Origin of the sequence: Streptomyces canus (assembly GCF_030816965.1) — a bacterium.
GTDB classification, from domain to species: domain Bacteria; phylum Actinomycetota; class Actinomycetes; order Streptomycetales; family Streptomycetaceae; genus Streptomyces; species Streptomyces canus_E.
This window is the reverse complement of sequence record NZ_JAUSYQ010000002.1, coordinates 5937110-6392753: the sequence shown is the minus strand read 5'-3', so window position 1 is coordinate 6392753 and position 455644 is coordinate 5937110. Positions and strand designations below refer to the sequence as shown.

Below are 455644 nucleotides of genomic sequence, written 5' to 3'. Positions count from 1 at the left end.
CTCCGCCAAGCTGCGGCGGCTGCGGCGGCGGATCACCACAGCGAAGGCGGCCGCGTGATGTCCCCCCTTACCCCCCGCACCACGCAGATCTTCTGCGCCTCCACGCTGTACGGCGCCGTCACCCTGGCCGCCGCGATCGACTCCGACCTCTTCGAGGAGGCGGAGCGCCGGGTGCTGCTGGTGTTCAACAACACCACGACGCCGGAGACCTCACTGCCGCTGGACGCGATGCCGGGCTTCGCTCCCCTGCGCGACCACTTCGACGAGGTGCTCTCCTGGAACGAGGCCATCCGCCCCTTCCACCCGGGCTCCTGGGTCCCCCGCCCGGACGACATCCCCCTCTTCGAGCGCTATCTGCGGCTGCTGTGGGGCCTCGGCGAGGACCGTGTCGAACTGGTCCTGGAGTCCCTCCAGGTCGCCCCCGCCCTCACCGTCGCCCAGATCTTCACCGGCGCCCCGGTCGACGTCTACGCCGACGGCCTGATGAGTTACGGCCCCACCCGCAACAAGCTCGACCCGCTGGTCGGCACGCGCGTGCGGCGGCTGCTCCACCTGGACCTGATCACGGGCCTCACGCCGATGCTGCTGACCGAGTTCGGCGTACCGCCGGTCGTGGTGCCGACGTCCGCCTTCCTGAAGGCGATGGGCGAACTGACCGCCGTCGTTGAGGAGTTGCCTCCGCTGCCGGACAACGCGGCGCTGCTGCTCGGCCAGTACCTCTCCGCCCTGGACATCCTCTCCCCCGTCGAGGAGGAGGACCTGCACGTACGCATGCTGAAGGGCGCGGTCGCCAAGGGGCACCGCTCGATCGTCTTCAAGCCGCACCCCAGCGCGCCGGCCCGCTTCAGCCGCGTCCTGGAGGCCGAGGCCGAGAAACGCGGCGTGGACCTCACCGTCCTGGACACACCGGTGCTCGCCGAGGTGCTGTTCCAGAAGGCACGGCCCGCACTGGTCGTCGGCTGCTTCTCCACCGCGCTGTTCACGGCCTCCGCCCTCTACGACCTGTCGGCCGCCCGCATCGGCACCGAGCTGCTGCTGGAGCGGCTGACGCCGTACCAGAACAGCAACCGGGTCCCGGTGGTGCTGGCCGACGCGGTGCTGCCGGATCTGGAGGGGCGCGGGAGTGAGGACGCGATCCCGGCCGGGGATCTGAACGCCCTGGTCACCGCGGTCGGATTCACCATGCAGCCGCAGATCTATCCGAGCTTGCGACCGGCTGCGGAGGGGTACCTCTCGACGCACTTCAAGCCGCGCACCCAGCGCTACTTCAAGCGCAAGCGGCTCACCTCGCTGGGCCTGCCCGGCGGCATTCCCGAGCGGCTGGCCTTCCTGCCGCGCAGCTCCACCGCGCGCCGGGTGGTGCGGCGGGCCCGGGCGCTGAAGAAGGCTGTGAAGCGCTGAACGAACCGTGAGTGAACGCGGCGCACCTGGAACATGACGCCCGGGAAAAGGCCAGGTCACCCCGTCTGACCTGGCCCTACCATCGCCGGATGCGTATCCACCAGCTCGATGAAGCCAATGCCCGCATGCTGGCCCACGCACCATCCGTCAGGCCGGTCCCGACCAGCGACATCATCCGCGTCCACCGCAAGAAGCACCCGTACCGGGGCTACGCCGAGATCGACTCCCCGTACTGTCCGCCGTTCGTCATGTTCTGTGTGAACGACGACGCCGTCGCCCTCGACACCCTCTGGAACGGACGGTTCGGCTACGAGCCCGGCAGCCTCGCCACCTGGGCCCGGCTCGCCGCGAAGAGCACGACGATCGCCGATGTCGGCGCGCACGTCGGCTACTTCTCGATGATCGCCGCGCTCTCCGCTCCGCAGGCGACGGTGCACTCCTTCGAGCCGGTGGACCAGATCCACGCCCGGCTCTCGGTGAACGTCCGGTCGAACGGCGTCCAGAACGTCAGGCTCCACCAGGCCGGCGTGTCCAGTGCGGCGGGCTGGGCGGAGATCAGCGTCCGCTTCTCGGGAAACCTGCTGTCGACGGGCTCCACCCTGGAGCACTCCACCGACGACGCCCAACTCAAGCGCATTCGTCTGGTCTCCCTCGACGAGGTGTTCGCCGACACGAAACTGGACCTCATCAAGATCGACGTGGAGGGTCACGAGATGTCGGTCCTGCAAGGCGCCCGGCAGGTCCTGAAACGCGACCGGCCCTCCGTATTGCTGGAGGCACTCGCCGGCGCCCCGCTGGACCCGCTTCTCGCGGAATTCGACCCGCTCGGCTACGAATCCCATTGGATCGCCGAACTCGACGGTGAACTCGTTCCTTCCTCCGCGCCGCGGCCGCCCAGGACGCGGAATCTGTTGTTCCTCCCCCGCGACTGACGTCGGAACCCGAAATCGCGGAAGAAAGCCGAAGAGAAACAGGGAGGACGCCTTACCGACGCGGGTTGTTGGGCCGCGGTTCACAGGAGCTCCATAACTTCCCGCAACATGACCCAACAGGACATACGTCCGCCGTCCCCCGCTCCGGCTCCCGTCACGCTCGTCAGTGTGGAGCCGGAGCCGGAGCGCGGGCGGCCGTTGATCTCCTACGTCCTCCCCGTCTACAACGAGCGGGACGGCCTCACCGCCTTCCACACCGAGCTCACCGCGGCCCTCGCCAGCCGCCCCGAGCTGGACTTCGAGCTGGTGTACGTCAACGACGGCTCCACGGACGGGTCTTTGGAGCTGCTCAAGGGCCTCGCGGAGCGGGACGGACGGGTCCGGGTCGTCGACTTCGCGCGCAACTTCGGGCACCAGCTCGCCATCACCGCCGGGCTCGACCTCGCCCGGGGCGACGCGGTGATCGTGATGGACACCGACCTCCAGGACCCGCCGAAGGTCAGCCTGGAGCTGGTCGACGCCTGGCGTGAGGGGGCCGAGATCGTGCACGCGCGCCGGCGCTCCCGGCAGGACAGCGCGTTCAAGCGGGCCACCGCGCACCTGTACTACCGCGTCCTGCGCTCCTCCACCGACGTGGACATCCCTCTGGACACGGGGGACTTCCGGCTCCTGGACCGGCGGGTCGCCGACGAGCTGCGCAGGTACCGCGAGCGCAGCCGTTTCGTGCGCGGCATCGTCGCCTCGATGGGCTACCGGCAGACCGAGGTGGCCTTCGACCGCGACGAACGGTTCGCGGGCGAGACGAAGTACCCGCTGCGCAAGATGGCCCGGCTCGCGATCGACGGCGTGACCAGCTTCTCCACCGCCCCGCTGAAGATGATCACCCGGCTCGGCTTCGTGGTGCTCGCGCTGTCGCTGCTCGGCATCCTCTACGCGCTGGCCATGAAGTTCTTCCGGCCCGAGATCACCGTCTCCGGCTGGACGATGCTGATGTGCGTCGTGCTGTTCCTGGGCGGCACGCAGATGCTGTCGCTGGGCGTCATCGGCGCGTACATAGGGCGCATCTACAGCGAGGCACAGGGCCGGCCGCTGTATCTGGTGCGCGAGGTCGTCGGCGGTGACGGTGACCACTGACACCGCCCCCGCGCCCGCCCCGCCCCGGATCACCCGGCAACTCCTGCGCTACACCCTCATCGGCGGCAGCGGCGTCGCCGTCGACCTGGTCGTCTTCCTGCTGCTGCACAACCTCACAGGGGTGAACGAGCAGTTCGCCAACGCTCTGAGCACCACGCTCGGCATAGTCAACAACTTCGCCCTGAACGCCCGGTTCACCTTCGAGCGCCGCGACCGGCTCGTGGTCCGCTTCCTGCGTTTCTACGCCGTCGGGCTGACCGGGATCGCCCTGACGAACCTGCTGTTCCTCGCCTTCACCGACGGTCTGGGGATCGACGCCAACCTGGTCAAGGCGGGTTCACTGCCGCTGGTCCTGGCGCTCCAGTTCGTGCTCAACAGAAAGTGGAGCTTCGCATGAACCTCGGCATCATCGGCGCCGGCGCCACCGGCCTGACGGCCGCCTGGGACGCCGTACGCGCCGGCCACCAGGTCACCATCCTGGAGGCGGCGGACGAACTCGGCGGCCTGGCCGCCTCGTTGGAGGTCGGCGGGGTTCCCCTGGAGCGCTACTACCACCACATCTTCCGCAGCGACAAGGCGATGATCGCGCTCATCGAGGAGCTGGGGCTCGGGGACGCGCTGCGCTTCCACAGGCCGACCACCGGTATCTACCGGGGTGGCAGGCTGATCGACTTCACGACGCCCTTCGACATGGTGCGCTTCCCGGAGTTCGGCCCGGTCGACGCGGTGCGCTTCGCCGGCTCCTCGGCGGTGCTCAAGGCGGTTCGCAAGGGGGACCGCTACAACGACCTCACCGCGCTGGCCTGGCTGCGCAAGTGGGCCGGGAAGAAGGCCACCGCGGCCGTCTGGGAGCCCCTGCTGACCGGCAAGTTCGGCGACCGCGCCGAACAGGTGTCGATGGCCTGGCTGTGGGCCCGGATCCACTGCCGGACCTTCGAACTGGGCTATGTGGACGGCGGGTTCGAGCGGGTCTACGCGGCGCTGCGGGACGGCATCGAGGAGCGCGGCGGCAAGGTGGAGTTCGGCAAGGCGGCCGGGACGATACGGCAGGAGGGCGACCTGGTGTCGGTGCGCTGCGCGCACGGTTCCGCCTACGAGTTCGACCACCTGATCGTCACGACCCCGCAGCCGGCCTTCGCGAAGGCGGCGGGGCTGCCGGCCGACGACACGGTGTGGAAGAACCAGTACCTGGGCGCCACCTGCTTCGTCCTGGAACTGGACCGCAGTGCGATCCCGTACTACTGGCTCAACATCAACGAGCCCGACTTCCCCTTCCTCGCGGTCGTCGAACACACCAAGATGATCGACCCGGCTGTCTACGGCGGGCGGCACATCCTCTACGTCGGCAACTACGTGGAGCGCGAGGACTGGCGCTTCACCACCGAGCCGAGTGAGCTGCTCGACGCGTTCGTGCCGTATCTGAGGCGGATCAACCCGGCCTTCGAGAAGTCCTGGATCAAGGACTGGCACTTCTCGAAGGCCGGCTTCGCCCAGCCGGTGGTGACGCCGGCGTACCGCGCGCTGATCCCGGCCCATGAGACACCCATGAGCCGGGTCACGCTGGCCACGATGGCCCAGATCTACCCGCAGGACCGGGGTCAGAGCTACTCGGTGTCCATGGCCCGCGAGGTCGTCAGGACCCTGGGCCTCAGCGCCTGACGCACAGCACCAGCCTCGCGCCCTCCTCGCCGCGCGGGCAGTCGTACACGGCGGTGACCCGGCGCCACAGCTCCGGGTCCACGCGGCCCGGCTGGAACCAGGGCCGCTCCAGGACGGCGTACGGGGCCGGGTCGTGGTCGACGCAGTCGGCGTTCTCCTTGAACGACTTCAGCTCGGCCACGTCCGGCAGATAGCGGGTGCGCTGGAGGAACGTGGCGATCGGGTAGCGGCACCGGGCCGGGTGGCCGACGTCGTACGCCGTCTCGCCGAAGGCGAGGTACAGCACCGGGGCTCCGGCGGGCAGCTCGGCACGGATGCGGTCGGCGTCCTCGGCGGCCCGCCGCTGCGACTTCAGGTACTCGGCGCCGGTGACGGTGACCTTGCCGTACTGCACCAGGTGCGGGGAGCCGGGCCAGATGCTCGCGGTCAGCAGCACCACGCCGGACAGGGCGACCAGGACGGCCGACCGGTTCCGGAGCCGTTTCTCCAGCACCACGTCCAGCACGGCCGCGAGCAGCGCGACCAGCCCCGCCGCCCCCACCTCCCACGACCGCTGGGCTCCCCTGGGCAACTGCGCGTACACCACGGGCGCCACGCCGTACAGCAGCGATACGGCCCCGAAGCACCACGGCGGCGAGCGGCGCGCTCCCCCGACCGCGACGCCCCAGATCACGGCGGCGACGACCGGCATCTGGGCCCCGTGGTAGAGGAACCAGTTGCCCTGGACGACCACGACCGCCTGCGCGGCGAGGCCGATGAGCGCGGCGACCGCCAGGAGTTCGGCCCGCCGCAGGCTGCCCCGGACCCGGGTCAGGACCAGCAGCAGCGCGCCCGGCAGAAGCAGCAGGACCGGACTGGCCACCGCGCGGTCGGCGAGGAAGTCCAGGGAACGGTCGAGGATGAAGTGCGGCCGGATGCCGGTGCGGCTCAGTGCCGACTGGTTGATCTGCGGCATGTCCTCGGTCCACTGCCACTCATGGCTGCCGGCGAGCACGCTGATGCCGAACAGGGCCAGTGCGGCGGGTACACCGAGGACCGCGACGCGTACCGCCCGGCCCCGGTCGACCGCGTAGACGAGGAGCACGCCGATCGCGGCGGTCGCGGCGGTGGAGTACTTCATCATCACCGCGAGGCCGAACGGGAGCGCGGCGAGCAGCGCGGCCGGCCAGGGCCGCCGCAGGCCGAGCGCGGCGGCCGCCCCGAACACCGTGAGGACGACGGCCGCCCACTCCGGCTGGAGGAAGTCGTTGCGGGGCGCGAGCGCCAGGGCCAGTCCTGTGGCGCCGGCCGTCACGGCGGCCTCGCGGGCGCCCACGCGGCGAACCAGCGCCACGTACAGCGCGTAACCGGCGGCGATGGCCAGGAGGACCCCGGCCACGTTCATCGTCGCCTCGCGCACCGCCGTGCTCCCGAAGAAGGCGAGCCGGTCCAGGAGCGCGACGAACCACCGGTAGAAGTAGGGGCGGTGGGTGAAGACCTCCGACGGCGAGTAGCCGACCGCGCGGCCGGTGCGCAGGGCGGCGAGGACGTAGTGGAGGTCGCCCGTCAGGCCGCGGGTGAGGGCCGTGTAGACCACGACCACCGCGGACGGCACGGCGGCCGCCGCCCACCACTGGGGTGAGCGGCGGCCGGTGGCACGGGGCCGGGCGACGGTGGCGCCGCCGGCCAGGGTGCTCGTCACGGTCAGCCGCCCAGGATGACCCGGAGGTCGGCCGCGTTCGCCTCGGTGACCTTCCACAGCTCCTGCTGGCGGCCGTGGACGTCGGCGACCGTCCTGTCGTGGTCGGCGAGCAGCTCCGTCGAGCGCTCCACCAGGCGGGCGGCGAGGTGGCGGTCGTGGACCGAGACGCCCCACTCGGGCCGCTCGATGTCCCGCAGGAAGTACGCCATCTTCGGGTGCGAGATCAGGCTGATGATCGGGGTGCCGACGCCGAAGGGGATCATTCCCGCGTGGCCGCGCATGCCGATGACCAGCCTGGTGCGGGCGTAGAGGTCGAGGATCTCCTTGTTCTCGAAGTCGTACATCGGGATGACCGGCATCGAGATGCCGTGCTCGCGACGCAGGTCGAAGACGATCTTCTCGTCGTCGAGGGAGTGCGCCACGCACTGCACCTCGGCCAGCTTGCCCAGGTCCCGTACGGCCTGGGCCATCTGGGCCAGGAAATAGCCGTAGTCGTGGCCGAAGCGCAGGCCCGCGCGGTCGTAGGCGGCGTTGATGAGGATCGTGTCGTCGCGCTTGGCCGGGTCCTGCCAGCCGGGCACCAGCTGTCGGGCGACGGTCGTCGGACAGGGCTGGAAGCGGATCTTGTCGTGCAGATGGGCCGGGACCATGGCCCTGACCTTCTCGATCGAGCCGTGGTTGCGCAGACCGAAGAAGGAGGACTGCTCGACGAGCAGGCGCAGCGAGTCCCGGAAGCGGTTGGCGCGGTAGGACTGGCCGTCGAAGGCGTTGAAGCCGACGGCGAAGACCGCGATGGGGACGTCGATGCGCTTGAGCAGCTCGTCCGGGACGTTCCACTGCCATGCGCTGTTGCCGTTGGGCATGGTGTCCGGGATGAACAGTCCGCCGCCGCCGATGACCAGGCCTCGGCGGCGGTTGACGCGCTGCAGGGCGGCCTCGTCGAAGAGACGGTGGGCGTGCACGGAGTGCCAGCGGCGGGAGGTGGTGTCCGGTCCGAAGGCGGAGCGGACGCTCTCCGGGAGGAGCTTGTCACCGGCGTTGCCCTGGCGGTCCATGTAGAAGGCGACATGGGACAACTGGTCCTCGGGGGCGCCCAGTTCCTGTGCCGGTACGGCGGCCGCGCGCTGCGCCCACAGACGGCTTGGGCGGTGCGTCGGGTCGACGGACATGCCGGCCGTGGCGTACTTCAGGGCCTCGGTCTGGTCGCCGTGCACCCAGGCCATCTGGGCGAGGCGGGCGTAGGCGGTGGCGGCCCGGTTGGGGGCGGCGGTGGCCAGCAGGAGCTGTGTCTTCGCCTCCTCGTAGCGGGAGACGCTCATCAGGGCGTGGCCGAGGACCTCGTGCGGCCAGGCCTCGTCGAGGGGGATGCGGACGCTCGAGAGGATGTCGACGGCGTCCTGGTAGTCACCGGAGGCGATGTGCGCGGCGGCCACTTTGCGGGCGGCCTCGACGTCCCCGGTGCGTGCCACGTGCGGGGTGCCGTAGTGCACGATCAGGTCGTGGTGCAGCGCGCCGGCGGACTCCAGGTACGCGGAGTGGAAGTCGGCGTCGGACAGCTCGAACTCGCGCCAGCGGTCCTCGGCCAGGCTGTAGCCGCTCTCACCGCCCTGCCAGGGCTTGTGGCGGCCGGTGAAGTGCAGGATCGCAGTGTCGTCGGGGACGGGCAGGTCGCCCGAGAGGCGCCGCTTGACGAAGTTGTAGCGCGCGTCGAGGCGCACGAAGTCGCCGTCCAGGACGGCGTTGAGGATGCCCTGGTCGTGCTTGTCGAGCTCGTAGTCGCCGGAGCGGCCGCACTTGTCGAGCCGGGCGCAGAACGCGTCGCTCAGGTACTCGCGCTGGATGACCAGCAGACCGGAGTTGAGCTTGTGCTGCCCGTAGAAGAACTGCGGGACGGCCGCCAGCCCCTCGCGCAGCCGGAGGAGTTCGCTCAGGTCGCCGAGGACGACCATGTCGGTGTCGAGCGTGATGACGGTGTCGTACTCGCGGATCCTGAAGACGTCCAGGATGAAGTACGCCTTGCGGACCAGGTAGTTGTCCTGGTCGCCCTTCTTGTACGAGTCGTAGTGGTCGGCGTCGACCCGCTTGAGGACGATCCGCGGGTGCAGTGCGCGGATCCGGGCGATCGAGCCGGGGCGCAGGTCGTCGTAGAGGACGACGAAGTCCTCGCACACGCCGGGGTTCGACAGGGCGAGACTGCGCAGCAGGACGAGGAAGCCGGGCAGGTAGTTCTCGTCGACGAAGCTGGCGAAGGCGATCCTGCGCTTGCCGGTGAGGGCGTGGGCGTCGGTCACCGGGGCCAGGGGGGCGGCGGTCCCGGTAAGGGAGTTGATGGTCATCGCAGGGATATCCTCATGTCGGTCGCGCTCTGGGCCCGCTCCATGACCCATGCCTTCTCGCTGGTGTACTCGTGCACGGAGGTGATGGCGAGCTTCATCGCTTCCTGGACGCGGTAGGGGCCGCTCTCGTAGAAGTCGAAGCCGATCAGGTCGAGCTTCGGGCTGACGTCGAGGAAGTCCAGCAGGTAGAGCATGTTGAAGCCGGTGGTCGGGATGCCGGACCAGACGTCGGTGGAGACCTTGCCGATGTTGCGCACGGGCCAGCGCAGCGACTCGTCGCCGAGGTAGGTCTGGGCGCCGGGCACCAGGCGGTTGCGCAGCGAGTACTTCCAGTCGCCGGAGACCCCGCCGAAGACGAGCCGGGTGGTGACGTGCTGGTCCCAGTTGAAGCCGTGCTTGTGGATCGTGGCGTGGATGTCGGTCCTGCTGCCGGTGTGCTTCGGGTCGATCCGGTACGAGTTGAAGCGGACGACGAGGTCGTACGCGTCGATCTCGGCGCCCATCGAACTGGCGCCCACCCGACCGGAGTTGGCGATCAGGCAGATCGACTTTCCGGCGATCTGGTTGCGGAACTCGCCCAGGGTGATCCACTGCACGCCGCCCACGGTCGGGTCGGTGACCGGACCGCGCATGCGGTTGCGGCGCTGCTCGGCGTAGAGCGCCACGGCCTGGGTGAGCGCGGCGAGGTCGGTGTCCTCGGCGGAGCGCAGGTCGAGGTACTGGCTGAGCAGTTCCTGGCGTTCCTGCACGGGGGCGCTCTCGTCGGTCAGCGAGAGGAGCGCTCCCACGAGCCGGGGCTCGGCCTCGGCCCAGTCGCCGACGGCATGCGCGGCGAGGCCCTCGGCCCACACGTCGGTGGCAGGGCGGGCGGCGAACGCGCGGGCTCCGGGGACCTGGCGCTTCAGGAGGTCGAGGAGCGCGCGCTCCTTCTCCCCCGCGATGCGCAGGCCCGCGATCCGGGCGCGGACGCCGAAACCGTCGTCGTCGGTGAGGGCGAGATAGCGCTCGTAGGCCTCCAGGGCCTCGGCCTCCTCACCGAGCGCCTCCAGGAGCCGGGCGCGCAGCCGCCAGCCGGCGCGGGAGTTCTTGCGCTGGGCGAGGACGGTGTCGCTGATGATCAGGGCGAGGTTCAGCTCGTCGTCGTAACCGCACTCCAGGGCCTTGTTGGCGACGGCGAGCAAGGCGTCGAGCAGTTCGGCGGGGATGCCGGCGGTGGGGCTCGGGGCGCCCTTGACGGCCCGCTTGAGCAGGGCCGTCGCACCGGACGGGGCGGGCGTCGCGGGGGCCGCGGTGGCGGTCGTCCCCCACACGACAAGCAGCTTGCGCAGCTGTTCGCCGAGTTCGACGCGGCGCCGGTCGACACTGCCGACGACCTTGCCGCTGTGCGCCGCGCAGGCGCGCAGGCACTCGTCCAGCTCCCCTCCACGCGCGCGTGCACGCCTCTTCTGGACCGTCGTCATGGCACTCCTGTTGTTTTCTTGCCAAAGCAAAGACAAGTTCACGGGTTTACTGCGACGTGGGGGGATTCTGGGCGAACTTAGAAAGCCAAAACGACATACAGGTGAACTCACCGGGACCAGGCGGCCAATGGTTGGCCCGATGAGTAAGACATCGCCGTGATTCGGACTAACGTGCTGGGGCGCATCCAAAGGAGTGCCATAGGCTCCGCAGAGCTTGCGAAGGGGATTTCCGTGACCAGCATGACCGTCCGGCCGGCGGCCGACCTGCCCCGGCGGCCGGAAGGGCCGCAACCGGTAGGGCCGCCGCCCGCACCACGCCCCCGTGAGACCCGGCTGCGGGCCCTGGACGGACTGCGGCTGGTGGCCGCGCTCATGGTGGCGGCGTACCACTACGGCGGCCGGGGCGGCGAGATCACCAAGGCCTGGGGAAGTTCCGCACAACAGCAGTTCCCCACGCTGCACACGTATTTCTCCTACGGCTGCCTCGGCGTCCAGGTCTTTTTCGTGATCAGCGGATTCGTGATCTGCATGAGCGGCTGGGGGCGGACCCTGAAGTCGTTCTTCGCCTCCCGCGCCTCCCGGCTCCTGCCCGCGTACTGGTTCGCCGTTCTGCTGGTCACCGCGGTGTTCGCGCTGCCGGTGGTCGCCTACGAGGCGCTGTCGCCCAGCGATGTCCTGGTGAACCTGACCATGCTTCAGCAGCCGCTGGGCGTGGACCGGGTGCTCGGGGTGTGCTGGACGCTGTGGGCGGAGGTCCGCTTCTACGCGCTGTTCGCGCTGTGCGTGGTCCTGCCCGGGGCCTCCCGGCGCCGGGTGATCATGTTCTGCGCGGGCTGGACGCTGGCGGCGGCGATCACACAGGCCGCGCACCAGCCGCTGCTCGACGTGGTGTTCATGCCCGAGTACGCCCCCTTCTTCATCGGCGGTGTCGGCCTCTACCTCGTCCACCGCGACCGGCGGGACGTGTACGCGTGGGGCATCGTCGCGGTCAGCTTCCTGATCGGGCAGCACTACGCGGTCCGTTCGCTGTGGAACGCGTCCGACCCGAACGCCTTCGCCCACCGCACCACGCTGGGCATCGTGCTGGTGGTGGCCTTCGGCTTCCTCGCCGTCGCGGCCATCGCGCTGGGCTGGCTGAGCTGGGCGAACTGGCGCTGGCTGACGGTGGCCGGGGCGCTGACGTACCCCTTCTACCTGGTGCACGAGCACCTGGGCTGGGTGGTCGTGCACGAGCTGCACGTCCGCCTCGGCGTGCCCGCGGCCGGGACCTTCGCGCTGACGATCGCGGGGATGCTGCTGCTGGCCTGGCTGATGAACCGCTACGTCGAGAAACCACTGACCCCACGCCTGCGCTCGGCGCTGGCCCGCCGGCTCTGACATCTGTTCACCGGACGTTCAACGGGCCGCCAGTTGGGCCGGACGTGGGCGAGCAAGCATGTCTCATGGTCGACTCACAGCAGACTCCCGCGCTCCCCGGTGAACTGAAGGACGTCCCGGGCTGGTTCCCGCCGCTCGACCAGCTGCTGTTCACCTGGTTCCTGGAGAAACAGCAGCTCGCCGGAGATCTCCTCGAACTCGGCGTCTACATGGGCAAGAGCGCGATCCTGCTCGGGCACCATCTGCGCCCGGGCGAGGCGTTCACCGTCTGCGACCTGTTCGGCGGCGAGGCCCCCGACGGCGCGAACCGCGCGGAGACCTCCAAGTCGTACGCCTCCCTCACCCGCGAGACCTTCGAGCGCAACTACCTCTCCTTCCACGACACCCTGCCGAGGGTGATCGAGGCCCCCACCTCGGTCATCTCCGGCGAGGTGAAGGCGGGCACCTGCCGCTTCGTCCACATCGACGCCTCGCATCTGTACGAGCATGTGCGCGACGACATCGGCGCGGCGCGCGAGATCCTGCTGCCGGACGGGCTGGTCGTCCTGGACGACTTCCGCTCCGAGCACACCCCCGGTGTCTCCGTCGCCGTGTGGGAGGCCGTGCTGAACCGCGGGCTGCGGCCGATCTGCCTCAGCACGCAGAAGCTGTACGGCACATGGGGGGACCCCGAGCCGGTGCAGGAGGAGTTGCTGGCCATGCTCCGGGAGCGCGCGGACGTCGGGCTGAGCGTGCAGGAGGCGGCCGGTCACCGTCTGGTGCGGGCGCGGGCGCAGAAGATGCAGGCGCCGCCGTTCCCTCGCTCCCGGCACTATGTCGCGCCGGCGGCCGCGCCCGTCCCCACTCCGAAGCCACGCCGGTCTCCGGCCCGGCGGATCGCCGTGGACCTGTTGCCGCCCGTGGTCACGCGCGCGGTGCGGAAGGTGCGGGCCCGGTAGGCCGGTACTGCTTCTCGATTCCCGCCAGCACCAGGGCCAGCCCCTCCTCGTAATGCCGCTCGAAGTCCTGGAAGATCTCCGCGCCCGCCGCCGCCGACAACGGGAAGCCGGCCATCAGGCGGGCGCGTTCCGCCACGTCGAAGCCTTCGCGGCGCTCGCCGGGCAGTGGCTCCACGCCCTGCTCCTCGGTGACGAATCCGAGGGTGTAGAGGTACGACGTCGACGTGGCCCGGACCGCCTGGGCGAGGGTGAAGCCGGCGGCCGTGAAGAGGCGGAGGGTCTCCTCCATCTGCTCGACGTGGACCAGGCCCGTGAAGCGTGAGCCGCTGTAGACCTTGGCGCCGTCGCGGTAGCCGAGCAGGGCGGTGCGCAGTCCGCGGTTGGACTTGAGGAGTCGCTCCCGCCAGGTGTCGGAGGGGTCGAGTGCGGTCCCGGCGACCATCCGGCGGAACATCTCCGTCGCCATTTCGTCGAGCAGCGCCTGCTTGTCCTTGAAGTGCCAGTACAGGGCGGGGGCCTTGACGTCGAGTTCCTTGGCGATGGCCCGCAGGGTGAGGCCGTCGAGGCCCACCTCGTTCAGGAGCTTCAGGGCGGTGTCGGCGACCCGGGCGCGGTCCAGGGGCGGGCGTTTCTCCGTACTCACGCTTGACAGCTTAACAGCGTTAAGGGCACTCTCGACGTCAGCGGCACTTAACAGCGTTAAGGAGATGGGTATGAACACGGACGTACTGGTCGTCGGCGCCGGCCCCACGGGGCTCGCCCTCGGCATCGACCTCGCCCGGCGGGGCGTGGACGCGCTGGTCGTGGAGAAGGCGGACCGGCTGTTCCCGGGCTCACGCGGCAAGGGCCTCCAGCCGCGCACACTGGAGGTCTTCGACGACCTCGGCGTGCTCGACGCGATCCTCGCGGTCGGCGGGACCTACCCGGTCGGCATGGTCTGGCAGGACGGTGAGCGGGTCGGCGAGCACCGGATGTTCGACCCGGCTGAGGCGACGGAGGACTCGCCGTACAACGCGCCCTGGATGGTGCCGCAGTGGCGCACCCAGGAAGTGCTGTTCGCACGGCTGGAGGAGCTGGGCGGGCGGGTGTCCTTCGGCCGGGAGGTCGTGGGGGTCGAGCAGGACGCGGACGGGGTGACCGTGCGCTTCGCGGCGGGAGAGGACGTCCGCGCCCGGTACGTGGTCGCCGCCGACGGCGGGCGCTCCGTCGTCCGCCGGACGCTCGGCATCGGCATGACCGGCGAGACGGTCGACCCGAACCCGCTCCTCGTCGCGGACGTCCGCATCACCGGGCTTGACCGGGACAACTGGCACGTCTTCCCGCCGCGCGGCGAGAGCGGCTACCTCGCGATCTGCCCGCTCGCCGGCACCGAGGACTTCCAGGTCGTGGCCCAGTTCCCGGAGGGCACGGCGGTGGACCTGTCCCTCGACGCCGTCCGCGCGGTCGTCGCGGCCCGCTCCCACCTGGCCGCCGAGTCGGTGACCGAGGTCCGCTGGGCCTCCGACTTCCGGCCCCGCGCGGCCCTCGCGGACAGCTTCCGCTGCGGCCGGATCTTCCTCGCCGGTGACGCGGCCCACGTCCACTCCCCCGCGGGCGGCCAGGGCCTGAACACGAGCGTCCAGGACGCGTACAACCTGGGCTGGAAGCTGGGCGCGGTGCTGCGGGGCGGTGCCCCGGCCGCCCTCCTGGACACCTACGAGGAGGAACGCCGGCCCATCGCCGCGCACATGCTCGGCATCTCGACGGGCGTGCACCGGGGCGAGGTCCGCCGCGGCGAGGCGACCCGCCAACTGGGCCTCGGATACCGGGACTCGTCCCTGACAAAAGAGACGCGCACGGCTCCGAGCGGGCTGCGCGCGGGCGATCGCGCCCCCGACGGCAAGCTGGGCGACGTCCGCCTCTTCGACGTGTTCCGGGGCCCGCACTGGACGCTGGTGGCGGTGGGCGTGGAGGCACCGGAGCTGCCGGAGTCCGTGCGTGTCGTCACCGGCGAGGAGCAGCCGTCGTACGGGAAGGGACTGTTCCTGGTGCGTCCGGACGGCTATGTGGGCTGGGCGGGCGAGGACGCCTCGACGCTGGTGAGTTATGCCGGCCGCAGGGTCACGCGCTAGCGAACGACAACTTCACCGCGAACCCGAGGAACAGCGCCCCCGCCGCCGAAGTCGCCCCCGCCGACAACCGCCGCCGGCGCCGGAAGGCATCCGCCAGCCTCGTCCCGCCGAAGATCAGCGCGGTGAGGTACAGGAAGCTGGCCAGCTGGGCGAAGGCTCCCAGGACGACGAACGAGATCGCCGGATACGCGTAGCCCGGATCCACGAACTGCACGAAGAAGGCGACGAAGAACAGGATCGCCTTGGGGTTGAACAGACTGATCACGAGGGCCCTGCGGTACGGCCGTTCGTCACCGGCCCCGGCGACGGGAGCCTCCTCGGCGGCCTGCTCCCGCCGGGTCCGCCACATCCCCCACGCGGCCCGCAGCATGCCCACCGCGAGCCAGGTCAGATATCCGGCCCCCGCGTACTTCACGATCCCGAACAGCACGGCGTTGGCCTGGAGCAGCGAGGCGACCCCGGCCGCGGACAGGGTCATCAGCACGGCGTCCCCGCACCAGACGCCCGCCGCCGCCGTGTACCCGGCCCGCACGCCCCGCCGCGCGGCGACGGAGACGACGTACAGCGAGTTGGGCCCGGGCAGCAGGATGATCAGGATGAGGCCCACCAGATAGGTGGGAAGGTCTATGACTCCGAACATGGGATCGAGTGTCGCACTCAGAACGCGTCGGACGGGACATGGGTGCCCCACACCTCGCGCAGCGCGTTGCACACCTCGCCCACCGTCGCGCGGGCCTTGAGCGCGTCCTTCATCGGGTAGAGGACGTTGTCCTCGCCCTCGGCGGCCTTCTTCAGGGCGGCGAGGGCCGAGTCCACCGCGGACCGGTCGCGCTCGGCACGGAGCCGGGCCAGCCGCTCCGCCTGCTGGGCCTCGATGGCGGGGTCGACGCGAAGGGGCTCGTACGGCTCCTCCTCATCGAGCCGGAAGCGGTTGACACCCACGACCACCCGTTCGCCGGCGTCGGTCTCCTGGGCGATGCGGTAGGCGTTGTGCTCGATCTCGTTCTTCTGGAAGCCGTGCTCGATGGCGGCGACCGCGCCGCCGAGGTCCTCGACCTTCCGCATCAGGTCCAGAGCGGCCGTCTCGAGGTCGTCCGTCATCTTCTCGATCACGTACGAGCCCGCGAACGGGTCGACCGTCGCCGTCACGTCGGTCTCGTAGGCCAGCACCTGCTGGGTGCGCAGGGCCAGGCGGGCGGACTTGTCGGTCGGGAGGGCGATGGCCTCGTCGTAGGAGTTGGTGTGCAGGGACTGGGTGCCGCCGAGGACGGCGGCGAGGCCCTGGACGGCCACCCGGACCAGGTTGACCTCCGGCTGCTGGGCCGTCAGCTGGACGCCGGCCGTCTGCGTGTGGAAGCGGAGCATCAGCGACTTCGGGTTCCTCGCGCCGAACTCGTCCCGCATCACCCTCGCCCAGATGCGCCTGGCCGCACGGAACTTGGCGACCTCCTCCAGGATCGTCGTCCGCGCGACGAAGAAGAACGACAGGCGGGGGGCGAAGTCGTCGACGTCCATGCCGGCCGCGACCGCCGTGCGCACGTACTCGATGCCGTCCGCCAGCGTGAACGCGATCTCCTGCGCGGGCGAGGCACCCGCCTCCGCCATGTGGTAGCCGGAGATCGAGATCGTGTTCCACCGGGGGATCTCGGCCTGGCAGTACTTGAAGATGTCGGCGATCAGGCGCAGCGAGGGCTTCGGCGGGAAGATGTACGTGCCGCGCGCGATGTACTCCTTCAGCACGTCGTTCTGGATCGTGCCGGTGAGCCGGTCCGAGCCGACCCCCTGCTCCTCGGCGACCAGTTGGTACAGCAGCAGCAGGAGGGCCGCCGGGGCGTTGATCGTCATCGACGTGGACACCTGGTCCAGCGGGATACCGCCGAACAGCACCCGCATGTCGTCGATCGAGTCGATCGCCACACCGACCTTGCCGACCTCGCCGTGCGCGATCGGGGCGTCGGAGTCGTGGCCCATCTGGGTGGGCAGGTCGAACGCCACCGACAGACCCGTCGTGCCGTGCGCGATCAGCTGCCGGTAGCGGGCGTTGGACTCCGTCGCCGTGCCGAAACCGGCGTACTGGCGCATCGTCCAGGGGCGGCCCGTGTACATCGACGGGTACACGCCCCGCGTGAAGGGGTACCCGCCCGGCTCACCGAGCTTCTCCTCGGGGCTCCAGCCCTGAAGGGTCTCGGGACCGTAGACGGGTTCGATGGGCAGTCCGGACTCCGACTCACGCGTCATGCCCACCACCGTATTGCGGTCTCGGGCGAAGCGCCGCCGGGTCGTTCGCAACCGGCCGTCCGGGGGGAGACATCTCAGGGGATGCCGGTGAGACGACAGGGGGTCCGGATGCGTACTACGGGCATGGGGAGATCGTTCGCCGCACTGCTGGTCCTGGCGATGGCCTGCGGCTGTACGGTGCAGACGGCCGACGGGGACGGCGACGGAAAGCGGCATCTGCCGGTCCGCATCGAGGTCCCGAAGCGCAGTACGCCACCGGCGGACGACGACCCGAAGCCGAGTGCGACACCGTCCGCTCCGGCCACCGCTCCGGCCGCCGCGCCCGCCGCCGTGCTGTGGTCGCGCGGCGACTCCGGGCGGGACGTGCGGGAGTTGCAGGCCCGGCTACGGCAGGTCGCCTGGCTCTACGACGGGCCGACGGGGTCGTACGACGATCTCACCGAACGCGCGGTCAAGGGGTTCCAGGGCAAGCGCGGGCTGCCGAGGACCGGGAAGACCGACACGGTCACCTGGAAGCGGCTGAAGGACATGACGCACGAGCCGGGCAAGTGGGAGCTGTATCTGATGGGCGGGCAGCCGGCCGACGCCCCGGACGCGCGCTGCATGACCGGGCGGGTGCTGTGCATCAGCAAGACGAGCCGGACCCTGCGCTGGATGATCGACGGCCGGACGGTGACGACCGTGCCGGTCCGCTTCGGCTCGGTGGGCACACCGACCCGTGAGGGCGTGTTCAGCGTCTACTGGAAGTCACGGCACCATGTGTCGACGCTCTACGACTCCCCGATGCCGTACGCCATGTTCTTCAGCGGCGGCCAGGCGGTGCACTACTCGGCCGACTTCGCGGCCCACGGATACGCGGGTGGCTCGCACGGCTGCATCAACGTGCGGGACGAGGCGGCGATCGCCGACCTGTTCGCCCAGGTACGGAACGGCGACAAGGTCGTCGTCCACTGGTGAGTTCCGCGAGGTGATTCAGGGGCGCGGACGGGACCGGGGGAACGTGTCCCGCCCGCGCCAGGTGCACGAGCCGTAGGTACGGGGGGAACCCCGGCTCTGTGCGACGGCCGATGACCAGTCGGCTCACTCAGTACTGCGCCACAGCGGCCGAAAACGTCACACCCACCGCGACCGACATCATGGTGGGTGGGAAAAGTGCAGGTCAGCGATGCGGGAAGCGGTCAGATCGCGCTGTACGACGGGCTCGGCCGCGGGGTCGGTGACATCGTTGCCCCCGGCGAGGTGAGCGGGGCGCCGGAGGTGCCGCCGTCGGGGGCGTGGTGGTTCTTGCGAGGGGACGTGAACTGGCCGTCGCCGTGGCCGTCCTCGTTCCCCTGGCCGTCCTCGTTCCCGTGGCCGTCCTCGTTCCCGTGGCCGTTCCGGTCGCCGTGGCCGTTCCGGTCGCCGTGGCCGCTCTTGTCGTTGTCCTCGTTGTTGCCGGTGTCCTCGGCCTTGCCGTCGCCCTTGCGGTCGTCAGGGGCCGACTTGGCGTCGCCCCGGGTGCCGGCGCCGGACAGGACACCCCTGCAGTACTTCCACACCCGCGAGCTGCCGCCCGCCGCGTTCTCCAGGGAACGCTTGCGGGTCGGGTCGAGGTTCTTGCCGTCGCGCAGGTCCCGGCAGGCCGAGGCGGATCCGTTCCAGTCCCTGCGGGGTCGTACACCCATGCCTTCGGAGCCCGTGTCGGGCGCCGCGCCGGTGTCACCGCGGGCCGTGTCCCGGGAGCCTGCCCCGCTGGAAGGGGGGTTCTCGGGCGAGGGCACGACCTGAGGGGCCGAGGGCGAGACGAACGGGCGGTCCGGGGTGGCGGCGGCCGACACCGACGCGGCGGGTTCCGGTTCGCCGTCCCCGACGTGCGGCAGGACTCCGATTCCGGCCGCGACGGCCACTCCGCCGACCATGCTCGCGGCCAGGACGGCGGCCAGTCCGAGGTGCGCCGGGCGCCTCCGACGGGGACGGCCGGCTCCCGCGTCCGGGGCACCGATCCGCACGAGACCGGCGTCGGTGCGGCCGGCTCCGGGCCGGTTCCGGCCCCGGGCCGCCGGGCTCACCCAGTCGTCCGCACGGTCCGTGCGCGCCTTGCGGAACGCGGCCAGCGCGGCCTCCTCGCCGGGAAGTCCGCCGCTGGTCGGCGCGGGTTCCACGGTCAGTGCCTCCAGCGTTTTCGCCAGGCGTTCGGCGTGGTCGCGGTCGGCCGCGTCGACGGCTTCCAGTGGCTCGCCGCGCAGCAACCGCTCCGCTGTCTCGAGGTCCAGCCACCCGTAGCTCTCGTCGGCCATCACATGTCCTTCTGCGTCCGCGGACGCATATGCGTCACACTCGCGGACGTCACCGCACTGTCCTGCGGTTCTCGCTGGGGCGGCAGGGCATCGAGCGCGCCGGCCGATTCCGGATCCCCGCCGAGGAGCTCGGCGAGTCGTTTCAGACCTCGGTGCGCGGCCGTGCGTACCGCGCCGGGACGCTTGCCGAGGGTCTGGGCGGCGGTCTTGGCATCCAGGCCGACCACCACGCGCAGCACCACTGCCTCGGCCTGGTCCTGGGGCAGCCGGGCGATGAGCGAGAGGGTGGTGCCGGTGGCCAGCGCCTCGATGGCCTCGCCCGCGGTGTCCGACTCGGCGGGCTTGCCCGTCAGTTCGGTCTCGTCGCCGCCGATGGCGGGCCGGCGGCCGCGCATCCGGATGTGGTCGAGGGCGCGGTTGCGGGCTATCCGTGCGGCCCAGCCGCGGAAGCGGTCCGCGTCCCCGTCGAACCGGTCCAGGTCACGGGCTATCTGGAGCCAGGCCTCGGAGGCCACGTCCTCGGCGTCCGGGTCACCGACCAGCGTCCGGACGTATCCGAGCAGCCGCGGGTGCACCGCGCGGTACACAGTCCGGAACGCGGTCTCGTCCCCGTCCTGTGCCGCAAGCACCGCGGCAGTCAACTCCGCGTCGTCCCCCAGCACCCGTGAATCCTCAATACATGGTCGCGATCGATGGTCGCCGCTTCGAGCCGTCGAGGGGTTGTGGTTGATCGCTCGAGAGTCGCGCTGATCATTCAACTTCCGCGCCCGGCGCGAAAGGCACGTTACGACCTGAAACCGCTGCTCGTCCATGTCCGTACAAAATGCAACTACCTCGTGATCCCGGGCGGGCCCTGCGGGAGTGTGACAGAAACCGCCCTCATGGCGCTGAAGAGAGTACGGGCCGCCGCGCGGCCCGTGCCGCGCGACGGCCGGGGCCTCTCCTGTGGGGGGTGGCGGCCCCGGCCGTCTCCGCGGTTCACCCGCTCCGGGTCACTGCTTCTTGGACTTGTTCTTGTCCGCGTTCTGCGGGGCGCTCGTCCTGGCCTTCCGCTTCCCCGGTTTCGCGTCATTCGCGCCATTCGCGCCATTCGCGTCGGCCGTCCCCGCGCCCGTCCCCGTGCCCGGACCCGTCAGCGTGGCGCAGTAGGCGCTCACGTTCGCCTCACCGCCGGCCGCCGTCACGAGCCGCTGGTACGCCGTCGAGTCCAGCGCCTTGCCCCGGCCCCGGAGTTTTTCGTAGGCGCGGCAGTGGGCCAGGGTGTCCTTCGCGGTGGGCGGGCGCTCAGCGGGGGCGGACGCGGTGGGCCTCGCACTGCTGTGCGACTCGGCCGGGGTGCTCGCCGAGACGCTCGGGCGTACATCCTTGCCGCTCACCGCACCCTTGGGCTCGCCGCCGCCCGTCGAGCCGATCGCCGCGTAGGCGACACCGCCGAGGGTGAGACTGGCGAGGAGCACGGAGAGCGTCGCCTTCAGCGAACGTGCCCGGCGCCGCTGCGAGCGGGGCCGCCAGTCGTCGCGCCGCCTGGTCCGCGCCCGGTGTACCCCGGCGTCCCTCGCCGCCCGGAAGGCGGCCACGGCCCGCCGCTCCGCCTCGCCGTCGGACTTCTCCCCACGGAGGGCCGCGGCGAGCAGCGCCTCGAGGGGACTGTCGTCGTACGGCGCTGTCGGCGCGGGGGCGGTGTCGTCGTGGGCGGTGTCGTCGTGCGACTGCCGCTCCCGTGCGGTCCGGCCCCGCAGGGTCTCCTCCGGGCGCGCATGCCGACGGCCGGGGGCATCGCCGCTCCGTTCGTCACCCATGCCGTGTCCGTCCCTGTCCGAGGTGGCGCCCTCGCCTGTCATGTCGACTCCCCCAGCGTCCGGGGGCCTTCATCCGTCACACTCTCGGCGCCCAACTGGTGCGCCAGCCGCTTCAGCCCCCGGTACGCCGCGGTGCGCACCGCGCCGGGGCGTTTGCCCAGGACGCGGGCGGCGGTGGGGCCGTCCAGTCCGACGACGACCCGCAGCAACACCGCCTCGGCCTGGTCCCGCGGGAGCCCCCGGACCAGTTCGAGGGCGTACTCGGTGGACAGGGACTCCAGCGCCTGGTCGTGGGTGCTGTGCGGGGCGGGCAGGTCCAGCATGTCCTGCTCCAGCGCCGCCGACCGGGGCCGCACCCGCAGCCGGCGCAGATGGTCGAGGGCCCGGTGCCGGGCGATGGTCGCGGTCCAGCCGCGGAAGCCCGCCCCGTCACCCTTGAACCGGCCCAGGTCCCGGGCGATCTCCAGCCAGGCGTCCGAGGCCACGTCCTCCGCGTCCTCCCCGACCAGCCCGCGCAGATACCCGAGCAGTCCGGGCTGCACCAGCCGGTAGGCGACCGCGAAGGCAGCCTCGTCACCCTCCTGGGCTCGCGCGACGGCCGCGCCCAGTTCCCCGTCGTACGCCTGCACGCGGCGGGGTTCCCCTCCCTGGCCCAAGAACTTTCCTGTCCGTACCGGTTCGTGGCGATTCCGCACCGTCCGGCACGGTCACACCCTTGCCCATGTCCCCCACGGTCAACAGCGTCGGACCTCACAGAAGTGTCACAGCAGGTCGGACATCCCGGGCACCCCGCCTCGAACACCTGTGACACGTGGCAGTGTTCGTACGCTGTCCAAGTGCCACCTGTGTGACAGGTGGTGTTTCTGTGACCAAATTCAGGGGTGGGGTAGTGAGTCGTCGTAAAAGCCGTGCGTACAGACCGCTCAGCATGAAGCGGCGAGCGTGGCTGACGCTCGGTGCGGTTGTTCTGGGAGGCGGCGGCATCGCGACCTACGCCGTCGCCAGTCCGTCGACCGACGCCGCGGGGGACGTGCAGCCCAAGCGGCCGGTGAAGGTCTACGACTTGACGCTGAAGGGCACCGCGGCCGGCAAGCGGGAGCTGCCGCGCACCGAGACCAAGGAGTTCTCGCTGCTCGGTGTCTCCTGGACGGGGGTGACCAAACCGCTGGAGGGCAAGGCGCAGGTCCGTACCCGCAGCAGCGACACGGGCGAGTGGACCGCCTGGCAGGACCTGGAGACGAACATCGACCCGCCGGAGGACCCCGAGGAGCGCAGCGGCGCCCGCGGCGCGTCCGAGCCGCTGTGGGTCGGCCCCTCGGACGGTGTGCAGGTGCAGGTCGTCCACGAGGACGGCACCACGAGTGCCGGACTTCCCAAGGGACTTGAGGTCAACCTCGTCGACCCGGGCATCGCGACCGCCGCGGAGCAGAAGAACACCGGCGACGACACGGACCCGGCGGCGTTCGCCGCGGACGGGACGCCGACACCGACTCCGGCACCGACCGACTCCCCGTCACCGACGGCCACGGCCTCCGCGTCGGCTTCGGCTTCGGCCACCGCCTCCTCGACGCCGACCCCCACACCCACGGCCACCACCCCCACCGCGCCCCCGTCGACGGCCCCCAAGCCCTCGATGGTCTCCCGCGCCGGCTGGGGCGCCGACGAGTCGCTCAGCCCCGACCCGTCGGAGTACAACGCCGATGTGAAGGCCGTCTTCGTGCACCACACGGACGGCTCCAACGACTACTCGTGCGCCGACTCCGCGGCGATCGTGCGCGGCATCTACGCGTACCACACGCAGACCAACGGCTGGAACGACATCGGCTACAACTTCCTCGTCGACAAGTGCGGCACCATCTTCGAGGGCCGCAAGGGCGGCGTGGACCTGCCGGTCCTCGGCGCGCACACCTACGGCTGGAACCGTGAGTCCACCGGCATCGCGGTCCTCGGCAACTACACCGCCGCGGGCGCCTCGAACGCCGCCCTCGCCTCGGTCGCCCGGATCACGGCCTGGAAGCTCGGCCAGTACGGCGTCGATCCCAACTCGACGGTCCAGCTGAAGGCGGGCGCGACGCAGAAGAACCTCGCGGGTACGAGCTTCACCGCGGGCAGCCTCTACACCTTCAACCGGGTCTCCGGCCACCGCGACGGCTACGCCACCGAGTGCCCCGGCACCTCCCTCTACGCCCAGCTGCCGACCATCCGCGCCTGGGCGTCCGGCCCGGTGCAGGGCCTGAAGCTCACCTCGCTGACCGGCGCGGCCCTGTCCGGGTCGACGTACTACACCAAGGGCGCGATCACGGCGAAGTGGTCGGCCACCACGCCGGGTTCGCTGATCTCGAAGTTCGAGCTGCTGGTCGACGGGAAGGTCGTGGCCACCACGTCCGGTACGGCCACCTCGGCCGGCACCACCCTGGCCGCGGGCAGCCACAAGGTCGCCGTACGGGCCGTGCACCAGTCCGGCAAGGCCGCGACGACCACCGCGCTGACCGTCGTCACCGACACCACCGCGCCGACCTTCTCCACCACACCGAAGATCACCCTGCGCACCGGCACGGTCAACACCACCGCCGCCCCGGTGACCCTCGGCTGGAAGGCCGCCGACTCCCAGGCCCTGAAGCAGGTGAGCCTGCTGTCCCCGACGACGGCCACCTTCGGCCCGACCACCACCAGCTCCAGCCGTACCGCCAAGCCCGGTACCGCGAGCACCTGGTCGATGAAGGCGTACGACGTCGCGGGCAACACCCGTACGTCGTCCCCCTCGTACACGCCGATGATCCTTCAGGAGACCTCGGCCACCAAGTCCGGCAGCTGGACGACCCGTTCCTCCACCAGCTACCTCGGCGGCAAGTCGTACTCCAGCAGTTCCAAGGGTGCGAGCCTGACCTGGACGTTCACCGGCAAGTCCGCCGCGTGGGTGGTCTCGCGGGCGTCCACCTCCGGGCAGGCGTACGTGTACGTGGACGGCACCAAGGTCGCGACCGTGGACCTGAAGTCCTCGACCACCGCCTACCGCCAGGCGATCTGGACCAAGTCGTGGTCCAGCAGCGCCAAGCACACGGTGAAGATCGTGGTGGTGGGCACCAGCGGCCGCCCGACGATCACGACGGACGGCCTGGTCTACATCAAGTAGGGCCTCAGCCCAGCGTGTCCACCGGCTCGGGCGCCCGCTCCCCCACCCTGGGGAGTGGGCGCCCGTCCCGCGTTCACGACGACTCCCGCGATCAGCGCGGCCGGCAGCAGCGCCCCGAAGGCCCACCAGGTGGCCAACGCCGCCTCGGAGAAGCCGTACACCAGCGCCAGCATGCCGCCCGAGCCGAGCAGCGCGGCCGGCACGTCGAGGTGGGGGTCGGGGTGCCGTCCCCCGGGCGCGAGGAGCGCCCGCGCGCCCGCGAACGCGACCAGCGCGACGGGCACGTTGACGTACAGACACCAGTGCCAGTCCAGAATCTCGGTGAGCAGACCGCCCGCGAGCAGCCCGATCGCGGCGCCCGCCCCGACGATCGCCCCGAACACCCCGAAGGCCTTCGCCCGCTCCTTCGGTTCCGTGAACGTCGTCGCGAGCAGCGACAGCGCGGCCGGCGCGAGCAGCGCGGCGAACACGCCCTGCAGGGCCGGGCCCCGAACCGAAGGCGAGGGTGTAGGCGGTGGTGACCCTCCACGATGGTCATGTCCGCACGACCATCAACTGGGCGAGGGCGATGACGACCAGCGCCCACCAACGACGGTTGTCGGCCATGACCCCATCGTGCGCCTGCCAGCGTCCTCGGTCAGCGCCGCACAGCACCCGTCGCATCCCGGCACAGCAGTCGCAGCGAGCCGTCCCCGGCGAAGCAGCGGCGTGCCTCGTCCACCGGGTCCCACAGCCGTCCGTCGGGCGTACGGACCCAGTGGTCGCCGCCGCTCGTCCACCATTCGGCGCCGGCCTGGCGGACGACGACCTCACCGGCGTAGGCGCCGAGCCCGCGCAGCACCGTCTCCACGGCGGCGTACGGCACTCCCTCCCGCCGTATCTCCTCGATCAGCCGGTCGACGCGCCACAGGCTCTGCGCCGAGTAGTCGAGCCGGACGCGTGCGCCCTCGCGCAGGGCCGACACGGCGTCGGCCGCCCAGCGCACGGGCTTGGTCGCGGCGGAGGGCCTGGTCGCGGGCGCGGGTGCCTGGCGGGTCGTCACATCAGCGGTCGTATGAGCCGTCACATCTGTCATCACTTGGGGAAAGCGTCTCAGCGAGGTGTTTCGTCACGCGGATCGGGGCCTTCGCACGGACCGGTGCAGGACCGACCCACCTTCGCCGCATCCCTCCCCGGACGGTCACAGGACCCTCTCTGTCGCGAGGTTGACGCCGGAGTGACGATTCGCCCCTCCGCTGCGCTCCTGTCTCTGATGAGCGACTACTTCCATCTCCGCGCGGTGCCGCCCTCGGCCCTGCGCAACAGCGCGAACTGGATGCAACGGCTGTTCGAGGACGACTGGGACGCCGTCCGCGAACGCATCGGACGACACCGGGAGGAGGTGCTGGACAAGTCCTACCTGGACCACGAACTCCTCTACGCCGGCGCCGAGGTGGTCCTCGGCGGACTGCCGGTCTATCCGGGCGACCACGACAAGCCCCCGTTCCTGCTCCTGACGGCAGCCCGGGCGAACCACGTCTCGGCGTACCTCGGGTCCGCCGACTTCGAGGCCCTGTGGCTGCTCGTCCGCGAGGAGTTGCTGCCCAGACACGGCGGGGCGGCCGCGGAACGGGAGGCACGGGGGGTGTTCGCGGCGGCGCACCGGGACCTGACGGCTTTCTACGATCAGACGGCGCGGTACGGGGACGCGGTGGTCAAGTGGCTCGTCCAGTGAGCCGCCACCACTGAGCCCTCCCTCACCCCCGCCGCCGGCTCCTGCGGGACACCACCGCGCGCAGCACCCGGCGGCCCTCCGTCGACACCTCCAGGGCCGGGCGCAGGCCTGCCGGGCCGTGGCCGGCGAGGAGTTCCAGGACGGTGATCTGGCGGCGCAGTTCGGCGGCGACGAGGGGGGACATGCCCTCCGTACGGCCCTCGCGGCGGGCGTCGACCGAGTCGCCGGCGTCCTTCAGGGGGTCGAGCAGCCGGTGGATCCGGAGCGCGGCGACCGAGCAGGCGTCGGCCCACATCCGCATCCCGGCGGCGGAGCGTTCGACCGGCGCGGCGGCGAGCATGCGGCGGGCCAGCAGCACGGCCTCGTCCTCACCGGAGTCGGCGCAGTCGCCGGAGCCGCCCGCTCCCGGAACGCCGTCGCCTCCGTCGGCGGCCCCGAACTCCCCGCCCAGCTTTCCCCGCACCTGCTCCAGCCGTTCGCCCCACTCCGCGGCCCCGGCGTCGTCCGCGAGCCCCGCCCACAGCGGCCGAAGGACCTCGTCGTCGCCACCGAGCAGCGGTACGCAGCGATCCAAACAAGCCAACCCGCTGGCGGCCAGTCCGCGTTTGTCGGCCTGGCCGATCAGCTCCACCAGACTCATCCACGCCTCCCTCGCCGCGGTATTCCCTAACGGAACCCGCACTTCCCCTTACTGCGTGCGATGGCCCGGGAGTGTCACAGGGGCACCACACCGAGCCGGTCGAGCATACGGAAGAAGAGGTTTTCGGCCAAAGGATCGGGGTCGGCGTTCAGTACGTCGAGCAATGGCTCCTCGGCCACCTCGTGCCCCGCCTCCGCCGCCCAGGCGACGGCCCGCGCGGCCGCGTCCCGGGGTTCGAGGAAGTAGTCCTCCAGGGACAGCCCCTCCTCGCCGCCCCCGATGTACGCGGCCATGGCGGAACGGGCCAGACAGGTCGTCCAGGCCCCGCTCTCCGGCCCGGCCGCCTCCAGGACGACCGACGCACTGTCCATGACGTATCCGAAGAGCGCGGGCGAACCGCTCTCCAGGGCAAGGGCGTTCATGTTCCCGACGTCGCCCTCGCCGTTCGCGTACTCCCAGACCTGCCATCCGCCGGGCGCCGACTCGCGCAGGACCATGCCCTCGGCTCCGGCCAGCGCGTCCAGCTCGGCGAGCGGCCGCTCCCCGCGGCCCACGACGAAGTAACCCCAGTAGCCCATCCTCGGTTCCCCCTGGCTGCTCGGTACGGCTCGGGCCCGAATAGACCACATTCGTACGGCAGTTCGCAGCAGGATGGACCAAATCCGTCACACGGCGGCAGGCGCCGCGACTCCCTGGTGGGCCTTCTCGTCCTGCATCCGGGTCAGCCGCAGCACGACACCGGCGGCGAACAGGGCGGCCACGACGTCGACACCGTCCGCGAACATCACCTGCGTCATGGAGTCGTGGATCTCCTGGGAGGTGTCGGCCTCGTCGAACGCGGTGTACAGGAACCGCCCGATGGTGTTCGTGAGGAGCCACAGCGTCCACCAGACGTTGATCAGGGCATGCCCGCCCGGCTTCTCGCCCGTGCTGCTCGCGTCCCAGATGTCGACGACGACCCGGCGCGGGTACCACAGGCTCGCGATCGGCACGACCCAGCCGGCGATCAGCCAGGCGCGCGCCTTGCGGTGCCCGTCCGGGGCGAAGACCTCGGCGTTGAGCCGGACCCGCCACAGCCAGATCACGAAGACGACGGCGCAGGCCGGCAGCACGAGCACCTGTGCGCTGCCGGCCGCGGCCGTGAGCGTGTCCGCCAGGTCGGCCCGGTCCGGTACGGCCGCCCCGGTGTCGCCGACGGCGAGGTCGCCCGTGACGTCGTACATGAGGAAGTCCGCGCCGAGGGCGAACACGTCGACGGCCGCGGCCAGTGCGAGCAGTACCGCGGTGGCGCGGCCGAGCCCGACCGGCGAGCGCAGCCGGATCTTCGGTGTGACACCGGCCGGCGGGGTCGCGAACCCGGCGGCCGTGGCGCACCCGGCGCACAGCACGCCGTCCGGTGCCGCTTCGGCATGCAGGCAGCGCGTACAGAGCATGGTGAGGTCCCCCCGAGGTGCGATGATCAGCAGACCGCGCGGGTTCTCCCAGAGCCTCACGCACTGCATGCGGAACATACGGTTCGACAGCCCCGTAGGTCCACCGGAATCCCTGGTTCCTCAGCTCAGCCGGTTCCCGAGGGCCTTGAACCGCGCCCAGGTCAGGGCGGGCTTCCCCGGATCCCACAGCTTCTGCGCGGTCGCCCGCAGCGGCATCCGGATGCCTGACGCGACCTGGTTCTGCGTCTGCGCGTTCGGGAAGTCGCACCACACCGCGAAGTACCCGCCGAGGATCTGGCTGTCGTACTTCGAGGGGACGGCTGTCGTTCCGCGGATGACTCGCGGGGTCCACTCCTCGTAGATCCGCTGTCCCGTCGGATAGTAGAACTGGTTGGGCTGCCCGAGGACGTAGTAGAGGAACTTGTCGTTGTAGTTGACGACCTTGCGCCCCGCGCTCAGGTACTCCACCGGCTGCCGGGCGCCGATCTCCTTGCCCGTCCAGTACCCGACCCGGATGTCGGCGGCGGCCCGGACGGACGTCCCCCGGAAGAATCCGTCGTTCCACGCGAGCGGGGCCTTGCCGTGTGCCCGCACGGTGTCGGCGCGATCGTTGAGCCAGCCCGTGGTCAGGTCCTCGACGCCGGCGCCGGCGCCGTAGGCCTTCCTGGCGGCGGCGGCGAGCTGCGGGTAGGTCGCCTCCGGGTCGGACACCATCAGCGCGCGGTACTCGTCGCCCCCGAGGTGCCAGTCGGCGCCGGGGAAGAGACCGGCGTACTCGTTCAGCAGGTCGTCGACGATCTTGGCGGAAGCGGGGTTGGAGATGTCGACGGCCCCGCGCGCCGCGTTCCCCGCCCCACTGCGCAGCTGAAGCTCGGGGTGGGCGGCGATGACGGCCCCCAGGTGTCCGGGCGAGTCGATCTCGGGCACGACGGTGATGTGCCGCTGCGCCGCGAGGGCGACGATCCTCTTCACCTGCGCCTTGGTCAGGTGCTGCCTCGACACGATCTCCGGGTGCGAGTCGGACTCGATCCGGAACGCCTGATCGTCGGAGAAGTGCAGCTGGAGCCGGTTGAACTTCAGGTCGCCCAGTTCCCGGACCCGGTCCTCGATCCAGCCGGCCGTGAAGTTCTTGCGGGCGATGTCCAGGGAGAACCCGCGCACCGGCTTGGCCGGCTCGTCGCGCACGACGCCCTCCGGTGCCGTACCGCCACCGTGCACCGCCTGCTTGAGCGTGCGGGTGCCGTAGAACACCCCCGCGTCGTCCGGCCCGCTGATGGCGACCCGCCCGTCGCGCACGGTCATCCGGTACGACTCCGGGTCAGCGCCCTCGTCGTCGTTGAGCGTGAGGCGTACGTCCCCGGCGCGCACGTCGTCCTTCCGCCCGGCGTACGTCAGCCCCAGTTCACCGGCGAGGAGGCGCCCCTCGTCGGCGAGGCCGGCGTCGTTCACGACCACGCGCAGGCCGGAGGCGGGACGCCAGCCGGGGCCACGCGCCGGGGTGTGGGCGCGGACGGCCGGGATGGTGCGGGGTGTGGTGGACAGGGGGTAGGAGCGGGTGGGGCTGGGGGTCGGGCTCGGGGCCCTCGAAGGGGCTCGGGAGCCTTCCGCTCTGCCGCCCAGGGGTGACGCGGCCTGGGAGCTGGCCGATCCGGCAGGGCCGCTGTCTCCGCCCGCCCACAGACCGAGACCCACCCCGACCGCGACGGTGACGACGACCGCACCCGCGATCAGCCCCCGCGCCTGCTTCTCCGTTCGCTTCCTGTGCTGGCTCACATCGCCAACCTAGGGCCTTGGGAGAGAGGACCGCGTCCTCCAACCGTGCCCAAACGCCCCCGTGCGGGTGAAAATCGGGCATCCGTCGGACAGGTCATGTCCACTCTCGATAACGTGATGTCACACCGCTCACAGCTTCCCCTGCCGAAACACACGTGACGCCCACACATTCTCCCGGCCGACCGGCCATACCGTGCCTGCCCACCGTCCTGGACGCCTTCAACATGGCGCCCGCCGACGAGGCCAGGCTCCTTCTCCTGGACTGCCTGCACAGCCACCGCTGGGCAGAGCGGGTCACGGCCCACCGCCCCTATCCGACCGTGGACGCGCTGCTGGCCGCGTCGGACGAGGCGGCGTACGACCTGACTGTGTCGGATCTCACCGAGGCCCTGGCGGCCGAGACGCTCCCCGTGGTGCCGGAGGGGGCGTATTCGGCAGCCCACATGGCCATGGACGCAGCCCACGCGGCCTACGAGGCCCGCTTCGGCCACGCCTTCGTCATCTGCCTGGACGGCCTGCCGGCCGCTGAGGCCTTGGACCATGTACTGGCAGGCATCCGGTCACGATTGACAAACGATCCGGAGGAAGAACGGGTGGTGGCGGCAGAGGAACTCCGCCGCATCGCGAGGGGCCGGTTGGTGTCTTCCCTCAGGGGCGCGGGGCCGTAGTCGATGTGCGGCTACCGCCGCGCGGGCGCGACCAGCCACACACAACCCGCACCTGACACAAAACCGTCAATACCACCCCATTAGCCGCCGAGTACCCCCATCTGCGTGCCACTTTGATCACACAGGTAGGCCCCGGCTAAGCCCAGCGGCAGCGCATCGCTACGATGCTGGGGGCCGGTGGACCGTACCCGGCCGGGCCCGACCGACAGCACAAGCCGGCTGGCCCCGATACCCCGCTCCCGGAGGGACTTCCGTGCCGGCTGGAACGCTGTACCGCGGCCGGGAAGGAATGTGGTCCTGGGTGGCTCATCGAGTCACCGGCGTCCTCATCTTCTTCTTCCTGTTCGTTCACGTGCTGGACACCGCTCTCGTCCGTGTCTCCCCCGAGGACTACGACAAGGTCGTAGCCACGTACAAGACCCCGCTCGTCGCGTGTCTGGAGTACGGCCTCGTCGCGGCCATCCTCTTCCACGCGCTCAACGGCCTGCGCGTCATCGCCGTCGACTTCTGGTCGAAGGGTCCGCGCTACCAGAAGCAGATGCTCTGGTCCGTCGTGGGCCTGTGGGTCGTGCTCATGATCGGGGCGATCTACCCCGTCCTCGGCCACGCCGCTCGTGAACTGTTCGGGAGCTGACACCGATGGCGACCACTGAAACCACCGCTTCCGGCATCGGCCCCGTAGAGGGCGACTCCGGCTACGGCGTCGACAACCCGGCGCCCCTCATCGAGGCCCCGCGCAAGCGCACCAAGAAGACGCCTCGCTCCACCCGCGGCAACTTCGAGATGGCCGCATGGCTGTTCATGCGTCTGTCGGGTGTCGTCCTGGTCGTTCTGGTCATCGGCCACCTGCTGATCCAGCTGGTGCTGGACGGCGGCGTGTCGAAGGTCGGCTTCGCGTTCGTCGCGGGCCGCTGGGCGTCCCCGTTCTGGCAGGTCTGGGACCTGTTGATGCTGTGGCTCGCGATGCTGCACGGCGCCAACGGTCTGCGCACGATCATCAACGACTACGCGGAGCGCCCGAACACCCGCCTGTGGCTCAAGGGCCTGCTCTACACCGCCACGGTGTTCACCATCCTGCTCGGCACGCTGGTGATCTTCACCTTCGACCCGAACATCCGCTAGGCACGGGGCTGCGAGAATCATGAAGATCCACAAGTACGACACCGTCATCGTCGGCGCCGGTGGCGCGGGCATGCGCGCGGCCATCGAGTCGACGAAGCGCAGCCGCACCGCCGTGCTGACCAAGCTCTACCCCACCCGCTCCCACACGGGCGCCGCGCAGGGCGGCATGGCCGCCGCGCTGGCGAACGTGGAGGAGGACAACTGGGAGTGGCACACCTTCGACACGGTCAAGGGCGGTGACTACCTGGTCGACCAGGACGCCGCCGAGATCCTGGCGAAGGAGGCCATCGACTCGGTCCTCGACCTGGAGAAGATGGGCCTGCCGTTCAACCGCACGCCGAACGGCACCATCGACCAGCGCCGCTTCGGCGGTCACTCCCGCAACCACGGCGAGGCCCCGGTCCGTCGTTCCTGTTACGCGGCCGACCGCACCGGCCACATGATCCTCCAGACGCTGTACCAGAACTGCGTCAAGGAGGGCGTGGAGTTCTTCAACGAGTTCTACGTCCTGGACCAGCTGATCACCGAGGTCGACGGCGTGAAGCGGTCGGCGGGGGTCGTGGCGTACGAGCTGGCGACGGGCGAGATCCACGTCTTCCAGGCGAAGGCCGTGATCTACGCGTCCGGCGGCTGCGGCAAGTTCTTCAAGGTGACGTCCAACGCGCACACGCTGACGGGCGACGGCCAGGCGGCGGTCTACCGCCGCGGTCTTCCCTTGGAGGACATGGAGTTCTTCCAGTTCCACCCGACCGGCATCTGGCGCATGGGCATCCTGCTGACGGAGGGCGCCCGCGGTGAGGGCGGCATCCTCCGCAACAAGGACGGCGAGCGCTTCATGGAGAAGTACGCGCCGGTCATGAAGGACCTCGCGTCCCGTGACGTCGTCTCCCGCTCCATCTACACGGAGATCCGTGAGGGCCGCGGCTGCGGTCCCGAGGGCGACCACGTCTACCTGGACCTCACCCACCTCCCGCCGGAGCAGCTGGACGCGAAGCTGCCCGACATCACGGAGTTCGCCCGCACCTACCTCGGTATCGAGCCGTACACGGACCCGATCCCGATCCAGCCGACGGCCCACTACGCGATGGGCGGCATCCCGACGAACGTCGAGGGTGAGGTCCTGGCGGACAACACGACGGTGGTCCCGGGCCTGTACGCGGCCGGCGAGGTGGCCTGCGTCTCGGTCCACGGCGCCAACCGCCTGGGCACGAACTCGCTGCTGGACATCAACGTGTTCGGCAAGCGGGCCGGTATCGCCGCCGCCGAGTACTCGCAGAAGGCGGACTACGTCGAGCTGCCCGAGGACCCGGCGCGGCTGGTGCTCGACCAGGTCGAGCGGCTCCGCGACGCCACCGGCACCGAGCGCGTGTCGGTGCTGCGCCGCGAGCTGCAGGAGACCATGGACGCGAACGTCATGGTGTTCCGCACCGAGCAGACGATCAAGACGGCGGTCGAGAAGATCGCGGAGCTGCGCGAGCGCTACAAGAACGTCTCGATCCAGGACAAGGGCCGGCGTTTCAACACGGACCTGCTGGAGGCGATCGAGCTCGGCAACCTGCTGGACCTCGCCGAGGTCATGGCGGTCTCCGCGCTGGCCCGCAAGGAGTCCCGCGGCGGTCACTACCGCGAGGACTACCCGAACCGCGACGACGTCAACTTCATGCGCCACACCATGGCGTACCGCGAGGTGGGCGACGACGGCACCGAGTCCATCCGTCTCGACTACAAGCCGGTCGTCCAGACCCGCTACCAGCCGATGGAGCGTAAGTACTGATGGCAACCCCTGTTCTGGACAAGGCGGACGCGGCCGGCGAGCCCGAGCCCGGCTTCGCCGACTCTCCGTACATCACGGCCACCTTCCGCATCCGCCGCTTCAACTCCGAGGTCTCGGCGGAAGCGGTCTGGGAAGACTTCCAGCTGGAGATCGACCCGAAGGAACGTGTCCTCGACGCCCTCCACAAGATCAAGTGGGAGCTGGACGGCACGCTGACCTTCCGCCGCTCCTGCGCGCACGGCATCTGCGGCTCGGACGCCATGCGGATCAACGGCAAGAACCGTCTGGCGTGCAAGACGCTGATCAAGGACATCAACCCGTCGAAGCCGATCACGGTCGAGCCCATCAAGGGCCTGACGGTCCTGAAGGACCTCGTGGTCGACATGGAGCCGTTCTTCCAGGCATACCGCGACGTGATGCCCTTCCTGATCACGAAGGACACCAACGAGCCGACCCGGGAACGCCTCCAGACGGCGGAGGACCGCGAGCGCTTCGACGACACGACGAAGTGCATCCTGTGCGCGGCCTGCACGTCCTCCTGCCCGGTCTTCTGGAACGACGGCCAGTACTTCGGCCCGGCGGCCATCGTCAACGCCCACCGCTTCATCTTCGACAGCCGTGACGAGGCGGGCGAGCAGCGACTGGAGATCCTCAACGACCGTGACGGCGTGTGGCGCTGCCGCACGACGTTCAACTGCACGGACGCCTGTCCGCGTGGGATCGAGGTCACCAAGGCGATCCAGGAAGTGAAGAGGGCGCTGATCACCCGGCGTTACTGACCCTCTCGCAACGGCTGGAACAGAGGCCCCGTTTCCCTACCGCGGCAGGTAAGGAAACGGGGCCTTGATGCGTAGCCGCCCTGTTCCTCGCCTGACAGGTATCTGCCACACTGCGAATCCGGCGATTCGACCGATCTGTCATGGTTGTTCCTTGGGGGCGAGTGAGTGGCCCAAGCAGCTGGGGCTGATACGGGCGACCGAGACCGCCCTGTTCATCGCGGACGCGCGGCGAGACGGCGGCCCGCGTCGGCCCGCATCCGGATTTCCGCGTCTTTCTCCGCCGTCCTGTCCGCCCGTCGCCTCAAAGACTTCCAGCGCCTGAGGACACGCACCGCGCGGACCTGGAACGGCTGAAGCAGCAGACCGAGCAGTGCGGCGCAGGCGGTGACCGTTGCCGTCAGTCCGAGTGCGGCGGTCCCCCGGGCGGTACGGCCTGCCAGTCACTCCGACCCGAGAAACTTCCCGCCCGCACCAGTGCGAGCACCGCCGCGACGAACAGCGCGCACGGCGCGAAGTGCACCGACAGCACCCGTCGCACGCAGAGGGAGGGGCACGTGCACCGTCCTCCGGCTCAGCGCTCGGGCGTTTCCTCCGACCCGCGTCCAGGACGCCTGTCGACCGCCGTCAGATCGATCTCGATGTCGAAGGGGACGGAGACCTTGAGCCGCTCGTGGAAGATGCCAGTGAGGCCGTAGGAATGCGTGGCCGGGTCGAGCTCGTAGACGTAGACGACGGGGAGGCCCTTGTCGGCGTCCTGCTCCACGCGCCAGAAGTGGGGCACACCTGCTGCCGCGTACTTGCGGGGCTTCACCTCGCGGTCCCGTTCGCGCGAGTCGGCGGAGACGACCTCGACGGCGAGAACGACATCTTCCGGTTCGTACCAGGTCTGGTTCGGGCCGGTCACCGCGTCCACCGGAAAGACCACGATGTCCGGCTCAGGGCGGTTCTTCGAGTCCAGCTTGACCGTCATCTCGCGGTCCACGTCCAAGTGGTCCGGCGCCTGTCGCAACAGGGCATTGTCCAGCAGACGCATCGTCCGGCTGTGGAATCAGGTCTGCGGACTCATGAAGACGAGACTTCCGTCGATCAACTCCGTGTGCGGCGGGAGGCCCGGAATCCGGTCGAGGTCGTCCGCGGTCCAACCCTCGGGAGGCGGAATCGGCCAGCGGTACGTCGGCTCGTCGCCCGGACCGTCGTCGGATGCGGCGCTCATTGGTGCTCCCATGGGACGGAGTCTCGCCAGTCGATTCAGCGTATCCAGCGGAAACGGCAGCCGGCGCACCTCACGGAGTGATCCGTTGCGAAAGTCGGCCGGGGTCGACCGCGTGATCAGGACACGTGGAGAGTCAACATTGGTCAAGTCCTCTGTGACTGCTGCGACTTGAGGGGCTGCGGGCGCAGACTGACTCCATGGCACTGTTGAGAAAGGCCGCAGCCGCGCTTCTCGCCGCGTCGGCCGCGCTGATCGCGATACCCCCCACTGCCTCCGCAACCCCCGCACCCTACGGAACCCTGGCCCGGGAGAACTTCGACCGTCTCCCCCTCGGCCCCGTCACCGAGGGGCGCGGCTGGAGCGCCGACACGGCCGGTGGCACGCTGACCGTCGCTCGCAGCGCCTCGGGGCACGGGCGTGAGCTGCGGATTCGTACCGAGGGCAACGGTCGGGCCTTCCTTGTGTTCGATGAGCTCTTCCCGCCCGGCAACAGCTTCTGGGGACGGGTGCGGCTGCGGGTCGGGGGGTTCCCCACGGCGCCCGACTGGGCCCACTGGACCATCGCCGAGGCGTCGGGGGCGGGCTCGTCGACGCTGGTGCGACCGCTCGGTGGGCAGTACGCGCCGACCGACGGCGGCAACTTCTGGGGCGTCGGGTCCGATCTCGGGCCCACCGGGGACTGGACGTCCTGGAAGACCTCCTCCCCGGCCGTCGCGGGGAAGTGGCAGTGCGTCGAGTTCCATCTCGACGCCGGCGACAATCGCGTCACCGTGTACCTGGACGGCGTGGAGCAGTCCGGCCTGACGGTGTCCACCAAGGAGCACGGGGGGACTGCGGACGACTTCGTCTTTCCGGCCTTCGACAAGCTGAAGCTGGGCTGGCAGCTCTATCAGGCCAACCCGACGCCTTCGTCGTACGACATCCGCATGGACGACATCGCCCTCGGAACGCGGCGCGTGGGCGGTTGCGGAAACGGAGGCTGACACCGGGATTGCACCCGGCCTGCCGGGCGTGATCCACTTCGCCGGTGATGAGCTGAGCGGCCTCCGGGAGGGGCCTCGGGGGCGAGGGGGCAGCGGTGCGTACCGCTGAAGAAGAGATCGTGTCGTCGTGCCCGCAGTGCGGGGTGGAGATCCGTACGGACAGACGGTTCACCACGTGGTGTGCCGCCTGCGAGTGGAACGTGGACCCGCAGGGGCCCGGTGAGGAGAAGCGCGGGCCGGCGGCAGTGCGCCGCAGGATCGCGCAGCACTACGGCGAACTTCTGTTCACGGAACTGCGGGCCGGGAACAGCGGCGGGCGCAGTGTGTCAGGGCTGTTCGCCTACGCGATCGCGCTCACCGTGCACGGGCTGACCTGCATCCTGGCCGCGGTCGGCGTGTGGGGCCTGATCGCCGGCTGGGGCGGACTCGGCATGGTGTTCGGGCTGTTCTTCCTCGCGCTGGCCTGGTCGCTCCGACCGCGGCTCAACCGGCTGTCCGACGACGACCGTGTCCTGCTGCGGGACGAAGCGCCCGAACTGTACGCGCTCGTCGACGAGGTCGCCGCCGTCCTGGGCACCAGGAGCGTGGACGCCGTCGTCGTCGACGTCGAGGCCAACGCGAGTGTGACCCATCTCGGGCTGCGGCGCAGGCTCCTGACACTGGGGCTGCCGCTGTGGGAGGTGCTGAGCCCCCAGCAGCGGATCGCTCTCCTGGGCCACGAGCTCGGCCACTTCACCCACGGCGACACCCGGCACGGCATGGTCGTGGGAACCGCCTGCAGATCGCTGAGCACGTGGCTCTACTACGTCCGGCCGATGCCCAACCCGAACGTGGTCCAGGCCGTCACCAATCTGGCCTGCGTCCCGCTCCGCCTTCTGGTCACCGCCGTCATGGCGCTGCTCGACCTGCTGACCGCGCGGGCCTCCCAGCGCGGTGAGTACCTGGCCGACGGGGCGGCGGCCCGCACCGGGTCCACCGAGGGAGCGGTCGGTCTGATGGACCGCCTCATGGTCACCGACTCGATCGCCACCACCCTGCAGCGCGAGACCAACAGCCGTCGGCTGCGCCGGACGGGCCGGGGCGGCGAGCAGAACGCCGACGGCTTGTGGGAGGCGCTCGTCGCCCATCTGGACTCCGTCCCGGAGTCCGAGTGCGAACGCCGGCGCCGCGTCGGGGCACTGCGCGGCCACAGCGTCGACGCGAGCCACCCGCCGACCCACCTGCGCCGCCGGCTCCTGCTGGACGGTACGCCGGTGCCCGCCGCGGTGACGGCGGACTCCGTCCGGGCCGAGCGCATCGCCGGTGAGCTGGCGGACGTACGCGCGACGCTGGCCCGTGACGTCGTCAGGGACGGTTACGGAGATCTGTGACGGCCTGTCGCGTCGGGTCGGTCACAGCTGGCTCAGGATCGTCGGGTCGGTGATCTTCCTGTCGTCCGCCAGCATCATTGCCTTGCTGAGGATGACCGCGAGCATGCGGTCGCCCTCGTAGGGGAGGTAACCGGCCTGCGGGGCGGACGGGTTGGACTTCGGGACGATGCACAGATACTGGTCGTTCGGGGTGCGGAGGATGTTGCCCGAGCCGAGGTGGATCTTGTACGTGTGGCGGTCGCCCTTGACGTGGAGGAAGCGGCCCTCCAGGGTGCAGCGGTCGGCTATCGCGAGCCTCGGGATCAGGCGGTCCAGGAGGAGACGGCGGGTCTCGGCGCTCTGGTTGAGCTCTCCGAAGCCGTACGACGTCCAGTACTCACGGAAACGGCCGTCGGCGCCGCCGTCCTGCCAGGTGGGGTCGTTGCCGATGCTGGCCACGCCGACGAACAGGTCCACGTCGCGCAGGACTTCGGACAGGACCAGGGGCGGGATCTCCGCCAGGGGCAGCGGGTCCACCGGGTCCGCGCCGTCGCGCAGCCACATGCGGTACTCGCCTCCCGCGCAGTGCGCCCAGTTCTCCGGGGCGTCGATCGGGTAGAAGCGGACCTGGTCGGTGCGCAGGCGCAGGAAGGTGCCGGAGTCGGTGATGTCCGAGTAGTCCTCGCCGCCGTCGCCCTCGATCCAGTACTCGGCTCTCAGGCCCCAGCGCGGGAGGTCCCGGCTGGGCGGCGGGGCCTCGTCGTCGACGGCCAGGCGGAGTCTGTTGCGCCAGCCCCGGGCCGCCGCCAGGGAGTGGAACTGGTGCTGGCGCAGGACGTGGGCCGCGAAGCGGTTGGAGTAGGTGCCGGTGGTGCGCTCCGCGTCCGTGAGCAGGTAGACCTCTCGGTGGGCCTGCTTGAAGGGCTGGGTGATCTGGTGGCGTTCCAGCCAGTCGCGCCAGGCGACGATCTCGGCGGGGGCGTGATCCACCGGGTGCCAGAGGCGGACCTCGGTGCCTTCGGTGAGCGGTTCGTCCGCGAGCGTGCGCAGGGAGCCCTCGGCGTGGCCGACCGTCGTGCCGTCCACCGTCCACAGGAGGCGGCGGGCCAGGGTGCCGACCAGCGGGTGGTCCAGGTAGCGCTCGCGCCAGGTGGCGTAGGACCAGGTGCGGTCGGCCAGGAACTGGCGGTCCAGGCGCTCGCTCTGGGCCGAGAGCATCTTGTCGATGTCCTTGACGGCCGCCTTGAGCTCCTTCAGCTCCTCCGCGTGGTCCCGTCGTACGGCGGCGGGCACGGTCTTCACCGGCTTGCCGCTCGCGTTGTGCCAGGTCAACACGGCCTTGGTGCCCCGCACTTCGAGGACGGCGGTGGCTTCGCCGAGCCGGTGCTCCGCGCGTCCGACCTCGGTCAGGCCGTACGCCGGTACGGCCAGTTCCTCGATCTCCTCGCGGCTGAGGCCCAGGGCGACGGCGCGTGCCTCCAGGGCAGCGTCGAGCAGCTTTGCGGTGTTCTTGTACGTCACCCGGGTGGCCAGGCGGGCCAGTTCGGCGAGGGCCGCCTCGCTGTCGATGCGGGCGAGGGCGTTGACACCGGCGTTGGCGACCTTCGGGTTGCGCGGGCCGAGGCCGGCGACCTTCTTGAGGGAGCTCTCGACGAGGACGCCGAGGGTGCGGGCGGTGTCGGGGTGCGCCGGGAGGAGGGAGAGGAGCCAGGCGAGGCCGCGGAGGGCGTTCGCGTTGTAGGGGTCGTAAGCGCTGTTGACGTCGGGTTCGTACCGCCCGCGTTCCAGCTCGAAGGTGCGGGGGTGGCCGACCAGGGCGAGCCAGCGGATCACCGCCTCGCGGACGCGGTCGGAACCGAGCGCGTCCGCCAGAGCGGCGGCCTGCTTGTCCCACTTGGCGGAGGGCTTGGCCGCGGTGGCGGTCAGCATGTGGGTCAGTAGTTGCAGCCAGGCGGGGCCGGTCTCCCGCAGGGCTTCCTCGGCCCACTCCTCACCTACGTTGAGAGGCGGCTCGGTCAGCTTCTTCGCCGTCCTGGGCAGGTCGTCGTTGTGGTAGGCGTGCAGGGCGGAACGCCGGACGGTGGCGACGACAGCGGGCGCGACCGGGCGGCCCGCGGCCAGCTCGGCCTCGATGAGGTTCTCGTAGCGGGCGCCCCACCAGAAGGAGTGCTGCCGGGAGATCTCGTCGAGCAGGGACAGACGCTCCGCGGTCAGGCGGTCGTGGGGCGGCAGGTCGCGGGAGACGATGCCCAGCAGGATCAACGCGCTCTGCCGAGCGTTCGGGCCCGCCTGTTCCGAGTGGTACTGCGTCACGAGGCCGTCGGCGACCCGCGACCGCGCGTCCGGCGGCAGTTCGAGCAGGCGGGCCAGCACGCCCTCCCACAGGCCGGTCCAGTTGCCGTTGTTGGCGACCGCGGCCTTGAGCAGGTCGGTGGCGAGCTCCTCCAGGTCGCCGTCGGCGGCTCGCTGCCGGATCAGGTCCTTGTACTTCTGGATCTCGCCCATGGTCAGCCACCCACCAGCGGGACGAGCTTGAGGAACGTGACCTCGGTGCCGAGCACGAGGTCGATCTCCTCGTCGAGCTCGGTCACCTGACGGTCGCCGACCAGGACCAGGAAGCCGTTGCCCGCGAAGGCCCTGAGGGCGAGCTCGGTCTGGGCCTCGGGGTCTATGCGTCGGGGGGTGCGCAACGCGTAGCCGTTCAGCACGCGTTCGGTGTCCTCGGGCTGGACCAGGCCCTGGAAGACGGCAGGCGTGCGCGCGTTGTACTCGGCGACCTCCTGGAAGACCCGGCGGCGGATCAACTCGCGCACGGCGAGCCGCTCCTCGGCGATCTCCAGACCCCAGCCGTCGCTACGGCTCCCGCTCGTCGTCTCGTCGACGAACATCACGATTCCCATACCGAAGACAGTACGAGGCACCACTGACAACGGGCCCCGCTCGGAGTGGGTCACACGATGTTGCGGACCACCGTCCACGTCACGGCCACCGCGAGGACGACCACCTGCGCCCGGGGGCTCAGCGTGGGGCGCCAGCGGCGGCCGCGCAGGCCCTCCCACGCCCAACGGCCCAGCAGGGTCAGGGCGTACGGCGAGGCGAGCAGCAGAGCCCGGTTGTCCAGCCACGCTTCGGTGAAGTGGCCGTGCATCAGGTCGTACACCATGCGGGTGCCGCCGCAGGCCGGGCAGAGCAGGCCGGTGAGCATGCGGAACGGGCACTGCGGCAGGAGGTGGCCGGGGTCGTGCGGGTCGGTGCGGTAGAGGTACACGGCACCGGCGGCTCCCACGGCGAGCACCGCCGAGGGTGCCGCCGCGGGGTGGCGGAGCGGAGAGCGCCACGGGGAGACCGAGGGCTCGGTCCCCCGCGCCCTAGCTCCGGAGGATCCGGCCGTGTTCATCGGTGTGGTCGTTCCCGGTGAGCAGGAGGATGCCGTCGACCAGCGACCAGATGCCCAGGCCGCCGCAGGTGAAGAGCTGGGCGAGTCCCATCCCGACGTTGCCCAGGTAGAAGCGTCCTACGCCGAAGCCTCCGAGGGTGAGCTGGAGGATGCCCGCGATGACCTTCGACTTGTCGGAGTAGGGCCGTCCGTACGGGTCGTAGCCGTAGGGGGCGTTGGGGTCTCCCGTGTACGTCCCCGGGGGCGGGTAGTAGCCCGGCGGCGGGAACCCGGGAGGCGGGTAGCCCGGCGGCGGGTACCCCGGCTGGGGGCCCTGCTGCTGGTACCCGGGCTGGGGGCCCTGCTGCTGGTACCCCGGCTGGGGACCGGGCTGCTGGTACCCCGGTGGGGGACCCGGCTCGGGGTCGTGCTTGGGGTCCTGCTGTTCGTGACCCTGCTGTTCACTCAAGGGTGCTGCTCCTGGGGACCGAAGCGGGAGGACCCGCGAAAAGACGACAATGCGCCCGGTCATCATGCCCGACGGACACCGCGTCGCAGAAGCCCGTTCCGTCGCCCCCGGCTTAATCTGACGACATGTCAGATGACCAGTCCTACGAACTGCTCGGTTTCGACAACGTGCTGCTGCCCGTCGGGAACCTCGGCGAGGCCCTCTCCTTCTACGAGCGCGCGGGCTTCACGGTGGGCTTCCGACTCGACGAAGCCGGGATCGCACTGCTGAAGGTGGGCGGCGAGACGCCCGGGATCCTGCTCCGACAGGAGGAGGCACTCGGGCACCGGCCGCCGCCGTGGCCCGCCACGCGCGTGTGGCTGGAGGTGCCGGACGCCAGGACCGCCGCCCGGGAGCTGCGTGCGGCCGGCCTCGAACTGCTCGACGAGCCCTTCTCCGTGGTCACCGGCTGGACCGTCGAGGTCGCCGACCCCTGGGGGAACGTCCTCGGGTTCACCGACTACACCAAGCGTCCGGAACTCGGCCGGCGCGCCTGAGGGATCACGGACCCACACGTGACGCAGGCCTCTCCGCAAGCGAGTTGAACACGTTCAAAAACAGGGCTAGAGTCTCTCCCGTCAGCGTTTTGAACGCGTTCAAGAAGGGGGAGGCGCATGGACCGCACGGTCGTCGCCTACGTCATCTACCTCGTCGTCAGCATTGCCCTGACCGTCTGGGTGGCCCGCACGCTCAGCAGGAACGGACGGATCTTCCTCGCCGACGTGCTGCGCGGGAACGAGAAGCTCGCCGAGGCCGTCAACCACCTCCTGGTGGTCGGCTTCTATCTCGTGAACCTCGGATTCGTCGCGCTGTACCTCAGCGGCGACGGGACGATCGAGGACACGCGCGGCGTCTTCGAGGCCCTGTCGACCAAGCTGGGCGTGGTGCTGCTGGTGCTCGGCGTGATGCACCTGGCCAATGTGTACGTCCTCAACCGGATCCGCAGGCGGGGTGCCATGGAGCGGGAGCAGGTGCCGCCGGTCGCGCCGCAGGACTGGGTCCGGGCATGACAGGGCCGACAGGTGCCACGAGCGGTGCGGGCGCCCCGGCGGACCGCACCCCCGTCCGCCGGCTCACCGTCCTGTACGACGCCGACTGCTCCCTGTGCGCCTTCCTGCGCGACTGGCTCGTACGGCAGCCGCAGCTGGTCCCGCTGGAGTTGGTGCCGGCCGGGTCGCAGGAGGCCCGGCTGAGGTTTCCCGGGCTCGATCACCGCGCCACCCTGGAGGAGATCACCGTCGTCGGCGACGCGGGACAGGTCTACCGCGACACCGCCGCCTGGATCGTGACCCTGTGGGCGCTGCGTGAACACCGGCCGCTCGCTCACCGGCTCAGCACCCCCTCCGGGGCACGCCTCGCGAAGGGCGCGGTGCTCGCCGCCGCGAAATGGCGGGGCGCGCAGTGGCAGGGCGGTCAGTGGGGCGGCCCCGCGTACCGCCGCTCCGAAGGCTGGGCGTACGACCCCGGCAGGGGCTGGGTCCACACCCCACCGGGGTGCGACAGCGGCGGCCGCGCCACTGGTTAGGCTCTCTTTCCGTGCCTGCCAACAACGACGGCCCCGACGAGGGCAGTACCCCGAGCAAGTCCGAGCAGACGAGCAAGTCCGAGCAGACGCGCGCGCTGATCCTGGAGACGGCGATGCGGCTGTTCCAGGAGCGGGGGTACGACAAGACGACCATGCGGGCCATTGCCCAGGAGGCCGGGGTCTCCGTCGGTAACGCGTACTACTACTTCGCGGGCAAGGAGCACCTGATCCAGGGCTTCTACGACCGGATCGCCGCCGAGCACCAGGCGGCGGTCCGGGAGGTCCTGGCCCGGGAGAGCGACCTGGAGGCGCGGCTCGCGGGCGTGCTGAAGGTCTGGCTGGACATCGCGCAGCCGTATCACGAGTTCGCGGTGCAGTTCTTCAAGAACGCCGCCGATCCCGACAGCCCGCTCAGCCCGTTCTCGCCCGAGTCGGAGCACGCGCGCGTGGAGGCGATCGCCGTACACCGCGAGGTGCTGCGGGGCGCGACGAAGACGAAGGTGCCGGAGGAACTCCGGGACATCCTCCCCGAGTTGATGTGGCTGTCGCAGATGGGGCTCGTCCTGTACTGGATCTTCGACCGCACGGAGGGCCGCGAGCGGAGCTACCGGCTCGCCGAACGCGGCGCCAGGCTCACCGCGAGGGGCGTGTCGCTGGCCCGGTTCCGGGTCCTCAGGCCGCTCGTACGGGAGGTGCACGAACTGTTCACGGACTTCCTGCCGGGGATGACGAAGGTGATGCCAGACCCCGGCAGGAAGTCCTAGTCACGTCAGTTGACGGCGTCGACCTCGCCCTCGACCAGTTCGACGTCGCACACCAGTGGCCCCTCCCCCACGACGACGTGCCGCGCGCGCGAGCCGTACGCCGGGGCCGTGGTCGCCAACAGGTACGTCCCGGGTGCGGGAACCGAGACGATGTACGAGCCGTCGGCCAGCGACTCCACCCGGTCCAGCTGACGGCCCCCGGCCGACAGCAGCGAGACGGCCGCGCCCTCCACGGGCTCGCCGTCCGCCGTGCGGACGAAGCCGTGGACGGCCGACGCCGGGCCGCCCGAGGGGGCCGCCGTCGCCGGAACCGCCTCCTCCTTCGGCTCCACCGCGAGATGCGGCAGCCGCTTCTCCAGCCCCTTCGGCAGCCACCAGTTGGCGTCACCGAGCAGATGCATCGCGGCCGGCACCAGGGCCGTGCGCAGGATGAAGGCGTCCAGGGCGACCGCGGCGGCGAGTCCCACACCCGCCATGGCGGCCCCGTAGTCGCCGCTGAGCACGAACGCCAGGAAGACGCAGACCATGATCAGAGCGGCGGAGTTGATGACGCGGCTGGTCTCGGCGAGGCCCACGCGCACCGCGCGCGCGTTGTCCCTCGTGTGCACCCACTCCTCGTGCATCCGGCTGACCAGGAACACCTGGTAGTCCATGGAGAGGCCGAACAGGAGCGACAGCATGATGATCGGAAGGAAGGCCGCGATGGGGCCCTCCTTGCCGAGGCCGAGCAGGTCGAGGCCCCAGCCCCACTGGAATATCGCGACCAGGACGCCGAAGGAGGCGGCGGCCGCGATCAGGTTCATCAGGGCGGCCGTGAGCGGGACCACCACCGAGCGGAAGGCGATCAGGAGCAGCAGGAAGCCCAGGCCGATGATCGTGGCGATGAAGTACGGCAGCCGGTCGGCCGTCACCGACGCGAAGTCCTTGGAGACCGCCGTGACGCCGCCCACGTGCGCCTCGACGCCCGCGTCCGGGATCACCTCGTCCCGCAGGGTGTCGATGAGTTCGTCCGTCTCCTTGGCCTGTGGTGAGGTGGTCGGGACGACCTGGATGACCGTGACGCCGTTGGCAGGGGGCGCGGAGGCCGCCTGGGCCACGCCCTCCGTCCGCCGGATCGACGTCACCAGGGACGCGCCCGCGTCGCCCTTCACGACGACCTGGAGCGGTCCGTTGAAGCCGGGGCCGAAGCCCTCGGCGAGCAGGTCGTACGCCTTCCTGGTCGTCGACGAGGCCTCGTCGTTGCCCTGGTCGACGGTGCCGAGGCGCAGGGACAGGAGCGGAAGGGCGAGCATCGCCATCACGGCGACCGCGAGGACGGCCACCGTGCGCGGGCGGCGTTCCACGGTCGCGGACCAGCGGGCGGCGAGACCGCTGGGACGGTCCGTGTCGGGTCCGTTCGCGGCCAGCTTGCGCCGCTGGCGGCGACTGAGCACCCGGTGGCCCAGGAGGCCGAGCAGCGCGGGCAGCAGGGTCACGGCCGCGAGGACGCTCAGGACGACGGTCAGCGAGGTGCCGATGACCACGCCGTCCAGGAAGCGCAGGTTGGTCACCAGCATGCCGGCCAGCGCGATGCACACCGTGCCGCCCGCGAACAGCACGGCCCGCCCGGAGGTGTTGAGGGCGGTGACCGCCGCCTCCTCCGGATCCAGGCCGCGTTGGATGCCCTTGCGGTGCCGGGTGACGATGAACAGGGCGTAGTCGATGCCGACGCCCAGGCCGATCAGGGTGGAGAGCAGCGAGGCGAGTTCGGGCACGTTGGTGACATGGCTGATCAGCGTCGTGGAGAACACGCCGGTGCCCACGCCGAACAGGGCGACCAGGATCGGCAGCAGCATCGCGAAGAGCGAGCCGAAGGCCAGGAACAGCACGACGGCCGCCGCGAGGATGCCGACGATCTCGGCGGTCCCGGTGGGCGGCTCCTGGACGCGTGTGATGGCCTGGCCGCCCAGTTCGACCTGGAGGCCGTCACCGCGCGCGTGCTCCGCCGCGTCGACGACGTCCTGGACCAGGTCCTTCGGTACCGCGTTCGCCTGCTCGGCGAAGGTGACCTGGGCGTACGCGATCCGCCCGTCCTCGCTGATCTGCGCCGCGCCCTGTGCCCCGTACGGGTCGGTGACCTCGCCGACGCCCTTCATCGCGCCGATCTCCTTCAGCACGGGCTCGATCCGGGACCGTACGGACTGGTCCCGTACCGATCCCTCCTCGACCTTCCACACCACGGTGTCGGTGTCGCCCGCGCGCTCCGGGAAGGCCTTCGCCATCAGGTCGTACGCCGTCTTGGAGTCCGTGTTGGGCAGCGAGAAGACGTCCGCGTAGTTCGTGCCCGCGGACGTACCGGCCGCGCCGAGCCCGAACAACGCCCCCACCCACAGCAACAGGACCACCAGCCGGTGCCGATAGCACCAGCGTGCCAATACCGCCACGCTCCACACTCCCCTGTCGGTCGTCGGTCGGTCCCCCAGGTCCTCGCAACAGGATTGGCGTTGGCACACGCGCGTGGACATCAGACGCCCATGACTCTCAAGGAACTCCAAAGAGCGAACCGGCCCCACTGTCAGTGGCCCGGCCGATACTGGGGGCATGACTGGGGGAGAGACGAAGAGTCCGGGCACCGTGCTGGTGGTGGAGGACGAGGAGAGCATCGCCGACGTGCTCGCCATCGCCCTGCGCTATCACCGGTTCGAGGTGATGGTCGCAGGCTCCGTCCGCGAGGCGCTCGCGCTCACCGACCGCACCCGCCCGGACGCGGCCCTGCTCGATGTGATGCTGCCCGACGGCGACGGCCGCGCCCTCGGCCGTGAACTGCGCGAGCGGCGGCCCGATCTGGCCCTGGTCTTCCTCACCGCGCGGGACTCTCCCGCCGAGATCGTCGGCGCGCTCGGCTTCGGCGACGACTACATCACCAAGCCGTTCAACATCGACGAGGTCGTCGCCCGGATCACCGCGGTCCTGCGCCGCACCCGCCCGGCCGACGTCCTGCCCCAGCGCCCGCCCCTGCGCTACGGCGACCTGGAGCTGGACGAGACGACGTACTCGGTGCACCGCGACGGCCGCACGGTCCAGCTCACCCCCACCGAGTACGCACTCCTGCGCTTCCTGGTGCGCAACGGCGGCCGGATCGTGCCCAAGGAGCAACTCCTGCGCCATGTCTGGCAGTACGAGCACACCCCGCCCGAGTCGACCGTCGTCGAGACCTACATCAGCTATCTGCGGCGCAAACTGGACGCCCTGGGACCGCCGGTGATCACCACCCGGCGGGGTGTCGGATACGGGCTCGCATGAAAGTCCGCCTGCCTCGTGGCCGACACGGCATCCATTCGCTGCGCGGCAAGCTGACGCTGGCCAATGTGGCGCTGCTCGCGATCGGCATCGTCGCGGCGACCGCCGTGAGCGTGATGGGCATGCGGTACTACCTGCTCGACCAGATCGACAGCGAACTCCTCAAGACCCGGGACTCCCTGGGCGGTTCGCAGATCACCCTGCGGGAGATCGACTCGCTGAGCATGCTGGGCTTCGTGCGCGACCGGCTCATGCCGGCACAGCAGGAATCGAGCGAGGAGCGCTCGGCGGAGACCGTCTTCGCGGCCGTCGACAGCCGGGGCGAGCCGGTCGGGATCCTCGGCTTCGATCCGACCGAGTCGCAGCGGGGCCTGGCGACGGCAGTGGGCGACCCGCGCGCGCTCGCCGCCGACTCCGAGCCGCACGACGTCACTCTGGACGGCTCCACCTACCGCGCCACGGCGGCCCGGCTCGGTGACGGCTCCTACGCCCTGCTCGCCGCGCCCACCGACGTCCTGCACCAGGGTGTCGCCAAGGCCGTCCGGCTCGACCTCGCGATCGGCAGTCTGCTGCTCGCGCTGCTGGCCTGTCTGACGATGTTCAGCGTCCGGCGCCGGATGCGGCCGCTGGAGGACATGGTGGAGACCTCGTCCGCGATCGCCGAGGGCGACCTGACCCGGCGCATCCCCTCCAGCTGCGAGGCCACCCTGGAGGTCGAGCAGCTGCGGGTCGCCCTCAACTCCATGCTCCACCAGGTGGAGTCGGCGTACCGCACGCGCGAGCAGAGCACGGCCCAGCTGCGCAGCTTCGTCGCCGACGCCTCGCATGAGCTGCGCACCCCGCTGTCCGCGATACGCGGCTACCTCCAGCTGTACGACAAGGGCATGCTGTCGGACCCGGACGACCGCAAGCGCGCCTGGGCTCGGGTGCTCGCGGAGACGGACCGGATGGGGCGGCTCGTCGACGAGCTGCTCACTCTCGCCCGCCTCGACCAGCAGCCCGAACTGCGGTTCAGGAACATCGACCTGAGCCGGCTGGTGCGGGACGCGGCCGAGGATCTGCGGGTGCAGCAGCCCGGCCGGCCCGTCGAGGTCGCCGCTGAAGGCTCGCTGTTGGTGCGGGCCGACGAGTCGGGGCTCAGACAGGTCCTGGGCAACCTGGTGGCCAACGTGCGCACGCACACGCCCGCCGAGGTGCCGGTGCGGCTGGAGGTGGAGCGCGAGGACGGGGTCGTACGGCTGTGTGTCGCGGACGAGGGTCCAGGGCTGCACGCGGACGACGCGGCGCGCGTCTTCGACCGGTTCTTCCGGGTCGGCGGCGGCGCGGGCAGCGGCCTCGGTCTGGCGATCGTGCAGGGCGTCGTGCGGGCCCACGGCGGCGAGGTGGCGGTCCGCACGGCTCCGGGCGAGGGACTGGCGGTGACGGTCAGCCTGCCGGCGCGGATGTCCGCGGGTCAGTGACCCCACGCGTACGTCCGCTCAGTCGGCCCTCACCAGGGCCCACACGGTCTTGCCGTGCCGCCCCCGGCTCCACACCCCCCACGCGGCGGCGATGTTCTCCACCAGATGCAGACCGCGGCCGGTCTCCTCCCACTCACCGACCACCCGCAGCCGGGGTTCCAGCCGATCCTCGTCGGAGACCTCTATCAGGCAGGAGCCGTCCGCGAGGGCGGTCACCGCGACCTCGAACTCCCGCTCCAGGAGCAGCCCGTGGCGCACCACGTTGGTGGCCAGTTCCGACACCAGCAGAACCGCGTCGGCCAGCGCCGGATCGTCCGGTCCGTGGCCCCAGTCGGCCAGGTGGTCCCGGACCCGCCGCCGGGCGAGACCGACGGAAGCCGGATGCCGGGGCAGCCGGAAGGAGTTGCGTCTCAACACGTTTGCTCCTCACCCCGCGCACACCTCGGGGATCAGATCCAGGACGTCGGCATCAGATCCAGGACGTCGGCATCAGATCCAGCTGAGGCGCCAGAGACGAAAGACTCCGGTGCCGTCCGAGAGGTACTGGCCGCCACCGACGTCCTCGCTGGTCACGACGTAGTCCTTGGCCTGCCACAGCGGGATGACCGGGACATCGCGGGCGATGTCCGACTGGAGGTCGCGGAAGTCCTGCCCCGCCTCGCCGCGGTCGGCATAGCGCTGACTGTCCTGGATCAGATGGTCGACCTCGTGGCTGCTGTAGCCGGTGTTCATGGTGCCGTCGGAACCGACGAGCGGGGAGCCGTAGGTGTCCGGGTCGGGGTAGTCGGCCACCCAGCCCACCGCGTAGGCGTCCAGCTTCCCGGTCGCCCAGCGCTTTTGGAAGTCGGTCCACTCGTAGCCCTTGAGCGTCACCTTGAACAGGCCGCTCGCCTCCAGCTGCTTCTTGAGCTCCTTGGCCTCCGCGGCGGCGGAACCGCTGGTGAGGCCGTAGCCGTAGGTGAAGCTGACCGGGGTGGTGACGCCGGCCTCGGTGAGCAGGGCGCGCGCCTTCTTGACGCTCGGCTCCGCGTAGGCGTCGAAGAACGACGTGGTGTGGCCGGTGATGCCGGTCGGGATCAGCGAGTAGAGCGGGTCGACGGTCCCCTCGTACACCGAGGCGGCCAGCTGCTCGCGGTTGATCAGCCAGGCCATGGCCTGACGCACCTTGGGGTCATGCAGGGGCTTGCCCGCGCGGGTGTTGAGGTAGAGGTTGCGGACCTCGGAGCTGTCGGCCTCCGAGACGCGCTGGCCGGGGTCGCTCGGGTTCAGTCCGGCGAGGACATCGGGCGGCAGCTGCCGGTAGGCGACGTCGATCCGCTTCGCCTTCCAGGCGCTGTTCAGCTTGTCCGAGTCGCCGTAGTAGTCGAGTTCGACGGGGCGGCCGTTGCTGTCGATCTCGCCCTTGTAGTCGCTGTTGGGCGCGAGGACCGCCTTCTTGCCCTTCGTATACGCCGTCAGTTCGTACGGCCCGGTGCCGTCGACGCCGTTGTCGGTGCGCAGCGAGCTGGCGGGGTACTTGGTGCTGTCGACGATGGCGCCGGCTCCCGTGGCCACCTTGAACGGGAAGGTGGCGTCGGGCGAGGACAGCCGGAAGGTGACCGTCCGGCCACTGGCACCGACCGACTGCAGGGTGCTCAGCAGCGAGGCGGGGCCGACATCCGAGTTGATCTTCTTGACCCGGTCGAAGGAGTACTTGACGTCCTTGGCGGTCATCTCGCGGCCGCTCGGGAACTTGAGACCCCCGCGCAGCACGCAGCGGTACGTGCGCAGATCACTGCCCTCGAACGCACAGCTCTCGGCCGCGTCGGGGACGGGTGTGGCACTGCCTGGCTCGAAGGCCAGCAGTGACTGGAAAACGTTGTTGAACAGCGCCCAGGAACCGGCGTCATAGGCGCCGGCCGGATCGAGTGAGGTGACTTCGTCCGTCGTCCCCACCTTGATCGTCCTGCCCGTCCCTTCGGACGGGAGCAACTGCCAGCCGCCTACTCCCACGGCCCCCAGAACAAGCAGCGTCGCGAGAATCCGCACGCGAACCGACCGCATCGGTTTGCCCTCCCCGGACCCCATGGGCCCCAGTGCACATGCCACCCCCTAGTGGCGCGGATCACCTAATCACAGGTGTTTCACCTGGGGGAAGAGGGATTTGTCGAGTTGGGCAAGACGTTACCGCAGCGGATTTCGGCCATGTTTCACAGAGTTCCCACAGGGGCTCCGGACGACGGTCAACGGGCCATCACGTAGACGAACATCCGGGCGCACACCGTGACCGACGCGACGGCCCGCGCCATGATCGCCCGCTCCACGATCCGCCGCAGCCACGGACCGGAACGCCTCTCAGCAGCCAGTGATCGGGATCCCAGGGTCCCGCGCCTCGTACGCAGCAGGCAGGTTCTGTTCGCACGAGACCCTGCTCGCCGGTGGCTGCGCGACGGCTCCCGTACCGGGCACAGCCGTACGACGGCCCGGGCCGCTGTTCAGGCCTGCTTCGACGCCAGTTCGATCACCGTGATGTCCGACGGGGCGCCCACGCGCGTGGGCGGGCCCCAGGCGCCGGCGCCGCGGCTGACGTAGAGCTGTGTGTCGCCGTAGCGCTCCAGGCCGGCGACGGTCGGGTTCGCGGCCTCCGCGAGGAGGTTGCCGGGCCAGAGCTGGCCGCCGTGGGTGTGTCCGGAGAGCTGGAGGTCGACGCCGTGGTCGACGGCGTCGTGGATCTGGACCGGCTGGTGGGCGAGGAGCACGCACGCGCGTGCCGTGTCCCGGTCGCCGAGGGCCTTGCCGAAGTCGGGGCCCTGGCCCTCGCTCTCGCCCGCGATGTCGTTGACGCCGGCGAGGTCGAACCACGCCAGTTCCGTACGGTCGTTCTCCAGCGGGCGCAGACCGAGCCGCCGTACCTCCTCGACCCACTGCTCGGCACCGGAGAAGTACTCGTGGTTGCCGGTGACGAAGAACGAGCCGTGCCGTGCCTCGAGCCGGGCGAGGGGGGCTGCCGCCGGGCCGAGATCCTTCACGCTGCCGTCGACCAGGTCACCGACGACCGCGATCAGGTCGGGCCGGGTGGAGTTGATGGTGTCGACGACCTTCTGGGCGAACCCACGGCCGAGCACCGGGCTCAGGTGGATGTCGCTGACCACCGCGATCCGGTAGCCGTGCGCCGCGCGCGGGAGCTTCGCCAGCGGCACGGTGACCCGCTTGACCCCGGGCCCGCGCAGGACGCCGTAAGTGCCGAAGCCGACGGTTCCCACGGCGGCCGCGGCGGCGGCTCCGGCGACGACCCGGGAGACGAAGAGGCGGCGGGAGGGAGCGGCGACGAGGGGGGATCCGCCGGGTTCCGACGGCTCCTCCGACGCGGGTCCGCCCTTCCCGGATTCCTGGGGCGGGCTCCCGGCCCCCTGCGGCTTCTCGGCAGGTGCTCCCGCCGGTACCCGCTCCGGGTGCGGTACGGCGGTCACGGCGGGCTCGCCGCGCCCGTCCCGGCGATCGAGGAAACGTCGCAGCAGGGGTCGTACGACCTCTCCCGCCACGACCGCGAGCAGCAGGTAGATCGACAGCGCCAGCCACAGGAAGCCGGGCCACGCGAGCACGCGCTGGAGCCAGAAGGGGGCGCCGGTGCGCTCCGCGACCAGGGCACCGACCGCCAGCACCCAGCCGCCGCCGATGAGCACCGCGCCCACGCGGCGGGCCCGGCCGGGGCCGCCGGTGGTGTCGCGGAACAGCCGGCGCCACAGGTACCAGTTGGCCGTCACGAGGACGGCCAGGGCGAGCAGTGCGAAGGCGATGACCACGGTCTGCTAACTCTCGAGGGTCGGCTGTGAGTTCCGGCGCAGTGCGCGCACTCCACGCAACCCGATGAGCCCGACGACCGTCCCCAATACGAAGGAGACGACGGCCAGCAGCAGGTGCACCCAGAAGTACCCCGTCGGGTCGCCCGCGTCGTCGAACGCGAGCCCGCTGGCGTCCTTGACGAGGTTCTTGACGAAAGTGATCCAGATGATCCAGCTCCACACCCCGAAGGCGAGCAGGAACCAGGAGACGGGGCGGCTGAGCTTCATGGGTCCAGTATCGCGGGCCGTTGTCCGGTTCGGCGGCCGGGGTGGGGAGGGTGCTGGGACTTCACCCTCCGCGCCATGTACGTTCCTGAGCGTGTCCGCACCCCAGAAGAAGACCGCCAGGCGATCCCTGCTGGTCACCTCCGCCGCCGCCCTGTCCTCCCTCGCGCTGACCGCGCCGGTCGCTCTCGCGGCTCCCAGCCCGTCACCGAGCGCGTCGCCGAGCGCGTCGCCGAGCGTCACTCCCCCGGCGAACATGTCGACCGTGGGCGGCTCACGGCTCGGTCAGGCGGGCACGCAGGTCAATCTCGCGAGCGGGGTCCCGGTGCTGCCCAAGGACATCACCGCGCGCTCCTGGATCGTCACGGACGCCGAGTCCGGCGATGTGCTCGCCGCACACAACGCGCACTGGCGGCTGCCCCCGGCGAGCACCATGAAGATGCTCTTCGCGGACACCGTGCTGCCCAAGTTCGCCAAGACCGAGCAGCACAAGGTCGTCTCCTCCGACCTCGCGGGCATGGGCGCCGGCTCCAGCCTGGTCGGGATAAAGGAAGGCGAGACGTACACGGTCCACGACCTGTGGCTCGGCGTCTTCCTTCGCTCCGGCAACGACGCCGTGCGCGTCCTGTCCGCGATGAACAAGGGCGTCGCCAAGACCGTCACGGAGATGAACGAGCACGCCCAGGAGCTCCAGGCCCTCGACACCCATGTGGTCAGCCCCGACGGCTACGATGCCCCCGGCCAGGTCTCCTCCGCCTACGACCTGACCCTGTTCGCCCGTTCCGGCCTGCAGAAGAAGGACTTCCGCGAGTACTGCTCGACGGTCACCGCGAAGTTCCCCGGCGAGACGAAGAAGGACAAGAAGGGCAAGACCGTCCGCAAGCCCTTCGAGATCCAGAACACCAACCGACTGCTGAGCGGCGACTACGACATCTCGCAGTACCAGGGCATCGCAGGTGTGAAGAACGGCAACACCACCAACGCCGGCGCCACCTTCACCGGGGTCGCCGAGCGCAATGGCAGGGTGCTGCTCGTCACCGTCATGAACCCGTCCAAGGAAGAGCACAACGAGGTCTACAAGGAGACCGCGAAGCTCTTCGACTGGGGCTTCAAGGCGGCCGGCAAGGTGGTGCCGGTGGGCGAACTGGTGCCGCCGAAGGGCGCCGCGCAGTCCAGCGCCCAGCCGGGGGAGTCCGGCGAGGCCGGGGGTGCCTCCGGGGACTCCGCGGGCTCAGGAGCCTCGGCGAAGCCCGTCTCGTCCGCCACGGCCGACGGCGGCTCCCGCGGCATGGGCACCGCCCTCGCGATCACCGGCGGCCTTCTTGTGCTGCTCGCGGGCGCCGCGTTCCTCGTCAACCGCCGCTGGCCGCTGCCGGATCTGGTACGTCGTCGCTCATCTCGTCCGTGAGCTCCTGCTCCTTGCTTTCCGTGGCCGTCCACGCGGCGCAGAACAGCACCAGTTTCGCCGTGAAGTTGATCCACAGCAGCAGGGCGACGGGGACGCCGAACGCGCCGTACATGCTCTTCGTCGCCACGCCCTGCATATAGCCGCTCAGCAGCAGCTTCAGCAGTTCGAAGCCGATCGCGCCGGTCAGCGCGGCGACGAACAGACGGCGGCGCGTCGGCTCGACTCCGGGCAGCAGGGTCAGGACGTACAGCAGGAGCAGGAAGTCGGCGAGTACGGCGATGACGAACGCGACGACGCGCAGCAGGACCCGGCCCGCGCCGCCCTCCTGGAGGCCCAGTTCGCCGCTGATCCAGTCGACCAGCGCGGAGGCGACGGTGGAGATGGCGAGCGTGACCAGGACCGCGCCGCCGAACCCGATCAGGATGCCCAGGTCCTTGCCCTTGCGCAGGATCGCGTTCTCGTCCTCGTCGGGCAGCTCCCACACCGCGCGCAGACACTCGCGCATCGAGCCGGCCCAGCCGATGCCGGTGAACAGCAGGGCGGCGGCCGCGATGAGGCCGACGGTGCCGGCGTTCTGGACCAGGTCGCCGATGTTCAGCTGCTCGGAGATGCCGGGCACCTGATCGGCGATCTTGTCCTGGAGGTCGTTCTGCTGCTCCGTGCTGAGCGTCGCGGCGGCGATCGCTGCGGCCACCGTGAGCAGCGGAAACAGCGCGACGAAGCTGGTGAACGTCATCGCCGCGGCCAGCCGGGTCCACTTCACCCGGTCCAGCCGTTCGTACGACCGCCACGCGTGCGTGGCCGTCAGGCGCACCCAGAGGGGCCCGACGACGGGGAGTCTCTTCAGCCAGTCCATGATCGGATCTTGCCCTCCGCGCGGAAGACCGATGTGTGAGTACCCGAAAACGCGGGATGGCGTCGGGTCAGGCCACGGGGACCGGGCGGTGACGCTTCGAGGGATGGGCGGGAACTCCGGCACTATTGAGCGACATCCCATTAATCACCCATTTTGGGGAGAGAAGTGATGTTTTCGATCGAATCATCTCTATAGCGGCGATACGGTCACCGGCATGTCTGCCGACACCGTTCCCGTCACGGGATGGGGGCGCACCGCCCCCACCGCGGCCCGCTTGATCCGTCCACGGAGCTACGAGGAGGCCGTGGCCGCCGTCCGGGGCTGTGGGGCCCGTGGTGGCATCCCGAGGGGCCTGGGACGGGCGTACGGGGACGCGGCACAGAACGCCGGTGGCGCGGTGTTCGACATGACCGGCCTGAACCGCGTCCACGCGATCGACGCCGAAGGCGGCACCGTGCTGTGCGACGCGGGCGTCTCCCTACATCGGCTGATGGAGGTGCTGCTGCCGCTCGGCTGGTTCGTGCCGGTGACGCCCGGCACCCGGTACGTCACCGTCGGCGGAGCGATCGGCGCGGACATCCACGGGAGGAACCACCATGTGTCCGGCTCCTTCTCCCGCCATGTGCTGTCTTTCGAACTGCTCACCGCCGACGGCGAGATCCGCACCGTGCGCCGCGGCACACCTCTGTTCGACGCGACCACCGGCGGCATGGGTCTGACCGGGATGATCCTCACCGCGACGGTCCAGCTCCAGCCGGTCGAGACGTCCCTGATGTCGGTGGACACGGAACGCGCGCGGGACCTCGACGATCTGATGGCCCGTCTGACGGTGACCGATCACCAGCACCGATACTCGGTCGCCTGGGTCGACCTGCTGGCCCGCGGAGCCGCGACCGGGCGGGCGGTTCTCACCCGGGGCGACCACGCGCCGCTGGAAGCGCTGGAGACACCGGGGCTGCTCGCCGGAGCCACACGCGCGCGTAGAGACCCGTTGGCCTTCGGGACCCCGCGCTTCCCGGCCCTGCCTCCCTTCCTCCCCGAGGGACTTCTCAACCGCACGACCGTGGGGCTGTTCAACGAGCTCTGGTACCGGAAGGCGCCCCGCGCGCGTACCGGCCGGCTGCAGAGGATCTCCGCGTTCTTCCACCCCCTCGACGCTGTGCCCCACTGGAACCGGCTCTACGGCCGCGGCGGCCTCGTGCAGTACCAGTTCGTCGTCGGACAGGGCCAGGAGGAGGCCCTGCGCCGGATCGTGCGGCGGGTCTCCGGGCAGCGGTGCCCGTCCGTTCTCGCCGTGCTCAAGCGGTTCGGGGACGCCGACCCCGGGTGGCTCTCCTTCCCGGTGCCCGGCTGGACCCTGGCCCTGGACATCCCGGCCGGCCTGCCCGGTCTCGGCGCCCTTCTCGACGAACTGGACGAGGAGGTGGCCATGGCCGGCGGGCGGGTCTGCCTGGCCAAGGACGGCCGTCTGCGGCCGGAACTGCTCACCGCGATGTACCCGCGCCTCGACGACTTCCGTGCGCTGCGCGCGGAGCTGGACCCGCGCGGGGTGTTCACCTCGGATCTGTCGCGCCGTCTGACTCTCCAAGCCCTCTGAAGATCCCAGGCCCTCCAAGGAGCTGCTCGTGAAGGACGCCTTCGGCATTCCCCAGTCCCTGCTCGTCCTCGGCGGTACGTCCGAGATCGCGCTGGCCACCGCCCGCCGCCTCGTCGTCCGACGCACCCGCACGGTGTGGCTGGCGGGGCGCCCGTCCCCCGCCCTGGAGTCGGCCGCCAGGCAATTGCGCTCTCTGGGGGCCGAGGTCCACACCGTCGCCTTCGACGCGCTGGACCCCGAATCCCACGAGACGGTGCTCGGCAAGGTGTTCGCCGAAGGCGACATCGACATGGTGCTGCTCGCCTTCGGGATCCTCGGCGACCAGGCCCACGACGAGCGCGAACCAGTCGCTGCGGTGCGGGTAGCGCAGACCAACTACACAGGTGCCGTCTCGGCCGGCCTGGTGTCCGCGCGCGCGTTGCAGGCTCAGGGGCACGGCTCGCTCGTCGTGCTCTCCTCCGTGGCCGGCGAGCGCGCCCGCCGCGCCGACTTCATCTACGGCTCCAGCAAGGCGGGCCTCGACGTCTTCGCCCAGGGGTTGGGCGAGGCCCTGCACGGCACGGGCGTGCACGTCATGGTCGTACGCCCCGGGTTCGTGCGGTCGAGAGCGACGGCCGGTCTGGAGGAGGCGCCCCTCGCGACCACCCCGGAGGCCGTCGCGACGGCGATCGAGCTGGGTCTGCGGCGCCGCTCGGAGACGGTGTGGGTGCCGGGGGCGCTGCGGGTGGTGATGGCGGCGGTGCGGCATCTGCCGCGGGCGGTGTTCCGGCTGCTGCCGCTGTAACCGTCGTTACAGCTGGCTTGTGGGCAGGGTGCCGCGGTCGACGTGGCCGGCCTGGGGCGGCACGGCCGAGCGACCGAAGGTGAACTCGCGCAGTTTGCGCCACACCCCGTCGGCCCCCTGCTCGTAGAGCGCGAATCCGGTGCACGGCCACTCGGCCTCGAACTCGGCGAGTTCCTCGAAGGCGCGGTCCATGGCCGCCTCGTCGATGCCGTGGGCCACCGTGACGTGCGGGTGGTACGGGAACTGCAGTTCCCGCGCGACCGGCCCGGAGGCGTCACGGACCTGCTTCTGGAGCCACGTGCAGGCCTCGGCACCTTGGGCGACCTGGACGAACACGACAGGTGACAGCGGCCGGAAGGTGCCGGTGCCGGACAGCTTCATCGGAAAAGGCCGGCCCGTCGCGGCGACCTCGGTGAGGTGCGCCTCGATGGCGGGCAGCGCGGTGTCCGCGACCTCGGTGGGCGGCAGCAGGGTGACATGGGTGGGGATGCCGTGAGCCGCGGCGTCGCCGAAGCCCGCGCGCCGCTCCTGGAGCAGGCTGCCGTGAGGCTCCGGGACCGCGATCGACACACCGATCGTTACGGTCCCCACGTCGTCTCCTGTTCGTCCCTGTCGTCCTGTCGGATTCGTTCCCAGCCGTCCGGCTATCGACTGTACGGCCACGGCTGTGCTGTGGGCAGGCGCAGGCATAGTGATGTGCAGCGCTCTGTCCGGTGGTGCTGGTGTGCGGTGGTACGCCCCGGCGACCGGCGGTCGGTACCGCCGGCCGCGGCGATCAGTGTTTCGCGGGCAGGAAGCCCACCTTCTCGTACGTCTGGGAGAGGGTCTCCGCGGCGACCGCGCGCGCCTTCTCCGCGCCCTTGGCCAGGATCGAGTCCAGCGTCTCCGGGTCGTCCAGATACTGCTGGGTCCGCTCCCGGAACGGCGTCACGAACTCGACGACGATCTCGGCGAGGTCCGTCTTGAGCGCGCCGTAGAGCTTTCCCTCGTACTGCTGCTCCAGCTCGGCGATGCCGGTGCCGGTCAGGGTCGAGTAGATGGTGAGCAGGTTGCTGACGCCCGGCTTGTTCTCGGCGTCGTAGCGGATGACGGTGTCGGTGTCCGTGACCGCGCTCTTGACCTTCTTGGCGGTGGCCTTCGGCTCGTCGAGGAGGTTGATGAGGCCCTTCGGTGTGGACGCCGACTTGCTCATCTTGATCGACGGGTCCTGGAGGTCGTAGATCTTCGCCGTCTCCTTGAGGATGTACGGCTTCGGGATCGTGAAGGTCTCGCCGAAGCGGCCGTTGAAGCGCGTGGCGAGGTCACGGGTCAGTTCGACGTGCTGGCGCTGGTCCTCACCCACCGGGACCTCGTTGGCCTGGTAGAGCAGGATGTCCGCGACCTGGAGGATCGGGTACGTGAACAGGCCCACGCTCGCGCTGTCGGCACCCTGGCGGGCGGACTTGTCCTTGAACTGGGTCATGCGGGAGGCCTCGCCGAATCCGGTGAGGCAGTTCATGACCCAGGCGAGCTGGGCGTGCTCGGGGACGTGGCTCTGGACGAAGAGCGTGCAGCGCTCCGGGTCGAGGCCCGCGGCGAGAAGCTGCGCGGCGGCCAGGCGGGTGTTGCCCGTGAGCTCCTTCGGGTCCTGCGGAACCGTGATCGCGTGCAGGTCGACGACCATGTAGAACGCGTCGTGGGACTCCTGAAGAGCCACCCACTGGCGGACGGCGCCGAGGTAGTTGCCGAGGTGGAACGAGCCTGCGGTGGGCTGGATTCCGGAGAGCACGCGGGGTCGGTCAGAGGCCATGCCCACCATTCTCTCAGGTGTCGGGGGCCGATCCGGAACCAGTCGGAAACAGATGTGCCACGGGTGGGAACCGATTCCGTCCGGGCGGTGTACCCATGGTGTGAGGACGCGGGAGGGGGGCCGCATCGTCGATGAGGCCGAGGTGATCGCACGCGTACGCGCCGGAGACCCGGAGGCGTACGCGGAGCTGGTGCGGGCCCATACGGGCCTCGCCATGCGAGCGGCCGCCGCGCTCGGGGCGGGTGCGGACGCGGAGGACGTGGTGCAGCAGGCCTTCGTCAAGGCGTACTGCGGGCTGGGCCGCTTCAAGGAGGGCTCGGCGTTCAAGCCGTGGTTCATGTCGATCGTGGCCAATGAGACGAGGAACACAGTGCGGACGGCGGCGCGCCAGCGCACACTCGCCGGCCGCGAGGCGGCCTTCGCGGAGGCCGAGCCGCTGATACCGGAATCGGCGGACCCGGCGGTCGCGGCCGTGGAGATAGAGCGCCGCGCCGCGCTGGGGTCCGCGCTGGAGAAGTTGAGCGAGGAGCACCGTCTGGTCGTCACCTACCGGTATCTGCTGGAGATGGACGAGTCCGAGACGGCCCAGGCCCTGGGCTGGCCCCGCGGGACGGTGAAGTCCCGGCTGAACCGCGCGCTGCGCAAGCTCGGCAAGCTGCTGCCGGATGTCGCGCCTCGGGAAGGGGGTGATGAGCGTGAGTGAGTCCTACGGCGGTGAGGGCGCGGGAGGAAGCGCGCGTGAGCGTGCGTCCCGGCTGCCCGAGGAGCTGCGGGCGCTCGGGCGTTCGCTGGACGCGCCGGGTGCGGACAGGTCCGAGTCGATGGTGGAGCGGGTGCTGGAGCAGATACTCGCCGAGCGGCTGCCGGTCCCGGTGGCCCAGGCGTCGGGGCCCGGTGAGCGGCTGCGGGCGGTGCGGCGGTGGACGCGGCTGCGGTGGCGTTCGCTGGCCGCGACCCTGTGCGGGCTGCTGGCGGTCCTCGCGCTCACGCCTCCGGTGCGGGCGGCGGTCCTGGACTGGTTCGACTTCGGCGGGGTCGAGGTGCGGTACGACCCTTCGGCGGTGCCCTCGCCGAGGGCCGAGGTGCCCGGCTGCGGTCGCTCGGTGTCGCTCGCGCAGGCCGAGCGGCGGGCGGGGTTCGAACCGCTGGTGCCGTCGGCGCTCGGCGCTCCGGACGTGGTCACGGTGACGACCGAGCCGCAGGGGCGGTCTCTGGTCAGCCTGTGCTGGCATGAGCGGGGGGACACCATACGGCTGGACGAGTATCCGGCCCGTCTGGACATCGGCTTCACCAAGCGTGTGCGGGAGCAGCCGGAGTTGCTCTCGCTGGACGGGGACTCCTCGGAGCTCGGTGGGGCCCATGACACGGCTCTGTGGTTTCCGCGGCCCCACCTGCTGAGCTTCTGGCTGGTGGACGCGGCCGGCTCCCACTACGCCCGCGAGCAGCGGACCGCCGGTCCGACGCTGCTGTGGATGCACGGGCCGGGTGTCCTGGACGTGCCCGACGTGACGCTGCGACTGGAGGGGGCCACGTCGAAGGCGCGGGCTGTGGAGATCGCGAAGTCCCTCGGCGAGCCGGGGCACGAGGGCGCCGAGAAGTCCTCGGATTAGTGCGCGCGGGGTGGGAACCCCGACGGGCCGGGCGGTGTACCAGAAGTGACACGCGGCTCGCGGACGGGCCGCACAGGATCGTCTGTTGGGGGTCGGCATGAAGAGGCGTGTGGCTGGACGAGGGGGCCGCTGTCGTGAACTGGCGGCCGGATCGGGCGCGTTGGCGGTGGCGCTCGCGCTGACGGTGTGGGGTGCGCCCTCCGCATCGGCGGGCGGACCGACGAGCGTGCTCGTGGTCTCGCCGGAGAGCGGGGAGACGGCGTCGCTCTACTACTCCGACGAGGAATACGGGGAGTTGGAGCGGCTGCTCGGCCCTCCGGGTGCGGGCGCCCGCACCACACCACCCGAGGCGAATCTGCTTGCCGCCCGGCAGATCAACGTCACGTGGATGGCGCACGACGTCTCACCGTGGCGGCTGGACCAGGTCTTCCCGCTGGCCGACACGGACGAGGTGTGGATACACACCGCGGAGCGCGTCCCCGAGTCGGTGAACGGCCACTGGCACCGCACAAAGAATCCACCTCAACTGCGCGCCCTGCTGAAGGAATTGGGAGTGATGGGCAAGGTCTCCGGCGAGGGCCATGCCATCTTCCCCGCGCCCGGGCAGGAGCCGTGGACCGATGCGGGGGTGGTGCCCACGGAGGCGTCTGCGGGCCCGTCCTCCACGCCGGACGACGGCACCGAGTGGTGGTGGGCGCTTCCGGGGCTCGCGGCCGGAGCGGTACTGGCGCTCGTGCTGCGGCCGTTCGCTCTGCGGATGCGAGGGGACCGTGTGCGCCGGGAGCCTGGGCCTCGGCAGGAACTGCGTGATCTGTGACGAAAGGAGGTGTCGGCGAGCTGGAGACAGCGAGGCTGACCGATCGAGGGGGATGGCAGTGCGGAGCAGACACACAGGGATGCGGCTCGGGCCGCGCAGGGCGTTGGTAGCGCTGGCAACGGTGGTGGGGGCGGTGACCGTGCTCGGGGCGGCGGCCGCCGCCGCGGCACAGCAGACGCGGGGAGCGGGCCTCGACCGGCCCGACCTGGCGATGGTCGTCACCGGCGGCTCGGGCCGGACCGAGGCCGTGCGTTCCGACGAGCCGTACTTCACCCGCCTGTGGCAGCTGCTGCAGCCGACGTACCCGGGCACGGAGCAAGTGCCCGGCGCCTGGGAGGAGGGCCGGTATCCGGCGGTGCGGTTCACCGTCGTGTGGGGGCTGACGGGTGTCGGTGGCTGGCCTCGGACGGATTCGGCGCCGGGGGGTGATGTGGCGGTGGCGCGGCAGGACCAGCTGTTCCTGACGGGGGACGGCACGCCGTGGGTGCGCTCGGATCCGGCACCGGAGCGGGAGGACGACGACATCCGCTGGCACCGGGCGCCGCAAGCGGTTTTCGATCGGCTGGACCGGGCGGGCCTCGTCGGCGGCCCCGCGGAGGGGCAGGAAAAAGAGGGGGCCAAGACCTCGGCGGGCCCGGAACATGGCGTGTGGTGGGCGGTGCCGGGGCTCGTCGTGGGATTCGCAGCGGGAGTCGGAGGCACGCGGCTGATACGCCGCGCGGCGGTCGGGCCAGGAGCCGAACCGCCGCGGGATGAGCCACGACAGGAACTCATCGATCTCTAGGAGTCACCGGTCTTTGACAACTCAAGAGAGGACGAGAGAGGACGCGGATCAGCCGAGGTCGATCTCCGGGTACAGCGGGAAGCCGGCCACGAGGTCGGTCGCCCGGTGGGAGATCTCGTCCGCGACCTTCGGGTCCAGGACGTGCTGGGCCTTGGAGGGCGCTCCCGACTTGGTGGTGCCGGACTCCGTGGTGGTGAGGACGCGGTCGATGAGACCGGCGACCTCGTCCATCTCGGCGGTGCCCAGGCCACGGGTGGTCAGGGCCGGGGTGCCGATGCGGATGCCGGAGGTGTACCAGGCGCCGTTGGGGTCGGCCGGGATGGCGTTGCGGTTGGTGACGATGCCCGACTCGAGCAGGGCGGCCTCGGCCTGTCGGCCGGTGAGGCCGTAGGAGGTGGCGACGTCGATCAGGTTGAGGTGGTTGTCGGTGCCGCCGGTGACCAGGGTGGCGCCGCGGCGCATCAGGCCCTCGGCCAGGGCGCGGGAGTTGTCGACGATCCGCTGGGCGTAGTCCTGGAAGGAGGGCTGACGTGCCTCGGCGAGGGCGACGGCCTTGGCGGCCATGACGTGCGGGAGGGGGCCGCCGAGGACCATCGGGCAGCCGCGGTCGACCTGGTCCTTGAGGGAGTCGTCGCACAGCACCATGCCGCCGCGCGGGCCGCGCAGCGACTTGTGGGTGGTGGTGGTGACGATCTGGGCGTGCGGGACCGGGTCGAAGTCGCCGGTGAGAACCTTGCCGGCGACGAGACCGGCGAAGTGCGCCATGTCGACCATGAGCGTGGCGCCGACCTCGTCGGCGATCTCGCGCATGATCCGGAAGTTCACCAGACGGGGGTAGGCCGAGTAGCCGGCGACGATGATCAGCGGCTTGAACTCACGGGCCGAGGCGCGCAGCGCGTCGTAGTCGACCAGACCGGTGGAGGGGTCGGTGCCGTAGGAGCGCTGGTCGAACATCTTGCCCGAGATGTTGGGTCGGAAGCCGTGGGTGAGGTGGCCGCCGGCGTCCAGGGACATACCGAGCATGCGCTGGTTGCCGAACGCCTGGCGGAGCTCGGCCCAGTCGGCGTCGGAGAGGTCGTTGACCTGGCGGACGCCGGCCTTCTCCAGGGCGGGGACCTCGACACGCTGGGCGAGGACGGACCAGAAGGCGACGAGGTTGGCGTCGATGCCGGAGTGCGGCTGGACATAGGCGTGCCGGGCGCCGAAGAGCTCCTTGGCGTGCTCGGCGGCCAGGGACTCGACGGTGTCGACGTTGCGACAGCCGGCGTAGAAGCGGCGGCCGACGGTGCCCTCGGCGTACTTGTCGCTGAACCAGTTGCCCATCGCGAGGAGGGTGGCCGGGGAGGCGTAGTTCTCGGAGGCGATCAGCTTGAGCATCTCGCGCTGGTCGTGGACCTCCTGGCCGATGGCGTCGGCGACGCGCGGCTCGACGGCGCGGATCACGTCGAGGGCGGCGCGGAAGGCCGTGGACTCGGTGGACAGGGGCTGCTGCTCTGACATGGCGGCCTCCGGGCTGCGTGGCTTGAAGCGGTCACGGATCACGGTTCGGCCCAGGCGCACGGCACTTGGTCACTCACAGGCCGCTCCCCGATGGTCCGTCCCATCCCAGCGCGCCAGTCACGGCCTGTCGGCCAGCCTACCGGGCACGGAGAACGGCCCCGGTGCGGCGTCCACCATACGAGCGACGGCTTCGAGGCCGGGACATGGGCCGCGGGCCTCGAAGCCTGGGCGGTGCAGGACGTCAGAACAGCACGTCGGCGAGGCGGTCGACCTGGTCGGCGTCCGAGGCCCAGCAGTAGAGCATCACCTCGTCGGCCCCGATGCCGACGTAGGCGTCGGCGGCCTCGCGGATATGCCGCGGTGTGGTGAGCAGGCCGGCCTCCATGTACTCGACGTGGCCGCTGAAGGCGTAGTAGTCGCGGAGGTTGCGGCGGGCCCGGTCCAGGGTGTCGTCGGGGCCGAGAGCGACGTTCGCCTGGGCGACCAGACGGGGGTGGCCGGCGCGGTCGTGTTTCTGCCAGGCCGTTTCGGCGGCGCGGAACAGGTTGGACATGAAGGAGGGCGGCAGGGCGGCGCCGAGGAAGCCGTCGCCGAAGCGGCCGACGCGTTCGAGGGCAGCGGGGGCGAAGCCGCCGAACAGGACCTCCGGGCCACCGGGGGTGGCGGGGGTGGGGCCGAGGGGGCCGATGCCCTCGCCGTACGGCTCGCCGGACCAGGCGCGGCGCAGCAGGGTCATCTGTTCGTCGAGGCGGCGGCCTCGGCGGTGGAGGTCGGTGCCGGCGGCCAGGCAGTCGTCCTCGCGGCCTCCGACACCGATGCCGAGCGTGAAGCGGCCGCCGGAGAGGCGGTCGAGGGTCGCGGTCTGCTTGGCGAGCAGGGCGGTGTTGTGGAGAGGTGCGATCAGTACCTCGGTCTGGACGCGGATGCGGGACGTGGCGCCGGCGAGGATCGCAAGGGTGACGAGGGGCTCGGGGTTGTCGTAGACGAGGCGGTCGAGCAGGCCGAGGGTGCTGAAGGGGCTCGCGTCGGCGCGCCGGGCCCAGGTGAGCAGCTGGGCGGGGTCGTCGATGGGGAGGCCGAGGCCGATGTTCATGGGAGTGTCCTCCGGAGGGCGTACGAGATCGGCCGGTCGGCCGGATCCGGTGCCGCCCCTCCGTGGTGCCGCGCGCTGCGCGCGGACCTGCTCCCGTACTGCGGCGATGGTTCCAGAGAGCGTGTGCGTCAGAGTGCGCCGACCGTAACGCGATCCGACGGGGTGCGACAACGCGTTTTCGCCGGCCGCTCGCGGACACGGCCTGGGGGATACGGCTCGTGTCCGGCGGACAGTTGGAGATCAGTGAGAGCTGGTCCGAAACCAACCCACCCCTCACCACCTCCCCTAAGGTCACTTCGTGCTCTTTGGAATGGTGTGTGCTCTGGGTGCCTCCGTGTGTTTCGGGACGGCCACCGTGCTGCAGGCGATGGCGGCGCGCGCGGCGGACACGGGCGGTCGCGACGGCGAGGGGACGGCGTTCGCGGTGACGCTGTTCCTGGGGGCGGTGCGGCAGTGGCGGTATCTGGCGGGGCTGGCGCTGGACGGGGTGGGGTTCCTGCTGCAGATCGCCGCGTTGTGGTCGGTCCCGATCTACGCGGTGGGCGCGGCGCTCGCGTCGAGTCTCGCGGTGACCGCGGTGGTGTCGGCGCGGCTGCTGCGGGTTCGGCTGAGCGCGGGCGAGTGGGGTGCCGTCGGGGTGGTGTGCGCGGGGATGGCGCTGCTGGGGATCGCGTCCGGGACGGAGGGCGACCAGGGCGGGCCGTCGGCCTTGAAGTACGCGATGCTCGGGACGGCGCTGGCCGTGCTGGGGCTCGCGCTGCTGGGTGGGCGACTGCCGGAGCGGGGACGGGCGTTGGCGCTCGGGCTGGGGGCCGGGTTCGGGTTCGGGGTGGTCGAGGTGGCGGTGCGCCTCATCGACTCGCTCGCGCCGTCGGCGCTGTTGGCCAACCCGGCGACGTACGCACTCCTCGTGGGCGGCGGTGCGGCCTTTCTGTCGCTGACCTCGGCGCTGCAGCGGGGGTCGGTGACCACGGCGACGGCCGGGATGGTGATCGGGGAGACGATCGGGCCGGCGCTGGTGGGGGTGGTGTGGCTCGGGGACCGCACCCGGGAGGGGCTGGCATGGGTGGCGGTGCTGGGTTTCGCCGTGGCCGTCGCGGGGGCGTTGGCGCTGGCCAGGTTCGGGGAGGCCCCGGAGCGTTCCGCTCCGCATTCTCCTTCCCGAATTGCGTAAAGGGATTGCTCAAGTCACTTCCGGCACAGCTCGACAGAATGAGTCATGCCGACCGAAAGGCCGATAAAGAGTCACGATCCGGACAACGAAAAAGCTTCGTTGAAGATTTGAACGTGCTGTGAAGGCCCTGCGTATACGACGGCGTGAGCAGTAATCCCGTCACCGTCACCGTGGCCTATCACGTGGTGCCGGGCCGTGAGGCCGACTTCCATTCCTGGGGGTGGGCCATGTTGGCCGCGAGTGCACAGCAGCCGGGCTTTCTTGGAGGTGGCGTCCTTGTCGACCAAGAGGCGGAGTGGCATGTGGTCTATCGCTTCGCCAGCGAGGGAACGGCCCGGGCCTGGGAGGATTCCCGCGCCCGGACCCAGTGGGACCACCGGGCGGCGGGGTTCGCCCGGCAGACGGAGCGCAGAAGCGTGCGGGGCTCCAAGATGTGGTTCGAATCACAGACCACCACACCGAAGCCGCCCGCCCCGCCGGCGAAATGGAAACTGTGGTTCGTGAACATGAGCGCGGTTTTTCCGCCGGTGCTCATGTTCAATCTGATCGTTCTTCCTTATCTCGGCGGACTCAATCCGCTTGTCCGCACTCTGCTGTTGTGCCTGTGTGTGACGGCTCTCGTCACCTGGATTCTCATGCCCCGGCTTCAGCGTTTCCTCAGGAAATGGCTGTATCCGCCGCTCCAGGCCCTTCGCGGACGGCACAAAAGACGGACCGCATAGGTCCGGCACGAACCGAGGGAGGTGGGCGGGTGAAGACCCTGCTCATCGACAATTACGACTCGTACACGTACAACCTGTTCCAGCTGGTCGCCGAGGTCAACGGCGAGGAACCGGTCGTCGTCCTCAATGACGCGGTCGGCGCCCTTCCCGATCTCGGGGCCTACCTCGCGGGATTCGACAATGTCGTGGTCTCGCCAGGACCCGGGCACCCGGCCGAGCCGCGCGACTTCGGACTGAGCGCCGCCGTGCTCGCCGAGGCGTCGATCCCCGTGCTGGGCGTCTGCCTGGGACACCAGGGCATCGCACTCGGCGAGGGGGGCCTGGTGGGAGCCGCCCCGGAGCCGCGGCACGGTCATTTGTCGACGGTCCGGCACGACGGACGGGACCTGTTCCGGGGGCTGCCGCAGGACTTCACCGCGGTCCGCTACCACTCGCTGGCCGTGTCCGAGCCGCTCCCGCAGGCGCTGGAGGCCACCGCGTGGGCCGAGGACGGCGTGCTGATGGGGCTCAGGCACCGCAGCCGGCCGGTGTGGGGCGTGCAGTTCCATCCGGAGTCCGTACTCACCGACTACGGCCACCGCATGCTCGTCAACTTCCGTAATCTCACGGCGGGACGGGCTCGCAGACCGCGTACGAAGAACACCGCGGTGCCTCCGCCCGAAGCGGTGATCCCCCGGCCTTCGCGGATCGTCCCGCGCCCCCGGCCGGCCGCGCCCGCCTACCGTCTGCACACGCGGCGCATCGCCGGCGCGGTCGACACCGAGGCCGCCTTCACCCGGATGTACGCGGCGTCGAAGCGGGCGTTCTGGCTGGACAGTGCGCTGGTCGAGGACGGGCGGTCGCGGTTCTCGTTCTTCGGTGACGACAGCGGTCCGCTCGCGGAGTTCGTCCGGTACGACGTCGAGAGCGGAAAGTGCGAGATCGAGCGGGCCGGGCGGCCGACGAGGAAGGTCGCGGCGAGCGTCTTCGACTATCTGGGACGGCAGTTGACGAGCCGCCGGGTGGACGGCGCCGGGCTGCCCTTCGACTTCACCGGCGGCTATGTCGGCTACTTCGGCTACGAGATGAAGGCCGACTGCGGCTCACCCAACCGGCATACCTCCGACGCCCCGGACGCGTGCTGGCTGTTCGCCGACCGGTTGATCGCCGTGGACCATCTGAAGAGGGTCACCTACGCGGTCTGCGTGGCCGAGGACACCCCGCAGGCCGCGCGGGAGGCAGAGGACTGGCTGGAGAGCACGCTGGCCCAGCTGACCTTCGTCGCCACCGAGCCGGACCCGACGGGGGCACCCGCGCTGCCGACACCCACCGGCCCCGCCGACCCCGACCTCGGTGCAGCCGAGCCCTGGCTGGTGCGGGACCGGGCGACCTATCTCGCCGACATCGAGTCCTGTGGACGCGAGTTGCGGGCGGGCACGAGCTACGAGGTCTGTCTGACGAACGCGGCCCGGTTACCCGCTCCGCCGGACGCGTACGAGTTCTATCGGGTGTTGCGCCGGGTCAACCCGGCCCCCTACGCGGCGTTCCTGAGGTTCGGGGACGTCGACGTGGCCGGTTCCTCCCCCGAGCGGTTCCTGCGGATCACCCGGGACGGGATCGCCGAGGCCCGGCCCATCAAGGGCACCGCGCCGCGCGGGGCCGGGCCGGAGGAGGACGCCCGCCTGCGGGACGCACTGGCGTCGGATGCCAAGACGCGCGCCGAGAACCTGATGATCGTCGACCTGCTCCGCAACGACCTGGGGCGGGTGTGCCGGACCGGGTCGGTGCGGGTGACCCGGCTGATGGCCACGGAGACGTACGCGACCGTGCATCAGCTCGTGTCGACCGTGGAGGGGCGGCTGCGGGAGGGGACCGACGCGGTGGAGTGCGTGCGGGCCTGTTTTCCCGGTGGCTCGATGACCGGGGCACCGAAGCTGCGCACGATGGAGATCATCGACTCCATGGAGACCGAGGCCCGCGGGGTCTACTCCGGCGCCCTGGGCTATCTCGGGTGCGGCGGGGGCGCGGATCTCAACATCGTCATCCGTACGGCCGTGTTCGCCGACGGGCTGATGCAGCTGGGCACCGGAGGCGCGATCGTCCTCGACTCCGATCCGGTCGCCGAGTACGACGAGATGCTGCTGAAGACGGCGGCGCAGATGAGGGCCCTGCACCTGCACACCGCGGAGCGGACAGCGGAGCAGCGGCGGCACACAGCCGTCCGCGCCGACGCCCGCGGAGGGCACACGGCCACCGAGGAGCCGGTCCGATGACGACTGCGCAGCCCGTGCTGTCCTCGGCCGGCTTCGACGCCCCCGGCAATCTCGCCGCTCAGCTCGCCGATCTCGCCGAGCGGCGCGGCTGGGTGGACCGGCCCGCGTTCCATCAGGGCCACCGGGTCTGGACCCACGGCGAGGTGCACGCGCTCGCGGCCCGGGCGGCCACCGTGCTCGCCGGTCATGGCATCAGGCCGGGTGACCGGGTGGTGCTGGCGTTGCCGGACGGGATCGCCTGGGTGACGGCCTTCCTCGCCGTCGCGCGCCTCGGCGCCGTCGCCGTCCTCGTCAACCCCGAACTCCACGCGGCCGACCACGCGTTCATGGCCGCGGACGCCGACGTCGCGCTGTGTGTGACGGGGCCGGGTCTGGAGGACCGGTTCGCCGAGCGGCCCCGGCTCGGTGCCGACCAGCTGCTCGCGCTCACCGCCTCCGCCGAGCCGGCCCCCGCCCACCCGGTCGACGCGCACACGCCGTTGTACGTCCAGTACACGTCGGGCACCACGGGCCGTCCCAAGGGGGTCGTGCACACGCACGGCGACCCGAAGGCGTACCACGACCTCATCGGCCGGCGGCTGCTGCGGGTCGGCCAGGACGACGTCACCCTGTCGGTGTCGAAGCTGTACTTCGCCTACGGCTTCGGCAACGCCTTCGTCTTCCCGCTCTTCTCCGGCTCCGCCGCCGTGCTCGTGGACCGGCGCCCGACCCCGGCCGCCGTGGACGAGCTCGTCGCCCGGCACCGGGTGACCCTGCTGTACTCCGTGCCGTCCGCGTACGCCGCGCTGGTGGCCGACCGGGGCAGCGGGCACGAGGCCTGCTTCGCCTCGGTGCGGGCCGCGGTGTCGGCCGGCGAGGGCCTGCCGGAGGGCCTCGGCGGACAGATCACCGAGCTGCTCGGTGCGCCGGTGCTGGAACAGATCGGCTCCACCGAGGCCGGTCACGCCTTCTGCGCCAACAGCTTCGGCCACAACCGTCCGGGCACCGTCGGGCGCCCCGTGCCCGGCTTCGAGGTGGAGCTGCGTGACCGCGCCGGCCACCCGGTCCCGGACGGCACGGAGGGCGAGCTGTGGGTGCGCGGCCCGACGGTGACCCCCGGGTATCTCAACCGGCCCGAGGAGACCGAACGCACCCTGGTCGGTGGCTGGCTGGCCACCCATGACCGGGCGGTCCGCGAAGCCGACGGCACCTACCGGCACCTGGGCCGCGCCGACGACATGGAGATGGTCGGCGGCATCACCGTCTCCCCGCTGGAGGTGGAGGCCGTACTGCGCACCCACCCGGCGGTGAAGGAGGTCGCGGTCGTGGCCGTCACCGACGGGAGGGGGGTCGGCCGGCTTCGGGCGTTCGTCGTCTCCGTCGCCCCGGTCCCCGACGGAAGTCTCCAGGAGGACCTCCTCGGCCTGGCCCGCGCACAGCTGGCCGCCTTCAAGGTGCCCAGAAGCGTGAGCCTCGTCCCGTCGCTCCCCCGCACCCCGACCGGCAAGCTCCGCCGCCACCTGGTCCGCCGGGGCGCCTGGTGACCCCACGGCCAGAACACCGCACAGGCACCGCAGCCGCACCGGTCCGCACCGCACCGCACCGCAGAGAGGAACGGCCCCATGCGAGAGCAACAACCCCCCTTCACCGACCGGGGTTTCTACCTGGGCCCGGTGTTCCGCCGGGCGGCCGACCGGCACGGCGCCGTCTTCGTGACCCTGGACCGGCCGCTGGACACCCATCCCGCACTCGGTGTCGATCTCACCTACCCGGCTTTGGCAGAGGTCGTCGAGGATCTGTCCGGACGCCTGTGGGAGGCGGGGGTGAGGCCGTCGGAGCAGGTGGTCGTACACAAGACGGACAACGTCGACATCGTGCTGCTGACCTGCGCGGTCTCCCGTATCGGCGCAGTGCCCGTGCTGCTCTCCCCCGGGCTGGCCGGTGAGGTGGTCGAGGAGTTGATCGAGCGGCTCAGGCACCCGTGGCTGGTCACCGACCGGGCCAAGCTGGAGGGGCCACTGAACGGGGTAGGCCTCCGGGTGCGGCAGGTCCTCGCCGTGGACGACGCGCCGGGCGCCGAGCCCCTGGAGAAGTACGCCGGTACCGAGCTCCCGCCGCTCGTACGCCTCCATCCCCGCGAACCGGCGCTGATCACCCACAGTTCCGGCACCACCGGCCTGCCCAAACTCGCCGTGCACTGCGCGAACACCATGTGGAACCGGCTCGTACCGCAGAAGGCGATGGGCTGGCCGACGCGCGGGGAGACCGCGGCGCTGCACATGTCGTTCGTGCACTCGCGCTTCTACCATCTGCTCGGCGTCCTGCTGCACTTCGGCAGCCCGCTGGTGCTGATCACCGACCCGGACCCGGCCGCCGTGGGACCGCTCCTGACCAGGCACCGGCCGGGCATCGTGGAGACCCACCCCAACACGTTCGTGCTGTGGGAGGAGTTGGCCGACGCGCCCGGTGCCCCGCTGTCGCGGGTGCGGTCCTACGGCTCGACGTTCGACGCGATCCACCCGCGCACGGTACGGCGGCTGCTGGGCGCCTCGAAGCGCCGTTCGCCCTGGCTGATCCAGCTGTACGGGCAGAGCGAGACGGGTCCGGTCGCGTTTCAGTGCTTCACCCGGCGCAGTGCCGCACGCGCGGACGGGCGGCGGGTCGGGATCGGCATACCCGGCTTCACCCGCGTGCGCGTGACGGGGCCGGGCGGTGAGCGGGTCGCCGCCGGGACGAGCGGCCGGATCGAGGCCCGTACCCGGGGCCGCATCCTCACCTACCTCGGCATGCAGGACCGCTACGACCGTCAACTCAACGACGGCTGGTGGGAGATGGGTGACATGGGCTACCGCAGTCGCCTCGGCACCCTGCATCTGATCGACCGGGAGATCGACCGGATCGACTCCGTGCACAGCAATCTGGAGGTCGAGGACACCCTGATGGAGCGCCTGGAGGAGCTCCGGGAGGTCGTCATCGTGCCGGGTGCGGACCGGGAGCCGGTGCCGGTGGTGTGTGTGCGCGGGGAGCAGCCGCTGGACCTCGGGCGCTGGCGGGAGGCGACGGCCGATCTGCCGACGATGGCCGAGCCGCGGCAGTTGCGGTTCGAGGAGCTGCCGATGACCGCGACCTGGAAGGTGAAGCGGGTCGAGATCACCCGGATGCTCGCGGGGGGTGCGCGCGCGTGACACCGGTCGTAGTGGTCGGAGCCGGCCCCGTGGGTCTGTCGGCGGCGCTCGCGCTGCGGGCGCGCGGGCGGGAGGTCGTGCTGCTGGAGGCGGAGCCGAAGGACCGTGAACGGCCCGGCAGCCGGGCCCTGTTCGTGCATCGCGAGACGCTCGCGCTGCTGGACGGGATGTGTCCGGGACTGGCCGGCGAGATCACCGCGTACGGGCAGACCTGGCGGACCCGGCGGACCCTCTACCGGGGGCGCGAGGTGTACTCCCGCACCTATCCGCCGAAGGATGGCCCGCCGCCCTTCACCAGCCTGCGCCAGGTGGACACCGAGCGCTTCCTGCGGGGCGCGTGTGAGCGGGCGGGTGTGGAGTTCGTGTGGGACGCACGGGTGCTGGACGTCCGCACGACGGCGAGCGGGGTCCGGCTGAGCTGCGGCGACGGGCGGGAGTGGAGCTGCGCGTACGCCGTCGCCGCCGACGGTGCCCGGTCCGCCGTGCGGGGCGCACTGGGCATTGCCATGGAGGGCGAGCGGGGCGAGGGCTTCCATGTGGTCGTCGACGTGGCCCACAGGCCGGGTGCCGAGCCGCCGCCCGAGCGGATCTTCCACTACGAGCATCCGGGCGCCGGCGGGCGCAGTGTGATGCGGGTGCCGTTCACCGGGGGCTTCCAGGTCGACCTGCAGTGCCGGGACGACGACCCCGAGGAGGAGTTCGGGACCGAGGAGGCCGTACGGCGATGGCTTCCGGCGGTGGTGGGCGAGGGGTACGGCGAGCGGGTTCTGTGGGTGTCGACGTACCGCTTTCTGCGCAAGGTGGCCGCCTCGTTCACCGATCCGCACCGGCGGGTGCTGCTCGTCGGGGAGGCGGCGCATCTGTTCCCACCGTTCGGGGCGCGGGGGATGAACAGCGGCATCGCGGACGCGGCGGCCGCGGCGGAGGCCATCGGCGGCGGGACGATCGAGGGCTTCGCCGACGTACGGCGGTCCGCGGCACTGTTCAACAGTGCCGCCGCGGGGGCCGCACTGGACCATCTGCGGCCCCGGCGCAGGATCGTCCGGGCGCGTCAGCGGGCGGCGGCGGTGCTCGCGCCCATGCTGCCGTGGTGCGGCTCGTGGCTGGAGCACGCGCCGTACGGGCCACGGCACGGAGCGCCGGTGAACGCCGGCCGCACGTACTGAGGAAGGAGCGGCTGTGACACAACCGGTCATCGTGGAGGGACTGTCGGCGTGGTCACCGGCCCGTGGGCTGACCCCTGCCGCGGAGCCGACGACACCCCTTCTCGTCGCGGACTCCTGGCTGGTGCGGGACGGCAGGGTGCGCGGGCTCGACCGCCACCGGGAGCGGTTCCTGCGGACCTGCGGCGAGGTGAGCGGGCCGCCGCTGCGTCGGCTGCTGGAGTTCTGGCGGGACATGACCGACGCACTGCCCCGTACGGGCGAGTGGTTCCCCCGCGTCGAACTCGCCGCGGGATCCCTGGAGTTGCGGCTGCTCCTGCGGCACGCTCCCCCGCTCGGGACCGGCGTGCGGGTCTGGGCGACCGGCCAGGCCGATCCACGGACCGTGCCTCGCCGCAAGGGACCGGACCTCGGCGCCCTCGCCCGGGTGCGCGAGCGGGCGTCCGCTGCGGGCGCGGAGGAGGCGATGCTGGTCGCGCCCTCCGGCTCCGTGCTGGAGGCGGCGACCGCCAGCGTGCTGTGGTGGGAGGACGACACCCTGTGTCTGCCTCCGCCCCGGCTGCCGGTCCTCCCCGGGGTGACCGTCGCCCTCATCCAGGAGCGGGCCCGGCGCGAAGGCATCCCCGTCGCCCACCGCGAGCGGACCGTGGCCGCACTGGACGGCCGTGAGGTGTGGCTGGTGAACGCGCTGCACGGAGTCCGGCCGGTGACGGGGTGGACCGGAGGGCCGTTGCGGGCGGCACCGGCGCAGCGCGCCCCGGAATGGCGGGCGTGGCTGGACAGCCTCATGGAGCCGCTGCCGAGCAGGTGAATTCCCTACCGGAAAATGCGCCGGACCATAAACGGTCCGGCGCATTCAAAGGTGCCCGAATTCAGTTCTTCGGCGTCGGCTGATAATTCCCCGGCGCCATGCGCGTGGCAATGGCGATCCGGTTGTACGCGTTGATGACGGTCGCCGCCCAGATCAGCGCCGCGATCTGCGTCTCGTCGAAGACCTCCGCGGCCTCGGCGTAGACCGCGTCCGGCACCTGCCCGTCGTGCACCAGGGTCACGGCCTCGGTCAATGCCAGTGCGGCGCGCTCGCGTGCGGTGAAGAAGGGGGTCTCCCGCCAGGCGTTCAGGGCGTAGACGCGCTGCTCGGTCTCGCCCGCCGCACGGGCGTCCTTGGTGTGCATGTCGAGGCAGAACGCACAGCCGTTGATCTGCGAGGCGCGGATCCGGATCAGTTCCAGGAGTTCCGGTTCGACCTTGGCATTCCGGGCCGCGGAAACGGCTGCTGCGTGCAGGGAGCCCATCGCCGCTGACGCGTCGGGGGTGATCTTCTTCAGGGCCACACGGGATATGGATGCACTGTTGTTCATGGGGTGACTCTATCCACGCGTCCGCATTCGGGAATGAGGAACAGTTGAAATAGGCGGCGTTATTCGGGCAGCACCGCGCACAGCGCCTCCAGCGCTCCCGACCAGGCGTGGTCCGGCGGTGTCCCGTAGCCCACGACGAGCGCGTCGCGCCGCTCGACGGTGGCCTCGGGGTGCTGGTAGCGGTGCAGCCCGTGGACCGCGAGACCCTGCCAGGCCGCCGCCCGCAGCGCCGACTGCTCGGTGCCCGGCGGGAGCCGCAGCACGACGTGCAGACCGGCCGCGATCCCCGTGGCATGGACCCTCGGGGCCCGCCGCGAGAGCTCGGCGACCAGGGCGTCGCGGCGGCGCCGGTACCGCAGTCGGGCGGCGCGCACATGACGGTCGTAGGCACCGGAGACGAGGAACTCGGCAAGGGTCAGCTGGTCGAGGGAGGCGCAGGTGTCGATGCCGCCCTTGACGGTCAGCACCTCCTCCATGAGGCCGGGCGGCAGCACCAGCCAGCCCAGCCGGAGGCCGGGGGCGAGGGACTTGCTGGCGGTGCCCGCGTGGACGACGTGGTCGGGGTCCAGGCCCTGGAGGGCGCCGACGGGCTGGCGGTCGTAGCGGAACTCGCCGTCGTAGTCGTCCTCGACGACCAGGCCGCCGGTGCGGCGCGCCCACTCGACGACGACCGCCCGACGGTCGCGGTGCAGGGTGCCGCCCATCGGGAACTGGTGGGCCGGGGTGAGCAGGACCGCGGCCTGGTCGGTCAACTCGCCCGGGTCGGTGCCGCGTTCGTCGAACGGCAGGGGCACGGTCCGCAGACCGGCGGCCGCGAGCACGTTCCAGTGCACGTCGAGGCCGTACGACTCCACGGCTACCGCGCGGGCGCCCCGGGCCCGCAGTACGGCGCCGAGGAGGCGCAGGCCGTGCGAGAACCCGGCGCAGACCAGGATGCGTTCGGGGTCGGCGCGCACCCCGCGGGCGCGGGAGAGGTAGTCGGCGAGGGCGGTGCGCAGTTCGATGCGGCCGCGCGGGTCGCCGTAGTCGAGGGCCTGGTAGGGGGCGGTGGCGAGGGCCCGGCGGGCGGCCTTGAGCCACTGCGCGCGTGGGAAGGAGGCGAGGTCGGGGGTGCCGGGGACGAGGTTGTGGGTGGGGCGCCCGGGTTCACGGGGCCGGGGTGGGGCGCCGGTCGGCAGGACGACCGTACGTTCCGAGACGCGGGTGCCCGAGCCCTGGCGCGCGGTGAGCCAGCCCTCGGCGACCAGGTCGGCGTAGGCGTCGGCCACGGTGTTGCGGGCGATGCCCAGGTCGGCGGCGAGGGCGCGGGAGGAGGGCAGCCGGGTGCCGGGCGCGAGCCGGCCGGTGCGGACGGCCTCGCGCAGGGCGTCGGTGAGGCCCCGCCGGACGCCCCCTCCGGTGGGTTCCAGGTGCAGGTCGACGCCGAAAGTGGCCCAGGGTTTCACCATGGAAGTGGACCATACTCCTGGGCTGCCTGGCTTCTAGGGTCGAGGCATGACTACAGAGGAAAACGTCCGATACACCCCCGAACAGCCGCCCCGCCTGGCCTGGGCCCAGCACGTCCCCGAGGTCTACAAGGCGATGCTCCGCCTCGACACGGCCGCCCGGCGCGGCCTCGACCCCCGGCTGCTGGAGCTGGTGAAGATCCGCGCCTCGCAGCTCAACCACTGCGCGTTGTGCATCGACATGCACTCCAAGGACGCCCTCGCCGCCGGTGAGAGCGTCGAGCGGATCATCCAGCTCGGTGCGTGGGAGGAGTCGAAGCACTTCTACACGGAGAAGGAGGTCGCGGCCCTCGAACTGACCGACGCCGTCACCGTCCTCACCGACGGCTTCGTGCCGGACGAGGTGTACGACCACGTGGCCAAGCACTTCGAGGAGGCCGAGCTGGCCCAGCTGATCGCCGCGATCACGGTGATCAACGCGTGGAACCGGTTCGGTGTGACCTGCCGTATGGTCCCGGGCCACTATGAGGCGGGGCAGCACCAGTGAGCCGTACGGACGTCCTCGACCGCGAGGTCGGCCGGGCCCTGTCGTGCGACCGGGGACACCGGGTACGGCGTCAGCGTGCGGGGCCCCGCTCCACCAGAGGATGGATCAGGGCCTCCTCGCCGCCTCTGGCCGTATCTACTTGGCCAGGTCGCGCAGGGCGGCGTCCAACAGCAGCCTCCGGCCGCGGGGGCCTCCCGGGACCGGACCACGCACTCCCGCTCAGTTCACAGGAACGGTGAGCGAGAAGCAGCTGGACCTGCTGGCCGCCCGGGAGGAGGCGGAGGGCGTGTACGACGAGCGGGAGCGGGCCGCGTTCGCGCTGACGGAGGCGGTGACCGTCCTGACAGACCAGTTCGTGCCGGACGACGTGTACGCCACCGCCGCCAAGCAGTTCAACGAGGGGCAACTCGCCCATCTCATCGGTCTGATCGTCGCCATCAACGACTGGAACCGGGTGATGGTCTCGCGCCGGATCCCGCCGGGGGGTCACCGGCAGTGAGCAAGGTGGAGGTCTTTCGCGCCCTGCACCGCAACCGCCTCCCGGGCGATCCGCTGGTGCTGCCCGGCCCCTGGGACGCCCTCAGCGCCCGGGTGTGCGAGGAGGCCGGGTTCCCGGCGCTCGCCACGCCCAGTGCGGGGATCGCGGCAGCGCTCGGACACAAGGACGGATCCACCCCGGCCGACGAGATGTTCGCCGCGGTGGCGCGCATCTCCGCAGCCGTGGACATCCCCGTGTCGGCGGACGTCGAGGGCGGGTACGGGCTGGCGCCGAAGGAGCTGGTGGAGCGGCTGCTGGAGGCGGGTGCCGTGGGCTGCAACCTCGAGGACTCCCGCCAGGGTGTCCTCAAGGACCCGCGCGAGCACGCCGAGTGGCTCGCCGAGGTGCGGTACGCGGCCGGTGACCAGCTGTTCGTCAACGCCCGCGTGGACACCTTCTCGTACGGCGACGGTGATCCCGAGCGGGCCATCGAGCGGGCCGCGCTGTACGTCGCCGCGGGCGCCGACTGTGTCTATCCGATCGGCGCCCCGGCGGGCGTGCTCCCCCTGCTGCGGTCCGGTGTCCAGGGGCCGGTCAACATGCTCGGCCGGCTGGACGGCGAGGGCCCCTCGCCCACCGAACTCGGTGAACTCGGGGCCACTCGCGTCACGTTCGGGCCGGGGCTGCAGCGGAGGATGGCCCGCCAGCTGCGTGAGAGCGCCGACCGCCTCCAGCGATAGGGCCGTTCAGGACAGCCACGCCTTCCATGTCGACGTGTGGCCGTCCACCCACTTCTTCGCCGCCTCTTCCGGCGTCAGCTTCTGGTCGGCGATCATCAGGGAGACCTCGTTCTGGTCCTCGGTCGTCCACTTGAACCTCTTCAGCAGGGCCGCCGCCTTGCCGCCGGACCTGGCGAAGTCCGTGTTGAGGTACTTCTGGAGCGGGGTGTGCGGATAGGCGCAGGTGATCTTCGCCGGGTCCGCGTCGCAGCCCTCCTTGTAGGCGGGGAGCTTCACCTCGGTCATGGGGACCTTCTCGAACAGCCACTGGGGGGCGTACCAGTAGGTCAGGAAGGGCTTCTTCTCCTTGGCGAACTGCCTCATCTGGGTGATCTGCGCGGCCTCCGAACCGGCGAACACCACCTGGTAGTCCAGGCCCAGGTTCTTCACCAGCGCCTTGTCGTTGGTGACATAGGACGGGGAGCCGTCCATCAGCTGGCCCTTGCCGCCGCTCTCCGCGGTGCGCAGTTGCGAGGCGTACTTGTTGAGGTTCTTCCAGTTCGTGACGTCCGGGTGCTGTTTGGCGAAGTACGTCGGGACGTACCAGCCGATGTGCCCGGTCACACCGAGCCCGCCGCCCGCCGTGATCGTCTTCTTGTCCTTGACGTACCGCTGTTCCTGCTCGGGGTGGCCCCAGTCCTCCAGGATGGCGTCGACCCGGCCCTGGCTGAGCGCGTCCCAGGCGGGGACCTCGTCGACCTGGACGGTGTCGACGCGGTAGCCGAGCTTGTGCTCCAGGAGGTACTGGGCCACGGCCACGTTGGCCTGCGCGCCGACCCAGGACTGGACGGACAGGGTCACCGACTTGGCGCCCTGCGCGTTGGCGAAGGGCGAGGCCTGCTTGGTCATGTCGGCGGCGCCGCAGCCGGTGAGCAGCAGAAGGGCGCCGCCCACCGCGATCGCACGTACTCGCATGTCAGGCTCCCTTCCCCGTGCGGCGTTCGGTCGGCTGGGTGACCCGGTCGAGCATCAGGCCGAGGCACACGATGGCTGCGCCCGCGACCAGGCCGGTGGCCAGGTCACCCTGGGCCAGGCCGAAGACGGTGTCGTAGCCGAGCGCGCCTCCGCCGACTAGGCCGCCGATGACGACGACGGCGAGCACGAGCACCACGCCCTGGTTGACGGCGAGCAGCAACGCGGGCCGGGCGAGCGGGAGTTGGACCTGCCGCAGCTGCTGCCAACTGGTCGCGCCGAGCGACCTCGAGGACTCCATCGCGGCCGGGTCGACCTGGCGCAGGCCCTGCGTGGTGATGCGGACGACGGCGGGCAGCGCGTAGACGACGGCCGCCGCCGCGGCGGGCGCGCGGCCCACGCCGAACAGCGCGACGACCGGGATCAGGTACACGAACTGTGGCATGGTCTGGAAGACGTCCAGGACGGGCCGGAGCAGCCGCTCGACGCGGTCGCTGCGGGCCGCCGCGACGGCCGTCGCGAAGCCCAGGACGAGGGTGACGGCGACGGCCGCGAGGACCTGCGACAGGGTGTCCAGCGCGGGTGTCCACACACCGAGGACGCCGATCGCGGCCATGGCGAGGACCGCGGTGAGCGCGGTGCGCCAGGTGCCGATCAGCCACGCCAGGGTGGCGACGATGAGCAGCACGGACCACCAGGGCAGCCCCTGGAGCCCGTCGCGGACCGGGTCGAGGACCCAGGTGGTGAAGTGGCCGGCCCAGTCGGCGGTGCCGCCGACGACGGGGACACCGGAGTAGAGGTGGTCCGTCATCCAGTCGACGGCCCGGTTGACCGGCTCGGCGATGTTCAGGGTCCAGGTGTCCGGCCAGTCGAGACGGCCCAGCAGACGCCCGGCCACCGCCACGACGACGGCCCCGGCGAGGGCGTACGCCCATCCCGCGCGCCCTCGTGGTTCGGTGCCGTCACCCGCCGCGCCCGTCACCCGGTCGAGGACGACGGCGAGCAGCACGATCGGGATGCCGGCCGCGAGCGCCGCGCCCACGTCGACCGAGGCCAGCGCCTGGTAGACGCGGTCACCGAGGCCGGCGGCGCCGATCACGGAGGCGATGACGGCCATCGACAGCGCCATCATGATCGTCTGGTTGAGGCCGAGGAGGAGTTCCTTGCGGGCCAGCGGGATACGGGCGGTCAGCAGCCGCTGGCGGGCGGTGGTGCCGAGCGACTCGACCGCCTCCAGGACCTCCTTGTCCGCACTCTGGAGGCCGAGCGCGGTGAGGCGGGCCATGGGCGGGGCGGCGTAGACGACGGTCGCGAGGACGGCGGCGGGCACGCCCATGCCGAAGACCAGGACCACCGGGAGGAGGTAGGCGTAGGCGGGCATCACCTGCATGGTGTCCAGGACCGGACGCAGGATCTTGTCCATACGGCGGGACAGCCCGGCGGCGAGACCCAGCAGGACACCGACGACGACCGAGGCGAGGACGGCGACGACCATCAGGGCGAGGGTCTGCATGGTGGGCACCCACATGCCGAGCAGACCGCAGGCGAGGAACGCCGCCGCCGTGCCCACGGCGAGCCTGACGCCGGCGACCCGCCAGGCCACGAGCGCACCGAGCGCGGTGACGCCGGCCCAGCCCGCGCCGAGCAGGACGAGATACACGGCGCGTACGGAGATCACGACGGCGTTGCTGACGTAGCCGAAGAAGTAGAGGAACAGCGGGTGGCTGTCGCGGTTGTCGATGATCCAGTCGCTCGCCTTGGAGAGCGGGCTCGTGAGGTCGACGGTGAGGGCGCTCGGCCAGCTGCCGCTGGCCCAGCGGGCGTTGGCGAGCGGCACGAGGACCGCGGCGGCGAGGGCGATGAGCAGGAGCTTGTGGACCGCCCGGTGCCTGAGCAGACCGGTGGGCAGGACGCGGGGCGTGGACGCGGTGACGGTTGCCATCAGACGGCCTCCTTGCGGAGCTCCGTTCCGGCGGCTTTGTTGCCGAGTTCCGTTCCGGCGACGACGCCGAGCAGGCGTTCGTGGTCGACGACGCCGAGGCACCGTCCGTTGTCCACGACGCACGCCGGCCTGCCGCTGCCGGCGACGACCTTGATCGCGTCGGCGACGACGGAGTCCGGGGCCAGTGCGCCCGGGTGGGTCGGGCCCGCGCAGTCGCCCGGCTTCATGGCCCTGCGGACCGTCATCACCTGTTCGCGGGGCACGTCCCGGACGAACTCGCGGACATAGCCGTCGGCCGGGGAGCCGACGATCTCCTCCGGGGTGCCCAGCTGGACGACCTTGCCGTCACGCATCAGGGCGATCCGGTCGCCGAGTTTGAGGGCCTCGCTCAGGTCGTGGGTGATGAAGACCATCGTGCGGCCCTCCTCCCGGTGCAGGCGGACGACCTCCTCCTGCATGTCCCGCCGGATCAGGGGGTCGAGCGCGCTGAACGGCTCGTCGAAGAGGAGGACCTGCGGGTCCACCGCCAAGGCCCGGGCCAGGCCGACGCGTTGCTGCTGGCCGCCGGAGAGCTGGGCGGGCCTGCGCTGTTCCATGCCCTCCAGGCCGACCTTGGCGACGACCTCGGCGGCCCGCGCCCGGCGCTCGGCCTTGCCCATGCCCTGGATCTCCAGGCCGTACGCCACGTTGTCGAGGACCGTGCGGTGCGGGAGGAGGCCGAAGTGCTGGAAGACCATCGCGGCGCGGTGGCGGCGCAGTTCGCGCAACCGGGACTTGTCCATCGCGCGGACGTCCTCGCCGTCGATGCAGATCGTGCCCGCCGTCGGTTCGATGAGCCGGGTCAGACAGCGCACCAGCGTGGACTTGCCGGAGCCGGACAGGCCCATGACGACGAAGACCTCGCCCTTGCGGACGTCGAAGCTCACATCGCGGACGGCCGCCGTGCAGCCCGTCTGCGCGCGCAGGTCGGCGGGGTCGAGGGCGGACAGTTCAGCGTCCTCGGGAACGCGGTCCGCCTTGGGGCCGAACACCTTCCACAGGCCGTCGACGGAGAACACCGCCTGGTCCGTCGTCGGCGGCTTCTCCATGGTCGCGGTCGTACTCATCACGCACCACCTCCCAGCAGGTCTACGGCTTTCTCGCCGACCATGAGCACTCCGATCATCGGGTTCACGGCGGTCATGGTCGGGAACACGGACGCGTCGGCGATGCGGATGCCGTCCAGGCCCCGGATCCTCAACTCGGGGTCCACCACGGCCAGTTCGTCGTCGGCGGCACCCATACGGCAGGTGCCCGCCGGGTGGTACACGGTGTGGGCGACCTTGCGGGCGTACTCGCTCAGCTCCTCGTCACCGGTGACGTCGGGGCCCGGGCACACCTCCCGCTTCAGCCAGCCGGCGAGCGGTTCGGTCCGCGCGATCTCGCGGGCGATCCTGATCCCGTCGACGAGGGTGCGGCCGTCGTAGTCGTCCTCGTCGGTGAAGTAGCGGAAGTCGAGGGCGGGCTTCACCTCCGGGTCCGCGCTGGTCAGGTACAGGCGGCCGCGGCTCTTGGGCTTGGGGATGTTCGGGGTCATCGAGACGCCGTACGCCGGGCGTTCGTAACCGAGACGTTCCGGATTGTCCGTGAAGGGGACCTGGTAGAAGTGGAACATCAGGTCCGGGCCCGCGTGTTCGGGGTCGCGGCGCACGAACAGGCCCGCGTCGGAGTCCATCGCGGAGTTCTCGGGGATCGGTCCGTTCGTCTCCCAGACGATCACCGACTCGGGGTGGTCGAGGAGGTTCTCGCCGACGCCCGGCAGGTCGTGCGCGACCGGGATGCCGAGTGCTTCGAGGTCCGCACGGGGGCCGATGCCGGAGTGGAGCAGCAGACGGGGCGAGTCGACGGCACCGGCGCACAGAAGGACTTCGCGGCGGGCCCTGATCAGGGTCTCCTGGCCGTCCTTCGTCCGCACGTGCACGCCTTCCGCACGCGTGCCCTCCAGCTCCAGCTTGTACGCCCAGGTCTCCAGGAGAAGGCGGAGGTTGGGCCGCTCGTCCATCACCGGATGCAGATACGCCACCGACGCCGACGAGCGCTTGTTGTTCTCCGGGTGGTAGGCCAGGTCGAAGAAGCCGACGCCGTCGTCGAACGGCTTCTTGTTGAAGCCCTCCACCCTGGGGACTTCGAGGGCCTTCTGGGCCGCGTCGACGAAGTCACGGGCGATGGCGTTCCGGTCCTTCTCGTCGACCGGGACGATGTTGTTCTTCAGCCGGGCGTAGTACGCCTCCATCGGCACCGCGCCCCAGCCCTTGGCGCCTGCCTCCTCCCACTCGTCCCAGTCGGACGGCAGCGGCTTGAAGGCGATCAGGGTGTTGTGCGAGGAACAGCCGCCGAGGACCCGGGCGCGGCTGTGCCGGATGTGGGAGTTGCCGCGCGGCTGTTCGGTGGTGGGGTAGTCGTAGTCGAGCTCGCCGCCGAGCAGGCCCATCCAGCGGCGCAGGGTGAGGACGTCGTCTCTGCCGACATCGCTGGGGCCGCCCTCGATGACGGCGACGGTGACGTCGGGGTTCTCGGTGAGACGGGAGGCTATGACGGAGCCTGCCGTTCCGCCGCCTATGACGACGTAGTCGTACTCCTGTTTGATCTCGGACATGGGGGTACTCCAGGAAAGTCTTGAGAGAGGGGAGGGCGAGTGGGCTCAACCGGCGAACCAGCGCACGGGCTTCGGCGCGAGGTTCTGGTAGACGTGCTTGCTCTCGCGGTACTCGGCGAGTCCGGCGGGGCCGAGCTCGCGGCCCACTCCGCTCTTGCCGAAGCCGCCCCACTCCGCCTGCGGGAGGTAGGGGTGGAAGTCGTTGATCCAGACGGTGCCGTGGCGCAGGCGGCCGGCGACCCGGCGGGCACGGCCGGCGTCGGTGGTCCAGACGGCGCCCGCGAGGCCGTACTCGGTGTCGTTGGCGAGGGCGATCGCCTCGTCCTCGGTGCGGAAGGCCTCGACGGTGAGAACCGGTCCGAAGACCTCCTCCCGCACGACCCGCATCTCACGGTGGCAGCGGTCGAGGACGGTCGGCTCGTAGAAGTAGCCGTCGGCGGGACGCTCGGCCGACGGCTCGGGGCGCTGACCGCCGGAGCGCAGCACCGCGCCCTCGGCGAGCGCGGAAGCGACGTACGACTCGACCTTGGCGCGCTGCTGCTCGGAGACCAGCGGCCCGCACTCGACACCGTCCTCGGTGCCGCGGCCGAGACGGATCTTCGAGGCCCGGCGGGCGAGTTCGGCGACGAAGCGGTCCCGGACGGACTCCTCGACGATGAGGCGGCCACCCGCGGAGCAGACCTGGCCGCTGTGGATGAAGGCGGCGTTGAGGGCCTGGTCGACGGCGGTGTCGAAGCCCTCGGGGGTGGCGCAGGCGTCGGCGAAGACCACGTTGGGGTTCTTGCCGCCGAGTTCGAGGGCGACCTTCTTCACCGAGACGGCCGCCGCCTGGGCGACCTTCGTGCCGCTGATCAGGCCACCGGTGAAGGAGACCAGGTCGACGTCGGGGTGCTCGGCGAGCCGGGCGCCGACGGTGTGGCCGGGACCGGTCACGATGTTGGCCACGCCTTCCGGCAGACCGGCCTCGACCAGGAGCTCGATGAGCGCGATCGTCGTCATCGGGGTGATCTCGCTCGGCTTGACCACGAAGGTGTTGCCGGCCGCGAGCGCGGGAGCGATCTTCCAACTGGCCTGGAGAAGCGGGTAGTTCCAGGGCGTGATCAGCGCGCACACGCCGACGGGTTCGTGTACGACGACGCTGTGGATGTCGGTCGAGCCGGCGTCGACGACCCGGCCGGGTGCCTCGCCCGCGACCAGGTCGGCGAAGTAGCGGAAGGCGTCGGCGACACAGTCGATGTCGACCCGGCCCTCCTCCACCGTCTTGCCCGCGTCACGGCTCTCCAGGAGGCCGAGCTCTTCGCGGTCGCGTACGAGAAGATCGGCGACGCGGCGCAGAAGTGCGGCGCGTTCGGCGACGGGGGTGAGCGGCCAGGGGCCCTGTCCTGAGCCGAAGGCCTGGCGGGCGGCGGCGACCGCCAGGTCGGTGTCCTTCTCGTCCCCCTCGGCGACCACGGCGAACGGCCGCGCGTCGGCAGGGTCGAGGATCTCGCGGGTGGCTCCGGAGACGGCTGCGCGCCACTCGCCGCCCGCGTGGATGGTCTGCGGCTCCTGCCGCGCCTGCTGTCCGGCCATGATCGGTGTTGCCTTCCGTTCCTGTTCAGTTCCCCTGTGTCACACACGCGTCACTCACGGGGACCGTCGTCGCCTGCCCGCGCACCTCGATTGCATGCGCAATCGGTGGCCGAAAGTGCGCTGACTCACGGAACATGCGGACAAAGCGGGGCGAAAGACACGGCAGGCGGGTGCGGCGAACGCCGGTTCAGTCGATCGACGCGGCGTCGCAGGCGTAGGGCGCGCAGAAGCCGGAGAGAGCGGTGGTCAGGAGTTCCAGTTCGTCCTGGCCGCCGTCGTTCTCCGGGCCGTACGCGGCGATCGCGTAGATGAGGCCGTCCTGGGCGACGAACCGCTCGTCGTAGACGTGCCAGGGGCCCACGTCCGGCTCTCCGCTGAGGGAGTCGGCCCGGTACTCCAGGCGTTCGCCCGTGAACCCGTCCTCCTCGACGGGCTGGAGGTCCAGTTGCTCGAAGCCGTCCGGCTTGGGGGTGTCGGCGGAGAGGTAGAGCTCGAAGGACGCCTCCGGGGACTCCTCCGCGACCTGGTACACCTGGAGCCGGCGCTCCCCGTCCGCGCTGCGGTAGTTGACCACGTCGATGCCGTACTTGGACGTCACGGTGGTGCGCGACCAGCCCGCGGGCCGTGCGACACGGAAGCCTTCCTTGTCCTCGTACAGCTCGTACCCGGCGGGGAGTTCGGGCGAGGCGAGCGGGGACGCCGTGTCCTCGGTCGGCGAGGGGGTCGGCGACTCGTAGGGGCCGCTCTGCTGCGAGACGACCCCCGTGGGCGTCGGGCTCACGTCACCGGCCTTGTCGTCCTCGTCCCCGCCGCCGGCCAGCGTCAGCATCAGGGTCACGGCGACGCCGACGGCGGCGACCCCGGCGAGCACGGACCAGACGATCCGACGGTTCGTCCCGGCGGCAGGCGCGGTGGCGGCCGGCTGAGCGGAGGTCTGAGCGGCGGTCGACCAGGAAGTCCCCGACCACTCTGCCGACGGCGTGGATCCGCCACCGAGCTGCTCGACGGAGGACCAGCCGCCGTCGGGGGCGCCGGGAGCACCGGCGGCGCCGGGTCCGTGCCAGGTGCTGCCGCCTCCGGTTCCGGGCCAGCCGGCGGGAGGGGAGGGCGGGGGCGGCAGGACGGGGGCGGCCTCCGCAGACGGTCCCGTGGCAGCGGGCGGCGGTTCCGTGGAGCCGGACCCCGCAGCCGCGCCCACGGTCTGGTCGGGGGCCGCCTCCGACCCGACCGACCCGGCCGCCGGCGGCCACACGGGCGCGACCGGCCCAGCCGTGGGCGTGACGGTCCCGTCAGCCGACGGCGCGCCGTCCGATTCTCCGCCCGCGGCCCCGGGCACCCCCGGCGGCCACGTCGGCACAGCGCCCGGCCGGGCCGGTGGCGGCGGAGTGACCGGACCGGTCGCGGTCCCGCTCCCGTCCCCGTCCTCCCACCGCTGTGTCTCCTCGTTCCAGTACCGCACGCCCCCGCTCATGGCGTCCCCTTCCCACTCACCGCGTCCCCCGCTCACACCCACGCCACGAACGCCGACTCACCGCGGCCACCGTGGACCGGCGCCGCACTCCCCCCTTACCGCACCGCGCCCTCTCACAACCCCAGCAGCCCCGCCACGGCCCCCGCCGAAGCGACCAGACCGACCAGCGCCTGCGAGTCGTCCAGCAGCGCCCGCAGGCGTTCCCGACGGGTCGGCCCCGCCTGCCCCGTCGTGACGATCTCCTCCTCCGTCTCGGCCAGCGCGCTGTCCAGCGCCGCCGTCTCGTCGGTGGCCCGGAGTCGCGTGAGGTCCTCGCGGAGTTCCCGTACGGCGGTCAGGAGCGCCTCGGCGGCCTCGTCCCGCTGGGGCGCCGTACCGTGGTGGCTCTCGGCGTGCGCGTGGCTGCCGATGGCGAAGGTGCTGCCGTGGACACCGCCGCTGATGCTGACGCCTGGCTCATCCGTTGTCATTGCCGCTGGTTCCCTTCTGCGGCGCGGACCCTGCGCCGCCGTTGCCGGAGGACGCGGTGGCGTTCTTGCCCACCGCGAAGGTGCTGCCGTGGACACCGCCCTCGACGTTCACTCCGCCGCTGCTGATGTTCACGATCTTCTGGACGAACTCGCCGGTCTGGTAACCGGATTCGGCCAGCGCGGTCAGCACGCCGTGCGCGACCCGGTCCTGCACGCTCCTGAGGTAGCGGGAGGCGTCCATCTCCTGGAAGCGGGACCCCTCGTCCACCGAGCCCAGCTCCCGCACCGACAGCGCCGGACCGTCGGGCAGCGCGCCCGTGTGGCCGCCGGTCAGCAGCTTCCACGCGTACCCCACGCCCCTGCCGAGGGTGACGAGGGAGCGGGCCGCGGAGCCCGGCACCCGGGCCACCGCCCAGGCCGCCTTCCCGACGACGTTGTTGTGCCGGTGGGTGTGGGCCGTGCGGTCGGCGTCCTTGAAGTCCTCGCGCACCGGCAGCAGCACATGCGGGGCGATCTCCAGCATGAGCATCCGGCCCTGGGTGTGAACCCGTACGAAGACCGTGACGACGAGCTCCTCCTCCCAGCCGCCGACCCGGATCCGCAGGAAGTGCCGCCGCTTCTCGGCGCCCTCCTCGACCGCACGTGCCCGGTGGTCCTCGAAGGCCTGCGGGTGGTACGGCGCCTCCTCGCGCCGGCGCAGCCCCTCCGCGGGCAGGAACACGCACTCGTCGATCTCCAGCCAGCGCAGCCGGTCGCGGACCGTGTGTCCGGCGAACTCGGAGGGCAGCCGCAGCTGTTCGAGCAGCGGGCGGATCTTCTCCAGGACCGCGCGGTTGTTCAGCGGCAGTTGTTCCTTCTTCGTCTCGTCGGGTCGCAGCTCGACGGCGAGCACCCAGGTCTCGTAGGCGGCCCCGGCCCCGCAGAAGGGACGCTTCTCGTGGTACATGACCAGCGGCGCGTGCTGCTCGATCCGGATGCGCTGCTTCAGCCGCTGGAACCGCTGTCCCTCGGCCCGCTCGGCGGGGTCGCCGGCCGCGTCCGGGAAGCGCTGCGGGGACAGCTCGGCGCCCATCGCCCGGGCGAACTGTCCGCGCTGCGCGGCCACGCATCCCGCGATCAGTGCGAAGACGACGATCACCAGCCAGGCCTGCAGGGGCCCGATCAGTTCGCTGACCCCGTCGAAGTCGGGGAACAGCAGATCGGACGGGCCGGTCGAGTCGCCGTAGGAACCGTACGAGTCGCCGTAGCCGTACGAGTCGCCGAAGGACCCCGAGTCACCGTAGGACGACGAGTCGTCGTCGCCCCCGCCGAACGCGACGACGAGGGCCAGGATCAGGAACGCCGCGAAGACGAGCCGCCCCCACCAGCGCACGAAGAAGGCCGGCACCCGCCGGTACAGCGGCGGGTTCGCGCTCTTGCCCCGGATCCACGAGGCGGCCGCGAGCATGAGGCTCGGACCGAGGAACACGAACAGCAGCCCGCCGGTCAGCGGCAGCCCGATCACCCACAGGCCCAGGATCAGTCCGGCCCACAGGAGCTCCTGGCGCCGGGCTCGCAGCGCGTGCGCGAGCACCCGGGCCGCGTCGAGGCCGAGCGAGGGTGCCACGATCCGCTGTTCGTTCAGGTGCAGCTGCTCGATGACCCGGTCCCGGTAACCGGAATCCAGGTAGGTGCCCGCGCACAGCAGCCGGGTCGCCTCACTGGCGTGCGGTGGTGTGGCCGGTCCCGGGGGTGCCGGCGAAGGTGGTGCGCCGCCCGACGCCGGCTGCGGTTGCTGAGGCACGAATGCAGTACTCACGCCACTCCCCCGATGCGTGCAAAGGCCTTGCTCACTGCTGTTGTTGACAACCGATCAGCATAGAGGTGCGGGTGGGGCCGGCGAACCGGAATGCCGATCTGTGGACAGCGGCAGATTAATTTGACTAAAGTCAAAGATTATGGACCCGGTGTCGACAGAGCACGTGGCGGAGTTCCGCCGGTTCAACCGCTACTTCACCCGCCGTATCGGCGCCCTGGACGACCACTACCTCGGCCAGGACCGCCCGCTCGGCGAGGCGCGGCTGCTGTTCGAGATCGGCGAGGGGGTCTCGCTGCGCGAGCTCAGGACCCGGCTCGGTCTGGACGCCGGATATCTGAGCCGGATGGCGAAGACCCTGCAAGGGCAGGGCATGGTCCGGGTCAGCGTCCACCCGGGCGACAGCCGGCTGCGCATGGTCGAGCTGACCCGCGCCGGAAGAATCGAACTCGAGGAGCAGAACCGCCGGGCCGACGCCCTCGCGGCCGGTCTGCTCGACGGACTCACCCGGCCCCAGCGCGACCGGCTCACCGAGGCGATGAGCACCGCCCAGCGCCTGCTGCGCCTGGCCGGCATCACCGTGGCCCCGGTCGACGGCGCCGCCCCCGACGCCCGCGCCTGCCTCGACGCCTACGCCGCCGACATCGACGCCCGCTTCCCGGAGGGCTTCGACAAGTCCGACCTGGTGCGCCCCGAGGAGGTCTCCGGCACCGCGGGCGCGTTCTTCGTGGCGTACGAGGAGGGCCGCCCCGTGGGCTGCGGCGCGCTGCGCCGGCTGGAGCCGCGCGTCGGCGAGATCCGCCATGTGTGGGTGCACCCGGACGCCCGCCGCCTCGGCCTCGCCCGGCGGATCCTCGCGGCCCTGGAGACGGAGGCCGCCGCCCGCCGCCTGGCCGTCCTGCGGCTCGACACGCACGCCTCGCTCACCGAGGCGCGGACGATGTACCGGGCGTGCGGCTACACGGAGATCCCGCCGTACGTGGATCACGTCTACGGCGACTACTGGTTCGAGAAGCGGCTGACCGGCTGACCCCGGGTCTCGGCGGACCCCAGGGCTCACTCCGCCCCCACGCCGCACTCCGTGTCCGCCGGGCAGAAGGAGGCCAGCGCCTTGGTGAGAGGCTCGCGCACCAGGGCGGGCGCGAGGGCGGCGGGGCCGGTGGCGCGGATCGCGTACAGCCTCCCGTCGGCGGCCCGGAAACGGTGGTCGACGACTTGGCGGGCGCCGAGGTCCGTGTCGTCGTAGCGGTAGGCGAGCTCGGCCCAGGTGGTGCCGGAGGCCCGGTCGAGGACCTGGTAGCCGGGCCGGCGCGAGAAGCCGTAGCCGGGGTCGTTCTCGGCCAGGCCGAGGGACTGGGCCGGGGTGTCCTCCGCGAGCCGGAAGACCTGGAGCCGGCGGCCGTCGGCGGGAGCGTCGTAGACGACGACCGGAGCGGACTGCCCCTGCGTCTCGGTGCGGGTCCAGCCCCGGGGAACGTCGACGGTGTAGCCGACGGGATCCTGGACACGGCGGTACCCCGAGGCGGTGGAGACGGAAGGCGACGGGGACGGCGTGGCCGTGACGCTCGGGGCCGGGCCGGCGCCCCTCCCGGAACCGGACCCGAGGGAGGTGTCGCGGATGAGCCACCAGACACCGACACCGACCGAGACCCCGACCAGGACGGCCACCGCGAGGGCGGCGAGCACCCGTCGGACCCGGTGGGGCGCGCGCGGGGGACCCGCGGGAGCCGGCGCCGCCGGTGGCCAGGGAGGGGCGGGGGCAGCCGGTGTCCCGGCCGTCGCCCAGGGAGGCGCGAACGAGGTCGGTGTCCGGGCCGATGCCCACGGCGGGGCGGTCCCCGTCTCCCCCGAACTCCAGGCCGCCCGGCCTCTCTCCTCGCTCGGTTCGTGTTCCGCTCCGGAACCGGAGCTGTAGCCGTTCCAGCCGTTCATCTCGCCCCCCCGCATCACCCCACCGGGTACTGCATCGACCGTAGGGCGAAAAACGGCCACGGGCCCTGATCCGGAAGGAACCGGAACAGGGCCCGTGCACGCTCGTGACAGAGCCGTCGAGAAGACTCAGATCAGGCCGAGCGCGCGCACCGCCTCGCGCTCCTCCTCCAGCTCCTTCACGGAGGCGTCGATGCGGGCGCGGGAGAACTCGTTGATCTCCAGGCCCTGGACGATCTCGTAGACGCCGTCCTTGGTGGTGACGGGGAAGGACGAGATCAGGCCGGCCGGGACGCCGTAGGAACCGTCCGACGGGATGCCCATGGAGGTCCAGTCGCCGTCCGCGGTGCCGTTGACCCAGGTGTGGACGTGGTCGATGGCGGCGTTGGCGGCGGAGGCGGCCGACGAGGCGCCACGGGCCTCGATGATGGCCGCGCCGCGCTTGGCGACGGTCGGGATGAAGTCCTCGGCCAGCCACGTCTCGTCGTTGACGGTCTCGGCGGCGTTCTTGCCGGCGACCGTGGCGTGGAAGATGTCCGGGTACTGGGTGGCGGAGTGGTTGCCCCAGATGGTCAGCCGCTTGATGTCGGCGACCGTGGTGCCCGTCTTCTTCGCGAGCTGGGTCAGCGCGCGGTTGTGGTCGAGGCGGGTCATCGCGGTGAAGCGCTCGGCCGGTACGTCCGGTGCGGCGGCCTGGGCGATCAGCGCGTTGGTGTTGGCCGGGTTGCCGACGACCAGGATCTTCACGTCGTCCGCGGCGTGGTCGTTGATGGCCTTGCCCTGCGGCTTGAAGATGCCGCCGTTGGCCTCCAGGAGGTCACCGCGCTCCATGCCCTTGGTGCGGGGGCGGGCGCCGACGAGCAGACCGACGTTGGTGCCGTCGAAGGCGACGTTCGGGTCGTCGGTGATGTCGATGCCCTGAAGGAGCGGGAAGGCGCAGTCGTCGAGCTCCATGGCGGTGCCCTCGGCGGCCTTCAGCGCGGGGGTGATCTCCAGGAGGCGAAGCTTGACCGGAACGTCCGCGCCGAGCAGCTGGCCGGAGGCGATGCGGAAGAGCAGGGCGTAACCGATCTGGCCGGCCGCGCCGGTGACGGTGACGTTCACGGGAGTGCGGGTCATGGCGTTCTCCGTATGACAGCTGGCGGTGGGGCGTCCCTGCCCCGGACGTTTGATCGATCTCTTGGCGTCAAGAGAGATCCAGCGGTCAGGCTATCGCGCATCGGGGATGTCGGACGTCCGGCCCCGTGTGGCCCACCCCACAACCACCCTGCAACACCCCGCAACCACCCCGCGAACGGCCGACGAAAGAGGCGGCCGCCCGTCCGGGAGAGGGAGGACGAAGGCGGCCGCCGTATGGGGGTACCGATTTCCGGACTCCCGTGGGGGTACGGTTCGCGTGCCCCCGATTCGGCATCCCATGCACGGTCGCTGAAGATTTACCTATCCGGGGGGGGCGGGCACCCCTCAGTCGGTGCACCCCGACTGCCCGGAAGCCAGCGCCACGCAGGCCTTCGCCTCGCCGGCGTCCTTCACGGCCACCATCGGCGTATAGGCGATCGTGTCCCCGGCCTCGGTGATGTCCCCGCTCTGCTCGGTCGCCTTCCCCGCGGTCACCTCGACCTTGTCCCCCTGCCCGGCCTGGGTGACCCTCCCCCAGGCCGCGCCGCAGGTCTCGCTGTACCGCACCTCGACCACGGTCGCCCCCACCGTCGCGGTCTTGGCGGTCGTCACCAGATTCCCGCTGCACCCCATGGCCTCGGCGTCCTTGCCGGTGCACCCCGCACCACTGCACTTCACCCCGGCGGGCAGCGAGACGGACGCGCTGGCCGACGGTGACGGAGACGTGTCGGCCCCCGAGTTCTGCTTGCCCCCGCCCCCGTCGGTCAGGAAGAACACGGCGGCGACCACGACCAGCACCCCGACGACCCCCGCGAGGAACATCGTCAGCCGCCGCTTCCCCCCGCCGGAGCCACCGGCCCCGGCGGGCCCACCGGCGCCACCGGAGGAGCCGTCCCCGGGCCGTGCGTCCTGCGGCTCGTCGTACGGCCCGGGCGTTCCCGGCGCCCCTGGCGTCCACCCCGGACCGCCGGTGGAGACGGGCGCCGCCGCGGCCGTACGTCCCGAAGAGGGCTGCGACGGCCCCTGATATCCGGCCATGCCCCAGGAGTTCCCGCCCGAGGAGCCCTGCCGTGCCTCCACGCTGTCGGCTTCCGACGACGTCGGCTGCGGCGGCACCGCAGGGGCGACTCCCGCGGGTCCCGCGACCCCCGGCGTCGCCGTCGCGCTGCTGCTCCTGCGGGCCGTCTTGCCGCCCTTGACGTTGGCGGGCGGCGCCCCGAACTCGCCGAGCGCGGCCCGTGCCTGGGAGATCCGGATGGCCTCCATGGTCATGTCGTGGCGCATCTCCGAACGGCTCCAGGCCCGTTCGGCGAGCTCCCACATCGTGGTCAGGTGAACGGGATTGGTGCCGGTGACCTCGGCCAGGGCGACGATCGCGCCCTTCGGCGCGAGCAGCCGGCCGTTGAGATACCGCTCCCAGGACGTCTTGCTGTAACCCGTGCGGTCGGCGACGGCCGCGATGCTCAGGCCGCTGCGGTCCACGAGCCGCCGCAATTGGCTCGCGAACTCCCTGACCTGCGGATCCAGTTCATCCGGCAAAGCCCTCCAGCGAGGCATTGCTCCCCCTCTTCCCCCCGGTCGGTGCTGTTTGTTCCCCGCTCCCCCGTGCCCCCCACAGGAGTGCGTCCGCCAAGGATCTCAGCTCCCGGCGTGGAGACGCACGGGGGCGTCGGCAAGTTCGACACATTAGCTCCGCTGTCGAACGGTTCTGTGTCAAATGCGCGAACTTGTCAATACATCGTCACAGGAGGAACACACCGGTAATAACGCCCGTCACGGGAGTTCCCGGCTCACCCGGACGCCACGGCACCGGCCACCCCGGCCAACAGCAGGAGGACAAGCAGAAGTACGGCGAACAGCAACAACCGGTTCATTCCCCGGCCGCCCTCTTCGGGGCGCTCGTCCCACCACGGCAGGGTCGGGTCGTCCTCGTACTCCTCGCCACCGGCGGTCGGTGCGGGCGCCGTCGTCGGGCGGGGCCAGGCCTGGACCGCCAGTTCCCAGCGCACACCGAAGCGGTCGGCGTCGGCGCGGTCGAGACCCGCGATCCGGCACAGGGCGGCGACGGCCTGGCGGGGCGGGGGCTGGGTGGCGTTGAGATAGCGGTGCCAGGAGGACTTGCTGTACGCGGTGCGGGCGCCGAGCGCGACCAGGCTGAGCCCCGTACTGTCCTTGAGCTGTCTGAGCTGCTCGACGAAGTGCCGTACCTCCGGGGGCAGATCGTCGGGCAGCGCCTGCCAGCCACTCATCGCCCACCTCCACGGCGTCTTCACCTGCTTCCCGGCAATTGACGACGTCAGAGGCCTGATCGGTTCCTGGTACGGGGTCGGCTGTGGCAGGTCGCGCGCACCGTGCCGGAAGGGTCACCGCTGTGTCACAGCGAACTGACAGCGGTTGAACAGGCCGTTCGCGGCACGGGAGGCTGAGCCGTGACGGCGGCCCGTCCTTCATCGGGGGTGGGGGCGGACCGCCGTCCCGTGCCTGCGTCGGGTCAGCTGCTGCTGACCGTGAAGTGCAGGGTGTCCTTGAGGAAGGGGATCACCAGCCACGGGTTCGGCTGCACCATCATCGCCAGCAGGACGATCGCGGTGCCGAGCACGCCGTAGGTGGCGATGTCGGTGAAGCGCGAGCGCACGGCGAGCATGCCGACGTCCGGCAGCAGCCAGCGCAGCACGGCACCGGCGAGCAGGGCGAGACCGATGAGCAGCGTGCCGTAGCGGAACTGGTCGAGGGCGGTCAGCAGCAGCCCGAGCCCCACCGTGGCCAGCACGGCGAGCACCGGCCACTGCCGGGCGGGCGCCGGAGCGTCCCGCGGCGCGGCCCGGCCACCGCCCTCGGGCCGCGCGGTGTCCCTGGTGAACAGCGGAAACCGCCGGGTCGCCCGCCGGGGCCGCCCGTCGACATCGGGCGCACTGATCGCGTCCCGCACGACGACTTCGGCCTGCGACTCGGGATCCGACAGGTTGTCCGACTCAGGATCCGACGCCTTGTCCGACTCGCCATCGGCACCGCCCGGCTTCCCGGCGGCACCATCCGCGGCACTCGTGGCACCGGGCTCGCGGGCCTCCCCTGCCTCGGCGGCCGTGGCGCCCGACATCCGGAGCTCCTCTGTCTCGGCCGTCCTCGCACCCGGCTTTCGGGGTGCGCCCGACGCCGCGTCCTGCTCCTGAGAGCCTCGCGCCGCGGTCGCCCGCGTCCCCGGTGTCCGGGCCCTCCGCCCGCCGACCGTCTGCTTCTCGGCGCCGGGCGCCTCGGCCACCGGCTCCTGGGGCCCGTCCCCGGCCGCACCCGCCTTCCGGTGCCCCTGCGCCTCGGCCGCATCCACACCAGACGTCCGTGACCCGACTGCCTCGGCCGACTCCGCGCCCGCCTCCCGAGGGCTCCGCGCCGCGGCCGCCCCCGTCCCGGCTCCCCGCTTCCCGGGGCCCCGTGCCTCAGCCGACACTGCGCTCCGCCGCCTCGACCACGTTGACGAGCAGCTGGGCGCGGGTCATCGGGCCGACGCCGCCGGGATTCGGGGAGATGAAGCCGGCGACTTCGGCGACGCCGGGGTGGACGTCGCCGACGATCCTGCCCTCGGCGTTGCGGGAGACGCCGACGTCGAGGACGGCGGCACCAGGCTTCACGTCCTCGGGACGGATCAGGTGGGCGGAACCGGCGGCGGCGACGATGATGTCCGCGCGCTTGAGGTGCGAGGACAGGTCACGGGTGCCGGTGTGGCACTGGGTCACCGTCGCGTTCTCACTGCGCCGGGTGAGCAGCAGCGGCATCGAGCGGCCGATCGTCACGCCACGGCCGACGACCACCACCTCCGCGCCCTTGATCTCCACGCCGTACCGGCGCAACAGCGTCAGCACGCCGTTCGGCGTGCACGGCAGGGGCGCCGGCTCGTTGAGGACCAGCCGTCCGAGGTTCATCGGGTGCAGCCCGTCCGCGTCCTTGTCCGGGTCCATGAGTTCGAGGATGCGGTTCTCGTCGATGCCCTTGGGCAGCGGCAGCTGGACGATGTAACCGGTGCACGCCGGGTCGTCGTTCAGCTCGCGGACGACCGCCTCGATCTCCTCCTGCGTGGCCGTCTCGGGCAGTTCACGCTGGATGGAGGCGATGCCGACCTCCGCGCAGTCCCGGTGCTTGCCGGCGACGTACTTCTGGCTGCCGGGGTCGCTCCCGACGAGGATCGTGCCGAGGCCGGGCGTGACGCCCTTCTCCTTCAGCGCCGCCACGCGGGCGGTCAGATCGGACTTGATCGCGGCTGCGGTGGCCTTGCCATCGAGAATCTGGGCGGTCATGTCCCCATCTTCGCGGATGACCCGGCCCCGGTTCCAATCCGGGTTCCACCATGGCCCCGCTCAAGATCGGCGAGGTTGCACTTGCACAACACATACCGAATGAGGCTGGACAACAACACACCTGCCTAGAACGATGTCTGGCGCAGTATCGCGGTTGATGTTCGGGGGGCAAACCGCTCAGACCATGACGTTCCTCCGCGCAGTCCGCATTGTCCCCAGCTTGGCCCACGGAGGATCATCATGAGTTTCGGCTCGCCCAACAACCCTTACGAGCAGCCGCAGAACCCCCAGAACCCCCAGCAGCAGCCCGGTTACGGCTACCCCCAGCAGCCGCCGCAGCAGCAGCCCGGTTACGGCTACCCGCAGCAGGCTCCCCAGGGCGTACCGCCGCAGCAGGGATACCCCCAGCAGCCGGGCTACGGCTACCCCCAGGCGCCGCAGGTCCCGGCCTCCGCCTACGGCTACCCGCAGCAGCCGGGCTACGGCGCGCAGCCCCCGTACGCGAACTGGGGCCAGCGCTTCCTCGGCACCCTGGTCGACATGCTCGTCTTCGTGGTCCCGTACGTCCTCGCCGGCATCGGCGCGGCCAACAAGATGCCGGTCCTGGCGATCGTCGGTTACCTCGTCGTCATCGGTCTCGCGATCTGGCTGCTGATCATGGAGGGCCGTACCGGCCAGACGCTCGGCAAGAAGGCGCTCGGCATCCGTCTGGTGCGGGAGAGCGACGGTCAGCCCCTCGGTGTCGGCATGGCCTTCGTGCGCCGTCTCGCGCACTTCCTGGACAGCCTCGCGTGCTACCTCGGCTGGCTGTGGCCGGCCTGGGACGCCAAGCGCCAGACCTTCGCCGACAAGGTCTGCTCGTCCATCGTCATCCGTACGAACTGAGCACCGCTTCACCACAATCGGCGGCGGATCGCCACGTCGCCTTCTCTCCATACTTTCCCCGGGGCCGTGTCACGTCGTGGCACGGCCCCGGGGCGTCACCCACCCTGGCTCGTAGACACGCGGGGACGGGGAGACGGACCGGACCGTGTACAGCATCATCGTGGTACCTCCGCCGACCACGGAGGACCGGACTACGCCACAGCAGCTGCGACTCGCCCCGGGCGAGCGGCTGACCTTCGGACGCGCCGCCGCCTGCGCGGTGCGCATCCCCCATGAGGGGGTGTCCCGAGGAGCCGGCGAGATCACCGCGCAGGGCGCGTTCTGGGCGCTGAGCCACCTGTCCGGACGCCAGACGTACGTCGTGGAGAACCCGGAGGGCGCGGGCGAGCACATCAAGGTCGGGCCGGGGCGCCTGGAGGCGCCGGTCCCCTTCGAGTTCTCGCGGATCGCGCTGCCGGCCGCGGGGCGACCTGATCGCCATCGCCGTGTGGGCGCCGCGCCACGACTGTCTGCGCCCCGACGGCGACATCGAGGGGACGACCACCGCGCCCGCCGACACCGTGCCCGAACCGCCCCTCCCGCCCGCCGAGTCCATCCCGGCGATGGCCCGTTACCGGCGGGACCTCCTACGGGACGGTGAACAAAGCGGGCGGGGTCCCCGAGAATTACCGCGGCTACGCGTCCCGGGTCGCACGCCACCTCAAGGAGTACACGCCGCCCGGCGCGAAGTGACCCTGAGACTTCTCAGGTACCCGCGCGGGGGACGGACCGGCAGGGGTGGGCGCATGCCGCTTCGGCGGCACCACCACCGACGTTCACCTGAGGGTATCGACGTGAACATCACCAAGCCCGCCGCGCTGCTGCTCGCGGCCGGGGCGATGCGCACCGGACGGCACCCGCATGACCGCCGCCGACGACGGCAACCGGGACTGGGCGGCTCCGGACGCCGGACCTCTCCACACCGGACGGCACGCGGGTGACCGGTGGCCACCACCACGACGGCACGCGCGTCACCGGTGTCCAGCCCGACGGCACCCGGGTCACCTGACCCGGCGCGGACCGCGCGGTCTCCGGCCCTTTCGGGGGAGGGCCGGAGACCGCGCTCACGTATGCGCGGGCCGCGTTCCCTCCGTATTCCGGCACTCCCCGGCACCGGGGCGCTAGCCTCTCCTCAGTCAACTGGCGTGACGTGAGAGCACGTTGAGGAAAGAAAAGGCAGGTCGGGGGGACCGTGACAGACATACCGGCGGCCGGTGACACCGCGCTGCGGCAGGCGGGCGCAGTTCCGCTGCTGCCCGCCGATCCCGGACGTATCGGACCCTACGTCCCGCTCGGGCTGCTCGGCAGCGGTGGCATGGGCCGGGTCTACCTGGCCCGGCGTGCCGACGACGCCCCGGGACTCGCCGCCGTGAAGGTGATCCGGCCCGAGTACGCCGAAGGCCCGGACTTCCGGCGGCGCTTCGAGCGGGAGGCCGCCGTGCACGGCCGGGTGCGCACACCGCGCGCACCGCATCTGCTGGGCACCGGATTCGACGACGCGCTGCTGTGGATGGCCACCGAGTACCTGCCCGGCCTCAACCTCGCCGAGGCCGTCCGCGAGTGCGGGCTGCTGGAGCCGGCCGGGGTGTGGCGGCTGGTCGCGGAACTCGGGGAGGCCCTGTCGGCGCTGGCCGCCGCCGGGGTCGTGCACCGGGACCTCAAGCCGTCCAACGTGATCCTGTCCCCCCGGGGCACGCACGTCATCGACTTCGGCATCTCCCGCGCGGCCGACAGCAGCGCGATCACCACGACCGGCAACCGGGTCGGCACGGCCGCGTACATGGCGCCCGAGTACCTGCGCGAGGGCCGCTGCGACGCCGCCTCCGACGTCTTCTCCCTCGGCTGCACCATCGTCTACGCCGCCACCGGGCACGCGCCCTTCGGCGACGGGACCGGCGTGGACGTCATGCACCGGGTCGCCTTCGAGGCACCCGACACCGAGGTCATGGCCGAACTCGCGCAGGCGGACCCCGCGTTGGCCGCGCTGCTGTCCGCCTGTCTCGCCAAGGACCCCGCCGGGCGTCCCGCCCCGCGGCAGCTGATCGACGCGGCCACGGCCGCCGGACACGGCCGCGCGTCCCACTGGCACGACCCACTGGCCGCCCGGCTCCTGGACCGGCAGCAGGGGTGTGCGGTGCTGGAGGGCGTGCCCGTCCGGCAGTCCCCCCACTTCCGCACGCCCACGGAGCCGGTGCTCTCACCGGTCCCCGCCCCGGTCACCGGGACCGGTGGGCGGCGCAGGCCCCTCTTGGCCGCCGTCGCGGGGATCGCCGTCGGAGCCGTGGCCGTCGGTGCCTTCCTGCTCACCCGCCCGGGCCTCGACTCCCCGGCCGCCGCCGCCCCGACGCGCTCCGGCAGCGTCAGCGCCTCCGCCGCACCGGCCTCTTCCGGGACCGGCGCCTCCGCCTCGCCCTCCGGCAAGGCCGCCGGCGAGAAGAAGAAGGACAAGAGCGAGGCGCAGACGGCCGCCCCCGAGGAGAGCAGCAGCGCACCGAACAGCACTCCGTCCGCGACGGCCACCCGGAACAGCGGCAGCACGGGCGGCGGAAACAGCACCGCCCCCACCCCCACCGCCACGGTGACCAAGACCGCGGCGCCCCCGGCCGCCCCCGCCTGGATCTCCGGCTGCACCTACTACTCCGGCACCGAACTGACCGACTACGGCGACAAGGGCCAGCGGGTCGTGCAGGTGCAGTGCATGCTCACCAAGCGCGGCTACAGCGTGGGCGGTTCGGGCGTGGACGGCGAGTTCGGCAAGGACACCCAGTCGGCGGTCAAGCAGTTCCAGAGCACCAAGGGACTGGAGGTGGACGGCCAGGTGGGGCCCAACACGTGGGCGGCGCTGCGCAGTTCGACGTAGATGTCGATCGCGGCGCCGCCCTGTGCGGTGATCCGTCAGTGGAAGAAGTGCCGCGTCCCCGTGAAGTACATCGTGACGCCCGCCTTCTTCGCGGCCTCGACGACGAGTTCGTCACGGACCGAGCCGCCCGGCTGGACGACCGCCTTCACACCGGCCTCCAGGAGGACCTCCAGGCCGTCCGGGAACGGGAAGAAGGCGTCCGAGGCCGCGTACGAGCCCTGCGCGCGTTCGGCGCCGGCCCGCTCGACGGCCAGCTTCGCGGAGTCGACCCGGTTGACCTGCCCCATGCCGACGCCGACCGACGCGCCGTCCTTGGCGAGGAGGATGGCGTTGGACTTGACGGCCCGGCAGGCCCGCCAGGCGAAGGCGAGCTCGCCGAGCTCGTCCGCGCTCAGGGCCTCGCCGGTCGCCAGGGTCCAGTTCGCCGGGTCGTCACCCTCGGCCTGGAGGCGGTCGGTGACCTGGAGGAGCGCGCCGCCGTCGATGGGCTTGACCTCGGCGGGGTGCGCGGGCGCGGCCGGGGCCTTCAGGACCCGGATGTTCTTCTTCTTGGCGAGGGCTTCGAGGGCGCCGTCCTCGTAGTCGGGCGCGACGATGACCTCGGTGAAGATCTCGGCGACCTGCTCCGCCATCTCCCGGCTCACCGGCCGGTTGACGGCGATGACGCCACCGAAGGCCGACAGCGGGTCACACGCGTGTGCCTTGCGGTGCGCCTCGGCGACGTCCGCGCCGATCGCGATGCCGCAGGGGTTGGCATGCTTGATGATCGCGACGGCCGGCTCGGTGTGGTCGTACGCGGCACGGCGGGCGGCGTCCGTGTCCGTGTAGTTGTTGTACGACATCTCCTTGCCGTGCAGCTGCTCGGCCTCGGCGAGGCCGACGCCCGTGCCGTCGACGTAGAGCGCGGCGGGCTGGTGCGGGTTCTCGCCGTAACGCAGGGTGCTGCGGCGCTCCAGGGTGGCGCCGAGGAAGTCGGGGAAGAGCGACTCGTCCACGGGGGCGTAGGAGCTGGCGAACCAGCTGGCCACCGCGATGTCGTACTCGGCGGTGTGCCGGAAGGCCTCGGCGGCGAGCCGCTTGCGGGTGGTGAGGTCGAAGCCACCGTCCTTGACCGCGGCGAGGACGTCGCCGTACCGCGCGGGGCTCGTGACGATCGCGACGGACGGGTGGTTCTTGGCGGCCGCGCGGACCATCGACGGGCCGCCGATGTCGATCTGCTCGACGCACTCGTCGGGGGTGGCACCGGAGGCGACGGTCTCGCGGAACGGGTAGAGGTTGCTGACGACCAGGTCGAACGGCTCGATGCCCAGCTCGGCCAGCTGCTGCCGGTGGTCCTCGAGCCGCAGGTCGGCGAGGATGCCGGCGTGCACGCGCGGGTGCAGGGTCTTGACGCGGCCGTCCAGGCACTCGGGGAAGCCGGTGAGCTCCTCGACCTTGGTGACGGGGACGCCGGCGGCGGCGATACGGCCCGCGGTGGACCCGGTGGAGACGAGTTCGACGCCGGCTTCGTGCAGCCCGCGGGCAAGCTCTTCGAGCCCGGTCTTGTCGTAGACGCTGACGAGCGCGCGACGGATGGCCCGCTTGCCGTTCTCGATGCTCTCGGCGGTCACTGGATAACTACCTTTCGTCCCTCAATGCGATAGCCGTTGCGGGCGAGCCGCCCCACGACCTCGACGAGCAGCCTTCGCTCGACTTCCTTGATGCGCTCGTGCAGAGCGCTCTCGTCGTCCTCGTCCCGGATCTCCACCACGCCCTGGGCGATGATCGGTCCGGTGTCGACGCCGTCGTCGACGAAGTGGACGGTGCAGCCGGTGACCCTGGCTCCGTACGCGAGCGCGTCGCGCACTCCGTGGGCCCCCGGAAAACTGGGCAGCAGCGCGGGGTGGGTGTTCACGAACCGCCCGCCGAAGCGCGCGAGGAACTCCTTCCCCACGATCTTCATGAACCCGGCGGACACCACGAGATCGGGTTCGTACGCGGAGACGGCCTCGGCGAGGGCGGCGTCCCACTCCTCGCGGGTCTCGAAGTCCTTGACCTTGCGGACGAAGGTGGGAATCCTGGCCCGCTCGGCCCGCGCGAGCCCCTCGATGTTGTCCCGGTCCGCCCCGACGGCCACGATCTCGGCACCGTAGGCCGCCGCGCCGGTCGTCTCGATGGCGTCCAGCAGCGCCTGTAGGTTCGTACCGGATCCGGAGACCAGCACGACCAGTCGCTGGACCGGCCTGGCCTGCTCGGCCACGGGCTTGGCGGCCACGGCGGGGGCCCTTTCTCGGGGGAGCGTTTGTACGGTCGTACGAATGCTTCGAGCCCCGGGATACGGGGAAGTCTACGAAGCGGCCGAACGTCAGCAACGATACCGGCACACCGGCAGGCCCCCCACGGGACGGGGGCGTGGCCGGAAGGTAGCGTCTGGGAGGGACCGGTCCGGGAACGCGGGTGGTGCGCGGTGCGTTCACCGGGTGAGGCTCGCGCCGACGGGCCCACCGAACCGTTCCGTCCACGCCGTGCCAGTCACATCCTTCAAGGGGAAGACGCTCACTTGATGTCGGACCGCAGCCTGCGACTCCTCACGCTCCCCCCGCAGTCGGTGCAGGGAGGGGAGCGCAGCGGCCTGCTGCTGCGGGAGCAGCCCGCCTCGCCGCCGGACGCTCCTTCCTCCGACAAGAAGAACGGCGAGGGGCGGGGCGGTGCGGCGAAGGACGACAACCCCTTCGCCCCGCCGCCGGAGGGCACCCCGGACCGCCCGTGGCAGCCGCGCCGCCCCGAGGGCTCGGACGACGGCCAAGGCGACGACACCCGAGGGCGCACGCCGTGGGGCAGTCAGTGGAGCGACCGCCAGCCGGGCCGCTCCGACGGCGGCTTCGGCGATCGCCCGGGCGCCCGGCCCGGCGGCGGCCCGGAAGGACAGGGCAACGCGGGTCCGGGCCCGCGCTGGGATCCGACGGACCCCGCCCAGCGCCGCGCCCGCTACGCCCTGCTCTCCGGCATGTGGGCCTTCTTCTTCGCCCTCTTCGGCTGGCTGTATCTGGCCCTGCTGCTCGGTGCCCTGGCCCTGTACTGGGGCATCAGCGCGTTGCGTGCCAAGCCCCGCACCCCGGACCCCGACACCCCCGTTCCGCCGCAGTCCGCCCGTCCCCAGACCACTGCGGCGGTGAGCGGCCTGGTCACCGCCTCCCTGGCCATCGCGCTGGTGGCGGGGGTCTTCACCGCGCGGCTCGTCTACGACGACTACTACACCTGCACGAACGACGCCCTCACCAACCAGGCGGAGCAGTCGTGCACGGACCTGCTCCCGAAGGAACTCCGGGGCCTACTGGGCGAGAGCAGCTGACGCGTCAGTCGGTGGGCGGGGGCTTCTCCGTGGATTCCTCGGGCGGCGTGGACGCCTCCTTCAGGACCGCCCAGCGGGACTCGCGCGACGTGTCGTCGTACCAGGGCGTCGGCGAAGGCACCGGCTCCGTCTGAGGCGCGGCGGGCAGGAAGTCGTACGGCTCGTAGGTGTCGTCCCGGTCGTGGCGGGCGTAGGCGCCGTTCCGGTCATGGCGGGCATAGGTGCCGTCCCGGTCATGGGGGTCGTCCCGCGGACCACTCGCCTCCACCGAGCCGGACCCGGGAGCGGTCGCAGGGGCGGTTGCAGGAGCGGTCGCAGGGGCGACGCCAACGTCGGTCCCGGGGGCCGTCCCAGGGGCGGTCCCGGCCCCGCCCGGCGCCTTGCGTCGCGCGAGCCTGGGCGCCGGCACCCACTGCCGCGGCCCGCCTCGCGAGCGGCCCCGCCAGGCCCGTACCGCCAAAGCCACCGGAAGCCCCACCCCCGCGATCCAGCCCCCCACCGCGCCACCCACCTGCCACCACACCGGCCCCAACCGGGCCAGCGTCCCCACCCCCAGCGGCCCGCCGGCCAGCACGGCCAGCACGGCGACCGTCCCGGCGCACAGCACCGCCGCCCAGCACACCGCACCCGCCGTCCGCCCCCGCGACCACCCCGCGGCCGGGGCCCGCCCCACGAACCACCCCACCACCGCCCCGGCCACCACCGGTACCGCCCCCGCCGCCCAGTGCGCCGGCCCCCCGAGCCCCGCCTCCGGCACCGCGGCCAGCAGCGGGAACGGCGGCAGCAGCGGCGCGGGATCCGACGACAGCGGCCCCACCACATGACCCGCGCCAAGGAGGAACCCGGGTCCGACGGCGTACCCCACCGCCCACACGGCGGCATTCGGCACCAGCGCCAGACACAGCAGGAGAACGGCGAACCGTCCCGACCAGCCCTCCGTCAGGTGCAGAAAGGAGCCGCGCGTCGCCGCGCCGTGCGCCACCAGCGACACCCCCAGCAGCACCGCCCCGCCCCCGACGAGCACGGAGATCCCGGCCCCCGCGGCTCGCGCCGCCACGGAGAGCCGGGCCCGGGCGTCCGCCCCGAGGACAAGCCGCCGCATCCCCGGGGGCAACACGTCCACGGCGTCGCAGGGGCGGCCGTACGCCGTCCACACCCCCACACCGGCCGCGCCCATGACGAGGACCGGCAGGCACACGCAGGTCCACACCCAGGAGGGCCGCAGTGCCCCGCCGGACGCGTAGAGTGCGGCGGCCGCGGCGACCGGGAGGTACCCGAGCACGATCCCCGCCCACGCGGTCCGCCCGGAGGCCGCCGGCGACTCCTCGTCCTCCGAGGCCGCGTCCCGCGCCGCCCGGTGCACCAGCCACAACGGCAGCGCGGGCAGCAGCAACGGGGTGACGCCCACGGGCGCCGGAACTCCGGTGAGCGTGTCCGTCCGGACCAGCTCGACCCCGTGCGCGAGCAGCCACAGTGCCGCGGCCACGTGCAGCGCGCCACCGGGACCGCTGTCGGGATACGGCGAGCTGATCCACAGCATGATCACGAGCACGGCGAACGAACCGAGCCCCAGTCCGGCGGCCACCGCCCCACCCAGGAGGCCGGCGGCCAAACCGGGCGTTCGGTCACGCAAGCGGGCGAGCAGGGGCGGCAACGAGGTTCGGCGAGCGGTCATCTGGATCACGACCGCCATGCTCCCAACGACACGCGCTTTCCCGTCGTAACAGGCGAACCTCCGATGTGTCGCTCAATATACATCTATGTACTTTTTCGTACGAAGGGGCGCCTTGTGACGGTTCCTCAGCAGGAGCACGAGGAGCTCCCTGCCACCCCCCTGACGCCCGCTCAGGCCTTCGACGCGCTGTACGCGTTCTGCGCCCCCGCGCTCGTCCGGCAGGCTTACCTGCTCACCGGCCGAGGTGAGCTCGCCCGCGAGTCGGTCGAGCGGGCCTTCCAACTCGCCTGGCAGCGCTGGCCCGAGGTGGCGGTGGACCGGGACCCGGCGGGCTGGGTACGGATCATGACGTACGAGTACGCCCTCTCTCCCTGGCACCGCTTCCGCCCCCGCCACCGCAGCCCCGAGGAACCCGTCGCCGACCCGTCCGACCGCGCGCTGATGGCCGTACTCATGGAACTCCCGCCGTCACAGCGGCGCACCCTCCTGCTGTACGACGGCGTAGGCCTCGATCTTCCGGAGACGGCGGCGGAGACGGAGGCGAGCACCCCGGCGACGGCGAACCGGCTGATGAACGCGCGCGCGGCGATCGCGGCACGGCTTCCCCACCTGGCCGACCCGTCCGACCTGCACGACTGCCTGGTCTCGCTGGCCTCCAGGGAGCGGTTGCGTGCCGCGCAGCCGCCTGCGGTGCGGACCGGGAGTGAGCGCCGGGCACGCTTCTGGACCAGGGCCGCGATCGCGTTCACGGTCGCGCTGATCGGCACGACGGCGCTCACGGTGCGGACGGCTCCGACGCATTACGAGCCGCCGATCGCGCCGGGAGCGGAAGTGCAGGGGGTGCCGGCGAGGGTGGCGCAGGGCGCGCTGTCGGAGGCGGAGGCGGAACTGCGGGAGAAGCTGCGGGAGGAGACGGCGGGCGGTCCGGAGAGGCTGGTACCGGTCGGTCGTTGACCGCACTCACTCAAGGACGCGGGGCTGTGACATCAGCGGCTCGGCCGCGAGACGCGCCGATGGGCCCGCTCCAACCCACGGAGCGAGCCCATCAAACGTGCAGCTGAAGACCTGTTCAGCCGGCCAGGATCTCCCGCGCCAGCTTCGCCGTCTCGGTGGGCGTCTTGCCGACCTTGACGCCGGCGGCCTCGAGGGCCTCCTTCTTCGCGGCGGCCGTGCCGGAGGAACCGGAGACGATGGCACCGGCGTGGCCCATGGTCTTGCCCTCGGGCGCGGTGAAGCCCGCGACGTAGCCGACGACCGGCTTCTTCACGTTCTCCGCGATGAACGCGGCCGCACGCTCCTCGGCGTCGCCGCCGATCTCACCGATCATCACGATCAGGTCGGTGTCGGGGTCGGCCTCGAACGCGGCGAGCGCGTCGATGTGCGTCGTCCCGATGATCGGGTCGCCACCGATGCCGACGGCGGACGAGAAGCCGATGTCACGCAGCTCGTACATCATCTGGTACGTCAGCGTGCCGGACTTCGAGACCAGGCCGATGCGGCCCGGCTTGGTGATGTCGCCCGGGATGATGCCGGCGTTGGACTGGCCCGGGGTGATGAGACCGGGGCAGTTCGGGCCGATGATCCGGGTCTTGTTGCCCTGCGACACGGCGTACGCGTAGAACGCGGCCGAGTCGTGGACCGCGATGCCCTCGGTGATGACGACCGCGAGCGGGATCTCGGCGTCGATCGCCTCGACCACGGCGGCCTTCGCGAAGGCCGGCGGCACGAAGAGGACGGACACGTTGGCGCCCGTCTTCTCGATCGCCTCGGCGACCGTGCCGAAGACCGGGATCTCGTTGCCGTCGATGTCGACGGACGTGCCCGCCTTGCGCGGGTTCACGCCACCGACGATGTTCGTGCCGTCGGCCAGCATGAGCTTGGTGTGCTTCATGCCCGTGGCACCGGTCATGCCCTGGACGATGACCTTGCTGTCCTTGTTGAGGAAGATAGCCATGGCTGTATCTGTCCCTCTTCCTTACTTCGCAGCCGCGAGCTCGGCGGCCTTGTCGGCCGCGCCGTCCATGGTGTCCACGCGCTGCACCAGCGGGTGGTTGGCGTCGGAGAGGATCTTGCGACCCAGCTCGGCGTTGTTGCCGTCGAGGCGGACGACGAGGGGCTTGGTGACTTCCTCGCCCTTGTCCGCGAGCAGCTGCAGCGCCTGCACGATGCCGTTGGCGACCTCGTCGCATGCGGTGATGCCGCCGAAGACGTTGACGAAGACCGACTTGACGTCGGGGTCGCCCAGGATGATCTCCAGGCCGTTCGCCATCACGGCCGCGGACGCGCCGCCGCCGATGTCGAGGAAGTTGGCGGGCTTGACGCCGCCGTGCGCCTCACCGGCGTACGCGACGACGTCCAGGGTGCTCATGACGAGACCCGCGCCGTTGCCGATGATGCCGACCTCGCCGTCGAGCTTGACGTAGTTGAGGTTCTTCTCCTTGGCGGCGGCCTCGAGCGGGTTGGCCGCGTCCTTGTCCTGGAGGGCCTCGTGGCCCGGCTGACGGAACTCGGCGTTCTCGTCGAGAGAGACCTTGCCGTCCAGGGCGAGGACGTCACCGGAGGCGACCTTGGCCAGAGGGTTGACCTCGACGAGGAGGGCGTCCTCCTCGATGAAGGTCTTCCACAGGGTGACCAGGACGTTCTCGACCTTGTCGGCGACCTCGGCCGGGAAGTTCGCGGCCTGGACGATCTGGCGGGCGACCTCGGGGGTCACACCCACGTTGGCGTCGATCGGCGTCTTGGCGACGGCCTCGGGGCGGGTCTCCGCCACCTCCTCGATCTCCATGCCGCCCTCGACGGACGCGATGGAGAGGAAGGTGCGGTTGGCACGGTCGAGGAGGAAGGAGACGTAGTACTCCTCCACGATCTCCGGAGCCGTCTCGGCGATCATCACCTTGTGGACCGTGTGGCCCTTGATGTCCATGCCGAGGATGTTGGTCGCATGCTCGACCGCCTCGTCGGCGGAGGCGGCGAGCTTGACGCCACCGGCCTTGCCACGGCCGCCGACCTTCACCTGGGCCTTGACGACGGACTTGCCACCGAGGCGCTCGGTGGCTGCGCGGGCCGCCTCAGGCGTGTCGATGACTTCACCGGCCAGCACCGGTACATCGTGCTTGGCGAAGAGGTCCCTCGCCTGGTACTCGAACAGGTCCACGCGCTTCCGTCCCTATCAGTGATCTCGCGGTTCGTTGTCTGCGTGGGCGTGCCGCGAGGGCAACGTGACGTCCGACCGTGTCTGTCACAAGGGAGGCGCACACGGTGTCCGAGCGCGCGGCATGTCCGTCTCGCAGGTTATCGCTGCTTGCGGGAGGCCCCTAAATCGAGGGTCACACCTGAGCGGTGATACCTGTCACATGATGCCGCGCTCACTGGCACGGCGTGCCGCGTGTGAGGGCACCGGGACGCTTCCACGAGGCATGGGGAAGGGCCTCACCGGGGTGGGGTCGACCCGGTGAGGCCCCTTGTGCAGCCCCTTCTTCGAGGGGCCCGGGCGGTCGATCCCCACCCCAATGGGGACCGCTTCGCCCCGTCCGTGAGGTTCCGGCAGGACAGACCGACGGCTTTCGGCCGTCCGGGACCCGTCACCTCACGGAGTCGTTCGGCGGGGGACGGTCAGACGCGGTACCGCATCTCCTGCGCCTCACCCGGGGTGAGGGACTCGGCCACGCCCTGGACGCCGGTGACGGCGTGCCCGGCGAGCGGTCCGGCGGTGTCCTGCACGGTTCCGGTCAGATCCCCGGCGAAGGGGCCGACCTGCCCGACGACGGGAGCGGCCTCGCCGACGACGCCGTACGCGAAGGGCGTGACGTCGCCCGCGACGCCGTACGCCAGCGTCGTGGCACTGTCGGCGACCGGCTCGACCGTCCGGGTCACGGTGTCGACGACCGGCTGGACCGCCCCGGTGACACCGTGCGCGAAGGCCGGGACCTCACCCGTGACGCCGTACGCCAGGTCCGTGGTGTGTCCGGCGACGCCGTACGCGAGCGGCGCGACGTCGCCGACGACTCCGGTCGCGAAGGGGTGGACGTCCCGCGTCACGCCGTACGCCAGGGTGGTCGCGTCCGCGACGGCCTGCCCGGCGACGGGCACCACGCCGTGCACCGCGGTGTTCACGACCGGGGGCAGCACGGCGTCGGTGGTGTCCTGGGTGACCTGCCCGACGAGGCCGGTGGCGTAGGGCGGCACGTCGGCGACGACTCCGTCGACGACCGGGAGCACGCCGGCGACCGTGCCGGTGGCGTACGCGGCCACGCCGTGCTGGATCCCCCCGACTCCGGCGACCGCGCCGCCGACGACGGGCCGCACGCCCTGGACGGTGCCGCCCGCGACCGGGGACACGTCCCCGACGACTCCGTACGCCAGCGCGGTCGCGGCACCCACGGCGTGCCCGGCGGTCTGCGCGACCCCGCCCACAGCCCCTTCGGCGACGGGCGTCACGCCTCCCACCGCGCCGGTGGCGACCGGGGTCACCCCGGCCACGGTCCACCCGACGGCGGGCCCCACCCCTTCGGCGACCGGCACGACACCGTCCCCCGCCTGCGCGGCGACCGGCACCACACCGTCCACGGCGGCGGTCACGACGGGCGGCACGACCGAGGCGACCGACCGGTCGACGACGGGGGTGACGGTCCCGGGGACGCCCGCGACGGTGCCGAAGACCTGCTGCTGTACGGCGCCGACCGTGCCGACGGCCTGCCGACGGACGCCGTCCACCGTGCCGGTGATGTGGCTCGGGACGGAGGAGACCGTGGCCTCGGCGGTGTCGGTGACGGCGGTGGCCTCGGCCCCGGCTGCGGCGGAGACGCCGGCGATCCGGCCCTGCGCCCCGGCGAGCGTGGCGTGCGCGGCGCCGGTCGCGCCCGCGACGGTGTGCTGCTTGGTCGTCCGTACGACGCCGTCGACGCCCTGCGCCTGAGAACGCGCCGCCGACTGGACGCCCTGGAGCTTCGTCTGGGCGCCGGCCAGGGCCCGCTCCACCTCGGGGGCGAAGGCCGAGAGGGGGCCGAAGAGGTAGTCGACGTCGTGCCGGGGGGCGGTGGGTGTGCTCGGCGCGGTGGGCGCGGCGACGTCGGAGGCCTTGACGGCGGCGGCCTGCGCGGCGTTGGCCTTCGCCTCGGCCTGCGCGACCCGGGCCGCCTTCGCGCCCTGGATGGCCGCGGCGCCCTTCACCTTGGACGCCTTGGACTCGGCTGCCTGGGACACCTGCGGGACCGTGACCTTCGTGTCTGCGTGGCGGCTGGCCTGCTCGGTGGTGTCGGCGGTCGCCTTCCGCGCGGTGCCGGTGGTGTCGGCGACGGTGGTGGTGACGTCGGAGACGACGCCGTCGACCGTGCCGTCGAGGGTGTCGGTGACCGTGGCGAGGGTGTCGCCGACGGTGGTCTTCGTGTCGGACGCGGTGTCGGACGCCGTGTCCGTCGCCGTGTCCGTCGCGGAGAGGGAGGTGGCCGGGAGCTCGTCCGCGCTGGCCACGGCGGAACCGAGTGCCCACGCACCGGTGACACCGGCGGCTATGACGATGGAACGGCGGATGTTCTTGTTCATGAGTGCGTCAGATCCCTGGATCTTGGGGGCCTGGAGAGGCATGGGGACATCCGGAGCCATGAGGCTCCAGGGGGGATCCGTCCGGAGATCTAAGGAGATCTGGGGGGTTTCCGAACGGCTGGGGCAGACCTGTTCCGCCCCCGCGCGGCAGGTCAGCGGCGGGGGAAGGCCTGCCCTAGCCAGGGAAGACGGGGATGTCCCGGTGCCTGTCCCGGGTCCCGGCCGCGTCGACGCTCGCGGCAGCACCGGGCACGAGCCGCTGCGGCGCCCGGTCGTCGAGGGTGACGGCCTGCGCGTCGCCGTGCCGCGACGAGCCGTTGTCCACTGCCGACTTGCCGCCCAGGGCCCCGCCCTGGTTGTCGGAGGGCGCCTGGTGCGCGGGCGCGTGGGCGGTGGAGGTGGTGGTGCGGTGGCCGGAGGAGTGCACGGCGGCCTCGGTCACGGTGCCGTGACCGGCGAACCGCGGCCCGTAGACGCCGCCGTCGCCCGCGGAGCCCTCGTCGTCGGCCGGCCTCGTCACCGCGTGATCACCCGGCTGGGGCTGCGGCGCCGAGGTGACCGGCGCGGGCACGGGCAGGGTCCTGCCCGGGATCCCGGGCAGGACCGGCACCGTCGGGACACCCGGCACCGTGGGCAGGGTCGGCCACGACGGGGACTCCGGGAACGCCGGCAGCGTCGGCCACCCCGGCAGCGTGGACCCCGCCGGTATCCCGACCGTCCCGGTCAACCCCGTGGTCACCGTCTCGACCAGATCACCGACCGGCCGCACGACACCGTTGCCCACGGCCCCGACGACGTCCTCGGTCACCGGGTGGAGAACCTTGTCGTCGGCCGGGCGGGTGAGGGCGTCGGTGAGGGCGTCGGTGAGCGAGCCGCCGTTCTTGCCGGGTTCGGCGGGAGCGTCGGCGCCGGGCTTGGGGGCAACGGGCTGGGGAGAACTGCCCTTTGCCGTGTCCGTGAATGCGGGTGTGACGGTGTCCTTGGGTGTGACGGTGTCCTTGGGCGTGGCGGTGGCCGTCGGTGTGGCCGTGTGCTTGGCCATCGGCTCTGCCGGCGGTTGCACCAGCTGACCTGCCGCCTTCCCCGGCAACGCCCCGGTGCCGTCGGCCGCATGTGCCTGCGCCCCGCAGAGGAAACCGAGCACGAACAACCCGCCCACCAGCAGCCCCACTTGCAGCGCACGCCGCACGACCGCCGCGCGCAGCACGCGCACCGCGGTACCGGGACGGGCTGCTGACCAGGTCAAGAGGGGGCGGGTCCTTCCTGCGACGGAACGAAGCGAAACGGAATGGGACGGACCAGAGGCGAAAGGGACACGGTGGGGAAGGGTGAAGACAATGGAGAAGCCGATCCTTGCACGGGGTGGCCGAGGTCGCGCAAGTCCCCTGTTACCGATGCGTAGTCATGTCCGTTTTGCTGGGCGAAGTCACAGGTCACCCGGTCGACAAATCACCAACGGGCGGCCCGGGTTCACACCGGGTCGGGTATCGGAAGCGGCCGCTTCTCGATGGCCGCCGCCATCACCTCCGGGAACAGGTCGGGAGTGCAGGCGAAGGCCGGTGCGCCCAGCGCGGCGAGCGCGGCAGCGTGCTCCCGGTCGTAGGCGGGCGCCCCCTCGTCCGACAGCGCGAGCAACGTCACGAACTGCACCCCGGACGCCTTCATCGCCGCGACCCGCTTGAGCATCTCGTTGCGTATGCCGCCCTCGTAGAGGTCGCTGATCAGGACCATCACCGTCTCCGCGGGCCGGGTGATCTGCGACTGGCAGTACGCCAGCGCCCGGTTGATGTCCGTGCCACCGCCGAGCTGGGTACCGAACAGCACGTCCACCGGGTCGTCGAGCTGGTCGGTGAGGTCGACGACCGCGGTGTCGAAGACGACGAGCCGCGTGTCGATCGACCGCATGGAGGCCAGTACCGCCCCGAACACGGACGCGTAGACGACGGACGCCGCCATCGACCCCGACTGGTCGATGCAGAGGACGACCTCCTTCTTCACCGACCGGGAGGCCCGGCCGTATCCGATCAGCCGCTCCGGCACGATCGTCCGGTACTCGGGGAGGTAGTGCTTGAGGTTGGCCGAGATCGTGCGGTTCCAGTCGATGTCGTGGTGGCGCGGCCGGCTGATCCGGGCGCTGCGGTCGAGGGCACCGGTGAGCGTGGCGCGGGTGCGAGTGGCGAGCCGCTCCTCCAGGTCCTCGACGACCTTGCGCACGACGGCCCGTGCCGTCTCCTTCGTCGTCTCCGACATCGCCTTGTTGAGCGACAGCAGCGTGCCGACCAGGTGCACGTCGGCCTCCACCGCTTCCAGCATCTCCGGCTCGAGGAGCAGGGTGGACAACCCGAGCCGATCGATGGCGTCCCGCTGCATGACCTGGACGACGGAGGAGGGGAAGTACGTCCGGATGTCCCCGAGCCACCGCGCCACGGACGGCGCCGAGGCCCCGAGCCCCGCCGAACGGTCCTTCCCCGCCTGCCCCTTCCCGTCGCCCCTGCCGTAGAGCGCGGTCAACGCCCCGTCCATCGCGGCATCCTGCCCACTGAGCACGCACCCGGTCCCATCGGCCGCCTCCCCACCCAGCACAAGCCGCCAACGCCGCAACCGCTCGTCGGTGGGGGCTGTGGAGGAAGAAGCAAGGGCGGTAGAGGTGGACGGGGAAGAGGCGGAGACGCCAGGAGCGGGTGCGGGGGCGGGGGCAGTGAAGGAGGAGGCTGTGAGGGCGTCAACCGGAACCAGCGCCGGGGCCGGGGCCGCACCTTTCGCAGCATCCCTCGCCTGGTCGTCGGTCGCATGCCGCACGGGATGCGTCGGTGGCTTCGCGGTCGGGGCCGACGCCGGGCCCTTGGTCGGATGCCGCGCTGGATTCATCCGCGGACGCGGGCTCCTGGCCGGATCCGTCGTCTCCGGCGTCGTCAGGTCGTTCGGCTCGGTCGTCATCCCCGTGCTCCCCTCCGGAACCGGTCCCAGAGCGGGACCACCGCCACGCTCGTCACCGGGCCGTGCTTCGCCCGGGATCCGGCCCCGTGCCCGGACGCGTCTCCGCGCCCGCCCCCGCCCCCGACAGCGGTGGCTGTCCTGTCGCCCCCGCCTCTCGAAGTCCGCGATACCTCGGTCATCATCCGGCCACCCCCGCAAGGTCCTTGTCGTCGGCGTTCGCCGCATCGTCGTCGTGGTCGTCGTGGTCGTCGTCCAGGCCGAGCAGCAGCCGCATCACCGGCAGCACGGCGTCCGCCCGGTCGCCGTCGAGGTCGGCCCCGAAACCCGGTATCCTGCCCCCCGCCCCGGCCGCGCTTCCCCGCTGTCCCGGCCCCCGCCGGACCAGTTCGCCCAGCGTCCGGCGTACTCCCGGCTCGTACGCCGAGAACGTGCGCCGCAGCAGCGGCAGCACATCGGTGAACGCCTCCGCCGGAACCCCGGTCAGCCAGGCGTCTACAAGTCCGAGCAGCCGCTCGTCGTGCACGAGAAGCATCCCGCCGCCGGACCCACCACCGACGAAACCCTCGATCCACGCGGCCGCGTCCCCCGGCGCCGTCCCCGGCGACAGCACGAGACCCATGAGCCGCGCCGCCTCGTCCTGCGCCAACTGCCCGTCGTCCAGCAGCAGCCGCACAGCCCGCCCCCGAATGACGCCTGGCACGGAGTCCCGCAGGGACAACACCTTGAGCACGGCCTGCCAACGGCCACGGAGGCCGCGGTGAACCGAAGCCGGGACATCTCCCCTGTCGTCCGGCGCGGGCACGGCGGTGGCAGCCGGAAGACCCCGTCCCGGTGGGGCCGTTGCGGTGGCGCTCTGGCCGTCCTTCCCCGGTAGGGCCGTTGCGGCGTTCTGGCCGTCCTTCCCCGGTACGGTCGCTGAGGGGCCACTCCCGTCACCGCCCCCCTGCGCGGAAGCCCCCGGCGAGTCCTGTCCCGGGGCCGCCACCTCGCCCAGCAGCCCCACCGACCCGTGGACCGCGTCCACATGACGCCGCATCTCCTCCGCCGCCTCCGCGTCCAGCGCGGCACAGGCCGGAGGCAGGCCGACGAAGACCCGCTCGGCGAGGCCTGCGGCTACCTCCGTCAGGGCGCCGGTGCCGGTGCCGCGCACATCGCCGTAGCGCAGGGAACGGACGAGGGCCGGCAGTGCCTGGGCGAGGTGGCCGACGTCCGCGTCCAGCGCGGCGCGGTCGGCGAGGATCTGCATCACCGTGGGCAGGGCGTCCGGGAGTTCGGCCAGCAGACAGCGCTCGGCGAGAGCGGTGACGTCGGCGAGCCCCGGCGCGGAGACGGCGTCCGCCTCCGCCTTGGCCGTCGCGGCGGCGAGCACGGTCGTGCCCCACACCCCCGCCTCGGCGACCCGCACCGCCAACTCCGGCTCCCACCGCAACCGCCATGTCTCCCGGAACGTGCCCGTGCTCCCCCGTGAGGCCGCCGGCTCACCCCACGCCACGCCCAACAGCCGCAGCCGGTGCAGCAGCCTGCTGCGCTCGGAGTCGTTCTCCTTGCGCAGATCGAGCTCCAACTCCCGCTCCAACGCCTCCGGTTTGAGCCGAAGCCGCCGCTGGATCCAGTCGAGGTCGCGCTGCAACGGCACCGCGGGTGCCGCCTGCGGCACCTCCCCCAGGACGTCCCCCACCACCAGCCGGTCGTGCACCAGCGCCAACGGCACGTCCGAGCCCTCACACATCACCGCCCGCACCGCGTCGGTCGTCTCGCTCAGGCCGGGCAGGGGGCGGCCGCGCATCGCCGCCAGCGTCCCGGCCAGCCGTACGGCCTCGATGACGTGGGCCGAGGACACCATCCGGTCCTCGTCCCGCAGCAGCCCCGCCACCTTGGTCAGCCACCGCTCGACGGGCCGGTCCGGTGCGCCGAACAGGTGCCCGTACCAGCCGGGCGACTCGATCCCCGCGCCGTAGCCGCTGTGCCGCGAGAGCCTGCGGTACGTCCACGGCACCCACGTCATGTCCGCCTTGACCTTGGGGAGCCCCTTCAACAGCGCCTTGTCGGCTGCGACCGTGCTCTTCCGCCGCAGCGCGGGCACGTGCCAGGCCCCGCAGACCACGGCCACGTCCTCCCCGAACTCCCGCTGCGCCGCCCGCACCTGGAGCCGCATGTACGCCTCGCGCACGAGGTCCCGGTCATGTCCGCCGGTCCCGTACGTCTCCCGCAGCACCCCCATCGCCTCTTCCAGCACGGTGAACGGCTCGAACACGTCCCCCTGTCCCGTCCCCCGGTGCTCCACGACGTCCTCCCACCACCGCTCGGGATCGTCGTATCCGGCGGCCTCGGCGAGCACACCGAGCGGGTCGACACGGACGGCGGTTACGTGAGCGGCGGGCTCGTCCTTCACAGCGTCCTCGCCGGACGGGCCGGTGCCGTGAACGTCCGAGGGCTCGGTACCCGTCGTCTCCGTCCCGTCCGTGCCCTCCGCACCCGGCGCCTCGGACGGACTCGCCTCCGGCATCTCGCCGACTGGGTCGTCCGGTCGGCCCGCCGGGCCTTCGTCCCCCTCGTCCCTTCCCCACGCCAACGTGTGCGTCGCCGGCAGGTCGATGAAACGGGCCGGGACCTCGTGGTCCAGGGCCCAGCGGATCGCCACCCACTCCGGGGAGAACTCGGCGAGCGGCCAGAACGCCGAACGGCCGGGCTCGTCCACGGCATGGGCGAGGAGGGCCACCGGCGGTCGCATGTCCTCCTCGGCGGCCAGCGGGATCAACGCGTCGGCCTCGGGCGGCCCCTCGATCAGCACGACCCGGGGCCGAGCCGCGTCCAACGCCGCCCGCACGGACCGCGCCGACCCGGGCCCGTGATGCCGCACCCCGAGCAGCAACGGCCCCGCACCGGCCTTCCGGCTCCCGTGAACACGGATGCCGGTCACCCCTCCGCTCCCGGACACACCGCCTCCGTCCACTTCCTCTCCGGCTGACGCGTGAGAGCCCCTCCACCCTTCGCTCCCCGACACACCGCCCCGAGCCACACCCCCACTTTCCGACCCGCCGCCATCACGCGTCCCCGTCCCGAGCCCCCCGGAGCCACTCGCCGCCTCCCCGCCCCCGAACCTTCCGGGGCCTACGGCCCCTCCGCCTGCGAACCCCCCGGAGCCGCCGGTCCCCCCGCTCCCGACCTCACCCACGCCCGTCACACCGTCCCCCTCCCCTCCGAGGCCACTTGGAGTCGTCCTCGACGACCGTCCCGATCCCGCCCTCGCCGCCGTCCCGCTCAAGCGCTGTCACACCCGTCCCCCTTGCCTCCGCGACCACGGCAGTCCGAACCGACGCCCTCGCGACCATCCCCGGAATCCGGACCGAAGCCCCGCCACCATCCCCGGCCGTCCGAACCGAAGCCCCGCCACCGTCCCCGACACCCCGTACGCCCACGAACGACGAGTCGCCACCCGCCCACACGCCTCCACAGCACCCGCCCGGATTCCCGCTCGTGCGGCCCCGCCCCAGGCCCTTGTTCACGCGCTCACCTCCCGGCAAGCCCGGTAGAAGTCCTTCCAGCCCTCCCGCTCGCGGACGACCGCCTCCAGGTACTCCTGCCAGATGACCCGGTCGGCCGCCGGATCGCGGACGACGGCGCCGAGGATGCCCGCGGCGACGTCCCCGGCCCGCAGGACGCCGTCGCCGAAGTGGGCGGCGAGGGCGAGCCCGTTGGTGACGACGGAGATGGCCTCGGCCGTCGACAGCGTGCCGCTGGGCGACTTGAGCTTCGTACGGCCGTCGGACGTCATCCCGTCGCGCAGCTCGCGGAAGACCGTCACGACGCGACGGATCTCCGCGACGCCGTCGGGCGCGGCCGGCAGGTCGAGGGAGCGGCCGATCTGGTCGACGCGGCGCGAGACGATGTCGACCTCGGCCTCGACGCTCTCCGGCAGCGGCAGCACGACCGTGTTGAAACGGCGGCGCAGGGCGCTGGAGAGGTCGTTGACCCCGCGGTCGCGGTCGTTGGCCGTGGCGATGAGGTTGAAGCCGCGGACCGCCTGCACCTCCTGGCCCAGCTCCGGTATCGGCAGCGTCTTCTCGGACAGGATGGTGATCAGCGAGTCCTGCACATCGGCCGGGATACGGGTCAGTTCCTCGACCCGGGCCGTCATCCCCTCCGCCATGGCCCGCATCACGGGGCTGGGCACGAGGGCGGCGCGGCTCGGGCCGTTGGCAAGCAGCTGGGCGTAGTTCCAGCCGTAGCGGATGGCCTCCTCCGGGGTTCCCGCCGTGCCCTGCACGAGCAGGGTCGAGTCGCCGCTGACCGCCGCGGCCAGGTGCTCGGAGACCCAGGTCTTCGCGGTGCCGGGCACGCCCAGCAGGAGCAGGGCGCGGTCGGTGGCGAGGGTGGTGACGGCGACCTCGACGAGCCGGCGTGGCCCCACGTACTTCGGAGTGATCACCGTGCCGTCCGGCAGGGTGCCGCCGAGCAGGTACGTCGCCACCGCCCACGGCGACAGCTTCCAGCGGGCCGGGCGCGGGCGGTCGTCCTGCGCGGCCAGCGCGGCGAGTTCCCCGGCGAAGGCGTCCTCGGCATGCGGCCGCAACGCCTCGTCCGGCTCCCCCTGCTTCGGTTCCACGGACGTCGGTTCAACAGAAACAGTCATGGCTGAGGCCCCCTCCAGCTCGGCCGGTTCGGATCTGTCACCAACCGTGCACCACGCCACTGACAATGCGATCCGACCTGCGAAAACGTGCTCACGAGGGTCGGCTCACGGCCGATTGTCAGTGGGGGGATCTACCTTCGATGTCATGACTCAGCAGGGGGTGCGCTGGACGGCGGATCAGGTGCTGGCACTGGCGCCTGACGCCGCGTCACGCAAAGCGGGAAGCAAACTCGGCGCGGCCGGGCCATGGTCCGAGGCGGGGAGTTCCGACGAGGGGACGGTGTGGGGGCTGTGCAAGGGAAGTGGCAGCAAGCCGTATCAGACGGTCATCGACATCGCGGACGCCGCGGGGCCCGCGTACAAGTGCAGTTGCCCGAGCCGCAAGTTCCCGTGCAAGCACGCGCTCGGGCTGCTGCTGCTCTGGGCGGGCGGGGAGGGAGCGGTGCCGCCGGGGCCGGCGCCGGACTGGGCGGAGCAGTGGATAGAGGGGAGAAGGCAGCGCGCGCAGGAGAAGCGGACGGCGGGCGCGGCCGGTTCCGCCGCCGGGTCCGGTGATCCGGAGGGGGCGCGGCGCAGGGCGGAGCGCAGGGCCGTGCGGATCACGGCGGGTGCGACGGAGCTGGAGCAGCGGCTGGCTGACCTGCTGCGCAGCGGCCTGGCGGGGGCGGAGCAGGCGGGGTACGGCATGTGGGAGGAGACGGCGGCCCGCATGGTCGACGCGCAGGCGCCGGGGCTCGCCGCCCGGGTGCGGGAGTTGGGTGCGATCCCCTCGTCAGGTCCGGGCTGGCCGGTGCGGCTGCTGGAGGAGTGCGCCCTCATCCACCTCCTCGACCAGGGCTGGCTGCGCCGCGAGCGGCTGCCGGACGGTCTCGGGTCGACGGTCCGTTCCCGGATCGGCCTGCCCGCCTCGGCGGAGGGCCCCGCGATACGGGACCGCTGGCTGGTCCTCGCCCAGTACGACACGGCGGACGCACGTCTGACGACCCGCCGGATATGGCTGCACGGCACGGACTCGGGCCGCACGGCGCTGCTCCTCTCCTACGGCGCCGCCGGCCGCGCTCCCGAACTGGCGCTGCCGGTGGGCCTTGAGCTGGAGGCGGAGGTGTCCGCCTATCCCGGTACCGGTCAGTTGCGGGCGGCGCTCGGCGAGCAGTTCGCACCGCCGGCGCCCACGGCGACCCGCCCGCCGGGCGTGACGACCGAACAGGCGGCCGCCCGCTACGGCGAGGCTCTGCGGGACGACCCGTGGCTGGACTCCGTCCCGGTGATTCTGGACCGGGTGATACCGGCCCCGGACGGTGACTCCTGGCAACTGGCGGACGCCGAGGGCGACTCGGCCCTGCCGCTCACCGCCTCCGCCCGTTCCCGCCCGGGCCTGTGGCGTCTCGTCGCGCTCTCGGGCGGAGCCCCGGTCAAGGTCTTCGGCGAGTGCGGCCACCGCGGCTTCACCCCGCTGACGGCCTGGGCGGAGGGGGCGGGCGAGGCGGTGCCGCTGTGCTGAACGGAACTGACCGAGCACCCGACCGGACGGAAAGGAACCCCATGAACAAGATCTCCGCTCCCGTGCCGGACGCCTGGGAGGAGCTGGTCACCTCGGCGCTGCTCGGCACCGCACGCCGTCCGCCGCCCGGCGTCGCGCCCGGTTCCGAGGCACCGGTGGCGTTGCTGGACGCGGCGGCCGTGGAGACCGTACGGCGGCGTGCCGGGCTGCGGCCCGCGCGCGCGGCACAGCGGCCGCAGCCGGCGCCCGAGGACACGCGCCCCCCGCTGCCCGCGGCGGCGGCCCGCAGACTCGCGATGCTGCTCGCCGACCGGCCGGGCACGGGCGGCGGCGGCCGCAGGGGTACGGCGCCGGATCTGATGGAGCTGCTGCCGCAGTGGCTCGCGACGGCGAACGCCCGCGGTTACGCGGCGCCCCCGCAGCTGCTGCCCGCCCTGCTGGACGCGGCCCGGGGCCGTACGGATCTGCGGCCGGCGGCGCTGGCGTTCGCGGGTTCGCGTGCCACCTGGCTCGCCCGGCTGAACCCGGACTGGCGGTTCGCCCTGCGAGCGACTCCCGGCGGGGGAACAGACCTGCCGTCGCCGCAGGACACCGCGGGCATACGACTGCTCTGGGAGGAAGGGCTGTTCGCCGAGCGGGTGGCCCTTCTCTCGGCGATACGTGCCCGGGAGCCCGTCGCCGCACGCGAGTTGCTCGCGACGACCTGGGCGACCGAGCGGGCCGAGGACCGGCTGATGTTCCTCGACTCGTTGCGGACTGGTCTGGGGGCGGACGACGAGCCGTTCCTGGAGCAGGCGCTGACCGACCGGAGCCGCAACGTACGGGCCACAGCCGCGGAGTTGCTGTCGGCGCTGCCTGGTTCGGCGCTGGCGGCGCGGATGGCGGTCAGGGCCGGGGCGTGCGTGGCCGTCGACCACACCCAGGACAGGCCGGTGATCGTCGTCGAGGCACCGCACGAGTGCGACTCGGGCATGGAGCGCGACGGCGTCGTAGCGAAGGCGCCTTCGGGGCGGGGGGAACGTTCGTGGTGGTTCGGGCAGTTGGTGGAGGCGGCGCCGCTGGGTGTGTGGCCGGGGCGGCTCGGTGGGCGGACGCCCGAGGAGATCGTGGCGCTGCCGGTGGCGGACGACTGGCGGAACGAACTCCATGCGGCGTGGTGCCGGGCTGCCGTACGGCAGCGGGACGCCGGGTGGGCGCGGGCGCTGCTCGGGAGGCCCGCGGCGCCGGAGGCCGGGGGCCCGGGGGCGGTGTCACTGGCGGAGCGGGCCAGGCTGCTGAGCACGTTGGGCTCCGCCGAACGGGCCGAGTGGGTCGCGGCGTTCATCGCGACCCACGGATTGTCCGAGGCGTTTCAGCTGCTCGGAGTGTGTGAGGTGCCGTGGGCCGCGCCGCTGGGGCGGGCGGTGGTCGACGCGCTCAACATCGCACGGGACGCGGGGAGTTATCCGTGGAGTTTCAGCGGGGTGATGGGGCTGGCGGAGCGGTGTCTCGATCCGGCCGAGGCGGGGCGGCTGGAGGGGCTGATGGCGGTGCCGGACGAGGGGGAGGACGCGAGTCCCGGGGCGGGGGGCTACTGGGCGGAAGCGTTCCAGCGGCTGGTGACGACCTTGCGGCTGCGGGCGGCGATGGCGGAGGAGCTCGGGGTGGCATAGCTCGTGCGCGGGGGTGGGTTGCCGCCCGCCCACGCCGGCGGGCGGCGGACGGCTGGTGACAACCTTGCGGCGGCAGGCGGCAGGCGGCAGGCGGCAGGCGGCAGGCGGCAGGCGGCAGGCGGCAGGCGGCAGGCGGGACTATCTGGGGGCGCGGGGAACTGCGCGACCAGCCACCCGCACCCGCACCCGACAACGCACCTCGAACCGCTTGACACGAACCGCTGGACCCGCTGAGGCCGAGCACAGCGGCTACGCCCCCGCAGGCTGCCGAACGTTCTCCCGGACCCAGTCCACGATCGACCGCGTCGTCGCCCCCGGCGTGAAGATCTCGGCGACGCCCTTCTCCTTCAGCGGAGGGATGTCCGCCTCCGGGATGATCCCGCCGCCGAACACCAGGATGTCCTCGGCCTCCCGCTCCTTGAGCAGGTCGATCACCGCGGCGAACAACGTGTTGTGGGCCCCGGAGAGGATGGAGAGGCCGATCGCGTCGGCGTCCTCCTGGATCGCGGTGTCGACGATCTGCTCGGGGGTCTGGTGGAGGCCGGTGTAGATGACCTCCATGCCCGCGTCGCGCAGCGCCCTCGCGATCACCTTGGCTCCGCGATCGTGACCGTCGAGCCCCGGCTTGGCCACCACCACGCGGATCGGACCGGCTGCCACACCCATCACTGCCTCCAAGAAGCGACTGCGTCCATTCCTCTGCCCTCTGCCCTCTGCCCTCTGTCATTCCTACCGACTAGTACCGCACAGACCGGGAATGTGAACGAACGTTATCGCCACCATCACGCACCGTGCAGTTTCGCGGCGCACGCCGAGGGGGAAAATTACACGTGGGACACGTTCGGGAGCCGCAACGAGGTCGCCGCACCGCCGCGCCGCAGGCCGCGCGCCACGGTGGTGCGGCGCGCCGGCGACGGCACGAAGGGCACGTAGGACAGGTAAGGCACGACAGCGGGGAGCCTCGTCGCCACACCGACAGGGCGGCTCGTCACGTCACCGGCGCAGCACCAGCACCAGCACCACTCACATCAGTGACATCACCAGCACTACCGGTTCCAACCGTTCCACCCGTTCCGTCGGCTTCGCCAGCATCCGCAGACGCAGCCACCCCGGAACTCCGCGCCGCTCGCCGCACCCACCCCCCGCGCCCCACTCGCGCCGCGTCGACGACGGCCTCCGCCGCGACTTCCCATGAGCGCACACGGGGGACGGAGCTGTCCTCCCGTGTGCCGACAGGAGGTCGGCCATGAAGGTCACCAAGGCGGCGCTGCCGTTTCTCCCGCTCTGCCAGCGTCTGCTTCCCGGCAGTCTGGCGGGACTCTCCCTGGCCCTTCTGAAGGCGACCGCGCTCGAGCTGGCGATCCTCGCGGGGCATCTCCTCCTCTACCCCGCCGGCATCACCCAGGAGCGCCGCTCCCCTCTCCCCCCACTCCCCTCGCCCGAGGACGGCGCGGCACAGCTGCCGACGGAGGCGAAGCCCCCGGTCGTGCTGCTGCACGGCTTCATCGACAACCGCTCGGTCTTCGTGCTCCTGCGCCGCAGCCTCGCCCAGCACGGCAGGCAGCAGATCGAGTCGCTCAACTACTCCCCGCTGACCTGCGACATCCGTGCCGCGGCGGAGCTGCTCGGCCGGCACATAGAGGGGATCTGCGAGCGCACGGGCAGCGAGCGGGTCGACATCGTCGGGCACAGCCTCGGCGGCCTGATCGCGCGGTACTACGTGCAGCGCCTCGGCGGCGACACCCGGGTCCGCACGCTGGTGACGCTCGGCACCCCGCACTCCGGCACCCGGGTGGTGCCGCTGGCGAACGCGCACCCGATCGTGCGCCAGATGCGCCCCGGCTCGGAGCTGCTCGAGGAGCTCACCCGTCCGGCCCCGGGCTGCCGTACGCACTTCGTCAGTTTCTGGAGCGACCTCGACCACCTGATGGACCCACTGGAGACCGCCTGCATCGACCATGCGGACCTGATGGCGCAGAACGTCCGGGTGAGCGGGATCGGACATCTCGCCCTGCCCGTGCACCCCGCCGTCGCGACCGGCATACGGCAGGTGCTCGACACCGCGCGGGCCGGGGAGGAGACGGCCGGCCGGGCCGGGGGACTGACCGTGGCGTAACGGTCGTATCGACCACCGGACACAGGCCGTCAACAGCTCCTCGACAGCCGTCGGACCGCGAATCGACATCGAACAACCTTCGAACACAAGGCCAAGGTCACGCCCGCAGTCCCCCGAATCACGGTCGAATGCCCGTTTCCTTCGCGCCCGAAACCAGTTGAAGATTGTCGCGCCCGCATACCGCCGGGTACAGTCGCCGCACTGCTCTGGCAGCCCCTGTTGTCGAGGCGAAAGAGAAGTTGGTGAACGACCGTCACCCGTCGGGGACCACGACCACCCCGACTCCGGCTTCCGACGCCCATTCGTCGCACTACGCGTCGTACGGCACCCAGGAAGCCCAGTACGGCGACTTCACCACGTACGGCGGCTATGACGCCACTGGTTTCGACGCCACAGGCACCACGGGCACCACTGGCACCGCCGACGCGCACGCCACCGGCACCTTTGAGACCGACCCGCTCTTCGGCAACATGCCGGGCGACGGCACCGGTTCGTACGACGCCTCGACGTGGACCACGGGCGGCCATCAGACCCTGAACTACGACATGTACGCGGCCCAGCACCACGCCGCCTACGACACCGGCGCGTACGACGCCACGCAGTGGGGCGGCGGGGACCAGCAGCTGCTCTCCGTGATCCCTCCGCAGTCGGGCAGCACCGACGACAGCGGACAGTGGGACGCGAGCACCTGGAACCAGCCGGACCACTCCGCGGGCCCGGCCGACCGGACCCAGCAATGGGAATGGGGCACGCAGGCCTTCGACACCGGGGCGTACGACGCCACGCAGTGGAACTCCGAGAGCACGGAGGCCGACCCGCAGGCGACGGCGACGTTCGAGCAGGTCGGGTACGGCGAGACCCACACCTACGACGAGGCCCACACGTACGGCGAGCACCACACGTACGGCGAGGCGAATCCTCACGGCGACACCTACGCCGAACACGCCCCGCACGACGGCGAGTCGATGGCCACCACGGCCACGGGTGAGATGCCCGCCGTCCACGACGTCGACGCCCCACTCCTCGACGACCAGGAAGAGGCCGGTCCGGCGCCGGCCCCTGCCCAGGGCTCCCGCGTGGCCGCGCGCAACGCCAACCGCTCCCGCCGCCGTATGCCCGCCAAGCGCTCCGCGCTGCTGACGATCGCCGTCCCCTCGGCGTGTGTCATGGGCGTCGCCGGAATCGCCGCCGCCTCGGTCGGCGCGATGACCGGCGACGGCAGCGAGACCTCGACGACCCTGGCGGACACGACCGCCGTCAAGCCGGCCGTCGCCAACAACAAGCTGGACACCCAGCTCGAGAGCCTCTCGGCCGGTGCCGACGACTTCGCCGACCGGGCCAGCCGCACGCAGGAACGCATCGACCTCAAGGCCCAGCAGATCGCCGAGAAGAAGAAGGCGGCGGAGGAGGCGGCCCGCAAGGAGCGGCTGCGTCCGAAGTTCGCGCTTCCGGTCGCGCAGCGGGGTCTCAGCGCCTACTTCGGCCAGGCCGGCATCAACTGGATGTCCGTCCACACCGGCATCGACTTCCCGGTGTCGTACGGCACGACGGTGATGGCCGCGACCGACGGCATCGTCCGGACGCAGTGGAACAGCGCCTACGGCAACATGATGGTCGTGACGGCGAAGGACGGCACCGAGACGTGGTACTGCCACCTCTCCAGCTACCGCGTCGCCTCCGGTACGACGGTCAAGGCCGGCGACCCGATCGCGTACTCCGGCAACTCCGGCAACTCGACCGGCCCCCACCTGCACTTCGAGGTGCACCCGGCGGGCGGTTCGGCCATAGACCCGCTGCCGTGGCTGCGCAGCCACGGTCTGGACCCGACGTAGCCCTCGGGCCCAGACCCCGCCATTACAGCTTCGCCCCCGCCCTTACAGCTTCTCGACCGGCGCGTACCGCAGCAGCAGCCGCTTCGGCTTCGCTTCCCCGAAGTCGACCGTCGCCTCGGCGTTCGCCCCCGTGCCCTTCACCCCGACCACCGTGCCGAGCCCGAACTGGTCGTGGGTGACACGGTCGCCGACGGCCAGTGCCACCACCGGCTTCTCCGAGGTCCTGCGCGTCGCGAAGCCGGACCCTCCCGACGCCGAGGAGCGGGAACGGGAGGACGACAGCGAGGCGGCGACCCCCGAGACCGGTCCCGCGGGAGCGGCGCTCGGCCCCGTGCGCTTCCAGTCCACGTGCTGCGCCGGGATCTCCTCCAGGAAGCGGGAGGGCGGGTTGTACGACGGCTGCCCCCACGCGCTGCGCAGGGCGGACCGGGTCAGATACAGGCGCTCACGCGCACGCGTGATGCCGACGTAGGCCAGCCGCCGCTCCTCCTCCAGCTCCTTGGGCTGGCCGAGAGCGCGCATGTGCGGGAAGACACCGTCCTCCATGCCGGTGAGGAAGACGACCGGGAACTCCAGGCCCTTGGCGGTGTGCAGGGTCATCAGGGTGATGACGCCGGAGCCGTCCTCGTCCTCGTCGGGGATCTGGTCGGAGTCGGCGACCAGGGCGACCCGCTCCAGGAAGTCGGAGAGGGAGCCGGAGGCCTCGCCCTCGCCGGACTCCTGCTCGAACTCCAGGGCCACGGCGGCGAGTTCCTGGAGGTTCTCGATGCGGGTCTCGTCCTGGGGGTCGGTGGAGGCCTGCAACTCGGCGAGATAGCCGGTGCGTTCGAGGACGGCCTCAAGGACGGTCGCCGGGCCCGCGCCGGACTCGACGATGGTCCGGAGCTCCTCCATCAGCACGTTGAACCGCTTCACGGCGTTGCTGGAGCGTGCGGCCATGCCGTACGCCTCGTCGACGCGCTTGAGGGCCTGCGGGAAGCTGATCTTCTCGCGCTGGGACAGGGCGTCGATCATCGCTTCGGCACGGTCGCCGATGCCGCGCTTGGGGACGTTGAGGATCCGGCGCAGCGGCACGGAGTCCTCCGGGTTGGCGAGGACGCGCAGGTAGGCCAGGACGTCCCGGACCTCCTTGCGCTCGTAGAAGCGGACGCCGCCGACGACCTTGTAGGGCAGGCCGACGCGGATGAAGACCTCTTCGAAGACACGGGACTGGGCGTTCGTACGGTAGAAGACGGCCACGTCGCCGGCCTTCGCGTCGCCGGCGTCGGTGAGACGGTCTATCTCGTCGGCGACGAACTGCGCCTCGTCGTGTTCGGTGTCGGCGACATAGCCGGTGATGCGCGCGCCGGCGCCCGCGTTGGTCCACAGGTTCTTGGGGCGGCGGGACTCGTTGCGCTCGATGACCGCGTTGGCGGCGGTGAGGATCGTCTGGGTGGAGCGGTAGTTCTGCTCCAGGAGGATCGTCGTCGCGTCCGGGTAGTCCTCCTCGAACTGGAGGATGTTGCGGATGGTCGCGCCGCGGAAGGCGTAGATCGACTGGTCGGCGTCGCCCACGACGCAGAGCTCGGCGGGTGGCAGGTCGTACTCGCCCGGCGGTACGTCGACGGGGTGCTCGCCGGTACCGACCAGCTCGCGCACGAGCGCGTACTGCGCGTGGTTGGTGTCCTGGTACTCGTCGACGAGGACGTGCCGGAAGCGGCGGCGGTAGTGCTCGGCGACATCGGGGAACGCCCGGAGCAGGTTGACCGTGGTCATGATCAGGTCGTCGAAGTCGAGGGCGTTCGCCTCGCGCAGCCGCGACTGGTACATGGCGTAGGCCTGGGCGAGGGTCTTCTCGAAGCCGTCGGTGGCCTGGGCGGCGAAGTCCTCCTCGTCGATCAGCTCGTTCTTCAGGTTGCTGATCTTGGCGCTGAAGGACTTCGGCGGGAACCGCTTGGGGTCGAGGTCCAGATCGCGGCAGACCAGGGCCATGAGCCGCTTGGAGTCGGCGGCATCGTAGATCGAGAAGGAGGAGGTGAACCCGAGCTTCTTCGACTCCCTCCGCAGGATCCGCACGCATGCGCTGTGGAAGGTCATCACCCACATCGCGTTCGCGCGCGGGCCGACGAGCTGCTCGACGCGCTCCTTCATCTCGCCCGCGGCCTTGTTGGTGAAGGTGATCGCGAGGATCTGGCCCGGGTGGACGTTGCGCTCGCCGAGGAGATGGGCGATGCGGTGGGTGAGCACCCGGGTCTTGCCGGAGCCGGCGCCGGCCACGATGAGCAGCGGGGTGCCGGAGTGCACCACGGCCGCGCGCTGGTTCTCGTTCAGCCCGTCCAGGAGCGCGGCCGGGTCCACCACCGGGCGGTGGGCGCCGTCGCGGTAGTACGCGTCCCGGTCCGGGGGCACGTCGAACTTCCCACCGAACAGATCGTCCGGAACGGGTTCCGGTACGTGCTCGTCCTCGGGCGGTGGCGGTTCTTCCCCATGGGCCCTAGGGGCCTGGAGGTCCGCCAGGAAGCTGTCGTCAAAGAGGCTGCTCATCGCTCTCCGAGTCTAGGGTGCCCCACTGACACACCGCCGCCGCCCCGAGAACATCCACTCGGATCAGATCTCGATGATCTTCGAGACCTGGCCGCCCGGCGTCTTCCCGCCCTCCGGAACGGTCCCGTCACGGTCCGCTGTCGACCAGGCCATGGTCCGGGAAGACCGTGAAGGGCCGCACCGTGCCGTGCGGCGAGACGACGACCAGGCCGTCCCCGGCCGCGTACGGAGGGGACTCCGGCGAAAAAACGACCAAGCCATGCCAGATCACTCCGAACCGATCACGCGGAGCGGCGCACGAGGCCAAGGTCACGAAAATGTATCGGGCATATCGAACATCAACCTTCACACGGGCCACACCCGTTGGCTACCGTTCGGGCAGGCCGTACGACCCCCACCGGCGAACGTCGCCGGGCCGCACGGCCTCCGCCGAGTCCGCAGCGCCGCCGCGCGCCCGGAGCCGGGGACCCACCGAACTTGGGGTGAATCGGCCGACTCCCGCGCAGGGAGCGCCGTAGGGCAAACCTTCCGAAGCATCTCGCCCGAACCCGACAGCTAACTCGGCAGGCGGAGCACGGAAGGAGTCGCCTCCCTTGGCGTCGCACCGCAAGTCGCGTCCCGTGGGTACGCGCGTAGCAGGCATACGGACCCCGGCCCTCGCGACGGCCGCCCTCACCTCCGTGGCCCTGCTGTCCCAGTCGGCGAACGCCGCGCCGGCCGATGACAAGCCGAGTCTCGAAGAGGTGGAGAAGAAGGTCGACGACCTCTACCGCCAGGCCGAGTCGGCGACCGACAACTACAACGCGGCCAAGGAGAAGACGGCCAAGCAGCGCAAGCAGGTCGACACGCTGCTCGACGACGTCGCCCGGCGCACCGAGAAGCTCAACGAGGCGCGGCAGGAGCTCGGTTCCTTCGCCGCCGCCCAGTACCGCACCGGCGCCGCGGCCCCCGACACGGCGACCTTCCTGCTCGCCGACACCCCACAGGACTACTTCGACCAGACGCAGCTGATGGGGCGTCTGACGAACCGCCAGAAGGGCGCGGTCGACGACTACGTCTCCGAGCAGTCCGCGACGATGAAGAAGCGCCAGGAGGCCTCCCAGAGCCTTCAGACGCTCACCGAGACGCAGAGCGACCTGAAGACGGCCAAGGCGACCGTCCAGAAGAAGCTCGCCGACGCGCGCGAGATGCTGTCGGAGCTGACGGCCCAGGAGAAGGCGCGCCTCGCGGCGCTCGAGAAGCAGAAGCAGGAGGCGGCGGCCCGCAAGGCGGCCGAGCTCGCGCGGCAGCAGGCAGCCGCGGAGAAGGCCGCGCAGGAGGCCACCGCCCCGCAGGAGAGCACGTCGACGGCGGCCGACTCCTCGTACGCCACCAAGGCCGCCAAGGCCCTCGCCTTCGTCCGCGCCCAGATCGGCAAGCCGTACGTCTGGGGTGCCACCGGGCCCGACTCCTACGACTGCTCAGGCCTCACCCAGGCCGCCTGGAAGGCCGCCGGCGTCGACCTCCCCCGCGTCACCTACGACCAGGTCAACGCCGGCACCACGGTCTCCCTCGCCGACGCCCAGCCCGGTGACCTGGTCTTCTTCTACGACGACATCAGCCACGTCGGCCTCTACATCGGCAACGGCATGATGATCCACGCCCCCAAGCCGGGCGCGTACGTCCGCGAGGAGTCGATCTACTACGACGGCGAGTCGGCGATCCACAGCGTGGTGCGCCCGGCCTGAGGCACCGCCGGTCACCAGCGCGCGGGCGTATGTCCGTGATTTCCGCCCGCGCGCGTGCGCGCCCCGCCGGCTCGGCACGCGGAGCTTCCTAGCATCGGCACATGTCCGGTACCTCCCCGCACTTCCCCCTGCGCGTCCGGTGGACGCGGCGCCCGCCCGCGGCCGGGGCCGCCGTGATGGCGACCGGCATCGTGTCGGTCGGGCTGCAGCTGACCGGCCACGGGACGCTGTCCCGGATCGCTCTGGTGATCGGTTGCGCGGCCTGGCTGGGGCTGGCCGCCGATGTCGCCGTACGACTGCTGCGGGAGCGCGCGCGGTGGTTCGCGGACGCCGGGACACCGGGCGCCCTGACGGCCGTGGCGGCGACCACCGTCCTCGGCACCCGTTTCTCCGCGCTCGGCCGTCAGACCCTCGCCGAGGCGCTGCTGGCCCTGTCCGCGGTGCTGTGGCCGGTGCTGATCGTGCTCGTCGTCGGGCACGGGAAGCGGCGGATGCCCGGCGGGGTGTTCCTCGGCTGTGTGGCCACCCAGGGCCTCGCGGTCCTCGGCGCCACACTCGCCGCGGTCGAGTCGGCGGCATGGCTCGCGCACACGGCGCTCGTCCTGTTCTGGCTCGGACTGGTCCTCTACGGCCTCGCGCTCTTCCGCTTCGACCTGCGCCAGGTGCTGGAGGGACCGGGTGACCAGTGGATCGCGGGCGGCGCGCTCGCCATCTCGGCGCTCGCCGGCTCGCAGCTGATCGCCGCCGACAGCGCGCGCCTGTACCTGTGGAACGACGACGACCACGGCGTCCTGCGTGCGGTGACCGTCGCCCTGCTGGTGCTCGACCTGGCCTGGTACGGCGTACTGCTGGTGGCCGAGTTCGTACGCCCGCGCCCGCGCTACGACGTGCGCCGCTGGGCCACCGTGTTCCCCATGGGCATGACCGCGGTGGCGATGCTGTCGGTCTCCGCCACCGCGGGTGTCCCGTGGCTCGAGACTCCGGGTGAGGTGCTGCTGTGGATCTCGGTGGCGGCCTGGTCGGCCGTCGCCGCGGCGACGGTCGACACCGCCCGTGCCGCCGTCAGGTCCACAGCACCGCGATGAAGACGTTGGCCGTGGTCAGCGCGCCGACCAGGCCGAACAGGCTTTTGTCCACTGTCTCGTCGTCCCGCTTCACATAGACGAGGCCGAGGATCACGATCAGCAGGGCGAGCTTCACGCCGATCTTGATGTTGTTGACGTGCTGGTCGTCGGCCTGGTTGAGGCCGACCAGGATCACCCCGGTGACCAGCATCGTCGCGGCACCGTGCAGCATCGCGGGGACGAACCGGGCGGTGCCCCGGCCCATCGCCTTCATCTGCGTGAGGAAGCCGCCGAGCAGCGCGGCGATGCCGATGATGTGCAGGCCGACGAAGAGATGGATGAGTACGTCCATGAGGCCGGAGCCTATTCCGGGCCGCGAGGGGCACCCGCACCGGCCCCTTGAGAGGTCTTGCATATATGCGGCCCATAGCATTCGACACCCGCACCGGGTCCCGGAATCCCGACTTCGGTCAGGGCACCGCGCGAAGTCGACGGAGCCGGCCCGCGATCACAGTCACCTTCGGTCACCCGGTGGTCGGCTGGCGGCAGTTCCGCACAACGCGTTACCTCCCCGTCACGGTCAGGTTTAGCGTCCTCCACCAGGTGACCGGCTCCCCACCGCCGCCCGGGCCAGGGGCGGCAGTCGGCCACCACCGCCGAAGAAGTCCGGCGGTGGCCCGCTCCCCCTGTGCAGGCCGTCGCCGGACGCGCACACCGCCCCGGGCGGTCGTACGGCCGCTCCCCCTGGCGTTCGTATGTCCGTGAAGCCCGGGGCGGGCGGGCGGTCGTAGGAAAGGACGTGCAAGTCCACGTGGCAGCGCACCGCAAGTCCCGCAGGCGCTCCGCCGGCGGCCATACGGTCCGTACGGCAGCGACGATCGCCCTCGCGGGGGCCGCGACGGCGACGGGCTTCGACGGGACCGGACACGCCGAGCCGCAGCTCACACCGGCGCAGGTCAAGGCGAAGGTGGACCAGCTGTACCAGGAGGCCGAGGCCGCCACCGAGAAGTACAACGGCGCGAAGGAGAAGGCGGAGGCGGCCGAGACCCGGCTGGGCTCCCTGCGGGACGAGGCGGCACGCAGGACGGAGCAGCTCAACGAGGCACGGGATGCGCTGGGCACGATCGTCGCGGCGCAGTACCGCGGCGGCGGCCTCGACCCCGCGATGCAGCTCGCGTTCACCGACGACCCCGACCGGTACCTGGACAGCGCCGAGTTCGCCGAACGGGCCGGTGCCCGCCAGGCCGCCTCCGTGGCGAACGTACGCCGGCAGCTGCGGGAGATCGAGCAGTTGCGCGGGGCCGCGCACATCGAGCTGGCCTCACTGAAGTCGCGTCAGGCGGAGCTGAAGCGGCACAAGAAGACGATCACCGGCAAACTGGGCGCGGCCCGCCGGCTGATGTCCCAGCTGCCGGACGGGGAACGGGCAGGGTTGCAAGCAGGCGGGGACCGCGCCTCCCGGGATACGACGGGCGCGCGCGAGGAGCTGGCGGCCCGCGGCGCGGCCACCGAGGGAGCCCCCAACTCCCGTGCCTCGGCGGCCGTTTCCTACGCCCACTCCAAACTGGGCAGCCCCTATGTCTGGGGCGCCACGGGCCCGGACGCCTTCGACTGCTCGGGCCTCATCCAGGCCGCATACCGCTCCGCGGGCATCTCCCTGCCCCGCACGACCTACGCCCAGATCGGTGCCGGCCAACGTGTCTCCCGCTCCGAACTCCTCCCGGGCGACCTGGTTTTCTTCTATTCGGGCATCAGTCACGTCGGCCTGTACATCGGCAACGGGCAGATGATCCACGCCCCGAACCCGTCGGCGCCGGTGCGGGTGGCACCGATCGACGAAATGCCGTTCGCGGGCGCGACGCGCGTGGTGTGAGCGTGCCTGGTGTGAGCGCGTCGCCTGTGGGTCAGACCAGCCGCCGTGCCGTCGCCCACCGCGTCAGCTCGTGACGGTTGGACAACTGCAGCTTCCGCAGCACCGCCGAGACATGGGACTCGACCGTCTTCACCGAGATGAACAGCTGCTTGGCGATCTCCTTGTAGGCGTAACCGCGTGCGATGAGCCTCAGCACCTCCCGCTCGCGCTGGGTGAGGCGGTCCATGTCCTCGTCGACCGGCGGGGCGTCGGTGGAGGCGAAGGCGTCCAGGACGAACCCGGCCAGGCGGGGCGAGAAGACGGCGTCGCCCTCCTGGACGCGGAAGACGGAGTCGACGAGGTCCGTGCCGGTGATCGTCTTCGTCACATAGCCGCGCGCACCGCCCCGGATCACTCCGATCACGTCCTCGGCCGCGTCCGAGACGGACAGGGCGAGGAAGCGGACGGGCCGTTCGGCGTCGGCCATCAACGGGGCGCAGCGACGCAGTACTTCGACCCCGCCACCGCCCGGGAGGTGGACGTCCAGCAGGACGACCTCGGGGCGGGTCGCGGTGATGACGGTGACGGCCTGGTCGACGTCCGCGGCCTCGCCGACCACCTCGACGCCGGTCTCCTCGGTCCGGCCGATCTCGGCCTGGACGCCCGTACGGAACATGCGGTGGTCGTCGACGAGGACCACGCGCACGTGCCGCTCCCCCGCGCCGCCGGCCTGCGTCGGCTCTACGGGGTCCGTGTTCGCCTCCGTGGGGTCACTCATGACGTCTTCTCCGCCCTCTCCATCTCCAGCTCGACCTCCGTGCCGCCACCCGGCACCGCACGCAGCCGGGCCGTGCCGCCATGGCGCTCCATGCGGCCGATGATCGATTCTCTGACACCCATCCGGTCGGCGGGTATCGAGTCGAAGTCGAAGCCGGGGCCCCGGTCCCGGACGGACACGAAGACCGTCCGGCCCTCGACTTCGGCGTAGACCTGTACGGCGCCGCCCTCGCCACCGTACTTGGCGGCGTTGACCATCGCCTCGCGCGCGGCCTGCATCTGCGCGCCGGTTCTCTCGTCGAGCGGGCAGTCGCCGACCACCACGACCTCGATGGGGACGCCGTGCTTGTCCTCGACCTCGGCGGCATTGCGCCGCACGGCGTCGGCGAGGTCGGTGGGTTCGTCGGCCTCGTCCTTGCCGGTGCCCTCGGGTTTGTACAGCCAGGTGCGCAGGTCGCGCTCCTGTGCGCGGGCGAGGCGGCGGACCTCGTTCGCGTTCTCCGCGTTGCGCTGGATCAGGGTCAGGGTGTGCAGCACCGAGTCGTGCACGTGGGCCGCGACCTCCGCGCGCTCCTGGGCCCGGATGCGCATCAGTCGCTCCTCGGAGAGGTCCTGGGTCATGCGGACGAGATACGGCCCCGCGAGGAGCGTTATCCCGACAAGGACCGCGAGGGCCGCCTGCAGGACGGAGCCGAGGTGGGCGGCGGAGCCCTGCAGGACGAAGACCCCGGAGACACCGGCGGTGACGAGGAGGACACCGCCCGCGGCACGCAGCAGTGTCAGAGTGCGCCGACGGCGGCCCACCTCCACCCAGCGGGCCCGGCGGGCGTTGTCCGCCTGGCGCCAGACGAGGGCCACCCCCGCGCCGACGAGGACGACCGGCCAGAGGTAGGCCTTGGCACCGTTGCCCACGTTGACGTTGCCGACGAAGACCATGGCCACGACGACCATGAGGAGCAGGGCCACGATCTGGCCCTTGTCGGGGCGGCGGGCGACGAGTCTGCGGCGGCCGTCCGGCGAGGTCTCGGTGGACACCAGGGACGGGGACCGCTGGCCGCCGACCCCGCCCACGCCGAGCGGCACGAAGAACCAGAACGCTGCATACAGCAACGCACCGAGTCCGTCCGCCATGAACAGGCCCACGAAGACGAGCCGCACCCAGATCACGGGCAGCCCGAGATGCCCGGCGAGCCCCCGCGCCACACCACCCAGCCAGCGTCCGTCACTGCTGCGGTAGAGCTTGCGCGGCGGCCGCGGTTCGACGAGTGGCGCTGTGGCGGCTTCCGGCATGCCATCGATGGTCACACGGCCGGGGTGCGGGGGCATCAGGGTTGGCCCCCGAGACTCCCCTGATCTTCGATCGGCGTGCCGCCCGAACGCTTCCCTCCCCCCTTCTCAGGGCCGATATCAGGGTCCGGCCAGGGTCGTTCCGACTCCCGCCACGCCCTCGCGACCGTCACCATGGACACATGGCAGATCACCAGCACGCCGCGGGCGCCGGATCCGGCGGAGGTCCGGACCCGGGCACCGGCCCCGGCGCGGGCACGCGGAAAGAAAAAGAAGGAGGCACACCGGCGGGCACTCACACCGAGACCCTCGGGGGCCGGACAACGACAGACGCCCCCGCACCGCCCACCACCCCCCAGGACACGGCCACCGCCGAGGACGCGCCCTCCGCCCCCCTCCGCTTCCGGCGGGACCGACGGCACAAGTTGCTCGCCGGGGTGTGCGCCGGGCTCGGGCGGCAGTGCGACATGGATCCGGTGATCTTCCGGATCACGCTCACCGTGCTGTCGGCGACCGGCGGCATCGGCCTCATCTTCTACGGATTCGCCTGGCTCCTCGTCCCCTACGACGCCGAGGACGAGAACGAGGTGCGCAAGCTGCTCACCGGCCGGGTGGACGGCCAGGCCCTGACCGGCGTGCTGTTCGCCCTGGTCGGCTGCGGGGTGTTCCTCACCATGCTGAGCAACACCAGCGTTCTGACCTTCGCCGTGGTCCTCTCCCTGCTCCTCGCGGGCGCCGGGTACTGGTCGCGCAACCGCGGCACCCCCGACCCCGATCCGCTCTCCGCGCAGGCCGTCGCCGACGCCCCGCCGGAAGCCCAGGCCCCGCCGGTGTCCGCCGGCTACCCGTCCTGGTGGCGCGACCCCATCGTCAAGGACGGCACACACGTCGGCGGCACGGGCTATCTGTGGGGGCCGAGGGACTCCCGCGACCGCGACATCGCGGCGGCCGTCAACATCGGCCTGGGCGTCCCCTGGAGCCGACGCGAGGACATCCGCGCGGCCCACACCCGCGGGCCCGAGCCGCGCGGCCCCCGCTGGATCGGCGGCTGGGTCTTCGTGCTCGCTCTGCTGGCGGGCGGCCTCGGCACCGGAGCGACCTGGGAGCACCACGCCCTGGGCACCAGCCTGCAGACCGGTCTGTCCTGCGCGCTGATCGTCCTGGGCCTGGGCATAGCGATCAGCTCGTTCCTGGGCCGCACAGGAGCGGGCTCGATCTTCCTGGCGATCGTCACGGCGGGCCTGCTCGCCACCGCCGCCGCTCTCCCGAAGGACATCACCACCCACTGGGTCCGCACGAACTGGACACCGGCAGCCGTGCGGGACATCCGTCCGGAGTACGAACTCGGCACCGGCGTGGGCACACTGGACCTGTCCCGCCTTGATTTCACGAAGGGCCGGACGGTGACGGCCCAGGCCGACGTCGGAGTGGGCCGGCTGGTGGTGATCGTGCCGGCAGACGTGACCGTGCACGCGGTCATCGACGTGGGCGTGGGCGACATCCAGTTGCCGGGCGACGACCAGGAGGATGTGGACGTGGCACCGGGCAAGCGCAAGGAGGTCACCCTGACACCGGTCTCGGGCGCCAAGAACAGCGCCACCCTCGAGCTTGATCTGCGGGTCGGCATCGGCCAGGCGGAGGTGAGCCGTGCTGCGTCATGAGTTCCGGCCGGGAAAGCTGGTCGCCGGGTTCTTCCTGACCCTCGCGGGCATCACCTACGCCGGTGACGCGGGCGACGCCTGGGACACCCCGTGGTTCGCGGTGATCCCCATGGTCGTGGGCGGTCTGTGCCTGGCAGGCGTGGTGGGCCTGCTGACCCGGGCCGTCCGCAACCGACGCGACAGCCGCCGTACGAGCACGCCACCGGAGGTCGACCAGTCGCCCCAGCCGCCCGTGCCGCACTGATCACGAGGGGACGGCTGATCAAGACGCGTTCCCGGTACGGAGACAACCCGCACCGGGCCACCGCCGCTCCCCCGCCGGTAGCTCCGCCGACCGGAGCTACCGGTAACCTCCCGCCCGCTGCCGTCGTCGGGCCCGCAAGGCGGCGTCCACGGAGAACACGGAGGCGCCCGCGAGGACAAGGGGCAGCCAGGCCATCAGGTAGGCGAGGTCGTTGCCGTAGTAGTAGGGGTCGGAGGCCCAGCTCACGGTCAGCCACAGGCTGAGCGAGATCAGCGCACCGCCCAGGGCGGCCAGGCGGGCGAGGATGCCGAGCAGGGTGCCGATACCGACGGCGAGCTCGCCGAAGGCGATGGCATAGCCGAAGCCGACGGGGTTCCTCAGGGACAGATCGACCAGTGCGGGGATGGCCGAGGAGTCCCGGACGCTGCGCATCATGTCGCCGACGGAGCCCGAGCCGGAGCTCTTCATGAAGGCACTGTCGGTCAGCTTGTCCAGGCCCGCGTAGATGAAGGTGACACCGAGGAAAATGCGCAGCGGCACCAGGGCGTACTGGCTGATGCTGTCCCGCCAGGACCGTTCTTCGCCGTAATAGGGGGCGTGCGTGTCCGTACGAAAACTGTGAGTCATCGCTCCGAGCCGCCTCTCACCAGCATGCCGAGACCCCTCACCAGACGATACGCACGAGGGAGCCGCAATGCTCAATGCGATGTCGAGTCTGTGCGCGCCCACGCGGCGGAGCCGCATGTCGACACAGCCCCGCGCCCCTGACACGAACCCCCGCCGCTCAGTCCGTCACATCGATCGCGTACCGATTCGTCTCCGCCCCCGCGGCCGTCACCACCTGCACCTCCACCCGCCCCGGCTCCACATCCGCCGGCACCGGCACGGTCAGCACCTCGTCCGTGGGGTTGCTGAAGCCCCCGGTCACCGGCACCAACGGCACGTGCACGTTCACCGGCCCGATCCGTACCACCATCCGGGACAGGCGATCCGCCCGCTGCGCCCCCGGCGGCACGAACCCGGCGCCCCGGATCTCGATGTCGTCGCCGGTACGGATCGGCCCGTCCAGATCCCCGGCCTCCCGCGACCGCACCACGGACAGGATCACCGGCCGCCCGCCCTCGGCGTACTTCCCCGCCACGTAGGTGGCCGCGGACACCAGCACCACCACCGCCAGCCCCCACGGCAGATCCGGCAACTGATCCGGCCGCCGGGCCAGCCGTACACCCGCGAACACCAGAGCGACCGCGCCGATCACGACGTATTGAATGTCGGCGAAGGTCCCCCGCCCGGAGTCGTCCGTCAGCAGGTCGGCGGCGCGGGGCCGATCCGCCCGTACCTTCTGCAACCGTTGCCCGAGCACCCGCAGCCCGACCACCCGCCGCACCAGCACGGCGATCCCGCAGACCACGGCCAGCACGGTCACCACACCCGCGCCGCGGGCCAGCTCGAGCCCGGAGAGCAGCGCATCCCGCTCACGACCGTCGGAGGCCGCGGCCAGCCGCCCCACCAGCACCAGCACCGCATAGGCGACGAACAGCACCCACGCCACCGCGACGGCCCGCGAGGTGGACAGCCGGTTGTCCTCACCGATGACCGGCGCGAGCGCCCCGCCCCGTGCCCGGTGGAACCAGGACGCCGCGGTCAGCGACCCCGCCACCACGAGCGCCGCGACCAACCCGGCCGTACGCGCCGCGGTCCACCCCGCCCCGATGGCCGTCAGTGACTGGACGAGGAGCAGCACCACGACGGAGGCCCACACCCCATACGCGGTACGCCGCCACAGCCGCGCGAGCCAGGCGGCCCCCTCCGCACGCCCCCGCTCGGCCACGGCCTCCGCGGACTGGGTCAGTTCCTCCGAGACCCACTGCCGGGAGGCCGACGCGGAGTGCGCCACGGCCGCGGGCAGCCCCTGCCCGGCCGCGAACCCGTCCCGCATCAGGAGGAACTCGGCCACCGCGCGCCGATGCCCGGCCCGTGCCCCGTGCGGACAGTCCCCACAGGTGCAGCCGCCCTCGTGCGCATCCCAGGGCTCGCCCCCGTCCGCGCCCTGTCTCGCTTCCTGCACCGCCACGCCCGACGCCTGCCTTCCCACGACCCTCGTGACCCTCTGACCCCACATGACCTCGCGGCCGGACCGACCGCACGATCCACAAACCCTCACGAAGAACCCCGGACAACTCCCCGGCGACAGCGAATTGTGCCCTACGGCACACCCTCCCCGTCCGGCAGGTCTGGTCAGCGCGGGTGAAGCGGGGCCCGCCGTGTTGACCCGGCTGCGAGAATTTCCGTATGGCCGAGATCATCCAGCGTGACGGGACCTGGGCCTTCGACGGCACAACGGTCAGAATCACGCCGGGACTCCACCGCTCCGTGCCGCTGTTCCGGCAGACGTACGGCGAGGTCGCCGTGCCCCTGGAGGCCATTGCGGGTGTGGCGTTCGAGCCGGAACGCAAGCGCGGCCGGTTGCGGATGCGGCTGCGCGAGGGCGCGGATCCGCTTCTGCACGCGACCGGCGGCCGCCTGCCGGACCCGGCGGATCCCTATCGGCTGATCGTGGACGTCGACCGCGCAGGGGTCGCCGAGTACGTGGCCGAGGAGATCCGCCGTGCCCTCCTCCTCGACCAGATCCCCAAGGAGCCGACGAAGACGTACCTGCTGCCCGGCCCACCGGTCCCGGTCTCGGTGCGGTCCTCCGACGGCACGGTCTCCTTCGACGGCACCCGGGTCCGCATCGACTGGGCCGACACCTCCGACCGCGTCAAGCGCGCGACCGGCCCGCGGATCATCGACGTGGGGGACCTCGTCCAGGTCGAGTGGCTGCCCAACTCCGGTTACGAGGACGGTTTCATGCGGTTCGTGACCCGCGAGACGTCCTTCTCGAAACTGCCGCCGGAGAAGGACCCGTACGCCCTCGACCTGTGGGGCAGCACCCGCCGCGATCTGCTCACCGCCCTCGTCGCGACGGCGGTCACGGCCCGGCTGCCGCACCCGTCCACCCGCGGCGACCTCGCGTACGACGACGAACGCGCCCCTCGTCCCCGGCTCGCCGCGGCCGCCGTTCCCCCGCCGGCCGACCATCACGACGTACTCCTGCGCAGGCTGCGGGAGTTGGGTGAGCTGCACCGGGACGGGGTGCTCACGGACGAGGAGTTCGCGATGACGAAGGCCGCGGTGCTGCGAGGTTTCTAGCTCCTGCGAGGTTTCTAGCTCCTGCGGGGTTTCCGGCTCATGCGAGGCTTCTAGCTCAGCAGGTCCGGCTCGCTGCGACTGATGTCCTGCCACATCGGCTGGTAGTTGATCCACGCCACCAGATCTCCGCCCAGTTGCTCCCGGGTCGCCACCGCCGCCCGGTGGTCGATGAGCACCGGCCGTCCCGCCGCCCGGGCGAGCAGCTGCACCTGGCTGGACCGTTCCATCGACAGGAACCACCAGGCCGCCGCGTCCACCGAGTCCCCGACGGTCAGCAGCCCGTGGTTGCGCAGCACCAGCGCCTTCCGGGATCCGAGCGCCGTAGCGATCCGGCGACCCTCGTCGGCGTCGACGGCGACCCCGGTGTAGGACTCGTACAGCGCGTGGTCCTCGTAGAAGGCGCAGCTCTCCTGGGTGAGGGGATCCAGGAGCTCACCGAGCGTGGACAGCGCCCGACCGTGCACGGAATGGCAGTGGGCGACGGCGACGACATCGGGGCGGGCGGCGTGCACCTGGGAGTGCACGGTGAAGGCCGCCTGGTTGACGTGGTAGCGGCCGTCGAGCACCTGCCCCTCGGAGTTGGCGAGCACGATGTCGCTCACGGTGACGTGCTTGAACGGCATGCCGAAGGGGTTGACCCAGAAGCAGTCGGTGAACTCCGGGTCGCGTGCGGTGATGTGCCCGGAGACCCCGTCCTCGAAGCCGAGCCGGCCGAAGATCCGCAGCGCGCCGGCGAGCCGCTCTTTGCGGTGCCGGCGTTCCTCCTCGACGGAGTCGTGCATCGGCGGCATCGCGAACTGCAGCTTCTCGGTGGGCAGCGGCATCGGCGGAGTGGGCCCGAGGGGCGTCTCGTGCATGTGCTCCTCCAGCACTGGGTTGCTTTACGGGGCGGAAGTTACCGTCGGTCAGCGCAAGAGAACAGGGGTGGTTTGTAAAGATGGCGCACACAGCGGATACCTGACAGCAGATGTCGGGTATCGGCGGAACACTGACCGGTATGAACTGGGCTGCTTTCACCTCCGCGGAACCCGACCTGGCCAAGACCGTCGAGACCCGCTTCGGCGCCTTCACCCACCACGTCCTTGCCACCCTCCGCAAGGACGGCTCCCCGCGCACCACCGGCCTGGAGGTCCGCTTCCTGCACGGCGAACTCTGGCTCGGCATGATGCCGGACTCGCTCAAGGCCCTCGACCTGCGACGGGACCCGCGGTTCGCGCTCCAGGCGAATCCCGGGGAGGGCCAGTCCATGGGCGGCGGCGACGTTCGGATCGCCGGGCGGGCGATCGAGGTCGAGGAGGCCGACGCCAAGGGGGCGTACGTGACCGAGGTGGAACCGCCGGAGCCGTTCCACCTCTTCCGCACCGAGCTGACGGAGGTCGTCAGGACCTACGTCGAGGACGAGAAGTACCTCGTCGTCCAGATCTGGAAGCCCGGAGCGCCGCTGCGCACGCTCAAGCGGACCTGACCTTCACGCAAGGGAGTCCTACTCCCACTCGATCGTCCCCGGCGGCTTCGACGTCACGTCGAGCACCACGCGGTTGACGTCGGCCACCTCGTTGGTGATCCGCGTCGAGATCTTCGCGAGGACGTCGTACGGCAGCCTCGACCAGTCGGCGGTCATGGCGTCCTCGCTCGACACCGGGCGAAGGACGATCGGGTGGCCGTAGGTCCGGCCGTCGCCCTGGACGCCGACCGAGCGGACGTCGGCGAGCAGGACCACCGGGCACTGCCAGATGTCGCGGTCGAGGCCGGCCGCGGTCAGCTCCTCGCGGGCGATGGCGTCGGCGTCGCGCAGCAGGTCCAGGCGCTCCTTGGTGACCTCGCCGACGATCCGGATGCCGAGGCCGGGACCCGGGAACGGCTGGCGCTGGACGATCTCGTCCGGGAGCCCGAGCTCCTGGCCGACCATCCGTACCTCATCCTTGAACAGCTTGCGCAGCGGCTCGATGAGCTGGAACTCGAGGTCCTCGGGGAGGCCGCCCACGTTGTGGTGGGACTTGATGTTGGCGGTGCCGGTGCCGCCACCGGACTCGACCACGTCCGGGTAGAGCGTGCCCTGGACGAGGAACTCCACCGCCGGACCCTCGTCCGCGATGATCTCGGCCTGGGCCTGCTCGAAGACCCGGATGAACTCCCGGCCGATGATCTTCCGCTTCTCCTCGGGGTCGGAGACCCCCTTGAGCGCGGTCAGGAAGCGCTCCTCCGCGTCGACGACGACCAGCTTCACGCCTGTCGCGGCCACGAAGTCCTTCTCGACCTGCTCGGTCTCGCCCTTGCGCATCAGACCGTGGTCGACGTACACACAGGTCAGCTGGTCGCCGATGGCGCGCGCGACGAGCGCTGCGGCCACCGCGGAGTCCACGCCGCCGGACAGACCGCAGATCGCGCGCTTGTCGCCGACCTGCTCGCGGATCGCGGCGACCTGCTCCTCGATCACATTGCCGGTGGTCCAGTCCGGCTTCAGACCGGCGCCCCGGTACAGGAAGTGCTCGAGGACCTGCTGGCCGTGCGTGGAGTGCATGACCTCGGGGTGGTACTGGACGCCGTAGAGCTTCTTCTCGTCGTTCTCGAAGGCGGCGACCGGGACGACGTCCGTGGACGCGGTCACGGTGAAGCCCTCGGGGGCGGCGGAGCAGGCGTCGCCGTGGGACATCCACACCGACTGCTCGTCCGGGGTGCCCTCGAAGAGGGTGGAGCCGGACTTCGAGACATGCAGCGGCGTACGGCCGTACTCACGCGCGCCGGTGTTGTCGACGGTGCCGCCGAGGGTGGTGGCCATCAGCTGGAAGCCGTAGCACATGCCGAAGACCGGCACGCCGGACTCGAACAGCTCGCGGTCCAGGCGCGGGGCGCCCTCCGCGTACACCGACGAGGGGCCGCCGGAGAGGATGATCGCCGCCGGGTTCTTGGCGAGCATCTCCGCGACCGGCATGGTGCTCGGCACGATCTCGCTGTAGACCCGGGCCTCGCGGACACGACGGGCGATGAGCTGGGCGTACTGCGCACCGAAGTCGACGACCAGGACGGTGTCGGGGGCGGCGGCGGGGTTCGCTGATGACACGGGTTGCCTTCCGGCGGTGAGCGAGGTGTGTGTGGTACCGAGTCTACCGGGAGACACGGGGGCGGCTCGGGGCCGAGCTCCGTCTCAGGATGCGAACCGGGTTGGACGCTCCGACAGGGCCCGGCATACTGCTGCCATGCTCACGCAGACGACCTTCCTGTTTACCTATGGCACCCGGCCCGCCGGCTGCCATGGTCGTGCTGCTTGAGCAACTGACAAGCGACTTCCCAGGCGCCCCGGGCCGACAAGGTCCGGGGCGCCTGGTGTTTTCCGGACCTTGCCGCTCCGGGGCACCCACCCCACCCAGGAGCCCCACGTGACCACCACACCGGAAGCGACCATCGCGGACGCCCGTGAGCGCATCGACGCGCTCGACGACCGGATCATCGGTCTGATCCAGGAACGGATGGCCGTCTCGTCCGTCGTCCAGCAGACCCGTATCGCCTCCGGCGGCCGACGGGTCCACCTCGCCCGCGAGATGGAGATCCTCGGCCGCTACCGTGAGGCGCTCGGCAGGCCGGGCACCTCCCTCGCCATGACGCTGCTCGAACTGTGCAGGGGTCGCATCTGAGTTCGGGCCCGGCCTCACCCGTCCGGCGCGTGACCGTGCCCCGAGTCGCTTCGTTGGTGAGGGTGTCCGTGCCAGCCAGGGGCGGGCCCGCCAGAACCACGCGTGGCTCGCTGGAGCGATGAGACGTACAGATCTTGCCGTGCGTCGTGGGACCTCGCTCCAGGAAGTGATCGGACGGCAGGGGACAGCAGCCCGGTCACCAGGAGAACGGTCGGCTCCGGGGACGCCCGGGGCCGACCGGCGGGACAAGTACCGGCACAAGGCTGGGTCAAACGGTTGCGGAGGCCGCGTCCATCCAGCACGATGCCTAGAAAGCCCCCAAACCCCTCCGCAGACAACTGCATTCGCACTGCTTCGACGTACTGCCAGAGGTCCAGACCATCCGTGCGCCCCTTGTGCGCCGGGGCGCCGACCAGGGGCACGGCAGGCGCAAGGACGCAGTGCACACGAGCACGGAGAGCAAGCGGCGCAACCCCCCGGCGCCGCTCCCAGGCACCGGCGCAGCCCTGACGTCGGTGCTGACGAAAGAAGGGCCCCACGGCTCCGTCCCGTGGGGCCCTTCGCCTGGGTGGACTCAGACTCGGGACATCGTTCCGCAGCCTTCGTCACCGTTCGGGTCGAGGGTCCGGCTGCGGTCGTACGGGTCCGCCGTCGGTCCGGTGGGGTCCGGCCCGGTCGGCTCGGACGACGCGAAGTCCGGGTGCAGATAGCCGTCGTAGACATCACAGGCGGAGTTGTTGATCTCCTGGTCCCAGTTCACGACCGTGAGCTTGCCCGGGGTCACCTGGTACTTGGCCGGGTCGGAGATCTCGACATCGAGGACCCGGCGGATGATCGTGCGGGTGACCTCCGTGGAACCGTTGGTCTGGACGACCGGATAGACGAAGGTGTAGTCGGCGTGCACGGCGACCGAAGCGTGGTCACCGGCCTTGAAGGTCATCCGGCCGCGCGTCTTCACGACGTCGCCGACCAGCCGGACCTGCTTGGGGTCGAAGCGGCTGAACATCCACAGCGGGTCGTGTTTCTTGTCCGGCTTGCCCAGGGCGGTCTCCAGGAGTCCACGGACGTCCTTCTGCACCGGATCCAGGACGTCGAGCGCCGCCTTCGGGCGTTCGCCGCGCAGGGTGCCCCGGTCGAGGTTGGACTCGACCAGGAGCTTCCTCGTCAGCTCCAGGGCCTGCTCGGCCTTCGCCTTGGACAGGCCACCGACGGCCTTCGCCTCCGGTACGGCGATCCCGGCGGCGCCGTCGGCCCAGCGCTTGGCGGGGGAGCCGGCGAACGGGTCGTCCAGGGTGGGGATCTCGGAGGCCTCGGCGGAGGGCGCGGCGGTCGGCGCCGCCGTCTCCTCGGGCAGCGGGGAGGACGCGGCCTCGGAGGAGGTTCCCCCGCCGAAGGGGTCGCCCGGCACCAGCGAGGGCTTCACCGCCACGACGGCCACCACGACCGCGACGGCGACACCGAGGACGCCCCACAGGCCGCGTCGGCTCTTCTTCTGCTGCCAGGCCGGTCCGGTACGCCAGCCCTCCGGCAGTTCGCCGCGCGCTTCCTGTCGCCGCAGTCGCTCCGTCACCTCACGGGCCCGCGCGGACGGTTCCTTGGGGGCGGAGTCTCGGATGTCCCGCTCTGAGTCACGGGCGAACCGTTCCCAGACGTCGTCGGGGATCTTGGGGTCTTCTGACACGTGAGTCAGTTCTAGGGCCTGGGAAAGCCCGTTCACAAGGAGAACTCCCCTGTGACTCAGCCCACATAAGTTTTCTGTGAATGCCCGCACAACCATTCACAGGTCTCACGGATCAAACCTCACGAACCACGGGCCCCACCCGCGCCCCACACGCGGAGGCCTCTCCCTGACGCGTGCCGCGCAAGTGTGGCACACCTGACTTCCGAGGTCTTCATGAAGCTTCGCCGTGCACTGGCCGCCGCGGCCGCGACCGCCGCGATAGCGCCGCTGGCCCTGTTCGCCGCGCCGAGCGCCTTCGCTGACGAGTCCCCCACGCCGACCGCGCCCGAGACCACGCCCGCCGGCGACACCACTCCGACGGCCCCCGAGAGCACCCCGGCCGCCCCGGCGGACCCGGCGAGCACGCCCGCGAGCAGCAGCCCCTCCACGGGCGCGTCCAGCTCGGCCACCGCCACCGCCACCGCCACCGCCACCGGCAGCCCTTCCACGAGCCCGTCCAGTTCGGCCACCGCCAGCAGCAGTCCCTCGCCGAGCGAGAGCGACGAGCCCGTCGACGAGTGCCCGGTCGACGAGGACGGCGTCCCGGTCTTCAACGACAGCGACGCGCTGCACAGCTCGCTGACCGGTCTGCCCGAGAGCATCGTGGCGGGCAGCGGCTGGACGAACTTCAAGTTCAACGTGAAGAACTCCGGTGACGACACGATCAAGGACATCCAGCCCATCGTCGGGATCGGGGCGGTCGACTGGGACTTCGAGAAGGACTACAGCGACCTGGTCACCCTTCAGGTGAAGCAGGGCGGCTCCTGGGTCGACGTGGCCACGCAGTTCGGCGAGGGCGGCACGTTCAACGCCTTCTCCCTCGACGGCGGCGACTCCCTCAGCTACCAGCTGCGGGTGAAGGTCGACCGCAAGGTCCCGAGCGCGATCGGCATCGCCATCGGTCTCGCCGAGTACTCGGACGACAAGGGCTGCTGGGTCTCCGACGACGAGAACGCCGGCATCTACTACTTCGAGGTCCTGCCGGCCGGCTCCGACCCCGGCAAGCCGAACGACGCCACGCCGCAGACCGGCGGCAAGAGCCCCATCTCCGACGTCAACGGCGTCGACGTGGACGGCCAGCTCGCCGAGACCGGTTCCAGCTCGGCCCTGCCGGTCCTCGGCCTCGTCGGCGGCTTCGCCGTCGTCGCCGGTACCGGTGTGGTCTTCGCGGTCAAGCGGCGCAAGGGTGCGACCGGCGCCCACGCCTGAGTCGTAGGGCCGTGAAAGCCGTACACACAGCTTGACGCAAGAAAAAGAGAAGGACCTGTGCTCGGAGGGGGGTGCAGGTCCTTCTCTTCGGCGTTTTTCGGCTCTACGACTTCTTCGGCACCGCCGGCGTCTCCAGGAACGGGAGCTTCAGCGCGCCGAAGGCCTCCGCCGGGACCGCCGGTGACTTGGGCTCGACGGGGTTCAGACGCCGGTACGCCTCGCCCTGCGCCGGACGCGGGTCCTGCTCGCCCTTGTTGGGCCAGTACGACATCGCGCGCTCGGCCTGGGCGGTGATCGTCAGCGAGGGGTTCACGCCGAGGTTGGCGGAGACCGCGGAGCCGTCCACGACCGAGATCCCCGGGTGGCCGTAGAGCCGGTGGTACGGGTCGATGACGCCGGTCTCGCGGGAGGAGCCGATCGGGCAGCCGCCGAGGAAGTGGGCGGTGAGCGGGGCGCCCATCAGCTCGCCGACGTTGGAGCCGGCGAAGCCGTTGATGTCGGCGGCGATCGCGGAAGCGGCCTCGGAAGCGGCCCTGATCTGCTTGGGGTTGGGAGCGCCGTGGCCCTGGCGGGCGGTGAGCAGGCCCTTGCCGACGCCGTCCGGTTTGAGGTACGTCGTCAGGGAGTTGTCCAGTGACTGCATGACCAGGCCGATGATGGTCTTCTCCGACCAGCGGCGGTTGGAGAGGGAGCGCAGGACGAGGAGCGGGTGCTTCGCGGCGTTCGCCAGCCAGGCCATCACCCTCGACGAGCCCTCGGCGTACGGCACCTGGAGGATCGACAGGCCGCCCATCGAGTTGGAGCCCTTGCCGTAGCGGACCGGCTCGATGTGGGTGTTCTCGTCCGGGTGGATGGACGAGGTGATGGCGACGCCCTGGGTGAAGTCGACCTTCCGCACGCCGGTCGCCCTGCGGTAGCGACGGTTGTCGGTCTGGGCGCCGACCAGGGCCTCGGAGTTGGTGCGGGTGAGCTCGCCCAACCGGTCCGAGATGTACGGCAGTTGACGGCCGGCCTTCATGCGGTGCAGGAGGGTCTGGGTGCCGTAGGTGCCGGCGGCGATGACGACCTGGCGGGCCTTGAAGGTGCGGCCCCTGGCCTTGCGGCGCTCGTCGGTGGGGAGGGTCGCGACCGCGTAGCCGCCCTGGGAGTCATCGGTGACCGACACGACGGAGGTCAGGGGGTGCACGACCGCCCCCGCCTTCTCGGCGAGGTAGAGGTAGTTCTCGTTCAGGGTGTTCTTGGCGCCGTGCCGGCAGCCGGTCATGCACTCACCGCACTCGGTGCAGGCCGTGCGGGCGGGGCCCGCGCCGCCGAAGTAGGGGTCTTCGACCTGCTCGCCGGGGGCCGCCTTGGTCCTGCCCTCGGCGTCCTCGCCGTCGCCGAAGAAGACGCCGACCGGGGCCATGTGGAAGGTGTCACCGACGCCCATCCGCTCGGCGGCCGCCTTGAGGTGGACGTCGGAGGGGGTCATCGTCGGGTTGAGCCGTACGCCGAGCATGCGGCGGGCCTGGTCGTAGTACGGCTTCAGCTCCTCCTGCCAGTCCGTGATGTCACGCCACTGGGGGTCCTCGAAGAACGGCTTCGGGGGGACGTAGAGGGTGTTGGCGTAGTTGAGGGAGCCGCCACCGACGCCCGCCCCCGCGAGGACCATGACGTTGCCCAGGAGGTGGATGCGCTGGATGCCGAACATGCCGAGTTTCGGTGCCCAGAGGTAGTTCTTCAGGTCCCAGGAGTTCCTGGGGAGGGTCTCGCGGGTGAAACGGCGGCCGGCTTCCAGGACACCTACGCGGTAACCCTTCTCGGTGAGGCGAAGGGCGGTGACGGAGCCGCCGAAGCCCGATCCGACGACGATGACGTCGTAGTCGTAGGTGTCCTGTGGCACGTGCTCTCCTCGTTGAGAACGGACGTTTCTACTTGAAGCGGAGGGCCTTCATCAGCCTCAGGCTCCGGCTCATGAACTGCGCGTACTTCTCGTCGTCCATCCCCAGCGAGGGCGCCATCGGCAGCAGCCGCTGCTGGGCGACCGTCTGGGCCTCGGTGTACTTGAGGATGCCCTCGGAGCCATGACGGCGGCCGAGGCCGGAGTCCTTCATGCCGCCCATCGGGGACTGGACGCTGCCGTAGGCGGAGGCGTATCCCTCGTTGACGTTGACGGTGCCGGCCCGCACCCGGGAGGCGATCTCGCGGCCGCGCTTGCCGTCCTTCGTCCACACCGAGGAATTCAGGCCGTACGGCGTGGAGTTGGCGAGCTCGACCGCCTCGTCCTCGGTCGTGAAACGGTAGAGGGAGACGACCGGGCCGAAGGTCTCCTCGGCGCACACGGCCATCGGCTCGGTGACGCCGTCGAGGATGGTCGGCTCGAAGAAGTAGGGGCCGATGTCCGGGCGGGCGACACCACCGGCGACGACCTTCGCCCCCTTGGACACGGCCTCCTCGACATGCCGGGTGACCGTCTCCAGCTGCCGCTCCCCCACCAGCGACCCCATGTCGGCGCCGTAGGCGAGGGACTTGCCGAGCCGCATCGCCTTGGTGCGGGCGGCGAAGCGCTCGAGGAAGACGTCCGCGATCGACTCGTGGACGTACAACCGCTCGATGGAGATGCAGAGTTGGCCGGCCGAGGAGAAGCAGGCGCGGACGGCACCGGCGGCGGCCTTCTCGATGTCGGCGTCCTCCAGGACCAGCATGGCGTTCTTGCCGCCGAGTTCGAGGGAGACGCCGACCAGGCGGGCGGCGGCGCCCTGGGCCACCTCGCGTCCGGTGCGGGTGGAGCCGGTGAAGGAGACGTAGTCGGCGTGCCGGACGACCTCGGGGCCGACGACGGGACCGTCACCGAGGACGACCTGGAAGACCTCGGCGGGCAGGCCGGCCTCGACGAGCAGGTCGCGGGCCCACAGGGCGGTCAGGCAGGTCTCGGTGTCCGGCTTCATGACGACGGCGTTGCCCGCGACGAAGGCGGGGAGCGCGTCGCCGACGGACAGCTCCAGCGGGTAGTTCCAGGGGGCGATCTGGCCGACGACCCCGCGCGGGTGGCGCAGCTCGGTGACCTTGGTGAGGGTCGGCACGGCGCCGGTGTGCCGCTTCGGCCTGAGATAGTCGGGCGCTTTACGGCCGTAGTGCCGCGCCGCCACGGCCACCGCCTGCACCTCCTCGTGGGCGTGCAGGCGTGCCTTGCCGGTCTCCAGCTGGATGAGGTCGAGGACCTCGGCCTGGCGTTCGAGGATCAGATCGTGGAAGCGGAGCAGGACGGCGGCGCGCTGCCGTACGGGGGTCCGCTCCCACACCGCCTGCGCCTTTCGGGCCGCCTCGAAGGCCTTCTCCACGTCCTCGGGCGTCGACTCGGGCAGGTCGGCCAGCTTCTCGCCGGTGAACGGCGTGTGGTTGGCGGTACGACCGGACCCGGTCACGCCCTTGGTGAGCTGGGCGACCAGCTCCGGGGTGACCACGTCGGCCGCGGTACGGGCGCCCTCCGGGGCGGGGGCGAGGGGGTTCGTGCCGGTCTTGGCCGGGGCCTGCGCGTCCGTCATGAGCCGCAGGGTATTCGGGAGCGGGGGCTTTGGGTACCCGTCGGTAACGGGCCTTCACGATGTACACGCACCTTGCCAGTGATGACTGGCGGTGAATGTGCTGATCAGGGGGTTGAGACGGGGACGATCAGCCGCGTTCGGGTTTTTTCTGGAGCAGGAGGCCGAGGGCGGAGAGTGCGGTGAGGCGACGGGGTTCCTCGGCCGCGGGGGCGGAGTGCGGGAGGTCGGTCGGGGACGGCGCGGGGGTGGGTTCGGGGGCTTCCGGGACCGGAGGCGAAGGAGGCGTCTGCGCGGCCGGAGGTGAAGCGGCCGTCTGTACGGTCTGAGGCGCGGCGGGCGTCTCGGCGGCCCACGTCGGCAGACTCCTCCCGGCGACCTCGGCCAGCACCTCGGCGGCCTCCTCCGCTGTCGGCCGGGTCTCCGGCTCGGGGGCGAGGAGCCGCTCCAGAAGCGAACCGAGGGGGCCGGAAGCGAGGGGACCGGTCCCCACGGCCGAGCGCAGCAGCGCACCCAGCGACCACAGGTCGGAGGCGGGCCCCGCGACCCGCCCTGAGCCGCACTCCGGGGCGACGAAACCGACGGCAGCCTGCTGGGTGTTGCCCCGCCCGGAGGCGCCGATGCCGAAGTCGGTCACGACGACACGTTCGCCGCCGGCTTCGAGGAGGACGTTGGACGGCTTCAAGTCGCGGTGGACGATGCCGACGCGGTGGGCGGCGTGCAGCGCGCCGAGGACGGCGAGCCCGATCCGGGCGGCCTCGGTGTCGGTCACCGGCCCCCGCCCGGCGAGGGCGGCCTCCAGCGACTCCCCCTCGACCAACTCCATGACGATCCAGGGCAGTTCGTCGTCGAGGAGTACGTCGTGAATGGCGACGGCCGCCGGATGGTCGACCTGCGCCGCGGCCCGCGCCTCGTGCGGCAGCCGGCGCATGGCCCGCCGCCGCTCCTCGTCCTCCGGATCCCCGGTCGGACGGGGCTCCTTGACGGCGACGTACCGCGCGTCCTGCTCGTCGCGGGCCCGCCACACCGTGCCGCCGGGCCCCGACCCGACCCGCTCGACGAGCCGGTACCGCCCACCGATCAGACGTCCGTCGGCCGGGTGTTCACCGTCTTCACTCATGGCACATGAGTACCGTGCGCGTCATGCCCTTGTCTAAGCGGCGGGCTCAGACACCTGACTCCGGCTGGCGCAGCCGGATGAGGGGGTCGGTGCCATGGTCCTCGGCGGACATACGGACGACGGTCCCCTGAAAGGTCTCGTAGGGCCACTCCTCGGTGCTGCCGGGTTCCGCACCGACGCCCGTCACGAAGCCGCGCAGAATCCACCCCGGACCGTCATGGCCCAGCACCCTGGCGGTCTGACGGTCCTTGCCGGGAGGTCCCTGGATCCGCACGACGGCCTGGAGTTCGGTCCCCGCGGGGCCGACGCGCTCCTCCGCGGAGCCGCCCCGGCCGCGCATCGTACGGGCCAGATCCTCACGGACACTCGCCCAGGAGGTGTCCCCGAGCGCGCGGAACGCCTGGAGCTGGATCGCGGTCCGGCCGCGGATGAGAGTGACGCCGACGAGGGAGCCGTCCCGTCGCGACGACATGAGCTCGATCTTCAGACCAGGCTCCGTCGGCACCAGCAGGCCCCCGAGATCGACCAGTTCGCCGCTCTGCGGCCGACGGTCGTCACTCACGTCCCACGGCCCGACAGCAAGGCAGCTCTCCTCCGCGGCCTCCAGCAGGGCGTGCACCTCTTCGTCGGACAGCGACTCCTCGGCGATCACGGAGGCCAGCAGCTCCAGCAGCCGGTCGAGGGTGATCAGGTCGCGTCGTGAGGTCTCCGGGGCCGCCGCCGCGTCCCCCAGCAGGGTCCTGATCATCAGCCGCGCTTCCTCGTCGTCCAGTCCGCGCACCGGACGGCCGAGGTCCGTCCGACCGTCCTCCGCACGCAGTTCGAGGAGTATCTGAAGGGCGACGAGCAGGACCCATCCCGGGGTCACCCGGTCCCAGACCTCGAACTCGGCACGTTGCGCGCTCTCCGGTGCGACGAACCCGTCGCGCCTGAACTGTGCGACTACGGAGCGTGCCGCGTCACTTGCCTCGCCCATTCAGCCATCTCCTGAGCATCGGGCCACTCGGGCGACCACGAAAGAGCCTGCGCCGGCGGCTTCGGCGGGCGCCGAAACCGCCCACATCTGTCTCGTGGTCCTCGGCGCCCTGCGCGCCGCGCACTCCGTCGTCATCGAGCACCACGAGGCCGGGCGGCGGGCCGGTCGTGCCCGTCGCCCGGCCGGACGAGGTCAGGAGTCGGTGCCGCCGGCCGCCAGAAACGCCAGTTGCGTACGGCTGACCGCGCCGGCGTACGTGTGGATCTCGTCGATCTCTCCCGCCAGCTGGGCCGCGCTGCCGTCCTCGGTGAGTGTGCGGCCTATCTGGAGATCGCCCGTCGGTGCCCAGGCGTCGACGCCCGCCACACGCGCGATGTCGGCGGCGTAGTCGGCACCCACGTACAGCCGCAGTTGGTCGGTCGCCTCGTCGTAGACCACCGCGAGGAAGTGGTCGCCGCCCGGCGGATAGGGCTCGAGCGGCGCGCTGACCGTCGTGGTCGGCGCGTCGGCCCGGTCCTCGTGGGCCACCACGGCCTGCCAGGTCCCCGAGGCGGCGACATAGCGCAGGGTGAGCAGGTCGGTGTGCTCGCCCGGCTGGGACAGCACCGTCATGTCACGGGCGGGGATGTCCTCGGGGAGACGGACATGCGCGGCCACCGAGAATCCTGCGTCGGTCGGGGTGAGCGCGGTCGGCGTGGTGGCGTAGTCACCGTCGCCGTCGAGCAGCAGGTCGCCGTTGCCCACCATCGGGTAGGTCACCGGTGTGCAGTCGGGGTTCCAGGGGCAGTCGTCCGTGGCCGCGTAGATCGACGCGTCCCCCACCAGGGTCAGCGGCGCCCCGCCCGCGTACGCCGGGCTCTTCCCGTCGGTCGCCGACTCCAGGTCCCAGTAGCCGAGGCGCTGGGCCTTGCGGGTCGCCGCGGCGGTGATCTCTCGCGGCACGAACACGCGGTCCCAGACGTTCACATCGGTGAGCAGTCCGCTCCAGTGGCCGCCGTCGCCGTCCGCCCCCAGCCGCAGCGCGCCGGTGCCGCCCGGGGCGACGGCGCCCACGACCGTACCCACGGACGCCCCGTCCACATACAGGCTCGCGGTCTTCTGCTCGGCGTCGTACACGCCGGTGAGATGCGCCCACTCGCCCTCCTCCGGGGCGCCGCCGGTCACGCGAATCGTGTCGCCGCCGCCCGGGTTGGGGAGTTCGAAGAAGTAGGCCGAGCCACCCGCCGTGCCCAGCGAGAACCCGGTGTGGCTGACGGCGGTCGTGGAGTCGTCGAGGTCGTCCGGGCGTACCCAGGCGTCGACCGAGAAGGTCCGTGAGAGGTCCGCCGAAGTGGCGAGGCTCGCGTACGCCTCGTCCGTGCCGTCGAAAGAGGCGGCCGAGTCCACGGCAGTGCCGGAGGGGCCGGGGGCGCCGAGGCTGACGCCTGAGCCGGTGACCGCGCCGGACTGGCTGTCGGGATCCCAGTGGGTGACGGCCGCGCGGCCGTCACCGACCAGGAACCGGTGGAGGGTCGTGCCGCTCGCGTGGCCGGCGGCGTCGATCGCCTGGACCTCGAGGTAAGTCGGCGCTTCCCGCACCGGCATCCAGCGCAGTGAGACGGCCGCGCCGGGCTCGGGCGCCGTGAGGGTCTGCGGCGTGCCGCCGAGCCCCGTGTAGCGGTACGCCACTACGTCGTCGGACGCCGAGTCGATCACGAAGGTGCCGTAATTGCCGACACCGTCGTGCCAGTGCTCATCGTCCGGGTACTCCACAGACGTGACGACGGGAGCTTCGGGCGCCCCGTCGTCCGCGGCGGCCGCCACACCGTCCGCCCCGCCGACTGCGAGCAATGCGGCGGTGCCCACCGTCACGGCACGCTTCCACACGTACTGTTTCACGATCCCTCCCCCAAGTTCGGACCCCGTGGGTCCCAGAGGAGGTTGACCTTAACTGCCGCCACTGACAACTCAGTTGCCGCGCGGCCGCACCGTCCTCAGAGCCTGTCCACCCCCAGATTCGCGATCGCCGTCCGCGCCACCTCCCGCCCTCGCCCGGTGAAGTCCCCCTTGCCGGGATAGCTGACGGTGAGTTTGTACATGTCGCCGGTGGAGGTCCGGTAGTAGAAGATCTGGATTTCGCGGGGGCGGGGGTTCTGCGTGTCCGTGGTCTTGTACGTGACGGTGTTCTTGGCGGCCTTCCGGCCCTGGTACGTCTCGTCCTCCGGCCGGGTCTTCGCGGTGTCCGGCATGCTGAGGTCGTACTCGCCGCTCTCCTTGAACCGACCGTCGTCGTCGTACATCTCGGCCGCCGCGGAGCCCGCGATGTCGTTCGCGGTGTCCTCGGCCTTCCGCTCCAGGCGCAGGCCGACCCAGATGCTGCCGCTGTAGTCGGAGTACGTGATCCAGTGGGTCTTGTCCGTCTTACGGTCGGGCGTGGTGGGCTGGTAGTCCGCCGGCACCGCCAGTGTCGCGGCCACGTCCTTGGTGTGCTTCTTCGTCCAGCCGTCCGGCAGCGGCCCCGCGAAGGGGTCTGCGATCACCAGATACGCCGCCACCGCGGCCGCGACGACCGCCGCGCCGAGCCCGAACCACGTCTTGCGGCCCAGCCGGAGACCGCCGCCCACCGGCACCTCGACGGTCCGCACGATCTGGGTGGGCTCCGGGGCGGGCGGGTTGGCGGTGGCCTCCAGGAGCGCCCGGACCTGCGCGGCGTTCGGGCGGCGCGCCGGGTCCTTCTGGAGGAGGCCGTTGATGGCGTCGGCGAGCGGGCCGTGCGCGGCGGTGGGCGGCGCGGGCGTGGCATTGAGGACGGACTGGAGGGTCGCGGGGGTGTTGCTGCGGCGGAACGGCGAGACGCCCTCCGTCGCCGCGTACAGGACCACGCCGAGGGACCAGAGGTCGGAGGCGGGGCCGGGACGCTGGCCCAGCACCCGCTCGGGGGCGATGAACTCGGGCGAGCCGACGAAGCCGCCGGTGTCGGTCAGGTTGGTCTCGCCCTCGATCTGGGCGATGCCGAAGTCGGTGAGGACGACCCGGTCGTGGCGGCCGAGCAGGACGTTGTCCGGTTTCACATCCCTGTGCAGGATGCCCGCCGCGTGCGCGGCCTCCAGCGCGCCGAGCACCTCGAGGCCGATTCTCGCCGCTTCCCGCGCCCCGAGGGTGCCCTCCTGCAACGCGTCGCCCAGCGAACGGCCCTGCACCAGCTCCATCACGATCCACGGCCGGCCGTCCACGACCGCGACGTCGTGCACGTTCACGACCGAGGGGTGATCGAGCCGGGCCGCGGCGCGTGCCTCACGACGCATTCGCTCGAAGGCGTTGCCTCGTTCACGCTCGGGAAGATGGTCCGGGACGCGGGGTTCCTTGACCGCCACCTCGCGGTCCACCGTCTCGTCCTTGGCCCGCCACACCGTGCCCATACCGCCGTGCCCGAGCTTGGCGAGCAGCCGGTACCGGCCCGCGATGAGCCGGCCCACACCCGGCTCCGGCTGAGGGGTCCTGGGAGGTTGCAGAACATAACTCGTCGTCTCGTCGGACTCGTGGCCGACTCCCCCGCTGCTGCTCATGGGTTCATCCATATCGCGCCAGACCCGCAGGCATCCAGAGGTGGCGCGTTCCGGTCACACACCCGTGACGTATCTCTACGGCACGGTGAACGTGTCGACCGCCACGTCGAAGTACTCCTTGGTCTCCCGCGCCTTCCCGATCGGACCCGAAATCCATACGTCGTACAGCCGGCCGTCCTCCTCCCAGCACACGTCGTAGGTGTGCCGGGCGCCCTCGGCCGCGCTGAAGCCGTCCCAGGTGAACTCCCGGAACGCGGCGGGCTGTCCACGGTGGGTGACCGAGGTGACCCGGCCGTCACGGTAACCGGGATTGGTCTCCGGGCCCTTGGCGGCCGCGCGCCGCATCACGCCCAGCGGGCCACCGGGTTGGGGGTCGGTCACCTTGATGCCGAGCCGGAAGGTCTCCCCGGACGACAGGTAGAAGACCCGCTCCCCCTGCGGCTCACGGGTGAACCCGTCGGGTACGGCGAGCGCGAACCCGGCGGGGTCCTCGGCGACGCGGTAGCCGGAGGGGGCGGAGGGCAGGGCCGCGGTGGGTGCGGGCGCCGCCGTGGTGGCGGAGCCGCTCACGGGCGTCCCGGGCGCCGAACTGCCCGCCGTCCCGGACGCCGAACCACCGGGCGTCCCGGGCGCCGAAGTGCCCGCCGTCGTACGGCCGTCCCGCCCGCCCCAGTCCGTCGACAGCACCGCCGCCGACAACCCCGCTCCCACCATCACGGCGACCAGCAGCGCCGCCGTGAGCACGCCCCGCCCCGACCGCACCGGCGCCATGAGCCCGCCGCTCCTCGACCGCTCCGGCGCCGGGGAACGCCGTAGCGGAAGATCCCGCTGGGTCGGCGTGTACTCCCGCTCGGGGGCTGGGCGCGGCGGCGTGCGGCCCGTCTCCAGGAAGGCCCGCAGCATCCGCTCCGCCTCCACCGCGCCCAGCCGCCGCTCGGGATCCCGCTCCAGCAGACCCCGTACGACCGGAAGGAGCGGTCCTGCCTGTGCGGGCGGCCGGATCTCGTCGATGACGACGGCGTGCACGGTGCCGCCCAACGAGTCGCGGCGAAACGGCGATTCCCCACTCAGCGCCGCACAGAGCAGCGCACCCACCGACCACAGGTCGCACTCGGGTCCGGTCCGGACGCCGGTCATCCGCTCGGGGGCGGTGTACTCGGGCGAACCGACGAAGGACCCGCTTTCGGTGAGCGTGGTGGCGCCTGCGACTTGAGCGATACCGAAGTCAGTGAGGACGACCCGGCCGGTGCCGGACTCGATGAGGACGTTCGCCGGCTTGATGTCGCGGTGCAAAACCCTGGCCGCGTGGGCGGTGTGCAACGCGCTCAGCAGGTCGCCGCCGATCCGGGCGGCCTCGGCGGCGTCGACCGGGCCGTTCGCCGCGAGACGGTCGGCGAGGGAGCCTCCGTCGATCAACTCCATGACCATGTAGGGGCGTTCGTCGTGCTCGATGACATCGTGGACGACGATGATGTTCGGGTGGCGCAACTGCACGACCGCACGCGCCTCCCGCAGGGTGCGCTCACGCTGCCACCTGGCCTCTTCCGCGGAGAACGTCTCGTCCAGGGGAAGCGCCTTGACCGCCACACCGCGCCCGAGCAACTGGTCCGTGGCCCGCCATACGACGCCCATGCCACCATGACCGAGCTTCGCTTCGAGACGGTAACGCCCCGCGATCACAAGGAAGTTGGCCCCCTCGGTCCCCATGCGCCTCATCATGCCGCAACGGACGGACGCCTTCCGGGGCGGTGACCGGCCAAGTATGCCTCCGCCCCGGGACAGCAGGTGCACACTCCAGAGAACTCAGGCCCAGGCGCGCGGACCGTGCTGGACCGGCTCGACACGGCCACTGCAATGGCGCGGCGCCGCAACGCCCGCCGCCGTTCGGTCGGTTCGTCGGCATGCGTGACCAGTCGGGCCGGGCGGCCAGAGACGATCATTTTTGGCCAAGCCTGTTTTTACGCAAACACGAAGCGGGGCAAATTGCCGTGAGATACGTTTCATACCGGGCAAATGGGATGGCTGGAATCATACTGTCACGTGGATCATGAAACCCTTATGTTGACCTTATGGGAAACACATTTAGACGCCTTTCCGTCACGAGTGTCGCTGCGGTGGCAATATTTGCCACGACCACAGTGACCAATGCCAGCGCGGCGAGTGGCGGAGCCGCGTGCTCGGTGACTGGCGCCTCGGGAAGCCTCACGTTCACCAACTGGACAGCCCGCCATGTGGATATCAGCGGTTGGGTCAAGGACACCGCCGCCGATGGCCACCACGTGGCCATACGGCTCTTTTCCGTGGATGCCGGCACTTCATGGGTAACGGATTGGCCCTGGCATTCCGAATATCGCGGAAACGGGGCGACCACCTCCTTCTCCACCTACGCGTCGCCCTCCGGCGACGATCTCGACATCATCGGCGCGGAGGTGGCGGTAATGGAAGGGGATAAAATAGTTCGTTCCTGCTCCGACTCTGCCTGAGCCCTCGCACGACAACCCGCTGGTCCTGTGATTCAGACAGGTGGCAACGGGGACGGAATCGATGCAGACGATGAAGGCGACGTTGACCGACCTCCGATACCCAGGAATAATCGGGAAGCGCTATGGGTTGACCTCGAATCATTGACTTTTCGGCCCACCCGAATTCCGGATGGGCCGAAACGCGACCGCTCTCCGAGAATCACCCCGCAAATAGCCCTTCGGCATCGCCGGTGACACTGCCACGCCCTTCTCTTTGCCACTCTCCCAGCCGACCGGCAGCGGCCCCACGAACGGGCCGAGGCCACGACGACCACCGCGCCGAGCCCGAACAGTGTCTTGCGATCGAGCCGGGTGCCGCCTTTTGACGCCCCCTCCACCGAAGCCACAGCCGCAGCCGCGAGTTGAAGACGGACTGCAGGTTCAACCGGGGTGTTGCCGCGGCGGAATGGCGGGACGCCCTTCATAGCCCCGTACTGCACCACGCCGAGCGACCGGGGATCAGAGGCAGGACCGGCCCCTTCCTCAACACCTGCTCCAGGGCGGTGAAAACGACCACGCCGACAGCGGAACCTTCTGTTCCACTCGGATCAACCCTCCTGGAAGCCCCGCAGGATCCAGTCGAACTGCTTTCTGGTGGTAGGCCAGTCGTCGGCCGGCGAAGCCGCGTAGATGGCGTACTCGGTGCCGTCACTGTTCATGTACCCGACGTCGATCGCACGGTAGGGCCCCGGGAAGTAGTGCGGCGGGTCTTTGGCCAGTGCGTTCCACGTGTACTCCCAACGGACGCCCGGCAGGTCGCGGAACAGCTCCTCCTTGAGGCTCAACTGCTTGTAATGCTGCAGCTTTGAGACCCGCTGTTCCAAGTTGCTCATGTGCTCGTAAGCGGTGCTGAAGTCCGGCGCGGTGTCGACGGCAATCCGCACGAGGTGCTTGCCCTTGTCGGGCGAGTAGTCGACCTGCTGAAGGCCGTCCTGGTCGATGGAGACGGACCGCTTCCACCCCTTGGGCAAGGAGACACTGAACCCCACCGGGTCGTTGCGCCGCTCCCAACCGGCCGGAACCCCACCCGTGGCCGGGCTCGGCGTGGGGCTGGGCGAGGTGCTCGACGAGGCCTGGGTGCCGCCCGTGTTCCGCCCCTCGTCCCACTTCTGCAGCGCGACCGCGGTCCCGGCGCTGACGACCGCGGCGAGCGCGACCACGAGCGCGACGGAACGGAGCCGACGGCGCCTGGGCGGGGCCGCCGGGGCCATGCCGGCGTGGTGCGGCGGACCGACGACCGTGGGGGTGGGGACCTGCCCGTAGGGGGCGCCGGAGTGGTACGTCGGACCCGGGCCCGAGGAGTACGACGGTCCGGAGCCCGAGGAGTACGACGGTCCCGTGGCCGAGGAGTACGACGGCCCCGTGGCCGAGGGATACGACGGCCCCGCGGCTGAGGGGTGCGGCGTTCCGCCGACCGGTGTGCCCGTGGTCGGTGTGCCGAGCCCACTGTGGGACCCGCTGTGCGCCCCCGGCTCATGGCGGGAACCCACATGTTGCGTCGGCGCATACGCCTGTGCCGCGCTCGGCCGCCGTCCCTCCGCCGCCTCGGCGAGCATCTGCTCGGCCTCGGCCGCCTCGGGCCGCACGGCGGGATCCTTGTGCAGCAGGGCGGCGATGACGGGCCCGAGCGGGCCGGCGTGGCGCGGCTCGGCGGGTTCCTCGTCCACGACGGCCTGCATGGTGGTCAGCGGGGTCGTACGGCGGAACGGCGAGCGTCCCTCGACCGCGGTGTACAGCGTGGCGCCCAGCGCCCACAGGTCGGCGGACGGGCCGGGGTCGGCGCCGCGCACCCGCTCGGGGGCGAGGTAGTCGACCGAGCCGACGACCTCTCCGGTGCGGGTGATGGTGGTGTCGCCCTCGATCTGGGCGATGCCGAAGTCGGTGAGCAGGACGCGGCCGTCCTGCGCGAGAAGGACGTTGCCGGGCTTGATGTCCCGGTGCAGCACCCCGGCGGAGTGCGCGGCACGCAGGGCGCGCAGCACCCACAGCCCGATCCGGGCCGCCTCGCGCGCCTCGATACGGCCGTCCTCCTTGACGGCGTCCGCCAGCGAACGGCCCTCGACCAGCTCCATCACGATCCAGGGCCGGCCGTCGTGGTCGAGCACGTCGTGCACGGTGACGACGGCAGAGTGGTTGATCCGGGCGGCCGCGCGCGCCTCGGCGCGGGTCCGGGCGAGCAGCACGGCCTGGTCGCTCTCGGAAACGTAGAGCGCGGCGGTCAACTCCTTGATCGCCACAGCCCGGTGCAGCACCTCATCATGGGCACGCCAGACCCGGCCCATGCCGCCCTTGCCTATCGGGTCGGCGAGCCGGTAACGCCCCGCGAGGAGCAGGCCCTGCATCTGATTCACGTTTCCCCGCAATGTTCTTGACGCAGTCAGACTAAGGACCGGCCCGCGCCGAGGGGAACCAGGGGGGCGTCAAGGAGACCTCACTGTGACGGTTGTCGCTTCCGCGAAGTACGACTCAACCTGTGCCGCCGGTACGGCGTCCGTCGGCGCCGTTCGGCCGGTGCCTTCGGATCGGTGCCTTCAGCCGGTCACCTGGTAGGTGGCCGACGCCTGCTCGTACAGCCGGGTCACCTCGTCCCGCTCCGCCTCCGGGCCGCGTACCTGCACGACGTGGTACTTGCCGCCGATCAGGATCGCGACATTGCGCACGTACAGCTCGCGCCCGTCGTCGCCGGTCCAGGTGAACTGCCCCTCGGCCATGCTCCGCGTGCCCACCTGGATCGACTTCAGCCCGGTGGCGGTGGCCCAGCTGGAGTCGCGGTACGGCTGGAGCTCTGGCTCCTTCTCCCGCTGGTAGACCATGGGATCGCTGCCGTTCGCGGCCGCGGTGTCCCGCCCGGGGACGACGATCAGCTCGAAGTTGCCCTGCGAGTAGACCACCTGGCCCCGGCCGTTCCTCGGGGTGCGCTCCCAGCCGCCCGCCACCGCGACCTTGAAGCCCTCGGGGTCCGTGCGCAGGGTGAAGCCGTCAGCGACCTCGGGCCCGGCGGTCTGGGTCTCGGCGGCCCCGCTGGACTGCGACGGCTCGGGAGTCGTCTGCTCGGGCCGCGGTTCACTGCTGGTCGTCGGGGACTGCGCGGGACCGGCCTGGCTGGTGGAACCGGTCTTCTGTGCGGCGCCCTCGTCGTCGGGGTCCGCCTTCGGCATGAAGTACATGGCGTACGCGATCGCCGCGGCCATCACCAGCAGGATGATCAGCAGCAGATTGCGGCCCAGGCGGCGCGGCGAGGATACGGCCTCCTCCCGGGCCCGCTTGTGCCGTCCGTGCGTCGCGGGCAGCCCGGCGCGCCGCCTGCGCACCAACTCGCCCCGGCGCCGCACGATCGGCAGCCGGCTCGTGTCCACCGGGGGCACGGCGACGACATGGGCGCCGGCCTCCGGCTCGGGCGCGGACCGCACCAGCGACCGCAGCCAGCCGCGCAGTTCCTCGAAGTCCAGCCGCTCGGTCGGGTCCTGCCGCAGCAGCGACTCCACGACCGGCCTGAGCGGTCCGCACTCCTCCGCGAAGGCGGGCGGCTCGGCGCACACCAGCTGCACCAGCTCGGCCGTCGACTCCTCGGGATAGGGCGCATGCCCCTGGACGGCCCGGAACAGCAGCGCCCCGAGAGCCCACAGATCGGTCGCGGGCCCGATGGGCGCGGCCAGCTGCCAGTTCTCATGCACCGGCCCGGCCTGCTCCGGCGCCCAGCGCTCGGTGACGGGCCCCACCACGGCCATCCGGGCCTGCCGCGCCCGCTCGGCGGCGAGCGCGGTGGCAGGGCCACGGCGGGCGGGGGCATCGGCAGGGGGGAGGTCCTCCCAGCGGGCGGGCGCCGACGCCTGGTCAACGGCAGGCACGGCGTCAGGAGCGGGAACGCCACCCACGGGCGCCGCACCCCCGCCGCGCGGCACGGCACCGTGCCAGGGAGCCGGGCGCGCTCCGTACGGATCGGCGATCTGCCCCGGAGCCCCGGCCCCGGGCACCTGCTCGATGCCGTTCGCCGCCGGATGCGGGGACTGTGCAGCGCCGTTGGCCGAGGGATACGGCGGCTGCGTCACGCCGTTCCCGGACGGATACGGCGGCTGCGTCACGCCGTTCCCGGACGGATACGGCGGCTGCTGCACACCATCCGCCGACGGATACGGCGGCTGCGCCACCCCGTTGGCCTGTACGGCGGGGTCGGCGGCGGGCGTTCGTGCGGCGGGGTCGGCCTCCGGTGCCGGGCGGGCTCCGGGCAGGGCGGTCCTGCTGTTCTGCGCCTCCTGGACCCGGGCCGCGGCCCGTGCCCCCGCGCGATACGCGGCGATCGCGCCGGCCCGCGCCGCGCGGATGTCCGTACCGCCATCGGGCTCCCTGCGGACGAGCTCGGCCGAAGCCCCGGACCCGTTCGCCGCCTCCACCCCGGCGCTGGGCAGCCCACGGGCCTCTCGCGCCTCGATCGCGGCCCGCCTGGCGGCCTCGGGATCGCCCCCACCGAAGGTGACCGCACCACCGGGGCCCGGCCCGGCGCTCCGTGCGTCCAGCCCGAAGGCCGCACCGCCGCCGTTTCCGAGAGCCGTACGAGCGCCGGGCGCCCCGGCACCACCACTCCTGCCCGCAGCGCCGAACCCACCGGCCGGACCGGTCGAATGGCCGGGAACCCCGTATCCACCAGGTCCGCCACGCCCGTCGGCGCCACCGAGCCCACCACCCGGGCCCGCGGCAGACTCACGCGGTCCCGCACCCGCACGTCCGCCGCCCGGACCGGCATCCGCCCCGGCCCGGTGCTCCCCGCCTCCTTCGCCCCAATCGCCCGCCTCGACCGGCACCGGGTCGTACCCGCACAGTGCCTCCTCGGCCGCGCCGACCGCGAGGCCGGTCAGCATGACCCGGCCGTCGTCGCAGACGAGCACCGTACGGGCGGTGATGTTGCGGTGCACCCAGCCGTGCGCGTGCAGCACCCGCAGCGCCATGAGCACGTCCGAGGCGACCTCGGCCGCCCGGTACGGTGTCAGCGGCTTCTCGGCGAGCAGCGCCGCGAGCGGCCGCGCGGGCACCAACTCGCTGACGACCCACAGCGAACCGCCCTCGGCGAACACGTCGAAGACCTGGTCGAGCCGTGGATGGTCGGGGATCCGGGCGGCGGCCTGCGCGGCCTCGACGGCCCGCCGCACGGCGGGCTCCGTGGGCCGGCGGGTACCGCCCCGCCCCGAAGCCCGCCGCGCACCCCGGGAGTCTCGGGCCGTGAACCCGTCGGGCAGCCCCTCCGCGTCGAGCACCTCCGCCTCGACGACCTCGGGCAACGGCACCTGCCTGACCAGGACTTCCTGCCCGCTGTAGGTGTCGAAGGCGCGCGTCTCGGTGAGTTCGTACTCGTCGGATGGAGGCAGCGGCAGGCGGTAGCGGTCGGCGAGCACCCGACCCGCATAGTCGTCCACGTTGCCTCCCCCGGCCGCCCGGTTGGTCAATTCCGTTCGCCTTGCGGCCCGTTGCCTACCCATACCTGGGTGCGGACGGTCCACAAACACTCACGATACGTGCCGGAGGCAACCCGCAAAGAGGGGATTCCAGATCTCAGGGTCCAAACACCTGACCGCTTACCGCAGAGCGCGTCACGACTTCGGTTCGAAGGTACGAGCGAGCGTGTGCCATGTGTCCTTGCGCAGCTCAGTGCCCCAGTTCGCGGCTTTCGCGGTGTACATCAACGCATATCCGAGATGGCCGTTCACGACGAATCCACGGTCGATCGTCCGGTACTTCGTCCCGCTCTCCACATAGGTGAACTCCCAGTCGGCCGCGTTCCAGCCCTGGTAGCCCACCTTCTCTATTCGGATCTTGGTGTACTGCGAGCGGCGCATGCCCTGTTCCTGGTTCTCCCAGTCCGCCACCGGGTCGTCCTTGGGCGTGGTGGTCCAGGCGACGAGCAGCTTCTGCCCGTCGGGCCCGGTGAACCGGTCGCCCGCGGTACTGCTGGTCTGGAACTTCCACCCCTCCGGCAGCCCGATCGAGTACCCCTGACTCCCCTTGTGCGTCGAGGTCACCGCACCGTCGTCGGCGGAACCCCCCGAACCGGAGGACCCTTCCGAACTCCGGCCGCTCTCCTCGGTACTCGGCGTGTTCCCGGCCCCCGCACCGGCCTCCGGCGAGGCGGACCCTGTAGTGGCCCCGTCGCTCCGGGTGCCCCCGCTCTCGTCCTCCTTCGTGTCGGCACTGGCACTCGCGCCCGCCGTCACCTTGGAGCCGCCGCCCTTCGCCCCGTCGTTGTCGTCCCCGCCGAGCGTGAGGGCCAGCACGGTACCGATGACCGCGAGGGCCACGACCACCGCGATGATCACCAGAGTCCGCCGCGGCACCACATCGGTCAGCGGCGCCCTGGGCACCGGCCTCGGCGCCAGGTCCGGCGGTGGCGTCATCACGGGCCATCCCGAACTCCGCCCGTCCGAGACCGCGTTGGATTGCTGTGTCTTCCCGTCCCGGACCCCGGCCACGGCACTCGAAGCCGACGTCGAAGCCGACCCTGACGGCGCGCTCGCCGTGCCCTTCCCTCGAGACGCAGAAGGAGCCGAGGTGGCCGGAGAGGTCGAGGCAGCGGGAGAGGCCGAGGCAGCCGGAGCCGCCTCGGAAGCCTGGGTCGGTACCTTTCCGCCACCCGAACCCGCGGTATCGCTCCCGGACTTGGCGCGCGTCGCGGACGCGGACGTCGCCACGGCCCCGGCGGCCTTGCGCACGGAACGCAGCGCCCCGCGCAGTCCCTCCCCGCCCGCACGCTCCTGCGGCTGCGCCGGCAACGGCACCACCCGGGTCGCGTCCGCCGCGGGCTCCGGCTCGGCCGGCTTCGGCTCGGGCGCGTGGATCACCGCGGTGAGCATGGCCCGGGCACGGCCGTCGTCGATCCGCTGGGCGGGGTCCTTGGTGAGCAGGCCGTAGATGACGTCCTTGAGCGGTCCCGCGTTCTTCGGCTCCTCCAGCGGCTCGGTCATCACCGCCGTGAGCGTCGCGATCGCGGACCCCTTGTCGTAGGGCGGGGCGCCCTCGACCGCCGCGTACAGCAGCCCTCCGAGCGACCACAGGTCGGCCGCGGGTCCCGGCTTGTGCCCACGGGCCCGCTCCGGGGAGATGTAGGAGGGGGCGCCGACGAGCATGCCGGTGGAGGTGATGGACGGGTCGCCCTCGACCTGGGCGATGCCGAAGTCGGTGAGCACGACCCGGCCGTCCTCGGAGATCAGCACGTTGGACGGCTTCACGTCCCGGTGCAGGATGCCCTCGCGGTGCGCGGACCTGAGCACGTCGAGTACCGCGAGGCCCACCTCCGCCGCGCGCTTCGGCTCCAGCAGGCCGTCCTCCCGGATGACCTCGGCGAGCGACTTGCCCTCGACGAGCTCCATCACGATCCAGGGCCGGTCGTCCTCGTCGACCACGTCGTACACGGTCACCGCGCTGGTGTTGCGGATCCGCGCGATCGCCTTGGCCTCACGCAGCGTGCGTGTGATCAGCCGGCGCTTCTCGTCCTCGTCGATGCTGGACGGGAACCGCAGTTCCTTGACGGCCACCGTCCTGCCCAGGGTCTCGTCCTCGGCGCGCCACACCGTGCCCATGCCTCCGCGGCCGAGAACTCCTCCCAGCCGGTACCGCCCGGCGAGGAGACGGTCGTTCTCGTCCTGCCGGGATGCTCCCGCCCGCTCCGCGTCCGACATGCGTCCCCTCATGAACCCGCCCTGACAGAGCCTCCATTGTCCCTCACCCGACAAGTGCCCGACGCCCAGGGTGCCCCTGGCTCCGCCTCGCCCGCGGCACGGCCCGGCGATGTCGGCCCAGAGACCCCGCCGGCCCGCGGCACCCCTCGGCCCACGGCTCCCGCCCGCCTGGGCCGAGGACGCGTGCCAGGCGTGGCAGGGGGAATGGGACGACAGGCCTCAGGGCCTCCCGCACGCCGTGCGGCGGCGACGGTGTGGGGGCACAACGGCCGCATCACCGGCAGCGTGGGCGCCGTGGCGCAGGAGCCGGCCCCCTCGGTGGCCACCCGCGCCCGACACCAGGCACTCGTCCGCCGGACACGCCCCAGGTCAATCTCGTCCTCGACGTGAGCGGCTCGATGCGGACGGCGGACATCGACGGCGGCACCCGGTGACCGGCACACCTGCTGGACGGGGAGCGGCCGTTGCTGCCCGCCGCCCCGATACCGGCCTGGTCGACGAGTGAGACCAGCGCGGCCCGCGCTTTCGTTCCAGCTACGTGCGCACCGGAGACACGGTCGGCGGACGTCGCGTCCTCACCTTCCGCGTGAACACGGCGTCGATGGCAGACCCCGGCCTCGAACCGGCCCTGCTCGCCGCCGAGTTCTGCCCCCGCACCCAGGAGAACGACCGGGTTCCGAACGAAGATCCCAGCTCGCGACACTCGTTCGAGTGATGCGCGGACCAGTGCCACTCGGTCGAGCCGCAGCCGAACCCACCCCGGGTCTTCAGAGTGGCGCGATGTCCGGCGCCCCCAACCGCGCCGCGTCCGCGGTCAGGTCGTCCGGCTGCCGCTGCGACTCGCGCTCCGCCTCCACCCGCTTCTCGTAGTGCTCGACCTCGCGCTCGATCTGGTCCTTGTTCCAGCCGAGCACCGGCGCCATCAACTCGGCGGCCTCGCGGGCGGAGCGCACACCCCGGTCGAAGGTCTCGATGGAGATACGGGTGCGCCGGGTCAGCACGTCGTCCAGGTGCCGCGCGCCCTCGTGGGAGGCGGCGTAGACGACCTCGGCGCGCAGATAGTCGTCGGCGGCCTGAAGCGGCTCGCCCAGCGTGGCGTCCGAGGCGATGAGGTCGAGGACCTCCTCGGCAAGGGCGCCATACCGATTCAGCAGATGCTCCACGCGGACGACATGAAGCCCGGTGCGCGCCGCGATCCGCGCCCGCGCGTTCCACAGCGCCCGGTAGCCCTCGGCGCCCAGCAACGGCACGTCCTCCGTGACACATTCGGCGACCCGGGTGTCGAGTCCGTGCACCGCCTCGTCGACGGCGTCCTTGGCCATCACCCGGTAGGTCGTGTACTTGCCGCCCGCCACCACGACGAGTCCCGGCACCGGATGCGCCACGGTGTGCTCACGCGAGAGCTTGCTGGTGGCGTCCGACTCCCCGGCGAGCAGGGGCCTGAGGCCCGCGTACACGCCCTGGACGTCGTCCCGGGTCAGCGGCACCGCGAGCACCGAGTTCACGTGCTCCAGCAGGTAGTCGATGTCCGCGCTGGAGGCGGCCGGGTGGGCTTTGTCGAGGTCCCAGTCGGTGTCGGTGGTGCCGATGATCCAGTGCCGGCCCCAGGGAATGACGAAGAGCACGGACTTCTCGGTGCGCAGGATCAGCCCGGTCGAGGAGTGGATGCGGTCTTTGGGCACGACGAGGTGGATGCCCTTGGAGGCGCGGACGTGGAACTGTCCCCGCTCGCCGACCATCGCCTGGGTGTCGTCGGTCCACACCCCGGTCGCGTTGACCACCTGCTTGGCGCGGATCTCGTACTCCCCGCCCGCCTCGACGTCCTGCACCCGGGCCCCGACCACGCGCTCGCCCTCGCGCAGGAACCCGGTCACCCGGGCGCGGTTGGCGGTCTTGGCACCGTAGGCGGTCGCCGTGCGCACGAGGGTGGCCACGAAGCGAGCGTCGTCCATCTGGGCGTCGTAGTACTGAAGTGCCCCGACCAGCGCGTCCTTCCTCAGGGCGGGCGCCACGCGCAGGGCGTGACGGTGGCTCAGGTGCCGGTGCGTGGGCAGACCCCGACCGTGCCCGCGGGCCATCGACATGGCGTCGTAGAGCGCGACGCCCGAGCCGGCGTACAGGCGCTCCCAGCCCTTGTGCTGCAAGGGGTACAGGAAGGGCACGGGCTTCACGAGATGCGGGGCGAGCCGCTCGAGGAGCAGTCCGCGCTCTTTCAACGCCTCGCGTACGAGGGGGAAGTCGAGCATCTCGAGATAGCGCAGACCGCCGTGAATCAGCTTGCTGGAGCGGCTGGAGGTGCCCGACGCCCAGTCACGCGCCTCGACCAGTCCCACGGACAGGCCCCGGGTCACCGCGTCGAGCGCGGTACCCGCACCGACCACGCCGGCTCCCACCACCAGGATGTCCAGTTCGCGCTCGGCCATTGATGCGAGTGACTCGGCACGCTGTGCCGGCCCCAGTGTCGCTGTCCTCACCACTGCCTCCCGCTGTCGATCGCGCTGGTCTCCCACGTACCCGCCCGTGCCCAAAGTCTGACCGGCTTGCCCGACTTCGGCCACCAGTCGCCCTCAGCCTGTGGACAACTTTCACCGCCGCGTACCCCGCAGGCCGCTCAGGCTCACAACCCCGCAGGAAGACACACGGAATCAATGACGTATTTCGGTCATATTTACTCCTAGTGTGACATTGCGCTCGCTCGTCCAGTCCACAGGGCTTGCGCACCTGTCCCGCTTCGGTTACTGGGAAGGACGGCCCACGCCATGCCCGCAGATCTCGCCGTGATCGGACTCGGCCCCTACGGACTGCCCCTGGCCCAGGCCGCTGTCGCCGCCGGTATCTCCACCCTCGGCTACCGCACCGGCCCCGAGGCCGGCTCCCTCAGCCCCGCAGAACTGCGCCGGATGCTCTCGGGGGGCTTCCGGACGGCCGCGGGGCCGGCCGAACTCGGCCGCGTCCGTACGGCGGTCATCTGCGCACCGACCCCGCCGGCCCCGGACGGCGGCCTGGACCTGAGCCAGGTGGAGGGGGCCGCCCGCACGCTGAGCACGCACCTGCGCCCGCACACGACCGTCATCCTGGAGTCCCCCGTGCCCCCGGGCACCACCGAGGAGTTCCTGCGCCCCCTCCTGGAGAAGGGCTCGGGTCTGCGTGCGGGCCGCGACTTCCACCTCGCCTACTCCCCCAGCCGCGTGGACCCGGGCAACCGCGACTTCACGCCCGCCAACACCCCCAAGGTGATCGGCGGCCTCACGCCCGCGTGCACGGAGTCGGCCGCCGCCTTCTACTCGCGCCTCACCGACAAGGTGGTACGCGCGCGTGGCCCGCGAGAGGCGGAGACGGTTCAGCTCCTGGAGACCAACTTCCGGCACGTCAACATCGCCCTCGTCAACGAGATGGCCGTCCTCTGCCACGATCTCGGCGTCGACCTCTGGGACGTCATCCGCTGCGCGGAGACCAAGCCGTTCGGCTTCCAGGCCTTCCGCCCCGGCCCGGGCGTCGGCGGTCACGCGGTCCCGCGCGACCTGACCGGCGGCAGCCCCGGCGGCGGCCGCACCCTGCGCATGGTCGAACTCGCCCGGCAGGTCAACGACCAGATGCCCCGGTACGTCGTCCAGCGCGCCGCCGCTCTCCTCAACGAGCACGGCAAGTCCGCGCGGGGTGCCCGCGTCCTCCTGCTGGGCGTCACCTACAAGCCCGACCTCGCCGACCAGCAGGGCACCCCCGCTCAGGAGGTCGCCGTACGCCTGATGGAACTCGGCGCCGCCGTCAGCTACCACGACCCCCACATCCCGTCCTGGAGCGTCCTGGACCGGCCGGTCCCGCGCGCGGACTCCCTCTACGAGGCGGCGGCCGACGCGGACCTGACGATCCTGCTCCAGCAGCACCGGACGTACGACCTCCAGGGCCTGTCGGTGAAGGCGCAGCTGCTGCTGGACACGCGGGGGGCCACACCTACGGGGGCGGCGCACAGGTTGTGAAGGGGGCGCGTGGGCGCGACGGGCTCCGGGGCCGGTGGCATGCGGGGCGCGGCACGGGTACCTTACGGAGACAGGTGGAGCCCACCGCAGGGGCCACTGTGGCAGGCTCCTGGATGGTTCACGGAGTGTCCGCCCCTATGTCTTCTGGGGGCGGCCGCTCACCATCCGAAAATCCGCAAGATCCACCTCCTCCGGCACTTCACCGTCCACAGACGGATCCGGTCCCAGCGGGTGGGCTTACGGTGGCGACCCATCGGCGCCCCCTTCCACAGCACCGCCCAGTGGCCTGGTAGACGGTCCGTCGGACATCGGGCCAGGCCCCGAGGAGCGGGGTCTGGAACTACATCCTTGGAAGGGGGCGCTCCGGAAGACCGGGGCGCCGACACGGACGTTATCGCCCTCGGCCCGGCTGACCAGCCAGTTCCCGCCCTGAACGCAACCGCGCGCCCCGGCGCCACCCCACGCGCCGTCCCTCGCGAAGCCCCGGGGCACGCGAAAGGGCCGGCCACCCCACCCGGGGTGACCGGCCCTTCAGGCGTCGTAGGACCTACCGCTTGTGCTGCGAGTCGGCCACCGTGACCTCGACCCGCTGGAACTCCTTCAGCTCGCTGTACCCGGTCGTGGCCATGGCCCGCCGCAGCGCCCCGAAGAAGTTCATGGAGCCGTCGGGAATGTGCGAGGGGCCCGCCAGTACCTCCTCGATCGTGCCGACCGTGCCGAGGTCGACCTTCTTGCCGCGCGGCAGCTCCTCGTTGACGGCCTCCATGCCCCAGTGGTGGCCGCGGCCGGGCGCGTCCGTGGCACGGGCCAGCGGGGAGCCCATCATCACGGCGTCCGCGCCACAGGCGATCGCCTTGGGCAGGTCGCCGGACCAGCCCACACCACCGTCGGCGATGACGTGCACGTACCGGCCGCCGGACTCGTCCATGTAGTCACGCCGGGCCGCGGCCACGTCGGCCACCGCGGTCGCCATCGGGACCTGGATGCCCAGCACGTTGCGCGTGGTGTGCGCCGCGCCGCCGCCGAAGCCGACCAGGACGCCCGCCGCGCCGGTGCGCATCAGGTGCAGGGCAGCGGTGTAGGTGGCGCAGCCGCCGACGATCACCGGGACGTCGAGTTCGTAGATGAACTGCTTCAGGTTCAGCGGCTCGTGCGAACCGGAGACGTGCTCCGCCGAGACCGTCGTGCCGCGGATGACGAAGATGTCCACGCCCGCGTCCACCACTGCCTTGGAGAACTGCGCCGTGCGCTGCGGGGAGAGCGCGGCCGCGGTGACCACGCCCGAGTCGCGCACCTCCTTGATGCGCTGCCCGATCAGCTCCTCCTTGATGGGAGCGGCGTAGATCTCCTGAAGGCGGCGGGTCGCGGCGTCCACGTCCAGCCCGGCGATCTCGTCGAGCAGCGGCTGCGGGTCCTCGTACCGGGTCCACAGGCCTTCGAGGTTCAGGACGCCCAGGCCGCCGAGCTCGCCGATGCGGATCGCGGTGGCCGGGGAGACGACCGAGTCCATGGGGGCGGCCAGGAAGGGCAGCTCGAAGCGGTAGGCGTCGATCTGCCAGGCGATCGAGACCTCCTTCGGGTCGCGCGTACGGCGGCTGGGGACGACGGCGATGTCGTCGAAGGCGTACGCCCGGCGGCCGCGCTTGCCGCGCCCGATCTCGATCTCAGTCACGTGTGTGGCCTTTCCCTGATGCGTTCAGCGTCTTCCAGTATCGCCGACGGGTACGACAAGGGCGGCCCCGGATGCTCCGGGACCGCCCTCACGCGCGCGTAGAGACTACTTACGGCTGTAGTTCGGCGCTTCGACCGTCATCTGGATGTCGTGCGGGTGGCTCTCCTTGAGGCCCGCGGAGGTGATCCGCACGAAGCGGCCCTTGGACTCCATCTCGTCGATGGTGGCCGCGCCCACGTAGCCCATGGTCTGACGCAGCCCGCCGACGAGCTGGTGCAGGACGCTGGACAGCGGGCCGCGGTAGGGCACCTGGCCCTCGATGCCCTCGGGCACGAGCTTGTCGTCGGCGGCGACCTCGGCCTGGAAGTAGCGGTCCTTCGAGTACGACTTGCCCTGTCCCCGGGACTGCATGGCACCGAGTGAGCCCATGCCGCGGTACGACTTGAACTGCTTGCCGTTGATGAACTGCAACTCGCCGGGCGACTCCTCGCAGCCCGCGAGCAGCGAGCCCAGCATCACGGTGTCGGCGCCGGCGGCGAGCGCCTTGCCGATGTCGCCGGAGTACTGCAGGCCGCCGTCGCCGATGAGCGGGATGCCCGCCGGGCGGGCGGCGAGGGAGGCCTCGTAGATGGCGGTGACCTGCGGGACGCCGATTCCGGCGACCACGCGCGTGGTACAGATGGAGCCCGGTCCGACACCGACCTTGATGCCGTCGACACCGGCGTCGATCAGCGCCTGGGCGCCGTCACGGGTGGCGACGTTGCCGCCGATCACATCGACGCCGACGCTCGACTTGATCTTCGCCATCCAGCTGAGGGCGTTGCTGTTGTGGCCGTGCGAGGTGTCCACGACCAGGAAGTCCACACCGGCCTCGGCGAGCGCCTGGGCCCGCTCCAGGGCCTCCGGGCTGGCGCCGACGGCGGCACCGACGAGGAGGCGGCCTTCGGAGTCCTTGGCGGCGTTGGGGTACTTCTCCGCCTTGACGAAGTCCTTGACGGTGATCAGGCCCTTGAGGACACCGGAGTCGTCGACGAGCGGCAGCTTCTCGATCTTGTGCTTGCGCAGCAGGTCCATGGCGTCGGTGCCGGAGATGCCGACCTGGCCGGTGACCAGCGGCATCGGCGTCATGACCTCGCGCACCTGGCGGCTGCGGTCCGACTCGAAGGCCATGTCACGGTTGGTGACGATGCCGAGGAGCTTGCCGGCCGCGTCGGTGACCGGGACACCGCTGATGCGGAACTTGGCGCACAGGGCGTCGGCCTCGGCGAGGGTCGCCTCCGGGTGCACGGTGATCGGGTCGGTGACCATGCCGGACTCGGACCGCTTCACCAGGTCGACCTGGTTGACCTGGTCCTCGACGGAGAGGTTGCGGTGCAGCACACCGACGCCACCGAGGCGGGCCATCGCGATGGCCATGCGGGACTCGGTCACCTTGTCCATGGCCGCCGAGAGCAGCGGGATGTTGACCCGGACGTTGCGGGAGATGCGGGACGAGGTGTCGACCGCGTTCGGGAGCACCGCGGACGCTCCCGGCAGCAGCAGCACGTCGTCGTAGGTCAGCCCGAGCGTCGCGAATTTGTCGGGCACTCCGTCGACGTTTGCAGTCATGACACCTTCCCCAAATGGCCTTGATCGGTGCGGATGTCCATGCTAACGGGAAGCAAGGGCGTCACATTCCACGGATTCCACGGTCCGGACCCGCTCCGGGCCTCGTATGCCCGTACGGAAGCGGCGCGCCGCCCGTTCAGGAGCGCGCCCTACTGCTCGGCCAGCGCCCGCAACCTGCTCAGCGCCCGGTGCTGCGCCACGCGGACCGCACCGGGTGACATTCCCAACATCTGACCCGTCTCCTCTGCCGTCAACCCCACGGCGATCCGCAGCAGGAGCAGCTCGCGCTGGTTCTCGGGGAGGTTGGCCAGCAGTTTCTTGGCCCATTCGGCGTCGCTGCTGAGCAGCGCCCGCTCCTCGGGGCCGAGCGAGTCGTCGGGCCGCTCCGGCATCTCGTCGGACGGCACCGCCGTCGAACCGGGGTGGCGCATGGCCGCGCGCTGCAGGTCGGCGACCTTGTGCGCGGCGATGGCGAAGACGAACGCCTCGAAGGGGCGTCCGGTGTCGCGGTAGCGCGGCAGGGCGAGGAGGACGGCTACACAGACCTCCTGCGCGAGGTCCTCCACGAAGTGCCGGGCGTCACCCGGGAGACGGGACAGCCGGGTGCGGCAGTAGCGCAGGGCCAGCGGGTGAACGTGGGCGAGCAGGTCGTGCGTGGCCTGCTCGTCTCCTTCCACGGCACTGTGGACGAGCGCACCGATCGCTCCATGGGGATGAGCCGCCTCGTCGTCGCGCATCGGTCCATGGTGCCTTGGCGTCGTTGGATCCGTGGCATCGCGCTGGTTGTTGTGCACCGAAGCGTTATGAGCAGGTGCGCCGGAACCCATACCCTGCGCCCTCCCCTTCCGCTCGACCGACTCGTCCCCGAGAGACTCCACATCTCAAGGATGCGGCATCCGCGCCGAAACAGGCAGCGGGCGCCGGAGGGACTGCCCGGCCGACCCCGCAACCGCGCCCCTTCAGGGGCGCGGGGCTGCATCTGTCTGCGGCTACGCCGCGTGGGCGCGATCAGCCGCCAACGACCGGCGGCTGCACTACGGCGAGGCGCTCAACGAACCAGGCCCCAACGAAACCCGAGCGCGACAGCGTGCGCCCGGTCCGAAGCGCCGAGCTTCTTGAACAGCCGCCGGGCATGCGTCTTGACGGTGTCCTCGGAGAGAAAGAGCTCACGCCCGATCTCCGCGTTGGAGCGACCGTGACTCATGCCTTCGAGCACCTGAATCTCACGCGCGGTGAGAGTGGGCGCCGCGCCCATCTCCGCCGACCGCAGGCGACGCGGGGCGAGCCGCCAGGTCGGGTCGGCGAGCGCCTGCGTCACCGTGGCGCGCAACTCCGCACGTGAGGCGTCCTTGTGGAGGTAGCCCCGGGCACCCGCGGCCACCGCGAGAGCGACCCCGTCGAGGTCCTCCGCGACCGTGAGCATGATGATGCGCGCACCGGGGTCCGCGGACAGCAGCCGCCGTACGGTCTCGACGCCGCCCAGACCGGGCATGCGTACGTCCATCAGAATCAGGTCCGAACGGTCCGCGCCCCAGCGGCGGAGGACTTCCTCGCCGTTGGCCGCGGTCGTCACGCGCTCGACGCCGGGCACGGTCGCGACCGCGCGGCGGAGCGCCTCTCGGGCAAGCGGGGAGTCGTCGCAGACGAGGACGGATGTCATGGCCGTCCTCCGCAGCTGATGCACGTCACCTTGAGCCTCCAGGCTGGTACGAAATCGTCACCTGTGCGGTCGACCGACTCGGACGCCTGTCCGAGCGTTTGTGTTTTCAACCGCCTCCGCACTCTCAACGACGGTCACCCGAAAGAGTTACGGGGCTGCGCACTGTCTTCGGCACTCTACGTGAGGGCGCGGACACGGTGCAGACATGCGCGGCGGACCCGCAACGTTTCATCACAACCCATGCCCCATTCAGACCCTTTTCTTCCCATTCTCTGGTGTCTGAGGCTAGATTCGCAATGAGTCATATTTTCATCTCCTTAGATCGTAGATGTACGGTCGTGGACACCGTATCCGCCCAGAACGGCTACAAGGGGTCACGCAATGGCAGATTTCTCCCGCCTTCCCGGACCGAACGCGGACCTGTGGGACTGGCAGCTCCTGGCCGCCTGCCGCGGGGTGGACAGCTCGCTCTTCTTCCATCCGGAGGGCGAGCGCGGTGCGGCCCGGAGCGCTCGCGAGAACTCGGCCAAAGAGGTCTGCATGAGGTGCCCGGTGCGCGCGCAATGCGCGGCGCACGCGCTCGCAGTGAGAGAGCCGTACGGCGTGTGGGGCGGGCTGACCGAGGACGAGCGCGAGGAGCTCATGGGGCGGGCGCGGCACCGGCTGGTGTCCGCGTCGTCCGTGGGGAGCGACGCATCGAACAATTGAAGGAACGTTTTTTCTGGAAGGGCACGCGCGCGTGCCCTTCATTCTTTTCTGCCTACCGGTCGGCCGCGCGCGCCAGTTGCTCCAGCGTCGCCGCCACCGCCGGCACCTGGGCCAGATCGGGCAGCGTGAGCGCGACGATCTCCCGCCGGACCGCCGGTTCCAGCGTCACCGTCCGCGCGCCTCGTGGCCGTACGGACTCGACCGCGAGCTGGGGCAGGACGGCGACGCCGAGCCCCGCACCGACCAGGCCGACGACCGCCGGGTAGTCGTCGGTCGCGAAGTCGATGCGGGGCGTGAAGCCGGCGCCCTCGCACACCTCGACCAACTGGCCGCGGCAGCGCGGACACCCGGCGATCCACGACTCCCCGGCGAGCTCCCCGATGGACACGGACCCCGCGCGCGCGAGCCGGTGCCGCTCGGGTACGAGGGCGACGAGCCGGTCGGTCAGCAGGGGCCGTACGACGAGGTCGTCCCACTCGTCCCCGCCCCCGGACCCCTCGTACCGGAAGGCGAGCGCGATGTCGCAGTCGCCCTCCCGCAACAGGCCGACGGACTGCGGGGGTTCGGCCTCCTCCAGAAAGACGCGGGTGCCGGGGTGGGCGGCGCGCAGGGCGGCGAGGGCGGTGGGAACCAGGGTGGAACTGCCGCTGGGGAAGGAGACGAGCCGGACGCGCCCGGCCCGCAGGCCGGCGATGGCGGCGACCTCCTCCTCCGCCGCCGTCAGCCCCGCCAGGATGCCGGCGGCATGCCGCACCAGCGCCTGGCCCGCCTGCGTCAGCCGCATCTCGCGTCCGCTGCGGATGAGCAACGGCGTGCCCACGGACGTCTCCAGGGCCTTCATCTGCTGGCTGACGGCGGGCTGCGTGCAGCCCAGTTCACGCCCCGCGGCGGAGAAGGAGCCGGTCGCCGCGACGGCACGCAGCACACGGAGATGTCGGGCCTCGATCACCTCTCGAGGATAAGCCCTGCTTTGGTACGGCGCCGAATAATGCATGGCGTCTTTGGGTCCTGGTCCCCTACCGTGCCGCCATGGAGCTTCTGTCGGTGAATCTGGGCCGCGCCAAGGCCGTTGCGTACACGGACAACCCGGAGGGCGTCACCGGTATCGACAAGCGGCCGGTCGACGGACCCGTGCGGGTGGCCGCGCCCGGCCCCAAGGGCATCGGCGGGAGCGGGCTCGCCGGGGACGCGGTGTGCAAGAAACAGCACCACGGCGGCGACGACCAGGCCGTGTACGCCATGGCGCGCGAGGACCTGGACGCATGGGAGGGCGAACTGAACCGCTCGTTGCCCAACGGCGCCTTCGGCGAGAACCTCACGACGCGGGGCATCGACGTCTCCGGCGCACTGATCGGTGAGCGCTGGCGCATCGGGTCCGAGGTGGTGCTCGAGGTCACGAGCGCGCGCATCCCGTGCGGCACCTTCCAGGGCCACATGGACGAGAAGCGGTGGGTGAAGCGGTTCACGCAGAAGGGTGCGCCCGGGGCGTATCTGCGGGTGATCCGGCCGGGCGAGATCCGGACCGGGGACCCGGTCGAGATCGTGCACCGGCCGGACCACGACGTGACGGTCGCCCTGGCGTTCCGGGCGATGACCACCGAACGGCCGCTCCAGCCACGGCTGCTGGCAGCGGGGGAGGCACTCCATCCCGAGCTGCGGAAGTGGGCGCTCGAGTACGTGGAGAAGCACGGCGCCTGACGGCGTCCTCCGCAAGCGGACGCTGTCGGTCCCGGTCATTAACCTTGCGCCATGACAACGGCATTGATTACGGGATCGACCGCGGGCATCGGTGCCGCGTTCGCACGGCGGCTGGCGGCTGACGGGCACAGCCTGGTGCTGGTGGCCCGCGACACCAAGCGGCTCCAGGAACAGGCGACCGAACTCCACGACCGCCACGGCATCGAGGCCGAGGTCCTCACCGCCGACCTCGCCACAGACCCCGGCATCGAGGCGGTCGCCGCCCGCCTCTCCGACCGCAGGTCCCCCGTCGACCTCCTCGTCAACAACGCCGGCTTCGGCAACAAGGGCCGCTATCTCGACGTCTCCATGGCCGACGAGCTGAAGATGCTCAAGGTGCACTGCGAGGCGGTGCTGCGACTGACGTCGGCGGCGACGGAGGCGATGCGGGAGCGGGGGCGCGGGGGTGTCGTGAACGTCGCGTCGGTGGCCGCGTTCGTGCCTCGTGGGACGTACGGCGCCTCGAAGGCGTGGGTCGTGCAGTTCACGCAGGGCGCGGCGAGGGATCTGGCGGGGAGCGGGGTCCGGCTGATGGCCCTGTGCCCGGGCTTCGTGCGGACCGAGTTCCACCAGCGGGCCGGGATGGGCACGGACAACATCCCCGGCTGGATGTGGCTCGACGCGGACAAACTGGTCGCCGCGGCCCTCACCGACCTGTCCCGCGGCAAGACCCTGTCGATCCCGGACCCGCGTTACAAGGCGCTCATGGGGTTGGTGAAGGTGGCGCCCCGCGGGTTGTTGGGCGGGATCACGTCCAGGACGGGGCGGAAGTACGGGCCGCAGTAGGCGGACGCAGGGCTTCGACGACCCAGGAGTCGCAAGAGGAGCTTTCCCCGCCGACAGGCCGATATGAGGCCACAGGGCGGACAATGGTGGTGTTCGAACCGGACCCAGGGGGGCTGGAGGCGATGGCGGGATGACGTTCGTACAGCTCATCGACTGCAGGACCAGCCGTTTCGACGAGATGGACCGGCTGATGGACACATGGGTCGAGCAGACCAAGGGAAAGCGCTCCGCGACGCATGCGGTGGTCGGCAAGGACCGGTCCGACGCGTCGCACTTCGTCGAGATCGTGGAGTTTCCGTCGTACGAGGAGGCGATGCGGAATTCGGGGCTGCCGGAGACGGAGCGGATCTTCCAGGGGATGGTCGCGCTGTGTGACGAGGCGCCGACCTTCACGGATCTGGACGTGGTGCGGGACGAGCAGCTCAACCCGGCTGTCTCACGGGAGTTCTTCGAGCAGGCCGGGCGGGCGGGGACGGCGGAGATGTTCGAGCGGTTCACCGACGACTACATGGACCACGATCCGGCCAATCCGGACGCTCTGGGGCTCGCGGCCGCGCGCGAGGAGTACGAAGGATGGCGGCGGGCCTTCGCCTTCACCTTCCGCGTGGACGACCAGATCGCCCAGGACGACCGGGTGTGCACCCGCTGGACCTGGGCCGGCAAGCACACCGGCGAGTTCGTGGGGATTCCGGCGACCGGGCAGAACGTGACCATGACCGGGACCACCTGGCACCGGTTCCGGGGCGGGCGGATCTGCGAGGGCTGGTGGCAGTACGACCGTGCGGGGCTGATGGAACAGCTGGGAGTACTCGGAGAATGACGGCCCGATTCCCTGTGACCCGCGAAGGGGAAAGCCCCCGTTCCCTCTGGGGGAACGGGGGCCTCCTTGCGAGCGCTGGGCTCAGTGGGAGTGGCCGTGGCTGTGACCACCGGCGGCCGGCTCCTCCTCTTCCTTCTTCTCGACGACCAGGGTCTCGGTCGTCAGGAGGAGGGAGGCGATGGAGGCGGCGTTCTCCAGGGCGGAGCGGGTGACCTTGACCGGGTCGATGACGCCGGCCTTGACCAGGTCGCCGTACTCGCCGGTCGCGGCGTTGAAGCCCTGGCCCTTGTCGAGCTCGGCGACCTTGGCGGTGATGACGTAGCCCTCGAGGCCGGCGTTCTCCGCGATCCAGCGCAGCGGCTCGACGACGGCCTTGCGGACGACGGCGACACCGGTGGCCTCGTCGCCGGTCTTGCCGAGGCCGCCCTCGAGCACCTTGGCGGCGTGGACCAGAGCGGAGCCACCACCGGAGACGATGCCCTCCTCGACCGCGGCGCGGGTCGCGGAGATGGCGTCCTCCAGACGGTGCTTCTTCTCCTTCAGCTCCACCTCGGTGGCGGCGCCGACCTTGATCACGCACACGCCGCCGGCCAGCTTCGCGAGGCGCTCCTGGAGCTTCTCGCGGTCCCAGTCGGAGTCGGTGTTCTCGATCTCGGCCTTGATCTGGGCGATCCGGCCCTGGACGGCGGAGGAGTCACCGGCGCCGTCGACGATCGTGGTGTCGTCCTTGGTGACCGTGACACGGCGGGCGGAGCCCAGCACGTCCAGGCCGACCTGGTCGAGCTTGAGGCCGACCTCCTCGGAGATGACCTCGGCGCCGGTCAGCGTCGCCATGTCCTGCAGCATCGCCTTGCGGCGGTCGCCGAAGCCGGGAGCCTTGACGGCGACGGCGTTGAACGTGCCGCGGATCTTGTTGACGACCAGGGTCGACAGGGCCTCGCCCTCGACGTCCTCGGCGATGATCAGCAGCGGCTTGGAGGCACCCGCCTGGATGACCTTCTCGAGCAGCGGCAGCAGGTCCTGGATCGAGGAGATCTTGCCCTGGTTGATCAGGATGTACGGGTCGTCGAGGACGGCCTCCATACGCTCCTGGTCGGAGACCATGTAGGGCGACAGGTAACCCTTGTCGAAGGCCATGCCCTCGGTGAAGTCCAGCTCCAGACCGAAGGTGTTGGACTCCTCGACGGTGATGACACCGTCCTTGCCGACCTTGTCCATCGCCTCGGCGATGAGCTCGCCGACCTGGCTGTCCTGGGCGGACAGACCGGCGACGGCGGCGATGTCGGACTTCTCGTCGATCGGGCGGGCGGTCGCGAGGAGCTCCTCGGACACGGCCTTGACCGCGGCGTCGATGCCCTTCTTCAGGGCGGCCGGGGAGGCACCCGCGGCGACGTTCTTCAGGCCCTCGCGGACCAGCGCCTGGGCCAGCACGGTGGCGGTGGTGGTGCCGTCACCCGCGATGTCGTTGGTCTTGGTCGCCACCTCCTTCACCAGCTGGGCGCCGAGGTTCTCGTACGGGTCCTCGATCTCGACCTCACGGGCGATCGTGACACCGTCGTTGGTGATGGTGGGAGCGCCGAACTTCTTGTCGATGACGACGTTGCGACCCTTGGGGCCGATCGTCACCTTGACCGTGTCGGCAAGCTTGTTGACGCCGCGCTCGAGGGCGCGACGGGCGTCCTCGTCGAACTTCAGGATCTTCGCCATGGGAGCGTGAGCCCTCTCGGAAATCTAGGTGAAAAGAGACTGCGCCCCGGGCGCCCGGCTTGTTAGTGGTCGCGGGGGCCAGGGGCGCAGCTCAGAGAAATGCTGGGGTGAATTACTTCTCGATGATCGCGAGCACGTCGCGAGCCGAGAGGACGAGGTACTCCTCGCCGTTGTACTTCACCTCGGTGCCGCCGTACTTGCTGTACAGCACGATGTCGCCGACGGAGACATCGAGCGGAAGACGGTTACCGTCCTCGAAGCGGCCCGGGCCCACGGCCAGGACGACGCCCTCCTGGGGCTTCTCCTTCGCCGTGTCCGGGATGACCAGGCCAGAGGCGGTGGTCTGCTCGGCGTCGAGCGGCTGGACCACAATGCGGTCCTCGAGCGGCTTGATGGCAACCTTGGAGCTGGTGGTCGTCACGATCCGACCTCCCCCTTCGGAGATCACGGGGTTGACTGTCTGAGGTGGCGACCAGGTGGATCCGTCGTCGCGGGTGCCGGACCTGCCCGTCGCTGTGTTGGCACTCTCCAGGGGGGAGTGCCAGACCCGAGACTATGACCGTGATTAGCACTCGGTCAAGCGGAGTGCCAATCGCGTCTCCTGTGCCGCCGCCGGAGCGCCTACAGATAGTCCTCCAGCCGCCCCACCGTCAGCCCGCGCCGCTCGATCTCCCGCAGCACCCTCGCCGTCCGTTCCGTCAGCGTCGGTCCCGTCGACTCCCCCGATGCCAACGAGACGATGTCTCCCGCCCGCAGCGGCCGCTCCGGCGCGCCACCCTCCACCGACACGCTCCACAGCACCACCGCCGAGAGTCCGCAGTCGGCCGCCGCGCGCAGGGTCGTGCCGTCGTACGTGCCATAGGGCGGCCGGAACAGCCGCGGCCGGATCCCGAAGCGGGACCGCACCTTCTCCTGCTGGCCGCAGATCTCGGCGCGCTGGCCGGAGTACGGCAGACCCCGCAGGGCGGGGTGGTCGAGGGTGTGGTTCTGGATGCTCGCGCCGACCGACTGGAGGCGCGCGAAGTGGCCGTACCCGGGGCCGACGACACTGTCCGTGAGGAACATGCTGACGGGCAGCCGCAGTTCACGGACCATGCCGACGAACCGTGGATCCCGCTCGGCGCCGTCGTCGTAGGTGAGGAAGACGACCTTGTCGGTCGTCCCGACACGTCTCACGACCGGCGGCAGGCCGCCCCGGCGCAGCGCCGCGCGCGCCGGCACCCGCGGGGGCGCCGACAGCGGGGCCAGGAGGCCCCAGTGGCGGTACGGCCGTCCGTCCGCCCCGTCCCCCCCACTCGGTCCGTCCGGCCCGTACGACCCCACTCGCTGCGCCGCCTTCTTGCCCAGCCGTTCGATGGGATCGACGGACTGGGCACAGCCGGTGAGCAGGACGGCCGCCAGCCCCCCGGCGACCAGTGCCCGCGCTCTCACAGGTAGTCCTCGAGTCGGGCCACCGCGTACCCCTCGGCCGTGATCCTGTTCAGGAAGCGGCGGACCATGTCGGGCATCGCACCCTTCCAGCCCTTACGGCCCCGGAAGTGGCTGAGCACGATGTCGCCGGGGTGGATGTCCTGGTCCCACTCGCGGTACTCCCAGTGGTCGACGAAGACCTCCTCGTTCCAGATGGGCGCGTACTTGATGCCGCAGGACCTGGCCGCGCGCAGGGTGTCCTCGTTGTAGTTGCCGTAGGGCGGGCGGAAGAGCGTGGGCCGGGTGCCGAACCGTTTCTCTATGACGTCCTGCATCCCGCAGATCTCGCGCTGCTGGCGGGCGTACGACAGCGCGGGCAGGTAGGGGTGGTGGAGCGTGTGGTTGTTCAGTACGACCCCCGTGTCCCGCATTCTCGCGAAGTAGCCGTAGTCGTCCTTGATCAGGTAGTCGCTGAGGAAGGCGGTGTACGGGATCTTCAGCTCGCTCATCATCCGCAGGAACGCGGGGTCCTTCTCGGCGCCGTCGTCGATGGTGAGGAAGACGATCTTCTGCTCGGTGGGGACCGTGGTGAAGACCGGCGGTAGCCCCTTCACGTCGTGGCCGTCGACCTCGAAGCCGTGACGGGTGGTGATGCGGGGCTTGGTCACGGGCGCCGGCGGGGCCGTCAGCGGCACTTTCTCCAGGCCCCAGCGCCTGGCGGCGACGATCCGGGTCTGCTCGGCGCGGAGCCGGGCGGCCCGGATAAGGGTCTTGTCGGCCTGGAGGTCGCCGGCGGCGGCCGTGGGCGCGTTGAGGGGCTGCTGCGGCCGTACGCCGGTCCCGGCCGGGTCGGCGCAGCCGGAGACCAGGGCGGCCACTGCCAGGAGGACGAGGCCGCCACGGATCGATACCGACACCACCAACGCACCATTTTTATACTTTTGTCCTACTGTTCCCATGAGGCCGGATCCTCGCAGGTCACGGCATCGCGCCCGGGCCGACACCGCCGCCCGGAAGCGGACCGTCCACCGACTGGCCCACAATGACCCGGTGAACGACCTCGCCCCCCTCCTCGCCCCCGAGGGCCGTGCCCTCCTCGACGAAGTGCGCGGCACCGCCCCCGCCGACGAACTCGCCGTCGCCACCCGGCTGCGCCGCGAGCATCCCGCCGAACTCGTCTCCGCGGCGCTCGGTCAGGCGCGGTTGCGGCAGCGGGCGGCGGCCAAGTTCGGGGCCGAGGACGCGGAGCGGATGTTCTTCACGCCGAACGGGGTCGAGCAGTCGACCCGGGCGAGCGTGGCGGCATACCGCGCGGAGCGCCTGCGGGCCCTGGGCGTCACCTCCGTCGCCGACCTGTGCTGCGGGATCGGCGGGGACGCGATCGCGCTGGCCCGGGCCGGCATCCGGGTCCTCGCGGTGGACCGGGATCCGCTGACGGCGGCGGCCGCGCGGGCGAACGCGGACGCGCTGGGGCTCGACGACCTGATCGACGTACGGGAGGCGGACGTCACGGCGATCGACACGGCCGCCTACGACGCCGTGTTCGTGGATCCGGCGAGGCGGGGCGGGCGGGGCCGCATCTTCGATCCGGAGGCCTACTCACCGCCCCTGTCGTGGGCGGTCGGGGCGGCTCTCAAGGCCCCGCACGCCGCGTTGAAGGTCGCGCCCGGTATTCCCCACGAGGCGGTTCCGGCGGAGGCCGAAGCGGAGTGGATCTCCGACGGTGGGGACGTGAAGGAGGCGGTGCTGTGGTTCGGCACCGCGCCGGGGGCCGTCCGGGCCACGCTGCTGCCGGGACCGCGGACCCTGCTCGGCCGAGGGCTCCCCGACCCCGAAGTCCGTTCCGTGGGGCGGTACTTGTACGAGCCCGACGGCGCCGTCATCCGGGCCCATCTGGTGGCCGAGACGGCCGAGGAGCTCGACGGCGGCCTGATCGACCCCACCATCGCCTACGTCACCGCGGACACGCTGCGCGCGACCCCGTATGCCACGGCGTACGAGATCACCGACCGACTCCCCTTCAACGTGAAGAAGTTGAAGGCGCTGCTGCGGGAGCGGGAGGTCGGCATCCTGACCGTCAAGAAGCGCGGGTCGGCCGTCGAGCCGGAGGAACTACGGCGCAAGGCCCTTCCGAAGCCGCAGGGGCCGCACTCCGTGACTGTGTTCCTGACCCGGGTCGCGGGGGCGCCGACCATGCTGATCGGCGCCCCCGCGAGGGCCGTCACCGGTGCTGGAGCGTCCTGAGCGGCTCCAGGTGCGGGTCGGCGCCGACCGGGCGTTCGCGGCGATCGAGGCGCCCGCGGGGTGCCGCCGTGTCGCGGCGCTCGCGACCGCGGTGGTGCTCGCCGCGGTCGACAACGGATCACTGACCGCACTGCCGCGCCCTGTCCAGCAGCAGTTCCCGCTCGCGTTCGTTGCGGGTCAGTGCGGCAGCCCGCTCGAACTCGGCCCGCGCCTGCGTCGTACGTCCGAGGCGGGCCAGGAGATCGCCCCGCACGCTCGGCAGCAGGTGGTAGTCGTGCAGGGCGGGTTCGTCGGTGAGCGCGTCGACGATCTCCAGGGCCGGGCCCGGTCCCTCGGCCATCGAGACGGCGACCGCGCGGTTGAGTTCGACCACCGGGGAGGGGGCGCGGGCGGCGAGCAGGGCGTAGAGGGTGGCGATGGCCGGCCAGTCGGTCTCGTCGTAGGAGTACGCGTGCGCGTGGCAGGCGGCGATGGCGGCCTGGAGGACGTAGGGGCCGGGGGCGCCCGCGGCCGTGGCGTCCGCGCGGCCCAGGGCCTTGATGCCGCGGGCGATGAGCATGCGGTTCCAGCGGCTGCGGTTCTGGTCCCTGAGCAGGACCGGCTCGCCCCGCGGTCCGGTGCGGGCGGCCGTGCGGGAGGCCTGGAACTCCAACAGGGCCGCGAGGCCGTGCACTTCGGGTTCCTTGGGCATGAGGGCGGACAGCAGGCGGGCCAGCCGCAGGGCGTCCTCGCACAGGGAGGGGCGCAGCCAGTCGTCGCCTGCCGTGGCCGCGTATCCCTCGTTGAAGATCAGGTAGATGACGTCCAGGACAGAACCGAGGCGGGCCTCGCGGTCGGGGCCGTAGGGCACCTCGAAGGCGATGTTCTTCGTGGCGAGGGTCCGCTTGGCGCGCACGATGCGCTGGGCGACGGTCGCCTCCGGGACGAGGAAGGCGCGGGCGATCTCGGGGGTGGTCAGGCCGCCGAGCAGCCGCAGGGTGAGGGCGGTGCGGGCCTCGGCGGACAGCACCGGGTGACAGGTGGTGAAGACGAGCCTGAGCAGGTCGTCGTCGATGTCCTCGGGGTCGGACGGCTCCTCCGGCGGCGCGGTCTCCGACAGGTCCCGTCCGATCTCGGCCAGCTTGCGGGCGTAGTTCTCCCGGCGGCGGACCAGGTCCACGGCCCGTCTGCGCGCGATGGCCATGAGCCAGGCGCCCGGGTTGTCGGGGACGCCCTCGCGTGGCCACTGCTCCAGCGCCGCCACCAGGGCGTCCTGGGCGAGCTCCTCGGCGATGCCGACGTCCCGGACGACACGGGTGACACCGGCGATGATGCGCGGCGACTCCATGCGGAAGACGGTCTCGACGGAGGCGCGGGCGTCGGCTTCGAGGGGCTGTGAGGTCACAGCCCCCCATTCGACACCCGTAGGGCCCCCGCAGCCAAGGAAGCGGGCTCAGCCCTCCGCGATCTCCCGCACCTCGCAGGTGACCGTCCAGTGCTCCTCGTGCACCTTCAGGAAGCGCTTGGTCCACTCGATCGCCTCGGCCATGTCCTTGGCCTGGACGATGGCGTACCCCCCGACGACCTCCTTCGCCTCGGTGAAGGGCCCGTCGGTCACCGACAGCTGCCCCTTCTCCCACCGCACCCGGGCCCCCTGCGCGGTCGGCGTCAGCCCGGCGGTGTCCAGCAGCACCCCGGCCTTCGTCATCTCCTCGATCAGCTCGCCCATCCGCTGCATCAGCGCGTCGCTGGGGCCCTCGGCGGGGGCGGTCTTCTCGTCGATCTGGACCATCGACAGGTAACGCGGCATGGTGACTCCTCGGTCGCTACGGGGCCGGTCCTTCCCGGCCTCTCACCAGTGCGTCGATCGGGAGAGGGCGGGATCGACAGACTCCGCGGATTTCTTCGGAGATTTTTTCCCGGGGCCCTGACCTGCTACGACAGCGACCCGCCGAAGTCCGCAAGAGCCCCCGGGGGGCCCGATGGCTGCATCCGCCGGCTCACTTTCAGCGCAGCGATTCCCACAGGTCACTCGCGGCCGGTTCCTTCGCCACCACCCGGTTGGGGTTCGAGGGCGCGGTCACCACCGGCATGGTCACGGTCTTCACTTCGTCGCTCGACAGGCCCTTCAGGCTCTCGCCGAGGCTCATCAGCTCGGTCAGGGAGTCGAGCCCGGTGTCGGTGGTGAGACTGCCGGTGATCGCGTCGGCGACGGAGTACAGCTTGGTGGGGCTGGTCAGCAGGTTCGTCGAGGAGATCTGCTCCAGCAGGGCCTTCACCAGCTTCTGCTGGAGGCCTATGCGGCCCAGGTCGCTGCCGTCGCCTATGCCGTGCCGGGTGCGGGCGAACGCGAGGGCCTGCTTGCCGTTCAGGTGGTGGGTGCCCGCCTTCAGGGTGAGGTGGCTGTCGTCGTCGTCGATGTCCTCGTCCGTGGTCACCGTGACCCCGCCGAGCGCGTCGACCAGCTTCGCGAAGCCCGAGAAGTCGATCTCGACGTAGTGGTCCATGCGGACGTTCGTGATCGACTCGACCGTCTTGACCGCGCACACCGGACCGCCCACCGAGTAGGCGCTGTTGAACATCGCGCCGTACGCCGCCGACGTGGTGCCCCCGCTCTCCAGGGGGCACGACGGGCGGGTGACGAGGGTGTCGCGCGGGATGCTGACGACCGTTGCCGTGGTGCGGCCCGCGCCGATGTGCACGACCATCGCGGTGTCGGACCGGGCGCCGGTGCTGCTGCCGCCCCCGAGCGCCTGGTTCTCCTTGCCGCTGCGCGAGTCGGAGCCCAGGACCAGGATGTTCACCGCCTCCGTGGGCAGCGGCGCCTCCTGCGAGGTTGAAGGGGTCGGTGTCACCTTCGCGGGACGGTCGTCGCCGAGCGCGCTGTTGATGTCGACGCTCTTGATGTTGCTGTTGAGGTGCCAGTAGGCCCAGCCCGCCGCGGCGCATCCCAGGACCAGCGTGCCCGCGAGCGTGAGGCCGACGGCCTTCAGCACTCTCGGCCGCCGACCCACTCGTCTGTCCTCGCCGTCTCCCGTCACAGGGAGGAACGTACGTCCGAATTATTACGAGGAAAGCCTCCTGAGCGGCTTTCTTCGGAAAATCTCAGACTTCTCATTCCAGCGTCACGGCCGGTACCGGATTGCTGCCGCTCCACGAGGCGTTGAAGCCGAAGGTCACCGAACCGCCGTCCGGCACGGTCCCGTTGTAGGCCGCGTTCGAGCAACTGACCGCGGCCCCCGACTGGGTGCAGGTCGCGTTCCAGGCCTGGGTGATCCGCTGCCCGGCGCCGTACGTCCAGCCGACCTTCCAGGACGACAGTGCGGCACCCGAGCAGGAGATCTTCACCTGCCCCGTGAAGCCGCTGTCCCACTGACTGGTCACGCTGTAGGCCGCGGTGCACGCGCCGGTCGGCGGAGGCGTGGTCGTCCCGCCGAGCGCCTCCGCGATCGCGTAATACGCCGGTTTCGGCGTGTAGTTCTCGTCGTACGGCGTCGCCGCGCCCTCCCCCGGGAAGGTGCTCGGGATCCAGGAGTCGGAGTCGGTGAAGCCCCAGACGGTGACGCCGGCGCAGCGCGCGACCGCCACGCACGCCTTCATGACGGCCTTGTAGTCGACGGCCTGCTGCGCGAGCTTCGCGCTGTCGGAGGGCAGGGTCATCCGGATGTCCAGCTCGGTGATCGCCACGTCGACTCCGAGGTCGGCGAAGCGCTGGATGTTCTGCTGGAGGGTGGAGGGCACCTGGCCGACGATCAGATGGGCCTGGAGCCCGACCCCGTCGATCGGGACGCCCTGCTCCTTCAGCGACTTGACCAGGTTGTAGAGGGCCGTGGACTTCGCGTTGACACCCTCGACGTTGTAGTCGTTGATGTACAGCCTGGCGGCCGGGTCGGCGGCGCGGGCGGCGGTGAGGGCCTGGGCGATGTAGCCGGTGCCGAGGCCGTTGTACCAGAGGGTCTGGCGGTAGGTGCCGTCCTCGTTGAAGGGCTCGTTGACGACGTCCCAGGCGGCCAGCCGGCCCTTGTAGCGGCCGACCTCCAGCGCGATGTGGTCGTTCATCAGCTGGCTGAGCTGGGCCGCGGTCCAGGTGCCGTTCGTCAGCCAGCTCGGGTTCTGGCTGTGCCAGACCAGGGTGTGGCCGCGCACCTGCTGGCCGTGGGCCTCGGCGAAGTTCACGATCTGGTCGGCCTCGGCCCAGTTGTAGCTGCCCCGGGTCGGCTCGACCGAGCCCCACTTCATGGCGTTGCCGGGGGTCAGCGAGTTGAACTGCGCCCCGGCGAGGTCGCCGTAGGCACCGGTGAGCTTGGAGCCGGTGACGGCCGTGCCCATGACCTTGCCCTTGGCGGCCGCGAGGTCGCGCAGGGGTACGTCGGCGGCGCTCGCCGTGGAGGCCGGGACGAGCAGCGCGAGGCCGCTCAAGAGGGACGCAAGGGATAAGCCGGTTCTCAGAGATCTCATTGCGGGTGCCTCCGAAAGTTTCGGTCGTGCAACCGATTGGCTTCGGAGGAGTGTGGGCGCACGCACCCCACCCGTCAATAGCTCATCCCTCCGCCTCAGCGGTACTGCTGCGCACCACCAGGCTCGTCGCCAGCTCCACCCGGGTCGCCGCGGGGTTCCCGCCGTCCCGTCCCAGGTCCAGCACCAGCTTCGCCGCGGCCTCGGCCATCTCGGTCAGCGGCTGCCGTACGGTCGTCAGCGGCGGCCCCACCCAGGGCGCCACCGGAAGGTCGTCGAACCCGACGACGCTCAGGTCCTCCGGGATGCGCAGCCCCAGCTCGCGGGCCGCCTCGTACAGACCGAGCGCCTGGAGGTCGTTGCCGGCGAAGACCGCTGTGGGCCGGTCGGGGCGGCGCAGGAGGGCCAGGCCCTGGCGGTAGCCGGTCTCGTGGTGGAAGTCGCCGGCCATGATCAGCCCGGGGTCGACGGGCAGCCCCGCGGTCTCCAGGGCGGCCCGGTAGCCGTCGATGCGGGCGCGGCTGCACATCATGCGGGAGGGGCCGGTGATCGCCCCGATCCTGCGGTGCCCGAGCTCGACGAGGTGCCGGGTCGCGGCGAGCCCGCCCTGCCAGTTGGTCGCGCCGATGGAGGGCACGTCGGCACCCGGATCGCCGGCCGGGTCCATCACCACGAACGGGATCGACCTGCTGCTCAGCAGCGCGCGCTGGGACTCGTCGAGCCCGGAGAGCACGAGGATCACGCCGTAGGGGCGGCGGGCGGCGACCTGGTCGGCCCAGGTGCGCCCGGGGGTGAGCCGGCCCGCGCTCTCGCTCAGCACGACGCTGAGCCCGGCGTCACGGGCCACGTTCTCCACGCCCCGGATGACCTCCATCGCCCACGCGCTCTCCAGCTCGTGGAAGACCAGGTCGATCAGGGGCGAACGGCTCGCCTCGGCGCGTCGGCGCCGGTAGCCGTGCGCGCGCAGCAGGCCCTCGACGCGGGCGCGGGTCGCGGGAGCGACGTCGGCCCGGCCATTGAGGACCTTCGAAACTGTCGGCGCCGAAACGCCGGCCTCCCGGGCGATCTCGGCGAGCGTGGCGGTCTGCGGCGACCGTCCAGCCGTCGAGGGTGTCGGGGAAGTCGTCCGGGTTTCAGCGGGCTCCGGGGGTGTCATGGCGGCGATCGTATCCCTGCGCGCCCTCTTGACGAACCCTCCTGGCGGCCCTAGGTTCCCAAAACATTCGGATTACACATCGAAACATTCGTCAGGGCCTGTTCCAAGTTCCCCGTCGTCCGCGCGGAGCGGGGCGTGGAACTCGGAGCAGGCCCTGAGGTCGTCGACCCGACAGTCGAGCCCGACAGGAGTTACATGACCACCGCGCCCTGGCGTGACCCCGCCCTGACCGCCTCCGCCCGCGTCGACGACCTCCTCTCCCGGATGACCCTTCAGGAGAAGACCGCCCAGCTCTACGGCGTGTGGGTGGGCGCCAGCACGGACGGGGACGGAGTCGCCCCCCTCCAGCGCGAGATGACCGCCGACTACGACTGGGACGAGCTGATCACCCGGGGCCTGGGCCAGCTCACCCGTCCCTTCGGCACCGCCCCCGTGGACCCGGCGCTGGGCGCGCAGGCATTGGCCCGCGCCCAGCGCCGTATCGCCGAAGCGGGCCGTTTCGGCATCCCGGCGCTGGCCCACGAGGAGTGCCTGGCCGGCTTCACCACCTGGCGGGCCACCGCCTATCCGGTCCCGCTCGCCTGGGGCGCGAGCTGGGACGCCGATCTGGTCGAGGAGATGGCCGGTGCCATCGGCCGCGACCTGCGCGCGGTCGGTGTCCACCAGGGTCTGGCCCCCGTTCTGGACGTCGTCCGCGACCCGCGCTGGGGACGGGTCGAGGAGACGATCGGCGAGGACCCGTATCTGGTGGGCACGATCGGCGCCGCGTACGTGCGGGGTCTGGAGTCGGCGGGGATCGTCGCCACGCTCAAGCACTTCGCCGGGTACGCCTCCTCGGCCGGCGCCCGCAACCTCGCGCCCGTGCGCGCGGGCGTGCGGGAGTTCGCCGACATCACCCTGCCGCCCTTCGAGTTCGCCCTGCGCGAGGGCGGGGCCCGCTCGGTGATGGCCGCGTACACCGACACCGACGGCGTCCCGGCCTCCGCCGACCCCGGACTGCTGACGGAACTCCTGCGCGAGGAGTGGGGGTTCACCGGCACGGTGGTCGCCGACTACTTCGGCGTCGGCTTCCTCCAGACCCAGCACCGGATCGCCGGCACCGAGGCGGGCGCGGCCCACGCTGCCCTCGCGGCGGGGCTCGACGTCGAGCTGCCCACCCTCAAGTGCTACGGCACCCCCCTGATCGAGGCCGTCCGCGCGGGCGAGATCCCCGAGTCCCTGATCGACCGGGCGGCCCGCCGGGTCCTGCTCCAGAAGTGCGAGCTGGGCCTCCTGGACGAGGACTGGAGCCCGGAACCCACCGAGCGGATCGACCTGGACTCGACGGCGAACCGCGCCCTGGCCCGCCGCCTCGCCGAGGAGTCGGTGGTGCTCCTGGACAACCCGGACGGCCTGCTCCCGCTGGCCCCCGACACCCGGATCGCGGTCGTCGGCCCGCGCGCCGCCGACGCCCTCGCCATGCTGGGCTGCTACTCCTTCCCCTCCCACGTCCTCACCCACCACCCCGACGTCCCGATGGGCATCGAGATCCCCACGGTCCTGGAGGCCCTGCGCACCGAACTCCCCGACGCCAAGGTGACGTTCACCGAGGGCTGCGGGGTCGACGAGCCGGACACCGGGGGCTTCGAGGAGGCGGTGGCCCGGACGGCGGAGGCGGACGTCTGCGTGGCGGTGCTCGGCGACCGGGCGGGCCTCTTCGGCCGGGGCACGTCGGGCGAGGGCTGCGACGTGACGGACCTGCGCCTGCCGGGCGTCCAGGGAGAGTTGCTGGACTCGCTGGTCGCGACCGGTGTCCCGGTCGTGCTGGTCCTGCTGACCGGCCGCCCCTACGCGCTCGGCCGCTGGGACGGCCGGCTCGGCGCGGTCGTCCAGGCGTTCTTCCCCGGCGAGGAGGGCGGCCCGGCGGTCGCCGGAGTGCTGTCGGGCCGGGTCAACCCCTCGGGCCGCCTCCCGGTGAGCGTCCCGCGGGTGCCCGGCGGCCAGCCGTGGACCTACCTCCAGCCGCCGCTCGGCCTCGCGGGCGAGGTCAGCAACCTGGACCCGACCCCGCTGTACGCCTTCGGACACGGGCGCTCCTACACGGAGTTCGTGTGGGAGGACTTCACGGGCGGCGGGGCACGGGAGGAGATCGGCACGGACGGCACCCACGACGTGTCGCTGACCGTGCGCAACCCGGGGGGCCGGGCGGGCGCCGAGGTCGTCCAGCTGTATCTGCACGACCCGGTCGCCTCGGTGACCCGCCCGGACGTCCGCCTGATCGGCTATCGGCGGCTGGAGCTGGAGCCGGGCGAGTCCCGTCGCGTGACCTTCCGCTTCCACGCCGAACTGTCGGCGTTCACCGACCGCAAGGGCCGCCGCGTCGTCGAACCGGGCGACCTGGAGCTGCGGCTGGCGGCGTCGAGCGCGGAGGTCCGGCACACGGCACTGCTGCGTCTCACGGGCCCGGTGCGGGAGCTGGGCCCGAACCGCCGGCTGCGCTGCGAGACGGAGGTGTCGCAGACGCAGTGAGCTCAGTCCACGCCCAGCGACTCGAACCGCCACCGGTGCACCGGCCGGGCGACCAACCCACCATCAGGCTCGGCGAGTTCGGGGAGCTGGGCGTCGTGGACCGCGTCCCACCACGTGACGACCAGGACGGCGGCTGCGCTGCGAGACAGAGCGTGTCGCAGACGCAGTGAGCTCAGTCCGCGCCCAGCGACTCGAACCGCCACCGGTGCACCGGCCGGGCGACCAAACCGCCATCGGGCTCGGGGAGTTCGGGGAGCTGGGCGTCGTGGACCGCGTCCCACCACGTGACGACCAGGACGCGGTCCTGCGGTGCCCGGAAGGTCTCGCGCCGCAACGGCCGTAGGGGAAGCTCCTGTCGGCGGACCCAGGCAAGCAGTTCCTCGCCCCGCCCCTCGGCCGCCCGGGCCTCCCACATCAGCGTGACCGTCACGAGTAGAGGTTCTCCTTGCTGACCTCGTGCACATGGTCATGGCCCGGCACATGCGGGTCGGTCACCGGGAGGGAGGAGTCGGCGGAGAGGTCCCAGCTGGAGGCGGGGCGGTTACGGGCGACCATCTCGGCACCGAGCGCGGCGACCATCGCGCCGTTGTCCGTGCACAGCTTGGGCCGCGGCACCCGCAGTCGGATCCCGGCGGCCTCGCAGCGCTCCTGGGCCAGCGCCCGCAGCCGCGAGTTGGCGGCCACGCCGCCGCCGATCATCAGGTGGTCGACGCCCTCGTCCTTGCAGGCCCGCACGGCCTTGCGGGTCAGCACGTCCACGACCGCCTCCTGGAAGGAGGCCGCCACGTCACGCACCGGCACCTCCTCCCCCGCGGCCCGCTTCGCCTCGATCCAGCGGGCGACCGACGTCTTGAGGCCGGAGAAGGAGAAGTCGTACGCCGGGTCGCGCGGCCCGGTCAGACCGCGCGGGAACGCGATCGCCGACGGGTCGCCCTCGCGCGCGTACCGGTCGATGACCGGACCGCCGGGGAAGCCGAGGTCGAGCACACGGGCGATCTTGTCGAAGGCCTCGCCGGCCGCGTCGTCGATGGTCGCGCCCATCGGCCGTACGTCGGAGGTGATGTCGCTCGACAGCAGCAGCGAGGAGTGCCCGCCGGAGACGAGCAGCGCCATCGTCGGCTCGGGCAGCGCGCCGTGCTCCAGCTGGTCCACGCAGATGTGGGAGGCGAGGTGGTTGACGCCGTAGAGGGGCTTGCCGAGGGCGTAGGCGTACGCCTTCGCCGCGGAGACCCCCACGAGCAGCGCGCCGGCGAGGCCGGGACCGGCGGTGACGGCGATCCCGTCGAGGTCACGCGCGCTCACCCCGGCTTCCTTCAGGGCGCGCTCGATGGTCGGCACCATCGCTTCGAGGTGCGCCCTGCTGGCCACCTCCGGCACCACGCCGCCGAACCGGGCGTGCTCGTCGACGCTGGAGGCGATGGCGTCGGCCAGCAGGGTGGTGCCCCGGACGATGCCGACGCCGGTCTCGTCACAGGAGGTCTCGATGCCCAGGACAAGCGGTTCGTCAGCCATTGATCTCGGTTCCTCGTTCGGATGTCGATACCGCGGCGGAGCCGCTGTCGGATGCTGTGGTCAGTCGCATGACCAGGGCGTCCACATTGCCCGGCTGGTAGTAGCCGCGGCGGAACCCGATGGCCTCGAAGCCGAAGCGCTCGTAGAGCTTCTGGGCGCGGATGTTGTCGATCCGGCACTCCAGCATCACTTCGGCGCACTCGAAGGCGGTCGCGGCCCTCAGCAGCTCGGTCAGCAGCACCGAGCCGAGTCCGGTGCCCCAGTGGTCGCGGGCGACGGCGATCGTCTGGACGTCGGCCAGCTCGCCGGCGGAGGCGAGTCCGGCGTATCCGACGAGCCGTTTCCCCTCCTCGGCCACGACGTACCGCCGGGTGGCCTCGGCGCCGCGGGAGTGCGCGAGCTCGGACCAGAACATGCCCCGGGACCAGGCGTCCTCCGGGAAGAGGTCCCTCTCCAGCTCCAGGACGGGGTCGATGTCCCACCACCGCATCTCGCGCAGCACAGGAGTCACAGGTGTGGTCACTTGGGGGTGACCACCTTGTAGTTCTTGGGAACCTGGGCGTCGGGCCGGCGCAGATACAGCGGTCGCGGGGCGGGCAGTTCCTCCCCGGCCTCGATCCGCTCGGCGGCCAGGGAGGCGAGGGCGGCGGCGGAGACGTACTCGGGCTCGCGGGCGTCGGGGAAGGTGCCGGGGTAGAGCAGCGCCCCGGCACCGACTGCGGGCAGCCCCTTGACCTGCTCGGCGATGTCGGCGGGCCGGTCGACGGCGGGTTCACCGGTCCGCGTACGGGAGTTCTCGTACCGCGCCCAGTAGACCTCCTTGCGCCGCGCGTCGGTCGCCACGACGAAGGGCCCCTCGCCGGGGTCGGCCGCGTACGCGAGCCCGTCGAGGGTGCACATCCCGTGCACGGGGATCCCGAGGGCGAGCCCGAAGGTGTCGGCGGTCATGAGCCCGACGCGCAGCCCGGTGTAGGGCCCGGGTCCGGTCCCCACGACGATCCCGGTGACCGCGTCCAGCTTCACCCCCGCGTCCGCGAGCACCCGGTCGACGGCCGGCAACAACAGCTCCCCGTGCCGACGCGCGTCCACCTGGCTGAACGAGGCGACGACGTCACGCCCGTCATGCAGGGCGACGGTCACGGCGGGGGTGGCGGTATCCAGAGCGAGCAAGAGCACGCAAACAGCCTACGGCTCCGGGGAGCCCGAGGCGGCCGCAGGCCGCACAGGGACGGGCGCGGGACGGTATCGACATGCGGCTCTGGCGCGCGGGCGCGACCGGCCGCAGCGGCGCCGCACCGGCCCGGCGACCTGCTACCGTCACCACAAATTAGGACTAAATACTCAAGAGGTAACCGGTGGCACCCAGCAGCGCAGGCTTCGTAACCGCCCTCACCGCAGCGGCCCTCGCAACGGTCGGTCTCCTCGGCTACCAGGCATACGCAACGGCGCCCGCCCACCTCACCAAGGCCCGCACGAACGGCTCCCCCGCAATCACCACCCCGAAGGCCCCGGGGAGCAGGAAGAACTCCGCCCCCCTGCCGCCGGGCTCCGGCACAGGCGCCCGCGTCGTGTACTCCCTGAGGGGCCACCGCGTCTGGCTGGTCGGCCTCGGCGACAAGGTGATCCGCACCTTCGAGGTCACCCCGGGAGACATCGCCCCCGCCCCCGGCGTCTACGCGGTCACCTCCCGCTCCAACGCCGTGACCGGCACCGACGGCGCCCCCATCGAACACGTGGTCCGCTTCACCAGCGTCGACGGCGTGGCGATCGGCTTCAGCGCGGCCGTGGGGGACGCGGCGCCTCCCGACCCCAGCACGACCACCGTGCGCACGGGCGGCATCCGGGAGTCCCGTGCGGACGGCGACGTGATGTGGACCTTCGCGACGATCGGCGCGACGGTCGCGGTGATCCCCTGAGCCTCTCAGGCCGCTTTCGGACGCTCCGCGCCCGCCCGCACGGTCTCAGGATCGGGCACCCGCGGCGGTGTCGAGACGGCTTCGGCTGCCGCACAGGACGCCAGCAGATCACGCATGGACACGCCGCCGACGAGCACGTACGGCTGCGGACGGGGCCGGTTCTCGGTGGCCGACATGGACGCCTCCTGAAGTTCGGGGGCGGCGTAGTTAGGTACACCTAACTACGAGCTGGGTACCATGTGACCACGCACGTGACGGCGAACGCAACATCTTGCCGACGGTTTGTCGGAACGTTCACAGAAAACGGCCGCGGGAGGGTGCGGCGGGCTCTCAGGCCGTGAGCACGCTGAGATCGGCCGCGGTCCACCGCTCCCCGACCGGCGTCAGCGTCACGTGCCGCACCTCGTCGGTCGTGTCACCGACCGCGCGGTGGATCTGCACCTGGAGCCGGTCGTCGGTCAGTTCCTCGACCTTGCCCTCGCCCCACTCCACGACGATCACCGACTCCGGCAGCGACACGTCGAGATCGAGGTCCTCCATCTCGTCGAGCCCACCGCCCAGGCGGTACGCGTCGACGTGGACGAGCGGCGGTCCGTCCCCCAGGGGCGGATGCACCCGGGCGATCACGAAGGTCGGCGAGGTCACGGCCCCCCGCACCCCGAGCCCCTCGCCGAGACCCCGGGTCAGCGTCGTCTTGCCCGCGCCGAGCTCTCCGCTGAGCATCACCAGGTCCCCGGCGCGCAGCAGCTTGGCGAGCTTCAGGCCCAGCTCGCGCATCTGCTCGGGGGAGGTGACGGTCAGCTCGGTCTCAACCGGGTTGCGCGGTGCTTCCATAACCGCCAACGGTAGCCCCTGCGGGCACCGCCCCCGCGCGGGTGAGCAGGTCGGCGAGGCGGTCGGTGACCACTTCGGGGTGCTCCAGCATGACCAGGTGCCCGGCGTCCGGGACCAGCACCAGCTCCGCCTCCGGCAGCAGGGAGGCGATCGCCTCGCTGTGCTCGCTGGGCGTGACCATGTCCCCCACCCCGGCAAGGACGAGCACCGGCTTGTCCGCGAAGTGGGCGAGGGCGGCGGTCTTGTCGTGGTTGTCGAACGCCGGGTAGTACTCGGCGACCACGTCGATCGGGGTGCCCTCGATCATCCGCTCGGCGAACCGGACGACGGCCGGGTCGACGTCCCGGGACGCGAAGGAGTAACGCTTGATGATCCCGGCGAACAGGTCGGCGGTGGCCCGCCGCCCCTTCTCCACCAGGTCGGCCCGCTGCCCCAGCGCCTTGAGGACGCCCGGCAGCACCCGCCGTACGGCGTTGACGCCGGCGACGGGCAGCCCGAAGTTGACCTCCCCGAGCCGTCCGGACGACGTGCCGACCAGGGCCACCGCCACCACCCGGTCGCGGATCAGCTCGGGGTACTGGTCGGCCAGCGCCATGATGGTCATCCCGCCCATGGAGTGTCCGACGAGCACGATCGGCCCCTCGGGGACGGTCGCGTCGATGACGGCTTTCAGGTCGCGCCCGAGCTGCTCGATGTCGACCGGCACCCCGTCCCGCACCTGCCGCATGCCCCGCCCGGACCGCCCGTGGCTGCGCTGGTCCCAGTGCACGGTCCGTACGACGCCCCTGAGCGCCGCGCGCTGGAAGTGCCAGGAGTCCTGGCTGAGGCAGTAGCCGTGGCTGAAGACGACGGTGACGGGGGCGGGGGCCTTGCGCCCGAACAGCCGGCGCCGGCGCGGCGACAGCGCGGGCACGGCTTCCGGGTCGACGTCGTCGACCTCGTAGTACAGCTCGGTGCCGTCGTCGGCCTGCGCCTTGCCGGGGGTGCCGCGCAGCGAGCCGTACGGCCCGGTCGAGTCGAGGGCGAGCCGCGCCTTCTGCCGCATCCCGCGCCCGACGGTGAGCCGCTCGACGGCCACACCGGCCGCGGCGCCCGCGGCGATCACGCCTATCGCGGCGCCGGCGATCCCGGTCGCCCGGCGCCATCCGGCACCCGCCCCCGTCGCGGAGGCGAGGGCCACCGAAGCGGCGGCGTCGACGACGGCCTCCGCACTGCTCTCGCTCACGTACCGCTCCTGTTCGCTGGGTCGGGTGATACCGGTGTGGCGGGACACGCTGTTCTTGCGCGCACTGTGCGCTTACCCCGCTTGTTACTCATTCACATAGACGCGGGGAACGCGCGTTCCGATGCGGGTCACGATTTCGTACGCGATGGTGCCCGCGGCCTGCGCCCAGTCCTCGGCGGTGGGCTCGCCCCGGTCACCGGGACCGAAGAGCACGGCCTGGGCGCCGGCGGCGGGCTCGTCGCCGCCGAGGTCCACGACGAACTGGTCCATGGCGATCCGCCCGGCGACCGTCCGCCACTTGCCGTCGACCAGTACCGGTCCGGCGCCGGAGGCGTGCCGCGGGATCCCGTCCGCGTATCCGACGGGCACCAGGCCGAGGGTCGTGGCGCCCGGGGTGACGTAATGATGGCCGTAACTGACGCCATGGCCGCCCGGAACACGCTTGACCAGCGCGATCGACGCCGACAGCGTCATCACCGGACGCAGTCCGAAGTCGGCGGGGGCGCCGAGCTCGGGGCTGGGCGAGATGCCGTAGACCGCGATCCCGGCCCGGACGAGGTCGAAGTGGCTCTCCGGAAGCGTGAGCGCGGCGGGCGAGTTGGCGATGTGCCGCACCTCGGGGCGCACGCCCTGCCCTTCGGCGTACGCCAGCATCTCCCGGAAGCGGGTGAGCTGGGCGGCGATGGAGGGATGCCCCGGCTCGTCGGCGCAGGCGAAGTGCGACCAGAGACCGGTGACGCGCAGGAGGCCTTCGGACTGTGCGCGCAGGGCCTCGGCGACCAGCTCGGCCCAGTCCTCGCCCGGCTGGCAGCCGCCCCGCCCGAGGCCGGTGTCGGCCTTGAGCTGCACGCGCGCGGGAAGGCCGGCTTCGCGGGCCGCCGCGACGAGCTCCCGCAGCGCCCACAGCCCGCTGACGGACACGTCGAGGTCGGCCTCGATCGCCTCCCGCCAGGGGCCGCCGGGCGTCCACAGCCAGCACATGATCCGCCCCGGCAGCCCCGCCTTCCGCAGCGCGAGCGCCTCCTCCGGCGTGGCGGTCCCGAGCCAGCGCGCGCCCGCCTCGACCGCGGCGCGGGCGCACGGCACCGCTCCGTGGCCGTACGCGTCGGACTTGACCACGGCCATGACGGCGGCTCCCGACGCGCGGGCGCGCAGGGCCCGCACGTTGGCCCGCAGCGCGGCCAGGTCGATCTCCGCGCGGGCCCGCAGTGGTGCGGTCGGGGCAGTTGCTGTCTCGTTCATGGCGCCCCCAGTGTCTCAGAGGCGACTGACACCACCGATGAGCACGTCCCCCTCGGGACGCGCACGCGCACGCGTGTCAGAGGCTCAGACCGTGCCGGGCCAGGTATTTCACCGGATCGATGTCCGAGCCGTACGGGCGGCGGGAGCGGACCTCGAAGTGCAGATGCGGGCCGGTGGCACGCCCGGTGGCGCCGCTGCTGCCGATGCGGGTGCCGGCCTTGACCTTGGCGCCGCGCGCGACCGAGATGCGCGAGAGATGGGCGTAGAGCACATACCGGGAATCGCTCATCTTGATCGTCACGGCCTTTCCGTACGACCCCGACCAGCTGGCCAGGACGACGACGCCGGTACCCACCGCGTAGACCGGGGTTCCCTGCGGCACGGCAAGATCGACTCCGGTGTGATAGCCGGCCAGCCAGTTTCCCCGCACCCGGTAACGCATCGTCACCCTGGCCCGGTTCCGAATGGGGCGGGTCCACTTGGCGGCTGCGAGGGAGCGCTCGCCGACCTCGACGTCCTCGGCGGCCTCGAACAGCTCCTCGTATTCCGCGTCGTAGTCACTGCCGCAGTTCCCGCCGGGCTCTTCCTCCAACGGTTCCGGGGTGTCCTCGCGGAAACCGAGAACGGGACTCCCCAGAACGACTGCCGCGCCTCCCAGCAACTCGCGCCGGGTCGTGCCTCGTATGTTTGGCTCATCCATGCGGCCAGCGAAACATCGCCCTTTCAGCTCCGCATATTCGGCCGACCGGTATTGGTCCCATCAGGTAGTAGTTCGCGGTTACGCGTCGGTATACCGACGCGTCGTCACCCGTACGCCTGTTGATCCGCGGTCAGGCGTCCGTCACGTCCCGCCAGGCCGCCGGTACGGCCTCGGCCACGTCGTGCGCCCCCACCGGCGCCCCGCCCGCCGCGAACCGTCCGGCCAGCCCGTGCAGGTACGCGCCCACGCTGCCGGCGTCCAGAGCGCTCAGCCCGGACGCGAGCAGGGACCCGGCGAGACCGGACAGGACGTCCCCGCTGCCGGCGGTGGCCAGCCATGCCGTCCCGGTCGGGTTGACGCGTACGGCCCCGCCGCCGGAGTCGGCGACGAGCGTGGTCGAGCCCTTGAGCAGCACGGTCGCGTCGTAGCGCCCGGCGAGTTCCCGCGCCGAGGCCAGCCGGGCCCCCTCGACCTCCTCACGCGGCACCCCGAGGAGCGCGGCGGCCTCTCCGGCGTGCGGGGTCATGAGGGTCGGCGCGGTACGCGCGCGTACGGCGTCCCGGTCGGCGAGCCGCAGTCCGTCCGCGTCGATGAGGACCGGCACGTCGGACGCCAGCACCTCTCCGACGGCCGAGGCGTCGTCCCCGGCCCCCGGCCCGACGACCCACGCCTGCACGCGTCCGGCGTGCTTGGGCCCCCGGTCGGAGACGAGCGTCTCGGGGAAGCGGGCGATCACGGCGTCCCCTGCGGGCCCGACGTACCGCACGGCCCCGGCGCCGCCCCGGAGCGCCCCGTACACGGCGAGCACGGCGGCCCCCGGATACCGCGCGGACCCGGCGGCGATCCCGACGACACCTCGCCGGTACTTGTCGCTCTCTCCGGTCGGTACGGGCAGCAGTCGCCGTACATCGGCGTGTTGGAGGGCTTCCAGTTCGGCCTCCTCCGGAAGGGCGAGCCCGATGTCGACGAGCCGCACCGATCCGGCGTACTCCCGCGCGGGATCGATCAGCAGGCCCGGCTTGTGCGTCCCGAACGTGACGGTGAGGTCGGCCCGTACCGCCGCCCCGCGCACCTCAGCGGTGTCGGCGTCGACGCCACTCGGCAGATCCACGGCGACGACGACGGCGCGGGACCGCTCGGCGGCCTCGGCCAGCCGGGCCGCGTCGGGCCGCAGCCCGCCCTTGCCGCCGATCCCGACGATCCCGTCGAGGAGGAGGTCGGCCTTCTCGATCAGCCGCTCGGCGTCCTCGACCCCCACGGCCCTTCCCCCGGCCCGCCGCAGCGCGGCCAGCCCCGCGGAGTGGGCGCGCTCGGGCGCGAGCAGCATGGCGGTCACGCCCGCGCCCCGCCGCGCGAGCCGGGCCCCCGCATAGAGGGCGTCCCCGCCGTTGTCCCCGCTCCCGACGAGCAGCACGACCCTGCGGCCGTACACCCGCCCCAGCAGGTCCGCGCAGGCGGCGGCCAGTCCGGCAGCCGCCCGCTGCATCAGCGCGCCCTCCGGCAGCCGTGCCATCAACTCCCGCTCGGCGGCCCTGACCGTCTCCACGTTGTACGCAGTACGCATGGGTCCGAGTCTCCCCCGTCGCGCGCGGAGATGAACAAGACGGAGGTGGATCTTGTACGTGGGTGCGGTTCGAGAGTGCGCCGGCGCAGCGCCGACGAGCCGCTGACCCTCTGCGTGGACGCGCGTGCGGACCCCGCCTCCCGAAATCTCCCCGTTCCGTGCGACGGACGCGCCGCCCTGCCCCGTAGAGCAGAAGCAGACGACATCAACCCACAGGGAGGGAGCGCGACATGGCAGGGCACAGGGTCAGAGGCGCCAGGGGGGCGGCGATCGCGGTGGCGGCCATGGCGGCGCTGACCGCGTCACAGGCGCCGGGGGCGGTCCCGGCACGGGCCTCCGTACCCCAGCGGGAGGCACCCGTCGAGCACGGGCCGAGCGTGTCGGGCGACACCCCGTACCGCACCGCACTCCCGCCGCTGCGGGCGCGGGAGCGCAAGGGTGGGGCATCTGTGCGTGGGGCGGCGGGGGCGGGCGCCGCGCTCCCGGCGAGTGTGTTCGCCGCCTACCGGCGCGCCGAGGCGGAGCTCGCGCGCACCGCTCCCGGCTGCCGGCTGCGCTGGCAGTTGCTGGCCGCGATCGGCCAGGTGGAGTCCGGGCAGGCGCGGGGCGGTCGGGTGACGGCGGACGGGACGACCGTGGCGCCGATCCTCGGGCCGCGGCTGGACGGCGGCGCCTTCGCCGTCGTACGGGACACCGACGGCGGCGCGTACGACGGGGACCCGGCCTACGACCGGGCGGTCGGACCGATGCAGTTCATCCCGTCGACCTGGGCCCGCTGGGGCATGGACGGCAACGGCGACGGGCGGGCCGACCCGGGCAACGTCTTCGACGCGGCACTCGCCGCCGGGCGCTATCTGTGCGCGGGCGGGCGGGACCTCTCCGACCCGGCCGGGTTGGACCGGGCGGTCCTCGGCTACAACCACTCGCAGGCGTATCTCCGCACGGTCAGAGCCTGGTACGCCTACTTCCTGGAAGGGCACCGGGTGGTGCCGGACAGCTCCGCGACGGGTTCGAGGCGCTCCGAGCCGTCGCAGCCGAAACCTGTGCCGAAACCCACGCCGAAGCCGTCGCCGTCCCCCCGTCCCAGCGCCTCGCCGTCCCGGACCCCGTCGGCACCTGGCTCGCCGACCCCCGGCACGTCCCGTCCATCAGCCGGGGCCACGGAGACGAGGGAACCCCAACTCCCCGCGCCCGGCACGGACATCGAACTGCCCGGCGACGACCTGCTGCCCAGCGGCGCTCCGCTGGGCGGCAACGGTGTCGACTCGATGGCCTCTACCCCCTCCACAACCGCGGATACTGGGCGGTAATGTCGCCATCCGCCGGGCAGCACGAGACCGGCGGATGAGCGCGAAGGGGCCCTCATGGCGATGGACATGCCTGACATGCCGGACATGCCTGCGGAGATACAGGCGGCCCACGACCGGTGGCAGCGCATGTGGAGCCACCGCGAGCACCTGCTCAAGGTGGCCCGGCGCAGGTCGATGAGCCCTGAGGACGCCGAGGACGCGGTGCACGAGGCCATGCTGCGCGCCGCGGAGCGCCCCGACCTGGACGACGAGCGCCTCGGCGCCTGGCTGACGACCGTGACCATGCGGCTGTGCGTCGACCGGTACCGCCAGGTCAACCGCGAGGCCGAGGTACGCAGCAGCCCCACGCTCGTCGCGCCGGGCCCGGTGCCCGTCGAGGAGGCGGTGTGCGACCGGGCCGAGGCCAAGTGGCTGGCCGTGCGCAGCGGGGAACTACCCGCGCGCCAGGCCGAAGCGCTCCGGCTGAAGTCCGAGGACCTCGACGTCGGCCAGGTCGCCGTGCGCATGGGGCTCAGCTATCGGACCGTCGAGTCGCTGCTCGCCCGGGCCCGGCGCACGCTGCGTACCTCGCTGGCCGGAACGCTGGGCGTCGCCCTGTTCCTGTGGGGGCGCGGGAAGCTGCGCGCGGGCGGACACGCGCAGGCTGTGGTGGTGACCTCGACGGCCGCGACCCTGGTGGTCGCGGGGTTCGTGTTGCCGTACGTCCACGACGGGGACGGCAGAGACGGGCAGGGCACTCCCCGTCCCTCGGTGTCCCGTATGTCCCAGGCGACCACGCGGACCGTCGGGCCCGACGGCGTCGGCCGGGCAGCCACCCCGAACGCCCGTGATCTGTCGGCCGCCTCGACGTCTCAGGAAGGTACGCCGACCGTGCCGCCCGGCGATCACGACCGGTCGCTGCTGCCACTGTCGGTGCCACCGCTGCCGGACGCCTCACTGACAGCGGTGCCGTCCGTCCCCGACGTTCCCGCCGTTCCCGATGTTCCCGGCGTGTCCGACCTGCCGAACGCGTCCGACCTCCCCCACCTCCCCGATCTGCCGGCCGCGTCCGCGATCCCGACGACGCTACCGGCCCTCCCTGAGGCTCCCGCCACGTCCTCCGCCCCGGTCGGCGTACCGACGCCGACCCCGCTGCCGTAGGACCGCGCCAAGAGCGCCGCCGTAGAACCAGTGGCACCGCCGGGAAAGACACCGCTGTCGACCTCACGGAAACCCCGCCGCAAGACCCCGGAAAAAAATCCGTGTCCGTCGCGACGGACACCCCGCCCCTCCCCGTAGAGCAGATGTCAGAGCTGCTCCATGGCTGAAGGGTGGACCGGATGGGTGTCGAGATCTGTGTGGAAGGGCTGACGAAGTCCTTCGGTCACCAGGTCATCTGGCAGGACGTCTCGCTGACGCTGCCCGCCGGGGAGGTCTCGGTCATGCTCGGCCCCTCGGGTACGGGCAAGTCGGTGTTCCTCAAGACGCTCGTCGGACTGCTGAAGCCGGAGCGCGGCAGCGTGAAAGTCGCGGGCCGGGACGTGACCAAGCTGCGCGAGCACGAGCTCTACGAAGTGCGGAAGCTCTTCGGCGTGCTGTTCCAGGACGGCGCGCTGTTCGGCTCGATGAACCTGTACGACAACATCGCCTTCCCGCTGCGCGAGCACACCCGCAAGTCCGAGAGCCAGATCCGGCGCATCGTGCTCGAGAAGATGGACATGGTCGGGCTGATCGGGTCCGAAGGGAAGCTGCCCGGCGAGATCTCCGGTGGAATGCGCAAGCGGGCCGGGCTGGCGCGGGCGCTGGTGCTCGACCCGGAGATCATTCTGTTCGACGAGCCGGACTCGGGCCTCGACCCGGTGCGCGTCGCGTACCTCAACCAGCTCATCGTCGACCTCAACGCGCAGATCAACGCGACGTTCCTGATCGTCACGCACGACATCGCCTCGGCCCGGCAGGTGCCGGACAACATCGGGCTGTTGTTCCGCCGCGAGCTGGTCATGTTCGGGCCCCGCGAGAAGCTGCTGACCAGCGACGAGCCGGTCGTACGGCAGTTCCTGAACGGCCGGATGCAGGGCCCGATCGGCATGGCGGAGGAGAAGGACGCCGCCCAGGTCGAGCAGGAGCTGGCCCAGCTCGGCGACGGAGCGCACCCGAAGACTCCCGGCAATCAGGCTCTGACGCCCCGCCTGTTGCCGGGCCCGGGCATCACCCGCCCGCCCCGATGGGAGGCGATCGCGAGACGCGAGGCCGAGCTGCACCGGAAGGAGGTGGCGGACGCATGAGCCTGTCACCGACCGGGGCGCTCCGGCAATCGGGGCACCTCTTTGCGATGGCGCTGGACGTCGTCCGGACCGTGCCCCGACGGCCCTTCCAGGCGAGGGAGTTCATCCAGCAGGCCTGGTTCGTCGCGAGCGTCACCATCCTGCCGACGGCCCTGGTGTCCATCCCCTTCGGCGCGGTCATCGCGCTGCAGATCGGCAGTCTGACCCGGCAGCTCGGCGCCCAGTCGTTCTCCGGGGCCGCCTCGGTCCTCGCGGTGCTGCGGGAGGCATCGCCGATCGTCACCGCGCTGCTGATCGCGGGCGCCGGCGGCACGGCCATCTGCGCGGACCTCGGGGCGCGGAAGATCCGCGAGGAGATCGACGCGATGCAGGTGCTGGGCATCGACCCCATTCACCGGCTGGTCGTCCCGCGCGTGCTGGCGTCGATGGTGGTGGCGGTGCTGCTCAACGGGCTGGTGTCCGTCGTCGGTGTCGCTGGCGGCTACTTCTTCAACGTCGTACTGCAGAACGGCACACCGGGCGCCTATCTCGCCTCCTTCACCACGCTGGCCCAGCTGTCCGACCTGTGGGCGGCCGAGATCAAGGCGCTGGTGTTCGGTGCGATCGCGGCGATCGTCGCCTCGTACAAGGGACTTACGGCGAAGGGCGGGCCGAAGGGCGTGGGCGACGCCGTGAACCAGTCGGTGGTGATCACCTTCATGTTGCTGTTCGTGACGAACTTCGTGATGACCGCGGTGTACTTCCAAGTCGCCCCGCAGAGGGGTTAGCCGATGCGACCACTCCAGCGCCCCCTGCGCTCCCTCGAAGAACTCGGCGCCCAACTCTCGTTCTACGGCCGCTCGCTCGCCTGGACCGGCCGCACCCTGCGCCGCTACAAGAAGGAGATCCTGCGGCTGCTCGCCGAGGTGAGCTTCGGCCGTGGCGCGCTCGCCGTCGTGGGGGGAACGGTCGGCGTCATCGCCTTCCTGTCGTTCTTCACCGGCACGGAGGTGGGCCTGCAGGGGTACGCCGCGCTCAACCAGCTCGGCACGTCCAATTTCGTGGCCTTCCTCTCGGCGTACTTCAACACCCGGGAGATCGCCCCGCTGGTGGCCGGGCTCGCCCTGTCCGCCACGGTCGGCGCCGGGTTCACGGCGCAGCTCGGCGCGATGCGGATCAGCGAGGAGACCGACGCGCTCGAAGTCAATGGGCGTCCCCTCGCTGCCGTTCCTGGTGACCACCCGGATGATCGCCGGGTTCGTCGCGGTGATCCCGCTGTACGTGGTCGGGCTGCTGTCCTCGTACTTCGCCGCCCGCACCATCACCACCGGCTACTACGGGCAGTCCGCGGGCACCTACGACCACTACTTCCAGCAGTACCTGCCGCCGGTCGACGTGCTGTGGTCCTTCGGCAAGGTGCTCGTCTTCGCCGTCCTGATCATCCTGGTGCACTGCTTCTACGGCTACTACGCGAGCGGCGGCCCGGCGGGCGTCGGCGTCGCCGTGGGCCGCGCCGTACGCACCTCGATCGTCGCGATCAACGTCCTGGACTTCTTCCTGTCGCTCGCGATCTGGGGCGCCAACACGACCGTGCGGATTGCGGGGTGAGCCGTATGAGAGTGCTGAGACTGCGGTTGTACGGCCTGGTGTTCCTCGCCGTGCTCGGCCTGCTGCTGTCCCTGTCCGTCGCCGTGTACCAGCAGGTGTTCACCTCGGCCGTACGGATCAGGCTGGAGGCCGACAGCCTCGGCAACCAGCTCGATCCGCGGGCCGACGTCAAACTGCGCGGGCTGCTGGTCGGCGAGGTGCGCGCGGTGCACGCCGACGGGACGAAGGCGACGCTCGACATCGCGCTGAAGCCGGAGTACGTCGCGCACATCCCGTCCGACGTGCACGCACGCCTGCTGCCCAAGACGCTGTTCGGCGAGAAGTACGTCGATCTGATCGCGCCCGCGCGGTCCTCGGCGAGGCCCATCCGCGCCGGGGACGTCATCACCCAGGACCGCACCCGTGTCGGCATCGAGCTCCAGCAGCTGATGAACGACCTGCTGCCGCTGCTGCGGACCGTGCAGCCCGGCAAGCTCGACGCCACGCTCTCCGCGTTCGCCACCGCCCTCGAAGGGCGCGGCGACCGGATCGGCGACAACCTCACGCGCGTGGAGGACTATCTGCACCGCCTCAACCCCCACCTGCCGTCCCTCACCGAGGACTTCGCACGCCTGGCCGACGTCGCCGAGGTGTACGGCGACGCGGCTCCCGACCTGATGAAGATCCTGCGCAACACCGTCACCACCAGCCGCACCATCGTCGAGCAGCGGGACCGGCTCGCGTCCGCGCTCACCACGACGGCCACCGCCGCGGGCACCGCGGACGCCTTCCTCGACGCGAACGGCGACCGGCTGATCACCCTGGGCCGGATCTCCCGCCCCACGCTCGACCTCTTCGCCCGTTACTCACCCGAGTACCCCTGTCTCCTCGCCGGCCTGGTCCGTGAGGAGCAGGCCTCCGAGCAGGCGTTCCGCGGCGGCAAGATGCACATCACGCTCGAGGTCGTCCGCCAGCAGGGGGCGTACGAACCCGGTGAATACCCCCGCTACGGCGAACGGTCCGGGCCCAACTGCCGCGACCTGCCCCGTCCGCCGGTGCCCGCACCCGGGGCCCACCTCAACGACGGTTCGAAGAAGGGGAGTCCGGTCGGCCCGGCCGGCGTGTCCGCCACCCGGGCCGAGCAGCGCGCCGTCGGCTCACTCGTGGCACCCGTCATGGGCGTGCCCGCCGACCAGGTGCCGCCGGTGGCGACCCTGCTGTTCGGGCCGATGGCGCGCGGGACGGCGGTGAGCGTCGCATGAGCAACACAGGAGCCCGACAGACCGCCGCACCGCTGATCAAGTTCAGCCTCTTCGCCCTGGTGACGATCCTGGCGACGGCCCTGCTCGCCGCCACCATCGTCAACATCTCCCTCACCCCCGAGCACACGTACCGCGCGGTGTTCAGCGATGTCACCGGCCTGGAGAAGGGCGACGACATCCGGGTGGCCGGGGTACGCGTCGGCGAGGTCGAGGGCATCAGCATCAAGGACCGGACGCTGGCGCAGGTCACCTTCACGGTCAGCGCGGACCGTCCGCTGCTCAGCAGCACCGGCGCGGTCGTCCGCTACCGGAACCTGGTCGGACAGCGCTATGTCGCCCTGACCGAGGGCGCGGGAGACGGCACCCGGCTGAAGCCCGGCGCCACGATCCCGCTGTCGCGCACGCAGCCCGCGCTGGACCTCAACGCACTGCTGAACGGCTTCAAGCCACTGTTCGCCGCGCTCAGCCCGCAGGACGTCAACCAGCTGGCCACCGAGATCATCCGGACCCTCCAGGGCGAGGGCGGCACCGTGAACAGCCTGCTGGCGCACACGGCTTCGCTCACCACGACCCTGGCAGGCCGGGACCAGCTGATCGGCTCGGTGGTCGACAACCTCAACACCGTGCTGGGGACGCTGGACAAGCGCGGCACCCGCTTCTCCGGGCTGCTCACGCAGTTGCGCCGGCTGATCTCGGGCCTGTCCGCCGACCGCAAGCCCATCGGGCAGTCGCTGGTGAGCATCGGCGACCTGACGGACGCCACCTCGGGGCTGCTCACGGACGCGCGTCCACCGTTGAAGGACGACATCGCCGAGCTGACCGAACTGACCGGAACGCTCAACAAGAACGAGAAGACCGTGGAGGGCGTCCTGAAGCGGCTGCCGAACAAGCTGAACGAGCTGACGGGGACCGCGTCCTACGGCTCGTGGTTCAACTTCTACCTCTGCGACTTCGACGGCCGGATCGTGCTGCCGAAGACACAGCAGGTGCTGACACCGGAGCTGCACGTGGCCAGGGCGAGGTGCGGCGCATGATGAAGCGTTCCCGCAAGCGCCGCCCGGAGCCGTTGGTCAAGGTCCGCGTCGAGCCGCCCAAGCTCCCGAACATACGGCTGCTGCCGCGCCGGGCACCCCGCCCCCGCCGCCCGGAACCCCTGGTGAGAGTCCGCGTCGTGCCCCCCAGGCTGCCCCGCATACGGATACGCCGCCCGCGCCTGACCCCGTTCCGCGAGCGGAACCCGGTGGTGATCGGAGCGGTCGGCCTCACCGTCCTCGGGCTGCTGGCCGTGGCCGCGTTCAACGCCGACAGCCTGCCGCTGATCGGTGACGGCGAGACGTACAGCGCGGCCTTCTCGGAGGCGGGCGGCCTCAAGCCCGGCGACGAGGTGCGGATCGCCGGGGTCAAGGTCGGCAAGGTCGAGGACGTCGATCTGGACGGTGACCACGTCAAGATCACCTTCAAGATCAAGGGCGACCCGGAGTTCGGCACCGAGACCGGCGCATCGATCCGGATCAAGACCATCCTCGGCGCGAAGTACCTCGCGCTGCACCCCAAGGGACCGGGGCAGCTGACGGCCGGCAGCGAGATACCGCTGAAGCGGACGGTTCCGGCGTACGACGTCGTACAGGCGTTCAGCGATCTCACCACGACGACGGAGGCCGTCGACACCGACCGGCTCGCGAAGGCCCTGGACACCATCTCCACCACCTTCCAGGACTCGCCCGCCGAGGTGAGGGCGTCCATCGAGGGCCTGTCGAAGATCTCCCGGACCGTGGCCTCGCGCGACAAGGCGCTGAGCGAACTCCTGGACCACGCGAACGGCGTCACGGGCGTACTGGCCGACCACTCCAAGGACTTCTCCGCGCTGGTCAAGGACGGCGACAAGCTGTTCCAGGAGATCAGCAGGCGGCGCGAGGCGATCCACAAGCTGCTGAAGAGCTCCGCGACGCTCGGCATCGAGCTCTCCGGCCTCGTCGACGACAACGAGAAGGAGATCGGACCCGCGCTCAAGGGCCTGAACCGCGTGGTGCGGATGCTCGAACGCAATGAGTCCAGCCTGGACCGGAGCGTCGAGCTGCTCGCGCCCTACGTACGGGTCTTCACCAACGCCCTCGGCAACGGCCGCTGGTTCGACAGCTATGTCCAGAACCTGGTCGCCGCCCCGGTGGCACCGCGGACAGGAGGCTCGCAGTGAGGAACCCGAAGAGGCGCCTGGCCCTGCTCACCGCACTCGCCCTGGTCGCCGCCCTCACCTACGTGCTGTGGCCGCGCTCCGAGTCCGTGCGCGTCACCGCGTACTTCCCCCGCACCGTCGGCATCTACCCCGGCTCGGACGTCCGCGTCCTCGGCGTCCGGATCGGCGAGGTCAAGGCGATCACGCCGCAGGGCGACCGGGTGCGCGTGGAGCTGGAGTACGACGCGGGCCGCAAGGTCCCGGCCGACGCCAAGGCCGCGATCATCAACTCCTCGGTGGTCAGCGACCGTTACGTACAGCTGCTGCCGGTCTACCGCGGTGGTCCGGCGATGCGCGACGGCGCCGTCATCCCCGAGCAGCGCACGGCCGTACCGGTCGAACTGGACCGCGTCTTCGACAGTCTGCACACGACGGCCGAGGCGCTCGGCCCCCAGGGCGCCAACAAGAACGGCTCGCTGTCACGTCTGCTCGGGGTGAGCGCGGACAACCTCCACGGCCAGGGCGAGAACCTCAACCAGACGGTCGAGGACCTCTCGCAGGCGGTCACCACGCTGTCCGACGGCCGCACGGACCTCTTCGGCACGGTCCGGAACCTGCAGGTGTTCACTGCGGCGCTGGCCGCCGACGACACGAGCGTGCGGTCGTTCAACACCAGCCTCGCCGACGTCGCCGGGCAGCTCGCGGGTGAGCGCGAGGACCTCGCGGCGGCGCTGCGGAACCTGGCGGCGGCGCTCGGCGACGTGTCCCACTTCGTGAAGGAGAACAAGAAGTCGCTGACCTCGAACGTGAAGGGTCTGAGCAAGGTGACCAAGGTGCTCGTCACCCAACGGGCCGCGCTGGAGGAGCTGTTGAGAGTCGCGCCCACGGGTCTGTCGAACCTGAACAACGCCTACAACCCGTCCGCGGGCACCCTCGACACCCGCAACAACGCCCGGCAGGCGCAGGATCCGGCCGCGCTGCTGTGCTCCGTACTGAGGACGACCGGCGACGAAGGCGGCAAGAACCCCGACTGCAAGGAACTCAAGGAGCTCTTCGACTCCCTGCCGAAGGTGCCTCAGGGCTCCGCGGTGACCGGCACCACCGACCGCACCCTCGGCGGAATTCTGGGGGCCGCCGCATGAACGCACGACGCGTGAGCGCACGACGGGTGAGCGCCCTGCGCAAGGGCGGGGCGGTCGCCTGGGCGGCCGTCGGCTCGCTGCTGCTGACCGGCTGCGAGTTCAACGGCTGGTACGACGTCCAACTGCCCGGCGGTGCCGCCGCGGACGGCCACGCCTACCACGTCACCGTCGAGTTCCGCGACGTACTCGACCTGGTACCGCAGTCGGCGGTGAAGGTGAACAACGTCACCGTGGGCGCGGTCGAGAAGGTGCGGCTGAACGGCTGGCACGCGCGCGTACGGCTGCGGGTCGCCGACTCGGTGAAGCTGCCCGCCAACGCGGTCGCCGAGCTGCGCCAGACCAGCGTGCTCGGCGAGAAGTACGTGGCGCTCTCCAGCCCGCCCGGCACCGCTCCCGTGGGCCGGCTCCGCGACGGCGACCGCATCCCGCTGTCCCGCAGCGGCCGCAACCCGGAGATCGAGGAGGTGCTGTCCGCACTGTCCGCACTGCTCAACGGCGGCGGGGTGGCCCAGCTCAAGACGATCACCGTGGAGCTGAACAAGGCCCTGAACGGCCGGGAGGACCGGGTCAGGTCGCTGCTCAAGGAGCTGAACACGTTCGTCGGCGGGCTGGACGACCAGCGCGCGGACATCGTCCGTGCTCTCAAGGCCGTCGACGCGCTCGCCGAGCGGCTCGGCAAGGAGAAGAAGACGATCGCCGAGGCCGTCGACACGATGCCGCCCGCCCTGAAGGTCCTCGCCGACCAGCGGCGCGATCTGACGAAGATGCTCACCGCCCTGGCGAAGCTGGGCACGACGGGCACCAGGGTGGTCACGGCCTCGCACGACGACACGGTCGCGAACCTCAGGCGACTGCGGCCGATCCTGCAGCAGTTGAACAAGGCGGGCGACGATCTGCCCAACTCCCTTGAACTGCTGACCACCTACCCGTTCCCGCGCAACGCGGTGGACGCCGTCAAGGGCGACTACGTCAACCTCGACATCACCGCCGACCTCGATCTGTCGGACCTCTACGGGAACCTGGCGGGCGAGTCCGGCACGTCCGGCGACGGCAACTCCAAGGATCCCGACGCCCCCGACGTACCCGGTCTTCCGGACCTGCCGGCCGTCCCGACGCCCACCGCGCTGCCCAGCGTCCCGAGTGTGCCGTCCCCCTCGGTCCCCTCGGTTCCGTCGGCCCCGTCGGCCCCGCAGGGCGGCGGCGGTCCGCTGTGCCCGCCGGTGTGCACCAGCAGCTACACCACCCGGGGAGAGCTGCCCGAGGGGATCGACCTCGCGCTCGCGGAGCTGATGCTGAAGGGGGTTCAGCCGTGATCACACGTACGGTCAAAGTCCAGTTGCTCGCCTTCGCCGTCGTCACCGCCGTCGGGGTGTCGTACGTCGGCGCCGAGTACACCGGCCTGGTGGACGCCGTCCTGGGCCACGGTTACACCGTGCGGGCGGACTTCGCCGACTCCGGGGGCATCTATTCCGGCGCCGAGGTCACCTACCGCGGGGTGCCGGTGGGCCGCGTCGGCGCGCTGCGGCTGACCGGCTCCGACGGGGTCTCGGTCTCCCTCGACATCAAGGACGGCGCACCGCACATCCCGGCGGACACGCTCGCCGTGGTGGCGAACCGTTCGGCGGTGGGCGAGCAGTACGTCGATCTGCAGCCGCGTACGTCCCACGGCCCGTATCTGCTCGACGGCAGCTCCATCCCCCGCGGCAGCACCCGCGTGCCGCTGCCCACGACGGACCTGGTCCTCAGCCTGGACCGGCTGGTGAACTCGGTCGGCAAGGACGATCTACGGGTCACCGTCGACGAGTTGGGCAAGGCCTTCTCCGGCACCGGACCGAACCTGAGCCGGCTGGTGGACTCGGGCAACGCGCTCGTCGAGTCCGCGTCCGACTCGCTGCCCCAGACGATCTCACTCATCGAGGACTCGCGGAAGGTCCTCAAGACGCAGGCCGACCAGGGCTCGTCGATCAAGTCGTTCGCGCACGATCTGGCGGCGCTCTCCGCGCAGCTGAAGTCGAGCGACGGGGACCTGCACAAGCTGATCGGCAACGCGACGCCGGCCGCGCAACAGGTGAACTCGCTGCTGAAGTCCACCGGACCACGGCTGTCGGTCCTGCTGGCCAACCTCATCAGCGGCGGCCAGGTCACACAGGCGCACCTGCCCGGCGTGGAGCAGACCCTGGTCACCTTCCCGGCAGTGGTCGCGGGCAGCTACACGGTCGTTCCGGGCGACGGCACCACCCACTTCGGCCTGGTGGTGAACGCCGACGACCCGCCGCCGTGCACCCAGGGATACGGGACGACACAGCGCGACCCCGCGGACACCAGCACACGCGGGGCGAACACCGACGCGCGCTGCACGGCCCCGCGCGGAAGCAAGACGTCGGTGCGGGGCGCGCAGAACGCCCCCGGCGCGTCCGCCGCTTCTGGCGGTGCGAACCAGACGGCGTACGTCACGCCATACGACCCGGAGACCGGCACTGCCACCGGCCCGGACGGAAGGCCCGTCGAGATCGGCTCGACGGGCGGCCAACAGGCCGTGTTCGGAAAGGAGTCGTGGCAATGGCTGCTCGTTGGACCGATGGCATGAGCAGGGCCCTGACGGGCAGGGCGTGGTCGGTGGGGCTCGTCGTGGCGACCGTCCTCACCATCGCCCTGACGATCTGGCTGAGCGTTGAGCGCTACGACCAACGCGAGGCGGAGCAGCGGCGCCAGGACATCCTGGCCGCGGGCCGCCAGTCGGCGCTGAACTTCACCTCGCTCGACTACCGGCACTACGACCGGGACAGCGCGAACGTCCTCGAGGACGCCACCGGCGACTTCAAGAAGCAGTTCGCCGCGCAGACCGGGCAGTTGACCAGGCTCGTCGCCGAGAACAAGTCCGTCTCCGAGGGCCAGGTCCTCGAAGCGGGCATCGTCCGGTCCGACGAGCACTCGGCCCGCGTCCTCGTGGTCGCCGACAGCAAGGTGACCAACACCGCCGCGCCCGAGGGCGAGACCCGTACCTATCGGCTGCAGCTCGACCTGGTGCACCGGGGTGGCCGCTGGCTGACCTCCGACGTCGAGTTCGTCGGCTGACCGCACCCTTTCGCCGTACCACCATGAGGAGTAAGACCGTGGCGAAGACGACCACCCGAGGCAGCGGCTCCGGTCCCGGCACCCGGCGCACCATGACCGCGGCTGCCCGCGCGGCGGCCAAGCGCGCGGAGCGCGGCCACCGCGAGCCGGGCCCGGCGGCCACCGACGAGGAGGTCCCGGGGCGGCCCGAGGCACCGGCCGCCGGACGCACCGTACTCGTCGAGGCCGCGGAGGAGGACGGCTGGGAAGACCCGCCCGAGCCCTCGCCGGAGTCCTTCGGGGAGGACCCGCCGCAGGAGGAGGACAAGCCCGGCCCCGGTTCGGCGACGCGGCGCGGTCCGCTGCGGCGACTCAACGCGGTCCTGTGCGTCCTGCTCGCGGCGGGCCTGGCCGCGGTCGGCGTGCTCGGGTGGCACTACCGGGAGGACGTGCGGGCCGAACAGGCCCGGGTCCAGGCAGTCACGGCCGCGCGGCAGGCGGCGCCCGTCGTGCTGTCGTACGACTACCGGCATCTGGACCGCGACTTCGCCGCGGCCCGCGCCCGGCTCACGGGGCACTTCCGCGACACCTACCAGAAGACCACCACGACGGTGGTCGGGCCGACAGCCAGGAAGTACCACGGGGTGGTGAAGGCGACGGTGGCGCAGCCCACCGGCGGCTCCCCGGCAGTCTCCGTGGTCTCGTCCTCGGCGGACCGGGCCGTGATCCTCCTCTTCGTCAACCAGGTGACCGAGAGCACCCAGGTCTCAGGCTCCCGGGTGGACCTGAACCGGGTGCGGATGACGATGGCCCGTACGGCCGACGGCTGGAAGGTGAGCGCCGTCGACGCGCTCTGACCCGCACGGACACAAGGTCGTCGAGTGCGGAGTCCGGGCCGGTCAGTACGCGCGTCAGCCGGGCGGCGAGGCTCATCGGGCACCCCTCTTGATCTGGCGGAGGATGGTCTCGTCGGTGATCTTGGTGTCGGCGGCGAGCAGGAACGCCTTGCTGAGGATCAGGGAGAGCCGGTCGTCCTCGAACGGCAGGAACACCTTGCCGTCGCCCTTGCCGCGTGACGGGACGACGCACAGGTAGGCGTCGTCGGGCTCCATCAGGATGTTGGCCGAGCCCAGATGGATCCGGTACGTCGTCAGGTCCCCGCGGACCACCAGGAAGCGGCCGTCGAGCGAGCACCGGCCGGCGATCCTCAGGCGCGGCAGGATCCGTTCCAGCGCCTCCCGGCGGACTTCGGCGCTCGCCGTCAGCGCACCGAACGTCGTCGTGCGCCAGTACGCGGCATGGCGGTCCTCGCCCCGGTCGGTCCAGTCGGGATCGGCGGCGATCGAGGTCACGCCCACGAACAGATCGACGTCCCGCATCGCCTCGCTGAACACCAGCGAGGGCACCTCCGCCAGCGGCACCTCCCGCCAGCGCCGGCCGTCCCGCCGCTCGAAGCGGACCTGGTCCGTCGCGGCGTGCTCGGGCGCGTAGCCGCCGTCGTCGTCCGCGGCGGGCTCGTGGTGGAAGCAGGCCCGCCACTCGCCGTCGCCGAACTCGGCCCGCGCCCTTCCGTCGTAGCCCCCTTCGTGCCGGCCGAGGAAGTTGGCCTGCCAGCCGCGTTCCTTGAACAGCGCGTAGAGCTGCGGATAGTGGACGATGTGGGCGGCGAACCGGTTGGAATAGACGCCGGTCTCCTCCTCCGCCGGGGTGAGCAGGTAGATCTCCCGGAAGGCCTGTTTGAACGGCTGCCGCAGCCTCTCGGCGACGAGCCGCTCCCGCCACGCCCTGACCTCGTCCACCGACGCCCGGATGGGATGCCACAGCCGGACGCGGGTACGACCGCCATCGCGGGGGACGCTGCGCTCGGGCGCGCCGGGCGGCTCGGCCATCGGTCCCGGCACCTCCGCACGCCACTCGCCGTCGGCATCCCCCACGTCGCGGAACTCCCAGATCAGGCCGCGGACGAGAACTCCGGTGACCGGATGGTCGCGGTAGTAGCGGCACCACTCGTCGTACGGCCACTCGCGCCCGGCCGACATCAGCGCCTCGACGCGGGCCCGCTCGGCCGACAGGGTCCCCCGCACCTCCCTGGCCAGGGCCTTCAACTCCCGGAGCTCCTCCGGGAAGCCGTCCTTCACTGCCGCCGGAACGGTCCGGGCCGTCCCCCCGTCGGGGCGTGTGAAGGTGAGCCGCACGGTCGCCGCGCCCTCGATCGCCACCCGTACCCGGTGTCCGCCCACCTCCCGTTCCAGTGAACCGTCCGGCGCCAGGCCATGGTCCGGCACGCTGCGCTCGATGAGCTGTTCCGCCGTGATGCCCTGCTTCCCTGCTGCCGTCACCAGCGCGGTGTCGAGCTGCTTGCGCAGAGCCCGGTGCTTGATCCGGGACCGCAACCGCCACAAAGTCTCCAGCGAGGCCGGATCGCCGGTCTCGGCCAGCGCGTTGATCGCTGCGCCCGCGAGCTTGAGGTCCTCGATCACGCCGTTGCCGTGGCCGCCGGTCCGCAGGGCGAGCGCGCCGAGGTGTTGCACCGCGGCCGGGCCGCCGGTCAGCGCTGCCGCCCAGACGATGCCGCGCGCCAAGTCGCCGTCGTTCTGGTGGACGACGTAGTGGTAGTGGTGATCGCCGTGGATCCAGCCGGTGTGCGCACCGCTGTCCGTGCTGCACAGCACCTCGTCCCCGGCCAGCGACCGCAGAACCTCGGCCACGAGATCCCGCGCCGATGCCGCGTCCGCGAGTTCGAGGCACGTCTTCCGCCATCTCTGCGGGGGACGCGGCCCCGACAGGCTGACCAAGTGCCGTACGAAGCCCGCCAGTTCCGGCGTCGGCGAAGTCCTCGCGCGGTCCCTCAGCGGGGCGGCCCAGGGAGCGTCGGCGGGGATGAGTCCCTCGGGGATGTGCGCCTCGTCCACGCTCGCGAGCAGCGCGCGGAGGCGCTGGACCAGCGACGCGCGCAGGCGCGCCTCGACGGTGATGTCCATGAGCTGCGTGTGTGCGTGCCGCAGCCAGGGCATGACCGCACGGCGGCCGTCGGCGTCGAGCTGGTCGACGGCGTTCAGTACAAGCTCAAGCGCATGGGCGAACCGGTAGCCCTTGGCGTACTCGGTGGCGCGCAGCAGCATCACCGCGACCTCGTCGGGCGTCCAGCCGCGCACCCGCGAGATCAGGGGCTCGATCTCGGCGTCGTACTCCCACGAGTTCCTGTCGTCGAAGCGGGCGGCCAGCATGAGGCACAGGACCGCGGCCCTGCCCTCCTCGTCCGCGCAGCCCGCGAGCCGCCCGTCGATCTCGGCCTGGGTCGCCGCGCCCGCCGCCCTGGATCGCCGCAACGCGAGCCCCATGAACCGACGGAACTCGGACCGCTGACGTTCCAGGAGGTCGACCAGCCAGCGGACGCGGTCGAGCGCGGCGGACCTTACGTCGTCGAGCGAGTCGTTCCTACGGGATTCGGCCACCAAGGCGTCGTACAACATGGCGGGATGATGACAGAGGGGACTGACAACACGATCACCTCGAAGGAGGAGAGCGACTGGGTCTGCACAAGCTGCCTCCGGCTGCGGCGGCAGTCGGCCTCAGCAGTACGGCTCCCAGGTCCATGCCGCCCGAAAGCCGGGACGGCGGCGTCGGTGGTCAGCCCTCCGCGATCACCACGGCCGACGCGATCCCGGCGTCATGGCTGAGCGACACATGCCACGAGCGGACCCCGAGCTCGGCGGCCCGCGCGGCGACGGTCCCGGTGACCCGCAGCCGGGGCTGCCCGCTGTCCTCGACGTACACCTCGGCATCGGTCCAGTGCAGCCCGGCCGGAGCCCCGAGCGCCTTGGCCAGGGCCTCCTTCGCGGCGAACCGGGCGGCGAGCGAGGCGACCCCCCGCCGCTCCCCGCTGGGCAGCGTCAACTCACTGTCCAGGAACAGCCGCCGGGCCATCCCCGGCGTACGCTCCAGCGACGCCGCGAACCGCTCGATCTCGGCGACGTCGATACCGACCCCGATGATGCTCATCCGGGCACTTTACGATCCGCCCGGCGCCGGTCACGAGCTCGCAGTGTCGGCATTTCCATCCTCGGTGAACAGGTCCTCGGCACGCTCGACGGTGCGGGAACGCTCCAGCCAGGCGTCCATGCGGTCGAGATCGGTGCAGCTGGTGATGCGCTCGCGCACACTGTCGGTCACGGGGATGCCGCGCACCTCCAGCACGGAGAGGATCCCCTTGGCCTCACCTTCCGTCCTTCCTTCCAGATAGGCCGTCTCACGAACGGTCCCACGGCCGGGGAAGTAGCTGACGAACGACATGATCCGATTCCATTTCTCTCCGGCTGGGGTCTTGCCCAGGGTGACTTCCAGGAAGTCGAAGAAGTACTCGGCGGTGTCGGGATCGGTCTCCCGGAGTTCTTGAAGGGCGCTGCTGATCGCCTCCAGTATGGCGTCGCAGTCGGGGTTGCGGGCGTGTGCCAGGGCGGAGAGCACGGCCAGAGCGAGGTTCTTCGCCGCGGTCCTGGCATCCGTGATCACCGGCAGGTTGTCGGGCCCCGCGACCAGCGGATACACCCGCAAGGCCGTCCAGCCGCGCGTGCCGCAGTCGAAGGGACCGGCGGCCCACTTGGCCGTGGGCCGGTCCTGACATACCACGAGCAGCAACACAGGCAGACGGAACTTCGCCTGGAGGTAGGCGACGTAGTACGCCCAACTCGCCTCCTTGCCCGCGACCTTGCCCGACTGCGACTCGATGGCGAGCAGAAAGTCCTCACCGTCGGACGGGCCGATGCGCAACACGGTGTCCACACGCCGCTCCAGCGGCCGGGCCTCCGTCACGTCCGTCGTGACGGCATCCACGGTCGCCTTCGCGGACAACGGGACACCCAGCACATCGAACACGGACCCCAGAATCTCGGGCCGCTCCAGAAAGATCCGGTGCATGCCCTCGTGAGCTGATGTGACCCTGTGCGCAAGGTAGATCGATCACCGACCGGCCCATCCGAAAACCCGGAGTACGTTCACCCTTTCGAGAGCGCCGAAACGTCCCCCTCGCAGGTCACCCCTGCCCGGGCGTCATCACTGGGGCGGTCGTCTCCACGGGATCGCCGGGCTGCCAGGCACCCGAACTCCACTCCGGCGTGGGGGACGGCCGGGGCGGTGCGGGCGGAGGGGTCGGGCCGCGGTTGGGGTTCTGAGGGACGGTACCGGACCCGCCACCCGAACCGCCGCCCGTCGTACCGGAACCGCCGGTACCGGTTGATCCGCCGGACCCACCCACCTGAGACGAGGAAGTCCGGGTCCGCCGCGTCGGGGCGGACGTGGGGGAGGGCGAAGGCGTGGCAGACGCGGAGGGGGATGCGCTCGGCGAGGGGGACACCGAGGGCTGGGCCTTGAGGGCATCCGCCGTCGGGGACTCCGAGCTCGTCGGCGAAGGGGCCGCCCCCTTGGGGTCGGCCGAGCATCCGCCCACGCACAGGACGGTCAGGACTGCGGCCAGCCCGAAGGCGGCAGCGACGCCAAGCGGACGTGCCGGACGCACGGGACCCCCCACGTTCATGAATCAAGAACGAAGAGAGTTTTAAGCGGTCTTTACGAGTCCCACAAGAGCCTCACGATCTTTGCCCAGGCCAAAGTGACCATGATCACGCCAGATATACATGTCGAGGAGATCGCTCACAGAGGAGCCTGCGATGACCGGCACAGCCACCCGTTACCTCTATCTCGCCCGGCACGGCGAGGCGTTGCCGGACGAGAGCGGGCTGACGGAGGCCGGCCAACGGCAGGCCACACTGCTCGGCCGACGGCTCCAGGGCATCCCCTTCACGGCCGTGCATCACGGTCCGCTGCCGCGGGCAGCACAGACCGCTCGTCTGATCCACGACCAACTGGCGAAGGTCCCCCTACTCGTCTCAGAAGTCGCGGGTGATTACGTGCCCTACGTACCCCAGAGGGACGAACTCCCGCCCGAAGCAGCGGACTTCTACCTCCGCTTCCTCGCCGACACCACCGAGGACGAGCGGGAGCAGGGCGCTGCGTTGGCCCTCCAGGCACTCGACCTGTTCACCGGACCGGTGGACGGCGAGGAGGACCGGCACGAACTGATCGTCACCCACAACTTCCTCGTCGCCTGGCTCGTCCGGGACTCCATGCACGCCCCGAAGTGGCGCTGGCTCGGCCTCAACCACGGCAACGCGGCGCTCACGGTCATCCGTTATGCGCCCGGCCGAGCGGCCTCCGTCCTCGTCTCCAACGACATGCGGCACCTGCCCACCGAACTGCGCTGGACCGGCTTCCCTCCCGAGTCGCACATCTGACCCCGCGCCGGTCAGGCCGCGGCCAGCTCGCACCACACGTACTTCCCCCGGTTGCCGTGTCTGGCCAACGGCTGCCACCCCCACAGATCCGCGCAGGCCCGCACCAACGCCAGTCCCCGCCCCTCCTCCCCCAGCACCCCCACCTCACCGGGCGGCTCCGGAGGTTCAGGATCCGCGTCCCACGCCCCGATCCGCAGCACCCCCGCCGACCAACGCACCCGCAGCGCGGCCGGCCCTTTCGTATGCCGTACGGCGTTCGAGACCAGCTCGGCCGCGAGCAGCTCGGCGGTGTCGGTCAGGCGGATCAGGCCGTGCATCGTGAGGATCAGAAGGAGGGTGCGGCGGGCGACGGTGACGGCTCGGAGGTCGTTGGGGATGTACAGCGTGTACTCCCAGGGTTCGTTTTCGGGCATACGTCAACTCCGATTCGCCTGATGGTTGGTTGCGCGCGGTGGCAGTGCCGGGCCGTCATGGCAGGACGGAGCGGTGCGCTTCCGCAGAGTGTGCGCTACGTCACCGACGGTAGGGCTTTCATGTAATACATAGCAAGCGCATCGCGTAACCTGCCCCCGAACGAGCCACATCAGCGGGCATGTTGATCCAAGGAGCAACCGATGGTCCTGAGGCGCGAACCAACTGCGCGTCAAATGCGCCTGGGGGTCGAGTTACGACGGCTCCGCGAGGGGGCCGGACTCACCACCATCGAGGCAGCGGCGCTACTTGGGGCGAACCGGGTCCAGATCACCCAGATCGAATCCGGACTCGCGGGCGTGAGCGACGAACGGCTACGCCGCCTCGCATCCCACTACGACTGCACGGACCAGGAGTTCATCGACGCCTTGGTCGCGATGGCCACCGACCGGACACGCGGCTGGTGGGAGGAGTACCGAGGGCAGCTACCCACCTCGTTCCTGGACCTCGCCGAGCTGGAACACCACGCCGCATTCCTGCACGAGGTGGCGATCCTGTACGTGCCGGGGCTGCTCCAGACGGAGGACTACGCCCGGGCCGTCTTCTCGGCCAGGGTTCCCGAACTCACCCATGACGAGCTCGCGTTGCGCGTCCGGCACCGGATGAGACGCCAGCAGATCACCCTCTCGTACGAGTCGGTGATCCACGAGTCGGCCCTGCGCATCAGGGTCAGCGACCGCGCCGCCTCCCGAACCCAGCTCCTCAAGCTCCTCGAACTCTCCGAAGCGGACAACATCACCATTCGTGTCATCCCCTTCGACCTGGACGGCTTCGCCTCAGCCGCCAGCACCATGACGTATGCCGGTGGCCCTCTTCCCAAACTGGACACCGTGGTGCGTGACGTGCCCCATGGCTCGGCCTTCATCGACTCCGAGGCTCAACTCACCGCCTTTCGAACGCGCTTCCGTAAAGTGGAAGCCGTATCACTCGACCCCGGACAGTCGCGCGACTTCATCAACCGGCTGGCGAAAGAGCTGTGAGGCCATCCATGGAGAACTGGCGGAAGTCGTCCTACTCGGGTCCGGACGACGGCAACAACTGCGTCGAGATCGCAACCCACCCCACCCACATATCCATCCGCGACTCCAAGACCCCCACCACCGCCACCCTCACCTTCCCGCCCACCCCCTTCTTCGCCTTCCTCAACGCCCTCAAGGCGGACCCCGAATCTCAGTAACCCCGCGTAACCCCTCCTGCTAGCCTGCGCAGCACCGCGTATCGACCAGACCAGGGGGACCGTCGTATGGGCGAAAGTGCTGTCGGCGGGGCCAGACCACCGGTGACCGACCCGTTCGACGCGGTGCCCGAACTCGCCCCGCTCCGCACCGCCGCCTGGGACGGCGACTGGGAAACCACGCAGGCCTTCTTCAAGAAGATCCCCTCCCCCGTCGACGTCTCCTTCGCGGCAGCGCTCCTCGCCGGTGTCGAACGGACCGAGTGGTTCCTGGAGAAGGCCGCGAAGGCTCAGCCCACCGATCCTCTCCCCCGCACCCTTCTCGCCGAGCGGTACATCCACCTCGGCTGGCGCGCCCGCGGTCACGCCCGCGGCGAGGATGTCCCGTGGGACCGGGCCGAGCAGTTCCACGACTGGCTGCGCAAGGCGGAGCGGCTGCTGATCGAGGTGTGTGCGGAGCATCCGGCGTACGTCCCGGCGTGGACCGCCCGGCTGGCGACCGCCCGCGGGCTGGCGCTGGGGCAGTCCGAGGCCCGGCGGCGCTACGACCGGCTCGCGGAGCACCACCCGCACCACTTCCGCGCGCAGTCGCACCTGCTGCAGCAACTGTGCCCCAAGTGGGGCGGTTCGTGGGAGGCCGCGCACGGCTTCGCCCGGGAGTGCATGAACGCCGCACCGGACGGCTCGCACGCCGGAGTACTGGTCGCAGAGGCCCACATCGAGCACTGCACCGATCTGGAAGGCACCCAGGCCGCGGAGTACCTGCGGAACGTATCGGTCCGCGACGAACTGCGCCGCGCCGCCCGCGCGTCCGTCCTGCACCCCGACCACCGTCGCGACTGGCACTGGACCGGCAGCCACAGCACCTTCGCCCTGGCCTTCTCCCTCGGCGGCCATCTCGGGGACGCCGCCCGGCACTTCACCGCCCTCGGCGACACCGCCTCCGAGTCCTTCTGGCGGTACCTGCCCGACTGGAAGACCCGGTTCACGCAGCAGCGCACCGCCGCGCTGGCGACACTCTGAGGGAGGAGACGCCCATGACCACGCACGACACTTCCGCGACCGCCCTCGGTGTTCTCGACGGCATCGTCCGCCACACCACCGTCCACGGCATCCCCGCCCTCTTCGCCCCCCGCCCCGGCGAGATCACCGCCGGGCTCGTCTTCCGCGTGGGCCATGCCGACGAGACCCTGCCCACCTCCGGCATCACGCATCTCGTGGAGCACCTCGCCCTGTACCACCTGGGCCTGTCCGACCTGCACTACAACGGCGCCACGGCGAGCACCTACACCCTCTTCCACGTCACCGGCGCCGAGGACGAGGTCGTCACGTACCTCAACAGCGTCTGCGCGGCGCTGCGCGACCTGCCGATGGACCGTCTGGAGACGGAGAAGGAGATCCTGCGCACGGAGGCGGGCAGCCGCGGGCAGGGTGCCCTGTCCCAGATGCCGCTCTGGCGGTACGGCGCCCAGGGCTACGGCCTGTCCAGTTACGAGGAACACGGCACCCGCACCCTGACGTCCGACCAGGTGCGCCACTGGGCCGAGACCCGCTTCACCCGGGACAACGCCGTGCTGTTCCTCATCGCGGACCGCGTACCCGACGGCCTGGACCTCAGCCTGCCCGCCGGCCGCCGTTTCCCCACCCCGGCCCCGTCCAGCGCACTTCCCGTCACGCCCGCCTACCTCCGCGGCGAAGACGGCCACCTCGTCTTCACCTCCGTCCTGCGCCGCTCCACCGCGGCCTCCGTGTTCGCCGAGGTGCTGGGCCGCGCCCTCTTCCAGGATCTGCGCCAGAAAGGCGGCTACTCGTACTCGGCGGAGGCCGACTACTCCCCGCGCGACGCCGATTTCGCCACCCTGACCGCGTACGCCGACGCGCTGCCGCAGAAGCAGGACGCCGCGGTCGGCGGCTTCGTCGACGTCTTCGCCCGGCTGCGCGCGGGCCGTATCGAACAGGCCGAACTGAACTCCGCGCGCGGGAAGTTGCTCAAGCGCTACGACGTCCCCGATCTCGGCGCGGCCCTGCTGCCGTCGTACGCGCTCAGCCTGCTGGTCGGCCACCCGATCATGACTCCTGAGCAGCACCGGGCCGAACTCGAGGCGGTCGGCGTCGCCGACCTGCGCGAGGTCGCCCGTGAGGCGTGGGACGGCGGGCTGCTCCAGGTGCCGTCCCGGGGCGCCGACTGGGCGGGCCTCACCCCGGCCCCCCAGTTCTCGCCGTCCGGGGTCTCCGGCACCCTGCACCCGTCCCTGGAGGACGACGACGTCACGCTGATCATCGGGGAGGCGGGCGTGACGCTGTCGACGCCGGGCGGCCTGGTCACCGTGCGGTACGACGGCTGTGCCGCGATGACCACCCGCCCCGACGGGGCCCGGTGCCTGACCGGCCTCGACGGCTTCCGCGTGGCCGTGGAGCCGACCCTGTACGGGGATGTCACGGCCGAGCGGATCGCCGTACTGGACAAGGCTGTTCCCGCCGCCGCGGTCGTGCCCCTTCCGGCCCGCCCGGCAGAGGAGATCCCTCAGCCGCGCGAGCGGACGGCCCCCGCCCCGCGGACCCCGGCGGACGATTCCCAGCAGACCGAAGGCCGGAGGGCGTCGGGCTCGTCCGGGCGGGTGTCGGGCCACTTCGTCTTCGTGACCGCGCTGGCCACGCTGTGGCCCGTGCTCCTCGTCGCCCTCCTCGTCAACGGAATCCACGAACCCGCGATCGGTATCGCCGCGATCGCCGGATTCGCGCTGGAGTTCTGGCTGCTCCACGCCGCCCGCAACCTCTACCGGACCGGGCAGCCGACTACTCCACAGTGACCGACTTCGCCAGGTTCCTCGGCTGATCCACCTCGTTGCCCCGAGCCGTAGCCAACTCGCACGCGAACACCTGCAGCGGCACGGTCGCCACCAGCGGCTGCAGCAGGGTCGGCGTGGCCGGAATCCGGATCAGGTGATCGGCGTACGGCACCACCGCCTCGTCCCCCTCCTCCGCGATCACGATCGTGCGCGCACCCCGGGCCCGGATCTCCTGGATGTTGGACACGATCTTGTCGTGGATCACCGACCGCCCCCGGGGCGAGGGCACGACCACCACGACCGGCAGATCGGCCTCGATCAGCGCGATCGGCCCGTGCTTCAGCTCCCCCGCCGCGAAGCCCTCGGCGTGCATGTAGGCGAGCTCCTTGAGCTTCAGCGCGCCCTCCAGCGCCACCGGATACCCGACGTGGCGCCCGAGGAACAGCACGGTGTTCTTGTCGGCCAGTGACCGCGCCAGCGCCCGCACCGGTTCCATCGTCTCCAGCACACGCTCGACCTCACCGGAGATGTGCGACAGGTCCCGGACGACGGCGGAAATCTCGTCGCCCCACTTGGTCCCGCGCACCTGCCCCAGGTACAGCGCCACCAGGTAACACGCCACGAGCTGCGTCAGGAACGCCTTCGTCGACGCCACGGCGACCTCGGGCCCCGCGTGCGTGTACAGCACCGCGTCCGACTCCCGGGGGATCGTCGATCCGTTGGTGTTGCAGATCGCCAGGACCTTGGAACCCTGCTCGCGGGCGTGCCGTAGCGCCATGAGCGTGTCCATGGTCTCCCCGGACTGGGAGATCGCGATCACGAGGGACCGCGGGCCCAGGATCGGGTCCCGGTAGCGGAACTCGCTCGCCAGCTCCACCTCGCAGGGGATACGGGTCCAGTGCTCGATGGCGTACTTGGCGATGAGCCCCGCGTGGAAGGCCGTACCGCAGGCCACGATGACGACCTTGTCCACCTCCCGCAGCTCGGCGGCGGAGATCCGGACCTCGTCCAGCGTCAGGGACCCGGCCGCGTCGATACGGCCGAGCAGCGTGTCGGCGACCGCCTTCGGCTGCTCGGCGATCTCCTTGAGCATGAAGTAGTCGTAGCCGCCCTTTTCCGCGGCGGAGGCGTCCCAGTCGACGTGGTACGGCTGGACATCGGCGGGGCGGCCGTCGAAGCCGGTGACGGTCACGCCGTCGCGCCGCAGCTCCACGACCTGGTCCTGACCGAGCTCGATCGCGGAGCGGGTGTGGGCGATGAAGGCCGCCACGTCCGACGCCAGGAACGCCTCCCCCTCCCCCACGCCCACCACCAGCGGCGAGTTCCGGCGCGCGCCCACGACGACGTCCGGCTCGTCCGCATGGACGGCCACCAGCGTGAACGCCCCCTCCAGCCGCCGGCACACCAGCCGCATGGCCTCCGCAAGGTCGGCCGTCACCGAGAACTCCTCGGCCAGCAGGTGCGCGACCACCTCCGTGTCCGTCTCGGAGGCCAGCTCGTGTCCGCGGTCCTCCAGCTCGGCCCGCAGCAGGGCGAAGTTCTCGATGATCCCGTTGTGGACGACTGCGACCCGTCCCGCGTTGTCCAGATGAGGATGCGCGTTGGCGTCCGTCGGCCCGCCGTGTGTGGCCCACCGCGTGTGCCCGATACCGGTGAGCCCCGTCGGCAACGGCCGGTCCACCAGCTCCTTCTCCAGATTGACCAGCTTCCCGGCCTTCTTGGCCGCCGCCAGCCCGCCGTCCGCCAGCACGGCGACGCCTGCCGAGTCGTACCCCCGGTACTCCAGTCGCTTCAGCCCGGCCATCACGACATCGAGCGCCGACTGCGACCCCACGTATCCCACGATTCCGCACATACGCGGCAGCCTAGGGGCCGGAGGCCGTCGGAACACGGCACTTCGTGCCCGATTCCGGATATCGCGGCGGTGGAGAACGGCCATCCCGACTACGGTGACACATCGTCAGCAGACAACCAGTTTCAGTCAACTACTGGTGAAGGGCTCCATCGACACACCTCTCCCATCACAGCCGACCCACGGCGAAGGACTTCTCATGACGAAGGCTCTGCGGGCGGCTGATCAGGTGATCAGCCTTGTGCGTGACAACGAGGACCTGGCTCAGCACGGCGCCGGCTGCCCTCCGGAGATGATCGCCGGAGCGGAAGCGGAGATGGCTCTCGTCTTCCCGCCCTCCTATCGGCGGCTCATCGAGGAATTCGGCACGTGGGAGGTCCCGCCTACCGAGTTCCTCGGCGTGTACCGGACACCTGCCAGAGGGGAGGAACTGCTGGGCGCTCCCGCCCACACCAGGGAGGACCGGGCCGCGCTGCGGCTTCCCCAGCACTTCTTGGTCGTCATGCACGACGACGTCTGGGGCGTCGTAGTCCTCGACACCTCCCAGCCTGACGAGGACGGCGAGTACCCCGTCTTCGCCTGGAACCCAGGAGTGCTTGACGGCGGACTCATAGAGAAGATCGCGGACAGCTATGGCGAGTTCGCCCTCGCGGAATGCCGGCAGAACCTGAGCTGACCCGCTCGACGGAACAGACTCCGACTGGGGGCCGCACACACCTGATGTGCGGCCTCCTTCATGTGCCACAACAAGTGAGCGCTCCGAAGGTGCTCAGGCGACGTGATCATGAAGAAACAGCCCCCACAGCCCGACGTGACCCACCCCACCCCCCACCCCGTTCAAACTCCGTTAACAATGGACTGTGATCTCTCCGGTCTCCCCGATGCCCCGGAGCGCCCACCGGCACAAGCCGGAGGCGACTCCTTACGTCGACCTCACCCGCGCCGAGTGGAGCGCGCTGCGCGAGAAGACGCCGCTCCCGCTGAACGCCGAAGAGGTCGAGAAGCTGCGCGGTCTCGGTGACGTCATCGACCTCGACGAGGTGCGGGACATCTATCTCCCGCTGTCCCGGCTCCTCAACCTCTACGTCGGCGCCACGGACGGCCTCCGAGGCGCCCTGAACACCTTCCTGGGCGAACAGGGCTCCCAGTCGGGCACCCCGTTCGTCATAGGCGTCGCGGGATCGGTCGCCGTGGGGAAGTCGACCGTCGCCCGTCTCCTCCAGGCCCTGCTCTCCCGCTGGCCTGAGCACCCGCGTGTGGAGCTGGTCACGACCGACGGCTTCCTGCTCCCCACCCGGGAGCTGGAGGCCCGCGGGCTCATGTCGCGCAAGGGCTTCCCGGAGTCGTACGACCGCCGCGCGCTGACCCGTTTCGTCGCCGACATCAAGGCGGGCAAGGACGAGGTCACCGCCCCCGTCTACTCCCACCTGATCTACGACATCGTCCCGGACCAGCGGCTCACCGTGCGCCGCCCCGACATCCTGATCGTCGAGGGCCTCAACGTCCTGCAGCCCGCCCTCCCCGGCACGGACGGCCGCACCCGCGTCGGTCTCGCGGACTACTTCGACTTCAGCGTGTACGTCGACGCGAGCGCCGAGGACATCGAGCGCTGGTACCTCAGCCGGTTCAAGAAGCTCCGCCGGACCGCCTTCCAGAACCCCGACTCGTACTTCAGGAAGTACACCCAGGTCTCCGAGGAGGAGGCGGTCGACTACGCCCGCACCCTCTGGCGCACCATCAACAAACCCAACCTGGTGGAGAACATCGCCCCCACCCGCGGCCGCGCCACCCTCGTCATCCGCAAGGGCCAGGACCACAAGGTGCGCAGGCTCAGCCTCCGCAAGCTCTGAAGGCCGTACCCCTGTTGGCGTACTCCAGTTGACCTGCGCCTGTTAGAAAGACGTCATGCTGCATCTGCGCCTGATCGCCCCGGCCGAGAAGACCGACGACGTGGTCCGCCTGATCGAGAAGACGGTCGGCGCCACGCACCTCGTCGTGATGCCGGGAGCCGCCCGCAACCCCGCCGGCGACGTCGTGATGTGCGACGTGGCCCGCGAGGCGGGCGACGAACTCATCGGCGCCCTAAGGAAGTTGGACCTCGACAAGACCGGCTCCATCGCCGTCGAGAACATCGACCTGTCACTCTCCGAGCGCGCGGACAAGGCCGAGGACGACGCACCCGGCGAAGGCGTCGACGCGGTCCTCTGGGAGCACCTGACCGACGCGACGCACGAGGAGTCGACGCTCTCCATCACCTACCTCGCGTTCATCACGCTGGCCACGATGATCGCGGCCTGCGGTGTGGTGCTGGACAACGCGATCCTGATCGTGGGCGCGATGGCGGTGGGCCCGGAGTTCGGCCCCCTGGCGGCCCTCAGCACGGCGATCGTCCAGCGTCACCCGCGCCTGGCGGTGCGCTCGCTGATCGCCCTGTTGGTGGGCTTCGCGGTGGCGATGGCGGTGACGGTCGGCTTCACCTGGTTCATGGATGCCCTGAACCTCTTCCACAAGTCCGACCTGGAGGGCGACCGCCCCAACACCGCCTTCGTCTACGCCCCCGACGCCTTCTCGTTCGTGGTGGCGGTCCTGGCGGGAATCGCCGGCACCCTCAGCCTGACCTCGGCGAAGTCGGGGGCCCTGGTGGGAGTGGCCATCTCGGTCACCACGGTCCCCGCGGCGGCGAACGCGGCCATCGCCCTGGCCTACGGCGACACCAGTCAGACGGTCGGCTCGACGAACCAGCTCCTGCTGAACCTGCTGGGCATCATCCTGGCCGGCACCGGCACGCTGCTCTTCCAGAAGTGGCTCTGGCGAAAGCGCCCTTAGGGGCGCGGGGCGGTATCAGCCTTCCCGCGCCCGCCCGGCAACTCAGCCGAGCGCCGACTTCACCGCATCGGCCAACCGCCCCGCCACCGACCGGGCCTGATCGATGTCCGCGGCCTCGACCATCACCCGCACCAGCGGCTCGGTCCCCGACGGCCGCAGCAACACCCGTCCGGTGGCCCCGAGTTCACGCTCAGCCTCCGTCACCGCCGCCGCCAGCTCCCCGGACGTCGAAACCCGCGACCGGTCCACGTCAGGCACGTTGATCAGCACCTGCGGCAGCCGCTCCATCACGGAAGCCAGCTCCTTCAGCGACCGCCCGCTCTCCGCCACGCGAGCCGCCAGCATCAGCCCGGTCAGCGTCCCGTCCCCGGTCGTGGCGTGATCCAGGATGATGACGTGCCCGGACTGCTCACCCCCGAGGGCGTACCCGTGCTCCTTCATCTCCTCGAGCACATACCGGTCGCCCACGGCGGTCTGGACGAGCCGGAGCCCCTCCCGTTCCAGCGCCAGTTTGAACCCCAGGTTCGACATGACCGTCGCGACGACGGTGTCGGACCGCAGCGCCGACCGGTCCTTCATCGCGAGCGCGAGCACGGCCATGATCTGGTCGCCGTCCACCTCCTCACCGGTGTGGTCGACGGCGAGACACCGGTCCGCGTCCCCGTCGTGCGCGATGCCGAAGTTCGCCCCGTGCTCGACGACGGCGGCCTTCAGCGGTCCGAGATGCGTGGAGCCGCAACCGTCGTTGATGTTGAGCCCGTCCGGCTGGGCACCGATGGTGATCACCTCGGCGCCGGCCCGTGAGAACGCCTCGGGCGACACCCAGGCGGCGGCACCGTGCGCCTCGTCGAGAACGATCTTCAGCCCGTCGAGGCGGTTCGGCAGTACGGCGATCAGGTGCGCCACGTACTTGTCGAAGCCCTCGGTGTACTCACGGACCCGGCCGACACCGCCGCCGGTCGGCCGCTCCCAGGGCTCACCGCGCTTGTGCTCCTCGTAGACGGCCTCGATGCGCTCCTCCAGCTCGTCGTCGAGCTTGTGCCCGCCGCGCGCGAGGAACTTGATGCCGTTGTCGGGCATGGCGTTGTGGCTGGCGGAGAGCATGACGCCGAGGTCGGCGCCGAGCACACCCGTGAGATACGCCACCGCGGGCGTGGGCAGCACACCGACCTTCAGCACGTCCACGCCGGCGCTCGCGAGGCCCGCGACCACGGCGGCCTCCAGGAACTCTCCGGACGCGCGGGGGTCCCGTCCGACCACCGCCGTCGGCCGGTGGCCCTGGAACGTACCCGCCTCGGCCAGCACGTGCGCCGCCGCGACCGACAGGCCGAGCGCCATCTCGGCCGTCAGGTCCGCGTTGGCGACACCGCGCACGCCGTCCGTGCCGAAGAGTCGTCCCACTTGTCCTCCTGAGGAAGCGTCAGTTACGGAGATCATCCGATCACATGAGCCTTTGAGCGCCTTGTGCCGTTATACGCCTAAGGCCGTGATAAACGAACGCCCCGGTGGCACTGTGGCGTGCCGCCGGGGCGAACGGACGTACTGCTGACTCGCAGGTACGAGCAGGTACGAAGCAGAACAGGCAGCGAAGATTAACGCTTGCTGTACTGCGGGGCCTTGCGGGCCTTCTTGAGACCGGCCTTCTTGCGCTCGACCGCACGGTCGTCGCGGCGGAGGTAGCCGGCCTTCTTGAGCGCGCCGCGGTTGTTGTCCACGTCGGCCTCGTTCAGCGCGCGGGCCACGCCGAGGCGCAGGGCACCGGCCTGGCCGGAGACGCCGCCACCCGAGATGCGGGCGATGACGTCGTAGCGGCCGTCGAGCTCGAGCACCTTGAAGGGCTCGTTGACTTCCTGCTGGTGGACCTTGTTCGGGAAGTAGTCCTCGAGCGTGCGCCCGTTGACCTTCCACTTGCCGGTGCCGGGCACGATACGAACGCGCGCGATGGCGTTCTTGCGGCGGCCCAGGCCGGCGGCCGGCTGCGGGTCGCCGAAGCGGCCGGCGAGGGACTCCGAGGTGTACTCGCCCTCGACGGGAACCTCGGACTCGGTGGTGTAGCTGTCGATGTCGACGATTTCGGTCTCAGTCTCTTCGACCGGCTGCTCAGCGGTGGTCTCGGCCACGATGCTCCTCAGATTCTTTTCTGTCTTGGGGGGTGTGGCCGGAACTACTGCGCGACCTGGGTGATCTCGAACGGCACCGGCTGCTGGGCAGCGTGCGGGTGCTGGTCGCCCGAGTAGACCTTCAGCTTCGTGAGCATCTGACGGCCCAGGGAGTTCTTGGGGATCATGCCCTTGATGGCCTTCTCGACGGCCTTCTCGGGGTTCTTCGCCAGCAGCTCGTCGTAACGGACGGAGCGCAGACCACCCGGGTAGCCGGAGTGGCGGTACGCCAGCTTCTGGGTCTTCTTGTTGCCGGACAGGTGAACCTTGTCGGCGTTGATGATGATGACGAAGTCGCCCATGTCCATGTGCGGGGCATAGGTCGGCTTGTGCTTGCCACGGAGGAGGTTCGCAGCGGTGGTAGCCAGACGGCCCAGGACGATGTCCTGAGCGTCAATGACGTGCCACTGGCGAGTCACATCGCCGGGCTTGGGGCTGTACGTACGCACTTCGCAGCCTTCTTCTTCAGTGGATGGGTGCTGACACATGGCATCACTGAAGCGATCGTGCAGCTGGGGACGACAATGCCGGGGACGCTGCCCGTATGCCGCCCACTGGTAACTGCTCCAGGGAACCTACGTAAGGGCCTCTCGCGTGAGAACGACCAAGCCGATACGCATAACAAACCGCAAGGTTACCCGCGCCGCCCCGGACGGGTCAAAACGAGTCCGCAGCGGCAAGCGTCACAGCACCTCGGGGACCGAGATGTGCACCCCTGCCGGAAAGGTCCCCGGGCCAGTGTCCACAGGCCCCACAGCACCTCCCGCCCCCCGTCTAAGATGCGCCCCATGAGCTTTGGGCAGCAGGGGGGACCCCCGTCCCAGTGGGATCCCTGGAAACCGCAGTCACAGCAGCCGTGGGGCAGCGACGGGGGCGAGCAGACTCCGGACTGGGCCGCGCTCGCCGAGGCCTCCGAGATCCGCAACAGGCGCCGTCGGCTGTTCTTCATCGTCGGCGGCGCGGTCGCCACGGTCGCGATAGGCACCGCCGTGGCGATGGCTGTCGTATCGGCGAACAGCGACGACGAGGCGAACAAGCCGACCTCGTCACTGCCGGCGACCGCCGACATCCCGAGCGCGACCGGGACCACGCCGTCGTTCGCACCGACCAGCGCCCCGCCGCCGCTGGACCCGAGGGACTTCATCGCCAGCAAGGCCAAGGACACGGCCCCGCTCGGCGCGCAGATCCTCTTCCCGGGCACCCAGCTGACCATGGGTTCGACCGTGTACAAGAAGGGGACGACGGCCGACACGAAGAACTGCGCCGCCGGCGACACGGTCCAGCCCAGCCTCGGGAAGATCCTGAAGGCCAACAGCTGCACCCAGTTCATGCGGGTCAGCTACACCAAGGACGGCGTCTCGGTGACGGTCGGCGTGGCCGTCTTCGACACCGAGGCCCAGGCGGCGAAGGCGAAGAGCCAGGTCAACACCAAGAAGGACATCGTCAAGTCGCTGTCCGGCGGCGCGGTCAAGGCCTTCTGCAACTCCGCGATCTGCCGCACGACCTCGAACTCCTACGGCCGCTACGCCTACTTCACCATCGCCGGCTTCGCCAGCGGCAAGAACGTCACGGAGAAGGACACCGCGGTCTTCAGCATCGGCGACAACCTGGCCGAGTTCACCTTCCGCCAGATCCACCGGCGCGGCGAGGCGCAGGCTTCTACGGCTGCGAGCGAATGACACGGTCCGCGGCCGTGTGAGAGCCTCCCTCTTTCCGATCACGCGCTGATCAGCAGTCCTTGGGGGGACCCGTCCATGGCCGCGCACCACACGTCCAGACGCCACCTGCTCACCACCGCCGCGGACCGGCCGAACCTGCGGGACCCGGCGTACGGCTGCCTCGGCGACCGACACCCTCACGTCCCGAAGCGCACATTCACAGGGGCCTCCTCCATACGTCCGGCCGACGCCGAAACGGGGGCGCTCACCCGCACCCCGGCCGGTGCAACCCCCGTCTCCGGCCGCGCACCAGGCACGTCCTTCGGCGTCAAGGGAGTCGCCGGTGACACCTCGACCGTCGCGTGGCTCATCGTGGAACCGGCGTAGCGCCTTGGACATGCGAGGGCGGGTCAGAGTCATAGGGGCAGCGGCAGGGGCGGCGCTGCTGGCCCCGCTGGGAGTGTGGGCCTGGTCCGAGCACAGCGCGCAGGGGCCCCGGCTCGTCCCCACCGACCTGCACGAGCGGGACCCCGAGGCGACCCCCGCGGCCCGCCGGGTCTACGCGATGCTGGCAGGCCTGGAGAACGACGCGCGCCGGGGACGCCCGTCCCGCACGGTGCTCGGCCAGCACGTGGAGCTGCACAACGAGCGGTACAACAAGGCCTACGGCGATTTCCGGGGCCCCAAGCAGCCCGGCTACTACTACCGCAAGGCCCGGGACATCACCGGGAAGCTGCCCGGCTTCGTGGAGTTGGACCTCGGGCCCGGCTACGGGCAACCGGGCTGGGCGGTGGGGACGGCCCGCTCGTACTCCAAGGCCTGGCCGGCCTGCCGCCCCTACTGGGGGTACGTCGAGGACGCCGTGGACCTCGCTGTCGGGGTGTGGGCGGGGCTGCCCCGGGCGGCCGACGGCTCGTACCGCCCCTCGGGCACACACACGGAGTGCGCGACCGGCACCGAGGTCTCCCTCCCGCACAACGGGGGCGCACCCGCGGGCATGGTCGGCTTCTCCTTCCACCAGCCCTACCCCGGCAGCCCGGTCAAGGGCTACGCGCAGACCCTGCACCGGAACTCCCCCGGCGCGAAGGACCGCGGCTGGTTCGGCCGGGTGGTCACCGAGGGCACCACCGAACACCGGGCCCTGCTGCGGGACCTGGCCTTCCTCGCGGACCACCTCGGCTACCTCGCCGACCGCGGGGTGCCGGTGCTGCTGCGGCCGTACCACGAGATGAACACCGCGCCGGGCCACGGTTTCTGGTGGGCGGGGCAGGACCCGGCCGCGTTCCACAAGCTGTGGCGGCTGACGTACGACCACCTCGTGAACCGTCGTGGTCTGCACAACCTGATCTTCGTCTGGTCGCCCAACTCCTGGAACGGCCCCTACGGCCGCGACCCCCAGCCGTACTACCCGGGCGGCGATTACGTCGACGTCGTCGGAGTCGACGACTACAGCGACACCCCGGCCGAGCCCTTCGGCGAGGGCGCCTGGACCGAGGTCTGGTACCGCGGTCTGGAGGGATACCGCAGGCCGCGCATCGTCGCCGAGTCCTTCCACGTGCCGCTCAACGCGGCCCAGCCGAAGACACTGACCCGGACACCATGGGTGCTGTGGACGGTGTGGGGCCAGGCGCTGACGTACGACAACATCTCGGAACCGCGCAGGAAGAACACCGCGGCCGACGTTAAACACACGTATGGGTCACCGAGGGTGATAACCGGCGGACACCACGTGTAGATCAACGATCTTGAGCGGAAATCACCACACAAGACGTCACTTGGTTAACTTTTGAACACATCCTTCTCACAAGCGTTTCCAGTTTCACGCATATGTGTAAGGATCTGTGTTCTGTTCGGTCAGTCTTCGGGCGCCTGGGGGGGCATCTGAGCGCGACTGTCCGAAAGCGCCAAAGAAGGCGTTGAGGGGGATGGACTCGGAACCACACCATTCGTCACGGTGTGTCAAAAGGCCGTGACACAGATCCGTCGTGCCTCAACGCGCCGCCGATCTCACGGGAGTTCCGCAGTCGCCATGGCATCGACAGTTGTCGACGGGGGTGTGCCGCATTCGCGGCACAATCAGAAACTCGCGAAACGCACCGCGGCGTGGAAGCCGGGAATCCTCCCCTTCCTGCTGCCCTTCATCCTGTTGGTCGTCTTCGGACTGTGGAGCTACCGCCCCAGTTCGTCCGTGCTGAGCTGGGCACTTTCCGTCGTCTGGACGCTTCCGGTGGTCGGCGTCCTGGTCGGCATCCAGGGTGCTCTGCTGATCCGCCGCCGGGTCCGCAGGAGCGACCGGATGATCCCTCCGGCACCGGCCGAGGAGGATTTCCTGATCGTCCTCTGCCCGACCATCGGGCGGAACGACACCTACCCGGCGCTGGAGCGCTCGATCCTCTCGTACGTCGAGCACCTGCCCGAGTGGTTCCCGTACCTGCGCGTCGACATTCTCACCGAGGAGGGCTGCGAGGCCGCGGCGGACATCGACCGGCTGGCCGACTCGCACCCGCTGATCCGGGTGATCACCGTGCCCAAGGACTACGTCCCGGCCAACGGCACCCGCTTCAAGGCCCGCGCCAACCACTACGCCCACGAGCTGCGCATCGAGGAGGGCGAGGCCCTCGACTACGTCTGGGTGCTGCACATGGACGACGACACCGGTGTCGGGCCCGACACGGCGTCCTCGCTCGCCCAGTTCATCAATCGCCAGCGCCGCGCCCACCCCGACGAGGCCAAGCACATGGCCCAGGGGATCCTCACCTACCCCCGCGAGAACGCGGTCAACATGTTCACGTGGCTCGCCGACGCGGTGCGCCCCGCCGACGACATCGCCCGCTTCCGCGCCCTGACCGGCATGGGCACCCCGGCCGCCGGCGTGCACGGCGAGCTGCTGGTACTGCGCGCGTCCATCGAGGCGACCATCGGCTGGGACTTCGGCCCCAAGGAGATCGTCGAGGACGCCCGTCTCGCCCTGACGTTCTGCCGCAAGTACCCGGGCAGGAGCGACTGGTTCAACGGGCGCTGCTACGGCGCCTCCCCCGCCACCGCGTCCGACTTCATCAAGCAGCGCGACCGGTGGGCCTGGGGTCTGGTGGCCCTCTGCTTCAACAAGGCCGTGCCCTGGCGCTACCGCTGGTTCCTGTCGATCTGCGTGACCACCTGGATCCTCGGCCCGCTCCAGCACATCGGTGCCGTGCTGCTCATCGGCTGGCTCTTCAACGACATGAACACCTCGCCGGTGACCCAGTCCATCACCATCCTGTGGGCCTTCAACTTCGCCTACGTCATCTGGACCTACTGGGAGGGTCTGCGACTGAACGCGCTCGCGTCGCTCAGCGGCCGGCGCAAGTGGTGGGAGCCGATCGTGGTGGTCGTGTGCATCCCCGTCTTCTCGGTGCTGGAGGGTGTCGGTGGCTTCAAGGGCTTCCTGAGATTCATCCGGCGCGAGGAGAACAAGTTCGTCGTGATCGCCAAGCCCGCCTGACCGCCCGGAAGACAGCTGACTCATGCGCTCACGACTGCCCCTGCTCGCGATCTTCCCTGTGACCGTTCTCAGCCTCGTGCTGGGCGCCCCGTTCGTCCTCGGCAACCACCCGGTTCGCTGGGAGGCGGGTTCGGCCCTGCCCAAGGTCGTCATCGGTGGCTCGGAGACCTCTGCCACCCCGTCCGGGAAGAAGTCGGAATCTTCTCCGTCCGATTCCCCTTCCTCCTCTTCCTCCCCGTCTTCCTCCACCAACGCCCTCCAGGTCGCCAAGCCCTGGAAGAAGGGCATGCCGCAGTGGGGCGTTCAGCTCTACTGGGAGGAGGAGACGAAGAAACGATCCGACACGTTCATCGAGAACCAGGCCCGCAAGCATGCGAAGTACCTCATCGGGCTGGGCGCGAACTCGGTGTCGCTCTCATTCCCCTACTTCATCGGGGGCCGCACATCCGACGAACTGTCGGCCGGGCCCAAGACCCCGTCCCCCGAGCGCCTCGAACAGGTGCTGAAGGTCTTCAAGGACGCCGGGTTCCGCACCACGCTCCGCCCGATCCTGGACGAGGGCAACCTGAAGCAGAACAACGGCTGGCGCGGCAACATCGAGCCCGCCTCACGCTCGGCCTGGTTCGCCTCGTACACGAAGCTCCTCAAGCCGTACCTCAAGGCTGCCGAGGCGACGAAGACGAACACCTTCGTGATCGGCACCGAGCTCAACTCGCTGGAGGGCGACCCCGGCTGGGACACCCTGGTCGCCTCCGCCGAGAAGACCTTCCCGGGCGAGGTCTCCTACGACGCGAACTGGGACAACTACGTCACCGGCCGCATCGACATGCCGGTCAACCACCTGGGCGTCGACGCCTACTTCCCGGTCAAGGTGCCGGACACGGCCCCGGTCTCCGACCTGGTCGAGGGCTGGAACACCTGGCTGGACAAGAAGGCCACCGGCCCGCTCCCGAACATCCTCGTCTCCGAGACCGGCATCGGTGCCATGAAGGGCGCCTACCACGCGCCGGGTGACTTCTACGCCCGCCGTGCCCTCAACCCGAAGGTGCAGGCCAACTGGTACAAGGCGGTCTGCGAGGTCGTCCAGGACCGGAAGATGCAGGGCATCTACTGGTGGTCGCTCTGGTTCGACGACGACCCCAACACCAAGCCCGACGACAAGGTTGCCTCCCGGCTCGACTTCGCCGGACGCCCTCTCTCCGAAAAGGCGATCAAGTCCTGTTTCACCTCTGACTACGCAGGACCCGGGACCGACACCGCAAGCTGACGAGCGGAGGCAGTCATGCAGGAAGCCATCATTCTGGTGGGCGGCAAGGGAACCCGCCTGCGCCCCCTGACCAACCACACCCCGAAGCCGTTGCTCGGCGTCGCGGGCTCCTCCTTCATCCGGCACCAGATCGCCAAGCTGATGGACGCGGGCGTCGGGCACGTGGTCTTCGCGACCTCGTACCTCGCCAGCCTCTTCGAGGAGGAGTTCAAGGACTTCTCCCAGGACCTGGTGATCTCCTACGCCGTCGAGGAGGTGCCGCTCGGCACCGGCGGGGCGATCCGCAACGCGGCCCGTCTCCTGCACGGCACCTCGCCGGACGCGCCGGTGCTGATTCTCAACGGCGACATCCTCTCCGGCGTCGATCTGCCCACCCTCCTGGAGCGCCATGAGGAGCGGGCCGCGGACGTGACCCTGCACCTCACCCGCGTCCCCGACCCACGCGCCTTCGGTCTGGTCCCCACCGACGGGTCCGGCCGGGTGCTCTCCTTCCTCGAGAAGCCGAAGACGCCGGAGGAGTGCGTCACCGACCAGATCAACGCCGGCTGCTACGTCTTCCGCCGCTCGGTCCTCGACGCCATACCGGCCGACCGCGAGGTCTCGGTCGAGCAGGAGACGTTCCCGCAGCTCGTCGCCGCGGGACGCCGGGTGTACGGCCACACGACCGAGGAGTACTGGCGTGACCTCGGCACCCCGCTCGCCTTCGTCCACGGCTCCGCCGACCTGGTCACCGGCCGCGCGACCTCGTCCCTGGTGGGTCCGCCGTCCGAGGCCCTGATCCACCCCACCGCTGTCGTCGACCCGACCTCCCGCGTCACGGGCGGCTCGACCATCGGCCCGCACGCCGTGATCGGCCCGCACGTGGTCGTCGACCGCTCCATCATCGGAGCCGGTGTCGTCGTGGCCGAGGACGCCCGGATCCATGAGTCGGTGGTGGACCACGACTCCTCGATCGGCAGGGCCTCGCTCCTGCGTGAAGTGGTCGTGGGATGCCACGCACACATCGGCGCGGACAACGAACTGCCCGCCCAGCTGCGGCTGTCGTGCGGCATCCGCATTCCCGCCCAAGGGGTACGCGTCAGCGGTACGGCTGCCGCCTGCCCGACGGTCCACTGAAGTCGTCTGCCTGCCAGCGTGCTCGACCGGAGAGTTCCTTGACAACCGACACCCACACCCGCCGTCTCGCACCGGCCGCGCCGACAGAGCGTCTTCGTAAGTACCGGCCGGATATCCAGGGCCTGCGTGCCGTGGCCATCATGATGGTCGTCAGCATGCACTGCGGCATCCTGGACATCCACGGCGGCGTGGACGTCAGCTTCGTGCTGAGCGGCTTCCTCATCGGCGGCCAGCTCTTTGCCGAGATCGACAAGACCGGCAAGGTCTCTCTGACCAAGTTCTGGGCGCGCCGGTTCCGGCGGCTTGCGCCGGCGATGGCCGTCACCATCATCGGCACAGCCGTCCTGGCCTGGCTGTACGCCAGTCCTCTCCGATTCCGCGGGTACGTGGAGGACGGTCTGGCCTCCTCGCTGAGCGTCATGAACTGGCGCCTCGTCGAGACCGGCACGGACTACTTCGCCGATGACGGCAGCCAGTCCCCGTACCAGCACTTCTGGTCGTTGGGCATCGAGGAGCAGTTCTACGTCATCGCCCCGATCGCACTCGTCGTCACGGCCTGGCTCAGCCGCCTCGTCTTCCGCAACCGCTTGCTGGTGGTGCTGTTCCTCATGGCTGTGATCGGCGGGTCGTCCTATCTGGGCTACACGCAGACCTCCGAGAACCAGCCCCTCGCCTATTTCAGCACCCACACACGCATCTGGGAGATCACCGTCGGCGTACTTCTCGCCGTCAGCGGACCGCTTCTCTCCCGGATGAACACCGGTTTCGCCGCGGTGCTCTCCTGGCTGGGACTCGGCACCACCCTCGTCACCGCGCTCCTGATCTCGGCCGAGACTCCGCTGCCCGGGTACGCGGTGGCCGGACCGGTGCTGGGCGCCGGCATGATCATCGCCGGCGGCTGTGCCGCGCCTCGTCTCGGTGCGGAACGGCTCCTGGACAATCCGGTCTTCAACTTCATCGGAAACGTCAGTTACGGCTGGTACCTCTGGCACTGGCCCCTGCTGATCCTCTGGCCGTACCTGGTGTCGTGGGAGGTCACGTACTCGGACCGGTTCCGCGTCGCCGTCGCCTCGTTCCTCCTGGCCGTCGCCATGCACTACGCCGTCGAACGCCGGTTCAGGAACAACGTGCAGCTCGTGGCACGCCCCTGGAAGGGCATCCTGGCCGGCGGTGTGGCCACCGCATGCGCGGCTGGTGCCATGGCCCTGGCCATGACCGTCCCGCTGAACCTGGCGACATCCACCTCCACCGCTGTCGCCGTCGGATACACCGACGAGACCTCGGTCGAGGCGGCAGCACTCCGGACGAAGCTCTCCGCAACGGTGCAGGGGGCCCTGCCCAAGACCGCGGACAACTACGCCAGGCACGGATGTATCGACAACACCGAAGTCGCGGAGTTCAAGATGCGGGACTTCTGCGTCATCGGCGACCCGGAAGGGAAGAAGACGATCGTCCTCATGGGCGACTCCCACGCCTGGCAATGGAACGATGCCTTCCACGAGATCGGGAAGAGTCTCGGGGTCAGGGTTGTGACCATGGCGAAGGGCGGCTGCTCGCCCCAGGAGTACCGCGTCATCAACGACGAGCTGAACCGCGAGTACACCGAGTGCGACAGCTGGCGGGAATCAGTCTTCAAGGAACTCGGGCAGCTCAAGCCCGATGTCATCGTCGTCGCCGACCGGACGCGCCGCGAGGCGACGAGGAAGGGCGCCGAAGCCACGTTCAAGGTCCTCAAGGCGACCGGCGCCGAACTTGTCTACATGACGGACACGCCCCAGCCTGGCCAGAACGTGCCCGACTGTCTCGCCACCCACGTCGACGACATCTCCTCCTGCAACAGGAAGCAGTACGAGGCACTCGAGTACACCGGCTTCCGGACCATGGAGCGGGAGGTGGCCGAGGAGTACGGCGCCTCGATCCTCGACACGGTGCCCGCGTTCTGCACGAAGGACGTCTGCCCGAGCGTGATCGGCGACCAGGTCGTCTACTTCGACTCGAGCCACATCACGTCGAGCTACTCGAAGACCCTGGAGCCCTTCATCAAGCCGACTCTGGAAGAGGCCCTGGCCGACTGACCCCGTGCACCGCGCCGCGTACCCGGCGGGCCTGAAGCTGCCTCTCGGCCAGCTGACCGTCCGCCGGGTACGCGACCTCCTCCAACGTCAGCCCGTGCGGCCGTACGACATGCACCGCACTGTCCCGCACCCGCGCGTCGAGGACCTTGCGGGGCCACTCCACTCCCCGGTGCCCGTCCCCCACGAACAACAGGGCACCCACCATCGACCGCACCTGGTTGTGGCAGAAGGCATCGGCCCGGACCTCGATCTCGACGACCCCGTCCGCCCGCCGCCGCACCCCGAAGTCGAGGATCTCGCGGATCGTCGTCGCTCCCTCACGCCTCTTCGCGTACGCCGCGAAGTCGTGCTCCCCGACGAGGGACTTGGCGGCGGCGTCCATGACCGCGACGTCCAACTCCCAGTCGTGCCACAGCACATGGTTGCGCAGCAGCGGATCCACACCACCGGGCCGGTCCCCCACCCGGTAGATGTACCGCCGCCACAGAGCGGCGAAGCGCGCATTGAACCCCGCCGGCGCCTCGGTGAGCCTCCACACCCGCACATCCTTCGGCAACCGCCCCGCCAGCCGCTTCAGCAGCTTCTCCCGATGCTCCTCCCACAGCCCCTCGGGCAGATCCACATGCGCCACCTGCCCTCGCGCATGCACCCCGGCGTCCGTCCGCCCGGCCACGGTCAGTTCGTACGTCACGTCCTTCGACCGCGTCACCGTCCGCAGCGCATCCTCGATCTCCCCCTGCACGGTCCGCCGTCCCCTGGCCTGCTTGGCCCATCCGGAGAACTCGGTTCCGTCGTAGGAGAGGTCGAGGCGGACACGGACGTAACCGGGCTGTACTTCGTCGCTCACCCCTGGATCCTCTCAGGAACGCGAGACGGGCCCGCCCCGAGGGGCGGACCCGCTGTGCCGGACGTGCAGGACGATCAGTGCCAGCCCCTGGGGTTCAGCACGATCTCGCCGGCGTCGTTCGCCGGATTGCCCTCGTTCGGCATCGTGTACGCGAAGAACGCCCGGCCGGTGGCGTTCCTGATCACCTCGTCGACGCGGAGACCGAAGGTGAAGGTGCGGGAGGCGTCCTCCAGGATCGGTGTGTCGATGGAGCAGAGGTAGTCGCCCTCGGCGCCCTCCCAGTCGGCGGGCCGGCAGGCCCCGGGAGCCGTGGTGGCCGTGGTCCCCGGAGGAAGGTCCACCCAGAAGGAGATCGGCTCGCCGCCGGAGCGGAGCAGGGCCAGCCAGGCGGGACCGTGGTTGGCGAAACCGACGTCCACCGACACCGTCTGCCCCTTGCGGGCCCGCAGCCGCTCACCGGTCAGGTCGAGGTCGAAGGTGTTCTTCGTCGGGAAGTCCATCTCCGCGTACTGCGTGTAGCCCGCCGGATCGGCGTCCGGCAGCCGCACCAGCCCCAGCTCCGGCCCGGTACCCGGCTGGTAGTCGCCCTCGGCCAGCAGGTCCGCCACCCGGTCGGCGGGCACCGCGCTGAAGGTGTAGGACATCGAGTCGTAGAGCGCGAAGGCGGCCGTCCCGATCGGGAAGGGGGCACTCAGCCCGTACGCCGCCCCTGCGGCGAACTCGCTGTCGAAGACACACAGCGCCGTGGACCACCCGCGCAGATCGTCGGGGTCACGTGGGTCGTACCAGCAGTTGCCGAAGGTGCTGGGGAAGGAGAGGCCCCGGGTGCCGGAGACCCGCAGCACGACGCCCTTGCCACCCAGACCGCCCTGGTTGCGGAAGCTCAGCGGTGCCTGGAAGGTGTCGCCGGCCCGGAAGCCCTCCGGCTCGCCCAGCTGCTTCATCCGCAGCTCGGGGCCGCCGACCAGCACGTCCACCGTGTGCCCGGTGAAGGCCAGGCCCTCGCCCGCGGCGGTGACGGAGATGGTGCCGAAGTCGCCCGCGGCGCTCTCGTCGGTCGCGTCGAGACGGATGCCACCGAGGTCGTTGTAGTCCTGTCCGGCGTAGATCTCGTAGTCACTGCAGGTCGCGACCAGCCCGTCGACGGAGCAGCCCCGCCACCCTCCGAGGCGGGAGAAGTCGACAGCAGCGACACCGGCCAGGGAGCTCGCGTCCACGGTGACCGTGTAGTCGCCCTGGTGGATCGGATGGATGACTCCGTTCTCGTCCGGTACCGGCTCGCCGGGCGCCCGGAGTCCGAGTTCGATCTGCGGCTCGCCCGGCTCACCGGGTTCGCCGGACTCCGGCTGCAGCGAGAGGTTCACGCTGTCGGGTCCGACGACGGACACCGGCAGTGGTTCCTCCTGGGCGGCGGCCGGAACGGCGAGCGCCGTAGCGGCCAGCGCGGCCAGCGCGAAGGCGGAGATGGTGCGCCGCACAGCGGCGAGAGACGTCATGGGACCCCCGTAAGTCAGACATCTGGCGCGCCCCCGGATAGGCGACGCGTATGCATGACCTATGAGCCAGCTGTGAGGTTGCCCTCTCTCACCCCGCACAACGCAAACGGGCCCGCCCCGAAAGGGGCAGGCCCGTCACAACGCGGAAGCGTCAGGCGTCCTTCGACTCCTCGGCCGGAGCCTCGGCGGCGTCCTCAGCCTCGTCGGCCTTGGTCGTGTCGACCTTGGTCTCCTCGGCAGCCGGAGCAGCCTCGGCGTCCTTGGCGGCACGCTTGGTGGCGGCCTCGGCCTCACCAGTCGCAGCCTGCGCGACCGTCAGCGCCTCGACCAGCTCGATGACAGCCATGGGCGCGTTGTCGCCACGGCGGTTACCGATCTTGGTGATGCGGGTGTAGCCACCGGGGCGGTTCTCGTAGCGCGGGCCGATCTCGGTGAAGAGCGTGTGGACGACGCTCTTGTCCGTGATCACCTGGAGCACCTGACGGCGGTTGTGAAGGTCGCCCTTCTTGCCCTTGGTGATCAGACGCTCGGCGTACGGACGCAGCTTGCGCGCCTTCGCCTCGGTGGTGGTGATACGGCCGTGCTCGAAGAGGCTCTTCGCGAGGTTCGCGAGGAGCAGCTTCTCGTGCGCGGCGCTGCCGCCCAGACGGGCACCCTTGGTGGGCTTCGGCATGTCTTTCTCCTTGGTATCTGCCCCGGCCGTATCAGGTACCGGGGTCAGGAACCCGGCGAGCGGATGCTCACCGGCAACAACCGATCAGTACTGCTCGGTCTCCACGAAACCCGCGTCCGCGTCGTCGTCGGCGCCGAAGGCGTCGGCGGCGGCGGTCGGGTCGAATCCGGGCGGGCTGTCCTTGAGGGCCAGGCCCATGCCGGCCAGCTTCGCCTTGACCTCGTCGATGGACTTCGCACCGAAGTTGCGGATGTCCAGGAGGTCGGCCTCGGAGCGGGCGACGAGCTCACCCACGGAGTGGATGCCCTCACGCTTGAGGCAGTTGTACGACCGAACGGTGAGCTCGAGCTCCTCGATCGGCAGGGCGAGATCAGCGGCAAGGGCGGCGTCCGTGGGGGACGGGCCCATGTCGATGCCCTCGGCGTCGATGTTGAGCTCGCGGGCCAGACCGAACAGCTCGACCAGGGTCTTACCGGCCGACGCCATGGCGTCACGCGGACGCATGGCCTGCTTGGTCTCGACGTCGACGATCAGCTTGTCGAAGTCGGTGCGCTGCTCGACACGGGTCGCCTCGACCTTGTACGTGACCTTCAGCACGGGGCTGTAGATGGAGTCGACCGGGATACGGCCGATCTCCTGGCCCACCTGCTTGTTCTGCACGGCGGAGACGTAACCGCGGCCGCGCTCGACCGTGAGCTCCATCTCCAGCTTGCCCTTGCCGTTGAGCGTGGCGAGGACGAGGTCGGGGTTGTGCACCTCGACACCGGCCGGGGGCGCGATGTCGGCGGCGGTGACCAGACCCGGGCCCTGCTTGCGCAGGTACATCACGACCGGCTCGTCGTGCTCCGAGGAGACGACCAGCTGCTTGATGTTGAGGATCAGGTCGGTGACGTCCTCCTTGACGCCCGGCACGGTGGTGAACTCGTGCAGAACGCCGTCGATGCGGATGCTGGTGACAGCAGCGCCGGGGATCGACGAGAGGAGGGTGCGACGGAGGGAGTTGCCGAGGGTGTAGCCGAAGCCCGGCTCCAGCGGCTCGATCACGAACCGGGAGCGGAATTCGTCGACGACCTCTTCGGTCAGTGACGGACGCTGAGCGATCAGCATGTGTGGATCAGATCCTTCTTTCGTGGACGCCCGCTATTTGACGCCCGACGGACCCGCACCGGCGAAAGCGCGGGGTACTGCAAGGGTACGGGCGGCACCGCCCCGAAGAGCCGTACCGCCCGCAACCTCAAGACAACCTGGCCTCAGACGCGGCGGCGCTTGGGCGGACGGCAGCCGTACTGCACCATGTGGGGGACGACCCCCACACCCCCAGCGGACAGCCGAGCCGCCCTGAGCCAGTGCGTCAGACGCGACGACGCTTCGGCGGACGGCAGCCGTTGTGCGGAGTGGGCGTGACGTCCTGGATCGAGCCGACCTCGAGGCCGGTGGCCTGGAGGGAGCGGATCGCGGTCTCACGGCCGGAGCCGGGACCCTTGACGAACACGTCCACCTTGCGCATGCCGTGCTCCTGCGCGCGGCGGGCGGCCGACTCGGCGGCCATCTGCGCGGCGAAGGGGGTGGACTTGCGCGAGCCCTTGAAGCCGACGTGGCCGGCGGAGGCCCAGGAGATCACGTTGCCCGAGGGGTCCGTGATCGAGACGATCGTGTTGTTGAACGTGCTCTTGATGTGCGCGTGGCCGTGAGCGACGTTCTTCTTTTCCTTGCGGCGCACCTTCTTGGCAGCGCCCTGACGACCCTTGGGGGGCATCTACTTCTCCTACGGGGAGGTGGTCGGTCCTACAGCGAAGACCGCTGATGAAGCGTTGTCCGCTGAGGACTACTTCTTGCCCGGCTTCTTCTTGCCGGCGATGGCGCGACGCGGGCCCTTGCGGGTACGAGCGTTCGTGCTGGTGCGCTGACCGCGGACGGGCAGGCCACGACGGTGGCGAATACCCTGGTAGCAGCCGATCTCGATCTTACGGCGGATGTCGCCCTGGATCTCGCGACGGAGGTCACCCTCGGTCTTGATGTTGTTGTCGACGTACTCACGAATCGCGACGAGCTGCTCCTCGGAGAGGTCGCGAACGCGAGTGTTCGGGTCGATGCCGGTCTCGGCCAGCGTCAGCTGGGACAGAGTGCGGCCGATACCGAACACGTAGGTCAGGGCGACCTCCACGCGCTTTTCGCGCGGGATGTCAACACCGGAAACGCGTGCCATTCAATGGCTCCTGGTGATCTTCGGAGGTCTTCCACAGAACCGGCTCCCAGCCGCCGTACCAGGTACGAACTGGGTCCCCGGCCTCCGAACCGGGGGTGTCAGACGAAGCACGTCTGGGCTCTGCGTATGAACTGTTCAACTTGCGTCGCGTGAAACTCTGCGAGAGCAGAGGGTCGGTCGTGCGTCAGCCCTGGCGCTGCTTGTGGCGCGGGTTCTCGCAAATGACCATGACCCGACCGTGACGGCGGATCACCCTGCACTTGTCGCAGATCTTCTTGACGCTCGGCTTGACCTTCATGGGATTGAGGTTCTCCGGGTCAGTGCCACCACCCCGCCGCAGCGGGATGCGGGCAAGATCTACTTGTACCGGTAGACGATCCGGCCACGCGTCAGGTCGTACGGAGACAGCTCCACCACGACCCGGTCGTCAGGGAGGATACGGATGTAGTGCATACGCATCTTTCCACTGATGTGAGCCAGGACCTGGTGGCCGTTCTGGAGCTCGACCTTGAACATGGCGTTCGGAAGAGACTCGACGACAGTGCCCTCGATCTCGATGGCACCTTGCTTCTTGGCCACGCTTCGCCCTTCGAATCGACTACCTTGATCGACTCCCCTGCCTTTCCCCTGAGGGGCGCATGCGGACATGCGAGTGCACGAGAGCCGACGAGTCAGTCTACGTCAGGCCACTCCGAAACACGAATCGAGGAAGGATGCCCGGGAACATAGATCGTTAAGCGAGCGGGTCGGGAGCGGCCGTGACCCCGTGCTCCGCCAGCTTCGCCCTGCCCCCGTCGGGAGCCGTGAGAACCAGCGGCCCCTCGTCCGTCAGCGCCACCGAGTGCTCCCAGTGGGACGACCACGTGCCGTCCGTCGTGATGACCGTCCAGTCGTCCGACAGGACCTCCGTCTTCGGCGTGCCCAGGGAGACCATCGGCTCGATGGCGAGGCAAAAGCCGGGGACCAGCTTGGGGCCCTTGCCGCGGCGGCGGTCGACGTAGTTGAGGAGGTGCGGGTCCATGTGCATCTCGGTGCCGATGCCGTGGCCGCCGTAGTCCTCGATGATGCCGTAGCGGCCGCCGCCGGGCTTGGGCTGGCGGCGGATGTACGTCTCGATGGCCCGGGAGACGTCCACGAGCCGGTTGCCCAGCTTCATCGCCGCGATGCCGGCCCACATCGACTCCTCGGTCACCCGGGAGAGTTCGATCAGCTCCGGGGCGTGCCCCGAGCCCACGAAGGCCGTGTAGGCCGCGTCGCCGTGCCAGCCGTCGATGATCGCGCCGCAGTCGATGGAGATGATGTCGCCGTCCTTGAGGACGACCTCGTCGGACGGGATGCCGTGGACGACGACCTCGTTCACGGAGGTGCAGATCGTCGCCGGGAAACCGCCGTACCCCAGGAAGTTCGGCTTCGCGTCGTGCTCCGCGAGCACCTTGCGCGCGACCTGGTCGAGATCCTTGGTCGTGGCCCCGGGCACCGCGGCCTCTCGGGTCGCCGCGTGGATGGCGGCGACGACCAGTCCCGCCTCGCGCATCTTGGCGATCTGCTCGGGGGTCTTGATCTGCACCATGCGGCGGTGGCCTTTCTGAAACCGGGGAAACCTGGCAGGGGACGGGCGCCTTCAACGATACGTGCACCCACACAGCAGCCGCGGCCCCCTCGGAAGGGAACCGCGGCTGTCGTACTCGCAAAAACCGCTACGCGGCGTCGCCCTCGTGCTGGAGCGCCTCCATGGCGCGGCCGGTGACGTCCTCCACCTTCCCGAGCGCCGAGATCGTGACCACCAGGCCCTGGGCCTTGTAGTAGTCGATGATCGGCTCGGTCTGGGTGTGGTAGACCTCCAGGCGCTTGCGGACCGTCTCCTCGGAGTCGTCGTCACGCTGGTACAGCTCGCCGCCGCAGACGTCACAGACGCCGTCCTGCTTCGGTGCCTTGTACGAGACGTGGAAGACATGCGCCGAGTCGTGGCGGCAGATGCGGCGGCCGGCGATGCGCTTGACGACCTCCTCCTCGGGTACCTCGAGGTCCAGCACCGCGTCCAGCTTCATGCCCTCGTGCTGCAGCATCTCGTCGAGCGACTCGGCCTGCGAGACGTTCCGCGGGAAGCCGTCCAGCAGGAAGCCGTTCTCGGCGTCGGGCTGCTCCATGCGGTCCTTGGCCATCCCGATGGTGACCTCGTCCGGAACCAGGTTGCCCGCGTCCATGTAGGACTTCGCGAGTTTGCCGAGGTCCGTCTGCCGGCTGATGTTGGCGCGGAACAGGTCGCCCGTGGAGATGTGCGGGATCGACAGGTTCTGGGCGAGGAACGCGGCCTGCGTTCCCTTACCGGCGCCCGGCGGCCCGACGAGGACGATACGCATCAGCGGAGGAACCCTTCGTAATTGCGCTGCTGGAGCTGGCTCTCGATCTGCTTCACCGTCTCGAGACCCACACCCACGATGATCAGGATGCTTGTCCCGCCGAAGGGGAAGTTCCCGCTTGCGTTGAAGCCGACCAACGCCATTGTCGGTACAAGAGCGATCAGACCCAGATACAGCGACCCCGGCCAGGTGATCCGGTTGAGCACGTACGAGAGGTACTCAGCGGTCGGTCGGCCAGCCCGGATGCCCGGGATGAAGCCACCATACTTCTTCATGTTGTCGGCGACTTCCTCGGGGTTGAAGGAGATCGCCACATAGAAGAACGCGAAGAAAACGATGAGCAAGAAGTACATGCTGATGTAAATCGGGTGGTCGCCCTTGGTGAGGTTGGCCTCGATCCAGGTCTTCCAGCTCGACGTACCACTCGAGAACTGCGCCACCAGCGCCGGGATGTACAGCAGCGACGACGCGAAGATGACGGGGATCACACCGGCCTGGTTGACCTTCAGCGGGATGTACGTCGACGTACCGCCGTAGGAACGACGGCCGATCATGCGCTTCGCGTACTGCACCGGGATACGGCGCTGGGCCTGCTCGACAAAGACCACCAGGCCGACCATGACCAGGCCGACCGCGATGACGGTGCCGAACTCGATCCAGCCGTCGGCCAGGGTGCCCTGCTTCTTGATGGCCCACAGGGCGGACGGGAAGGTGGCGGCGATCGAGATGAACATCAGGATCGACATGCCGTTGCCGATGCCGCGGTCGGTGATGAGCTCACCGAGCCACATGACGACGGCCGTACCGGCGGTCATCGTGATGACCATGACGATCGTGGTGAAGATCGCGCGGTCCGGGACGATGCTCGACGCGACGGTGCAGCCGGAGAAGAGAGCGCCGCTGCGAGCGGTGGCCACGAGGCCGGTGCCCTGCAGGATGGCGAGCGCCACGGTGAGGTAACGAGTGTACTGCGTGATCTTCGCCGTACCGGCCTGGCCCTCCTTCTTGAGGGCTTCCAGGCGTGGGATCACCACGGTCAGCAGCTGCAGAATGATGCTCGCCGTGATGTACGGCATGATGCCGAGCGCGAAGATCGTGATCTGCAGCAGCGCGCCACCGCTGAACATGTTGACCAGACCGAAGAGGCCCTGGTTGCCGGAGGCCTCGGTCACACACTGCTGGACTGCCGTGTAGTTGACGCCAGGGATCGGAATGTGGGTACCCACCCGGTACACCACGATGATGGCGAGCGTGAAGAGCAGCTTCTTGCGCAGGTCGGGCGTCCTGAACGCCCGGGCGAACGCGGTGAGCACGGTGCCTCCTGCGACCCCCGCGCTACTGCGAAGGGTGACGGTCTTGAGGTTCGACGAATATGTGGGAAAGCAGTGCAGGCCACCTTACCGGCGACAAGGCCTGCGGTGGAACGACCGACCGGGGATACCTCGTTGTGAGGTATCCCCGGTCGGGGCTGCTTACGTCATCGAGACGCCTGCGGATCTCAGACGAGCTCGGTGACCGTGCCACCGGCGGCGGTGATCTTCTCCTTGGCGGAGCCGGAGACGGCGTCGACCGTCACCTGCAGCGCCACGGAGATCTCGCCCTGGCCGAGGACCTTGACGAGGCTGTTCTTGCGAACGGCACCCTTGGCGACGAGCCCCTCGACGGTGACCTCGCCACCCTCCGGGTACAGCGCGCCCAGCTTGTCGAGGTTCACGACCTGGTACTCGGTCTTGAACGGGTTCTTGAAGCCCTTCAGCTTCGGAAGACGCATGTGGAGGGGCATCTGGCCACCCTCGAAGCGCTCCGGAACCTGGTAGCGGGCCTTCGTACCCTTGGTACCACGACCAGCCGTCTTACCCTTCGACGCCTCACCACGACCCACACGGGTCTTGGCGGTCTTGGCGCCCGGGGCGGGACGGAGGTTGTGGATCTTGAGCGGGTTGTTCTCCGCCATGATCAGTCGACCTCCTCGACCGTCACGAGGTGGCGGACGGTGTGCACCATGCCGCGGAACTCGGGACGATCCTCCTTGACGACCTGCGTGTTGATGCCCTTGAGACCAAGGGAGCGCAGGGTGTCACGGTGGTTCTGCTTGCTGCCGATGTACGACTTCGTCTGCGTGATCTTGAGCTGAGCCATTACGCAGCACCAGCCCCGGCACGCGCACGCAGCAGAGCCGCGGGAGCGACGTCCTCGAGGGGCAGACCACGGCGGGCCGCGATCTCCTCGGGACGCTGCAGACCCTTCAGGGCCGCCACGGTCGCGTGCACGATGTTGATCGCGTTCGACGAGCCGAGCGACTTCGACAGGATGTCGTGAACGCCGGCGCACTCGAGCACGGCACGCACCGGGCCACCGGCGATAACGCCGGTACCGGGGGACGCCGGCTTGAGCAGGACGACGCCCGCCGCCTTCTCACCCGTGATCGGGTGCGGGATGGTGCCCTGGATACGGGGGACCTTGAAGAAGTGCTTCTTGGCCTCCTCAACACCCTTGGCGATGGCGGCCGGCACCTCCTTGGCCTTGCCGTAGCCGACACCCACGGTGCCGTCACCGTCGCCCACTACGACGAGCGCAGTGAAGCTGAAGCGACGACCACCCTTCACAACCTTGGCGACGCGGTTGATCGCGACAACGCGCTCAACGTACGCGGTCTTCTCGGCGGCAGCAGCGCCGCCGTCACGGCCCTTCCGGTCCCGCCGCTCGCCGCCACCGGCACCGCTTCCACGGCGCTGGGGTCCAGCCATTGGATTACCTCTCTCTTTCCGCTAGCTACGGAAGCGGCTCAGAACTTGAGCCCGGCTTCGCGGGCGGCGTCCGCCAGGGCGGCGATGCGCCCGGCGTACTGGTTGCCACCACGGTCGAATACGACAGCCTCGACACCGGCGGCCTTGGCGCGCTCGGCAACCAGGGCGCCGACCGACTTGGCCTGCGCGGACTTGTCGCCCTCGCCGCCGCGGATCGTGGTGTCCAGGGTCGACGCCGACGCCAGGGTGTGACCCTTGATGTCGTCGATGACCTGGGCCACGATGTGGCGGTTGGAGCGCGTCACGACCAGGCGCGGACGCTCAGCCGTACCCGAGATGTGCTTACGGATCCGGATGTGGCGACGCTTGATCGCGGCACGCTTGTAAGCGTCGCCCTTGAGGATCTTCTGTCCGTATGCCATGGCTTACTTACCCGCCTTTCCGACCTTGCGGCGGATGACTTCGCCCTCGTACTTGACACCCTTGGCCTTGTACGGGTCGGGCTTGCGCAGCTTGCGGATGTTGGCCGCAACCTCGCCAACCTTCTGCTTGTCGATGCCCTCGACCGAGAAATGGGTCGGGTTCTCCACCTTGAAGGTGATCCCCTCGGGGGCCTCGACGGTGATCGAGTGGCTGTAGCCGAGCGCGAACTCGAGGTTCGATCCCTTGGCCGCAACGCGGTAACCGACACCGCTGATCTCGAGCTTCTTCACGTAACCCTGGGTCACGCCGGTGATCATGTTCGCCACCAGCGTGCGGGACAGGCCGTGCAGGGCCTTGTTCTGACGCTCGTCGTTGGGGCGGGTGACGTTCAGAACGCCGTCCTCACCCTTGGCGATGTCGATCGGCGCGGCAACGGTGTGGCTCAGGGATCCCTTGGGACCCTTCACCGAAACCGTACGGCCGTCGATGGTGACGTCCACGCCGGCGGGAACCGTGATGGGGAGCTTGCCAATACGCGACATAGCTGTTTCCTCCGTTCCCTTCCGCTACCAGACGTAGGCGAGGACTTCCCCACCCACGCCCTTCTTGCCGGCCTGCTTGTCGGTGAGGAGCCCGTGCGACGTGGAGATGATCGCCACGCCGAGGCCGCCCAGCACCTTCGGCAGGGAGGTGGACTTCGCGTAAACCCGGAGACCGGGCTTGGAGATCCGCTTGATGCCCGCGATGGAGCGCTCACGGTTCGGGCCGAACTTCAGCTCGAGAACGAGGTTCTTGCCGACCTCGGCGTCCTCGACCTTCCAGCCCGTGATGAAGCCCTCCTGCTGGAGGATCTCCGCGATGTGAGACTTGATCTTGGACGCCGGCATCGTCACGGAGTCGTGGTATGCCGAGTTCGCGTTCCGCAGACGCGTAAGCATGTCTGCGATCGGATCAGTCATGGTCATGAATTGGCCTTCGGCCTCTCTCGCCGGGGTTTCCAGGTGCCCATCCCTCTCCTCGATCCGAGACGAGGCGGGTGCGGTGCGGTGGACCTACGGCGTAGTAAGTCGTACGGGCGTCAGGCGCCCAACCCTCCAAGCCTAAGCCATGAAAGGGTGGGCGCCTGACACGCCCATTGCTTACCGAGAGCTTCGGGAATCCCTAAAAGGGGGATTACCAGGAGCTCTTGGTCACGCCCGGCAGCTCGCCACGGTGAGCCATCTCACGAAGGCAGACGCGGCACAGGCCGAACTTGCGGTACACGGAGTGCGGACGGCCGCAGCGCTGGCAGCGCGTGTAGCCGCGAACACCGAACTTGGGCTTGCGAGCAGCCTTGGCAATCAGAGCCTTCTTCGCCATCTCGCTCACGCCTCCTTGAAGGGGAAGCCGAGGTGACGAAGGAGCGCACGGCCCTCAGCGTCGTTGGTCGCCGTGGTCACCACGGTGATGTCCATGCCCCGGGTACGGTCGATCTTGTCCTGGTCGATCTCGTGGAACATGACCTGCTCGGTGAGACCGAAGGTGTAGTTGCCACGGCCGTCGAACTGCTTGGGGGACAGACCACGGAAGTCGCGGATGCGCGGCAGCGCGAGCGACAGGGTGCGGTCCAGGAACTCCCACATGCGGTCGCCACGGAGTGTGACGTGGGCACCGATCGGCTGGCCCTCACGCAGCTTGAACTGCGCGATGGACTTGCGGGCCTTGGTGACGGCCGGCTTCTGACCGGTGATCGTGGTGAGGTCGCGGATGGCGCCCTCGATCAGCTTGGAGTCGCGGGCGGCGTCGCCCACACCCATGTTGACCACGATCTTGACGAGGCCGGGGATCTGCATGACGTTCTCGTACTTGAACTCGTCACGCAGCTTGCCCGCGATCTCCTCGCGGTACTTCGTCTTGAGACGCGGAGTCGTGGTGGTAGCCATCAGATGTCCTCACCCGTCCGCTTGGCAACGCGGATCTTGTTGCCCTCGTCGTCGAAGCGGTAACCGACACGCGTGACAACCTTGTTGCCGTCCTTCTCAACGACCAGCTGGACGTTGGAGACGTGGATCGGCGCCTCGGTCGTGACGATGCCACCGGCCTGCGAACCGCGAGCGGTCGGGCCGGCCTTGGTGTGCTTCTTGACCCGGTTGACACCCTCGACCAGGACACGGTCCTCACGGGGGAAGGCCGCGATGACCTTGCCCTGCTTGCCCTTGTCCTTACCGGTGATGACCTGGACCAGGTCGCCCTTCTTGATCTTCATGCTTACAGCACCTCCGGAGCCAGCGAGATGATCTTCATGAACTTCTTCTCGCGCAGCTCGCGCCCGACCGGGCCGAAGATGCGGGTACCGCGAGGGTCGCCGTCGTTCTTCAGAATGACGGCGGCGTTCTCGTCGAAGCGGATGTACGAGCCGTCCGGACGGCGGCGCTCCTTGACGGTGCGAACGATGACCGCCTTGACGACGTCACCCTTCTTCACGTTGCCACCGGGGATCGCGTCCTTGACGGTGGCGACGATGACGTCACCGATGCCCGCGTAGCGGCGACCGGAGCCACCGAGCACACGGATGCAAAGGATCTCCTTCGCACCAGTGTTGTCGGCGACACGCAGTCGCGACTCCTGCTGGATCACGTCTATCTCCTGTTTGTCTGCCGGTTCCCCGCAGGGGCCTCAGTACGAGGGCCCCTGCGGAGCCTGGCGGAACTGTCCTGCGGGTTTGCCCGCAGGAATTACTTGGCCTTCTCGAGGATCTCGACGACGCGCCAGCGCTTGGTCGCCGACAGCGGGCGGGTCTCCGCGAGGAGGACCCGGTCGCCGACGCCGGCAGCGTTCTGCTCGTCGTGCGCCTTGAGCTTGTTGGTACGGCGGATGACCTTGCCGTACAGCGCGTGCTTGACGCGGTCCTCGACGGCGACGACGACGGTCTTGTCCATCTTGTCGCTGACGACGAGACCCTCACGGGTCTTGCGGAAGCCGCGGGCCTCTGCAGTCTGCTCAGTCACGTTGCTCTCACTCATCAGGCGCTCTCCACCGTCTCGATGCCCAGCTCGCGCTCACGCATCAGGGTGTAGATCCGCGCGATGTCCTTACGGACGGCCTTGAGCCGACCGTGGTTCTCGAGCTGACCCGTCGCCGCCTGGAAGCGGAGGTTGAACAGCTCTTCCTTGGCTTCGCGGAGCTTGTTGAGAAGCTCCTCGTCACCCAGTTCGCGCAGCTCGGACGCCTTGGTACCGGCCGACATCACGCTTCACCTGCCTCGCGCTTGACGATCCGGCACTTCATCGGCAGCTTGTGGGCTGCGCGAGTAAGGGCCTCACGGGCGATCTTCTCGTTGGGGTAAGACAGCTCGAACATGACCCGGCCCGGGTGCACGTTCGCGATCCACCACTCCGGCGAACCCTTACCGGAACCCATGCGGGTCTCGGCAGGCTTCTTCGTGAGCGGGCGGTCCGGGTAGATGTTGATCCAGACCTTGCCACCACGCTTGATGTGGCGGGTCATCGCGATACGGGCCGCCTCGATCTGGCGGTTGGTCACGTACGCCGGCGTGAGGGCCTGAATGCCGTACTCGCCGAACGCGACCGTCGTACCGCCCTTGGCCTGACCACGGCGCTTCGGGTGGTGCTGCTTGCGGTGCTTGACCCTACGGGGGATCAGCATTTTGGTCAGGCCTCCGTTCCGGTGCTCTCAGCCGGAGCGGCGGCAGCGGGAGCCTCAGCCTTGGGGGCCTCGGCGCCGGCAGCCTGCTGCGGCTTGCGACCGCGCCGCTCGCCACCGCCACGGCCACCACGGGCCGGGCGGTCGGCGCCGCCACCGCGAGCCGGGCGGTTACCCGCACGGGCGGCAGCGTTCTCGGCGCGGACCTCGGCGATGTTCTTGACATCGCCCTTGTAGATCCAGACCTTCACACCGATGCGGCCGAAGGTCGTCTTGGCCTCGAAGAAGCCGTAGTCCACGTTCGCGCGGAGCGTGTGCAGGGGCACGCGGCCCTCGCGGTAGAACTCCGAGCGGGACATCTCGGCGCCGCCGAGGCGGCCACCGCACTGGATCTTGATGCCCTTGGCGCCGGCCTTCATCGCCGACTGCATGCTCTTACGCATGGCGCGGCGGAAGGAGACGCGGGAGGAGAGCTGCTCGGCGACGGCCTGAGCAACCAGCTGAGCGTCCGTCTCGGGGTTCTTGACCTCGAGGATGTTCAGCTGGACCTGCTTGCCCGTGAGCTTCTCGAGGTCACCGCGGATGCGGTCGGCCTCGGCGCCACGGCGGCCGATGACGATGCCCGGACGCGCGGTGTGGATGTCCACACGCACACGGTCACGGGTGCGCTCGATCTCCACCTTGGAGATACCGGCGCGCTCCATGCCGGACGTCATCATCCGACGGATGGCGACGTCTTCCTTGACGTAGTCCTTGTACAGCTTGTCGGCGTACCAACGGGACTTGAAGTCCGTGGTAATGCCGAGCCGGAACCCATGCGGGTTAACCTTCTGGCCCATTACCGGGTTCCTTCCTTGCTGCTGACGACCACGGTGATGTGGCTGGTCCGCTTGCGGATCCGGTAGGCACGGCCCTGGGCGCGCGGACGGAACCGCTTCAGGGTCGGGCCCTCGTCGACGTACGCCTCGGAGATGACGAGGCTGCCGGCGTCGGTGTGGTCGTAGTTGTGTGCGGCGTTGGCGATGGCGCTGTCGAGCACCTTGCCGACGGGCACGGAGGCGGCCTGCGGAGCGAATCGCAGGACCGCCTGAGCCTCCGTGGCGTCCATGCCACGGATAAGGTCCACCACGCGGCGGGCCTTCATGGGCGTAACGCGGATGTACCGCGCCTGGGCCCTGGCTTCCATGGTTGTCCCTCTCAGTTACTTACGTGTCTGAATGCGATCCGCGTTTAGCGGCGCTTCGACTTCCGGTCGTCCTTGACGTGACCCCGGAAGGTGCGCGTCGGCGAGAACTCGCCGAGCTTGTGGCCGACCATCGACTCGGTGACGAACACCGGGATGTGGGTCTTGCCGTTGTGCACCGCGAGCGTGTGGCCGAGCATGGCCGGCACGATCATGGAGCGACGGGACCAGGTCTTGATGACGTTCTTGGAACCGGCTTCGTTCTGGGCGTCCACCTTCTTGATCAGGTGGTCGTCGACGAAGGGCCCCTTCTTGAGACTGCGCGGCATCTAAACCCGCTCCTAGCGCTTCTTGTTCGTCTTGCGGCGGCGGACGATGTACTTGTTCGAAGCCTTCTTCGGCGAACGAGTACGACCCTCCTTCTGACCCCAGGGGCTGACCGGGTGGCGACCACCGGAGGTCTTGCCCTCACCACCACCGTGGGGGTGGTCAACCGGGTTCATCGCCACACCGCGAACGGTCGGGCGGACGCCCAACCAGCGCTTGCGGCCGGCCTTACCCCAGTTGATGTTGCTCTGCTCGGCGTTGCCGACCTCGCCGACCGTGGCGCGGCAGCGCTGGTCGACCAGGCGGATCTCACCGGACGGCATACGAAGGTGGGCCATCGTGCCCTCCTTCGCCAGCAGCTGCACGGAGGCACCGGCGGAGCGGGCGAACTTGGCGCCGCCACCCGGACGGATCTCGATCGCGTGGATCGTGGTACCGACCGGGATGTTGCGGAGCGCCAGGTTGTTGCCCGGCTTGATGTCGGCCCCGGGACCGTTCTCGACGCGGTCACCCTGCTGCAGGTTGCGCGGGGCGAGGATGTAGCGCTTCTCGCCGTCCGCGTAGTGCAGCAGCGCGATGCGCGCGGTGCGGTTGGGGTCGTACTCGATGTGCGCGACCTTCGCCGGCACGCCGTCCTTGTCGTGACGACGGAAGTCGATCACGCGGTAGGCGCGCTTGTGTCCGCCACCCTGGTGGCGAACGGTCACACGACCGGCGTTGTTACGGCCGCCCTTGCTGTGCAGCGGGCGGACCAGCGACTTCTCCGGCGTGGACCGCGTGACCTCGACGAAGTCGGCGACGCTGGAGCCACGACGGCCCGGCGTAGTCGGCTTGTACTTGCGGATTCCCATTTCTCAGTCCTCGTCCGATATCGGACGATCCGACCCGCTTACGCGGTCGGACCGCCGAAGATGTCGATACGGTCGCCCTCGGCAAGGGTCACGATCGCGCGCTTGCTGTCGGCACGCTTGCCGAAGCCGGTGCGGGTCCGCTTGCGCTTGCCCTGGCGGTTGATCGTGTTGACGCCGGTGACCTTGACCGAGAAGACCGCCTGGACGGCCTGCTTGATCTGGGTCTTGTTGGCGCCGGGGGCCACGATGAACGTGTACTTGCCCTCGTCGAGAAGCGCGTAGCTCTTCTCGGACACGACCGGCTTCAGCAGGACGTCACGGGGGTCCGTGAAGGCCTTGCTCGCCGGAGTGACGACGGTGTTCTTGCCCTCGGTCTCGTGGCGACGCGCCTTGGCGACGCGCGCGGCCTTGGCTGCCTTGGCGGCCTTCGAGGCGATGCTCGGGTGACGCGTAGCCATCAGGCTTCGCTCCCTTCGGTGTCAGCGGCCTTGGGGCCAGACACGAAGGACTCGAAAGCGGCCTGGGTGAAGACCACGTCGTCCGAGACGAGAACGTCGTACGTGTTCAGCTGGCCCGGCTCCAGGATGTGGACCTGGGGCAGGTTGCGAGCGGACAGCCACGCGGCCTCGTCGGCACGGTCGATGACGAGCAGCAGGTTCTTGCGCTCGCTGATCTTGCCGAAGAGCGTCTTCGCGGCCTTCGTCGAAGGCGACTCGCCCTCGATGACGCCGGAGACGACGTGGATGCGGTTGTTGCGGGCCCGGTCGGTGAGGGCGTGGCGCAGAGCCGCGGCCTTCATCTTCTTCGGGGTCCGCTGCGAGTAGTCACGCGGCGTGGGGCCGTGGACGACACCACCGCCGGCGAACTGCGGCGCACGGGTCGAACCCTGGCGGGCGCGGCCGGTGCCCTTCTGGCGGTAGGGCTTCTTGCCGCCACCGCGGACCTCGCCACGACGCTTGACCTTGTGCGTGCCCTGACGGGCGGCGGCCAGCTGCGCGACGACGACCTGGTGAAGCAGCGGAATGCTGATCTTCTCTACGTCGAAGATCTCGGCCGGGAGCTCAACGGTCCCGGCGGTGTCGCCGGAGGGCGACAGAATGTCAATGGTGCTCATAGTCCTCAGGCCCCCTTGGCCGCGGTGCGGACCAGGACGAGGCCGCCGTTCGGACCAGGAACCGCGCCCTTGATGAGGAGCAGGCCCTTCTCCGCGTCAACGGCGTGAACGGTCAGGTTCTGGGTGGTGACCCGCTCGTTGCCCATACGACCCGCCATGCGGAGGCCCTTGAACACGCGGCCCGGGGTGGCGCAGCCACCGATGGAACCGGGAGAGCGGTGCTTGCGCTGGGTGCCGTGACCGGCGCCGAGGCCCTTGAAGTTGTGACGCTTCATGACACCGGCGAAGCCCTTGCCCTTGCTCTTGCCGGTCACGTCGACCTTGATGCCGGCCTCGAACACCTCAGCGGTGATCTCCTGGCCGAGGGTGTACTCGCTGGCGTCAGCGGTACGGATCTCGACGAGGTGGCGGCGGGGAGTGACGTCGGCCTTGGCGAAGTGGCCCTTGAGGGGCTTGTTCACCTTGCGCGGGTCGATCTCGCCGAACGCGATCTGGACGGACTCGTAACCGTCGACATCGTTCGTACGGACCTGGGTCACGACATTGGGGCTGGCCTTGACGACGGTGACCGGAACAACACGGTTGTTCTCGTCCCACACCTGCGTCATGCCGAGCTTCTCGCCCAGGATGCCCTTGATCTGCTTAGCCATCGTTCAGATCACCGGCCTCAGAGCTTGATCTCGATGTCGACACCGGCCGGGAGGTCGAGTCGCATCAGAGAGTCAACGGTCTTGGGGGTCGGGTCGAGGATGTCGATCAGACGCTTGTGCGTGCGCATCTCGAAGTGCTCGCGCGAGTCCTTGTACTTGTGCGGCGACTTGATGACGCAGTACACGTTCTTCTCAGTGGGCAGCGGCACCGGGCCCGCGACCGACGCACCAGTGCGCGTCACCGTCTCGACGATCTTCTTCGCCGAGGAGTCGATGACCTCGTGGTCGTAGGCCTTGAGCCGGATGCGGATCTTCTGTCCCGCCATGGCTACTCCGTAGTCCTGTCTCTTTTACAGCTCTGGAACCCGGTGTTCCGTGACTTTCGCCGACCCACGCGGTCGGGCGTGTCGCACTCTCACTGACACAGATGTCCCTTGTTCGAACATCCCTGATCTGGGAAAGAGTTCACCGGGCGCCTGGCCAGTGCCGCACTCCACTTCCCGGAAGATTCCCGTACGTCCGCCCCAGCGCTGCCATGTGGCAGTTAGGGCGACGAGTACTGTGGGACTCGCTTCCAGGCCTCCCGGCGGGAGGCGCGCAGCATCAACACTCGACCGAGCAACCCCGCTAGTCTGCCATACGGGGCAGGGGCCTGGCCAATCGAGCCGGAGACCATACCCCGGGAGTGACGCAGATCAAACACCGGCCGGGCCGGCCGAGGAACCGGGAAGCTCCGTACGGGACTCAGGCGTTCGCGTTCCGCAGCCTCGCGAACGACGTGTCCAGGCCCCGCTTCAGCAGCCGTGCCACCGGCCGTTCCACGAGCCGGTGCACCAGCCAGCCCAGCAGCATGAACCCGGCGATCACGGAGACGACCAGCAGACGGGCGTCCATGGTGTCGCGCAGGCGGTTGATGACCGCCGTACCGGCCGCGTAGTGCATCAGATACAGCGGATACGTCAGCGCGCCCGCCGTCACCAGCCACTTCCAGCGGATGCGGTCCGTGGCGCCGAGGGCGATGGCGACCATGACGAGCAGGAACACGGTGAAGATCGCCACGCTCCCCCGCCACCCCGACACATGCTCGACCTCGTCGATCCTGATGCCCAGTTCGCGCTGGCCCATCAGCCAGGCCATCGCCAGGATGCCCCACAGCAGCAGGTCCTGGCCGAAGCGGTGCATCAGATGGAGGGCGAGGCCCGCGATGAAGTACCAGGCGCCCTCGGGGTTGGCGACCAGTTCCAGCAGGGGGAGCTCCGAGATCGGGGCGAGCATGGCCGCGGCGCCCCACACACAGCAGAACACGACGACCTTGCGGTAGGTCAGGCCGCTCCACACGACCACCAGGAACAGCAGGTAGAAACGCAGCTCCGACCAGAGGGTCCAGTAGACGCCGTCGACGTTCATGACGCCCGAACCGGACTGGAGCATCGTGATGTTGAGGAGTACGTCCCGCATGCGCAGGCGGTCCCATACGCCGGGCAGCAGCATCAGGACGGTGGTGGTGAACGCGATGGCGAACCAGTACGCCGGATACAGCCGGATCACCCGTGACGTGAAGAACTGTCTGGGGGTACGGCCCCAGCAGGACATGCAGATGACGAAGCCGCTGATCACGAAGAAGATCTCGACGCCGATCCAGCCGTAGGAGGCGAACCGGAAGACCGTCGGCATGAGGTCGGAGACCGGACGGTCCCAGATGCGGTTGCCCGGCTGGTCGACGCGATGGGTGCCCGCGTAGTGGTGCACGGCGACCATCAGGGCGGCGAGGAGCCGGATGCCGTCGACGGCGTACAGCCGGCGGCCGGCGCGGTCGCGTACGGCGGAGTGCCGGGCGGCGCGGGTGGGCTGCCCCGGCGGGGCGGGCACGGTGAGGGGCGGAAGCGGCTGCTGCAGGTCGCTGACGACCCGTCGGGGTATCGACGTTCGGCGCTCCGCGTCCTGCATCGACACCTGCGTGTCCGTCCGTCCTCGCGAGGAAATCCGGGGCCGGGAGTGGCCACCGGACGCCTCAGGCTACGACCCTCACCACCACCCCACAGCGACCAGACAAGAACATTTCCCCCACCGGCGCCGGGGAGTTGCCGCAAACCTCGCCGAACCGCTCCGCAGAGTTCCCCCAGACTTCACTTGACGTCTTGTCAGAACGTCACGCCCGTCCCGATGATCTCAGCCATGTACAAACGAAGACGCATCACAGGCACCTACGCCGGAGCCGCCCTCGCCGCCGGCCTGCTCCCCGGTGTCTCCCCCGTGGCCGACACCCCCTCCTGGGACTTCCTCCTCAGCGGCTCGGTCCTGCTGATCGTCGGTCAGCTCATCCACTGCTACCCGAGCGCCATCAGGACGTCCCCGTGGATCCTCTTCGGCGCGATCGGCATCGTCCAGGACACGCTGGTCTGGCTCCTCGTCTCCTGGATCAGCGCGCGGCTGGACTACGGCATGCACGTCGACTCCTTCGTCACGGCCCTGGCGGCCGGCGCGATCGTCCGCTGCCTGGCCCTCGCCCTCATGACGGTCGGCCCGCAGCCGGCGCCGGACCCGCAGGCGGGCTGAAGCCGTGAGCGAGACCGTCCACTCGGTTGTCCGGGGCAGACCCGTACTGGCGGCCCGACCACGCTGCCGGAGACCGCTCCGCGGCACTCGTGACCCGGCCGGCCCCCGAGGACGGCGGCGGCTTCGGCACCGCGATCGCCGTGAACTGGTACGACACCGTCACCGCCGTCGACTGCGGCGGCAACCTGACCCGGATCGACTGCCCGTCCTGCGGCGGCGATCGGCCACGAGTGGTACGGGATCTGCTCGAGGCGCACCGTGCGGGTTCGCCCGGTTCGAGATCGCCGTACGGGATCCGGACCAGGCGCCGTTCGACGAGCCGGAGCTCGACGCCGTCGCAGAAGCCCTCGGACATCCCGTGCGGCAACCGTCGCCCGCATCCGAACCCGCGCATGCGAAAAGGCCCGTACGACCGAAGTCGTACGGGCCCCTTCAGAGACCTACCGGGTCAAGATCAGGCGTTGATCTTGGTGACCTGGCCGGCGCCCACCGTGCGACCACCCTCACGGATGGCGAACTTCAGGCCCTCTTCCATGGCGACGGGCTGGATGAGCTCCACCTTCATCTCGGTGTTGTCACCCGGCATGACCATCTCGGTGCCCTCGGGGAGGGTCACCACGCCGGTCACGTCCGTCGTACGGAAGTAGAACTGCGGACGGTAGTTGTTGAAGAACGGCGTGTGGCGGCCACCCTCGTCCTTGGACAGGATGTAGGCCTGCGCCTCGAACTCGGTGTGCGGGGTGACCGAGCCCGGCTTGATGATGACCTGGCCGCGCTCGACGTCCTCGCGCTTGATGCCACGGAGGAGCAGACCGACGTTCTCACCGGCCTGGCCCTCGTCGAGCAGCTTGCGGAACATCTCGATACCGGTGACCGTGGTGGTGGTCTTCTCGGTCTTGATGCCGATGATGTCGACGGTCTCGTTGACCTTGAGGACACCACGCTCGATACGACCGGTGACGACGGTGCCACGACCGGTGATCGTGAAGACGTCCTCGATCGGCATCAGGAACGGCTTGTCGACGTCACGCTCGGGCTGCGGGATGGACTCGTCGACGGCCTTCATCAGGTCGAGGACGGTCTGGCCCCACTCCTTGTCACCCTCGAGCGCCTTGAGCGCCGAGACCTTGACGACCGGCAGGTCGTCGCCCGGGAACTCGTACTCGGAGAGGAGCTCACGCACCTCGAGCTCGACGAGCTCCAGGATCTCCTCGTCGTCCACCATGTCGGCCTTGTTCAGGGCGACGACGATGTAGGGAACGCCGACCTGGCGGGCCAGGAGCACGTGCTCCTTGGTCTGCGGCATCGGGCCGTCGGTGGCGGCGACCACGAGGATGGCGCCGTCCATCTGCGCCGCACCCGTGATCATGTTCTTGATGTAGTCCGCGTGACCGGGGCAGTCGACGTGGGCGTAGTGACGCGTCTCGGTCTGGTACTCGACGTGCGCGATGGAGATGGTGATACCGCGCTGGCGCTCCTCGGGAGCCTTGTCGATCTGGTCGAACGCCGAGGCCTCGTTCAGGTCGGGGTACGCGTCGTGCAGCACCTTGGTAATGGCGGCCGTAAGGGTCGTCTTACCGTGGTCGATGTGACCAATGGTGCCGATGTTGACGTGGGGCTTAGTCCGCTCGAACTTCGCCTTCGCCACGGGGTCCTCCTGTGGAGTGGTTCTGAACGCCTTGCTTCATCGGCGCCAGGTGATCTTTGCTGGAAAGCCTCGGCCCGGGGGCACTCCCCCCGCAAATGCGGGTGAATGCCCCTCCGGGCTCCGGAGTCAAGCCTAAAGCGTGCGAACGCGGTGCGTTACTCGCCCTTGGCCTTCGCGATGATCTCCTCGGCGACGTTCCGCGGAACCTCGGCGTAGGAGTCGAACTGCATCGAGTAGCTTGCGCGACCCGACGTCTTGCTGCGGAGGTCTCCGACGTAGCCGAACATCTCCGAGAGGGGCACGAGGCCCTTCACGACGCGGGCACCGGCCCGCTCCTCCATGGCCTGGATCTGGCCACGGCGGGAGTTGATGTCGCCGATGACCTCACCCATGTAGTCCTCGGGCGTGGTGACCTCGACGGCCATCATCGGCTCGAGCAGCACGGGGCTGGCCTTGCGCGCGGCCTCCTTGAAGGCCTGCGAGCCTGCGATCTTGAACGCGAGCTCGGAGGAGTCGACCTCGTGGTAGGCACCGTCGAGAAGCGTGACGCGGACGCCCGTCATCTCGTACCCGGCGAGGATGCCGAACTGCATGGCCTCCTGCGCACCGGCGTCGACCGAAGGGATGTACTCCTTCGGGATACGACCACCGGTCACCTTGTTCACGAACTCGTACGAGGCGTCGCCGCCCTCGATCGGCTCGATCGCGATCTGCACCTTGGCGAACTGGCCGGTACCACCAGTCTGCTTCTTGTGCGTGTAGTCGACGCGCTCGACGGCCTTGCGGATCGTCTCACGGTAGGCGACCTGCGGCTTACCGACGTTGGCCTCGACCTTGAACTCACGGCGCATACGGTCGACCAGCACCTCGAGGTGCAGCTCGCCCATACCACCGATGATGGTCTGGCCGGTCTCCTCGTCCGAGTGGACCTGGAAGGAGGGGTCCTCCTCCGCGAGACGCTGGATGGCGACACCCAGCTTCTCCTGGTCACCCTTGGACTTGGGCTCGATGGCGACCTGGATGACCGGCGCCGGGAAGTCCATGGACTCCAGGATCACCGGGTTCTTGTCGTCGGACAGCGTCTCACCGGTGGTGGTCTGCTTCAGGCCCATGACGGCGACGATGTCGCCGGCGCCCACCGACTCGATCTCCTCACGCTTGTTCGCGTGCATGCGGTAGATCTTGCCGATGCGCTCCTTCTTGCCCTTGACGGAGTTCAGCACCGCGGTGCCGGACTCCAGGCGACCGGAGTAGATCCGGACGAAGGTGAGCTTGCCGAGGTGCGGGTCGCTCATGATCTTGAACGCCAGCGCGGACAGCGGCTCGTCGTCGGACGGCTTGCGCTTGACGACCAGCTCGGGGTCCTTCACGTCGTGGCCCTCGATGGCCTCGACGTCGAGCGGGGTCGGCAGGTAGCGCACGACCGCGTCGAGCAGGGGCTGGACGCCCTTGTTCTTGAACGCGGTGCCACAGAACACCGGGGTGACCGTGACGCCGTCGGACTTGCCGGACGCGATGGTGATGCGACGGATCGCGGCGTACAGCTGCTCCTCGGTGGGCTCCTGGCCCTCCAGGAACAGCTCCATGATCTCGTCGTCGTTCTCCGCGACGGCCTCGACCAGCTTGCCGCGGTACTCCTCGGCGGCCTCGGTGTGCGTGGCCGGGATGTCGACGACGTCGTACATCTCGCCCTTCGCCGCCTCGGCGGACCACACGAGCGCCTTCATGCGGACCAGGTCCACAACGCCCTTGAAGTCCATCTCGGCGCCGATCGGCAGCTGCATGACGAGCGGGACGGCGCCCAGACGGTCCGAGATCATGTCCACACAGCGGTGGAACTCGGCGCCGGTACGGTCCAGCTTGTTCACGAAGCAGATGCGCGGCACGCCGTAACGGTCGGCCTGACGCCACACGGTCTCGGACTGCGGCTCGACACCGGCGACACCGTCGAACACCGTGACGGCACCGTCGAGCACGCGGAGCGAACGCTCCACCTCGACCGTGAAGTCGACGTGCCCCGGGGTGTCGATGATGTTGATCGTGTAGTCGTTGTCCTCGAGCGGCCAGTGACAGGTGGTGGCAGCAGAGGTGATCGTGATGCCACGCTCCTGCTCCTGCTCCATCCAGTCCATGGTGGCGGCGCCGTCGTGGACCTCACCGATCTTGTAGCTGACGCCGGTGTAGAAGAGGATCCGCTCGGTGGTGGTCGTCTTGCCCGCGTCGATGTGGGCCATGATCCCGATGTTGCGGACCTTGGCCAGGTCAAGTGAAGTGGTAGCCATAAGGCTTCGGTCTTCTCTCGGTCTCGAGGGGGTCTGCGACTACCAGCGGTAGTGCGCGAAGGCCTTGTTGGACTCGGCCATCTTGTGGGTGTCCTCACGCTTCTTGACGGCCGCACCGAGGCCGTTCGAAGCGTCGAGAAGCTCGTTGAGCAGACGCTCGGTCATCGTCTTCTCGCGACGGGCGCGGGAGTAACCGACCAGCCAGCGCAGGGCGAGCGTGTTCGCACGGCCCGGCTTGACCTCGATCGGGACCTGGTAGGTCGCGCCACCGACACGGCGGGACTTGACCTCGAGGGTCGGCTTGATGTTCTCCAGCGCGCGCTTCAGCGTGATGACCGGGTCATTGCTGGTCTTCTCGCGCAGGCCCTCCATGGCGCCGTACACGATGCGCTCGGCGGTGGAGCGCTTGCCGTTCAGCAGCACCTTGTTGATGAGGGAGGTCACCAGAGGAGAACCGTAGACCGGGTCGATGATGACCGGGCGCTTCGGGGCGGGGCCCTTACGAGGCATTTCTACTTCTCCTTCTTGGCGCCGTAGCGGCTGCGGGCCTGCTTGCGGTTCTTGACACCCTGGGTGTCGAGCGAACCGCGGATGATCTTGTAGCGAACACCGGGCAGGTCCTTCACACGACCGCCACGCACGAGCACGATGGAGTGCTCCTGCAGGTTGTGTCCCTCACCCGGAATGTAAGCGGTGACTTCGATCCCGCTGGTCAGACGCACACGCGCGACCTTACGCAGGGCCGAGTTCGGCTTCTTCGGGGTGGTCGTGAACACACGCGTGCAGACGCCACGACGCTGAGGGGAACCCTCGAGTGCGGGCGTCTTGTTCTTCTCGACCTTGTCCTGCCGGCCCTTCCGGACCAGCTGCTGGATCGTAGGCACTACTTCTCCGGTTTCTGTGTGCCGATGGTGAAGCTAACCTGGAACGTCGCCGACCCACGCGGTCGGGTGTGTCGAATCCGGCGGACTCCCGCCGCGAGGCGAAAAGGGCGCAGATTGCGGTGGCCGCTCGAGGCTCCCCTAGTGCGGTTGAAGGCACGCACGAGAGCCAGGGCACACCCCAGGCACAAGGTCTGAGCGTACCCAGCTGATTCGCTCCGGTCAAAACACATGGACGGCGGCAACCTCTCGGGGCGACCGGTGTCAAGCCCCTACGCCGTGGATGATCTTCGATTTCACACTCCGCACACGCGAAAGCCGACCCCTCGGACGCCGACCGGCCCTCCGCCCACGAGACTCACCCGGAGGCGAGCCCCACGGCGATCAGCAGCGTCATCACGATCGACCACGCGGCGATCGACAGCCAGCCGAACACCAGGCCGGTCAGCGCGAGCCCGTCGCCGCCCTCTCCCGTCCGGTCGATCTCCGCGCGCGCCGCGTGCCCGAGAATCACCGCCGGGATCCCGGTGAACCCGAAGGTCGGCACACACAGCAGCCCGCACACCGCGGCTCCGACCGCCTTCCCGTTCGCCCGCGGCCGCGGGGCGGGCAGAAAGGTCCGCGGTACGGCGGTGACGGGCGCCGGCTGGGGCATGGGGCCGAGCGGCAGATCGGACACGAGCAGCGCCAGCTCCCCGACCGTACGGGCGCCGTACGCCCGCTCCACCCGCTTGTCGAACTCGTCCTTCTCCAGCCGCCCCTCCCCGTAGCCGGCCCGAAGCACATCGACGGCACGCTCACGGTCGGCGTGCGAGGCGAGCATGGCGGAGGCACTCGGCGGTGCCTGCGGGACGGGGTACGCGGGCCAGGGGCGCGCGACAGGTGCGTGCGCGCCGGTCCAGGGCCGGGCGGCCGGACCGTCCCTGCCCGGTCCTGACGGCGACTCGTCCTTGCCCTGCCATGCTTGCCACGACGGTTGCGACACAGGAGCACCCCCTGGGCGGTCGAATGCCTCCATGATGCTCCAACGCTCCGATACCGGGACAGGTTCCCGCATCCCCAACGGGAAACGCCCGGACGGACCACCCTCCTCCTCGACCGGTACGCCACGCTGCGGACGCCGGCGCCCCCACGGGGCTCCCGGGCGACCGGCGGGGCCTTCAAGGCGCTCTCAGAGCCCTCGTGACGGCCCACGAGGAGTGGTGCGTGCTCCTGGCCGGCCCAGGGCCTCGCTGTTGCCGTCGGAACGCCGAAGGGCGGCCACCCCGTACGCAACGGAGTGACCGCCCTTCAGTCGTTCAGACGCAGGCCCTATTGGTTGTACGGCCCGTAGTCGTAGTCCTCCAGCGGCACAGCCTGGCCGGACCCCGTGCCGAACGGCGAGTAGTCGATGTCGTCGTAGCCGACGGCCGAGTACATCGCGGCCTTGGCCTCCTCGGTCGGCTCGACCCGGATGTTGCGGTAGCGGGACAGACCCGTACCGGCCGGGATGAGCTTACCGATGATGACGTTCTCCTTGAGGCCGATGAGGCTGTCGGACTTGGCGTTGATCGCCGCATCCGTCAGGACTCGGGTCGTCTCCTGGAAGGAGGCGGCCGACAGCCAGGATTCCGTCGCCAGCGAGGCCTTGGTGATACCCATCAGCTGCGGACGACCGGAGGCCGGGTGACCGCCCTCCTGGACCACACGACGGTTCTCGGTCTCGAACTTCGAGCGCTCGACCAGCTCACCGGGCAGCAGCTCGGCGTCGCCGGACTCGATGATCGTCACGCGGCGCAGCATCTGCCGGATGATGATCTCGATGTGCTTGTCGTGGATCGACACACCCTGCGAGTTGTAGACCTTCTGGACCTCGCCGACCAGGTGGACCTGGACGGCGCGCTGGCCCAGGATGCGCAGCACGTCGTGCGGGTTGGTGGCACCCACGGTGAGCTTCTGGCCCACCTCGACGTGCTCGCCCTCGCTGACCAGGAGTCGGGCGCGCTTCGAGATCGGGAACGCCGTCTCGTCGCTGCCGTCGTCCGGCGTGATGACGATCTTCTTGGTCTTCTCGGTCTCCTCGATCCGCACGCGGCCCTGGGCCTCGGAGATCGGGGCGACACCCTTCGGGGTACGGGCCTCGAAGAGCTCGACGACACGCGGCAGACCCTGGGTGATGTCGTCACCGGCCACACCACCAGTGTGGAAGGTACGCATCGTCAGCTGGGTACCGGGCTCACCGATGGACTGGGCGGCGATGATGCCGACCGCCTCACCGATGTCGACCAGCTTGCCGGTGGCCAGCGAGCGGCCGTAGCACATCGCGCAGGTACCGACGGCGGACTCGCAGGTCAGGACCGAGCGGGTCTTGACCTCGGAGACACCGTGCTTGACGAGCTCGTCGATGAGGACGTCGCCGAGGTCGGTGTTGGCCGGGGCCAGCACCTTGCCGTCGACGGTGATGTCCTCGGCCAGCGCACGGGCGTACACGCTGGTCTCGACGTTGTCCGCCTTGCGCAGCACACCGTCCGCGCCGACCTCCGCGATCTGGAGCCGGAGGCCGCGCTCGGTGCCGCAGTCCTCCTCGCGGATGATGACGTCCTGCGAGACGTCCACCAGACGACGGGTCAGGTAACCCGAGTCGGCAGTACGCAGGGCGGTGTCGGCCAGACCCTTACGGGCACCGTGCGTGGAGATGAAGTACTCCAGCACGGACAGGCCCTCGCGGAAGGACGCCTTGATCGGACGCGGGATCGTCTCGTTCTTGGCGTTCGACACCAGACCACGCATACCGGCGATCTGCCGCATCTGCATCATGTTTCCTCGGGCACCCGAGTCAACCATCATGAAGATGGGGTTCGTCTTGGGGAAGTTCGCGTTCATCGCCTCGGCAACCTCGTTGGTCGCCTTGGTCCAGATCGCGATGAGCTCCTGAGTGCGCTCTTCCTTGGTGATCAGACCGCGCTCGTACTGCTTCTGGACCTTCTCGTCCTGCGCCTCGTAGCCCTTGACGATCTCCTTCTTCGCCTCGGGAACGACGACGTCGGAGATGGCCACGGTGACACCGGAACGGGTCGCCCAGTAGAAGCCGGCCGCCTTCAGGTTGTCGAGCGTCGCCGCCACGATGACCTTGGGGTAGCGCTCGGCCAGGTCGTTGACGATCTCGGAGAGCTGCTTCTTGCCCACCGAGTAGTCGACGAACGGGTAGTCCTCGGGCAGCAGCTCGTTGAAGAGCGCGCGGCCCAGGGTGGTGCGCAGGCGGAAGGTGTCACCCTGCTGCCACTCCGGGTCGCCCTCCTCCCGCGCCGGCGGCGTCCAGCCACGCGGCGGGATGGTGCCCACCGGGAAGCGGATGTCGACCTGCGACTGGAGCGCGAGCTCGCCGGCGTCGAACGCCATGATCGCCTCGGCCGTGGAGCCGAAGGACCGGCCCTCGCCCTTGGTGTCACGCAGCTCACCGTCGGTGGTGAGGAAGAACAGACCGAGGACCATGTCCTGGGTCGGCATCGTCACCGGACGGCCGTCGGCGGGCTTGAGGATGTTGTTCGAGGACAGCATCAGGATGCGGGCCTCGGCCTGCGCCTCCGCGGACAGCGGAAGGTGTACGGCCATCTGGTCGCCGTCGAAGTCCGCGTTGAACGCGGTGCAGACGAGCGGGTGGATCTGGATGGCCTTGCCCTCGACCAGCTGCGGCTCGAAGGCCTGGATGCCGAGGCGGTGCAGGGTGGGCGCACGGTTCAGCAGCACCGGGTGCTCGGCGATGACCTCTTCGAGGACGTCGTACACGACCGTGCGGCCGCGCTCCACCATGCGCTTGGCGCTCTTGATGTTCTGCGCGTGGTTCAGGTCGACCAGGCGCTTCATCACGAACGGCTTGAACAGCTCCAGCGCCATCGCCTTCGGCAGACCGCACTGGTGCAGCTTCAGCTGCGGACCGACGACGATCACGGAACGCGCGGAGTAGTCCACACGCTTGCCGAGCAGGTTCTGACGGAAGCGGCCCTGCTTGCCCTTGAGCATGTCGGACAGCGACTTCAGCGGACGGTTGCCGGGGCCCGTGACCGGGCGACCACGACGGCCGTTGTCGAAGAGCGCGTCGACGGCCTCCTGAAGCATGCGCTTCTCGTTGTTCACGATGATCTCGGGCGCACCGAGGTCAAGGAGTCGCTTCAGGCGGTTGTTGCGGTTGATCACACGGCGGTACAGGTCGTTCAGGTCGGAGGTCGCGAAGCGGCCACCGTCCAGCTGCACCATCGGGCGAAGGTCCGGCGGGATGACCGGGACGCAGTCGAGAACCATGCCCTTGGGGCTGTTGGAGGTCTGCAGGAAGGCAGACACGACCTTCAGCCGCTTCAGCGCACGGGTCTTCTTCTGGCCCTTGCCGGTACGGATGATCTCGCGGAGGCGCTCGGCCTCCTCGTCGAGGTCGAAGGACTCCAGGCGCTTCTGCAGCGCCGCGGCACCCATCGAACCGTCGAAGTACGTGCCGAAGCGGTCCCGCAGCTCGCGGTAGAGCAGCTCGTCGCCCTCGAGGTCCTGGACCTTGAGGTTCTTGAAGCGGGTCCACACCTCGTCGAGACGGTCGATCTCGCGCTGCGCACGGTCGCGCAGCTGCTTCATCTCACGCTCGGCACCCTCGCGCACCTTGCGGCGCACGTCGGCCTTGGCGCCCTCGGCCTCCAGCTCGGCCAGGTCGCTTTCCAGCTTCTTGGCGCGGGCCTCGAGGTCGGCGTCACGCCGGTTCTCGACCTGCTGACGCTCCACGGAGACGTGCGCCTCCAGGGAGGGCAGGTCGCGGGTGCGGCGCTCCTCGTCGACGTACGTGATCATGTACGCCGCGAAGTAGATGACCTTCTCCAGGTCCTTCGGGGCGAGATCGAGCAGGTAGCCGAGGCGCGACGGAACGCCCTTGAAGTACCAGATGTGGGTGACGGGGGCGGCCAGTTCGATGTGGCCCATCCGCTCACGACGCACCTTGGCGCGAGTGACCTCGACGCCGCAGCGCTCACAGATGATGCCCTTGAACCGGACACGCTTGTACTTGCCGCAGTAGCACTCCCAGTCCCGGGTCGGACCGAAGATCTTCTCGCAGAAGAGTCCGTCCTTTTCGGGCTTGAGCGTGCGGTAGTTGATCGTCTCGGGCTTCTTGACCTCGCCGTGGCTCCACTGACGGATGTCGTCGGCGGTGGCCAGGCCGATCCGGAGCTCATCGAAGAAGTTGACGTCGAGCACTATGCGTCAATCCCTCTCAGGGTTGTAAGTCTTGGGGTCTGAAACGGGGGTCCAGGGGCCGGCCGGAGGTTCCTCACCAGGTCCTCCGGCCGGACTCCCGTCAGACCTCTTCGACGCTGCTCGGCTCGCGCCGGGACAGGTCGATGCCGAGCTCTTCGGCAGCGCGGAAGACGTCCTCGTCGGTGTCGCGCATCTCGATGGACATGCCGTCCGAGGACAGCACCTCCACGTTGAGGCACAGGGACTGCATCTCCTTGATGAGCACCTTGAAGGACTCGGGGATGCCGGGCTCGGGGATGTTCTCGCCCTTGACGATGGCCTCGTAGACCTTCACGCGGCCGGTGACGTCGTCGGACTTGATGGTCAGCAGCTCCTGGAGGGCGTAGGCGGCGCCGTATGCCTCCAGCGCCCACACCTCCATCTCACCGAAGCGCTGGCCACCGAACTGGGCCTTACCACCCAGCGGCTGCTGGGTGATCATCGAGTACGGGCCGGTCGAACGGGCGTGCAGCTTGTCGTCGACCAGGTGGTGGAGCTTGAGGATGTACATGTAGCCGACCGAGATCGGCTCCGGGAACGGCTCGCCGGAGCGGCCGTCGAACAGCCTCGCCTTACCGGTCGGCTGCACCATGCGCTCGCCGTCGCGGTTCGGGATGGTGTGGTTGAGCAGACCCGCGAGCTCGTCCTCACGCGCACCGTCGAACACCGGGGTGGCGACGTTGGTGCCCGGGTCGACCCGGTCGGCGCCGATCACCTGGAGCCGCTGCGCCCAGTCCTCGGCGAGCCCGGAGACGTCCCAGCCGCGGCTGGCGAGCCAGCCGAGGTGGATCTCCAGAACCTGTCCCGGGTTCATTCGGGACGGCACACCGAGCGGGTTGAGGATGATATCGACCGGGGTCCCGTCCTCGAGGAACGGCATGTCCTCGATGGGCAGGATCTTCGAGATGACACCCTTGTTGCCGTGACGGCCGGCGAGCTTGTCACCGTCGGTGATCTTGCGCTTCTGCGCCACGTACACGCGCACCAGCTGGTTCACACCGGGGGGAAGCTCGTCGCCCTCCTCGCGGTCGAAGACGCGCACACCGATGACCTTGCCGGTCTCGCCGTGCGGCACCTTCAGCGAGGTGTCACGGACCTCACGGGCCTTCTCACCGAAGATCGCGCGCAGCAGGCGCTCCTCCGGCGTCAGCTCGGTCTCGCCCTTGGGCGTGACCTTGCCGACGAGGATGTCACCGGCGATGACCTCGGCACCGATGCGGATGATGCCGCGCTCGTCGAGGTCGGCGAGGACCTCCTCGGAGACGTTCGGGATGTCCCGGGTGATCTCCTCGGGGCCGAGCTTGGTGTCACGGGCGTCGACCTCGTGCTCCTCGATGTGGATCGAGGAGAGGACGTCGTCCTGCACGAGGCGCTGCGACAGGATGATCGCGTCCTCGTAGTTGTGACCCTCCCACGGCATGAACGCCACGAGCAGGTTCTTGCCGAGCGCCATCTCGCCGTTCTCGGTGGCCGCGCCGTCGGCGAGGACCTGGCCCTCGATGACGCGGTCGCCCTCGTCGATGATGACCTTCTGGTTGACCGAGGTGCCCTGGTTGGAGCGGGCGAACTTGGCCAGGCGGTACGTGATGTACGTGCCGTCGTCGTTGGCGGTGGTGATGTAGTCCGCGGAGACCTCCTGGACCACACCCGCCTTCTCGGCCTTGACCACGTCACCGGCGTCGACGGCGGAGCGGTACTCCATGCCGGTGCCGACGAGCGGGGCCTCGGACTTGATCAGCGGCACGGCCTGGCGCATCATGTTCGCGCCCATGAGGGCACGGTTGGCGTCGTCGTGCTCGAGGAACGGGATCATGGCGGTCGCGACCGACACCATCTGGCGCGGCGAGACGTCCATGTAGTCCACGTCGTCACCGGGGACGTAGTCGACCTCGCCGCCACGACGGCGGACCAGGACGCGGTTCTCGGTGAAGCGCATGTCGTCGTCGAGCGTGGCGTTGGCCTGCGCGATGACGAAGCGGTCCTCCTCGTCGGCCGTCAGGTAGTCGACGTCGTCGGTGACGATGCCCTCGACGACCTTGCGGTACGGCGTCTCCACAAAGCCGAACGCGTTGACGCGGCCGTAGGAGGCGAGCGAACCGATCAGACCGATGTTCGGGCCTTCGGGCGTCTCGATCGGACACATGCGCCCGTAGTGGGACGGGTGCACGTCGCGGACCTCGAAGCCGGCCCGCTCACGGGAGAGACCACCCGGGCCAAGAGCCGACAGACGGCGCTTGTGGGTGAGACCCGACAGCGGGTTGTTCTGGTCCATGAACTGCGACAGCTGGCTGGTGCCGAAGAACTCCTTGATGGAGGCGACGACCGGCCGGATGTTGATCAGGGTCTGCGGCGTGATCGCCTCGACGTCCTGGGTCGTCATGCGCTCACGCACGACGCGCTCCATACGAGCCAGACCCGTGCGGACCTGGTTCTGGATGAGCTCGCCGACGCTGCGCAGACGACGGTTGCCGAAGTGGTCGATGTCGTCGGTCTCGACGACGATGTTCGTGCCGCTGTCGCCGACCGTCTCGGTCTCGCCCGCGTGCAGCTTCACCAGGTACTTGATCGTCGAGATGATGTCCTCGACGGTCAGGATGCCCGCGTCGAGCGGAGCCTCCGCACCCAGCTTCTTGTTGACCTTGTAACGGCCGACCTTGGCGAGGTCGTAGCGCTTCGGGTTGAAGTAGAGGTTCTCGAGCAGCGTCTGCGCGGCCTCACGGGTCGGGGGCTCGCCCGGACGCAGCTTGCGGTAGATGTCGAGCAGCGCGTCGTCCTGGCCCTGGGTGTGGTCCTTCTCCAGGGTGGCGCGCATCGACTCGTACTCGCCGAACTCCTCGAGGATCTGCTCGGTGGTCCAGCCGAGAGCCTTCAGGAGCACGGTGACGGACTGCTTGCGCTTGCGGTCGATACGGACACCGACCATGTCGCGCTTGTCGATCTCCATCTCCAGCCAGGCACCCCGGGAGGGGATGATCTTGGCCGAGAAGATGTCCTTGTCGGACGTCTTGTCGATGGAGGAGTCGAAGTAGACGCCCGGCGAGCGGACCAGCTGCGACACCACGACACGCTCGGTGCCGTTGATGACGAAGGTGCCCTTGTGGGTCATGAGCGGGAAGTCGCCCATGAAGACCGTCTGGGACTTGATCTCGCCGGTCTCGTTGTTGGTGAACTCGGCCGTCACGAAGAGCGGGGCCGCGTACGTGAAGTCGCGGTCCTTGCACTCGTCGATGCTGTTCTTCGGCGGCTCGAAACGGTGGTCACGGAACGTCAGCGACATCGACCCGGAGAAGTCCTCGATCGGGGAGATCTCCTCGAAGATCTCCTCCAGACCGGACTTGGTGGGGACGTCCTGACCTGACTCCAGAGCCTCCTCGACCCGACTCTGCCAAGCGGTGTTCCCGAGCAGCCAGTCAAAGCTCTCGGTCTGCAGCGCGAGCAGGTTGGGAACCTCGAGAGGCTCCTTGATCTTTGCAAAAGAGATGCGCAGCGGGGCGGTGCTGGCGGCGTTGTTCGTATTCGCGGTCGAGGCAGTGCGCGAGGCGGCCAAGAGGGGGTCCTTCCGAGGGCTCGGACTCACTACGCGCTCCCCGGACCCTCATCCACGGCACAGAGACAGGTATCTCCGATTCGGCCGAAAGGCCAGGTCAGAAATGGTCCGATCATCGATGCTCAGGCGAGGGTAGACCCCTGGTGACGGGCAGGGGGCAACTAACAGGCAGCGCAAAGGGTCAGTGTAGCCACTTGGCGCACTGATGTCCAGCCCTGCTTTTCTGCCCAGTCTTCAAAAACTCTCGCTGCCCTCAACGTCCTCGGCCTGCCGCCCTCAACGCACGTTGATACTGCCCTCTTCGTCACCGATCCATGCCTCGGATTCGGACCGTTCTTTCTGGCGACGCGTCCTGAGAATTGCGCGCTGCGTGCGGTTCGTCAAGGCCCCCCAGCCCGAACCAGGACGTTCGGGAGACACGACGAAGATCACCATACCCTCCGCCCAGGAGGCGGCACGGTAACCGTGGCCGCGCCCCCAGGAACGCCGAAGAGCGACCACCCAGATGGATGATCGCTCTTCGGTGCTTACGCGTTACAGGTCCAGCGGGACCTGTGAGAGGTGTTACTTGACCTCGACGGAGGCGCCGGCGCCCTTGAGGGACTCGGCGGCCTTCTCGGCGGCGTCCTTGGCGACCTTCTCGAGAACGGGCTTGGGGGCGCCGTCCACGAGGTCCTTGGCCTCCTTCAGACCCAGGGAGGTCAGCTCACGCACGACCTTGATGACCTGGATCTTCTTCTCGCCGGCACCCGTGAGGATGACGTCGAACTCGTCCTGCTCCTCGGCGACCTCGGCGGCAGCGGCCGGGCCGGCGGGGCCGGCGACGGCGACCGCGGCGGCAGCGGTGACGTCGAACTTCTCCTCGAAGGCCTTCACGAACTCGGAGAGCTCGATGAGGGTCATCTCCTCGAACTGCGCGAGCAGGTCTTCCTGGCTGAGCTTCGCCATGATGGGCGATCCTTCCACTAATTCGGCTGGTGCCGGTATGTACATGTCTGGCGGGCGTACGTTCGGCCCGCGACGATCGTCACCTCAGGCGGGAAGCCTCAGGCAGCGATCATTTCGGGAGCCGAATTACTCGGCACCGCCCTGCTCGTCCTGCTTGGCACGAAGCGCGTCCACGGTGCGGACGAGCTTCGACGGGAGCGCCTGGAAGACCTGAGCAGCCTGAGTCTGCTTGCCCTTGAAGGCACCCGCCAGCTTGGCGAGCAGAACCTCGCGGGACTCGAGGTCCGCAAGCTTCTTGATCTCGTCGGCGGACAGCGCCTTGCCGTCAAGGACACCGCCCTTGATGACGAGGTTCGGGTTGTCCTTGGCGAAGTCACGAAGACCCTTCGCCGACTCCACCGGGTCACCGGTGACGAAGGCGACCGCCGTCGGACCGTTGAACAGGTCGTCGAGCGTCGTGATCCCGGCCTCGTTGGCCGCAATCTTGGTCAGCGTGTTCTTCACCACGGCGTACTGGGCGTTCTCACCGAGCGAACGACGCAGCGTCTTGAGCTGCGCCACGGTGAGACCCCGGTACTCGGTCAGCACGGCGGCGTTCGAGCTGCGGAACTGCTCCGTCAGCTCGGCTACCGCGGCAGCCTTGTCGGGCCTTGCCATAGAGCGTCGGCCTCCTTCCGGGTGATGAGGACCGCTCAGAAGGGGCTGAACAAACGAAACGCCCCGGCGCAGGCGCACGGGGCGTAGCTCGACCGGCATCACATACGCAATGCATGTGGTCCAGGAGCGACTTCCACATTCACCTGCGCGGGTCGTCCGCGGTTTCAGCGGATCCTTCGGCCACTGCACCCTCTCGGCGAGGACACAGCAACGACCAGCGGTCTTTGGCTTCTGTAGGAGCGTACGTGACCGGATCCCTGTCAAGCAAATCCGGTCCTACGACGCTCAGCTGTTCTGGAGTTCCTTCATCATCTCGGCCAGGTCAGCGGTGTCCTTCGCGGGCGGCGCCTCGACGGTCACGGGCTTGTTGTAGTCGAGGAAGGTGAAGGTCATGTCGAACTTGCCCTTGTCCGCGTCACCCTGCATACGGAACTGCTTGGCGTGGTCCTCACCGTCGACCCACATGTCCATCGTGAACTTGTCCAGGCCCAGCTTCTCCAGCTGCTCGGTGCTCTTCTCGCGCTGCTCGCGGACCGACTTGTCGGCGTCCTTGTAGGAGGCCTTGAGCTCGGCCAGCGTGACGTCGCCCGCGTAGTGGGTCGTCTCGACCCCGTCGACCGTCTCGGTGCCGACCTTCTTCACGTCCTTGGCCCCGTTGAGGAAGGAGGACATGGAGGCCGGGTTCTGGTCGGCCTGGCCGGCGCCGGGCGCGGTGGCGCCGAGGCCGCCGTCCTTGTCGAGCCCGGACAGGTCGAACTTCATCCACTTCTTGCCGTCCATCTCCTTGGCCAGCTCGGCGTTGCCGCCGATGTACATGGCCTTGTCGACGAGCCGGATCTCAGCGGAACCCTGCTTGGGCGCGGTCATCTTCATGCTCATCGCGAGGTCGGGCTTGGTCCGCATGGAGGCCTCGGCCACCACCTGCCCCTGCTCGGGCATCTCGCCCTTCATGCGGTAACGGAAGGAGGTGATCTCCTCCGTGTTCTTCGCCGCCTTGGCGACCGCCGCCGCGGGCGTCATCTCGGGCGATTCCTCGCCCCCCTTGGAACAGCTCACCGCACCCGCGGCGAGGGCCACGGCGAGCCCCGCGCCGATGGTCCGGCGGTGCGCGGAACGTCGTACAGAAGTAGCCATTGATTCCCCCCAAGGAACACATGGTCGATTCACAGCAAGACCGCGAGCCTATCCGAGAGGGGCGCCAGGGATCCGCGAATTCCCTGCGGCTCAGGTGGGGTTGGTGCTCGACTGTGACAGGAGGGCCTTGAAGTCCTCGGTGTCGGCGGCCGGCGGCTTCTGTACGGCGACCTTGACGCCGTAGTCGCTGTAGTGGGCGGTCTGGGTCACCCGGCCGTTCGTCGTGCTGGTCTTCTCGACCTTCTTGACCAGGAGGTTCTTCTCGTTGATCCAGATGTCGACGGTCTCGGCGGTGACGTCGGCGTCCTGGAGGCGCCGCCGGAGCTCGGTGTCGGTGACGTCCTCGACCCGCACGGTGCCGGAGTAGTGCGTGGCGGCCTGGCCGTCCACGGTCTCCCGGCCGAGCGCGCGCACGTCCCCGGAGTCCAGCAGCAGTCGCACCGACTGATTGGGGGTGGTGGAGCGCATCTGGTCGGCGAGGTCGGCGCCGCCGCCGAGGGTCTTCAGGTCGTCGTAGGCGTACCTGAGCCAGTGCTTGCCGCCCATTTTCGCGGCGAACGTGTCGCCCATGCGCGCGTAGTAGGCGTCGGAGAGGTAGCGGGCCTCCATGGAGGTGACGCCGAGGCCGCGCATCGTCTCGGCCGCGGTGCCGCCGGTGTAGTCGATGGTGAGGTTGCCGGAGAGGCCGTCGCGCCAGGCGAGGACGCCGTCGGCGCTGAGGGACAGCTGGGTGCCCATCACGGTGGTGGACCTCACCCGGGCCGTCTCGGCCCGCTCGGTGGAGCGCTCGGCGGTGCGCAGGGCCGGGAGGGCGGCGGGGGCAGAGGCGGGGCGTTTGTCCTCCGGCTCCTCGGAGGAGGCCGAGGACGTGCAGGCGGCCAGTCCCGTCAGCGCGGCGGCCGTCGTGACCCAGACCGTCGTCCTCTTCATGCGTCCCCCTGGTGCAAGTGCCCTGCTCGCACGCTAACCCAGAGCACAGCGCCCGCACATGGGAACGGGCCCCGCACCTGGAAAGGTGCGGGGCCCGGGAACCTGCCGGTGTCTCAGACCGCGGCCGGGTCCTCCTCGACGAGGAGGTTGCGGGTGCGGTTGGAGTCGAGCGGAATGCCGGGGCCCATCGTGGTGCTGATGGCGGCCTTCCTGATGTAGCGCCCCTTGGCGGCGGACGGCTTCAGACGGAGGATCTCCTCCAGCGCCGCGCCGTAGTTCTCCACCAGCTTGGTGTCGTCGAACGACGTCTTGCCGATGATGAAGTGCAGGTTCGAGTGCTTGTCGACGCGGAACTCGATCTTGCCGCCCTTGATGTCGTTGACAGCCTTGGTGACATCGGGGGTGACGGTGCCGGTCTTGGGGTTCGGCATGAGACCACGGGGACCGAGCACGCGGCCGAGGCGGCCGACCTTGCCCATGAGGTCCGGGGTGGCGACGACGGCGTCGAAGTCCAGACGGCCCTTCGACACCTCGTCGATGAGCTCGTCGGCGCCGACGATGTCGGCGCCCGCGGCACGAGCGGCCTCGGCACGGTCACCGGTCGCGAAGACCAGGACCCGGGCGGTCTTACCGGTGCCGTGCGGGAGGTTCACGGTGCCACGGACCATCTGGTCGGCCTTGCGCGGGTCGACACCCAGACGGAAGGCGACCTCGACGGTGCCGTCGAACTTGGACGTGGAGGTCTCCTTGGCGAGACGGACGGCCTCGAGCGGGGCGTACAGCTTCTCCCGGTCGATCTTCTCGTCCGCAGCGCGAAGGGCCTTGCTGCGCTTGCTCACAACTGCTCCTGTGTGTTCTGAAAGGAGTCGTGGTACGGGCCGAGCAGGCCCTGCCACTTCTACTTGTGTACGGGGGTTGGGGCTCAGCCCTCGACCGTGACGCCCATGGAACGCGCGGTACCGGCGATGATCTTCGCGGCGGCGTCCAGGTCGTTGGCGTTGAGGTCGGGCATCTTGGTGGTGGCGATCTCGCGGACCTGCGCCTGGGTGATCTTGGCGACCTTGGTCTTGTGCGGCTCGCCGGAGCCCTTCTCCACGCCCGCGGCCTTGAGGATCATCTTGGCGGCCGGCGGCGTCTTGGTGATGAAGGTGAAGGAGCGGTCCTCGTAGACCGTGATCTCCACCGGGATCACCCAGCCACGCTGCGACTCGGTCGCGGCGTTGTACGCCTTGCAGAACTCCATGATGTTGACGCCGTGCTGACCCAGCGCGGGGCCGACCGGCGGAGCCGGGTTGGCGGCACCGGCCTGGATCTGGAGCTTGATGAGCCCCGTGACCTTCTTCTTCTTGGGAGGCATAGCTCTCCGGTTCCTCTCTTCGGGTCCTACCCGGGCCCAGATTGCTCCTCTGGACGCAGGCATACCGCACAACGATAGCGGGTATAGATGCGCGGCCAAAAACCGAGCAGGTCAGACAGTCCCCCGCAAGCGGGCGGTGCCCCCAGCGAAAGCCCGTCTGACCTGCTCGGAAGCATGCGGTCCGCAGAACCTCAGTTCTTCTGGATCTGGTCGAAGCTCAGCTCGACCGGGGTCTCGCGGCCGAAGATCTCAACGAGGCCCTTGACCTTCTTCGAGTCGGCGTTGATCTCGTTGATCGTGGCCTGGAGGGTGGCGAAGGGGCCGTCGGTGACGGTGACCGAGTCGCCGACCTCGAAGTCCAGTACCTGGACCTCGACCTTGCGGGCCGGAGCCGGCTTGCCCTCGGCCTCGGCGGCCTCGCGGGCGGCCTTCTCCTCGGCCTCCGGGGCGAGCATCTTGACGATCTCGTCCAGGGTCAGCGGGTACGGGTCGTAGGCGTTGCCCACGAAGCCGGTGACGCCGGGGGTGTTGCGGACGACGCCCCAGGACTCGTTCGTCAGGTCCATGCGCACCAGCACGTAGCCGGGGAGCTTGTTCTGGCGGATGGTCTTGCGCTCGCCGTTCTTGATCTGCGCGACCTCTTCCTGCGGCACCTCGGCCTGGAAGATGAAGTCCTCGACGTTCAGCGAGACGGCACGCTGTTCGAGGTTGGTCTTCACGCGGTTCTCGTAACCGGCGTAGGTGTGGATGACGTACCACTCGCCGGGAAGGGTCCGCAGTTCCTCGCGCAGGGCGGCGACGGGGTCGACCGGCTCGGCCGGCTCTTCCTCGACGTCTTCTTCGTCCTCGTCCTCGACGGCCTCGACGTCACCGCCGGACTCGTCCTCGACGTGGAGGGCGGATTCCTCGGCGGGCTCGCCCGCCTCGGCGTCGGCAGCCTCGACCTCGTCCAGGTCCTCGTCCGCGCCCTCGACGATGTCGAGCTCGTCGTCGACAGACTCGTCGGGCTCGATGGCGTCGTTCAGGTTCTGGTCAGACACGGTGGCTGCTTCTTCCTGGATACTTTGGGGTGGAACATGCGAAAAGGGGCGCCGGTAACCTCGGCGCCCTTCGCTCTGTGCTCAGCCGAATACGTACTTGGCGGCGTGGTTGAGTCCATAGTCAATCACGGTCACCAGGCCGATCATGACGAGGACGAAGACGATCACCACGGTCGTGTACGTCGTCAGTTGGTTCCGCGACGGCCAGACGACCTTGCGGAGCTCTGCGACGATCTGCCGGTAAAAGAGCGCGAGGCGCTTCAGCGGGCCCTTCTTGGCACGCTTGCCGCCCTTGCGGGTCTTCTTGGACTCCGGCGCCTCATCCTGGGCATCAGGCGTATCAATGGAGCCCACGGCGTCCGCCATTCGTCCTCACCTGTTCCCGGGTCGTGGCCGTGCCGCGCCCGGTTGGAGCCGCACGGCGGTGCATTGCTGTACGTACATGCGCACACATCCTGGCGAAGGTGTGTGTAGCAGGGCCGGAGGGACTTGAACCCCCAACCGCCGGTTTTGGAGACCGGTGCTCTACCAATTGAGCTACGACCCTTTGTGCGTCCCCCAACGTACCGCATCCGACCGGGTGCTCGGTGTGCACCAGCTGGGTGGGCTGCTGAAGGCCAACGAGGTGAGAGTGTACGTGGTCCGCGGGCCCTCGTCGAACAGAAAGCGCCCGTACGGGCCTTGGGAACGGAAGATCACCCAGCGTGCGAGGCGAATCCGGACGGTTGTTCAGCAGTTGTTCAGTCTGTGAAACCCGCGTGCCGGGGGAGTTTCCGGTCTGAAACGATGGGCCCCATGAGCGCTGCAACCCCTCCCACCGAGCGCCGGGTCTCCGCCCGAGTCGGCGCGATCTCCGAGTCCGCCACTCTCGCCGTGGACGCCAAGGCCAAGGCCCTCAAGGCCGCCGGGCGTCCGGTGATCGGCTTCGGCGCCGGCGAGCCCGACTTCCCGACCCCGGACTACATCGTCCAGGCCGCCATCGAGGCCTGTTCGAACCCCAAGTACCACCGCTACACCCCGGCCGGCGGCCTTCCCGAGCTGAAGGCCGCGATCGCCGCGAAGACGCTGCGTGACTCCCGCTACGAGGTCGACGCGTCCCAGATCCTGGTGACCAACGGCGGCAAGCAGGCGATCTACGAGGCCTTCGCCGCGATCCTCGACCCGGGCGACGAGGTCATCGTCCCGGCGCCGTACTGGACGACGTACCCGGAGTCCATCCGGCTGGCCGGCGGTGTCCCGGTGGAGGTCGTCGCCGACGAGACGACCGGCTACCGGGTCTCCGTCGAGCAGCTGGAGGCGGCTCGCACCGAGAAGACGAAGGTCGTGCTCTTCGTCTCCCCCTCCAACCCGACCGGTGCCGTCTACAGCGAGACCGACGCCGAGGCGATCGGCCGCTGGGCGGTCGAGCACGGCCTGTGGGTGCTGACCGACGAGATCTACGAGCACCTCGTCTACGGCGACGCGAAGTTCACCTCGCTGCCCGCGCTCCTGCCCGAGCTGCGCGACAAGTGCATCGTCGTCAACGGTGTCGCGAAGACGTACGCCATGACGGGCTGGCGCGTGGGCTGGATCATCGGCCCGAAGGACGTCGTCAAGGCCGCGACCAACCTCCAGTCGCACGCCACGTCCAACGTGTCGAACGTCGCCCAGGTCGCGGCCCTCGCCGCGGTCTCCGGCAACCTCGACGCGGTGGCGGAGATGCGCACGGCCTTCGATCGGCGCCGCAAGACCATCGTGCGGATGCTCAACGAGATCGACGGCGTGCTCTGCCCGGAGCCCGAGGGCGCCTTCTACGCCTACCCGTCGGTCAAGGCCCTGCTCGGCAAGGAGATCCGCGGCAAGCGCCCGCAGGACACGGTCGAGCTGGCCGCGCTGATCCTGGAGGAGGCCGAGGTCGCGGTCGTCCCGGGCGAGGCCTTCGGCACGCCGGGCTATCTGCGGCTGTCGTACGCCCTGGGTGACGAGGATCTCGTCGAGGGCGTCTCGCGGATCCAGAAGCTGCTGGCGGAGGCGCAGGACTGAGCCCGCCGTGAAATGGCACCCCCTCACGTGAGGGGGTGCTTTTTTGTGCGAGCAAGACCACTAAAGGGGAAAGTGCTACCGGGACACCAGTGACGTACGGCAGGATCCTGGAATGGAGCGTGTACGTGATGTCTCTGAGCTGCCGAAAGCCCATCTGCACCTGCACTTCACCGGGTCGATGCGCCCGGCGACGGTTCTGGAGCTGGCCGACAAGTACGGGGTACGGCTGCCCGAGGCGCTGACCGAAGCACTGACCAGCGGGGAACCGCCGAAGCTGCGGGCGACGGACGAGCGGGGCTGGTTCCGTTTCCAGCGGCTGTACGACGCGGCCCGCTCGTGTCTGCGCGAGCCCGAGGACATCCGGCGGCTGGTGCGGGAGGCCGCGGAGGAGGATGTGCGCGACGGCTCGGGGTGGCTGGAGATCCAGGTCGACCCGACGTCGTACGCACCCCTGCTCGGCGGGCTGATCCCGGCACTGGAGATCATCCTGGACGCGGTGGAGACGACCTCGCGCGAAACCGGGCTCGGGATGCGGGTGCTGGTCGCCGCGAACCGGATGAAGCATCCCCTGGACGCCCGCACGCTGGCCCGGCTGGCGGTGCGGTACGCGGACAAGGGCGTGGTCGGCTTCGGACTCTCGAACGACGAACGCCGGGGCATGGCACGGGACTTCGACCGGGCCTTCAACATCGCGCGCGAGGGCGGGCTGCTGTCGGCGCCGCACGGTGGCGAGCTGGCCGGACCGTCGTCGGTACGGGACTGTCTCGACGACCTGGAGGCGAACCGGATCGGGCACGGGGTGCGCGCGGCAGACGACCCGCGGCTGCTGAAGCGGCTGGCGGACCGGCAGGTGACATGCGAGGTGTGCCCGGCGTCCAATGTGGCGCTCGGTGTGTATGAGAAGCATGAGGACGTGCCGCTGCGGAAGCTGTTCGAGGCCGGGGTGCCGATGGCGCTGGGCGCCGACGACCCGCTGCTGTTCGGGTCCCGGCTGGCCGCGCAGTACGAGATCGCCCGGCAGTATCACGACTTCTCGGACGCGGAGCTCGCGGAACTGGCCCGGCAGTCGGTACGGGCCTCGGCGGCGCCGGAGGACGTGAAGGCCAAGCTGCTGTCCGGAGTGGACGACTGGCTCAGCCACCCGGCCTCTTGAAGTGGGCGTAGGGCGGGTAGGGCTTGAAGCAGATCAGGACCTCGCGGGGATGCCCGCCGCCGGGCTGGTCCTTCAGCCAGATGCCCGTCACCATGGCCGAGCGCCCTTCGCCGACGCCCTTCTGGCGTGGTCCCCAGCCCGCGGCGTAGGCGAAGTTCACCGCCGCCCGGGCGAAGGCGTCCCGGCTGCCGAACAGGAAGAACGTGCGCGCGTGCGTGGCGTGCCGCAGTTCGTCCCGGAAGTCCGCGCGCGTGTGTCGTTGCCTCCAGGCGTCGGCGTCCTTGTGCGTACGTGCCTCGTCGGTGCGTACGGACAGCGGGGTGCCGGCCTTGAGTGTGCGCCGCAGCTCGGGCCACTTGCTGGGGCGCAGCCCGTACGAGTGGTGGGCGAGGACGAGGTCGACGCGCTCCCCCCAGCCCTCGTCCGGCGGGATCCCGTCCCGCAGCGGTACGTGGACGATCGTGTGACGTGAGCAGGCGGCGAAGGAGAACAGGCCCGCGAGCCGGTTCAGTCCGTCGTGGTCGCCGAGGAGCAGGCCGATCGGTTCCGGTGCGGTCAGCGACGTGTGGCGCAGGGTGTGGCGGGGCTGGACGACGCGGTGTTCACGGGGGCCGGTGCGGGGTCTGAACTCCGTGAGCCTCAGCCGCATGCGGGGGTCCTGGACGTCATGGACCCAGCGTGACGGTCACGCCGATTCCCCGGCTACCGAGATTCCGCCCAGCAGGGTCCGGGACAGCCGGGCGGCGAACTCCTCCACCGGCGGCCGTACGCCGTCCGGTGTGGCGTCGTAGGCGAACGCCCGTTGCGCGCAGGCGCCCAGGAGCAGGGAGGCCGCGGCGAAGGTGTCGGCGGTGGGGGCGACCCGGCCGATGGACTGTTCGGCCCTGAGGTAGGCGTCGAGCCACTCGATCGGCTTGTGCGGGCCGGACTCCATCTCGCGCATCGCGTCGTCGTGGCGCCGCTTGAGCTGGGTCTCGGCGTACAGCGAGGCGGCGATCGGGAAGCTCTGCTCGTAGAAGAGGGCGGCCTGGCGGGCGATCTCGGTGAGGTTCTCCTCCAGGGTGTGGCGGCCCGGCTCGGCGGCAAGGGCGTGCAGCAGGGGGGCCAGTCTCGGGAGGCGTTCCGCGAGGACGCGGATGAACACCTCCTCCTTGCCGGCGAAGTACTTGTACAGCGCCGCCTCGGAGCAGCCGGCCGCCTTCGCGATCTCCTTGGTGGTGGCACGCGCCAGCCCGACGGTGAGCATCAGCTCATGGGCGGCGTCGAGGATGCGGACGCGGGCCGGGCCGGGCTTGGGCTCCATGCTGTTCGGTCCCCTTGGGTCGGTTGGCGGGCTTGACGGGTGGGTGAGTACTTACCCACTCTAGAGGGAGGCAGGGGTGAGTGAATACTCACCCACCTCCTTCGAGTACGGGAGTACCCATGAAACTCACGGTTTTCGGTGCCACCGGGGGCATAGGGCGCGAGCTCGTCCGGCAGGGCCTGGCGGCGGGCCATGAGGTCACGGCGGTCGTACGGGATCCGGCCCGGCTGACCGTCACGGGCGCACGGCTGGAGGTGGTCCGTGCGGACCTCACCGACCCGGAGGTGCTGCGACCCGCCGTGGCCGGGCGGGACGCGGTGCTGTCCGGGCTCGGTCCGCGCGCCCGGAAGGACGCCGGGATCGCGGCGCGGCTGACCCGCGTGGTGCTGGCCGCGATGGAGGCGGAGCAGGTCCGCCGGGTGCTTGCGGTCAGCGCGGGACCGGTCGGGCCGGCTCCGGTGGACGAGGGAGCGGTGGACCGGTGGATGCGGGGGCTCGTGTCCGCCGTACTGAAGGACGTCTACGCCGACCTGAGCGAGATGGAGGCGGAACTGGCGGCGAGCGGTACGGACTGGACGGTCGTGCGCCCGCCACGTCTTCAGAACAAGCCGGTGACCGGCGTGTACCGGGTGGTGGCCGGGGGGTTCCCGGTTCGGGGGCGGTTCATCTCGCGGGCGGATGTGGCGCACGCGATGCTGGGGATGGTCGGGGATGCGGCGGTGGTGAAGCAGGGGGTGGGGGTGGCGTACTGACGGCTCTGACGGTACTGACGCGCCTTCGGACCTGGCCGGCTACAGGCTTACGCCCACCGTCACCGGCTCGTTGACCAGCGTGATCCCGAAGGTGTCCCGTACGCCCGCCACGACCTCGCGGGCCAGTGCGAGGAGGTCCTCGGTGGTGGCGTCGCCCCGGTTGGTGAGGGCCAGGGTGTGCTTGGTGGAGATGCGGGCGGGGCCGGTGCCGTAGCCCTTGGTGAAGCCGGCCTTGTCGATCAGCCAGGCCGCGGAGGTCTTGGTGTGACCGTCGCCCGCGGGATAGGCGGGGGGTTCGGCGTCTTCGCCGAGGCGGTGCTTCACGCGCGCGTGGAACTCCGCGAACTGGGCGGCCGTGAGGATGGGGTTGGTGAAGAAGGAGCCTGCCGACCAGGTGTCGTGGTCGTCGGGGTCCAGGACCATGCCCTTTCCCGCGCGCAGCTTCAGGACGGTTGCGCGGGCGTCGGCGAGGGGGACGCGGTCGCCGGGTTCCACGCCCAGGGCGCGGGCGGTTTCGGCGTACTTGATCGGCGCGGAGAGGCCGTCGGCGTCTTCCAGATCGAAGTGGACGCGCAGGACGACGTAGCGGGCAGGGTCTTCCTTGAAGCGGCTGTGGCGGTAGGAGAAGGCGCAGTCTTCGTCGGTGAGGGTGACGGTTGCTCCGGTGCGGCGGTCGTAGGCGATGACCTCGGTGATGGTGGAGGACACCTCCTGGCCGTAGGCGCCGACGTTCTGGATGGGAGTGGCGCCCGCGGAACCGGGGATGCCGGCGAGGCACTCGACACCGGCGAGTCCGGCGGTCACGGTGCGGGCGACGGCGTCGGTCCACACTTCGCCGGCGGCAAGTTCCAGGTGGGTGCCGGTGAGCTCGAACCCCTTGGTGGCGATGACGAGTGCGGTGCCCTCGAACCCCTTGTCCCCGATGACGAGGTTGGACCCGCCGCCGATCAGGAGAAGCGGCGTGCCGGCGGCGTCGGCGTCGCGGACGACCTCGATCACCTCGGCATCGGTCGTCGCGGTGACGAGCCGGGTGGCGGAGCCGCCGAGACGGAAGGTGGTCAGGGGGGCGAGGGGGGCGTCGTGTCGTTCCTGCACGCGGTACAGCCTACGGGGGCCTTCGGCGGTGGGGCGGGGGTGCCTGCGGCGGCCTGCGCGGCTTCGGCGGGGGTGCCTGCGGCGGCCTGCACGGCTCGGTGGGGGCGGGCGTTTTGCGCAGTTCCCCGCGCCCCTGATGCCTGCGGCGGCCTGTTTCGGCTCGGTGGGGGCGGGTGTAGCGCGTGCGGTCTGGTGGGTGGGTCGGGGCCGGGGTGGGGGTGCCCGTCCTCGGTCCGGCGGTTGCTGTCGCCTCGGCTGTACTGGATAACGGACGCCGGCCGCTGCGGGCGGACACCCCCACCCCGTCCCCTTCCCGCCGTACGCGGCCAACGGCCCGTCGTGGCGCGCGAGAGGGGGATGGGTCCGTCGTGGCGCGGGTGGCGAGCGGTCCGTCGTGGTGGGCGAGGTGGGGATCGGTCCGTCGGGGCACGGGGTGCGGCGAGCGGTCCGTCGTCGCGGGCGAGACAGGGATCAGTCCGTCGTGGCGCCGGTGACTGCGACTCCCCAGGGGCGCGGGGAACTGCGCGACCAGCCCCCACCGGCCTGCACACGCGCGAGGACCCAGCGAGGCACCCCCATAGGCGCCCCGCCCAAGCCCAGCGCACGCGATTGGTTCAGCCGGCCACCGTCTCCGGTGACCGCGCCCGCTCGGAAGACGTCACCACCGCGCCCCTCTTCCCCGAAGGGATCAGCAGAGCCGCAACCCCGGCGACCGCCACCACCGCCGCGCCCGTGACCAGCGCCGGCCGCAGACCGTCCACAAAGGACTGCCCGCTCTCGTATCCACCCTGCGAGGAGAAGATCGACGCCATGACCGCGATCCCCAGCGCTCCACCCACCTCACGCAGCGCGTTGTTCGCCCCGGAAGCGATCCCCTGCTCTTCGGATCGAACACTGGACATGACCAGGTTGGAGGCGGGGGCGAAGAACAGTGCCATGCCGATGCCGCTGAGGATGAGCCCGGGGAGCTGCGCGGCGTAGGACGCGTCGACCGTGACCACGGACGCCATGTACGCGAGACCCGCGGCCTGGAAGAAGAGACCCGTGGCCACGACCGGCCGGCCCCCGATGCGGTCGGAGAGGATCCCGGCGATCGGCGCGACGAGCATCGGCATGCCGGTCCAGGGGAGCATCCGCAGCCCCGCCTCGGTGGGCGAGTAGCCGAGCACACCCTGCATGTACTGGCTGAGCAGGAAGATCGAGCCGAACATCCCGAGGAACATCAGCAGGCCCGCCGCGTTGATCCCGGAGAAGGCCCGGGAGCGGAACAGCCGCATGGGGAGCATGGGGTTCTTGGCCCGTGTGCTGTAGAGGACGAACCCGGCGAGCAGCGCGGCCCCGGCGAACAGGGCCATCAGGACCACGGAGTCGGTCCAGCCGTCGGACGGGCCGCGGACCAGGCCGTAGACGATGCCGAAGAGACCGCCGCTGGCGAGCAGTGTGCCGGGGATGTCGAGGCGCGCGCCGGTGCCGTGGGACTCGGCGAGGCGCAGGCGGGTGAGGGGCAGAAGGGCGACACCGAGCGGGACGTTCAGCCAGAAGATCCACTGCCAGGAGATGTGTTCGGTGAGGCTGCCGCCGATCAGTGGCCCGGAGGCGACCGCGAGTCCGTTGACGGCGCCCCAGATGCCGTACGCCATCCCGCGCTTGGCGGCGGGCACGGCCGCTGTGAGGAGGGTGAGCGTGAGGGGCATCATGATCGCCGCCCCTACGCCCTGGACCGCGCGGGCGGCGATGAGGGAGTCGATGCCCGGGGCCAGTGCCGCGGCGGCCGACGCACCGGTGAAGACCGTGAGGCCGGTCAGGAAGAGGCGTCGCCGGCCGAAGCGGTCCCCGAGCGCCGCGCCGGTCATGAGCAGGACGGCGAAGGTGAGCGTGTACGCGCTCACCGTCCACTCCAGGTCGTGCAGCCCCCCGCCGAGGTCCTCGCGGATGGACGGCAGGGCGGTGGTGACGACGAGGTTGTCGAGGGCCGCCATGAATCCGGCGACGCTGGTGATGACGAGGGCCCAGACGGTTCCCCCGCGGCCTTCGGTCGGTGCGGCTTGCTTTTGCCGTGACATCGCTCCCCCAGCGGGTAATCGGTGATTAGTTATTGATTACTAAGTTTCTCGATCATGAAATGGCGCCCACGACGCCTCGTTGTGCTCAGTGCTCCAGTCGGCCCTTGATTCGCGCCGACGGGTCCATGCCCTCCCAGACCCGGTGCCCGGGCGGAAAGCCCATTGCCACCAGGCAGTTGATGAGCATCCCGTACGCCAGGAAGGTCGTCGTCTCGTTGACGTCGGCGCCGAGCGGCAGGTGGACGGTGTCCCACAGCCGCATCCAGCCGGCCCGCACCGCCTCTCCGAACTCGGCATCCCCGTCCTGCTCGGCAGCCCCCACCGCGACGTACATCTGCATCTGCATCATCAGCCACTCGGGCCGCTCCGTGATGACGCGGGTGTACGCGTCCGCCATGGCGCGCAGGGCCTCCTCGCCCTCCAGCCCCTTCGAGGCTTCCCCGAAGGTGTGGATGGTGTCCTCCACACAGCGCTCGGCAGCCGCCAGAAAGATCGCCTTCTTGCCCGGGAAGAGCCGGAAGAGGTACGGCTGCGACACTCCGACCCGCTTGGCGATCGCCTCGGTCGACGTGCCGTGGTAGCCACCGCGGGCGAACTCGGCCGTCGCCGCACGGATGACGCTCTCGCGCCGCTCTTCTGCACTCATCCTGGCCATGCGCCTAAGTTAGTGCTCAATCACTAACCTGGCAAGACGCCGGATCCGCCTACCGGCAGCGCTCGCCGGAACCCCACCACCACCCCCGAACGTTGTCGCAGGCAGGGGGCCAGACCACCGTAAGGGGCGCCCCACCATGGAGAGCACCCCTTACCTCAGCAGCCGTACCCGGCCCTCAGGCCAGTCGTACGACCGCCCGCGACATTCCCAGCACCTTCTGCCCCGCACTGGTCGCCGTGAGGTCCACGCGGACCGTGTTGTCGTCGAGCTTGGCGGCGACCTTGGCACTGACCTCGATCGTGGCGCCCTGGTCGTCGTTGGGCACGACGACGGGCTTGGTGAAGCGGACGCCGTACTCGGCGACGGCCGCCGGGTCGCCGACCCAGTCCGTCACCACGCGGATCGCCTCGGCCATGGTGAACATGCCGTGGGCGATGACGTCCGGCAGCCCGACCTCCTTGGCGAACTTCTCGTTCCAGTGGATGGGGTTGAAGTCCCCGGATGCGCCCGCGTACTGGACGAGGGTGGCGCGGGTCACGGGGAAGGTCTGGGCCGGCAGCTCGGTGCCGACCTCGACGTCGCCGTATGCGATCTTCGCCGTCATCTTCTTCCTCACGCCTCCTCGGTCGCGCGCGCGACGAGCTTGGTCCAGGCGGTCACGACGTGCTCGCCGGCCTCGTCGTGGACCTCGCCGCGGATGTCCAGGATGTCGTTGCCGGCCATGGACCTGATCGCCTCGATGGTGGAGGTGACGGTCAGACGGTCACCGGCGCGCACGGGGCGGACGTAGGCGAACTTCTGGTCGCCGTGCACCACGCGGCTGTAGTCCAGGCCGAGCTGCGGGTCCTGCACGACCTGTCCCGCGGCCTTGAAGGTGATCGAGAACACGAAGGTCGGCGGGGCGACGACGTCGGGGTGGCCGAGTGCCTTGGCGGCCTCCGGGTCTGTGTACGCGGGGTTGGAGTCCCCCACGGCCTCGGCGAACTCGCGGATCTTCTCCCGGCCCACCTCATAGGGGTCGGTGGGCGGATAGGTCCGCCCCACGAAGGACTGGTCGAGCGCCATGGGCTCGGCACCTCCTGGTTGCTCTACTGACCGGTATCGGGTCTCTCAACGACGCGAGGCCGCCCCCGATCTCTCGGGGACGGCCTCGTGTACGAGCCTGATTTATCGCGTTTCGCGGTGCGCGGTGTGCGCATTGCAACGCGGGCAGTGCTTCTTCATCTCCAGTCGGTCCGGGTTGTTACGCCGGTTCTTCTTGGTGATGTAGTTCCGCTCCTTGCACTCCACGCAGGCCAGCGTGATCTTCGGGCGGACGTCGGTGGCAGCCACGTGAGTGCTCCTTGACGAACGGATAGGACGGGTTCAACGCATAGAAGAGTAGCCGATCGAAGGACCGACCCCGCAATCGGCTACTGTCAGTAGCGGTGACCGGACTTGAACCGGTGACACAGCGATTATGAGCCGCTTGCTCTACCGACTGAGCTACACCGCTGAGATGCGATCCGTTCCCGCCTTGCGACGGGAACCTCACACACCAGAGCCCCAATACGGAATCGAACCGTAGACCTTCTCCTTACCATGGAGACGCTCTGCCGACTGAGCTATTGGGGCGAGCGATGAAGACATTACACGCTCCGCCGCCGTTCGCCCAAATCCGTTTCGCGGCGCCCTGTACGCCTTGATCCACGGGGTTCCCGGAGGCCTCAACTGCCTCTGCGGTACGGCAGACCACACCGGTACGACTATTGCCCTCCTCCCCGTCACGGGTGCGCGGCCACCCTAGGCTCGACTCACTCTGCGTGATCTTGCGTCCCCTTGCGCAGTCCGGGTTCGCGCAGTCCTGAGCTTGCGTAGTTCCGAGCCCCTGGAGCGCGATGCCCGACAGCCAGCCGCAGCCGCCCCACTCCTCGTCCTCGTCGGGTGGCTCGTCGTCGGGCCGGTCCGAGGGGGCCGGTCTCCTGTTGTGCGGGGCGCGGCTCACCGACGGCAGGACCGTGGACGTACGGCTGGGCGGCGGGCGCATCGAGGCGGTCGGTACGGCCGGCAGTCTGGCCGTGGGCGGCACGCGCGCGTGCGGTGCGCGCGTGGACCTCAGCGGCTATCTGCTCCTGCCGGCCCCGGCCGAGCCGCACGCCCACGGCGACACCGCGCTGTCCGCCGACGCCGAGGGACCGGTCTCCCCCGACCCCCACGACGTCCAGCGCCGGGCCACGGAGGCCGCCCTGCTCCAACTCGGGCACGGGGCGACCGCGCTCAGAGCACACGTGCGCGTGGGGGACGTCCAGGGGCTGGGCGCGCTGGCCGCCGTACTGCAGGCGCGGCGGTCGCTGCACGGGCTCACCGAGTTGACGGCCGTGGCGATGCCCAGGGTGTTGACCGGGGTGGCCGGGGCCGAGGGGCTCGCCATGTTGCGGGACGCGCTGAAGATGGGTGCCTCGGTGGTGGGCGGCTGTCCGGATCTCGACCCCGATCCCACGGGTTATGCGGAGGCGGTCCTGGAGGTCGCCTCGGAGCACGACTGCCCCGTCGACCTGCACACGGACGCCACCGACCCGGCCCGGCTCGCCCGGCTCGCCGCCATGGCCGGCGGCCTGCGGCCCGGCGTCACCCTCGGCCCCTGCGCGGGCCTCGACCGCCTCCCCGCCGAGGTGGTCTCCCGCACCGCCGACCAGCTCGGGGCGGCCGGAGTCGCCGTGGTGTGCCTGCCGCAGGGCGGCTGCGCGGGTGTCGACCGGCGGGGCACGGCTCCGGTACGGCTGCTGCGCGCGGCCGGAGTCCGGGTGGCCGCCGGCAGCGGCGCACTACGGGACGCCTGCAACCCGGTGGGCCGCGGCGACCCCCTGGAGGCCGCGTACCTGCTCGCCTCCCGGTACGGGCTGCGACCGGAGGACGCCTACGACGCGGTGAGCACCTCGGCGCGGACCGTGCTCGGGCTGCCCGAAGTCCGCGTGGAGGCGGGTTTCCCGGCCGAGTTGCTCGCGGTACGCGGCGACCGCCTCGCCGGCGCGCTCTCCCTGGCGTATAGCCGGATCGTGGTGCACCGGGGGCGCGTGGTGGCACGGACGAGCGCGGTACGGGAGTACTGCAACTCGGCGGCGGGCGTGGAGTCGGGGCTGCCTCGGCAGGGGCGGGGGGGTGTGTCGTAGGCGAGCGCTTGCGACGTCTCTGAGGGTTCGGTGGGGCGCGGTGCGTTGTGGCGCGCGCCGCTGTGTGCAACCCCCTGCGGGGGGCGGGGAACCGCGCGGCCAGCCACGACGTACCCGCAGCCGCTCCTCGACCTCACCCTGACCTCACCCTGACCTCACCCTGACCTCACCCTGACCTCACCCTGACCTCACCCTGACCTCCCCCTGCGCTCCTGAGGCGTCGCCGGACCGACGCGGCAGATGCGCCTGGACGGGCGTACGGTCGAAGACATGCGCATTGTCATCGCTGGTGGTCATGGTCAGATCGCGCTGCGGCTGGAGCGACTGCTCGCCGCGCGCGGGGACGAGGTCGCGGGGATCATCCGTCGCGCCGAGCAGGGCGACGACCTGCGGGACGTCGGTGCCGAACCGGTCCTGCTGGACCTGGAGTCGGCCTCGGTCGAGGAGGTTGCCGCCCAGTTGCGGGGCGCGGACGCGGCGGTCTTCGCGGCGGGCGCGGGTCCGGGAAGCGGCGCGGCCCGCAAGGACACGGTGGACAAGGCCGCGGCGGTGCTGTTCGCGGACGCGGCGGTCCTGGCGGGCGTACGGCGCTTCGTGATCGTGTCGTCCATGGGCGCGGACCCACGGCACGAGGGTGACGAGATCTTCGATGTGTACCTGCGCGCCAAGGGCGAAGCCGACGTCCATGTGAGCGGCTTGGACGCCCTGGACTGGACGGTTCTGCGTCCCGGCGCGCTTACGGACGACGCGGGCAACGGCCTCGTACGCCTGGAGGCGCACACCGGTCGGGGCCCGATCCCGCGCGACGACGTGGCCGCCGTACTGGCGGAGTTGCTGGACACGCCGGCGACGGCAGGGCTGACGCTGGAGCTGATCAGCGGTTCCACGCCGGTCTCGGTCGCGGTGAAGTCGGTGGCGGGCAACTGAGGATGGCCGCAGCGGGGGTGCCGGCCGCGCAAGAGGCGTTGCTGCGGCGGATGTACGAGATCTTCGCGACGGACGAGCGGGACGCCTTCGTACCGCATTGTCTGGCCTCGGACGTGGACTGGCCGAACATGCTGGACGGCGGCCGACTGCGCGGACGTGAGGCGGTACGGGCGTACTGGGCACGGCAGTTCGCGGCAGGGCATCCCCTCGTACGGCTGGAGGGGCTGGAGTCGGACGGGCTCGCCGGGGCGGTGGTGGTGACCGTACGGCTCGGGGTGCGCGATGCGTCGGGCGAGCGGTGGGCCGGGGAGACGGTCGAGCACGTGTACCGGTTCGGGGAGGACGGGCTCGTGGTGCGGATGGACGTGCGGGAGGGATCGGGGTCCGGGTCTGGATCGGGGGCGTAGGACGGCTGAACGCCGGTGCCGGGTGTCTGACCGATCGTAGGGCAGCCGTACGCTCAGAACAGGGGCAGCTGGCCGGGGAGGACGGGCAGTGCGTACCCATCCAACGACGGCTGCGCCGCTCCGAGTTCCGCCTGCTTGCGGGAGCCCGGGCAGGAGACCAGCTGACCTCTCGCGCGTGCTCCGGGCGGGTCGTGCCGGGCGAAGCGGCCGGCGACGACGGCGATCTCACGACGGCATTCGGGGCAGAGCCTGCGACGACTGGACATGCAGTCAGTGTGCCCCGGGCGGTCGACGTTTGTGCGTCCCGAGTGAGCGGCTGGGCCTGCCCAGGCGCGTGTGAAGGGCGGCAGGGCTCGAGGGCGGGCGGCTGTTGAGAGCGGGCGGAGCTCAAGGGCGGGTCGGCTTCCGGGTGCCGACGGAAGGAGTTGCGTCCGAGGGGTAGGGGAGGTGCCGCGTCTGAGAATCCCTCCGCCGCGCAGTCTGTTGTACACCGCCGTCACCATCACGATCCTGGCCGTGCAACGTGGCAGGGCGAGCCGTGCGGCAGACACCGATGCGCTCAGCGCTGCATGCGCGGCAGGAACGCGTGTCCTGACTCCACCGGTCCACCGGCCCACCGGTGAGACACATCACCCGGCCCCGTCGCCCGATGGGGCACCTGAAGCATCCCGAATGAAGAAACCCCCTCCGCTCTGCGTTTCCGCAGTTCGGAGGGGGTCTTTCTCAGCGTGGCGGCGCCAGGATTCGAACCTGGGAAGGCTGAGCCGGCAGATTTACAGTCTGCTCCCTTTGGCCGCTCGGGCACACCGCCGGGGTTTGCTGCCCTTCGAACCGTCTTTCGGCGGTGCTCCGTGGCAACGACGTAAACAATACCCGATGCCGAGGGGTGCTTCGCCACCCGATTGATCTGCGCCCGGAGGGCATGTGGTGACTAGGCTTGGGCGGATGCGGCCCGGGTCCACGCCGGGCTCGGCGCCCGCCCCCACGTACGCCGATACGCATCCGTACGCACGCAGACACATCCCGATACAAGGAGCCACAGGACATGGCCGACTCCAGTTTCGACATCGTCTCGAAGGTCGAGCGGCAGGAGGTCGACAACGCCCTCAACCAGGCCGCCAAGGAGATCTCTCAGCGCTACGACTTCAAGGGCGTGGGTGCCTCGATCTCGTGGTCCGGTGACAAGATCCTGATGGAGGCGAACTCCGAGGACCGGGTCAATGCCGTCCTCGACGTCTTCCAGTCCAAGCTGATCAAGCGTGGGATCTCCCTGAAGGCGCTCGACGCGGGCGAGCCGCAGCTCTCCGGCAAGGAGTACAAGATCTTCGCGTCGATCGAGGAGGGCATCTCCCAGGAGAACGCGAAGAAGGTCGCGAAGATCATCCGTGACGAGGGCCCGAAGGGCGTGAAGGCCCAGGTCCAGGGCGACGAGCTGCGGGTCAGCTCGAAGAGCCGTGACGACCTGCAGTCCATCATCGCCCTGCTGAAGGGCAAGGACTTCGACTTCGCGATCCAGTTCGTGAACTACCGGTGAGCCGCTGATCCAGCGATGCACGAGGAAGGGTGGGCACCTGGCCGGTGCCCACCCTTCTCGCCTGCTGGCTGCGGTTCGGGGTGTCAGTCGCGCGAGTTGCCGAAGAGGAGACGGTAGGCGATCAGGAGCACGAGGGAGCCGCCGATCGCTGCGGCCCAGGTGGTCCCGTCGTAGAAGCTCTTGGTGACCGGGTGGTCCAGCCAACGGGCCGATATCCAGCCACCGATGAACGCGCCCGCGATGCCGATGAGGGTCGTCCCGATGAAGCCGCCCGGGTCCCGGCCCGGCAGCAGGAACTTGGCGATGGCTCCGGCCAACAGCCCCAGGATGATCCAGCCGATGATGCTCATGCCCTGAACCTGCCCTTCCGCGCTGTGCCCGCACTGTCCGTGGCCTGTGATCTACGTCCCGGCCCACTGGGCATGTGCTGGAGCGCTTGGGTTGGACGACGTGCTCTTGCGACTCGCGCGTGGCGCTCTTCGTGCGGGTGTTCGTGTCCCGTTGATGAAGAAGACGTCCGTAGTGCACCCTGCGGTTGCAGAGATCAGTAGGGTGCGGCGCATGACTGGTTCCGGTGCCGAACTGCGGCGCACGCTGGGCACAGGCGACGCCGTGGTCATCGGTCTCGGCTCGATGATCGGTGCCGGCATCTTCGCCGCCCTCGGCCCCGCGGCGCGCGCGGCCGGGTCCGGGCTGCTGCTCGGGCTCGCGGTCGCCGCCGTGGTCGCCTACTGCAACGCCACGTCCTCGGCACGGCTGGCCGCCCTGTACCCGGCCTCGGGCGGCACCTATGTGTACGGGCGGGAGCGGCTCGGGCCGTTCTGGGGTTATCTCGCGGGCTGGTCGTTCGTGGTCGGAAAGACGGCCTCCTGTGCGGCGATGGCGCTGACGGTGGGTGCGTACGTCTGGCCGGGGCAGGCCCATGCCGTGGCCGTCACTGCCGTGGTGGCGCTGACGGCGGTGAACTACGGCGGGATCCAGAAGTCCGCCTGGCTGACCCGGGCGATCGTGGCGGTGGTCCTCGCTGTCCTCGCTTCCGTGGTGGTCGTGTGTCTTGGGTCCGGGGCCTCGGATGCCGGGCAGCTGGACACCGGGGTCTCCGGCGGTGTGAGCGGGGTGCTGCAGGCGGCCGGTCTGCTGTTCTTCGCGTTCGCGGGGTACGCGCGCATCGCGACCCTCGGTGAGGAGGTACGGGATCCCTCGCGCACCATCCCTCGCGCGATCCCCCTGGCCTTGGGCATCACGCTGGTGGTGTACGCGGTTGTGGCGGTGGCTGTCCTTTCCGTACTGGGTGCTGCCGCTCTGGGTCGTGCTGACGCGCCGCTGGTCGAGGCGGTGCGAGCGGCCGGGGTGCCGGATCTCGTGCCGGTGGTGCGGGTGGGTGCCGTCGTGGCCGCGCTGGGTTCGCTGCTCGCCCTGATTCTCGGCGTGTCGCGAACGACGCTGGCCATGGCCCGGGACCGGCATCTTCCGGGCGCGCTGTCGGCCGTCCACCCTCGCTTCCAGGTGCCGCACCGGGCCGAGCTGGCCGTGGGTGCGGTGGTCGCGATCCTCGCCGCCACGGTCGACGTGCGGGGCGCGATCGGTTTCTCCTCCTTCGGTGTGCTCGCGTACTACGCGGTGGCCAACGCGTCGGCGTGGACACTCGGTTCGGCGCCGGCGGCCCGGGTGGTACCGGTGGTGGGGCTGCTCGGGTGTGTGGTGGTGGCGTTCGCGCTGCCCGGGATTTCGGTGATCGCGGGCGCGGGGGTACTGGCGGTCGGGGCAGGGGCGTATGGCATGCGGAAGTGGTGGGCGGGGCGGTAGGTCGGCAGCCACGTCTCCCTCGAGGGAGCGTCAGGATGCGTGGGCCGGCGGTGCCGTGCGTATTCGGAACTGTGCCCAGGGAGTCATCTCCAACTCCTCGTTCATCTCCTCGTACCAGCCGGTGCCGTCGACCCAGGTTTGCAGCCAGTCCGTGAGGGTGGGGGCGTCCACGAACCAGGAGTGGTCGCAGTCACCGGCGTTCGGCTCGAAGAGGAGAACGGGGGCTTCCGGGCTGTGGCAGTCCACGCACGCGTACATCGCACAGCCCCAGTGGGATATCGGCAGGACGCCCTCGGGCCAGGGCCAGTCGGGGTCCTTACGGCTGCTCTTGCGGTTGGCCAGGTATTGCACGACGGCCGCGGGCTCGCCGGACGGAGGGCTGTCGAGCAGGGGCAACAGGCCGTACTCCGGGCCGAATCCGCCGTCTCCTATACGCAGGTAGAGGTCGGCGAGCAGCGGGGGCAGGTGGAAGCCCAGCGCTGCCTCGGCGCGAGAGAGGGTGTCCGCTTCCACCGGCTCGGGGAGGGAAGCCCAGCCCCACGGCCGGGTGTTGCGGGCCTTGTCCGCCACCCGTGCCAGCAACTGCTCGCTCTCGGTCATGCATCCATGATGCAGGGCGGCACTGACAGCCGGGCAGACCTGTGGACAACCTCCGGGTTGTGGAAAACCTCGAGTGAACCTCGGCTCAGGCGAGGTGGACGTCGACGCGATCGCCCTCGGCGAGAAAGGCGAGGAGTTCCTCGAAGGCCGGCGGTCTGTGGAGGGCCTGCGGGGTGGCGCCCCAGCGGCCCATCAGACAGTCGTCCAGGGCGTCCAGGCCCCAGCCGAAGTAGCCGCCGGGGTCGTTCACCGCCTCACCCAGGGCGCAGAAGAAGCCGGGCAGGTCGGTGACGTGGCGGCCGTCGAGGTGGTACGTCGTGCCGGGCGGCCGGTCCTGGCCGCCGTAGACGTGATTGTCGAGCGCCGTGCGAAGCCAGAACTGCCGTCCCTCGTTGCCGCATCGAGCCCAGCGGTTGGACTCCGTGGGTCGTCCCTCGAACCACAGTTCCCACACCTCGTCGGCCGCGAAGGGCGGTCGCTCCGACCACAGGTCCAGGGTGAGGTCCACCAGACCGGGACCGCGCGCTGACGGGATCCAGGCTCGCAGCTCACCCTCGGCTGCGGACTGCAGGGGCCGACCGGAGGTGTCGATGCGCAGGACCTTGGCATGACCGAGGTCCTCCTCCCCCATGTCCAGCGCGGTCCGCAGGGCGCCCAGTGGAGAGCAGCCCAACAGGCGCAGCGGGGGTTCCATGGTTTCGTCCGGGACCTCGCGTACGCAGGCCAGATCGCGGCAGGTGCCGTGCGGTTCACCGTGGGCACCCAGCAGGCGGTAGCCCGGGGACAGCGGCGGACGCCGCGGGCAGTCGTAGGTGTTGTGGTCGGCTTCCGTTCCGGCGATCGTGACGTCCCGCAGTGTCAGGTCGCGGGCACAGGGGCGGTCGCCGAGGAGGCACGCCTCTTCCAGATGCCACTCACCGACCGCCGCGCCGGTCTTGTCGAGAATCTCCAGGGTGAGAGTCCCGAGAGGCGCCGATCCCTCGGTAGGTGCCCGTGTGAGGGCTTCGCTCAGGCGGCCCTCGGGAGCGCAGCCGAGAAGTTCGTAGACGCCCCGGGGTGGAGGAGTCGGGTCGGCGAAGAGATCCTCGGCGTCCTCGCACAACGCCCACGTCTCCTCGTAGCCCTCCTCGCCTCGAACTCGGCTTCCCGGTCGTACGACAGCAGGACGTACTTCGGCGCCCCCACTCCCCCGGCCCGTCCGTCAGCGGGTCGCGAACGGCTCGTCCGTGGGGACGATTTCGCGGCCCAGGGGGAACAGGGACACGGGGATCAGCTTGAAGTTGGCGATGCCGAAGGGGATACCGATGATCGTGATGCAGAGGACGAGGCCCGTCGCGATGTGGCCCAGGGCCAGCCACCAGCCGGCGAGGACCAGCCACAGGACGTTGCCGACGCAGGAGGGTGCGCCCGCGTCGCGGCGCTCGACCGTGGTGTACCCGAAGGGCCACAGGGCGTAGACGCCGATGCGGAAGGCCGCTAGGCCGAACGGGATGCCGATGATGGTGATGCAGAGCAGCGCGCCCGCGGCCAGGTAGGCGAGGAACAGCCAGAAGCCGCTCAGGACGAGCCAAATGACGTTCAGGATGGTTTTCATCGGGGTCGACCTGCCATCTTCTCGAGCCGGGCGATGCGCTCCGCCATCGGCGGGTGCGTCGAGAACATCTTGGACAGTCCCTGGCCAGGGCGGAAGGGATTCGCGATCATCATGTGGCTCGCCGTCTCGATGCGCGGTTCGGGGGGCAACGGCAGTTGCTTGGTGCCCACTTCGAGCTTGTGCAGCGCGCTGGCGAGCGCGAGGGGGTCGCCGGTGAGCTGGGCTCCGGACGCGTCCGCCTCGTACTCCCTGGAGCGGCTGATGGCCATCTGGATGAGGCTGGCCGCGAGCGGTCCGAGGATCATGATCATCAGCATGCCGAGGATGCCCGGGCCGTCATCGTCGTCGGAGCGGCCGATCGGGATCAGCAAGGCGAAGTTGACCAGGAACATGATCACGGAGGCGAGGGCGCCGGCGACCGACGAAATCAGGATGTCGCGGTTGTAGACATGGCTGAGTTCGTGGCCGATGACACCGCGCAGTTCGCGCTCGTCCAAGATGCGCAGGATGCCGTCGGTGCAGCACACGGCGGCGTTGCGCGGATTGCGGCCGGTCGCGAAGGCGTTGGGTGCCTCGGTCGGCGAGATGTACAGGCGCGGCATGGGCTGACGGGCCTGGGTGGAGAGCTCGCGGACCATGCGGTACAGGGCCGGTGCCTCGAACTCGCTCACCGGGCGGGCACGCATCGCGCGTAGAGCCAGCTTGTCGCTGTTCCAGTACGCGTACGCGTTGGTGCCCAGCGCGATCAGGACGGCCACCACCAGCCCCATGCGGCCGAAGAAACTGCCGATGACGATGATGAGTGCGGACAGTCCCCCAAGGAGGACTGCGGTCCTGAGCCCGTTGTGCCGGCGGTGCACGGTACGCCCTCCAAGTGGTGCAGCAGAGGAACCCTTTGCTTGCTGATCTCCGATGTCTTCCGATGCCACCGGTCCGTGATGTCACGTCCAGTGGACCCTCCCGTTTTGCTCAACGCCAGGCGAGGGTCACTAGTTCCCTTGTGCGCGCGGAGGCCCAGGTGGGCCGTCCGGGTGATGGGTCAAGGGCGACTGTTCAGGTTCGGGAGGGCCGGTTCAGAAGAGTCCGGTGTCGGTGAAGCGCAACACGAGCTGGGGCGCGCCCGAGAGGGCGACACCGAGGACGCCGGTCAGGGCGAGCGCGGCCGTGAGGGGGGCGGGGACGCGGTGCGCGGCGGGTTCGCCCTCGGGGGCCCTGAACAGCAGCGTCGTCCACTGGAGGTAGTAGAAGAGCGCGATCACGACATTGACGGCCATGACCACGGCGAGCCATCCGAGGCCCGCGTCCACGGCCGCCGAGAAGACGGTGACCTTGGCGAACAGGCCGATGATGCCTGGCGGCAGCCCGGCCAGGCAGAGCAGGAAGAAGGCCAGGAGGAGGGCGGCGAGCGGGTTGGTCGCGTAGAGGCCGCGGTAGTCGGTGATGCGGTTCGCGGCCCTCGTGCGGCCCACCAGCGCGGCCACCGCGAAGGCGCCGAGGTTCACGGCGGCGTACATGAGGGCGTAGGCGACGGTGGAGCCGACGGATCGCTCGGCGTCGTCGGAGTACGCGGCGGCGGCGATCGGGACGAGGAGGTAGCCGGCCTGGCCGATGGAGGACCAGGCGAGCAGCCGTACGGCGCTGTACGCGCGCGTGGCCTGCTGTCGGAGGGCGCCGACGTTGCCGACGGTCATGGTGAGCGCGGCGAGCGCGGCGAGCGCCGGGCCCCAGACGTCGGCGTACGACGGCAGGGCGACGACGGTGACGAGGATCAGGCCGGAGAAGCCAACGGCCTTGCCCACGACCGACAAGTAGGCGGCGATCGGGAGGGGTGCGCCTACGTAGGTGTCGGGCACCCAGAAGTGGAAGGGGACGGCGGCCGTCTTGAAGGCGAAGCCGACGAGGGTGAGGACGACGCCGGTCTGGGCGAGGGTGTGGAGCTGTCCGTCGACGTTCTGGATGCGGTCGGCGACCTGTGTGAGGTAGAGGGTGCCCGTGGAGGCGTACACGAAGCTGATGCCCATGAGGCTGACCGCGGTCGCGGTGACCGAGGAAAGGAAGAACTTCAGGGCCGCTTCGGAGGACTTCCTGTCGCCGTGCCGGATGCCGACGAGGGCGAAGGCGGGCAGGGAGGCGACTTCCAGGGCGACGACGAGGGTCGCCAGGTCTCGGGAGGCGGGCAGGAGTGCGGCGCCGGCGGCCGAGGAGAGCAGCAGGAACCAGTACTCCCCTTCGGGGAGTCTCTTGTCGGCGTCCTTGAGGGTGGTGACCGACAGGAGGGCCGCCAGGAGGGCGCCGCCAAGGACGAGGAACTGGATGACGAGCGTGAAGCGGTCGGCCGCATAGCTGCACACGTCGGCGTCGCCGGTCAGGCAGAAGGTGCTGCGGTCGCCGTCCAGGAGGGGGAGCAGCAGGAGCACGGAGGCTGCCAGGCCCGCGACCGAGAACCACCCGAGCAGGGCTTTCTTCTGCTCGCCGACGAAAAGGTCTGCGACGAGAACAACGAGTCCGACGACCGCCGTGAGGGTGGGTGGCGCGATCGCGAGCCAGTCGACGGACTGCACGAGGTTCGCGGCCAGGGGCTCGGCCGAAGAAGCCAATGGCTGAGCGATGGCGACCAGGGTGCTCATCGGGTGCCTCCTGCGAGGAGCTGCTGGACGGCCGGGTCGGTGAGGCCGAGGAGGGCCTTCGGCCACAGGCCCGCCGCGACGGTGAGGGCGACGAGCGGCGTCCAGGCCGCGAACTCGTACGTGTGGACGTCGGCGAGCTGGGGGGCGTCCTGGGGTACGGCGCCCATGCAGACGCGGCGGACCACGACGAGCATGTACGCGGCCGTCAGGAGGGTGCCGAACGCGCCGATCGCCATGAAGGTGAGGAAGGCGGGGCGGCTGAGGTCGTCGGCGGGCTTGAAGGCGCCGAACAGGGCCAGCATCTCGCCCCAGAATCCGGCGAGGCCGGGCAGGCCGAGCGAGGCGACCGCACCGAAGGCCAGCAGGCCGCCGAGGCGCGGGGCCTTGCCGTACAGGGCGGCGCCGGTCTCCTCGGCCAGGGTGTCGAGGTCGGTGGTGCCGGTGCGGTCCTTCAGGGCTCCGACCAGGAAGAACAGGAGGCCGGTGATGAGGCCGTGCGCGATGTTGGCGAACAGGGCGCCGTTCACGCCGGTCGGGGTCATGGTGGCGATACCGAGCAGGACGAAACCCATGTGGCCGACGGAGGAGTAGGCGATGAGCCGCTTGAGATCGCCCTTCGCGCCACGCTTGGCGAGGGCGAGGCAGGCCAGGGATCCGTAGATGATCCCGACCACGGCGAAGGCGGCGAGGTAGGGCGCGAACTCGCGGAAGCCGTCGGGGGCGATCGGCAGCAGAATCCGGACGAACCCGTACGTACCCATCTTCAGCAGGACGCCGGCCAGCAGGACCGAGCCGACGGTCGGCGCGGCGGTGTGGGCGTCGGGCAGCCAACTGTGCAGCGGCCACATCGGGGTCTTGACCGCGAGCCCGATCCCGATCGCCAGAACGGCGATGACCTGCACGGATGCGGACAGCGACCGGCCGTTGTCAGTGGCGAGTGCCACCATGTCGAATGTGCCCGCCTTGATCCCGATCAGGAGCAGGCCGAGCAGCATCACGACCGAGCCGAGCAGTGTGTAGAGGATGAAGCGCCAGGCGGCGGCCTGGCGCTCCTCGCCGCCCCAGCGGGCGATGAGGAAGTACATCGGGACGAGCACCATCTCGAACGCGAGGAAGAACAGCAGCAGATCAAGGACGGCGAACGTCGCGAGGGTGCCGGACTCAAGCATGAGCAGCAGTGCGACGAAGGCCTTCGGGGTGGGGCCCGCGGGCATTTTGAAGTACGAGTAGAGCGCGCAGAGGAAGGTCAGCAGCGCGGTCAGGACCAGAAGGGGGAGGGAGATGCCGTCGAGGCCGAGGTGGATGCGCACGTCGAGTGCGGGGATCCAGCTGATGTCGGTCGTGGCCTGCATCTTCGACGGATGGTCGTGGTCGAAGCCGAGTGCCAGGACGATCGCGGCGATGAGGATCACGCCGGTGACCGTCACCCCGTGCCGCAGTACGGCCTGGTCCGGCGACTTCCCCTTCAGTCCGGGCGGCGCCGGCAGCAGAGCCGTGACGGCGCCGAGGAGCGGGCCGGCCACGACGAACGCCAGAAGGAACTGCATCACGGACTCGTTGATATCGATCACGCCTGCTCACGCTCCCGTGGCGACGAGGACGACGGCGACCGCGAGGACGACGGTGCCGGCGAGCAGCGCGCTCACATAGGTCTGCAGATTGCCGGTCTGGGCCCGTCGTACGGCGCTGCCGAGCCAGCGGGGCAGTGTTCCCGCGCCGCGTACGTAGGTCTCGACGACTTCGCGGTCCAGGAACCGGACGAGGGTGGCTCCGGCCTGGACCGGGCGGACGAAGAGGGCCGTGTATAGCGCGTCCAGGTGGAAACCGACGGCCGCGTGGCGGTGCAGTGGGCCGAGCAGCAACCGTCCGGGGTCCGCGGGGTCGGGCGCGTAGGCCACGTCTCCGTATGCGGGCTCGTGGGTGGCGATGGCTTCGGCCTCGACCAGGCCGGCGTCGCCCTCGGGGTGGGCGGCGACCGCACCCATCGGGACGCGGCCCGTGACCGTACTGGTGTGCCGCCAGGCCGCGTAGGTGACGATGCCGCCGATCAGGGCCACGCCCGTGCCGGCGACGGAGGTGGTGAGGGTCGGGGTGAGGTCGCGGCCGTCGAACCAGTCGGGCAGCACGCGGTAGGAGAACGCGCCGAGGGCGAGGGACGGGGCCGCGAGGACCCAGAGGACCACGGTCATCGTCAGCGGCTGACGTCCGTGGTCGGGGGCTTCGGTGCCCCGCCCGCGGAAGGCCAGCAGCCACAGCCGTGTCGCGTAGGCGGCTGTGAGCAGGGCCGTGAGGAGGCCGGCGACGAGGGTGATCCAGCCTGCGGCGCCGGGGGCGTGTTCAGTGTGGCCGGTGGCGACGTGCTCGGCCGCGCCGAGGACGGACTCCTTGGAGAAGAAGCCGCTGAAGGGCGGGATCGCGGCGAGCGCGAGGAGCGCCACGGTCATCGTCCAGTAGGCGTCGGGGACGCGGGCGCTCAGGTCCTTCATACGGGACATGGCGGCCAGGGAGTTGGTTCCGGCGGCGTGGATGACCACGCCGGCCGCGAGGAACAGCAGCGCCTTGAAGGCGCCGTGGGACAGGAGGTGGAAAACGGCGGCACCGCGGTCGCCGACGGCGAGGGCGCCGGTCATGTAACCGAGCTGGCCGATCGTCGAGTAGGCGAGGACACGCTTGATGTCGTCCTGGGCGAGTGCGGCGAGACCCGAACCGGTCATCGTGACGGCGGCCATGACGGCGAGGACAACCATCGCGGCCTGGGAGGCCTCGAAGACCGGGAGGAGACGGGCGATGAAGTAGACACCGGCGGCAACCATCGTCGCGGCGTGGATCAGCGCGGAGACGGGCGTGGGGCCCGCCATCGCGTCGGGGAGCCAGGTGTGCAGCGGGAACTGCGCCGACTTGCCCGCCACGCCCGCGAGGAGGAGCAGGGCGATCAGGGTCGGGTGGTCGAGCCCGCCGTGCGCGACGGCGTCGAGGACCTTCGTGATCCGGAAGGAGCCGGCGTCGGTGGCCATGGCGAACAGGCCGATCAGGAAGGGGACGTCACCGAGCTTGGTCACCAGGAATGCCTTGAGGGAGGCGGCGCGGGCCTCCGGGGTCTCCCAGTAGTGGCCGACCAGGAAGTACGAGCAGATGCCCATGACCTCCCAGCCGACCAGCAGCACGATCAGGTCGCCGGAGTAGACGACGAGCAGCATCGCGGAGGTGAAGAGGGAGACGAGAGCGGCGTACGAGGGGTAGCGCGGGTCGTCGCGCAGATAGCCGGTCGAGTAGATCTGCACACAGGTGGCGACGAACGCGACCAGGATGGCGACGAGGGCGGCGAAGCCGTCGATGTACAGGGCGAGTTCGATCGGGACCGAGCCGGTCGGGGTGAGTTCGGTGGCGGCGTTCACCGTCTGGCCGCCGCCCTGCCTTACGGCGACCACCGCGGCGAGCGCAAGGGCGACCAGGAGCGGCAGTACGGCGAGCGGGCGGACGAAGCCGGGGGCGGTGCGGCCCAGGAGCAGGCCGGCCGCGGCGCCCAGGAAGGGAAGGAGGGGGACGAGGACGGCGAGGGTGGTCGTGGTCACGCGGTGGCCTCAGCCTTCCCGGTCCGCCCGGACTCTGCGGCCTGTTCGGCCGTGCGGGCGTCGTCGTCGGAGGTGTCGGGGTCGTGGCCCTCGGCCGTGTCGCGGAGCTTGTCGATGTCGGCGGTGCCGCGGTTGCGGTGGACGGCGAGGACGATCGCGAGGCCGATGCCGATCTCGGCGGCGGCGATGGCGATGGTGAACAGGGTCAGGGCCTGGCCGGAGTGCAGGGTCTCCTCGGCGGCCCTGCTGAGCCAGACGTCGAAGGCGACCAGGTTCAGGTTGACGGCGTTGAGCATCAGCTCGACCGACATCAGGACGAGGATCGCGTTGCGGCGGGCCAGGACGCCGTAGAGGCCGGTGCAGAAGAGGAGGGCGGAGAGTACGGCGGGATAGGCGAGGTGCATCAGCGGGCGCCTTCCTGCTCAGTCGATTCGGTTCCCCTGGCCGACGCGGTTCCCGCATCCGGCCCATTTCGCCCGATCGTGTGATTACGGGAATCAGCGGCGGATGGGGAACTACCGGTCGCGGCTCGGGAGTTCACAGGGGGAGAGCTCGACTCCGCCTTCGCCTTGCGGGACAGGACGATCGCGCCGACCAGCGCCGCGAGGAGCAGGACGGAGAGGGCCTCGAAGGGGAGGACCCAGTTCTGGAAGAGGCTCGCGCCGGTTGCCTCGGTGGAGCCGGCGGCTGGGCCGTCCAGGTCGATCCAGGTGGTGCGGAAGGCGTCGACGACCACCCAGACCAGAGCGGCCGCCGCCGCAAGGGCCACGACGAGGGCGGCCCAGCGGTTGCCGGAGTCGGCGTCCGGGGAGCGGCCGATGGGGGCCCTGGTGAGCATCAGACCGAACAGAAGGAGGACGACGACGGAGCCGACGTAGATGAGGACCTGCACCCACGCGATGAACTCGGCGGTGAGCAGGAGGTATTCGACGGCGAGGCCGCCGAGGGCCACCACCAGCCACAGGGCGGCGTGTACCAGCTGCTTGGTGGTGACGGTGATGATCGCTGCTCCGAAGGTGACGAGGCCGACGAGCAGAAAGGCGATCTCGACGCCGGTCGGGGAGAGGAAACCGTGCGCTGCCTGGGCGAGGGTCACGACTCCTCCCCCTGGGGATCGGCCGACGGGGCCGGCTCGGCCTGGGCCGCTGCCAGCTTCTCGGCGGTCTTGCGGGCGGTGGCGATTTCCTTCGGTTCCTCCGCGCCGGGGTCGAGGGCCGGTGGGGCCGGGACGGTCCACATCCACTCGCGGAGCTTGTCCCGCTCGTGGGTGAGCTCGCGGATGTCGGTCTCGGCGTACTCGAACTCCGGGGACCAGAACAGGGCGTCGAAAGGACACACCTCGATGCAGATACCGCAGTACATGCAGAGGGAGAAGTCGATGGCGAAGCGGTCGAGGACGTTGCGGCTGCGTTCGCGGCCACCAGGGGCCGCCGCCGGGACCGTCTCCTTGTGGGAGTCGATGTAGATGCACCAGTCGGGGCACTCACGGGCGCACAGCATGCACACCGTGCAGTTCTCCTCGAACAGGCCGATCACCCCGCGGGTGCGGGGCGGGAGGTCGGGCTGGGCGTCGGGGTACTGCTCGGTGACGGTCTTCTTCGTCATCGTGCGCAGGGTGACGGCCAGGCCCTTGGCCAGACCCGAGCCAGGAATGGGGGCCATGGTTACTGGATCACCACCTTGACGATGCCGGTGAGGGCGATCTGGGCGAGGGAGAGGGGGACGAGGAGGGTCCAGGAGAGTTTCTGGAGCTGGTCCTCGCGCAGACGGGGATAGGTCACGCGGAGCCAGATGACGACGAAGGCGAGCACGGCCGTCTTGAGGAGGGTCCAGACCCAGCCGAGCCCGTCGGCGCCCCAGGGGCCGTGCCAGCCGCCCAGGAAGAGGACGGTGGTCAGGCCGCACAGGACGACGATTCCGGCGTACTCGGCAAGGAGGAACAGGGCGAAACGCAGGCCGGTGTACTCGGTGTAGGCGCCGAAAATGATCTCCGAGTCGGCGACCGGCATGTCGAAGGGAGGGCGCTGGAGTTCGGCGAGGCCGGCGACGAAGAAGACGATCGCGCCGACGATCTGCCAGGGCAACCACCACCACTCGAAGGCGTCGAGGATGCCGGGGAGGGAGACGGTTCCGGCCGCCATCGCCACCGAGGCGGCGGTGAGCAGCATCGGGAGTTCGTAGGCGAGGAGCTGTGCAGCGGTGCGCAGGCCGCCGAGGAGGGAGAACTTGTTGGCGGAGGCCCAGCCGGCCATGAGGGAGCCGAGGACGCCCACGCCCATCACGGCGAGCACGAAGAACACGCCCGCGTCGACGACCTCGCCGACGGCTCCCTCGCCGGGGCCGATCGGGATGGCGAGGAGGACCAGGAGGTAGGGCAGGAGGGCGACGGCGGGGGCGAGTTGGAAGATACGGCGGTCCGCGCTCGCCGGTACGACGTCTTCCTTCTGGGCGAACTTCACGCCGTCCGCGACGAGTTGGGCCCAGCCGTGGAAGCCGCCGGCGTACATCGGGCCCAGGCGGCCCTGCATGTGGGCCATCACCTTGTGCTCGGTCTGGCCGATGATCAGGGGGAAGGTGAGGAAGACGACGAAGACGATCAGGAGTCGCAGGGCGACGTCGAGAGCGCCGTTCACTGCGGGCCTCCTGCGGGCTTGTCGTGAGTGGGGGTGGAGCTGGGGGTGTCGGGGGTGGAGGGCTCGTCGGGGGCCGGCTCCTCGGAGGCCTGGGCGGTGCGGTCGGGGCTCGGGTCGGTGCCATCTGGGCGTTCCGGGTCCTGGGACTCCTCGGGAGCCTCGGGAACCTCGGAAGTCGGGGGACGCCCAGAAGTCCCGGGCTGCTCGGAGCCCTTGGGTTCCTCGGAGGTCGTGGACTCCTCGGAGGTCGGCTCTTCGGAAACCGGCGGCTTCTCCGGAGCCTTGGGAGCACCGGAAGCTGGCAGCTCTTTCGGAACCTCTCGACCTACGGCAGCCGACGGCTCCTCCGCAACCCCGCGACCACCGGCAGCCGACAGCTCCTCCGGAACCTCGAAGCCTTCGGAAGCTACGGGCGTGTCCTCATCTCCTGGGGCCGTGGAGGCTTCCGAAGCCGGCGGCCTCTGGGAGGCCTTGTGCACCTCGGGTCCCTCGGGCCCCTCGGGGCGTTCGGAGATCCCGGGCTCCTCGGGATGCTCGGAGACTCCGCTGTCCCCAGTTGTGGAAGGCCGCTCGGAGACTCCGCCGTCCCCGGACGAGGGTGGCCGCTCGGAGACTCCGCCGTCCCCGGACGAAGGTGGCCGCTCGGAGACTCCAGGCTCCCCGGGTGTGGGAGGCCGCTTCGGTTCCGGGTCGTCGAAGGCCGGACGGGCGTGGTGCCACGGTGCGTCCGGGCTGCGAGGGGTGGTGGGGGACTTCGGCGGGGCGGGGTTCGTGCTCGCGTCGTCGGTCGACGGGTCGGTCTTGGCCGCCGCGGCGCGCTGACTCGCGGAACCGCTCGAGGCGGTACGCGCCCGGCGAGGTCCGGCCGGCGCACCGCCCGTCGCTCCCGGATGCTCAGGGGCGGGGGCAGGCGACGCCGGGGAGTCCGAAGCGGGTGCGGGCGAGCCCTTCCCCTGGGCGTCCGACGTGGACGCGGGCAAGCCGGTTGCTGGAGCTTCCGACTCGGGTGCGCTGCCGGCTGGGGCTGCGGAACCGGCACCGGTGTCGTCGGCATCCGGTGCCGCCTGGCCGGCCGAGCCCTGCGCAGCGGTACGTGGGTGCCGGGCCACGCCTGTCGGCGAGGCGGGGGGAGCCCCCTCCGTCGCCCCGGGCGTGGCCTGGCTCGCCGAGCCCTCGGCCGACGTACGCGCCCTACGCGGCCCGGCCCCCGATGCGCCCGCCGCATCCGACGTCCCGGACACCTCCGCCTGACTCGCCGAACCCTCCGCCGCCGAACGTGCCCGGCGGGCCGGGCGGTCGGCCGTGGGGCGGGCCGGGCGTTCGGTCGGGGGGCGGCCTGCCGTGCGGGTGGGGCGGGTCGGGGCCGGGGGGAGTTGGCCCTTCAGGGGGCCCCATTCGTTCGGGTCGGGGACTCCTGGGGGGAGCATCTGGCGGCGTTTGGGGCCGCCGTGTTCGGACTCGCCCGGTTCCTTGGCTCCGGGCCAGGCCTTGGCGACGCGGGCGGCCAGGACGAAGTCCTTGCGGAGGGGGTGGCCCTCGAAGGTTTCCGGCAGCAGGAGGTGGTTCAGGGAGGGATGGCCCTCGAAGGTGACGCCGAACATCTCGTGGGTCTCGCGCTCGTGCCAGGAGGCACCCGCGTAGATGTCGACGGCGGTGGGCAGCACCGGGGTCTCGTGGGAGATCGTCGTACGCAGGAGCAGGCGTCGTACCGGGGAGAGGGCCGCCACGTGGGCCGCCACGCGGAAGCCGATGCCCGGTTCGTCGACGGCGCTGAGCCAGTCGAAGTAGGTGCAACCCAGGTCATCGCGGGCGACGCGCAGTGCCGTGAGCCAGGACGTGGGCGGGACGTCCACGGTCAGGACCTCGTACGACTCCTCGGCGGTGGCCTCGGGACCGAAGAGTTCCTCGGCGGGCGCGGGGAGCCAACCGACGGCGGTCACTGTGACTCCCCCTCGCCCGAAGTCGAAGTCGAAGTCGGTGCAGGCCCAGGTCCAGGCCCAGCTCCAGGCGCAGGTGGCTTCACCAACCCGCTCTGCAGCGCAGCCGCCGACGGACGCGCCGCGGACGACCCGTACCGCTCCTCCAGCGACTCCCGGGCGATCTTCTCCTGGAGCTTCAAAATTCCCTGGAGCAGCGCCTCGGGGCGGGGCGGGCAGCCGGGGACGTAGACGTCGACGGGGATGATCTGGTCGACACCCTTCGTCACGGCGTACGAGTCCCAGTACGGGCCGCCGCAGTTGGAACAGGCGCCGAAGGAGATGACGTACTTGGGCTCGGGCATCTGCTCGTACAGACGCTTCACCGCCGGTGCCATCTTGTCCGTGACCGTGCCGGAGACGACCATCAGGTCGGCCTGGCGCGGGCCCGGCGCGAAGGGGATGACGCCGAGGCGGATGAAGTCGTGGCGGGCCATCGACGCGGCGATGAACTCGATGGCGCAGCAGGCGAGACCGAAGTTGAAGACCCAGAGGGAGTACCGGCGGCCCCAGTTGAGGATCACCTTCATCGGCTCGGGGGCGAGGCGGGCAAGGGCGCCCAGCCGTTTCGGCTCCGGAAGCAGAACGGGCTCCGTGGCAGCGGAGTCGACCGCAGGGTTCACGTCCATGTCAGGACACCCTTCTTGTACGCGTACAGCAAGCCCACGGCGAGGAAGCCGAGGAAGATGAACATCTCGACGAGGGTCGTCGCGCCGTAGCCGGGAGCCGCGAAGACCGTCGCCCACGGGAACAGGAAGATCGAGTCGACGGCGAAGATGACGTAGAGGAAGGCATAGACGTAATAGCGGACCTGGGTGTGGGCCCAGCCCTCGCCGACGGGGTCGACTCCGCACTCGTACGTCAGGAGCTTCTCGGGGGTGGGCACCACGGGTCGCAGCAGGCGGCCGGCGCCGAAGGCGACCGCGACGAACAGCACGCCGACGACGGCGAGCAGCCCGACGACCGAGTACGACTGGAAGTAGTCCGCCGCGACGACGGTCGGATCGACGACGGTTGCATCGACGACGGTCGGTTCCGGCACGTCCGCCCCTCACTCCCTGTGAGCACGCTGAACACAGTGGTCACGCTGAACACCACTGTTCGACGATCTGTACGCACGGGAGTCTAGGCCCTGATAAAGGGACGGTAAGCAGCCCGTCACCCCCGAAAGCCGTCCGAAAGGCCGGGGTGGGGTTTTCCCCCGTATGCCGCGGCGGTCCGCCTCATGGCGCGCGGCGGTCCGGGGCGGCACGCTAGCCCATATGACCGAACGCCTCTCGTCCCCGAGCCGCGCCGTGACCACCGGCAGACACGACGGAACCGACGACGGCCGGCCGCCGCCGGCCCGCTTCGCCTACGACGCACACACCTGGAAGGAGATCGCGCATCTCCTGGCGAACCTTCCGGTGTCGATCCTCGGCTTCACCTACGTCGTGACGGTGCTCTTCACCGGTTTCTGGCTGACCGTCACGGTGATCGGATTCCCGTTGCTCGCGGCGGGTCTGCTGGGCGCACGGCAGCTGGGCAAGCTGGAGCGGGCGCGGGCCCGGGCGCTGCTCGGCGTGCGGGTGGACGAACCGAGCCGTCTGCCGTGGCGCGCCAAGAACGGCGGCAACGGCTTCTTCGCCCAGCTGTGGATGGGGGTGAAGGACCCCGTGGGCTGGCGGACGGTGTTGTACGACTTCATCCGGCTGCCCTGGGGGGTGCTCACCTTCACCATCACGCTGACCTCGTTGTTCGTGCTGTGGCCGGTGCTGCCGTTCATCGCGCGGGGCCTCGCCAACGTGGACCGGGTGATGGTGCGCGGCCTGCTGTCGCCCTCCGACGAGCTGGAACGCCGTATCGCCGAACTGGAGTCGGACCGGGGGGTCGTGGTGGACGCGGCCGCGTCCGACCTGCGGCGCATCGAGCGCGATCTGCACGACGGGGCGCAGGCCCGGCTGGTCAACCTGGCCATGGGTCTCGGCCTCGCGAAGGAGAAGCTCCTGGAGGACCCCGAGTACGCGCAGGCGATGGTCGAGGAGGCACACGGCGAGGTGAAGCTGGCGCTTCAGGAGCTGCGGGATCTGGCGCGGGGCATCCATCCGGCCGTACTGACCGACCGAGGCCTCGACGCGGCGCTGTCGAGCGTCGCCTCGCGCTGCACGGTCCCGGTGAAGGTGACCGCCGACCTCGACGCGCGCCCGGTCCAGGCGATCGAGGGGATCGCCTACTTCACCGTCTCCGAGCTGCTCCAGAACGTCAGCAAGCACAGCGGGGCCCGGTCGGCGTCGGTCGACGTGTGGCGTTCGGAGAACCGGCTGCTCATCCAGGTGTGGGACGACGGCCGCGGCGGAGCCCGGCTCGACGGCGGCACCGGCATGCGCGGGCTCGCGGAGCGCCTCGACGCGGTCGACGGGCTGTTCGTCATCGACTCGCCGCCGGGCGGGCCGACGGTCGTCACGGCGGAGCTGCCGTGGCGGGACCGTGGTCTGGACAAGGGGTAGGGAAAACCCCCCTTTCAAGAGGCCGACGGACTCCATGGTCCGTTGAGCTGCGGCCCAGCAGGGTGGAGATACGACACCACAGGCGCGGGACGAGAGAAGAAGGACGACGTCGATGGCCACGGACTACGGGTACGACAGTGGGCTCGGGTTCCCCGAGACGGTACGGCGGCACCGGGTGCCGGCCGGGCTGCGGGCGCCGTTCGAGGGGCGGACCTGGCGGGAGTTCGGCTATGTGCTGCTGAGCCTGCCGATCAGCATCGTGATGTTCACGTACGCCATCACGATGATCTCGCTCGGCGCGGGCCTCCTCGTGACCTTCCTCGGGATTCCGGTCTTCGCGGCCGGGCTCGCCGGATGCCGTGGGCTCGGGGCGCTGGAGCGGGCGCGGGCACGGGGGCTGCTGGATCTGGAGGTCGGGGATCCGGAACCGCTCAGGATGCGGAAGTCCGGGTTCATGGCGTGGGTGGGGGCGGTGCTCAAGAGCGGGACGTCGTGGCGGACGCTGCTGTACTCGGTGCTGCACCTGCCGTGGGCGACGTTCTCGTTCGTCGTCGCGGTGAACTTCTGGGTGTACGGCTGGGCGCTGCTGACGTATCCGCTGTGGTTCTGGGTTTTTCCGGCGTACGTCGGTCAGGACGGGCTTCAGCTCTACGGCGACAAGACCCACCACATCTACCTGGACAACCCGTTCGAGATCGGGGTGACCGCGCTGGTGGGACTGCTGTTCACGCTGGCCACGCCGTGGATCGTGCGGGCGCTGACGATGGTGGACCGGGTGATGGTGCACGGGCTGCTCGGGCCGACCCGGCTGTCGGCTCGGGTGGTGGAGCTGGAGTCCGACCGGGGGGTCGTGGTGGACACGGCGGCCGCGGATCTGCGTCGGATCGAGCGGGATCTGCACGATGGTGCGCAGGCTCGGCTGGTGGCGCTGGCCATGGATCTGGGGCTGGCGAAGGAGAAGCTCACGGAGGATCCTGCCGCGGCGGCGCGGATGGTGGACGAGGCGCACGGTGAGGTGAAGACGGCGCTTCAGGAGCTGCGGGATCTGGCGCGGGGGATTCATCCGGCGGTACTGACCGACCGGGGGCTGGATGCCGCGCTGTCGGCGGTGGCTTCTCGGTGCACGGTTCCGGTGCAGGTGGAGGTGGATCTGTCGGCCCGGCCTGCGCCGGCGATCGAAGGGATCGCGTACTTCACGGTGTCGGAGTTGCTGCAGAACATCAGCAAGCACTCTCGGGCGACGTTCGCCGCGGTGGATGTGTGGCAGGTGGAGAACCGGTTGATGCTGCAGGTCGTGGACAACGGGGTGGGTGGGGCCGATGTGTCCTCCGGGTCCGGGCTCGCGGGGTTGGCGGAGCGGCTGGACGCGGTGGACGGGATCCTGGTGGTGGATTCGCCGGTCGGGGGGCCCACTCGGGTGACGGCGGAGTTGCCGTGGCGGGGCGAGCGGGTGTGACGGGCACCGCGTGAGAGGGCGGTGGGGGTTGCTTTTCGCCCCCGCCGCCCTTACCCATTTCCCTCCCCAGGGGCTGGCCGCCCCTTCGCCCCCGCGGAGGGGCTCTGCGGGTCTGCCCCCCCGCAGGCGGTCCCGGACGGGGCTCCCGTGGGCTGAGGTGCGGACCTGGGCGGGGCGCGGGGGAAGCCCCGGGGGAGCCCGGCAGGGGGTTGGTGCTGCTCACCAGGTGGCCCCGGCCACGGAGTGCGCACAAGGCCGCATGAGCTCGATCGTGTGATCGTCCGCTTACGGGCTTGCGGCGCACTGGGCTGTTTGGGCCAGCGTGCTCGTGCGGCCTGGAACACCGGGTACGGCGTCAGCGTGCGGGGCCCCTGCTCCACCAGAGGATGGTTCAGGGCCTCCCCGTCGCCTCTGGCCGTACCGACCTGCCAGGTCGTGAGGGCGGCGTCCAACAGCGGCCTCCGGCCGCGGGGGCCTCCCGGGCCCGGACCGCGCACAGGATGCGTGTCGCCGCCCCGGGGTCGAGCACGCCGGGGACCAGCTCGCCCAAGACCGTTCGGGGCGCGCGGCTGAACGGACTCACTCCCGCTCAGTCCACAGGAACGGTAGAGGGCGGAGCCGGCGGGGCGCAGAAGAAGCCTCGCAGGGGCCGGGGCGGAGCTCCGGTGGCTACAAGGGCGCAGGTCAGCGGGCTGGGAGGTGCGATGCTCTGACCGCTGCATTGCCCCCGGTGTGGCGTCTCGAGGGTGGGTGGGCCCCAGCGGAGAGGCCTGCTCGGCCCTGGGGACCCTGGGTGATCTGTCGGCACGGCCTGCAAGGACCCGGCGCCCTGCGACGTGCCCGGCCACCGCAAAACGCGCCACCCTGCGAAGTACCCGTCCCCACAAGACTCGGCCCCCTACGAGGTGCCCGTACCCGGAAAACCCGGCGCCCCGCGAGGCACCTGCCCCCGCACAACCCGACCCGCCCTGCGCGGCGCCCGAGCCCCGGAAAACCCGGCGCCCTGCAAGGCACCTGCCCCCGCACAACCCGACGCCCCGCGAAGCGCCCGATCCCCCCAAACCGGCGCCGTGCGAGGCACCTGCCCCCGCACAACCCGACCCGCCCTGCGCGGCGCCCGAGCCCCCTAAAACCCGGCGCCCCGCGAGGCACCTGCCCCCGCACAACCCGCCGCCCTACGTGGCGCCCAACCCCCGCACAACCCGACGCCCCACCCTCCCCAAGGCACCGGCGTCCCCCGGCCCCGGGCGGTCCCCCGTGGCGAAGATGGCCGGATTTCGAGTGTGACCCCGTGTTATCGGGTCCTTGTTCGTATTCCTGGGTCCTAATCCCGTTGCCCGCGCCCGCCCGGATCCGAATGCTGGAATGCTGGACCGGTCCAGCGGGTGGACAGGGAGTGGGCTGGGGGGCCGAGAGTCGTGGAGGACAGGGTGCGGGTGGTCATCGCCGAGGATTCAGTGCTGCTGAGGGAGGGCCTGACCCGGTTGCTGACCGACCGCGGGCACGACGTCGTGGCCGGTGTGGGTGACGGGGAGGCGCTGATCAAGACCATCGGTGAGCTGGACGCTCAGGGCGAGCTGCCCGACGTCGTCGTCGCCGACGTGCGGATGCCTCCGACGCATACGGACGAGGGCGTGCGAGCCGCCGTACAACTGCGCAAGGCACATCCCGGACTCGGGGTACTCGTACTGTCGCAGTACGTGGAGGAGCGGTACGCCACCGAGTTGCTGGCCGGGTCCAGTCGCGGGGTGGGGTACCTGCTCAAGGACCGGGTCGCGGAGGTGCGTGAGTTCGTGGACGCGGTGGTGCGGGTGGCCGAGGGAGGTACCGCCCTCGACCCCGAGGTGGTCGCTCAGCTGCTGGGACGCAGCCGTAAGCAGGACGTGCTCGCCAATCTCACGCCCCGGGAGCGGGAGGTCCTAGGACTCATGGCCGAGGGGCGCACCAACTCGGCGATCGCGCGGCAGCTCGTCGTGAGCGACGGGGCCGTGGAGAAGCATGTCAGCAACATCTTCCTGAAACTCGGGCTGTCCCCGAGCGACGGGGACCACCGGCGGGTGCTGGCGGTGCTGACCTATCTGAACTCCTGACGATCTGACACCGTGTCAGATATCGCAGTGGCGGCCAGCCAGCGGGACGGAGGGGCCGCCCGGGACCGAGAACCAAAGGACGATGAGGGAGCGTCTTCAAGGAAAGCGCCGGGGGGTGAGTAAATCATGACAATTCAGGGCGTCGCGCCGTCTCAAAAGCACGTCCATCATGCGAATGGCCGAGGGAAGGCGACCCCTGCGGTCGTAGGGTTGATCCTGGGAAGGCCTGCGGGAAGGCCGCTCCCGAACAGCCGCCCAGAGGGAGGTCCAGTTCAGTGACCAGTCAGGTCAGCAGCCCAGCGGAGCAGGCCGACGAAGCCGTCGTGGGAGAGCAGCGCAAAGAGGCCGGCGTGAAGGACGTCCGCCGCCTCGACCGGGTGATCATTCGTTTCGCGGGCGACTCCGGTGACGGGATGCAGCTCACCGGGGACCGTTTCACCTCGGAGACCGCGTCCTTCGGCAACGACCTGTCCACGCTTCCCAACTTCCCCGCCGAGATCCGGGCCCCTGCCGGAACCCTGCCGGGCGTCTCCTCCTTCCAGCTGCACTTCGCCGACCACGACATCCTCACGCCGGGTGACGCGCCCAACGTCCTGGTGGCCATGAACCCCGCCGCCCTCAAAGCCAACATCGCCGATCTGCCGCGCGGAGCGGAGATCATCGTCAACACGGACGAATTCACCAAACGGTCGATGCAGAAAGTGGGGTACGCGGCCTCGCCGCTGGAGGATGGATCGCTCGACGGTTACAGCCTTCATCCGGTCCCCCTGACCACGCTGACCGTCGAGGCCCTCAAGGATTTCGACCTCAGTCGCAAAGAGGCCGAGCGCAGCAAGAACATGTTCGCGCTCGGCCTCTTGTCGTGGATGTACCACCGGCCCACCGAGGGCACGGAGAAGTTCCTGCGGACGAAGTTCGCGAGGAAGCCGGAGATCGCCGAGGCGAACCTGGCCGCCTTCCGGGCGGGCTGGAACTTCGGCGAGACCACCGAGGACTTCGCCGTCTCCTACGAGATCGCCCCGGCGACGAAGGCTTTCCCGGTCGGCACCTACCGCAACATCTCCGGGAACCTCGCACTGTCCTACGGGCTGGTCGCCGCGTCTCGCCAGGCGGACCTGCCGTTGTTCCTGGGCTCGTACCCGATCACGCCGGCCTCGGACATCCTGCACGAGCTGAGCAAGCACAAGAACTTCGGGGTACGGACCTTCCAGGCCGAGGACGAGATCGCGGGCATCGGCGCGGCGCTGGGCGCGGCCTTCGGTGGCTCACTGGCGGTGACGACGACCTCCGGGCCGGGCGTGGCCCTGAAGTCGGAGACCATCGGTCTCGCGGTCTCCCTGGAGCTGCCGCTCCTCGTCATCGACATCCAGAGAGGCGGCCCGTCCACCGGTCTGCCGACCAAGACCGAGCAGGCGGACCTACTGCAGGCGATGTTCGGGCGCAACGGCGAGGCGCCGGTGCCGATCGTCGCCCCCTGCACCCCGGCCGACTGCTTCGACGCGGCGCTGGAGGCGGCCCGGATCGCGCTGACCTACCGCACGCCGGTGATGCTGCTCTCGGACGGCTACCTGGCCAACGGCTCCGAGCCCTGGCGCATCCCCGAGCTGGACGAACTCCCGGACCTGAGCGTGCAGTTCGCGCAGGGCCCGAACCACACCCTGGACGACGGCACCGAGGTCTTCTGGCCCTACAAGCGCGATCCGCAGACCCTGGCCCGCCCCTGGGCCGTGCCCGGCACACCCGGTCTCGAACACCGCATCGGCGGGATCGAGAAGGAGGACGGGTCGGGCAACATCTCCTACGCCCCGGCCAACCACGACTTCATGGTCCGTATCCGCCAGGCCAAGATCGACGGGATCGACGTACCGGATCTGGACGTCGACGATCCGCATGAGGCGCGCACCCTGGTGCTGGGCTGGGGATCGACGTACGGACCGATCACCGCCGCCGTCCGCCGGCTGCGCACGGCCGGTGAGTCGATCGCGCAGGCCCATCTGCGCCACCTCAACCCCTTCCCGCGCAACCTGGGCGCGGTGCTCACGCGTTACGACAAGGTCGTCATCCCGGAGATGAACCTCGGACAGCTCGCGACGCTCGTCCGGGCGAAGTACCTGGTCGACGCGCACAGCTACAACCAGGTCAACGGCATGCCGTTCAAGGCCGAACAGCTCGCCACGGCTCTGAAGGAGGCCATCGATGGCTGAGACGTCCACGGAAGGCACGGGCACGATCGAGGCGCTCACGCTGGTCCCCAAGGCCGAGGCCCGCCAGAGCATGAAGGACTTCAAGAGCGACCAGGAAGTCCGCTGGTGCCCCGGCTGCGGTGACTACGCGATCCTCGCCGCCGTCCAGGGCTTCATGCCGGAGCTCGGGCTGGCCAAGGAGAACATCGTCTTCGTCTCCGGCATCGGCTGCTCGTCGCGGTTCCCGTACTACATGAACACCTACGGCATGCACTCGATCCACGGACGGGCGCCGGCGATCGCGACGGGCCTCGCGTCCTCGCGCCGCGACCTGTCGGTGTGGGTGGTCACGGGTGACGGAGACGCGCTGTCCATCGGCGGCAACCACCTCATCCACGCCCTGCGCCGGAACGTGAACCTGAAGATCCTGCTCTTCAACAACCGGATCTACGGCCTGACCAAGGGCCAGTACTCCCCCACCTCCGAGGTCGGCAAGATCACGAAGTCGACGCCGATGGGCTCACTGGACGCCCCCTTCAACCCGGTGTCCCTCGCCATCGGGGCCGAGGCGTCCTTCGTGGCACGGACGGTGGACTCGGACCGCAAGCACCTGACGCAGGTGCTGCGGGAGGCGGCCGCCCATCCGGGTACCGCGCTGATCGAGATCTACCAGAACTGCAACATCTTCAACGACGGGGCCTTCGAGGCCCTGAAGGACAAGCAGCAGGCCGAGGAGGCGGTGATCCGCCTGGAACACGGGAAGCCGATCCGCTTCGGCGCGGACCTCTCCAAGGGCGTGGTCCGGGACGCGGCGACGGGTGACCTGAAGGTCGTCACGGTGACCCCGTCGAACGAGGCGCAGATCCTCGTCCACGACGCGCATTCCTCGTCCCCCACGACGGCCTTCGCCCTGTCCCGCCTGGCCGACCCGGACACGCTCCACCACACCCCGATCGGGGTCTTCCGGTCGGTGGACCGGCCGGTGTACGACACCCAGATGGCGGACCAGCTGGACGCGGCGATCGAGCAGTACGGCAAGGGGGATCTGGGGGCCCTGCTGGCCGGCGGTGACACCTGGACGGTCGTGGGCTGACCGACGCACGACGCGGGGAGGGCCCGGGGGCGACTCGGCATCCGGGCCCCTTCCGGTTATGCGTCAGGGATGTCCCGCTTGGCACGTAGGAGGGTGTCGCGGGTGATCACGACGATCCGTTCATAGTCGGCACGAGCGGCATCGGCCGGGAGCAGTGCGTCCAGCTCTTCGGTGCGGTCGGTCCCTATCACCGCGAAGGTGCCGTCACTCAACTCGAAGATGTCCGGGCAGGTTTCCATCGTTTGGCTGCCCCGCAGCTTGGGTGCATCTCCGAGGCGGCGGACAATACTCAAAGACACACGTGCTCCTCTGGTCACCCCCTTCTCGCTCCAAGCCACCCGGACATGTCGGCAACAGCAGCACTCTCAGGTCCGCCGAGCAACAAAGCAGGATCAGCGCGCAGCGGAAGGACCACTGAAACTGACGGGGTGTCGGCACGCGTAGGAGGGCCTTGCGCGTCGCCGTGGCATCACACCTCACTCGGCCGACCGTCACAGAGTGTGGCATAGCCGCGGGTAATTCAGGTAGTTATGGCAGTTTTGTCGCCATATCCACCCGCTCGCACCTGTGTCGGCAAGTCGACAGCCGACGCGGTGGCACACCTCAGGAGTCGGGGCCCGCCGCACTCGGTCCGACGATCCACCATTCCTCCGGGCCGTCGGCCAACTCCTCGATCATCACGTCGACGACCGCCCCGACCCGCGCTTCCAGTGAATCCGGGGGCAGGGATCTGCGGTGCTCGTCCGTGCGATCCCAGTACTCCGCGAACAGTTGGTTGCGGCACAGGACCCGCAGATGCCCGAGGAGTTCCTCCCAGTCGCAGATTCCGACCTGGTGAGCCATCAGCAATATGCCGTACTCCCGGTTGGCGAAGATCATCTGGCGCCGCTTGACCTCGGAAAGGCCGGTCAGCGTGCTCGCCGCGTCCGCCAGGGAGGGATCGTCGATCGCCCGGTCCATCTGCTCCAGAGTGAGCCGGTACTGCTGGATCAGATTCGCCCGGTGTATCTCCTCGGTCATCAGCCTGAGCTGACCGAGCAGTTCCAGCAGGACGTCCTCCTGACGTCGGCGGCGCGAGCCCCGAGCGAAGAAGGCTCGCATCAGGTCGCGCCCCGAAGCGACAGCAGAACCGATCCTGCTGCGGCGGACGGCCGGAGTCTGTGTGGCCATGTCAAGGCATCCCCCTGGATCCGGTGACCGTGCGCCGAGAAGTGGCACGGCGGGTCGGTGCACGGTGGGCGTGGCACTCCGCATCCAGCGTGCCCGTCGACTCAAGTCGGCGCGGGAGGCGGAGAGGGGGCGCATGGGTGGACGGGGCTCACATGTCGGCCAACGCCCTGATACATGTGTGCCCCCTGGCGCCGTACACATGCCTTCAGCGGGCCCGGGTCCGGCGTATCACACCTGCTCAGAGCCCCTCTTCCGCGCGTCGTACACCTCCCGCGCCTCCTGCACCGCCGCCATCCTCTTCGCGGTCCACTCCGCCAGCCCGCGCACCTGTTCCGCCGCCTCGCGGCCGAGGTCGGTCAGCGAATAGTCGACCCTCGGCGGGATCACCGGCTTGGCATCCCGGTGCACCAGGCCGTCCCGCTCCAGGGTCTGGAGCGTCTGGGTCAGCATCTTCTCGCTGACGTCGCGGCCGAGGCCGCCGATCGCCCGGCGGAGTTCGCTGAAGCGGTGCGGGCGGTCGAGGAGCTGGATCAGGACCAGGACACCCCACCGGCTCGTCACATGTTCCAGGACGAGGCGGTGGGGGCACATCGCTTCGCCCGACACCACCGGGGCGTTCATCTCAGCACTTACTGCCATGCCAGTACCCTACTTCAAAGTGGGTACTTTCGCAGAGTTAGCGCTTCACCTATGGTTAGTGTCACCGCACCCCACAAGGAGATCGCACATCATGAGCATCGTCGTCACCGGAGCCACCGGACACCTCGGCCGCCACGTCGTCGAGCAGTTGCTCGAGAAGGTCCCGGCCGAACAGATCACCGCCGTCGTGCGCACCCCGGAGAAGGCCGCCGACCTCGCCGCCAAGGGCGTGAAGATAGCGGTCGCCGACTACAACAGCCCCGAGACCTTCGACAAGGTCTTCGCGGCCGGCGACAAGGTGCTGCTGATCTCCGGCAACGAGTTCGACAAGGGCCGCCCCGCCCAGCACCAGGTCGTCATCGACGCCGCCAAGGCCGCGAACGTGGCGCTCCTCGCGTACACCAGCGCACCGGGCAGCCTCACGGCCGCGCTCGCGGACGACCACCGGGCCACCGAGGAGGCCCTCCTCGCCTCCGGCGTGACCTACTCGCTGCTGCGCAACGGCTGGTACAACGAGAACTACACCGAGAACCTCGCCCCCGCCCTGGAGTACGGCGCCGTCGTCCAGGCAGCCGGTGACGGTCGTGTCTCCTCCGCCTCGCGCGCCGACTACGCGGCCGCCGCCGTGGCCGTGCTGACCGGCGAGGGGCACGAGAACACCACGTACGAGCTGGGCGGCGACGACGCCTGGAGCTTTGCCGAGTACGCGGCCGAGCTCAGCAAGCAGACCGGCAAGGAGATCGCCTACAACGCCGTCTCCGTGGAGGCCTTCACCGGGATCCTGACGGGCGCCGGAGTGCCGGCTCCGTTCGCCGCGATCCTCGCCGATGTCGACGCCTCCATCGCGAAGGGCGAGCTGGTCGTCGCCTCCGGTGACCTGGCCCGGCTGACCGGCCGTCCGGCCACCCCGATCGCCGAGTCGATCGCGGTCGCGCTCAAGGGCTGACACTCCCCGCGGGCCCCCGGGACCGGCACCCCCGGCTGTCATGACCGTATAGCGATACGGGCATGACAGCCGGGGGTACTCGGCGTTACCTTCGTGCAGGCGAGGACGGTACGAGGAGGAGAGTCCGTGAAGTCGAGGGGCGAGCGGCACATAGGTCTGCTGAACGGCTTCGCCGCGTATGGAATGTGGGGCCTCGTCCCCCTCTTCTGGCCGCTGCTCAAGCCCGCCGGCGCCGCGGAGATCCTCGCCCACCGGATGGTGTGGTCGCTCGTCTTCGTCGCCGTCGCGCTGGTCCTCGTACGGCGCTGGGCCTGGGCCGGTGAGCTGCTGCGGCAGCCGCGCAGGCTGGCGCTGATCACCGTGGCCGCCGCCGTCATCACCGTGAACTGGGGCGTCTACATCTGGGCCGTCAACAGCGGTCACGTGGTCGAGGCCTCGCTCGGGTACTTCATCAATCCGCTGGTCACCATCGCGATGGGGGTGCTGCTGCTCAAGGAGCGACTGCGGCCCGTGCAGTGGACGGCGGTCGGGGTGGGCGCCGCCGCCGTGCTCGTCCTCACCGTCGGATACGGCCGGCCGCCGTGGATCTCCCTCACCCTCGCGTTCTCCTTCGCCACCTACGGCCTGGTCAAGAAGAAGGTGAACCTCGGCGGCGTGGAGTCGCTGGCCGCCGAGACCGCGATCCAGTTCCTGCCCGCGCTCGGCTATCTGCTGTGGCTGAGCTCGCACGGCGACCTCAGCTTCGCCTCCGAGGGGCCGGGGCACGCGGCGCTGCTCGCCTCGACGGGCATCGTCACCGCGCTCCCCCTGGTCTGCTTCGGCGCGGCGGCGATCCGCGTGCCGCTGTCCACGCTGGGACTGCTCCAGTACCTGGCCCCGGTCTTCCAGTTCGTGCTCGGCATCTTCTACTTCGGCGAGGCCATGCCGCCCGAGCGCTGGGCCGGATTCGCCCTGGTCTGGCTGGCGTTGACGCTGCTCACCTGGGACGCCCTGCGCACCGCGCGGACGCTCAGGAGGGAGATCACGAGGCCCAGCACCACCATGACGACGGGCACCGTCAGCGCCGTACGGAAGGCGGAGAGCCTGGCCTCGGGTGCGGAGCCGCCGGCCTCGCCCAGCGCCAGGCCGTAGACCGCCGTCACCGCGGAGATACCGATCGCCGAGCCGAACTGTGTCGCCGTGTGCAGCAGCCCGCCCGCCAGGCCCTGTTCGGACTCGGCCACCCCGTCCGTCGCCGCGATCGTCAGCGGCCCGTACGCCAGCGCGAAGGCGGTGCCCGCGATGATCAGCGTCGGGAACATCGCCAGGTAGGGCCAGTCCATGCCGACCGGCAGGAAGAGGCCGTAGGCGAGCACCGCCAGCAGGAAGCCGCCGACGATCACGCGGACGTTGCCGAAGCGGGCGACCAGCCGCGGGGTGAGCGTGGGCGCGAGCACCGCGTCACAGCCCATGATCACCAGGGCGATCGAGGTCTGCACCGAGGACCAGCCACGCAGTTCCTGGAGATAGAGCGTCACCACGAACTGGAAGCCGAAGAAGGCCCCGACGAACAGCAGCGCCCCGAGGTCGGCCCGTACGACCGGTCCCGTGCGCAGGATCCCGAGCCGGACCAGGGGGTTCGCGGCCCGGCGTTCCACGCCGACGAAGGCGGCCCCGAGCAGCAGCGCCCCGAGAGCGGACGCCGTCGTCGACCGCCACGCGTCCAGGCCGTGTTCCAGGCGTACGACGGTGTAGGCGGCCAGCAGCATGGCGCCGGCGGCGGTCAGGGCACCGAGCAGGTCGAAGCCGTGCCCGGTCGGCGGCGGGCCGGGCCGGCGCGGGATCAGCCGGAAGGCCGCGAGGAGCAGGGCGGCGGCCATCAGCACCGGCGCGAAGAACACCCAGCGCCAGCCGAGCGCGGTGAGCAGGCCGCCGATCACCAGGCCGAGGGAGAAGCCGCCGGCGGCGGTACCGGCGAAGACCAGCAGGGCCTTGTTGCGCTGCGGGCCCTCCTCGTACGACGTGGTGATCAGGGACAGCGCGGCCGGGGTCATGAAGGCGGCGGAGACGCCGGTGACGAAGCGGGCGACCACCAGCATCCAGCCCTCGGTCGCGAGACCGCCGAGGCCGGAGAAGGCGAGGAAGACCGTCAGCCAGAGCAGTAACATCCGGCGGCGGCCCAGCAGGTCGGCCGCGCGGCCACCGAGGAGGGTGAAGCCGGCGTAGCCGAGCACGTAGGCGCTCATCACCCAGGCCGCGGTGTCGGTCGCGAGTCCCAGATCGGACCGGATCGAGGGGATCGCGACGGCCATCATCGCGATGTCGGCGCCCTCCAGGAAGATCGTTCCGCAGAGGACGAGCAACAGCGCCCAGGCGCGTGCGCCCATGGCAACACTCCGTAGGTAGGGGGGAGTTACTCGACTGAGGGTCGGTTCCCTCTTGTAACCACCCCCAGCCTCCGGCAGCATCGACGGACATGGAAGAAGGCACTTCGAAGTCACCGAGTCACTGCGCGGGTACCGACCACGGCGACCCCGCCCCCTTCCAAGGGGACACCGACCCCTTCCAGTGGGACACCCGCGAGGACTGCCAGGTACGGCAGATCCTCGACCGGGTCGCCGACAAGTGGTCCCTTCTTGTCATCGCCCTGCTGGAGAACCGGCGGCTGCGCTTCACCGAGCTGCGCCGGGAGATCGACGGGGTCAGTCAGCGGATGCTGACGGTGACGCTGCGTTCTCTGGAGCGGGACGGGCTGGTGAAGCGGACGGTCCATCCGGTCGTACCGCCCCGGGTGGAGTACGAGCTGACTGAGCTCGGCGGCACCCTGCACGCGACGATCCGCTCGCTGGTGACCTGGACCGAGGCGCACCAGGAGGAGATCGCGGTGGCCCGGGAGGCCTACGACCGGCGAGCGGTGAAAGCCGTTTAGGACACTCCGGGACCTCATTCGCGGCTATAAGTGGCTCCATGACGCAGACCACACCCGCACCTCTGCACTGGAAACTGGTCGTCGACGCCGGCGACCCGCACGCCCAGGCCGACTTCTGGGCCGCCGCTCTGCACTACGTGACCGAGGACAACGACGCGCTCATCCAGCGGCTGCTGGAACTCGGCGCGCTGCCGCGCGAGGCCACCGTCGAGTACCACGCGCGCCTCGCCTTCCGGGACCTGATCGCCGTACGGCACCCCGACGACCCGTACGACAAGGACAGCGGCACGGGTCTCGGCCGGCGGCTGCTGTTCCAGCGGGTGCCGGAGGCGAAGACCGTCAAGAACCGGCTCCATCTCGACGTGCACGCCGGCGACGGACAGCGGGCGGCCGAGGTCGAGCGGCTGACGGAGCTCGGGGCGAGCGTGCTGCGGGAGGTGAAGGAGCAGGGCGGCGAATGGGTGGTGATGGCGGATCCGGAGGGAAACGAGTTCTGCGTGCAATGAGCCCACGCGATCCACGGGGTCCGTTGTGCGAAGGGGCGTGACCGGATTGCGCCCTTGACGATGAGTCAACCTCAGCTTCACCATCCAGGCACCCATTCGCTGTGGAGTCCCTGTGACTTCAGGGATTCCCACGGAATTCGGAGCCCCCCACATGAAGCTCTCGGTTCCCGGACGCGTCACGGCCACCGCCGTCGTCGCCACCGTCTCCCTCCTGGCCGGCGGATCCATAGCCGGCGCGGCCCCCGCGGGACAGCCCGCGGTGGCCGCGGCCCCGGACATCCCGGTGGCCAACGTGAAGGCGCATCTGACCCAGCTGCAGTCCATCGCCACCGCCAACGGCGGTAACCGCGCGCACGGCCGCGCCGGTTACAAGGCCTCTCTCGACTATGTGAAGGCCAAGCTGGACGCCGCCGGATTCACCACGGCGGTCCAGCAGTTCACCTCGTCAGGCCGCACCGGCTACAACCTGATCGCCGACTGGCCCGGCGGCGACACCGACCAGGTGATCATGTCCGGCTCGCACCTCGACAGTGTGACGGCGGGCGCGGGCATCAACGACAACGGGTCCGGTTCGGCGGCCGTACTGGAGACCGCGCTCGCCGTGTCCCGGGCCGGCTACCAGCCCACCAAGCATCTGAGATTCGCCTGGTGGGGCGCGGAGGAGCTGGGCATGGTCGGCTCCCGTTCCTACGTCAACAGCCTCTCCACCGCCAGCCGTTCACGGATCAGCGGCTACCTCAACTTCGACATGATCGGCTCGCCGAACCCCGGGTACTTCGTCTACGACGACGACCCGGCCATCGAGAAGACCTTCAAGGCGTACTACGCCGGTCTCGGCGTCCCGACCGAGATCGAGACCGAGGGCGACGGCCGCTCCGACCACGCGCCCTTCAAGAACGCGGGCGTGCCGGTCGGCGGGCTGTTCAGCGGGGCGGACTACGTCAAGACGGCGGCCCAGGCGGCCAAATGGGGCGGTACCTCGGGGCTGGCCTTCGACCGCTGCTACCACGCGTCGTGCGACACCACGGCCAACATCAACGACACGGCTCTGGACCGCAACAGTGACGCGGTGGCGTACGCGGTGTGGGAGCTGTCCCGGTAACTTCGCGGGCTACTGGCCGGCGTTCCGTGCGCGTTCCGCGAGGCGGAGCATGCGGGCGCGGGCCGACTCCAGCTTGTCGGGGTCCTCGGCCGCCGGGCCTTCTCCGGCGGCCAGGTCCGTCCACAGAGTGAGCAGGTCGCGACCGAGTTCCAGGCCCCGCAGCGGATCCCGTACGGCCTTCCACGCGGTGGCCGCGCTCTGTACGTTGCCGTAGGCCGCCTCGGCGTCTCCGGCGCGGTGATGGATGTCGGCCAGGTCGAGGGAGATCTTCGCGGCGCGGACCGGCTCGCCGCCCAAGTAGGCGATGTAGGCGGCGAGTTCACGCACCCGCAGCACATCGGGATGCTCGGCGCCCAAGGTCTCGGACGCCTCGCCGACCACCCGCTCGGCCAACTCGGCGGCAACGTCCGTCCGCCCTTCCCGCACCGCCTCACTGATCCGCCCGACGGGTTCCGCGAGAACGGCGTTGTCCTCCATCACCAGCCCCTCCCCCAGTACGGCCTCGGCCACGGCGTCGAACCCTCGCACGGGGGTCGGCTTGGGGCCGGGGTCGTCCAGGAGGGGGACGGAATCGATGAGCGGGGCGGTGGGACGAGGGGCGGGCGAGGCCGACGGGAGCGGCTGCGGCACAGCGGCGAAACCGGCCGAGGGCAAGGGCCTGGGCTCGATCGCGGGCGCCGGCGCCGAGTCGCTTGGCGGCTGGGGGGCGGGGACTGTGTCCGACGGCGGCGGTATGGGAGTCGGGACGGCGTCCGACAGCGGCGCGACCGGTGTCGGAGCGGGGCCGGGCTGCGGCAGGGGCCTGGGGGCGTAGGCGAAGTCGGTCGGTGACAGCGGGGCGGGGGTCGAGGCGGGGCTCGCGTCCATGACGGGGGGCGGGCCGAACTCGCCCGTCGGGGGTGCGACCGTCCCCGGGGGCTGAGCCGGAGCCGGGTCGGTGTGCCGAGGGTGCGGCAGCTGTCGTAGGACCTGGGTCGGGGACGGTTCGCCGTCCGCCGGCTGCGGCTCGGGCACGTTGCGCAGCCGGAACGTGGGAGCCGGGTCCCCCGTGGGCTCGTCGAGTGGCTGCGGGAGATGCGAGGTCTCCTCGTGCGGGGCAGCGCCTGCGGACGGCCAGGGCTTCTCCGCGGACTGCTCGTGCCCGGCGGACGGCGGACTCTCCGGCGGAGCCATCCGAACCGGCTCCGCGGTGAAGCGGCTGGAGCCGTCCGTCGTGACTTCCAGCGGGATCACGTACCCGATGCGGGCGTCGTGGATCGTGGCGTGGACGGGGTGGCCGCCGGTGCGGGCGAGATGGTGGAGGTGGGTCAGAACGGTCTGGTGGAGTTCCTCGCCGGGCGGTGCGGTGACCGGTGTTCCGGCCACCGTCGCGGACTCACCCGTCAGGGGGACGCGGACGTCGATCGGGGTCGCCCCCCGCTGCTGGTCCCGCTTCTTTTCGCGGCTGAGTCGAGACATCTCATCCCTCACGGTCGTGCACGTACTGTCGAGTCTCGCCGCTCGCCCCCGGTTCTCACGTCACCGTGATGTCACAGGCCTGTCCCAGCAGGTGGAGGGCGAGTGGGATGACAGGGTCGGGGCGCGGGCATGCGGACCGACGTGCGGCGAGAGGTGGAGCGTGTGCAGCAGGGGCCGGAGATCTGGATCCGGGGGCCGGTGGCCCCGCACGGGAGGCGGTTCGCGTGGGTCGGCACCCATGGCGGCGCCGGCGTCTCCACCCTGGCCGCCGTCTACGGCGGCCACGACAGCGGACGTGCCTGGCCGGGCGCCGGTGATCCGACCTCCGTCCTGCTCGTCGCCCGTACGCACGCCGCGGGGCTGCTCGCCGCCCGCCGCGGCCTGGAGCTCTTCCGGCGCGGGGAACACCCGCCCGGGCTCGACCTCGACGCCGTCGTCCTCGTCGCGGACGCCCCGGGCCGGCTCCCGCGCCCGCTCGCCCAGCGGCTCAAGGAGATCGAGTCCACGCTGGACGTGTACCGCGTGCCCTGGGTCCCCGCGTGGCGCCTCGGTGACCTGAACGGAACCCCGCCTCGCGGGACCGAGGCGCTGGCCCGGCTCACCCGGGCCGCCCCGTGACGGCCGACGACTCCGGCCTGGCTTCCCTCTCCGCCCGGGACATCGCTGCGGCGGTACGTGCGCGTTCGCTGCGGGCCGTCGATGTCGTCGCCTCCGCCCTGGAGCGGATCCGGCGGGTGGATCCGGGGCTGTGCGCGTTCGCCGAGGTGTGGGAGGAGGAGGGGCTGCGGCGGGCACGCGAGGTCGATCTCCGTGTCGACGCGGGTGAGCGGCCGCCGCTCGCCGGGGTGCCGCTCGGGGTGAAGGGGCGGCACGGGCTGCGCGGCGCAGCACAGCTCCTCGCGGCCGGATGCGTACCCGTCGGCGCGACCTCCGTGCCCGGTCCCGGAACTGCCTGGCAGACCTGGGGGCTGGGCGCCCACGGCCGTACCGTGAATCCCTGGCGCGCCGACCGCACCCCCGGCGGCTCCTCGGCGGGCTCCGCGGCCGCGGTGGCCGCGGGACTCGTCCCGATGGCGACGGGGAGCGACGGGGCGGGGTCGGTACGGATCCCGGCGGCGTGGTGCGGGGTGATCGGCCTGAAGACCACGAACTCCGGCCGCGGGGGCACCGGCGCCGATACCGACTCGGATTCCGATACCGACCGCACGATCACCCACTCCGGCTCCCTCCGCGCCGCCTCAGGCCGCCCGAGCCTCACCGCCCCCGGCGTCCTCGCCCGCCACGCCGCCGACGCGGCCGCCTACTGGCATGCGATCTCCGGCGAAGGGAACGGGCACATGAACAGGGACAGGGACAGGGACAGGGACGGCGAGGGCGACGGGGACCGCACCGAATCCCCCGCCGACCTTCCCTTCACCGCCCTCTGGTCCCCCGATCTCGGCTTCGCCGACCCCGACCCCGACATCGTCCGGATCACCCGCGCGGCGGCCGGGCGGCTGGCCGACGTCGGTGTCGTACGGCCGGCCCGGCCCCGCATCCCCCTCCGCCTGCACGACCCCGCCCCCGCCTGGCTCGCCCTGCGCACCCCCGGCTCCGACCTGCGGGACGCCGACCGGATCCGGGCCGCCAACGACGATCGCCTCCATGACCTCTTCGACCGCACCGACCTGCTGCTGACGCCCACCACCCCCCATCCGCCGCACGGTCACGAAGGCCCGGGTGAGCGCTACTCCACCGCCCTCACCTGGGCGTTCAACCTCAGCGGGCACCCGGCGCTCTCCCTCCCGGCCGGCCTCGGCCCCGACGGCTGCCCGGTCGGACTGCAACTCGTTGCCCGGCACGGCGGCGAAGCGCTGCTGCTGGAGGTGGCGCGGACGGCACAGGCGTACGTCTGAGGTTCACCCCTGGACAGGTAATTGCGCACGCATATAATGCATGTGCGAGTATTTACCGTACGCCGATCATCGCCGATCACCCGAGGGATCTCCATGACACGCCGTTTCCTGTTCGTGCTCGGCAGCAGCCGCAGCGACGGCAACACCGAACTGCTGGCCCGCCGGGCCGCCGAGCAACTGCCCCCTGATGTCGAGCAGCAGTGGATCGACCTCACGGAGCATCCGATGCCCGACTTCGAGGACCTCCGCCACGACACCGACCACGTGCGTCCGACGATCGGCAACACGGCGCTGCTGTTCGATGCCACGCTCACGGCGACGGACATCGTGATCGCTTCCCCGCTGTACTGGTACTCGGTCTCCGCCCACGTCAAGCGCTACCTGGATCACTGGTCCGGCTGGCTGCGCACACCGGGCGTCGAGTTCAAGGCGACCATGGCGGGGCGCACGCTGTGGGGCGTCACCGCGCTGGCCCACCAGGAGTTCGAGGTCGCCGACCCGCTGGTCGGCACCCTCAACAACTCGGCCGCGTACATGGGCATGCGCTTCGGCGGGGTGCTGCTCGGCAACGGCAGCAAGCCCGGTGACGTGCTGAGGGACACCGATGCCCTCGCCCGCGCGAAGACGTTCTTCGCGCAGGAGGCGCCGCTCGCGCGCTTCCCCTGTGAACAGCTCACGCCGTGATGTCCTTCGCCATGAACCTCGCCCACGCCGCCGAGCCGAACACCGCCGCGTACAGGGCCTGGAGTCCGAGGTTCTTCACCAGGTCGTCCCAGTAGACCGGTTCGCGCATGAGGTCGGCGAAGGACAGCCAGTAGTGGGAGAAGAAGTACGGCTGCAGCGCGTGCAGCTGGGGGATCTGGTCGAGGATCTGGACCGTGATCAGCAGGCCGACCGTCGTGGCCATCGCCGCGATGCCGCTGTTGGTGAGTGTCGAGATGAACAGGCCCAGCGCCGCCACGCCGGTGAGTGACGCGGCCACCACCAGGGCGATCAACAGGGCTCTTCCCAGGCCCTCCACGAAGGTGATCCGGGTGCCGGAGATCGTCGTCAGGTCCCCGAGTGGGAAGAGGATGGCTCCTACGGCCAGCGCCGAGAGCGCGACCACGAGGGTGGCGACCAGACAGAAGGCCATCACCGTCGTGTACTTGGTGAGGAGCAGACGGGTGCGGCCCGCCGGCGCGACCAGGAGATAGCGCAGGGTGCCCGCGTTGGCCTCGCCCGCGATCGCGTCGCCCGCGATGACGCCGATGGACATCGGCAGGAAGAAGGGGAGGGTCGCGGCGAGGGCGGTGAAGACCAGGAAGAGGCCGTTGTTCGTGATCTGCGAGATGAAGGCGGGGCCGCCTCCCCCTCCGGCGCCGGTCGAGGAGCCGTCGCCGGTCTCGATCTTCACCGCGATGCCTACGAGGATCGGGACCGCTGCGAGTACGGCCAGCAGGGCGAGGGTTCGCCAGCGGCGGAACGTGATGTGGAGTTCGTTGCGGAAGAGGGTGGCTCGGAAGGTCGTACGGCGGCTACGGGCCGACTGTGGATCGAAAGCCCCTGCCTCAACCTGCGACATCGAAGCCCTCTCCCGTCAGCGCGACGAATGCGTCCTCCAGGGAGGCGCGTTCGACACCGAAGCCCCGTACCCGCACCCCCGCTGTCACCAACGCGGCGTTGACGGCGGCCGGTTCGCCTTCCGGAGGGTCGGACGTCACCCGGTCCTCGTCGATGACCACATCACCGACCCCCTGTTCCTTCAGCACCCGCGCCGCGTCCGCCGTGTCCGGTGTCGTGACCACCAGCCTGCCCCTCGCCCCTGCCGCCAGGTCGCTCACCGAACCCTGGGTGATCAGGCGGCCCTGGGCCATCACCGCCGCGTGGGTGCAGACCTGTTCGATCTCGTCGAGGAGGTGGGAGGAGAGGAAGACGGTGGTGCCGTCCGACGCCAACTCCCTCACCAGGGAACGGATCTCGCGCATGCCCTGCGGGTCCAGGCCGTTGGTCGGTTCGTCCAGGACCAGGAGTCTGCGGGGCTGGAGCAGGGCCGCCGCCAGGCCGAGGCGCTGTTTCATGCCCAGCGAGTACGCCTTCGCCTTCTTTCCGGCGGCGGCCGCCAGGCCCACCCGGTCCAGGGCCGCTGCCACGCGGGTGCTCCGGGTGCGCGGGTCGGCGGTCGGGTCCGCGGCGTCGTAGCGGATGAGGTTGTCGCGGCCGGAGAGGAAGCCGTAGAGGGCCGGGCCCTCGATGAGCGCGCCGACGTGCGGGAGTACGGTCCGGGAGGCGCGCGGCATGGGGTGGCCCAGGACCCGCGCCGAGCCGGAGGTCGGTTCGATGAGGCCCATCAGCATGCGGATGGTGGTGGTCTTGCCGGAGCCGTTCGGGCCGAGGAAGCCGAAGACGCTGCCCGCCGGGACGGTCAGGTCGAGACCGTCCACGGCGAGCTGTCCGCCGCGGTAGCGCTTGGTGAGGGCGTGGGTGTGGATGACGCCGTCACCCGCGTCCTCGCCCGCCCCCGCCCCCTCCGCATCCGGCTCCGTGGCGGACGGCTGGTCCATCGGCTTCCTCGATTCGTCGTGCCGTGCGAGTCCTACTTCGCCGCGTCGGCCGCCTTCACCAGCGCGTCCTTGGTGACCGCGCCGACGTAGACCTTGCCGTCGTCCGTGATCAGGGCGTTGATCAGGCGGGTCTTGAAGACGGTGCCCTCGCCGAACTTGCCGGTGACCTTGTCGCCGAGCGAGTCCAGGAAGCCGCCGACGTCACCGCCGACCTCGGAGCCGGACGGGACGCCCTGGCCGCCGGTGTCGAAGGTGGCGATGGAGTCCCAGCCGTCCCCGATGACGTTCAGACCCTCGGGGCCGGCCTTGCCGAGCTCGCGGGCCGAACCCTTGCCGACGTCCCCGGAGTGCTCGGAGCGCTCGGAGCGCTGGGGCGCCTTCGCGGCGTCCCCCTCCTCGACCTTCGCGCCCTTCGGCGGGGTGAAGTCGAAGGTCGAGGCGGCCGGCTTGGCGAAGCTGACCTGGGTGAAGCCCGCGTCCACGACGGCGGAACCGCCGCTCGCCGGTGTCAGCGTGAACTTCAGCGGCAGCCCCGTCTTCGAGTCCACGGCCACGGTGATCTGGCCGACCGTCGACCCTTCGTCCTTGGGCTTGATGACGAGCCGGTAGGCGTCCCGCCCCGCGACCTGCGCGGTGCCGTCCACCGTCACCGACGTGGTCTTGTCGGCGGCCTTGAGAGCCTCCTCGGCGAGGTCCTTGGGTGTGGCCGGGAGCACTTCCTTCTGCTTCCCGTCGCTCTCGGAGGCCGTGGTGTGGAAGACCGAGTTGGACTTGCTGTCGTAGCCCCAGACGTCCTTGCCGTTGTGGATGAGGCTGTACTCGGCCGCGTTCTCCAGCAGCGAGACCTTCTGCCTGTCCTCGCCGTCGGCCGCGACGCGCAGCGTGTGGGTGCCGGAGGCGAGCTCGGTGAGCTTGGTGGAGGGGTCGGCGGACGAGCCGTCGTCCGAGCCGGAGGGCCCGGCGGCGGAACCGAGCGAGCTCTCCAGGCCGCCGAGGTCCGGCAGCCCCAGGTCCGTGGTGATCTTCACCGTGCCGGACAGCTGCTGTACGTCCGATGCGGCGATCTTCTCGATGAGTTCCTGTGCGCTGATCTTCGGCAGGTCGGGATCGCCGGAGTCGGCGAGCGCCGGGACGAGCCCGATGGTCGCCGCCGCGATGCCCACCACCGTGGCCGGCACGACGTATCGCGCGGCCTTGCGGCGGCGCGCGGAGCGCAGCTCTTCGGCGTCCGCGGCGGTCGCGTTGTCGTCGGATTCGTACGGTGCCATGTGTGCCTTACCTCCGTCGTCGGCGGCGGCTGTCAACTCCCGTGCGTCCACCCTGTAGCCGCCATTCTCACCCGAATCGGTGAGGAGTGGTGTTTTCTGTGATGTCCATCTGACCAAATCGGCCATGAGCATGCGTCAGCCCTCGGGGCCAACTCCGTGTACACCTGGGGTATGACACGACATGCGGGCGCCCCCTACTACCCGTAGGGGGCGCCCGTCAGCCGACCGGTCAGCCGGCCCTAGCCCGCGCGATGCACCACCGCGTCGCACAGCTCCATCAGGGCCGCCTTCGCATCGCACTCCCGCAGCGGGGCCAGCGCCGCGCGCGCGTCCTCGGCGTACCGCACGGTGTCCTTGCGGGCCTGCTCCAGCGCGGGGTGCGTACGCAGGGCGGCCAGCGCCTCCGCGTGCCGGGCGTCGTCCGTGAGGTCGGAGTCGAGCAGCTCGCACAGGGCGATGTCCTCGGCCAGACCGAGGCGGGCGGCCCGCTCGCGCAGCCGCAGCACCGGCATCGTGGGGATGCCCTCGCGCAGGTCCGTGCCCGGCGTCTTGCCGGACTCGTGGGAGTCGGAGGCGATGTCCAGGACGTCGTCGGCGAGCTGGAAGGCTACGCCGAGACGCTCGCCGTACTGGGTCAGGACGTCCACGACCGTCTCGTCGGCACCGGACATCATCGCCCCGAAGCGGCACGAGACCGCGACCAGCGAGCCCGTCTTGCCCCCGAGCACGTCGAGGTAGTGCTCGACCGGGTCCCGCCCGTCCTGCGGGCCGGCCGTCTCCAGGATCTGGCCGGTGACCAGGCGCTCGAACGCCTCCGACTGCACCCGGACCGCCTCGGGCCCGAGGTCGGCCAGGATGTGCGAGGCGCGGGCGAACAGGAAGTCGCCGGTCAGCACGGCCACCGAGTTGCCCCAGCGGGTGTTGGCGCTGTCGACGCCCCGCCGGACCTCGGCCTCGTCCATGACGTCGTCGTGGTACAGCGTCGCGAGGTGGGTCAGCTCCACCACCACGGCCGACGGCACCACACCCGGCGCATAAGGATCCCCGAACTGGGCAGCGAGCATCACGAGGAGCGGACGGAACCGCTTTCCACCCGCGCGCACCAGATGCTGGGCGGCCTCGGTGATGAAGGGAACCTCACTCTTGGTGGCCTCGAGCAATCCCTCCTCGACAGCCGCCATTCCGGCCTGGACATCGGCTTCCAGAGCCTGGTCCCGCACGCTCAGCCCGAACGGCCCGACGACGGTCACGAGGGGTCTCCTGTCTGCTGGTGTCCCATTGGCGGTTATACGGAATGTCGATAGGTCGCTGCCATCACTCAAGTCAGCGTATCCGGTCATCTTTGGATCACCGATAGCGCCCGCCCCGTCCATGCCAGGCGGTATCGGATCACGGCCGGTATGTTTTTGATCACCTGAAAAGAACGGATATCTATCGACTTGTAGGGAAGTAGCCGCCCGTGTCCCGAACCGAAGTCGAAATCGAGCCCGAAGAGCCCGGCGGCAAACCTTCCCCCCAGGACGACACGGCGTTCTTCGGCCAGCCCAAAGGCCTGCTGACCCTCTCCGGTCTGGAGGTCTGGGAGCGCTTCTCGTTCCTCGGCATGCAGGCCATCCTCGTCCTGTACTTCGCCGACACGCTCGCGCACGGCGGTCTGGGCATGTCGGCCGGAACCGCCGCGTCCGTCTCGGCGGCCTACGGCACCCTCGTCTACCTGGTCTCGGTCGCGGGCGGCTGGCTCGCCGACCGCATCCTCGGCTCGTACCGCGCCGTGCTGTGGGGCGGCGTCCTGATCGCCTGCGGCCACTACGCCATGTCCGTCCCGACCGGCACCATGACCTGGGTGGGCCTCGGCCTCATCAGCGCCGGCACCGGGCTCCTGAAGCCCAACGCGGCCACCATGGTCGGCAAGCTCTACGCCACGGACGACGACCGCCGGGACGCGGGCTTCGCGCTGTACTACATGGCGATCAACATCGGCGCCTTCGCGGGCCCGCTGGTCACCGGCTGGCTCGGCGACCACAAGGGCTGGCACTGGGGCTTCTCGGCGGCCGCGATCGGCATGACGTTCGGCCTGATCCAGTACGTCCAGGGCCGCCGCCACCTGGCCGGCCGCAGGGACGCCGCCGAGTTCGCGCTCGCGCCCGAGGCGATGAGGCGGGCGGTGCGGCTGATCGTCGCGGGGATCGTCACCGCGGCGGTGATCGCCACGGGTCTGGCGCTCGCCGGCCTGCTCACCATGGACCGCTTCGTCGACCTGCTCACCTTCGTCTCGGTGGTCGCCCCGGTCGTCTACTTCGCGGTGATGTTCGCCAGCCCCCGCATCACGCCGGAGGAGCGCGGCCGGCTGCGGCCGTACATCGTGCTCTTCCTCGCCTCGACGGTCTTCAACTTCATCCTGTTCCAGGCGTACTCGACGATGATGCTGCTGGCCTCCACGAACGCCGGGACGACGATCCTCGGCTTCGACTTCCCGGCGAGCTGGTACGCCTCCGCGCTGGGCGCCTTCGAGGTCGGACTCGCGCCCGTGGTCGCCGCCCTGTGGGTGCGCATGGGCCACCGCCAGCCGCACGCCTCCCACAAGATCGCCGCCGGAGTGGTCCTCGGCGGACTGTCGTTCCTGCTGATGGTGGTGCCGACCAGTGGAAACGGCAGCGACGACTACCTGATGTCCGCCTGGTGGATCGTCGGCTCCTACTTCCTGCTGGGCCTCGGCGACATCCTCCTGGAGACCTCCGGGATGTCGGCCACCACCAAGCTCGCCCCGGTGGCCTTCGCCGGCCAGACCATGTCCCTGTGGTTCCTGTCGCTCGCCCTGGCGAACGGCATCCAGGCCCAGACGGTGAAGCTCTACGACGACGTCTCGCACCCGGCCTACTTCGGCGTCAACGGCGCGATCGCCGTGGCCGCGGGCCTCGCGGTGCTGGCCGCCGCGCCCTGGCTGCGCCGCACCATGCACCCGGTGCACTGAAACCGACGGGAACCCACCGATGCGCATCCGTACGTCCTTCCCCTACGAGACGACCCACCATGACGTCCGCATCCCGCTGCCGGACGGGACGCTCCTGTACGCACGCGTGTGGCGGCCCCTCACCTCCGAACCGGTACCCGCGATCCTCGAATACCTGCCGTATCGCCTGACCGACTGGACCGCTCCCCGCGACTGGCAGCGCCACCCCTGGTACGCGGGCCACGGCTACGCCTCCGTGCGCGTCGATGTGCGCGGGCACGGCAACAGCGGGGGCGTGCCGGGTGACGAGTACTCCGCGACCGAGCTCGCCGACGGGGTCGAGGTCGTCAACTGGCTGGCCGCGCAGCCCTGGTGCGACGGCAGGGTCGGCATGTTCGGCATCTCCTGGGGCGGCTTCAACTCCCTCCAGATCGCGGCCCTGTCACCCGAACCGCTCAAGGCGGTCGTCACGGTCTGCTCCACCGACGACCGCTATGACAACGACGTGCACTACATGGGAGGTTCCGTCCTCGCGGTGGACATGCACGCCTGGGCGGCGACGATGCTCGCCTTCGTCTCCCGGCCGCCGGATCCGCTCCATGTCGGCGACGCGTGGCGGGACATGTGGCTGGGGCGACTCGAACAGGTCGACCCGTTCATCCACACCTGGCTCGACCACCAGACCCGCGACGCCTACTGGCGCCACGGCAGCGTCTGCGAGGACTACGGCGCGATCGACGCGGCCATCCTCGCGGTGGGCGGCTGGCACGACCCGTACCGCGACACGGTCCTCAGACTCGTCGAGCACCTGCCCGTCGAGCGCGTACGGGGACTCATCGGTCCGTGGTCCCACCAGTACCCGGACCGCGGCCTGCCGCCCGGCCCGGCGATCGGCTTCCTCCAGGAGACCCTGCGCTGGTGGGACCAGCACCTGAAGGACGTCGACACCGGCGTCATGCGGGAACCGCTCCTGAGGGCCTACGTGAGCGACTCCCACGCCCCGGCCACGGTCTACGACACCCTGCCCGGCCGCTGGGTCGGCGAGCCGACGTGGCCCTCCCCGAACGTGACGACGGTGTCGTACGGCCTCCAGGGCCCTGCTGTCCTGGTCCGCTCCCCGCAGCACACGGGCGTGGACGCCGGTCGTTTCTTCCCGTTCGGGAACGACGCCGACCTGCCGCCGGACCAGCGGGAGGAGGACGCGCGTTCGGCCTGCTTCGAGTTCGCGGTGGGTGAGGAGACGTGGGTGCTCGGACGGCCGCGGGTGCGGCTTCGGGTGACCTCGGAGGTGTCGCGCGGGCAGGTCGTCGCGCGACTGTGCGATGTCGCCCCGGACGGGTCGTCGACCCTCGTCACCCGGGGCGTGCTGAACCTCTCGGCACGCCATGGGCGGGACCGGGCGGTGCCCTGGGAGCCGGGCGCGACGCAGGAGGTGAGCTTCGAACTGAACGGCATCGGGCACGCGTTCCCGCCCGGCCACCGCATCCGGCTCGCCGTCTCCTCGGCGTACTGGCCGTGGATCTGGCCGCAGCCCGGGTCGCAGGCGGGATTCACGCTGGAGCCGGCGGGCAGCTTCCTCGAACTGCCGGTACGCGCGCGTGAAGCCTCCTCGGACATCGCGTTCGAGGAGCCGGAGCAGTCCGAGCCGCTCGGCGTCAGCCACCCCGCGACCTTCGACGAGCCGCGCCCCGAGCGCCTGGTCGTCCGTGACGTGGCCAAGGGTGAGTGGCGTCTTGAGGTCGACCCGCGGTACGGCGGCACGCGCGTGTACCCCGACGGTCTGGAGTTCGCCGAGGACGCGCTGGAGACGTACACGATCGACGAGAACGACCCGCTGTCCGCCCGCACCCGCTCGGACTGGTCGATCCGGCTGCACCGCCCGGAGCTCGCCTGGGAGGCGACCGTCCGGACCCGCTCGGAGATCACCTGTGACGGGACCGACTTCCACACCTCGAACGAGGTCGTCTGCACCGACGGCGGTGAGGTGGTCTTCCACCGGACGTGGGAGAAGCGGATCCCACGGACGGCCGGTTGACTACGAGTTGGGCACTCTTGACCGTTTTACCCCTCTTGCGCTCGGCTGTGACTTGGCCCACGCGGACGGGTGCACGCACGTCGATCCGGAATCTGCCGATCCGCCCTTGCCGGAACACCAGTTGAGGCTTGGCGACCGCAAAGGATCAAGTACCCCAAATGCCTCCTACCAAGGTCAATAGGCATCGCATGTGAATTCGCCACTTGTTCCGGACATGTGCTCTCGCATACGTTCCCGGCCTGTCGGGCGGACGCCGAATCCTGCCACCGCCCGTACACCCACCGAGAAACCAGGGCAGGAGCGGGGGACCCAGGTAAGCCGCCGGACCGGGCGTCTTCGGACATACCGGTACGGCTCGGGGTGAAGTCACGCCTTTCGTAGGCGTGGCCGGGCAACTCCAGCCCGAACCCGACAGCTCACCTCGCAGGCGCCGGAGAGGAACTTCGCCATGTCTGCTGCCGCTCAGCACCGACGTACCCGTACCAGCCGTCTCGTCCGCAAGCTCGCCGTCGCCGGCACCGGAGTCGCCGTACTCGCGCTCCCCCTCATCGGCGCGACCACCGCGTCCGCCGCCACCCCGACCGTGCAGACCGCGGCCACGCTCGGCTACTCCAACACCCTGGACGGCTGGATCCGCGCCTCCCTCGCCGTCATGGCGGAGCACGGAATTCCCGGCTCCTACGACGGCATCTACCGCAACGTCATCCGCGAGTCCTCCGGCAACCCCTACGCCATCAACCTCTGGGACTCCAACGCGGCCGCCGGCACGCCCTCCAAGGGCCTGCTCCAGGTGATCGACCCGACCTTCAACGCCTACCACGTGGCCAACACGTCGTGGGACCCGTACGACCCGGTCGCGAACATCACCGCGGCCTGCAACTACGCGGCCCAGCGGTACGGGTCCATCGACAACGTCTGGGGCGCCTACTAGGCCTCCGGAAACAGTCTTTCGAGGACGACGGCGATGCCGTCGTCCTCGTTCGACAGCGTCACCTCGTCGGCCACGGCCCTCAGTTCGGGGTGGGCGTTGGCCATCGCGACACCGTGGGCCGCCCAGTCGAACATGGGGATGTCGTTGGGCATGTCCCCGAAGGCGATCGTCATCCCGGGCCCCAGGCCCAGGTGTTCGGCAGCCAGCGCGAGGCCCGTCGCCTTGGTGACGCCACATGGCTGGAGTTCGACGGTCCCGGGCCCCGACATGGTGACCGTGGCCAGCGAGCCCACCACCGAGCGCGCCGTCACCGCCAACTCGTCGTCGGACAGGTAGGGATGGCGCAGCAGCACCTTGCTGATCGGCTCGCACCACAGGTCGTCGCGGCGGCCGACCCGCACGGCCGGCAGGGTCGGATGGGGCATCAGATAGCCCGGCTCGATGAGCGTGAGTCCGTCGACACCGTCCTGGTCGACGGCCGCGTACACCTGGCCGACCTCGGCCTCGATCTTCCCGAGCGCGGTCTCGGCCAGCTCCCGGTCCAGGGTCACCGACCACAGCAGACGGTCCGCGCCGGCGTCGTACACCTGCGCGCCCTGCCCGCACACCGCGAGCCCCGTACTGCCCAGTTCGTCGAGCAGCGGCCGCACTCTGGGCGCCGGCCGCCCCGTCACGACGAGATGCCGGGCCCCACCCGCGGCCACCCGCGCGAGCGCGGCCAACGACCGGTCGGAGAGGGTGTCGTCGGCGCGGAGCAGCGTGCCGTCCAGGTCGGTGGCGATCAGTGAATACGCGGGGGAGGCGGCCATGATCAGAGAATACGGATGGTTGGCCCCTGCGACTCGACGCGAACCGGACGGCTGCTGCTTTCACATCCGTTGACCGCAGTTCCGGTTCCCGGGGGTACGGCAGCGCGGGACGGTCCGCCGGCATGCGTCATGAGGCCGGGCACGATCGGGCGGGGGCATGTCCCGTGCGGCTCCGCCCTGTTGACGCGGCGGCTGGACGGGAAGCGGTGCGCAACGGCCAGGCCGGCGTGCGCCGCGTCGCCGTGCCCCCACCTGCGTCGTGCGCCTCGCCCATCACACCGCGCCTCCAGCGGAGCGCCTACGCCGAGTCCCGGACCACCAGTTCCGTCGGGAGGATCACCCCGGCCGTGTCCTCGCCGGCGATCTGGGCGAGGAGCATCCGGACCATCTCGGCGCTGATGCGGTCGAAGGGCTGGCGCATGGTGGTGAGGGCGGGGGTGATGGCGGTGGCCGCGGGTGAGTCGTCGAAGCCGCCGACGGTGATGTCACCGGGCACCGAACGACCGGACTGCTGAAGGACGTTGACGACACCCAGGGCCATGAGGTCGGAGGCGACGAAGACGGCGTCCATGTCGGGGGCCTGGGCCAGCAGGCGGCGGGCCGCCCGTTCGCCGCCGCTGCGCCGGAAGTCGCCCTCGACCACGAGCGCCGGGTCGTAGGGCAGGCCCGCCTCGGCGAGCACGTCCCGGTAGCCGGCCAGCCGGTCGGGGCCGCCCGGCATGTCCAGCGGCCCGGTGACCATGCCGACGCGGCGCCGGCCCCCGGTGAGCAGATGGCGGACCATCTCCTGCGCGCCCTCGCGGTCGGCGGCCGCCACGTAACTCACCTTGGAACCGAGCCCTATCGGCTTGCCGCAGACCACCAACGGGATCCCCGCGTCGTGGAGTTCGGCGGCGACCGGGTCGCCGCTGTGGTTGGAGAGCAGCAGCACGCCGTCGACGTGACCCGACGTGATGTACCGGGTCAGCCGGCGCCGGTCGTCGTCGCTCTCGGCCAGCATCAGCAGCAGCGGGATGTCGTGCTGGGCGAGCCGCTCGGTGCAACCCCGCAGCAGGACGTTGAAGTTGGGATCCTCGAAGAACTTCTCCTGGGGCTCCGTCAGCAGGAACGCCACCGAGTCCGACCGGCCGGTACTGAGGCTGCGCGCATGCCGGTTGACCACGTAACCGGTCTTCCTGATGGCGGCCTCCACGGCCCGCCGGGCGGCGGGCGAGACGTAGTGGCCGCCGTTCAGGAAGCGGGAGACGGTGCCCCGCGAGACGCCCGCCTCCCGGGCCACGTCGTGGATGGTCGGGGGCCTTCGGCGTCCGTTCGCGCTGGTGGTCATGTTCCTCGTTCGTGAAGGTGGGTCCGGGGCCTCAGGCCTTGACCGAGCCGCTGAGCAGGTCCAGGGACCAGAACCGCTGGATCACCAGGAAGAGCCCGATCAGCGGGAGGATCGCGAGCAGACAGCCGGTGATGACCAGGGTGTAGAGCGCCGGCTGCGAGGCGCCCTGCGCGAGCAGCGTGTAGAGGCCGAGGGTGATCGGGAACTTCTCGTCGTCGGCGAGCATCACGTAGGGCAGCAGGAAGTTGTTCCAGATGCCGACGAACTGGAAGAGGAACACCGTGATCAGGCCCGGCATCATCATCGGTACGGCGATCCGCGAGAAGATCCTCCACTCGCTCGCGCCGTCCATGCGGGCCGCCTCCATCAGCTCGGCGGGCACCGAGGCGGCCGCGTAGATGCGGACCAGGTAGACGCCGTACGGCGAGAGGATCGACGGCAGCAGCATCGACCAGTACGAGTCGGCCATGCCCAGCTTCGACAGCAGCAGGTACTGCGGTACGGCGAGCACGATGGACGGCACCAGGACGCCGGCCAGGATCATCTTGAAGATGGCCTCACGGCCCCGGAAGGCGAACCGGCCGAGCGCGTAGCCGCCGGCGGCGGAGACCGCGGCCGAGAGCAGGGCGCCGAAACCGGCGTAGAAAGCCGAGTTGGCCATCCACTTCCAGAAGATGCCGTCGCGGTAGTCCGTCAGGTCGCTCAGGTTCTGGAGGAAGCCGCTGCCGGGAGCGAAGGTGAAGGTGGAGAAGAGCTCCGACCGGTCCTTGGTCGCCGCGATGACCACCCAGGCGATGGGGATCAGGCAGTACAGGGCGCCGAGGAGCAGCACGAGCGTCGGCACCCAGGCCGTACGCCGTGCTTTGGCGGCCCTGCCGGTGGTGTCGGCGGTGAGGGTGAGGGGGGTCATGCCCGGTCCTCCCGGGTGTAGCGGTCGGAGATGCGCAGCAGGGTGAAGGAGAGGACGAACGTGGCCAGGGCCAGGACGACCGCGGTGGCGGAGGCGCCGTAGATGTCGGACTGCAGGAAGGCCTTGTCGTAGATGGCCATCAAGGGACTCCACGAGCTGGGCAGACCGTTGGTCAGGGGCTTGAGGGCCATCGGCTCGGTGAAGACCTGGAGGGTGGCGATCACCGAGAAGAAGAAGGTGAGCACCAGGGAGGGCATCACGATCGGGATCTTGATCCTCAGGGCGATGTTGAGGTTGGACGCGCCGTCGATCCTGGCCGCCTCGTAGATGTCCGGCGGGATCGCCCGCAGAGCGGTGTAGATGACGATCATGTTGAAACCGGTGCCGCCCCAGACCGCGATGTTCGCGAAGGAGAGGTAGAGGTTGCCGCCGTCGAACAGGTCGGGCTGCGGGAGGCCGAACTTGTCGAGCAGGTAGTAGAAGGGGCTGACGTCCGGCAGGTAGAGGAAGCCCCACATCAGGGCGGCGATGATGCCCGGCACCGCGTAGGGCAGGAAGATCATCAGCCGGGCGAAGGGCGCGCTGCGCGCCTTCGGGGTGTCCAGCATCAGCGCGAACAGCAGCGCGAGGCCGAGCATGGTCGGGATGACGATGAGGCCGTAGCCGAAGGCGCGCAGCACGCTGTGGCCGAACTCGGAGTCCTTGAGGACGTCGGTGTAGTTGCCGATGCCGTTCCAGACCTGTGAGCGGGCGCCCTTGCCGAGGCCGATGCCCTTCACCTGGACCTTGTGCAGGCTCAGCCAGATCGCGTACCCGATGGGCACCACGGTGAAGGCGGCGAAGAGGGTCAGGGTGGGCACCAGGAACCAGTACGGTGCGCTGCGACCGCGACCACGGCGGCGGGGGCGGCTGGGGCGGACGGACTGGGCGGTGCCGGTGCCGTCCGCCAAGGGCCCGACCTCGGTGAGGTCGGAGCCCTTGAGCGGAGCGCTGGTCATGCCTCGGTCACCTCGAAGCCCTGCTTCTTCATGTCGCCGAAGGTCTTCGACTGCACGGTGGCAAGGGCGGAGTCGAACTGGGACTCCTTCTTCGCCTTGGTGGCCTTGCCGAACGCGTCCTGGAAGGTGGTGTAGGCCGTGTTGACGTTGGGGCCCCAGGCCGCGGCGGCGGTGGTCGCGGCGATCTCGCCGGCCGTCGTGTAGAAGTCCGCCTGGTTGGAGAAGAACTCCGGCGTGGTGAGGACGTTCCCGGACTGGCCCTTCGTGGCGGCCGGGTAGATCGCGACCTCCTTGACCAGGGCGGCCAGCGCCTCCGGGTCGGTGTTCAGCCAGGTGGCGAACTTGGCGGCGGCCTCGGCGTGCTTGGAGTCGGTGGAGACACCGGTGGAGGAACCGCCCCAGCTCCCGGTGACGTTCTCGCCGGACTTCCACTGCGGCAGCGGGGCCATGCGCCACTTGCCCTTGGTGTCGGGGGCGGAGGAGACCAGCACACCGGGCGCCCAGACGGCGGAGACCCAGGCGAGGTGGGTGCCCTTGTTGAGGGCGTTGTTCCAGGCCGGGGTGTACATCGGCTGGTTGTCGATGACGCCCTCCTGCACCAGGCCGCCCCAGAACTCGGCGACCTGCTTGGTGGCGGCGTCGTCGATGCCGACGGTCCACTTGCCGGCCGAGTCGACGGTCCACCACTTGCCGCCGGCCTGCTGGGCGAGGCCCGCGAACAGACCGGGGTCGTTGGAGGAGAACGTGGTCAAGTAGGCGTCCGGGACGGCCTTCTTGGCGGCGCGGGCGGTCTCGGCGAACTCCGTCCAGGTCTTCGGGACGCTGAGTCCGTGCTTCTTGAAGAGGTCCTCGCGGTAGTAGAACATCAGCGGCCCGGCGTCCTGCGGGATCGCGTAGAGCGCGTCCGTGCCGAGGGTGACCATGCCCCAAAGGCCCTCGGCGAACTCGGACTTGGTGCTGCCCGCGTACTTGGTGATGTCGGCCAGGACGTCGTTGGAGACCAGGGTCGGCAGGGACTGGTACTCGACCTGGATGAGGTCGGGGGCGTTGCCGGCCTTCTTCGCGGTGATCAGCTTGGAGACGATCTCGCCACCGCTGGCCTGCTTGGACACGGTCACCGTGATGTCCGGGTTCTTCTTGTTCCAGATCGCGGCGACCTTCTCCATGTTCGGAGCCCAGGACCAGTAGGTCAGCTTGACCGGTCCGCTGCTCCCGCCGGAGTCCTGGTCGTCGGAACCGCCGCAGGCGGCGAGGGTGCTCGTGAGGCCGAGGGCTGTGGCCCCGGCAAGGATGCTGCGCCTGCTGATCTGGCGGCGGTTGATCGACATCTTCATCTCCCCTGACTTGGAACCAGCCGGTCTCGGGACGTCGCGCGTTCGCGGCAACCGCCGTGGGGGGAGGTTCTGCGGACGTGACCGAGAGGCAGTGCGCGAGGGCCGCGCGGCTCTGTGATCGTGCACAGTAGAGAATTGTTTCGGGCCCTTGTCAATGGAGGGGGCGTGGGGTTACCTACTTGTTGCTCGCCGATGACAGGGGTGAGGGGCGCTGTGCACGATCACAGAAAATGAGGGTTTTCTTGGTCGTCCGGCGTTTCGCCGGCTCCCCTCACCCCGTTTTCCCGGCCTTGTCCCGGCCGCCGAAGTCACCGCAGAGCCGGTACCCCGCGAACGTCCCCGAAAGGACCCTTTGACATGCGCAGACGCAGTGTTCTCGCCGCTGCCGGAGCCGCCACGCTGGCCGCACCGGTGCTGGGGGCGACCCAGGCCGTGGCCGCTCCGGTCGTTTCCGGCGCTTCCGGCGGCCGTTGCCTGGAGATCCGGGGCATCGACATCTCCTCGCTGCCGAAGAACGAGGACCACGGGGCGGTGTACCGCACGGCCGACGGCCGCCGCGAGGACCCGATCCGCCTCATGGCCCAGGCCGGTGTCACCCACGCCCGGCTCAAGGTGTGGGTGAACCCGGCCGACGGCTACAACAACAAGGCGCACATCCTGCCGCTGGCCCGGCGCCTCAAGCGGGCCGGGGTCGGCATCTGGATCGACTTCCACTACTCCGACAGCTGGGCCGACCCCGCCCACCAGACCAAGCCGGCCGCCTGGGCGGACCTGGACGTGGCGGGTCTGACACGCGCGGTGTACGACCACACGGCCGACGTCCTGGGAGCGCTGAAGCGGCAGGGCACGCCTGCTCAACTCGTGCAGATCGGCAACGAGTTGAACGGCGGGCTCATCTGGCCCGAGGGCAACTGGGAGCACTTCGACACCATGACCGCCTTCCTCAAGGCGGGCCTGAGCGCGGCCAAGGACACCACCCCGCGCGTCCGGACGATCCTGCACCTGGCGAACGGCGGCGACAACGGGCTGTACCGCTGGTGGTTCGACAACATGGTGGCGTACGGCGTCGACTTCGACGTCATAGGGCTCTCCTACTACCCGTTCTGGCACGGCCCGATCGCGAACGCGGCCGCCAACATGGCGGACATCACCGCGCGTTACGGCAAGCCGTGCGTGATAGCCGAGACGGCGTACCCGTTCACGCTGGAGAGCGAGGACGACGTCAACGACATCCTGAACGACCCCTCACAGCTGACCGAGGGCTTCCCGGCCACGCCCGAGGGCCAGGCCGCCTGGCTGCGCGCGGTGGCCGACCTGGCGGCCGGTGTGCCGGACGGGCAGGGGCTCGGCTACTGCTACTGGGAGGGCCTGTGGACCTACCGCGCCGGCAGCGGCTGGGACCCGGCGGACCCGTCCTCGGGCAACGCGTGGGAGAACCTGGCGCTGTTCGACTTCCAGGACAGGGCGCTGCCGGGGCTGCGGACGCTGGGGCGTTATCGGTCGTAGGACGGGCCGCCCGGTGTAGTGGGCTACACCGGGCATACACCGGGCAGCTCCCTCGTGGCCGCGGCCGGGCGACGGAATCGTGGAGGGCATCGAATCCCGTCCCGAGAAACGGTTGGCCACAGCCATGCGCCCTCGCAGCAGCCTCTCCATCGTCACCGCCCTGACCGCCGTCGCCCTCACCGCCGTCCTCGCCACCGGCTGTGACCCCCACGACGTGGACAACTCCCTGGACTGCGTGTCGAACGCCGACACGATCGCCGACAGCGTCAAGGCCATCCACGAGGCCGGCTGGGACGCGGTGACAGACCCCTCGAAGACCGACGAATCCATCGCCACGATCGACAAGAACGTCGACGAGATCAACAAGGCCCGGGGCGACGCGGCCGACAGCAAGGTCGACAAGGCCGTCAAGGACCTCGACAAGGCGATCGAGGACTACAACAAGTCCATCCTCGACGGAGACACCCACCCGGACTCCGGCAAGATCGACGCGGCGGCCGACCGGCTGAAGGACGTCTGCACGTCGTGAGGCCGGCCGTGGGCCGCCGCAGGTGACGTTCGCCCGTCAAGAAGCGGCGTCCGGTGAGTGCTCTCGGCGTGCCGGGCGTCGCGACGGGGCGAACGTTGCCTGCCGGGCACTAGCCGTGGGCCGCCGCCAGGTGGCGGGCGAGCCTCGGGGAGGCGAATTCCGTGCCGCACACGAAGCGCATCACCGGGCCGTAGGACGCCGCCGCCGGCAGGCCGGTGAAGTACAGGCCAGGTACGGAGGAGACGTATCCGGCGCCGAGCCTGGGCGTGCCCCGGCTGACGGCGAGGGCGGTGCGCAGTTCATGGCCGAGGAAGTCCATCGCGGCGAGGTCGACGCGGTAGCCGGTGGCCGCGATGACGTGGTCGGCGGCGAGGCGGTCCATGGTCCCGGTGCTGGTGAGGACCTCCAGGCTCGGGTGCCCCTGCGACGTGTCCGCCTTGAGGATGCGCTCCACCTCGGTGACCCGCACCTTCCCCTCGAAGCGGTCGCGCAGCCACCACGCGCCGAGCGGGCCGAGGACCCGTCGGACCAGGAAGTGGCGGGTGCCGGCCGGGAGGTGGCGGTAGGGGTGCGGGTAGTAGGTCAGGGCCCACAGCGACCAGGCCCGGCCGAAGGGCGACTCGGGGCGCAGCCTGGGCTGCTTCCACGGCGGTGCGCCGAAGGCCACGCTGCCGCGGCCGCGGGCGACCACCCTGACCTGCGCGCCCGCCTCCGCCGCCAGGGCGGCCGTCTCCAGCGCCGACTGGCCGGCGCCGACGACGATCAGCTCCTTGCCGGAGTAGCGGGTGAGGTCGTGGTGCTGGGAGCTGTGGGAGACCGGGCCGGTCGGGGCGGGTCCGTCGGGTGCGGCGGCGGCCAGCTCCGGGGGCAGGTGGGAGAACCCCGACAGACCGGTGGCGACGACGACCGCCCGCGCGGTGAACGACTCCCCCGAGTCGAGCTTGAGCTGGAAACCCCCCTGCTCGCTCCGGTCCACGGACACCACCCGCACCTGCTCCAGCTCGGGCACCAGCTTCTGCTGGAACCACCGGCCGTAGGCGATGAAGGTCTCCACGGGGACGATGTCCTCGTCCGTCACCAGCCGGGGGATCCCCGCCGCGTCGCAGTAGTCGACGAGGGTGTGCCCGTGCTGGGGCGCGTCGAGGTTGGAGGCGGCCGGGGTCGACTTGAGGAGCATGCCCGCGGGCATGTGGTCGCGCCAGCTGACCATGGGATCGCCGAAGACGCGCACGGGTATGCCACGCGCCCGCAGATGGGCGGCGGTCGACAGGCCGAATGGCCCGGCGCCGATGACTGCTACCGGATGGATCACGAAGTCCCTCCCCAGGACGTCACTTCGTCACTTCGTGGTGGTTGCCCTGTTCAGCTGGTCGCGCTGCCGCGGCGGCTGGCCCGCCACATCTGGTGGAGATGCCTGGCGCCCGGCCGCACGAAGCGCCCGAGCATCGTGAGGAACGGCAGCGGGTCGTCACCCGCGAACCAGGCCAGCTCGGTCCCGCTGGGCCGCTTCGGCGCGTGCGGAGTCGTGTAGCCGCTGCGGCGGTAGGCCAGCAGGGCGGGCAGGTCGATGTTCTCCACGACATAGTGGTGACCGGCCCGCTGTTCCCCCTCCGGAACGGCACGCCCGGTCAGATCCAGGTGCATGGCGCGGACGACGTCCACCGCCGACTCGCTCTCGAAGAGCCGGAACTGGGCGCCCATGCGTGGATTGAAGTCCAGCAGTTTGTACTGACCGTCGCGCCGGTCGAAGCGCAGGTCGAGGTCGATGATGCCGGTGTAGCCGATCTGTTTGATGAAACGTGCGGTGAGATCCGCGAGTTCCGGGTTGTCGACGACGTACGCACTGGCCGTCATGCCCGCGTGCGGCGGCCAGGAGCGCACCTTGACGCCGGTGAACAGGGCCAGCGGTGTGGAGTCGCGGTCGAAGTAGGCGTGCACGATCCAGTCCTCGGCCTCCTCTCGCGGCAGGTACTCCTGGAGGATCACGCCGGGCCGCTCGCCCCAGTCACGGGCGAGGGCGAGCAGCCCTTCACGGGTGGCGATGCGTGTGGTGCCGCCCACCGCGGGCCGCCGGCGCCGTACGAACGCCTCGCGGTTCTTGGCCACCACCGGGAAACGGGCCTTCTCGGCGAAGTCGACGATGTCGTCGTACGACTGCGGGAAGGCGGCCTCCGGGCTCGCGATCCCGTGTTCCACGCACAGTTCGTGCAGGCCCTGTTTGCTGGCCAGCCGGCGAGGCAGGCCGGACTGCACGCGCGGGAAGAGGAAGCGGCCGAAGAGGTCGCTCTGGTGCTCGGCGATCAGGACCGCCGCCTCCTCGTCGGTGGGTACGAGGACGGCGGGGCGGCCGATGCGGCGCCCGATCCGGATCAGTCCCTCGATCAGCCGGCCCGGGTCCTCGGTGCCGGTCGTCGGCCAGACGAACGCGCGGGTGAGGTACCGGGAGGCGGCGGCGGGCGTGTAGCGGTCCTCCGTGATGGCGTATATGGGCACGCCGAGGCGGCCCAGACTGCGGATCGCGCCGACTCCGCCGTGGTGCAGCGGGTAGTCGCCGAACTTGACGATCAGGGCCGGTACGTCACGATCGGCCTCGAATGGCACACTGCTCGCGCTCCTGGCCACGGTCCCCCCACGTGTCCCCCCACGGACGCGACCCCACCCATCCCGTCCGTACTCGCAAAGGACGCTAAGCCGGAATGGAAACCTCCGACTGTCCCGTAACAGGACATTGCGAACTCTTTAGTCGTATCGCTGTCCCTTGAGGCACTGCCGCGACAGGCGACTCGGCCGTAACGTGTGCCGCGACCACCTGCACCGCACGGCATGCGCGAGAGTGAGGCAGCACCCCATGCCCCCCTTCGATGTCCCCTTCGACGTGCCCGAGGGCGACCCCTTCGGCCCGCACAACCTTCCGTACGGAGTGTTCTCGCCTCCGGGTTCGTCCGACCGGACCGTCGGCGTCCGCCTCGGCGACCATGTCCTCGACGCCGGCGCGGCGGCCGCCGCCCTCGGTTCCCCGTACGTCTCCCTGCTCGCCCGGCCCTCCCTTGGCCCGCTCCTCGCCGCCGGCCGCACGGCCTGGTCGGACGTGCGACGCGCGCTCACCGCTTGGGTGACCGTGCCGGCGCACCAGGAGGCCGTCGCGGGGTTCTTCCACCCGCTGTCGTCGGTCGACCTCCATCTCCCCTTCGAGGTCGCGGACTACGTCGACTTCTACGCCTCCGAGAACCACGCGCGAAACGTCGGCCAGATCTTCCGGCCCGACGCCGCCGACTCCCTGACCCCCAACTGGAAGCACCTGCCGATCGGGTACCACGGCCGCGCGGGCACGGTGGTGGTGTCGGGGACGGATGTCGTACGGCCGTCGGGGCAGCGGAAGGCCCCTTCCGACGCCTCTCCCGTCTTCGGGCCGTCCGTGCGGCTCGACATCGAGGCGGAGGTCGGCTTCGTGGTCGGGACGCCCTCGGAGCTGGGCCGGCCGGTCGGGCTCGGCGACTTCCGGGAGCACGTCTTCGGGCTGTGTCTGCTCAACGACTGGTCCGCGCGGGACATCCAGGCCTGGGAGTACGTCCCGCTCGGCCCGTTCCTCGGCAAGTCCTTCGCCACGTCGGTGTCGGCGTGGATCACCCCGCTGGACGCGCTGGAGGAGGCGCGGGTGGCGCCGCCGGAGCGGACCCACGAGCTGCTGCCGTATCTGGACGACACCGCGTCCGACGTGGAACCGGGCGGCTACGACCTGCGGATCTCCGTCGCGGTCAACGGCCACGTGGTGTCGGAGCCGCCGTTCTCCACCATGTACTGGACGGCGGCGCAGCAGTTGGCTCACATGACGGTGAACGGGGCCTCGCTCAGGACGGGTGACCTGTACGGCTCGGGAACGGTGAGCGGGCCCTCGGCGGGTGAGCGGGGTTCGCTGCTGGAGCTGACCTGGAACGGACGGGACGCGCTCGAACTCCCCGACGGGAAGCGGACGTTCCTGGAGGACGGGGACGTGGTGACGCTGTCGGCGTGGGCTCCCGGCCCGGGCGGGGTCCGGGTGGGCCTGGGGGAAGTGGCGGGGCGGGTGGTGCCGGGGGAGGTGTGAGGCGTCCGGTGCTGCTCGAGTCCTGCCGCAGGGCGTCCGCTCACGGCATACTGGCGGCGGGCGGCATACGTGGGACGACGTACCGACCGCCCCGCAGCACCTCACCACCCTGCCCCACCTTCCCTGTCTCCGATCAGGAAGCGGAGCCCGTGGCATGACTCTCTGCCTGCTCCTGCTGAGCACCGTCGCCGTAGCGGCCGCCGTGCCGGTGCCGCGTGCGCTCACCCGGTCCGCGTGGCCCGAACGGGAACCGGTGGTCGGGCTGTGGGTGTGGCAGTGCCTGGTCGCCACGGTGCTGCTGTGCTGTCTGACGGCGCTGGTGCTGGGGGCGGCGGCGGTCTTCCACACGGTCCGCGACCATGTGTTCGCGCCGGCGCCGCCGGCCGTGACCGCGGCGTACGACCTCTCGGCGGCGCCGGTCTGGGCGGTCGCCCTGACCCTGCTGCTGGCGGGCGGGGCCGCGTGGACCACGGCGATGCTGGCCCGTGAACTGGTCGAGGCCCGTCGGCGCCAGGGGCTCGCCCGTGAGCATCTGCGGGAGCGGGCGCCGGATCTGCCGGCCGGGCTGGGTGCTGTCGCACGCGGTCCGCTGCTGGTGCTGGAGGACGAGTATCCGGACGCCTGGTGGATGCCGGGGAATCCACCGCAGCTGATCGTGACGACCGGTGCGCTGCACCGGCTGACCGATCACCAGCTGGACGCCGTCCTCACCCACGAGCGCGGGCATGCGCGGGCCCGCCACGACTGGCTGCTCCACCTGTCGACCGCGCTGGCCACGGGATTTCCCCGGGTGCCGCTCTTCGCCCACTTCTGCGACCAGACGCACCGCTTGGTGGAACTGGCGGCGGACGACACGGCGTCGCGGCGGTGCGGTCACTTGACGACGGCGTTGGCACTGATCGAGTTGAACCAGCATCGGGGGGTGCTGTCGTGCGCCTCCAGTCATCGGTTGCTGGGTGAGCGGGTGGACCGGTTGCTGGAGCCGCCGCCGCGGTTGCTGCGCCGGCAGCGGGCGCTCACGTCCGCGACGGCGGCGCTGGTGCCGTTGCTGCCACTTCTGATCGTTTTCGGGCCGGGGCTGTCGGCGCTGGTGTAGAGGGGTCAAGTGCAGAGGGGTCAGGTGCAGAGGGGTCAGGTGCAGAGGAGTCGGGTGTAGAGCGGTCAGGTGGCACATCTGACCCCCACAGCGATGGAAACCGCAGGTCAGCCACCAATCCGTCACGCCGTCAGGTGGCGCAACAATCCGGCAACACTGCTTTTCCTACCGGCTCGGTATGGTTCCAGCCATGCCATCCACCGACCGCATCCGGGACCACGTCGGCCAGGGCGCGACCACCGTCGCCGCCCGCGCCCGGCGCCGGCTGCGTGCGGACCAGGCGCGACAGCTCGCCGACCTCCTTCGCCACCAGCTCCTGACCGGCGGCTTCGAGAGCGGCACCCTCCCCCACGAGACGACCCTCGCCGCCGACTACGGCGCCTCCCGCAACACGGTCCGCCAAGCCCTGGACCTGCTTCGCGCGGAAGGCCTGGTCGAACGCCTCCCCGGCGTCGGCACCGTGGTCGTCGGCCAGAAATACCCCCACGGCCTGGACCGTCTGATGGGCCTCGCGGAAACCCTGCGCGAACACGGCACGGTCACCAACGAGGTCCGCACCATGGGCCCCGCCCCCGCTCCGCACCCGGTGGCCCAGCGCCTCCAGGTCGATCCCGGCACCGACGTCCTCTACATAGAACGTCTGCGCCGCCTGAACGGCCTCCCCCTCTCCCTCGACCTCACCTACATCCCCCTCGACCTCGGCACCGCCCTGCTCGGCGCCGACCTGGAGAACACCGACGTCTTCCGCCTCCTGGAGACGATCACCGGCCAGGGCCTCGGCCATGCCGAGATCACCCTGGAGGCGGTGAACGCGGACGCCCACTCCGCCGCCGTACTGGAAGCCCCGCGCGGCGCGGCCGTCCTGATGCTGGAACGCCTCACCCACCTCGCCGACGGCCGCCCCGTCGACCTGGAGTTCATCCGCTTCCGCGGCGACCGCATCACGATGAGCGGTCTGCTGCACCGCTCCCTCTGACCTCTTTCCGAGCCGTTTCCTGGAGACAGCCATGCCCTTGGCGCCCCAGCGGGCCGATGTGCCCGTGACCATCGACGAGTCGAAGTGCATCGACGGCTGCACGCTCTGCGTGGACATGTGCCCGCTGGACTCCCTGGCCATCGACACCAGCAGCGGCAAGGCCTACATGCACGTCGACGAGTGCTGGTACTGCGGCCCGTGCGCGGCCCGCTGTCCCACCGGAGCCGTCACGGTCAACATGCCCTATCTGCTCCGGTGAGAGGCCCAGAAATCCCATGAAACACACAGCGGTTGTCGCCACGGTCCTGTTGTTGGCGCCCCTGACGGCCTGCGGTGGCAACGCGGCGGCCGGAGACGACGGCTCCACGGTCACCGTCACCGTCGGCTACCAGTCCAAGACCATCAACACGGTCACGGCCGGAACGCTGCTTCGCTCGCTCGGCTACTTCGAGAAGCAGCTCAACTCCCTCCACGACGGCCACACCTACAAGGTCGACTGGCAGGACTACGCCACCGGCGCCCCCATCACCGCCCAGATGACGGCCGGGAAGATCGACATCGGCTCGATGGGCGACTTCCCGCTCCTCATCAACGCGGCCCGCGGCAAGCAGCTCGGCAAGCCCACCCGCCTGGTCTCGGTCACCGGCTACAACCTGCGCGGCGGTCTCAACACGATCGTCACCTCTCCGAACTCGGAACTGGCTTCCCTCGGCGACCTGAAGGGCAAGAAGGTCTCCACGAGCGTCGGCTCCGCCGCCGACGGCACCCTCGTACGGGCCCTCCAGCGCGCCGGCATCGACCCCGACAAGGGCATCGAGAAGCTCAACCAGCAGCCCGCGGTGGGTGCTTCGGCCCTGTCGGCGGGCAGCACGGACGCCCTGTCGCAGTTCGTCGCCTGGCCCGGTCTGCTCGCCTACCAGGGCAAGGCGAAGGCTCTCTACGACGGTGCCGAGCTCGACCTCCCCACCTTCCACGGCGTCACCGCCCGCGAGGACTTCGCGAAGCAGCGGCCGACGGTCCTGGAGGCGTTCCTGAAAGCCCAGGCCGAGGCCACCGACTACCTCAACGCCCACCCGGTCGGCGCCGCCGAGTCGGTCGCCAGGTCCACCGGCCTGCCCGCCGAGGTCGTCTACCTCTACAACGGCGCCCACGGCATCTCCACCTTCGACCCGGCGATCAAGCCCCAGCTGGTCTCCGCCCTCAAGGAGGACGTCTCGGTCCTGAAGGCGGCCAAGCTGACCGGTGACGTGGACGTGGACTCCTTCGTCGACGACCAGTACGTCAAGAAGGCCCTCGGGTCCGACTACGCGGATCGCCTAGCCCTGAAGCCGGCCGCTTCCGCGAGCGAGGTCTGGCCCAAGGGCGCGTCCAGGACGCAGAGCTTCAAGACGCCCGCCGAACTCCTCGCCTACGTCTCCGCGCACCAGGACGACATCCGCGCCGCCTACGTCCCCGACGCCACCACCGGCACCCTCTGGTTCGCCGACAAGGCGGTCTGGGTGACCGACGGCGACCAGCTGCTGCCCTTCGTCGCCCCGGAGACCGCGCGGGCCTACGTCTCCGCGCACGGCGGCGCCCGTGTCGTCACGTACGCCGAGGCGCTGGAGCAGGCGTCGTGAGCGGGAAGGAGCGCGCGAGCCGGGGCCGGGGGGTGCCCCGGCTCGGCCGGTACGCGCTGCGGGCGGCCTCGCTCGCGGTCGCCCTCGGCGTGTGGCAGCTGCTGACCAGTCTCGACATCGACCTGTGGCTGCGCTTCTCGCAGTTCCCCACGGTCGCCGACGTGGCCCGCACCTTCGCCGCCCGGTTGTCCGGCTCGGACTACTGGACGGACCTCACCGACAGCCTCACCCGCATCCTCACCGGTTTCCTGCTGGCCGCGGTGCTCGGTGTGGCGGCGGGCGTGCTCGTGGCGCGCTCCCGCCTCGCCGAGGACCTGCTCGGCCCGGTCCTGGAGGTCGTCCGCCCGATCCCGGCGATCGCCCTGGTCCCCGTCGCGATCCTGCTGTTCCCCTCCAACGAACAGGGCATCGTCTTCATCACCTTCATGGCCGCCTTCTTCCCCGTCCTGGTCTCCACCCGCCACGCGGTCCGCGCGCTGACCCCCCTGTGGGAGGAGGCGGTGCTGACCATGGGCGGCGGCCGGTGGCGGATCCTCGCCTCGGTCGTCCTGCCGGGCGCTCTGCCGGGCATCTTCGGCGGTCTGTCCGTCGGCATCGGTGTGTCGTGGATCTGTGTGATCTCCGCCGAGATGATCTCCGGCCAGTACGGCGTCGGCTACCGCACCTGGCAGGACTACACCGTCGTCAACTACGCGGGCGTCTTCGTCGGCATGGTCACCATCGGCGTCCTCGGCTGGCTCACCTCCACGGCCGTGGAACTCCTGGGGCGCCGCCTGACGCGATGGCTGCCGAGGACGTCGTACGTCGCCGCCGGCCGGACTCCGCGACGGGTGGACCGTGCCGCGGCCGCCGTGCCCGCGAGCCCCACGACTCAGGAGGGCGTGCCCCATGACCAGCTCGTCTGACCTCCGTTCACCCGCCCGCACCGGCGCGGCACTGGCGTTGCGCGGCGCCGCCCTCGGGCGGCCCGACGTGCCCGTGCTCGACGGAGTGGACCTCGTGGTGGCTCCGGGCGAGATCCTGACCCTCGTCGGGCCCTCCGGCTGCGGCAAGTCGACGCTGTTGCGCACGCTGGCCGGACTGTTGTCGCCGCTCGCCGGAGAGGTCAGCCAGGACGGGCGCCCGCTGACGGGCCCCGCCGCCGACCGCGCCCTGATCTTCCAGGAGGACGCCCTCCTGCCCTGGCGCACCCTGCGCGCGAACGTCGAACTGCCGCTCGCCATCAAGGGGTTGCCGCGTGCGGAGCGCAGGAGGCAGGCGGAGGGGTGGCTGGAGCGCGTCGGACTCGCTGACCACGCCAGGCAGTTGCCGCACCGCGTCTCCGGCGGACAGCGCCAGCGCGCCCAGCTGGCCCGCGCCCTCGCGGGAACGCCGCGCGCCGTCCTCATGGACGAACCCTTCGGCGCCCTGGACGCCCAGACCCGCGCCGGAATGCAGGACCTCCTCGTCGAGGTGCTGCGGGGCACCGGGGCCACCGTCGTCTTCGTCACCCACGACGTGGACGAGGCCCTCTTCCTGGGCGACCGGGTCGCACTCATCGGCTCCGGCCGTCTGATCGCCGTACGCGACGTCCCCCGCCCACGTGACCGCACGGCGCATGACGACCAGGCGCGCCTGGCGCTGCGGCGCGACGTCCTGTCCTCGCTCGGTACCTGAAAGGCCCCCCGGTGACCACCTCCGTGAACCCGCCCCTGGAGATCCCCGCGCTCACCGACGCCGAGGAACTCACCTGCGACGTCCTTGTCATCGGCGGCGGCACCGCCGGCACCATGGCGGCCCTGACCGCCGCCGAGCACGGCGCGGACGTCATCCTGCTGGAGAAGGCCCACGTCCGGCACTCCGGCGCCCTCGCCATGGGCATGGACGGCGTCAACAACGCGGTCATCCCCGGCCGCGCCGAACCGGACGACTACGTCGCCGAGATCACCCGCGCCAACGACGGCATCGTCGACCAGTCCACCGTCCGCCAGACCGCCACCCGCGGCTTCGGGATGGTGCAGCGCTTGGAGTCGTACGGCGTGAAGTTCGAGAAGGACGAGCACGGCGACTACGCGGTCCGCCAGGTCCATCGCTCCGGTTCGTACGTGCTGCCGATGCCGGAGGGCAAGGACGTCAAGAAGGTCCTGTACCGGCAGCTGCGGCGGCGCGAGATGCGGGAGCGGATCCGCATCGAGAACCGGGTGATGCCGGTGCGGGTGCTGACCGCTCTCGAGGACGGGCGTGCGGTGGGCGCGGTCGGCTTCAACACGCGTACGGGCGCGTTCGTCACGGTCCGCGCCGGCGCGGTGATCCTGGCGACCGGCGCCTGCGGCCGCCTGGGCCTGCCCGCCTCCGGCTACCTGTACGGCACCTACGAGAACCCGACCAACGCGGGCGACGGCTACGCCATGGCCTACCACGCGGGCGCCGAGCTCACCGGCATCGAGTGCTTCCAGATCAACCCGCTGATCAAGGACTACAACGGACCCGCCTGCGCGTACGTCGCCAACCCCTTCGGCGGCTACCAGGTCAACCGGCACGGCGAGCGCTTCGTCGACTCCGACTACTGGTCCGGCCAGATGATGGCCGAGTTCGCGGCGGAGGTCGCGTCCGACCGGGGGCCGGTGTACCTGAAGCTGAGCCACCTCCCCGAGGAGTCGATCTCGTCCCTGGAGTCGATCCTGCACTCCACGGAACGGCCCACGCGAGGCACGTTCCACGAGGGCCGCGGTCACGACTACCGCACCCACGACATCGAGATGCACATCTCCGAGATCGGCCTGTGCGGCGGCCATTCGGCCTCCGGCGTCCGCGTCGACGACCACGCCCGTACGACCGTCCCCCGCCTCTACGCCGCCGGCGACCTGGCCTGCGTCCCGCACAACTACATGATCGGCGCGTTCGTCTTCGGTGACCTGGCGGGCGCGGACGCCTCCCAGTATGCGCCGTACGAAGGGGAGTTGCCGCTCGACCAGCTCCGCGAGGCCCACGAACTGATCTACCGCCCGCTGCGCAACCCGGACGGCCCGCCGCAACCCCAGGTCGAGTACAAGCTCCGCCGCTTCGTGAACGACTACGTGGCCCCGCCGAAGTCGGGGGCGCGGCTGTCGCTGGCCCTGGAGTCCTTCGAACGGATGCGCGCCGACATCGCCTCGATGGGCGCCCGCACCGCGCACGAGCTGATGCGCTGCGCCGAGGTTTCCTTCATCCGCGACTGCGCCGAGATGGCCGCGCGCGCCTCCCTCGCCCGCACGGAGTCCCGCTGGGGCCTCTACCACGACCGTCTCGACCACCCCCATCGCGACGACGCCTCTTGGTTCCACCACCTCGACCTGCACAAGTCCCCCTCCGGTGCGATGGAGTTCACGGCCCGTCCTGTGGCTCCCTATCTGGTCCCGATCGACGAGTTCACCCCTGTCGGTGGCGCCTCCCGGCACCTCGGCGAGGTCCACGCCGAGGTGGTGGCGACGGCCGGGGCGCGGGAGGTGGCCCCGGTCGCCGTCGGACAGTTCGGTGCCACGAGCGACACGTCCACCGACCGCCGCGGTGCCGACACCGTGGCGGACGCCCCGGCCTCACCCGCCCCGGTCTCTTCCGCCCCGGTCTCACCCCGTCTGCTCGAACTCCTCGCTCTCGCCGAGCAGGAACCCGAACTCGCCGTCGTCCGTCCCTACTTGTCCGACCCCGAGCCCGCTGTGCGCCGTACGGCCGTCACCGTCCTGACGGAGACCGCGCCACCGGGGACCGGACCGGTCCTCGCCAAGGCCCTCACCGACCACGACCAGGGCGTCCGCGCCGCCGCGGCCGCGTCCCTGCGCGAACTCGTCGAGACTCTCCCACCCGAGCCCGCCCTCCGCGAGGGTCTCGCCGCTGCCCTGGACGAAGCCGACCCGGTCGTCCGGGCCGCCGCCCTGGACGTCCTGCGTGCCCTGCGCCTCGGCGACACGGAACTGTTCGCCGGGGCCCTCACCGACTCGGACATCGCCGTACGCATCGAGGCCGTCCGCGCCCTCGTCTCGGTGGACGCCGCCGTGGAACTCGCCCGCGCGGCGACCGCCGACCCCTCTCGCGAGGTCCGCGTGACGATCGCCAAGGCACTGGCCACGGTGTCGGCGGAACGCCCGCTCGGCGTCGTCCTCGACGCCTTGACCCGTCTCACCGAGGACACCGACGCCCTGGTACGGGGAGCCGCTTACGGAGCGCTGGGCACCACCGGCTGCCCCCCGCCCCTCGCCACCCGCGCCGTCTCCGCCCTGTCGGCCGCCGCCTGGCAGGTCCGGTCGGGTGCCGCGACGGCGCTGTCCGCCGCCGATTCCGACGTGGCCGTCCCCGCCCTCGCCAAGGCCCTCGCCGACCCGAACGCCGACGTCCGCAAGGCCGCCGTCCTCGCCCTGACCCGGCACACGAGCACCGACGACGCCCGCGCGGCCCTGGCCACGGCGACGACGGACTCGGACGCGGACGTCAGGGCGTATGCGGCGCGGGCCTTGTGACGTGACGTAAGGCCCCGCGACACAGCCGTCTCCCCCCACGCCGGCGCCCGGTGGCGGCTATATCCAGTCGTCCTCGGGCGCCGGCTCCGCGTCCATCTCGGGCCAGTGGTCCGCGCCGGGATCCGCGTCACCGGCCTGGTCCGGTGTGTTGGCGGCCGCACCGCCGTCGGCCAGCCCGGCGAGCACCTCGATCACACCCTCCCCGTACGTCATGAGCTTCTTCTCACCGACCCCGCCGACGCTTCCGAGCTGCGTCACCGACGTGGGCCACACCGTGACGATCTCCCTGAGCGTGGCGTCGTGGAAGATGACGTACGCCGGGACGCCCTGCTCACGGGCCTGCTCGGCGCGCCAGGCCCGCAGTGCCTCGAACGCCGGCACCAGCGCCTCGGGCAGCTCGGCCACCACGGCCTTGGCCTTGCCCCGACCGGAAGGGGACGAGGAGGACGACTTGGCGCTCACCGGCTTCTTCGGTTCCTTCCGCAGCGGCACCTCCCGCTCCCGCCGCAGTACCGCACCGCTCGCCTCGGTCAGCACCAGCGTGCCGTAGTCCCCTTCGACCGCGAGCAGCCCCTGGGCCAGCAACTGCCTTACGACACCTCGCCATTCACCCTCGGAGAGCTCCTCGCCGATGCCGAACACCGACAGCTGGTCGTGGTCGAACTGGATGACCTTGCCGGTGCGCTTGCCGAGCAGGATGTCGACGATCTGCACCGCGCCGAACTTCTGCCCGCGCTCCCGCTGCAGCCGCACCACCGTCGAGAGCACCTTCTGGGCCGCGACCGTGCCGTCCCAGGTCTCCGGCGGTGTGAGGCAGGTGTCGCAGTTGCCGCAGCCCGTCGGCTCCGGTTCCTGGCCGAAGTAGTTCAGGAGCTGTCCGCGCCTGCACTGGGCGGTCTCGCACAGCGCGAGCATCGAGTCCAGGTGGGCGGCGGCCCGGCGCCGGAACGCCTCGTCGCCCTCGCTCGACTGGATCATCTTGCGCTGCTGTATGACGTCGTTGAGGCCGTAGGCCATCCAGGCCGTGGACGCCAGTCCGTCACGCCCCGCGCGGCCCGTCTCCTGGTAGTAGCCCTCGACCGACTTGGGCAGGTCGAGGTGGGCGACGAAGCGGACGTCCGGCTTGTCGATGCCCATGCCGAAGGCGATGGTCGCCACCACGACCAGGCCGTCCTCGCGCAGGAAGCGGGACTGGTGTGCGGCGCGGGTGCCCGCGTCCAGGCCCGCGTGATACGGGACCGCCTCGATGCCGTTGCGGGAGAGGAACTCGGCCGTGGCCTCCACCGACTTGCGGGAGAGGCAGTACACGATGCCCGCGTCGCCCGCGTGCTCCTCGCGCAGGAAGGCCAGCAACTGCTTCTTGGGGTCGGCCTTCGGCACGATCCGGTACTGGATGTTGGGCCGGTCGAAGCTCGCCTCGAAGTGCCGGGCCGTCGGCATGTTCAGCCGCTGGGTGATCTCTTGGTGCGTGGCACGCGTGGCCGTCGCGGTGAGCGCGATCCGCGGGACGTCGGGCCAGCGCTGGCCGAGCACCGACAGCGTCAGATAGTCGGGACGGAAGTCGTGGCCCCACTGCGAGACGCAGTGCGCCTCGTCGATGGCGAAGACGGCGATCTTGCCGCGGGAGAGCAGGTCCTGGGTGGCGTCCAGCTTCAGCCGCTCCGGCGCGAGGTAGAGCAGGTCCAGCTCTCCGGCCAGGAACTCTGCCTCCACCACGCGGCGCTCGTCGAAGTCCTGCGTGGAGTTCATGAACCCGGCGCGCACGCCGAGCGCCCTGAGCGCGTTCACCTGGTCCTGCATCAGCGCGATGAGCGGTGAGACGACGATGCCCGTGCCGGGTCTGACCAGTGACGGAATCTGGTAGCACAGCGACTTGCCGCCGCCGGTCGGCATGAGCACGACGGCGTCGCCGCCGGCCACCACATGCTCGATGATCTCTTCCTGCTCGCCGCGGAAGGCGTCGTATCCGAAGACCCGGTGCAGCGTGGCGAGTGCCTCGCTGTCGCTCGCGTCCGGTGTCCCGGTGATCCCTGGCATCTCGCTGATACCGCCCATCCCGCCCATAGTCCCGTCCCCCGTACGTCGTCCCTCGACCACTGCCTCCACGATAGGCGCCGGGACCGACAGCGTCGGAGTTATCCACAGGGCGGGCTGTGACGTTCCGTGGTCATTCGATGGCCGCCGTCACATGGCGCAAGCGTTCGAGGCGGGGACATGCTGCTGGGGCGGGCCGGGGAGAATTCGACCTCGTGCGGACCCCCTGGCGAGCAGTTATCAACCCCACGCACCCCGACGTGACGTGTCCGGCGACCCCGGCCCCCTGACCGTACGCAACGGGCCCCGGCTCCCTCGAAGGGAACCGGGGCCCGCCGTATGAACACGGTTCAGGCACCGCGGATCAGCGCACGAACACTCCCGCCTGGTTCGCCAGGTCCAGGAAGTACTGCGGCGCCACACCGAGCACCAGCGTGACCGCCACGCCGACCCCGATCGCCGTCATCGTCAGCGGTGACGGCACGGCGACCGTCGGCCCCTCCGGGCGCGGCTCGCTGAAGAACATCAGCACGATCACCCGGATGTAGAAGAACGCGGCGATGGCCGACGAGATCACACCGACCACGACGAGCGGCGCCGCGCCGCCTTCCGCCGCCGCCTTGAACACGGCGAACTTCCCGGCGAAGCCGGAGGTCAGCGGGATACCGGCGAAGGCCAGCAGGAACACCGCGAACACGGCGGCCACCAGCGGCGACCTGCGTCCGAGCCCGGCCCACTTGGACAGGTGCGTCGCCTCGCCGCCCGCGTCACGCACCAGCGTGACCACCGCGAACGCGCCGATCGTGACGAACGAGTAGGCCGCCAGGTAGAAGAGGACGGACGACACCCCGTCCGGCGTGGTCGCGATGACACCCGCGAGGATGAATCCCGCGTGCGCGATCGACGAGTACGCCAGCAGCCGCTTGATGTCGGTCTGCGTGATGGCGACGATCGCACCGCCGAGCATGGTGACGATCGCGACGGCCCACATGACCGGCCGCCAGTCCCAGCGCAGGCCCGGCAGGACGACGTACAACAGGCGCAGCAGCGCGCCGAACGCGGCCACCTTGGTCGCCGCCGCCATGAAGCCGGTGACCGGGGTCGGTGCACCCTGGTAGACGTCCGGCGTCCACATGTGGAACGGGACGGCGCCGACCTTGAACAGCAGGCCCATGACGATCATCGCGGCGCCGATCAGCAGCAGCGCGTCGTTGCCCATGGTGTCCACGAGCGCCGGGTCCACGGTGGTGATCGTGCCGTCGACGACCTTCGCGATGGTGCCGTACGACACCGAGCCCGCGTAGCCGTACAGCAGTGCGATGCCGAACAGGGTGAACGCGGAGGCGAACGAGCCCAGCAGGAAGTACTTGACCGCGGCCTCCTGCGACATGAGCCGCTTGCGGCGGGCCAGGGCGCACAGCAGGTACAGCGGGAGCGAGAAGACCTCCAGGGCCACGAACAGCGTCAGCAGGTCGTTGGCAGCCGGGAAGATCAGCATGCCGGCGACCGCGAAGAGCAGCAGAGGGAACACCTCGGTGGTGGTGAACCCGGCCTTCACGGCGGCCTTCTCACTGTCACTGCCCGGCACGGAGGCGGCCTGCGCGGCGAACGAGTCGACGCGGTTGCCGTGGGTCTCGGGGTCGAGCCGGCGCTCGGCGAAGGTGAACAGTCCGACGAGGCCTGCCAGCAGGATCGTCCCCTGGAGGAACAGGGCCGGTCCGTCGACGGCGATCGCGCCCATCGCCGCGATGCCCGCCTTGGTGGTGGCGTATCCGTCGGCGGCGAGGGCGACGACCGCCGCGAAGGCGGCACACAGCGCTACGACGGACACGAACAGCTGGGCGTAGTAACGGGACTTGCGCGGGACGAAGGCCTCGACCAGCACTCCGATGATCGCCGCGCCCAGGATGATCAGGGTGGGCGACAATTGCCCGTATTCGATCTTCGGCGCGTCGATCTTGGTGATCGGGTCGGCCGCGGTTGTCCACAGGCTGTGGACGGCTGTCGCAGTCACTTGGCCGCCTCCACCTCGGGCTTGGGGTCCTTCTTGTGTACGTCGGACATGGTCGACTTCACCGCCGGGTTCACGATGTCCGTGACGGGCTTCGGGTAGACGCCCAGGAAGATCAGCAGGACGACCAGCGGGGCGACGACCACGAGCTCACGCATGCGGAGGTCCGGCATCGCGGAGACCTCCGGCTTCACCGGGCCCGTCATCGTCCGCTGGTAGAGGACGAGGGTGTAGAGCGCGGCGAGCACGATGCCGAACGTCGCGATGATGCCGATCGCCGGGTAGCGCGCGAACGTGCCGACCAGGACCAGGAACTCACTCACGAAGGGCGCGAGCCCCGGCAGCGAGAGGGTCGCCAGGCCGCCGATCAGGAAGGTGCCGGCGAGCACCGGGGCGACCTTCTGGACACCGCCGTAGTCAGCGATGAGCCGCGAGCCGCGCCGCGAGATCAGGAACCCGGCCACCAGCATCAGCGCGGCCGTCGAGATCCCGTGGTTGACCATGTAGAGCGTCGCGCCGGACTGGCCCTGGCTGGTCATCGCGAAGATGCCCATGATGATGAAGCCGAAGTGCGAGATCGACGCGTAGGCCACCAGCCGCTTGATGTCCCGCTGGCCGACCGCGAGCAGCGCCCCGTAGATGATGCTGATCACCGCCAGGACCAGGATCGCGGGCGTCGCCCACTTGCTGGCCTCCGGGAAGAGCTGGAGGCAGAAGCGGAGCATCGCGAAGGTGCCCACCTTGTCGACGACCGCCGTGATGAGCACGGCCACCGGGGCGGTGGCCTCCCCCATCGCGTTGGGCAGCCAGGTGTGCAGCGGCCACAGAGGCGCCTTCACCGCGAAGGCGAAGAAGAACCCGAGGAACAGCCAGCGTTCGGTGTTCGTCGCCATGTCGAGCGAGCCGTTGGCCCGCGCCTCGGCGATCTCCTGGAGGCTGAAGTTCCCGGCGACCACGTAGAGGCCGATCACCGCGGCCAGCATGATCAGGCCGCCGACCAGGTTGTAGAGGAGGAACTTCACGGCGGCGTACGAGCGTTGGGCCGCCGCCTTCTCGTCGGAGCCCGCGTGGGCACGGTCCCCGAAGCCGCCGATGAGGAAGTACATCGGGATGAGCATGGCTTCGAAGAAGATGTAGAAGAGGAAGACGTCGGTGGCCTCGAAGGAGATGATCACCATCGCCTCGACGGCCAGGATCAGGGCGAAGAAGCCCTGCGTCGGCCGCCACCGCCTGCTTCCGGTCTCCAGCGGGTCGGCGTCGTGCCAGCCCGCCAGGATGATGAACGGGATCAGCAGCGCGGTCAGCGCGAGAAGCGCCACTCCGATGCCGTCCACGCCCAGTTCGTACCGGACCCCGAAGTCCGCGATCCAGGCGTGCGATTCGGTGAGCTGGTAGCGGGCGCCGTCCGGGTCGAAGCGGACCAGGACGGCGATCGCGAGGGCGAGTGTGGCGAGGGAGACGAGCAGCGCCAGCCACTTGGCCGCGGTGCGTCGCGCGGCCGGCACGGCGGCCGTGGCGATCGCGCCGATCGCCGGGAGCGCCGCCGTCGCTGTCAGCAGAGGAAAGGACATCGGTATCAGACCGCCCTCATCAGCAGGGTCGCGGCGACGAGGATCGCCGCGCCGCCGAACATCGAGACCGCGTACGACCGCGCGTAGCCGTTCTGCAGCTTGCGCATCCGCCCGGAGAGGCCGCCGACCGAGGCCGCCGTGCCGTTGACCACGCCGTCGACCAGCGTGTGGTCGACGTAGACCAGGGAGCGCGTGAGGTGCTCTCCGCCGCGGACCAGGACGACGTGGTTGAAGTCGTCCTGGAGCAGGTCGCGCCGGGCGGCCCGGGTGAGCAGCGACCCGCGCGGGGCGACGACCGGGACCGGGCGGCGGCCGTACTGGAGCCAGGCGATCGCGACGCCGATGACCATCACGGTCACCGTGGCCGCCGTGACCGTGGTCGCGCTGATCGGCGCGTCTCCGTGGTCGTGCCCGGTGATGGGCTCCAGCCAGTGCAGGAAGCGATCGCCGACGCTGAACAGTCCGCCTGCGAAGACCGATCCGAAGGCCAGCACGATCATCGGGATCGTCATGGACTTGGGGGACTCGTGCGGGTGGGGCTCGGCGTGCTCGCCGTGGTGCTCGGCGGCGGGCTCGGCGCTCGGGGCCTCTGGGGAGCGGGTGGGCTGGTTCTTCCAGCGCTCCTCGCCGAAGAACGTCATCAGCATCACGCGCGTCATGTAGAAGGCGGTGATGGCCGCGCCCAGCAGGGCCGCGCCGCCGAGGATCCAGCCCTCGGTGCCGCCCTTGGCGAAGGCCGCCTCGATGATCTTGTCCTTCGAGAAGAAGCCGGACAGGCCCGGGAAGCCGATGATGGCGAGGTAGCCGAGGCCGAAGGTGACGAAGGTGACCGGCATGTACTTGCGCAGGCCGCCGTACTTCCTCATGTCGACCTCGTCGTTCATGCCGTGCATGACCGAACCGGCCCCGAGGAAGAGCCCGGCCTTGAAGAAGCCGTGCGTCACGAGGTGCATGATCGCGAAGACGTAGCCGATGGGGCCGAGGCCCGCGGCGAGGACCATGTAGCCGATCTGCGACATGGTCGAGCCGGCCAGCGCCTTCTTGATGTCGTCCTTCGCGCAACCGACGATCGCACCGAACAGAAGCGTGACGGCACCGACGACGGTGACGACGAGCTGGGCGTCCGGAGCGAGGTTGAAGATGTTGGCGGAGCGGACGATCAGATAGACGCCCGCGGTCACCATGGTCGCCGCGTGGATGAGGGCCGAGACCGGGGTCGGGCCCTCCATCGCGTCCCCGAGCCAGGACTGCAGCGGCACCTGGGCGGACTTCCCGCAGGCGGCCAGCAGCAGCATCAGGGCGATGCCGGTGAGCGTGGCCTCGGAGGCGCCCTCGACGAGTCCGGGCTTCTCGTGGCTGCCGAGGACAGGGCCGAAGGCGAAGGTGCCGAACGTCGTGAACATCAGCATGATCGCGATCGACAGGCCCATGTCGCCGACGCGGTTGACCAGGAAGGCCTTCTTCGCCGCGGTGGCCGCGCTGGGCTTGTGCTGCCAGAAGCCGATCAGCAGGTAGGAGGCGAGACCGACGCCCTCCCAGCCGACGTACAGCAGCAGGTAGTTGTCAGCGAGGACGAGCAGCAGCATCGCCGCGAGGAACAGGTTCAGATAGCCGAAGAAGCGGCGGCGGCGCTCGTCGTGCTCCATGTACCCGATCGAGTACAGGTGGATCAGCGAGCCGACGCCGGTGATCAGCAGGACGAACGTCATGGACAGCTGGTCGAGGCGGAAGGTGACGTCCGCCTGGAAGCCCTCGACCGGGATCCAGGTCCACAGGTGCTGGATGAGCGTGCGGTCCTCGGCGTTCTTGCCGAGCAGGTCGGCGAAGAGGATGGCGCCGAACACGAAGGAAGCGGCGGCGAGGATCGTGCCGATCCAGTGGCCGACGGCGTCCAGCCGCCGGCCGCCGGTCAGCAGGACCGCCGCTCCGAGCAGAGGCGCCGCGATGAGCAGCGCGATCAGGTTCTCCACGATTCAGCGACCCCTTTACAGCTTCATCAGGCTGGCGTCGTCGACCGAGGCCGAGTGGCGGGAACGGAACAGCGACACGATGATCGCGAGCCCGACCACGACCTCCGCGGCGGCGACGACCATCGTGAAGAAGGCGATGATCTGGCCGTCGAGATTGCCGTGCATCCGGGAGAAGGCGACGAACGCGAGGTTGCAGGCGTTGAGCATGAGCTCGATGCACATGAACACGACGATGGCGTTGCGCCTGATCAGCACGCCGGTGGCGCCGATCGTGAACAACAGGGCGGCGAGGTAGAGATAGTTGACCGGGTTCACTTCGACGCCTCCCTCTTGAAGATGGCCGGTTCGATCTCGGTCCGCTCCAGGCGCTCCTCCGCGCGCTGCTCCAACGCCTTGAGGTCGTTGAGCGCTTCGGCGGACACGTCACGGATCTGACCGCGCTGGCGCAGCGTCTTGCTGACCGTGAGCTCGGAGGGGGTGCCGTCGGGCAGCAGGCCCGCGATGTCCACCGCGTTGTGCCGGGCGTAGACGCCGGGGGCGGGCAGCGGCGGGACGTGCTTGCCCTCGCGGACACGCTTCTCGGCCATCTCACGCTGGGTCAGGGCGCGCTCGGTGCGCTCGCGGTGGGTGAGCACCATGGCGCCGACTGCGGCCGTGATCAGCAGAGCGCCGGTGATTTCGAAGGCGAAGACGTACTTGGTGAAGATGAGGGTGGCGAGGCCCTCGACATTGCCGCCGGAGTTGGCCTGGGTGAGGCCGTTGAACTCCTTGAGGGAGGCGTTGCCGATGCCCGCGAACAGCAGGATGCCGAAGCCGAGCCCGCAGATCAGGGCCAGCCAGCGCTGGCCCTTGATGGTCTCCGTGAGGGAGTCCGCCGCGGTCACGCCGACGAGCATCACCACGAACAGGAACAGCATCATGATCGCGCCGGTGTAGACGACGATCTGGACGACGCCGAGGAAGTAGGCGCCGTTGGCGAGGTAGAACACCGCCAGGATGATCATGGTGCCGGCGAGACAGAGCGCACTGTGCACGGCCTTCTTCATGAAGACGGTACACAGGGCGCCGATCACGGCGACGGTGCCGAGGACCCAGAACTGGAAGGCCTCGCCGGTGGAGGTGCCGGCGGACAGAGTGGCTGTGGCGGCGAGCTGAAGGGGTGCGGTCATCGCCCGATCACCTTCTCCGACGCCGGTTCGTCCTCACCGAAGGTGGAGTCGGCCTCCTGGACCACCTCGCCCTTGGAGACGGCGACCTGGGGCACGGTGCCGGGCGCGGCCTCGGTGACCAGGCCGCGGTAGTAGTCCTGCTCGTCCATGCCGGGGTAGATGGCGTGGGGCGATTCGACCATGCCCTCTTCGAGGCCGGCGAGCAGCTGGTCCTTGGTGAAGATGAGGTTGGCGCGACTGCTGTCGGCCAGCTCGAACTCGTTGGTCATGGTCAGCGCGCGCGTGGGGCACGCCTCGATGCACAGGCCGCACAGGATGCAACGGGCGTAGTTGATCTGGTAGACGCGGCCGTACCGCTCGCCCGGCGAGTAGCGCTCCTCGTCGGTGTTGTCCGCGCCCTCCACATAGATGGCGTCGGCGGGGCAGGCCCAGGCGCACAGCTCGCAGCCGACGCACTTCTCCAGGCCGTCCGGATGGCGGTTGAGCTGGTGCCGTCCGTGGAACCGCGGAGCGGTGGTCTTCTTCTGCTCCGGGTACTGCTCGGTCAGCCGCTTCTTGAACATGGCCTTGAAGGTCACGCCGAAGCCGGCGACCGGGTTCATGAAGCCGGGCTTCGTCGGCCCGGCCTCCTTGGGTTCCTCAGCCATCGGACGCCTCCTTTCCATCCAGAGATCCATCACTCTGAGTATCGGGCCCGCCACTGACAATGAGCTCCCGCTCCTGGCGCGAGGGGCGCCGCGGTACCGGCGGCAACTCCTGTCCGGGCAGCGGCGGGACGGGGAATCCGCCCGCCATCGGGTCGAATCCGGCCGGCTCTTCGGCGGGCTGCGCTGCCGCCTTCGACTTCTCGCGGAACATGTCGGCGACGAAGGAGAGCAGCAGCAGGACCAGGACTCCGCCGACCACGTAGAGGGCGATGTCGGCGAAGTCGTAGTTCTCGTTGCGCAGGGTCCGCACGGTCGCGACGAGCATCAGCCACACCACGGAGACCGGGATGAGGACCTTCCAGCCGAGCTTCATCAGCTGGTCGTAGCGGACCCGCGGGAGCGTGCCGCGCAGCCAGATGAAGAAGAACAGCAGCAGCTGCACCTTGATCACGAACCAGAGGAGCGGCCACCAGCCGTGGTTCGCGCCCTCCCAGAAGGTGCTGATGGGCCAGGGAGCCCGCCAGCCGCCGAGGAAGAGCGTGGTCGTCACGGCCGAGACCGTCACCATGTTCACGTACTCGGCGAGCATGAACATCGCGAACTTGATCGACGAGTACTCGGTGTTGAAGCCGCCGACCAGGTCGCCCTCGGACTCCGGCATGTCGAAGGGGGCGCGGTTGGTCTCGCCGACCATCGTGATGACGTAGATGATGAACGAGACCGGCAGCAGGACGATGTACCAGCGGTCCTGCTGGGCCTCGACGATCGCCGAGGTGGACATCGACCCCGAGTACAGGAACACCGAGGCGAAGGCGGCACCCATGGCGATCTCGTACGAGATCATCTGCGCGCAGGAGCGCAGACCGCCGAGCAGCGGATACGTCGACCCGGAGCTCCAGCCCGCCAGGACGATGCCGTAGATGCCGACCGAGGCGACCGCGAGGATGTAGAGCATCGCGATCGGCAGGTCGGTGAGCTGCATCGCCGTACGGTGCCCGAAGATCGAGATCTCGTTGCCGGACGGGCCGAAGGGGATCACCGCGATCGCCATGAAGGCCGGGATGGCCGCGACGATCGGCGCGAGGACGTAGACCACCTTGTCCGCGCGCTTGACGATGACGTCTTCCTTCAGCATCAGCTTGATGCCGTCGGCGAGCGACTGGAGCATGCCCCAGGGGCCGTGCCGGTTGGGGCCGATGCGCAGCTGCATCCAGGCGACGACCTTGCGCTCCCACACGATGGAGAACAGCACGGTCACCATCAGGAAGGCGAAGCAGAAGACGGCCTTGATGACGACGAGCCACCAGGGGTCGGTGCCGAACATCGAGAGGTCTTCCGCAGCGAGGTACGGGCTCATGCCTCCACCTCCTTGGGGGCTTCGGTGGCGAGCGTGGCCGGGCCGATCCGGACGAGGGAGCCGGGCAGCACCCCGGCGTCGGAGGCGACGCCGCCGCCGGTGGAGTTCAGCGGGAGCCAGACCACGCGGTCGGGCATCTCGGTGATCTGCAGCGGCAGTTCGACGACTCCGGTCCTGCCGGTCACGGCGAGGAGGTCGCCTTCCTTGACGCCCACCTCGGCGGCTGTCGCGGCCGACACACGCGCGCGTGCCGCGTGCCAGGTCCCGGCGAGCGCCTCGTCGCCCTGCTGGAGGAGACCCTGGTCGAGCAACAGCCGATGCCCGGCCAGTACGGCCTCTCCGGCGGCAGGCCGCGGCAACTGGGCCCCGGTCTCCAGCGGTTCCGTGCCGTACGGTCCGGTCCAGGGACCGAGCCGGTCGATCTCCGCGCGCGTGGTGCGCAGATCGGGCAGGCCCAGGTGTACGTCCATGGCGTCGGCCAGCATCTGGAGGGCCCGTGCGTCGGTGGGTGCGAGGCTGCGGGTCATCTGGTCGGGCTTGAGCGCGGCCTCGAAGAAGCGCACCCTGCCCTCCCAGTTGAGGAAGGTGCCGGCCTTCTCGGCGACCGCGGCCACCGGCAGGACAACGTCCGCGAGCGCGGTGACCTCACCGGGCCGCAGTTCCAGCGACACCACGAACCCGACCTCCTGGAGCGCTTCACGCGCGCGTGCCGGATCGGGCAGGTCCGCGATCTCGACGCCCGCGACCACCAGGGCCTGGAGCTCGCCGGATGCGGCGGCCTCGATGATCTGACCGGTGTCCCGCCCGTAGCGGTGCGGGAGTTCGGCCACACCCCAGACCGAGGCGACCTCCTCACGCGCCCGCGGGTCGGTGGCCGGACGGCCGCCCGGCAGGAGCGACGGCAGCGCGCCCGCCTCGAGGGCACCGCGCTCTCCGGCCCGCCGCGGGATCCACACCAGCTGCGCGCCGGTCGCGGAGGCGGCCCGCACGGCGGCGGTCAGTCCGCCCTTCGCCGCGGCAAGCCGTTCGCCGACGACGATCACCGCGCCCGCGGTGCGCAGCGCCTCGGCGGCCCTGCTGCCGTCGCCCTCCAGTCCGACTTCGCCGGCCAGCGCGTCCAGCCACTCCGTCTCGGTGCCGGGAGCGGCGGGCAGCAGCGTGCCGCCGGCCTTCTCCAGACCGCGGGTGGCGTGGGTGGCGAGCGAGAAGACCTTCTGTCCGTGCTTGCGCCAGGCCTTGCGCAGCCTCAGGAAGACGCCGGGCGCCTCCTCCTCGGCCTCGAACCCGACCAGCAGGACCGCCGGTGCCTTCTCCAGAGCGGAGTACGTGACGCCCGTACCGTCGAGGTCACGGCCGCGGCCCGCGATCCGCGCGGCCAGGAAGTCGGCCTCCTCGCTGCTGTGCACGCGCGCGCGGAAGTCGATGTCGTTGGTGTCGAGCGCCACGCGCGCGAACTTGCTGTACGCGTAGGCGTCCTCGATGGTGAGGCGACCGCCGGTGAGGACTCCGGCCCGGCCGCGCGAGGCGAGCAGTCCCTGGGCGGCGATCTGGAGGGCTTCCGGCCAGGAGGCCCGCACCAGCTCACCCTCGGGGTTGCGGACCAGCGGGTGCTCCAGCCGGTCCCGCTGCTGCGCGTACCGGAAGGCGAAGCGCCCCTTGTCGCAGATCCACTCCTCGTTGACCTCGGGGTCGTTGGCCGCGAGCTTGCGCATGACCTTGCCCCGCCGGTGGTCCGTGCGGGTGGCACAGCCGCCGGAGCAGTGCTCGCACACGCTCGGGGAGGACACCAGGTCGAAGGGGCGGGAGCGGAATCGGTACGCCGCCGAAGTGAGCGCGCCGACCGGGCAGATCTGGATGGTGTTGCCGGAGAAGTACGACTCGAAGGGGTCACCCTCTCCGGTGCCGACCTGCTGGAGCGCGCCCCGCTCGATCAGCTCGATCATCGGGTCGCCCGCGATCTGGTTGGAGAAGCGGGTGCAGCGGGCGCACAGCACGCACCGCTCGCGGTCGAGCAGCACCTGTGTGGAGATCGGGACGGGCTTCTCGTACGTCCGCTTCTTGCCCTCGAACCGGGACTCGGCCTGGCCGTGGGACATCGCCTGGTTCTGCAGGGGGCACTCGCCGCCCTTGTCGCAGACCGGGCAGTCCAGCGGGTGGTTGATGAGGAGGAGCTCCATCACCCCGTGCTGGGCCTTCTCGGCGACCGGCGAGGTGAGGTGGGTCTTCACCACCATCCCGTCGGTGCAGGTGATGGTGCAGGAGGCCATCGGCTTGCGCTGGCCCTCGACCTCGACGATGCACTGGCGGCAGGCGCCGGCCGGGTCGAGGAGGGGGTGGTCGCAGAACCGGGGGATCTCGATGCCGAGTTCTTCGGCGGCCCGGATGACCAGGGTGCCCTTGGGCACGCTGATCTCGGCGCCGTCGATCGTCAGCGTGACGAGATCCTCCGGCGGGACCGCCGTCTCTCCCCCGCCCGAGGGAGTGCTGGTGGTCACGGTCATGCGTTCACCTCCGTGCGGTCGGCCCAGGCCGTCGACTTGGCCGGGTCGAAGGGGCAGCCGCGGCCCGTGATGTGCTGCTCGTACTCCTCGCGGAAGTACTTGAGCGAGGAGAAGATCGGCGAGGCGGCGCCGTCGCCGAGGGCGCAGAACGACTTGCCGTTGATGTTGTCGGCGATGTCGTTCAGCTTGTCGAGGTCGGACATGACGCCCTTGCCGGCCTCGATGTCGCGCAGCAACTGCACGAGCCAGTACGTTCCTTCACGGCACGGGGTGCACTTGCCGCAGGACTCGTGGGCGTAGAACTCGGTCCAGCGCGTGACGGCGCGCACGACGCAGGTCGTCTCGTCGAAGCACTGCAGGGCCTTGGTGCCGAGCATCGAGCCGGCGGCGCCGACACCCTCGTAGTCGAGGGGGACGTCGAGGTGCTCGTCGGTGAACATCGGCGTCGAGGAACCGCCGGGCGTCCAGAACTTGAGCCGGTGCCCCGGCCGCATCCCGCCGCTCATCTCCAGGAGCTGTCGCAGCGTGATGCCGAGCGGGGCCTCGAACTGGCCGGGATTGGCGACGTGGCCGCTGAGCGAGTAGAGCGTGAAGCCCGGGGACTTCTCGCTGCCCATCGACCGGAACCATTCTTTGCCCCGGGTCAGAATCGCGGGAACCGACGCGATCGACTCCACGTTGTTCACCACAGTCGGGCATGCATACAGGCCCGCGACCGCAGGGAAAGGGGGACGGAGCCGCGGTTGACCACGGCGGCCTTCGAGCGAGTCGAGCAGTGCGGTCTCCTCACCGCAGATGTACGCGCCTGCGCCCGCGTGCACGGTGAGTTCGAGATCGAGGCCGCTGCCCAGGATGTTCTGTCCGAGGTAGCCGGCCGCGTAGGCCTCGCTCACGGCCGCGTGCAGCCGCCGCAGCACTGGGACGACTTCACCACGCAGATAGATGAAGGCATGCGACGACCTGATGGCATAACACGCGATGACAATGCCCTCGATGAGGCTATGTGGGTTCGCGAAGAGGAGCGGGATGTCCTTGCACGTCCCGGGCTCCGACTCGTCGGCGTTGACAACTAGATAGTGCGGCTTTCCATCTCCCTGGGGAATGAACTGCCATTTCATTCCCGTGGGGAATCCCGCACCGCCGCGGCCGCGCAGACCGGAGTCCTTGACGTACGCGATCAGGTCGTCCGGCGACATCGCGAGCGCCTTGCGGAGCCCCTCGTACCCCTCGTGCCTCTTGTAGACATCCAGCGACCAGGACTTGTCCTCGTCCCAGAAGGCCGACAGCACGGGTGCGAGCAGCTTCTCGGGACTGGTGTCCTTCAGTTCGGGTGCCAAGGTCATCACTCCCCCTCCTCGGCGGCGGGCCCGGCCGGATGGGCCGGGTCGGAGGCCGACGTGTCCTGTGGCGCGTCGTGTGAGCTCAGGTGCTCCGACGGGGACGGCTCGTGGACGTCCCTGTCCTGCGGTGCGCCGTCGCGCGGATGGACCACGCGCGCGGGTGCGGTCTCTCCCCTGGCCAGGCGGAGGCCCACCAGCGACGCGGGTCCCGCTCCGCCGCTCGCCTCGACGGCCCCCGGCCGCTCGTCGGGGAAGCCGGCGAGGATCCGCGCGGTCTCCTTGAAGGTGCACAGCGGCGCCCCGCGCGTGGGCTCCACCGGCCGGCCCGCGCGCAGGTCGTCGACCATGCGCTTCGCGCTCGCCGGGGTCTGGTTGTCGAAGAACTCCCAGTTGACCATCACGACCGGCGCGAAGTCGCAGGCCGCGTTGCACTCGATGTGCTCCAGGGTGACCTTGCCGTCGTCGGTGGTCTCGCCGTTGCCGACGCCCAGGTGCTCCTGGAGCTCCGCGAAGATCGCGTCGCCGCCCATCACCGCGCAGAGGGTGTTGGTGCACACACCCACCTGGTAGTCGCCCGAGGGCTTGCGCCGGTACATGGTGTAGAAGGTGGCCACCGCGGTGACCTCGGCCGTGGTCAGCTCCAGCACGTCCGCGCAGAACCGCATCCCGGTGCGCGTGACGTGTCCCTCCTCCGACTGCACGAGATGCAGCAACGGCAGGAGCGCCGAGCGGGAGTCCGGGTAGCGGGCGATGATCTCGCGCGCGTCCCTCTCGAGCCTCTCTCGAACGTCGTCCGGGTAAGCGGGCGCGGGCAGTTCGGGCATGCCCAGGCTGACGCCCCGCTCGGAAGAACTGGTGGTCACCGGTCGACGCCTCCCATCACGGGGTCGATGGACGCGACAGCGACGATGACGTCGGCGACCTGGCCGCCCTCGCACATCGCCGCCATGGCCTGAAGGTTGGTGAAGGACGGGTCGCGGAAGTGGACCCGGAAGGGGCGGGTGCCGCCGTCGGACACGGCGTGCACCCCGAGTTCGCCCTTGGGCGACTCGACGGCCGCGTACGTCTGTCCCGGCGGGACGCGGAAGCCCTCGGTGACCAGCTTGAAGTGGTGGATCAGGGCCTCCATGGAGGTGCCCATGATCTTCTTGATGTGGTCGAGGGAGTTGCCGAGCCCGTCGGGGCCCAGGGCGAGCTGGGCGGGCCAGGCGATCTTCTTGTCGGCGACCATGACCGGGCCGGGCTGCAGCCGGTCCAGGCACTGCTCGACGATCCTGAGCGACTGGCGCATCTCCTCGAGCCGGATGAGGAAGCGGCCGTAGGAGTCGCAGGTGTCGGCGGTCGGGATGTCGAACTCGTAGGTCTCGTAGCCGCAGTAGGGCTGTGACTTGCGCAGGTCGTGCGGCAGGCCGGTGGAGCGCAGGATCGGTCCGGTGGCACCGAGGGCCATGCAGCCCGCCAGGTCGAGGTAGCCGACGTCCTGCATACGGGCCTTGAAGATGGGGTTCCCGGTGGCGAGCTTGTCGTACTCCGGGAGGTTCTTCTTCATCTTCTTCACGAACTCGCGGATGTGGTCCACCGCGCCGGGCGGCAGGTCCTGCGCGAGTCCGCCGGGGCGGATGTACGCGTGGTTCATCCGCAGGCCCGTGATGAGCTCGTAGATGTCGAGAATCATTTCACGATCACGGAATCCGTAGATCATGATCGTGGTGGCGCCGAGTTCCATGCCGCCGGTGGCGATGCACACCAGGTGCGAGGAGAGCCGGTTCAGCTCCATCAGGAGCACCCGGATGAGGGTGGCGCGGTCGGGGATCTGGTCCTCGATGCCGAGGAGTTTCTCGACGGCGAGACAGTAGGCGGTCTCGTTGAAGAAGGACGTCAGGTAGTCCATGCGCGTCACGAACGTGGTGCCCTGCGTCCACGTGCGGAACTCGAGGTTCTTCTCGATGCCCGTGTGGAGGTAGCCGATGCCGCAGCGGGCCTCGGTGACCGTCTCGCCGTCGATCTCCAGGATCAGGCGGAGCACTCCGTGGGTGGAGGGGTGCTGCGGGCCCATGTTGACGACGATGCGCTCGTCGTCGGCGCGGGCCGCGGACTGGACGACCTCGTCCCAGTCGCCACCGGTGACCGTGTACACGGTGCCTTCGGTGGTCTCACGCGGAGTTGCGTGCTGCGTGCTCATGAGTACGACCTCCGCTGGTCCGGAGCCGGGATCTGGGCGCCCTTGTACTCGACGGGGATGCCGCCGAGGGGGTAGTCCTTGCGCTGCGGGTGGCCCTGCCAGTCGTCCGGCATCATGATCCGCGTCAGGGCCGGGTGACCGTCGAAGACGATCCCGAAGAAGTCGTAGGTCTCGCGCTCGTGCCAGTCGTTGGTCGGATACACGGAGACCAGGGACGGGATGTGCGGGTCGGCGTCCGGCGCGCTGACCTCCAGGCGGATCAGCCGGTTGTGGGTGATCGAGCGCAGGTGGTAGACGGCGTGCAGCTCGCGGCCCTTGTCGTGGAGGTAGTGGACCCCGCTGACGCCGGTGCAGAGCTCGAAGCGCAGGGCCGGGTCGTCGCGCAGGGTGCGGGCGACGCGGAGCAGGTGCTCGCGCTCGATGTGGAAGGTGATCTCGCCGCGGTCGACGACCGTCTTCTCGATCGCGTTGCCGGGGAGCAGTCCCTGCTCCTCCAGGGCGCCTTCCAGCTCGTCGGCGACCTCGTCGAACCATCCGCCGTAGGGGCGGGCCGCCGGTCCCGGGAGGCGGACCGAGCGGACCAGGCCGCCGTAGCCGGAGGTGTCGCCTCCGTTGTCGGCGCCGAACATGCCGCGCTGGACGCGGATCTCCTCACCGCCCTCGCCGCGCTGGCCCGGGAGGTTGGAGGCGGCGAGGTCCTTCTCGGGGTTCACCCCGTTCGACGCCCCGCCCGCGCCGTTGCTCGTGCCGTTCGCGTCGCTCACCGCAGCAGCCCCTTCATCTCGATCGTGGGCAGGGCCTTGAGCGCCGCCTCCTCCGCCTCGCGGGCCGCCTCCTCGGCGTTCACGCCGAGCTTGGAGGTCTGGATCTTCTGGTGGAGCTTGAGGATCGCGTCCATCAGCATCTCGGGCCGTGGCGGGCAGCCGGGCAGATAGATGTCGACCGGGACGATGTGGTCGACGCCCTGCACGATCGCGTAGTTGTTGAACATGCCTCCCGAGGAGGCGCAGACCCCCATGGAGATGACCCACTTGGGGTTCGGCATCTGGTCGTAGACCTGCCTGAGCACCGGCGCCATCTTCTGGCTGACCCGGCCGGCGACGATCATGAGGTCCGCCTGGCGGGGTGAGCCGCGGAAGACCTCCATGCCGAAGCGGGCCAGGTCGTAGCGTCCGGCGCCGGTGGTCATCATCTCGATGGCACAGCAGGCCAGGCCGAAGGTGGCCGGGAAGACGGACGACTTGCGCACCCAGCCCGCGGCCTGCTCGACGGTGGTCAGCAGGAAGCCGCTCGGCAGTTTTTCTTCGAGTCCCATGAGTTAAAGGCCCCTCAGTCCCATTCCAGGCCGCCGCGCCGCCATACGTACGCGTACGCGACGAAGACGGTGAGCACGAAGAGCAGCATCTCCACGAGCCCGAAAACACCCAGGGCGTCGAAGGTGACGGCCCAGGGGTAGAGGAAGACGATCTCGATGTCGAAGACGATGAAGAGCATCGCCGTCAGGTAGTACTTGATGGGGAAGCGCCCGCCGCCGGCCGGCGTGGGGGTCGGCTCGATCCCGCACTCGTAGGCCTCGAGCTTGGCCCGGTTGTACCGCTTCGGACCGATCAGCGTGGCCATGACCACGGAGAAGATCGCAAAGCCTGCCCCGAGGGCTCCCAGTACGAGGATGGGCGCATAAGCGTTCACCGCTCCTCGCTCCTCTCAGTCGGCACTGACTGCTGGCGATGGCATCGGACTCACACCCGACTCATACGTCCCTCTGACCTCCGTCCGTCCCGACGAAGATCGCGAACATGTGAAGCAGGTCACAAGCCCAACTGACCCGCATCTTATGCCTGCCGGTCTGTGATCTGCGACACGGGGTATTGCACAAGCTTTGTGATCTCCACCACCAGACGAAGGATCATGAAGTCGGATCGGCGGTGATCTTCACACGGGAAGCGTCCAAGTGATCACCAGAGGTGACATTTTCGCTAGTCGGCGCAGGTCGGAAGAGGCGTCTCCATATCAAGAGACTTCCCCTGCATGCAAATTGGCGCTGGACGCGACCGCTTGGTAGAGGACCGCATTCACACCCCCGAGGGACCCGCGAGGACGGATGTGGACGCGTGCACGCATTCACGAGCGCCGGCCACCCCCGGACGCAGCCGCCGCCGTAACCGTTGCGTGACCTCCGCCACACATATGAGAGGTTCCTAAGAAGGGGGCTTGGCCATCGGCCTCAACCGATGGTAGATGCGGGGCAATTAGGGCGTAACAGCGAAAGGCCATGATCACAGGCTTGATCACGAGCGTCCGCAATGTCCGTTACGGCGTCAATAAAGAGCGGGACACCGGAGATTCGGGCTGCCGATTGAACAACTGTGGCGCAGCACACGTTTCTTGAAGGTATGGAGGAGCCCCTGATACCAGTTGGTCTCATGTCCCACACCGCTCACATACGCAGTCACCGGAAACCCCGCCGCAGCGCGACGACTTCGATCGCCGTCCGCGCCGGCGTCGCCGGTGGCGTGCTCAGCATGGCAGCGGCGGGCGCGTCGGCTTCGGCGTTCGCCGCCGAGTCGACGACGCAGACCCTCGAACTGCCCACCCTGTCGGCCGACCTGGGCAGCCAGGTCGCCGAGTCCGCCGACGCGATGCAGCAGGCGGCCGCCAACTACCAGCTGCAGGCCGAGCGTGACGCGGCCGCCGCAAAGGCCGCGAAGCAGGCCAAGGCGGACCTCGCGGAGGCCAAGAAGAAGGCGGAGGCCAAGAAGAAGGCCGAGGAGGCCCGCAAGGCCGCCGCCGAGGAAGCCGCCTCGCGCAGCGCCGAGCGGGCCACGCTGTCCGCCTCGGCGAGCGCCAGCGTCTCCACGAGCTCGTCCACGGCCACCGGTTCGGCCGCGGCCGTCATCGCCTTCGTGAAGGCACAGGTCGGTGACGCCTACGTCTCCGGCGGCACCGGTCCCAACTCCTGGGACTGCTCCGGCCTCGTCCAGGCCGCGTTCAGCCAGATCGGCGTCGACCTGCCGCGTGTCTCGCAGGACCAGTCGACCGCGGGTACCCAGGTCTCGCTGAGCAACCTCCAGCCGGGCGACATCCTGTACTGGGGCGGCGCGGGCAGCGCGTACCACGTGGCGGTGTACGTCGGCGACGGCATGTTCGTCGGCGCGCAGAACCCTTCGACGGGCGTCGTCGAGAAGCCGCTGTCCTACGACCCGCCGACCGGAGCGGTGCGGGTGCTCTGACACCGGAACAGCTTGGTGGGGCCGCAGCCGCTCGGGGGCAGCGGCCCCACCGGTTCATCCCAACGCGTTCACCCCAAATAGTTCATCCCAGGTCAAAGGTGTTGGGCAGGCCGAGGCGGTAGCGCACCTCGTCGACCCGTTTCAGGGGTTCCATCTCCGGGGGCCGGTAGAGCTCCCACACATGGCACCTCTCGGCGTCCGAATTGTCCGCGTCCAGCAGTGCGTTGACCGCGAGCCGGGCCGACTCGTTGGCGCCTTCCATCGACGCCAGATCCACGTCCGTGCGGATGTAGTCGCCGGCGAGGAAGAGGTTCGGGACCACTGTGCGCGCCGTGGGGCGGTTGTAGAGCGTGCCCGTGGGATGGATGAGGAGTTGCTCGCGGTTGCGCGGGGCGGGGCCGCCCAGGCCCGTCACCGCCGGGTCCATGAACCAGCCGAGGCGGTCCTCGTCCCGCAGGGTCGTCTTCCCGGAGTCGTTCAGGCCGTCCTTGAGTTGGGCCCAGAGCTCGGCGACGACCTCCTCCTTCGTGCATTCCTTGGCCGTCTTGCCGTACAGGATGCCGGGCTTGTCCCATTCGGAGATGATCGCGGAGAGGCAGTCCCGGACCCGTCCGTCGCCGTAGTCGCGCGGAAAGTCCCGTCCGTCCCAGAACTGCGCCTGTCCGACGCCGGTCACCGACCACGGTGAGTCGAGGCAGTTGACATGGCCGTGCACGACGGGGGTGGGCGTGCGCAGGTAGAACATCACGCCGGTCATCCAGTCGGTCTGCAGGGCGTCGCACCGCGCGAGCTGCGGGTCGGCCGCACGCAGGGCCGGGCCCCACGTGACGCGCGCGTGCTCGACGGGGAGGGCACAGACGTAGTGGTCGGCGGTGACGGTACGGTCGCCGCCGCCGTCGCGGGCCGAGACGTGGACGCCGGTCACGCGGCCGCTGTCGTAGCGGATCTCACGGACATGGGTGCCGAGGACGAACTCGACGCCGAGGGAGCGCAGGTGCCGTTCCCAGGGATCGATCCAGGCCTCGCTGGTGGGGGCGTTGAGCACGCGGTCGATGTCGGCGTCGCCGTCCATGCCGCGGCCGAGCAGGCCCCACAGGAGGAGGGCCTCGATGATGACGCGGCCGACGGTGCGCGTGGAGGCCACTTCCGCGCGGGTGGCGACGAGGTTGCGGGTCTGCCCGATGCCGAGGAGCGTGCGGTACTCCTCGCTCATCTCCTCGGCGCGGATGAAGTCCCACCAGGCGACCTTCTCCCACTGGTCCTCGCGGCGGGCGTCGCAACTGGTGAGGTGGACCAGGAGGCGGTCGGCGAAGTAGGCGGCCTCGTGGGCGGGCAGGCGGGTGCCGAGGTCGAGGACGGAGAGGATCTGGTCGCGGATCCAGGACGGGGTGAGGTCGCCGGGGGCGGGCGGGGTGGTGCCGCGGCGCAGCGGGAAGTGCAGGTCGGGGCGGCCGCCCGCGCGGGCGAACAGGGCCTCGGTGCCGCTGCGGAGGTTGTCGTGGACGCCGTGCGCATTGCCGGGGAAGGGGATGCGGCGCAGGGTGTCGGGCAGATTGCGGTAGAAGCCGGGGAAGAACCGGAAGCCGTGTTCGGCGGGGAGGTCCGCGCGGCCGCCGGCGGCCGTTCCCGGGGCGGGCATCGAGCGGGCCTTGCCGCCGAGGGCGTCGTAGTACTCGTAGACGGTGACGGCGTAGCCGCGTTCGGCGAGTTCGTGGGCGGCGCTGAGGCCGGAGACCCCGCCGCCGAGGACGGCGACGCGGGTGCCGGAAGGATCGGCGCCCGCTCTGCCCGCCCCCACGGTCCCTAACGCGACGGCCGCTCCCCCGGCCCCCGCCAGGAACCGTCTGCGGGTGTGGCCGGTCTGCTCCTGGGGCTGTTGGATGTGTTCTGTTGTCATGGGCAACGGAGGGTAAGGAGAGGTTCCGGAGGGCGGAACCCCCGAGACCCACCGCCCACAGCATCCTCACAACCCGCATCGAACAGGAGAAACCACCATGCCCAGTGTGTTCGTCCAGGGCAGGCCCACCGACTCGTATCCGCGTCTCGCCCCCGAGGCCCGGCGCGGGCAGGTCCGGCGCATCACCGAGGTCGGCGAGGAGGTGCTGCACAAGCCGTGCCGGGACGTGACCGAGTTCGGGCCCGATCTCGCCGCGCTGATCGACGACATGTTCTTGACGATGTACATCGCGGACGGGGCGGGCCTCGCGGCCAACCAGGTCGATGTCGATCTGCGGCTTTTCGTCTACGACTGCCCGGACGACGACGGGGTCCGGCATGTCGGGCACATCGTCAACCCGGTGCTCGAGCAGTTCGACCCGGCCGGGCGCAGGCTGCTCGACGACAGCGAGGGGTGTCTGTCGGTGCCGGGCGCCGTCATGGACGTACCGCGTCCGGACCGGGCCGTGGTCCACGGGTTCGACAAGGACGGCGAACCGCTCGTGATCGAGGGGACCGGGTACTTCGCGCGCTGCCTGGCACACGAGACCGACCATGTGAACGGGCACGTGTATCTGGACCGGCTGTCCAGTCGGGACCGCAAGGAGGCGCTGCGGCAGGTGGCGGACCGGCGGGACGAGGTGTTCGCCCGCCGGGCGGCAAACATCGAGGCGCTGAACGGCGGTCAGGGCACGGTCAGCGCCTGAGGGAGTGGACCAGCGCCCACACCGACACCGCGAGGAGGATGACGAACACGGGTAAGGCGACCCCTACGTCCATCCCCCCACGGTGCTCCGTCCGAGGGGCTCCCGTCACGCCTTCGGCGCCACCTTGCTCAGCCCGTTGATGATCCGGTCCATCGCGTCGCCGCCCGTGGGGTCGGTGAGGTTGGCGAGCATCTTGAGGGTGAACTTCATGAGCAGCGGGTGGGTCAGACCGCGCTGGGCCGCGATCTTCATGACCTTCGGGTTGCCGATGAGCTTCACGAAGGCGCGGCCCAGCGTGTAGTAGCCGCCGTAGGTGTCCTTGAGGACGCGCGGGTAGCGCTGCAGGGCCATTTCGCGCCCCGCGGGGGTGGAGCGGGCGTGGGCCTGGACGATGACGTCGGCGGCGATCTGGCCGGACTCCATGGCGTAGGCGATGCCTTCGCCGTTGAAGGGGTTCACCATGCCGCCGGCGTCGCCGACCAGGAGGAGGCCCTTGGTGTAGTGCGGCTGGCGGTTGAAGGCCATCGGCAGGGCGGCGCCGCGGATCGGGCCGGTCATGTTGTCCGGGGTGTAGCCCCACTCCTCCGGCATCGAGGCGCACCAGGCCTTCAGCACCTCGCGCCAGTCGAGTTCCTTGAAGGAGTCGGAGGTGTTCAGGACGCCGAGGCCGACGTTGGAGGTGCCGTCGCCCATGCCGAAGATCCAGCCGTAGCCGGGCAGCAGCCGGTCCTCGCCGGGGCCGCGGCGGTCCCACAGCTCCAGCCAGGACTCCAGGTAGTCGTCCTCGTGCCGCGGGGACTCGAAGTACGTCCGTACGGCGACGCCCATCGGGCGGTCCTCGCGGCGGTGCAGGCCCATCGCGAGGGAGAGCCGGGTGGAGTTGCCGTCGGCGGCGACCACGAGGGGCGCGTGGAAGGTGACTTCGCGCTTGTCCTCACCCAGTTTCGCGTGGACGCCGGTGATGCGGCCCGTGCGGTCGTCGATGATCGGGGCACCGACGTTGCAGCGCTCGAACAGCCGCGCCCCGGCCTTCTGGGCCTGGCGGGCGAGCTGCTCGTCGAAGTCGTCGCGCTTGCGGACGAGGCCGTAGTCGGGGAAGGAGGCGAGATCCGGCCAGTCCAGCTGGAGGCGTACGCCGCCGCCGATGATCCGGAGACCCTTGTTCCGCAGCCAGCCGGCCTCTTCGGAGATGTCGATGCCCATCGCCACGAGCTGTTTGGTGGCACGCGGGGTGAGGCCGTCGCCGCAGACCTTCTCGCGCGGGAACTCGGTCTTCTCCAGCAGGAGCACGTCGAGTCCGGACTTGGCGAGGTGGTACGCGGTCGTGGAGCCGGCCGGCCCCGCGCCGACGACGATGACATCGGCGGTGTTCTCGGACAGGGGCTCGGTCACGGCGGGATCTCCCCAGGCTCGGAATCAAGTTCGGAATCAAGTTCTGAATCCGCGTGCCGACCGGCACTGGACATGGGCAGTCTATTCAGCAGAATTGATCACCCGGCTGAAGGGCTGCCCCAGTGAACCGAGCTCTGCCTGTTGTACGGCTGCGCGTCCCCACCGACGAGGACGCCGTCGCCTGGCACCGGGTCTTCGACGACCCGGACGTCATGGAGTTCCACGGCGGCAGGTCCGCTGAGCTGTACGTCTATGAGGAGCTCACCGCGCGCCAGCGCCGGCACGACGCCGAGCGTGGCTTCTGTCTGTGGACCATGGTTGACGAGAGCGGGCAGGTCATCGGCTTCACCGGTGCCCAGCCATGGCCGCAGGACTGGGGGCCGACGGGCGAGATCGAGATCGGGTGGCGGCTCGGGCGGGCGTACTGGGGCCAGGGGTACGCCACGGCGGCCGCGCAGATGACCCTGGAGCGGCTCAGGGCGGCGGGCGTGACGGACGTGGTGGCGATGGTCAGACCCGGCAACGAACGGTCGATCTCGGTCGCCAAGCGCCTCGGGATGGAACTCGCGGAGACCTTCACGCACCCCCGGTTCAACGAAGAGGCGCTCTGCTTCCGACTCCCTCTGCGGATCAGTCACACAGAGTAGCGTTCTGTTACAGAAAGACACTCGACACTTCCTGTCGCCCGGGGCCGGGGTTACCCTTCCAGTACCGCTGGGGGTGACATCTGTGCGCATAACACCCAATACGCCCGACGTGCGTGTACCGCGTCTGGTCGGACTCATGGCTGTCGACGCACGCGAGACGGCCCAGGCGCAGGGCCTGTTCGTCAGTGCGCCCGACCGCAAGGACTTCCACCAGGCCGTCGTCGACTATGTCGTACGCCAGTACCCGCAGGCCGGTGCGGAGGTTCCGCGGGACTCGGTGGTGTACGTGTGGTTCGACCTCGGTCCGGGTGAGGGCGGCGGTGGCATCCGCGAGCCCCGCATCCCCAGACCCCCGAGCGGCGGCCTCCAGCGCGAACTGGACGAGCCGGGAGACCCGTACGCCGTGCGCTGTACGACGGGGCTCGGCTGACCCGGGTCGTACAGACCCGGGTCGTACACGTCACGGAGCCGTTGCTCAGCTCTCCTTGACGCCCCGGTGCAGGGCCACGATCCCGCCCGTCAGATTCCGCCACGCCACCTTCGACCAGCCGGCCTTCCGGAGTCGCTCCGCCAGGGCCGACTGGTCCGGCCAGGCGCGGATGGACTCGGCGAGGTAGACGTAGGCGTCGGGGTTGGAGGACACCGCGCGGGCCACCGGCGGCAGTGCGCGCATCAGGTACTCGGTGTAGACCGTGCGGAAGGGCGCCCAGGTGGGGTGCGAGAACTCGCAGATCACCACCCGGCCGCCGGGCCTGGTCACCCGGTACATCTCGCGCAGCGCGGTGTCGGTGTCCTGGACGTTGCGCAGCCCGAAGGAGATGGTGACGGCGTCGAAGGTGTCGTCCTTGAAGGGCAGCTTCGTCGCGTCGCCCGCGGTGAACGGCAGCCAGGTGTGCTTCCGCTTGCCGACCTGGAGCATGCCGATCGAGAAGTCGCAGGGCACGACATAGGCGCCGGTGCGGGCGAAGGGCAGCGACGAGGTGGCCGTGCCCGCCGCCAGGTCCAGGATCTTCTGGGCGGGGCGGGCGTCGACGGCCCTGGCGACCTCCTTGCGCCACACCCGGTCCTGGCCGAGCGACAGCACGTCGTTCGTCAGGTCGTACCGTTCCGCCACGTCGTCGAACATCGAGGCGACTTCGTGCGGCTGCTTGTTCAGGGAAGCGCGGGTCACGTCCCCATTCTTGCAGGCCGCCCGCCCGGAAGAAGCTGCGGCTTCTTCTTCCCGGCCACGTCCTCCACCCATCCGCACAGCAGCACGAATCCCGCGATCAGGATCCAGCCGACGCCGAACATGAACCACTGGCTCTCCAGCGGCAGCCACTTCTCGAACGCGGGCACGTTCCAGAACTGGTCGATCAGCGGCACGGCGAGGATCAGCGCGATCTCGTGCCACAGGTAGATCGTCACCGCGCGGGAGTTGAAGATCGTGACGACCCGGTCGGTCCGCCGGAAGCGGGTGAGCCAGGCGAAGTCGATCCCGAAGCACGACTTGGCCCACATCAGGAGCGTCACGTACCCGGCCGACCAGAAGGCCTGCGCGAGGGGGATGTCGTCGAGGTCGTACGACCCCGTCTCGGCCTGGTGCGTGAAGGCGTACCAGCCGCTGAACCCGATCGCGGCGAGCGAGAGAGCGACGACGGCCGGCGCCTTCAGCCTTTCGAGGACCCCGTCCCGGTGGGCGAAGCCGAGGATCCAGCAGAACAGGAAGGTGGCCAGGTCCGTCAGCGCGCTGCCGAGGCGGTTGTCCGGCGGCTCCCACAGGAACTGCAAGACGACGATCGGGGTCAGGGACAGCAGCAGGACCGGCACCGGAGCCGACCGGAACACCTTCAGCAGCACCGGGGACAGCAGGACGAACCACAGGTACGTCCGCAGATACCAGAGGATCTCCCAGGCCTGCTCGCCCCACGCGTTGCCCGGCGGATCGCCGAGCGGCACGATCCAGTAGACGATCTGCCAGCCCGGCATCCAGTCGTGGACCAGCATCGCGAGGACCACGAAGACGCCCCAGAACCAGAACGGCGGCAGCAGGCGGCGCATCCGGCTCCTGACCACCGTGAGGGCGGGCCGCTCCAGGGACTTCGCCATCAGCGTGCCGGCCAGGCCGAACATGATCCCCATGGAGGGGAAGACCATGCCCGCCCAGGCCCAGCCGAAGGTGTGATAGGTGACGACCCGGATCAGGGCGACGGCCCGGAGGGTGTCGAAGTAGCGGTCGCGGCCCGGGGGCCGAGACGGAGGCTTCTCCTCCTCCGCCTCGGCGTCAGCGGGGGCTCCGGGAACCGGCGGCTCCGGCTCCACGCCCTGTCCGTAGGAGCCGTGGTCGACGTACTCCTGCGGATACGGCTGCTGCTGCGGATACGGCTGCTCTACGTACCCCGAGTACCCGTACTCACAGTCGTACCCCTGCTGCGGACAGCCCTGCTGCTGATAGCCCTGCTGCTGATACTCCTGCTGCTCCCAGCTCATCAGCCCACCCCCGCCGGGGTCCCGACCTCGCCGGTCCGCTTCAGTTTCTGCCAGCGCAGCCGGCCGCCGGTGAGCGCGGTGATGCAGGAGTGGATCAGGACGAGGTACATCATCTGGCGGTAGGCCAGCTGTTGGAGCGGCATCATCAGCAGATAGCGGTACTTCTCCTTGTCCAGCTTGAAGGCGTACGCCGCGCACACCAGCTGGACGCCGAGGACCGCGAGCCACGCGTACAACGCCGCCCGGAAGTCGACGAAGATCATCGAGTAGGCGGTGAACACGTCGATCAGCGGGGCGAAGACCGGCGTGACGATCTGGAAGATCACCACCAGCGGCATGCCGACCCGACCGAAGCGGCCCGAAGGACCCTTGTCCGTAAGGGACTTGCGGTGCTTCCACAGCGCCTGCATGGTGCCGTACGACCACCGGTAACGCTGCGACCACAGCTGCTTGAGGGAGCCCGGTGCCTCGGTCCACGCGCGCGCGTGCTCCTGGTAGACGACCCGCCAGCCCGCGCGGTGCATCGCGATGGTGATGTCGGTGTCCTCGGCGAGGGTGTCCTCGCTCATCCCGCCGACCTGGAGGACCGCCTCACGGCGAAACGCGCCGATCGCTCCCGGGATGGTGGGCATGCAGCGCAGCAGGTCGTACATCCGGCGGTCGAGGTTGAAGCCCATCACGTACTCGATGTGCTGCCAGGCGCCGATGACCGTGTCGCGGTTGCCGACCTTGGCGTTGCCGGCGACCGCGCCGACCTCCGGGTTCGCGAAGGGCTGCACCAGCTGCCGTACGGTGTCCGGTTCGAACACGGTGTCGCCGTCCATCATCACGACGATGCCGTGACTGGCGCTGCGGACACCGTTGTTGAGGGCGGCCGGCTTGCCCGCGTTCTCCTGGCGGATGACCCGGACGTTCGTCATGCCCAGCGAGCGGGCCGCCTCGCGGGCGATCTCGGAGGTGCCGTCCGAGGAGCCGTCGTCGACGACGATGACCTCGATCGGATGGGTGCTCTTCGCCAGCGACTCCAGGGTGTTGGCGATGCACTCCTTCTCGTTGTACGCCGGCACGATCACGGTCACCGGCCGGGTGACCGTGGGCCCCCAGCTGAAGCGGCGTTTGTTGCGCAGTCTGTAGTGGCGGCGGGCGAGGATCAGCATCATCCCGAACCGGCCCATGACGGCCACGCCCACGATCACGAGTCCGACCGACAGCGTGGGGACGGTGTACTCGGCGACGGCGACGGCCACGACGAGCGCCTTGCCCTCGTAGAGGGTCGTGCCGGTGGCCTCGCGGTGCGCGGCCTGGAGGCGGTCGGTGCCGTTCCGGCTCCCGCCCTGGAGCTGTCCGCCCGCGGTGCCGGCAGGGGGGTTCGCCTGCTGTCCCGCGCGGGCGGCGGCGTTCTGCGCCTCGATGACCCCGCTGATGGTGGTGAAGGTGTAGCCCTTCGCCTTCATCTTCTCGATGTACGTAGGCAGCGCCTTGATCGTCTGCTCGCGGTCGCCGCCGGCGTCGTGCATCAGCACGGAGGCGCCCGAGGTCCCGGCCGGCGTAGCCCACTTGACGATCTTCGAGACGCCCGGCTTCTTCCAGTCGTCGCTGTCGGTGTCGACGAAGACGCTGGTGTAACCCTCCTCGCCGAGCTTCTTGTACACGGGCCAGCTGTAGTTGTCGATCGCGTCCGTCTCCGAGGAGTACGGCGCCCGGAACAGCGTGGTGGTGATGCCGGCCGCGCCCGCGAGGGCGAGCTGCGTCTGGGTCATCTCGCGCCGGATGCGGGCGTCGCTCTGGTAGGAGAGGTCGACGTGGGTGAAGGTGTGGATGCCCACCTCATTGCCCTGGTCGACCATGTCCTTCACGATCCCCGGGTAGCGCGAGACCATCGAGCCGACCAGGAAGAAGGTCGCCGGGACGTCGTACTTCTCAAGGATCTTCAGGACCTGGGGCGTGTACGTCGGGTTCGGGCCGTCGTCGAAGGTGAGCGCGATCGTCTTGGCCGGCACGGAGGTCGAGGTGGCCTGGCCGCCCCGGAAGCTGATGATCGGCCCGCCGTTGAGGATCTTGTCGGGGACCTTGCCGGAGCCGGCGCCGTCGCGCACCCGCTCGTCGCCGCCGACCTCGGCGCGCAGATAGCCGTCGAGCAGCATCACGCTGGTCAGGCCGAGCAGGAGCAGCAGGGCGAGGATGACCCGCGGTTTCTGCAACGCCGCGGCCTTGCCCGCCGCCCGCTCGATGCGGGTGGGGGCACGCCGGCGGCCGCGGGAGGGCGTCGTCGTGGTCATGTGGTGGGCCGTTCCGGTCAGTTGGAGGCAGCGGAGGCGGTCGCGGTCGGGACGGTGCTCGGTGGAGCGCCCGTGGCGGTGCCCGTGGGCGGAGTGCCGGAGGGCCTCGACGGCGGTGTGCCGATACCGCCCTGCGGCTGGAGGCCGCCGGGGCCGGAGTTCGAGGAACCGCCGGGACCGCCGCCCGCGAAGGGCAGCAACGTCGTGCTGGAGACGCCGATGCCCATGAAGGCCAGGCCCAGCACGACGGCGTACCCGAGGGACAGGACGCCGAGGAGAAGGCCGATCCGGCGCAGCAGCTTGGAGCGGCGTCCGGAATTGTCAACGAACACCGGGCCCTCGGCGGACCCGTTACTACCGCGTTTACGGCGGCGACCGCGCACGTCGGCGCGGTTTTCGATGGCAGGCTCGGAATGCATTCCCCAGACATTAGGCAGTCTTTATGTGTCCAGATTTGACATTCTTGTGAGGCGCATATGAGAAACCTCTTATCCTGTCTGTTTCCTGAGAGTGTCCGCCGTGCATGACCGATTCGTCCTCATGAAGCTCAGGCGGGTGTGAGACATTCGCCCCTCCAGAAAGAGAAATCACGAGAGCGGGTGCATGCGCATGCGGAGTTTCCTGAAGCCGATGGCCGGGGTCATTTGTCTGTTCGCCCTGGCCACGGCGGGGTGCTCCTCCGAATCGGACAGCGCCTCGGACGCGGAGCCTCCGGAACAGAGCAGCGCCTCGGCGTCGGCGACGGAAGCCGCATCCTCGGTCACCGCGTACGCGCCCTACGTCAGCGCTGACGAAGCGTCCGACAACGACTCCGCGGGGTCGCCCTCGGTGTACAACCTCGCGTTCGTGATCGCCGACGGCAGCGCCTGCACCCCTTCCTGGAACGGCACGTCCGCCATCGGCGACTCGTCGGTCACGTCCCGGATCAGCGCGCTGAAGGAGGACGGGGCTCAGGTGCGGGTCTCCTTCGGCGGGGCGTCCGGGAAGGAGCTGGCCGAGACCTGCTCCACCGCGGCGAAACTGGCTGCGGCTTACGGAAAGGCACTGGACGCCGCCGGTTCCTCACTCGCCGACTTCGACATCGAGGGGGACGCGCTGACCGACTCCGACTCGGTGGAGCTGCGGTCCGAGGCGATCGCGTTGCTCCAGGAGGCACGGAGCGGTCTCGCCGTCTCGTTCACGCTTCCCGTGATGCCCTCCGGGCTCGACGACGACAGTGTGGCGTTGCTGGAATCCGCGAACGACAAGTCGGTTCAGGTGTCGACCGTCAACATCATGACGATGAACTACGGGGAGTCGTACGACGGGGACATGGGGGATTACGCGATCACTTCGGCGAAGGCGGCGCAGGCTCAGTTGCGGGACGTTTTCGGTACGTCCGATTCCACTGCGTGGCAGGCCATGGCGCTCACCTCGATGATCGGGACGAACGATGTGGACGGGGAGACGTTCACGTTGTCCGACGCGGCCCAGGTGCGGGAGTTCGCCGAGTCGAAGGAGGTCGCGTGGGTGTCGATGTGGTCGACATTTCGGGATCAGGAGTGTGAGTCGGGAAACCCGGACGAGGATGACGCGCTGACCAATTGCAGTGGGGTTTCCCAGAGTTCGGGGGCGTTCGGGGAGGCGTTCTCCGGTTGAGTTTCGGGTGCGGGAGGGTCGGGGCTGGTCGCGCAGTTCCCCGCGCCCCTAAAAGCCCCTACCTGCGCCGGTGTAGCAAGCGGCCGTTGATCACCGTAGCCACGCAGATTGTCAGTTCTGAGGTTTCGAAGATCGCGAACGTCGCCTCGGCCTGGGGCAGCAGGGCGGTTGCGAACGATCCCGAGGCCAGTGAAGGCGGACCCGCCGGATCCGCGAGCCGTTGCTCGATCGTCAGGCCCGACCTGTGTACGGCATCGATCACCGCTGGGCGTCGCAATGGCCCCACTACCGCCACCGTTCCGTGCGCCAGCATCCGCTGCACGCCGCGCCTCGCGCTCGCACCCCACCGAGTGTCCGTCATGTCGAGGGACTCCAGCGCCTCCCCCGTGAGGGGCTCGCTGCCCAGGTCCTCACGCGGGTCCGGGTGGTAGGCCTGCTCCAGGAGCTCGGGGCCGTACGGGTTCACCAGGCCCGGGGTGAGAACTCCCGGCCAGCGGCGCACCCTTGCCGTGGGATGTGCGGCGGCCAGGTCCTCGTAGACCTCCACGGCAGCGAGCTGCCGCCCCTCGACCAGTACAGCCCCACCGGGCAGCGGCGGCCTTCCGCCGCCCGGGATCAGCAGGTCGGCGGTGTGGATCGTCAGCAAGACAGGCCTAGTTGGATGCGAGGATCTTCAGCTCGGGATGCGCCGTGCCGCCCGCGATCGCCGTGGAGGAGATGTGGGACATCACGCGCGCGTCGACGGGGTCGTTCGCCGGGTCGTCGTGGACGACGAGGTGCTCGTACGTGGTGGCGCGCTGGGCCGGGACCCGTCCCGCCGTACGGATCATGTCGATCATTTCCTGGAGGTTGGAGCGGTGCTTGGCACCGGCCGCCGAGACGACGTTCTCCTCCAGCATGACCGAGCCGAGGTCGTCCGCGCCGTAGTGCAGCGTCAGCTGGCCCGCGTCCTGGCCGGTGGTCAGCCAGGAGCCCTGGATGTGGGCGATGTTGTCCATGAAGAGCCGGGAGATGGCGATCATCCGCAGGTACTCGAAGATCGTGGCCTGGGTGCGGCCCTTCAGGTGGTTGTTCATCGGCTGGTAGAGGTACGGGATGAACGCCCGGAAGCCGCCCGTGCGGTCCTGTACGTCACGGATCATGCGCAGGTGCTCGATGCGCTCGGCGTTGGTCTCGCCGGTGCCCATGAGCATCGTGGAGGTGGACTCCACGCCCAGGTTGTGCGCCGTCTCCATGATCTCCAGCCAGCGCTCGCCGGACTCCTTGAGCGGCGCGATGGCCTTGCGGGGGCGCTCGGGGAGCATCTCGGCACCGGCACCCGCGAAGGAGTCGAGGCCGGCCGCGTGGATGCGCTGGATGGCCTCCTCCACGCTCACCTTGGAGATCCGGGCCATGTGCTCGACCTCGGACGCACCCAGCGAGTGGATCACCAGCTGGGGGAACTCCCTCTTGATGGCGGCGAAGTGCTGCTCGTAGTACTCGACGCCGTAGTCCGGGTGGTGGCCGCCCTGGAACATGATCTGGGTGCCGCCGAGTTCGACGGTCTCCGCGCACCGGCGCAGGATGTCGTCCAGGTCGCGGGTCCAGCCCTTGTCCTTGGCGGTGGGCGGGGCGTAGAAAGCGCAGAACTTGCACGCCGTGACGCACACGTTGGTGTAGTTGATGTTCCGCTCGATGATGTACGTCGCGATGTGCTCCGTGCCCGCGTACCGACGGCGGCGCACGGCGTCCGCGGCGGAGCCCAGCGCGTGCAGCGGGGCGTCGCGGTAGAGGTCGAGCGCCTCCTCCGGAGTGATGCGCCCACCCTCGGCGGCACGGTCGAGGACGGACTGAAGGTCGGCCTTCTCGGTCACCGGGGCGTGCCTTTCGTCAAGGGTTCGGGCGGTCTGGGCCAGCCTACGCCAGCCCTCCGACAAGCCGGATGTCAGGCCGATGTCAGGCCGTGTACGCGCCGATCAGCAGACCCGCGTACGCCCCCGTGATCAGGAACGGCCCGAACGGGATCGCCGTCTTGCGTCCCGCCCTGCCCACCAGGACCAGGACACCGCCGTAGAGCGCGCCGAGCAGGAAGCCGGCGAAGGTGCCGAGGAGCACGGTGTCCCAGCCGTACCAGCCCAGGACCGCCCCCGCCCCGAGCGCCAGCTTCACATCGCCGAAGCCCATGCCGCCGGGGTTGATCCGCCACAGCACCCAGTAGCCCGCGCCGAGCGCGAGGGCGCCGAACAGGGCGTTCGGCCAGTTCCCGGCGTGCTCGGGCACCAGCGCCACCGCCCCGAGCAGGGCGAGTGCGGCGGCCGCGAGGGGGAGGGTGAGCGGGTCGGGCAGTCGTCGTACGCGCAGGTCGATGACGGCGAGCAGGACGCCCACGGGGGCGAGCAGCAGCCAGACGGCGATCTCCGGGTGGGTGCCGGTGGCGCCGGCGAGAGCGGCGCAGAGGAGGGCGGTGACGGTGGAGAGGACAGGGGTGCTGGGACCGTACGACTGCTGTGTGCCGCATGTCCGGCACCTCGCCCACCCGAGCCGGCCGCCCAGCGGGTGCCCGTCGGGGCAGGTCTCCCGCCACGGTTCCCCGGGCGGGACGGAGTAGCGGTAGGCGGCGCGCGGCAGCAGCGAACCCGCCGCCGCTCCCCACAGTGCGGCTACGGCGACAAGCAGCTCCGTCACCGCTCGACCTTCGACATCCGCGCCTCGGGGTATCCCTCGGCCTCGCTCTCCGACGTGTACTTGAGGTCGCCGCCCACCGCGGTGAGGCGGACGGTGTGGGCGGTGGGGTTGCAGCCGGCGTGGTTGTCCTTCGCGCCGACGGCCGTGGTGACCAGCTCCGTCTCGGTGACCTGCTTCAGCGTGAGGACGTCGGTGCACTCGGCCCCGATCGCGTCGGTCTGCTGCAGCCGGCCCAACTCCTCGCCGACGCTCACCTTCTTGACGGTGATCCGGAAGGTCCCCATCGGCAGGCTCCCGCCGAGACCGCTGCCCTGCCCCTCCCAGGTGCCGAGATAGCGGGCGGGGACCTCGGAAGGCCCGCTCGGCGCCGCGCTGGACGGCGGGGAGGACGCGGAAGGCGCGGAGGACGCCGAGGGCAGGGAGGCCGACGGTACGGAGCTCGGGGCCGAGGAGTAGGCGTCGTTGCCGGGTCTGGAACTCGCCGAGTCGTCCTCGCCGCGCCCCGGCAGCAGGTCGAACAGGAACACCGACCCCACGGTCACGGCTGCCAGTGCCCCCGCGACCGCGAGCGCCACGGTGCAACTCAGCCGACGCCCGCGCCCGTTGTCGCCGGGCGCGGAGGCGGCGGCCACGGAGACGGAGAGCCGCCCGGGGCCGGGACGCCGGTCGGAGGGCACCACCGTCTCGTGCGGCGCCGCGTCCCGGGGTTCGGGCACAAAGGGCGCGCCCGTGGGTGCCGTCGGCGTGACCGGGAACGCCGGGGGCCCTGCCGCGGCAGCCGGAGGCACCCCCGCGGACACCACCGGCATCACCGGCGGCGGCCCGAACGCACCGGCCGAGCCCACGGACCCGACCGACCCGCCCGAACCCGAGGGGCCACCGGGACCGGACGACCCACCCGAACCCGACGCTCCACCCGAACCCGATGAGCCCACCGAACCTGACGCTCCACCCGAAGCTGACGACCCGCCCGAGCCCGACGCCCCGCCGGACCCAAACGGCCCACCCGCCCCGGACAAACCCCCCGTCTCCAGCGAAGCCCCTTCCACCGAAGGGCTGCTGAACCCCACCACTCCCGACGGGGGCTGCCCCGTCGCCTCGAGGTTCAGCAGCTGTACGGCACTGCGCCCCACCTGCTCGACCAGCGCCCCCGGCAGCCATCCCGCCGCCACCAGCCGAGCCGCCCCCTCAGGGGCGAGCCGTCGGGCCAGCTCCTCCGGAGCCGGCCGCTCCTGCGCCGACTTGGACAGGCAGGCCCCCACGAGGTCCCGCAACTCGCCGGTCAGCGATCCGAGTTCGGGCTCCTCGTGGACCACCTTGTAGAGGAGGGAGGCCGAGGAGTCCCCCGGGAAGGGCGGTACCCCCGTCGCCGCGTACGCCAGCACCGCGCCCAGGGAGAAGACGTCCGCCGCGCCCGACACCCCCTTGCTCAGAATCTGTTCGGGGGACATGTAGCCCGGCGAGCCGATGGAGACGCCGGTGGAGGTCAGGGACGCGGTGCCGTCGGTGGCGCGTGCGATGCCGAAGTCGATGAGGAGGGGGCCGTCGACGGTGAGCAGGACGTTGGAGGGCTTCACGTCCCGGTGGACCAGCCCCAGTCCGTGCACGGCCGCGAGCGCCTCGGCAAGCCCCGCCCCCAGGACTCGTACGGAATGCTCGGGCAGCGGACCCCCGTCCATGACCGCCGAGGCCAGGGAAGGGCCCGCCGCATACCCCGTGGCGACCCACGGCACCGCCGCCTCCGGGTCCGCGTCGAGGACCGGCGCGGTCCAGGCCCCGCCCACTCTCCGCGCCGCGTCGACCTCGCGGCGGAAACGGGCGCGGAACTCCTCGTCGAGCGCGAAGTGCGGGTGCACGATCTTGACGGCGACCGTGCGGCCCCCGGCGCTGCGGCCCAGATAGACCCGGCCCATGCCGCCGGAACCCAGTCGGCCGAGCAGCCGGTAGGGCCCCACGGCGGTGGGTTCGTCGACTCCCAGCGGCTGCATACCGGCCTCCCCCATAAGGTGCAGATGCAGATTAGGGCTGAAGCAGTTCCACCTTCACGTCAGCGGGGAAACCCGTCGTCGGCCCCACCCTCCGCGCGAACTCCGTGACCGCCGCCAACTGCGGGCCTCCGAACCGGAAGTCCAGCGTCGTGAAGTACTTCGCCAGGACCTCTTCGTCGAAGTCCTCCCAGCGGGCCGCCTGCTCCGCGACCTTGCCGACCTCCTCCAGGGAGAGGTTCCGGGAGGCGAGGAAGGCCTCGTGGACCTTGCGGGTGATGACCGGCTCGCGTTCGAGATAGTCCCGCCGGGCGGCCCAGACCGCGAAGACGAACGGCAGCCCCGTCCACTCCTTCCAGAGTGAGCCGAGGTCGTGCACCTCGAGGCCGAAGCGCGGGCCGTCGAGGAGGTTCGCCCGCAGGGCCGCGTCTCCGATGAGTACGGCCGCCTCCGCCTCCTGCATCATCAGGCTGAGGTCGGGCGGGCAGGTGTAGTAGTCGGGCCGGACGCCGTAGCGCTCGGCGAGGAGGAGCTGGGCGAGGCGTACGGAGGTGCGCGAGGTCGACCCGAGGGCCACCCTGGCGCCGTCCAGCTCGTCCAGCGGGACCTGCGAGACGATGACGCAGGACATGACCGGGCCGTCGCAGCCGACGGCGATGTCGGGGAAGGCGACCAGGTCGTCCGCGTTCCTGAGGAACTCGACGAGGGTGATGGGCCCGATGTCGAGGTCTCCCTGCACCAGCTTCTCGCTGAGCTTCTCCGGGGTGTCCTTCGTGAGCTCGAAGTCGAGGAGCGTGCCCGTCCTCGCGAGCCCCCAGTACAGGGGCAGGCAGTTCAGGAACTGGATGTGGCCGACGCGCGGCCGGGTGCGAGAATTGTCCACATCGCGACAGTAGACCCCTTGGGGTACGCTTCGGACTTCGGCCCCACAGTCAACCCCCCGCACGATCCTTCAAACGTCCGGGTGACGTGATCTTGGCCTCTATTGCTTTCGGCTGCCTGCATGCTAGGCTCGCCGCAAGTTGCAGTTTGGTTTCCCTTGCAGTACAGAGCCTGCGGAGCATGTAACCGCAGGCTCTAGTCGTTTTCAGACATATGCAGTTGTGCGGCACTGTTTTCACACTTGCAGGTTCTGGAGCAGGGCAACCCTTTTGGGCCCAAGGAGGGCTTATGGCTACCGGAACCGTGAAGTGGTTCAACGCCGAAAAGGGCTTTGGCTTCATCGCCCAGGAGGGCGGCGGCCCCGACGTCTTCGTCCACTACTCCGCGATCAACGCGAGCGGTTTCCGTTCGCTGGAGGAGAACCAGCAGGTCTCCTTCGACGTGACCCAGGGCCCGAAGGGCCCGCAGGCGGAGAACGTCACCCCCGTCTGAGCGATCCCGTCTCATTGGCGATCCAGCCTCTGATCCGGACCTGAAAGCAGTACCCAAGGAGCCCCGCGCCGCACGGTAGCGGGGCTCCTGCCTTTGCCTTCACACGTGCTGCATGACGAGCACGAACGTCGTGCCGGGGGCGAGCGCCTCGTACGAATGGGCCACATCTCCCCGATAGGTCATGTAGTCGCCGGGCTCCAACTCGACCTCCTCCCCCACCGGTCCGGCCTTCACCCTCCCCGTGCCCACGATCAGATGCTCCACGGTCCCCGGAATATGCGGCTCCGATTCCCGCACGGCCCCGGGTTCGGCCCGCAGGTGGTAGATGTCCCGTCGCGCTCCGGGCGGGCTCGCGGAGAGCAGGGTGGCCGCGTACTCGGCTTTCTCGGAGGCCACGGTCGGCCCCTGTCCGGCCCTGATCACCCGCACGGACGGCGCCGGCGGCTCCACCAGGGCACTGAACGGCACCCCGAGCGCCACCCCCAGCGCCCACAGGGTCTCCACGCTCGGGTTCCCGCTCGCCGCCTCCAGCTGGGACAGCGTGGACTTCGCGATTCCGGCGCGCTTGGCCAGCTCGGAGAGGGAGATCCCGGCGCGGGTGCGCTCGCGACGCAGAGAGGTGGCGATCCAGTCCAGGGGGAGCCGGGGCGGGGGGCTGTCGGGCATACTGTTCGCTCCATCGGTATGATCGTTCGCCTTGACGAACAGTGCGGCTACCGTCCAGTCTAGTGAACATGCGTACGACAGAGCGAACAGCCTTGGTCCGTGACAGTGCGCTCGTCTGGCTCGCGAGCGGAGTCGTGGGGCTCTCCTTCGGCGCGATCGCCGTCACCGGCGGTCTGCCGGTGTGGGTGCCGGTGGTGATGTCCCTGATGGTGTACGCGGGCTCCGCCCAGTTCAGTGCGGTCGGGGTGCTGCTGGCCGGGGGCGGCCCGGTCGCCGCGGCGGTCACCGGCCTGCTGCTCAACACCCGTACGGCCGCCTTCAGTCTCGCGGTCGCGGACGTCCTCGGCCCGGGGCGGGTCGCCCGTCTCCTCGGCGCGCACCTGGTCACCGACGAGACGGTGGCCTTCGCCCTCGCCCAGCCGGATCCCGCGCGGCGCCGGGCGGCCTTCTGGGTCTCCGGGCTCGGCCTGTTCGCCGTGTGGAACACCGGCGTCCTGGTCGGCGCCCTCGCCGGGGACGCCTTGGGCGACACCGGCACCTACGGCCTGGACGCAGCCTTCCCCGCCGTCCTCGTCGCCCTGGTGCTGCCCGCCCTGCGCGAGTCCTTGGCGATACGACGGTCCGCGCTGCTCGGCGCCGCGCTCGCCCTGGCGGTGACGCCGGCGGTCCCGGCGGGGGTGCCGGTGCTGGTGGCGCTGGCGGGGCTGGTCCTGCACGGCGGCAGGAGGCCGGCGTGAGCGCGACGGTCGCCATGATTCTGGCGCTGGCGGTGGGGACGTATGCCTTCCGGCTGGTGGGGCCGGTGCTGCACGGGCGGGTGGAACTGCCGGAGCGGGTCCAGGAGTTGCTGGGCGCGGGTGCCGTCGTCCTGCTGGTGGCGCTGCTGGCGACGGGGGCGCTGACGGAGGGCGGCGGTTTCGCGGGGTGGGCGCGGCCGGCCGGAGTCCTGGTGGGGGCCGTGCTGGCGTGGCGGAAGGCGCCGTTCGTGGTGGTGGTGCTGGGGGCGGCGGCGGCAACTGCCGTACTGCGGGCGGCCGGAGTCGCCTGAGTGTCAGTGGGGGCCGCTAGGGTCCCCGGCCATGACCGACACCGACTTCGTGACCGCCACCCGCACCTTCTACGACACCGTCGCCGAGGACTACGCCGAGCAGTTCCGGGACGTTCTCACCGTCAGTCCACTGGACCGGGTCCTGCTGGAGGGGTTCGCCGAGTTGGTGGGGGACAGCGGACGGGTCGCCGACCTGGGCTGCGGGCCCGGGCGGGTCACGGGATACCTGGCCTCCCTCGGGCTGTCCGTCTTCGGGCTCGACCTGTCGGAGTCGATGCTGGCCATCGCCCGCCGGGAGAACCCGGGGCTGCGGTTCGAGCGGGGCTCGATGCTGGAACTGGATCTTCCGGACGGGGCGCTCGCCGGTGCCGTGTCCTGGTACTCGTCCATCCACACCCCTGTGGACGAACTCCCCCGTCTGTTCGCCGAGTTCCACCGCGTGCTGGCACCGGACGGGCACCTCCTCGTCGCCTTCCAGGCCGGCGACGAGGACCGGCATCACGACCGGCCCTGGGGGCGCCCCGTCGCACTGACCTTCCTGAGGCGGCAGCCGGAGCAGATCATCGGGTTGCTCCGGGCGGCCGGGTTCGCGCTCGTCTCGCGGACGGTGCGCGAACCCTGCCCCGAGGAGGTGTCGCAGCAGGCGTTTCTGATCGCTCGCCGCGACTAGATCACCCCCGCGATGTCCCGGGCCGCGATGTACCCGAAGGTCATCGCGGGACCGATCGTCGAGCCCGCGCCCGCGCCCGCGTAACTGTGGCCCATGACAGCCGCGCTGGCGTTCCCGGCGGCGTACAGGCCGGGGACGACGGAGCCGTCGGGCCGCAGGACGCGCGCGCGGGCGTCGGTCACCAGGCCGCCCTTGGTCCCCAGGTCTCCCGGGACGAGCTTGAAGGCGTAGTACGGGGGCAGCCACAGCGGGGCCAGGCATGAGTTCGGGAGGACCGAGGGGTCTGTGTAGTAGTGGTCGTAGGCGCTGTCGCCGCGCCCGAAGTCCGGGTCGTCGCCCTTCACGGCAAGGGAGTTGAAGCGGTCGACGGTGGCGCGGAGGGCGGCGGCGGGGACGCCGATGGAGGCGGCCAGGGCGTCGACCGTCCAGGCCTTGTGGGCGGCGCCCGAGCCGTACCAGTCGTCGGGGAGGACGAAGGTCGGCGCGATGTCCTTGAAGAGGTACCGGTCGCGGTAGTTCTGGTCGACGATCAGCCAGGACGGGATGTCGGGGTCGGTCGGATTCCGGTCGTACATGGTGTGGACGACATCGCTGTACGGAGCGGCCTCGTTGACGAACCGCCGGCCTGCCGCGTTCACGATGAGCCCGCCGGGGAGGGTGCGTTCGGCGAGACAGAAGTACGGGTCGTCGGGGAGCGGGATGGCCGGCCCCCACCAGGCGTCGTCCATCAACGCCACATCGGCGCCGAGTCGCTGCCCGGCCCGGATGCCGTCCCCGGTGTTCTCCTTCGCCCCGACGGTCCACTCCGTGCCGATGGGCTGCCGCTGGTACTGCGCCCGCATCGCCGCGTTGTGCTCGAAGCCGCCGGAGCCGACGATCACGCCCCGGCGGGCACGGTAGAGCCCACCGGGGGTCACCGCTCCGGCGACGGCGCCCTTGTCGACGTGGAGCTCGGTGAGGGGGGTGTTGAGCCGGACGGCGACTCCGGCGTCCTGGAGTCCCTTCCGCAGCCCGGCCGCCAGCGACTGTCCCATGGTGAGCGGCGTCTGCCCGAGCAAGGCCGCCTTCGTGCCGCGCGCCAGGCACTCGGCGGCGACGGCGGCGCCCTCGACACTGACGGCGGACAGGGCGAGCCACTTGTAGTCGGCGCTGAACACGACCAGTCCGGCGGGGACTTCGAGGTACGGCGGGTTCAGGTGGGCGAGTTCGGCGCCGAGGAGTTTGCCGTCGAGCTGGTCGGGCTCGATGGAACGGCCGCCCGGCAGGCCGCCCGGGAGCTCCGGGTAGTAGTCGCTGTACCCCTCCATCCAGCGGAAGCGGAGCGGGCTGTTGGCCATGACGAAGGAGATCATGGCGGGCCCGTGCGCGAGGAAGGCCTGTTGGCGGCTGAGGGGAACGTCCGGGCCGACGACGGCGGCAAGGTAGGCAGCCGCCTTGGCCGGGGTGTCCGGGACGCCGGCGGCGAGGATGACGGGATTGTTGGGGATCCAGATCCCGGCCCCCGAACGGGCGGCGGATCCGCCGAAAGTGGGCGCCTTCTCGAGCACCACGGTGCTGAGGCCCTGCTTGGCGGCGGCGAGCGCGGCGGTCATGCCGGCGGCGCCGGAGCCGATGACGACGACGTCGTACGTCCCGATCGTCGGCAGGTCGGCGGCGCTCGCGCCCTGTTGCACCCCGGCGGCGACGGCCGCCCCGGCACCGGCGGCCAGCAGGTGTCTTCGGGTCACACTCATGGTCGGGTCCCCCTGCGGTTGGTATGGACGAAGGTCCGGAACGTCGCGCGGGGGTCTTGAGAAGTCAAGGGGTGTGCAGGACGGTGAGGGTGTCCCGCCAGGCGAGTTGGCTGAGGAGGGGCCGGAACCGGGTGAGCAGAGCGAGGAGTTCGGGCCCCCACCGCTCCCGGAAGGCCGGATCCCGGCGGGCGAGGTCGAGTTCGTTGGCGGCGGTGAGCTCGGCGAAGTCCCTGCGCAGGACGCGGGCGGGAGCGTACGTCCGCCCGGTGAACCGGTCCCGGAAGAGCGGCTCCAGGAGATGCGGGTACGTCGCCTCACGGTCGCAGCTCGCGTAGAAGTGCACGATCGCCTCGGCGTCCGGGCCGATCACGGACGCGAGTTCCGTGCGCCGGTCGAGCGGGAGCAGGGCGGTGGGGAAGCCGTCGGTGCCGTAGAAGGCGTGGCAGAGGCCGGCGAGTCGGAGGGCGGGGCGGGCGTCCCAGAGAGCCAGTTGCATGCGGACGCGTTCGAGGTGGGCGAGGAGGGTGCCGCCCGGGTGGGGGGTGCGGTCGGCGCCGAGCCGCCGTAAGAGGGCTCTGGCTTCGGCTGTGGCGGTCGCCTGCACGGGCACCGAACTCCTCAGCGGTAGGGGCGGGTTGGGTCGGCACCCGCTCCTCCCGGGTGTGGGAGCGGGTTGCCGCCCGGGCCCTGAGGAGATCGTCGTACGGGCGTCGGTCCGAGTCAATCCTAAGTATTTGTCACCTGACCCAAGTGTTAGCTTGGGGATCATGACCCTCGACGACCTGCGTGTCTTCGTGGCCGTGTGCCGCGCCGGAAGTCTCAGTGCGGTGGCCCGTGAGCTGGACTGCACGCAGTCCGCCGTAAGTCAGCACGTGAAGCGGCTGGAGCGGGAGACGGGGGTCAGTCTGCTGGAGCGGCAGCCTCGGGGGGTCGTACCGACGCAGGCGGGGCGGGTCCTGGAGGCGGCCGCGGCGGAAGGGATCACCGGGCTGGATCTCGCCCTGCGCCGGCTGCGCGAACTGGTCGACGGGGAGAGCGGTTCGGTCCGGGTGGCGACCGGCGCGACGACCGTACGGCACTTCATGTCGGACGCGGTGGTGGCCTTCCGGCAGCGACACCCGGACGTCAGCCTGGAGTTCAGGACCGAGGGCTCCAGCCGGGCCTGCTTCGACGCGCTGGCCGACAGCAGTCTCGACCTGGCGTGGATCACGCTCGGCGCGCCGGTGCGGGGCATAGAGCAGCGGCCGGTGAGGGAACTGCCGTGGGTGCTGGCGGTACGGGCCGACGACCCGCTTGCTTCACGGTCGTCCGTGGAGGCGGCCGAGCTTCAGGAACTCCGCCTGATCCGCCTCCCGCCGAACTCCACCTCCGCCGCCCATCTTGACGCGTCCTGCGCGGAGTTGGGCGTCCGGTTCGCCTTCGACACGAGCGTGGCGGACTGGGACACGGCGCTACTCCTGGCCGAGTTGGGCCTGGGGCGGGCGGTGGTGCCGTCGCTGCCGGGTCTGGACGTACCGGGCACCCGGGGGGATCTGCGGCTGGTGCCCCTCCCCGCCCTGCGTCCGCTGTCCGTGGGGTGGGCGGTACGGCGCTGGGACGCGCTTTCGCCGCTCGCGCGGGCGTTCGCGGACACAGTGGTGGCGAGGTGTCGCCGGTAGCCGGTAGTCCCGAACCGCTGCGGTGCGTGACTATTTCGCGCCACACTGTGAGGGCAACTGTCCGGTAACGACTCGTCAGCGGGGGAGAAATGGACGACGGCATTCCGACGAGCCCCGGCCGTGGGTACCACGCGGCAGACGGCGTGACGAAGGTGGAACTGCTCGTCATCCCCGATCCCGATCTCGATCCTGAGCAGGCCGAGCGCGTGCCCCGCAGACTGCGCGCCGAGATCGCCGCCCTCGACGTCGAGTCGATCGGCCACGCCCCCGCCGCCCCGGCCCCCGACGGCGCGAAGGGCACCGACGCGGTGACGGCCGGGGCGATCGTCGTCGCGCTGAGCGCGGCCGGCGGGGTGTTCCCCACGCTCATCGACACCGTGCGCGACTGGCTCGGCAGGAGTTCGGCGCGGCATCGGGTGTCGGTCACCATCGACGGCGACACGATCGAACTGGACTATGCGTCGGACGCCGAGCGCCAGGCCCTGATCGACGCGTACGTCCGTCGGCACACGGGCGGTTGACATGGGACGCCGTATCGCACTGCTGATCGCCACCTACGAGTACCAGGACACCGGGCTGCGGCAGCTGACCTCTCCGGCCCACGACGCGGAAGCGCTCGCCGAGGTGCTTCGGGACCCGGACATCGCAGGTTTCGAGGTGACCACACTCGTCAACCAGCCGCACCACGTCGTCGGCGAGGCCATCGGCGACTTCTACCGCGGCCGCCGCAGCGACGATCTCGCCCTCCTCTACTTCACGGGCCACGGGCTCAAGGACCAGGAAGGGCGGCTGTATCTGGCGATGTCCAACTCCCGGCGCGACAGCCTGCTGTTCACCGCGCTGTCCGCCGAACAGCTCGACCGGGCGATCGAGGGCTGCGTCTCCCGGCAGAAGGTACTGATCCTCGACTGCTGCTATGCCGGAGCGTTCGGGGCACGGGGCACAAAGGGGGACACCTCGATCCAGGCGCTGGAGCGTTTCCAGGGCCGCGGCCGCACAGTGCTGACCGCGACGGACGCGACGCAGTACTCGTTCGAGGGCAACGAGGCTCACGGTCACGCGGCACAGTCGGTGTTCACCCGCCACCTGGTGGAGGGCCTTCGCGACGGCAGCGCGGATCTCGACGGCGACGGGGACATCACCCTCGACGAGCTCTACAGCTACGTCCACGACCGGGTCGTCGAGGAAATGCCGCAGCAGCGGCCCAAGAGGCAGGACAACGTTGAGGGCCGCACGGTCATCGCCAGCAACATCAACTGGACGCTTCCCGCGTACCTGCGCAATGCCATCGGCAGCCCCCTGGCCCAAGACCGGCTCGGCGCTCTCGACGGGCTCGTCCACCTGCATCGCATCGGCAACGACCGGGTACGCACGGCGGTTGCCGAGGAGCTTCGCCACCTCACCGACGACGACAGCAAGCTGGTGTCGCGGGCGGCGGCCGAGCGGCTGCGGGCCCTTGTCGCACCTCCGGATGCGGTACAGGTGGTCGAGCCCGCGCCGCGGCCCGCGCAACCAACGACACCGCAGGCCGTACCGCCCCCGGCACCGGAGCGAGCGCCTGAGCCACCACCGCAGCCCACGCCTCAGCCCCGACCCCACCCCGCGCAACCAGCACGGTCAGGAGCAGCGTCCAGGCGTCCTCCGTCCGCGTCGCCACCGGTCCCGGCAACGGAACGACCGTCCGCGCCCCCGCCCAGACCGGCGCCCACGAGGTCACTCGCCCTTCCCCGCAGCCGCAGGGCCAGGGTCGTCCTCGCAGGTGCCACCGCCCTGGCGGTGGCGGTCACTGTCGTCTCGCTGGTCCTCGCCTACGGTGGAGGAGACTCCGACTCCTCCTCTTCGGGCTCCAAGGCGATGGCTTCGGCCAGCTCGATTTCGCCCAGCAAGACCCTCTCCGGAGCCGGCACGGACGTCGAGTTCAGCGCCGACGGCAAGACACTGGTGACGAGCGACGGCGAAACCGTGAAGGCATGGCAAGGAAGCATGACCGAGCCCTCGCTCTCCCTGTCCAAGCGGAGTTTCAGAGCCCTCAGCCCTGACGGCCGGCTCATGGCCACCGAGTTCAGCGACGGCAAGGCCGGGAACGGCGAAGAAGTCGCAGTGCGCGACCTGGACACGGGCGACACGACCACCCTGCACACCGACGCGGGAAGTCTCGTCGCCGCGTTCAGTCCCGACGGCAAGACGCTCGCCACCGCGCGAACCACCGTCGCCGAGGAGAGCCTGGACACCCCGGTACGCCTGTGGAACACCGAGACCGGCAAGCTCCGCCTCACGCTCACCGGCCACACCAACGGCGTCGGTTCCATGGACTTCACTCCCGACGGCAAGGTCCTCGTCACCGCGAGCACCGACCACACGGTACGGCTGTGGAACCCGGCCACCGGCAAGTCGACGCGCACCCTCGGCGGTGGCGCGGACGACTACGTCTACAACATGGTCCTGAGCCCCGACGGCACGACGATCGCCACCTGGGGCGGCACCGCCTCGACCCAGCTGTGGAACAGGGCGACCGGCGAGCGGACCATCGACGTCGGCTCCCCGGGCGGCGGGGTGTTCAGCCCCGACAGCACGCTCTTCGCCTACTCGAGCGGTACCGGTGTACGGCTGAGAAGCGTGGACCCGACGGTCGACTCCGACCAGACGGCCCGCGGCGGCGTAGGACGGCCATTCCGGTTCAGCCCGGACAGCAAGACCATCGCCACGAACACGTACGGCTCCAACGACCCGGCCGTACTGGTGTGGGACGTGACCACCGGCGTGCACACCGCCACCCTGCCCGGCGGGTCCCGGAAGCTGACGAGCCTCGCGTTCACCCCGAACGGCCAGACTCTCGCCACGGCGGACGAGGGCGGGACCGTGAGCCTGTGGAAGGTTCCCTGAGAGGGCGGCAAGCCAAACTGAGGCCCCTCAGTCACTCCGCCCAGCAGATCCTTCCCTCGGTGACGGAGGGCGCCCCACCGGACTCCAGCAGGTCGGCCAAGGGCTGGAGAAAAGCACCGAGAGACGGCAGGTGGGAACTCGGGTAGTCGCCCTCGCTGTAGCTCAGGAGGGAGGGTGAGCCAGGAGGGTTCTGCCTATCCAGAAGGATTCCGTACGGCCCGTCGCTCTTCTCCATGATCGGGATCCAGGGCACTTTCCAGTAGTCACCGTCCCCGATGTCCCGGGCGATGTGCAGGTACTCCGCGTGCTGGTCGGCCATCTCCCGGCAGCCGAGGAACCGCATACCGTCCGGGAAGATGACCGAGTCACGGTGCGGGAGGCGGGCGATCCCCCCGCCAGGTATGGGCCTCTCGGAATCCTTCGCCGTACTGCCGTTGTTCATGCGGAGCCAGACCTCGAGTACGTCCGGGATCTCAAAGCCCAGACTCTCGTTCAGGCGCGCTACCTCCTCCCCCGAAGCTCCTGGACGAAGGGCCTCTGCACTGGCCGGAGCGTGCCTTTGAAGCCAACCGACGATGCGCTCCCACGCAGAGGCAACCTCGTCGGCCTGCGGCATGTCGGCACACCCTTCCCTTTCCATGTGTTGTCAGTCCCACATCATCACCCGAGCCCGATCTCGGCCCACACCGTCTTGCCGACGTCCCGCTCCGTGACGCCCCAGGTGTCGGCGAGGAGGGTGACGAGGATCAGTCCCCGGCCGTGTTCGCCCTCCTCGTCGTCGACGTACCGGAGCCGGCGGTCGCCTCGTGGGTCGCTCACCTCGATACGGAGCGTGTTCCCCGGGAGCAGGAGGAGGCGCAGCTCGAAGTCCCTTCCGGGTACGCGGCCGTGGGTCACCGCGTTGGCGGCGAGCTCGGCGACGAGGTGCTGCGCGGTGTCGTTGACGTCGGTGTCGTGGAGGTGTCCCCATGCCGTGAGCTGGGTGGCCGTGAGTCTGCGGGCCAAGCGGGCGCCTCGCGGGGTGGCGCTCAGACGCTGGGTCAGTTCGTCGGTGGGGGTGGAGATTTCGGCGTTCACGTGACTGAGCGTGGTGGGTTGTCTCTACGCTGACCAGGTGCGACCCGGCGACGCTGAGTAGTTGTACGGGTGCTGTCGGTTCGGTGTACGGGTTGTCGCGTGGGAGGGGTGAGGCGGGTGGGTGAGCGGAGGCCGGAGACGCCTGCGGAGGCGGACGGGACGGCGGGGTTGTTCGTCGCGCTGGGCAAGATGATGAAGCTTTTGCGGGAGCGGAAGGGGCTGACGCAGAAGGAGTTCGGGGAGCTGGTGGGATACGGCCCGGACGCGGTCTCCTCCATGGAGAGGGGCGTGCGGACGCTTCGGCCGGAGGTCCTGATCAAGGCGGACGAACTGTTGGACGCCGGGGGCCTGTTGAAGGAGGTCCTCCCCGAGGTTGAGGAGGCGATGGCGAAGACTCGGACTCGGCATCCGGAGTGGTACCGGAGTTACGCCGGGTTGGAGGCGGAAGCGGTCTCCCTCTACGACTACAGCACGATGGGTGTGCTGGGCCTGCTCCAGACGGAGGACTACGCCCGGGCCGTGTTCACGCAACGGCACCCGCCGCTGGACGAGGAGACCATCGAGAAGCGTGTCGCCGACCGGCTCTCCCGTCAGCAGCTCTTCGAGAAGTGGCCGCCGCCGGAGTGCAGCTTCGTCCTCGAACAGGCCGTGCTGGAGCGGCCGATCGGTGGACCCGCGGTGCAGGCGGATCAGCTTCGGCGGTTGCTGCACATCGGGCGTCTGCGGAACGTCCAGCTTCAGGTGATGCCGACGGGACGGACCGAACACCCCTGCCTGGACAACTCATTCACCCTGCTCACTCCCAAAGGCAAGGAGCAAGTGGTGTACATGGAGAGTCAGGGGTACCCACGGCTGATCACTGACCGGGAAGAGGTACGCATCCTTGCCGCCCGCTATGGGATCATCCGAGCTCAGGCCCTCAACCCGCACGAGTCCCTGGACTTCATCGAGAAGATGCTGGAAGAACGATGACCATAGAGAAGCTGAACTGGTTCAAGTCGAGCTACAGCAGCGGCGAGGGCGGCCAGTGCCTGGAAGTCGCCGTAACCCCCCACACCATCCACCTCCGCGACTCCAAGCACCCCACCAGCCCTCACCTCACCCTCTCCCCCACGGCCTGGTCGGCCTTCCTCTCCCCTACTGCGGGAACGCGGCCACCACGTTGAGTTCCCGGGCACCGGTCGCCGTGATGCCGGAACCGGTGCCGGGAAGCAGCACGCTCGGGTCGTAGGAGTTGTTCGACACCAGCAGGTCCTTGTCGCCGTCGCGGTCGATGTCGCGAAGGCGGACGAGGGAACCGAAGCTCTCGTACTCGCGGGGGTCCCCGGGGACGCCCGCCGTCGCGCGGGTGAACCACTGGGAGTTCTTGCCGGTCAGGCCGGACTTTCCGCCGCGCAGGACGTGGACGCCGCCGGCGTCCTCCATCGAGCCGACCTTCTCGGAATACACGCCGACCGCCAGGTCCGGGTAGCCGTCGCCGTTGGTGTCCCCGGCGGAGAGGTCGGAGCCGAAGTAGTCGCGCGTCGTAGCGGCCGTGGCAACGCCCGCGGTGGACTGCGTGAGCCGGTACTTCGTCGTCGGGCCGGTGCTGCCGCCGCGCCAGACGACCACCGAGCCCGCCTTGTTGTTGTAGCGGGTGTCGCTGACCGCGAGGTCGCCGTAGCCGTCCTTGTCGAAGTCGGCGACGACACCGGTGGGGCTGTAGTCGGGGGTCGAGCCGTTGACGACGGTGACCTTGCCGGGCTTGATGGTGGAGCCGCCCCGCAGGAACCACGCGTCCTGGGTCATCTTGTCGTTGTGGTAGCCCTGGCCCAGGAGATAGAGATCGGTCGCCTTGTCCTTGGTGACCTTGCCGGCGACCATGCCGGTGGGCTCGAGAATGCCGTCGCGGGTGTGCTTGGTGACCTTGCCCGTCGTGCCGGACTTGGCGAAGCCGCCGCGGTAGACGTAGACGGAGTCGATGGCGTTGGCGATGGCCAGGTCGGCCTTGCCGTCGCCGTTGAAGTCACCGGTCTCTATCTCCTTCCCGAAGCCCTGGTCGGAGCGGGCGGTGACCTTGAGGCGGGTGGCGTCGGTACCGGTGAGACCGGTCTTCCTGCCCCACAGAATGGTGACCGCGCCGGAGCCCGCCTTGCCGCTCACCTTCTCCGTGAAGTCGGCGACGGCGAGGTCGGCGTATCCGTCGCGGTTGAGGTCGGCGCTGGCGATGTCCTCGCCGAACGCGTCGCCGTAGCCGCCCGCGTCACCGGCGGTTCCCGGGATACCCGCGCTGGACTGCGTGAACGTCTTTGTGGTGGTGCCGGGGCCGGTGGCCGTCCCGTACGTCACGGCGACCTCACCACCGAGGCCGGCGACGGCGTAGTCGCGGTAGCCGTCCCCGTTGAAGTCATCGGCGAACTTCGCCGGGGTGGCCGCACTCGCGGCGCCCACAGAGAGGGTGAGCAGCCCGCCGGTCAGGGACACGGCGGTGGCCGTGGCGAGCGCCAGGCGGAGGTTGGTGCGCGTGAACATGTGTCTCCTGCGGTGATCATGGCTCGGGCAAGGAGGAGACTCGCTGCGGCGGGTAATGGTTGTACCAAGTCGGCGCTCTCCCATGCAGATCTCGGCCCACACGGTCTTGCCGACATCCCGCCCTCTGAAGCCCCAGGTGCGGGTGAGGAGGGTGACGAGGATCAGGCCTCGGCCGTACTCGCCGTACTCCTCCGGCTCGGTGGCGAAACGGAGTCGGCGGCCGTGAACGCGAAGGTCAGCGAACAGACAGGAATTGGTCAAGACCTCTCCTGGCCCTCTGGTCACACAAGAGGTACCCGGGTTCACTGCGCCGCATGAGACGACCTCTCCCGCCTTCCCTGCGGCGCACCGCCGCCCTCCTCACCGCCGCCCTCGCCTCGTTCGCCCTCGCGGCGGGCACGGCGGCCGCCGACACCCCCGTGCCCGTCGAGTTCGGCACGGACTACCACGACCCCGTCACCGCCGCCCCGCCGATCAGCACCCCGCACACCAAGGCCTGTTCGGTCACGGTCGCGCAGGCGCAGTTCAAGGACTTCACGCCGTACACGGGGACGTACACGCCGCCGACCGGCTGCGGGGCACCGGGGCGGTGGTCGAAGGTCGTGCTGCGGATGGACGGGAACGTGAAGGGGCGGCAGTACGACCGGCTGGGGTATCTGGACATCGGTGGGGTGCAGGTGTTCCGGACGTCCACCCCGGAGCCCTCGCAGGACGGGATCAACTGGTCCGTCCAGAAGGACGTCACCGAGTACAAGAAGACGCTGAGCAGCGCTCAGTCCGTCGACATGCTCATCGGCAACGTCGTCAACGACACGTACACGGGCATCCTCGACGTCAAGGTGACGCTCACCTTCTACGCGCCCGAGCACAAGAACACGACCACCACCGCTCCCGACCAGGTCATCCCCCTCAGCGACGGTGACAGCGTCACCACCGGCGCCTCCCTCACCGTCCCCCGCAACTCCGAGCGCGTCCTCGCCGAGGTGTACGCGACCGGCTCCGGGGGCGGCTGCGAGGAGTTCTGGTACTCGGCGACCACGCCCTCGGCGTCGTACTCCTGCCAGGGCGGGGACGACGGGCCGTACCGCGAAGTTCAGGTGAGCGTGGACGGGAAGGTCGCCGGGATCGCGTCGCCTTACCCGAACGTGTGGACCGGCGGCTGGTCGCCCTACCTCTGGTCGGTGATTCCGTCCCCGACCGCCTTCGACGTGCGTCCGCTCACCTTCGACCTGACCCCGTTCGCGGGGCTGCTCAACGACGGCAAGGCGCACACCGTGGACGTCAAGGTGCTCGGAGTTCCGGCCGGGCAGACCGGGTGGAGCGCGCCGACCAACGTCCTGGTGTGGCAGGACGCCCACAAGTCGGTGGTGACGGGGGCTGTGACGTCGTATCGGAAGGCCGACCCGGCGGTGGACAACACCTACACCGACGGCTCGCTGCGGCACCTCGTGACCTCCGGCAAGGACCACCTGAAGGTCAGCGGGTATCTGAACACCTCCCACGGCCGGGTCACCACGACCGTCGAGCGCACGCTCACCACGGCGATCGACCACCAGTGGACACCCGACGAGAACACGGACGACCAGACCGGCACCTGGACCGACCACCAACTCGTCACGTCCAACGGCCACTTGTCCCGCACCGACCGCACCTACACCCTCGACGGCCGCGCCACCATCGACAGCGCCAACCGGCTGCGGGTCGTCATGTCCGTGGGTGACCACGCCCGGTCGGGCGCCACCCGCATCGACGACACCTACCACGGCGACGCCACCTTCACCCTCGGCGTGGCCCGCGAGGAACGGCACGCGGTCGCCACCACGAGCGAGCGGTACCGGCTCCGGGCCCCCGGCACCTGCTACGACCACACGCTCGGGACGGAGCAGGGCGTGCTGACGAAGGACGTACGCGGCTGCTGAGGAGGACCGGCAGCCCCGTACGTCCGTACGCCTCCTTGTGGCTCAGCGCTCGTACAGCCCCTCGATCTCCCCAGCGAAGTCCCGCATGACCGCCTCCCGGCGCAGTTTCATCGACGGGGTCAGATGGCCCGCCGCCTCGGTGAGGTCGGTCGGCAGGACGGTGAAGCGGCGGATGGACTCGGGGCGGGAGACCATCTTGTTCGCCTCGTCCACCGCGCGTTGCAGGACCGTCCTCAACTCCTCGTCGTTGATGAGGAGTTCCACGGGAACGGGATGTTTGCCGTTCATCTGGCGCCAGTGGTTGACGCCGTCCATGTCCAGGCTGATCAGGGCCGAGATGTAGGGGCGGCGGTCACCGAGGACCATGCACTGGGAGATCAGGGGGTGCGAGCGGAGCCAGTTCTCCAGCGGGGCCGGGGCGACGTTCTTGCCGCCCGCCGTGATCAGGATCTCCTTCTTGCGGCCCGTGATCGTCAGATAGCCCTCGTCGTCCAGCTGTCCGATGTCCCCGGTCGGGAACCAGCCGTCGGCCGAGGCGGGGGCCACCCCCTCGCCGTACGGGTCCCAGTAACCCCGGAACACCTGACCGCCGTTCAGCAGGATCTCGCCGTCCGCCGCGATGCGGACCCGGGTGCCCGGGATGGGCCAGCCGACCGTGCCCAGGCGGGGCTTCAGGGGAGGCGTGCAGGTCGCGGCCCCCGTCGACTCCGTCAGGCCGTAGCCCTCGTAGATCTCCATGCCCGCGCCCGCGTAGAACGCGGCGAGACGGCGGCCGAGCGGGGAGCCGCCGGAGATGATGTGCCGGATCCTGCCACCCATGGCGTTGCGGATACGGCGGTACACGAGCGGGTCGTAGAAGGTGCGGGCCGCTCTGAGGGCGGCGCCCGGCCCGGAGCCGGTGCCCGCGTGGCGGGTCTCCATCGCCTCGCCGTAGCGGACGGCGACGTTGGTCGCGCGGTCGAAGACCGTCACCCGGCCGCCGCTCTCCGCCTTGGCGCGGGCGTTGTTGAAGACCTTCTCCAGCATGTAGGGGATCACGAGCAGGAAGGTCGGCTTGAAGCTGCTCAGGTCGGCCAGCAGGTCCTCGGCCTGGAGACTCGGCGCGTGACCGAGGCGGACGCGGGCGCGGACGCAGGCGACGGCCACCATGCGGCCGAAGACGTGCGAGATGGGCAGGAAGAGAAGGGTCGCCAGATCCGCCTCGTCCGACTTCGACTTGAAGACCGGGTAGAGGAGCTCGATCGCGTTGTCGACCTCGGCGAGGAAGTTGCCGTGGCTGAGCACGCAGCCCTTGGGGCGGCCCGTGGTGCCGGAGGTGTAGACGACGGTGGCGACCGTGCCCGGGCCCAGCATCCCGCGCCGTACGCCGATCTCCTGGTCGGGGACGGCCTGGCCGAGCTCCCCCAGACGCTCCACATGGCCCTTCTCCATGATCCACATGTGCCGCAGGTCGGGAAGGCGGCTGAGCTCGGGGCCGAGGGCGGCGGCCTGGCCGGCGGTCTCCGTCACCAGGGCGACCGCGCCGGAGTCCTGGAGGATGAAACGGGTCTGGAAGACGGAGGACGTGGGGTAGATGGGGACCGTCACCAGGCCCGCGGCCCAGGCGGCGAAGTCGAGGAGCGTCCACTCGTACGTCGTGCGCGCCATGATCGCGACCCGGTCGCCCGGCATCAGGCCCTCCGAGATCAGGCCCTTGGCCACGGCCAGCACCTGCCGCGCGAACTCCGCCGCCGTCAGATCGACCCAGCGGCCGTCCTCCGTACGGCGGCTCATCACCCGCTGCTCCGGCGCCGCCTCGGCGTTGTCGAAGGGCAGGTCGGCGAGCGAGCCATGGGTCAGCGGCGGGACCAGCGGCGGCACCGACACCTCGCGGACCTCGCCGTCCAGCCGCACGATCTCGGGTTCCACGAGCACGGGTGCGCCGTCGTAGTCGTGACCGGACACGTACGAGAGGGACATGGTCAGCTCCTGGGACGTGCAGCTCGGTAACGTTCCGCTGCATGAGGTACGCAGGGGACGTACCGGGGCGTTCACCCGCGAGTGCGCCTGGAAGGGTTACCTGGGGTTAGGACGGTGATCCTAAGTGGCTCAAGTGGGGGGTCTGTGCGGGTTCGTTGATGGTCCGGAGCCGGGACTGTGCAACCTCGACCGCAAAGTGAGACTTTGTCAGCTATCCATGCTTACGGCCGCTCCAGAATCGCCGTCACCCCTTGTCCGCCCGCCGCGCACACCGAGATCAGACCGCGGCCGGGGCCGCCCCGCTCGGCCAGCAGCTTCGCGAGCGTGGCCACGATCCGCGCACCGGTCGCGGCGAAGGGATGCCCGGTGGCGAGGGAGGATCCGGTGACGTTGAGGCGGGCCCGGTCCACCGGGGCCAGGCCCCGCTTCTCCCAGGCCGCGAGGGTCGCCAGGACCTGGGAGGCGAAGGCCTCGTGGATCTCGACCAGGTCGAAGTCGTCCATGCCGAGACCGGCTCGCTCCAGCATGCGGGGGACGGCGTACGCGGGGGCCATGAGCAGGCCGTCCTCTCCCTGCACGACATCCCCTTGTACGAAGTCCACGGCCGCCGTCTCGTACGCCGTGAGGTAGGCCAGCACCTCCAGACCGCGCGCCTCGGCCCACTCCTGCGACGCCAGCAGCACGACCGCCGCGCCGTCCGTCAGGGGGGTCGAGTTCCCGGCCGTCATGGTCGGTTCGGGGTCCTTGAGCCCGAACACCGGTCTGAGCGCGGCGAGTTTGTCGGCCGTCGAATCAGGACGGAGGTTCTGGTCGCGGGCCAGCCCGCGAAAGGGAACCACCAACTCTTGGAAGAAGCCGCGTTCGTACGCCGCTGCCAGCCGCTGGTGACTCGTCGCCGCCAGCTCGTCCTGGGCCTCCCGCGTCACGCCCCACGCGCGGGCGGTGACGGCCGCGTGCTCGCCCATGGACAGGCCGGTGCGGGGTTCGGCGTTGCGGGGGATGTCGGGAACGAGGTGGGTCGGACGGATGCGCGCGAGCGCCTTCAGGCGGGCGCCGGCCGACTTCGCGCGCCGGGCCTCCAGCAGGATGCGGCGCAGGTCGTCGTTGACGCCGAGCGGCGCGTCGCTCGCGGTGTCCGCGCCGCCCGCGATCGCGGATTCCGTCTGCCCCAGGGCGATCTTGTTGGCGGCGGCGATGACGGCCTGGAGGCCGGTCCCACAGGCCTGCTGGATGTCGTACCCCGGGGTGCGCGGGTCCAGTTCCGAGCCGAGGACCGTCTCGCGGGCGAGGTTGAAGTCGCGGCTGTGCTTGAGGACGGCACCCGCGACGAACTCCCCTACCGCGCCGGGGCCCTGGAGCCCCTGGCGTTCGACGAGGGCGTCGAGGACGGCGGTGAGCATGTCCTGGTTCGAGGCGGTGGCGTACGGGCCGTCCGAGCGGGCGAAGGGGACGCGGGCACCGGCGACGATCGCCACGCGCCGGGCGACCGGCGGCTTCAGGGGGCTCATTTCCACCAGCTCCTCACCTCGGACAGCGGCTTACCTACGGTAACCTTACTCCAGAGTAAGGAATCTGCGACCGACCCGGGAGATGGACATGGCCGACCGCTATCTGAGCTTCACCGGTACCGCTCCGGGTCGGTTCCTCACCCGCCACCTGGGGCTTCCGCAGCCGACGGTGCTGCGCCGGTGGTCGGAGGAGTTCCCGGAGTTCCGGGCTGGGGTGCTGCATCTCACGGCGGGGAAGTCGGAGCTGTCCGGGCTGACCGGGCCGGCGTTGGTGGCGTCCTCGGACGCGCCCGCCGCGGTGCTCCTCGACGCCACCGGGGTCCGGGACGTCGAAGGGCTCGCCGAGGTGCACGCGGCGCTGCACCCGGTCGTGCGGTCCGTCGCCGAGAGCGGGCGGGTCGTCGTCCTGGGGGCGCCGCTCGATCCCCTCGACCATCACCAGGCCGCCGCCCAGCAGGCGTTGGAGGGATTCACGCGCTCGCTCGGCAAGGAGATCGGGCGGGGCAGAACGGTCAACCTCGTACGGCTCACCGACGCGTCCGCGGCCGAGTCGACGCTGCGCTTCCTGCTCTCCCCCAAGTCGGCGTACGTCAGCGGTCAGGTGATCGAGGTCGGGGAGGCGCGGGAGGCCGACGTCGACTGGTCCCTCCCGCTCGCCGGGCGGACGGCCCTGGTGACCGGCGGGGCGCGGGGCATCGGTGCGGCGGTCGCCGAGACGCTGGCCAGGGACGGGGCACGGGTGGTCGTCCTCGATGTGCCGGGGGCGTCGGCGGATGCCGAGCAGCTTGCCGCGCGGCTCGGGGGCAGTGCCCTCGCGCTGGACATCACGGCCGCGGACGCGGGCGCGCGGATCGCAAAGGCGCTGCCCGAGGGGCTGGACGTGCTGGTCCACAACGCGGGGATCACCCGGGACCGGCGGCTGGTCAACATGCCTGCGGAGCGCTGGAGTTCGGTGCTCGAGGTGAACCTCGCGAGCGTGCTGCGCACGACGGACGCGCTGCTGGAGACGGGCACGCTGCGGCGGGGCGGACGGATCGTCGCCACCGCGTCCATCGCGGGGCTCGCGGGGAACGCCGGACAGACGAACTACGGCGCGAGCAAGGCCGGTGTCGTCGGTCTGGTGCGCTCGCTGGCGCCCCGGGCGGCGGCCGAGCACGGGGTCACGGTGAACGCGGTCGCTCCCGGTTTCATCGAGACGAAGATGACGGCGGCGATCCCGCTGTTCATCCGGGAGGCGGGGCGGCGGATGAACTCCCTCGGACAGGGCGGGCTGCCGGCCGACGTGGCCGAGACGACGGCGTGGCTGGCGCATCCGGCGTCCGGCGCGGTGAACGGGCAGGTCGTGCGGGTGTGCGGCCAGAGTCTGCTGGGGGCGTAGTGGGGATGCACGCGGACGACAGGCAGGCCGAGGGTTCGTGCGGCGAGGGAGGACGGGCCGAGGGGGCGCACTCCGACGGGGTGGGGCTGGGGGGCTCCGGGTCCGAGGGGTCGAACGGCGGGGAGGTACGCCCCGAGAGCTCCGCCCCGGAAGGTGCGCGCTCCGAGGGCTCGAACTTCGGCGACGGGTACGGTGACGCCTCCGAGGACTCGCACCCCGAGCTCGCGCACCCCCAGGACTCACGCCGCCACGGCCCACCTCCCCGCGGCCCGCTCACCGTCCTCGCTCAACCTCCCTCCCTCGTCCCCCTCCTGGCCGCAGGCGCCCTGCGCTCCCCCTTCAAGCGGCCCGCCGCGACCGCGGACTTCCCCCGCACCCGGCTGGTGCTGCCCACTCTGCGGGTGGACCTCGCGCGGCTCGCCGCCTACGAGCGGGTGTGCGGGTTCCCGACCGGGGAGGACGCGTTGCCGGTGACGTATCCGCATGTGCTGGGCTTTCCCCTGGCCATGAGCCTGATGAGCGGGCGGGGCTTCCCGCTGCCGTTGCTCGGGCTGGTGCACACGTCGATCGAGATCACGCGGTACCGGGAGCTGGCGGCGACGGGCGAGTACGAACTCACCGTGTACGTCGACGGGTTGGCGCCGCACCGACGCGGTACGGAGGCCGCGGTCGTCACCGAGCTGCGGGTGGGCGAGGAGGTCGTATGGGAGTCGGTGAGCACGTATCTGGCCCGGCACCGCACGGAGGGAACCGCCCGGGAGCGGGACCGCGAGAGGCATGAACCGCTGCCCGGCGTCGACGAGTGGCGGCTGGCCGGGGACATCGGCCGGCGTTACGCCGCCGCGTCCGGCGACCGCAACCCGATCCACCTGTACCCGCTCACGGCCCGCCTCTTCGGCTTCCCGAGGGCGATCGCGCACGGCATGTGGACGGCGGCCCGCTGCCTGGCAGCCCACGGCACGCCTCAAGCGGTACTGGTGCGGGCGGAGTTCAGGGCACCGGTGCTGCTGCCGGGGACGGTGACGTACGCGGCGAACGGCGAGCGCTTCGAACTGTGCGGCGGCGACCGCGTACATGTGACCGGGGGCGTCCACCCGCTGACCTGAAGCAGCCGCAGGCCTCGTCGCGCCCAGGACGCCGCTCTCAGCCGACCTGCAGCGGAGCGTCCTCGGCGGGTGTGTCCCTGAGGGTCCACGGCCTGGCCTCCATCAGGTTTCCGAGGCCCGCCCACGCGAAGTTCATGAGGGTGACCGCCGACTGCCTCGCGGTCACGCCCTCGGTCGCGTTGGCCCAGGCCGCGAGGGACTCGGCGGCGCCGACGAGCGCCTCGGCGAGGCCGGCTACCTCGCGCTCGGGCAGGTCGGGATCGCGGTGCGCCTCGCGGGCCGCGACCACGATCAGGTGGGTCACGAACGCCACGATCTCCTCGCGCATCGCGGTGACCTCGGCGGCGAACGCCTCACCGTGGATACGGGCCTGGAGATGCAGCACGGACCAGCCGTGCGGGTTGCGCGACGTGTGGGTGAAGAACGCCAGCAGCCCGTCCCAGAGCTGACGGTCGGCGGGCAGATCCGTGCGCACGCCCGTCCGCACCGCCTCCGTGAGCGCGGCCGCCTCCCGGCGGATGCACGCGGTGAAGAGGTCTTCCTTGGAGTTCAGGTACAGATACACCAACGGCTTCGACACACCGGCGAGTTCGGCGATCTCGTCCATCGAGGCGGCCATGTACCCACGCTGCCCGAAGATCTCCACAGCGGCGTCCAGCATCTGCTGCTCCCGCACGGCACGCGGCATCCGCTTGCTCTTCACGACACCCATGCGCAAAGCCTACGGTCACGCGGGCACGGCAGCGCGGGCGTTGACCTCAGGAGGTCTGCGGGGCCTGACCCTGAGGACGGCTCGCCTCGTCCGCGGCCTCGTCCTCCTGGCTGCGGTTCGCCTCCAGGTTGGCCTTCATCCGGTCGACCCGCTGCACGACCTGGATGGAGGCGCGGTCACGCTCCTTGCGCAGGACCACGAAGCTGATCGGAGCCGAGAGCAGCAGGGAGAGCAGGACGATCCACATGCCGTTGGAGTCGCCGAGGCCGCGCGGGGCGAGGCCGGAGTAGACGAGGCCCCAGACGACCACGAGGCAGCCCACCAGGATCCCGAGGCGCATCAGTGTGTAGCGGAGCATGTCAATCCACTCTTCCGTATCCGTATCGAACGGCCCGAACACCCCAAAGGGGCACCGTCCAGTGAAGCACGCCGGTCACCCGGCCCTCGAACGGGGTCAGGTGACCGGCAGCAGCATGATCACATCGTCCCGGTCGTCACCGGGTGCGACGCGGATCGCGCCGGGTACGCGGCCGACCTCCTTGTAGCCGCAGGAGCCGTAGAAACGCTCCAGACCGAGGCCGCCGCGGCAGGTGAGCCGTATCGCCTCGATGTCCTCGAAGGTGCGGGCGGCGTCGGCCGCCGCCGAGAGGAGGTCGCGGCCGTAACCCCTGCCCTGGTGGCGGGGGTGGACCATGACCGTGTACAGCCACACCCAGTGGGTCATGAGCCGGTGCGTGTTGAAGCTGAAGAAGGCGGTGGCGGCGACCTGTCCGTCCTCGTCGTGTCCGACGAGGAGCCGCGTCCGTCGCTCCGCCATCGCCACGAAGTGCTTCACCAGTTCGGGGCGGATCGTCTCCCGCTCCACCGGCGCCACGAAACCGACGGCGCCGCCCGCGTTGGAGACATCCGTCCACAGGTCGAGGACCCCGTCGCGCAGGGCGGGGGTGACGGCCGGGTCGAGGGTGAAGGTAAGGGGCATGGGGAAAGGTTAGACATTACGCATCTGGCGCCTCAAGCTGATTCCGGCGTCACCTACGTCACCCCAGCGCCCGGGCCGCCACCTCCAGGTCCGCCACCATGCCCCGGTACGCGCCCTCCCTGTCCTCGGCCCGCAGTACGGCCGACGGATGCACGGTCGGCACGAGCCGCTCCCGTCGGCCGTGGATCTCCTCCTCCAGCACGGTCCCGCGCACCTGCGTCACCCGGAACGACGAGCCGAGCAGCGCCTTGCCCGCGGTGGCGCCGAGGACGACGATCAACTCCGGTTCGACGATCTCCAGCTCCTTGGCGAGCCAGGGGCCGCAGGCCGTCATCTCCCGGAGGCTGGGCGCCTTGTGGATACGGCGTTTGCGTGGCTCGGCCTGCGTGAACTTGAAGTGCTTCACGGCGTTGGTGACGTACGCGTCCGCCGGTTCGATACCGGCCTCCGCGAGGGCACGGTCGAGCAGCTTGCCGGCGGGACCGACGAAGGGCTTCCCCTGCCGGTCCTCCTGGTCGCCGGGCTGCTCCCCGACGAACATCACGCGCGCGTGTGCGCTGCCCTCGCCGAAGACGGTCTGCGTGGCGTCCCGGTGCAGGGGACAGCCACGGCAGCCGGCGGCGGCCTTGCGCAGGGCCGTCAGACCGCCGCCGTCCGGGAGGAAGGGTTCGGCGGTGTAGGCATCTTCGGGTGCCTTGGCAACCATGCGGCCCGAGTACCCACCCAGGAGCGCGCGGAACGGCGCGACCGGCCCCCCGCGGCGCCGCAGACGGAGAACGACCGGAACCGTCAGAGCCGCATCGGCTGCGGCGCCTCCCGGCGCCCCGCGTCCGGACCGTCGTACTCGCGAATGATCTCGTAGCGCGTGTTCCGCTCCACCGGGCGGAAGCCCGCGTCGCGGATCAGGTCCAGCAGGTCCTCGCGGGTCAGTTTGTTCGGGGTGCCGTAGTTGTCGGCGTCGTGGGTGATCTTGTACTCGACCACCGAGCCGTCCATGTCGTCCGCGCCGTGCTGGAGGGCCAGCTGGGCGGTCTGGACACCGTGCATGACCCAGAAGACCTTGACGTGCGGGACGTTGTCGAACAGCAGCCGGGAGACCGCGAAGGTCTTCAGGGCCTCCGCGCCCGTCGCCATCCGCGTGCGCGCCTGGAGACGGTTCCTGACCTTGCCGTCCTTCACGTCCACGAAGTCGTGCTGGTAGCGCAGCGGGATGAAGACCTGGAAGCCGCCGGTCTCGTCCTGGAGCTCGCGCAGGCGCAGGACGTGGTCGACGCGGTGCCTGTGCTCCTCGATGTGGCCGTACAGCATGGTGCTCGGGGTCTTGAGACCCTTCTCGTGCGCCAGGCGGTGGATCCGGGACCAGTCCTCCCAGTGGGTCCTGTGGTCCACGATGTGCTGCCGGACCTCCCAGTCGAAGATCTCCGCGCCACCGCCGGTGAGGGACTCCAGGCCCGCGTCGATCAGCTCGTCCAGGATCTCCGACGCCGACAGACCCGAGATGGTCTCGAAGTGGTGGATCTCCGTCGCGGTGAAGGCCTTCAGGGAGACGTCCGGAAGCGCGGCCTTCAGCTCGCGCAGCGACCGCGGGTAGTAGCGCCACGGCAGGTTCGGGTGCAGGCCGTTGACGATGTGCAGTTCGGTGAGGTTCTCGCCCTCCATCGCCTTGGCGAGCTTCACCGCCTCCTCGATGCGCATCGTGTACGCGTCCTTCTCGCCCGGCTTGCGCTGGAAGGAGCAGTAGGCGCAGGACGCCGTGCAGACATTGGTCATGTTGAGGTGGCGGTTGACGTTGAAGTGGACGACGTCGCCGTTCTTCCGCGTCCGCACCTCGTGCGCGAGGCCGCCGAGCCAGGCCAGGTCGTCCGACTCGTACAGTGCGATGCCGTCCTCACGGGTCAGCCGTTCACCGGCCCTGACCTTCTCCTCCAGCTCGCGCTTGAGCCCGACATCCATGCCCACACCTCTTCCGACGACCCCGAACGACTCCGACAACCGTACGTCTACGCCTCTTCGGGCAGCTCTCCGACCCGGTTCTCCCACTTCGTGGAGAGCACGATCGTGGTACGGGTCCGGGAGACGCCCTTGGTCCCGGACAGCCGCCGGATGATCTTCTCCAGACCGTCGACGTCCGACGCCCGGACCTTCAGCATGTACGAGTCGTCGCCCGCGATGAACCAGCAGTCCTCGATCTCGCCGAGGTCCCTCAGCCGGCGCGCCACGTCCTCGTGGTCGACCGCGTCCCCCAGCGAGATTCCGATCAGCGCGGTGACGCCGAGGCCGAGCGAGGCGGCGTCGACGGTGGCGCGGTAACCGGTGATGACCCCGGCCGCCTCCAGCCGGTTGATGCGGTCGGTGACGCTGGGTCCCGACAGACCGACGAGGCGTCCCAGCTCCGCGTAGGAGGCCCGGCCGTTCTCCCTCAGGGCCTGGATGAGCTGCCTGTCCACCGCGTCCATGCGATCGAAGCCTTCCGCTGAAAAGTGCCTGAAGTGATGAGAGGTACTGCCACGTGCCTTACTGACCGCTTGCCTTACTGACCCGAGGGTCCGCCGCCCAGTTCGCCCCGCCAGCGTCGGTACAGGTCGTGCCCGACCCCCGCCGCGTCCAGCACCCGCCCGGCGACGAAGTCCACCAGGTCCTGGATGTGGGTGGCGCCCGCGTAGAAACCCGGCGAGGCGGGGAGGACGGTCGCGCCCGCGTCGTCGAGCGTGACGAGGTGCCGGAGGGTCTGGCCGTTCAGCGGGGTCTCCCGTACGGCCACGACCAGCTTGCGGCGCTCCTTGAGGGTGACGCCGGCGGCCCGTTGCAGCAGGTCCTTGGAGAGGCCGAGGGCGACTCCGGCGACGCAGGCGGTGGAGGCGGGGACGATCAGCATCCCCTTGCTCGGATACGACCCCGAGGACGGCCCCGCGGCCAGGTCCCCGGCGTTCCAGTACCGCACGTCGGTGATGTCCGCCTCGAAGGTGCCGGGCTTGCCGTCGGCCCCCCGGTCCAGCCATTCCCGCAGGTCCTCGCGCCAGTGCGCGTCCCGGAAGGAGATCCCCGTCTCGTCGAGGAGGGTGAGCCGCGAGGCACGGGAGACCACCAGGTCGACGCTCTCACCGGCGGCGAGGAGCGCGCGCAGCACGGACGCGGCATACGGGGTGCCGGAGGCGCCGGACACCCCTACGATCCAAGGCGTACGCCGCGTCTCTCCTGGCTTGACTGGGTTCACACCCCCGAGCCTATCCGGCGTCACGGGGTGGGAACCGGCCAAGGGGTCCGGTCGTTCCCTCGATGGGGACGAGTGAGGGGTGGGGGCCGCCATGACGGGCAGGGAAGTCGAGTGGTCGCGCGGTGACCGTGCGAAGGCCGCGGCCAAGCTGATGGTGGGCTGGGTCGCGCTGCTGTGGCTGCTGGAAGTCGTGGACGTGGCGAGCGGCCACGCGCTCGACGGCCTCGGCATCACGCCACGCACCCCGTCCGAGCTGGTCGACGTCGTCCCGGCCGCCTTCATCCACTTCGGCTTCGCCCACGTGGCCGCGAACAGCGTCCCGCTGCTGGTCATGGGCTTCCTCGCGGCCCTCGGCGGCCTGCGCCGCTTCGCCGCCGTCTGCGCCCTGATCATCGTGGCCGACGGCCTGGGCGTCTGGCTCACAGCCCCGGCCCACACCAACACGGCGGGCGCGTCGGGCCTGATCTTCGGCCTCTTCGGCTACCTGCTGGTCACCGGTTTCGTGGAGCGGCGCCCGCTGGGGGTGCTGGTGGGTCTGCTGGTCGGTGCGGTCTGGGGCACGTCGATACTCGTGGGCCTGGCGCCCACGCAGTCGGGCGTCAGCTGGCAGGCCCACCTGCTGGGACTGGTGGCGGGAGTGGCGACGGCGTTCGTGTTCAGGCGTCGGACGCCCGATCCCGCTTAGCGGCGTGGGGCCGTGTCAGACCGTCAGTCCCCGCACCAGCAGATCCAGCAGCGCACACACGAACAGGGCAATCCCGATGAAGCCGTTGACGCTGAAGAACGCCCGGTTCAGGCGGGACAGATCATGCGGCCGCACGATCGAGTGCTCGTAGACGAACGCACCGGCGACGATCATCAGACCCACCCAGAAGAACCCGCCCGCCTCCGTGGCGACGGCGTACCAGATGAGGAGGGACATCGTCAGGAAGTGACAGACCCGGGCACCCCAGATCGCCGCGGGGATACCGAAGCGCGCCGGCACCGACATGACGCCGATCTCCCGGTCCGTCTCCACGTCCTGGCAGGCGTAGATCAGGTCGAACCCGCCGATCCAGATGCCGACGGCGAGGCCCAGGACGACCGCGTCCCAGGACCAGGACCCGGTGATCGCGAGCCAGCCGCCCACCGGTCCCATGGCCTGGGCGAGACCCAGGATGGCCTGGGGGAAGTTCGTGAACCGCTTGCCGTACGGGTAGACCACCATCGGGATGACGGCGACCGGGGCCAGCGCCAGGCACAGCGGGTTCAGCAGCGCCGCCGAGCCGAGGAACACCACGACCGCGACCAGCGCACCGGTCCAGGCGTGCTTCACCGACATCGCACCGGTGACCAGCTCGCGCTGTGCCGTCCGGGGGTTCCGCGCGTCGATCTCCCGGTCGATGATCCGGTTGACCGCCATCGCGAAGGTGCGCAGGCCGACCATGCAGATCGTCACCAGGAGCAGCCGCCCCCAGTGGATGTTCCGGTCCCACTCGAACATCGCGGTGAGCGCGGCGATGTACGCGAACGGCAGCGCGAAGACCGAGTGCTCGATCATCACCAGCCGCAGGAAGGCTTTCGTGCGTCCCGGTTGCGGGAGTGCCGCGGAGGCGCTGCTCACAGGCCGTACTCCTTCCACCGGCGGTCGACCTTCGCCGCCGTCTCCGGGTCGGACAGCACCATGTCGGGCCAGCCGCCGTCCCGTGTGTAGCCCTCCTCGGGCCACTTCCTCGTCGCGTCGATGCCCGCCTTGCCGCCCCAGAACTGCTGGTAGGAGGCATGGTCGAGGTGATCGACGGGTCCCTCGACGACCGAGAGATCACGGGCGTAGTCCGTGTTGCCAAGGGCTCGCCAGGCGACCTCGTGCAGATCGTGCACGTCGCAGTCGGAGTCGACGACCACGATCAGCTTGGTCAGGGACATCATGTGTGCCCCCCAGACCGCGTGCATCACCTTCTGCGCGTGCTTGGGGTACTTCTTGTCGATCGAGACGATCGCGCAGTTGTGGAAACCGCCCGCCTCGGGCAGGTGGTAGTCCACGATGTCCGGCACGATGATCTTCAGCAACGGGAGAAAGAACCGTTCTGTCGCACGGCCCAGCGGTCCGTCCTCGGTCGGGGGGCGGCCTACGACGATCGACTGGAGCAGCGGCCGCTTCCGCATCGTCACGCAGTCGATCTTCAGCGCCGGGAACGGCTCCTGCGGGGTGTAGAACCCGGTGTGGTCGCCGAAGGGGCCCTCCGGCAGCATCTCGCCCGGCTCCAGCCACCCCTCGATGACCACCTCGGCCTGCGCCGGGACCTGGAGCGGGACCGTCTTGCAGTCCACCATCTCGATCCGCTTGCCCGCGATGAACCCGGCGAAGAGGTACTCGTCGATGTCGCCGGGGAGCGGGGCCGTGGAGGCGTAGGTGACCGCGGGCGGGCAGCCGAAGGCGATGGCCACCGGGAGGCGTTCGCCCCGCCGGGCCGCGACCTGGTAGTGGTTGCGGCTGTCCTTGTGGATCTGCCAGTGCATGCCGATCGTGCGCTTGTCGTGGCGTTGCAGGCGGTACAGACCGAGGTTGCGGATCCCGGACTCCGGGTCCTTGGTGTGGGTCAGGCCCAGGTTGAAGAAGGACCCGCCGTCCTGTGGCCAGGTGAAGAGGGCGGGGAGCCGGTCGAGATCGACGTCGTCGCCGGTGAGGACGACCTCCTGGACCGGGGCGTCCCCGGACTTCACCTTCTTCGGCGGTACGTGTGTCATCGCGCCGAGCTTCCCGAACGCCTCGCGCACGCCCACGAAGCCGTGCGGCAGTTCGGGCCGCAGCAGTCCGCCGATCTTCTCGGAGATGTCGCCGTACGACTTCAGGCCGAGGGCTTTCAGGAGCCGCCGGTCGGTCCCGAAGACGTTCATGGCGAGCGGCATCGCGGACCCGCGGACGTTCTCGAAGAGCAGCGCGGGACCGCCCGCCTTCTGCACCCGGTCGACGATCTCCCCGACCTCGAGATACGGGTCGACCTCGGCCTTGATCCGCTTGAGGTCTCCCTCGCGTTCCAGTGCCCTGAGCAGGGAGCGAAGATCGTCGTAAGCCATGGGGTCCAGTATCCCCGAGCCGCTACCCTGACCCCGTCAGGGGCCTGTCACAGGCTCCACACAACGTTCCCTGGGGGCCAAAAGCACATGTTCCGGCTGCTGATGTACCTGATCCCGCTGGCGCTGACGATCTACGCGTTCATCGACTGCCTCAACACCCCCGAGGACGAGGCCAAGCACCTTCCCAAGATCGCTTGGGTCTTCATCATCCTGCTGTTCTGGATCGTCGGCCCCGTAGCCTGGCTCGCGGCCGGCAAGCTGCGCACCCCGCCGCCGAACGGCCGCACCCCCTCGGAGTGGCACCGCAACCACCGCATGCAGTACGTCGCTCCCGACGACAACCCCGAGTTCCTGAACTCCCTCAAGGCGGACCACAAGAAGGACGAGGCGCTCCTCAAGGACTGGGAGGCCGACCTGCGCCGCCGCGAGGAGGAGCTGAAGCGCCGCGAGTCCGGGGAGGACCCCAAGGACGCCACCTGACAAGGTGTACGTCGGCAAGCCTCCCGAAGCGGACAATGCGCCCCTGGGCGGCAGGACGCGATGTCCGGACACTTACCTCGCATGACGACAGCTCCCGCCGACTCCGCCGGCACCCTCGCCCCCGCCTATGGTGACAAGGTCATCGCCGTCGAGTCGGCGGGCTCGGAACCCATCCCCGAGTCCGAACGCCACGGCGGTCCGCTGCAACTGCTGTGGACCTGGGCCTCTCCGAACATCGAGTTCGCGACCGTCTTCATAGGTGTGATCGCGGTCCTCTTCTTCGGTCTGAGCTTCTGGCAGGCCACGGCTGCCATCGTGCTCGGCACCGCGCTCGGCGCGCTCACCCAGGGCGTGCTGTCCCTGGACGGGCCGCGGTTCGGGGTGCCGCAGATGGTGATCGGCCGCCTCTCCTTCGGCCACCGCGGCAACATCCTGCCCGCCGCGGCCAACGGCCTGGTGGCGGGCGTCGGCTGGTTCGCGGTCAACAGTGTGAGCGCGGCCTTCGCGCTCAACACCCTGACCGGGCTACGACCGCTGCCGTCCCTCCTCCTCGTGGTGGCCGCCGAGATCCTCATCGGTTTCATCGGCCACAACTTCGTCCACGTCTTCGAGAAGTACGCCTTCCCCGCCCTCGCGGTGATCTTCCTGCTGGCCGGGGTGTGGACCTTCAAGGACGCGCACCTCGGCGGGGGCGGCACGGGCGGCGGAATCGGCGGCTTCCTGCTCGCGTTCAGCGCGGCCTGGGGCTACGCGGCCGGCTGGAACCCGTACGCCTCGGACTACTCGCGCTATCTCCCCCGTACGGCGAACAAGGCCAGGACGGTCCTGTACCCGGCGCTCGGCCTGTTCCTGTCGGTCACCGTGGTCGCGGTGATCGGCGCGGCCTCGGCGACCATCGTGGCCCCCAAGGACGCGACCCCGACGGCGGCCTTCACCGGCCATCTCCCGGGCTGGCTCGGCGACCTGGTGCTGCTCGCGATCATCCTGGGCGCGATCTCGGCGAACGCCCTCAACGTGTACTCCGGCGCGATCTCCATCGCCTCCTTCGGCCTGAACCTGCCCGCCTGGCTGAGCCGGAGCGTGCTGGTCGTGGTGTCCGGGGTCGCCGGTACGGCGGCGGCGTGGGCGTCGCTCTCGGACGCGGGGGCGGCGTACGAGGCGTTCCTGCTGGTGATCGCGTACTGGGTGGCGCCGTGGCTGGGTGTGGTCCTGGTGGAGCGGTGGCTGCGGGCGCGGGTGCCCCAGGAGCAGTCGGCGGCCCGTCTGACCGACCGCTCCTTCACCAACTGGCCGGGTCTTGCGGCCCTGTTGATCGGCGTGGCGGTCTCCGTGCCGCTCTTCTCCAACCAGGAGGACTACGTCGGCTACGTACCGGAGCACTGGCCGTCGTTCGGGGACATCACCCCCGTGGTCGGCTTCGCGCTGAGCGCGCTGCTGTACGCGGCGCTGCGCAGGCGGTCACCGGCGCGATGACCGCTCAGCCCTCCTTCGCCGGGTCGCTCCCGTACAACGCGGAGGCCGTGACCGCCTGTTGAGCCCGGCAGGTGCGCTGTTCGTCGGCCGGGGCGGCCCACAGGGGGATCAGCCCGGCGGCGGAGGACCCGGAGTCCATACGCAGGTAGTGGCAGACGCCGTTGACGCGCAGGGCCACGGCGTAGACGCCGGTGCCGGCCTCCCTGCCGGAGAGGCCGGTCACCGTGTCCGCGGCGGAGACCAGGCGCTTGTCGGTCAGGAAGCGGGTGGCGCCGTCAGCGGTGTGGTCGTAGCCGGCGGCCGACATCTTGCGGTAGGCGCTCGCGGTGGCGGGCTGCCGGGCGAGCAGTCCGCCCATCTGTGCGGCGAGGCTGCCCGGGCGGCCGTCCGCCTGGGTGGCCGGGCAGCTGAAGGTGGTCCGCCGCACACTGTGGGCACCGCGGGCGAAGGTGAGGCGGTAGCAGCGGACCGGGTAGGCGTCGGCGTCGACGGTGGTCCCGGTGGGCGGCACCAGGCCCAGCATCACCTCGGCCGTGTGGGAGAGGCCCGCAGAACGGACGCTCAGCAGGGCCCCGCCGTGTTCCTCGGTCTGGGCGACGAGGGTGCCCTCGGTGAACTGCCCACCGTAGGTGCCACCGCCCGCCGAGTGGAAGCCGGCGGTCAGGTCCTGGCGCAGGTCCTGCGCGAGCGCGGCGGCCTGCGCGTCGACGGCCGAGGTGTCCGGGGCGGTGATCCGCTGGTGGAGCAGGGTGCCGCCGACTCCGGCGGCCGCGGCGACGAGGGCGGTCGCCGTGACCAGCAGTCCCTGTACGGCTTTCCTCATGTCTCCCCCAGCTGCGACGGCCGCCCCGGAAAACGGCCGTCGCACTGTATCCCCCGTAGCCGGAAGGCCTACGGGGACCCCCGCTCCGGCCGCGCTCTCCTCAGTCGACCGTGATCGAGTCCAGCTTCGCCCTCAAGTACACGTGGGAGTCGACGGGTTCGTGCGCCACCCGCCCGACCGGTGCCGGTACCGCCTCGACGGTCGTGCCCGGGGTGCACTCACCGAAGTAGACGAGGGACATCAGCTCCTCGGCGGGCGCGTCGGCCGGGGGCGGCAGCACCCGGTGCCGTCCGGACCGCCACCGGTCTCCCGTCCAACGGGCCATCAAATCACCGATGTTGATGGTGAAGGCGTCCGGGTCGAAGGGCGCGTCCTCCCAGCCGCCCTCGTCCGTGAACACCTGGAGCCCGCCCTTGCCGGCCTGCCGGTCGAGGATCGTCACCGTGCCGAAGTCGGTGTGCGGGCCGATGCGGAACTGGCCCGGCTGCGGCTCCCCGATCACCTCCGTGCCCGGGTACCAGTTGATGTTGAAGCCGTACGTCGGATGGTCCATGTGCCGGGAGAAGAAGTCGGGTTCGAGCCCGAGGGCCTCGCCGAGGAGTGACAGAAGCCGCTTCTCCAGCTCGGCCATCCGCTCCAGGTACTCCTCGCACAGCGTCTGGAGCTCGGGCACCTCGGCGGGCCAGACGTTCGGCGCGTACCACTCCGCGTTGACGACCGGGTCCTCGAAGGGCTCGTGGGTGGCGAAGGTCAGGGACTCCTTCAGGTCCGGCGGGGTCTCGGTGCCCTCCGAGTAGCCGTTGGCCTCGGCGCCGGGACCGAGCCAGCCGCGGCCGCCGACCTTCGCGGAGTACGGCTGCTTGACGTCCACGGGCATCCGGAAGAACGTCCGCGCGGCCTCCCGGATCCGGGAGCGCAGCGCCGGGTCGACGCCGTGTCCGGTGACCAGGAAGAACCCGGCGGTCTGGAGGGCCTCGTCCAGGGTGCGGGCGACGGCGGTGCGGGCGTCGGGGTCCCCGGAGAGCCAGGGCCGCAGGTCGATGGTCGGGATGCGGGGTTGGGGGGTGTCATTCACCGATGTCCTCGTTCCACAGTGCCGGGTTCCTCTCGATGAAGTCGCGCATCAGACGGACGCACTCGGGATCGTCGACGAGCACGATCTCCACACCGTGCTCGGCCAGCCAGTCGTGCCCGCCGTGGAAGGTGGCGGCCTCCCCGACGACGACCCGCCCGATCCCGAACTGCCGGACCAGACCGGAGCAGTACCAGCACGGCGAGAGGGTGGTCACCATCGTCGTGCCGCGATACGACCGCTGCCGTCCCGCCGCCCGGAAAGCGGCCGTCTCCGCGTGCATGGAGGGGTCGTCGTCCTGGACGCGCCGGTTGTGGCCGCGCCCGAGGAGGGTGCCGTCGGCGCCGTAGAGCGCGGCCCCGATGGGGATGCCGCCCTCGGCGAGCCCGGCGCGGGCCTCCTCGACGGCGGTGGCGAGCCAGGTGCGTATGGTCACCTGGTCCACGTCGATTGGGTCCATGATTTCACTCGGTCTCTTGTGAGGAGGCCCTGGCGTTCACGCCGGGGAGTAATCGCATCTCGTGACAGCGACGCGGAGCGTCGCTGCGTCCTGCTTCCCGGGTGCGGAGCGCCCCTGCGGCTTGCCCGGCGGAGGAGGTGCAGGCAAACACGTGTGCCCGCGTTCACCGATGGGGGTGATCGTGGCGAGATAGGGGCGCGGGTGTGTGGATCTCGCACGTACGGTCGCCCGGAAGAGCTCGGGTGGCCGGAAACGTGGACGGGGGTGAGGGCGTGGCGGAAGCAGCAGGGGCCGACGGAGCGGGGCATGCCCGGTACGCCTTCCGTCTGCGTGTGTCGTCCACCGCCCGCACGCTGCTGCTGGCGGAGTGGGACCGGTGCCGGTGGATCTGGAACGAGTGCTGTGCGAAGTCGAAGCAGACGCACCTGTGGAACAAGAACCGGCCTGAAGGCGTGGACCAGCGCACCTGCGGTCCGGCTCAGCTCGACAAGATGCTGACCGAAGCCCGTAAGGCGAACGCGTGGCTGCGTGAGGGTTCCAGCGTTCCGCAGCAGCAGTTGATCCGCGACTTCGGCAAGTCCAGGGGCAAGGCGCAGAAGGACATCAGGGAACGGCTGCCCATGCACCGCCGGGCCGGCATGCCGAAGTGGAAGAAGAAGCGCGAGGCGCTGCCCACTCTCAACTACACCAAGCGCGGCTTCCGCCTCAAGGACGGCAAGCTGCACCTCGCGGGCGGGATCGTGCTGACGCCCGTGTGGTCGCGGGAACTCCCGGCCGAACCGTCCAGCGTCCGTGTCCATCAGGACTGCGTGGGGCACTGGTACGCCAGCTTCGTCGTCCCGGCGGAAATCCAACTGCTGCCCGAAACGGGAGCAGTGATCGGCATCGACTGGGGCGTGAAGGAGACCGCGACCACCACCAGCGACGCGCACGACCTGCCCCACGCCGAGCACGGCAAGAAGGCCCGGACGAAGCTGACCCGGTACGACCGGATGATGGCCCGGCGCAAGCCGAAGAAGGGGCGGGCCGGATCGAAGGGCTATCGCGAAGCGAAGAAGCTGCGGTCCAAGGCATGCAAGAAGGTGGCCCGGCAGCGGCAGGACACCGGCCGCAAGTGGGCCAAGCGCGTGGTCCGCGACCACGACGCCATCGCTGTGGAGGACTTCAAGCCGAATTTCCTGGCCAGGACGACCATGGCGCGCAAGGCCGCCGACGCGGCGATCGGCACCACCAAACAGGCCCTGATCGAGATGGGCCGCAAGCACGGCCGTGCCGTGCACCTGGTACACCCCGCGCACACCACGATGGACTGCGCACGGTGCGGAGCGAGAACCAAGCACGCACTACCCCTCTCGGAACGAACATATGCCTGCACCGCGTGCAGAGCCGTGTCCCCTAGGGACAAGAACTCGGCACGCGTCATGCTGGTCCGGGCAGGCCTCGACCCGGCTGGTGCTGATCGCGTAAGACCAGGCGGGGCGCTGCCCTGCCTGGCAGCGTGAGCCAGGAATCCCCGATCAACCCTGGAGGATGAGGACTCCCCTCCCTTCAGGGAGGGGAGGTTCCAATCTCCTGTGGCCGAAACACGAAGGCAACGTGCGAAAAGTACTCTCCGGGCATACCGCAGACGGACGAACTGTCCGCGACTCGCAGACGGACGGAATGTACGCGCCTTGGAGGTCCCCGTGCCCGCACTCACCCTCCGGGAAGTCCTGGCCCTGGATCCCGTCCGCGCCGCCGAGCCCCAGCTGCTGGCCGGACACACCGCTCTGGACCGCCCGGTGCGCTGGGTCCACTCCAGCGAGGTCTACGAGGGCGCGAACTTCCTGGACGGCGGCGAGCTGCTGCTCACCAACGGTTTCGGGCTGATGGACGCCGACGACGAGGTCCGCCGTCGCTACGTCCGCGAGCTGGCCTCCCGGGGTGTCGCCGGGCTGGCCGTGGAGGTCGGGCGGTCCCTGCCTGCGATGCCCGCCGAGGTGGTCGACGAGGCCCGCCGCCGTGAGCTGCCGCTCCTGGCGATGCACCGGGTCGTGCCCTTCGTCCGGATCACGGAGGCCGCCAACCGGGCGATCGTGGCCCGCGGGCTGTCGGGCCGTGCGGTCGTACGGCCATGGGGCGACGACCATACGGCGGCCCTGCTCGCCGACCTGGCCGACCGGGCGGCGCTGAACCAGCCGGAGGTGGAGGCGCGGGCGGCGCTCGCGGGCTTCCATCCCGGCCCCGGTGCCCGGCTGATCGGGGTGTCCCTGCACGGCACGCGGGAGGTCGGGACGGTCGACCGCGCGGTACGGCTGCTCGGCGGTGCGGGCGTGCTGCGGGCCGCGTTCCCCGGGGACGTGCTGGCGCTGCTGTCCCTGCCCGGGGCGCGCCCCGGTGACCCGGTGAAGGCGGTCCAGGAGGCCTTTCGTACGACGTCCGCCCCTGGCCTGACGGTGGCCGTAGGTCACGCTGTCGCCGAGGGCAGCGGCTGGCTGCGCTGGAGCGACACGCTGCGGGCGGCCCGTACGACACTGGAACTGGCACTGACCGTGCCCGCGGCCGAACCGGCCTCCCCCGACGGCCCGTTGGTGACCTCGTCCCGGGCCCTGGCGCTGGAACGCGAACTGACGCGGGGCGGGGTGGACGCCAACCGGGAACGCCTCACGGCGCTGGTGCAGCACGCCCTGGGGCCGTTGCTGGCCTGGGAGGCGGCTCACCCGAGCGACCTGGTCCGCACCCTGGAGACCCACCTCCGCAACGGCTGCTCCCCTACCCGCACCGCGGCGCTGCTCCACATCGGCCGCCAGTCTCTGTACCAACGCCTGGACCGCATCGGGTCGTTGCTGGACCTGGACATCAACGACCCGGACCTGCTGGGAGAGCTGCTGACCGCGACATGTGCGCACCGGGTCGTACGGGAAGGGGCACGGGTCCGTGACCAGTGCGGCTCTGCCGCGCGGGTGCGGCCGGCCCCCGCGCACCCGCACCCGGCGTACCAGCGAACCGCTTAGCGCAGGGTCACCAGGCTGGGTCCGTTGAACGGCGCGTAACAGGTCACCGTCCGGGGCGTGCGCAACACGTCGTCCTCGGCGAACAGCTTCCGCGCGGCCTCGAACGACACGTCCCCGCTCACCACAGGCGCCACCCGGTCGTAGAACTCCCGCGACGCCTCGGGCAACGGCGTCCCCGGCTCGCCCTCGTCCTCACCCCAGACGTCCCACAGCAGCGTCTCCACCTTGTTCAGCGCGGCGAGGTCGAGCCGGATGTTCCCGGCCACGAACCGCTCACCGAAGAAGGGCCCCTCGGTCGGCCGGTGCAGCCCGAACTCCGTCTCGTCCGCCCCGCCCTCCCGGATCGCCCGCCAGGCCTCCCCGGCGACAAGGAAACGTGACCGGGGGACATCCATCGGGTCGAAGTCCACGGGCCAGTTGGCGGTGATGTCGGGGTCGGTCAGCTGCGCGTCCGCGAGCGACCAGCCCCGCTTCTCGTCCCAGTACTCGGTGACCACGTGGTCACCGTGGAAGCGGGTCGGCCAGAAGTAGTCGGCGAACCCGGACCGCAGCCGGGCCGGGATGCCGACATGGCGCAGCAGAGAGATGTGGAGCAGCGTGAAGTCGCGGCAGGTCCCGACGAACCGGTCGTCGGGGTCGCGGCGCACGGTCAGCGGGGCGTCGTTCCGCTCGACGAGGATGCGCAGGACGTCGTCGATGTAGCGGGACTCGGCGTCGTTGTGCAGGCGGTCGGCCGGATGGGTGTGCCCGAAGAGCTCGCCCTCGACGCGATGGATCATCACATCCCGTACCAGACGGGCCAGTTGGCCGACGTCTTGCGGTAAGTCGCTGTAGAGAGAGGCGAGATCGCCCGGGTCGGAGAACGTGCTCTGGGCGGCGTAGAAGGAAAGGGACACGACGGCCTCCCGAAAGGCGCCATCGACCACGTGTTCGATTACGGGTCGGCGCACCCCACCGTGTCAAAATTCGCCGCCGAATGTCCAGAGGCGGGCAGCCTGGGGTCGGGAGTCAGCCGCCGACCCTCAGCAGGAGCTTGCCCGTGCTCGTCCGCGCCCCCATCAGCCGGTGCGCCTCCGCCGCCTCCTCGAGGCCGAACTCGGCGGTCACCGGCAGGGACACCGTGCCGTCGGCCACCGTCGCGAACGCCCGCTCGGACAGCGTCCGCAGCTCGGCCGGGGCCGTCTGCGCGAGCGTGAGGATGGAGAATCCGCCGACGGAGAGGCCGAGGGGGTACAGCTCGGGCTGGCCCACGGTCCACGCCGGCGCCCCGCTCGCGTTGCCGAAGGAGATCAGGCGGCCGTAGACCGCGAGGGAGGCCAGGGAGGCGCGGAGGGTGTCGCCGCCGACCGGGTCCAGGGCCAGGTCGACCCCGCGCCCGCCGGTCGCCTCCCGTACCGCCTGCTCGAAGTCGCCGACGAACACCTCGTCGTACCCGTGCTCGCGGGCGTACGCCGCCTTGGCCTCGCCGGACACCACGCCGTACACCGTGGCGCCGGCCGCCTTCGCCAACTGGCCGGTCACCGTGCCGATTCCGCCCGCCGCGCCCTGGACCAGGACCGCCTCTCCCGCCCGGAGCCGACCGACGGTGTGCACGAGGGCGTACGCCGTCGGGAGGACCGCCGGCAGGGTGGCCGCCGTACGCAGCCCGACGCCGGGCGGGAGCGGGAAGACGTTGACCGTGTCGGCCACGGCCACGTCCGCGTAGCCGCCGCCCACCGTCAGGGCGGCGGTCACCTCCTGGCCGACGCTCAGACCGGTCACGCCCTCTCCCAGCGCCCGGACCCGCCCGGACACCTCCAGGCCGGGGACGAACGGCAGCCCCGGCACCCGGTAGCCCTCCGAACGCGCCTTGAGATCGGCGAAGTTCACCCCGGCGTAGGCCACGTCGACGCTCACCTGACCGGGGCCCGGCTCGGGGACGTCCGCCTCGACGACCTTGAGGGCCTCGGGACCGCCGTACTCCTGGATCTCGACCGCGCGCATGCCTCACCCTTACTGTTCAACGGAAATCGAACACTCGCCACTGTATGGTTTCCATCGAACACTCGGCAAGCGGAGCGGAAGGAAATCCATGAGCACGCCCCGGCACCGGACCGCCCCCGAGCACACCCACCCGGACGACGTCCCGGTGCTCACCGCGCTCGCCGCGCTCGCCGATCCCGTCCGTCTGACCCTGCTGCGGGAGCTGGCGGGCTCGCCGGAGTGGAGCCGGGCCTGCGGCACCTTCGACGTGCCCGTCGGCAAGGCGGGGCTCAGCCACCACTTCGCGGTGCTGCGCGCCGCCGGGCTCGTGGAGCAGCGGGACGAGGGACCGAGGCGCGTCAACCGGCTCCGGCGCGCGGAGTTCGACGCCCGCTTCCCGGGACTGCTGGAACTCGTGCTCCGACCGGACTCCTGACCCGTCCCGTGCGACCGGACACTTCTAGGCGTCCAGGGTTTCCAGCAGTCGTTCGAACCGAGCCCGCCACCCGGGCTCGGTCTCGCCCTCCCCCTCGTACTCGTGCGTGAACCGCAGGACGGCCCCTGCCTCCCCGTCCCGCTCCAGATGGAAGCGGACCCGGTCGCCCCGCTCCAGGGTGTACTCCGCGACCCGATCCACATCCCACGCCGTGACCTGCCCCTCCCCCAGGCCCGGCAGCACGACCGCGCCGCCCAGCCGGGGCTCGAGGACCTCCACCCCGGTCCACCAGGCCCCCAGCCCCTCCACGGTGGCCACTACCGGCCAGACCGTCTCCATGGGGACCGGCAGCCGCACCAGGAAGTGCAGGATGCGGGTGCTGCCGTGGGTCCGGATACTGCCCTGCTCGACGGAACCGCTCATGACTCCAGGGTGGCGCGGAGCCCGGCGTTCCGCACAGGGAAGGCCGGTTCCCCGCGACCTGGGTCGCGGGGAACCGGCCTTCGCCGCGAGTGGGTTCAGACGCCGGCGTAGGAGTGCTTGCCGGTGACGAAGATGTTGACGCCGTAGTAGTTGAACAGCCAGCAGCCGAAGGCGAGCATCGCCAGGTAGGCGGCCTTGCGGCCCTTCCAGCCGGCGGTGGCACGGGCGTGCAGGTAGCAGGCGTAGGCGACCCAGGTGATGAACGACCAGGTCTCCTTGGGGTCCCAGCCCCAGTAGCGGCCCCACGCGTCACCGGCCCAGATCGCGCCCGCGATGATCGTGAACGTCCACAGCGGGAAGACGGCCGCGTTGACGCGGTAGGCGAACTTGTCGAGGCTCGCGGAGGCGGGCAGCCGGTCGAGGACGGAGTTCGCGAACCTGCCGGGGGTGCCGCCGGACGCGATCTTGTTCTCGTAGCTGTCCTTGAAGAGGTACAGGATCGTGGCGACCGCGCCGACGTAGAACACCGCGCCGCAGAAGATCGCGGTGGAGACGTGGATGTACAGCCAGTACGAGTGGAGGGCGGGAACCAACTGGTCACTGGCGGTGTACAAGACAGTGACGGCGAGGCCGAGATCGAGGAGGACCGTGGTGATCAGGAACAGCCCGAGCCAGCGCACGTTCTTCTTCAGGGCCAGCAACCCCAGGTACACGGCGACGGCCACCGTGGAGAAGGTGATGTTGAACTCGTACATGTTGCCCCACGGCGCCCGCTCCACCGAGGCCGCGCGGGCGACGACCCCGGCGAGCTCGACGAGAAAGGCGAGCACCGTGAGCGAGATGGCGATACGCCCGTAGAGGTCGCCCTGCTCGTCCCCGCCGTGCGCACCGGGCCCGTCGGGCACGTCCCGCGAGCCGGCCGCGGACCGCACCACGACCTGCGGCCGCTCCAGTACGGCGGTGCTGCCGCCCTTGTTCACGGTGACGGCCGGCGCCTTGGCCTTGGCCTTGGCTTTCGCGTCGGCGGTGAGCGCGGCGGCGGTCCGGCCGACCTTGCTGCGACTGCCGAGGAGCCATTCGGCGATGTAGGCGAAGAAGGCCAGCGTGTAGACGGCCATCGCGGAGTAGATCAGCGTGTTGCTGATGTTGGCGAGGTGTTCGTTGGTGGCGGTGGCCAACTCGGTTGCGGCGGCGAGAGTCATTTCTCAGCCCCTTCGGAGGGTGCTACTTGGGGTTCGGGGGTGGTTTGCTCGGCTTTTGGCTGCGGGTCCGTGGGGGCTTGTCGCGACCGCGCGGCGGTAGCCGCAGATTCGTCATCGCCCCGCGCCCCTGGGGAGTCCGGCGCACCCGGCGTCTGGTCGTACAGGATTCCGGCCAGCTCGCCCAGTTCCTCCGGGACCTTCGCCGACTCGCTGCGGCCCAGGCCGGCCATCTCCACGACCGTCACCCCGTCGGCGCCGCGCACCGCCCGTACCCACACCCGGCGGCGCTGGAGGAACAGGGACGCGGCGAGGCCGAAGATCGCGGTGAGGGCGCCGGCGAGGGCCCAGCCGCTGGCGGGCTGCTGGACGACCTGGAAGTTCGCCCACTGCTTGGTGCCCTCGTAGGTGACCGAACCGGCGCCGCCCGGGAGCTGCATGGTCTGGCCGGGCTTCAGGTTCTCCCTGAGCTGCGCGCCCTTGGAGTCCTTGAACCCCTTCACATGCGACTTGTCGAGCTGGTACACGCTCTGCGGGATGCCCGAGTCCACGCCGAGGTCACCGTGGTACGGCGTGAGGTTGAGCACCGGGTTGTTCAGCGCGGGGAAGGTGGAGGCCGTCTCGCTGCCCGTGGTGTAGGTCGGCAGGAAGAAGGCCGAGATGCCCAGCTGCTCGCTGACGCCCTTGGGGTTCTTGTAGCCGTCGAGGACCTTGACCACGCCGGTGGAGGTGACGTTGGAGTCGAGCGGCAGCATCGCGACCGCGTCGTGGAAGACGACGTTGCCCTTGCCGTCCCGCACGGTGATGAGGGGCGCGTAGCCGTGGGCGGTGAGGTAGACCTTCGCGTCGCCGATCTCCAGCGGCTCGTTGACCTTGACGAGGGTCTTGTGGTCCTTGCCGTAGGCGCCCTCGCTGTAGGTGATGGCGGCCTGGTAGAGGCGCGGGGTGCCCTTGTTGGGGCCGGAGGTCTCGTAGGTGCCGGTGAACTTGTTCAGAGTGAAGCTGAGCGGCACCAGATCGCCGGTGTCGAAGAGATTCCCGGACTTGAAGTCGTCGTACTGGGTGAGGGTGTTGGAGAAGCCGTCGCCCTCGACGACCAGTTTGTTGCCCTCGGACTTGAAGAGCTGGCCCCAGGCGAAGGCGGTCAGCATCACGATGAGCGCGATGTGGAAGGCGAGGTTGCCGACCTCGCGCAGATAGCCCTTCTCACCGGCGACGTTGTCACCGGCGAGGTGGGCACGGAAGCGCTTCTTCTTCAGCAGGGCGAGCGCTGCCTCGCGGACCTGCTCGGGCTCGGCCCCGGTGCGCCAGGTGGTGTAGGCGGGCAGCCGGGTCAGCCGCTTCGGGGCGCCCGGCGGACGACTGCGCAGCTGCCCGACGAACTGCCAGGTCCGGGGCACGATGCAGCCGATGAGGGAGACGAACAGCAGGATGTAGATCGCGGAGAACCACACCGAGCTGTAGACGTGGAAGAGGCCGAGCTTGTCGTAGACGTCCCCGAGGGTGGGGTTGTTCTTGACGAAGTCGGCGACCTTCGTGGCGTCGGTCCCGCTCTGCGGGATCAGCGAGCCGGGGATGGCACCGAGCGCCACCAGCAGGAGCAGCAGCAGCGCGACCCGCATGGAGGTCAGCTGGCGCCAGAACCAGCGGGCCCAGCCGACGACCCCCAGGGCGGGCATGCTCAGGCTCTCCGCGGGCGCGGTGGACAGCTGGGAGCCCGCGGCGCCGAGGTCCTGGTCGCCGACGGGAGCGTCGGGGGTGGCGGGTGTGGTCTTGCTCATGGATCAGATCCCCACAGTGAAGCCGGCGGACCAGGACTGGACGTCCTGCACGAGGCGGTCCCACGCGCCGGTCAGCAGCAGCAGTCCGGTCACGATCATCATGGTGCCGCCGATGCGCATGACCCAGACGTAGTGGCGCTTGACCCAGCCGAAGGCGCCGAGCGCCTTGCGGAAGGCGACCGCGGCGAGCACGAAGGGCACCCCGAGGCCGAGGCAGTAGGCGACGGTCAGTATGGCACCGCGGCCCGCGCTGCCCTGCTGGGAGGACAGGGCGATCACCGAGGCGAGGGTGGGGCCGATGCAGGGGGTCCAGCCGATGCCGAACAGCGCGCCGAGCAGCGGGGCACCGACCAGGCCCATGGTGGGCTTGTTGTGGAAGCGGAACTCCCGCTGGGTCATCCAGGGCATCAGGCCCATGAAGAAGACACCCATGAGGATCATGAGCACGCCCAGCACCTTGGACAGCACGCTCTGGTTCTCCTGGAGCGTCTGGCCGAAGTAGCCGAACAGCGCCCCGCTGGAGACGAACACCGCGGTGAAGCCGAGCACGAACAGGGAGGCGCCCGCGACCATCCGGCCGCGCCGGGCCTCGGCCAGATCGGTGCCGGTGACGCCGGTGACGTAGGACAGATAGCCGGGGACCAGCGGCAGGACGCAGGGCGAGAAGAAGGAGACCAGGCCGCCGAGGACCGCGATGGGCAGGGCGAGGAGCAACGCGCCGTTCAGGACGGTGCCGTTGTAACCCGTTTCGGCGGCGAGCGTGACGACTGCGCTCACGTCACTTCTCCGCGAGGACCGGGTTGATCATCTTGCGCAGCTTGCTCTCGCTGAGCGCGGCCAGCGAGCGGGCGGCGATCTTCCCGTCCCGGTCGATGACGAGCGTGGAGGGCACGGCCTGCGGGTTGAGGGTGCCCTTGGAGAAGCGGAGCATCAGCTTGCCCGTCGGGTCGTACAGGCTGGGGAAGGTGATGCCCATGTCCTTCTCGAAGGCGCGGGCGTTCTGGACGCTGGTGTCGCGGGTGTTGACGCCGACGAACTGAACGTCCTGGCTCTTGAGGTCCTTGTAGACCGCTTCCAGGTTGGGTGCCTCGGCCCGGCAGGGGGCGCACCAGGAGCCCCACATGTTGAGGACGACGACCTTGCCCTTGTAGTCGGCGACGTCGAGCTGTCCCCCGTCGACGGTCTTGCCGGACAGGTCGGGGGCGGTGCCCCGGTCCCCCTGCTCGGCGGTGGAGATGCCGTCCGCGCCCATGATGAAGTTGGTGTCGCCGCCTCCACCCGAGGTGCCGCCCGAGCTGCAGGCGGACAGGGTCAGCGCTGCGGCTGCGGCACCCGCGGTGAGCAGGGTGGTACGGACTCGGGAGCGGCTACGACTGGCGGCACTCATGTGAAAAGTTTCGCATGCCCGTTCTGGGGATCTTGCCCACCCCCCTTGCGGGCGGAAATCCGCATTTCAGGCGGCGTTCGACGCGGTCGCGGAGGTGTCCTTGAGGAACCCGTTCCAGCCGCCCACCGGCTCCTGGCCGACGTCGAGCGTGCGGAGCTTGGCGAGGACCTCCGGCTTCTGGACGTCCATCCAGTCGACGAACTGCCGGAAGGAGACCAGGCGGATGTCCGCGCCCTTCTCCTTCTCCTGCGCGATGTGGGTGAGGGCCCGCTCGACGGCGTCCATGTAGATGCCGCCGTTCCAGTGCTCGAAGTGGTTGCCGACGAAGAAGGGGGCGCGGTTGGTCTCGTAGGCCCGCTGGAAGCCGGAGATGTAGGCGCCGGCGGACTGCTCGCGCCAGGCCGGGTAGTTGTAGGCGGGCGCGTTGGTCGAGTTGATCGACTGGTTGGCGAGCATGTTGTAGTCCATGGACAGGACCTCGAAGCTGTGGCCGGGGAAAGGTATCGCCTGCAGGGGCAGGTCCCAGATGCCGTTCTTCTTCTCGGGCCAGACCTGGCGGCCGCCGGGCGAGGAGGCGTCGTAGCGCCAGCCGAGCTCGCGGGCGGTGGGCAGCAGGTTGTCCTGGCCGAGGAGGCAGGGGGTGCGGCCGCCGACGAGTTCCTTGTCGTAGTCGAAGGGCAGCGCGGGCAGGTCGGTCCAGCCGGTGTTGGTGCGCCACTCCTTGACGAAAGCTTTCGCCTGCGCGATCTCCGAGCGCCACTGCGCCGGCGTCCAGTTGCCCACGGTGCCGTAGCCGGAGCAGAAGTGGCCGTTGAAGTGGGTGCCTATCTCGTGCCCTTCGAGCCAGGCCCGGCGGACGTTGGTGAGGGTCGCCTTGACGTGCTCGTCGGTGAGGTAGCCGATGTCCGAGGCGCCGCGGGGGTTGTTCGGGGGGTCGTAGAGCCGCTTCTTCGACTCGGGCAGCAGATACAGCCCGGAGAGGAAGAAGGTCATGTGCGCGTCGTGCTTCTTGGCGAGGTCGAGGAAGCGCGGGAAGAGACCGTTGCCGACCTCGCCGGCACCGTCCCAGGAGAAGATCACGAACTGCGGCGGGGTCTGACCGGGCTCCAGCGGCACCGGCTTGCCGGGCTGGCGGGGCTGCTTGCCGGTGAAGGAGGTGGAGCCGTCACCGATGGGCCGGGCCGTCGGCGTCGGCGCGTGCGTGGGCTTGGAACCCGAGGTGTGGGTCACCCCGTCCGACCCGGTGGGGCTTCCGCACCCCGAGAGCCCTACGGCGGCCGCGGCGCCCGCACCGAGGCCTATTGCTCCCCTTCGAGTGAGAGAGTGCATGCTTCCCCGATTCGTCACGTTCTCTGGTTGGTCACCCAGTCAGAGGAGGCAACGCAGGGGAAGGTTCCGACACTCTTTCCGGATTCGGTAACAGAAGCGCGCCCTGAAGGGGCGCGGGGCCGTATCACCATGCGGCTCCGCCGCGTGCGCGCGACCTGCCACAACGGACCCGCGGTCCCCCACGGACCGGCTACGCCCCGAAGGCCTTGCCCTTGCCCTTCACGGGCTTGGCACCCGCCCGGAGATGAACCGGCACAAGATCGATCGCGGGCTCGCTGTAGCCGACGGAGACGATCCTGTCGCCCTGGTAGGTGAAGGACGTGAGCGAGGCGAGCGTGCACTGCCGCTTGCGCGGGTCGTGCCACAGCCGCCGCTTCTCCACGTACGACCGCACGATCCAGATCGGCAACTGGTGACTGACGAGCACAGCTTCATGCCCCCGCGCCCGGTCCCGCGCAGCGTCCAGCGCGCCCTTCATCCGGACGACCTGGTCGACGTACGGCTCACCCCAGGACGGCTTGAACGGGTTGACGAGGTGCTTCCAGTTCTCCGGGTTCTTCAGCGCCCCGTCGCCCACGCCGAACGTCTTGCCCTGGAAGACGTTCTCGGCCTCGATGAGCCGCTCGTCGGTCGCGATGTCGAGGCCGTGCGCCTTGGCGATCGGCGTGGCGGTCTCCTGCGCCCGCTCCAGCGGGGAGGCACAGACGTAGGTGACGTCCCGGGAGGCGAGGTGCTCGGCGACCCGGTCGGCCATCTGCCGTCCGAGCTCGGACAGGTGGTACCCGCCGAGACGGCCGTACAGAACCCCGTCGGGGTTGGCGACCTCACCGTGCCGCATGAGGTGGACGACGGTGATGTCGCTGTCGTTCGAGGTGCTCATGCTGCCGTGGCCTCCGCCGCCGCTCGGGCCGCCGCCGGAAGGGCGTCGGCGATCCGCTGAACCGCCTGCTCGTCATGGGCCGTGGACACGAACCACGACTCGAAGGAGGACGGCGGCAGGTAGACGCCGTTCTCCAGAAGGGAGTGGAAGAAGGCGGTGAACCGGAAGGACTCCTGCGCCCTGGCGTCCTCGTAGCTGCGCACCGGCCGGTCGGTGAAGAACACCGAGAACATGTTGGAGGCGTTCTGCACGGTGTGCGCGACGCCTTCCTTGCCGAGGGCCTCGGAGACCAGCGACCGGATCTGCTCGGAGACGGCGTCGATCCTGACGTAGGCGGCGTCGTCGAGCAGCCGCAGCTGGGCGAGGCCGGCGGCGGTGGCGACGGGGTTACCGGAGAGGGTGCCGGCCTGGTAGACGGGTCCGGCCGGGGCGAGGTGGGCCATGACGTCCGCGCGCCCCCCGAAGGCGGCGGCGGGGAACCCGCCGCCCATGACCTTCCCGAAGGTCATGAGATCGGGCCGGACGCCGTCGATGCCGTACCAGCCACTGCGGCTGGTCCGGAACCCGGTCATGACCTCGTCGGAGATGTAGAGGGCGCCGTTCTGCGTGCAGGCGTCCTTCAGCCCCTGGTTGAACCCGGGAAGCGGCGGCACGACGCCCATGTTGCCGGGCGAGGCCTCGGTGATCACACAGGCGATCTCACCGGGGTGCCGGTGGAAGGCCTCGTGGACGGCTTCGAGGTCGTTGTACGGCAGCACGATCGTGTCCCCGGCCTGCGCACCGGTGACGCCCGGGGTGTCGGGAAGCGCGAAGGTGGCCACACCGCTGCCCGCCGCGGCCAGCAGCGAGTCGACGTGACCGTGGTAACACCCGGCGAACTTGATGACCTTGGTGCGCCGGGTGAAGCCGCGGGCGAGCCGGATGGCGGACATGGTGGCCTCGGTCCCGCTGGAGACGAGCCGCACCTGCTCCAGCGGTTCGACGCGGGCGACCATCTCCTCGGCGAGCGCGACCTCGCCCTCACCGGGGGTGCCGAAGGAGGTGCCCTTCGACACCGCCTCCTGGACGGCGGCGATCACCTCGGGGTGGGAGTGCCCGAGGATCATGGGGCCCCAGGAGCAGACGAGGTCGACGTACTCGCGCCCGTCGGCGTCGGTCAGGTAGGGCCCGGTGCCGGACACCATGAAGCGGGGGGTGCCGCCCACGGCACGGAAGGCGCGGACCGGCGAGTTCACGCCACCGGGCGTGACGGCGGACGCGCGGTCGAACAGGGCCTGCGAGACAGGCGCATCGTACGAATAGGGCAATTCACTCATATCCTGCGACTACTCCGACCTTCTCCGGTACGTTCGGCTTTTCTCGGACTCCATTGCCGGTGACCACCTCAGGGTAGGCCAGGCCTCGAAAGCCCCCGGTCCCCGGCGATCTGCGAAACTGGATGCAGATACACACAGCTCACGGAGACGATGGCACGGAGCCGTTTGTTCAGGGGCTGCGAAGATCCTGCGGACAGGTGTTTCAGCGCACGTTTCGGCGGGCGGCCGTGGGGGAGGTCACTGACACGATGATCGGGTTGCGCGGCGGGGGTCGCGCGTCCTAGAAAAGCAGTCGGGTGGAGATATGCATCGCGGTGGCGGACTGGGCGAGGGGACTGATGACCTGGGTCCTCGACGTGCCCGGCGGGGAAGGCACCGACGCGAGGCGGAGGAAGCGGCCGAGACACGTCAGGGGCGGGGCGCCTCGGGCACCCCGGATGAGTCGGAACGCGACGAGCGACGTATCGAACGTCGGATCGATCCGTTGAGGGCGGCGAGCAGGAATGGTGGTCGGGTGGGGGTGACGTACAAGTACTTCGGCGCGCCCGACGGCGCGACCGCGGCCCGCGTCCCGATCTCGATGCGTCCCGAGGAACTCGGCGGCGACGAGCTCGGCATGAACGGCATGTTCACCAAGATCAAGCCGGAGACCATGGCAGCGATGGTCCTCACCGGCATCGAAGGCGTCCCCCTCCACAAGGTCCCCCCGCTCGAACTGGTCGTCCTGCACCCCGACTACGCGGTGGTCAAGCTCCCCATGACGGTCGTGGACCCGCTGCGCGGCATAGGCGAGGAAGCGGTCGGCGCGGCGGCGTTCATCTGGTCGACGGTCCCGGACCGGGGCGGCCCGAGGGACGCGTTCAACGTGTACCAACTGCTGCACGAGTGGCAGGACTTCAGCCACCGGTTGCATGAGGCGGGGCATCAGCCGTATTGCCTTGTGTGGCCGTGACCTCGGGCTTCACGGTGTGCGGGCGGGGTTTTCGGACCCCGCCCTTTTCATGTCCCCGGTGAGGTCATCGGGTATGCCGCTGCCGTGTTCAGCCGCGCAGGGGATCCGCAAGCCGTGCCAGCAGGCCCGCGACCAGGGCGGTCTGGGCGGGCACGGTGTCGGGGTGGATGAACTCGCCCTGGGCGTGGGCGCCGTCGCCGACCGCGCCCATGCCGCACAGCACCGGCAGGCCGAGGGCGGCGACGAAGTTGGCGTCGCTGGCGCCGCCGACGGCGGCAGTGGGCAGCTCCTCACGGCCCTGTTCGCGGGCGACCTCGCGGGCCAGGTCGAGGAGCGGGACGGAGGCGGCGTTCAGGGTCATCGGCGGCCGGTTCCAGGCGTGGTCGACCTCGATACGTACGCGGGGGTCGCTGATGTCGATGGCGTCCAGTTCGGCGTCGACGCGGTCCTGCTCGGCCCGGCTGCTGACCCGGATGTCGACGCTCGCGGTGGCCCACCCGGCGACGACGTTGGTGGCGGTGCCTCCCTTGATGAGACCTGTGTTGATCGTGGTGCCCTTGTCGGGCGCGGCGACGCCCGCCGCCGCGACGACGAACTCGGACAGCGCGGTGATCGCGCTCGCCCCGTCCTGGGGCGCGAGCCCGGCGTGCGCCTCGACGCCGGTGACCGTGACCTCGAAGATCCCGGTGCCCTTGCGGCCCGTCTTGACGGCACCGTGCGCGGTCGGCTCCAGTACCAGCGTCACGTCGGCCTTCCGGGCGACCTCCTCGATCACCGGGCGCGAGGACAGGGAACCGATCTCCTCGTCGCCGTTGAAGAGGAAGGTGACGGTAGGCACGGGGACGCCGCTCTCGCGGGCGAGCTTCAGGGACCAGATCCCTTGCGCCAGGCCGGTCTTCATGTCGAAGATGCCCGGCCCACTGAGCTTGTCCCGGCCGTCGCCGGACGCCTCCGGTTGCTCCCATCCGGCGAGCGTGCCGGTCGGCCATACGGTGTCGTAGTGGCCGACGAGCGCGACGTGGCCGGGGGCGGTGCCGGTGTAGGTCAGAGTGAGGGTGTCTCCGCACTCGCCGCCGGGGTGACGGCGCTCGTGGTCGGGCCGCCCGAGCCGGTGGACGACCAGCTCCCGCAGGAGGTCCAGGCCCGCCGCGAGGGCGGACAGGTCGTAGCTGCCGGTCTCGTGACGGACGAGCGTCAGGATGTCGGTGACGATCTCCGGCGAGACGTCCTGGGCGCGGGCGGTGAGGGCGGCGACGGGCGATGCGGTCATGATCTGCTTTCTCGTACGACGGTGCGGGGCGTGGCGATGTCGCGGCAGGGCCGGGTCAGCTGATGCCGAAGGGGAGGCCGAGCAGGTACCAGGCCACGAAGAACGCGACCCAGACGACCCAGACGACGGCGGCGATCGGGATGGTGAAGGAGGCCAGCGTGCCGATGCCGGCGGACTTCCTGTGCTGCTGGATGAAGCCCAGCGCCATCGCGAAGTACGGGCTCATCGGGGTGACGCAGTTGGTGACCGAGTCGGCGACGCGGTAGACGGCCTGCGTGGTCTGGGGCTCGATGCCGATGAGCATCAGCATGGGGATGAGCACCGGGGCGGCCAGCGCCCACAGGGCGGAGCCGCTGGTGATCACGAGATTCATGAAGGTGATCAGTACGGCGATGCCGACCAGCACCGTCCAGCCGCCCAGGTGCATCTCCTTCAGGGTCTCCGCGCCCTCGACGGCGATGACGTTGCCGATGTTCGTCCACTTGAAATAGGCGAGGAACTGCGAGATCGCGAAGAACAGGACGAGGATCGGGGCATAGGTGCGCGTGCCCTCAACCAGCGCGTCGACGATGTCACCGGCCGTACGGAAGGTCCCGACGCTGCGGCCGTAGACCCAGCCGAGCAGGGAGAAGAACAGGAACAGGACGATCGACATGCCCGAGATCACCGGGGACTCGACCAGGGAGCCGTGCTCGCCGCGCAGCGGGGAGTCCGCGGGGATCATGGCCGCGGTCAGGACCGCGACGAAGCAGACGGCGGCCAGGCCGGTCATCCGCAGGGCGCGGCGCTGCCCCGGCGTGACCTCGACCGCCTTCAGCTCCTCGGCGCTCAGCGCCTTCACCGGCTCGTCGGGGGCCAGGTCCGAGCGCTTGGAGATGACCTTGTCGACGACGAGCGTGATGACCAGGGCGACGAGGACGGACGAGGCCAGTCCGAAGAAGTAGTTCGCGACCGGAGTGACCGTGTAGTGCGGGTCGATGGTGTGCGCGGCGGCCGTGGAGATCGACGACAGCAGGACGTCGGTGGTGGTGAGGGACGGGGAGGCGTCGTAGCCGGCGGAGATCGAGACGTAGGCGACGATGCAGCCGAGGACGGGGCTGCGTCCGGCGGCGCGGAAGACGAGTGCCCCGAGCGGTATGAGGGTGACGTACGCGGCGTCGCCCGCGACGTGGGCGACCATCGCCGTCATCGACAGCGCGAAGGTGAGGTACCTGCCCGGCACCCGGGCGACCATGCGGCGCAGCAGGGTCGTGAACAGGCCGCTCGCCTCGGCGACCGCGATGCCGAAGCCCACGATGAGGATCGTGGCCAGCGGCGGGAAGGTCGCGAAATTCTCTACGGCCCCCTCGACCATCGTCGTGACGCCGGCCTTGCTGAGCAGGCTCTGCACCTTGATGGTCTCGTGCGTTCCGGGATGCACGGTGCTGACCCCGGCCGCCGCCAGGATCGCGCTGAGGACGATCACGACCCCCGCGAGGATCCAGAACAGCCAGAACGGGTTGGGCAGCTTGTTGCCGACCTTCTCGATGGCGGCGAAGGCGCGGAACGCGGTGCGCAGGGCTCTCGAAGGTGGCTCGGTCGGCCGGGGCTCGGTGGCGGTGGCACTCATGGGTACCTCTTCGTGCGTTCGGGGAGGGTTCGCAATGACGCATGGGGGATGTTCCTGCAAACCATGACAGCACAGTGAGAGATTCTCTAGAGCTTGCATGTAATAGTGGGATTAACCGGCGAGCACCCGCGGTCTAACCTGTGCGCTATGACTCGCCCCCTGCTCGACGAGCTCGACCGGCGCCTGATCGGGGCGCTGCATCTGGCACCCCGGGCCACCTGGGACGACATCGGCGCGATCCTGTCCGCCGACGCCAGCACCCTGAAGCGCCGTTACGACCGTCTGCACGAGGCCCGGATGGTCCGCGTCATCGGACAGGCCGACTGGGGCATGCACTCCACGACGATGCCGGTCCACGTGTTCTTGGACATCACCGGCGAAACTCCGCTCGCCGTCCTCGACCGGCTGCGCGACCTGCCCCACCTCCAGCTCCTGGCGCAGATCTCCGGCGACTACCCGCTGTACGCCGTCGTGCACGCCCCCTCCGAGGCGGCCACCAGCGAGGCGATCGATCGGATGTTCTCCGTGTCCGGGGTCCGCCGCGTCAACGCCCTGCCGGCCCTCAGCACCCTGCGTCGGGGCATCACCTGGGACCCGCAGTTCCTGACCGACACCGAACGCGCCGAACTGCTGAAGCTCACCGGTGCGCAGCTGGAGGGCACCGCGACCGCGACACCCCCCGCCAAGCCCCTGAGCGAGTCCGAACGAACCGTGGTGGCCCTGCTGTTGCGGGACGGCCGGGCCTCCGCCGCGAGCATCGGCCGCGCGGCCGGGCTGGCCACCTCCACCGCGCATCGCGTGGTCCGCCGGGTCCTGGACGAGCAGTGGGTCAAGCCACGCCTGGAGATCGTGTCGGAATGGCTCGGCTTCCAGACCCCGTTCATGCTCCGTCTACGCGTCGCTCCCGGCGAGACTCCCGAGGCCATGCGCCGCATCGACCGGCTCCCCCAGACCCGCCTCGCCGCCCACGTGGCCAGCGACATGTCCGTCCTCGCCACCGGTCTGGTCACCGACCGCTCCGCCCTGGCACGCTTCATCGACGAGGAGTTGGCGAAGATCCCCGGCATCCTCACCGTCAGCGTCGACGTCATGCTCGCGGAGCCGCGCCGCTACTGGCTGGACCGGGACCGGGTGTCGGGCCTCGGGGAGTTCCACGCGCCGACGTTGCTCTAGGTCAGGGAAAGCCCTGCCCCGCCGCGCCGACGAGGCGTGCGGGGACAGGGCTTTGATCCGTGGCGGGCCAGGGCCGGGGCCCGATCAAGCCGCCTTGCGACCTCTCTCGGCATGCGCCCGGATGATGTCCGCGTACCGGTACCCCGTGCCCTTGATCGTGCGCCGCTGGGTCTTGTAGTCGACGTGGACCAGGCCGAAGCGCTTGTCGTAGCCGTAGGCCCACTCGAAGTTGTCCAGCAGGGACCAGGCGAAGTAGCCGGCCAGCGGGGCGCCCTTGCGGGCGGCGGACGCGCAGGCGGCCAGGTGGTCGGTCAGGTACTCCTGGCGTTCCGGGTCGTCGATCGTCCCGTCCGGGCGTACGACGTCGGGGTAGGCGGAGCCGTTCTCGGTGACGTAGAGCTTGCGGGCGCCGTACTCGTGTGTGAGGCGGAGCAGGAGGGTCTCGATGCCGCCTGCGTCGATCTCCCAGTCCATGCCGGTGCGGGGCACGCCGGGGCGGGGCACCTGACGGGCCCGTGGGGCCGGTCCGGTGGGGTCGTCGGCGACGGTGACCGGCATGTAGTAGTTGAGGCCGAGCCAGTCCAGGGGTGCCGCGATCGCCGCCGAGTCGCCTGGCTTTTCCGGGAGTTCGACGCCGTAGACCTCGCGCATGTCCTGCGGGAAGCCGCGGCCGTGGATCGGGTCGAGCCACCAGCGGTTGGTGTGGCCGTCCATACGGCGGGCCGCGTCGAGGTCTTCGGGCCTGCTGGTGGCCGCGTGGATCGTCGAGAGGTTGGTGACGATGCCGACCTGGGCGGACGGGGACGCGGCGCGGATCGCCCGGGTGGCCATGCCGTGGCCGAGGAGGAGGTGGTAGGAGGCGCGGACGGCGGCCGTGAGGTCGGTCAGGCCGGGGGCCATCGTGCCTTCCAGGTGGCCGATCCAGGCCGAGCACAGCGGTTCGTTGAGCGTGGCCCAGTGGTTCACCCGGTCGCCCAGTCGCCCGGCCACGACCGAGGCGTACGCGGCGAAGTGCTCCGCGGTGTCGCGTGCGGGCCAGCCGCCGCGGTCCTGGAGCACCTGGGGCAGGTCCCAGTGGTAGAGGGTGACGGACGGGGTGATGCCGGCGGCCAGCAGGGCGTCGATCAACTCGTCGTAGAAGTCGAGGCCCTTGGTGTTGACCGGGCCGTCCCCGCCCGGGATCACGCGCGGCCAGGCGACGGACAACCGGTAGGCGTTGGTGCCGAGCCGGCGCATCAGGTCGATGTCCTCGCGCCAGCGGTGGTAGTGGTCGCAGGCGACGTCGCCGGTGTCGCCGCCCGCGACCTTGCCGGGGGTGTGCGAGAAGGTGTCCCAGATCGACGGCGAACGGCCGTCCTCCGCCACGGCTCCCTCGATCTGGTAGGCCGCCGTGGCCGTGCCCCACAGGAAGTCGTGCGGGAGTGCGGCGAGGTCGATGGTCACGAAAGTCCTTTCACGGTCGGTCACTTGACGGCGCCCGCCGTCAGCCCGGCGACGAGATAGCGCTGGAGCAGCAGGAACCCGGCGACCACGGGGACGCTCACCACCAGCGAGGCGGCCATGATCTGGTTCCAGTACACGTTGTTGAGCGTGGAGTAGCCCTGGAGTCCGACGGCGAGCGTGCGGGTGGCGTCGTTGGTCATCACCGACGCGAAGAGCACCTCTCCCCAGGCGGTCATGAAGGCGTAGACGGCGACCGCGACGATTCCGGGGATCGCGGCGGGCACGACGACCCGCAAGAGCGCGCCGAACGGCCCGCAGCCGTCCACCAGCGCGGCCTCGTCCAGATCACGCGGCACCGAGTCGAAGTACCCGATCAGCATCCAGATCGAGAACGGCAGGGAGAAGGTCAGATACGTCAGGATCAGCCCGCCCCGCGAGCCGAACAGGGCGATTCCGGTGGCGTTGCCGATGTTGACGTAGATCAGGAAGAGCGGCAGCAGGAACAGGATGCCCGGGAACATCTGCGTGGACAGCACGGTGACCGTGAAGACGCGCTTGCCGCGGAACTCGTAGCGGCTGACGGCGTACGCGGCGAACACCGCGATCACCACCGAGCAGACGGTCGCCGCGCCCGCCACGATCAGCGAGTTCACGAAGTACCGCGCGAGCGGGATCGTCGACCAGATGTCGATGTACGGGCGGATGGTCAACCGGCTCGGCACCCAGTGGAACTCGCCCGTCACGTCCGCCAGCGGCTTCAGTGAACTGGAGACCATCACGTAGACCGGCACCAGGACGAAGCCGGTGAGCAGGGTGAGGAAGATCCGCCGGGACCAGAAGAACGAGCGCGGCGGCGCCATGGGCGAGCGGGGGCTAGACATCGGCCGGCTTCCTTCCCCGGGAGGTCAGCAGGAGGTAGAGGCCCGTCACCACGAGCAGGAACAGCAGCAGCAGGACGGACATCGCGGAGCCGGTGCCGAAGTTCCAGGTCACGAAGGACGCCTGGTAGATGTGGACCGAGATCAGGTCCGCGGCCTCCGGTGCCGACTTGCCGAACAGGACGAACGGCGTGTTGAAGTCGTTGAACGTCCACAGGAACAGCACCAGGAGCAGCACCTGGTTGACGGGCCGCAGGGACGGGAGCGTGATGCGCCGGATCTGCTGCCACATCCCGGCGCCGTCCAGGGCCGCCGCCTCGTACAGCTCGCCGGGGATGTTCTGGAGTCCGGCCATGACGATGAGGAAGGCGAACGGCCAGCCCTTCCACACCGAGACGGTCAGCAGCGCCCAGAAGCTGTTGTCGCCGATGAGCCAGAAGGACGGCTTGTCGGTGAGGTGGAGCTGGTCGTGCAGGACGTGGTTCACCAGGCCGTTGTCGTGCTGGAACATGAACACCCAGGTGATGACGGCCGCGTAGACCGGCAGGGCGTACGGGATCAGGAAGAGCGCCCGCAGCAGGCCCCGGCCGCGGAAGGTGTCCTGGAGGTAGAGGGCCGCCGCGGTGCCGAGCAGCCAGCACAGGCCGACCGACAGCAGGGTGAAGGCCACGGTGACGAGGAACGAGTGCAGCAGCGCCTCGCCGACCGGGGCGTCGAAGTCCACCGACACCCGGTAGTTGTCGAGGCCGGACGAGGGCGCGGTGCCCCAGTCACGGATGTAGAACTGCGTGAGCTCCTTGAAGCTCATCACGATGCCGATCACCATCGGCACCAGGTGGACCAGGAGTTCGAGGAGCAGGGCCGGCAGCAGAAGCAGGTACGGCAGGCCGATGCGGCGGATCCTGCCGGGGCGGCGGCGGGGACCTGGGTGCGCCGCCCCGGAAGGGTTCTGCTGCACGGCGGCCTCCGCGGGCGCGGTGGTGGTCATCGTGCTCACTTCGCCGGCATCTGCTGCTGGGCCTTCTCCAGCGCCGCCTTCACCGAGTCGGTGGTGACCGCGCGTCCGGCGGCCGCGTCGGCGAACAGGTCCTTGACGGCGGTTCCCACGGCCGTCTCGAACTGCGACTCGTCGGCGACCTGCGGCAGCGCGGCGGCGCTGGTGGCGAGGGTGTCCTTGAGGACCTTGTTGGGGCCCGCGCTGAACACGCTCTCCGCCTGCACGCTCTTCACCGGCGGGATGGAGCTGTAGGCGGTGTTGAGGATCTTCTGCTCGGCGTCGCCGGTCATGAACTTCACGAACTTCCTGGCGCCGTCGATGTTGTCGGTGTTCTTGAAGACGGCCAGGTTGATGCCCATGACGGCCGAGTTGACCTGGGTGCCGCCGCCCGGGGTGCCGGACTGCACGGGCACCGGTGCGATGCCGTACTTGTCCTCGCTCATGCCCTGGGACGTGAGGTTGGCGGCAGCGGACTGCCACAGCAGCATGGCCTGGTTGCCCTTGGCGAAGTCGCTCACCGACTGGTTCTGGGCGTACTCGGCGTCGCCGGTCGGTATGACCTTGTCCTTGGCCATGAGGTCGACGTACTGCTTGACCGCGGCCACCACGTTGTCGTTGGTGAAGTCGGGCTTGCCGTCGGCGGTGAAGAAGTCGCCGCCGTGCTGCTGGGCGAAGACGAAGACGTGGTGGATGTTCTCCGAGAGGTTCGAACCCTCCGCGCCGAGCGCGGACTTGCCCTTGGCCTGGATCTTCTTGCCGTCGGCGATCAGTTCGTCCCAGGTCGCCGGGGGCTCGGTGATGCCGGCGTCGGCGAAGATCTCCTTGTTGTAGTAGAGGGCGTAGGCCATCGAGTAGAGCGGGACCGCGGCCGGGTCCTGGCCCTCGGCGCCGGTCGAGCCGAGCGCGGAGTCGACGAAGCGGTCCTTGCCGCCGATCGCGGCGAAGTTCTTCGCGTCCCAGGGCAGCAGCGCCCCGGTGGCCTGGAGGGAGGCGCTCCAGGTGTTGCCGATGTTGAGGACGTCGGGGCCCTGGCCGGAAGTGGTCGCGGTGAGGATCCGGTTGAGCAGGTCGGACCAGGGGACGACCTCGACCTTGACCTTGATCCCGGTCTGCTTCTCGAACTTGTCGAGCTCGGGCTGGAGGACCTTCTTGTCGACCTCGATACTGGCGCCCTGGTTGGAGGACCAGTAGGTCAGGGTCTTCGGTGAGTCGTTGGACCCGCCGCTCGTCGAGGAGCCGCCACCGCAGGCGGTCACGAGAGTCATGAGGGAAACGGTGACCGCACCGGCGGCCGCGGCTCGGGTTCTGCGCATGGCTCTGGTGTCCCTTCCAGGGGAGACCCCCGGGTGCGTTCGCTTCTCGAACACCGTCCCGGAGGTTAATTTATGGCGTGATTTAAGACGCGAAGGAAAGTCGCGTCAAGGGTCGGCGCGGCGGTATCTTGCAGGTCGAGGCGGCGTCGGAAGGGATCCACATGGCGGGGCGTAACGGGCGGACGGTGCGTGACCTGCGACGGGGCAACCGGGCCGCCGTACTGCGAAGGCTGTACTTCGACGGGCCGATGAGCCGCTTCGAGCTGGCCCCGGCCACCGGTCTGAGCGGCGGCTCCATCAGCAACGTGGTGGCGGAACTGGTCGAGGACCACCTCGTCGAGGAGGCCGGCACCGTCGAGTCCGACGGCGGCCGCCCCCGCACCCTGCTGCGCGTCGCCCCCTCCGGCGGCCACTTGATCGGCGTCGATGTCGGCGAGACCCGCGTCCGCGTCGAGCTCTTCGACCTCACCCTCACCGAACTCGCCCGTACCGAACGGCCGCTGGAGCATCACGGCTACGACGTCGAGGTCGTCGTCGGCCACATCCGTGACGGCATCGCCGAAGTGCTCGCCGACACGGACATCGCCCCCGAACAGCTCCTGGGCGTCGGCATCGGAGTCCCCGGCATCGTGGCCCGCACCCCCGGGCAGGGCGCGGTGGTGCACGGCCAGACGATCGGCTGGGACGCCGTCCCGCTCGAGTCCCTGCTGCGTTCGACCTGTGAACTCCCCGACTCCGTCCCGTACTTCATCGACAACGGTGCCCGCACGCTCGGCCAGGCCGAGCTGTGGTTCGGCGCCGGCCGGGGTTGTCACAACGCGGTGGTCGTCCTCTTCGGCTCGGGCATCGGCGCCTGTCTCGTCACCGAGGAGGTGGAATACGGCCGCCCTCTGGAGTGGGGACATGTGACCGTGCAGGTCAGGGGACGCCGCTGCCGCTGCGGTGCCCTGGGCTGTCTGGAGGCCTACGCGGGCGCGGGGGCGCTCGTCGACCGCTGGCGCGAGGCGGGCGGCCACCCGCCCGCGGGTGCCGACGAGGAGACCGCGCTGGCCGCGCTGCTCGCCGCCGCCCACCCGGCCGAGGGCGCCGAGGCCGACCCGGTGGCCCTCGCGGTCCTGGAGGAGACCGCCGAGTACGTCGGCGCGGGCCTGTCCGACCTGGTCAACCTCTTCCAGCCCGAACGGATCCTCATCGGCGGCTGGGCAGGCCTCCAGCTCGGCCCCCGCTTCCTGCCCGCCGTACGCCGGTACGCCGACGCGTACGCCCTGCGCCACCCGGCCGAACGCGTCTCCATCGACCTCGGCAAGCTCGGCCCGGACGCGGTCACGGTCGGCGCGGCGAGCCTGCCCCTCGCCGACCTCTTCGCCCGGGGCGGGCGGCCCGCCGCACACCGGCGTGACCGCGAGGACGCGAACGGCTGACCCGGCCCGAACGCGAGTTCCTCCCCGACCGGCCCCGTCACGCCACCGGGTCGAGGAACGTCAGTACGGAGGCGGTCTCCTCGATCAACGGGGTGAGCGCGGCGTTGAACGGGCCGCCGTACGGGGCGTTCAGGTGCGCCTGGAAGGCGTCCTCGTCCCGGTACACCTCGAAGATCCAGAAGGCGCGGGGGTGCGCCGCCTTGGTGTAGACGTCGAAGGCGAGATTGCCTTCCTCCGCACGCACCTTGCCGGCGTACTCCACGATCATGCGGGCGACCTCGTCCTGCGCTCCCTCACGGGCGGTGAACTCGGCGAGCAGGGTCTTCTTCACGGGTGCGTGTCCTCGTTCGTCGCGGTGGCGCCGACGGATGTCATCGTTGACATGTGTCATCGATGACATCCAGGGGTCTGAATGATGTGCGCAGTACGGTCGGCTCGTCAACGGTTTCGGGCACGAAGCGGGCGGCCGCCTCACCGTTGCGGACTTGTGACGGACGCGGGGCATTGACGTTGCCGGAAGACGGGGTCATCAT

Annotated in this window: 419 protein-coding genes, 4 tRNA genes, 6 pseudogenes and 3 riboswitches (1 of these 432 only partly in view); of the genes and pseudogenes, 163 read left to right on the top strand and 266 right to left on the bottom strand. The window is 70.2% G+C overall.

What is annotated here, in order from left to right; translation table 11 throughout:
* From QF027_RS30465 to QF027_RS30440, 6 genes are all read left to right on the top strand, one after another.
* Positions 1-58 carry the 3' portion of a glycosyltransferase family 2 protein gene (locus QF027_RS30465; RefSeq protein ID WP_307078288.1) on the top strand. The gene continues 929 nt to the left of window position 1, outside the view, so only the last 58 of its 987 coding nucleotides appear in the window; its start codon lies off the left edge, out of view; it ends in the stop codon at positions 56-58.
* On the top strand, positions 58-1401 hold the full coding sequence (locus QF027_RS30460; protein ID WP_307078286.1) for an alpha-2,8-polysialyltransferase family protein: 1344 nt from the start codon (positions 58-60) through the stop codon (positions 1399-1401). The genes QF027_RS30465 and QF027_RS30460 overlap by 1 nt, the downstream gene beginning before the upstream one ends.
* 89 nt (positions 1402-1490) lie before the next feature.
* Complete coding sequence (locus tag QF027_RS30455) at positions 1491-2333, top strand: FkbM family methyltransferase (RefSeq protein ID WP_306977148.1); 843 nt, start codon at positions 1491-1493, stop codon at positions 2331-2333.
* A 108-nt stretch (positions 2334-2441) separates the two neighbouring features.
* Positions 2442-3467 (top strand): glycosyltransferase family 2 protein, encoded by a 1026-nt coding sequence (locus QF027_RS30450; protein WP_307078284.1) that lies wholly within the window; start codon positions 2442-2444, stop codon positions 3465-3467.
* Positions 3451-3864: a GtrA family protein gene (locus tag QF027_RS30445; protein WP_307078282.1), complete on the top strand. Its 414-nt coding sequence runs from the start codon at positions 3451-3453 to the stop codon at positions 3862-3864. The genes QF027_RS30450 and QF027_RS30445 overlap by 17 nt, the downstream gene beginning before the upstream one ends.
* Positions 3861-5126, top strand: coding sequence for an NAD(P)/FAD-dependent oxidoreductase (locus QF027_RS30440; RefSeq protein WP_307078281.1), 1266 nt, complete (start codon positions 3861-3863; stop codon positions 5124-5126). The genes QF027_RS30445 and QF027_RS30440 overlap by 4 nt, the downstream gene beginning before the upstream one ends.
* Here the strand turns inward: QF027_RS30440 and QF027_RS30435 are convergent.
* Genes QF027_RS30435 through QF027_RS30425 form a run of 3 tightly spaced genes read right to left on the bottom strand, consistent with a single transcriptional unit; the run spans position 5116 to position 10603 of the window.
* Positions 5116-6807, bottom strand: coding sequence for a hypothetical protein (locus QF027_RS30435; protein ID WP_307078279.1), 1692 nt, complete (start codon positions 6805-6807; stop codon positions 5116-5118). The two genes, QF027_RS30440 and QF027_RS30435, sit on opposite strands and share 11 nt — an antisense overlap.
* Positions 6808-6809: 2 nt before the next feature.
* Complete coding sequence (locus QF027_RS30430; RefSeq protein ID WP_307078278.1) at positions 6810-9143, bottom strand: glycosyltransferase; 2334 nt, start codon at positions 9141-9143, stop codon at positions 6810-6812.
* Positions 9140-10603, bottom strand: coding sequence for a glycosyltransferase family 29 protein (locus QF027_RS30425; protein ID WP_307078276.1), 1464 nt, complete (start codon positions 10601-10603; stop codon positions 9140-9142). Before QF027_RS30425 ends, QF027_RS30430 begins: the two co-directional genes overlap by 4 nt.
* A gap of 240 nt (positions 10604-10843) precedes the next feature.
* Here QF027_RS30425 and QF027_RS30420 point away from each other — a divergent pair, with 240 nt between their 5' ends.
* On the top strand, positions 10844-11980 hold the full coding sequence (locus QF027_RS30420; RefSeq protein WP_306986566.1) for an acyltransferase family protein: 1137 nt from the start codon (positions 10844-10846) through the stop codon (positions 11978-11980).
* A gap of 65 nt (positions 11981-12045) precedes the next feature.
* Positions 12046-12918, top strand: coding sequence for a class I SAM-dependent methyltransferase (locus QF027_RS30415; protein ID WP_307078274.1), 873 nt, complete (start codon positions 12046-12048; stop codon positions 12916-12918).
* On the opposite strand, the gene QF027_RS30410 is transcribed toward QF027_RS30415, so the two are convergent.
* Complete coding sequence (locus QF027_RS30410) at positions 12884-13561, bottom strand: TetR/AcrR family transcriptional regulator (protein WP_306977164.1); 678 nt, start codon at positions 13559-13561, stop codon at positions 12884-12886. The two genes, QF027_RS30415 and QF027_RS30410, sit on opposite strands and share 35 nt — an antisense overlap.
* 70 nt (positions 13562-13631) lie before the next feature.
* Here QF027_RS30410 and QF027_RS30405 point away from each other — a divergent pair, with 70 nt between their 5' ends.
* Positions 13632-15029, top strand: a complete 1398-nt coding sequence (locus QF027_RS30405) for an FAD-dependent oxidoreductase (protein WP_307078272.1) — start codon at positions 13632-13634, stop codon at positions 15027-15029.
* On the opposite strand, the gene leuE is transcribed toward QF027_RS30405, so the two are convergent.
* Entirely contained in the window at positions 15019-15669 is a 651-nt protein-coding gene (leuE, locus tag QF027_RS30400) for a leucine efflux protein LeuE (protein WP_307078269.1), read from the bottom strand. The genes QF027_RS30405 and leuE overlap by 11 nt on opposite strands.
* Positions 15670-15686: 17 nt before the next feature.
* Positions 15687-17267 (bottom strand): acyl-CoA mutase large subunit family protein, encoded by a 1581-nt coding sequence (locus QF027_RS30395; protein ID WP_307078267.1) that lies wholly within the window; start codon positions 17265-17267, stop codon positions 15687-15689.
* Between the two features lie 123 nt (positions 17268-17390).
* Between QF027_RS30395 and QF027_RS30390 the strand changes: the two genes are divergently transcribed.
* A complete protein-coding gene (locus tag QF027_RS30390) occupies positions 17391-18224 on the top strand; it encodes a L,D-transpeptidase family protein (protein WP_307078265.1) in 834 nt (277 codons plus the stop codon).
* A gap of 221 nt (positions 18225-18445) precedes the next feature.
* On the opposite strand, the gene QF027_RS30385 is transcribed toward QF027_RS30390, so the two are convergent.
* From QF027_RS30385 to QF027_RS30370, 4 genes are all read right to left on the bottom strand, one after another.
* Entirely contained in the window at positions 18446-19543 is a 1098-nt protein-coding gene (locus tag QF027_RS30385; protein ID WP_307078264.1) for a hypothetical protein, read from the bottom strand.
* Positions 19543-20205: an RNA polymerase sigma factor gene (locus tag QF027_RS30380; RefSeq protein ID WP_306977176.1), complete on the bottom strand. Its 663-nt coding sequence runs from the start codon at positions 20203-20205 to the stop codon at positions 19543-19545. The genes QF027_RS30385 and QF027_RS30380 overlap by 1 nt, the downstream gene beginning before the upstream one ends.
* Positions 20206-20535: 330 nt before the next feature.
* Positions 20536-21384 carry a hypothetical protein gene (locus QF027_RS30375; RefSeq protein WP_307078262.1) on the bottom strand — a complete coding sequence of 283 codons (849 nt, stop codon included), beginning with the start codon at positions 21382-21384 and terminating at the stop codon, positions 20536-20538.
* On the bottom strand, positions 21381-21998 hold the full coding sequence (locus QF027_RS30370; RefSeq protein ID WP_306977181.1) for an RNA polymerase sigma factor: 618 nt from the start codon (positions 21996-21998) through the stop codon (positions 21381-21383). Before QF027_RS30370 ends, QF027_RS30375 begins: the two co-directional genes overlap by 4 nt.
* Positions 21999-22270: 272 nt before the next feature.
* On the opposite strand from QF027_RS30370, the gene QF027_RS30365 reads away from it, so the two are divergent.
* On the top strand, positions 22271-24475 hold the full coding sequence (locus QF027_RS30365) for a peptidoglycan recognition protein family protein (protein ID WP_307078260.1): 2205 nt from the start codon (positions 22271-22273) through the stop codon (positions 24473-24475).
* Here QF027_RS30365 and QF027_RS30360 read toward each other — a convergent pair.
* Both QF027_RS30360 and QF027_RS30355 read right to left on the bottom strand, forming a co-directional pair.
* Positions 24463-24945, bottom strand: coding sequence for an MFS transporter (locus QF027_RS30360; RefSeq protein WP_307078258.1), 483 nt, complete (start codon positions 24943-24945; stop codon positions 24463-24465). The genes QF027_RS30365 and QF027_RS30360 overlap by 13 nt on opposite strands.
* A gap of 167 nt (positions 24946-25112) precedes the next feature.
* The gene (locus QF027_RS30355; RefSeq protein ID WP_373430958.1) at positions 25113-25550 is read right to left on the bottom strand and encodes a hypothetical protein; all 438 of its coding nucleotides are present in this window, start codon (positions 25548-25550) and stop codon (positions 25113-25115) included.
* A gap of 177 nt (positions 25551-25727) precedes the next feature.
* On the opposite strand from QF027_RS30355, the gene QF027_RS30350 reads away from it, so the two are divergent.
* Entirely contained in the window at positions 25728-26189 is a 462-nt protein-coding gene (locus tag QF027_RS30350; RefSeq protein WP_306977186.1) for a DUF1877 domain-containing protein, read from the top strand.
* A gap of 22 nt (positions 26190-26211) precedes the next feature.
* Here QF027_RS30350 and QF027_RS30345 read toward each other — a convergent pair whose 3' ends face one another.
* From QF027_RS30345 to QF027_RS30330, 4 genes are all read right to left on the bottom strand, one after another.
* Complete coding sequence (locus QF027_RS30345; protein ID WP_307078255.1) at positions 26212-26829, bottom strand: hypothetical protein; 618 nt, start codon at positions 26827-26829, stop codon at positions 26212-26214.
* A 74-nt stretch (positions 26830-26903) separates the two neighbouring features.
* Complete coding sequence (locus QF027_RS30340) at positions 26904-27407, bottom strand: hypothetical protein (protein WP_306977188.1); 504 nt, start codon at positions 27405-27407, stop codon at positions 26904-26906.
* 87 nt (positions 27408-27494) lie between these two features.
* On the bottom strand, positions 27495-28262 hold the full coding sequence (locus tag QF027_RS30335) for a DUF4328 domain-containing protein (RefSeq protein WP_307082542.1): 768 nt from the start codon (positions 28260-28262) through the stop codon (positions 27495-27497).
* A 120-nt stretch (positions 28263-28382) separates the two neighbouring features.
* A complete protein-coding gene (locus tag QF027_RS30330; protein ID WP_307078253.1) occupies positions 28383-30035 on the bottom strand; it encodes a family 20 glycosylhydrolase in 1653 nt (550 codons plus the stop codon).
* A 155-nt stretch (positions 30036-30190) separates the two neighbouring features.
* Here QF027_RS30330 and QF027_RS30325 point away from each other — a divergent pair, with 155 nt between their 5' ends.
* The 5 genes from QF027_RS30325 (at position 30191) to QF027_RS30305 (ending at position 34378) form a co-directional block, all read left to right on the top strand.
* Positions 30191-30703 carry a 2-oxo-4-hydroxy-4-carboxy-5-ureidoimidazoline decarboxylase gene (locus QF027_RS30325; RefSeq protein ID WP_307078251.1) on the top strand — a complete coding sequence of 171 codons (513 nt, stop codon included), beginning with the start codon at positions 30191-30193 and terminating at the stop codon, positions 30701-30703.
* A 253-nt stretch (positions 30704-30956) separates the two neighbouring features.
* A complete protein-coding gene (sdhC, locus tag QF027_RS30320) occupies positions 30957-31337 on the top strand; it encodes a succinate dehydrogenase, cytochrome b556 subunit (RefSeq protein WP_007384241.1) in 381 nt (126 codons plus the stop codon).
* Between the two features lie 5 nt (positions 31338-31342).
* Positions 31343-31825, top strand: a complete 483-nt coding sequence (locus QF027_RS30315) for a succinate dehydrogenase hydrophobic membrane anchor subunit (protein WP_007384240.1) — start codon at positions 31343-31345, stop codon at positions 31823-31825.
* 19 nt (positions 31826-31844) lie between these two features.
* On the top strand, positions 31845-33599 hold the full coding sequence (gene sdhA / locus QF027_RS30310; RefSeq protein WP_306977200.1) for a succinate dehydrogenase flavoprotein subunit: 1755 nt from the start codon (positions 31845-31847) through the stop codon (positions 33597-33599).
* Positions 33599-34378 carry a succinate dehydrogenase iron-sulfur subunit gene (locus QF027_RS30305; RefSeq protein ID WP_306977202.1) on the top strand — a complete coding sequence of 260 codons (780 nt, stop codon included), beginning with the start codon at positions 33599-33601 and terminating at the stop codon, positions 34376-34378. The genes sdhA and QF027_RS30305 overlap by 1 nt, the downstream gene beginning before the upstream one ends.
* Before the next feature lie 571 nt (positions 34379-34949).
* Here the strand turns inward: QF027_RS30305 and QF027_RS30300 are convergent.
* Positions 34950-35591, bottom strand: a pseudogene (locus QF027_RS30300) (Uma2 family endonuclease).
* 197 nt (positions 35592-35788) lie between these two features.
* On the opposite strand from QF027_RS30300, the gene QF027_RS30295 reads away from it, so the two are divergent.
* Positions 35789-36574 (top strand): hypothetical protein, encoded by a 786-nt coding sequence (locus QF027_RS30295; RefSeq protein ID WP_307078249.1) that lies wholly within the window; start codon positions 35789-35791, stop codon positions 36572-36574.
* 95 nt (positions 36575-36669) lie between these two features.
* Complete coding sequence (locus tag QF027_RS30290; RefSeq protein WP_307078247.1) at positions 36670-37944, top strand: M48 family metallopeptidase; 1275 nt, start codon at positions 36670-36672, stop codon at positions 37942-37944.
* A 21-nt stretch (positions 37945-37965) separates the two neighbouring features.
* On the opposite strand, the gene QF027_RS30285 is transcribed toward QF027_RS30290, so the two are convergent.
* From QF027_RS30285 to QF027_RS30270, 4 genes are read right to left on the bottom strand one after another with little or no spacing between them, the layout of a single operon-like run.
* Entirely contained in the window at positions 37966-40428 is a 2463-nt protein-coding gene (locus QF027_RS30285) for a DUF4132 domain-containing protein (protein ID WP_307078245.1), read from the bottom strand.
* A gap of 2 nt (positions 40429-40430) precedes the next feature.
* A complete protein-coding gene (locus QF027_RS30280; protein WP_307078242.1) occupies positions 40431-40823 on the bottom strand; it encodes a hypothetical protein in 393 nt (130 codons plus the stop codon).
* A 50-nt stretch (positions 40824-40873) separates the two neighbouring features.
* Entirely contained in the window at positions 40874-41320 is a 447-nt protein-coding gene (locus tag QF027_RS30275) for a DUF2752 domain-containing protein (RefSeq protein ID WP_307078240.1), read from the bottom strand.
* Complete coding sequence (locus tag QF027_RS30270) at positions 41292-41768, bottom strand: TM2 domain-containing protein (RefSeq protein WP_307078239.1); 477 nt, start codon at positions 41766-41768, stop codon at positions 41292-41294. Before QF027_RS30270 ends, QF027_RS30275 begins: the two co-directional genes overlap by 29 nt.
* A 125-nt stretch (positions 41769-41893) precedes the next feature.
* On the opposite strand from QF027_RS30270, the gene QF027_RS30265 reads away from it, so the two are divergent.
* The 4 genes from QF027_RS30265 to QF027_RS30250 all read left to right on the top strand — a co-directional run bounded on the left by QF027_RS30265 (position 41894) and on the right by QF027_RS30250 (position 44096).
* Positions 41894-42304, top strand: coding sequence for a VOC family protein (locus tag QF027_RS30265; RefSeq protein ID WP_307078237.1), 411 nt, complete (start codon positions 41894-41896; stop codon positions 42302-42304).
* A 117-nt stretch (positions 42305-42421) separates the two neighbouring features.
* Entirely contained in the window at positions 42422-42817 is a 396-nt protein-coding gene (locus QF027_RS30260; RefSeq protein ID WP_020118685.1) for a hypothetical protein, read from the top strand.
* Positions 42814-43332 carry a thiol-disulfide oxidoreductase DCC family protein gene (locus tag QF027_RS30255; RefSeq protein WP_306977225.1) on the top strand — a complete coding sequence of 173 codons (519 nt, stop codon included), beginning with the start codon at positions 42814-42816 and terminating at the stop codon, positions 43330-43332. Before QF027_RS30260 ends, QF027_RS30255 begins: the two co-directional genes overlap by 4 nt.
* An 11-nt stretch (positions 43333-43343) precedes the next feature.
* Complete coding sequence (locus tag QF027_RS30250; RefSeq protein WP_306977227.1) at positions 43344-44096, top strand: TetR/AcrR family transcriptional regulator; 753 nt, start codon at positions 43344-43346, stop codon at positions 44094-44096.
* A 5-nt stretch (positions 44097-44101) separates the two neighbouring features.
* On the opposite strand, the gene QF027_RS30245 is transcribed toward QF027_RS30250, so the two are convergent.
* Positions 44102-46510 carry an MMPL family transporter gene (locus QF027_RS30245; protein WP_307082540.1) on the bottom strand — a complete coding sequence of 803 codons (2409 nt, stop codon included), beginning with the start codon at positions 46508-46510 and terminating at the stop codon, positions 44102-44104.
* Positions 46511-46676: 166 nt separating this feature from the next.
* Here QF027_RS30245 and QF027_RS30240 point away from each other — a divergent pair, with 166 nt between their 5' ends.
* Positions 46677-47378, top strand: a complete 702-nt coding sequence (locus QF027_RS30240; protein ID WP_007384225.1) for a response regulator transcription factor — start codon at positions 46677-46679, stop codon at positions 47376-47378.
* Positions 47375-48835, top strand: coding sequence for a sensor histidine kinase (locus tag QF027_RS30235; RefSeq protein WP_307078235.1), 1461 nt, complete (start codon positions 47375-47377; stop codon positions 48833-48835). The genes QF027_RS30240 and QF027_RS30235 overlap by 4 nt, the downstream gene beginning before the upstream one ends.
* A gap of 18 nt (positions 48836-48853) precedes the next feature.
* Here the strand turns inward: QF027_RS30235 and QF027_RS30230 are convergent, their stop codons facing one another.
* From QF027_RS30230 to QF027_RS30215, 4 genes are all read right to left on the bottom strand, one after another.
* On the bottom strand, positions 48854-49252 hold the full coding sequence (locus tag QF027_RS30230; protein WP_306977231.1) for an ATP-binding protein: 399 nt from the start codon (positions 49250-49252) through the stop codon (positions 48854-48856).
* Between the two features lie 72 nt (positions 49253-49324).
* Positions 49325-50878 carry an ABC transporter substrate-binding protein gene (locus QF027_RS30225; protein WP_307078233.1) on the bottom strand — a complete coding sequence of 518 codons (1554 nt, stop codon included), beginning with the start codon at positions 50876-50878 and terminating at the stop codon, positions 49325-49327.
* A gap of 431 nt (positions 50879-51309) precedes the next feature.
* Positions 51310-52617: a metallophosphoesterase gene (locus QF027_RS30220; protein WP_307078230.1), complete on the bottom strand. Its 1308-nt coding sequence runs from the start codon at positions 52615-52617 to the stop codon at positions 51310-51312.
* Between the two features lie 6 nt (positions 52618-52623).
* Positions 52624-52884, bottom strand: a complete 261-nt coding sequence (locus QF027_RS30215; RefSeq protein WP_266521402.1) for an SCO4848 family membrane protein — start codon at positions 52882-52884, stop codon at positions 52624-52626.
* 91 nt (positions 52885-52975) lie between these two features.
* Between QF027_RS30215 and QF027_RS30210 the strand changes: the two genes are divergently transcribed.
* Positions 52976-54289 carry a D-alanyl-D-alanine carboxypeptidase family protein gene (locus QF027_RS30210; RefSeq protein WP_307078228.1) on the top strand — a complete coding sequence of 438 codons (1314 nt, stop codon included), beginning with the start codon at positions 52976-52978 and terminating at the stop codon, positions 54287-54289.
* On the opposite strand, the gene QF027_RS30205 is transcribed toward QF027_RS30210, so the two are convergent.
* On the bottom strand, positions 54234-55145 hold the full coding sequence (locus QF027_RS30205) for a YihY/virulence factor BrkB family protein (RefSeq protein ID WP_306977240.1): 912 nt from the start codon (positions 55143-55145) through the stop codon (positions 54234-54236). The two genes, QF027_RS30210 and QF027_RS30205, sit on opposite strands and share 56 nt — an antisense overlap.
* A gap of 214 nt (positions 55146-55359) precedes the next feature.
* On the opposite strand from QF027_RS30205, the gene QF027_RS30200 reads away from it, so the two are divergent.
* Positions 55360-56742 (top strand): FAD-binding protein, encoded by a 1383-nt coding sequence (locus QF027_RS30200; protein ID WP_307078225.1) that lies wholly within the window; start codon positions 55360-55362, stop codon positions 56740-56742.
* 28 nt (positions 56743-56770) lie between these two features.
* Positions 56771-57526 (top strand): decaprenylphospho-beta-D-erythro-pentofuranosid-2-ulose 2-reductase, encoded by a 756-nt coding sequence (locus QF027_RS30195; protein WP_306977244.1) that lies wholly within the window; start codon positions 56771-56773, stop codon positions 57524-57526.
* Positions 57527-57532: 6 nt separating this feature from the next.
* Here the strand turns inward: QF027_RS30195 and QF027_RS30190 are convergent, their stop codons facing one another.
* Both QF027_RS30190 and trpS read right to left on the bottom strand, forming a co-directional pair.
* Positions 57533-58117, bottom strand: coding sequence for a 2'-5' RNA ligase family protein (locus tag QF027_RS30190; RefSeq protein ID WP_306977246.1), 585 nt, complete (start codon positions 58115-58117; stop codon positions 57533-57535).
* 184 nt (positions 58118-58301) lie between these two features.
* Positions 58302-59315, bottom strand: a complete 1014-nt coding sequence (trpS, locus tag QF027_RS30185; protein WP_306977247.1) for a tryptophan--tRNA ligase — start codon at positions 59313-59315, stop codon at positions 58302-58304.
* A 142-nt stretch (positions 59316-59457) separates the two neighbouring features.
* Between trpS and QF027_RS30180 the strand changes: the two genes are divergently transcribed.
* The 4 genes from QF027_RS30180 (at position 59458) to QF027_RS30165 (ending at position 62526) form a co-directional block, all read left to right on the top strand.
* On the top strand, positions 59458-60018 hold the full coding sequence (locus QF027_RS30180; RefSeq protein WP_307078223.1) for an RNA polymerase sigma factor: 561 nt from the start codon (positions 59458-59460) through the stop codon (positions 60016-60018).
* A complete protein-coding gene (locus QF027_RS30175) occupies positions 60011-60925 on the top strand; it encodes a hypothetical protein (RefSeq protein ID WP_373432439.1) in 915 nt (304 codons plus the stop codon). Before QF027_RS30180 ends, QF027_RS30175 begins: the two co-directional genes overlap by 8 nt.
* 109 nt (positions 60926-61034) lie before the next feature.
* Positions 61035-61742 (top strand): hypothetical protein, encoded by a 708-nt coding sequence (locus QF027_RS30170; RefSeq protein ID WP_307078219.1) that lies wholly within the window; start codon positions 61035-61037, stop codon positions 61740-61742.
* A gap of 79 nt (positions 61743-61821) precedes the next feature.
* Entirely contained in the window at positions 61822-62526 is a 705-nt protein-coding gene (locus QF027_RS30165; protein WP_373432512.1) for a hypothetical protein, read from the top strand.
* 48 nt (positions 62527-62574) lie between these two features.
* On the opposite strand, the gene QF027_RS30160 is transcribed toward QF027_RS30165, so the two are convergent.
* Together QF027_RS30160 and QF027_RS30155 are read right to left on the bottom strand one after the other, a co-directional pair.
* Entirely contained in the window at positions 62575-64026 is a 1452-nt protein-coding gene (locus QF027_RS30160) for a glycine hydroxymethyltransferase (protein ID WP_306977255.1), read from the bottom strand.
* A gap of 41 nt (positions 64027-64067) precedes the next feature.
* Positions 64068-64157, bottom strand: a riboswitch (ZMP/ZTP riboswitch).
* A gap of 110 nt (positions 64158-64267) precedes the next feature.
* Entirely contained in the window at positions 64268-65119 is an 852-nt protein-coding gene (locus QF027_RS30155; protein WP_307078217.1) for an LLM class flavin-dependent oxidoreductase, read from the bottom strand.
* Between the two features lie 310 nt (positions 65120-65429).
* Here QF027_RS30155 and QF027_RS30150 point away from each other — a divergent pair, with 310 nt between their 5' ends.
* The 7 genes from QF027_RS30150 (at position 65430) to QF027_RS30120 (ending at position 74405) form a co-directional block, all read left to right on the top strand.
* The gene (locus QF027_RS30150) at positions 65430-66293 is read left to right on the top strand and encodes a hypothetical protein (RefSeq protein WP_307082536.1); all 864 of its coding nucleotides are present in this window, start codon (positions 65430-65432) and stop codon (positions 66291-66293) included.
* A 143-nt stretch (positions 66294-66436) separates the two neighbouring features.
* On the top strand, positions 66437-67015 hold the full coding sequence (locus QF027_RS30145; RefSeq protein ID WP_307078215.1) for an antibiotic biosynthesis monooxygenase: 579 nt from the start codon (positions 66437-66439) through the stop codon (positions 67013-67015).
* Positions 67016-67044: 29 nt separating this feature from the next.
* The gene (pabB, locus tag QF027_RS30140) at positions 67045-69267 is read left to right on the top strand and encodes an aminodeoxychorismate synthase component I (RefSeq protein WP_307078213.1); all 2223 of its coding nucleotides are present in this window, start codon (positions 67045-67047) and stop codon (positions 69265-69267) included.
* A complete protein-coding gene (locus tag QF027_RS30135) occupies positions 69264-70790 on the top strand; it encodes a benzoate-CoA ligase family protein (protein ID WP_306977263.1) in 1527 nt (508 codons plus the stop codon). Before pabB ends, QF027_RS30135 begins: the two co-directional genes overlap by 4 nt.
* 78 nt (positions 70791-70868) lie before the next feature.
* On the top strand, positions 70869-72431 hold the full coding sequence (locus tag QF027_RS30130; RefSeq protein WP_307078211.1) for a class I adenylate-forming enzyme family protein: 1563 nt from the start codon (positions 70869-70871) through the stop codon (positions 72429-72431).
* The gene (locus QF027_RS30125; protein WP_307078209.1) at positions 72428-73597 is read left to right on the top strand and encodes an FAD-dependent oxidoreductase; all 1170 of its coding nucleotides are present in this window, start codon (positions 72428-72430) and stop codon (positions 73595-73597) included. The genes QF027_RS30130 and QF027_RS30125 overlap by 4 nt, the downstream gene beginning before the upstream one ends.
* A 13-nt stretch (positions 73598-73610) precedes the next feature.
* Positions 73611-74405, top strand: coding sequence for an aminotransferase class IV (locus tag QF027_RS30120; RefSeq protein ID WP_307078207.1), 795 nt, complete (start codon positions 73611-73613; stop codon positions 74403-74405).
* Positions 74406-74466: 61 nt separating this feature from the next.
* Here QF027_RS30120 and QF027_RS30115 read toward each other — a convergent pair whose 3' ends face one another.
* Entirely contained in the window at positions 74467-74955 is a 489-nt protein-coding gene (locus QF027_RS30115; RefSeq protein ID WP_307078205.1) for a carboxymuconolactone decarboxylase family protein, read from the bottom strand.
* Positions 74956-75014: 59 nt separating this feature from the next.
* On the bottom strand, positions 75015-76403 hold the full coding sequence (pdxR, locus tag QF027_RS30110) for a MocR-like pyridoxine biosynthesis transcription factor PdxR (RefSeq protein ID WP_306977274.1): 1389 nt from the start codon (positions 76401-76403) through the stop codon (positions 75015-75017).
* 46 nt (positions 76404-76449) lie between these two features.
* Here pdxR and QF027_RS30105 point away from each other — a divergent pair, with 46 nt between their 5' ends.
* From QF027_RS30105 to QF027_RS30095, 3 genes and pseudogenes are all read left to right on the top strand, one after another.
* Positions 76450-76947, top strand: coding sequence for a carboxymuconolactone decarboxylase family protein (locus tag QF027_RS30105; RefSeq protein ID WP_306977276.1), 498 nt, complete (start codon positions 76450-76452; stop codon positions 76945-76947).
* 235 nt (positions 76948-77182) lie between these two features.
* Positions 77183-77446: pseudogene (locus QF027_RS30100) on the top strand (carboxymuconolactone decarboxylase family protein); the annotation flags it as partial.
* A complete protein-coding gene (locus tag QF027_RS30095; RefSeq protein WP_307078203.1) occupies positions 77443-78165 on the top strand; it encodes an isocitrate lyase/PEP mutase family protein in 723 nt (240 codons plus the stop codon). The pseudogene QF027_RS30100 and the gene QF027_RS30095, both read left to right, overlap by 4 nt.
* A gap of 6 nt (positions 78166-78171) precedes the next feature.
* Here the strand turns inward: QF027_RS30095 and QF027_RS30090 are convergent, their stop codons facing one another.
* The 8 genes from QF027_RS30090 to QF027_RS30055 all read right to left on the bottom strand — a co-directional run bounded on the left by QF027_RS30090 (position 78172) and on the right by QF027_RS30055 (position 89004).
* Positions 78172-79119 carry an ABC transporter substrate-binding protein gene (locus QF027_RS30090; protein ID WP_306977280.1) on the bottom strand — a complete coding sequence of 316 codons (948 nt, stop codon included), beginning with the start codon at positions 79117-79119 and terminating at the stop codon, positions 78172-78174.
* Between the two features lies 1 nt (position 79120).
* Positions 79121-81058, bottom strand: coding sequence for an ABC transporter permease (locus tag QF027_RS30085; protein WP_307078201.1), 1938 nt, complete (start codon positions 81056-81058; stop codon positions 79121-79123).
* Positions 81058-82164: a quaternary amine ABC transporter ATP-binding protein gene (locus tag QF027_RS30080; RefSeq protein ID WP_307078199.1), complete on the bottom strand. Its 1107-nt coding sequence runs from the start codon at positions 82162-82164 to the stop codon at positions 81058-81060. The genes QF027_RS30085 and QF027_RS30080 overlap by 1 nt, the downstream gene beginning before the upstream one ends.
* Positions 82164-83693: a GMC family oxidoreductase gene (locus tag QF027_RS30075; protein WP_307078197.1), complete on the bottom strand. Its 1530-nt coding sequence runs from the start codon at positions 83691-83693 to the stop codon at positions 82164-82166. Before QF027_RS30075 ends, QF027_RS30080 begins: the two co-directional genes overlap by 1 nt.
* A gap of 45 nt (positions 83694-83738) precedes the next feature.
* Entirely contained in the window at positions 83739-85265 is a 1527-nt protein-coding gene (locus QF027_RS30070; protein WP_307078195.1) for an aldehyde dehydrogenase family protein, read from the bottom strand.
* Positions 85266-85452: 187 nt separating this feature from the next.
* Positions 85453-86736, bottom strand: coding sequence for a hypothetical protein (locus QF027_RS30065; protein WP_307078193.1), 1284 nt, complete (start codon positions 86734-86736; stop codon positions 85453-85455).
* 113 nt (positions 86737-86849) lie between these two features.
* On the bottom strand, positions 86850-87206 hold the full coding sequence (locus QF027_RS30060; RefSeq protein ID WP_057607802.1) for a hypothetical protein: 357 nt from the start codon (positions 87204-87206) through the stop codon (positions 86850-86852).
* The gene (locus tag QF027_RS30055; protein WP_307078190.1) at positions 87193-89004 is read right to left on the bottom strand and encodes a hypothetical protein; all 1812 of its coding nucleotides are present in this window, start codon (positions 89002-89004) and stop codon (positions 87193-87195) included. The genes QF027_RS30060 and QF027_RS30055 overlap by 14 nt, the downstream gene beginning before the upstream one ends.
* Positions 89005-89143: 139 nt before the next feature.
* On the opposite strand from QF027_RS30055, the gene QF027_RS30050 reads away from it, so the two are divergent.
* The gene (locus tag QF027_RS30050) at positions 89144-90031 is read left to right on the top strand and encodes a bifunctional helix-turn-helix transcriptional regulator/GNAT family N-acetyltransferase (RefSeq protein ID WP_306977296.1); all 888 of its coding nucleotides are present in this window, start codon (positions 89144-89146) and stop codon (positions 90029-90031) included.
* 26 nt (positions 90032-90057) lie between these two features.
* Here the strand turns inward: QF027_RS30050 and QF027_RS30045 are convergent, their stop codons facing one another.
* The 6 genes from QF027_RS30045 to QF027_RS30020 form a co-directional block, all read right to left on the bottom strand.
* Positions 90058-90687: a hypothetical protein gene (locus tag QF027_RS30045; RefSeq protein ID WP_306977298.1), complete on the bottom strand. Its 630-nt coding sequence runs from the start codon at positions 90685-90687 to the stop codon at positions 90058-90060.
* A gap of 372 nt (positions 90688-91059) precedes the next feature.
* The gene (locus QF027_RS30040) at positions 91060-92049 is read right to left on the bottom strand and encodes a malate dehydrogenase (protein WP_307078188.1); all 990 of its coding nucleotides are present in this window, start codon (positions 92047-92049) and stop codon (positions 91060-91062) included.
* A 345-nt stretch (positions 92050-92394) separates the two neighbouring features.
* Positions 92395-93588, bottom strand: coding sequence for a helix-turn-helix domain-containing protein (locus QF027_RS30035; protein WP_306977303.1), 1194 nt, complete (start codon positions 93586-93588; stop codon positions 92395-92397).
* A 251-nt stretch (positions 93589-93839) separates the two neighbouring features.
* On the bottom strand, positions 93840-94298 hold the full coding sequence (locus tag QF027_RS30030; protein ID WP_306977305.1) for a helix-turn-helix domain-containing protein: 459 nt from the start codon (positions 94296-94298) through the stop codon (positions 93840-93842).
* A 242-nt stretch (positions 94299-94540) separates the two neighbouring features.
* Positions 94541-95011 carry a DUF3017 domain-containing protein gene (locus QF027_RS30025; RefSeq protein ID WP_373431063.1) on the bottom strand — a complete coding sequence of 157 codons (471 nt, stop codon included), beginning with the start codon at positions 95009-95011 and terminating at the stop codon, positions 94541-94543.
* Between the two features lie 472 nt (positions 95012-95483).
* On the bottom strand, positions 95484-96338 hold the full coding sequence (locus QF027_RS30020) for a bifunctional methylenetetrahydrofolate dehydrogenase/methenyltetrahydrofolate cyclohydrolase (protein WP_266560532.1): 855 nt from the start codon (positions 96336-96338) through the stop codon (positions 95484-95486).
* Positions 96339-96578: 240 nt separating this feature from the next.
* Here QF027_RS30020 and QF027_RS30015 point away from each other — a divergent pair, with 240 nt between their 5' ends.
* The 4 genes and pseudogenes from QF027_RS30015 (at position 96579) to QF027_RS30000 (ending at position 100122) form a co-directional block, all read left to right on the top strand.
* Positions 96579-97223 carry an RDD family protein gene (locus QF027_RS30015; RefSeq protein ID WP_306977309.1) on the top strand — a complete coding sequence of 215 codons (645 nt, stop codon included), beginning with the start codon at positions 96579-96581 and terminating at the stop codon, positions 97221-97223.
* Positions 97224-97368: 145 nt separating this feature from the next.
* Positions 97369-97786, top strand: a pseudogene (locus QF027_RS30010) (FHA domain-containing protein); the annotation flags it as partial.
* Between the two features lie 270 nt (positions 97787-98056).
* Positions 98057-98203 (top strand): hypothetical protein, encoded by a 147-nt coding sequence (locus QF027_RS30005; RefSeq protein ID WP_306986862.1) that lies wholly within the window; start codon positions 98057-98059, stop codon positions 98201-98203.
* 251 nt (positions 98204-98454) lie between these two features.
* The gene (locus tag QF027_RS30000; RefSeq protein ID WP_307078186.1) at positions 98455-100122 is read left to right on the top strand and encodes a serine/threonine-protein kinase; all 1668 of its coding nucleotides are present in this window, start codon (positions 98455-98457) and stop codon (positions 100120-100122) included.
* A gap of 35 nt (positions 100123-100157) precedes the next feature.
* On the opposite strand, the gene purH is transcribed toward QF027_RS30000, so the two are convergent.
* The gene (gene purH / locus QF027_RS29995; protein WP_306977314.1) at positions 100158-101732 is read right to left on the bottom strand and encodes a bifunctional phosphoribosylaminoimidazolecarboxamide formyltransferase/IMP cyclohydrolase; all 1575 of its coding nucleotides are present in this window, start codon (positions 101730-101732) and stop codon (positions 100158-100160) included.
* On the bottom strand, positions 101729-102376 hold the full coding sequence (gene purN, locus QF027_RS29990) for a phosphoribosylglycinamide formyltransferase (RefSeq protein ID WP_306977317.1): 648 nt from the start codon (positions 102374-102376) through the stop codon (positions 101729-101731). Before purN ends, purH begins: the two co-directional genes overlap by 4 nt.
* A 288-nt stretch (positions 102377-102664) precedes the next feature.
* On the opposite strand from purN, the gene QF027_RS29985 reads away from it, so the two are divergent.
* The gene (locus QF027_RS29985; RefSeq protein WP_307078184.1) at positions 102665-103453 is read left to right on the top strand and encodes a hypothetical protein; all 789 of its coding nucleotides are present in this window, start codon (positions 102665-102667) and stop codon (positions 103451-103453) included.
* Positions 103454-103457: 4 nt separating this feature from the next.
* Here the strand turns inward: QF027_RS29985 and QF027_RS29980 are convergent, their stop codons facing one another.
* Complete coding sequence (locus QF027_RS29980; RefSeq protein WP_307078182.1) at positions 103458-105146, bottom strand: cell division protein PerM; 1689 nt, start codon at positions 105144-105146, stop codon at positions 103458-103460.
* Between the two features lie 45 nt (positions 105147-105191).
* On the opposite strand from QF027_RS29980, the gene QF027_RS29975 reads away from it, so the two are divergent.
* Positions 105192-106082, top strand: coding sequence for a sigma factor-like helix-turn-helix DNA-binding protein (locus tag QF027_RS29975; protein WP_307078180.1), 891 nt, complete (start codon positions 105192-105194; stop codon positions 106080-106082).
* A gap of 115 nt (positions 106083-106197) precedes the next feature.
* Here the strand turns inward: QF027_RS29975 and sucD are convergent, their stop codons facing one another.
* The 7 genes from sucD to QF027_RS29940 all read right to left on the bottom strand — a co-directional run bounded on the left by sucD (position 106198) and on the right by QF027_RS29940 (position 118239).
* A complete protein-coding gene (gene sucD / locus QF027_RS29970; RefSeq protein ID WP_046261564.1) occupies positions 106198-107082 on the bottom strand; it encodes a succinate--CoA ligase subunit alpha in 885 nt (294 codons plus the stop codon).
* A 21-nt stretch (positions 107083-107103) separates the two neighbouring features.
* A complete protein-coding gene (sucC, locus tag QF027_RS29965; protein WP_057607820.1) occupies positions 107104-108282 on the bottom strand; it encodes an ADP-forming succinate--CoA ligase subunit beta in 1179 nt (392 codons plus the stop codon).
* A 458-nt stretch (positions 108283-108740) separates the two neighbouring features.
* The gene (locus QF027_RS29960; RefSeq protein ID WP_307078178.1) at positions 108741-110669 is read right to left on the bottom strand and encodes a hypothetical protein; all 1929 of its coding nucleotides are present in this window, start codon (positions 110667-110669) and stop codon (positions 108741-108743) included.
* A gap of 175 nt (positions 110670-110844) precedes the next feature.
* On the bottom strand, positions 110845-111915 hold the full coding sequence (locus QF027_RS29955) for a hypothetical protein (RefSeq protein WP_307078176.1): 1071 nt from the start codon (positions 111913-111915) through the stop codon (positions 110845-110847).
* 224 nt (positions 111916-112139) lie between these two features.
* The gene (locus tag QF027_RS29950; protein ID WP_307078174.1) at positions 112140-113270 is read right to left on the bottom strand and encodes a VWA domain-containing protein; all 1131 of its coding nucleotides are present in this window, start codon (positions 113268-113270) and stop codon (positions 112140-112142) included.
* Between the two features lie 514 nt (positions 113271-113784).
* Positions 113785-116544: a DUF5682 family protein gene (locus QF027_RS29945; RefSeq protein WP_373432438.1), complete on the bottom strand. Its 2760-nt coding sequence runs from the start codon at positions 116542-116544 to the stop codon at positions 113785-113787.
* 564 nt (positions 116545-117108) lie between these two features.
* Complete coding sequence (locus QF027_RS29940; RefSeq protein WP_306977333.1) at positions 117109-118239, bottom strand: ATP-binding protein; 1131 nt, start codon at positions 118237-118239, stop codon at positions 117109-117111.
* A 145-nt stretch (positions 118240-118384) separates the two neighbouring features.
* Here QF027_RS29940 and QF027_RS29935 point away from each other — a divergent pair, with 145 nt between their 5' ends.
* Together QF027_RS29935 and QF027_RS29930 are read left to right on the top strand one after the other, a co-directional pair.
* Positions 118385-119740, top strand: coding sequence for an SWIM zinc finger family protein (locus QF027_RS29935; RefSeq protein WP_306977335.1), 1356 nt, complete (start codon positions 118385-118387; stop codon positions 119738-119740).
* Between the two features lie 41 nt (positions 119741-119781).
* Positions 119782-121392 (top strand): DUF5691 domain-containing protein, encoded by a 1611-nt coding sequence (locus tag QF027_RS29930; protein WP_307078170.1) that lies wholly within the window; start codon positions 119782-119784, stop codon positions 121390-121392.
* 249 nt (positions 121393-121641) lie between these two features.
* Here the strand turns inward: QF027_RS29930 and QF027_RS29925 are convergent, their stop codons facing one another.
* Positions 121642-122058, bottom strand: coding sequence for a cobalamin B12-binding domain-containing protein (locus QF027_RS29925; protein ID WP_306977339.1), 417 nt, complete (start codon positions 122056-122058; stop codon positions 121642-121644).
* A 93-nt stretch (positions 122059-122151) separates the two neighbouring features.
* On the opposite strand from QF027_RS29925, the gene QF027_RS29920 reads away from it, so the two are divergent.
* The 3 genes from QF027_RS29920 (at position 122152) to QF027_RS29910 (ending at position 125340) form a co-directional block, all read left to right on the top strand.
* Positions 122152-122325, top strand: a complete 174-nt coding sequence (locus tag QF027_RS29920; protein ID WP_306977341.1) for a hypothetical protein — start codon at positions 122152-122154, stop codon at positions 122323-122325.
* 313 nt (positions 122326-122638) lie between these two features.
* Complete coding sequence (locus QF027_RS29915; protein ID WP_306977344.1) at positions 122639-123508, top strand: lipase family alpha/beta hydrolase; 870 nt, start codon at positions 122639-122641, stop codon at positions 123506-123508.
* A 242-nt stretch (positions 123509-123750) separates the two neighbouring features.
* On the top strand, positions 123751-125340 hold the full coding sequence (locus tag QF027_RS29910; RefSeq protein WP_307078167.1) for a M23 family metallopeptidase: 1590 nt from the start codon (positions 123751-123753) through the stop codon (positions 125338-125340).
* A gap of 42 nt (positions 125341-125382) precedes the next feature.
* Here the strand turns inward: QF027_RS29910 and pcrA are convergent, their stop codons facing one another.
* Together pcrA and QF027_RS29900 are read right to left on the bottom strand one after the other, a co-directional pair.
* On the bottom strand, positions 125383-127863 hold the full coding sequence (gene pcrA / locus QF027_RS29905; RefSeq protein ID WP_307078165.1) for a DNA helicase PcrA: 2481 nt from the start codon (positions 127861-127863) through the stop codon (positions 125383-125385).
* A gap of 127 nt (positions 127864-127990) precedes the next feature.
* Complete coding sequence (locus tag QF027_RS29900; RefSeq protein ID WP_306977349.1) at positions 127991-128119, bottom strand: hypothetical protein; 129 nt, start codon at positions 128117-128119, stop codon at positions 127991-127993.
* A 161-nt stretch (positions 128120-128280) separates the two neighbouring features.
* Positions 128281-128448: riboswitch (cyclic di-AMP (ydaO/yuaA leader) on the top strand.
* A gap of 8 nt (positions 128449-128456) precedes the next feature.
* Here QF027_RS29900 and QF027_RS29895 point away from each other — a divergent pair.
* Both QF027_RS29895 and QF027_RS29890 read left to right on the top strand, forming a co-directional pair.
* On the top strand, positions 128457-129590 hold the full coding sequence (locus tag QF027_RS29895) for a C40 family peptidase (RefSeq protein WP_307078163.1): 1134 nt from the start codon (positions 128457-128459) through the stop codon (positions 129588-129590).
* Positions 129591-129691: 101 nt separating this feature from the next.
* Entirely contained in the window at positions 129692-130675 is a 984-nt protein-coding gene (locus QF027_RS29890; RefSeq protein ID WP_307078161.1) for a tellurite resistance/C4-dicarboxylate transporter family protein, read from the top strand.
* Here the strand turns inward: QF027_RS29890 and QF027_RS29885 are convergent.
* The gene (locus QF027_RS29885) at positions 130653-131006 is read right to left on the bottom strand and encodes a hypothetical protein (RefSeq protein WP_306977354.1); all 354 of its coding nucleotides are present in this window, start codon (positions 131004-131006) and stop codon (positions 130653-130655) included. The two genes, QF027_RS29890 and QF027_RS29885, sit on opposite strands and share 23 nt — an antisense overlap.
* Before the next feature lie 459 nt (positions 131007-131465).
* On the opposite strand from QF027_RS29885, the gene QF027_RS29880 reads away from it, so the two are divergent.
* Positions 131466-132527, top strand: a complete 1062-nt coding sequence (locus QF027_RS29880) for a C40 family peptidase (protein ID WP_307082534.1) — start codon at positions 131466-131468, stop codon at positions 132525-132527.
* Positions 132528-132558: 31 nt separating this feature from the next.
* Here the strand turns inward: QF027_RS29880 and QF027_RS29875 are convergent, their stop codons facing one another.
* Together QF027_RS29875 and QF027_RS29870 are read right to left on the bottom strand one after the other, a co-directional pair.
* On the bottom strand, positions 132559-133284 hold the full coding sequence (locus QF027_RS29875; RefSeq protein WP_306977356.1) for a LuxR C-terminal-related transcriptional regulator: 726 nt from the start codon (positions 133282-133284) through the stop codon (positions 132559-132561).
* Positions 133281-134609 carry an ATP-binding protein gene (locus QF027_RS29870; protein WP_373432041.1) on the bottom strand — a complete coding sequence of 443 codons (1329 nt, stop codon included), beginning with the start codon at positions 134607-134609 and terminating at the stop codon, positions 133281-133283. The genes QF027_RS29875 and QF027_RS29870 overlap by 4 nt, the downstream gene beginning before the upstream one ends.
* A 143-nt stretch (positions 134610-134752) precedes the next feature.
* Here QF027_RS29870 and QF027_RS29865 point away from each other — a divergent pair, with 143 nt between their 5' ends.
* Positions 134753-136231 carry a PspC domain-containing protein gene (locus QF027_RS29865; protein WP_307078157.1) on the top strand — a complete coding sequence of 493 codons (1479 nt, stop codon included), beginning with the start codon at positions 134753-134755 and terminating at the stop codon, positions 136229-136231.
* The gene (locus tag QF027_RS29860; protein WP_306977362.1) at positions 136218-136475 is read left to right on the top strand and encodes a hypothetical protein; all 258 of its coding nucleotides are present in this window, start codon (positions 136218-136220) and stop codon (positions 136473-136475) included. The genes QF027_RS29865 and QF027_RS29860 overlap by 14 nt, the downstream gene beginning before the upstream one ends.
* A 96-nt stretch (positions 136476-136571) precedes the next feature.
* Here the strand turns inward: QF027_RS29860 and QF027_RS29855 are convergent, their stop codons facing one another.
* Positions 136572-137102 carry a DoxX family protein gene (locus QF027_RS29855; protein WP_306977365.1) on the bottom strand — a complete coding sequence of 177 codons (531 nt, stop codon included), beginning with the start codon at positions 137100-137102 and terminating at the stop codon, positions 136572-136574.
* Between the two features lie 157 nt (positions 137103-137259).
* Positions 137260-138549, bottom strand: a complete 1290-nt coding sequence (locus tag QF027_RS29850) for a hypothetical protein (RefSeq protein ID WP_306977367.1) — start codon at positions 138547-138549, stop codon at positions 137260-137262.
* Between the two features lie 218 nt (positions 138550-138767).
* Between QF027_RS29850 and QF027_RS29845 the strand changes: the two genes are divergently transcribed.
* A complete protein-coding gene (locus QF027_RS29845; protein WP_306977370.1) occupies positions 138768-139667 on the top strand; it encodes a DUF4429 domain-containing protein in 900 nt (299 codons plus the stop codon).
* Positions 139668-139717: 50 nt separating this feature from the next.
* On the opposite strand, the gene QF027_RS29840 is transcribed toward QF027_RS29845, so the two are convergent.
* Positions 139718-140524: a class II aldolase/adducin family protein gene (locus QF027_RS29840; RefSeq protein WP_307078156.1), complete on the bottom strand. Its 807-nt coding sequence runs from the start codon at positions 140522-140524 to the stop codon at positions 139718-139720.
* Positions 140525-140664: 140 nt separating this feature from the next.
* Between QF027_RS29840 and QF027_RS29835 the strand changes: the two genes are divergently transcribed.
* Positions 140665-141132: a pyridoxamine 5'-phosphate oxidase family protein gene (locus QF027_RS29835; RefSeq protein ID WP_306977375.1), complete on the top strand. Its 468-nt coding sequence runs from the start codon at positions 140665-140667 to the stop codon at positions 141130-141132.
* Between the two features lie 18 nt (positions 141133-141150).
* Here the strand turns inward: QF027_RS29835 and guaA are convergent, their stop codons facing one another.
* A complete protein-coding gene (gene guaA, locus QF027_RS29830; RefSeq protein WP_306977377.1) occupies positions 141151-142728 on the bottom strand; it encodes a glutamine-hydrolyzing GMP synthase in 1578 nt (525 codons plus the stop codon).
* Between the two features lie 316 nt (positions 142729-143044).
* Between guaA and QF027_RS29825 the strand changes: the two genes are divergently transcribed.
* Positions 143045-143299: a chorismate mutase gene (locus QF027_RS29825; RefSeq protein WP_069762883.1), complete on the top strand. Its 255-nt coding sequence runs from the start codon at positions 143045-143047 to the stop codon at positions 143297-143299.
* A 574-nt stretch (positions 143300-143873) separates the two neighbouring features.
* Here QF027_RS29825 and QF027_RS29820 read toward each other — a convergent pair.
* Positions 143874-145016, bottom strand: a complete 1143-nt coding sequence (locus tag QF027_RS29820; RefSeq protein WP_307078154.1) for a hypothetical protein — start codon at positions 145014-145016, stop codon at positions 143874-143876.
* A gap of 177 nt (positions 145017-145193) precedes the next feature.
* On the opposite strand from QF027_RS29820, the gene QF027_RS29815 reads away from it, so the two are divergent.
* Complete coding sequence (locus QF027_RS29815) at positions 145194-146228, top strand: LPXTG cell wall anchor domain-containing protein (RefSeq protein WP_306977382.1); 1035 nt, start codon at positions 145194-145196, stop codon at positions 146226-146228.
* 103 nt (positions 146229-146331) lie between these two features.
* On the opposite strand, the gene QF027_RS29810 is transcribed toward QF027_RS29815, so the two are convergent.
* The 7 genes from QF027_RS29810 to QF027_RS29780 form a co-directional block, all read right to left on the bottom strand.
* The gene (locus QF027_RS29810) at positions 146332-148110 is read right to left on the bottom strand and encodes a GMC oxidoreductase (protein ID WP_307078152.1); all 1779 of its coding nucleotides are present in this window, start codon (positions 148108-148110) and stop codon (positions 146332-146334) included.
* 28 nt (positions 148111-148138) lie between these two features.
* A complete protein-coding gene (locus tag QF027_RS29805) occupies positions 148139-149752 on the bottom strand; it encodes a succinic semialdehyde dehydrogenase (protein ID WP_307078150.1) in 1614 nt (537 codons plus the stop codon).
* A 127-nt stretch (positions 149753-149879) separates the two neighbouring features.
* Positions 149880-150869 (bottom strand): serine/threonine-protein kinase, encoded by a 990-nt coding sequence (locus QF027_RS29800; RefSeq protein WP_306977388.1) that lies wholly within the window; start codon positions 150867-150869, stop codon positions 149880-149882.
* Positions 150870-150915: 46 nt separating this feature from the next.
* Entirely contained in the window at positions 150916-151845 is a 930-nt protein-coding gene (locus QF027_RS29795) for a DUF3710 domain-containing protein (RefSeq protein ID WP_307078147.1), read from the bottom strand.
* A gap of 192 nt (positions 151846-152037) precedes the next feature.
* Complete coding sequence (locus tag QF027_RS29790; protein WP_307078145.1) at positions 152038-153723, bottom strand: LamG domain-containing protein; 1686 nt, start codon at positions 153721-153723, stop codon at positions 152038-152040.
* Between the two features lie 95 nt (positions 153724-153818).
* Positions 153819-155390, bottom strand: a complete 1572-nt coding sequence (locus tag QF027_RS29785) for a serine/threonine-protein kinase (protein WP_307078142.1) — start codon at positions 155388-155390, stop codon at positions 153819-153821.
* Positions 155391-155465: 75 nt separating this feature from the next.
* Positions 155466-157097, bottom strand: coding sequence for a serine/threonine-protein kinase (locus QF027_RS29780; protein WP_307078140.1), 1632 nt, complete (start codon positions 157095-157097; stop codon positions 155466-155468).
* A gap of 431 nt (positions 157098-157528) precedes the next feature.
* Here QF027_RS29780 and QF027_RS29775 point away from each other — a divergent pair, with 431 nt between their 5' ends.
* A complete protein-coding gene (locus QF027_RS29775; protein WP_306977399.1) occupies positions 157529-157873 on the top strand; it encodes a hypothetical protein in 345 nt (114 codons plus the stop codon).
* 587 nt (positions 157874-158460) lie between these two features.
* On the opposite strand, the gene QF027_RS29770 is transcribed toward QF027_RS29775, so the two are convergent.
* The 3 genes from QF027_RS29770 to QF027_RS29760 all read right to left on the bottom strand — a co-directional run bounded on the left by QF027_RS29770 (position 158461) and on the right by QF027_RS29760 (position 165576).
* Positions 158461-160254, bottom strand: coding sequence for a serine/threonine-protein kinase (locus QF027_RS29770; protein ID WP_307082532.1), 1794 nt, complete (start codon positions 160252-160254; stop codon positions 158461-158463).
* Positions 160255-160443: 189 nt separating this feature from the next.
* On the bottom strand, positions 160444-163320 hold the full coding sequence (locus QF027_RS29765) for a protein kinase (protein WP_373432437.1): 2877 nt from the start codon (positions 163318-163320) through the stop codon (positions 160444-160446).
* Positions 163321-163494: 174 nt separating this feature from the next.
* Complete coding sequence (locus tag QF027_RS29760; protein ID WP_306977404.1) at positions 163495-165576, bottom strand: serine/threonine-protein kinase; 2082 nt, start codon at positions 165574-165576, stop codon at positions 163495-163497.
* Between the two features lie 520 nt (positions 165577-166096).
* On the opposite strand from QF027_RS29760, the pseudogene QF027_RS29755 reads away from it, so the two are divergent.
* Positions 166097-166291: pseudogene (locus tag QF027_RS29755) on the top strand (serine hydrolase); the annotation flags it as partial.
* A gap of 52 nt (positions 166292-166343) precedes the next feature.
* Here the strand turns inward: QF027_RS29755 and QF027_RS29750 are convergent.
* Positions 166344-168050, bottom strand: coding sequence for a glycerol-3-phosphate dehydrogenase/oxidase (locus QF027_RS29750; protein ID WP_306977405.1), 1707 nt, complete (start codon positions 168048-168050; stop codon positions 166344-166346).
* 285 nt (positions 168051-168335) lie between these two features.
* On the opposite strand from QF027_RS29750, the gene QF027_RS29745 reads away from it, so the two are divergent.
* Positions 168336-169553, top strand: coding sequence for a nucleotide sugar dehydrogenase (locus QF027_RS29745; protein ID WP_306977406.1), 1218 nt, complete (start codon positions 168336-168338; stop codon positions 169551-169553).
* 547 nt (positions 169554-170100) lie between these two features.
* Here the strand turns inward: QF027_RS29745 and QF027_RS29740 are convergent.
* The 4 genes from QF027_RS29740 to QF027_RS29725 form a co-directional block, all read right to left on the bottom strand.
* Positions 170101-171225 carry a GuaB3 family IMP dehydrogenase-related protein gene (locus tag QF027_RS29740; RefSeq protein ID WP_062047598.1) on the bottom strand — a complete coding sequence of 375 codons (1125 nt, stop codon included), beginning with the start codon at positions 171223-171225 and terminating at the stop codon, positions 170101-170103.
* Between the two features lie 105 nt (positions 171226-171330).
* The gene (guaB, locus tag QF027_RS29735) at positions 171331-172833 is read right to left on the bottom strand and encodes an IMP dehydrogenase (protein ID WP_306977407.1); all 1503 of its coding nucleotides are present in this window, start codon (positions 172831-172833) and stop codon (positions 171331-171333) included.
* 149 nt (positions 172834-172982) lie between these two features.
* Entirely contained in the window at positions 172983-173570 is a 588-nt protein-coding gene (locus QF027_RS29730) for a sigma-70 family RNA polymerase sigma factor (RefSeq protein WP_007384137.1), read from the bottom strand.
* A gap of 311 nt (positions 173571-173881) precedes the next feature.
* A complete protein-coding gene (locus QF027_RS29725; RefSeq protein WP_003948568.1) occupies positions 173882-174493 on the bottom strand; it encodes a response regulator transcription factor in 612 nt (203 codons plus the stop codon).
* Positions 174494-174874: 381 nt separating this feature from the next.
* On the opposite strand from QF027_RS29725, the gene QF027_RS29720 reads away from it, so the two are divergent.
* Entirely contained in the window at positions 174875-175201 is a 327-nt protein-coding gene (locus tag QF027_RS29720; RefSeq protein ID WP_306977410.1) for a WhiB family transcriptional regulator, read from the top strand.
* A gap of 52 nt (positions 175202-175253) precedes the next feature.
* On the opposite strand, the gene QF027_RS29715 is transcribed toward QF027_RS29720, so the two are convergent.
* Entirely contained in the window at positions 175254-176150 is an 897-nt protein-coding gene (locus QF027_RS29715) for a LysR family transcriptional regulator (protein ID WP_307078136.1), read from the bottom strand.
* Between the two features lie 80 nt (positions 176151-176230).
* Here QF027_RS29715 and QF027_RS29710 point away from each other — a divergent pair, with 80 nt between their 5' ends.
* The 3 genes from QF027_RS29710 to QF027_RS29700 all read left to right on the top strand — a co-directional run bounded on the left by QF027_RS29710 (position 176231) and on the right by QF027_RS29700 (position 178544).
* On the top strand, positions 176231-176899 hold the full coding sequence (locus QF027_RS29710) for an MOSC domain-containing protein (protein WP_306977414.1): 669 nt from the start codon (positions 176231-176233) through the stop codon (positions 176897-176899).
* A gap of 51 nt (positions 176900-176950) precedes the next feature.
* Complete coding sequence (locus QF027_RS29705) at positions 176951-177724, top strand: SDR family NAD(P)-dependent oxidoreductase (protein ID WP_306977416.1); 774 nt, start codon at positions 176951-176953, stop codon at positions 177722-177724.
* Positions 177725-177854: 130 nt separating this feature from the next.
* Positions 177855-178544, top strand: a complete 690-nt coding sequence (locus tag QF027_RS29700; RefSeq protein ID WP_307078133.1) for an ester cyclase — start codon at positions 177855-177857, stop codon at positions 178542-178544.
* Positions 178545-178625: 81 nt separating this feature from the next.
* Here QF027_RS29700 and groL read toward each other — a convergent pair whose 3' ends face one another.
* From groL to QF027_RS29680, 4 genes are all read right to left on the bottom strand, one after another.
* The gene (gene groL, locus QF027_RS29695; protein WP_306977420.1) at positions 178626-180251 is read right to left on the bottom strand and encodes a chaperonin GroEL; all 1626 of its coding nucleotides are present in this window, start codon (positions 180249-180251) and stop codon (positions 178626-178628) included.
* A 112-nt stretch (positions 180252-180363) separates the two neighbouring features.
* Entirely contained in the window at positions 180364-180672 is a 309-nt protein-coding gene (gene groES, locus QF027_RS29690; protein ID WP_007384130.1) for a co-chaperone GroES, read from the bottom strand.
* Between the two features lie 200 nt (positions 180673-180872).
* On the bottom strand, positions 180873-181682 hold the full coding sequence (locus QF027_RS29685) for a polysaccharide deacetylase family protein (protein WP_307078131.1): 810 nt from the start codon (positions 181680-181682) through the stop codon (positions 180873-180875).
* Positions 181679-182620 (bottom strand): polysaccharide deacetylase family protein, encoded by a 942-nt coding sequence (locus tag QF027_RS29680; protein WP_373432436.1) that lies wholly within the window; start codon positions 182618-182620, stop codon positions 181679-181681. The genes QF027_RS29685 and QF027_RS29680 overlap by 4 nt, the downstream gene beginning before the upstream one ends.
* 91 nt (positions 182621-182711) lie before the next feature.
* Between QF027_RS29680 and QF027_RS29675 the strand changes: the two genes are divergently transcribed.
* Positions 182712-183905, top strand: a complete 1194-nt coding sequence (locus tag QF027_RS29675; protein ID WP_307078129.1) for a class I SAM-dependent methyltransferase — start codon at positions 182712-182714, stop codon at positions 183903-183905.
* Between the two features lie 118 nt (positions 183906-184023).
* On the opposite strand, the gene QF027_RS29670 is transcribed toward QF027_RS29675, so the two are convergent.
* From QF027_RS29670 to QF027_RS29650, 5 genes are all read right to left on the bottom strand, one after another.
* The gene (locus tag QF027_RS29670; RefSeq protein ID WP_306986574.1) at positions 184024-185232 is read right to left on the bottom strand and encodes an RNA polymerase sigma factor; all 1209 of its coding nucleotides are present in this window, start codon (positions 185230-185232) and stop codon (positions 184024-184026) included.
* A 105-nt stretch (positions 185233-185337) separates the two neighbouring features.
* A complete protein-coding gene (locus QF027_RS29665; protein ID WP_037719081.1) occupies positions 185338-185694 on the bottom strand; it encodes a YciI family protein in 357 nt (118 codons plus the stop codon).
* A gap of 196 nt (positions 185695-185890) precedes the next feature.
* A complete protein-coding gene (locus QF027_RS29660) occupies positions 185891-186925 on the bottom strand; it encodes an LCP family protein (RefSeq protein ID WP_306977428.1) in 1035 nt (344 codons plus the stop codon).
* A gap of 73 nt (positions 186926-186998) precedes the next feature.
* Positions 186999-188342: an endo-1,4-beta-xylanase gene (locus QF027_RS29655; protein WP_307078127.1), complete on the bottom strand. Its 1344-nt coding sequence runs from the start codon at positions 188340-188342 to the stop codon at positions 186999-187001.
* 82 nt (positions 188343-188424) lie between these two features.
* Positions 188425-189495 carry a LacI family DNA-binding transcriptional regulator gene (locus QF027_RS29650; protein WP_307078126.1) on the bottom strand — a complete coding sequence of 357 codons (1071 nt, stop codon included), beginning with the start codon at positions 189493-189495 and terminating at the stop codon, positions 188425-188427.
* A gap of 195 nt (positions 189496-189690) precedes the next feature.
* Between QF027_RS29650 and QF027_RS29645 the strand changes: the two genes are divergently transcribed.
* Positions 189691-192003 (top strand): beta-xylosidase/alpha-l-arabinosidase, encoded by a 2313-nt coding sequence (locus QF027_RS29645; protein WP_306977434.1) that lies wholly within the window; start codon positions 189691-189693, stop codon positions 192001-192003.
* The gene (locus QF027_RS29640; RefSeq protein WP_307082790.1) at positions 192000-192173 is read left to right on the top strand and encodes a hypothetical protein; all 174 of its coding nucleotides are present in this window, start codon (positions 192000-192002) and stop codon (positions 192171-192173) included. Before QF027_RS29645 ends, QF027_RS29640 begins: the two co-directional genes overlap by 4 nt.
* Before the next feature lie 2 nt (positions 192174-192175).
* On the opposite strand, the gene QF027_RS29635 is transcribed toward QF027_RS29640, so the two are convergent.
* The 4 genes from QF027_RS29635 to tsaB are packed head-to-tail and all read right to left on the bottom strand — an operon-like array spanning position 192176 to position 194691.
* Positions 192176-192433: a hypothetical protein gene (locus tag QF027_RS29635; RefSeq protein WP_307078124.1), complete on the bottom strand. Its 258-nt coding sequence runs from the start codon at positions 192431-192433 to the stop codon at positions 192176-192178.
* Positions 192430-193515: a tRNA (adenosine(37)-N6)-threonylcarbamoyltransferase complex transferase subunit TsaD gene (tsaD, locus tag QF027_RS29630; protein ID WP_306977438.1), complete on the bottom strand. Its 1086-nt coding sequence runs from the start codon at positions 193513-193515 to the stop codon at positions 192430-192432. Before tsaD ends, QF027_RS29635 begins: the two co-directional genes overlap by 4 nt.
* Positions 193508-194038 carry a ribosomal protein S18-alanine N-acetyltransferase gene (gene rimI, locus QF027_RS29625; RefSeq protein ID WP_306977440.1) on the bottom strand — a complete coding sequence of 177 codons (531 nt, stop codon included), beginning with the start codon at positions 194036-194038 and terminating at the stop codon, positions 193508-193510. Before rimI ends, tsaD begins: the two co-directional genes overlap by 8 nt.
* On the bottom strand, positions 194035-194691 hold the full coding sequence (tsaB, locus tag QF027_RS29620; protein WP_307078122.1) for a tRNA (adenosine(37)-N6)-threonylcarbamoyltransferase complex dimerization subunit type 1 TsaB: 657 nt from the start codon (positions 194689-194691) through the stop codon (positions 194035-194037). The genes rimI and tsaB overlap by 4 nt, the downstream gene beginning before the upstream one ends.
* A 179-nt stretch (positions 194692-194870) precedes the next feature.
* Here tsaB and QF027_RS29615 point away from each other — a divergent pair, with 179 nt between their 5' ends.
* A complete protein-coding gene (locus QF027_RS29615; RefSeq protein ID WP_306977444.1) occupies positions 194871-195431 on the top strand; it encodes a hypothetical protein in 561 nt (186 codons plus the stop codon).
* A gap of 5 nt (positions 195432-195436) precedes the next feature.
* Here the strand turns inward: QF027_RS29615 and QF027_RS29610 are convergent, their stop codons facing one another.
* From QF027_RS29610 to QF027_RS29585, 6 genes are all read right to left on the bottom strand, one after another.
* A complete protein-coding gene (locus tag QF027_RS29610) occupies positions 195437-195607 on the bottom strand; it encodes a hypothetical protein (protein WP_306977447.1) in 171 nt (56 codons plus the stop codon).
* A 154-nt stretch (positions 195608-195761) separates the two neighbouring features.
* Positions 195762-196265: a tRNA (adenosine(37)-N6)-threonylcarbamoyltransferase complex ATPase subunit type 1 TsaE gene (tsaE, locus tag QF027_RS29605; protein ID WP_306977449.1), complete on the bottom strand. Its 504-nt coding sequence runs from the start codon at positions 196263-196265 to the stop codon at positions 195762-195764.
* Positions 196240-197490: an alpha/beta fold hydrolase gene (locus tag QF027_RS29600; RefSeq protein WP_306977451.1), complete on the bottom strand. Its 1251-nt coding sequence runs from the start codon at positions 197488-197490 to the stop codon at positions 196240-196242. Before QF027_RS29600 ends, tsaE begins: the two co-directional genes overlap by 26 nt.
* An 84-nt stretch (positions 197491-197574) precedes the next feature.
* The gene (alr, locus tag QF027_RS29595; protein ID WP_306977453.1) at positions 197575-198732 is read right to left on the bottom strand and encodes an alanine racemase; all 1158 of its coding nucleotides are present in this window, start codon (positions 198730-198732) and stop codon (positions 197575-197577) included.
* Between the two features lie 76 nt (positions 198733-198808).
* Complete coding sequence (locus tag QF027_RS29590) at positions 198809-199432, bottom strand: M23 family metallopeptidase (RefSeq protein WP_306977455.1); 624 nt, start codon at positions 199430-199432, stop codon at positions 198809-198811.
* 130 nt (positions 199433-199562) lie between these two features.
* A complete protein-coding gene (locus QF027_RS29585) occupies positions 199563-200996 on the bottom strand; it encodes an NAD(P)H-hydrate dehydratase (protein WP_307078120.1) in 1434 nt (477 codons plus the stop codon).
* A gap of 230 nt (positions 200997-201226) precedes the next feature.
* Here QF027_RS29585 and QF027_RS29580 point away from each other — a divergent pair, with 230 nt between their 5' ends.
* From QF027_RS29580 to QF027_RS29520, 13 genes and pseudogenes are all read left to right on the top strand, one after another.
* Entirely contained in the window at positions 201227-202306 is a 1080-nt protein-coding gene (locus QF027_RS29580; protein WP_307078118.1) for a lytic transglycosylase domain-containing protein, read from the top strand.
* Between the two features lie 60 nt (positions 202307-202366).
* Positions 202367-203446 (top strand): RNA polymerase sigma factor, encoded by a 1080-nt coding sequence (locus QF027_RS29575; RefSeq protein WP_307078117.1) that lies wholly within the window; start codon positions 202367-202369, stop codon positions 203444-203446.
* 179 nt (positions 203447-203625) lie between these two features.
* Positions 203626-204570: an ABC transporter ATP-binding protein gene (locus QF027_RS29570; RefSeq protein ID WP_306977463.1), complete on the top strand. Its 945-nt coding sequence runs from the start codon at positions 203626-203628 to the stop codon at positions 204568-204570.
* Positions 204567-205337, top strand: a complete 771-nt coding sequence (locus QF027_RS29565) for an MlaE family ABC transporter permease (protein WP_306977465.1) — start codon at positions 204567-204569, stop codon at positions 205335-205337. The genes QF027_RS29570 and QF027_RS29565 overlap by 4 nt, the downstream gene beginning before the upstream one ends.
* Positions 205338-205340: 3 nt before the next feature.
* Positions 205341-206157 (top strand): annotated as a pseudogene (locus QF027_RS29560) (MlaE family ABC transporter permease).
* Between the two features lie 5 nt (positions 206158-206162).
* Positions 206163-207398, top strand: a complete 1236-nt coding sequence (locus QF027_RS29555; RefSeq protein ID WP_307078115.1) for an MCE family protein — start codon at positions 206163-206165, stop codon at positions 207396-207398.
* Entirely contained in the window at positions 207395-208432 is a 1038-nt protein-coding gene (locus tag QF027_RS29550; RefSeq protein ID WP_307078113.1) for an MCE family protein, read from the top strand. Before QF027_RS29555 ends, QF027_RS29550 begins: the two co-directional genes overlap by 4 nt.
* 179 nt (positions 208433-208611) lie before the next feature.
* A complete protein-coding gene (locus tag QF027_RS29545; protein WP_307082528.1) occupies positions 208612-209592 on the top strand; it encodes an MCE family protein in 981 nt (326 codons plus the stop codon).
* A complete protein-coding gene (locus QF027_RS29540) occupies positions 209589-210713 on the top strand; it encodes an MCE family protein (protein ID WP_307078111.1) in 1125 nt (374 codons plus the stop codon). Before QF027_RS29545 ends, QF027_RS29540 begins: the two co-directional genes overlap by 4 nt.
* Before the next feature lie 26 nt (positions 210714-210739).
* On the top strand, positions 210740-212026 hold the full coding sequence (locus tag QF027_RS29535) for an MCE family protein (RefSeq protein WP_307082526.1): 1287 nt from the start codon (positions 210740-210742) through the stop codon (positions 212024-212026).
* Positions 212023-213300 carry an MCE family protein gene (locus tag QF027_RS29530; RefSeq protein ID WP_307078109.1) on the top strand — a complete coding sequence of 426 codons (1278 nt, stop codon included), beginning with the start codon at positions 212023-212025 and terminating at the stop codon, positions 213298-213300. Before QF027_RS29535 ends, QF027_RS29530 begins: the two co-directional genes overlap by 4 nt.
* Positions 213297-213788, top strand: a complete 492-nt coding sequence (locus QF027_RS29525; protein ID WP_307078107.1) for a hypothetical protein — start codon at positions 213297-213299, stop codon at positions 213786-213788. Before QF027_RS29530 ends, QF027_RS29525 begins: the two co-directional genes overlap by 4 nt.
* A 38-nt stretch (positions 213789-213826) precedes the next feature.
* Complete coding sequence (locus QF027_RS29520; RefSeq protein ID WP_307078105.1) at positions 213827-214624, top strand: hypothetical protein; 798 nt, start codon at positions 213827-213829, stop codon at positions 214622-214624.
* A 72-nt stretch (positions 214625-214696) separates the two neighbouring features.
* On the opposite strand, the gene QF027_RS29515 is transcribed toward QF027_RS29520, so the two are convergent.
* The 3 genes from QF027_RS29515 to QF027_RS29505 all read right to left on the bottom strand — a co-directional run bounded on the left by QF027_RS29515 (position 214697) and on the right by QF027_RS29505 (position 218684).
* Positions 214697-217240, bottom strand: coding sequence for a DUF4132 domain-containing protein (locus QF027_RS29515; protein ID WP_307078103.1), 2544 nt, complete (start codon positions 217238-217240; stop codon positions 214697-214699).
* Between the two features lie 157 nt (positions 217241-217397).
* The gene (locus tag QF027_RS29510; protein ID WP_307078100.1) at positions 217398-217769 is read right to left on the bottom strand and encodes a holo-ACP synthase; all 372 of its coding nucleotides are present in this window, start codon (positions 217767-217769) and stop codon (positions 217398-217400) included.
* Positions 217770-217799: 30 nt separating this feature from the next.
* Positions 217800-218684: a hypothetical protein gene (locus tag QF027_RS29505; protein ID WP_307078098.1), complete on the bottom strand. Its 885-nt coding sequence runs from the start codon at positions 218682-218684 to the stop codon at positions 217800-217802.
* A gap of 749 nt (positions 218685-219433) precedes the next feature.
* Between QF027_RS29505 and QF027_RS29500 the strand changes: the two genes are divergently transcribed.
* Positions 219434-220057, top strand: coding sequence for a histidine phosphatase family protein (locus QF027_RS29500; RefSeq protein ID WP_307078096.1), 624 nt, complete (start codon positions 219434-219436; stop codon positions 220055-220057).
* Between the two features lie 11 nt (positions 220058-220068).
* On the opposite strand, the gene QF027_RS29495 is transcribed toward QF027_RS29500, so the two are convergent.
* On the bottom strand, positions 220069-220470 hold the full coding sequence (locus tag QF027_RS29495; RefSeq protein WP_307078094.1) for an ATP-binding protein: 402 nt from the start codon (positions 220468-220470) through the stop codon (positions 220069-220071).
* 201 nt (positions 220471-220671) lie between these two features.
* Here QF027_RS29495 and QF027_RS29490 point away from each other — a divergent pair, with 201 nt between their 5' ends.
* The 4 genes from QF027_RS29490 to QF027_RS29475 all read left to right on the top strand — a co-directional run bounded on the left by QF027_RS29490 (position 220672) and on the right by QF027_RS29475 (position 224512).
* Complete coding sequence (locus QF027_RS29490; RefSeq protein ID WP_307078092.1) at positions 220672-221508, top strand: helix-turn-helix domain-containing protein; 837 nt, start codon at positions 220672-220674, stop codon at positions 221506-221508.
* Positions 221509-221516: 8 nt separating this feature from the next.
* Entirely contained in the window at positions 221517-221705 is a 189-nt protein-coding gene (locus tag QF027_RS29485) for a DUF397 domain-containing protein (RefSeq protein ID WP_307078090.1), read from the top strand.
* A gap of 66 nt (positions 221706-221771) precedes the next feature.
* On the top strand, positions 221772-222725 hold the full coding sequence (locus tag QF027_RS29480; RefSeq protein WP_307078087.1) for a hypothetical protein: 954 nt from the start codon (positions 221772-221774) through the stop codon (positions 222723-222725).
* A gap of 14 nt (positions 222726-222739) precedes the next feature.
* Positions 222740-224512, top strand: coding sequence for a M16 family metallopeptidase (locus tag QF027_RS29475; protein ID WP_307078085.1), 1773 nt, complete (start codon positions 222740-222742; stop codon positions 224510-224512).
* Here the strand turns inward: QF027_RS29475 and glmS are convergent.
* The gene (gene glmS / locus QF027_RS29470) at positions 224499-226346 is read right to left on the bottom strand and encodes a glutamine--fructose-6-phosphate transaminase (isomerizing) (protein ID WP_307078083.1); all 1848 of its coding nucleotides are present in this window, start codon (positions 226344-226346) and stop codon (positions 224499-224501) included. The genes QF027_RS29475 and glmS overlap by 14 nt on opposite strands.
* A 196-nt stretch (positions 226347-226542) precedes the next feature.
* On the opposite strand from glmS, the gene QF027_RS29465 reads away from it, so the two are divergent.
* From QF027_RS29465 to QF027_RS29455, 3 genes are all read left to right on the top strand, one after another.
* Positions 226543-227019 (top strand): SMI1/KNR4 family protein, encoded by a 477-nt coding sequence (locus QF027_RS29465; RefSeq protein WP_307078081.1) that lies wholly within the window; start codon positions 226543-226545, stop codon positions 227017-227019.
* 205 nt (positions 227020-227224) lie between these two features.
* Positions 227225-228193 carry a type I pantothenate kinase gene (gene coaA / locus QF027_RS29460; protein WP_167368201.1) on the top strand — a complete coding sequence of 323 codons (969 nt, stop codon included), beginning with the start codon at positions 227225-227227 and terminating at the stop codon, positions 228191-228193.
* Positions 228194-228248: 55 nt separating this feature from the next.
* A complete protein-coding gene (locus QF027_RS29455; RefSeq protein WP_307078079.1) occupies positions 228249-229169 on the top strand; it encodes a DUF389 domain-containing protein in 921 nt (306 codons plus the stop codon).
* Between the two features lie 42 nt (positions 229170-229211).
* Here the strand turns inward: QF027_RS29455 and glmM are convergent, their stop codons facing one another.
* From glmM to rplM, 3 genes are all read right to left on the bottom strand, one after another.
* Complete coding sequence (gene glmM, locus QF027_RS29450) at positions 229212-230570, bottom strand: phosphoglucosamine mutase (RefSeq protein WP_306977508.1); 1359 nt, start codon at positions 230568-230570, stop codon at positions 229212-229214.
* Positions 230571-230761: 191 nt separating this feature from the next.
* Complete coding sequence (rpsI, locus tag QF027_RS29445) at positions 230762-231289, bottom strand: 30S ribosomal protein S9 (RefSeq protein WP_306977511.1); 528 nt, start codon at positions 231287-231289, stop codon at positions 230762-230764.
* A 44-nt stretch (positions 231290-231333) separates the two neighbouring features.
* Positions 231334-231777 (bottom strand): 50S ribosomal protein L13, encoded by a 444-nt coding sequence (rplM, locus tag QF027_RS29440; protein WP_062047669.1) that lies wholly within the window; start codon positions 231775-231777, stop codon positions 231334-231336.
* A 339-nt stretch (positions 231778-232116) separates the two neighbouring features.
* Between rplM and QF027_RS29435 the strand changes: the two genes are divergently transcribed.
* The 7 genes from QF027_RS29435 to QF027_RS29405 all read left to right on the top strand — a co-directional run bounded on the left by QF027_RS29435 (position 232117) and on the right by QF027_RS29405 (position 240925).
* Entirely contained in the window at positions 232117-233007 is an 891-nt protein-coding gene (locus QF027_RS29435; RefSeq protein ID WP_307078077.1) for a hypothetical protein, read from the top strand.
* 75 nt (positions 233008-233082) lie between these two features.
* Positions 233083-233373 (top strand): hypothetical protein, encoded by a 291-nt coding sequence (locus tag QF027_RS29430; RefSeq protein ID WP_307078075.1) that lies wholly within the window; start codon positions 233083-233085, stop codon positions 233371-233373.
* A gap of 10 nt (positions 233374-233383) precedes the next feature.
* Positions 233384-234721, top strand: a complete 1338-nt coding sequence (locus QF027_RS29425; RefSeq protein WP_307078073.1) for a glycosyl hydrolase — start codon at positions 233384-233386, stop codon at positions 234719-234721.
* A 294-nt stretch (positions 234722-235015) separates the two neighbouring features.
* Positions 235016-236467 carry a glycosyltransferase family 2 protein gene (locus QF027_RS29420; RefSeq protein WP_306977519.1) on the top strand — a complete coding sequence of 484 codons (1452 nt, stop codon included), beginning with the start codon at positions 235016-235018 and terminating at the stop codon, positions 236465-236467.
* Between the two features lie 22 nt (positions 236468-236489).
* A complete protein-coding gene (locus tag QF027_RS29415) occupies positions 236490-237734 on the top strand; it encodes a glycoside hydrolase family 113 (RefSeq protein ID WP_306977521.1) in 1245 nt (414 codons plus the stop codon).
* A 15-nt stretch (positions 237735-237749) separates the two neighbouring features.
* Positions 237750-238850, top strand: a complete 1101-nt coding sequence (locus QF027_RS29410; protein WP_307078070.1) for a nucleotidyltransferase family protein — start codon at positions 237750-237752, stop codon at positions 238848-238850.
* 38 nt (positions 238851-238888) lie between these two features.
* On the top strand, positions 238889-240925 hold the full coding sequence (locus tag QF027_RS29405; RefSeq protein WP_307078068.1) for an acyltransferase family protein: 2037 nt from the start codon (positions 238889-238891) through the stop codon (positions 240923-240925).
* Here QF027_RS29405 and truA read toward each other — a convergent pair.
* The 33 genes from truA to QF027_RS29240 all read right to left on the bottom strand — a co-directional run bounded on the left by truA (position 240891) and on the right by QF027_RS29240 (position 261391).
* Positions 240891-241772, bottom strand: a complete 882-nt coding sequence (gene truA / locus QF027_RS29400; RefSeq protein WP_306977528.1) for a tRNA pseudouridine(38-40) synthase TruA — start codon at positions 241770-241772, stop codon at positions 240891-240893. The two genes, QF027_RS29405 and truA, sit on opposite strands and share 35 nt — an antisense overlap.
* A 74-nt stretch (positions 241773-241846) precedes the next feature.
* Positions 241847-243268 (bottom strand): hypothetical protein, encoded by a 1422-nt coding sequence (locus QF027_RS29395; RefSeq protein ID WP_307078066.1) that lies wholly within the window; start codon positions 243266-243268, stop codon positions 241847-241849.
* A gap of 151 nt (positions 243269-243419) precedes the next feature.
* Entirely contained in the window at positions 243420-243941 is a 522-nt protein-coding gene (gene rplQ, locus QF027_RS29390; RefSeq protein ID WP_306977533.1) for a 50S ribosomal protein L17, read from the bottom strand.
* Positions 243942-244025: 84 nt separating this feature from the next.
* Complete coding sequence (locus tag QF027_RS29385; protein WP_003966937.1) at positions 244026-245048, bottom strand: DNA-directed RNA polymerase subunit alpha; 1023 nt, start codon at positions 245046-245048, stop codon at positions 244026-244028.
* A gap of 244 nt (positions 245049-245292) precedes the next feature.
* A complete protein-coding gene (gene rpsK / locus QF027_RS29380; protein WP_003956432.1) occupies positions 245293-245697 on the bottom strand; it encodes a 30S ribosomal protein S11 in 405 nt (134 codons plus the stop codon).
* Between the two features lie 69 nt (positions 245698-245766).
* Entirely contained in the window at positions 245767-246147 is a 381-nt protein-coding gene (gene rpsM / locus QF027_RS29375) for a 30S ribosomal protein S13 (RefSeq protein ID WP_306977535.1), read from the bottom strand.
* 184 nt (positions 246148-246331) lie between these two features.
* The gene (rpmJ, locus tag QF027_RS29370) at positions 246332-246445 is read right to left on the bottom strand and encodes a 50S ribosomal protein L36 (protein ID WP_003998809.1); all 114 of its coding nucleotides are present in this window, start codon (positions 246443-246445) and stop codon (positions 246332-246334) included.
* Between the two features lie 59 nt (positions 246446-246504).
* A complete protein-coding gene (gene infA / locus QF027_RS29365) occupies positions 246505-246726 on the bottom strand; it encodes a translation initiation factor IF-1 (RefSeq protein ID WP_003948620.1) in 222 nt (73 codons plus the stop codon).
* Positions 246727-246880: 154 nt separating this feature from the next.
* Positions 246881-247717: a type I methionyl aminopeptidase gene (gene map / locus QF027_RS29360; protein WP_307078064.1), complete on the bottom strand. Its 837-nt coding sequence runs from the start codon at positions 247715-247717 to the stop codon at positions 246881-246883.
* Between the two features lie 127 nt (positions 247718-247844).
* Positions 247845-248507 (bottom strand): adenylate kinase, encoded by a 663-nt coding sequence (locus QF027_RS29355; protein ID WP_306977539.1) that lies wholly within the window; start codon positions 248505-248507, stop codon positions 247845-247847.
* Positions 248507-249820: a preprotein translocase subunit SecY gene (gene secY / locus QF027_RS29350; protein ID WP_307078062.1), complete on the bottom strand. Its 1314-nt coding sequence runs from the start codon at positions 249818-249820 to the stop codon at positions 248507-248509. The genes QF027_RS29355 and secY overlap by 1 nt, the downstream gene beginning before the upstream one ends.
* 185 nt (positions 249821-250005) lie before the next feature.
* Positions 250006-250461 carry a 50S ribosomal protein L15 gene (gene rplO, locus QF027_RS29345; RefSeq protein ID WP_030671797.1) on the bottom strand — a complete coding sequence of 152 codons (456 nt, stop codon included), beginning with the start codon at positions 250459-250461 and terminating at the stop codon, positions 250006-250008.
* A gap of 2 nt (positions 250462-250463) precedes the next feature.
* The gene (rpmD, locus tag QF027_RS29340; protein ID WP_005481207.1) at positions 250464-250646 is read right to left on the bottom strand and encodes a 50S ribosomal protein L30; all 183 of its coding nucleotides are present in this window, start codon (positions 250644-250646) and stop codon (positions 250464-250466) included.
* Positions 250646-251254: a 30S ribosomal protein S5 gene (gene rpsE, locus QF027_RS29335; RefSeq protein WP_005481208.1), complete on the bottom strand. Its 609-nt coding sequence runs from the start codon at positions 251252-251254 to the stop codon at positions 250646-250648. The genes rpmD and rpsE overlap by 1 nt, the downstream gene beginning before the upstream one ends.
* A gap of 38 nt (positions 251255-251292) precedes the next feature.
* Entirely contained in the window at positions 251293-251676 is a 384-nt protein-coding gene (gene rplR / locus QF027_RS29330; protein ID WP_020132625.1) for a 50S ribosomal protein L18, read from the bottom strand.
* Between the two features lie 3 nt (positions 251677-251679).
* Entirely contained in the window at positions 251680-252219 is a 540-nt protein-coding gene (gene rplF / locus QF027_RS29325; RefSeq protein ID WP_306977549.1) for a 50S ribosomal protein L6, read from the bottom strand.
* A gap of 24 nt (positions 252220-252243) precedes the next feature.
* Positions 252244-252642, bottom strand: coding sequence for a 30S ribosomal protein S8 (gene rpsH, locus QF027_RS29320; RefSeq protein ID WP_013001411.1), 399 nt, complete (start codon positions 252640-252642; stop codon positions 252244-252246).
* Between the two features lie 208 nt (positions 252643-252850).
* On the bottom strand, positions 252851-253036 hold the full coding sequence (locus QF027_RS29315; protein WP_003948630.1) for a type Z 30S ribosomal protein S14: 186 nt from the start codon (positions 253034-253036) through the stop codon (positions 252851-252853).
* Positions 253037-253041: 5 nt separating this feature from the next.
* The gene (gene rplE / locus QF027_RS29310) at positions 253042-253599 is read right to left on the bottom strand and encodes a 50S ribosomal protein L5 (protein WP_020135807.1); all 558 of its coding nucleotides are present in this window, start codon (positions 253597-253599) and stop codon (positions 253042-253044) included.
* A complete protein-coding gene (gene rplX / locus QF027_RS29305; protein ID WP_003992365.1) occupies positions 253599-253922 on the bottom strand; it encodes a 50S ribosomal protein L24 in 324 nt (107 codons plus the stop codon). The genes rplE and rplX overlap by 1 nt, the downstream gene beginning before the upstream one ends.
* A gap of 2 nt (positions 253923-253924) precedes the next feature.
* Positions 253925-254293, bottom strand: coding sequence for a 50S ribosomal protein L14 (gene rplN / locus QF027_RS29300; RefSeq protein WP_003998823.1), 369 nt, complete (start codon positions 254291-254293; stop codon positions 253925-253927).
* A 98-nt stretch (positions 254294-254391) separates the two neighbouring features.
* Positions 254392-254679, bottom strand: a complete 288-nt coding sequence (gene rpsQ / locus QF027_RS29295) for a 30S ribosomal protein S17 (RefSeq protein ID WP_007384073.1) — start codon at positions 254677-254679, stop codon at positions 254392-254394.
* The gene (gene rpmC / locus QF027_RS29290; protein WP_005481220.1) at positions 254679-254903 is read right to left on the bottom strand and encodes a 50S ribosomal protein L29; all 225 of its coding nucleotides are present in this window, start codon (positions 254901-254903) and stop codon (positions 254679-254681) included. Before rpmC ends, rpsQ begins: the two co-directional genes overlap by 1 nt.
* Positions 254903-255322: a 50S ribosomal protein L16 gene (gene rplP, locus QF027_RS29285; RefSeq protein ID WP_004927269.1), complete on the bottom strand. Its 420-nt coding sequence runs from the start codon at positions 255320-255322 to the stop codon at positions 254903-254905. The genes rpmC and rplP overlap by 1 nt, the downstream gene beginning before the upstream one ends.
* A gap of 5 nt (positions 255323-255327) precedes the next feature.
* The gene (gene rpsC / locus QF027_RS29280; RefSeq protein WP_306977553.1) at positions 255328-256158 is read right to left on the bottom strand and encodes a 30S ribosomal protein S3; all 831 of its coding nucleotides are present in this window, start codon (positions 256156-256158) and stop codon (positions 255328-255330) included.
* Positions 256158-256505 carry a 50S ribosomal protein L22 gene (gene rplV, locus QF027_RS29275; RefSeq protein ID WP_006604878.1) on the bottom strand — a complete coding sequence of 116 codons (348 nt, stop codon included), beginning with the start codon at positions 256503-256505 and terminating at the stop codon, positions 256158-256160. Before rplV ends, rpsC begins: the two co-directional genes overlap by 1 nt.
* 44 nt (positions 256506-256549) lie before the next feature.
* A complete protein-coding gene (rpsS, locus tag QF027_RS29270; protein WP_057607913.1) occupies positions 256550-256831 on the bottom strand; it encodes a 30S ribosomal protein S19 in 282 nt (93 codons plus the stop codon).
* Positions 256832-256843: 12 nt separating this feature from the next.
* On the bottom strand, positions 256844-257680 hold the full coding sequence (rplB, locus tag QF027_RS29265; RefSeq protein WP_030039757.1) for a 50S ribosomal protein L2: 837 nt from the start codon (positions 257678-257680) through the stop codon (positions 256844-256846).
* 38 nt (positions 257681-257718) lie between these two features.
* Positions 257719-258138 carry a 50S ribosomal protein L23 gene (gene rplW, locus QF027_RS29260; protein WP_306977559.1) on the bottom strand — a complete coding sequence of 140 codons (420 nt, stop codon included), beginning with the start codon at positions 258136-258138 and terminating at the stop codon, positions 257719-257721.
* Entirely contained in the window at positions 258138-258794 is a 657-nt protein-coding gene (gene rplD, locus QF027_RS29255; RefSeq protein ID WP_057607914.1) for a 50S ribosomal protein L4, read from the bottom strand. Before rplD ends, rplW begins: the two co-directional genes overlap by 1 nt.
* Positions 258795-258799: 5 nt before the next feature.
* Entirely contained in the window at positions 258800-259444 is a 645-nt protein-coding gene (gene rplC / locus QF027_RS29250) for a 50S ribosomal protein L3 (protein WP_306977562.1), read from the bottom strand.
* 17 nt (positions 259445-259461) lie between these two features.
* Positions 259462-259770 carry a 30S ribosomal protein S10 gene (gene rpsJ, locus QF027_RS29245; RefSeq protein WP_003948644.1) on the bottom strand — a complete coding sequence of 103 codons (309 nt, stop codon included), beginning with the start codon at positions 259768-259770 and terminating at the stop codon, positions 259462-259464.
* Between the two features lie 418 nt (positions 259771-260188).
* A complete protein-coding gene (locus QF027_RS29240) occupies positions 260189-261391 on the bottom strand; it encodes an acyltransferase family protein (protein ID WP_373432511.1) in 1203 nt (400 codons plus the stop codon).
* A gap of 228 nt (positions 261392-261619) precedes the next feature.
* Between QF027_RS29240 and QF027_RS29235 the strand changes: the two genes are divergently transcribed.
* A complete protein-coding gene (locus QF027_RS29235) occupies positions 261620-262000 on the top strand; it encodes a phage holin family protein (RefSeq protein ID WP_306977566.1) in 381 nt (126 codons plus the stop codon).
* Positions 262001-262454: 454 nt separating this feature from the next.
* Here the strand turns inward: QF027_RS29235 and tuf are convergent, their stop codons facing one another.
* The 16 genes from tuf to QF027_RS29155 all read right to left on the bottom strand — a co-directional run bounded on the left by tuf (position 262455) and on the right by QF027_RS29155 (position 282221).
* Positions 262455-263648 carry an elongation factor Tu gene (gene tuf, locus QF027_RS29230; protein ID WP_057607917.1) on the bottom strand — a complete coding sequence of 398 codons (1194 nt, stop codon included), beginning with the start codon at positions 263646-263648 and terminating at the stop codon, positions 262455-262457.
* A 155-nt stretch (positions 263649-263803) separates the two neighbouring features.
* The gene (gene fusA, locus QF027_RS29225) at positions 263804-265930 is read right to left on the bottom strand and encodes an elongation factor G (protein ID WP_306977567.1); all 2127 of its coding nucleotides are present in this window, start codon (positions 265928-265930) and stop codon (positions 263804-263806) included.
* 39 nt (positions 265931-265969) lie between these two features.
* Positions 265970-266440 (bottom strand): 30S ribosomal protein S7, encoded by a 471-nt coding sequence (gene rpsG, locus QF027_RS29220; protein ID WP_005481264.1) that lies wholly within the window; start codon positions 266438-266440, stop codon positions 265970-265972.
* 2 nt (positions 266441-266442) lie between these two features.
* Positions 266443-266814, bottom strand: coding sequence for a 30S ribosomal protein S12 (rpsL, locus tag QF027_RS29215; RefSeq protein WP_003948652.1), 372 nt, complete (start codon positions 266812-266814; stop codon positions 266443-266445).
* Between the two features lie 355 nt (positions 266815-267169).
* The gene (locus QF027_RS29210) at positions 267170-267796 is read right to left on the bottom strand and encodes a DUF1707 and DUF4190 domain-containing protein (protein ID WP_373430963.1); all 627 of its coding nucleotides are present in this window, start codon (positions 267794-267796) and stop codon (positions 267170-267172) included.
* 326 nt (positions 267797-268122) lie between these two features.
* Complete coding sequence (locus QF027_RS29205) at positions 268123-272022, bottom strand: DNA-directed RNA polymerase subunit beta' (RefSeq protein WP_306977570.1); 3900 nt, start codon at positions 272020-272022, stop codon at positions 268123-268125.
* A 100-nt stretch (positions 272023-272122) separates the two neighbouring features.
* Positions 272123-275608, bottom strand: coding sequence for a DNA-directed RNA polymerase subunit beta (gene rpoB / locus QF027_RS29200; protein ID WP_306977572.1), 3486 nt, complete (start codon positions 275606-275608; stop codon positions 272123-272125).
* 564 nt (positions 275609-276172) lie between these two features.
* Complete coding sequence (gene rplL / locus QF027_RS29195; RefSeq protein ID WP_306977573.1) at positions 276173-276556, bottom strand: 50S ribosomal protein L7/L12; 384 nt, start codon at positions 276554-276556, stop codon at positions 276173-276175.
* A gap of 126 nt (positions 276557-276682) precedes the next feature.
* Positions 276683-277213 carry a 50S ribosomal protein L10 gene (rplJ, locus tag QF027_RS29190; protein ID WP_266521127.1) on the bottom strand — a complete coding sequence of 177 codons (531 nt, stop codon included), beginning with the start codon at positions 277211-277213 and terminating at the stop codon, positions 276683-276685.
* Between the two features lie 285 nt (positions 277214-277498).
* A complete protein-coding gene (locus tag QF027_RS29185) occupies positions 277499-278347 on the bottom strand; it encodes a DUF1396 domain-containing protein (protein ID WP_306977578.1) in 849 nt (282 codons plus the stop codon).
* 90 nt (positions 278348-278437) lie between these two features.
* Positions 278438-279277, bottom strand: coding sequence for a hypothetical protein (locus QF027_RS29180; protein ID WP_306977579.1), 840 nt, complete (start codon positions 279275-279277; stop codon positions 278438-278440).
* 113 nt (positions 279278-279390) lie between these two features.
* Entirely contained in the window at positions 279391-280116 is a 726-nt protein-coding gene (rplA, locus tag QF027_RS29175; protein WP_062047706.1) for a 50S ribosomal protein L1, read from the bottom strand.
* Between the two features lie 83 nt (positions 280117-280199).
* Positions 280200-280634, bottom strand: a complete 435-nt coding sequence (gene rplK / locus QF027_RS29170) for a 50S ribosomal protein L11 (protein WP_007384044.1) — start codon at positions 280632-280634, stop codon at positions 280200-280202.
* 191 nt (positions 280635-280825) lie between these two features.
* A complete protein-coding gene (gene nusG / locus QF027_RS29165; protein ID WP_306977581.1) occupies positions 280826-281674 on the bottom strand; it encodes a transcription termination/antitermination protein NusG in 849 nt (282 codons plus the stop codon).
* A gap of 81 nt (positions 281675-281755) precedes the next feature.
* A complete protein-coding gene (gene secE, locus QF027_RS29160; RefSeq protein ID WP_057607929.1) occupies positions 281756-282040 on the bottom strand; it encodes a preprotein translocase subunit SecE in 285 nt (94 codons plus the stop codon).
* 108 nt (positions 282041-282148) lie between these two features.
* Positions 282149-282221, bottom strand: a tRNA-Trp gene (locus tag QF027_RS29155).
* 248 nt (positions 282222-282469) lie between these two features.
* Between QF027_RS29155 and QF027_RS29150 the strand changes: the two genes are divergently transcribed.
* Together QF027_RS29150 and QF027_RS29145 are read left to right on the top strand one after the other, a co-directional pair.
* Positions 282470-283696 carry a pyridoxal phosphate-dependent aminotransferase gene (locus QF027_RS29150; protein WP_306977583.1) on the top strand — a complete coding sequence of 409 codons (1227 nt, stop codon included), beginning with the start codon at positions 282470-282472 and terminating at the stop codon, positions 283694-283696.
* Positions 283697-283808: 112 nt separating this feature from the next.
* On the top strand, positions 283809-284849 hold the full coding sequence (locus QF027_RS29145) for an adenosine deaminase (protein ID WP_306977585.1): 1041 nt from the start codon (positions 283809-283811) through the stop codon (positions 284847-284849).
* Here QF027_RS29145 and QF027_RS29140 read toward each other — a convergent pair.
* Both QF027_RS29140 and QF027_RS29135 read right to left on the bottom strand, forming a co-directional pair.
* Positions 284830-285498: a hypothetical protein gene (locus QF027_RS29140; RefSeq protein ID WP_306977586.1), complete on the bottom strand. Its 669-nt coding sequence runs from the start codon at positions 285496-285498 to the stop codon at positions 284830-284832. The two genes, QF027_RS29145 and QF027_RS29140, sit on opposite strands and share 20 nt — an antisense overlap.
* 36 nt (positions 285499-285534) lie before the next feature.
* On the bottom strand, positions 285535-286152 hold the full coding sequence (locus tag QF027_RS29135) for a TetR/AcrR family transcriptional regulator (RefSeq protein WP_306977588.1): 618 nt from the start codon (positions 286150-286152) through the stop codon (positions 285535-285537).
* A gap of 119 nt (positions 286153-286271) precedes the next feature.
* On the opposite strand from QF027_RS29135, the gene QF027_RS29130 reads away from it, so the two are divergent.
* Positions 286272-286904, top strand: coding sequence for an NAD(P)-dependent oxidoreductase (locus QF027_RS29130; RefSeq protein WP_306977590.1), 633 nt, complete (start codon positions 286272-286274; stop codon positions 286902-286904).
* Positions 286905-286943: 39 nt separating this feature from the next.
* Here QF027_RS29130 and QF027_RS29125 read toward each other — a convergent pair whose 3' ends face one another.
* From QF027_RS29125 to QF027_RS29090, 8 genes are all read right to left on the bottom strand, one after another.
* Positions 286944-287999 carry a UDP-N-acetylmuramate dehydrogenase gene (locus QF027_RS29125; RefSeq protein ID WP_306977592.1) on the bottom strand — a complete coding sequence of 352 codons (1056 nt, stop codon included), beginning with the start codon at positions 287997-287999 and terminating at the stop codon, positions 286944-286946.
* Positions 288000-288613: 614 nt separating this feature from the next.
* Positions 288614-290062: an MFS transporter gene (locus QF027_RS29120; RefSeq protein WP_307078057.1), complete on the bottom strand. Its 1449-nt coding sequence runs from the start codon at positions 290060-290062 to the stop codon at positions 288614-288616.
* An 85-nt stretch (positions 290063-290147) separates the two neighbouring features.
* On the bottom strand, positions 290148-290717 hold the full coding sequence (locus QF027_RS29115; RefSeq protein ID WP_307078055.1) for a TetR/AcrR family transcriptional regulator: 570 nt from the start codon (positions 290715-290717) through the stop codon (positions 290148-290150).
* A gap of 175 nt (positions 290718-290892) precedes the next feature.
* Entirely contained in the window at positions 290893-291321 is a 429-nt protein-coding gene (locus tag QF027_RS29110; protein WP_306986580.1) for a MaoC family dehydratase, read from the bottom strand.
* Between the two features lie 8 nt (positions 291322-291329).
* Positions 291330-291782 (bottom strand): MaoC family dehydratase N-terminal domain-containing protein, encoded by a 453-nt coding sequence (locus QF027_RS29105; RefSeq protein ID WP_307078053.1) that lies wholly within the window; start codon positions 291780-291782, stop codon positions 291330-291332.
* 102 nt (positions 291783-291884) lie between these two features.
* Positions 291885-292049 (bottom strand): 50S ribosomal protein L33, encoded by a 165-nt coding sequence (rpmG, locus tag QF027_RS29100; protein WP_003948671.1) that lies wholly within the window; start codon positions 292047-292049, stop codon positions 291885-291887.
* A 90-nt stretch (positions 292050-292139) separates the two neighbouring features.
* A tRNA-Met gene (locus QF027_RS29095) sits at positions 292140-292212 on the bottom strand.
* A gap of 46 nt (positions 292213-292258) precedes the next feature.
* Positions 292259-292331: transfer RNA gene (locus tag QF027_RS29090), tRNA-Thr, on the bottom strand.
* A 263-nt stretch (positions 292332-292594) separates the two neighbouring features.
* Here QF027_RS29090 and QF027_RS29085 point away from each other — a divergent pair.
* The 3 genes from QF027_RS29085 (at position 292595) to QF027_RS29075 (ending at position 295200) form a co-directional block, all read left to right on the top strand.
* Positions 292595-293866 carry an amidohydrolase family protein gene (locus QF027_RS29085; protein WP_306977597.1) on the top strand — a complete coding sequence of 424 codons (1272 nt, stop codon included), beginning with the start codon at positions 292595-292597 and terminating at the stop codon, positions 293864-293866.
* 270 nt (positions 293867-294136) lie between these two features.
* Positions 294137-294793, top strand: coding sequence for an NAD(P)H-binding protein (locus QF027_RS29080; RefSeq protein ID WP_307078051.1), 657 nt, complete (start codon positions 294137-294139; stop codon positions 294791-294793).
* A gap of 17 nt (positions 294794-294810) precedes the next feature.
* Positions 294811-295200, top strand: a complete 390-nt coding sequence (locus QF027_RS29075; RefSeq protein WP_307078049.1) for a nuclear transport factor 2 family protein — start codon at positions 294811-294813, stop codon at positions 295198-295200.
* A gap of 53 nt (positions 295201-295253) precedes the next feature.
* On the opposite strand, the gene QF027_RS29070 is transcribed toward QF027_RS29075, so the two are convergent.
* Positions 295254-295466 carry a hypothetical protein gene (locus QF027_RS29070; protein ID WP_306977602.1) on the bottom strand — a complete coding sequence of 71 codons (213 nt, stop codon included), beginning with the start codon at positions 295464-295466 and terminating at the stop codon, positions 295254-295256.
* A gap of 463 nt (positions 295467-295929) precedes the next feature.
* Positions 295930-296011 (bottom strand) — tRNA-Tyr (locus QF027_RS29065).
* Positions 296012-296245: 234 nt separating this feature from the next.
* Between QF027_RS29065 and QF027_RS29060 the strand changes: the two genes are divergently transcribed.
* Positions 296246-296734, top strand: coding sequence for a YajQ family cyclic di-GMP-binding protein (locus QF027_RS29060; protein ID WP_306977604.1), 489 nt, complete (start codon positions 296246-296248; stop codon positions 296732-296734).
* Between the two features lie 83 nt (positions 296735-296817).
* Here QF027_RS29060 and QF027_RS29055 read toward each other — a convergent pair whose 3' ends face one another.
* On the bottom strand, positions 296818-297084 hold the full coding sequence (locus QF027_RS29055; protein ID WP_057607941.1) for a GlsB/YeaQ/YmgE family stress response membrane protein: 267 nt from the start codon (positions 297082-297084) through the stop codon (positions 296818-296820).
* Positions 297085-297295: 211 nt separating this feature from the next.
* Between QF027_RS29055 and QF027_RS29050 the strand changes: the two genes are divergently transcribed.
* Positions 297296-298540 carry an APC family permease gene (locus QF027_RS29050; RefSeq protein ID WP_307078047.1) on the top strand — a complete coding sequence of 415 codons (1245 nt, stop codon included), beginning with the start codon at positions 297296-297298 and terminating at the stop codon, positions 298538-298540.
* A gap of 30 nt (positions 298541-298570) precedes the next feature.
* Here the strand turns inward: QF027_RS29050 and QF027_RS29045 are convergent, their stop codons facing one another.
* The 14 genes from QF027_RS29045 to QF027_RS28980 form a co-directional block, all read right to left on the bottom strand.
* On the bottom strand, positions 298571-299140 hold the full coding sequence (locus QF027_RS29045; protein WP_307078044.1) for an SMI1/KNR4 family protein: 570 nt from the start codon (positions 299138-299140) through the stop codon (positions 298571-298573).
* Positions 299141-299225: 85 nt separating this feature from the next.
* Positions 299226-300242: a barstar family protein gene (locus QF027_RS29040; RefSeq protein ID WP_307078042.1), complete on the bottom strand. Its 1017-nt coding sequence runs from the start codon at positions 300240-300242 to the stop codon at positions 299226-299228.
* A gap of 99 nt (positions 300243-300341) precedes the next feature.
* Complete coding sequence (locus QF027_RS29035) at positions 300342-300734, bottom strand: YccF domain-containing protein (RefSeq protein WP_306977614.1); 393 nt, start codon at positions 300732-300734, stop codon at positions 300342-300344.
* Positions 300731-301594 (bottom strand): zinc metalloprotease HtpX, encoded by an 864-nt coding sequence (gene htpX, locus QF027_RS29030; protein WP_307078040.1) that lies wholly within the window; start codon positions 301592-301594, stop codon positions 300731-300733. Before htpX ends, QF027_RS29035 begins: the two co-directional genes overlap by 4 nt.
* A 213-nt stretch (positions 301595-301807) precedes the next feature.
* Positions 301808-303361 carry an NADH-quinone oxidoreductase subunit N gene (locus QF027_RS29025; RefSeq protein ID WP_307078038.1) on the bottom strand — a complete coding sequence of 518 codons (1554 nt, stop codon included), beginning with the start codon at positions 303359-303361 and terminating at the stop codon, positions 301808-301810.
* A complete protein-coding gene (locus QF027_RS29020) occupies positions 303358-304932 on the bottom strand; it encodes an NADH-quinone oxidoreductase subunit M (RefSeq protein ID WP_307078036.1) in 1575 nt (524 codons plus the stop codon). The genes QF027_RS29025 and QF027_RS29020 overlap by 4 nt, the downstream gene beginning before the upstream one ends.
* A gap of 6 nt (positions 304933-304938) precedes the next feature.
* A complete protein-coding gene (locus QF027_RS29015; RefSeq protein WP_307078033.1) occupies positions 304939-306933 on the bottom strand; it encodes an NADH-quinone oxidoreductase subunit 5 family protein in 1995 nt (664 codons plus the stop codon).
* Positions 306930-307337, bottom strand: a complete 408-nt coding sequence (nuoK, locus tag QF027_RS29010) for an NADH-quinone oxidoreductase subunit NuoK (RefSeq protein ID WP_059204951.1) — start codon at positions 307335-307337, stop codon at positions 306930-306932. The genes QF027_RS29015 and nuoK (QF027_RS29010) overlap by 4 nt, the downstream gene beginning before the upstream one ends.
* Positions 307337-308029: an NADH-quinone oxidoreductase subunit J family protein gene (locus QF027_RS29005; RefSeq protein WP_307078031.1), complete on the bottom strand. Its 693-nt coding sequence runs from the start codon at positions 308027-308029 to the stop codon at positions 307337-307339. Before QF027_RS29005 ends, nuoK (QF027_RS29010) begins: the two co-directional genes overlap by 1 nt.
* Entirely contained in the window at positions 308026-308595 is a 570-nt protein-coding gene (locus QF027_RS29000; RefSeq protein WP_306977627.1) for a NuoI/complex I 23 kDa subunit family protein, read from the bottom strand. Before QF027_RS29000 ends, QF027_RS29005 begins: the two co-directional genes overlap by 4 nt.
* 2 nt (positions 308596-308597) lie before the next feature.
* Entirely contained in the window at positions 308598-309566 is a 969-nt protein-coding gene (locus QF027_RS28995; protein ID WP_307078029.1) for a complex I subunit 1/NuoH family protein, read from the bottom strand.
* The gene (locus QF027_RS28990) at positions 309563-311506 is read right to left on the bottom strand and encodes an NADH-quinone oxidoreductase subunit C (protein WP_307078027.1); all 1944 of its coding nucleotides are present in this window, start codon (positions 311504-311506) and stop codon (positions 309563-309565) included. Before QF027_RS28990 ends, QF027_RS28995 begins: the two co-directional genes overlap by 4 nt.
* On the bottom strand, positions 311503-312171 hold the full coding sequence (locus QF027_RS28985; RefSeq protein ID WP_306977633.1) for an NADH-quinone oxidoreductase subunit B: 669 nt from the start codon (positions 312169-312171) through the stop codon (positions 311503-311505). The genes QF027_RS28990 and QF027_RS28985 overlap by 4 nt, the downstream gene beginning before the upstream one ends.
* The gene (locus QF027_RS28980) at positions 312162-312584 is read right to left on the bottom strand and encodes an NADH-quinone oxidoreductase subunit A (RefSeq protein ID WP_057607955.1); all 423 of its coding nucleotides are present in this window, start codon (positions 312582-312584) and stop codon (positions 312162-312164) included. The genes QF027_RS28985 and QF027_RS28980 overlap by 10 nt, the downstream gene beginning before the upstream one ends.
* Positions 312585-312804: 220 nt before the next feature.
* On the opposite strand from QF027_RS28980, the gene QF027_RS28975 reads away from it, so the two are divergent.
* The 5 genes from QF027_RS28975 (at position 312805) to QF027_RS28955 (ending at position 320850) form a co-directional block, all read left to right on the top strand.
* A complete protein-coding gene (locus QF027_RS28975) occupies positions 312805-314028 on the top strand; it encodes a sensor histidine kinase (protein ID WP_306977636.1) in 1224 nt (407 codons plus the stop codon).
* A 112-nt stretch (positions 314029-314140) separates the two neighbouring features.
* Entirely contained in the window at positions 314141-315484 is a 1344-nt protein-coding gene (locus QF027_RS28970) for a sensor histidine kinase (RefSeq protein ID WP_307078025.1), read from the top strand.
* 1430 nt (positions 315485-316914) lie between these two features.
* Positions 316915-317574 (top strand): response regulator transcription factor, encoded by a 660-nt coding sequence (locus tag QF027_RS28965; protein WP_280863833.1) that lies wholly within the window; start codon positions 316915-316917, stop codon positions 317572-317574.
* Between the two features lie 275 nt (positions 317575-317849).
* A complete protein-coding gene (locus QF027_RS28960; protein WP_306977640.1) occupies positions 317850-319778 on the top strand; it encodes a 2-oxoacid:acceptor oxidoreductase subunit alpha in 1929 nt (642 codons plus the stop codon).
* Positions 319771-320850 (top strand): 2-oxoacid:ferredoxin oxidoreductase subunit beta, encoded by a 1080-nt coding sequence (locus QF027_RS28955; RefSeq protein ID WP_306977642.1) that lies wholly within the window; start codon positions 319771-319773, stop codon positions 320848-320850. Before QF027_RS28960 ends, QF027_RS28955 begins: the two co-directional genes overlap by 8 nt.
* A gap of 56 nt (positions 320851-320906) precedes the next feature.
* Here the strand turns inward: QF027_RS28955 and QF027_RS28950 are convergent, their stop codons facing one another.
* The 3 genes from QF027_RS28950 to QF027_RS28940 form a co-directional block, all read right to left on the bottom strand.
* Positions 320907-321143, bottom strand: coding sequence for a hypothetical protein (locus QF027_RS28950; protein ID WP_306977644.1), 237 nt, complete (start codon positions 321141-321143; stop codon positions 320907-320909).
* Positions 321144-321453: 310 nt separating this feature from the next.
* Entirely contained in the window at positions 321454-322020 is a 567-nt protein-coding gene (locus QF027_RS28945; RefSeq protein WP_306977646.1) for a DUF6082 family protein, read from the bottom strand.
* Positions 322021-322248: 228 nt separating this feature from the next.
* A complete protein-coding gene (locus QF027_RS28940) occupies positions 322249-322659 on the bottom strand; it encodes a winged helix-turn-helix transcriptional regulator (RefSeq protein ID WP_306977647.1) in 411 nt (136 codons plus the stop codon).
* 91 nt (positions 322660-322750) lie between these two features.
* On the opposite strand from QF027_RS28940, the gene QF027_RS28935 reads away from it, so the two are divergent.
* Both QF027_RS28935 and rarD read left to right on the top strand, forming a co-directional pair.
* Entirely contained in the window at positions 322751-323605 is an 855-nt protein-coding gene (locus QF027_RS28935) for an SDR family oxidoreductase (protein WP_307078023.1), read from the top strand.
* Between the two features lie 126 nt (positions 323606-323731).
* On the top strand, positions 323732-324736 hold the full coding sequence (rarD, locus tag QF027_RS28930; RefSeq protein WP_373432042.1) for an EamA family transporter RarD: 1005 nt from the start codon (positions 323732-323734) through the stop codon (positions 324734-324736).
* Between the two features lie 32 nt (positions 324737-324768).
* Here the strand turns inward: rarD and QF027_RS28925 are convergent.
* Positions 324769-325971, bottom strand: a pseudogene (locus tag QF027_RS28925) (MFS transporter); the annotation flags it as partial.
* 89 nt (positions 325972-326060) lie between these two features.
* Here QF027_RS28925 and QF027_RS28920 point away from each other — a divergent pair.
* The 3 genes from QF027_RS28920 (at position 326061) to QF027_RS28910 (ending at position 328121) form a co-directional block, all read left to right on the top strand.
* Positions 326061-326513, top strand: coding sequence for a winged helix-turn-helix transcriptional regulator (locus QF027_RS28920; RefSeq protein ID WP_306977651.1), 453 nt, complete (start codon positions 326061-326063; stop codon positions 326511-326513).
* Between the two features lie 38 nt (positions 326514-326551).
* Entirely contained in the window at positions 326552-327019 is a 468-nt protein-coding gene (locus QF027_RS28915) for a VOC family protein (RefSeq protein WP_306977653.1), read from the top strand.
* A gap of 151 nt (positions 327020-327170) precedes the next feature.
* Complete coding sequence (locus QF027_RS28910; RefSeq protein WP_307078021.1) at positions 327171-328121, top strand: M28 family metallopeptidase; 951 nt, start codon at positions 327171-327173, stop codon at positions 328119-328121.
* A 9-nt stretch (positions 328122-328130) separates the two neighbouring features.
* Here QF027_RS28910 and QF027_RS28905 read toward each other — a convergent pair whose 3' ends face one another.
* A complete protein-coding gene (locus tag QF027_RS28905) occupies positions 328131-329579 on the bottom strand; it encodes a hypothetical protein (RefSeq protein ID WP_307078019.1) in 1449 nt (482 codons plus the stop codon).
* Positions 329580-329708: 129 nt separating this feature from the next.
* Here QF027_RS28905 and QF027_RS28900 point away from each other — a divergent pair, with 129 nt between their 5' ends.
* From QF027_RS28900 to QF027_RS28890, 3 genes are all read left to right on the top strand, one after another.
* On the top strand, positions 329709-330197 hold the full coding sequence (locus QF027_RS28900) for a DUF6668 family protein (RefSeq protein ID WP_307078018.1): 489 nt from the start codon (positions 329709-329711) through the stop codon (positions 330195-330197).
* The gene (locus tag QF027_RS28895) at positions 330194-331474 is read left to right on the top strand and encodes an amidase (protein ID WP_307078016.1); all 1281 of its coding nucleotides are present in this window, start codon (positions 330194-330196) and stop codon (positions 331472-331474) included. The genes QF027_RS28900 and QF027_RS28895 overlap by 4 nt, the downstream gene beginning before the upstream one ends.
* A gap of 93 nt (positions 331475-331567) precedes the next feature.
* Positions 331568-332158, top strand: coding sequence for a flavodoxin family protein (locus tag QF027_RS28890; RefSeq protein ID WP_307078014.1), 591 nt, complete (start codon positions 331568-331570; stop codon positions 332156-332158).
* Here QF027_RS28890 and QF027_RS28885 read toward each other — a convergent pair.
* The 4 genes from QF027_RS28885 to QF027_RS28870 all read right to left on the bottom strand — a co-directional run bounded on the left by QF027_RS28885 (position 332148) and on the right by QF027_RS28870 (position 336535).
* On the bottom strand, positions 332148-333038 hold the full coding sequence (locus QF027_RS28885) for an ABC transporter permease (protein ID WP_307078012.1): 891 nt from the start codon (positions 333036-333038) through the stop codon (positions 332148-332150). The two genes, QF027_RS28890 and QF027_RS28885, sit on opposite strands and share 11 nt — an antisense overlap.
* Positions 333025-334017: an ABC transporter ATP-binding protein gene (locus QF027_RS28880; RefSeq protein WP_307078010.1), complete on the bottom strand. Its 993-nt coding sequence runs from the start codon at positions 334015-334017 to the stop codon at positions 333025-333027. The genes QF027_RS28885 and QF027_RS28880 overlap by 14 nt, the downstream gene beginning before the upstream one ends.
* 32 nt (positions 334018-334049) lie before the next feature.
* The gene (locus QF027_RS28875; RefSeq protein ID WP_307078008.1) at positions 334050-335285 is read right to left on the bottom strand and encodes a LolA family protein; all 1236 of its coding nucleotides are present in this window, start codon (positions 335283-335285) and stop codon (positions 334050-334052) included.
* A gap of 239 nt (positions 335286-335524) precedes the next feature.
* On the bottom strand, positions 335525-336535 hold the full coding sequence (locus QF027_RS28870) for a polyprenyl synthetase family protein (RefSeq protein WP_307078006.1): 1011 nt from the start codon (positions 336533-336535) through the stop codon (positions 335525-335527).
* A gap of 209 nt (positions 336536-336744) precedes the next feature.
* On the opposite strand from QF027_RS28870, the gene QF027_RS28865 reads away from it, so the two are divergent.
* From QF027_RS28865 to QF027_RS28855, 3 genes are all read left to right on the top strand, one after another.
* Positions 336745-338256, top strand: coding sequence for a peptide MFS transporter (locus QF027_RS28865; RefSeq protein ID WP_307078004.1), 1512 nt, complete (start codon positions 336745-336747; stop codon positions 338254-338256).
* A gap of 19 nt (positions 338257-338275) precedes the next feature.
* Positions 338276-340270: a CocE/NonD family hydrolase gene (locus QF027_RS28860; RefSeq protein WP_307078002.1), complete on the top strand. Its 1995-nt coding sequence runs from the start codon at positions 338276-338278 to the stop codon at positions 340268-340270.
* Positions 340271-340539: 269 nt separating this feature from the next.
* A riboswitch (cyclic di-AMP (ydaO/yuaA leader) is annotated at positions 340540-340715 on the top strand.
* A 3-nt stretch (positions 340716-340718) separates the two neighbouring features.
* A complete protein-coding gene (locus QF027_RS28855; protein ID WP_307078000.1) occupies positions 340719-341201 on the top strand; it encodes a transglycosylase SLT domain-containing protein in 483 nt (160 codons plus the stop codon).
* Here the strand turns inward: QF027_RS28855 and QF027_RS28850 are convergent.
* From QF027_RS28850 to QF027_RS28830, 5 genes are all read right to left on the bottom strand, one after another.
* Positions 341198-342010: an HAD family hydrolase gene (locus QF027_RS28850; protein WP_306977676.1), complete on the bottom strand. Its 813-nt coding sequence runs from the start codon at positions 342008-342010 to the stop codon at positions 341198-341200. The two genes, QF027_RS28855 and QF027_RS28850, sit on opposite strands and share 4 nt — an antisense overlap.
* A gap of 298 nt (positions 342011-342308) precedes the next feature.
* Positions 342309-343337: a LacI family DNA-binding transcriptional regulator gene (locus tag QF027_RS28845; protein WP_306977677.1), complete on the bottom strand. Its 1029-nt coding sequence runs from the start codon at positions 343335-343337 to the stop codon at positions 342309-342311.
* Between the two features lie 31 nt (positions 343338-343368).
* A complete protein-coding gene (locus QF027_RS28840) occupies positions 343369-344247 on the bottom strand; it encodes a carbohydrate ABC transporter permease (RefSeq protein WP_057607980.1) in 879 nt (292 codons plus the stop codon).
* Positions 344244-345245: a carbohydrate ABC transporter permease gene (locus tag QF027_RS28835; RefSeq protein ID WP_307077998.1), complete on the bottom strand. Its 1002-nt coding sequence runs from the start codon at positions 345243-345245 to the stop codon at positions 344244-344246. Before QF027_RS28835 ends, QF027_RS28840 begins: the two co-directional genes overlap by 4 nt.
* Positions 345242-346579: an ABC transporter substrate-binding protein gene (locus tag QF027_RS28830; protein ID WP_306977682.1), complete on the bottom strand. Its 1338-nt coding sequence runs from the start codon at positions 346577-346579 to the stop codon at positions 345242-345244. Before QF027_RS28830 ends, QF027_RS28835 begins: the two co-directional genes overlap by 4 nt.
* A gap of 357 nt (positions 346580-346936) precedes the next feature.
* Here QF027_RS28830 and QF027_RS28825 point away from each other — a divergent pair, with 357 nt between their 5' ends.
* On the top strand, positions 346937-348085 hold the full coding sequence (locus tag QF027_RS28825) for a glycoside hydrolase family 53 protein (RefSeq protein WP_307077996.1): 1149 nt from the start codon (positions 346937-346939) through the stop codon (positions 348083-348085).
* 124 nt (positions 348086-348209) lie between these two features.
* Positions 348210-348614 (top strand): hypothetical protein, encoded by a 405-nt coding sequence (locus QF027_RS28820; RefSeq protein ID WP_307077995.1) that lies wholly within the window; start codon positions 348210-348212, stop codon positions 348612-348614.
* Between the two features lie 109 nt (positions 348615-348723).
* Here QF027_RS28820 and QF027_RS28815 read toward each other — a convergent pair whose 3' ends face one another.
* On the bottom strand, positions 348724-349926 hold the full coding sequence (locus QF027_RS28815; protein ID WP_307077992.1) for an FAD-dependent oxidoreductase: 1203 nt from the start codon (positions 349924-349926) through the stop codon (positions 348724-348726).
* Between the two features lie 50 nt (positions 349927-349976).
* Positions 349977-351215 (bottom strand): carboxylate--amine ligase, encoded by a 1239-nt coding sequence (locus QF027_RS28810; RefSeq protein ID WP_307077990.1) that lies wholly within the window; start codon positions 351213-351215, stop codon positions 349977-349979.
* Between the two features lie 247 nt (positions 351216-351462).
* Between QF027_RS28810 and fahA the strand changes: the two genes are divergently transcribed.
* The 8 genes from fahA to QF027_RS28770 all read left to right on the top strand — a co-directional run bounded on the left by fahA (position 351463) and on the right by QF027_RS28770 (position 360861).
* Entirely contained in the window at positions 351463-352698 is a 1236-nt protein-coding gene (gene fahA / locus QF027_RS28805; RefSeq protein ID WP_307077987.1) for a fumarylacetoacetase, read from the top strand.
* A gap of 154 nt (positions 352699-352852) precedes the next feature.
* Entirely contained in the window at positions 352853-353794 is a 942-nt protein-coding gene (locus QF027_RS28800) for a M56 family metallopeptidase (RefSeq protein WP_306977693.1), read from the top strand.
* Positions 353795-353984: 190 nt separating this feature from the next.
* Entirely contained in the window at positions 353985-354770 is a 786-nt protein-coding gene (locus QF027_RS28795) for a GntR family transcriptional regulator (RefSeq protein ID WP_306977695.1), read from the top strand.
* A gap of 31 nt (positions 354771-354801) precedes the next feature.
* A complete protein-coding gene (locus tag QF027_RS28790; RefSeq protein WP_018568287.1) occupies positions 354802-355029 on the top strand; it encodes a 4Fe-4S dicluster domain-containing protein in 228 nt (75 codons plus the stop codon).
* Positions 355030-355045: 16 nt separating this feature from the next.
* Entirely contained in the window at positions 355046-356389 is a 1344-nt protein-coding gene (locus QF027_RS28785; protein WP_307077986.1) for an ABC transporter substrate-binding protein, read from the top strand.
* The gene (locus QF027_RS28780) at positions 356386-357294 is read left to right on the top strand and encodes an ABC transporter permease (RefSeq protein WP_307077984.1); all 909 of its coding nucleotides are present in this window, start codon (positions 356386-356388) and stop codon (positions 357292-357294) included. Before QF027_RS28785 ends, QF027_RS28780 begins: the two co-directional genes overlap by 4 nt.
* Entirely contained in the window at positions 357278-358045 is a 768-nt protein-coding gene (locus QF027_RS28775; RefSeq protein ID WP_306977702.1) for an ABC transporter ATP-binding protein, read from the top strand. The genes QF027_RS28780 and QF027_RS28775 overlap by 17 nt, the downstream gene beginning before the upstream one ends.
* 11 nt (positions 358046-358056) lie before the next feature.
* Positions 358057-360861 carry a fumarate reductase/succinate dehydrogenase flavoprotein subunit gene (locus QF027_RS28770; protein ID WP_307077983.1) on the top strand — a complete coding sequence of 935 codons (2805 nt, stop codon included), beginning with the start codon at positions 358057-358059 and terminating at the stop codon, positions 360859-360861.
* Between the two features lie 57 nt (positions 360862-360918).
* Here the strand turns inward: QF027_RS28770 and recQ are convergent, their stop codons facing one another.
* The 15 genes from recQ to QF027_RS28695 all read right to left on the bottom strand — a co-directional run bounded on the left by recQ (position 360919) and on the right by QF027_RS28695 (position 379332).
* A complete protein-coding gene (gene recQ, locus QF027_RS28765; RefSeq protein ID WP_307082521.1) occupies positions 360919-362925 on the bottom strand; it encodes a DNA helicase RecQ in 2007 nt (668 codons plus the stop codon).
* Between the two features lie 334 nt (positions 362926-363259).
* Positions 363260-364909 carry an NADH-quinone oxidoreductase subunit NuoN gene (gene nuoN / locus QF027_RS28760; RefSeq protein ID WP_306977707.1) on the bottom strand — a complete coding sequence of 550 codons (1650 nt, stop codon included), beginning with the start codon at positions 364907-364909 and terminating at the stop codon, positions 363260-363262.
* Positions 364906-366477 (bottom strand): NADH-quinone oxidoreductase subunit M, encoded by a 1572-nt coding sequence (locus QF027_RS28755; RefSeq protein WP_306977709.1) that lies wholly within the window; start codon positions 366475-366477, stop codon positions 364906-364908. Before QF027_RS28755 ends, nuoN begins: the two co-directional genes overlap by 4 nt.
* A 5-nt stretch (positions 366478-366482) precedes the next feature.
* Positions 366483-368447 carry an NADH-quinone oxidoreductase subunit L gene (gene nuoL, locus QF027_RS28750; RefSeq protein WP_306977711.1) on the bottom strand — a complete coding sequence of 655 codons (1965 nt, stop codon included), beginning with the start codon at positions 368445-368447 and terminating at the stop codon, positions 366483-366485.
* A gap of 15 nt (positions 368448-368462) precedes the next feature.
* Positions 368463-368762: an NADH-quinone oxidoreductase subunit NuoK gene (gene nuoK / locus QF027_RS28745; protein ID WP_003974374.1), complete on the bottom strand. Its 300-nt coding sequence runs from the start codon at positions 368760-368762 to the stop codon at positions 368463-368465.
* Complete coding sequence (locus QF027_RS28740; protein ID WP_307077981.1) at positions 368759-369616, bottom strand: NADH-quinone oxidoreductase subunit J; 858 nt, start codon at positions 369614-369616, stop codon at positions 368759-368761. Before QF027_RS28740 ends, nuoK (QF027_RS28745) begins: the two co-directional genes overlap by 4 nt.
* Positions 369613-370263 (bottom strand): NADH-quinone oxidoreductase subunit NuoI, encoded by a 651-nt coding sequence (nuoI, locus tag QF027_RS28735; RefSeq protein WP_307077979.1) that lies wholly within the window; start codon positions 370261-370263, stop codon positions 369613-369615. The genes QF027_RS28740 and nuoI overlap by 4 nt, the downstream gene beginning before the upstream one ends.
* A complete protein-coding gene (gene nuoH, locus QF027_RS28730; RefSeq protein ID WP_306977717.1) occupies positions 370256-371620 on the bottom strand; it encodes an NADH-quinone oxidoreductase subunit NuoH in 1365 nt (454 codons plus the stop codon). The genes nuoI and nuoH overlap by 8 nt, the downstream gene beginning before the upstream one ends.
* Positions 371617-374121: an NADH-quinone oxidoreductase subunit G gene (locus tag QF027_RS28725; RefSeq protein WP_306977719.1), complete on the bottom strand. Its 2505-nt coding sequence runs from the start codon at positions 374119-374121 to the stop codon at positions 371617-371619. The genes nuoH and QF027_RS28725 overlap by 4 nt, the downstream gene beginning before the upstream one ends.
* Entirely contained in the window at positions 374118-375464 is a 1347-nt protein-coding gene (gene nuoF, locus QF027_RS28720; protein WP_373432043.1) for an NADH-quinone oxidoreductase subunit NuoF, read from the bottom strand. Before nuoF ends, QF027_RS28725 begins: the two co-directional genes overlap by 4 nt.
* On the bottom strand, positions 375464-376324 hold the full coding sequence (nuoE, locus tag QF027_RS28715) for an NADH-quinone oxidoreductase subunit NuoE (protein ID WP_306977722.1): 861 nt from the start codon (positions 376322-376324) through the stop codon (positions 375464-375466). Before nuoE ends, nuoF begins: the two co-directional genes overlap by 1 nt.
* Positions 376321-377643, bottom strand: coding sequence for an NADH-quinone oxidoreductase subunit D (locus QF027_RS28710; protein ID WP_307077975.1), 1323 nt, complete (start codon positions 377641-377643; stop codon positions 376321-376323). Before QF027_RS28710 ends, nuoE begins: the two co-directional genes overlap by 4 nt.
* Complete coding sequence (locus tag QF027_RS28705) at positions 377640-378407, bottom strand: NADH-quinone oxidoreductase subunit C (protein WP_306977726.1); 768 nt, start codon at positions 378405-378407, stop codon at positions 377640-377642. Before QF027_RS28705 ends, QF027_RS28710 begins: the two co-directional genes overlap by 4 nt.
* Entirely contained in the window at positions 378404-378958 is a 555-nt protein-coding gene (locus tag QF027_RS28700) for a NuoB/complex I 20 kDa subunit family protein (protein WP_010041554.1), read from the bottom strand. Before QF027_RS28700 ends, QF027_RS28705 begins: the two co-directional genes overlap by 4 nt.
* A 14-nt stretch (positions 378959-378972) precedes the next feature.
* The gene (locus QF027_RS28695) at positions 378973-379332 is read right to left on the bottom strand and encodes an NADH-quinone oxidoreductase subunit A (RefSeq protein WP_007383963.1); all 360 of its coding nucleotides are present in this window, start codon (positions 379330-379332) and stop codon (positions 378973-378975) included.
* Between the two features lie 734 nt (positions 379333-380066).
* On the opposite strand from QF027_RS28695, the gene QF027_RS28690 reads away from it, so the two are divergent.
* Complete coding sequence (locus QF027_RS28690) at positions 380067-380873, top strand: C40 family peptidase (protein WP_306977729.1); 807 nt, start codon at positions 380067-380069, stop codon at positions 380871-380873.
* A gap of 82 nt (positions 380874-380955) precedes the next feature.
* Here QF027_RS28690 and QF027_RS28685 read toward each other — a convergent pair whose 3' ends face one another.
* The gene (locus tag QF027_RS28685; protein ID WP_307077973.1) at positions 380956-382770 is read right to left on the bottom strand and encodes a hydroxysqualene dehydroxylase; all 1815 of its coding nucleotides are present in this window, start codon (positions 382768-382770) and stop codon (positions 380956-380958) included.
* A 97-nt stretch (positions 382771-382867) separates the two neighbouring features.
* Here QF027_RS28685 and def point away from each other — a divergent pair, with 97 nt between their 5' ends.
* Positions 382868-383515 (top strand): peptide deformylase, encoded by a 648-nt coding sequence (def, locus tag QF027_RS28680; protein WP_306977733.1) that lies wholly within the window; start codon positions 382868-382870, stop codon positions 383513-383515.
* Positions 383516-383620: 105 nt separating this feature from the next.
* Here the strand turns inward: def and QF027_RS28675 are convergent, their stop codons facing one another.
* Complete coding sequence (locus tag QF027_RS28675) at positions 383621-384907, bottom strand: geranylgeranyl reductase family protein (protein WP_057608008.1); 1287 nt, start codon at positions 384905-384907, stop codon at positions 383621-383623.
* 122 nt (positions 384908-385029) lie between these two features.
* On the opposite strand from QF027_RS28675, the gene QF027_RS28670 reads away from it, so the two are divergent.
* Together QF027_RS28670 and QF027_RS28665 are read left to right on the top strand one after the other, a co-directional pair.
* Positions 385030-385554 carry a GNAT family N-acetyltransferase gene (locus tag QF027_RS28670; RefSeq protein ID WP_307077971.1) on the top strand — a complete coding sequence of 175 codons (525 nt, stop codon included), beginning with the start codon at positions 385030-385032 and terminating at the stop codon, positions 385552-385554.
* Between the two features lie 109 nt (positions 385555-385663).
* The gene (locus tag QF027_RS28665; RefSeq protein WP_057608010.1) at positions 385664-385984 is read left to right on the top strand and encodes a PASTA domain-containing protein; all 321 of its coding nucleotides are present in this window, start codon (positions 385664-385666) and stop codon (positions 385982-385984) included.
* A gap of 45 nt (positions 385985-386029) precedes the next feature.
* Here QF027_RS28665 and QF027_RS28660 read toward each other — a convergent pair whose 3' ends face one another.
* The 4 genes from QF027_RS28660 to QF027_RS28645 are packed head-to-tail and all read right to left on the bottom strand — an operon-like array spanning position 386030 to position 390634.
* A complete protein-coding gene (locus tag QF027_RS28660) occupies positions 386030-386725 on the bottom strand; it encodes a demethylmenaquinone methyltransferase (RefSeq protein WP_306977738.1) in 696 nt (231 codons plus the stop codon).
* Positions 386722-388023 (bottom strand): acyltransferase family protein, encoded by a 1302-nt coding sequence (locus tag QF027_RS28655; protein WP_307077969.1) that lies wholly within the window; start codon positions 388021-388023, stop codon positions 386722-386724. Before QF027_RS28655 ends, QF027_RS28660 begins: the two co-directional genes overlap by 4 nt.
* On the bottom strand, positions 388023-390302 hold the full coding sequence (locus QF027_RS28650) for a bifunctional polysaccharide deacetylase/glycosyltransferase family 2 protein (protein ID WP_307077967.1): 2280 nt from the start codon (positions 390300-390302) through the stop codon (positions 388023-388025). Before QF027_RS28650 ends, QF027_RS28655 begins: the two co-directional genes overlap by 1 nt.
* Positions 390303-390319: 17 nt before the next feature.
* Positions 390320-390634 (bottom strand): hypothetical protein, encoded by a 315-nt coding sequence (locus QF027_RS28645; protein ID WP_306977745.1) that lies wholly within the window; start codon positions 390632-390634, stop codon positions 390320-390322.
* Between the two features lie 277 nt (positions 390635-390911).
* Between QF027_RS28645 and QF027_RS28640 the strand changes: the two genes are divergently transcribed.
* On the top strand, positions 390912-391940 hold the full coding sequence (locus QF027_RS28640) for a chitinase (RefSeq protein ID WP_307077965.1): 1029 nt from the start codon (positions 390912-390914) through the stop codon (positions 391938-391940).
* A gap of 58 nt (positions 391941-391998) precedes the next feature.
* Here the strand turns inward: QF027_RS28640 and QF027_RS28635 are convergent, their stop codons facing one another.
* From QF027_RS28635 to QF027_RS28615, 5 genes are all read right to left on the bottom strand, one after another.
* Positions 391999-392586, bottom strand: coding sequence for a hypothetical protein (locus QF027_RS28635; protein WP_307077963.1), 588 nt, complete (start codon positions 392584-392586; stop codon positions 391999-392001).
* Between the two features lie 7 nt (positions 392587-392593).
* Complete coding sequence (mqnC, locus tag QF027_RS28630; RefSeq protein ID WP_307077961.1) at positions 392594-393793, bottom strand: cyclic dehypoxanthinyl futalosine synthase; 1200 nt, start codon at positions 393791-393793, stop codon at positions 392594-392596.
* 82 nt (positions 393794-393875) lie between these two features.
* Complete coding sequence (locus QF027_RS28625) at positions 393876-394604, bottom strand: prepilin peptidase (RefSeq protein WP_306977754.1); 729 nt, start codon at positions 394602-394604, stop codon at positions 393876-393878.
* Entirely contained in the window at positions 394601-396592 is a 1992-nt protein-coding gene (locus QF027_RS28620) for a serine/threonine-protein kinase (RefSeq protein WP_307077959.1), read from the bottom strand. Before QF027_RS28620 ends, QF027_RS28625 begins: the two co-directional genes overlap by 4 nt.
* A 31-nt stretch (positions 396593-396623) precedes the next feature.
* Entirely contained in the window at positions 396624-397472 is an 849-nt protein-coding gene (locus QF027_RS28615) for a menaquinone biosynthetic enzyme MqnA/MqnD family protein (protein ID WP_307077958.1), read from the bottom strand.
* A gap of 287 nt (positions 397473-397759) precedes the next feature.
* Between QF027_RS28615 and QF027_RS28610 the strand changes: the two genes are divergently transcribed.
* On the top strand, positions 397760-397963 hold the full coding sequence (locus QF027_RS28610; protein ID WP_003992177.1) for a cold-shock protein: 204 nt from the start codon (positions 397760-397762) through the stop codon (positions 397961-397963).
* A 99-nt stretch (positions 397964-398062) separates the two neighbouring features.
* Here QF027_RS28610 and QF027_RS28605 read toward each other — a convergent pair whose 3' ends face one another.
* A complete protein-coding gene (locus QF027_RS28605) occupies positions 398063-398629 on the bottom strand; it encodes a helix-turn-helix domain-containing protein (RefSeq protein ID WP_307077955.1) in 567 nt (188 codons plus the stop codon).
* Between the two features lie 68 nt (positions 398630-398697).
* Here QF027_RS28605 and QF027_RS28600 point away from each other — a divergent pair, with 68 nt between their 5' ends.
* The 3 genes from QF027_RS28600 to QF027_RS28590 are packed head-to-tail and all read left to right on the top strand — an operon-like array spanning position 398698 to position 400347.
* On the top strand, positions 398698-399366 hold the full coding sequence (locus tag QF027_RS28600; RefSeq protein ID WP_307077953.1) for an AzlC family ABC transporter permease: 669 nt from the start codon (positions 398698-398700) through the stop codon (positions 399364-399366).
* On the top strand, positions 399363-399677 hold the full coding sequence (locus QF027_RS28595; protein ID WP_307077951.1) for an AzlD domain-containing protein: 315 nt from the start codon (positions 399363-399365) through the stop codon (positions 399675-399677). Before QF027_RS28600 ends, QF027_RS28595 begins: the two co-directional genes overlap by 4 nt.
* 31 nt (positions 399678-399708) lie before the next feature.
* Positions 399709-400347, top strand: coding sequence for a class I SAM-dependent methyltransferase (locus QF027_RS28590; protein WP_307077949.1), 639 nt, complete (start codon positions 399709-399711; stop codon positions 400345-400347).
* Here the strand turns inward: QF027_RS28590 and kstD are convergent.
* Both kstD and QF027_RS28580 read right to left on the bottom strand, forming a co-directional pair.
* On the bottom strand, positions 400344-402080 hold the full coding sequence (kstD, locus tag QF027_RS28585; protein WP_307077948.1) for a 3-oxosteroid 1-dehydrogenase: 1737 nt from the start codon (positions 402078-402080) through the stop codon (positions 400344-400346). The two genes, QF027_RS28590 and kstD, sit on opposite strands and share 4 nt — an antisense overlap.
* 64 nt (positions 402081-402144) lie before the next feature.
* Positions 402145-402690: a DUF6817 domain-containing protein gene (locus QF027_RS28580; RefSeq protein ID WP_306977771.1), complete on the bottom strand. Its 546-nt coding sequence runs from the start codon at positions 402688-402690 to the stop codon at positions 402145-402147.
* 157 nt (positions 402691-402847) lie between these two features.
* On the opposite strand from QF027_RS28580, the gene QF027_RS28575 reads away from it, so the two are divergent.
* The 3 genes from QF027_RS28575 (at position 402848) to QF027_RS28565 (ending at position 406621) form a co-directional block, all read left to right on the top strand.
* Entirely contained in the window at positions 402848-403738 is an 891-nt protein-coding gene (locus tag QF027_RS28575; RefSeq protein WP_307077945.1) for a LysR family transcriptional regulator, read from the top strand.
* Positions 403739-403827: 89 nt separating this feature from the next.
* Positions 403828-404259, top strand: coding sequence for an effector-associated constant component EACC1 (locus tag QF027_RS28570; RefSeq protein WP_307077941.1), 432 nt, complete (start codon positions 403828-403830; stop codon positions 404257-404259).
* A 1-nt stretch (position 404260) separates the two neighbouring features.
* Positions 404261-406621, top strand: coding sequence for a caspase, EACC1-associated type (locus QF027_RS28565; RefSeq protein ID WP_306977777.1), 2361 nt, complete (start codon positions 404261-404263; stop codon positions 406619-406621).
* A 31-nt stretch (positions 406622-406652) separates the two neighbouring features.
* On the opposite strand, the gene QF027_RS28560 is transcribed toward QF027_RS28565, so the two are convergent.
* Together QF027_RS28560 and QF027_RS28555 are read right to left on the bottom strand one after the other, a co-directional pair.
* Complete coding sequence (locus QF027_RS28560; RefSeq protein ID WP_307077939.1) at positions 406653-407237, bottom strand: SMI1/KNR4 family protein; 585 nt, start codon at positions 407235-407237, stop codon at positions 406653-406655.
* Between the two features lie 44 nt (positions 407238-407281).
* Positions 407282-407698, bottom strand: coding sequence for an ATP-binding protein (locus QF027_RS28555; RefSeq protein ID WP_307077937.1), 417 nt, complete (start codon positions 407696-407698; stop codon positions 407282-407284).
* Between the two features lie 117 nt (positions 407699-407815).
* Here QF027_RS28555 and QF027_RS28550 point away from each other — a divergent pair, with 117 nt between their 5' ends.
* Together QF027_RS28550 and QF027_RS28545 are read left to right on the top strand one after the other, a co-directional pair.
* Complete coding sequence (locus tag QF027_RS28550) at positions 407816-408670, top strand: helix-turn-helix domain-containing protein (protein ID WP_307077935.1); 855 nt, start codon at positions 407816-407818, stop codon at positions 408668-408670.
* The gene (locus tag QF027_RS28545; protein ID WP_307077933.1) at positions 408667-408864 is read left to right on the top strand and encodes a DUF397 domain-containing protein; all 198 of its coding nucleotides are present in this window, start codon (positions 408667-408669) and stop codon (positions 408862-408864) included. The genes QF027_RS28550 and QF027_RS28545 overlap by 4 nt, the downstream gene beginning before the upstream one ends.
* On the opposite strand, the gene QF027_RS28540 is transcribed toward QF027_RS28545, so the two are convergent.
* The gene (locus QF027_RS28540) at positions 408836-410470 is read right to left on the bottom strand and encodes an FG-GAP-like repeat-containing protein (protein WP_307077931.1); all 1635 of its coding nucleotides are present in this window, start codon (positions 410468-410470) and stop codon (positions 408836-408838) included. The genes QF027_RS28545 and QF027_RS28540 overlap by 29 nt on opposite strands.
* Before the next feature lie 53 nt (positions 410471-410523).
* On the opposite strand from QF027_RS28540, the gene QF027_RS28535 reads away from it, so the two are divergent.
* On the top strand, positions 410524-412128 hold the full coding sequence (locus tag QF027_RS28535) for a peptide-N4-asparagine amidase (protein ID WP_307077929.1): 1605 nt from the start codon (positions 410524-410526) through the stop codon (positions 412126-412128).
* Positions 412129-412170: 42 nt separating this feature from the next.
* Here QF027_RS28535 and QF027_RS28530 read toward each other — a convergent pair whose 3' ends face one another.
* Positions 412171-414087: an AMP-dependent synthetase/ligase gene (locus QF027_RS28530; RefSeq protein WP_307077927.1), complete on the bottom strand. Its 1917-nt coding sequence runs from the start codon at positions 414085-414087 to the stop codon at positions 412171-412173.
* Between the two features lie 221 nt (positions 414088-414308).
* Positions 414309-415595: an acetyl-CoA C-acetyltransferase gene (locus QF027_RS28525; RefSeq protein ID WP_307077925.1), complete on the bottom strand. Its 1287-nt coding sequence runs from the start codon at positions 415593-415595 to the stop codon at positions 414309-414311.
* Positions 415596-415683: 88 nt separating this feature from the next.
* On the opposite strand from QF027_RS28525, the gene QF027_RS28520 reads away from it, so the two are divergent.
* Together QF027_RS28520 and QF027_RS28515 are read left to right on the top strand one after the other, a co-directional pair.
* On the top strand, positions 415684-416973 hold the full coding sequence (locus tag QF027_RS28520; RefSeq protein WP_307077922.1) for a 3-oxoacyl-ACP reductase: 1290 nt from the start codon (positions 415684-415686) through the stop codon (positions 416971-416973).
* 311 nt (positions 416974-417284) lie between these two features.
* A complete protein-coding gene (locus QF027_RS28515; protein WP_307082518.1) occupies positions 417285-418079 on the top strand; it encodes a MaoC family dehydratase in 795 nt (264 codons plus the stop codon).
* A gap of 37 nt (positions 418080-418116) precedes the next feature.
* Here QF027_RS28515 and QF027_RS28510 read toward each other — a convergent pair whose 3' ends face one another.
* The 7 genes from QF027_RS28510 to QF027_RS28480 form a co-directional block, all read right to left on the bottom strand.
* Positions 418117-418791, bottom strand: coding sequence for a TetR/AcrR family transcriptional regulator (locus QF027_RS28510; RefSeq protein WP_306977797.1), 675 nt, complete (start codon positions 418789-418791; stop codon positions 418117-418119).
* A gap of 46 nt (positions 418792-418837) precedes the next feature.
* Positions 418838-419149 (bottom strand): DUF4229 domain-containing protein, encoded by a 312-nt coding sequence (locus QF027_RS28505; RefSeq protein ID WP_306977799.1) that lies wholly within the window; start codon positions 419147-419149, stop codon positions 418838-418840.
* Between the two features lie 96 nt (positions 419150-419245).
* Positions 419246-419770 carry a GNAT family N-acetyltransferase gene (locus QF027_RS28500; RefSeq protein WP_306977800.1) on the bottom strand — a complete coding sequence of 175 codons (525 nt, stop codon included), beginning with the start codon at positions 419768-419770 and terminating at the stop codon, positions 419246-419248.
* 58 nt (positions 419771-419828) lie between these two features.
* Entirely contained in the window at positions 419829-420476 is a 648-nt protein-coding gene (locus QF027_RS28495) for a UdgX family uracil-DNA binding protein (protein WP_307077920.1), read from the bottom strand.
* A gap of 83 nt (positions 420477-420559) precedes the next feature.
* Positions 420560-421723, bottom strand: coding sequence for an aminofutalosine synthase MqnE (gene mqnE / locus QF027_RS28490; RefSeq protein ID WP_306977804.1), 1164 nt, complete (start codon positions 421721-421723; stop codon positions 420560-420562).
* A 47-nt stretch (positions 421724-421770) separates the two neighbouring features.
* Positions 421771-422226, bottom strand: a complete 456-nt coding sequence (locus tag QF027_RS28485) for an Lrp/AsnC family transcriptional regulator (RefSeq protein ID WP_057608043.1) — start codon at positions 422224-422226, stop codon at positions 421771-421773.
* A 74-nt stretch (positions 422227-422300) separates the two neighbouring features.
* A complete protein-coding gene (locus QF027_RS28480) occupies positions 422301-422984 on the bottom strand; it encodes a UbiX family flavin prenyltransferase (RefSeq protein WP_306977806.1) in 684 nt (227 codons plus the stop codon).
* Between the two features lie 91 nt (positions 422985-423075).
* Between QF027_RS28480 and QF027_RS28475 the strand changes: the two genes are divergently transcribed.
* Positions 423076-423669 (top strand): rhomboid family intramembrane serine protease, encoded by a 594-nt coding sequence (locus QF027_RS28475; protein WP_307077918.1) that lies wholly within the window; start codon positions 423076-423078, stop codon positions 423667-423669.
* A gap of 15 nt (positions 423670-423684) precedes the next feature.
* Here QF027_RS28475 and mqnP read toward each other — a convergent pair whose 3' ends face one another.
* Together mqnP and QF027_RS28465 are read right to left on the bottom strand one after the other, a co-directional pair.
* Entirely contained in the window at positions 423685-424587 is a 903-nt protein-coding gene (gene mqnP, locus QF027_RS28470; RefSeq protein ID WP_306977811.1) for a menaquinone biosynthesis prenyltransferase MqnP, read from the bottom strand.
* Positions 424584-426041, bottom strand: a complete 1458-nt coding sequence (locus QF027_RS28465) for a menaquinone biosynthesis decarboxylase (RefSeq protein ID WP_306977814.1) — start codon at positions 426039-426041, stop codon at positions 424584-424586. The genes mqnP and QF027_RS28465 overlap by 4 nt, the downstream gene beginning before the upstream one ends.
* Positions 426042-426128: 87 nt before the next feature.
* On the opposite strand from QF027_RS28465, the gene QF027_RS28460 reads away from it, so the two are divergent.
* On the top strand, positions 426129-426521 hold the full coding sequence (locus QF027_RS28460) for a PLD nuclease N-terminal domain-containing protein (RefSeq protein ID WP_307077916.1): 393 nt from the start codon (positions 426129-426131) through the stop codon (positions 426519-426521).
* A gap of 81 nt (positions 426522-426602) precedes the next feature.
* Positions 426603-427994, top strand: a complete 1392-nt coding sequence (locus QF027_RS28455) for a purine-cytosine permease family protein (protein ID WP_307077913.1) — start codon at positions 426603-426605, stop codon at positions 427992-427994.
* A gap of 4 nt (positions 427995-427998) precedes the next feature.
* On the opposite strand, the gene QF027_RS28450 is transcribed toward QF027_RS28455, so the two are convergent.
* The 3 genes from QF027_RS28450 to QF027_RS28440 all read right to left on the bottom strand — a co-directional run bounded on the left by QF027_RS28450 (position 427999) and on the right by QF027_RS28440 (position 430349).
* A complete protein-coding gene (locus tag QF027_RS28450) occupies positions 427999-428817 on the bottom strand; it encodes a hypothetical protein (RefSeq protein ID WP_307077911.1) in 819 nt (272 codons plus the stop codon).
* A 100-nt stretch (positions 428818-428917) separates the two neighbouring features.
* A complete protein-coding gene (locus QF027_RS28445) occupies positions 428918-429892 on the bottom strand; it encodes an isopenicillin N synthase family dioxygenase (RefSeq protein WP_306977822.1) in 975 nt (324 codons plus the stop codon).
* Complete coding sequence (locus QF027_RS28440) at positions 429885-430349, bottom strand: nucleoside deaminase (RefSeq protein ID WP_306977824.1); 465 nt, start codon at positions 430347-430349, stop codon at positions 429885-429887. The genes QF027_RS28445 and QF027_RS28440 overlap by 8 nt, the downstream gene beginning before the upstream one ends.
* Before the next feature lie 272 nt (positions 430350-430621).
* On the opposite strand from QF027_RS28440, the gene QF027_RS28435 reads away from it, so the two are divergent.
* Together QF027_RS28435 and QF027_RS28430 are read left to right on the top strand one after the other, a co-directional pair.
* Positions 430622-431851 carry an RNA-guided endonuclease InsQ/TnpB family protein gene (locus tag QF027_RS28435; RefSeq protein ID WP_306977826.1) on the top strand — a complete coding sequence of 410 codons (1230 nt, stop codon included), beginning with the start codon at positions 430622-430624 and terminating at the stop codon, positions 431849-431851.
* A gap of 183 nt (positions 431852-432034) precedes the next feature.
* Complete coding sequence (locus QF027_RS28430) at positions 432035-433342, top strand: PucR family transcriptional regulator (RefSeq protein WP_306977829.1); 1308 nt, start codon at positions 432035-432037, stop codon at positions 433340-433342.
* On the opposite strand, the gene QF027_RS28425 is transcribed toward QF027_RS28430, so the two are convergent.
* Entirely contained in the window at positions 433339-434238 is a 900-nt protein-coding gene (locus QF027_RS28425; RefSeq protein ID WP_306977831.1) for a transglutaminase-like domain-containing protein, read from the bottom strand. The two genes, QF027_RS28430 and QF027_RS28425, sit on opposite strands and share 4 nt — an antisense overlap.
* A 112-nt stretch (positions 434239-434350) precedes the next feature.
* Positions 434351-435325, bottom strand: coding sequence for a quinone oxidoreductase family protein (locus QF027_RS28420; protein WP_306977833.1), 975 nt, complete (start codon positions 435323-435325; stop codon positions 434351-434353).
* An 88-nt stretch (positions 435326-435413) separates the two neighbouring features.
* On the opposite strand from QF027_RS28420, the gene QF027_RS28415 reads away from it, so the two are divergent.
* Complete coding sequence (locus QF027_RS28415) at positions 435414-435740, top strand: ArsR/SmtB family transcription factor (protein ID WP_306977835.1); 327 nt, start codon at positions 435414-435416, stop codon at positions 435738-435740.
* Positions 435741-435764: 24 nt separating this feature from the next.
* Here the strand turns inward: QF027_RS28415 and QF027_RS28410 are convergent, their stop codons facing one another.
* The 8 genes from QF027_RS28410 to hemL all read right to left on the bottom strand — a co-directional run bounded on the left by QF027_RS28410 (position 435765) and on the right by hemL (position 444055).
* On the bottom strand, positions 435765-436163 hold the full coding sequence (locus QF027_RS28410; RefSeq protein WP_306977837.1) for a hypothetical protein: 399 nt from the start codon (positions 436161-436163) through the stop codon (positions 435765-435767).
* A gap of 95 nt (positions 436164-436258) precedes the next feature.
* Complete coding sequence (gene ccsB / locus QF027_RS28405) at positions 436259-437365, bottom strand: c-type cytochrome biogenesis protein CcsB (RefSeq protein ID WP_306977839.1); 1107 nt, start codon at positions 437363-437365, stop codon at positions 436259-436261.
* Positions 437362-439143: a cytochrome c biogenesis protein ResB gene (resB, locus tag QF027_RS28400; protein WP_307077908.1), complete on the bottom strand. Its 1782-nt coding sequence runs from the start codon at positions 439141-439143 to the stop codon at positions 437362-437364. The genes ccsB and resB overlap by 4 nt, the downstream gene beginning before the upstream one ends.
* 3 nt (positions 439144-439146) lie before the next feature.
* Positions 439147-439920: a cytochrome c biogenesis CcdA family protein gene (locus QF027_RS28395; protein WP_306977843.1), complete on the bottom strand. Its 774-nt coding sequence runs from the start codon at positions 439918-439920 to the stop codon at positions 439147-439149.
* 1 nt (position 439921) lies between these two features.
* Entirely contained in the window at positions 439922-440530 is a 609-nt protein-coding gene (locus QF027_RS28390; RefSeq protein WP_307077906.1) for a TlpA family protein disulfide reductase, read from the bottom strand.
* A gap of 66 nt (positions 440531-440596) precedes the next feature.
* Positions 440597-441859: a hypothetical protein gene (locus QF027_RS28385; RefSeq protein ID WP_306977847.1), complete on the bottom strand. Its 1263-nt coding sequence runs from the start codon at positions 441857-441859 to the stop codon at positions 440597-440599.
* A gap of 190 nt (positions 441860-442049) precedes the next feature.
* On the bottom strand, positions 442050-442739 hold the full coding sequence (locus QF027_RS28380; protein ID WP_307077904.1) for a histidine phosphatase family protein: 690 nt from the start codon (positions 442737-442739) through the stop codon (positions 442050-442052).
* The gene (gene hemL, locus QF027_RS28375) at positions 442736-444055 is read right to left on the bottom strand and encodes a glutamate-1-semialdehyde 2,1-aminomutase (protein ID WP_306977851.1); all 1320 of its coding nucleotides are present in this window, start codon (positions 444053-444055) and stop codon (positions 442736-442738) included. The genes QF027_RS28380 and hemL overlap by 4 nt, the downstream gene beginning before the upstream one ends.
* Positions 444056-444359: 304 nt before the next feature.
* On the opposite strand from hemL, the gene QF027_RS28370 reads away from it, so the two are divergent.
* Positions 444360-445007, top strand: coding sequence for a hypothetical protein (locus QF027_RS28370; RefSeq protein WP_306977853.1), 648 nt, complete (start codon positions 444360-444362; stop codon positions 445005-445007).
* An 88-nt stretch (positions 445008-445095) separates the two neighbouring features.
* On the opposite strand, the gene QF027_RS28365 is transcribed toward QF027_RS28370, so the two are convergent.
* Positions 445096-446277, bottom strand: coding sequence for a M20 family metallopeptidase (locus QF027_RS28365; RefSeq protein WP_307077902.1), 1182 nt, complete (start codon positions 446275-446277; stop codon positions 445096-445098).
* A gap of 55 nt (positions 446278-446332) precedes the next feature.
* Positions 446333-447886: an AbgT family transporter gene (locus QF027_RS28360; protein WP_307077900.1), complete on the bottom strand. Its 1554-nt coding sequence runs from the start codon at positions 447884-447886 to the stop codon at positions 446333-446335.
* 147 nt (positions 447887-448033) lie between these two features.
* On the opposite strand from QF027_RS28360, the gene QF027_RS28355 reads away from it, so the two are divergent.
* The gene (locus QF027_RS28355) at positions 448034-449059 is read left to right on the top strand and encodes an Lrp/AsnC family transcriptional regulator (protein WP_307077898.1); all 1026 of its coding nucleotides are present in this window, start codon (positions 448034-448036) and stop codon (positions 449057-449059) included.
* A gap of 84 nt (positions 449060-449143) precedes the next feature.
* Here QF027_RS28355 and QF027_RS28350 read toward each other — a convergent pair whose 3' ends face one another.
* Genes QF027_RS28350 through QF027_RS28335 form a run of 4 tightly spaced genes read right to left on the bottom strand, consistent with a single transcriptional unit; the run spans position 449144 to position 453690 of the window.
* Positions 449144-450502, bottom strand: coding sequence for a GH1 family beta-glucosidase (locus QF027_RS28350; RefSeq protein WP_306977861.1), 1359 nt, complete (start codon positions 450500-450502; stop codon positions 449144-449146).
* 20 nt (positions 450503-450522) lie between these two features.
* Entirely contained in the window at positions 450523-451362 is an 840-nt protein-coding gene (locus tag QF027_RS28345; protein ID WP_307082516.1) for a carbohydrate ABC transporter permease, read from the bottom strand.
* Positions 451363-451375: 13 nt separating this feature from the next.
* Complete coding sequence (locus QF027_RS28340; protein ID WP_307077896.1) at positions 451376-452368, bottom strand: carbohydrate ABC transporter permease; 993 nt, start codon at positions 452366-452368, stop codon at positions 451376-451378.
* Between the two features lie 5 nt (positions 452369-452373).
* Positions 452374-453690, bottom strand: coding sequence for an ABC transporter substrate-binding protein (locus tag QF027_RS28335; protein ID WP_307077894.1), 1317 nt, complete (start codon positions 453688-453690; stop codon positions 452374-452376).
* Between the two features lie 161 nt (positions 453691-453851).
* Here QF027_RS28335 and QF027_RS28330 point away from each other — a divergent pair, with 161 nt between their 5' ends.
* Positions 453852-455111 carry an ROK family transcriptional regulator gene (locus QF027_RS28330; protein WP_307077892.1) on the top strand — a complete coding sequence of 420 codons (1260 nt, stop codon included), beginning with the start codon at positions 453852-453854 and terminating at the stop codon, positions 455109-455111.
* Between the two features lie 37 nt (positions 455112-455148).
* On the opposite strand, the gene QF027_RS28325 is transcribed toward QF027_RS28330, so the two are convergent.
* The gene (locus QF027_RS28325) at positions 455149-455442 is read right to left on the bottom strand and encodes a putative quinol monooxygenase (RefSeq protein WP_306977870.1); all 294 of its coding nucleotides are present in this window, start codon (positions 455440-455442) and stop codon (positions 455149-455151) included.
* Positions 455443-455644 lie beyond the last annotated feature (202 nt).

What these genes read in the sequence shown, in the direction of transcription:
- QF027_RS29960 (WP_307078178.1), bottom strand. Translation starts at nt 110,669, where the DNA reads ATGAACAAGAACATCCGCCGTTCCATCGTCATAGCCGCCGGTGTCACC.
- QF027_RS28955 (WP_306977642.1), top strand. Translation starts at nt 319,771, where the DNA reads ATGGCTGAGACGTCCACGGAAGGCACGGGCACGATCGAGGCGCTCACG.
- QF027_RS29645 (WP_306977434.1), top strand. Translation starts at nt 189,691, where the DNA reads ATGACCACCGCGCCCTGGCGTGACCCCGCCCTGACCGCCTCCGCCCGC.
- QF027_RS30150 (WP_307082536.1), top strand. Translation starts at nt 65,430, where the DNA reads ATGGTGTGTGCTCTGGGTGCCTCCGTGTGTTTCGGGACGGCCACCGTG.
- QF027_RS28880 (WP_307078010.1), bottom strand. Translation starts at nt 334,017, where the DNA reads ATGGACCAGCCGTCCGCCACGGAGCCGGATGCGGAGGGGGCGGGGGCG.
- QF027_RS28795 (WP_306977695.1), top strand. Translation starts at nt 353,985, where the DNA reads ATGCCATCCACCGACCGCATCCGGGACCACGTCGGCCAGGGCGCGACC.
- QF027_RS30375 (WP_307078262.1), bottom strand. Translation starts at nt 21,384, where the DNA reads ATGACAGGCGAGGGCGCCACCTCGGACAGGGACGGACACGGCATGGGT.
- QF027_RS30255 (WP_306977225.1), top strand. Translation starts at nt 42,814, where the DNA reads ATGACAGGGCCGACAGGTGCCACGAGCGGTGCGGGCGCCCCGGCGGAC.
- rplR (WP_020132625.1), bottom strand. Translation starts at nt 251,676, where the DNA reads ATGGCATACGGACAGAAGATCCTCAAGGGCGACGCTTACAAGCGTGCC.
- QF027_RS28575 (WP_307077945.1), top strand. Translation starts at nt 402,848, where the DNA reads ATGACCCTCGACGACCTGCGTGTCTTCGTGGCCGTGTGCCGCGCCGGA.
- guaB (WP_306977407.1), bottom strand. Translation starts at nt 172,833, where the DNA reads ATGACTGCAAACGTCGACGGAGTGCCCGACAAATTCGCGACGCTCGGG.
- QF027_RS29000 (WP_306977627.1), bottom strand. Translation starts at nt 308,595, where the DNA reads ATGGCCCCCATTCCTGGCTCGGGTCTGGCCAAGGGCCTGGCCGTCACC.
- QF027_RS29585 (WP_307078120.1), bottom strand. Translation starts at nt 200,996, where the DNA reads ATGCGTACTGCGTACAACGTGGAGACGGTCAGGGCCGCCGAGCGGGAG.
- QF027_RS29580 (WP_307078118.1), top strand. Translation starts at nt 201,227, where the DNA reads ATGGCAGGGCACAGGGTCAGAGGCGCCAGGGGGGCGGCGATCGCGGTG.
- QF027_RS30355 (WP_373430958.1), bottom strand. Translation starts at nt 25,550, where the DNA reads ATGACAGATGTGACGGCTCATACGACCGCTGATGTGACGACCCGCCAG.
- QF027_RS28600 (WP_307077953.1), top strand. Translation starts at nt 398,698, where the DNA reads ATGCGTACGACAGAGCGAACAGCCTTGGTCCGTGACAGTGCGCTCGTC.
- fahA (WP_307077987.1), top strand. Translation starts at nt 351,463, where the DNA reads ATGCCCCCCTTCGATGTCCCCTTCGACGTGCCCGAGGGCGACCCCTTC.
- QF027_RS30350 (WP_306977186.1), top strand. Translation starts at nt 25,728, where the DNA reads ATGAGCGACTACTTCCATCTCCGCGCGGTGCCGCCCTCGGCCCTGCGC.
- QF027_RS28485 (WP_057608043.1), bottom strand. Translation starts at nt 422,226, where the DNA reads ATGGACGCGGTGGACAGGCAGCTCATCCAGGCCCTGAGGGAGAACGGC.
- QF027_RS29720 (WP_306977410.1), top strand. Translation starts at nt 174,875, where the DNA reads ATGGCAGATTTCTCCCGCCTTCCCGGACCGAACGCGGACCTGTGGGAC.
- QF027_RS30065 (WP_307078193.1), bottom strand. Translation starts at nt 86,736, where the DNA reads ATGAGCGGGGGCGTGCGGTACTGGAACGAGGAGACACAGCGGTGGGAG.
- QF027_RS30340 (WP_306977188.1), bottom strand. Translation starts at nt 27,407, where the DNA reads ATGGGCTACTGGGGTTACTTCGTCGTGGGCCGCGGGGAGCGGCCGCTC.
- QF027_RS28520 (WP_307077922.1), top strand. Translation starts at nt 415,684, where the DNA reads ATGGCCGACCGCTATCTGAGCTTCACCGGTACCGCTCCGGGTCGGTTC.
- QF027_RS29465 (WP_307078081.1), top strand. Translation starts at nt 226,543, where the DNA reads ATGACGAAGGCTCTGCGGGCGGCTGATCAGGTGATCAGCCTTGTGCGT.
- QF027_RS28915 (WP_306977653.1), top strand. Translation starts at nt 326,552, where the DNA reads ATGACGCAGACCACACCCGCACCTCTGCACTGGAAACTGGTCGTCGAC.
- QF027_RS30430 (WP_307078278.1), bottom strand. Translation starts at nt 9,143, where the DNA reads ATGACCATCAACTCCCTTACCGGGACCGCCGCCCCCCTGGCCCCGGTG.
- QF027_RS30345 (WP_307078255.1), bottom strand. Translation starts at nt 26,829, where the DNA reads ATGAGTCTGGTGGAGCTGATCGGCCAGGCCGACAAACGCGGACTGGCC.
- QF027_RS29140 (WP_306977586.1), bottom strand. Translation starts at nt 285,498, where the DNA reads ATGCGGCTGAGGCTCACGGAGTTCAGACCCCGCACCGGCCCCCGTGAA.
- QF027_RS30215 (WP_266521402.1), bottom strand. Translation starts at nt 52,884, where the DNA reads ATGAAGCTCAGCCGCCCCGTCTCCTGGTTCCTGCTCGCCTTCGGGGTG.
- QF027_RS29515 (WP_307078103.1), bottom strand. Translation starts at nt 217,240, where the DNA reads ATGTTGTACGACGCCTTGGTGGCCGAATCCCGTAGGAACGACTCGCTC.
- rplL (WP_306977573.1), bottom strand. Translation starts at nt 276,556, where the DNA reads ATGGCGAAGCTCAGCCAGGAAGACCTGCTCGCGCAGTTCGAGGAGATG.
- QF027_RS28655 (WP_307077969.1), bottom strand. Translation starts at nt 388,023, where the DNA reads ATGAGCTGGGAGCAGCAGGAGTATCAGCAGCAGGGCTATCAGCAGCAG.
- QF027_RS30240 (WP_007384225.1), top strand. Translation starts at nt 46,677, where the DNA reads ATGACTGGGGGAGAGACGAAGAGTCCGGGCACCGTGCTGGTGGTGGAG.
- QF027_RS30405 (WP_307078272.1), top strand. Translation starts at nt 13,632, where the DNA reads ATGAACACGGACGTACTGGTCGTCGGCGCCGGCCCCACGGGGCTCGCC.
- QF027_RS28905 (WP_307078019.1), bottom strand. Translation starts at nt 329,579, where the DNA reads ATGTCTCGACTCAGCCGCGAAAAGAAGCGGGACCAGCAGCGGGGGGCG.
- nuoI (WP_307077979.1), bottom strand. Translation starts at nt 370,263, where the DNA reads ATGGCTGAGGAACCCAAGGAGGCCGGGCCGACGAAGCCCGGCTTCATG.
- QF027_RS30040 (WP_307078188.1), bottom strand. Translation starts at nt 92,049, where the DNA reads ATGACCCGCACTCCCGTGAACGTCACCGTCACCGGCGCGGCCGGCCAG.
- QF027_RS30450 (WP_307078284.1), top strand. Translation starts at nt 2,442, where the DNA reads ATGACCCAACAGGACATACGTCCGCCGTCCCCCGCTCCGGCTCCCGTC.
- QF027_RS30335 (WP_307082542.1), bottom strand. Translation starts at nt 28,262, where the DNA reads ATGCTCTGTACGCGCTGCCTGCATGCCGAAGCGGCACCGGACGGCGTG.
- QF027_RS28510 (WP_306977797.1), bottom strand. Translation starts at nt 418,791, where the DNA reads ATGGGTGTCGTGAAGAGCAAGCGGATGCCGCGTGCCGTGCGGGAGCAG.
- QF027_RS29710 (WP_306977414.1), top strand. Translation starts at nt 176,231, where the DNA reads ATGGAGCTTCTGTCGGTGAATCTGGGCCGCGCCAAGGCCGTTGCGTAC.
- QF027_RS28890 (WP_307078014.1), top strand. Translation starts at nt 331,568, where the DNA reads ATGACACGCCGTTTCCTGTTCGTGCTCGGCAGCAGCCGCAGCGACGGC.
- QF027_RS29550 (WP_307078113.1), top strand. Translation starts at nt 207,395, where the DNA reads ATGAGCAACACAGGAGCCCGACAGACCGCCGCACCGCTGATCAAGTTC.
- def (WP_306977733.1), top strand. Translation starts at nt 382,868, where the DNA reads ATGCCCAGTGTGTTCGTCCAGGGCAGGCCCACCGACTCGTATCCGCGT.
- QF027_RS29110 (WP_306986580.1), bottom strand. Translation starts at nt 291,321, where the DNA reads ATGACGGCGAAGATCGCATACGGCGACGTCGAGGTCGGCACCGAGCTG.
- QF027_RS30105 (WP_306977276.1), top strand. Translation starts at nt 76,450, where the DNA reads ATGACTACAGAGGAAAACGTCCGATACACCCCCGAACAGCCGCCCCGC.
- QF027_RS29500 (WP_307078096.1), top strand. Translation starts at nt 219,434, where the DNA reads ATGACCGGCACAGCCACCCGTTACCTCTATCTCGCCCGGCACGGCGAG.
- QF027_RS29565 (WP_306977465.1), top strand. Translation starts at nt 204,567, where the DNA reads ATGAGCCTGTCACCGACCGGGGCGCTCCGGCAATCGGGGCACCTCTTT.
- QF027_RS29700 (WP_307078133.1), top strand. Translation starts at nt 177,855, where the DNA reads ATGACGTTCGTACAGCTCATCGACTGCAGGACCAGCCGTTTCGACGAG.
- QF027_RS30440 (WP_307078281.1), top strand. Translation starts at nt 3,861, where the DNA reads ATGAACCTCGGCATCATCGGCGCCGGCGCCACCGGCCTGACGGCCGCC.
- QF027_RS30385 (WP_307078264.1), bottom strand. Translation starts at nt 19,543, where the DNA reads ATGGCCGACGAGAGCTACGGGTGGCTGGACCTCGAGACAGCGGAGCGG.
- QF027_RS28790 (WP_018568287.1), top strand. Translation starts at nt 354,802, where the DNA reads ATGCCCTTGGCGCCCCAGCGGGCCGATGTGCCCGTGACCATCGACGAG.
- QF027_RS29385 (WP_003966937.1), bottom strand. Translation starts at nt 245,048, where the DNA reads ATGCTGATCGCTCAGCGTCCGTCACTGACCGAAGAGGTCGTCGACGAA.
- QF027_RS28565 (WP_306977777.1), top strand. Translation starts at nt 404,261, where the DNA reads ATGGGACGCCGTATCGCACTGCTGATCGCCACCTACGAGTACCAGGAC.
- QF027_RS29080 (WP_307078051.1), top strand. Translation starts at nt 294,137, where the DNA reads ATGCGCATTGTCATCGCTGGTGGTCATGGTCAGATCGCGCTGCGGCTG.
- QF027_RS30075 (WP_307078197.1), bottom strand. Translation starts at nt 83,693, where the DNA reads ATGTCCGAGATCAAACAGGAGTACGACTACGTCGTCATAGGCGGCGGA.
- QF027_RS28900 (WP_307078018.1), top strand. Translation starts at nt 329,709, where the DNA reads ATGCGGACCGACGTGCGGCGAGAGGTGGAGCGTGTGCAGCAGGGGCCG.
- trpS (WP_306977247.1), bottom strand. Translation starts at nt 59,315, where the DNA reads ATGGCCTCTGACCGACCCCGCGTGCTCTCCGGAATCCAGCCCACCGCA.
- alr (WP_306977453.1), bottom strand. Translation starts at nt 198,732, where the DNA reads ATGAACGAGACAGCAACTGCCCCGACCGCACCACTGCGGGCCCGCGCG.
- QF027_RS28560 (WP_307077939.1), bottom strand. Translation starts at nt 407,237, where the DNA reads ATGCCGCAGGCCGACGAGGTTGCCTCTGCGTGGGAGCGCATCGTCGGT.
- QF027_RS28455 (WP_307077913.1), top strand. Translation starts at nt 426,603, where the DNA reads ATGACGACAGCTCCCGCCGACTCCGCCGGCACCCTCGCCCCCGCCTAT.
- QF027_RS28505 (WP_306977799.1), bottom strand. Translation starts at nt 419,149, where the DNA reads ATGCTCCGCTACACACTGATGCGCCTCGGGATCCTGGTGGGCTGCCTC.
- QF027_RS28700 (WP_010041554.1), bottom strand. Translation starts at nt 378,958, where the DNA reads ATGGGACTCGAAGAAAAACTGCCGAGCGGCTTCCTGCTGACCACCGTC.
- rplE (WP_020135807.1), bottom strand. Translation starts at nt 253,599, where the DNA reads ATGGCTACCACCACGACTCCGCGTCTCAAGACGAAGTACCGCGAGGAG.
- rpsJ (WP_003948644.1), bottom strand. Translation starts at nt 259,770, where the DNA reads ATGGCGGGACAGAAGATCCGCATCCGGCTCAAGGCCTACGACCACGAG.
- QF027_RS29480 (WP_307078087.1), top strand. Translation starts at nt 221,772, where the DNA reads ATGGGCGAAAGTGCTGTCGGCGGGGCCAGACCACCGGTGACCGACCCG.
- QF027_RS28340 (WP_307077896.1), bottom strand. Translation starts at nt 452,368, where the DNA reads ATGACCACCACCGCGCCCGCGGAGGCCGCCGTGCAGCAGAACCCTTCC.
- QF027_RS29915 (WP_306977344.1), top strand. Translation starts at nt 122,639, where the DNA reads ATGAAGGTCACCAAGGCGGCGCTGCCGTTTCTCCCGCTCTGCCAGCGT.
- QF027_RS30155 (WP_307078217.1), bottom strand. Translation starts at nt 65,119, where the DNA reads ATGAACATCGGCCTCGGCCTCCCCATCGACGACCCCGCCCAGCTGCTC.
- QF027_RS28385 (WP_306977847.1), bottom strand. Translation starts at nt 441,859, where the DNA reads ATGCACTCTCTCACTCGAAGGGGAGCAATAGGCCTCGGTGCGGGCGCC.
- QF027_RS28500 (WP_306977800.1), bottom strand. Translation starts at nt 419,770, where the DNA reads ATGCCCCTTACCTTCACCCTCGACCCGGCCGTCACCCCCGCCCTGCGC.
- QF027_RS28835 (WP_307077998.1), bottom strand. Translation starts at nt 345,245, where the DNA reads ATGACCAGCGCTCCGCTCAAGGGCTCCGACCTCACCGAGGTCGGGCCC.
- QF027_RS29760 (WP_306977404.1), bottom strand. Translation starts at nt 165,576, where the DNA reads ATGTCGGACGCGGAGCGGGCGGGAGCATCCCGGCAGGACGAGAACGAC.
- QF027_RS28365 (WP_307077902.1), bottom strand. Translation starts at nt 446,277, where the DNA reads ATGACCGCATCGCCCGTCGCCGCCCTCACCGCCCGCGCCCAGGACGTC.
- QF027_RS29145 (WP_306977585.1), top strand. Translation starts at nt 283,809, where the DNA reads ATGGAGCGTGTACGTGATGTCTCTGAGCTGCCGAAAGCCCATCTGCAC.
- rplD (WP_057607914.1), bottom strand. Translation starts at nt 258,794, where the DNA reads ATGAGCACCATTGACATTCTGTCGCCCTCCGGCGACACCGCCGGGACC.
- QF027_RS28785 (WP_307077986.1), top strand. Translation starts at nt 355,046, where the DNA reads ATGAAACACACAGCGGTTGTCGCCACGGTCCTGTTGTTGGCGCCCCTG.
- QF027_RS30365 (WP_307078260.1), top strand. Translation starts at nt 22,271, where the DNA reads ATGAAGCGGCGAGCGTGGCTGACGCTCGGTGCGGTTGTTCTGGGAGGC.
- pcrA (WP_307078165.1), bottom strand. Translation starts at nt 127,863, where the DNA reads ATGAGCAGCCTCTTTGACGACAGCTTCCTGGCGGACCTCCAGGCCCCT.
- QF027_RS28570 (WP_307077941.1), top strand. Translation starts at nt 403,828, where the DNA reads ATGGACGACGGCATTCCGACGAGCCCCGGCCGTGGGTACCACGCGGCA.
- QF027_RS29055 (WP_057607941.1), bottom strand. Translation starts at nt 297,084, where the DNA reads ATGAGCATCATCGGCTGGATCATCCTGGGGCTGTTGGCCGGAGCCATC.
- QF027_RS29045 (WP_307078044.1), bottom strand. Translation starts at nt 299,140, where the DNA reads ATGACCGAGAGCGAGCAGTTGCTGGCACGGGTGGCGGACAAGGCCCGC.
- QF027_RS29980 (WP_307078182.1), bottom strand. Translation starts at nt 105,146, where the DNA reads ATGGCGGTCGTGATCCAGATGACCGCTCGCCGAACCTCGTTGCCGCCC.
- QF027_RS29425 (WP_307078073.1), top strand. Translation starts at nt 233,384, where the DNA reads ATGCGAGGGCGGGTCAGAGTCATAGGGGCAGCGGCAGGGGCGGCGCTG.
- QF027_RS28985 (WP_306977633.1), bottom strand. Translation starts at nt 312,171, where the DNA reads ATGGACGTGAACCCTGCGGTCGACTCCGCTGCCACGGAGCCCGTTCTG.
- QF027_RS28530 (WP_307077927.1), bottom strand. Translation starts at nt 414,087, where the DNA reads ATGTCCCTCTCGTACGTGTCCGGTCACGACTACGACGGCGCACCCGTG.
- QF027_RS28360 (WP_307077900.1), bottom strand. Translation starts at nt 447,886, where the DNA reads ATGAGTGCCACCGCCACCGAGCCCCGGCCGACCGAGCCACCTTCGAGA.
- mqnE (WP_306977804.1), bottom strand. Translation starts at nt 421,723, where the DNA reads ATGGATGTCGGGCTCAAGCGCGAGCTGGAGGAGAAGGTCAGGGCCGGT.
- rpsE (WP_005481208.1), bottom strand. Translation starts at nt 251,254, where the DNA reads ATGGCTGGACCCCAGCGCCGTGGAAGCGGTGCCGGTGGCGGCGAGCGG.
- rplQ (WP_306977533.1), bottom strand. Translation starts at nt 243,941, where the DNA reads ATGCCGAAGCCCACCAAGGGTGCCCGTCTGGGCGGCAGCGCCGCGCAC.
- QF027_RS30235 (WP_307078235.1), top strand. Translation starts at nt 47,375, where the DNA reads ATGAAAGTCCGCCTGCCTCGTGGCCGACACGGCATCCATTCGCTGCGC.
- QF027_RS29495 (WP_307078094.1), bottom strand. Translation starts at nt 220,470, where the DNA reads ATGCCCGAAAACGAACCCTGGGAGTACACGCTGTACATCCCCAACGAC.
- QF027_RS29935 (WP_306977335.1), top strand. Translation starts at nt 118,385, where the DNA reads ATGACTCAGCAGGGGGTGCGCTGGACGGCGGATCAGGTGCTGGCACTG.
- rplP (WP_004927269.1), bottom strand. Translation starts at nt 255,322, where the DNA reads ATGCTGATCCCCCGTAGGGTCAAGCACCGCAAGCAGCACCACCCGAAG.
- nuoF (WP_373432043.1), bottom strand. Translation starts at nt 375,464, where the DNA reads ATGACCTTGGCACCCGAACTGAAGGACACCAGTCCCGAGAAGCTGCTC.
- QF027_RS29590 (WP_306977455.1), bottom strand. Translation starts at nt 199,432, where the DNA reads ATGGATGAGCCAAACATACGAGGCACGACCCGGCGCGAGTTGCTGGGA.
- QF027_RS28590 (WP_307077949.1), top strand. Translation starts at nt 399,709, where the DNA reads ATGACCGACACCGACTTCGTGACCGCCACCCGCACCTTCTACGACACC.
- secE (WP_057607929.1), bottom strand. Translation starts at nt 282,040, where the DNA reads ATGGCGGACGCCGTGGGCTCCATTGATACGCCTGATGCCCAGGATGAG.
- QF027_RS28800 (WP_306977693.1), top strand. Translation starts at nt 352,853, where the DNA reads ATGACTCTCTGCCTGCTCCTGCTGAGCACCGTCGCCGTAGCGGCCGCC.
- QF027_RS29420 (WP_306977519.1), top strand. Translation starts at nt 235,016, where the DNA reads ATGGCATCGACAGTTGTCGACGGGGGTGTGCCGCATTCGCGGCACAAT.
- rplC (WP_306977562.1), bottom strand. Translation starts at nt 259,444, where the DNA reads ATGGCTAAGCAGATCAAGGGCATCCTGGGCGAGAAGCTCGGCATGACG.
- QF027_RS29805 (WP_307078150.1), bottom strand. Translation starts at nt 149,752, where the DNA reads ATGACGGACGCGCAGGCCCCGGCCAAGACCGGCACGAACCCCCTCGCC.
- QF027_RS29150 (WP_306977583.1), top strand. Translation starts at nt 282,470, where the DNA reads ATGAGCGCTGCAACCCCTCCCACCGAGCGCCGGGTCTCCGCCCGAGTC.
- QF027_RS28355 (WP_307077898.1), top strand. Translation starts at nt 448,034, where the DNA reads ATGACTCGCCCCCTGCTCGACGAGCTCGACCGGCGCCTGATCGGGGCG.
- QF027_RS30070 (WP_307078195.1), bottom strand. Translation starts at nt 85,265, where the DNA reads ATGGCCGGACAGCAGGCGCGGCAGGAGCCGCAGACCATCCACGCGGGC.
- QF027_RS30050 (WP_306977296.1), top strand. Translation starts at nt 89,144, where the DNA reads ATGGACCCGGTGTCGACAGAGCACGTGGCGGAGTTCCGCCGGTTCAAC.
- QF027_RS28525 (WP_307077925.1), bottom strand. Translation starts at nt 415,595, where the DNA reads ATGAGCCCCCTGAAGCCGCCGGTCGCCCGGCGCGTGGCGATCGTCGCC.
- QF027_RS28850 (WP_306977676.1), bottom strand. Translation starts at nt 342,010, where the DNA reads ATGGCCGCCTCCCCCGCGTATTCACTGATCGCCACCGACCTGGACGGC.
- QF027_RS28450 (WP_307077911.1), bottom strand. Translation starts at nt 428,817, where the DNA reads ATGAGGAAAGCCGTACAGGGACTGCTGGTCACGGCGACCGCCCTCGTC.
- QF027_RS28685 (WP_307077973.1), bottom strand. Translation starts at nt 382,770, where the DNA reads ATGACAACAGAACACATCCAACAGCCCCAGGAGCAGACCGGCCACACC.
- fusA (WP_306977567.1), bottom strand. Translation starts at nt 265,930, where the DNA reads ATGGCTACCACTTCACTTGACCTGGCCAAGGTCCGCAACATCGGGATC.
- sucD (WP_046261564.1), bottom strand. Translation starts at nt 107,082, where the DNA reads ATGGCTATCTTCCTCAACAAGGACAGCAAGGTCATCGTCCAGGGCATG.
- QF027_RS28840 (WP_057607980.1), bottom strand. Translation starts at nt 344,247, where the DNA reads ATGACCCCCCTCACCCTCACCGCCGACACCACCGGCAGGGCCGCCAAA.
- QF027_RS28650 (WP_307077967.1), bottom strand. Translation starts at nt 390,302, where the DNA reads ATGACCACGACGACGCCCTCCCGCGGCCGCCGGCGTGCCCCCACCCGC.
- QF027_RS28335 (WP_307077894.1), bottom strand. Translation starts at nt 453,690, where the DNA reads ATGCGCAGAACCCGAGCCGCGGCCGCCGGTGCGGTCACCGTTTCCCTC.
- QF027_RS28475 (WP_307077918.1), top strand. Translation starts at nt 423,076, where the DNA reads ATGACGGGCAGGGAAGTCGAGTGGTCGCGCGGTGACCGTGCGAAGGCC.
- rpsC (WP_306977553.1), bottom strand. Translation starts at nt 256,158, where the DNA reads ATGGGCCAGAAGGTTAACCCGCATGGGTTCCGGCTCGGCATTACCACG.
- QF027_RS30085 (WP_307078201.1), bottom strand. Translation starts at nt 81,058, where the DNA reads ATGGCAACCGTCACCGCGTCCACGCCCCGCGTCCTGCCCACCGGTCTG.
- QF027_RS28975 (WP_306977636.1), top strand. Translation starts at nt 312,805, where the DNA reads ATGACCGAACGCCTCTCGTCCCCGAGCCGCGCCGTGACCACCGGCAGA.
- QF027_RS28390 (WP_307077906.1), bottom strand. Translation starts at nt 440,530, where the DNA reads ATGAGTGCCGCCAGTCGTAGCCGCTCCCGAGTCCGTACCACCCTGCTC.
- QF027_RS29890 (WP_307078161.1), top strand. Translation starts at nt 129,692, where the DNA reads ATGTCCGGTACCTCCCCGCACTTCCCCCTGCGCGTCCGGTGGACGCGG.
- QF027_RS28640 (WP_307077965.1), top strand. Translation starts at nt 390,912, where the DNA reads ATGCGGAGTTTCCTGAAGCCGATGGCCGGGGTCATTTGTCTGTTCGCC.
- QF027_RS30015 (WP_306977309.1), top strand. Translation starts at nt 96,579, where the DNA reads ATGAGTTTCGGCTCGCCCAACAACCCTTACGAGCAGCCGCAGAACCCC.
- QF027_RS30080 (WP_307078199.1), bottom strand. Translation starts at nt 82,164, where the DNA reads ATGAGTACGACCGCGACCATGGAGAAGCCGCCGACGACGGACCAGGCG.
- QF027_RS29070 (WP_306977602.1), bottom strand. Translation starts at nt 295,466, where the DNA reads ATGTCCAGTCGTCGCAGGCTCTGCCCCGAATGCCGTCGTGAGATCGCC.
- QF027_RS29650 (WP_307078126.1), bottom strand. Translation starts at nt 189,495, where the DNA reads ATGACACCCCCGGAGCCCGCTGAAACCCGGACGACTTCCCCGACACCC.
- ccsB (WP_306977839.1), bottom strand. Translation starts at nt 437,365, where the DNA reads ATGACTCTCGCCGCCGCAACCGAGTTGGCCACCGCCACCAACGAACAC.
- QF027_RS29415 (WP_306977521.1), top strand. Translation starts at nt 236,490, where the DNA reads ATGCGCTCACGACTGCCCCTGCTCGCGATCTTCCCTGTGACCGTTCTC.
- QF027_RS29840 (WP_307078156.1), bottom strand. Translation starts at nt 140,524, where the DNA reads ATGCACGAGACGCCCCTCGGGCCCACTCCGCCGATGCCGCTGCCCACC.
- QF027_RS29835 (WP_306977375.1), top strand. Translation starts at nt 140,665, where the DNA reads ATGAACTGGGCTGCTTTCACCTCCGCGGAACCCGACCTGGCCAAGACC.
- QF027_RS28825 (WP_307077996.1), top strand. Translation starts at nt 346,937, where the DNA reads ATGCGCAGACGCAGTGTTCTCGCCGCTGCCGGAGCCGCCACGCTGGCC.
- QF027_RS29485 (WP_307078090.1), top strand. Translation starts at nt 221,517, where the DNA reads ATGGAGAACTGGCGGAAGTCGTCCTACTCGGGTCCGGACGACGGCAAC.
- QF027_RS29975 (WP_307078180.1), top strand. Translation starts at nt 105,192, where the DNA reads ATGTGTCGCTCAATATACATCTATGTACTTTTTCGTACGAAGGGGCGC.
- QF027_RS29795 (WP_307078147.1), bottom strand. Translation starts at nt 151,845, where the DNA reads ATGGGCGAGGCAAGTGACGCGGCACGCTCCGTAGTCGCACAGTTCAGG.
- pdxR (WP_306977274.1), bottom strand. Translation starts at nt 76,403, where the DNA reads ATGGTGAAACCCTGGGCCACTTTCGGCGTCGACCTGCACCTGGAACCC.
- QF027_RS30130 (WP_307078211.1), top strand. Translation starts at nt 70,869, where the DNA reads ATGCGAGAGCAACAACCCCCCTTCACCGACCGGGGTTTCTACCTGGGC.
- QF027_RS29105 (WP_307078053.1), bottom strand. Translation starts at nt 291,782, where the DNA reads ATGGCGCTCGACCAGTCCTTCGTGGGGCGGACCTATCCGCCCACCGAC.
- QF027_RS30060 (WP_057607802.1), bottom strand. Translation starts at nt 87,206, where the DNA reads ATGACAACGGATGAGCCAGGCGTCAGCATCAGCGGCGGTGTCCACGGC.
- QF027_RS29035 (WP_306977614.1), bottom strand. Translation starts at nt 300,734, where the DNA reads ATGAAAACCATCCTGAACGTCATTTGGCTCGTCCTGAGCGGCTTCTGG.
- QF027_RS28465 (WP_306977814.1), bottom strand. Translation starts at nt 426,041, where the DNA reads ATGGCTTACGACGATCTTCGCTCCCTGCTCAGGGCACTGGAACGCGAG.
- QF027_RS29395 (WP_307078066.1), bottom strand. Translation starts at nt 243,268, where the DNA reads ATGACGTCTCTCGCCGCTGTGCGGCGCACCATCTCCGCCTTCGCGCTG.
- QF027_RS30315 (WP_007384240.1), top strand. Translation starts at nt 31,343, where the DNA reads ATGGCGACCACTGAAACCACCGCTTCCGGCATCGGCCCCGTAGAGGGC.
- QF027_RS30205 (WP_306977240.1), bottom strand. Translation starts at nt 55,145, where the DNA reads ATGGACTGGCTGAAGAGACTCCCCGTCGTCGGGCCCCTCTGGGTGCGC.
- QF027_RS29490 (WP_307078092.1), top strand. Translation starts at nt 220,672, where the DNA reads ATGGTCCTGAGGCGCGAACCAACTGCGCGTCAAATGCGCCTGGGGGTC.
- QF027_RS30420 (WP_306986566.1), top strand. Translation starts at nt 10,844, where the DNA reads ATGACCGTCCGGCCGGCGGCCGACCTGCCCCGGCGGCCGGAAGGGCCG.
- QF027_RS30275 (WP_307078240.1), bottom strand. Translation starts at nt 41,320, where the DNA reads ATGAACACGGCCGGATCCTCCGGAGCTAGGGCGCGGGGGACCGAGCCC.
- QF027_RS30305 (WP_306977202.1), top strand. Translation starts at nt 33,599, where the DNA reads ATGGCAACCCCTGTTCTGGACAAGGCGGACGCGGCCGGCGAGCCCGAG.
- rpsH (WP_013001411.1), bottom strand. Translation starts at nt 252,642, where the DNA reads ATGACCATGACTGATCCGATCGCAGACATGCTTACGCGTCTGCGGAAC.
- QF027_RS30090 (WP_306977280.1), bottom strand. Translation starts at nt 79,119, where the DNA reads ATGCGAGTACGTGCGATCGCGGTGGGCGGCGCCCTTCTGCTGCTCACC.
- QF027_RS30390 (WP_307078265.1), top strand. Translation starts at nt 17,391, where the DNA reads ATGGGGAGATCGTTCGCCGCACTGCTGGTCCTGGCGATGGCCTGCGGC.
- QF027_RS30225 (WP_307078233.1), bottom strand. Translation starts at nt 50,878, where the DNA reads ATGCGGTCGGTTCGCGTGCGGATTCTCGCGACGCTGCTTGTTCTGGGG.
- QF027_RS30265 (WP_307078237.1), top strand. Translation starts at nt 41,894, where the DNA reads ATGTCAGATGACCAGTCCTACGAACTGCTCGGTTTCGACAACGTGCTG.
- QF027_RS29240 (WP_373432511.1), bottom strand. Translation starts at nt 261,391, where the DNA reads ATGCAGGACGCGGAGCGCCGAACGTCGATACCCCGACGGGTCGTCAGC.
- QF027_RS29875 (WP_306977356.1), bottom strand. Translation starts at nt 133,284, where the DNA reads ATGAGTGACCCCACGGAGGCGAACACGGACCCCGTAGAGCCGACGCAG.
- QF027_RS30260 (WP_020118685.1), top strand. Translation starts at nt 42,422, where the DNA reads ATGGACCGCACGGTCGTCGCCTACGTCATCTACCTCGTCGTCAGCATT.
- QF027_RS29115 (WP_307078055.1), bottom strand. Translation starts at nt 290,717, where the DNA reads ATGGCCAGGATGAGTGCAGAAGAGCGGCGCGAGAGCGTCATCCGTGCG.
- rplO (WP_030671797.1), bottom strand. Translation starts at nt 250,461, where the DNA reads ATGGCGGAGAACAACCCGCTCAAGATCCACAACCTCCGTCCCGCCCCG.
- QF027_RS29555 (WP_307078115.1), top strand. Translation starts at nt 206,163, where the DNA reads ATGAGAGTGCTGAGACTGCGGTTGTACGGCCTGGTGTTCCTCGCCGTG.
- rpmJ (WP_003998809.1), bottom strand. Translation starts at nt 246,445, where the DNA reads ATGAAGGTCAAGCCGAGCGTCAAGAAGATCTGCGACAAGTGCAGGGTG.
- QF027_RS28940 (WP_306977647.1), bottom strand. Translation starts at nt 322,659, where the DNA reads ATGGCAGTAAGTGCTGAGATGAACGCCCCGGTGGTGTCGGGCGAAGCG.
- QF027_RS29130 (WP_306977590.1), top strand. Translation starts at nt 286,272, where the DNA reads ATGAAACTCACGGTTTTCGGTGCCACCGGGGGCATAGGGCGCGAGCTC.
- QF027_RS28820 (WP_307077995.1), top strand. Translation starts at nt 348,210, where the DNA reads ATGCGCCCTCGCAGCAGCCTCTCCATCGTCACCGCCCTGACCGCCGTC.
- QF027_RS29870 (WP_373432041.1), bottom strand. Translation starts at nt 134,609, where the DNA reads ATGCCCCCGCACCCCGGCCGTGTGACCATCGATGGCATGCCGGAAGCC.
- QF027_RS28345 (WP_307082516.1), bottom strand. Translation starts at nt 451,362, where the DNA reads ATGGCGCCGCCGCGCTCGTTCTTCTGGTCCCGGCGGATCTTCCTCACC.
- QF027_RS28545 (WP_307077933.1), top strand. Translation starts at nt 408,667, where the DNA reads ATGACCATAGAGAAGCTGAACTGGTTCAAGTCGAGCTACAGCAGCGGC.
- kstD (WP_307077948.1), bottom strand. Translation starts at nt 402,080, where the DNA reads ATGAGTGTGACCCGAAGACACCTGCTGGCCGCCGGTGCCGGGGCGGCC.
- QF027_RS28370 (WP_306977853.1), top strand. Translation starts at nt 444,360, where the DNA reads ATGCATCGCGGTGGCGGACTGGGCGAGGGGACTGATGACCTGGGTCCT.
- QF027_RS30425 (WP_307078276.1), bottom strand. Translation starts at nt 10,603, where the DNA reads ATGACGACGGTCCAGAAGAGGCGTGCACGCGCGCGTGGAGGGGAGCTG.
- QF027_RS28855 (WP_307078000.1), top strand. Translation starts at nt 340,719, where the DNA reads ATGTCTGCTGCCGCTCAGCACCGACGTACCCGTACCAGCCGTCTCGTC.
- QF027_RS28415 (WP_306977835.1), top strand. Translation starts at nt 435,414, where the DNA reads ATGAGCACGCCCCGGCACCGGACCGCCCCCGAGCACACCCACCCGGAC.
- rpsK (WP_003956432.1), bottom strand. Translation starts at nt 245,697, where the DNA reads ATGCCCCCCAAGGGTCGTCAGGGCGCTGCCAAGAAGGTGCGCCGCAAG.
- QF027_RS29235 (WP_306977566.1), top strand. Translation starts at nt 261,620, where the DNA reads ATGTACAAACGAAGACGCATCACAGGCACCTACGCCGGAGCCGCCCTC.
- rplW (WP_306977559.1), bottom strand. Translation starts at nt 258,138, where the DNA reads ATGGCTACGCGTCACCCGAGCATCGCCTCGAAGGCCGCCAAGGCAGCC.
- nuoH (WP_306977717.1), bottom strand. Translation starts at nt 371,620, where the DNA reads ATGAGCCCGTACCTCGCTGCGGAAGACCTCTCGATGTTCGGCACCGAC.
- QF027_RS29025 (WP_307078038.1), bottom strand. Translation starts at nt 303,361, where the DNA reads ATGAGCACCCTGGTCGCCATCGCTCAGCCATTGGCTTCTTCGGCCGAG.
- QF027_RS29780 (WP_307078140.1), bottom strand. Translation starts at nt 157,097, where the DNA reads ATGGGGACCGAGGGGGCCAACTTCCTTGTGATCGCGGGGCGTTACCGT.
- rpsQ (WP_007384073.1), bottom strand. Translation starts at nt 254,679, where the DNA reads ATGAGTGAGAGCAACGTGACTGAGCAGACTGCAGAGGCCCGCGGCTTC.
- QF027_RS29725 (WP_003948568.1), bottom strand. Translation starts at nt 174,493, where the DNA reads ATGACATCCGTCCTCGTCTGCGACGACTCCCCGCTTGCCCGAGAGGCG.
- groL (WP_306977420.1), bottom strand. Translation starts at nt 180,251, where the DNA reads ATGGCGAAGATCCTGAAGTTCGACGAGGACGCCCGTCGCGCCCTCGAG.
- resB (WP_307077908.1), bottom strand. Translation starts at nt 439,143, where the DNA reads ATGAGCAAGACCACACCCGCCACCCCCGACGCTCCCGTCGGCGACCAG.
- QF027_RS30020 (WP_266560532.1), bottom strand. Translation starts at nt 96,338, where the DNA reads ATGACCGCCCAGATTCTCGATGGCAAGGCCACCGCAGCCGCGATCAAG.
- QF027_RS29135 (WP_306977588.1), bottom strand. Translation starts at nt 286,152, where the DNA reads ATGGAGCCCAAGCCCGGCCCGGCCCGCGTCCGCATCCTCGACGCCGCC.
- QF027_RS30030 (WP_306977305.1), bottom strand. Translation starts at nt 94,298, where the DNA reads ATGAGTGGCTGGCAGGCGCTGCCCGACGATCTGCCCCCGGAGGTACGG.
- QF027_RS28460 (WP_307077916.1), top strand. Translation starts at nt 426,129, where the DNA reads ATGTTCCGGCTGCTGATGTACCTGATCCCGCTGGCGCTGACGATCTAC.
- QF027_RS29085 (WP_306977597.1), top strand. Translation starts at nt 292,595, where the DNA reads ATGCCCGACAGCCAGCCGCAGCCGCCCCACTCCTCGTCCTCGTCGGGT.
- QF027_RS29815 (WP_306977382.1), top strand. Translation starts at nt 145,194, where the DNA reads ATGAAGCTTCGCCGTGCACTGGCCGCCGCGGCCGCGACCGCCGCGATA.
- QF027_RS29800 (WP_306977388.1), bottom strand. Translation starts at nt 150,869, where the DNA reads ATGAGTGAAGACGGTGAACACCCGGCCGACGGACGTCTGATCGGTGGG.
- QF027_RS28535 (WP_307077929.1), top strand. Translation starts at nt 410,524, where the DNA reads ATGAGACGACCTCTCCCGCCTTCCCTGCGGCGCACCGCCGCCCTCCTC.
- QF027_RS28605 (WP_307077955.1), bottom strand. Translation starts at nt 398,629, where the DNA reads ATGCCCGACAGCCCCCCGCCCCGGCTCCCCCTGGACTGGATCGCCACC.
- QF027_RS28620 (WP_307077959.1), bottom strand. Translation starts at nt 396,592, where the DNA reads ATGCAGCCGCTGGGAGTCGACGAACCCACCGCCGTGGGGCCCTACCGG.
- QF027_RS29985 (WP_307078184.1), top strand. Translation starts at nt 102,665, where the DNA reads ATGTCGGACCGCAGCCTGCGACTCCTCACGCTCCCCCCGCAGTCGGTG.
- QF027_RS29855 (WP_306977365.1), bottom strand. Translation starts at nt 137,102, where the DNA reads ATGACTCACAGTTTTCGTACGGACACGCACGCCCCCTATTACGGCGAA.
- QF027_RS30460 (WP_307078286.1), top strand. Translation starts at nt 58, where the DNA reads ATGTCCCCCCTTACCCCCCGCACCACGCAGATCTTCTGCGCCTCCACG.
- QF027_RS28740 (WP_307077981.1), bottom strand. Translation starts at nt 369,616, where the DNA reads ATGACCGCACCCCTTCAGCTCGCCGCCACAGCCACTCTGTCCGCCGGC.
- QF027_RS28440 (WP_306977824.1), bottom strand. Translation starts at nt 430,349, where the DNA reads ATGGACCCAATCGACGTGGACCAGGTGACCATACGCACCTGGCTCGCC.
- QF027_RS30165 (WP_373432512.1), top strand. Translation starts at nt 61,822, where the DNA reads ATGCGGCTCGGGCCGCGCAGGGCGTTGGTAGCGCTGGCAACGGTGGTG.
- QF027_RS30135 (WP_306977263.1), top strand. Translation starts at nt 69,264, where the DNA reads ATGACGACTGCGCAGCCCGTGCTGTCCTCGGCCGGCTTCGACGCCCCC.
- QF027_RS29455 (WP_307078079.1), top strand. Translation starts at nt 228,249, where the DNA reads ATGCTGCATCTGCGCCTGATCGCCCCGGCCGAGAAGACCGACGACGTG.
- QF027_RS29430 (WP_307078075.1), top strand. Translation starts at nt 233,083, where the DNA reads ATGGCCGCGCACCACACGTCCAGACGCCACCTGCTCACCACCGCCGCG.
- QF027_RS29475 (WP_307078085.1), top strand. Translation starts at nt 222,740, where the DNA reads ATGACCACGCACGACACTTCCGCGACCGCCCTCGGTGTTCTCGACGGC.
- QF027_RS29745 (WP_306977406.1), top strand. Translation starts at nt 168,336, where the DNA reads ATGCCCGCAGATCTCGCCGTGATCGGACTCGGCCCCTACGGACTGCCC.
- QF027_RS28725 (WP_306977719.1), bottom strand. Translation starts at nt 374,121, where the DNA reads ATGACCGTGACCACCAGCACTCCCTCGGGCGGGGGAGAGACGGCGGTC.
- hemL (WP_306977851.1), bottom strand. Translation starts at nt 444,055, where the DNA reads ATGAGTGAATTGCCCTATTCGTACGATGCGCCTGTCTCGCAGGCCCTG.
- QF027_RS29670 (WP_306986574.1), bottom strand. Translation starts at nt 185,232, where the DNA reads ATGGAGTCGCCGCGCATCATCGCCGGTGTCACCCGTGTCGTCCGGGAC.
- QF027_RS29315 (WP_003948630.1), bottom strand. Translation starts at nt 253,036, where the DNA reads ATGGCGAAGAAGGCTCTGATTGCCAAGGCTGCTCGCAAGCCCAAGTTC.
- coaA (WP_167368201.1), top strand. Translation starts at nt 227,225, where the DNA reads ATGCCCCGGAGCGCCCACCGGCACAAGCCGGAGGCGACTCCTTACGTC.
- QF027_RS29770 (WP_307082532.1), bottom strand. Translation starts at nt 160,254, where the DNA reads ATGCAGGGCCTGCTCCTCGCGGGGCGTTACCGGCTCGCCGACCCGATA.
- QF027_RS28755 (WP_306977709.1), bottom strand. Translation starts at nt 366,477, where the DNA reads ATGTCCTTTCCTCTGCTGACAGCGACGGCGGCGCTCCCGGCGATCGGC.
- QF027_RS29885 (WP_306977354.1), bottom strand. Translation starts at nt 131,006, where the DNA reads ATGGACGTACTCATCCATCTCTTCGTCGGCCTGCACATCATCGGCATC.
- sdhA (WP_306977200.1), top strand. Translation starts at nt 31,845, where the DNA reads ATGAAGATCCACAAGTACGACACCGTCATCGTCGGCGCCGGTGGCGCG.
- QF027_RS29680 (WP_373432436.1), bottom strand. Translation starts at nt 182,620, where the DNA reads ATGGGAACAGTAGGACAAAAGTATAAAAATGGTGCGTTGGTGGTGTCG.
- QF027_RS30280 (WP_307078242.1), bottom strand. Translation starts at nt 40,823, where the DNA reads ATGGGAATCGTGATGTTCGTCGACGAGACGACGAGCGGGAGCCGTAGC.
- QF027_RS29575 (WP_307078117.1), top strand. Translation starts at nt 202,367, where the DNA reads ATGGACATGCCTGACATGCCGGACATGCCTGCGGAGATACAGGCGGCC.
- rpsS (WP_057607913.1), bottom strand. Translation starts at nt 256,831, where the DNA reads ATGCCGCGCAGTCTCAAGAAGGGGCCCTTCGTCGACGACCACCTGATC.
- rplK (WP_007384044.1), bottom strand. Translation starts at nt 280,634, where the DNA reads ATGCCTCCCAAGAAGAAGAAGGTCACGGGGCTCATCAAGCTCCAGATC.
- QF027_RS28690 (WP_306977729.1), top strand. Translation starts at nt 380,067, where the DNA reads ATGTCCCACACCGCTCACATACGCAGTCACCGGAAACCCCGCCGCAGC.
- QF027_RS29505 (WP_307078098.1), bottom strand. Translation starts at nt 218,684, where the DNA reads ATGCACCGGATCTTTCTGGAGCGGCCCGAGATTCTGGGGTCCGTGTTC.
- QF027_RS29510 (WP_307078100.1), bottom strand. Translation starts at nt 217,769, where the DNA reads ATGAGCATCATCGGGGTCGGTATCGACGTCGCCGAGATCGAGCGGTTC.
- QF027_RS29705 (WP_306977416.1), top strand. Translation starts at nt 176,951, where the DNA reads ATGACAACGGCATTGATTACGGGATCGACCGCGGGCATCGGTGCCGCG.
- QF027_RS29925 (WP_306977339.1), bottom strand. Translation starts at nt 122,058, where the DNA reads ATGGGTGTGGCAGCCGGTCCGATCCGCGTGGTGGTGGCCAAGCCGGGG.
- QF027_RS28830 (WP_306977682.1), bottom strand. Translation starts at nt 346,579, where the DNA reads ATGAAGATGTCGATCAACCGCCGCCAGATCAGCAGGCGCAGCATCCTT.
- QF027_RS28885 (WP_307078012.1), bottom strand. Translation starts at nt 333,038, where the DNA reads ATGTCGCAGGTTGAGGCAGGGGCTTTCGATCCACAGTCGGCCCGTAGC.
- QF027_RS28910 (WP_307078021.1), top strand. Translation starts at nt 327,171, where the DNA reads ATGAAGCTCTCGGTTCCCGGACGCGTCACGGCCACCGCCGTCGTCGCC.
- tsaD (WP_306977438.1), bottom strand. Translation starts at nt 193,515, where the DNA reads ATGGCTGACGAACCGCTTGTCCTGGGCATCGAGACCTCCTGTGACGAG.
- QF027_RS28875 (WP_307078008.1), bottom strand. Translation starts at nt 335,285, where the DNA reads ATGGCACCGTACGAATCCGACGACAACGCGACCGCCGCGGACGCCGAA.
- QF027_RS28330 (WP_307077892.1), top strand. Translation starts at nt 453,852, where the DNA reads ATGGCGGGGCGTAACGGGCGGACGGTGCGTGACCTGCGACGGGGCAAC.
- QF027_RS28935 (WP_307078023.1), top strand. Translation starts at nt 322,751, where the DNA reads ATGAGCATCGTCGTCACCGGAGCCACCGGACACCTCGGCCGCCACGTC.
- QF027_RS29120 (WP_307078057.1), bottom strand. Translation starts at nt 290,062, where the DNA reads ATGTCACGGCAAAAGCAAGCCGCACCGACCGAAGGCCGCGGGGGAACC.
- QF027_RS29930 (WP_307078170.1), top strand. Translation starts at nt 119,782, where the DNA reads ATGAACAAGATCTCCGCTCCCGTGCCGGACGCCTGGGAGGAGCTGGTC.
- QF027_RS29730 (WP_007384137.1), bottom strand. Translation starts at nt 173,570, where the DNA reads ATGCGCGACGACGAGGCGGCTCATCCCCATGGAGCGATCGGTGCGCTC.
- QF027_RS29665 (WP_037719081.1), bottom strand. Translation starts at nt 185,694, where the DNA reads ATGCCGCGTTACCTGTCGATGGTCCAGATCGACGAGAAGACCGCCCCC.
- rpmD (WP_005481207.1), bottom strand. Translation starts at nt 250,646, where the DNA reads ATGGCTCAGCTCAAGATCACGCAGACGAAGTCGTACATCGGCAGCAAG.
- QF027_RS28845 (WP_306977677.1), bottom strand. Translation starts at nt 343,337, where the DNA reads ATGACCACCAGCGCGAACGGACGCCGAAGGCCCCCGACCATCCACGAC.
- QF027_RS29940 (WP_306977333.1), bottom strand. Translation starts at nt 118,239, where the DNA reads ATGACTGTTTCTGTTGAACCGACGTCCGTGGAACCGAAGCAGGGGGAG.
- QF027_RS30415 (WP_307078274.1), top strand. Translation starts at nt 12,046, where the DNA reads ATGGTCGACTCACAGCAGACTCCCGCGCTCCCCGGTGAACTGAAGGAC.
- rpsM (WP_306977535.1), bottom strand. Translation starts at nt 246,147, where the DNA reads ATGGCACGCGTTTCCGGTGTTGACATCCCGCGCGAAAAGCGCGTGGAG.
- QF027_RS30455 (WP_306977148.1), top strand. Translation starts at nt 1,491, where the DNA reads ATGCGTATCCACCAGCTCGATGAAGCCAATGCCCGCATGCTGGCCCAC.
- QF027_RS28410 (WP_306977837.1), bottom strand. Translation starts at nt 436,163, where the DNA reads ATGAGCGGTTCCGTCGAGCAGGGCAGTATCCGGACCCACGGCAGCACC.
- QF027_RS28420 (WP_306977833.1), bottom strand. Translation starts at nt 435,325, where the DNA reads ATGCGCGCGGTCGAGATCCAGGAGTACGGCGGTCCCGAGGCCCTCAAG.
- rplF (WP_306977549.1), bottom strand. Translation starts at nt 252,219, where the DNA reads ATGTCGCGTATTGGCAAGCTCCCCATCACGGTTCCCGCCGGCGTGGAC.
- glmS (WP_307078083.1), bottom strand. Translation starts at nt 226,346, where the DNA reads ATGTGCGGAATCGTGGGATACGTGGGGTCGCAGTCGGCGCTCGATGTC.
- QF027_RS29845 (WP_306977370.1), top strand. Translation starts at nt 138,768, where the DNA reads ATGGCCGAGATCATCCAGCGTGACGGGACCTGGGCCTTCGACGGCACA.
- tsaE (WP_306977449.1), bottom strand. Translation starts at nt 196,265, where the DNA reads ATGGAAGCACCGCGCAACCCGGTTGAGACCGAGCTGACCGTCACCTCC.
- QF027_RS28710 (WP_307077975.1), bottom strand. Translation starts at nt 377,643, where the DNA reads ATGAGCACGCAGCACGCAACTCCGCGTGAGACCACCGAAGGCACCGTG.
- QF027_RS29785 (WP_307078142.1), bottom strand. Translation starts at nt 155,390, where the DNA reads ATGAGCAGCAGCGGGGGAGTCGGCCACGAGTCCGACGAGACGACGAGT.
- QF027_RS30395 (WP_307078267.1), bottom strand. Translation starts at nt 17,267, where the DNA reads ATGACGCGTGAGTCGGAGTCCGGACTGCCCATCGAACCCGTCTACGGT.
- QF027_RS29655 (WP_307078127.1), bottom strand. Translation starts at nt 188,342, where the DNA reads ATGAGATCTCTGAGAACCGGCTTATCCCTTGCGTCCCTCTTGAGCGGC.
- QF027_RS28860 (WP_307078002.1), top strand. Translation starts at nt 338,276, where the DNA reads ATGCGCATCCGTACGTCCTTCCCCTACGAGACGACCCACCATGACGTC.
- QF027_RS29570 (WP_306977463.1), top strand. Translation starts at nt 203,626, where the DNA reads ATGGGTGTCGAGATCTGTGTGGAAGGGCTGACGAAGTCCTTCGGTCAC.
- QF027_RS28920 (WP_306977651.1), top strand. Translation starts at nt 326,061, where the DNA reads ATGGAAGAAGGCACTTCGAAGTCACCGAGTCACTGCGCGGGTACCGAC.
- QF027_RS30115 (WP_307078205.1), bottom strand. Translation starts at nt 74,955, where the DNA reads ATGAACAACAGTGCATCCATATCCCGTGTGGCCCTGAAGAAGATCACC.
- rplV (WP_006604878.1), bottom strand. Translation starts at nt 256,505, where the DNA reads ATGGAAGCCAGGGCCCAGGCGCGGTACATCCGCGTTACGCCCATGAAG.
- rplJ (WP_266521127.1), bottom strand. Translation starts at nt 277,213, where the DNA reads ATGGCAAGGCCCGACAAGGCTGCCGCGGTAGCCGAGCTGACGGAGCAG.
- QF027_RS29435 (WP_307078077.1), top strand. Translation starts at nt 232,117, where the DNA reads ATGAGCTTTGGGCAGCAGGGGGGACCCCCGTCCCAGTGGGATCCCTGG.
- rplB (WP_030039757.1), bottom strand. Translation starts at nt 257,680, where the DNA reads ATGGGAATCCGCAAGTACAAGCCGACTACGCCGGGCCGTCGTGGCTCC.
- QF027_RS30160 (WP_306977255.1), bottom strand. Translation starts at nt 64,026, where the DNA reads ATGTCAGAGCAGCAGCCCCTGTCCACCGAGTCCACGGCCTTCCGCGCC.
- QF027_RS28380 (WP_307077904.1), bottom strand. Translation starts at nt 442,739, where the DNA reads ATGAGCACCTCGAACGACAGCGACATCACCGTCGTCCACCTCATGCGG.
- QF027_RS29355 (WP_306977539.1), bottom strand. Translation starts at nt 248,507, where the DNA reads ATGCGTATCGTCCTCGTCGGGCCGCCGGGCGCCGGTAAGGGAACGCAG.
- QF027_RS30295 (WP_307078249.1), top strand. Translation starts at nt 35,789, where the DNA reads ATGGCACTGTTGAGAAAGGCCGCAGCCGCGCTTCTCGCCGCGTCGGCC.
- QF027_RS29610 (WP_306977447.1), bottom strand. Translation starts at nt 195,607, where the DNA reads ATGTCGGCCACCGAGAACCGGCCCCGTCCGCAGCCGTACGTGCTCGTC.
- QF027_RS28775 (WP_306977702.1), top strand. Translation starts at nt 357,278, where the DNA reads ATGACCAGCTCGTCTGACCTCCGTTCACCCGCCCGCACCGGCGCGGCA.
- QF027_RS29525 (WP_307078107.1), top strand. Translation starts at nt 213,297, where the DNA reads ATGAGCAGGGCCCTGACGGGCAGGGCGTGGTCGGTGGGGCTCGTCGTG.
- QF027_RS28610 (WP_003992177.1), top strand. Translation starts at nt 397,760, where the DNA reads ATGGCTACCGGAACCGTGAAGTGGTTCAACGCCGAAAAGGGCTTTGGC.
- QF027_RS28495 (WP_307077920.1), bottom strand. Translation starts at nt 420,476, where the DNA reads ATGGTTGCCAAGGCACCCGAAGATGCCTACACCGCCGAACCCTTCCTC.
- map (WP_307078064.1), bottom strand. Translation starts at nt 247,717, where the DNA reads ATGGTGCAGATCAAGACCCCCGAGCAGATCGCCAAGATGCGCGAGGCG.
- QF027_RS29060 (WP_306977604.1), top strand. Translation starts at nt 296,246, where the DNA reads ATGGCCGACTCCAGTTTCGACATCGTCTCGAAGGTCGAGCGGCAGGAG.
- rplX (WP_003992365.1), bottom strand. Translation starts at nt 253,922, where the DNA reads ATGAAGATCAAGAAGGGCGACCTGGTCCAGGTCATCACCGGTAAGGAC.
- QF027_RS29865 (WP_307078157.1), top strand. Translation starts at nt 134,753, where the DNA reads ATGGCAGATCACCAGCACGCCGCGGGCGCCGGATCCGGCGGAGGTCCG.
- QF027_RS30285 (WP_307078245.1), bottom strand. Translation starts at nt 40,428, where the DNA reads ATGGGCGAGATCCAGAAGTACAAGGACCTGATCCGGCAGCGAGCCGCC.
- QF027_RS28970 (WP_307078025.1), top strand. Translation starts at nt 314,141, where the DNA reads ATGGCCACGGACTACGGGTACGACAGTGGGCTCGGGTTCCCCGAGACG.
- leuE (WP_307078269.1), bottom strand. Translation starts at nt 15,669, where the DNA reads ATGTTCGGAGTCATAGACCTTCCCACCTATCTGGTGGGCCTCATCCTG.
- nuoK (WP_059204951.1), bottom strand. Translation starts at nt 307,337, where the DNA reads ATGCACCTCGCCTATCCCGCCGTACTCTCCGCCCTCCTCTTCTGCACC.
- QF027_RS28945 (WP_306977646.1), bottom strand. Translation starts at nt 322,020, where the DNA reads ATGGCCACACAGACTCCGGCCGTCCGCCGCAGCAGGATCGGTTCTGCT.
- recQ (WP_307082521.1), bottom strand. Translation starts at nt 362,925, where the DNA reads ATGGGCGGGATGGGCGGTATCAGCGAGATGCCAGGGATCACCGGGACA.
- QF027_RS29185 (WP_306977578.1), bottom strand. Translation starts at nt 278,347, where the DNA reads ATGGCTACTTCTGTACGACGTTCCGCGCACCGCCGGACCATCGGCGCG.
- QF027_RS30200 (WP_307078225.1), top strand. Translation starts at nt 55,360, where the DNA reads ATGTCTGCCGACACCGTTCCCGTCACGGGATGGGGGCGCACCGCCCCC.
- QF027_RS29050 (WP_307078047.1), top strand. Translation starts at nt 297,296, where the DNA reads ATGACTGGTTCCGGTGCCGAACTGCGGCGCACGCTGGGCACAGGCGAC.
- rpmC (WP_005481220.1), bottom strand. Translation starts at nt 254,903, where the DNA reads ATGTCGGCCGGTACCAAGGCGTCCGAGCTGCGCGAACTGGGTGACGAG.
- rpsG (WP_005481264.1), bottom strand. Translation starts at nt 266,440, where the DNA reads ATGCCTCGTAAGGGCCCCGCCCCGAAGCGCCCGGTCATCATCGACCCG.
- QF027_RS29180 (WP_306977579.1), bottom strand. Translation starts at nt 279,277, where the DNA reads ATGAAGAGGACGACGGTCTGGGTCACGACGGCCGCCGCGCTGACGGGA.
- QF027_RS29410 (WP_307078070.1), top strand. Translation starts at nt 237,750, where the DNA reads ATGCAGGAAGCCATCATTCTGGTGGGCGGCAAGGGAACCCGCCTGCGC.